This is a genomic window from Pseudoxanthomonas sp. LjRoot206 (assembly GCF_056175725.1).
Genome location: NZ_JBGFFI010000001.1, coordinates 444782 through 897080, shown reverse-complemented (window position 1 = coordinate 897080; position 452299 = coordinate 444782). Strand labels below are relative to the sequence as shown.

At 67.7% G+C, this 452299-nt stretch carries 420 protein-coding genes, 3 tRNA genes, 1 other RNA gene and 4 pseudogenes (2 of these 428 cut by a window edge); 206 read left to right on the top strand and 222 right to left on the bottom strand.

The features are described 5' to 3' along the window. The 5 genes from AC04MD_RS04430 to AC04MD_RS04410 form a co-directional block, all read right to left on the bottom strand. Positions 1–171: the start of a hypothetical protein gene (locus tag AC04MD_RS04430; RefSeq protein ID WP_475496097.1), read on the bottom strand. The gene continues 1356 nt to the left of window position 1, outside the view; only the first 171 of its 1527 coding nucleotides appear in the window; the start codon lies at positions 169–171; its stop codon lies beyond the left edge, outside the window. 210 nt (positions 172–381) lie between these two features. After that, positions 382–786 (bottom strand): fluoride efflux transporter CrcB, encoded by a 405-nt coding sequence (crcB, locus tag AC04MD_RS04425; RefSeq protein WP_475496168.1) that lies wholly within the window; start codon positions 784–786, stop codon positions 382–384. A 29-nt stretch (positions 787–815) separates the two neighbouring features. After that, complete coding sequence (locus AC04MD_RS04420) at positions 816–2183, bottom strand: replication-associated recombination protein A (protein ID WP_475496096.1); 1368 nt, start codon at positions 2181–2183, stop codon at positions 816–818. 34 nt (positions 2184–2217) lie between these two features. After that, on the bottom strand, positions 2218–2841 hold the full coding sequence (lolA, locus tag AC04MD_RS04415; RefSeq protein WP_475496095.1) for an outer membrane lipoprotein periplasmic chaperone LolA: 624 nt from the start codon (positions 2839–2841) through the stop codon (positions 2218–2220). Between the two features lie 93 nt (positions 2842–2934). Next, on the bottom strand, positions 2935–5298 hold the full coding sequence (locus tag AC04MD_RS04410) for a DNA translocase FtsK (protein ID WP_475496094.1): 2364 nt from the start codon (positions 5296–5298) through the stop codon (positions 2935–2937). A 289-nt stretch (positions 5299–5587) separates the two neighbouring features. Between AC04MD_RS04410 and trxB the strand changes: the two genes are divergently transcribed. The 6 genes from trxB (at position 5588) to AC04MD_RS04380 (ending at position 10237) form a co-directional block, all read left to right on the top strand. Further along, positions 5588–6541 carry a thioredoxin-disulfide reductase gene (gene trxB / locus AC04MD_RS04405; RefSeq protein WP_475496093.1) on the top strand — a complete coding sequence of 318 codons (954 nt, stop codon included), beginning with the start codon at positions 5588–5590 and terminating at the stop codon, positions 6539–6541. A gap of 24 nt (positions 6542–6565) precedes the next feature. Beyond that, entirely contained in the window at positions 6566–7453 is an 888-nt protein-coding gene (locus AC04MD_RS04400; RefSeq protein ID WP_475496092.1) for a metallophosphoesterase, read from the top strand. Positions 7454–7464: 11 nt separating this feature from the next. Further along, positions 7465–8592 carry a GNAT family N-acetyltransferase gene (locus AC04MD_RS04395; RefSeq protein WP_475496091.1) on the top strand — a complete coding sequence of 376 codons (1128 nt, stop codon included), beginning with the start codon at positions 7465–7467 and terminating at the stop codon, positions 8590–8592. A gap of 42 nt (positions 8593–8634) precedes the next feature. Next, positions 8635–9381, top strand: coding sequence for a leucyl/phenylalanyl-tRNA--protein transferase (aat, locus tag AC04MD_RS04390; RefSeq protein ID WP_475496090.1), 747 nt, complete (start codon positions 8635–8637; stop codon positions 9379–9381). An 85-nt stretch (positions 9382–9466) separates the two neighbouring features. Continuing rightward, positions 9467–9685: a translation initiation factor IF-1 gene (infA, locus tag AC04MD_RS04385; RefSeq protein WP_055943174.1), complete on the top strand. Its 219-nt coding sequence runs from the start codon at positions 9467–9469 to the stop codon at positions 9683–9685. A gap of 183 nt (positions 9686–9868) precedes the next feature. Next, on the top strand, positions 9869–10237 hold the full coding sequence (locus AC04MD_RS04380; RefSeq protein WP_475496089.1) for a hypothetical protein: 369 nt from the start codon (positions 9869–9871) through the stop codon (positions 10235–10237). Between the two features lie 57 nt (positions 10238–10294). On the opposite strand, the gene clpA is transcribed toward AC04MD_RS04380, so the two are convergent. After that, entirely contained in the window at positions 10295–12577 is a 2283-nt protein-coding gene (gene clpA, locus AC04MD_RS04375) for an ATP-dependent Clp protease ATP-binding subunit ClpA (protein ID WP_475496088.1), read from the bottom strand. A 152-nt stretch (positions 12578–12729) separates the two neighbouring features. After that, a complete protein-coding gene (clpS, locus tag AC04MD_RS04370) occupies positions 12730–13050 on the bottom strand; it encodes an ATP-dependent Clp protease adapter ClpS (protein ID WP_192201152.1) in 321 nt (106 codons plus the stop codon). 91 nt (positions 13051–13141) lie between these two features. On the opposite strand from clpS, the gene AC04MD_RS04365 reads away from it, so the two are divergent. Genes AC04MD_RS04365 through hflD form a run of 4 tightly spaced genes read left to right on the top strand, consistent with a single transcriptional unit; the run spans position 13142 to position 15808 of the window. Continuing rightward, entirely contained in the window at positions 13142–13624 is a 483-nt protein-coding gene (locus tag AC04MD_RS04365; RefSeq protein ID WP_475496087.1) for a hypothetical protein, read from the top strand. Then, positions 13625–14086: an NUDIX hydrolase gene (locus tag AC04MD_RS04360; RefSeq protein ID WP_475496086.1), complete on the top strand. Its 462-nt coding sequence runs from the start codon at positions 13625–13627 to the stop codon at positions 14084–14086. Continuing rightward, entirely contained in the window at positions 14083–15177 is a 1095-nt protein-coding gene (gene mnmA / locus AC04MD_RS04355; RefSeq protein WP_475496085.1) for a tRNA 2-thiouridine(34) synthase MnmA, read from the top strand. The genes AC04MD_RS04360 and mnmA overlap by 4 nt, the downstream gene beginning before the upstream one ends. A 19-nt stretch (positions 15178–15196) precedes the next feature. Further along, a complete protein-coding gene (gene hflD / locus AC04MD_RS04350; protein WP_475496084.1) occupies positions 15197–15808 on the top strand; it encodes a high frequency lysogenization protein HflD in 612 nt (203 codons plus the stop codon). Positions 15809–15868: 60 nt separating this feature from the next. Here the strand turns inward: hflD and acnB are convergent, their stop codons facing one another. Genes acnB through AC04MD_RS04335 form a run of 3 tightly spaced genes read right to left on the bottom strand, consistent with a single transcriptional unit; the run spans position 15869 to position 19108 of the window. Further along, complete coding sequence (acnB, locus tag AC04MD_RS04345) at positions 15869–18460, bottom strand: bifunctional aconitate hydratase 2/2-methylisocitrate dehydratase (RefSeq protein WP_475496083.1); 2592 nt, start codon at positions 18458–18460, stop codon at positions 15869–15871. A 52-nt stretch (positions 18461–18512) separates the two neighbouring features. Beyond that, positions 18513–18914: a type II toxin-antitoxin system VapC family toxin gene (locus tag AC04MD_RS04340; RefSeq protein ID WP_475496082.1), complete on the bottom strand. Its 402-nt coding sequence runs from the start codon at positions 18912–18914 to the stop codon at positions 18513–18515. Further along, positions 18911–19108 (bottom strand): AbrB/MazE/SpoVT family DNA-binding domain-containing protein, encoded by a 198-nt coding sequence (locus tag AC04MD_RS04335; RefSeq protein WP_475496081.1) that lies wholly within the window; start codon positions 19106–19108, stop codon positions 18911–18913. Before AC04MD_RS04335 ends, AC04MD_RS04340 begins: the two co-directional genes overlap by 4 nt. A 213-nt stretch (positions 19109–19321) precedes the next feature. On the opposite strand from AC04MD_RS04335, the gene acnA reads away from it, so the two are divergent. Next, entirely contained in the window at positions 19322–22090 is a 2769-nt protein-coding gene (gene acnA, locus AC04MD_RS04330) for an aconitate hydratase AcnA (RefSeq protein WP_475496080.1), read from the top strand. 60 nt (positions 22091–22150) lie between these two features. On the opposite strand, the gene AC04MD_RS04325 is transcribed toward acnA, so the two are convergent. Then, positions 22151–24610 carry a S9 family peptidase gene (locus tag AC04MD_RS04325; RefSeq protein WP_475496079.1) on the bottom strand — a complete coding sequence of 820 codons (2460 nt, stop codon included), beginning with the start codon at positions 24608–24610 and terminating at the stop codon, positions 22151–22153. Between the two features lie 191 nt (positions 24611–24801). On the opposite strand from AC04MD_RS04325, the gene AC04MD_RS04320 reads away from it, so the two are divergent. Next, positions 24802–25215: a hypothetical protein gene (locus tag AC04MD_RS04320; protein ID WP_475496078.1), complete on the top strand. Its 414-nt coding sequence runs from the start codon at positions 24802–24804 to the stop codon at positions 25213–25215. On the opposite strand, the gene AC04MD_RS04315 is transcribed toward AC04MD_RS04320, so the two are convergent. Then, positions 25216–25656, bottom strand: a complete 441-nt coding sequence (locus AC04MD_RS04315; RefSeq protein WP_475496077.1) for a nuclear transport factor 2 family protein — start codon at positions 25654–25656, stop codon at positions 25216–25218. It abuts the gene before it with no gap. 114 nt (positions 25657–25770) lie between these two features. On the opposite strand from AC04MD_RS04315, the gene AC04MD_RS04310 reads away from it, so the two are divergent. Next, complete coding sequence (locus tag AC04MD_RS04310) at positions 25771–27450, top strand: long-chain fatty acid--CoA ligase (protein WP_475496076.1); 1680 nt, start codon at positions 25771–25773, stop codon at positions 27448–27450. A gap of 266 nt (positions 27451–27716) precedes the next feature. After that, positions 27717–28583: a crotonase/enoyl-CoA hydratase family protein gene (locus AC04MD_RS04305; RefSeq protein WP_192308754.1), complete on the top strand. Its 867-nt coding sequence runs from the start codon at positions 27717–27719 to the stop codon at positions 28581–28583. Between the two features lie 182 nt (positions 28584–28765). On the opposite strand, the gene AC04MD_RS04300 is transcribed toward AC04MD_RS04305, so the two are convergent. The 4 genes from AC04MD_RS04300 to prfB form a co-directional block, all read right to left on the bottom strand. Then, entirely contained in the window at positions 28766–30958 is a 2193-nt protein-coding gene (locus tag AC04MD_RS04300) for an ATP-binding protein (RefSeq protein ID WP_475496075.1), read from the bottom strand. A 3-nt stretch (positions 30959–30961) separates the two neighbouring features. Continuing rightward, complete coding sequence (gene rpfG, locus AC04MD_RS04295; RefSeq protein WP_475496167.1) at positions 30962–32047, bottom strand: cyclic di-GMP phosphodiesterase response regulator RpfG; 1086 nt, start codon at positions 32045–32047, stop codon at positions 30962–30964. A 412-nt stretch (positions 32048–32459) separates the two neighbouring features. Further along, on the bottom strand, positions 32460–33980 hold the full coding sequence (gene lysS / locus AC04MD_RS04290; protein ID WP_475496074.1) for a lysine--tRNA ligase: 1521 nt from the start codon (positions 33978–33980) through the stop codon (positions 32460–32462). 123 nt (positions 33981–34103) lie between these two features. Beyond that, positions 34104–35229, bottom strand: a protein-coding gene (gene prfB, locus AC04MD_RS04285) for a peptide chain release factor 2 (RefSeq protein ID WP_296282936.1) whose coding sequence is annotated in 2 segments (ribosomal slippage) — positions 34104–35153 and positions 35155–35229 — 1125 coding nt in all. Because the reading frame shifts where the segments join, the coding sequence is not laid out codon by codon here. Positions 35230–35357: 128 nt separating this feature from the next. Here prfB and AC04MD_RS04280 point away from each other — a divergent pair. After that, entirely contained in the window at positions 35358–37283 is a 1926-nt protein-coding gene (locus tag AC04MD_RS04280; RefSeq protein ID WP_475496073.1) for a GGDEF domain-containing protein, read from the top strand. Here AC04MD_RS04280 and AC04MD_RS04275 read toward each other — a convergent pair whose 3' ends face one another. After that, positions 37284–38171 carry a LytTR family DNA-binding domain-containing protein gene (locus AC04MD_RS04275; RefSeq protein ID WP_475496072.1) on the bottom strand — a complete coding sequence of 296 codons (888 nt, stop codon included), beginning with the start codon at positions 38169–38171 and terminating at the stop codon, positions 37284–37286. A gap of 154 nt (positions 38172–38325) precedes the next feature. Here AC04MD_RS04275 and AC04MD_RS04270 point away from each other — a divergent pair, with 154 nt between their 5' ends. Then, positions 38326–39534 (top strand): acyltransferase family protein, encoded by a 1209-nt coding sequence (locus tag AC04MD_RS04270; RefSeq protein WP_475496071.1) that lies wholly within the window; start codon positions 38326–38328, stop codon positions 39532–39534. Between the two features lie 7 nt (positions 39535–39541). Here the strand turns inward: AC04MD_RS04270 and recJ are convergent, their stop codons facing one another. The 13 genes and pseudogenes from recJ to hrcA all read right to left on the bottom strand — a co-directional run bounded on the left by recJ (position 39542) and on the right by hrcA (position 56244). Next, positions 39542–41269 (bottom strand): single-stranded-DNA-specific exonuclease RecJ, encoded by a 1728-nt coding sequence (gene recJ, locus AC04MD_RS04265; RefSeq protein ID WP_475496070.1) that lies wholly within the window; start codon positions 41267–41269, stop codon positions 39542–39544. Then, positions 41266–42219 (bottom strand): phosphoglycerate mutase, encoded by a 954-nt coding sequence (locus AC04MD_RS04260; protein ID WP_475496069.1) that lies wholly within the window; start codon positions 42217–42219, stop codon positions 41266–41268. Before AC04MD_RS04260 ends, recJ begins: the two co-directional genes overlap by 4 nt. A 7-nt stretch (positions 42220–42226) precedes the next feature. After that, a complete protein-coding gene (gene greA, locus AC04MD_RS04255) occupies positions 42227–42691 on the bottom strand; it encodes a transcription elongation factor GreA (protein WP_192271214.1) in 465 nt (154 codons plus the stop codon). 8 nt (positions 42692–42699) lie between these two features. Then, positions 42700–45945, bottom strand: coding sequence for a carbamoyl-phosphate synthase large subunit (gene carB, locus AC04MD_RS04250; protein ID WP_475496068.1), 3246 nt, complete (start codon positions 45943–45945; stop codon positions 42700–42702). Between the two features lie 116 nt (positions 45946–46061). Then, a complete protein-coding gene (locus AC04MD_RS04245; protein ID WP_475496067.1) occupies positions 46062–46679 on the bottom strand; it encodes a hypothetical protein in 618 nt (205 codons plus the stop codon). Further along, complete coding sequence (gene carA, locus AC04MD_RS04240) at positions 46679–47803, bottom strand: glutamine-hydrolyzing carbamoyl-phosphate synthase small subunit (protein ID WP_475496066.1); 1125 nt, start codon at positions 47801–47803, stop codon at positions 46679–46681. Before carA ends, AC04MD_RS04245 begins: the two co-directional genes overlap by 1 nt. A gap of 205 nt (positions 47804–48008) precedes the next feature. After that, on the bottom strand, positions 48009–48722 hold the full coding sequence (gene dapB / locus AC04MD_RS04235; RefSeq protein WP_475496065.1) for a 4-hydroxy-tetrahydrodipicolinate reductase: 714 nt from the start codon (positions 48720–48722) through the stop codon (positions 48009–48011). 54 nt (positions 48723–48776) lie between these two features. Continuing rightward, positions 48777–50087 (bottom strand): sensor domain-containing phosphodiesterase, encoded by a 1311-nt coding sequence (locus tag AC04MD_RS04230; protein WP_475496064.1) that lies wholly within the window; start codon positions 50085–50087, stop codon positions 48777–48779. 141 nt (positions 50088–50228) lie between these two features. Continuing rightward, a pseudogene (locus AC04MD_RS04225) lies at positions 50229–51332 on the bottom strand (prephenate dehydrogenase). A gap of 55 nt (positions 51333–51387) precedes the next feature. After that, complete coding sequence (gene dnaJ / locus AC04MD_RS04220) at positions 51388–52506, bottom strand: molecular chaperone DnaJ (RefSeq protein WP_475496063.1); 1119 nt, start codon at positions 52504–52506, stop codon at positions 51388–51390. Positions 52507–52600: 94 nt separating this feature from the next. Further along, positions 52601–54520, bottom strand: a complete 1920-nt coding sequence (gene dnaK, locus AC04MD_RS04215) for a molecular chaperone DnaK (protein ID WP_475496062.1) — start codon at positions 54518–54520, stop codon at positions 52601–52603. Between the two features lie 110 nt (positions 54521–54630). Beyond that, entirely contained in the window at positions 54631–55152 is a 522-nt protein-coding gene (gene grpE, locus AC04MD_RS04210; RefSeq protein ID WP_475496061.1) for a nucleotide exchange factor GrpE, read from the bottom strand. Positions 55153–55194: 42 nt separating this feature from the next. Further along, on the bottom strand, positions 55195–56244 hold the full coding sequence (gene hrcA, locus AC04MD_RS04205) for a heat-inducible transcriptional repressor HrcA (protein WP_475496060.1): 1050 nt from the start codon (positions 56242–56244) through the stop codon (positions 55195–55197). Positions 56245–56331: 87 nt separating this feature from the next. Between hrcA and recN the strand changes: the two genes are divergently transcribed. Beyond that, entirely contained in the window at positions 56332–57999 is a 1668-nt protein-coding gene (recN, locus tag AC04MD_RS04200; RefSeq protein ID WP_475496059.1) for a DNA repair protein RecN, read from the top strand. Between the two features lie 96 nt (positions 58000–58095). Here recN and fur read toward each other — a convergent pair whose 3' ends face one another. After that, a complete protein-coding gene (gene fur / locus AC04MD_RS04195; protein ID WP_475496058.1) occupies positions 58096–58500 on the bottom strand; it encodes a ferric iron uptake transcriptional regulator in 405 nt (134 codons plus the stop codon). Positions 58501–58603: 103 nt separating this feature from the next. Here fur and AC04MD_RS04190 point away from each other — a divergent pair, with 103 nt between their 5' ends. Beyond that, on the top strand, positions 58604–58999 hold the full coding sequence (locus tag AC04MD_RS04190; protein WP_475496057.1) for an outer membrane protein assembly factor BamE: 396 nt from the start codon (positions 58604–58606) through the stop codon (positions 58997–58999). A 4-nt stretch (positions 59000–59003) separates the two neighbouring features. Here the strand turns inward: AC04MD_RS04190 and AC04MD_RS04185 are convergent, their stop codons facing one another. Together AC04MD_RS04185 and AC04MD_RS04180 are read right to left on the bottom strand one after the other, a co-directional pair. Beyond that, positions 59004–59249, bottom strand: coding sequence for an RnfH family protein (locus tag AC04MD_RS04185; RefSeq protein WP_475496056.1), 246 nt, complete (start codon positions 59247–59249; stop codon positions 59004–59006). A gap of 1 nt (position 59250) precedes the next feature. Then, positions 59251–59679, bottom strand: coding sequence for a type II toxin-antitoxin system RatA family toxin (locus AC04MD_RS04180; protein ID WP_475496055.1), 429 nt, complete (start codon positions 59677–59679; stop codon positions 59251–59253). 41 nt (positions 59680–59720) lie between these two features. Between AC04MD_RS04180 and smpB the strand changes: the two genes are divergently transcribed. The 8 genes from smpB (at position 59721) to AC04MD_RS04140 (ending at position 69750) form a co-directional block, all read left to right on the top strand. After that, positions 59721–60209, top strand: coding sequence for an SsrA-binding protein SmpB (smpB, locus tag AC04MD_RS04175; protein ID WP_475496054.1), 489 nt, complete (start codon positions 59721–59723; stop codon positions 60207–60209). Between the two features lie 183 nt (positions 60210–60392). Next, positions 60393–60746, top strand: a transfer-messenger RNA (tmRNA) gene (ssrA, locus tag AC04MD_RS04170). Between the two features lie 123 nt (positions 60747–60869). After that, positions 60870–61547: a DUF3348 domain-containing protein gene (locus AC04MD_RS04165; protein ID WP_475496053.1), complete on the top strand. Its 678-nt coding sequence runs from the start codon at positions 60870–60872 to the stop codon at positions 61545–61547. Continuing rightward, positions 61544–63631 (top strand): DUF802 domain-containing protein, encoded by a 2088-nt coding sequence (locus AC04MD_RS04160; protein WP_475496052.1) that lies wholly within the window; start codon positions 61544–61546, stop codon positions 63629–63631. Before AC04MD_RS04165 ends, AC04MD_RS04160 begins: the two co-directional genes overlap by 4 nt. Beyond that, on the top strand, positions 63628–64269 hold the full coding sequence (locus tag AC04MD_RS04155; RefSeq protein ID WP_475496051.1) for an OmpA family protein: 642 nt from the start codon (positions 63628–63630) through the stop codon (positions 64267–64269). The genes AC04MD_RS04160 and AC04MD_RS04155 overlap by 4 nt, the downstream gene beginning before the upstream one ends. After that, positions 64269–64892: a DUF2894 domain-containing protein gene (locus AC04MD_RS04150; RefSeq protein WP_475496050.1), complete on the top strand. Its 624-nt coding sequence runs from the start codon at positions 64269–64271 to the stop codon at positions 64890–64892. Before AC04MD_RS04155 ends, AC04MD_RS04150 begins: the two co-directional genes overlap by 1 nt. Positions 64893–65642: 750 nt before the next feature. Continuing rightward, positions 65643–65987 (top strand): nuclear transport factor 2 family protein, encoded by a 345-nt coding sequence (locus tag AC04MD_RS04145; protein WP_475496049.1) that lies wholly within the window; start codon positions 65643–65645, stop codon positions 65985–65987. A 121-nt stretch (positions 65988–66108) separates the two neighbouring features. Then, positions 66109–69750, top strand: a complete 3642-nt coding sequence (locus tag AC04MD_RS04140; RefSeq protein WP_475496048.1) for a hypothetical protein — start codon at positions 66109–66111, stop codon at positions 69748–69750. Positions 69751–69755: 5 nt separating this feature from the next. Here the strand turns inward: AC04MD_RS04140 and AC04MD_RS04135 are convergent, their stop codons facing one another. Further along, complete coding sequence (locus AC04MD_RS04135) at positions 69756–71072, bottom strand: exo-beta-N-acetylmuramidase NamZ family protein (RefSeq protein WP_475496047.1); 1317 nt, start codon at positions 71070–71072, stop codon at positions 69756–69758. Positions 71073–71220: 148 nt separating this feature from the next. Between AC04MD_RS04135 and AC04MD_RS04130 the strand changes: the two genes are divergently transcribed. Beyond that, complete coding sequence (locus AC04MD_RS04130) at positions 71221–73269, top strand: hypothetical protein (protein ID WP_475496046.1); 2049 nt, start codon at positions 71221–71223, stop codon at positions 73267–73269. A 34-nt stretch (positions 73270–73303) separates the two neighbouring features. Here AC04MD_RS04130 and AC04MD_RS04125 read toward each other — a convergent pair whose 3' ends face one another. Continuing rightward, positions 73304–75667, bottom strand: coding sequence for a Tex family protein (locus AC04MD_RS04125; protein WP_475496045.1), 2364 nt, complete (start codon positions 75665–75667; stop codon positions 73304–73306). A gap of 153 nt (positions 75668–75820) precedes the next feature. On the opposite strand from AC04MD_RS04125, the gene pip reads away from it, so the two are divergent. Beyond that, positions 75821–76777 carry a prolyl aminopeptidase gene (pip, locus tag AC04MD_RS04120; protein ID WP_475496044.1) on the top strand — a complete coding sequence of 319 codons (957 nt, stop codon included), beginning with the start codon at positions 75821–75823 and terminating at the stop codon, positions 76775–76777. Between the two features lie 60 nt (positions 76778–76837). Here pip and AC04MD_RS04115 read toward each other — a convergent pair whose 3' ends face one another. From AC04MD_RS04115 to alr, 4 genes are all read right to left on the bottom strand, one after another. After that, positions 76838–77512 (bottom strand): YiaD family glycine zipper/OmpA-like lipoprotein, encoded by a 675-nt coding sequence (locus AC04MD_RS04115; RefSeq protein WP_475496043.1) that lies wholly within the window; start codon positions 77510–77512, stop codon positions 76838–76840. A 107-nt stretch (positions 77513–77619) separates the two neighbouring features. Further along, a complete protein-coding gene (locus AC04MD_RS04110; protein ID WP_475496042.1) occupies positions 77620–79080 on the bottom strand; it encodes a WS/DGAT/MGAT family O-acyltransferase in 1461 nt (486 codons plus the stop codon). A gap of 59 nt (positions 79081–79139) precedes the next feature. Beyond that, positions 79140–80558 carry a cryptochrome/photolyase family protein gene (locus tag AC04MD_RS04105; protein ID WP_475496041.1) on the bottom strand — a complete coding sequence of 473 codons (1419 nt, stop codon included), beginning with the start codon at positions 80556–80558 and terminating at the stop codon, positions 79140–79142. A gap of 32 nt (positions 80559–80590) precedes the next feature. Then, positions 80591–81781 (bottom strand): alanine racemase, encoded by a 1191-nt coding sequence (alr, locus tag AC04MD_RS04100; protein WP_475496040.1) that lies wholly within the window; start codon positions 81779–81781, stop codon positions 80591–80593. 238 nt (positions 81782–82019) lie between these two features. On the opposite strand from alr, the gene AC04MD_RS04095 reads away from it, so the two are divergent. The 6 genes from AC04MD_RS04095 to AC04MD_RS04070 are packed head-to-tail and all read left to right on the top strand — an operon-like array spanning position 82020 to position 88129. Further along, positions 82020–83036 carry a beta-ketoacyl-ACP synthase 3 gene (locus AC04MD_RS04095; protein ID WP_475496039.1) on the top strand — a complete coding sequence of 339 codons (1017 nt, stop codon included), beginning with the start codon at positions 82020–82022 and terminating at the stop codon, positions 83034–83036. Between the two features lies 1 nt (position 83037). Beyond that, entirely contained in the window at positions 83038–84030 is a 993-nt protein-coding gene (locus tag AC04MD_RS04090) for an NAD-dependent epimerase/dehydratase family protein (protein WP_475496038.1), read from the top strand. After that, on the top strand, positions 84017–84856 hold the full coding sequence (locus AC04MD_RS04085; protein ID WP_475496037.1) for an MBL fold metallo-hydrolase: 840 nt from the start codon (positions 84017–84019) through the stop codon (positions 84854–84856). The genes AC04MD_RS04090 and AC04MD_RS04085 overlap by 14 nt, the downstream gene beginning before the upstream one ends. Continuing rightward, positions 84853–86016 carry an ATP-grasp domain-containing protein gene (locus tag AC04MD_RS04080; RefSeq protein ID WP_475496036.1) on the top strand — a complete coding sequence of 388 codons (1164 nt, stop codon included), beginning with the start codon at positions 84853–84855 and terminating at the stop codon, positions 86014–86016. The genes AC04MD_RS04085 and AC04MD_RS04080 overlap by 4 nt, the downstream gene beginning before the upstream one ends. Continuing rightward, on the top strand, positions 86013–87119 hold the full coding sequence (locus AC04MD_RS04075; protein ID WP_475496035.1) for a GNAT family N-acetyltransferase: 1107 nt from the start codon (positions 86013–86015) through the stop codon (positions 87117–87119). The genes AC04MD_RS04080 and AC04MD_RS04075 overlap by 4 nt, the downstream gene beginning before the upstream one ends. Next, positions 87116–88129 (top strand): Rieske 2Fe-2S domain-containing protein, encoded by a 1014-nt coding sequence (locus tag AC04MD_RS04070; RefSeq protein ID WP_475496034.1) that lies wholly within the window; start codon positions 87116–87118, stop codon positions 88127–88129. Before AC04MD_RS04075 ends, AC04MD_RS04070 begins: the two co-directional genes overlap by 4 nt. 2 nt (positions 88130–88131) lie before the next feature. On the opposite strand, the gene AC04MD_RS04065 is transcribed toward AC04MD_RS04070, so the two are convergent. The 5 genes from AC04MD_RS04065 to AC04MD_RS04045 form a co-directional block, all read right to left on the bottom strand. After that, positions 88132–89532 (bottom strand): replicative DNA helicase, encoded by a 1401-nt coding sequence (locus tag AC04MD_RS04065; RefSeq protein WP_475496033.1) that lies wholly within the window; start codon positions 89530–89532, stop codon positions 88132–88134. Between the two features lie 204 nt (positions 89533–89736). Further along, on the bottom strand, positions 89737–90186 hold the full coding sequence (rplI, locus tag AC04MD_RS04060) for a 50S ribosomal protein L9 (protein ID WP_475496032.1): 450 nt from the start codon (positions 90184–90186) through the stop codon (positions 89737–89739). Positions 90187–90284: 98 nt separating this feature from the next. Then, complete coding sequence (gene rpsR, locus AC04MD_RS04055; protein WP_056880329.1) at positions 90285–90515, bottom strand: 30S ribosomal protein S18; 231 nt, start codon at positions 90513–90515, stop codon at positions 90285–90287. Between the two features lie 11 nt (positions 90516–90526). Beyond that, a complete protein-coding gene (gene rpsF, locus AC04MD_RS04050) occupies positions 90527–90952 on the bottom strand; it encodes a 30S ribosomal protein S6 (protein WP_192268294.1) in 426 nt (141 codons plus the stop codon). Positions 90953–91122: 170 nt separating this feature from the next. Beyond that, positions 91123–91461: a HesB/IscA family protein gene (locus tag AC04MD_RS04045; RefSeq protein ID WP_475496031.1), complete on the bottom strand. Its 339-nt coding sequence runs from the start codon at positions 91459–91461 to the stop codon at positions 91123–91125. Positions 91462–91572: 111 nt separating this feature from the next. Here AC04MD_RS04045 and asnS point away from each other — a divergent pair, with 111 nt between their 5' ends. From asnS to AC04MD_RS03960, 17 genes are all read left to right on the top strand, one after another. Continuing rightward, positions 91573–92973: an asparagine--tRNA ligase gene (gene asnS / locus AC04MD_RS04040; protein WP_162337407.1), complete on the top strand. Its 1401-nt coding sequence runs from the start codon at positions 91573–91575 to the stop codon at positions 92971–92973. Further along, the gene (locus AC04MD_RS04035) at positions 92973–93278 is read left to right on the top strand and encodes a hypothetical protein (RefSeq protein WP_475496030.1); all 306 of its coding nucleotides are present in this window, start codon (positions 92973–92975) and stop codon (positions 93276–93278) included. The genes asnS and AC04MD_RS04035 overlap by 1 nt, the downstream gene beginning before the upstream one ends. Then, entirely contained in the window at positions 93275–93583 is a 309-nt protein-coding gene (locus AC04MD_RS04030; RefSeq protein WP_475496029.1) for a hypothetical protein, read from the top strand. Before AC04MD_RS04035 ends, AC04MD_RS04030 begins: the two co-directional genes overlap by 4 nt. Positions 93584–93590: 7 nt before the next feature. Then, the gene (locus AC04MD_RS04025; protein ID WP_475496028.1) at positions 93591–94235 is read left to right on the top strand and encodes an FMN-binding negative transcriptional regulator; all 645 of its coding nucleotides are present in this window, start codon (positions 93591–93593) and stop codon (positions 94233–94235) included. A 94-nt stretch (positions 94236–94329) separates the two neighbouring features. After that, positions 94330–95115: an SDR family oxidoreductase gene (locus AC04MD_RS04020; protein WP_475496027.1), complete on the top strand. Its 786-nt coding sequence runs from the start codon at positions 94330–94332 to the stop codon at positions 95113–95115. A gap of 44 nt (positions 95116–95159) precedes the next feature. Next, positions 95160–96581, top strand: a complete 1422-nt coding sequence (locus AC04MD_RS04015; protein ID WP_475496026.1) for an aldehyde dehydrogenase — start codon at positions 95160–95162, stop codon at positions 96579–96581. A gap of 15 nt (positions 96582–96596) precedes the next feature. After that, complete coding sequence (gene can, locus AC04MD_RS04010; RefSeq protein ID WP_475496025.1) at positions 96597–97271, top strand: carbonate dehydratase; 675 nt, start codon at positions 96597–96599, stop codon at positions 97269–97271. Beyond that, a complete protein-coding gene (locus AC04MD_RS04005) occupies positions 97264–97695 on the top strand; it encodes a RidA family protein (protein WP_475496024.1) in 432 nt (143 codons plus the stop codon). Before can ends, AC04MD_RS04005 begins: the two co-directional genes overlap by 8 nt. Position 97696: 1 nt before the next feature. Next, positions 97697–98245 carry a 3-hydroxyanthranilate 3,4-dioxygenase gene (locus AC04MD_RS04000; protein WP_475496023.1) on the top strand — a complete coding sequence of 183 codons (549 nt, stop codon included), beginning with the start codon at positions 97697–97699 and terminating at the stop codon, positions 98243–98245. A gap of 44 nt (positions 98246–98289) precedes the next feature. After that, complete coding sequence (locus AC04MD_RS03995) at positions 98290–98931, top strand: nucleotidyltransferase domain-containing protein (protein WP_475496022.1); 642 nt, start codon at positions 98290–98292, stop codon at positions 98929–98931. Further along, positions 98915–99322 carry a hypothetical protein gene (locus AC04MD_RS03990; protein ID WP_055942965.1) on the top strand — a complete coding sequence of 136 codons (408 nt, stop codon included), beginning with the start codon at positions 98915–98917 and terminating at the stop codon, positions 99320–99322. The genes AC04MD_RS03995 and AC04MD_RS03990 overlap by 17 nt, the downstream gene beginning before the upstream one ends. Before the next feature lie 79 nt (positions 99323–99401). Further along, entirely contained in the window at positions 99402–100412 is a 1011-nt protein-coding gene (locus tag AC04MD_RS03985) for an amidohydrolase family protein (RefSeq protein WP_475496021.1), read from the top strand. Positions 100413–100468: 56 nt separating this feature from the next. Beyond that, positions 100469–101743 (top strand): kynureninase, encoded by a 1275-nt coding sequence (gene kynU, locus AC04MD_RS03980; RefSeq protein WP_475496020.1) that lies wholly within the window; start codon positions 100469–100471, stop codon positions 101741–101743. 27 nt (positions 101744–101770) lie between these two features. Continuing rightward, on the top strand, positions 101771–103129 hold the full coding sequence (locus AC04MD_RS03975) for an FAD-dependent oxidoreductase (protein WP_475496019.1): 1359 nt from the start codon (positions 101771–101773) through the stop codon (positions 103127–103129). Beyond that, on the top strand, positions 103126–104565 hold the full coding sequence (sbcB, locus tag AC04MD_RS03970; protein WP_475496018.1) for an exodeoxyribonuclease I: 1440 nt from the start codon (positions 103126–103128) through the stop codon (positions 104563–104565). The genes AC04MD_RS03975 and sbcB overlap by 4 nt, the downstream gene beginning before the upstream one ends. 59 nt (positions 104566–104624) lie before the next feature. Further along, positions 104625–105311, top strand: a complete 687-nt coding sequence (locus tag AC04MD_RS03965) for a DUF2461 domain-containing protein (protein WP_475496017.1) — start codon at positions 104625–104627, stop codon at positions 105309–105311. 31 nt (positions 105312–105342) lie between these two features. Beyond that, the gene (locus AC04MD_RS03960; RefSeq protein WP_475496016.1) at positions 105343–105891 is read left to right on the top strand and encodes a DUF2939 domain-containing protein; all 549 of its coding nucleotides are present in this window, start codon (positions 105343–105345) and stop codon (positions 105889–105891) included. 10 nt (positions 105892–105901) lie between these two features. On the opposite strand, the gene AC04MD_RS03955 is transcribed toward AC04MD_RS03960, so the two are convergent. The 6 genes from AC04MD_RS03955 to AC04MD_RS03930 all read right to left on the bottom strand — a co-directional run bounded on the left by AC04MD_RS03955 (position 105902) and on the right by AC04MD_RS03930 (position 114810). After that, a complete protein-coding gene (locus AC04MD_RS03955) occupies positions 105902–106636 on the bottom strand; it encodes a hypothetical protein (RefSeq protein ID WP_475496015.1) in 735 nt (244 codons plus the stop codon). 93 nt (positions 106637–106729) lie between these two features. After that, entirely contained in the window at positions 106730–107638 is a 909-nt protein-coding gene (locus AC04MD_RS03950) for a 5'-nucleotidase (RefSeq protein WP_475496014.1), read from the bottom strand. 47 nt (positions 107639–107685) lie between these two features. Beyond that, entirely contained in the window at positions 107686–108156 is a 471-nt protein-coding gene (locus AC04MD_RS03945; protein WP_475496013.1) for a hypothetical protein, read from the bottom strand. Between the two features lie 139 nt (positions 108157–108295). After that, complete coding sequence (locus AC04MD_RS03940; protein ID WP_475496012.1) at positions 108296–109063, bottom strand: NAD kinase; 768 nt, start codon at positions 109061–109063, stop codon at positions 108296–108298. Between the two features lie 29 nt (positions 109064–109092). Then, positions 109093–109698, bottom strand: a complete 606-nt coding sequence (locus AC04MD_RS03935; protein WP_475496011.1) for a hypothetical protein — start codon at positions 109696–109698, stop codon at positions 109093–109095. A 96-nt stretch (positions 109699–109794) separates the two neighbouring features. Further along, a complete protein-coding gene (locus AC04MD_RS03930) occupies positions 109795–114810 on the bottom strand; it encodes an NAD-glutamate dehydrogenase (RefSeq protein ID WP_475496166.1) in 5016 nt (1671 codons plus the stop codon). A 366-nt stretch (positions 114811–115176) separates the two neighbouring features. On the opposite strand from AC04MD_RS03930, the gene AC04MD_RS03925 reads away from it, so the two are divergent. The 6 genes from AC04MD_RS03925 to AC04MD_RS03900 all read left to right on the top strand — a co-directional run bounded on the left by AC04MD_RS03925 (position 115177) and on the right by AC04MD_RS03900 (position 125578). Then, positions 115177–115884: a TetR/AcrR family transcriptional regulator gene (locus AC04MD_RS03925; RefSeq protein ID WP_475496010.1), complete on the top strand. Its 708-nt coding sequence runs from the start codon at positions 115177–115179 to the stop codon at positions 115882–115884. Continuing rightward, the gene (locus tag AC04MD_RS03920; protein ID WP_475496009.1) at positions 115881–117059 is read left to right on the top strand and encodes an efflux RND transporter periplasmic adaptor subunit; all 1179 of its coding nucleotides are present in this window, start codon (positions 115881–115883) and stop codon (positions 117057–117059) included. The genes AC04MD_RS03925 and AC04MD_RS03920 overlap by 4 nt, the downstream gene beginning before the upstream one ends. A gap of 12 nt (positions 117060–117071) precedes the next feature. After that, complete coding sequence (locus AC04MD_RS03915; protein WP_475496008.1) at positions 117072–120239, top strand: multidrug efflux RND transporter permease subunit; 3168 nt, start codon at positions 117072–117074, stop codon at positions 120237–120239. Between the two features lie 343 nt (positions 120240–120582). Further along, positions 120583–121728 (top strand): efflux RND transporter periplasmic adaptor subunit, encoded by a 1146-nt coding sequence (locus tag AC04MD_RS03910; RefSeq protein WP_475496007.1) that lies wholly within the window; start codon positions 120583–120585, stop codon positions 121726–121728. Between the two features lie 12 nt (positions 121729–121740). Then, the gene (locus AC04MD_RS03905; protein ID WP_475496006.1) at positions 121741–124929 is read left to right on the top strand and encodes an efflux RND transporter permease subunit; all 3189 of its coding nucleotides are present in this window, start codon (positions 121741–121743) and stop codon (positions 124927–124929) included. Between the two features lie 124 nt (positions 124930–125053). Continuing rightward, positions 125054–125578, top strand: coding sequence for a hypothetical protein (locus AC04MD_RS03900; RefSeq protein ID WP_475496005.1), 525 nt, complete (start codon positions 125054–125056; stop codon positions 125576–125578). Positions 125579–125599: 21 nt separating this feature from the next. Here AC04MD_RS03900 and AC04MD_RS03895 read toward each other — a convergent pair whose 3' ends face one another. After that, positions 125600–125983: a winged helix-turn-helix transcriptional regulator gene (locus AC04MD_RS03895; RefSeq protein WP_475496004.1), complete on the bottom strand. Its 384-nt coding sequence runs from the start codon at positions 125981–125983 to the stop codon at positions 125600–125602. 127 nt (positions 125984–126110) lie between these two features. Between AC04MD_RS03895 and AC04MD_RS03890 the strand changes: the two genes are divergently transcribed. After that, positions 126111–127013 (top strand): SDR family oxidoreductase, encoded by a 903-nt coding sequence (locus tag AC04MD_RS03890; RefSeq protein ID WP_475496003.1) that lies wholly within the window; start codon positions 126111–126113, stop codon positions 127011–127013. A gap of 57 nt (positions 127014–127070) precedes the next feature. On the opposite strand, the gene AC04MD_RS03885 is transcribed toward AC04MD_RS03890, so the two are convergent. Beyond that, the gene (locus tag AC04MD_RS03885) at positions 127071–128945 is read right to left on the bottom strand and encodes a DUF885 domain-containing protein (protein WP_475496002.1); all 1875 of its coding nucleotides are present in this window, start codon (positions 128943–128945) and stop codon (positions 127071–127073) included. Positions 128946–129121: 176 nt separating this feature from the next. Beyond that, positions 129122–130270: an acyl-CoA dehydrogenase family protein gene (locus AC04MD_RS03880; RefSeq protein ID WP_475496001.1), complete on the bottom strand. Its 1149-nt coding sequence runs from the start codon at positions 130268–130270 to the stop codon at positions 129122–129124. A 124-nt stretch (positions 130271–130394) separates the two neighbouring features. Between AC04MD_RS03880 and AC04MD_RS03875 the strand changes: the two genes are divergently transcribed. From AC04MD_RS03875 to AC04MD_RS03855, 5 genes are read left to right on the top strand one after another with little or no spacing between them, the layout of a single operon-like run. Further along, a complete protein-coding gene (locus tag AC04MD_RS03875) occupies positions 130395–131324 on the top strand; it encodes an ArsR/SmtB family transcription factor (protein ID WP_475496000.1) in 930 nt (309 codons plus the stop codon). Continuing rightward, the gene (locus AC04MD_RS03870) at positions 131321–132406 is read left to right on the top strand and encodes a homocysteine S-methyltransferase family protein (RefSeq protein ID WP_475495999.1); all 1086 of its coding nucleotides are present in this window, start codon (positions 131321–131323) and stop codon (positions 132404–132406) included. Before AC04MD_RS03875 ends, AC04MD_RS03870 begins: the two co-directional genes overlap by 4 nt. After that, on the top strand, positions 132403–135090 hold the full coding sequence (gene metH, locus AC04MD_RS03865; RefSeq protein WP_475495998.1) for a methionine synthase: 2688 nt from the start codon (positions 132403–132405) through the stop codon (positions 135088–135090). The genes AC04MD_RS03870 and metH overlap by 4 nt, the downstream gene beginning before the upstream one ends. Before the next feature lie 18 nt (positions 135091–135108). Next, positions 135109–135813, top strand: coding sequence for a hypothetical protein (locus tag AC04MD_RS03860; RefSeq protein WP_475495997.1), 705 nt, complete (start codon positions 135109–135111; stop codon positions 135811–135813). A gap of 10 nt (positions 135814–135823) precedes the next feature. Beyond that, complete coding sequence (locus AC04MD_RS03855) at positions 135824–137014, top strand: MFS transporter (RefSeq protein ID WP_475495996.1); 1191 nt, start codon at positions 135824–135826, stop codon at positions 137012–137014. On the opposite strand, the gene AC04MD_RS03850 is transcribed toward AC04MD_RS03855, so the two are convergent. The 6 genes from AC04MD_RS03850 to AC04MD_RS03825 form a co-directional block, all read right to left on the bottom strand. Further along, positions 137011–137730 (bottom strand): alpha/beta fold hydrolase, encoded by a 720-nt coding sequence (locus tag AC04MD_RS03850; protein WP_475495995.1) that lies wholly within the window; start codon positions 137728–137730, stop codon positions 137011–137013. The two genes, AC04MD_RS03855 and AC04MD_RS03850, sit on opposite strands and share 4 nt — an antisense overlap. Next, positions 137727–138356: a DUF2058 domain-containing protein gene (locus AC04MD_RS03845; protein ID WP_475495994.1), complete on the bottom strand. Its 630-nt coding sequence runs from the start codon at positions 138354–138356 to the stop codon at positions 137727–137729. Before AC04MD_RS03845 ends, AC04MD_RS03850 begins: the two co-directional genes overlap by 4 nt. Positions 138357–138392: 36 nt before the next feature. Beyond that, the gene (locus tag AC04MD_RS03840; RefSeq protein WP_475495993.1) at positions 138393–138629 is read right to left on the bottom strand and encodes a SlyX family protein; all 237 of its coding nucleotides are present in this window, start codon (positions 138627–138629) and stop codon (positions 138393–138395) included. Further along, positions 138619–139971 (bottom strand): UDP-glucose dehydrogenase family protein, encoded by a 1353-nt coding sequence (locus AC04MD_RS03835; protein ID WP_475495992.1) that lies wholly within the window; start codon positions 139969–139971, stop codon positions 138619–138621. Before AC04MD_RS03835 ends, AC04MD_RS03840 begins: the two co-directional genes overlap by 11 nt. A gap of 40 nt (positions 139972–140011) precedes the next feature. After that, on the bottom strand, positions 140012–140947 hold the full coding sequence (locus AC04MD_RS03830) for an FKBP-type peptidyl-prolyl cis-trans isomerase N-terminal domain-containing protein (RefSeq protein ID WP_475495991.1): 936 nt from the start codon (positions 140945–140947) through the stop codon (positions 140012–140014). A gap of 79 nt (positions 140948–141026) precedes the next feature. Then, positions 141027–141590: a glutathione peroxidase gene (locus AC04MD_RS03825; protein WP_475495990.1), complete on the bottom strand. Its 564-nt coding sequence runs from the start codon at positions 141588–141590 to the stop codon at positions 141027–141029. Between the two features lie 135 nt (positions 141591–141725). Between AC04MD_RS03825 and AC04MD_RS03820 the strand changes: the two genes are divergently transcribed. From AC04MD_RS03820 to AC04MD_RS03780, 9 genes are all read left to right on the top strand, one after another. Continuing rightward, positions 141726–141986, top strand: a complete 261-nt coding sequence (locus AC04MD_RS03820; RefSeq protein ID WP_475495989.1) for a hypothetical protein — start codon at positions 141726–141728, stop codon at positions 141984–141986. 3 nt (positions 141987–141989) lie between these two features. Further along, on the top strand, positions 141990–142352 hold the full coding sequence (locus AC04MD_RS03815) for a GntR family transcriptional regulator (RefSeq protein ID WP_475495988.1): 363 nt from the start codon (positions 141990–141992) through the stop codon (positions 142350–142352). Beyond that, on the top strand, positions 142352–143227 hold the full coding sequence (locus AC04MD_RS03810; RefSeq protein WP_475495987.1) for an ABC transporter ATP-binding protein: 876 nt from the start codon (positions 142352–142354) through the stop codon (positions 143225–143227). The genes AC04MD_RS03815 and AC04MD_RS03810 overlap by 1 nt, the downstream gene beginning before the upstream one ends. Further along, positions 143224–144222, top strand: a complete 999-nt coding sequence (locus tag AC04MD_RS03805) for an ABC transporter permease (RefSeq protein WP_475495986.1) — start codon at positions 143224–143226, stop codon at positions 144220–144222. The genes AC04MD_RS03810 and AC04MD_RS03805 overlap by 4 nt, the downstream gene beginning before the upstream one ends. A 79-nt stretch (positions 144223–144301) precedes the next feature. Then, positions 144302–144943, top strand: a complete 642-nt coding sequence (locus AC04MD_RS03800) for a YggN family protein (protein ID WP_475495985.1) — start codon at positions 144302–144304, stop codon at positions 144941–144943. 109 nt (positions 144944–145052) lie between these two features. After that, positions 145053–145724 (top strand): hypothetical protein, encoded by a 672-nt coding sequence (locus AC04MD_RS03795; protein ID WP_475495984.1) that lies wholly within the window; start codon positions 145053–145055, stop codon positions 145722–145724. Between the two features lie 45 nt (positions 145725–145769). Beyond that, positions 145770–146609: a DUF4097 family beta strand repeat-containing protein gene (locus tag AC04MD_RS03790; protein ID WP_475495983.1), complete on the top strand. Its 840-nt coding sequence runs from the start codon at positions 145770–145772 to the stop codon at positions 146607–146609. Between the two features lie 16 nt (positions 146610–146625). Continuing rightward, on the top strand, positions 146626–147291 hold the full coding sequence (locus AC04MD_RS03785; protein WP_475495982.1) for a YggN family protein: 666 nt from the start codon (positions 146626–146628) through the stop codon (positions 147289–147291). 61 nt (positions 147292–147352) lie between these two features. Then, entirely contained in the window at positions 147353–147778 is a 426-nt protein-coding gene (locus AC04MD_RS03780) for a hypothetical protein (protein ID WP_475495981.1), read from the top strand. Positions 147779–147793: 15 nt separating this feature from the next. On the opposite strand, the gene AC04MD_RS03775 is transcribed toward AC04MD_RS03780, so the two are convergent. After that, entirely contained in the window at positions 147794–149230 is a 1437-nt protein-coding gene (locus tag AC04MD_RS03775; protein ID WP_475495980.1) for a class II fumarate hydratase, read from the bottom strand. A 138-nt stretch (positions 149231–149368) separates the two neighbouring features. Between AC04MD_RS03775 and purB the strand changes: the two genes are divergently transcribed. The 12 genes and pseudogenes from purB (at position 149369) to pilH (ending at position 163219) form a co-directional block, all read left to right on the top strand. After that, on the top strand, positions 149369–150736 hold the full coding sequence (purB, locus tag AC04MD_RS03770; protein ID WP_475495979.1) for an adenylosuccinate lyase: 1368 nt from the start codon (positions 149369–149371) through the stop codon (positions 150734–150736). A gap of 24 nt (positions 150737–150760) precedes the next feature. After that, positions 150761–151159, top strand: a complete 399-nt coding sequence (locus tag AC04MD_RS03765; protein ID WP_475495978.1) for a VOC family protein — start codon at positions 150761–150763, stop codon at positions 151157–151159. Further along, the gene (gene blaPJM, locus AC04MD_RS03760) at positions 151156–152058 is read left to right on the top strand and encodes a PJM family subclass B3 metallo-beta-lactamase (protein WP_475495977.1); all 903 of its coding nucleotides are present in this window, start codon (positions 151156–151158) and stop codon (positions 152056–152058) included. The genes AC04MD_RS03765 and blaPJM overlap by 4 nt, the downstream gene beginning before the upstream one ends. 71 nt (positions 152059–152129) lie before the next feature. After that, positions 152130–153371: pseudogene (locus AC04MD_RS03755) on the top strand (ribosomal protein uL16 3-hydroxylase); the annotation flags it as partial. 5 nt (positions 153372–153376) lie between these two features. Continuing rightward, a complete protein-coding gene (locus AC04MD_RS03750) occupies positions 153377–154288 on the top strand; it encodes a GNAT family N-acetyltransferase (RefSeq protein ID WP_475495976.1) in 912 nt (303 codons plus the stop codon). A gap of 186 nt (positions 154289–154474) precedes the next feature. Then, positions 154475–157300: a 2-oxoglutarate dehydrogenase E1 component gene (locus AC04MD_RS03745; RefSeq protein WP_475496165.1), complete on the top strand. Its 2826-nt coding sequence runs from the start codon at positions 154475–154477 to the stop codon at positions 157298–157300. A 43-nt stretch (positions 157301–157343) separates the two neighbouring features. Further along, the gene (gene sucB, locus AC04MD_RS03740) at positions 157344–158567 is read left to right on the top strand and encodes a dihydrolipoyllysine-residue succinyltransferase (RefSeq protein WP_475495975.1); all 1224 of its coding nucleotides are present in this window, start codon (positions 157344–157346) and stop codon (positions 158565–158567) included. A 150-nt stretch (positions 158568–158717) separates the two neighbouring features. Beyond that, complete coding sequence (gene lpdA / locus AC04MD_RS03735; protein ID WP_475495974.1) at positions 158718–160154, top strand: dihydrolipoyl dehydrogenase; 1437 nt, start codon at positions 158718–158720, stop codon at positions 160152–160154. Positions 160155–160247: 93 nt separating this feature from the next. Next, the gene (locus AC04MD_RS03730; RefSeq protein ID WP_475495972.1) at positions 160248–160841 is read left to right on the top strand and encodes an LOG family protein; all 594 of its coding nucleotides are present in this window, start codon (positions 160248–160250) and stop codon (positions 160839–160841) included. A 570-nt stretch (positions 160842–161411) separates the two neighbouring features. Continuing rightward, the gene (locus AC04MD_RS03725) at positions 161412–161708 is read left to right on the top strand and encodes a GIY-YIG nuclease family protein (protein ID WP_475495971.1); all 297 of its coding nucleotides are present in this window, start codon (positions 161412–161414) and stop codon (positions 161706–161708) included. Between the two features lie 20 nt (positions 161709–161728). Next, a complete protein-coding gene (locus AC04MD_RS03720; RefSeq protein WP_475495970.1) occupies positions 161729–162724 on the top strand; it encodes a YhdH/YhfP family quinone oxidoreductase in 996 nt (331 codons plus the stop codon). 102 nt (positions 162725–162826) lie between these two features. After that, positions 162827–163219, top strand: coding sequence for a twitching motility response regulator PilH (gene pilH / locus AC04MD_RS03715; RefSeq protein ID WP_055942820.1), 393 nt, complete (start codon positions 162827–162829; stop codon positions 163217–163219). Between the two features lie 62 nt (positions 163220–163281). On the opposite strand, the gene cfa is transcribed toward pilH, so the two are convergent. The 3 genes from cfa to AC04MD_RS03700 are packed head-to-tail and all read right to left on the bottom strand — an operon-like array spanning position 163282 to position 165614. Further along, positions 163282–164400 carry a cyclopropane fatty acyl phospholipid synthase gene (cfa, locus tag AC04MD_RS03710; protein WP_475495969.1) on the bottom strand — a complete coding sequence of 373 codons (1119 nt, stop codon included), beginning with the start codon at positions 164398–164400 and terminating at the stop codon, positions 163282–163284. Between the two features lie 5 nt (positions 164401–164405). Next, positions 164406–165254 carry a DUF3298 and DUF4163 domain-containing protein gene (locus AC04MD_RS03705; RefSeq protein WP_475495968.1) on the bottom strand — a complete coding sequence of 283 codons (849 nt, stop codon included), beginning with the start codon at positions 165252–165254 and terminating at the stop codon, positions 164406–164408. A 60-nt stretch (positions 165255–165314) separates the two neighbouring features. Then, positions 165315–165614, bottom strand: coding sequence for a GNAT family N-acetyltransferase (locus AC04MD_RS03700; RefSeq protein ID WP_475495967.1), 300 nt, complete (start codon positions 165612–165614; stop codon positions 165315–165317). A 199-nt stretch (positions 165615–165813) separates the two neighbouring features. Between AC04MD_RS03700 and AC04MD_RS03695 the strand changes: the two genes are divergently transcribed. Continuing rightward, positions 165814–166017 carry a hypothetical protein gene (locus AC04MD_RS03695; RefSeq protein WP_475495966.1) on the top strand — a complete coding sequence of 68 codons (204 nt, stop codon included), beginning with the start codon at positions 165814–165816 and terminating at the stop codon, positions 166015–166017. A gap of 615 nt (positions 166018–166632) precedes the next feature. Here the strand turns inward: AC04MD_RS03695 and AC04MD_RS03690 are convergent. From AC04MD_RS03690 to AC04MD_RS03680, 3 genes and pseudogenes are all read right to left on the bottom strand, one after another. Beyond that, a pseudogene (locus AC04MD_RS03690) lies at positions 166633–166845 on the bottom strand (hypothetical protein); the annotation flags it as partial. A 77-nt stretch (positions 166846–166922) separates the two neighbouring features. Further along, positions 166923–167537 carry a rhomboid family intramembrane serine protease gene (locus AC04MD_RS03685; RefSeq protein WP_475495965.1) on the bottom strand — a complete coding sequence of 205 codons (615 nt, stop codon included), beginning with the start codon at positions 167535–167537 and terminating at the stop codon, positions 166923–166925. Between the two features lie 9 nt (positions 167538–167546). Continuing rightward, complete coding sequence (locus tag AC04MD_RS03680; RefSeq protein WP_475495964.1) at positions 167547–169163, bottom strand: POT-type proton-dependent oligopeptide transporter; 1617 nt, start codon at positions 169161–169163, stop codon at positions 167547–167549. Positions 169164–169312: 149 nt separating this feature from the next. On the opposite strand from AC04MD_RS03680, the gene AC04MD_RS03675 reads away from it, so the two are divergent. Next, a complete protein-coding gene (locus tag AC04MD_RS03675; RefSeq protein WP_475495963.1) occupies positions 169313–171067 on the top strand; it encodes a M14 family metallopeptidase in 1755 nt (584 codons plus the stop codon). 145 nt (positions 171068–171212) lie between these two features. Here the strand turns inward: AC04MD_RS03675 and AC04MD_RS03670 are convergent, their stop codons facing one another. The 3 genes from AC04MD_RS03670 to AC04MD_RS03660 all read right to left on the bottom strand — a co-directional run bounded on the left by AC04MD_RS03670 (position 171213) and on the right by AC04MD_RS03660 (position 173608). Continuing rightward, complete coding sequence (locus tag AC04MD_RS03670) at positions 171213–171965, bottom strand: glutathione S-transferase family protein (protein ID WP_475495962.1); 753 nt, start codon at positions 171963–171965, stop codon at positions 171213–171215. A 51-nt stretch (positions 171966–172016) separates the two neighbouring features. After that, positions 172017–172898 carry a ZIP family metal transporter gene (locus tag AC04MD_RS03665; protein WP_475495961.1) on the bottom strand — a complete coding sequence of 294 codons (882 nt, stop codon included), beginning with the start codon at positions 172896–172898 and terminating at the stop codon, positions 172017–172019. A gap of 104 nt (positions 172899–173002) precedes the next feature. Further along, complete coding sequence (locus tag AC04MD_RS03660; protein WP_475495960.1) at positions 173003–173608, bottom strand: YdeI/OmpD-associated family protein; 606 nt, start codon at positions 173606–173608, stop codon at positions 173003–173005. A 139-nt stretch (positions 173609–173747) separates the two neighbouring features. Here AC04MD_RS03660 and AC04MD_RS03655 point away from each other — a divergent pair, with 139 nt between their 5' ends. The 4 genes from AC04MD_RS03655 to dbpA are packed head-to-tail and all read left to right on the top strand — an operon-like array spanning position 173748 to position 176965. Beyond that, positions 173748–174527: a YbaY family lipoprotein gene (locus tag AC04MD_RS03655; protein WP_475495958.1), complete on the top strand. Its 780-nt coding sequence runs from the start codon at positions 173748–173750 to the stop codon at positions 174525–174527. A gap of 7 nt (positions 174528–174534) precedes the next feature. Further along, complete coding sequence (locus AC04MD_RS03650; RefSeq protein WP_475495957.1) at positions 174535–175116, top strand: guanyl-specific ribonuclease; 582 nt, start codon at positions 174535–174537, stop codon at positions 175114–175116. Then, the gene (locus AC04MD_RS03645; RefSeq protein WP_475495956.1) at positions 175113–175547 is read left to right on the top strand and encodes a barstar family protein; all 435 of its coding nucleotides are present in this window, start codon (positions 175113–175115) and stop codon (positions 175545–175547) included. Before AC04MD_RS03650 ends, AC04MD_RS03645 begins: the two co-directional genes overlap by 4 nt. Positions 175548–175588: 41 nt before the next feature. Beyond that, positions 175589–176965, top strand: a complete 1377-nt coding sequence (gene dbpA, locus AC04MD_RS03640; RefSeq protein ID WP_475495955.1) for an ATP-dependent RNA helicase DbpA — start codon at positions 175589–175591, stop codon at positions 176963–176965. A 177-nt stretch (positions 176966–177142) separates the two neighbouring features. Here the strand turns inward: dbpA and AC04MD_RS03635 are convergent, their stop codons facing one another. After that, positions 177143–177352 (bottom strand): cold-shock protein, encoded by a 210-nt coding sequence (locus tag AC04MD_RS03635; protein WP_055942770.1) that lies wholly within the window; start codon positions 177350–177352, stop codon positions 177143–177145. 314 nt (positions 177353–177666) lie between these two features. Between AC04MD_RS03635 and AC04MD_RS03630 the strand changes: the two genes are divergently transcribed. From AC04MD_RS03630 to AC04MD_RS03620, 3 genes are all read left to right on the top strand, one after another. Beyond that, positions 177667–178224, top strand: a complete 558-nt coding sequence (locus tag AC04MD_RS03630) for a YaeQ family protein (RefSeq protein WP_475495954.1) — start codon at positions 177667–177669, stop codon at positions 178222–178224. Between the two features lie 4 nt (positions 178225–178228). Beyond that, positions 178229–179410, top strand: coding sequence for a BaiN/RdsA family NAD(P)/FAD-dependent oxidoreductase (locus tag AC04MD_RS03625; protein WP_475495953.1), 1182 nt, complete (start codon positions 178229–178231; stop codon positions 179408–179410). A gap of 69 nt (positions 179411–179479) precedes the next feature. Beyond that, a complete protein-coding gene (locus AC04MD_RS03620) occupies positions 179480–181090 on the top strand; it encodes a carboxylesterase/lipase family protein (protein ID WP_475495952.1) in 1611 nt (536 codons plus the stop codon). A 60-nt stretch (positions 181091–181150) separates the two neighbouring features. On the opposite strand, the gene AC04MD_RS03615 is transcribed toward AC04MD_RS03620, so the two are convergent. From AC04MD_RS03615 to AC04MD_RS03595, 5 genes are all read right to left on the bottom strand, one after another. Next, positions 181151–182131 (bottom strand): LLM class flavin-dependent oxidoreductase, encoded by a 981-nt coding sequence (locus tag AC04MD_RS03615; protein WP_475495951.1) that lies wholly within the window; start codon positions 182129–182131, stop codon positions 181151–181153. A gap of 88 nt (positions 182132–182219) precedes the next feature. Then, entirely contained in the window at positions 182220–183476 is a 1257-nt protein-coding gene (locus tag AC04MD_RS03610) for a threonine synthase (protein WP_475495950.1), read from the bottom strand. 92 nt (positions 183477–183568) lie between these two features. Further along, positions 183569–184240, bottom strand: coding sequence for a glutathione S-transferase (locus AC04MD_RS03605; protein WP_475495949.1), 672 nt, complete (start codon positions 184238–184240; stop codon positions 183569–183571). 191 nt (positions 184241–184431) lie between these two features. Continuing rightward, positions 184432–186000: a protein adenylyltransferase SelO gene (locus AC04MD_RS03600; RefSeq protein WP_475495948.1), complete on the bottom strand. Its 1569-nt coding sequence runs from the start codon at positions 185998–186000 to the stop codon at positions 184432–184434. Next, a complete protein-coding gene (locus tag AC04MD_RS03595) occupies positions 185997–186746 on the bottom strand; it encodes a sulfurtransferase (protein WP_475495947.1) in 750 nt (249 codons plus the stop codon). Before AC04MD_RS03595 ends, AC04MD_RS03600 begins: the two co-directional genes overlap by 4 nt. 86 nt (positions 186747–186832) lie before the next feature. Here AC04MD_RS03595 and AC04MD_RS03590 point away from each other — a divergent pair, with 86 nt between their 5' ends. Continuing rightward, a complete protein-coding gene (locus tag AC04MD_RS03590; RefSeq protein WP_475495946.1) occupies positions 186833–187195 on the top strand; it encodes an ArsR/SmtB family transcription factor in 363 nt (120 codons plus the stop codon). After that, on the top strand, positions 187192–187644 hold the full coding sequence (locus AC04MD_RS03585; RefSeq protein WP_475495945.1) for an SRPBCC family protein: 453 nt from the start codon (positions 187192–187194) through the stop codon (positions 187642–187644). Before AC04MD_RS03590 ends, AC04MD_RS03585 begins: the two co-directional genes overlap by 4 nt. Before the next feature lie 67 nt (positions 187645–187711). Here the strand turns inward: AC04MD_RS03585 and AC04MD_RS03580 are convergent, their stop codons facing one another. Further along, entirely contained in the window at positions 187712–188074 is a 363-nt protein-coding gene (locus tag AC04MD_RS03580; RefSeq protein ID WP_475495944.1) for a DUF6164 family protein, read from the bottom strand. A gap of 75 nt (positions 188075–188149) precedes the next feature. Here AC04MD_RS03580 and AC04MD_RS03575 point away from each other — a divergent pair, with 75 nt between their 5' ends. Further along, the gene (locus AC04MD_RS03575) at positions 188150–188584 is read left to right on the top strand and encodes an FKBP-type peptidyl-prolyl cis-trans isomerase (protein ID WP_475495943.1); all 435 of its coding nucleotides are present in this window, start codon (positions 188150–188152) and stop codon (positions 188582–188584) included. A 141-nt stretch (positions 188585–188725) separates the two neighbouring features. Here AC04MD_RS03575 and AC04MD_RS03570 read toward each other — a convergent pair whose 3' ends face one another. Continuing rightward, complete coding sequence (locus AC04MD_RS03570) at positions 188726–190324, bottom strand: serine hydrolase (protein ID WP_475495942.1); 1599 nt, start codon at positions 190322–190324, stop codon at positions 188726–188728. A gap of 97 nt (positions 190325–190421) precedes the next feature. Between AC04MD_RS03570 and AC04MD_RS03565 the strand changes: the two genes are divergently transcribed. After that, a complete protein-coding gene (locus tag AC04MD_RS03565; protein ID WP_475495941.1) occupies positions 190422–191684 on the top strand; it encodes a TIGR03862 family flavoprotein in 1263 nt (420 codons plus the stop codon). 175 nt (positions 191685–191859) lie between these two features. Here AC04MD_RS03565 and AC04MD_RS03560 read toward each other — a convergent pair whose 3' ends face one another. Genes AC04MD_RS03560 through AC04MD_RS03550 form a run of 3 tightly spaced genes read right to left on the bottom strand, consistent with a single transcriptional unit; the run spans position 191860 to position 193112 of the window. Continuing rightward, entirely contained in the window at positions 191860–192072 is a 213-nt protein-coding gene (locus AC04MD_RS03560; protein ID WP_475495940.1) for a hypothetical protein, read from the bottom strand. 3 nt (positions 192073–192075) lie between these two features. Further along, complete coding sequence (locus tag AC04MD_RS03555; RefSeq protein ID WP_475495939.1) at positions 192076–192420, bottom strand: RidA family protein; 345 nt, start codon at positions 192418–192420, stop codon at positions 192076–192078. Between the two features lie 29 nt (positions 192421–192449). Next, complete coding sequence (locus AC04MD_RS03550; RefSeq protein WP_475495938.1) at positions 192450–193112, bottom strand: DUF998 domain-containing protein; 663 nt, start codon at positions 193110–193112, stop codon at positions 192450–192452. A 176-nt stretch (positions 193113–193288) separates the two neighbouring features. On the opposite strand from AC04MD_RS03550, the gene AC04MD_RS03545 reads away from it, so the two are divergent. Next, a complete protein-coding gene (locus AC04MD_RS03545) occupies positions 193289–194371 on the top strand; it encodes a diguanylate cyclase (protein ID WP_475495937.1) in 1083 nt (360 codons plus the stop codon). Positions 194372–194380: 9 nt separating this feature from the next. Here the strand turns inward: AC04MD_RS03545 and AC04MD_RS03540 are convergent, their stop codons facing one another. The 5 genes from AC04MD_RS03540 to trxC all read right to left on the bottom strand — a co-directional run bounded on the left by AC04MD_RS03540 (position 194381) and on the right by trxC (position 198541). Further along, positions 194381–196168 (bottom strand): sensor domain-containing diguanylate cyclase, encoded by a 1788-nt coding sequence (locus tag AC04MD_RS03540; protein WP_475495936.1) that lies wholly within the window; start codon positions 196166–196168, stop codon positions 194381–194383. 46 nt (positions 196169–196214) lie between these two features. Continuing rightward, positions 196215–196505 (bottom strand): hypothetical protein, encoded by a 291-nt coding sequence (locus AC04MD_RS03535; RefSeq protein WP_475495935.1) that lies wholly within the window; start codon positions 196503–196505, stop codon positions 196215–196217. Positions 196506–196642: 137 nt separating this feature from the next. Beyond that, a complete protein-coding gene (locus AC04MD_RS03530; protein ID WP_475495934.1) occupies positions 196643–197452 on the bottom strand; it encodes an SAM-dependent methyltransferase in 810 nt (269 codons plus the stop codon). Positions 197453–197487: 35 nt separating this feature from the next. After that, positions 197488–198063 (bottom strand): GNAT family N-acetyltransferase, encoded by a 576-nt coding sequence (locus tag AC04MD_RS03525; protein ID WP_475495933.1) that lies wholly within the window; start codon positions 198061–198063, stop codon positions 197488–197490. Between the two features lie 37 nt (positions 198064–198100). After that, complete coding sequence (gene trxC / locus AC04MD_RS03520; protein ID WP_475495932.1) at positions 198101–198541, bottom strand: thioredoxin TrxC; 441 nt, start codon at positions 198539–198541, stop codon at positions 198101–198103. Between the two features lie 86 nt (positions 198542–198627). Here trxC and AC04MD_RS03515 point away from each other — a divergent pair, with 86 nt between their 5' ends. Beyond that, positions 198628–199713, top strand: a complete 1086-nt coding sequence (locus tag AC04MD_RS03515) for a tetratricopeptide repeat protein (protein ID WP_475495931.1) — start codon at positions 198628–198630, stop codon at positions 199711–199713. A 9-nt stretch (positions 199714–199722) separates the two neighbouring features. Here the strand turns inward: AC04MD_RS03515 and thpR are convergent, their stop codons facing one another. Further along, entirely contained in the window at positions 199723–200313 is a 591-nt protein-coding gene (thpR, locus tag AC04MD_RS03510; protein WP_475495930.1) for an RNA 2',3'-cyclic phosphodiesterase, read from the bottom strand. Between the two features lie 210 nt (positions 200314–200523). Next, positions 200524–202644 (bottom strand): M13 family metallopeptidase, encoded by a 2121-nt coding sequence (locus AC04MD_RS03505; protein WP_475495929.1) that lies wholly within the window; start codon positions 202642–202644, stop codon positions 200524–200526. Positions 202645–203214: 570 nt separating this feature from the next. Between AC04MD_RS03505 and AC04MD_RS03500 the strand changes: the two genes are divergently transcribed. Then, a complete protein-coding gene (locus tag AC04MD_RS03500) occupies positions 203215–205290 on the top strand; it encodes a putative bifunctional diguanylate cyclase/phosphodiesterase (protein WP_475495928.1) in 2076 nt (691 codons plus the stop codon). A gap of 33 nt (positions 205291–205323) precedes the next feature. On the opposite strand, the gene AC04MD_RS03495 is transcribed toward AC04MD_RS03500, so the two are convergent. Together AC04MD_RS03495 and AC04MD_RS03490 are read right to left on the bottom strand one after the other, a co-directional pair. Next, complete coding sequence (locus AC04MD_RS03495) at positions 205324–205959, bottom strand: DUF6151 family protein (RefSeq protein WP_475495927.1); 636 nt, start codon at positions 205957–205959, stop codon at positions 205324–205326. Positions 205960–206023: 64 nt separating this feature from the next. Then, positions 206024–206977: an HDOD domain-containing protein gene (locus AC04MD_RS03490; protein WP_475495926.1), complete on the bottom strand. Its 954-nt coding sequence runs from the start codon at positions 206975–206977 to the stop codon at positions 206024–206026. Between the two features lie 187 nt (positions 206978–207164). Between AC04MD_RS03490 and AC04MD_RS03485 the strand changes: the two genes are divergently transcribed. Next, a complete protein-coding gene (locus tag AC04MD_RS03485; protein ID WP_475495925.1) occupies positions 207165–207620 on the top strand; it encodes a PA2169 family four-helix-bundle protein in 456 nt (151 codons plus the stop codon). 73 nt (positions 207621–207693) lie between these two features. Here AC04MD_RS03485 and ligD read toward each other — a convergent pair whose 3' ends face one another. The 5 genes from ligD to AC04MD_RS03460 all read right to left on the bottom strand — a co-directional run bounded on the left by ligD (position 207694) and on the right by AC04MD_RS03460 (position 213211). Continuing rightward, positions 207694–210222, bottom strand: a complete 2529-nt coding sequence (gene ligD, locus AC04MD_RS03480) for a DNA ligase D (protein ID WP_475495924.1) — start codon at positions 210220–210222, stop codon at positions 207694–207696. Between the two features lie 72 nt (positions 210223–210294). Continuing rightward, a complete protein-coding gene (locus AC04MD_RS03475; RefSeq protein WP_475495923.1) occupies positions 210295–210924 on the bottom strand; it encodes a GIY-YIG nuclease family protein in 630 nt (209 codons plus the stop codon). 3 nt (positions 210925–210927) lie between these two features. Next, complete coding sequence (gene ku, locus AC04MD_RS03470) at positions 210928–211845, bottom strand: non-homologous end joining protein Ku (RefSeq protein ID WP_475495922.1); 918 nt, start codon at positions 211843–211845, stop codon at positions 210928–210930. 84 nt (positions 211846–211929) lie between these two features. Beyond that, positions 211930–212196, bottom strand: a complete 267-nt coding sequence (locus AC04MD_RS03465) for a DksA/TraR family C4-type zinc finger protein (RefSeq protein ID WP_475495921.1) — start codon at positions 212194–212196, stop codon at positions 211930–211932. 94 nt (positions 212197–212290) lie between these two features. Further along, the gene (locus tag AC04MD_RS03460) at positions 212291–213211 is read right to left on the bottom strand and encodes a M14 family metallopeptidase (RefSeq protein ID WP_475496164.1); all 921 of its coding nucleotides are present in this window, start codon (positions 213209–213211) and stop codon (positions 212291–212293) included. Between the two features lie 135 nt (positions 213212–213346). Between AC04MD_RS03460 and AC04MD_RS03455 the strand changes: the two genes are divergently transcribed. Beyond that, positions 213347–214189, top strand: coding sequence for a class I SAM-dependent methyltransferase (locus tag AC04MD_RS03455; protein WP_475495920.1), 843 nt, complete (start codon positions 213347–213349; stop codon positions 214187–214189). A 208-nt stretch (positions 214190–214397) separates the two neighbouring features. Then, positions 214398–216224, top strand: coding sequence for an extracellular catalytic domain type 1 short-chain-length polyhydroxyalkanoate depolymerase (locus tag AC04MD_RS03450; protein WP_475495919.1), 1827 nt, complete (start codon positions 214398–214400; stop codon positions 216222–216224). 22 nt (positions 216225–216246) lie between these two features. Here the strand turns inward: AC04MD_RS03450 and AC04MD_RS03445 are convergent, their stop codons facing one another. Beyond that, entirely contained in the window at positions 216247–217434 is a 1188-nt protein-coding gene (locus tag AC04MD_RS03445; protein ID WP_475495918.1) for an alpha/beta hydrolase, read from the bottom strand. A 261-nt stretch (positions 217435–217695) separates the two neighbouring features. Here AC04MD_RS03445 and AC04MD_RS03440 point away from each other — a divergent pair, with 261 nt between their 5' ends. From AC04MD_RS03440 to AC04MD_RS03430, 3 genes are read left to right on the top strand one after another with little or no spacing between them, the layout of a single operon-like run. Continuing rightward, on the top strand, positions 217696–217863 hold the full coding sequence (locus AC04MD_RS03440) for a hypothetical protein (RefSeq protein WP_475495917.1): 168 nt from the start codon (positions 217696–217698) through the stop codon (positions 217861–217863). After that, a complete protein-coding gene (locus AC04MD_RS03435; RefSeq protein ID WP_475495916.1) occupies positions 217860–218327 on the top strand; it encodes a YaiI/YqxD family protein in 468 nt (155 codons plus the stop codon). The genes AC04MD_RS03440 and AC04MD_RS03435 overlap by 4 nt, the downstream gene beginning before the upstream one ends. Before the next feature lie 7 nt (positions 218328–218334). Continuing rightward, positions 218335–218655, top strand: a complete 321-nt coding sequence (locus AC04MD_RS03430; RefSeq protein WP_475495915.1) for a DUF6122 family protein — start codon at positions 218335–218337, stop codon at positions 218653–218655. A gap of 6 nt (positions 218656–218661) precedes the next feature. On the opposite strand, the gene AC04MD_RS03425 is transcribed toward AC04MD_RS03430, so the two are convergent. Continuing rightward, the gene (locus AC04MD_RS03425; RefSeq protein WP_475495914.1) at positions 218662–220077 is read right to left on the bottom strand and encodes an FG-GAP repeat domain-containing protein; all 1416 of its coding nucleotides are present in this window, start codon (positions 220075–220077) and stop codon (positions 218662–218664) included. Between the two features lie 62 nt (positions 220078–220139). Between AC04MD_RS03425 and AC04MD_RS03420 the strand changes: the two are divergent. Continuing rightward, a pseudogene (locus AC04MD_RS03420) lies at positions 220140–220286 on the top strand (DUF6122 family protein); the annotation flags it as partial. A 13-nt stretch (positions 220287–220299) separates the two neighbouring features. On the opposite strand, the gene AC04MD_RS03415 reads toward AC04MD_RS03420, so the two are convergent. After that, positions 220300–220830, bottom strand: coding sequence for a hypothetical protein (locus tag AC04MD_RS03415; RefSeq protein WP_475495913.1), 531 nt, complete (start codon positions 220828–220830; stop codon positions 220300–220302). Positions 220831–221149: 319 nt separating this feature from the next. Here AC04MD_RS03415 and AC04MD_RS03410 point away from each other — a divergent pair, with 319 nt between their 5' ends. Then, positions 221150–221458 (top strand): YkgJ family cysteine cluster protein, encoded by a 309-nt coding sequence (locus AC04MD_RS03410; protein ID WP_475495912.1) that lies wholly within the window; start codon positions 221150–221152, stop codon positions 221456–221458. A gap of 293 nt (positions 221459–221751) precedes the next feature. Here AC04MD_RS03410 and AC04MD_RS03405 read toward each other — a convergent pair whose 3' ends face one another. Beyond that, complete coding sequence (locus tag AC04MD_RS03405) at positions 221752–222798, bottom strand: S66 peptidase family protein (protein WP_475495911.1); 1047 nt, start codon at positions 222796–222798, stop codon at positions 221752–221754. Between the two features lie 144 nt (positions 222799–222942). Between AC04MD_RS03405 and AC04MD_RS03400 the strand changes: the two genes are divergently transcribed. From AC04MD_RS03400 to AC04MD_RS03390, 3 genes are all read left to right on the top strand, one after another. Then, on the top strand, positions 222943–224469 hold the full coding sequence (locus AC04MD_RS03400; protein WP_475495910.1) for an esterase/lipase family protein: 1527 nt from the start codon (positions 222943–222945) through the stop codon (positions 224467–224469). Positions 224470–224550: 81 nt separating this feature from the next. Continuing rightward, positions 224551–225168 carry a dihydrofolate reductase family protein gene (locus tag AC04MD_RS03395; protein WP_475495909.1) on the top strand — a complete coding sequence of 206 codons (618 nt, stop codon included), beginning with the start codon at positions 224551–224553 and terminating at the stop codon, positions 225166–225168. 82 nt (positions 225169–225250) lie between these two features. Beyond that, positions 225251–225730, top strand: coding sequence for a VOC family protein (locus tag AC04MD_RS03390; RefSeq protein WP_475495908.1), 480 nt, complete (start codon positions 225251–225253; stop codon positions 225728–225730). 18 nt (positions 225731–225748) lie between these two features. Here the strand turns inward: AC04MD_RS03390 and AC04MD_RS03385 are convergent, their stop codons facing one another. Then, positions 225749–225931 carry a YgaP family membrane protein gene (locus AC04MD_RS03385; protein WP_475495907.1) on the bottom strand — a complete coding sequence of 61 codons (183 nt, stop codon included), beginning with the start codon at positions 225929–225931 and terminating at the stop codon, positions 225749–225751. 64 nt (positions 225932–225995) lie between these two features. Then, entirely contained in the window at positions 225996–226544 is a 549-nt protein-coding gene (locus AC04MD_RS03380) for a hypothetical protein (protein WP_475495906.1), read from the bottom strand. 162 nt (positions 226545–226706) lie between these two features. On the opposite strand from AC04MD_RS03380, the gene AC04MD_RS03375 reads away from it, so the two are divergent. The 4 genes from AC04MD_RS03375 (at position 226707) to AC04MD_RS03360 (ending at position 230899) form a co-directional block, all read left to right on the top strand. Further along, on the top strand, positions 226707–227855 hold the full coding sequence (locus AC04MD_RS03375) for an SPFH domain-containing protein (protein WP_475495905.1): 1149 nt from the start codon (positions 226707–226709) through the stop codon (positions 227853–227855). Between the two features lie 12 nt (positions 227856–227867). Continuing rightward, positions 227868–229193, top strand: coding sequence for a TFIIB-type zinc ribbon-containing protein (locus AC04MD_RS03370; protein WP_475495904.1), 1326 nt, complete (start codon positions 227868–227870; stop codon positions 229191–229193). A 10-nt stretch (positions 229194–229203) separates the two neighbouring features. Next, complete coding sequence (locus tag AC04MD_RS03365) at positions 229204–229464, top strand: hypothetical protein (protein ID WP_475495903.1); 261 nt, start codon at positions 229204–229206, stop codon at positions 229462–229464. A gap of 580 nt (positions 229465–230044) precedes the next feature. Next, positions 230045–230899: a PA4780 family RIO1-like protein kinase gene (locus AC04MD_RS03360; RefSeq protein WP_475495902.1), complete on the top strand. Its 855-nt coding sequence runs from the start codon at positions 230045–230047 to the stop codon at positions 230897–230899. 533 nt (positions 230900–231432) lie between these two features. Here the strand turns inward: AC04MD_RS03360 and AC04MD_RS03355 are convergent. From AC04MD_RS03355 to AC04MD_RS03345, 3 genes are all read right to left on the bottom strand, one after another. Next, positions 231433–232920, bottom strand: a complete 1488-nt coding sequence (locus AC04MD_RS03355; RefSeq protein ID WP_475495901.1) for an XVIPCD domain-containing protein — start codon at positions 232918–232920, stop codon at positions 231433–231435. Then, positions 232917–233492, bottom strand: coding sequence for a hypothetical protein (locus AC04MD_RS03350; RefSeq protein WP_475495900.1), 576 nt, complete (start codon positions 233490–233492; stop codon positions 232917–232919). Before AC04MD_RS03350 ends, AC04MD_RS03355 begins: the two co-directional genes overlap by 4 nt. A 325-nt stretch (positions 233493–233817) precedes the next feature. Further along, entirely contained in the window at positions 233818–234657 is an 840-nt protein-coding gene (locus AC04MD_RS03345) for an amidohydrolase family protein (RefSeq protein WP_475495899.1), read from the bottom strand. A 98-nt stretch (positions 234658–234755) separates the two neighbouring features. Here AC04MD_RS03345 and AC04MD_RS03340 point away from each other — a divergent pair, with 98 nt between their 5' ends. The 3 genes from AC04MD_RS03340 to AC04MD_RS03330 all read left to right on the top strand — a co-directional run bounded on the left by AC04MD_RS03340 (position 234756) and on the right by AC04MD_RS03330 (position 235835). Continuing rightward, positions 234756–235052 carry an autorepressor SdpR family transcription factor gene (locus tag AC04MD_RS03340; RefSeq protein WP_475495898.1) on the top strand — a complete coding sequence of 99 codons (297 nt, stop codon included), beginning with the start codon at positions 234756–234758 and terminating at the stop codon, positions 235050–235052. Then, entirely contained in the window at positions 235049–235429 is a 381-nt protein-coding gene (locus AC04MD_RS03335; RefSeq protein ID WP_475495897.1) for a hypothetical protein, read from the top strand. The genes AC04MD_RS03340 and AC04MD_RS03335 overlap by 4 nt, the downstream gene beginning before the upstream one ends. Before the next feature lie 88 nt (positions 235430–235517). Next, on the top strand, positions 235518–235835 hold the full coding sequence (locus tag AC04MD_RS03330) for a hypothetical protein (RefSeq protein WP_475495896.1): 318 nt from the start codon (positions 235518–235520) through the stop codon (positions 235833–235835). A gap of 127 nt (positions 235836–235962) precedes the next feature. On the opposite strand, the gene AC04MD_RS03325 is transcribed toward AC04MD_RS03330, so the two are convergent. Further along, on the bottom strand, positions 235963–237048 hold the full coding sequence (locus tag AC04MD_RS03325; RefSeq protein ID WP_475495895.1) for a carboxypeptidase-like regulatory domain-containing protein: 1086 nt from the start codon (positions 237046–237048) through the stop codon (positions 235963–235965). A 226-nt stretch (positions 237049–237274) separates the two neighbouring features. On the opposite strand from AC04MD_RS03325, the gene AC04MD_RS03320 reads away from it, so the two are divergent. After that, entirely contained in the window at positions 237275–237679 is a 405-nt protein-coding gene (locus tag AC04MD_RS03320; protein WP_475495894.1) for a YkvA family protein, read from the top strand. Here AC04MD_RS03320 and AC04MD_RS03315 read toward each other — a convergent pair. After that, the gene (locus AC04MD_RS03315; RefSeq protein WP_475495893.1) at positions 237668–238075 is read right to left on the bottom strand and encodes a hypothetical protein; all 408 of its coding nucleotides are present in this window, start codon (positions 238073–238075) and stop codon (positions 237668–237670) included. The genes AC04MD_RS03320 and AC04MD_RS03315 overlap by 12 nt on opposite strands. Positions 238076–238213: 138 nt before the next feature. Beyond that, positions 238214–239950 (bottom strand): hypothetical protein, encoded by a 1737-nt coding sequence (locus AC04MD_RS03310; RefSeq protein ID WP_475495892.1) that lies wholly within the window; start codon positions 239948–239950, stop codon positions 238214–238216. Between the two features lie 265 nt (positions 239951–240215). Between AC04MD_RS03310 and AC04MD_RS03305 the strand changes: the two genes are divergently transcribed. Beyond that, positions 240216–241073, top strand: coding sequence for a type II toxin-antitoxin system RelE/ParE family toxin (locus tag AC04MD_RS03305; RefSeq protein ID WP_475495891.1), 858 nt, complete (start codon positions 240216–240218; stop codon positions 241071–241073). 21 nt (positions 241074–241094) lie between these two features. Here the strand turns inward: AC04MD_RS03305 and AC04MD_RS03300 are convergent, their stop codons facing one another. The 5 genes from AC04MD_RS03300 to AC04MD_RS03280 all read right to left on the bottom strand — a co-directional run bounded on the left by AC04MD_RS03300 (position 241095) and on the right by AC04MD_RS03280 (position 248534). Continuing rightward, complete coding sequence (locus tag AC04MD_RS03300; protein ID WP_475495890.1) at positions 241095–242183, bottom strand: serine hydrolase domain-containing protein; 1089 nt, start codon at positions 242181–242183, stop codon at positions 241095–241097. A 446-nt stretch (positions 242184–242629) separates the two neighbouring features. Beyond that, positions 242630–243178: a Pvc16 family protein gene (locus tag AC04MD_RS03295; protein WP_475495889.1), complete on the bottom strand. Its 549-nt coding sequence runs from the start codon at positions 243176–243178 to the stop codon at positions 242630–242632. A gap of 51 nt (positions 243179–243229) precedes the next feature. Beyond that, a complete protein-coding gene (locus tag AC04MD_RS03290) occupies positions 243230–246844 on the bottom strand; it encodes a methylmalonyl-CoA mutase family protein (protein ID WP_475495888.1) in 3615 nt (1204 codons plus the stop codon). 121 nt (positions 246845–246965) lie between these two features. Continuing rightward, a complete protein-coding gene (locus AC04MD_RS03285) occupies positions 246966–247844 on the bottom strand; it encodes an alpha/beta hydrolase (protein WP_475495887.1) in 879 nt (292 codons plus the stop codon). A gap of 69 nt (positions 247845–247913) precedes the next feature. Beyond that, on the bottom strand, positions 247914–248534 hold the full coding sequence (locus AC04MD_RS03280) for a TetR/AcrR family transcriptional regulator (protein WP_475495886.1): 621 nt from the start codon (positions 248532–248534) through the stop codon (positions 247914–247916). A gap of 222 nt (positions 248535–248756) precedes the next feature. On the opposite strand from AC04MD_RS03280, the gene AC04MD_RS03275 reads away from it, so the two are divergent. Together AC04MD_RS03275 and AC04MD_RS03270 are read left to right on the top strand one after the other, a co-directional pair. Then, positions 248757–249857: a Glu/Leu/Phe/Val dehydrogenase dimerization domain-containing protein gene (locus tag AC04MD_RS03275; RefSeq protein ID WP_475495885.1), complete on the top strand. Its 1101-nt coding sequence runs from the start codon at positions 248757–248759 to the stop codon at positions 249855–249857. Positions 249858–250046: 189 nt separating this feature from the next. Further along, on the top strand, positions 250047–251204 hold the full coding sequence (locus AC04MD_RS03270) for an isovaleryl-CoA dehydrogenase (protein ID WP_475495884.1): 1158 nt from the start codon (positions 250047–250049) through the stop codon (positions 251202–251204). Positions 251205–251293: 89 nt separating this feature from the next. On the opposite strand, the gene AC04MD_RS03265 is transcribed toward AC04MD_RS03270, so the two are convergent. Then, complete coding sequence (locus AC04MD_RS03265; RefSeq protein WP_475495883.1) at positions 251294–252067, bottom strand: DUF2189 domain-containing protein; 774 nt, start codon at positions 252065–252067, stop codon at positions 251294–251296. 116 nt (positions 252068–252183) lie between these two features. Between AC04MD_RS03265 and AC04MD_RS03260 the strand changes: the two genes are divergently transcribed. The 8 genes from AC04MD_RS03260 (at position 252184) to AC04MD_RS03225 (ending at position 260598) form a co-directional block, all read left to right on the top strand. Next, a complete protein-coding gene (locus AC04MD_RS03260) occupies positions 252184–253359 on the top strand; it encodes a thiolase family protein (RefSeq protein WP_475495882.1) in 1176 nt (391 codons plus the stop codon). Between the two features lie 172 nt (positions 253360–253531). Beyond that, positions 253532–253876 (top strand): hypothetical protein, encoded by a 345-nt coding sequence (locus tag AC04MD_RS03255; RefSeq protein WP_142125237.1) that lies wholly within the window; start codon positions 253532–253534, stop codon positions 253874–253876. A 168-nt stretch (positions 253877–254044) separates the two neighbouring features. Next, on the top strand, positions 254045–254422 hold the full coding sequence (locus AC04MD_RS03250; protein ID WP_475495881.1) for a hypothetical protein: 378 nt from the start codon (positions 254045–254047) through the stop codon (positions 254420–254422). Between the two features lie 123 nt (positions 254423–254545). Further along, positions 254546–256153 carry a carboxyl transferase domain-containing protein gene (locus AC04MD_RS03245; protein ID WP_475495880.1) on the top strand — a complete coding sequence of 536 codons (1608 nt, stop codon included), beginning with the start codon at positions 254546–254548 and terminating at the stop codon, positions 256151–256153. Between the two features lie 214 nt (positions 256154–256367). Beyond that, positions 256368–256907 carry a bactofilin family protein gene (locus tag AC04MD_RS03240; RefSeq protein ID WP_475495879.1) on the top strand — a complete coding sequence of 180 codons (540 nt, stop codon included), beginning with the start codon at positions 256368–256370 and terminating at the stop codon, positions 256905–256907. Next, positions 256904–257272, top strand: a complete 369-nt coding sequence (locus AC04MD_RS03235) for a hypothetical protein (protein ID WP_093486409.1) — start codon at positions 256904–256906, stop codon at positions 257270–257272. The genes AC04MD_RS03240 and AC04MD_RS03235 overlap by 4 nt, the downstream gene beginning before the upstream one ends. Before the next feature lie 66 nt (positions 257273–257338). Then, positions 257339–259033, top strand: a complete 1695-nt coding sequence (locus tag AC04MD_RS03230) for an Hsp70 family protein (protein WP_475495878.1) — start codon at positions 257339–257341, stop codon at positions 259031–259033. Continuing rightward, complete coding sequence (locus AC04MD_RS03225) at positions 259030–260598, top strand: DnaJ domain-containing protein (RefSeq protein WP_475495877.1); 1569 nt, start codon at positions 259030–259032, stop codon at positions 260596–260598. Before AC04MD_RS03230 ends, AC04MD_RS03225 begins: the two co-directional genes overlap by 4 nt. Before the next feature lie 7 nt (positions 260599–260605). Here AC04MD_RS03225 and AC04MD_RS03220 read toward each other — a convergent pair whose 3' ends face one another. From AC04MD_RS03220 to AC04MD_RS03210, 3 genes are read right to left on the bottom strand one after another with little or no spacing between them, the layout of a single operon-like run. Next, positions 260606–260842 (bottom strand): DUF6587 family protein, encoded by a 237-nt coding sequence (locus AC04MD_RS03220; protein WP_475495876.1) that lies wholly within the window; start codon positions 260840–260842, stop codon positions 260606–260608. Positions 260843–260845: 3 nt separating this feature from the next. Beyond that, entirely contained in the window at positions 260846–262708 is a 1863-nt protein-coding gene (feoB, locus tag AC04MD_RS03215) for a ferrous iron transport protein B (RefSeq protein ID WP_475495875.1), read from the bottom strand. After that, complete coding sequence (locus AC04MD_RS03210; protein WP_475495874.1) at positions 262705–262950, bottom strand: FeoA family protein; 246 nt, start codon at positions 262948–262950, stop codon at positions 262705–262707. Before AC04MD_RS03210 ends, feoB begins: the two co-directional genes overlap by 4 nt. 109 nt (positions 262951–263059) lie before the next feature. Between AC04MD_RS03210 and AC04MD_RS03205 the strand changes: the two genes are divergently transcribed. The 8 genes from AC04MD_RS03205 (at position 263060) to yeiP (ending at position 271953) form a co-directional block, all read left to right on the top strand. Then, a complete protein-coding gene (locus AC04MD_RS03205) occupies positions 263060–263863 on the top strand; it encodes an enoyl-CoA hydratase-related protein (RefSeq protein ID WP_475495873.1) in 804 nt (267 codons plus the stop codon). A 4-nt stretch (positions 263864–263867) separates the two neighbouring features. Further along, the gene (locus AC04MD_RS03200; RefSeq protein WP_475495872.1) at positions 263868–264269 is read left to right on the top strand and encodes a VOC family protein; all 402 of its coding nucleotides are present in this window, start codon (positions 263868–263870) and stop codon (positions 264267–264269) included. Next, positions 264269–266260 carry an acetyl/propionyl/methylcrotonyl-CoA carboxylase subunit alpha gene (locus AC04MD_RS03195; RefSeq protein ID WP_475495871.1) on the top strand — a complete coding sequence of 664 codons (1992 nt, stop codon included), beginning with the start codon at positions 264269–264271 and terminating at the stop codon, positions 266258–266260. Before AC04MD_RS03200 ends, AC04MD_RS03195 begins: the two co-directional genes overlap by 1 nt. Positions 266261–266265: 5 nt before the next feature. After that, positions 266266–266886 (top strand): hypothetical protein, encoded by a 621-nt coding sequence (locus tag AC04MD_RS03190; RefSeq protein ID WP_475495870.1) that lies wholly within the window; start codon positions 266266–266268, stop codon positions 266884–266886. Next, the gene (locus AC04MD_RS03185) at positions 266883–267797 is read left to right on the top strand and encodes a hydroxymethylglutaryl-CoA lyase (RefSeq protein ID WP_475495869.1); all 915 of its coding nucleotides are present in this window, start codon (positions 266883–266885) and stop codon (positions 267795–267797) included. Before AC04MD_RS03190 ends, AC04MD_RS03185 begins: the two co-directional genes overlap by 4 nt. Beyond that, positions 267794–270346 (top strand): sensor domain-containing protein, encoded by a 2553-nt coding sequence (locus AC04MD_RS03180; protein ID WP_475495868.1) that lies wholly within the window; start codon positions 267794–267796, stop codon positions 270344–270346. Before AC04MD_RS03185 ends, AC04MD_RS03180 begins: the two co-directional genes overlap by 4 nt. A 228-nt stretch (positions 270347–270574) precedes the next feature. After that, on the top strand, positions 270575–271345 hold the full coding sequence (locus AC04MD_RS03175; protein WP_475495867.1) for an SDR family NAD(P)-dependent oxidoreductase: 771 nt from the start codon (positions 270575–270577) through the stop codon (positions 271343–271345). 41 nt (positions 271346–271386) lie between these two features. After that, positions 271387–271953, top strand: a complete 567-nt coding sequence (yeiP, locus tag AC04MD_RS03170) for an elongation factor P-like protein YeiP (protein ID WP_475495866.1) — start codon at positions 271387–271389, stop codon at positions 271951–271953. Between the two features lie 8 nt (positions 271954–271961). Here the strand turns inward: yeiP and AC04MD_RS03165 are convergent, their stop codons facing one another. The 3 genes from AC04MD_RS03165 to AC04MD_RS03155 form a co-directional block, all read right to left on the bottom strand. Next, positions 271962–273785, bottom strand: a complete 1824-nt coding sequence (locus tag AC04MD_RS03165; RefSeq protein WP_475495865.1) for a DUF7844 domain-containing protein — start codon at positions 273783–273785, stop codon at positions 271962–271964. Then, on the bottom strand, positions 273785–274084 hold the full coding sequence (locus AC04MD_RS03160) for a DUF2388 domain-containing protein (protein WP_213601200.1): 300 nt from the start codon (positions 274082–274084) through the stop codon (positions 273785–273787). The genes AC04MD_RS03165 and AC04MD_RS03160 overlap by 1 nt, the downstream gene beginning before the upstream one ends. Positions 274085–274174: 90 nt before the next feature. Then, positions 274175–275563: an FAD-binding oxidoreductase gene (locus AC04MD_RS03155; RefSeq protein WP_475495864.1), complete on the bottom strand. Its 1389-nt coding sequence runs from the start codon at positions 275561–275563 to the stop codon at positions 274175–274177. A gap of 192 nt (positions 275564–275755) precedes the next feature. Between AC04MD_RS03155 and serA the strand changes: the two genes are divergently transcribed. Then, a complete protein-coding gene (gene serA / locus AC04MD_RS03150) occupies positions 275756–276997 on the top strand; it encodes a phosphoglycerate dehydrogenase (RefSeq protein ID WP_475495863.1) in 1242 nt (413 codons plus the stop codon). A 127-nt stretch (positions 276998–277124) separates the two neighbouring features. Here the strand turns inward: serA and AC04MD_RS03145 are convergent, their stop codons facing one another. Further along, positions 277125–277694, bottom strand: coding sequence for an NUDIX hydrolase (locus AC04MD_RS03145; protein ID WP_475495862.1), 570 nt, complete (start codon positions 277692–277694; stop codon positions 277125–277127). 186 nt (positions 277695–277880) lie between these two features. On the opposite strand from AC04MD_RS03145, the gene AC04MD_RS03140 reads away from it, so the two are divergent. Together AC04MD_RS03140 and AC04MD_RS03135 are read left to right on the top strand one after the other, a co-directional pair. Continuing rightward, on the top strand, positions 277881–279371 hold the full coding sequence (locus tag AC04MD_RS03140; RefSeq protein WP_475496163.1) for an amino acid permease: 1491 nt from the start codon (positions 277881–277883) through the stop codon (positions 279369–279371). A gap of 74 nt (positions 279372–279445) precedes the next feature. After that, positions 279446–280876, top strand: a complete 1431-nt coding sequence (locus AC04MD_RS03135; protein ID WP_475495861.1) for an amino acid permease — start codon at positions 279446–279448, stop codon at positions 280874–280876. A 58-nt stretch (positions 280877–280934) separates the two neighbouring features. On the opposite strand, the gene AC04MD_RS03130 is transcribed toward AC04MD_RS03135, so the two are convergent. Next, positions 280935–281264 (bottom strand): high-potential iron-sulfur protein, encoded by a 330-nt coding sequence (locus AC04MD_RS03130; RefSeq protein ID WP_475495860.1) that lies wholly within the window; start codon positions 281262–281264, stop codon positions 280935–280937. A gap of 111 nt (positions 281265–281375) precedes the next feature. Here AC04MD_RS03130 and AC04MD_RS03125 point away from each other — a divergent pair, with 111 nt between their 5' ends. From AC04MD_RS03125 to yddG, 4 genes are all read left to right on the top strand, one after another. Beyond that, on the top strand, positions 281376–282017 hold the full coding sequence (locus AC04MD_RS03125; RefSeq protein WP_475495859.1) for a methylthioribulose 1-phosphate dehydratase: 642 nt from the start codon (positions 281376–281378) through the stop codon (positions 282015–282017). Between the two features lie 96 nt (positions 282018–282113). Then, positions 282114–282674 (top strand): 1,2-dihydroxy-3-keto-5-methylthiopentene dioxygenase, encoded by a 561-nt coding sequence (locus tag AC04MD_RS03120; protein ID WP_475495858.1) that lies wholly within the window; start codon positions 282114–282116, stop codon positions 282672–282674. A 35-nt stretch (positions 282675–282709) separates the two neighbouring features. Continuing rightward, the gene (mtnC, locus tag AC04MD_RS03115) at positions 282710–283414 is read left to right on the top strand and encodes an acireductone synthase (RefSeq protein WP_475495857.1); all 705 of its coding nucleotides are present in this window, start codon (positions 282710–282712) and stop codon (positions 283412–283414) included. Further along, the gene (gene yddG / locus AC04MD_RS03110) at positions 283411–284292 is read left to right on the top strand and encodes an aromatic amino acid exporter YddG (protein WP_475495856.1); all 882 of its coding nucleotides are present in this window, start codon (positions 283411–283413) and stop codon (positions 284290–284292) included. The genes mtnC and yddG overlap by 4 nt, the downstream gene beginning before the upstream one ends. 164 nt (positions 284293–284456) lie before the next feature. Here yddG and AC04MD_RS03105 read toward each other — a convergent pair whose 3' ends face one another. The 11 genes from AC04MD_RS03105 to AC04MD_RS03055 all read right to left on the bottom strand — a co-directional run bounded on the left by AC04MD_RS03105 (position 284457) and on the right by AC04MD_RS03055 (position 294253). Beyond that, positions 284457–285038 carry a YdeI/OmpD-associated family protein gene (locus AC04MD_RS03105; RefSeq protein WP_475495855.1) on the bottom strand — a complete coding sequence of 194 codons (582 nt, stop codon included), beginning with the start codon at positions 285036–285038 and terminating at the stop codon, positions 284457–284459. A gap of 2 nt (positions 285039–285040) precedes the next feature. After that, on the bottom strand, positions 285041–286624 hold the full coding sequence (locus AC04MD_RS03100) for a calcineurin-like phosphoesterase C-terminal domain-containing protein (protein ID WP_475495854.1): 1584 nt from the start codon (positions 286622–286624) through the stop codon (positions 285041–285043). 144 nt (positions 286625–286768) lie between these two features. After that, positions 286769–287392 carry a bifunctional phosphoribosyl-AMP cyclohydrolase/phosphoribosyl-ATP diphosphatase HisIE gene (hisIE, locus tag AC04MD_RS03095; RefSeq protein ID WP_475495853.1) on the bottom strand — a complete coding sequence of 208 codons (624 nt, stop codon included), beginning with the start codon at positions 287390–287392 and terminating at the stop codon, positions 286769–286771. Further along, a complete protein-coding gene (gene hisF / locus AC04MD_RS03090; RefSeq protein ID WP_475495852.1) occupies positions 287382–288158 on the bottom strand; it encodes an imidazole glycerol phosphate synthase subunit HisF in 777 nt (258 codons plus the stop codon). The genes hisIE and hisF overlap by 11 nt, the downstream gene beginning before the upstream one ends. Then, on the bottom strand, positions 288152–288889 hold the full coding sequence (gene hisA, locus AC04MD_RS03085; RefSeq protein WP_475495851.1) for a 1-(5-phosphoribosyl)-5-[(5-phosphoribosylamino)methylideneamino]imidazole-4-carboxamide isomerase: 738 nt from the start codon (positions 288887–288889) through the stop codon (positions 288152–288154). Before hisA ends, hisF begins: the two co-directional genes overlap by 7 nt. Next, positions 288886–289485 (bottom strand): imidazole glycerol phosphate synthase subunit HisH, encoded by a 600-nt coding sequence (gene hisH / locus AC04MD_RS03080; protein WP_475495850.1) that lies wholly within the window; start codon positions 289483–289485, stop codon positions 288886–288888. Before hisH ends, hisA begins: the two co-directional genes overlap by 4 nt. Then, positions 289485–290558, bottom strand: coding sequence for a bifunctional histidinol-phosphatase/imidazoleglycerol-phosphate dehydratase HisB (gene hisB, locus AC04MD_RS03075; RefSeq protein ID WP_475495849.1), 1074 nt, complete (start codon positions 290556–290558; stop codon positions 289485–289487). The genes hisH and hisB overlap by 1 nt, the downstream gene beginning before the upstream one ends. Next, positions 290555–291697, bottom strand: coding sequence for a histidinol-phosphate transaminase (gene hisC / locus AC04MD_RS03070; RefSeq protein WP_475495848.1), 1143 nt, complete (start codon positions 291695–291697; stop codon positions 290555–290557). Before hisC ends, hisB begins: the two co-directional genes overlap by 4 nt. Next, positions 291694–293007 carry a histidinol dehydrogenase gene (gene hisD / locus AC04MD_RS03065; RefSeq protein WP_475495847.1) on the bottom strand — a complete coding sequence of 438 codons (1314 nt, stop codon included), beginning with the start codon at positions 293005–293007 and terminating at the stop codon, positions 291694–291696. The genes hisC and hisD overlap by 4 nt, the downstream gene beginning before the upstream one ends. Then, positions 293004–293918: an ATP phosphoribosyltransferase gene (hisG, locus tag AC04MD_RS03060; protein ID WP_475495846.1), complete on the bottom strand. Its 915-nt coding sequence runs from the start codon at positions 293916–293918 to the stop codon at positions 293004–293006. Before hisG ends, hisD begins: the two co-directional genes overlap by 4 nt. Before the next feature lie 8 nt (positions 293919–293926). Continuing rightward, entirely contained in the window at positions 293927–294253 is a 327-nt protein-coding gene (locus AC04MD_RS03055; protein ID WP_475495845.1) for a YerC/YecD family TrpR-related protein, read from the bottom strand. 238 nt (positions 294254–294491) lie between these two features. Between AC04MD_RS03055 and AC04MD_RS03050 the strand changes: the two genes are divergently transcribed. Further along, positions 294492–296315: a sensor domain-containing diguanylate cyclase gene (locus tag AC04MD_RS03050; RefSeq protein WP_475495844.1), complete on the top strand. Its 1824-nt coding sequence runs from the start codon at positions 294492–294494 to the stop codon at positions 296313–296315. 444 nt (positions 296316–296759) lie between these two features. On the opposite strand, the gene AC04MD_RS03045 is transcribed toward AC04MD_RS03050, so the two are convergent. Next, a complete protein-coding gene (locus tag AC04MD_RS03045) occupies positions 296760–298649 on the bottom strand; it encodes an HAL/PAL/TAL family ammonia-lyase (RefSeq protein WP_475495843.1) in 1890 nt (629 codons plus the stop codon). A gap of 1 nt (position 298650) precedes the next feature. Further along, positions 298651–300033 (bottom strand): histidine--tRNA ligase, encoded by a 1383-nt coding sequence (gene hisS, locus AC04MD_RS03040; protein ID WP_475495842.1) that lies wholly within the window; start codon positions 300031–300033, stop codon positions 298651–298653. 149 nt (positions 300034–300182) lie between these two features. On the opposite strand from hisS, the gene AC04MD_RS03035 reads away from it, so the two are divergent. Further along, positions 300183–300259, top strand: a tRNA-Pro gene (locus AC04MD_RS03035). 303 nt (positions 300260–300562) lie between these two features. Here AC04MD_RS03035 and AC04MD_RS03030 read toward each other — a convergent pair. From AC04MD_RS03030 to AC04MD_RS02975, 12 genes are all read right to left on the bottom strand, one after another. Then, complete coding sequence (locus AC04MD_RS03030; RefSeq protein ID WP_475495841.1) at positions 300563–301138, bottom strand: hypothetical protein; 576 nt, start codon at positions 301136–301138, stop codon at positions 300563–300565. A 75-nt stretch (positions 301139–301213) separates the two neighbouring features. Further along, a complete protein-coding gene (locus tag AC04MD_RS03025) occupies positions 301214–302476 on the bottom strand; it encodes a glutamate-5-semialdehyde dehydrogenase (protein ID WP_475495840.1) in 1263 nt (420 codons plus the stop codon). 225 nt (positions 302477–302701) lie between these two features. Beyond that, positions 302702–303850 carry a glutamate 5-kinase gene (proB, locus tag AC04MD_RS03020; RefSeq protein ID WP_475495839.1) on the bottom strand — a complete coding sequence of 383 codons (1149 nt, stop codon included), beginning with the start codon at positions 303848–303850 and terminating at the stop codon, positions 302702–302704. 9 nt (positions 303851–303859) lie between these two features. Continuing rightward, positions 303860–304099 carry a YciI family protein gene (locus AC04MD_RS03015; protein ID WP_475495838.1) on the bottom strand — a complete coding sequence of 80 codons (240 nt, stop codon included), beginning with the start codon at positions 304097–304099 and terminating at the stop codon, positions 303860–303862. A gap of 14 nt (positions 304100–304113) precedes the next feature. Next, positions 304114–305406 (bottom strand): argininosuccinate lyase, encoded by a 1293-nt coding sequence (gene argH / locus AC04MD_RS03010; RefSeq protein WP_475495837.1) that lies wholly within the window; start codon positions 305404–305406, stop codon positions 304114–304116. After that, a complete protein-coding gene (gene argC, locus AC04MD_RS03005; protein ID WP_475495836.1) occupies positions 305403–306365 on the bottom strand; it encodes an N-acetyl-gamma-glutamyl-phosphate reductase in 963 nt (320 codons plus the stop codon). The genes argH and argC overlap by 4 nt, the downstream gene beginning before the upstream one ends. Then, positions 306362–306985, bottom strand: a complete 624-nt coding sequence (locus AC04MD_RS03000; RefSeq protein ID WP_475495835.1) for a GNAT family N-acetyltransferase — start codon at positions 306983–306985, stop codon at positions 306362–306364. Before AC04MD_RS03000 ends, argC begins: the two co-directional genes overlap by 4 nt. Before the next feature lies 1 nt (position 306986). After that, positions 306987–308306 (bottom strand): acetylglutamate kinase, encoded by a 1320-nt coding sequence (locus AC04MD_RS02995; RefSeq protein WP_475495834.1) that lies wholly within the window; start codon positions 308304–308306, stop codon positions 306987–306989. Between the two features lie 88 nt (positions 308307–308394). Next, positions 308395–309486, bottom strand: a complete 1092-nt coding sequence (locus tag AC04MD_RS02990; RefSeq protein ID WP_475495833.1) for an acetylornithine deacetylase — start codon at positions 309484–309486, stop codon at positions 308395–308397. 146 nt (positions 309487–309632) lie between these two features. Then, positions 309633–310835: an argininosuccinate synthase gene (locus AC04MD_RS02985; RefSeq protein ID WP_475495832.1), complete on the bottom strand. Its 1203-nt coding sequence runs from the start codon at positions 310833–310835 to the stop codon at positions 309633–309635. A gap of 142 nt (positions 310836–310977) precedes the next feature. After that, complete coding sequence (locus tag AC04MD_RS02980; protein WP_475495831.1) at positions 310978–311979, bottom strand: N-acetylornithine carbamoyltransferase; 1002 nt, start codon at positions 311977–311979, stop codon at positions 310978–310980. Positions 311980–312252: 273 nt separating this feature from the next. Then, entirely contained in the window at positions 312253–312756 is a 504-nt protein-coding gene (locus AC04MD_RS02975; protein ID WP_475495830.1) for a hypothetical protein, read from the bottom strand. Between the two features lie 139 nt (positions 312757–312895). Between AC04MD_RS02975 and cysS the strand changes: the two genes are divergently transcribed. The 3 genes from cysS (at position 312896) to AC04MD_RS02960 (ending at position 316098) form a co-directional block, all read left to right on the top strand. After that, entirely contained in the window at positions 312896–314284 is a 1389-nt protein-coding gene (gene cysS, locus AC04MD_RS02970; RefSeq protein ID WP_475495829.1) for a cysteine--tRNA ligase, read from the top strand. 138 nt (positions 314285–314422) lie between these two features. Next, entirely contained in the window at positions 314423–314860 is a 438-nt protein-coding gene (locus tag AC04MD_RS02965) for a SufE family protein (protein ID WP_475495828.1), read from the top strand. Continuing rightward, the gene (locus tag AC04MD_RS02960) at positions 314857–316098 is read left to right on the top strand and encodes an MFS transporter (protein WP_475495827.1); all 1242 of its coding nucleotides are present in this window, start codon (positions 314857–314859) and stop codon (positions 316096–316098) included. Before AC04MD_RS02965 ends, AC04MD_RS02960 begins: the two co-directional genes overlap by 4 nt. Positions 316099–316168: 70 nt before the next feature. On the opposite strand, the gene dksA is transcribed toward AC04MD_RS02960, so the two are convergent. Continuing rightward, positions 316169–317296 (bottom strand): RNA polymerase-binding protein DksA, encoded by a 1128-nt coding sequence (gene dksA, locus AC04MD_RS02955; protein WP_475496162.1) that lies wholly within the window; start codon positions 317294–317296, stop codon positions 316169–316171. Positions 317297–317391: 95 nt separating this feature from the next. Between dksA and yidD the strand changes: the two genes are divergently transcribed. Genes yidD through AC04MD_RS02940 form a run of 3 tightly spaced genes read left to right on the top strand, consistent with a single transcriptional unit; the run spans position 317392 to position 319846 of the window. Next, on the top strand, positions 317392–317649 hold the full coding sequence (gene yidD / locus AC04MD_RS02950) for a membrane protein insertion efficiency factor YidD (protein ID WP_475495826.1): 258 nt from the start codon (positions 317392–317394) through the stop codon (positions 317647–317649). After that, positions 317649–318995 (top strand): dihydroorotase, encoded by a 1347-nt coding sequence (locus tag AC04MD_RS02945; RefSeq protein ID WP_475495825.1) that lies wholly within the window; start codon positions 317649–317651, stop codon positions 318993–318995. The genes yidD and AC04MD_RS02945 overlap by 1 nt, the downstream gene beginning before the upstream one ends. A 44-nt stretch (positions 318996–319039) precedes the next feature. Beyond that, positions 319040–319846, top strand: coding sequence for a M23 family metallopeptidase (locus tag AC04MD_RS02940; protein WP_475496161.1), 807 nt, complete (start codon positions 319040–319042; stop codon positions 319844–319846). Positions 319847–320119: 273 nt separating this feature from the next. Here the strand turns inward: AC04MD_RS02940 and folE2 are convergent, their stop codons facing one another. From folE2 to efp, 7 genes are all read right to left on the bottom strand, one after another. Beyond that, positions 320120–321052, bottom strand: a complete 933-nt coding sequence (folE2, locus tag AC04MD_RS02935) for a GTP cyclohydrolase FolE2 (protein WP_475495824.1) — start codon at positions 321050–321052, stop codon at positions 320120–320122. A 113-nt stretch (positions 321053–321165) separates the two neighbouring features. Beyond that, entirely contained in the window at positions 321166–321873 is a 708-nt protein-coding gene (locus AC04MD_RS02930) for a squalene/phytoene synthase family protein (protein WP_475495823.1), read from the bottom strand. A gap of 140 nt (positions 321874–322013) precedes the next feature. Beyond that, positions 322014–322709: a phosphoglycolate phosphatase gene (locus AC04MD_RS02925; protein WP_475495822.1), complete on the bottom strand. Its 696-nt coding sequence runs from the start codon at positions 322707–322709 to the stop codon at positions 322014–322016. Beyond that, positions 322706–323425, bottom strand: coding sequence for a bifunctional 2-polyprenyl-6-hydroxyphenol methylase/3-demethylubiquinol 3-O-methyltransferase UbiG (gene ubiG, locus AC04MD_RS02920; RefSeq protein ID WP_475495821.1), 720 nt, complete (start codon positions 323423–323425; stop codon positions 322706–322708). The genes AC04MD_RS02925 and ubiG overlap by 4 nt, the downstream gene beginning before the upstream one ends. A gap of 148 nt (positions 323426–323573) precedes the next feature. Then, on the bottom strand, positions 323574–324914 hold the full coding sequence (locus AC04MD_RS02915) for a TRZ/ATZ family hydrolase (RefSeq protein ID WP_475495820.1): 1341 nt from the start codon (positions 324912–324914) through the stop codon (positions 323574–323576). A gap of 11 nt (positions 324915–324925) precedes the next feature. Further along, positions 324926–325135, bottom strand: coding sequence for a hypothetical protein (locus AC04MD_RS02910; protein WP_475495819.1), 210 nt, complete (start codon positions 325133–325135; stop codon positions 324926–324928). Further along, entirely contained in the window at positions 325135–325701 is a 567-nt protein-coding gene (gene efp, locus AC04MD_RS02905) for an elongation factor P (RefSeq protein ID WP_475495818.1), read from the bottom strand. Before efp ends, AC04MD_RS02910 begins: the two co-directional genes overlap by 1 nt. 102 nt (positions 325702–325803) lie before the next feature. Between efp and epmB the strand changes: the two genes are divergently transcribed. Both epmB and AC04MD_RS02895 read left to right on the top strand, forming a co-directional pair. After that, entirely contained in the window at positions 325804–326823 is a 1020-nt protein-coding gene (gene epmB, locus AC04MD_RS02900) for an EF-P beta-lysylation protein EpmB (protein WP_475495817.1), read from the top strand. Between the two features lie 97 nt (positions 326824–326920). Beyond that, complete coding sequence (locus tag AC04MD_RS02895) at positions 326921–328996, top strand: EAL domain-containing response regulator (RefSeq protein ID WP_475495816.1); 2076 nt, start codon at positions 326921–326923, stop codon at positions 328994–328996. Between the two features lie 183 nt (positions 328997–329179). On the opposite strand, the gene htpX is transcribed toward AC04MD_RS02895, so the two are convergent. Continuing rightward, positions 329180–330061 carry a protease HtpX gene (gene htpX / locus AC04MD_RS02890; RefSeq protein WP_475495815.1) on the bottom strand — a complete coding sequence of 294 codons (882 nt, stop codon included), beginning with the start codon at positions 330059–330061 and terminating at the stop codon, positions 329180–329182. Between the two features lie 118 nt (positions 330062–330179). On the opposite strand from htpX, the gene gluQRS reads away from it, so the two are divergent. From gluQRS to AC04MD_RS02855, 7 genes are all read left to right on the top strand, one after another. Next, positions 330180–331097, top strand: a complete 918-nt coding sequence (gluQRS, locus tag AC04MD_RS02885) for a tRNA glutamyl-Q(34) synthetase GluQRS (RefSeq protein ID WP_475495814.1) — start codon at positions 330180–330182, stop codon at positions 331095–331097. 45 nt (positions 331098–331142) lie between these two features. Then, positions 331143–331883, top strand: coding sequence for an acetoacetyl-CoA reductase (gene phbB / locus AC04MD_RS02880; RefSeq protein ID WP_475495813.1), 741 nt, complete (start codon positions 331143–331145; stop codon positions 331881–331883). A 175-nt stretch (positions 331884–332058) separates the two neighbouring features. Continuing rightward, positions 332059–332562 carry a polyhydroxyalkanoate synthesis repressor PhaR gene (gene phaR, locus AC04MD_RS02875; RefSeq protein WP_475495812.1) on the top strand — a complete coding sequence of 168 codons (504 nt, stop codon included), beginning with the start codon at positions 332059–332061 and terminating at the stop codon, positions 332560–332562. 74 nt (positions 332563–332636) lie between these two features. Then, positions 332637–333377: an acetoacetyl-CoA reductase gene (gene phbB / locus AC04MD_RS02870; RefSeq protein WP_475495811.1), complete on the top strand. Its 741-nt coding sequence runs from the start codon at positions 332637–332639 to the stop codon at positions 333375–333377. Positions 333378–333422: 45 nt separating this feature from the next. After that, positions 333423–333593: a hypothetical protein gene (locus tag AC04MD_RS02865; protein ID WP_475495810.1), complete on the top strand. Its 171-nt coding sequence runs from the start codon at positions 333423–333425 to the stop codon at positions 333591–333593. A 75-nt stretch (positions 333594–333668) separates the two neighbouring features. Next, positions 333669–333959, top strand: a complete 291-nt coding sequence (locus AC04MD_RS02860) for a hypothetical protein (protein ID WP_475495809.1) — start codon at positions 333669–333671, stop codon at positions 333957–333959. Between the two features lie 6 nt (positions 333960–333965). Next, complete coding sequence (locus tag AC04MD_RS02855) at positions 333966–334181, top strand: hypothetical protein (protein WP_475495808.1); 216 nt, start codon at positions 333966–333968, stop codon at positions 334179–334181. Positions 334182–334184: 3 nt separating this feature from the next. Here the strand turns inward: AC04MD_RS02855 and AC04MD_RS02850 are convergent, their stop codons facing one another. The 7 genes from AC04MD_RS02850 to AC04MD_RS02820 form a co-directional block, all read right to left on the bottom strand. Next, positions 334185–334628: a phage tail protein gene (locus AC04MD_RS02850; protein ID WP_475495807.1), complete on the bottom strand. Its 444-nt coding sequence runs from the start codon at positions 334626–334628 to the stop codon at positions 334185–334187. 546 nt (positions 334629–335174) lie between these two features. Then, entirely contained in the window at positions 335175–335528 is a 354-nt protein-coding gene (locus AC04MD_RS02845; protein WP_475495806.1) for a VOC family protein, read from the bottom strand. 408 nt (positions 335529–335936) lie between these two features. After that, positions 335937–336338 (bottom strand): hypothetical protein, encoded by a 402-nt coding sequence (locus AC04MD_RS02840; protein WP_475495805.1) that lies wholly within the window; start codon positions 336336–336338, stop codon positions 335937–335939. A 185-nt stretch (positions 336339–336523) separates the two neighbouring features. Further along, entirely contained in the window at positions 336524–336763 is a 240-nt protein-coding gene (locus AC04MD_RS02835) for a hypothetical protein (protein WP_475495804.1), read from the bottom strand. Between the two features lie 34 nt (positions 336764–336797). Further along, entirely contained in the window at positions 336798–337340 is a 543-nt protein-coding gene (locus AC04MD_RS02830; protein WP_475495803.1) for an SRPBCC domain-containing protein, read from the bottom strand. Further along, positions 337337–338248 carry a M48 family metallopeptidase gene (locus tag AC04MD_RS02825; RefSeq protein ID WP_475495802.1) on the bottom strand — a complete coding sequence of 304 codons (912 nt, stop codon included), beginning with the start codon at positions 338246–338248 and terminating at the stop codon, positions 337337–337339. The genes AC04MD_RS02830 and AC04MD_RS02825 overlap by 4 nt, the downstream gene beginning before the upstream one ends. A 17-nt stretch (positions 338249–338265) precedes the next feature. After that, positions 338266–340137 (bottom strand): formylglycine-generating enzyme family protein, encoded by a 1872-nt coding sequence (locus AC04MD_RS02820; RefSeq protein WP_475495801.1) that lies wholly within the window; start codon positions 340135–340137, stop codon positions 338266–338268. Positions 340138–340239: 102 nt separating this feature from the next. Here AC04MD_RS02820 and rnd point away from each other — a divergent pair, with 102 nt between their 5' ends. Beyond that, on the top strand, positions 340240–341349 hold the full coding sequence (gene rnd / locus AC04MD_RS02815) for a ribonuclease D (protein ID WP_475495800.1): 1110 nt from the start codon (positions 340240–340242) through the stop codon (positions 341347–341349). Between the two features lie 17 nt (positions 341350–341366). Then, positions 341367–341442, top strand: a tRNA-Ala gene (locus AC04MD_RS02810). A gap of 464 nt (positions 341443–341906) precedes the next feature. Here the strand turns inward: AC04MD_RS02810 and AC04MD_RS02805 are convergent. The 3 genes from AC04MD_RS02805 to AC04MD_RS02795 all read right to left on the bottom strand — a co-directional run bounded on the left by AC04MD_RS02805 (position 341907) and on the right by AC04MD_RS02795 (position 347259). Continuing rightward, positions 341907–342176: a hypothetical protein gene (locus AC04MD_RS02805; protein ID WP_475495799.1), complete on the bottom strand. Its 270-nt coding sequence runs from the start codon at positions 342174–342176 to the stop codon at positions 341907–341909. 404 nt (positions 342177–342580) lie between these two features. Beyond that, entirely contained in the window at positions 342581–345343 is a 2763-nt protein-coding gene (locus AC04MD_RS02800) for a TonB-dependent receptor (RefSeq protein ID WP_475495798.1), read from the bottom strand. Between the two features lie 299 nt (positions 345344–345642). Next, complete coding sequence (locus tag AC04MD_RS02795) at positions 345643–347259, bottom strand: alpha-glucosidase family protein (RefSeq protein WP_475495797.1); 1617 nt, start codon at positions 347257–347259, stop codon at positions 345643–345645. A gap of 373 nt (positions 347260–347632) precedes the next feature. Here AC04MD_RS02795 and AC04MD_RS02790 point away from each other — a divergent pair, with 373 nt between their 5' ends. Next, a complete protein-coding gene (locus AC04MD_RS02790; RefSeq protein ID WP_475495796.1) occupies positions 347633–349018 on the top strand; it encodes an MFS transporter in 1386 nt (461 codons plus the stop codon). After that, on the top strand, positions 349018–350694 hold the full coding sequence (locus tag AC04MD_RS02785) for an alpha-amylase family glycosyl hydrolase (protein WP_475495795.1): 1677 nt from the start codon (positions 349018–349020) through the stop codon (positions 350692–350694). Before AC04MD_RS02790 ends, AC04MD_RS02785 begins: the two co-directional genes overlap by 1 nt. A 159-nt stretch (positions 350695–350853) precedes the next feature. Here AC04MD_RS02785 and AC04MD_RS02780 read toward each other — a convergent pair whose 3' ends face one another. From AC04MD_RS02780 to AC04MD_RS02755, 6 genes are all read right to left on the bottom strand, one after another. After that, a complete protein-coding gene (locus AC04MD_RS02780) occupies positions 350854–351888 on the bottom strand; it encodes a LacI family DNA-binding transcriptional regulator (RefSeq protein ID WP_475496160.1) in 1035 nt (344 codons plus the stop codon). 132 nt (positions 351889–352020) lie between these two features. Further along, complete coding sequence (locus AC04MD_RS02775) at positions 352021–352503, bottom strand: OsmC family protein (RefSeq protein ID WP_475495794.1); 483 nt, start codon at positions 352501–352503, stop codon at positions 352021–352023. 78 nt (positions 352504–352581) lie between these two features. Continuing rightward, a complete protein-coding gene (locus AC04MD_RS02770) occupies positions 352582–355839 on the bottom strand; it encodes an efflux RND transporter permease subunit (protein ID WP_475495793.1) in 3258 nt (1085 codons plus the stop codon). Between the two features lies 1 nt (position 355840). Then, entirely contained in the window at positions 355841–356914 is a 1074-nt protein-coding gene (locus AC04MD_RS02765) for an efflux RND transporter periplasmic adaptor subunit (protein ID WP_475495792.1), read from the bottom strand. A 14-nt stretch (positions 356915–356928) separates the two neighbouring features. After that, the gene (locus tag AC04MD_RS02760; protein ID WP_475495791.1) at positions 356929–357132 is read right to left on the bottom strand and encodes a YgaP family membrane protein; all 204 of its coding nucleotides are present in this window, start codon (positions 357130–357132) and stop codon (positions 356929–356931) included. Positions 357133–357163: 31 nt separating this feature from the next. Then, the gene (locus AC04MD_RS02755; protein WP_475495790.1) at positions 357164–358435 is read right to left on the bottom strand and encodes an NAD(P)/FAD-dependent oxidoreductase; all 1272 of its coding nucleotides are present in this window, start codon (positions 358433–358435) and stop codon (positions 357164–357166) included. Between the two features lie 107 nt (positions 358436–358542). Here AC04MD_RS02755 and AC04MD_RS02750 point away from each other — a divergent pair, with 107 nt between their 5' ends. The 5 genes from AC04MD_RS02750 to AC04MD_RS02730 all read left to right on the top strand — a co-directional run bounded on the left by AC04MD_RS02750 (position 358543) and on the right by AC04MD_RS02730 (position 360960). Next, on the top strand, positions 358543–358932 hold the full coding sequence (locus tag AC04MD_RS02750; RefSeq protein ID WP_475495789.1) for a rhodanese-like domain-containing protein: 390 nt from the start codon (positions 358543–358545) through the stop codon (positions 358930–358932). Then, the gene (locus AC04MD_RS02745; protein WP_475495788.1) at positions 358929–359291 is read left to right on the top strand and encodes an ArsR/SmtB family transcription factor; all 363 of its coding nucleotides are present in this window, start codon (positions 358929–358931) and stop codon (positions 359289–359291) included. Before AC04MD_RS02750 ends, AC04MD_RS02745 begins: the two co-directional genes overlap by 4 nt. 67 nt (positions 359292–359358) lie before the next feature. Continuing rightward, a complete protein-coding gene (locus AC04MD_RS02740) occupies positions 359359–359655 on the top strand; it encodes a rhodanese-like domain-containing protein (RefSeq protein ID WP_475495787.1) in 297 nt (98 codons plus the stop codon). A gap of 22 nt (positions 359656–359677) precedes the next feature. Beyond that, positions 359678–360034 carry a carboxymuconolactone decarboxylase family protein gene (locus AC04MD_RS02735; protein ID WP_475495786.1) on the top strand — a complete coding sequence of 119 codons (357 nt, stop codon included), beginning with the start codon at positions 359678–359680 and terminating at the stop codon, positions 360032–360034. A 65-nt stretch (positions 360035–360099) separates the two neighbouring features. Continuing rightward, entirely contained in the window at positions 360100–360960 is an 861-nt protein-coding gene (locus AC04MD_RS02730) for an MBL fold metallo-hydrolase (protein WP_475495785.1), read from the top strand. 6 nt (positions 360961–360966) lie between these two features. Here the strand turns inward: AC04MD_RS02730 and AC04MD_RS02725 are convergent, their stop codons facing one another. The 6 genes from AC04MD_RS02725 to AC04MD_RS02700 form a co-directional block, all read right to left on the bottom strand. Then, entirely contained in the window at positions 360967–361704 is a 738-nt protein-coding gene (locus AC04MD_RS02725; protein ID WP_475495784.1) for a murein L,D-transpeptidase catalytic domain family protein, read from the bottom strand. Between the two features lie 55 nt (positions 361705–361759). After that, complete coding sequence (locus tag AC04MD_RS02720; RefSeq protein WP_475495783.1) at positions 361760–362800, bottom strand: L,D-transpeptidase; 1041 nt, start codon at positions 362798–362800, stop codon at positions 361760–361762. 201 nt (positions 362801–363001) lie between these two features. Further along, a complete protein-coding gene (gene thrC, locus AC04MD_RS02715) occupies positions 363002–364291 on the bottom strand; it encodes a threonine synthase (RefSeq protein ID WP_475495782.1) in 1290 nt (429 codons plus the stop codon). Positions 364292–364345: 54 nt separating this feature from the next. After that, positions 364346–365275 (bottom strand): homoserine kinase, encoded by a 930-nt coding sequence (locus AC04MD_RS02710; protein WP_475495781.1) that lies wholly within the window; start codon positions 365273–365275, stop codon positions 364346–364348. Between the two features lie 31 nt (positions 365276–365306). Further along, positions 365307–367799 (bottom strand): bifunctional aspartate kinase/homoserine dehydrogenase I, encoded by a 2493-nt coding sequence (gene thrA, locus AC04MD_RS02705; RefSeq protein WP_475495780.1) that lies wholly within the window; start codon positions 367797–367799, stop codon positions 365307–365309. Between the two features lie 332 nt (positions 367800–368131). Next, a complete protein-coding gene (locus AC04MD_RS02700) occupies positions 368132–368587 on the bottom strand; it encodes a GNAT family N-acetyltransferase (RefSeq protein ID WP_475495779.1) in 456 nt (151 codons plus the stop codon). A 114-nt stretch (positions 368588–368701) separates the two neighbouring features. On the opposite strand from AC04MD_RS02700, the gene AC04MD_RS02695 reads away from it, so the two are divergent. From AC04MD_RS02695 to AC04MD_RS02670, 6 genes are all read left to right on the top strand, one after another. Further along, positions 368702–368778: transfer RNA gene (locus tag AC04MD_RS02695), tRNA-Arg, on the top strand. A 249-nt stretch (positions 368779–369027) separates the two neighbouring features. Next, positions 369028–370560: an L-piperidine-6-carboxylate dehydrogenase gene (gene amaB, locus AC04MD_RS02690; RefSeq protein WP_475495778.1), complete on the top strand. Its 1533-nt coding sequence runs from the start codon at positions 369028–369030 to the stop codon at positions 370558–370560. 147 nt (positions 370561–370707) lie between these two features. Further along, a complete protein-coding gene (locus AC04MD_RS02685) occupies positions 370708–370986 on the top strand; it encodes a DUF4190 domain-containing protein (RefSeq protein ID WP_475495777.1) in 279 nt (92 codons plus the stop codon). Positions 370987–371000: 14 nt separating this feature from the next. Then, positions 371001–372056: a quinone-dependent dihydroorotate dehydrogenase gene (locus AC04MD_RS02680; protein WP_475495776.1), complete on the top strand. Its 1056-nt coding sequence runs from the start codon at positions 371001–371003 to the stop codon at positions 372054–372056. Beyond that, positions 372053–373093, top strand: a complete 1041-nt coding sequence (murB, locus tag AC04MD_RS02675; RefSeq protein WP_475495775.1) for a UDP-N-acetylmuramate dehydrogenase — start codon at positions 372053–372055, stop codon at positions 373091–373093. Before AC04MD_RS02680 ends, murB begins: the two co-directional genes overlap by 4 nt. A 318-nt stretch (positions 373094–373411) precedes the next feature. Then, positions 373412–374320 carry a DMT family transporter gene (locus AC04MD_RS02670; protein ID WP_475495774.1) on the top strand — a complete coding sequence of 303 codons (909 nt, stop codon included), beginning with the start codon at positions 373412–373414 and terminating at the stop codon, positions 374318–374320. A gap of 13 nt (positions 374321–374333) precedes the next feature. Here the strand turns inward: AC04MD_RS02670 and AC04MD_RS02665 are convergent, their stop codons facing one another. Next, positions 374334–377075 carry a serine/threonine-protein kinase gene (locus tag AC04MD_RS02665; protein ID WP_475495773.1) on the bottom strand — a complete coding sequence of 914 codons (2742 nt, stop codon included), beginning with the start codon at positions 377073–377075 and terminating at the stop codon, positions 374334–374336. Positions 377076–377170: 95 nt separating this feature from the next. On the opposite strand from AC04MD_RS02665, the gene AC04MD_RS02660 reads away from it, so the two are divergent. Further along, on the top strand, positions 377171–378067 hold the full coding sequence (locus AC04MD_RS02660) for a diguanylate cyclase (protein ID WP_475495772.1): 897 nt from the start codon (positions 377171–377173) through the stop codon (positions 378065–378067). 4 nt (positions 378068–378071) lie between these two features. Here the strand turns inward: AC04MD_RS02660 and AC04MD_RS02655 are convergent, their stop codons facing one another. Further along, a complete protein-coding gene (locus tag AC04MD_RS02655) occupies positions 378072–379013 on the bottom strand; it encodes a DedA family protein/thiosulfate sulfurtransferase GlpE (protein ID WP_475495771.1) in 942 nt (313 codons plus the stop codon). A gap of 379 nt (positions 379014–379392) precedes the next feature. Between AC04MD_RS02655 and AC04MD_RS02650 the strand changes: the two genes are divergently transcribed. Beyond that, on the top strand, positions 379393–380808 hold the full coding sequence (locus tag AC04MD_RS02650) for a pectin acetylesterase-family hydrolase (protein ID WP_475495770.1): 1416 nt from the start codon (positions 379393–379395) through the stop codon (positions 380806–380808). A gap of 55 nt (positions 380809–380863) precedes the next feature. Beyond that, a complete protein-coding gene (locus AC04MD_RS02645; protein ID WP_475495769.1) occupies positions 380864–381469 on the top strand; it encodes a hypothetical protein in 606 nt (201 codons plus the stop codon). A gap of 165 nt (positions 381470–381634) precedes the next feature. Here the strand turns inward: AC04MD_RS02645 and AC04MD_RS02640 are convergent, their stop codons facing one another. Together AC04MD_RS02640 and ispG are read right to left on the bottom strand one after the other, a co-directional pair. After that, on the bottom strand, positions 381635–382324 hold the full coding sequence (locus tag AC04MD_RS02640; protein ID WP_475495768.1) for a phosphatase PAP2 family protein: 690 nt from the start codon (positions 382322–382324) through the stop codon (positions 381635–381637). After that, positions 382311–383576, bottom strand: a complete 1266-nt coding sequence (gene ispG / locus AC04MD_RS02635) for a flavodoxin-dependent (E)-4-hydroxy-3-methylbut-2-enyl-diphosphate synthase (protein WP_475495767.1) — start codon at positions 383574–383576, stop codon at positions 382311–382313. Before ispG ends, AC04MD_RS02640 begins: the two co-directional genes overlap by 14 nt. Before the next feature lie 84 nt (positions 383577–383660). Here ispG and AC04MD_RS02630 point away from each other — a divergent pair, with 84 nt between their 5' ends. Together AC04MD_RS02630 and AC04MD_RS02625 are read left to right on the top strand one after the other, a co-directional pair. Next, positions 383661–384896: an ATP-binding protein gene (locus tag AC04MD_RS02630; RefSeq protein WP_475495766.1), complete on the top strand. Its 1236-nt coding sequence runs from the start codon at positions 383661–383663 to the stop codon at positions 384894–384896. A 13-nt stretch (positions 384897–384909) separates the two neighbouring features. Next, positions 384910–385461, top strand: coding sequence for a response regulator transcription factor (locus tag AC04MD_RS02625; protein WP_475495765.1), 552 nt, complete (start codon positions 384910–384912; stop codon positions 385459–385461). A gap of 3 nt (positions 385462–385464) precedes the next feature. Here AC04MD_RS02625 and AC04MD_RS02620 read toward each other — a convergent pair whose 3' ends face one another. The 4 genes from AC04MD_RS02620 to AC04MD_RS02605 all read right to left on the bottom strand — a co-directional run bounded on the left by AC04MD_RS02620 (position 385465) and on the right by AC04MD_RS02605 (position 390237). Further along, positions 385465–386142 carry a hypothetical protein gene (locus tag AC04MD_RS02620; protein WP_475495764.1) on the bottom strand — a complete coding sequence of 226 codons (678 nt, stop codon included), beginning with the start codon at positions 386140–386142 and terminating at the stop codon, positions 385465–385467. 69 nt (positions 386143–386211) lie between these two features. Then, positions 386212–388413, bottom strand: a complete 2202-nt coding sequence (locus AC04MD_RS02615; protein ID WP_475495763.1) for a TonB-dependent receptor — start codon at positions 388411–388413, stop codon at positions 386212–386214. A gap of 62 nt (positions 388414–388475) precedes the next feature. Continuing rightward, positions 388476–388889, bottom strand: coding sequence for a DUF2946 family protein (locus AC04MD_RS02610; RefSeq protein WP_475495762.1), 414 nt, complete (start codon positions 388887–388889; stop codon positions 388476–388478). Between the two features lie 64 nt (positions 388890–388953). Further along, positions 388954–390237, bottom strand: a complete 1284-nt coding sequence (locus tag AC04MD_RS02605; protein ID WP_475495761.1) for a sialidase family protein — start codon at positions 390235–390237, stop codon at positions 388954–388956. 119 nt (positions 390238–390356) lie between these two features. Between AC04MD_RS02605 and xseA the strand changes: the two genes are divergently transcribed. The 7 genes from xseA (at position 390357) to AC04MD_RS02570 (ending at position 396974) form a co-directional block, all read left to right on the top strand. After that, positions 390357–391685: an exodeoxyribonuclease VII large subunit gene (xseA, locus tag AC04MD_RS02600; RefSeq protein WP_475495760.1), complete on the top strand. Its 1329-nt coding sequence runs from the start codon at positions 390357–390359 to the stop codon at positions 391683–391685. Between the two features lie 142 nt (positions 391686–391827). Then, positions 391828–392421 carry a hypothetical protein gene (locus AC04MD_RS02595; RefSeq protein ID WP_475495759.1) on the top strand — a complete coding sequence of 198 codons (594 nt, stop codon included), beginning with the start codon at positions 391828–391830 and terminating at the stop codon, positions 392419–392421. 30 nt (positions 392422–392451) lie between these two features. After that, positions 392452–393630: a peptidoglycan-binding protein gene (locus AC04MD_RS02590; RefSeq protein ID WP_475495758.1), complete on the top strand. Its 1179-nt coding sequence runs from the start codon at positions 392452–392454 to the stop codon at positions 393628–393630. A 21-nt stretch (positions 393631–393651) separates the two neighbouring features. Then, positions 393652–394209: a hypothetical protein gene (locus AC04MD_RS02585; RefSeq protein ID WP_475495757.1), complete on the top strand. Its 558-nt coding sequence runs from the start codon at positions 393652–393654 to the stop codon at positions 394207–394209. Between the two features lie 77 nt (positions 394210–394286). Beyond that, positions 394287–394631, top strand: a complete 345-nt coding sequence (locus AC04MD_RS02580) for a ribonuclease E inhibitor RraB (protein WP_475495756.1) — start codon at positions 394287–394289, stop codon at positions 394629–394631. A gap of 103 nt (positions 394632–394734) precedes the next feature. Further along, positions 394735–396528 (top strand): vWA domain-containing protein, encoded by a 1794-nt coding sequence (locus AC04MD_RS02575; protein WP_475495755.1) that lies wholly within the window; start codon positions 394735–394737, stop codon positions 396526–396528. A gap of 65 nt (positions 396529–396593) precedes the next feature. Next, positions 396594–396974, top strand: a complete 381-nt coding sequence (locus tag AC04MD_RS02570) for a hypothetical protein (RefSeq protein ID WP_475495754.1) — start codon at positions 396594–396596, stop codon at positions 396972–396974. A 22-nt stretch (positions 396975–396996) separates the two neighbouring features. On the opposite strand, the gene AC04MD_RS02565 is transcribed toward AC04MD_RS02570, so the two are convergent. Continuing rightward, entirely contained in the window at positions 396997–399903 is a 2907-nt protein-coding gene (locus tag AC04MD_RS02565; RefSeq protein WP_475495753.1) for a bifunctional diguanylate cyclase/phosphodiesterase, read from the bottom strand. A gap of 194 nt (positions 399904–400097) precedes the next feature. Between AC04MD_RS02565 and AC04MD_RS02560 the strand changes: the two genes are divergently transcribed. From AC04MD_RS02560 to AC04MD_RS02540, 5 genes are all read left to right on the top strand, one after another. Further along, positions 400098–400721 carry an RNA polymerase sigma factor gene (locus AC04MD_RS02560; protein WP_475495752.1) on the top strand — a complete coding sequence of 208 codons (624 nt, stop codon included), beginning with the start codon at positions 400098–400100 and terminating at the stop codon, positions 400719–400721. 2 nt (positions 400722–400723) lie between these two features. After that, complete coding sequence (locus AC04MD_RS02555) at positions 400724–401851, top strand: hypothetical protein (RefSeq protein WP_475495751.1); 1128 nt, start codon at positions 400724–400726, stop codon at positions 401849–401851. Further along, positions 401848–402435 carry an IMPACT family protein gene (locus tag AC04MD_RS02550; protein ID WP_475495750.1) on the top strand — a complete coding sequence of 196 codons (588 nt, stop codon included), beginning with the start codon at positions 401848–401850 and terminating at the stop codon, positions 402433–402435. Before AC04MD_RS02555 ends, AC04MD_RS02550 begins: the two co-directional genes overlap by 4 nt. 109 nt (positions 402436–402544) lie before the next feature. Next, on the top strand, positions 402545–404323 hold the full coding sequence (locus tag AC04MD_RS02545; RefSeq protein WP_475495749.1) for an ABC transporter transmembrane domain-containing protein: 1779 nt from the start codon (positions 402545–402547) through the stop codon (positions 404321–404323). 63 nt (positions 404324–404386) lie between these two features. Beyond that, positions 404387–404767: a hypothetical protein gene (locus AC04MD_RS02540; RefSeq protein WP_475495748.1), complete on the top strand. Its 381-nt coding sequence runs from the start codon at positions 404387–404389 to the stop codon at positions 404765–404767. Positions 404768–404771: 4 nt separating this feature from the next. Here the strand turns inward: AC04MD_RS02540 and AC04MD_RS02535 are convergent, their stop codons facing one another. Together AC04MD_RS02535 and AC04MD_RS02530 are read right to left on the bottom strand one after the other, a co-directional pair. Then, positions 404772–405923 (bottom strand): fatty acid desaturase family protein, encoded by a 1152-nt coding sequence (locus tag AC04MD_RS02535; protein WP_475495747.1) that lies wholly within the window; start codon positions 405921–405923, stop codon positions 404772–404774. Then, positions 405923–407026: a ferredoxin reductase gene (locus AC04MD_RS02530; RefSeq protein WP_475495746.1), complete on the bottom strand. Its 1104-nt coding sequence runs from the start codon at positions 407024–407026 to the stop codon at positions 405923–405925. The genes AC04MD_RS02535 and AC04MD_RS02530 overlap by 1 nt, the downstream gene beginning before the upstream one ends. Positions 407027–407128: 102 nt before the next feature. On the opposite strand from AC04MD_RS02530, the gene fabR reads away from it, so the two are divergent. Next, positions 407129–407785, top strand: a complete 657-nt coding sequence (gene fabR / locus AC04MD_RS02525; RefSeq protein ID WP_475496159.1) for an HTH-type transcriptional repressor FabR — start codon at positions 407129–407131, stop codon at positions 407783–407785. A gap of 12 nt (positions 407786–407797) precedes the next feature. Here fabR and AC04MD_RS02520 read toward each other — a convergent pair whose 3' ends face one another. The 11 genes from AC04MD_RS02520 to rlmD form a co-directional block, all read right to left on the bottom strand. Then, positions 407798–408298 carry a L,D-transpeptidase family protein gene (locus AC04MD_RS02520; RefSeq protein ID WP_475495745.1) on the bottom strand — a complete coding sequence of 167 codons (501 nt, stop codon included), beginning with the start codon at positions 408296–408298 and terminating at the stop codon, positions 407798–407800. After that, positions 408295–409923 (bottom strand): acyl-CoA dehydrogenase family protein, encoded by a 1629-nt coding sequence (locus AC04MD_RS02515; protein WP_475495744.1) that lies wholly within the window; start codon positions 409921–409923, stop codon positions 408295–408297. Before AC04MD_RS02515 ends, AC04MD_RS02520 begins: the two co-directional genes overlap by 4 nt. Before the next feature lie 50 nt (positions 409924–409973). Beyond that, positions 409974–411200: an FAD-dependent oxidoreductase gene (locus AC04MD_RS02510; RefSeq protein ID WP_475495743.1), complete on the bottom strand. Its 1227-nt coding sequence runs from the start codon at positions 411198–411200 to the stop codon at positions 409974–409976. 98 nt (positions 411201–411298) lie between these two features. Further along, positions 411299–411505, bottom strand: coding sequence for a cold-shock protein (locus tag AC04MD_RS02505; RefSeq protein ID WP_055942196.1), 207 nt, complete (start codon positions 411503–411505; stop codon positions 411299–411301). A 90-nt stretch (positions 411506–411595) separates the two neighbouring features. Continuing rightward, a complete protein-coding gene (locus AC04MD_RS02500; RefSeq protein ID WP_475495742.1) occupies positions 411596–412342 on the bottom strand; it encodes an S-methyl-5'-thioinosine phosphorylase in 747 nt (248 codons plus the stop codon). A 2-nt stretch (positions 412343–412344) separates the two neighbouring features. After that, the gene (locus AC04MD_RS02495; protein ID WP_475495741.1) at positions 412345–412914 is read right to left on the bottom strand and encodes a hypoxanthine-guanine phosphoribosyltransferase; all 570 of its coding nucleotides are present in this window, start codon (positions 412912–412914) and stop codon (positions 412345–412347) included. Then, entirely contained in the window at positions 412914–413921 is a 1008-nt protein-coding gene (gene nagZ / locus AC04MD_RS02490) for a beta-N-acetylhexosaminidase (RefSeq protein WP_475495740.1), read from the bottom strand. Before nagZ ends, AC04MD_RS02495 begins: the two co-directional genes overlap by 1 nt. Positions 413922–414026: 105 nt before the next feature. Further along, entirely contained in the window at positions 414027–415586 is a 1560-nt protein-coding gene (locus AC04MD_RS02485; RefSeq protein WP_475495739.1) for a cryptochrome/photolyase family protein, read from the bottom strand. Then, positions 415583–415726 carry a DUF2256 domain-containing protein gene (locus tag AC04MD_RS02480; protein WP_475495738.1) on the bottom strand — a complete coding sequence of 48 codons (144 nt, stop codon included), beginning with the start codon at positions 415724–415726 and terminating at the stop codon, positions 415583–415585. The genes AC04MD_RS02485 and AC04MD_RS02480 overlap by 4 nt, the downstream gene beginning before the upstream one ends. A 68-nt stretch (positions 415727–415794) precedes the next feature. Beyond that, positions 415795–416289 (bottom strand): CYTH domain-containing protein, encoded by a 495-nt coding sequence (locus AC04MD_RS02475; protein ID WP_475495737.1) that lies wholly within the window; start codon positions 416287–416289, stop codon positions 415795–415797. 235 nt (positions 416290–416524) lie between these two features. Further along, a complete protein-coding gene (gene rlmD, locus AC04MD_RS02470) occupies positions 416525–417868 on the bottom strand; it encodes a 23S rRNA (uracil(1939)-C(5))-methyltransferase RlmD (protein ID WP_475495736.1) in 1344 nt (447 codons plus the stop codon). A 101-nt stretch (positions 417869–417969) separates the two neighbouring features. On the opposite strand from rlmD, the gene AC04MD_RS02465 reads away from it, so the two are divergent. After that, entirely contained in the window at positions 417970–418668 is a 699-nt protein-coding gene (locus AC04MD_RS02465; RefSeq protein ID WP_475495735.1) for a response regulator, read from the top strand. A gap of 5 nt (positions 418669–418673) precedes the next feature. Here AC04MD_RS02465 and recO read toward each other — a convergent pair whose 3' ends face one another. The 9 genes from recO to rpoE all read right to left on the bottom strand — a co-directional run bounded on the left by recO (position 418674) and on the right by rpoE (position 427466). Then, entirely contained in the window at positions 418674–419414 is a 741-nt protein-coding gene (recO, locus tag AC04MD_RS02460) for a DNA repair protein RecO (RefSeq protein WP_475495734.1), read from the bottom strand. Between the two features lie 22 nt (positions 419415–419436). Beyond that, on the bottom strand, positions 419437–420375 hold the full coding sequence (gene era / locus AC04MD_RS02455) for a GTPase Era (protein WP_475495733.1): 939 nt from the start codon (positions 420373–420375) through the stop codon (positions 419437–419439). Between the two features lie 7 nt (positions 420376–420382). Then, positions 420383–421045, bottom strand: a complete 663-nt coding sequence (gene rnc, locus AC04MD_RS02450; RefSeq protein WP_475495732.1) for a ribonuclease III — start codon at positions 421043–421045, stop codon at positions 420383–420385. A gap of 4 nt (positions 421046–421049) precedes the next feature. Continuing rightward, a complete protein-coding gene (locus AC04MD_RS02445; protein WP_475495731.1) occupies positions 421050–421427 on the bottom strand; it encodes a DUF4845 domain-containing protein in 378 nt (125 codons plus the stop codon). Positions 421428–421464: 37 nt separating this feature from the next. After that, the gene (gene lepB, locus AC04MD_RS02440; RefSeq protein ID WP_475495730.1) at positions 421465–422265 is read right to left on the bottom strand and encodes a signal peptidase I; all 801 of its coding nucleotides are present in this window, start codon (positions 422263–422265) and stop codon (positions 421465–421467) included. Positions 422266–422412: 147 nt separating this feature from the next. Then, on the bottom strand, positions 422413–424206 hold the full coding sequence (gene lepA, locus AC04MD_RS02435; protein WP_475496158.1) for a translation elongation factor 4: 1794 nt from the start codon (positions 424204–424206) through the stop codon (positions 422413–422415). A 163-nt stretch (positions 424207–424369) separates the two neighbouring features. Continuing rightward, positions 424370–425869, bottom strand: a complete 1500-nt coding sequence (locus AC04MD_RS02430) for a DegQ family serine endoprotease (protein WP_475495729.1) — start codon at positions 425867–425869, stop codon at positions 424370–424372. A 71-nt stretch (positions 425870–425940) separates the two neighbouring features. Then, positions 425941–426849, bottom strand: coding sequence for a sigma-E factor negative regulatory protein (locus AC04MD_RS02425; protein ID WP_475495728.1), 909 nt, complete (start codon positions 426847–426849; stop codon positions 425941–425943). After that, complete coding sequence (gene rpoE / locus AC04MD_RS02420; protein ID WP_475495727.1) at positions 426846–427466, bottom strand: RNA polymerase sigma factor RpoE; 621 nt, start codon at positions 427464–427466, stop codon at positions 426846–426848. The genes AC04MD_RS02425 and rpoE overlap by 4 nt, the downstream gene beginning before the upstream one ends. Before the next feature lie 240 nt (positions 427467–427706). Between rpoE and AC04MD_RS02415 the strand changes: the two genes are divergently transcribed. Further along, positions 427707–429782 (top strand): 3-hydroxyacyl-CoA dehydrogenase NAD-binding domain-containing protein, encoded by a 2076-nt coding sequence (locus AC04MD_RS02415; protein WP_475495726.1) that lies wholly within the window; start codon positions 427707–427709, stop codon positions 429780–429782. 65 nt (positions 429783–429847) lie between these two features. Here AC04MD_RS02415 and AC04MD_RS02410 read toward each other — a convergent pair whose 3' ends face one another. From AC04MD_RS02410 to AC04MD_RS02385, 6 genes are all read right to left on the bottom strand, one after another. Further along, entirely contained in the window at positions 429848–430381 is a 534-nt protein-coding gene (locus tag AC04MD_RS02410) for an N-acetyltransferase family protein (RefSeq protein WP_475495725.1), read from the bottom strand. A 102-nt stretch (positions 430382–430483) separates the two neighbouring features. Then, positions 430484–430738 (bottom strand): hypothetical protein, encoded by a 255-nt coding sequence (locus AC04MD_RS02405; protein WP_475495724.1) that lies wholly within the window; start codon positions 430736–430738, stop codon positions 430484–430486. Between the two features lie 151 nt (positions 430739–430889). Beyond that, positions 430890–431765 (bottom strand): alpha/beta hydrolase, encoded by an 876-nt coding sequence (locus tag AC04MD_RS02400; protein WP_475495723.1) that lies wholly within the window; start codon positions 431763–431765, stop codon positions 430890–430892. Between the two features lie 3 nt (positions 431766–431768). Beyond that, positions 431769–432908 carry a serine hydrolase domain-containing protein gene (locus AC04MD_RS02395; protein ID WP_475495722.1) on the bottom strand — a complete coding sequence of 380 codons (1140 nt, stop codon included), beginning with the start codon at positions 432906–432908 and terminating at the stop codon, positions 431769–431771. Between the two features lie 194 nt (positions 432909–433102). After that, positions 433103–433987, bottom strand: coding sequence for a pseudouridine synthase (locus AC04MD_RS02390; protein WP_475495721.1), 885 nt, complete (start codon positions 433985–433987; stop codon positions 433103–433105). Between the two features lie 9 nt (positions 433988–433996). Beyond that, positions 433997–434215 carry a polyprenyl synthetase gene (locus AC04MD_RS02385; protein ID WP_475495720.1) on the bottom strand — a complete coding sequence of 73 codons (219 nt, stop codon included), beginning with the start codon at positions 434213–434215 and terminating at the stop codon, positions 433997–433999. Positions 434216–434387: 172 nt separating this feature from the next. On the opposite strand from AC04MD_RS02385, the gene AC04MD_RS02380 reads away from it, so the two are divergent. Then, the gene (locus AC04MD_RS02380) at positions 434388–434678 is read left to right on the top strand and encodes a hypothetical protein (RefSeq protein ID WP_475495719.1); all 291 of its coding nucleotides are present in this window, start codon (positions 434388–434390) and stop codon (positions 434676–434678) included. Positions 434679–434714: 36 nt separating this feature from the next. Then, positions 434715–435683 carry a DNA topoisomerase IB gene (locus AC04MD_RS02375; RefSeq protein WP_475496157.1) on the top strand — a complete coding sequence of 323 codons (969 nt, stop codon included), beginning with the start codon at positions 434715–434717 and terminating at the stop codon, positions 435681–435683. 28 nt (positions 435684–435711) lie between these two features. On the opposite strand, the gene AC04MD_RS02370 is transcribed toward AC04MD_RS02375, so the two are convergent. Together AC04MD_RS02370 and AC04MD_RS02365 are read right to left on the bottom strand one after the other, a co-directional pair. Next, positions 435712–436074 (bottom strand): helix-turn-helix domain-containing protein, encoded by a 363-nt coding sequence (locus tag AC04MD_RS02370; protein ID WP_475495718.1) that lies wholly within the window; start codon positions 436072–436074, stop codon positions 435712–435714. A 522-nt stretch (positions 436075–436596) separates the two neighbouring features. Beyond that, the gene (locus AC04MD_RS02365; protein ID WP_475495717.1) at positions 436597–437550 is read right to left on the bottom strand and encodes a LysR family transcriptional regulator; all 954 of its coding nucleotides are present in this window, start codon (positions 437548–437550) and stop codon (positions 436597–436599) included. A 144-nt stretch (positions 437551–437694) separates the two neighbouring features. On the opposite strand from AC04MD_RS02365, the gene AC04MD_RS02360 reads away from it, so the two are divergent. Further along, positions 437695–438087: a RidA family protein gene (locus tag AC04MD_RS02360; protein WP_475495716.1), complete on the top strand. Its 393-nt coding sequence runs from the start codon at positions 437695–437697 to the stop codon at positions 438085–438087. 139 nt (positions 438088–438226) lie between these two features. Here AC04MD_RS02360 and AC04MD_RS02355 read toward each other — a convergent pair whose 3' ends face one another. Both AC04MD_RS02355 and AC04MD_RS02350 read right to left on the bottom strand, forming a co-directional pair. Further along, positions 438227–438721, bottom strand: a complete 495-nt coding sequence (locus AC04MD_RS02355) for a DUF421 domain-containing protein (RefSeq protein WP_475495715.1) — start codon at positions 438719–438721, stop codon at positions 438227–438229. A 98-nt stretch (positions 438722–438819) separates the two neighbouring features. Next, a complete protein-coding gene (locus AC04MD_RS02350; RefSeq protein ID WP_475495714.1) occupies positions 438820–439542 on the bottom strand; it encodes a response regulator transcription factor in 723 nt (240 codons plus the stop codon). A gap of 139 nt (positions 439543–439681) precedes the next feature. On the opposite strand from AC04MD_RS02350, the gene AC04MD_RS02345 reads away from it, so the two are divergent. Continuing rightward, entirely contained in the window at positions 439682–440689 is a 1008-nt protein-coding gene (locus tag AC04MD_RS02345; RefSeq protein WP_475495713.1) for an SDR family oxidoreductase, read from the top strand. Between the two features lie 15 nt (positions 440690–440704). On the opposite strand, the gene AC04MD_RS02340 is transcribed toward AC04MD_RS02345, so the two are convergent. Further along, the gene (locus tag AC04MD_RS02340; RefSeq protein WP_475495712.1) at positions 440705–442405 is read right to left on the bottom strand and encodes an ABC1 kinase family protein; all 1701 of its coding nucleotides are present in this window, start codon (positions 442403–442405) and stop codon (positions 440705–440707) included. A gap of 119 nt (positions 442406–442524) precedes the next feature. On the opposite strand from AC04MD_RS02340, the gene AC04MD_RS02335 reads away from it, so the two are divergent. Next, positions 442525–442707 (top strand): hypothetical protein, encoded by a 183-nt coding sequence (locus AC04MD_RS02335; RefSeq protein WP_475495711.1) that lies wholly within the window; start codon positions 442525–442527, stop codon positions 442705–442707. Positions 442708–442722: 15 nt separating this feature from the next. On the opposite strand, the gene AC04MD_RS02330 is transcribed toward AC04MD_RS02335, so the two are convergent. After that, positions 442723–442980, bottom strand: coding sequence for a hypothetical protein (locus AC04MD_RS02330; RefSeq protein WP_475495710.1), 258 nt, complete (start codon positions 442978–442980; stop codon positions 442723–442725). Positions 442981–443028: 48 nt separating this feature from the next. Continuing rightward, positions 443029–445140, bottom strand: coding sequence for a catalase (locus AC04MD_RS02325; protein WP_475495709.1), 2112 nt, complete (start codon positions 445138–445140; stop codon positions 443029–443031). Positions 445141–445416: 276 nt separating this feature from the next. Between AC04MD_RS02325 and AC04MD_RS02320 the strand changes: the two genes are divergently transcribed. Then, positions 445417–445752 carry a hypothetical protein gene (locus AC04MD_RS02320; protein WP_475495708.1) on the top strand — a complete coding sequence of 112 codons (336 nt, stop codon included), beginning with the start codon at positions 445417–445419 and terminating at the stop codon, positions 445750–445752. A 104-nt stretch (positions 445753–445856) separates the two neighbouring features. Continuing rightward, positions 445857–446057: a hypothetical protein gene (locus AC04MD_RS02315; RefSeq protein WP_475495707.1), complete on the top strand. Its 201-nt coding sequence runs from the start codon at positions 445857–445859 to the stop codon at positions 446055–446057. A gap of 6 nt (positions 446058–446063) precedes the next feature. Here the strand turns inward: AC04MD_RS02315 and AC04MD_RS02310 are convergent, their stop codons facing one another. Then, positions 446064–448868, bottom strand: coding sequence for a PAS domain-containing hybrid sensor histidine kinase/response regulator (locus tag AC04MD_RS02310; protein WP_475495706.1), 2805 nt, complete (start codon positions 448866–448868; stop codon positions 446064–446066). 170 nt (positions 448869–449038) lie between these two features. Further along, positions 449039–449389 carry a gamma-glutamylcyclotransferase family protein gene (locus AC04MD_RS02305; RefSeq protein WP_475495705.1) on the bottom strand — a complete coding sequence of 117 codons (351 nt, stop codon included), beginning with the start codon at positions 449387–449389 and terminating at the stop codon, positions 449039–449041. 274 nt (positions 449390–449663) lie between these two features. Between AC04MD_RS02305 and AC04MD_RS02300 the strand changes: the two genes are divergently transcribed. Both AC04MD_RS02300 and AC04MD_RS02295 read left to right on the top strand, forming a co-directional pair. Further along, entirely contained in the window at positions 449664–451319 is a 1656-nt protein-coding gene (locus tag AC04MD_RS02300) for an acetolactate synthase large subunit (RefSeq protein ID WP_475495704.1), read from the top strand. Then, positions 451303–452299, top strand: the 5' portion of a protein-coding gene (locus AC04MD_RS02295) for an aldehyde dehydrogenase family protein (protein ID WP_475496156.1). It continues 419 nt past the right edge of the window; the window shows 997 of its 1416 coding nt (coding positions 1–997); it begins with the start codon at positions 451303–451305; its stop codon lies beyond the right edge, outside the window. Before AC04MD_RS02300 ends, AC04MD_RS02295 begins: the two co-directional genes overlap by 17 nt.

The window sequence follows — 452299 nt, the reverse complement described above, 5'->3', positions numbered from 1 at the left end:
GTTGTCGGAGTTGTCGGTGTTGGTGCTGTTGTTGCTCATATCCGCCGCGAGGTTGACGAGGATGTCATCGCCATTCCCGTTCTCGGTGTTGGTCTGTTGAGCGAAGGCCTGTCCCGTCATGCCGAGCGCCAGGAGTACCGCCGAAGCGATCAGAGTCTTGCGTGTGCACATGTTGAGTCTCCTTGTGGCCGCTCCGGAGCCCAGGGGAAGCCCCTAAAAAGCGACGCGGGTCACACTTGCACACGATTCGTTAGCACTTTCCGGCGCACAGGTTAAAAATTCATTAGCGCCATGACCGTTTGTCCGCACGTCAATCGGAACCGTCATACGAAGACACGGCGTGACCGGTCCGGCATACGGCCGGCGTTGCGCGGCGCACGATTACCAGGCCGTCGGCCGGACGACACCCGCCACGCGCGCGCCCAGCCAGACCAGCAACAGGCCCACTGCGAGCGTCACCGCGAGATAGCCGAAGGCGACCCCTTGCCTCTCGGTCCGCGCGAACATCAGGCACTCGACCATCAGTGCCGAGTACGTGGTCAGCGCGCCCAGCACGCCGACGATGAGAAACGCACGCCAGTACAGCGCGGACGGGCGCCCTTCCAGCCAGATCGCCAGGAAGCCGACCGCGAACGAACCGATCATGTTCACCGCGAACGTGCCCCATGGGAATCCGCTGCCGAGCTGGCGCAACAGAACACCGCCCAGCCAGAATCGCGCCGCCGCGCCCAGCGCACCTCCCGCCATCACCAGCATCAGTTGCTGCCACCACATCCAGGCCTGCACCGGCATGCGTCGTGTCCTGTCAGAAAGGCTCAGTCGTCGCGACCGGCCTGCTGGCGGGCCTGTCGGCGGGCCTCACGCAGGCGATCGAGTTTTTCTTTCAGCTTGATTTCCAGCCCACGCTCGACCGGCGCGTAGTACACGCGCTCGCCCATGGCATCGGGGAACGCGGTCTGGTCCAGCGCAATGCCGCCCACCGCGTCGTGGTCGTACTGGTAGCCGGTGCCGTACCCCAGCGACTTCATCAGCTTGGTCGGCGCATTGCGCAGGTGCATCGGCACGTCCTGCGTGCCGTACTCGCGTACATCGGCCTTGGCGGCGTTGAAGGCCATGTAGCCGGCGTTCGACTTCGCGGTGCTGGCCAGGTAGATCACCAGTTGCGCCAGCGCGAGATCGCCTTCAGGGCTGCCGAGCCGTTCGTAGGTATCCCACGCATCGATCGCCATCTGCAGCGCACGCGGATCGGCCAGGCCGATGTCTTCCACGGCCATCCGCGTCATCCGTCGCGCGAGGTAGGCCGGATCGCACCCGCCGTCGAGCATCCGCGCCAGCCAATAGACCGCGCCGTCGGGATTGGAACTGCGCACGGACTTGTGCAGGGCCGAGATCTGGTCGTAGAACTGCTCGCCGCCCTTGTCGAAGCGGCGCGTGCGGTCGGCCAGCACCTGCGCCAGCGTCTGTGGCGTGATGCGCCCGCCTTCGTCGGCCGCCAGTTCGGCCGCGATTTCGAGCAGTGTCAGTCCGCGTCGCACGTCGCCGTCGGCCGCGGTGGCGATCTCGAGCAGCGCATCGTCGTCCACCTGTACCGCCAGCCCACCGAGTCCCCGTTCCGTATCGTCCAGCGCCGACCGCAGTGCCTGGCGGATATCGTCGGGCGACACGGCTTCCATCACGTGTACGCGGCAGCGCGACAGCAGCGCGGAGTTCAGTTCGAACGAGGGATTTTCGGTGGTCGCGCCGACGAAGATGATGGTGCCGCGCTCGATGTGCGGCAGGAACGCATCCTGCTGCCCCTTGTTGAAGCGATGCACCTCGTCGACGAACAGCACGGTGCGGCGCCCGCTGGCGAAACGCTGCGCGGCTTCGGCCAGCACCTGCCGCACCTCGGGCAGACCCGACAGCACCGCCGAGATCGCCTTGAACTCGGCATCGGCATAGCGCGCCAGCAGCAGCGACAGCGTGGTCTTGCCGCAGCCCGGCGGGCCCCACAGGATCATCGAGTGCACATGGCCGGATTCGACCGCACGTCGCAGCGCACTGCCCGGCGCCAGCAAGCGGCGCTGGCCCACCATCTCGTCGAGCGTGCGCGGACGCATGCGCTCGGCCAGCGGCCGCAGCGCGGTGGTGTCGACGCTCAACAGGTCGGGCGAATCAGGAGAAGGACGGGACGCTCTGGGCACGTGCCCATTCTAGCGTCCCGGCCGCGGCTGCCGGTTACGGGCCGCCGACCACATCCACGCCCTTGGCCGGCGCGTACTTGAACGTGCCCGCGGCGAACGCCGGATTGCGCTTCCAGCCACTGAAGTCGATCTCGGTGCGCTGGCCGACGGCGTCCTTCACCTCCATTTTCACCAGCGTGCCGCCCGAGAAGGCGAGGCGCGCGGTCTGGAAACTGGCATCGCCTTCCTGCCTGGGCGTCAGCGTCAGCCACTGCACGCCGCCCTGCCCCGCTGCTTCGGCCACCTTGAACTGCTGGTCGAGCTTGCCGGGGTCGATCAGCGCGGCGAGCGGGCTGTTCTCTTCCTCGATGCCCTGCTCCCGCACGGTGGCCTGCTGCAGGTCCGGGTCGTAGACCCACACCTTCTTGCCGTCGGCCACGATCAGCTGCTCGTACGGCTTGTTGTATTCCCAACGGAACAGGCGCGGCGCGGACAGCGCGACGCGACCGTTGGAGGTTTCCTTGAGCTTGCCGCCACCGTCATAGACCTTCTGGACGAACTGGCCATCCAGGCCCTTCAGGCCGGTGGTGAAGGTCTTCAGTTCATCGCGCGCGCCGGCGAAGGCGCTGGTGGCCAGCAAGGCGGTGGCGAGGACGGCATAGCGTGCGGTGCGGAGCATGATGCGTTCCGGGATGAAGGACGTTGGGCGGAGTGTGCCGGGGCGAAACTGAACAGGCTGCAGACCGCGCGACGCAGCCACCTGCCCGTTCAGTCAACGCGGCGGCGGCGGGGCCAGGACCTGGCGGTCGCCATTGTGTTCGGGCGGCGTCACCACGCCGGCGGCTTCCATGGCCTCGATCAGGCGCGCCGCACGGTTGTAGCCGATCTTCAGGCGTCGCTGCACGCCGGAAATCGAGGCCCGACGGCTCTCGGTGACGATCTTCACCGCCTCGTCGTAGAGCGGATCGGACTCGTCGCCACCGCCACCACCGGATTCCGGCAGGCCGGTCGGCCCGACGACGATGCCGTCGCCCATGGTCTGCACTTCTTCCAGCACGCCCTCGATGTAGTCGGCGGTGCCGCTGGCCTTGAGGTGCTCGACCACGCGGTGCACTTCCTCGTCGCTGACGAAGGCGCCGTGGATGCGCTCGGGCATCGCGGTGCCTGGCGGCAGGTACAGCATGTCGCCGTGACCGAGCAGCGTCTCCGCGCCGGACTGGTCGAGGATGGTGCGCGAGTCGATCTTCGAGCTGACCTGGAACGCGATGCGGGTCGGGATGTTCGCCTTGATCAGGCCGGTGATGACGTCCACCGACGGACGCTGGGTGGCCAGGATCAGATGGATGCCGGCCGCACGCGCCTTCTGCGCCAGGCGGGCGATCAGTTCTTCGACCTTCTTGCCGACGATCATCATCATGTCGGCGAATTCGTCAATGAAGATGACGATGAACGGCATCGGCTCCAGCGGGCGCGGCGCTTCGGCCAGGTCGGGGTTCGGCTTGAACAGCGGATCCATCAACGGCTGGCCCGCGTCCATCGCATCCTTGACCTTCTTGTTGAAGCCGGCCAGGTTGCGCACACCCACCGCGCTCATCAGCTTGTAGCGGCGCTCCATTTCCGCCACGCACCAGCGCAGGCCGTTGGCGGCCTCCTTCATGTCGGTGACCACCGGCGCCAGCAAGTGCGGGATGCCCTGGTAGACGCTCAGCTCCAGCATCTTCGGGTCGATCATCAGCATGCGCAGGTCTTTCGGCGAGGCCTTGTACAGCAGGCTCAGCACCATCGCGTTGACCGCCACCGACTTGCCGGAGCCGGTGGTACCGGCGACCAGCAGGTGCGGCATGCGCGCCAGGTCGGCCACGGTGGGGCGACCGGCGATGTCCTTGCCCAGCGCCAGCGTCAGCACGCTGCCGGACTTGTCGTATTCCTTCGAACGCAACAGCTCGGACAGGAAGATCATCTCGCGGCTGGTGTTCGGAATTTCCAGGCCGATCACCGACTTGCCCGGGATCACGTCGACCACGCGCACCGACTTCACCGACAGGCCGCGGGCGATGTCCTTGTCCAGCGAGCTGATCTGGCTGACCTTCACGCCGGGTGCCGGTTCCATCTCGAAGCGGGTGATCACCGGGCCCGGATAGGCGCCCACCACCTGCACGTCGATGCGGAAGTCCTTGAGCTTGAACTCGATCTGCCGCGACAGCGTTTCCAGCGTCTCTTCCGAATAGCCCTTGGTCTGCGGCTTCGGATCGTCCAGCAGCGACAGCGGCGGCAGGCCCGACTCGTCGCCACCGGTGCCGTGGAACAACGGGATCTGCTGTTCGCGCTTGGCGCGCTCGCTCTTCTCGACCACGGCCGGAGCCGGCGGTTCGATCTTCACCGGTTCGCGTTTGGCACGTGCCACGGCATCGGTCTTGCGGACGACCTCGCGCTCCTCGCGCATCGCCCGGGTCTGTTGCCATTCGTTGGCCTGCTGGCTGCCGCGGCGGAACAGGTCGGGCAGCATCAGCACATACTTGCCGATGCGTTCCATCACGGCGAACCACGATAGTCCCGTCGCCAGCGTCACTGAGGTCAGGAACAGCACGAGCAGGAACAGGTTGCCGCCGAGGCTGCCGAACAGCTTCAGCAGCGACTTGCCGACCAGTGTGCCGAGGATGCCGCCCGGTCCGGCCGAAAAATGATCCGCAGGAATCCCGCGCAGGTGCAGCAGTCCCGCCGTGGAGATCACGAAGGCGACCATGCCGATCAGCCGCAGCGCAGGCCCGAGGTCAGCGTGGCCGTCGCCATCGGTATCCATGCCGAACAGGGCGATCCACGCGATCGCCCCCAGGATCAGCGGCAACACGAAGGCGACATAACCGAACAGCCACAACAGCATGTCCGCCAGCCACGCACCTGCCAGCCCGCCCATGTTGTGCACCGGCGCGGTGAGGCTGCCGGATTGCGACCAGCTCTGGTCCTGCGGCGAAAACGTAAAGAGGCTGGCCAGCAGGTAAAGCAGCAAGGGCGCGATGGCGATCAGCGCGAGATCGCGCCAGAGGCGCTGGCGACGCGGATTCGGCGGCGAGGCCTGCTTGCGCGCCGCTGCGTTGCCGCCTTTGGATTTGCCGTTGTCCGGGAGCTGCTTCGCCACCTTTGGACCAGACCTTAGGAAATTTCTGTTAGTGATTGATAGTAAACGAATCGTGCGCCCCGCAACAGCAGGCCTTCCGCACCGCCGCCGATCATGGCCAAGGGGCGGAAAGCAAAAACGCCGCGCGGTCGCGCAGCGTCTTCGTTCGATCGGTCAGGGATACGGCCTGCATCACCGCTTTCCATCTGCGTGCCTTGATTCGCCGGATACGCAACGCCACTCTATGTGCCTGCGGACGACGCGCCATCGCGTCGTTGCCTGCCCGATCACCACCTTTTCGCGAGTATACATGAGCACTTCGAAGCACTGCCGCCTGTTGATCCTGGGCTCCGGACCCGCCGGCTGGACCGCGGCCGTCTACGCCGCCCGCGCCAACCTCAAGCCCGTCGTGGTCACCGGCCTGCAGCAAGGGGGTCAGCTGATGACCACCACCGAAGTGGACAACTGGCCCGGCGATGCCCACGGCCTCATGGGCCCGGACCTGATGGCGCGCATGCAGGCGCACGCAGAACGCTTCGAGACTGAAGTGATCTTCGACCACGTCCACACGGCAGACCTGTCCTCGCGCCCGTTCAAGCTGATCGGCGACAGCGGCGAGTACACCGCCGACGCGCTGATCATCGCCACCGGAGCCACCGCCAAGTACCTGGGCCTGGAATCCGAAGAAAAGTTCAAGGGCCGCGGCGTGTCCGCCTGTGCGACCTGCGACGGCTTCTTCTACCGCGACCAGGATGTAGCGGTGATCGGCGGCGGCAACACGGCGGTCGAAGAGGCGCTGTACCTGTCCAACATCGCCCGCAAGGTCTACCTGGTGCACCGCCGCGACACCCTGCGCGCCGAGAAGATCATGCAGGACAAACTGTTCGCCAAGATCCAGGCCGGCAAGATCGAGCCGGTTTGGCACCACACCGTCGACGAGGTGCTGGGCAACGACGCCGGTGTGACCGGCATCCGGGTGAAGTCGGTGCAGGACGGCAGCACGCGCGACATCGACGTGCACGGCTTCTTCGTCGCCATCGGCCACACCCCGAATACCGGCCTGTTCGAAGGCCAGTTGGACATGAGCAACGGCTACCTGAAGATCCGCTCCGGCATCGAGGGCAACGCCACCGCCACCACGATTCCCGGCGTATTCGCGGCCGGCGACGTGACCGACCAGCACTATCGCCAGGCCATCACCTCAGCGGGTTTCGGCTGCATGGCGGCACTGGATGCCGAACGCTTCCTCGACAAGGACGGCTGATCCGGACGCAGGCGCCTCCCACGGATGGACACGCTGCTGATCAAGCAATGCCTGTTCTACGGGAGCTGGCTGATCTGGCCGTTCATCGCCTGGCTGGCCTGGCGACTGCGCGAGCGTCGTGGCCGTGGGCTGATCGTCCTGCTGCTGGCAGGCTGTCTGGTGTTCGCGTGGGCGCGCTTCGTCGAGCCGCAGCGCATCCACGTGCAGGAGACCGTGCTTGCCGGCACGGGCGCACGGGCGCGACTGGTCCTGATCAGCGACATCCACCTGGGGGTCTACAAGGACACTGCCTACCTGCAGCGCCTCGTGGAACGTATCAACACGCTCCACGCCGACGCCGTGGTGATCGCGGGCGACCTGACCTATGAACCCGACGACCAGTCGCTGGAGCACATGTTCGCGCCGCTGGCCAGCCTTCATGTCCCGGCCTATGCGGTACTGGGCAACCATGACCAGCAGGCACCGGGTCCGGATATCGATGCGGAACTCAGGGCAGCGCTGGCGACGCACAAGGTCGAGGTGATCGAAGGCAGTTCGGTAACGCTGGGAGGCTTCCGTCTGGCAGGGCTGGGGGATCGCTGGGCCAACAAGGATGACGCGGGCTTTCTCTCGACCACGCCTTCACCGCTCCCGACGCTCGTGCTCGCCCACAATCCCGACAGTGCGATCGATCTCGACCCGGCGGTCGCGACCCTGGTACTCGCGGGACATACGCACGGCGGCCAGATCCGTATTCCCTGGCTGTACCGGCATGCGATCCCCAGCCGGTACGGCTTCGACCGCGGCGAACAGTTTCTGGCGACGCCACGCGGACGCGTGCGCGTCTACACCACGGTCGGCACGGGCGAAATCGGCTTGCCGATGCGTCTGTTCAACCCGCCCACCATCGACGTACTGGAGCTGCGTCCGTAGCATCGCTGCCGATGGTCGACGTCCGCTTCCTGCCTTCGCTTGCCGACATGCCTGCATCCGCCTGGGATGCGCTGCATGACGGAAGTAATCCCTTCGTCTCCCACGCATTCCTGCATGGCCTGGAAGCGCACGGCTGCCTGCGCGCAGAATGGGGATGGACGCCACACCATGCCACGCTCTGGAGGGATGGCCGCCCGGTGGCCGCCGCACCCGGCTACCTGAAAGACAACTCGCACGGCGAATTCGTGTTCGACCACGCATGGGCACACGCCTACGCGCAGCACGGGCTGGACTACTACCCGAAGTGGTTGGGGGCGGTACCGTACTCGCCCGTTACCGGACCACGGCTGCTCGCCCGTGACGCCGACGGCCGCACCGCCCTGCTCGATGCGATACGCAACGAAGCCGAGCGACTCGACCTCTCCTCCGCGCACGTCAACTTCCCCACCCAGCACGAGGATGCCGCGTTTCCCGACCTGTGGCTGCCACGCATCGATGTGCAGTACCACTGGCGCAACCCGGGGCATTGGCGCGACTTCGAGAGCTTCCTGGCCGACTTCGACCACAAGCACCGCAAGAACATCCGCCAGGAGCGGGCGAAGGTCCAGCGCGCCGGGGTAACGTTCCGCGTGGTGCACGGCGACGAGGCCAGCGAGGCCGACCTGCGCGCGATGTTCGGCTTCTACCTGCAGACGTTCCACGAGTACGGCAACTCGCCGGCACTGACGCTGGCCTTCCTGCAGCATCTCGCACACGCCCTGCCGCGCAACCTGGTGATGTTCCTGGCCGAGCATGATGGGCGCCCGGTCGCCGGCGCCCTGTGCCTCCGGGGAACAGGCACGCTGTACGGCCGTTACTGGGGCGCCACGTCCAGCATTCCCGGACTCCATTTCGAGACCTGCTACTACCAGGGCATCAACTACTGCCTGCGCGAAGGCCTGACGGTGTTCGAGCCGGGCGCGCAAGGCGAACACAAGATCGCCCGCGGCTTCCTGCCGACCTTCGTGCATTCACGACACTGGATCGCCCAGCCTGATTTCGCGGCCGCACTCGCCCGCTGGTGCGAGGAAGAAGCGCTGGCGGTGCGACGCTACGCCCAGACCCTGCAGACGCATACGCCCTTCAAGCGTCGCGACTGACGCCGGCGATCCGCGCCGGGATTGCCCGCTTACAATCCCGGCATGCGCCAGCGGCCGTTCGTCCTGCCCTCCGACCCCCATGCACCGTTCCCTCCCGCGGGCAGCGCCATGCGCGATCCCGACGGCCTGCTGGCGATCGGCGGCGACCTGTCGCTGCCGCGCCTGCTCAACGCGTATCGACACGGCATCTTCCCGTGGTTCTCTTCCGGGCAACCGCCGCTCTGGTGGTCGCCGGATCCGCGGATGGTGTTCCACACCAACGAGGTGCGCCTGTCCTCGCGATTCCGTCGGGAACTCAGGCGAAGCGACTGGCAGGTCCGCGCGGACACCTGCTTCGACCAGGTGATCGCCGCGTGCGCGCAAGCACCACGACCGGGGCAGCACGGCACCTGGATCACCTCCGGCATGCGTCAGGCCTATATCGACCTGCACCGGCAGGGACATGCCCACTCGGTCGAGGTGTTCGATGGCGACGCCCTGGTCGGCGGCATCTACGGCATGGCGATCGGCCGGATGTTCTTCGGCGAGAGCATGTTCAGCGCCCGCTCCGGCGGTTCGAAGATCGCCCTCGCAGCCTTGGCGGCGCGCCTGCACGCATGGGGATGGCCGCTGATCGATGCGCAGGTGGAGAACGACCACCTCCACTCGCTGGGAGGGCGTCTGATGCCCCGCGCCGCCTTCCTCGAACAGGTCGCCGGTCTGGTGGATGCGCCATCGGAAGAAGAGGCTTGGACGGAGCGGTTCGGTGCGATGCCGGTCGCCTGCCTGTCGCAACCCACGGTCCCGTAACGGAATTTTTGCACCGGGGACGCAGCTGGCGTACAATGCCCGGCTTCATGGCACCCGCCATCCCTTGCGGCACACACAGGTTTACATGTCGAAAGACGATTCCATTGAATTCGAAGGCACCGTTGCAGAGACGCTGCCCAACACCATGTTCCGGGTCAAGCTGGAGAACGGGCACGAAATCATCGCCCACATCTCCGGCCGCATGCGCAAGAACTACATCCGCATCCTGACCGGCGACAAGGTGAAGGTCGAAATGACCCCCTACGACCTCACCAAGGGTCGAATCACCTACCGCATGAAATAATCTGCGCAAGTAATTGATCGAAAAGCGGCCGATGGCCGCTTTTCGCGTTCTTGGCGTCCCGTGCACGTGACCAACGGCACCGGGCCGGTCGTCACGCGGACTTCAGGCAGATTCCATCCGCCGGGGGCGCCGGCAGCATGGCGCAGCGTCCATTCCCGGACGCAGACCTAGAAGAGAGCCGCCATGAACTCCCGTCGCCCTACCCCCTTGCTGTGCGTGCTGGCGCTGGCCATCGCCCCGAGTGCCGCCTTCGCCGGCGAAGCCATTACCGACTGTGTGGACCTGGGCAGTGACCAGGAGATCGTGCGGGCCGCGGGTGGCCAGCAGTTCTTCCTGCGCAACGGCAGCGACCACTATCGCGTCGCCTTCCAGCACAGCTGCGACTCGATCATGCTGACGCCCCGCATCGACATCAGCACGGACGGCCAGGCCAATCGCCTGTGCGCCGCCGACACCCGCGTGAAGACCGCACGTGACACCTGCCGGGTGGCGTCGGTGGAAACGATGACGGCGGAGGAATTCGCCAAGCGGAAGAAGCGCTCGGCGCGCTGACCGTGCACAAAGAAAAGGCGGCCCTTTGGCCGCCTTTTCGTTCACACGCTCTCGCAATCAGGACACGGTCGCGGGCAGCAGGCGCTCCGGCTCGGCCTGTGCATCGACCACCAGTTCGCCATCGCGGACGTCGATGCTGACGCGGCCACCGTTGACCAGCTTGCCGAACAGCAGTTCGTCGGCCAGCGGGCGCTTCACCTTGTCCTGGATCAGGCGGGCCATCGGGCGGGCACCCATCAGCGGATCGAAGCCGTGCTGCGCCAGCCAGTCGCGCGCCGTCGGCGTGGCCGACAGGCTGACATGCTTCTCCTGCAGCAGCATCTCCAGCTCGATGACGAACTTGTCCACGACCCGCAGGATGTGGTCGAAGCCCAGGCCCTGGAACTGCACGATGGCGTCCAGCCGGTTGCGGAACTCCGGCGTGAAGCTGCGGCGGATCACTTCCATCGCGTCCGTCGAATGGTCCTGCTGCGTGAAGCCGATGGTGCGGCGCGACGCCTGCGCGGCGCCTGCATTCGTCGTCATCACCAGGATGACGTTCTTGAAGTTCGCCTCGCGCCCGTTGGTATCCGTCAGCACGCCACGGTCCATGACCTGCAGCAGGATGTTGAAGATGTCCGGATGCGCCTTCTCCACTTCGTCCAGCAGCAGCACGCAGTGCGGCGTCTTGACGATCTTCTCGGTCAGCAGGCCACCCTGGTCGAAGCCCACGTAGCCGGGGGGCGCGCCGATCAGGCGGCTGACCGAATGCGGCTCCATGTATTCGGACATGTCGAAGCGCACCAGTTCGATGCCGAGCTGCAGCGCCAGTTGCTTGGTCACCTCGGTCTTGCCGACGCCGGTGGGACCGGCGAACAGGAAATTGCCGATCGGCTTCTCCGGATTCGCCAAGCCGCTGCGCGCCAGCTTGATGGACGACGCCAGCGTCTCGATGGCCGGGTCCTGCCCGAAGATGACCATCTTCAGGTTGCGCTCCAGGTGCTGCAGCACGTCCTTGTCGGACGACGACACCTGCTTGGCCGGGATGCGCGCCATCTTGGCGACGATGGTCTCGATCTCTTCGACGTCGATCAGCTCCTTGCGCGTGCCCTCGGGCAGCAGGCGCTGGCGGGCGCCGGCCTCATCGATCACGTCGATCGCCTTGTCCGGCAGCAGGCGGTCGCCGATGTGCTTCACCGACAGGTCCACCGCCGCCTGCAGGGCGTCGTCGGCATACGTGACGCCATGGTGCGACTCGTACTTGGGCTTCAGGCCCTGGAGGATCTCGTAGGTCTCGCCCACCGTCGGCTCGACGATGTCGATCTTCTGGAAGCGGCGAGCGAGCGCGCGGTCCTTCTCGAAGATGCCGCGGTACTCCTGGAACGTGGTCGAGCCGATGCAGCGCAGCTCGCCCGATGCCAGCGCCGGCTTGATCAGGTTCGACGCGTCCATGGTGCCGCCGCTGGCCGAGCCCGCGCCGATGATGGTGTGGATCTCGTCGACGAACAGGATGGCGCCGGGGATCTTCCTGATCGCCGCCAGCACGCCCTTCAGGCGCTTCTCGAAATCACCACGGTACTTGGTGCCGGCGACCAGGGCGCCGAGGTCCAGCGAGTAGATGACGGCGTCCAGCAGGACGTCCGGCACCTCGCCTTCGACGATGCGCTTGGCCAGACCCTCCGCCAGCGCGGTCTTGCCCACGCCGGCCTCGCCGACATACAGCGGGTTGTTCTTGCGGCGGCGGCACAGGACCTGGATGGTCCGCTCGATCTCGTCGCCACGGCCCACCAGCGGATCGATGCGGCCCTGGCGCGCCATGTCGTTCAGGTTGCTGGCGAATTCGGTCAGGGCATCGCCCTTGCCTTCGCCTTCGCCGCCTTCGGCCTTGCCCTCGCCCTCGGGCTGCCCGCCGGCCTCGTTCTCCTCGCCCTGCTTGGCGATGCCATGGGACAGGTAGTTGACGATGTCGAGGCGGGTGACGTCCTGCTGGTTGAGGAAATACACCGCGTGCGAATCCTTCTCGCCGAAGATCGCCACCAGCACGTTGGCGCCGGTAACTTCCTTCTTGCCCGAGGACTGCACGTGGTAGACGGCGCGCTGCAACACGCGCTGGAAGCCGAGCGTCGGCTGGGTGTCGCGGCCGTCGTCTTCCGCCAGGCGCGACACCGAGGCCTCGATCGCCTGCTCCAGGTCGGCGCGCAGGCGATTGGCGTCCGCGCCGGTCGCCTTCAGGACGGCTTGCGCCGAGGGGTTTTCGAGGAGTGCGAGCAGCAGGTGCTCGACGGTCATGAATTCGTGCCGAGCTTCACGGGCGCGCTTGTAGCACTGGCCAATGGTCTGCTCGAGGTCTTTGCTGAACATGGTTGCCTCCGGGGCCTATGCCGACAATATGCGGCTTGGCGGGCGGTTTTCCATCACCCTACCGGATTTCAGTGTTCAGGGATCGTTGCCTTGTGCATCGCGGCGGTGCCCCCACACCGTATCCGACCCGGCGTACCCGCGCCGGTCCCCCGTCAGGACTTCTCCATCGTGCACAACAGGGGATGCTGGTTCATACGGGAAAACTCGTTGACCTGGGCCACCTTGGACTCGGCCACCTCGCGCGTGTAGACGCCGCAGACGCCGCGACCGCGGGTATGCACGTGCAGCATCACCTGGGTGGCCTTCTCCAGGTCCATCACGAAGAACTGCTGCAGTACGGTCACCACGAAGTCCATCGGGGTGTAGTCGTCGTTGAGCAGCAGGACCTGGTACAGGGGCGGCGGAGCGACCTCGGGCCGGCTGGTTTCCACCATCAGGCCATGGTCGCGTTCGTTTTCGTTCTTGCGGGACATGCGCCAATTATAGGCGCCAGCCGCCATCGCCCGCATGGACGCCATGCGTGACCCCGGCCACAATGCGCCATCCCAACCCGACGAGCCGCCCATGAAGCCGACGCTGTCCCGCCTGCCCGCCGCCCTCCTGCTGTGCACCGCCACGCTCGCGACGCCGGTGTTGGCGGCGGATGCCTCGGTGGAGGCCCGGCTGAAAGCGCGCGGCATCCAGTTCGAGGTGGATGCGGACGGCGACTACAAGGTCACCTACTCCTACAAGCAGGAGAACCGCACCCAGTTGGTCTTCGTCTCGGGCCGCACCGAGGAAGTGAACGGCATGAGCGTGCGCGAGGTCTTCTCGCCGGCCGGCCGCGTCGCCGCCGACGGGATCGATGGCGCCAAGGCGCTGGCCCTGCTGGCCGACAGCCGCAGCAAGAAGATCGGCAGCTGGGAGATTTCCGGCGACGTCCTCTACTTCGTCATCAAGCTGCCCGACAGCGTCGATGGCGCGGGACTGGAAGCGGCCATGGACGTGGCCTCCGAAACCGCCGACAACCAGGAGATCGAACTCTCCGGCGACAAGGACGAGCTGTAAGTGAGCTACCGCGAGGGACGCTTCTGGCAGCCGGACGTCACCGTCGCCACGGTGGTGGTCCGCGACGGCCGGCTGTTGATGGTGGAAGAGCGCGCGCAGGGACGGCTGGTGTTCAACCAGCCCGCCGGCCATCTGGAGCCCGACGAAAGCCTGCTGGAAGCCGCCCGCCGCGAGACGCTGGAGGAAACCGGCTGGGAGGTCGCGCCGACCGCCTTCATCGGCGCCTACCAGTGGAAGGCCGAGACCGGACGCCACTACCTGCGCTTCGCCTTCGCTGCCGACCCGGTGCGCCACCTGCCGAAGCGGCCGCTCGATGACGGCATCGTGCAGGCGCTGTGGCTGACCCCGGCCGAACTGCAGGCGCAATCCGACCGCCATCGCAGCCCGCTGGTCTGGCAGGTCGTGCAGGATTACCTCGCGGGTCGCCGTTCGCCCCTGTCCACGCTGCAGCAGATCGCGTGAGTGCCCCCCGCATCATCGTCGGCGTGTCCGGTGGCGTGGATTCGTCCGTCGCCGCCCTGCACCTGGTCCAGCAGAACGAACCGGTCGCCGGTCTGTTCATGCAGAACTGGACCGACGACGGCAGCGGCGACTGCCGCGCCGAAGACGACCGGCGCGACGCGGTGGCGGTCTGCGGTCGCCTCGGCATTCCGTTCCATTTCCGCGACTTCTCCAGTGAGTACTGGCAGGGCGTGTTCGAGCATTTCCTCGCCGAGTACGCGGCCGGGCGCACGCCGAATCCCGACGTGCTATGCAACCGCGAAGTGAAGTTCAAGCATTTCCTCGACGCGGCCCGTGAACTGGGCGCCGAGAAGATCGCCACCGGCCATTACGCGCGCGTGGACCAGCATGGCGGCCGCTGGCGCCTGCTGCGCGGCGTGGACCGCAGCAAGGACCAGAGCTATTTCCTGCACCAGTTGGGCCAGGCGCAGCTGTCGGCCACCCTGTTCCCGATCGGCGAGCTGCAGAAGACCGAACTGCGCCGCATCGCGCGCGAGGCCGGGCTGCAGACGCACGACAAGAAAGATTCCACCGGCATCTGCTTCATCGGTGAACGCGACTTCCGCGAGTTCCTCGGGCGCTACCTGCCCGCTCGCGCAGGCGAGATGCGCGACCCGTCCGGCCAGGTGATCGGCGAGCATCCCGGCGTGTTCTATTTCACCTTGGGCCAGCGCGAAGGCCTGCAGATCGGCGGCGTGCGCGGCCGTCCGCAGGCACCTTGGTATGTCGTGGGCAAGGACGTGGCGAGCAACGTGCTCTACGTCGACCAGGACACGCAGAGCCCTTATCTGATGTCGACACGGCTGTGGACCGAGGCCGCGCACTGGATCGCAGGAAGCCCGCCGGCGACACGCTTCACCTGCACCGCGCAGACACGCTACCGCCAGCCCGACGAGGACTGCGAAGTGGAGGTGCTGGGCGACGACAGCGTGAGCGTGCGGTTCCTGCAGCCGCAGCGCGCCGTCACGCCGGGACAGTCGCTGGTCCTCTACGCTGGCGACGAATGCCTGGGAGGCGCTGTCATCGCACGAACGGACGCCCCCTCGAAATGAAACTTGCGGAGCAAGCAGCTTGAGCAATCGATATTCCGACCGCGTACTGGCCCTCGCCGGGCTGGCACAGGCCCTCCACCAGGTCCGCCGCATCGCCGAAACCGGCCAGTCCGAAGGCGCTGCCGTGCAGGCCGCACTGGACAGCGTGTTCCGCATCGATGCGGCGACGCCGTTGGCCGTCTACGGCCGCGTGAGCGATATCACCCCGGGCCTGCGCGTGCTGCGCAGCCACCTCGCCAAGGAGGGCCAGGACGACGGTGTCTCCCGCCTGGCGATGGCTGTCCTGCAGCTGGAGCGCCGGTTCGTGCGCGAAGAAGACACGGTGCATGCGGTCACGCGTGGCCTGGGCGACATCGCCCCCCGCGCCGAGCAACAAGGCAGCACGCATCCCGATGTCCTGTCCGCCCTGGGCGGCCTGTACGCCGACACCATCAGCCACCTGCGTCCGCGCGTGATGGTCCAGGGCAATCCGCACTACCTGGGCCAGCCAGGCGTGGTCGCGGAGATCCGCGCCATCCTGCTCGCCGCCGTGCGTTCGGCGGTGCTGTGGCGCCAGATGGGCGGCACGATGTGGGACTTCGTCTTCAGCCGCCGGCAGATGCTGGACGCTGTGGACGACTGGCTGCCCTGATCCCGTGGGGACGCGCAAGAAAAAGGCCCGGCAATGCCGGGCCTCTCTTTGCTTGCCTGATCAGGCCGCGACGGTCTTCGCCACGTCCTGGTACTCCTCGATCTGGTCGAAGTTCATGTAGCGGTAGATCTCGGCGCCCTTCTCGTTGATCACGCCGATGTCGGCCATGTACTCGGCCTTGGTCGGGATCTTGCCTAGGCGCGAGCAGATCGCGGCCAACTCCGCCGAGCCCAGGAACACGTTGGAGTTGCGGCCCAGGCGGTTCGGGAAGTTGCGGGTCGAGGTGGAGAACACCGTCGCGCCCTCGCGCACCTGCGCCTGGTTGCCCATGCAAAGCGAGCAGCCCGGCATTTCCATGCGCGCGCCGGCGGTGCCGAACGTGCCGTAGACGCCTTCCTTGGTCAGCTCCGAGGCATCCATCTTGGTCGGCGGCGCGACCCACAGGCGGGTCGGGATATCGCGCTTGCCTTCCAGCAGCTTGGCGGCGGCACGGAAGTGGCCGATGTTGGTCATGCACGAACCGATGAACACTTCGTCGATCACCGTACCGGCGACGTCGGACAGCGTCTTCACGTCGTCCGGGTCGTTCGGGCAGGCCAGCAGCGGCTCGTGCACGTCGGCCAGGTCGATGTCGATGATCGCGGCGTACTCGGCATCGGCATCCGGCTCCAGCAGCTGCGGGTCAGCCAGCCACGCTTCCATCTTCTTGATGCGGCGGGCCAGCGAACGGGCGTCGGCGTAGCCTTCGGCGATCATCCACTTCAGCAGCGTGATGTTGCTGGTGAGGTACTCGATGATCGGTTCCTTGTTCAGGCGCACGGTGCAGCCGGCGGCGGAGCGCTCGGCCGAGGCGTCGGACAGCTCGAACGCCTGCTCCACCTTCAGGTCCGGCAGGCCTTCGATCTCGAGGATGCGGCCGGAGAAGATGTTCTTCTTGCCCGCCTTGGCCACGGTCAGCAGACCGGACTTGAGCGCGTAGTACGGGATCGCGTTGACCAGGTCGCGCAGCGTCACGCCCGGCTGCAGTTCACCCTTGAAGCGCACCAGCACCGACTCCGGCATGTCCAGCGGCATCACGCCGGTGGCCGCGGCGAACGCGACCAGGCCCGAGCCCGCTGGGAACGAGATGCCCACCGGGAAGCGCGTATGCGAGTCGCCGCCGGTACCGACGGTGTCGGGCATCAGCATGCGGTTGAGCCAGCTGTGGATCACGCCGTCGCCGGGACGCAGCGAGATACCGCCGCGGGTGGAGATGAACTCCGGCAGCGTGTGGTGCGTCTTCACGTCGACCGGCTTCGGATAGGCCGCGGTGTGGCAGAACGACTGCATGACCAGGTCGGCGGAGAAGCCCAGGCAGGCCAAGTCCTTCAGCTCGTCGCGGGTCATCGGGCCGGTGGTGTCCTGCGAGCCCACCGAGGTCATCTTCGGTTCGCAGTACGCGCCCGGACGCACGCCCTGGCCTTCCGGCAGGCCGCACGCACGGCCGACCATCTTCTGCGCCAGCGAGAAGCCCTTGCCGCTGTCGACTGGCTGCTGCGGCTGGCGGAACAGGTCCGTCGCAGGCAGTTTCAGCGCTTCGCGCGCCTTCGCGGTCAGGCCGCGGCCGATGATCAGCGGAATGCGGCCACCGGCGCGCACTTCGTCGAACAGCACGTCCGACTTCACCTGGAACTCGGCGATCACCTGCCCGTCCTTCAGTGCCTTGCCGTCGTACGGGCGCAGCTCGACCACGTCGCCGTGGTTCATCTGCGACACGTCGAGTTCGATCGGCAGCGCGCCGGCGTCTTCCATCGTGTTGTAGAAGATCGGGGCGATCTTGCTGCCCAGGCAGACGCCGCCGAAGCGCTTGTTCGGGATGAACGGGATGTCCTCGCCGGTGAACCACAGCACGCTGTTGGTCGCCGACTTGCGCGAGGAGCCGGTACCGACCACGTCGCCGACGTAGGCGACCAGGTGGCCCTTGTCCTTCAGCGACAGGATTTCCTGGATCGGGCCGCGCTTGCCGTCTTCTTCCGGCACGAACGGCGCGTCGGGACGCTTGTTCTTCAGCATCGCCAGCGCGTGCATGGGGATATCGGGACGCGTGGTGGCGTCGGGCGCCGGCGACAGGTCGTCGGTGTTGGTCTCGCCCGGCACCTTGAACACGGTGATGGTCAGGCTCTGCGGCACTTCCGGCTTGCTGGTGAACCATTCCGCGTCGGCCCAGCTCTGCAGCACGCCCTGTGCATGCGCGTTGCCCTGCTCGGCCTTTTCCTGCACGTCGTGGAAGCTGTCGAACATGAGCAACGTGTGCTTCAGGCCTTCGGCGGCGGTCGCACCGAGGTCGGCGTTGTCCAGCAGTTCGATCAGCGGATGGATGTTGTAGCCGCCCAGCATCGTGCCCAGCAGTTCGGTGGCGCGCTGCGCGGTGACCAGGGGGGTCTTCTCGGTGCCGAAGGCGACGGCGGCCAAGTAGGACGCCTTGACCTTGGCGGCATCGTCGACGCCGGCCGGCACGCGGTTGGTGATCAGATCGACCAGGAAATCCTCTTCACCGGCCGGCGGGTTCTTCAGCAGCTCGATGACCTCAGCCGTCTGCTGGGCCGACAGCGGCAGCGGCGGGATGCCCAGCGCGGCGCGCTCGGCTACGTGGTGGCGGTAGGCTTCCAACATGGGTGACTCCGGTCGTTCGGTGGTGCGGTGGAATGGGAAAACGGGGTGATGCTTATTCGTTCGCGGGCACGATCAGCTTCAGGCCCTTGAAATAATCGCGGTGGAAGGCGGTGTCGAAGGTGATCAGGCCGTCGCACTGCAGCAGCGCGTGCGCACCGACCAGGAAATCGGCGATCGGCCGCGCCTCGCCATCGCGCTGACGATGCCGGCGCTGCATTTCGCCGGCGCGCAGCGCGGACTTGGCCTCGACAGCGTTGAAATGGACGCCCATCTCCTCCAGCGCGGCCAGCGCATCTGCGCCGTTGCGCAGCGAGGCACAGAGCTGCGCGAGGGCTGCATCGCAGACGACCACGCGGCCACTGCCCAGGCTCTGGCGCAGGCCGGCTTCGACCGCATCGGCGCGCGCGCCATCGGTCAGCAGCTCGATCAGGACGGGAGCGTCGACGGCGATCATTCGTTCGGCGTGCCGTCGGCGTCGAGGGCGAACTTGCCGCGCACACGCGAGATCGCGTCGTCGACGCTCTTCCGCAACACGATGCGGCTACCTTCCAGTTCGACCTTCAGCACGCTGCCCTTGGTCAGGCCCAGCGCATCGCGCACGGCCTTCGGCAGGGTGATCTGGCCGCGCTCGGCAACGGTGGCTTCCATCAGTGCCCCCTCTTGAGTATGGAAGAATTATACATACTTTACTTGGCATACCCCAGCCCGGAGTACCCATCATCCCGCTGCCACATGCACCTTTGGTCGGATCATGGCCGTCTCACTCATGACGGATAATTCGGGCAAGCCTCGACAAGACACGCAGCGCCAGCGGCTTATGCTGGTCGCCTGCCCCTTCCCCCAGCTACAGGAGCCTCCGCGATGAGTGATTCCTTCGCCACCCGCCGTTCCCTGGACGTCAACGGCACGTCCTACGCGTACTACAGCCTGCCGGTCCTGGCCGAGCAGCTCGATCCCGCGGGCGGCTTCGCCCGCCTGCCCTACTCCATGAAGATCCTGCTGGAGAACCTGTTGCGCTGCGAGGACGGCGTGACCGTCCTGCCAGAGCACATCCGGGCCGTTGCCGGCTGGGAAGCCACCAAGGAGCCGGATACCGAGATCGCCTTCATGCCGGCGCGCGTGGTGCTGCAGGACTTCACCGGCGTGCCCTGCGTGGTCGATCTGGCCGCGATGCGCGACGCCGTGGTCAAGCTGGGCGGCAGCCCGGACCAGATCAACCCGCTGATTCCGTCCGAGCTGGTGATCGACCACTCGGTCCAGGTCGACGTCTTCGGCAGCCCCGACGCGCTGGACCTCAATGGCAAGATCGAGTTCGACCGCAACAAGGAGCGCTACGGCTTCCTGCGCTGGGGCCAGAAGGCGTTCGACAACTTCAAGGTGGTGCCGCCGAACACCGGCATCGTCCACCAGGTGAACCTGGAAAACCTCGCCCGCGTGGTGATGACCGGCGAGAAGGACGGCCAGGCCATCGCCTACCCCGACACCGTCTTCGGCACCGACAGCCATACCACCATGATCAACGGCATCGGCGTGCTGGGCTGGGGCGTCGGCGGCATCGAGGCCGAGGCCGCGATGCTGGGCCAGCCGTCGTCGATGCTGATTCCGCAGGTCGTCGGCTTCAAGCTGACCGGCAGGCTGCCGGAAGGCGCCACCGCGACCGACCTGGTGCTGACCGTCACCCAGATGCTGCGCAAGCTGGGCGTGGTCGGCAAGTTCGTCGAGTTCTACGGCGACGGCCTGCAGCACCTGCCGCTGGCCGACCGCGCCACCATCGGCAACATGGCGCCGGAGTACGGCGCGACCTGCGGCATCTTCCCGATCGACCACGAATCGCTGAACTACCTGCGCCTGTCCGGCCGCAGCGAGGAACAGATCGCGCTGGTCGAGGCCTACGCGAAGGCGCAGGGCCTGTGGCACACGCCCGACAGCCCGCATGCCGAGTACAGCGCCACGCTGCACCTGGACATGGGCGACGTGAAGCCGTCGCTGGCCGGTCCGAAGCGGCCGCAGGATCGCGTGCTGCTGCAGGACGTGAAACAGAACTTCCGCGACAACTTGGTGCCGTTCGCCGATGCGCGCCGCAAGCGCATCGACCTGGTGCAGGAAGACCGCCTGAAGAACGAAGGCGGCGGCGGAACGGCGGTCGGCGCGCAGGCGTCGGTGCACGAGTCCGCGCCCGACAGCGGTGCGCCGCTGAAGCTGCGCGATGGCGACGTGGTGATCGCGGCGATCACCTCCTGCACCAACACCTCCAATCCGGCGGTCATGCTCGGCGCCGGCCTGCTGGCGCGCAACGCCGCCGCCAAGGGCCTGAAGGCGCAGCCGTGGGTGAAGACCTCGCTCGGCCCGGGCTCGCGCGTGGTGACGGACTACCTGGAAAAAGCCGGCGTGCTCGACGATCTGGAGAAGCTCGGCTTCTACGTGGTCGGTTACGGCTGTACCACCTGCATCGGCAACTCCGGCCCGCTGCCGGACGACGTGTCGGCGGCGATCGCGGCCGACGACCTCGTCGCGGCATCCGTGCTGTCCGGCAACCGCAACTTCGAGGGGCGCGTGCATCCCGAAGTGAAGATGAACTACCTGGCCAGCCCGCCGCTGGTGGTCGCGTATGCCATCGCCGGCACCACCAACATCGATCTCACCACCGAGCCCTTGGGCACCGGTAGCGACGGCCAGCCCGTCTTCCTCAAGGACATCTGGCCGAGCAACCAGGAGATCGGCGACTTCATCGCCAAGACCATCGGCCCTGAGATGTTCGCCAAGAACTATGCCGACGTGTTCAAGGGCGATTCGCGCTGGAACACCATCGCCTCGCCCGACGGCGACCTGTACGCCTGGGATGGCGATTCCACCTACATCAAGAACCCACCCTACTTCGACGGCATGTCGATGGAGATCGGCAGCATCGACGATGTCCACGGCGCGCGCGTGCTCGGCCTGTTCGGCGATTCGATCACGACCGACCACATCTCGCCGGCCGGCAACATCAAGAAGGACTCGCCCGCGGGCCGCTTCCTGATCTCGCGCGGTGTGCAGCCGGCCGACTTCAACAGCTACGGCAGCCGCCGCGGCAACGACGACGTGATGGTGCGCGGCACCTTCGCCAACATCCGCATCAAGAACCTGATGTTCGGCGGCGAGGAAGGCGGCAACACGCTGTACTTCGGCAGCACTCCCCCGGAGAAGATGTCGATCTACGATGCTTCGATGAAGTACCAGGCAGAGGGCGTGCCGCTGGTCGTCATCGCCGGCAAGGAGTACGGCACCGGCTCGTCGCGCGACTGGGCGGCCAAGGGCACCAACCTGCTGGGCGTGAAGGCGGTGATCGCCGAGAGCTTCGAGCGCATCCACCGCTCCAACCTGGTTGGCATGGGCGTACTGCCCCTGCAGTTCAACGACGGCGAGAACGCGCAGTCGCTGGGCCTGGATGGCTCGGAAACCTTCGATGTCACCGGATTGCAGGACGGCGCCGCCAAGACCGCGACGGTCACGGCGCGCAAGGCCGACGGCAAGACCATCGAGTTCCAGGTCAAGGTGTTGATGCTGACGCCGAAGGAAGTCGACTACTTCCGCCACGGCGGCCTGCTGCATTACGTGCTGCGCCAACTGGCCGCGCGCAAGGCGGCCTGAGCGGCGTCCTGCTGATGAAAGGCCGCCCGATGGCGGCCTTTCTGTTTCAAGCGGGCGTGATCAGCGATCCGCCGCGACGGGTGAGGAACCGCCACCCGGGGGCTTGTTCTTGACGTAGCGCTCCAGCCACTGGTCCTGCTCCCACAGCAAGTGCAGGATCGATTCCTTCGCCGCATAGCCGTGGCTTTCCTTCGGCAGCAGCACCAGCCGCGTCGGCGCGCCGAAGCCCTTCAGCGCATTGAAGTAACGCTCGCTCTGCATCGTGAACGTGCCGGAGTTGTTGTCCGCCTCGCCATGCACCAGCAGCAACGGCGTCTTCATCTTGTCCACGTGCATGAACGGCGACATGTCGTTGTAGACCGCCGGCGCCTCCCAGTAATTCCGCTCCTCCTGCTGGAAGCCGAACGGCGTCAGCGTGCGGTTGTAGGCGCCGCTGCGCGCGATGCCGGCGGCGAACAGGTCCGAATGCGTCAACAGGTTCGCGGTCATGAAGGCGCCGTAGGAATGTCCGCCAACAGCCACGCGGGTGCGGTCGATGTAGCCCAGCGCATCCACCGCATCGATCGCCGCCTTCGCGTTCGCGACCAGTTGGGTGACGAAGGAATCGTTCGGCTCGTCCTTGCCTTCGCCGACGATCGGGAACGCGGCATCGTCGAGCACCGCATAGCCGCGCGTCACCCAGTACACCGGCGAACCGTAGCTCGGGAAGATGAACTCGTTGGGATTGGTGGTGTTCTGTCCCGCGCTGTCGCGGTCCTTGTACTCGGCCGGATAAGCCCACATCACCAGCGGCAGCTTCTGCGTCTTCGCGGTACGGTCGTAGCCCGCCGGCAGGTAGAGCGTGCCGGTCAGCGGCAGCCCGTCGGCGCGCGCGTAGGTCAGGACCTCCTTGTGCACGCCCTGCAGACCCTTGAACGGATTCTCGAAGCGCGTCACCGGCACCGGCGCCATGCGCTGCTTGAGATGGCGGATGTAGTAGTTCGGGAATTCCGTCGGCGACTCCAGACGCACCAGCACGGTGCCGGCCTGCGGATCCAGCAGCGCCTGGATCGCTTCCTTCTGACTGGTGAGCCGCGAGGTATACAGCCGCTCCTTCTTGCCGGTCGCCAGGTCCATGCGGTCGATGAAGGGGAACTGGCCTTCCGGAGTGAAGCCGTCGCCGATCAGGTGCGCATGGCCGTCGTCCAATGCCAGCACGCGCTGGCCGGACGCGTTGCGGCGCGTCTCGAACTCACCCGGATCGCTGTACTGGTCCTGGTAGTTGCGACTGACGAGTTCTCGCAGCGGCGCGCCCGCCTGTGAAGGATCGAACAGATAGGTGCGCGTATTGCGCGTGCTCCACCAGTAGTCGGTCACGATGGCATGGCGCTCGTCGCCCCACTGCACGCCCTGCAGGCGGTCGATGGTCTTGAAGATCGAACGGGGCGGCGCGGTGAACGGCGCGTCCCACGCGAAGGCCTCATCGCGGAACGGCACCTCCAGCGTAGGGTCGCCCTTGTCCAGCGCCTCCGCCCACACCAGTGTCGCCGGCTGGTCCGCGCGCCACTCGATGTCGCGACGACCCGCCCGCACCGCCATGAAACCTTTCGGCAGGTTCTCGGCGAGCGGCGCGTCGACGACGGTCGCGACCGACTTGCCGGTGGTCTCCACGACCTCCGCGCTGAACGGGAAACGGCTGTACGGTACCAGGTAGGAGAACGGCTTCTTCAACGTCCGCAGCAGTACATAGCGACCGTCCGGCGAAAACGATTCGCCCGTGTACATGCCGGCGCCGCGCCACACGGTCGCGCGCCCCTTCAGCGGGACGCGGTGCAGTTCGGAGGTGACCAGGACGGCGAAGTTCGCTTCATCCTGCGGGTTCTTCAGTAGGTCCTGGTAGGTGCGGTTCTGCGCCTTGCTGCCATCGCTGACGGACACGGTGGGGCCGGTGGGGATCTGGCGCGACGTATCGATCAGCGCGGGGCGTTGCACCGGCAGCATGCGGACCAGCAGCGCCTGGTTGTCGCGGAACCAGGTGAGCGGATTGCCGATGTTGCTGTTCACGCGCGCCTCGGTCAGCCGAGTGGCGCGCGCGGAGGCCAATTCCAGTACCCACGCCTCCACCCCGGTGCGCGTGGTGTGGGTGAAGGCGAGCCGCTTTTCATCGGGCGACCAGACGAAGTTCGCCAGGCGCGGGACCGTCGGCAGGCCGGTCACCTGCCGCGCCGTGCCTCCGGCGAGTTCCTGCACCTGCAGGTTGTTGAAGTAGGTGGCGGTGCTGGCGATGTTGGTACGCGGATTGACCCGCAGGCCACCCAGTCGCAGTTCCTCGTCGGACAACTCCGCCAGCGACTTGAACGCATCCCGGTAGAACAGCACCAGCCGCGTCTTGCCGCTGTCCGCGACGACGCTGGGGGGACGCTGTACGTCCGCCAGTTGCAGGATTTCGGCAGGCGGCGTCTGGTAAGGCAGCGCGTCCTGCGCAACGGCGTTGCCGGCGGCCAGCCACAGGCATGCCAGGATCTTCCAGCGAATCGACATGGATCACTTCCCCTTGTTGTAAGGCTCGATGATCCCGTCCACGACGCGCGAGGGCAACCCGACCTGTTGCCGGTTGTGCGCCCTCCTTGCGTTACGGCTGTTGAAGACCTGCCTCCGCAGGCCGCAGGGGACTGGCGTTGAACACACAGCTTCCGCGCGCACCCGTGTGGTGCGTCTGCCTCTGCATAGGCGTGCTGCCGTTCGCGGGTTTCGGTGCCGCCCCCGGCACGGAACCGGCGAGACGGATCGCCGAACAGTTCGTCGCCGGCAAACAGGCGGACCACATGGAAAGCTATGAAGCCACCGAGGTTGTCCCTGCAGACATCAACGGCGATGGCCAGGACGAAATCGTCGTCCTCTGGACCCTGTACGGTCCGACCTACTGGAACTCCGGGGTCGCCGTGCTCGCGAAACAGGGCGCACGGTATGCGGCCGCCGGCGAGACGAGCGATGCGCTCGGCATGGTCGAAGGCATGACGGTCGCCGACGGCGTCATCCAGCTCAAGACGAAGTGGCCCGGCCCGAACGATCCCCGCTGCTGCCCGAGCGTCAACAAGACGCTGCGCTACCGCTGGACGCCGGGAAAGCTCACCCCGGTGAAGTGATCACTGCCGGCGTTCCCAGCGGGCGTGATAGACACGCCAGTCTCCATCTGCGCGTCGCCATGCGGTGGTGACGCGATAGGTCCCAGCCTGGTTCGGCAGCAGGCGTCCCCTGCTGGACGTCAGCAGGACATCGAACGCGACCTCGGCGTTCTCGCCATCGACTTTGACATCGAGCGGTCCCGTGGTCGCACCGATACGCGCATTCATCAGGGTGTGCGCACGGATCATGTTGTGCAACGCAGCACGATCGAGACCTTCTTCACCGGCGAAATCGGCGCTGACGCCCTCGATGAAATCGCCCGACTTGCCGGCTTCCACCGCCACCTGCATGGTGTCGAACTGCTGCCGCAATTGCGCTTCCGGCGTATCGCCGGCGCACGCAGCCAAGGCCAGCACCAGGGCGAGCAGCCATCCGTGCGCACTGAATCGGGTCTTGGCCATCGAAACCTTCGCCTTTTCCATCCGGAACGGTATGCTCCCGGCAGGCGCCATCTCCGGCGTTTGCCCATTGAACGCCGCGAGGCGACCCGAAGACCCTGGGGAGGGAATGGAACGATGAGTCAGGAACGTCCGTGGTTCAAGAGTTACCCGCAAGGCGTGCCGCAGCAGGTGGACCTGGAGCAGTACCGCTCCATCGTATCCGTCTTCGATGAGGCGATCAGCAAGTACCGCGACCGCCCTGCGTTCCGCAACTTCGGCAAGACCCTGACCTACGGCGAGATCGACACGCTCAGCCGGCAGTTCGCGGCGTACCTGCTCGGCGAGCTCAAGCTCAAGAAGGGCGACCGCGTCGCCATCATGATGCCGAACTGCCTGCAGTATCCCATCGCCATCTTCGGCGTGTTGCGCGCCGGCCTGACGGTGGTCAACGTCAATCCGATGTACACGCCGCGCGAGCTGAAGCACCAGCTGACGGATTCCGGCGCCAGCGTGCTGCTGGTCGTCGACAACTTCGGCAAGACCGCGCAGGAAGCCCTCGCCGGCACGCAGGTCAAGCAGGTGGTCACCACCGCGCTCGGCGACATGGTCGGCTTCCCCAAGGGCGCGATCGTCAACTTCGTGCTGAAGTACGTGAAGAAGATGGTGCCGGATTACGACATCCCCGGTGCCGTGCGCTTCAAGGACACGCTCACGCTGGGCCAGTTGCATACGTTGCCCGACGTCGACATCGACTCCGGCGACATCGCCTTCCTGCAGTACACCGGCGGCACCACCGGCGTCGCCAAGGGCGCGATGCTGACGCACCGCAACCTAGTGGCCAACATGCAGCAGGCCGGCGTGTGGGTGGGCACCGGCCTGGACTACGGCAACGAAGTCATCATCACCGCGCTGCCGCTGTACCACATCTTCGCATTGACGGCGAACTGCCTGGTCTTCATGAAGCTGGGCGGCCTGAACCACCTGATCACCAATCCGCGCGACATGCCGGGCTTCGTGAAGGAGCTGAAGGCCACGCGCTTCACCGCGATCACCGGCGTCAACACGCTGTTCAACGGTCTGCTCAACACGCCGGGGTTCGACGACGTGGATTTCTCCAACCTCAAGATGACGCTGGGCGGCGGCATGGCGGTGCAGCGCGCCGTCGCGGAGAAGTGGAAGAAGGTCACCGGCGTGACGCTGGTCGAAGCCTATGGACTGACCGAAACCTCGCCTGCCGCCTGTATCAATCCGATGGACCTGCACGACTACAACGGCGCCATCGGCCTGCCCGTGCCGTCCACCGATGCCTGCCTGAAGGACGACGATGGCAACGTCGTGCCGGTCGGTGAAGTCGGCGAGCTGTGCATCAAGGGCCCGCAGGTGATGAAGGGTTACTGGCAGCGCCCCGAAGAAACCGCCAACGTGATGGACGCCGATGGCTGGCTGCACACCGGCGACATGGCGAAGATGGACGAGAACGGTTTCTTCTACATCGTCGACCGCAAGAAGGACATGATCCTGGTCTCCGGTTTCAATGTGTACCCGAACGAAGTCGAGGACGTGATCGCCGGCCTGGACGGCGTACTGGAAGTGGCGGCGATCGGCGTGCCGGACGACAAGTCGGGCGAAGCAGTGAAGGTCTTCATCGTGAAGAAGGACCCTGCCCTGACGGCCGAGCAGGTCAAGGCGTTCTGCCGCGACAACCTGACCGGCTATAAGCAGCCGCGCCACATCGAGTTCCGTACGGAGCTGCCGAAGACCAACGTCGGCAAGATCCTGCGCAAGGAACTGCGCGAGCCCGCGAAGACCGCCTGATATCGCTGTTCAGCTTCTTAGCAAAGGCCGGCCCTGCGCCGGCCTTTTTCTTTTGGTTCAGGACTTTAGGGGTCGATTCTAGACGCGCGTCACAAATATCGGGACGGATGGCGGGTCGACGGCCGCGACTTGCTTCAAGCGCGCTTGTGCACCGGATTTTAATTATTCGTTCAGGTGTAGGATCGGCGCGTGATGCCGCCTGCGTCACATAAATCCGTCACCCGCTTCCCCTGCCGCGCGGGCAAAACCCCTCCAAGGAGCTTTCCATGAACAACGTCGAAAAACTGCAGCGCACCCGTTCCTTCCCGACCATCCGCGTGGAATCGGAACCCAGCGGTGATGCGCACTGGATGTACATGCATTCTGATGTCGCCCCGGGCGTGCGTCCGTGCTTCCGCAGCCAGATGCTCGACGACGTGCTGAGCTTCATGAACTCGATCACCCTGCGCGAATCCCAGCGCCAGCCGGGCAAGCTGCGCCACCTCGTCGTTGCATCCGACGCCAACGCCTTCAATCTCGGCGGCGACCTGGAGCTGTTTTCGCAGCTGATCCGCGAGAACAACCGCGACCGCCTGCTGAGTTATGCGCGCCGCTGCATCGATGGCGTCCACCATCTCAACACCGGTTTGGGCGGCGACGTGCGCACCATCGCGCTGATCCAGGGCGATGCACTGGGCGGCGGCCTCGAAATCGCCCTGTCCTGCCACACCATCGTCGCCGAAGAAGGCGTCGACATGGGCCTGCCGGAAGTGCTGTTCGGCCTGTTCCCGGGCATGGGCGCCTACTCGTTCCTGTGCAAGCGCGTGTCGCCGCAGGTCGCCGAGAAGATCATCCTGGAAGGCAACATCTACACCAGCGACGAGCTGTACAAGCTGGGCGTGGTGGATGTGCTGGTGCCGAAGGGCCAGGGTGCCGCCGCCGTGCAGACCATCATCGACAAGCAGCGCCGTTCGCCGCATGCGCACCTCGCGCTGAACGCCTGCCGCAACCTCGCGCAGCCGGTCGGCTACGACGAACTGATGGGTATCACCGAAGTGTGGGTCGATACCGCCCTGACGCTCGGCGACAAGTCGCTGAAGATGATGGAGCGCATCGTCCGCGCACAGGAAAAACGGTCCATCCGCGCGGCCTGAGCACCTGCAACGCTGCTTTCATCGCAGACACTACAGGGGAAATCAGGGGGTTGAAGCGCGCTTGAGCGCCTTCAAGGGCGAGTCCGGGTCACCGTACTCGCCAGGGACCTGCCATCGCAGGCGCCCGATGCGTCAACGTTCCGTCGCTGCTCCCCTCCGCCATGATGGCGGCGGGCAGCTGATCAGGACGACGTGCCTTCGTTGCCCTTCTCCACCGCACCGCGTACACGCTGCCGCGCATCGAGCGCGGCACGGCCGTGGCTCAGGTGCGAGTTCAACGCCGCCAGGCGGTGACGCCATTCGCGCGTGATCTGCCAGTCGGCCAGGCTCATCATCTCGCCTGCGGCCGCCGCCAGTTTCACCAGGCCGAGGTTGCTGGCCACGCCCTTCAAGGCATGGGCGTGCTCGCGCAGGTGCTCGCCATCGCCGCGCTCCATCGCATGCGCCATCGCGCCGATGCAGCCATCGGCATCGTTGAGGCACTGCTCGATGAACTCGCGCTCGAAGGCGTCGCCCATGCCGAGCGCCGTCAGCTCGTCCAGCACGCTGACATCCAGCACGCCGTCGGACACCTCGGCGCGTGCGGGCGCCATCGCCACCGCCGTCGCAGTGACGCGACCGGACGTGGCGATGTCGGCAAGCGCATCGAGCAGACGGGTCGCGACCACCGGCTTTGCCAGGAACGCACGTGCGCCGGCCTGCTCGCAACGCTGGATGGATTCCGGCGTGACGTCCGCGCTGAGGATAAGCACCGGCGTGCGGCTGCCGCTGCCTGCTTCCATCACGCGCAGCTGCTTCAGCAGGTCCAGGCCGCTGAGGCCGGGCATGTGCAGGTCGCAGATGACCGCATCGTAGGACGCCGACTCCAGCGCATCGAGCACTTCCTCGCCGCCGTTGACGCAGGTGATGCGATGGCCCGCCTTCTGCAGCAGGCGTTGCACCACCATGCGATTGGCCTCGTGGTCGTCGGCGACCAGGATCTGCATGCTGCGCACGCGGGCGCGATGGCGCAGGAACGGATCGGAGAATGCGATGATGTTCTCGGCGCTGGTCGTCTCGGGCTCTTCCTGCAGCCATTCCGCATGGCCATGCACGGCCGGCACGATGACGCGCTCCGGCACCACCTCGAACGGCAGCTCCACCCAGAAGCAGCTGCCGCGCTGCTCGTGGCTTTCGAAGCCGATGGTGCCGCCCATCGCTTCGGTCAGGCCCTTGGCGATCGTCGTGCCCAGTCCGGTGCCGCCGTAGCGGCGCGACAGGCTGACATCGGCCTGCTCGAACGCTTCGAACAGGCGCTCGCGCAGCGCGACGGGCACGCCGATACCGGTATCGGTGACCGTGAAGCGCAGGCGCACACGTCCTTCGTCGGTCTGCGTGGGCGCGACCACCATGCGCACCTCGCCTTCATCGGTGAACTTCACCGCGTTGCCCGCGAGGTTCAGCAGTACCTGCCGCAGGTGGCCCGCGTCGCCGCGCAGCTTCAGCGGAATGGCATCGTCCACCACGCCTTCGTAACGTACCTGCTTGCCGCGTGCCTGCGGCATCAGGATCAGGCCGATGCTGTCGACCAGTTCGCGTGGCGAGAACTCCACCACGTTGAGCTTGACCTTGCCCGCCTCGATCGCGGAGATGTCCAGCACATCCTCGACCAGGCCCAGCAGCGTGCGCGTGGAGGCCTGGATGGTGGACAGGCATTCGCGCTGCTCCGCGTCCAGCCGCGTCGTCGCCAGCAGTTCGGACATGCCGGCCAAGCCATTGAGCGGCGTGCGGAACTCGTGGCTCATGTTGGCCAGGAAGCGGCTCTTGGCTTCGTTGGCGCGGCGTGCCTCGTCGGTGGCGCGGGTCAGGTCGCGCAACAGGCCGGACAGGTACATCGGCACGGCGATCAAGCCAAGCACCAGGCCCACGCCCAGCGTCAGGTTGGTGCGCCAGTAGTCGTTCATCGCGACCACGCCCGCGAATGCGGTGCTGGCCATCGCCACCGCGACCACCAGATAGCGGTTGCCGTAGCGCAGGCCGTTGCCGACGGTGATCCACATCAGCACGACGTAGGCCCACGACAGCGGCTCGCCCATACCGTTCATCGCGGCCGCGAGCAGGCCGTAGTCGGCGATCATGCCCAGACCGCGACGTACGTGCGACTTGCCCGGCTGCACCAGCAGCCACGCGAAGATGCCCAGGCTGTTGACCAGGCCCGAGGTGATGATGGCCAGGACGATGGCGTACTCGCCCGGCGGCAGCGCCGCGCGCGAGGACGGCAGCAGCGCGTAGGTGAGGATGATGGAGATCAGCGCGACGCGGATCAGCGCCTGCCCGTGCTCACTGTCGCCGCGATGCGCCAGTCGGGACTTGATCCAGGTGATGGGATTGGTCATGGCTCACTCCATCCCTGGACGGCTCTGCACCGTCGAGTAGCGTTCGCAGATGTCGTCGAGCCGCGCCCGCCCACGGATCAGCGCGTCGACACATGCGGGATCGAACAGGCGACCGCGCTGCGCGTATAGATACGCCAGCGCCGCGTCCTTGTCCCAGGCCTTCTTGTACGGCCGCGGCGAGATCAGGGCATCGAACACGTCCGCCACCGCCACTATCCTCGCTTCCAACGGGATCTGCTCACCGACGAGGCCATCGGGATAGCCACTGCCGTCGTAGCGCTCGTGGTGGCGCAGCGCGATCAGCGCGCCGGTCTGGATGAAGCGGTTCTGGCTGCCGGACAGCAACTGGTGGCCGATCTTCGGATGCCGACGCATGACATCGGTTTCGTCGGCGGTCAGCGGGCCGGCCTTCATCAGCACCGAATCCGGGATCGCGATCTTGCCCATGTCGTGCAGCGGCGCGGCCATCTCGATGGTGCGCACTTCGTCTTCCGCCAGGCCGAGCTGCTCGGCAATCAGGCCGGCCACGTGGGCCATGCGCTCGAGGTAGGCGCTGGTGCCGCTGTCGCGGTACTCGATGGCGCGGGCCAGGCGCGACAGCGTCTCGCGCTCGCGTTCCTCGACCTCGTGCATGCTGGACAGCAGGCGCTGCTCCAGCGACAGGGCGCGCTGCTTGACGTTCTCGGACTGCTGGCGGAGCTGAAGCAGGTTGCGGCAACGGGCGCGCAGTTCGCGCGGCCGCACCGGCTTGACCAGGAAATCGATGACGCCGGCTTCCAGCGCGGCCTGGCGGATCGGCTCGTCGCCGACCACGGTGATCAGGATGATCGCGATGTCGCGGTGCATCGGCAGCCGGCGGAAGCGGCGGGCGAACTCCAGCCCGTCCATGCCCGGCATGCGGTAGTCCAGCAGCAGCAGGTCGGTGCGGTTCTTCTCGCACCATTCCAGTGCGGCCAGCGGATCGCCGAAATCATGGACGGCCAGCTCGGACGCGATGTCCTCGATGACATGGCGCAACATCGTGCGCGCAGACGTCTGATCGTCGACGATGACGATGTTCAAAGCGTTACCCACCCCTTGGGGCCACATCACGTGGCTGTCGGGCAAGGATACTCCGGCGGCGGCGGCGCTCGCATCCAGCATGTCGTCAGTCCTGTTCGGCGGCACGGTCCCGGGCGGGGTCCGTGATCCACGAAGGGAACCGATGCGAATCCCGGGGCCCCCTCCCCCGATCTCTATCGGCGCGGGCGGTGGAAAATTGACCGTCCTGCGCGTGAAACGACGCAGGAAGCGTGCCAGCCGTCGCAATGGCCGGTCGGGACTCAGCATATTGACCTCCGTCACGTATCCAGGCCGTCCCGGCCCTCCATGGCGGGTGGCATGGCCGAGAACATGATGCCGGGCAACGGCATCTCCGGCGCCAATGGACCCGCCGCGTCACGCCGGCAGGTGCCTATTCTGCCCCGGAGCGTCACCCTGTTGACGCCCGGGTACCGCTCGTTCAGCCCTGGGCTTCCGGGCGCATGTACGGGAACAGCAGCACGTCGCGGATCGAATCGGAGCCGGTCAGCAGCATGACCAGCCGGTCGATGCCGATACCCAGGCCGCCGGTCGGCGGCAAGCCGACCTCCAGTGCGCGGATGTAGTCCGCGTCGAAGTGCATGGCTTCATCGTCGCCGCCCTCCTTGGCCTGGACCTGCGCCATGAAGCGGGCCGCCTGGTCCTCGGGATCGTTCAGCTCGGAGAAGCCGTTGGCGAGTTCCTTGCCGTTGACGAACAGCTCGAAGCGGTCCGTATATCCCGGGTTGTCGTCGTTGGCGCGGGCCAGCGGCGACACCTCGACCGGATGGTCGGTGATGAAGGTCGGCTGCACCAGGGTGTGCTCGACCGTCTTCTCGAAGATCTCCAGCAGCAGCTTGCCCCAGCCGTACGACGGCTTGACGTGGATCTTCAGGCGTTCGCAGTGGCGCACCAGTGCCTCGCGGTCGGTGCAGTCGGCGGCGCTGATCTCGGGGTTGTGGTGGCGGACGGCCTCGTCCATGCGCCAGCGGCGGAAGGCCGGCTCCAGATCGATGTCCTGCCCGTCCCACGTCAGCTGGCCGGTCCCCAGCACCTCGTGCGCCACGTCGCGGATGACGCCCTCGGTCAGGTCCATGATCTCGGTGTACGTGGCGTAGGCCTCGTACAGTTCGAGCATGGTGAATTCCGGGTTGTGGCGGGTGCTGACGCCCTCGTTGCGGAAATTGCGGTTGATCTCGTACACCCGCTCCAGCCCACCGACCACCAGGCGCTTCAGGTACAGCTCCGGCGCCACGCGCAGGTAAAGATCCAGGTCCAGCGCATTGTGGTGGGTGGTGAACGGCTTGGCGGCGGCGCCACCGGGGATGTAATGCATCATCGGCGTCTCGACCTCGAGGAAGCGCCGGGTGTCCAGCCATTCGCGGATCGCGCGGATGATGCGAGAGCGCTTGATGAAGACGGCACGCGCCTCCGGCGTGACGATCAGGTCGACATAGCGCTGGCGGTAGCGCTGTTCCACGTCCGACAGGCCGTGCCACTTGTCCGGCAGCGGACGCAGCGACTTGGTCAGCAGGCGGAAGGCCTCGGCCTTGACCGACAGCTCGCCGGTACGGGTGCGGGTCAGCCCGCCCTCGACGCCGACGATGTCGCCGACATCCCAGCCCTTGAAGGCATCGTAGGTCTCGCCCAGCGTATTGGCCTGCAGGAACAGCTGGATGCGGCCGGACTCGTCCTGGATCTGTACGAAACTGGCCTTGCCCATCACGCGCTTGGCCATCAGGCGACCGGCCAGCTTCACCTGCCGTCCGCTGCCCTCCAGCGCCTCGCCGGTCCACAGCTCGGCATCCTGGTACTGCGTCTGCAGGTCGCCCGCATAGTCGCTGCGGCGGAAATCGTTGGGAAACGCGATGCCCTGCCCGCGCAGCGCGGTCAGTTTGGCGCGACGCTCGGCGATGAGGCTGTTCTCGTCGACGGCGGGCGTGGCGTTGGTCGGGTCGATCATGGCGGTCGCAGGGATTCTAGGAAGGGGAATGTAGGAGCGGCCCGTGGCCGCGATGCTCTGACACGTCTACTTGGAGAAGCATCGCGGCCATGGGCCGCTCCTACAGGAAGACGCGTCGCCCGATCAGGCGTCGATGCGTTTTGAACCGGCTTCCAGGCCGGATTTCAGGCTGGCCTCGACGAATTCGTCCAGGTCGCCGTCCAGCACCTTCTGCGTATCCGAGCGCTCCACGCCGGTGCGCAGGTCCTTGATGCGGCTCTGGTCCAGCACGTAGTTGCGGATCTGGCTGCCCCAGCCGATGTCGGACTTGGTGGCTTCCACCGCATCGCGCTCGGCGTTGCGCTTCTGGATCTCCAGCTCGTACAGCTTGGCGGCCAGCATCTTCATCGCGTTGTCGCGGTTCTGGTGCTGGCTGCGGCCGGTCTGGCAGGCGACCACAATGCCGGTCGGCACGTGGGTGATGCGCACCGCCGATTCGGTCTTGTTGACGTGCTGGCCACCGGCGCCGGACGAGCGGTACACGTCGGTCTTCAGGTCTGCCGGATTGATGTCGATGTCGATGTTGTCGTCGACTTCCGGGGACACGAACACCGAGGTGAAGCTGGTGTGGCGGCGGTTGTCCGAGTCGAACGGCGACTTGCGCACCAGGCGGTGTACGCCGGTCTCGGTCTTCAGCCAGCCGTAGGCGAAATCGCCCTCCACCCGCAGCGTGGCCGACTTGATGCCGGCGACGTCGCCACCGCTGGCTTCCATCAGCTCGGTCTTCCAGCCGCGCGACTCGCACCAGCGCAGGTACATGCGCAGCAGGATCTCGGCCCAGTCCTGCGCCTCGGTGCCGCCGGCACCGGCCTGGATGTCGACGAAGGCGTTGGAGCTGTCCATCTTGCCGGAGAACATGCGCTGGAACTCCAGCTTGTCCACGTGCACGGCGTAGCGCTCGACATCGGCCACCACGGCGTGCGCGGTGTCCTCGTCGTTCTCCATCTCCGCCAGTTCCAGCAGTTCGCCGGCGCCGGTCAGGCCTTCCTCGATGTCGCGGATGCCGTTGACCGTCTTGTCCAGCAAGGAGCGCTCACGGCCGAGCTGCTGCGCGTATTCTGCGTTGTTCCAGATGTCCGGGCTTTCCAGCTCGCGGTTTACTTCTTCCAGGCGCTCGCGCTTGGCATCGTAGTCAAAGATACCCCCGGAGCGAGGCCAGCCTGTCCTGCAGGTCGGCGATGCGCTGGCGGATGGGATTGAGCTCGATCATGGGTCGTGGGGCGGGGGCTGGAATCGGTCGGCAAGGATACCAGAGGCCCGCCGGACGCCGCGCCGGCGCCCGGCGGCTGGAACGGGACTTGCATCGTTGCGGTGCGCCCTTCCGAGAGCCGTCCGCTCATGCAGACTCCCGCCGCTGTCCTGCCCGTGCCGCTGCTGCCCTGGCTCCTCGGCCTGGCGCTGCTGTTGAGCCTGCCGTCGTCGCGAGCGCAGGGCACGCCGCCGGCCCCCGATCGCGCCAGCGAGGTGAAGCGCTGCCTGCAGTTGCGTCGCGATGCGCCCCCGGTGGCGGTCGCGCTGGCGGAATCGCTGCTGCGGGCACCGGACCTGGCGGTCGATGAGGAGGTGAAGATCTACAGCTGCCTCGGCATCGCCGCCGGACTCGCGGGCGACAAGGCCCGCGCAGTGGAAGCCGGCGCGCAGATGGAGCGGCTGGTGAACGAGCATCCCCGCCTGCCCGCAGAGTTCCGCGCCCGCGCCTATTCGCAGGCCGGTTCGGTATTCCACGGCGCCGGCCAGATCCACCGCGCCGAGGCCGCCTACCTGCACGCACAGGAGATCGCCGCTCAGTTGCCGGCCGAAGACGCTGCCCTGTTCCAGGCCACCACCCTGACCAACATCGGCCTGATTCACGCGGACTATCTGGATTCGCCGGAAATCGCCGACGGCTACTACCGCAAGGCGCTCGCGGCGGCTGGCTCGGTGGGCCTGGAGGATCCGCTGATCCTGCACAACCACGCGCTCAACCTGGTCAGGCTGGGCCGCACCGACGAGGCGATGGCCGTCATCGACGAAGGCGAAGCCGTGGCGCAGCGCAAGCAGGCGCAGTCCGTGGTCGACCGCCTGCACGCGGAGCGCGCCGGCCTGTGGATTGCGCAGGGACGGCTCGCGCAGGCGCGCCCCCTGCTCGACACCGCGATCAAGGCGCAGGAAAGCAGCGCCGACAAACCCGGCCTGGCGGGCTCGCTGGCCAAACGCTCGACCCTGCAGCGCCTGTCCGGCGACTACGCCGGCGCGCTGGCGACCGCGAAGCGCGCCTGGTCGAACGTGGACGGCACACCCCACCCGCAGAAGCAGCGCGAAGTGCTGCGCGCCTGGATGGCCGCCCATGCCGCCCTGGGCCAGGCGGACGACGCGCTCGGCGTCGCTGCCCGCCTGCACGCGCTGGAAATGCAGACGCTGAAGGAACAGCGGCTGGAACTGCTGGCCGACCTGCAGGCGCGCAGCGAAAGCGCCGCCGCGCAGCGCGAACTGGAGACGATGCGCCACCAGGCGCAGATTCGGGCGCTGCACGACGAGAAGTCGACGCTGCTCCGCCGCACGAGTGTCACCGTGCTGGTGCTGCTGGTGCTGGCGGGCGTGGGCTTCGGCCTGCTGCAACGGCGCAAGAACCGGCAACTGCGCAAGGTCAGCGCCACCGATTCGCTGACCGGTCTGCGCAATCGGCGAGCCGCGACCGAGGCAATGAAAGCCATGGCCATGCAGCGCCCGGTCGCCGGAACGCGTCATGTGCTGTTCCTGATCGACATCGATCACTTCAAGAAGGTCAATGATGGCTTCGGCCACCATGCAGGAGACCAGGTGCTGGTCGCCCTGTCGCGCCGCCTGCGCGAGATCGGCCGGGTCGACGACGTCATCGCCCGCTGGGGCGGTGAGGAATTCCTGATGGCCTGCGCCGACCTCACCGAGGCGCAGGCCTGCACCGTCGCCTCGCGCCTGCACCAGGCACTGTGCGAGGTGCACGAACTGGCACCGCGCCAGCGCTGGTCGCTGACGGTGTCGCTGGGGTTCGCGCCCTTTCCGTTCTTCGACAACACCGCCAGTGGCTGGGACTACGCGCTGCGCATGGCGGACCGCGCCCTGTACGCGGCCAAGGACCGTCGCAATGCGTGGGCCGGCCTCTGGGGCCGCACCCTGCCGCCCGGCGCGACCTTGCAGACCTTGCTGGAAGCGCCTGAAGAGGCCGTCCGCAGCGGCGCCATCGAACTGGTCGCCAGCTATGCAGTGGAACGTCTGCCGCAGGTGCCGGCGACGCGCGCCGCCTGACTAGCAGGCGGCCTCGGCACCGGTGCGCTGCCGCAGATCCTGCCGGTAGCGCCGGCTGCAGGGCAGCGCGCTGCCGTCCTTCATGTGCACGCGGGCATCGCCGGTATCCAGCGGCTCTATCGAACCCACCTGGTCCAGGCTGACGATATAGCTGCGATGGATGCGGGTGAAGCGGCGTGGATCCAGTCGTGCCTCGATGCCGGCGATGGTGCTGCGCAACGGGTAGTCATGGCCGCGGACGCGGAGGTTGACGTAGTTCCCGGCCGCCTGCAGCCATTCGATGTCGTTGGCCGCCACCAGGAACTCGCGGCCGAGTTTGCGCACCAGGAAACGCTCCGGCTGGTCGACCGGCTCCAACGGCAGGCCCTCGTCGGGTTCCGCGAGCAGGCTGGCTTCGCCCTGCCAGCGACGCAGCAGGAAGCGATAGCCTTCCACCGCCACCACGATGGTGGCGAAGCTGCGCGCGTCCTTCAGGTACTCATAAGCCAGTTCGCGCGGCCATGGTCCGAATTCGTAGGCCATGCCCTGCGTGCGGTACGCCAGCACGCGCAACGCCACCATCCCGACCACATGCACCAGGCAGACCAGGATGCTGGCCGCCGCGTACTCGCCCAGCCGCGCGCGCCAGTTGTCCCAGTGCACGGGGCGCGAGCGGGTGTACCAGACGATCGCCGGGATCAACACCAGCACCCAGACCAGCGCGCTGCTGGCTTCCCAGACCACCGGCTCCCACGCCTGCACGGCGGAATCGCCACGCCGGAGTTCCATCAGCGTGGTCAGGCTGTTGGCGATGCAATTGGCCGCCGTCACCGCGATCCAGAACCCCGCCTCCACCCATCGCTTCCACGGCAGGTAGCGTTCGTAGGTGAGCGTGTCCTTGCGGTTCATGCACGCATTTTAGCCGCCGTGCTCTGCGACTGGCATCACGACTCGTCACCGGGATCCGCGGTTCGGCCCCACGACCCCGCCATTCGTCCCTTCGTGCTTTCCGGCAGGACAACGCAGGTCGACGCTGGCGGCTTCGCTGAAGACGGAGAACACCATGCAACGTCGCCACGACCTGGACTGGGTACGCGTCTGTGCCTTCGGGCTGCTCGTGCTGTACCACGTGGGCATGTACTACGTGAGCTGGGACTGGCACGTGAAAAGCCCGGCCGCCAGCGAGGTGCTGGAGCCGTTCATGCTGCTCAGCTCGCCCTGGCGACTGTCGTTACTGTTCCTGGTCTCCGGGACTGCCACCGCCTTCCTGCTGGGCAGGGCGCAACGGTGCGCGGAGGCGGCCGGGACGCCGACGCGATTCCTGGGAGGCCGCTCGTGGCGCCTGCTGGTACCGCTGATCTTCGGCATGCTGGTGATCGTGCCGCCGCAGGCCTATTACGAGGTGGTGGAACAGTTGCCGGGCGGCTACCGCGACGGCTATTTGGCTTTCTATGCGCGCTACCTGACGGCCTATGACGGCTTCTGCGATGCCGAGGATTGCCTGCGGATCCCAACCTGGAACCACCTGTGGTTCGTCGCCTACCTGTGGGTCTATACCTTGGCGCTGTGGCTGCTGTGGCGGCTGGCACCACGGGTACTCGACGCGGCGGGCGGCCTCCTCGTCACCGCGCTGTCCGGCGTGGGCGTGCTGGTCTGGCCGTTCCTGTTCCTCGGCGTGGCGCGCGTCCTGCTGGTCGGCCGCTTCGAGCAGACGCATGCGCTGGTCGATGACTGGTACAACCATGCGCAGTACTTCGGCGTGTTCCTGTTCGGCTTCCTGATCGCGCGTGCCGACGGCGTCTGGAATGCGATCGACCGGCTGCGCTGGCCGGCGCTGCTGGCGTGGCTCATCAGCTGGGCGGGCCTGATCGCCTACTTCACGCGCTTCGCCGATGTTGATCCGCCGGAAGGGCTGCGCATGGCGATGCGCATGGCCTGGGCCCTGAACCAGTGGTGCGCCATCGTCGCGGTCCTCGGCTTCGCGCATCGCTGGCGATCCGCCGACAGCCGCGCGCTGCGCTACCTGGTGCCGGCGGCGTTTCCCGTCTACATCCTGCACCAGACCGTCATCGTGGTCGTGGCGCATCACCTGAAACCGCTGGCGATTCCACCGCTGGTCGAAGGTCCGTTGCTGGTCGCGATCACCTTCGCCGCGTGCTTCGCCGGTTACGAGGCGATCCGGCGCGCGCGCTGGCTGCGTCCGCTGTTCGGCTTGAAGCCGAGGGAGGGAGCGATGCCCGGCAGCCCACCGCTGGTATCCGAACCGCGGTGACGTGAACTCAGTCCGCCGCCTGCCAATGCCGCAGCAGCAACTGGATGCCGCGACGGTCGCGCCAGTCGTCGGTGTCCAGCTGATAGGCCGCATGGATGCGTGCAGGCGGCGGCACGTCGTGCCAGCCGTTGAAGTGGATGGCGTTCAACGGCGTGGCATGGCCCGTGGCCAGCAGCGAGAACTTCAGGTGCTTCTCGCCGACCACGCGCCAGTCCAGCACGTCGAATACGCCGTCGAACAGCGGCTCGGGGAAGCCCTGCCCCCACGGCCCGGCGCTGCGGAGCACGTCGGCATGCGCGCGGTCGAGTTCGCCGGACGCCAGTTCGCCATCGCTCAGGACTTCTTCGCGCAACAGATCGTCGTCGAGCATCGCCGCCGCGTGCCGGTGGAACGCCGCACGGAACTCGGGCAGCGCGCTTTCGTCCAGCGACAGTCCCGCGGCCATGGCATGGCCGCCGAAGCGCTGCATGAGGCCGGGATGCAGGGCGTCGATCGCCGCCAGCGCATCGCGGATATGGAAGCCCGGAATGGAACGCGCCGAACCGCGCAACGTGGTGCTGCCCGGCTCGGCCGGCGCGAACGCGATCACCGGCCGGTGCAGCCGCTCCTTGATCTTGGAGGCGACCAGGCCGACCACGCCAGGATGCCATTCCGGATCGAACAGGCATGGCGCCAACGGCACCGGCGCGCCGTCGCCGCTGTCGATACGGGTCAATGCCACCTGCGCCTCGTCGACCATCTGCTGCTGCACGCCGCGCCGCTCGGCGTTGATGCCGTCCAGCGTGCGCGCCATCTCCTCGGCCTGGGTGGCGTCGTCGGTCAGCAGGCAGGCGATGCCGAGCGCCATGTCTTCCAGCCGCCCGGCCGCGTTCAGGCGCGGGGCGATGGCGAAGCCGATGTCGGCGGCCGTCAGGCGCGCCTGCTCGCGACCCGCCACGCGGATCAGCGCCTGCAGGCCGGCGCATCCCTGCCCTGCGCGCAGGCGGCGCAGGCCGGCGCCGACCAGGGCGCGGTTGTTGGCGTCCAGCGGCACGAGATCGGCGACGGTGCCGATCGCGACCAGGTCCAGCAGCGTGGAGAGATCCGGCTCCGCTCCCGCGAACGCACCGCGCTCACGCAGCACGCGACGCAGTGCGAGCAGCACGTAGAACATCACGCCGACGCCGGCCAGCATCTTGCTGGGGAACGGATCGCCGCGCAGGTTGGGATTGACGATGACGTCGGCCGGCGGCAAGCGATCGCCGGGCAGATGGTGGTCGGTAACGAGCACCTGCCAGCCACGCGCCTTCGCCGCCGCGATGCCGGCATGGCAGGCGATGCCATGGTCCACCGTAACCAGCATGTCGGGCTGCAGCGCGGCCAGTTCGTCCACCAGCGAGGGCGATAGCCCGTAGCCGTGGACCATGCGGTTGGGCACAGCCGGCGTGACCCGCGTCGCGCCCAGCAGGCACAGGCCGCGCACGCCGACCGCGCAGGCCGTGGCGCCATCGCAGTCGAAATCGCCGACGATGACGATGTGGCGGTCCTGCGCGATCGCATCGGCCAGCAGCGCGGTCGCCTCGTCGAGCCCACCCAGCGAATCCGGTGGCAGCAACTGCGCCAGCCGCGGCTGTGCCTGGTCGATCGACAGGGCACCGCGCGCTTCGTAGATCCGGCGCAGCAGGGGCGGCACGCTGTCCGGCCATTGCCCGTCCGCGACGACGGCGCGGCGGCGGATCCGCGGGGACGACGTCATGCCGGAACGTGGTCCGGGCGCACCGTATCCAGCCGCTGCAGCGGGCCGCGCCACAGGCGCCAGCGCTGTTCGCGGCGCAGCGAGAACAGCGCGCCGTCCTCGAAATCGAGGTTGAGCGCGTCGAGTTCGCGCTTGCGCAGCGCGTCGAGCAGCGGCTGCAACGCATCGCTGCACAGCAGATCCAGGTTGCGCAGATGGCGCAGATCGATCAGCGCGTCCACCCCGCCTTCGCCATTGGCGTGCACGGCCTCGACGCCGGCCACCTGCGCCAGCGACTGCAGCAGCACATCGTTGCCCTTGACTTGGCGGAAGCCGGTGCGCACGGCATCCGGCAGCACGCCTCCGCCCCAGAACCACAGCGAGTTCACCGGCGGCTTGCCCTGCGCCGTGCGCTGCGCGTTCCAGGGGTGGTTATGCAGCAGCACCTGCGCTTCACTGAGCAGGGCGCGCCAGCGCCGCCCGGCATCGCCTTCCGGCAGATGGGCGAACAGATCGTCGCCCAGCACATCGCTGGCCGGTGCGAACGCCGGCAGCTTTGCCTCGACCGGCAGGCGCAGGTACCAGCGCGCAGGATGCGGCGCGTCGAGCAGCATGCCGGCGTCGCCGAACAGCGGCTTCAGCACCGGCAGCAGCTGGGTCGTGTCCTCATCGGTGAGTGCCAGTGCCTCGCCATAGGCCAGCATGCGGGCACCGGTCATGTCGGGCGACACCCGCGCCGGATCGGCGCGCAGCCACATCGCACCGGCCGCATCGCGCGCGTCGCGTTGCCGCGTCAGCGCGGCCACCGGCCAATGGTCGGGCACCAGCTGGAACTGGCGACGCAGCTGCGCACGCTCGCCAGCTTCGCCATCGGTCCGGTCTGCGCGCCCAAGCGCCTTGGCGATGTCGGGCGGCAGCACTTGACCGACCAGTCGGGTACGCGCGGGCAGCAGCAGGGTGGCCTGGGCCATCGGTCCGTCAGTCGGCGTAGGAAACGCTGACGATTTCGTACTCGCGCTGGCCGGCGGGCGCATCGATGGTGACGCTGTCGCCCTCGTGCTTGCCGATCAGGGCGCGGGCCAGCGGCGAGGAGATCGCGATCAGGCCCAGCTTGATGTCGGCTTCGAGGTCGCCGACGATCTGGTAGCGCTTTTCCTCGTCCGTATCCACGTCGGCCAGCACCACCTTGGCGCCGAACACGATGCGCGAACCGGCGTTGAGCTTGCTGACGTCGATGATCTCGGAGTGCGACAGCTCGCCCTCCAACTGCTTGATGCGGCCTTCGATGAAACCCTGCTGCTCGCGCGCGGCGTGGTACTCGGCGTTCTCCTTCAGGTCACCGTGCGCACGCGCTTCGGCGATGGCGGTGATCACCTCGGGACGCTTGACCGTCTTCAGCAGATCCAGTTCCTGGCGCAGTCGCTGCGCGCCTTGCATGGTCAATGGGGCTCTCACCCTTGAAGCTCCTTGTGCAGTTCCTGCAACGCCAGCACCGGGCCCGTGCCGCGGTATTCCAGCGAATGCACCAGCGCCTTGGCGCCGGCGACGGTGGTCGAATAGGTGACGCGGTGCTGCAGGGCCTCGCGCCGGATGGAGAAGGAGTCGGCGATCGCCTGGCGTCCTTCCGTCGTGTTGACGATATACACGATTTCGCCGTTCTTGATCAGGTCGACCACATGCGGACGGCCTTCCAGCACCTTGTTGATCTGCTCGCAGGCGATACCGTGCTCACGCAACCAGCCGGCCGTGCCCGCGGTGGCGACGATGCTGTAGCCGCGGGCGACCAGCTCCTGCGCCACCGGCAGCACGCGCTGCTTGTCGGGATCGCGCACCGAGATGAACACCTTGCCCACCGGCGGCGCCTTGATGCCGCCGGCCTCCTGCGCGCGCGCCATCGCCGCGCCGAAGCTGCGGCCCACGCCCATCACCTCGCCGGTGGAGCGCATCTCCGGGCCGAGGATCGGATCCACGCCCTGGAACTTGGCGAACGGGAAGATCGCTTCCTTGACCGAGTAGTAGTCCGGCACGATCTCCTTCGTGGCACCCTGCCCGGCCAGCGTCTTGCCGGCCATGCAGCGGGCGGCGATCTTGGCCAGCGGCATGCCGGTGGCCTTGGACACGAACGGCACCGTGCGCGAGGCGCGCGGGTTCACTTCCAGCAGGTAGACGATGTCGTCGCTGCCATCCTCGCCGGCCTGGATCGCGAACTGGGTGTTCATCAGTCCGACCACCTTCAGCGCCTTGGCCAGTTCGACTACCTGGCGGCGCAGTTCGTCCTGCGTCTTCGCCGACAGCGAGTACGGCGGCAGCGAGCATGACGAGTCGCCCGAGTGCACGCCGGCCTCCTCGATGTGCTCCATCACGCCGCCGATCAGCACGTTGCCTTCGGCGTCGGCGATGATGTCGACGTCCACCTCGACCGCGTTGTCGAGGAAGCGGTCCAGCAGCACCGGCGAATCGTTGGACACCTTGACCGCGTCGCGCACGTAGCGCGCCAGGTCGGATTCGCCGTAGACGATCTCCATCGCACGGCCACCCAGCACGTACGACGGACGCACGACCAACGGATAGCCGATCTCGCGCGCCAGCAGCAGCGCTTCCTGGTCGTTGCGGGCGATGCGGTTCGGCGGCTGTTTCAGGCCGAGCGTGTCGACCAGCTGCTGGAAGCGCTCGCGGTCCTCGGCCAGGTCGATGGAATCCGGGCTGGTGCCGATGACCGGCACGCCATTGGCTTCCAGCGCACGCGCCAGCTTCAGCGGCGTCTGCCCGCCGTACTGCACGATGACGCCCTTCGGCTGTTCCAGTTCGACGATCTCGAGCACGTCCTCCAGCGTCAGCGGCTCGAAGTACAGGCGGTCGGAGGTGTCGTAGTCGGTGGAGACGGTTTCCGGGTTGCAGTTGACCATGATGGTCTCGAACCCGTCCTCGCGCAGCGCCAGCGCCGCGTGCACGCAGCAGTAATCGAACTCGATGCCCTGGCCGATGCGGTTGGGACCGCCGCCGAGGATCATGATCTTGTCGCGGTGGGTCGGCTGCGCCTCGCACTCGTCCTCATAGGTCGAATACAGGTAGGCGGTGCTGGTGGCGAATTCGGCCGCGCAGGAATCGACGCGCTTGTAGACCGGCTTCACGCCCAATGCCTTGCGCAGCACGCGCACGGCGGTTTCATTGGTGTTCGCCAGCTGCGCCAGGCGCGCATCGGAGAAGCCCATGCGCTTCAGCTTGCGCATGCGCGCCTTGTCCAGCGAGCCCAGACCATCGGTGGCAAGCTGCTGTTCCGCCGCGATGATTTCTTCCATCTGGTCGAGGAACCACGGGTCGATGAACGACAGCGCGTGCACCTGTTCGACGCTCATGCCGGCGCGGAACGCATCGGCGACGTAGAACAGGCGCTCCGGGCCCGGCGCCTTCAGTTCGCGGCGCAGCGTGGCCAGATCGTCCTCGTCGGCCAGGTCCAAGCCGGTAGGGTCCAGGCCCACCTTGCCGGTTTCCAGCCCACGAAGCGCCTTCTGCAGCGACTCCTGGAAGGTACGGCCCATCGCCATCACCTCGCCCACCGACTTCATCTGGGTGGTCAGGCGGGCATCGGCCTGCGGGAACTTCTCGAACGCGAAGCGCGGAATCTTGGTGACCACGTAGTCGATCGCCGGCTCGAACGAGGCCGGGGTCAGGCCGCCGGTGATCTCGTTCTTCAGCTCATCCAGCGTATAGCCCACGGCCAGCTTGGCGGCGACCTTGGCGATCGGGAAGCCGGTCGCCTTGGACGCCAGCGCCGACGAACGCGACACGCGCGGGTTCATCTCGATGACGACCACGCGGCCGGTCTGCGCATTGATGCCGAACTGCACGTTCGAGCCGCCGGTATCCACGCCGATCTTGCGCAGCACGGCGATGGAGGCATCGCGCAGGCGCTGGTATTCCTTGTCGGTCAGCGTCTGCGCCGGCGCGACGGTGATGCTGTCGCCGGTGTGCACGCCCATCGGGTCGAGGTTCTCGATCGAGCAGACGATGATGCAGTTGTCCGCGGTGTCGCGGACCACTTCCATCTCGAATTCCTTCCAGCCCAGCACCGACTCTTCCACCAGCACTTCGGTGGTCGGCGACAGTTCCAGGCCACGGGTGACGATGTCGACCAGTTCCTCCCGGTTGTAGGCGATGCCGCCGCCGCTGCCGCCCAGGGTGAAGCTGGGACGGATGATGGTGGGATAGCCGACGCGGGCCTGGATCTCCAGCGCCTCCTCCAGCGTGTGGGCGACGGCGGCCTTCGGGCATTCCAGGCCGATCTCGCCCATCGCCACGCGGAACAGCTCGCGGTCTTCCGCCATGCGGATGGCGTCGCGCTTGGCGCCGATCAGTTCGACGTTGTACTTCTCCAGCACGCCGTTGTCGGCCAGGTCCAGCGCGCAGTTCAGCGCGGTCTGGCCGCCCATCGTCGGCAGCAGCGCGTCGGGCTTCTCCTTGGCGATGATCTTCTCGACCGTCTGCCAGTTGATCGGCTCGATGTAGACCGCGTCCGCCATTTCCGGGTCGGTCATGATGGTGGCGGGGTTGCTGTTGACCAGCACCACCCGGTATCCCTCTTCGCGCAGCGCCTTGCAGGCCTGCGCGCCGGAGTAGTCGAACTCGCAGGCCTGGCCGATGACGATCGGGCCCGCGCCGATGATGAGGATGGTCTTGAGGTCGTTGCGCTTTGGCATGGGAATCTACTTTCCGGAAGTGGGAGCCGCCGCGGCATGCGCCGCCTGCAGGCTTTCGCCGGCGCCCGTGCCCGAAGGCACGATGACCGGCAACACATGGTCGCGTCGGGCCTGCCTTACATCAGCGTGGCAGGCGAGATGTCGCACAACTTGAAACCATGGAACATGGCCTTGACGGCGAGCATCTCGCCGGACGCGCGGTCGTCGTCCTTGTTCTCGCCCAGCGATTCGCCCAGGCCGACCAGTGCGCGCAGGTCGCGGTACTTCGGGTCGCGCGCGAACGTGACCATCGCCAGCAACTGGTCGGGCGAGGCGTCGCGCATCAGCGCAGCCGCATCGACGCTTTCGCCGTCCTGCTTGGCCTCGACACCGGCCTGCATCAGTTTGGAGAACAGTGGGCCGGCTTCCTTCACCACGCGCGTGTCGTCGGCAAGGCGCTTGCCGTGCTCGTCGGCGTAGCGCGCGACTTCCTCGCGCTTGTAGCGACGGAAGCCATCCACCGACAGTTCGCGGCGCAGGCAGGCCAGCTGGTCGGCCGACACCGCATCCGCCTTGCCCTGCAGGGGCCACGTCGGATCTTCGGCGGCCGCCTTCTCCATGACGTCGCCCAGCGGCAGCAGGCCGACGATGGCGTCGGTCAGCGCATCGATCTGGCGGTCATCCGATGGTGCGGCCTGCGCGGTGCCGACGCACAGCGCCAGCGCAACCGCCACCCACCTGCGCTGCAGGCGCATCAGCGGGCGCCCATCGAAGCGACGAACCGGTCGAACAGCGGCGCCACGTCATGCGGGCCCGGCGAGGCTTCCGGATGTCCCTGGAACGAGAACGCCGGCGCGTCGGTCAGTTCGATGCCCTGGTTGGTGCCGTCGAACAGCGAGCGGTGGATGACGCGCACATTCGCCGGCAGCGAGGCTTCATCGACGGCGAAGCCGTGGTTCTGCGAGGTGATCATCACGCGGCCGCTGTCGAGGTCCTGCACCGGGTGGTTCGCACCGTGGTGGCCGTGACCCATCTTCATCGTCTGCGCGCCGGCGGCGAGCGCCAGCAGCTGGTGACCCAGGCAGATGCCGAAGGTCGGGATCTTCTTCGCGATGAATTCGCGGATGGCGGTGATGGCGTAGTCGCACGGCGCCGGATCGCCCGGGCCGTTGGACAGGAACACGCCATCCGGCTGCAGGGCCAGCACGTCGGCCGCGCTGGTCTGCGCGGGCACCACGGTGACGTCGCAACCGCGCTCGGCGAGCATGCGCAGGATGTTGTGCTTCACGCCGAAGTCGTAGGCCACGACCTTGAATTTCGCCGGCGCCTGCACGAAGGCATTGCGGTCCAGGTCGAGCTGGCCATCGCGCCACGGATACGGCGTGTCGGTGGTCACCACCTTGGCCAGGTCCATGCCCTTCAGGCCGGGGAACTTGCGCGCGGCTTCGAGCGCCTGCTCGACATCGAGGCCGTCGCCGGCCATCAGCGCGCCGTTCTGGGCGCCGCGCTCGCGCAGGATGCGGGTCAGCTTGCGGGTGTCGATGCCGGCGATGGCCACGATACCGCGCGTGGACAACCACTCCGGCAGGGCCTGCTGGTTGCGCCAGCTGCTGGGACGGCGCGGCACGTCGCGCACGATCAGGCCGGCGCACCACACCTTGGCGGCTTCGTCGTCCTGGTCGGTGCAGCCGGTGTTGCCGATATGGGGATAGGTCAGGGTGACGAGCTGGCGGGCATACGACGGGTCGGTCAGGATTTCCTGGTAACCGGTCATTGCGGTGTTGAACACCACTTCGCCGACCGAAAGGCCGTCTGCGCCTACGGATTCGCCCTCGAATACGGTGCCGTCTTCGAGTACGAGAATTGCGGGTCGTGTCACGGGGTTCGCCTTGGGGTGAAGGAACCCTGCCCCACCGTCTTGCGGCTGCAAGAAACCGCGAACGCGGCTTCTATCCGGTCCGTGGCGATGGGTAACAGGCGAGGGCGAATTGTACGGGGATGGCCTGTTCAGCGCCACCGTTTTTTTCCCCGCCAGACCATTGGCAGACCGCAGGCGGCGCGCGTGTTCAGGTTTTACGGCGACGTCAATCCAGCAGATCGCGCACGCGATAGCTGCCGGGCGGACGATCGGCCAGCTTCGAGGCCACGTGCAGCGCGCCACGGGCGAACACGTCGCGGTGGGTCGCCCGGTGGACCAGTTCGACGCGCTCGCCGAGCCCGGTGAACTGCACGGTGTGCTCGCCGACGATGTCGCCGGCGCGCAGGCTGGCGTAGTGCACCTGCGCGCCCACACTGCCCGCTGCCTGCCCCAGCGTCAGCGCCGTGCCGGAGGGCGCGTCCTTCTTGTGCACGTGATGCGATTCGACGACATCCACGTCCCAGCCCGGCAGCGCCGCGGCCGCGCGTTCCACCAGCTCGGCCAGCACGGCGACGCCCAGGCTGAAGTTCGTCGCCCATACCAGCGGGATGGCGGTGGCCGCCCGCGTCACCGCCGCCATCTGGCTTTCGGAGATACCGGTGGTGCCCGACACCAGCGGAGCGCTCCGCTCGACGCACAGCGCCAGGATCGGGTCGAAGCCCTCGGGCAGGCTGAAATCGATGGCGACGTCGAACGCCGGCACGCCCGCCAGCTCAGTGGCGGCGAAGTAAGGCACCCCATCCACCACGCGTGGCGATGGCGTACGGCGCGTCACCGCGGCGGCGATCTGGTAGCGATCGGGCTGTTCTGCCGCAAGACGGAGCAGCGCCTGGCCCATGCGGCCGGACGCACCATGGATGAGGAGACGGAGGGCGTTCATGGCCGCATGGTAGCCGCCGGCAAGCAGCCGCGCGACCACCCGTCGGGCCGCCACTCACGGCATCTGCGGCTTGCCCAGGTAATAGCCCTGCGCGAACGGCACGCCGAGCGCCTTGAGCGTCTGCAACTGCTCTTCGGTTTCGACGCCTTCAGCGATCAGCTCCGCGCGAGTGCCTTGCGCAAACGCCAGCAATGCCGCGATCAATGCCTGTACGCGGGGGCGCTGATCGATCTCACGCACTAGCGTGAAGTCGAGTTTGATGATGTCCGGGGCCAGCCGCAGCACGTGACGCAGGCTGGCGAAACCGGCGCCCGTATCATCTACCGCGATACGGATCCCCAGCGCCTGCAGGGCGGACAGGCAATTATTGAGCCGGTCGTAGTCTTCTACCGCCGTGTGCTCGGTGATCTCCAGCACCAGACGATGCGTTGCATGTTCCGCGAGCAGCGCGTGCAATCTGTCGCTGCACGCGGTTTCGGGCGACACGTTGAGCGCCAGATAGGCGCCATCCGGCACATGCTGCAGCCGTGCCAGCCCCGCTTCCACCGCCGCCAGCTCCAGCGGGACGCTCATGCCGTGACGCGCGGCATCCTCGAACCAGCGGGAGGTCGACAGGTCGTACTCCACGGGGAAGCGGGCCAGCGCCTCATAGCCGACCACCGCCCCGTTATCGATGCGCACGACCGGCTGCAGCGCGGACGCCAGTCCCGGTCCCCCGAGCACCTCCTCGATGCGCGCCCGCACCTCACTCGCGTCTTGCCTGTCGCGTGCGCCCTGCCCTTTGCGCGTCTCGAGCGCCGCGCGCATCTGTGCATGCTCGATCGCCTTGTAGAGGCTCGCGGCGACCAGTGTGCTGAGTTGCTCCAGTGTGCGGCAATCCGCTTCCTGGTAGGCCGACGGGAACGCCGAGATGACCTTGAGCACGCCCACGGTCTGGTTGCGGAAGTTCAGCGGCGCCACCAGCATCGAGCGCAAGCCGACGGTGCGGCAGGCGTCGCGGTTGACGCGCGGGTCGGCTTCGCTGTCGTCGCAGCGCATCACGCGGCCTTCGCTGATGCAGCGTCCGGACAGACTGCCCTGGACGGGCAGCGCCATGCCGACCTGGCCGCGTGCGATGCCGCTGGCCGACCAGTAGCGCATCATCTCGCCATCGCGGATCTCGAGCACGGCGCCGGAGGACCGCGTCAGTTCCTGGGCGCGATGGGTGATGGCGTCGACCACGTCCTGCGGCTCAGGGCCGGCTGCGGCGATCTCACTCTGCGCCGCGACGATCTTCGTCAGCAGCGCGACCGCATCTTCGTCGGCCAGTGCCGTCGGGCGTGCGCGGGCCGAAGAAAGCGACACCAGCTTGTTGTTACGGGCCATCTCCCCTCGCTCCTTGCAGATGGTGATGAGGACAAGGAACTCAGGCGCCGCCCCATCGGCTCCGATGCTAGGCCTCTCGTCTCACCGTTGTCGAGTAACAGATTTACTGACTGGAAGGTTGTCCAGAATCGCTAACACCCGCTATGGGATGACACGGCCCAACCCCTGCCGGGCGATGTCGTCGAGAGTCCGCCGCAGGGCCGCGGGATCCGCTTCGTCGAAGCCGATGCGAAAGTGCACTTCTCCCTCGGGTGTGCGCGAGGAGTGGATCGACGACAGGCTCACGGCATGCCGCTCGAAGATGTGCAGCAAGGTCCGCAGCGCGCCGGGGCGGTCGTCCGGCAAGTGCACGCTGATGGACTGTCCCGCCGCCAGATCGGCGAGCAGGTAGCCGATCCTTTCGTAGCTGTAGTTGCCGTCGGCCAGCGACGTCGTTCCGATGGCCTCGCGATTGCCGTGCAGGAACTCGTCGCGGAACGCGGCGCGGGATGCGTCGCTGCCCTCGCCGACGAGCGACGCCATGCGGCCGATCTGCTGCCCCAGCGCATGCAGAATCTCGCCCGCATGCGGATTGCCGAACTGGATGTCTTCGTAGATCGCCGGATTCAGCGACAGGATGCGGGCGATGACGGCGGCATCCATCTCGAACGAAGCCGACCGGAACGGCATCACCGCGGCCAGGTCACCGACGTGTGCGGCCTGGCTGCGCAATACGCCGGCCTGCGCCAGGTGCGTCGCATGCACCATCGCCTGCACCAGCGCCATGACCCGGTCATGCTGCTCGGGCGATGCCTGCACGCACTCGGCCTCCAGCGCGACCAGGAACACATCCAGCCAGGTGCGCCACCGATCCAGCCGCGCTTCGCTGACCACCATCACCCTGCCCTTCAGCGTCGGCGCCTTCGGCGGCGCCGTCATCGGGTGCAGGCCGACCACCTCCGCACGGGTGCGCAGCATCGCCTCCACCGGCAGCGACTTGATCGAGGTGACGTCCAGCTACAGTTTGCCGGCCTCGCTGCCGCCCGCCAGGGCAGCGTAGTGCCAGATCACCGACACGGTGTGGCGGATCGGCGCGGAAAACACCAGCACATCCGCGCGGCGCACCAGCTCCGACTCGCTGGCGGAAGACGCATCGGCCGGATCATGGCCGATGACCTCCAGTCCCATCCGCGCGCGGAAGAACTGCTGCAGCCAGCGGCCATAGGCGCCGGCGCTGCCGACGATACCGATGAGGGGTGCGGACACGAAGAGGGCTCCTCGAAGGAGCCCTATTCTAGAAGCATGCCGGCATCGCGGACCCTCAGGACGTCATGCGGTCCCAGAATCCCTTGACGCCATCGAGGAACGTGGCCGACTTCGGCGAGTGCTTGCGCGCCTCGTCGCCGACGAAGGTGGCTTCGAACTTTTCCAGCAGCTCGCGCTGCTCGTTGGTCAGGTTCACCGGCGTTTCGACTACGACGCGGCAGTACAGGTCGCCTTCGCTGCGGCTGCGTACGGACTTGACGCCCTTGCCGCGCAGGCGGAACAGCTTGCCGGTCTGGGTTTCGGCCGGGATACGGATTTCCGCTTCGCCCTTCAGGGTCGGCACGCGTATGGTGTCGCCCAGCGCCGCCTGCGAGATACGGATCGGCACTTCGCAGTGCAGGTCGTCGCCATCGCGCTGGAAGATCTCGTGCTCGCGCACGCGCACTTCCACGTACAGGTCGCCCGGCGGCGTACCCGGCGGACCGGCTTCGCCCTCGCCGGTCAGGCGGATGCGGTCGCCGTTGTCCACGCCGGCCGGGATCTTGACCGACAGGACCTTCTCTTCCTCCACGCGACCGGCGCCGTGGCACGCGGTGCAGGGATTCTTGATGGTCTGGCCGCGGCCGCCACACGCCGGGCACGCCTGCTGCATGGCGAAGATGCCGCGCTGCATGCGGACGTTGCCGCGCCCGCCGCAGGTACCGCAGGTCTCGACCTTGCCGTCCGCGGAACCGGAACCGTTGCAGGGCTCGCAGCCCACCAGCGACGGAATCTCGATGCGCTTCTCGATGCCGGCGACGGCCTCTTCCAGGTCCAGCTCCATCACGTAACCGACGTCGGCGCCGCGGCGCGCGGCGCGGGCACCGCCGCCACCGAAGATATTGCCGAAGATGTCGCCGAAGATGTCGCCCATGTCGGGGCCACCCGGACCGCCACCGCCCATGCCGTGTTCGAACGCGGCATGGCCATGCGCGTCGTAGGTGCGGCGCTTGGCGCCGTCCGACAGCACTTCGTAGGCTTCCTTGCATTCCTTGAAGGCCGCTTCCGCGGCCGCGTCGCCCGGATTGCGGTCCGGGTGATGCTTCATCGCACAGCGGCGATAGGCCTTCTTCAGGTCTTCGTCACTGGCGTCGCGGGCCACGCCCAGGACTTCGTAGTAATCGCGCTTGCTCATGTGTGGTCAGGCTGGTCTCGCGTAGTCGCCGGATGGCAAAACGGGAGGCCGTGGCAGGCCACGTCTCCCGTCCGCCGCATCCCGTGGGCCGGGATTACTTCTTGTCGTCCTTCACTTCGGTGAACTCCGCGTCGACCACGTCGTCGGCCGGCGCGGACGCGCCACCCGACGGGCCGCCGGCACCGCCCTGGTCCGCCGACGCCGCCGCGTACAGCGACTGGCCCGCCTCTTCCAGCGCCTTGGCCTTGGCCTCGATCTGCGTCTTGTCGTCGCCCTTCATCGCGGTGTCGAGCTCGGCAATGGCCGCTTCCACGCGGCCGATCACGTCACCACCCACCTTGCTGCCGTGCTCGGCGATGGCCGTGCGGGTGGCGTGCAGCAGGCCGTCGGCGTGGTTGCGCGCCTGCACCAGCTCCTGGAACTTCTTGTCGTCCTCGCGGTGCGCTTCGGCGTCGGCGACCATGCGCGCGATCTCGTCCTCGGACAGGCCCGAACCGGCCTTGATCTCGACCTTCTGTTCCTTGTTGGTCTTCTTGTCCTTGGCGCTGACGTGCAGGATGCCGTTGGCGTCGATGTCGAAGGACACCTCGACCTGCGGCATGCCGCGCGGCGCCGGCTCGATGCCGGCCAGGTCGAACTTGGCCAGCGACTTGTTGAAGCGGGCCTGCTCGCGCTCGCCCTGCAGCACGTGCACCGTCACCGCGGACTGGTTGTCCTCGGCGGTGGAGAAGGTCTGCGAGGCCTTGGTCGGGATGGTGGTGTTCTTCTCGATGATCTTGGTGAACACGCCGCCCAGCGTCTCGATGCCCAGCGACAGCGGGGTCACGTCGAGCAGCAGCACGTCCTTGACGTCGCCGGCCAGCACGCCGCCCTGGATCGCGGCGCCCAGCGCCACGGCCTCGTCGGGATTGACGTCCTTGCGCGGCTCCTTGCCGAAGAACTCGGCCACCGCCTGCTGCACTTTCGGCATGCGGGTCTGGCCACCGACCAGGATGACTTCGCCGATGTCGCTGGCGCGCAGGCCGGCATCGTTCAGCGCGATGCGGCACGGCTCGATGGTCTTCTTCACCAGGTCTTCGACCAGCGCTTCCAGCTTGGCGCGGGTCAGCTTGATGTTGAGGTGCTTCGGGCCCGAGGCGTCGGCCGTCACGTACGGCAGGTTCACTTCGGTCTGCTGCGAGCTGGACAGCTCGATCTTGGCGCGCTCGGCGGCGTCCTTCAGGCGCTGCAGGGCCAGCGGATCCTTGCGCAGGTCGATGCCCTGGTCCTTCTGGAACTCCTCGACGAGGTAGTCGATGACGCGCTTGTCGAAGTCTTCGCCGCCCAGGAAGGTGTCGCCGTTGGTCGCCAGCACTTCGAACTGCTTCTCGCCGTCGACGTTGGCGATCTCGATGATCGACACGTCGAACGTGCCGCCGCCCAGGTCGTAGACCACGATCTTGCGGTCCGAACCACCCTCGCCCTTGTCCAGGCCGTAGGCCAGCGCGGCGGCGGTGGGTTCGTTGATGATGCGCTTGACGTCGAGGCCGGCGATCTTGCCGGCGTCCTTGGTCGCCTGGCGCTGGCTGTCGTTGAAGTAGGCCGGCACGGTAATGACGGCTTCGGTGACGGTTTCGCCCAGGAAGGCTTCGGCCGTCTTCTTCATCTTTTCCAGTACACGCGCGGAGATTTCCTGCGGCGCCATCTTCTTGCCGTCGCTGGTCTGCACCCAGGCGTCGCCGTTGTCGTGCGCGACGATGCCGTACGGCACCAGGTCCAGGTCCTTCTTCACTTCGGCGTCGGTGAACTTGCGGCCGATCAGGCGCTTCACCGCGTAGAAGGTGTTCTTCGGGTTGGTCACGGCCTGGCGCTTGGCCGAAGCACCGACCAGTACTTCGCCGTCCTTGGTGTAGGCGACGATGGAGGGCGTGGTGCGGTCGCCTTCCGAATTTTCGATGACGCGGGCCTTGCCGCCGTCCATGATCGCCACGCACGAGTTCGTCGTGCCCAGGTCGATGCCGATGATCTTGCCCATGATGGATCTCACTCCCTAGCGAATGCTGATGTTGGACCCGGCGATCGGCCGGGTGGATGGTCCCGATATAGGGATGCGATGACGCGGTTCAAGCGCCATCGCGAGGGTGTTCAGTCGTGCTTCGCGACCACGACCAGCGCCGGGCGCAGCAGGCGGCCGTTGAGCACGTAGCCCTTCTGGAACACCTGCACCACGCTGCCGGGGGCCGCACCGGGGGCGTCGGCCTGGCTGATGGCCTGGTGGTGCTCCGGATCGAAGGCTTGGCCGGTCGGATCGACCAGGGTCAGGCCGTTGTCCCCGGCGACCTTCAACAACTGCTTGAAGGTCAGCTCCAGGCCGTCTTTCAGCGGACTGGGGTCCGTACCCGCAGCGGCCAGGCCGGCGTCCAGGCTGTCGAACACCGGCAGCAGGTCGCCGAGCAGGCGCTCATTGGCGAACTTGCGGGCCTGCTCGATGTCGCGGGCCACGCGCTTGCGCTGGTTTTCCAGGTCGGCGCGCTCCAGCAGCGTGGCGGCGCGCAGCTGGTCCAGCTCGTTGCGCAGCGTTTCCAGTTCGGCCAGCAGGGCCGCATCGGTCTCGGAAGCCTCGGGCGACGGGCCCGGGGGAAGGTCGTGTTCGTGCTGTTCGTTCATTTCGGTTCCCTGGCGGCAGGTCCGGCCGCCCAACCCGGGAACCTATGGGGCCGTGGATTCGGGATTCAAGGCCGCTCCCAGCACATCGGCCGCCGCCTGCACCACCGGAATCACCCGGTCGTAGGCCATGCGCGTGGGTCCGATCACCCCCAGCACGCCCAGCACCTGCCCGCCCGCCATGTACGGCGCGGTGACCACCGACACGCCGTCGTGCGGCGCCAGCCCGGTGTCCTCGCCGATGAAGATACGCACGCCTGGCGCGCGGATCGTGCGCTCCAGCAGCTGCAGGATCTCGCGCTTGCGGGCGAATGCCTCGAACAGGTCACGCAGCCGTTCCAGGTCGGACAGCTCCTGCACGCCCATCAGCCGGGTCTGTCCGGCCAACACCACGTCGTCGCCGGGCGGTGTCAGCGCCTGCTCGGCCAGTTCGATGGACTCGGCCAGCAGCCCTTCCATTTCGGTCTGCGCCCGGCGCAGGTCGCGCAGCAGGTTGGCGCGGATCTCGGACAGCGGCCGGCCGGCGAACTGGGTGTTCAGGTAATTGGAAATGCGCTCGAGCTCGGAGCGCTCGTACGGGCGCCGCGTCTCGATGACGCGGTTCTGCACGTCGTTGTCGGCGAACACCAGGATCGCCATCACCCGCTGCCCGTCCAGCGGCACGAAGTCGATGTAACGGAAGGCGAACTGCTCCCGGCGCGGCACGCTGACCACGCCGACGAAGTGGGTCATCGCCGACAGCAGCTCGGAGGCGTTGCCCAGCAACGCCTGGGTGCCGGCGCCGGTCGACAGTTCGGCGCGCAGGCGCGCGACTTCGCCGTCGCCCAGCGATTTCACCTGCACCAGGCTGTCGACGAACACCCGGTAACCTTGCGCTGTCGGGATACGGCCGGCCGAGGTGTGGGGCGAACTCAGCAGCCCGACCTCTTCCAGCTCCGACAGGATGTTGCGGATGGTCGCCGGACTGACCTCCAGCCCGGCGTGCCGGGCCAGTGTCTGCGACCCCACCGGCTCGCCGTCGTGGATGTAACGCGAGATCAGCGTGCGCAGCAGCTGGCGGGCGCGCGGATCCAGCGGGGGCGACGGCGTGTTCATGACAGCTAGATAGCGTCGCGCCCTCGCCTTTGCAAGCCGGCCCAGGGTGTCTCAGGCGGTGAGCCGGCTGCGCTTACAATCCGCCGCATGCTCAGACATCTCGCCCTGAAGGATTTCGCCGTGGTCCGCGCCGCCGAACTGGAATTCGGCGACGGCATGACCGTCATTTCCGGTGAAACCGGCGCCGGCAAGTCATTGCTGGTGGACGCCCTGGGCTTCCTGTCCGGCCTGCGCGCCGACAGTGCCGTGGTGCGCCACGGCGCCGAACGCGCCGAACTGTCCGCCGAGTTCTCCGCCGCCGCCGGATCGCCCGCGCAGGCCTGGCTGGCCGACAACGAACTGGACGACGACGGCCAATGCCAGCTGCGCCGGGTGATCCGCGCCGATGGCGGCTCGCGCGCCTGGATCAACGGCCGCAGCGTGACGCTGTCGCAACTGGCCGAACTGGCCGGCCGGCTGGTGGAAATCCACGGCCAGCACGAGCACCAGGCCCTGCTGGCACGCAACAGCCAGCTGGACCTGCTCGATGCCTTCGCCCGCAACGACGGCGAGCGCGCCGCCGTCCGCGAGGCGGCCCGCCGCTGGACCGCGCTGCTGCGCGAACGCGAACAGCTCTCCGGCCAAGGCGACGTATCCGACCGGATCAACTACCTGGAACACCAACTGGCGGAGCTACAGCGCGAGGACCTCGCTCCTGCCGCGCTTGAGGCGCTGGTGGCCAGCCACCGCCGGCAGGCGCATGCGAGCGGCCTGATCCAGGCCTGCGATGCGGCGCTGGGGCAGCTCGCCGGCGACGACACGCCCTCGCTGACGCGGCAACTGCAGCAGGTCCGGGCCGATCTCGCCCGGCAGGCGGAACACGAACCGCGCCTGCGCGACGTGGACGCGCTGCTGGACGGCGCGGCGATCCAGGTCGAGGAGGCCCTGTCCCTGCTCGGCCAGGTGCGCGACGACCTCGACGCCGAACCGGTGCAGTTCGACGCGCTGGAACGCAAGCTCGCCCGCGTGCACGACCTCGCGCGCAAGCACCGCGTGCCGCTCGATGGCCTGCAGGAACAGCACGACCGCCTGGCCGCCGAGCTGGACTCGCTGCGCGGCGCCGGCGAGCGCCTGCTCGTGCTCAACGGCGAGATCGCCACCGCCAAGTCGCAGTGGCGCGATGAGGCCGGCGCGCTGACGCGCACCCGCCAGCGTGCGGCCAAGGCGCTGGGCGACACCACGACCGCGCTGATCGCCGAGCTGGGCATGGGCGGGGGCCGCTTCGAGATCGAACTGGAGCCGCAGGACGGCGACCGCCCGGACCCCACCGGCGCCGAACGCGTCGAGTTCCTGGTCTCCGCCAACGCCGGCCAGCCGCCGCGCGCGTTGCGCAAGGTCGCCTCGGGCGGCGAACTGGCCCGCATCTCGCTGGCCATCGAAGTCGCCGCGCTCGGCCTGGACGCCGTGCCCACGATGGTCTTCGACGAGGTGGACACCGGCATCGGCGGCGCAGTGGCCGAGATCGTCGGCCAGAAGCTGCGCGCGCTCGGTGCCGAGCGGCAGGTCCTGTGCGTCACCCATCTGCCGCAGGTCGCCGCGCAGGGTCACGCCCACTACCGGGTCAGCAAGGCGCCGGTGGACGGCATGACCCAGAGCGCGGTCGAAAAGCTCGGCGCGAAACAGCGGGAAGAGGAACTCGCCCGCATGCTCGGTGGCGTGGAAGTCAGCAAGGAAGCCCACGCTGCGGCCAAGCGGCTGCTCGCGAACGCGGTCTGACGCCTATCCGACTTTCCTGTGGGGGCGACGCAAGTCGCGATGCCGAGCCGGTGATGCGACGTCGCGATTGACGTCGCTCCCACAGCCCCTCGGATGTCAGCGCTTCTTGCGCACGTAGAGCACCAGCGAGTGCTCTTCCAGGATGTAGCCATGCTGGGCGGCGATCTCGCGCTGCAGCTTCTCGATCTCGGCGCTTTCGAATTCGATGATCTTGCCGGTGTCCACGTCGACCATGTGGTCGTGGTGGCCGCCGCGGTCCAGTTCGTAGACGGCCTGGCCGCCCTCGAAGTTGTGCTTCAGCACCAGACCCGCGGCCTCGAACTGGGTCAGCACGCGGTAGACGGTCGCCAGGCCGATCTCGTCGCCGTGGTCGAGCAACTGGCGATAGATGTCTTCCGCGCTGAAGTGGTGCTGGTGGTTCTTCTGCTCCAGCAACTCCAGGATGCGCATCCGCGGGTGGGTGACCTTGAGGCCGACTTTGCGAAGGTCCTGCGATTCCATGGCGTCTCCGTTCACTCTCGGTTTAGCGCCAGCTGCCTGAAGCTCGGTTGCGGCGGTGCGTGGAAGTGTATCATCGGCCCGGTTTCCCACCGTATCTGTCCCAATGCGCAAATTCCTGCTGGTTGCCGTCCTCGCTTCCGCCACCGCTGGCTGCGGCATCCTCTACAAGCAGCCGATCTACCAGGGCAACCTGATCGAGAAGACGGCCGTGGACCAGCTGCAGGCAGGCCAGAGCAAGCAGCAGGTGCAGTCGTTGCTGGGCAGTCCGTCGATCGCGGACCCCTTCCACGCCGACCGCTGGGACTACACCGCGAGCAACCGCACCAACCGCCGCGGCACCACCGAGATCAAGAACCTCACGCTGATCTTCAACGGCGGCGTGCTGGCCAGCTGGGAAGGCGAGTATTTCCCCGAGGCCGACCTGCAACTGTCGCGCGACGTGCGCAAGTTCGGTCCGAACCTCGCCAAGGAAAAGAAGAAGGGCGGCCGCCGCCGCTAAGCGCTCAACCGCGCGCCCGACGCCGGCGCGCTTCCTTGGGATCGAGCAGCAAGGGCCGCAGCACTTCCACGCGGTCGCCTTCGTTCAGCACCGTATCGGGCGTGGCATTCACGCCATGCACCGCGACCGCCGCGCCATCCTCGTCATAGCCGCTGGCCGCCAGCGCTTCGGCCACGGTCGCGCCCTCCCGCAGGTCCAGTAGCACCGAATCGAAGCGGTGCGGCCACGCACGGATCACCTCCACCCGCATGTCATTCCCCACGGTCGGCCGCGCGCACGAAGTCGTCGACCATGCGGTCCGCCAGCCCCTGGAAGCCCAGCGCCATCGCGGGCGCCAACAGCCGGCTGGACGGCTCGAACTCCAGCGTCAGCGTGACCTTGCAGGCCGACTCGTCTAGTGCGTGGAAGTCCCAGCGGCCGTGCAGCTTGCGGAACGGCCCATCGACCAGGTTCATGTCGATGCGGTGCGGACGGTCCAGCGCGTTCTCGGTGGTGAACCAGGTGCGCAGCGAGCCCAGCCCCAGGTCCAGCCGGGCGACCAGCCTGTCCTCGCCCTGTTCGATCAGCTCGGCGGCGCTGCACCAGTCGAACCGGCGCGGGTACGCCGCCACGTCGTTGACCAGGTCGAACATCCGGGTGGCCGAGTGTTCGACCAGGGCGCTGCGGCGGATCGTATGCATGTGGCTCGCGTAGGGTTCCGCCTTCGGCGACAATAGGACGGATGGCAAAGAAACCGGACAAGAATAAAGCAACGGGCACGATCGCGCTGAACAAGCGCGCGCGGCACGAATACCACTTCGAAGAGCGCTACGAGGCGGGCCTCGCCCTGCAGGGCTGGGAGCTCAAGGCCATCCGCGCCGGCCGCGCCAACATCACCGAGGCCTACGCGATCGTCCGCCATGGCGAGATCTTCCTGTTCGGCGCGCAGATCACCCCGCTGATCCAGGCCTCCAGCCACGTGGTGACCGACGACCGTCGCACCCGCAAGCTGCTGCTGCACCGGAACGAGATCGACAGCCTGATCGGCAAGGTCGAACGCGACGGCTACACACTGGTGCCTACTTCGCTGTACTGGAAGGGCAACAAGGTGAAGGCCGAGGTGGCGCTGGCCAAGGGCAAGCAGACCCACGACAAGCGCGCTACCGAGAAGGACCGCGACTGGGCGCGCGAGAAGTCGCGCGTGATGCGCCGGCACAACAAGGACGCGTGAAGCCTGGTGTGGCTGTGGGAGCGACGTAAGTCGCGAAAAGGGCGTCCGGCTGGCCCGATCGCGACTTACGTCGCTCCCACAGCCGGCTTCAATGATGCGAAGGCTGAATACCCGCGCCCTCGTGCCTTGTGAAGCAGGATGCTCACCCCTACACTTGCCTTTGTCAGGTTGTTTCTGACTCCCGGGGGTGCACTGGCTTCGACGGGGGTTGCAAAATTACCTGGTGCATGCCGAGGGGGCAGCTTTCCTCGTAAATCCAGCGGCAAAACTCTAGTTGCCAACGACGACAACTACGCTCTCGCCGCTTAAGGCGTAAGCCCCGAACCCACTTGTGCCCGTGCTCGTCGGTGTAGGGTCATTATCACGGAACCGGCTGTGACGGCTGCCTGTCAGTCATGGCTTAACCAAAACAGGCTGGTTCCCGGATGCGCTTTGCGCGCCGTGCTGTCGGGGAACGAGACCTAACGGAGCGCTAAGCATGTAGTACCGGGGATGGCGTGCCTTCGGACGGGGGTTCAATTCCCCCCACCTCCACCATCTTGAAGAGAAGCCGGAACCGCGAGGTTCCGGCTTTTTCTTTTCCGCTTTTCCGTGCTCGTCTCAGGCTGGACCTGAATCCGGCCAGCCGGCTTGGCGCATCCTGTAAAATCGCCGTCTTTTTTGAGCGTCAGCGTGGCATTACCGCATTCCCGGGCGGCCGTCTCGGCCCCCGCCTTCGTCCGGCGCCTCGCGCGGCTGGGCGAGGTCGAGCTGCCTCCCTCGGGGCCCGGCCTGTCCGACCGGCTGGGCCAGTGGCTCGACTGGAACCGCGCCGTCGCGCTGTCCCGGGCACTCGACTCCACCCCGTCCGCCGGTACGCCGTCCGATCCCGCCGCCGACGAAGCGGCGTGCGTCCGTGCGCGCGCGACCCTGGTGGCGGCGATCACGCGTCCGGACGCCGCCGGCAGCGCGGCCGAGGCCGACTTCGCGCCGTTCCGGCGGAAATGCCTGGACCTGCAGCGCGCCATGCAGGCGTCCACCGGTCAGCTGCGTGGCCGGCTGCGCGACGCGCTGGCGAAAGGCTCGGCCGAGCAGGCGCGCCTGGCCGAGGTCGATGCGGTCGTGGAAATGACGCTCAGTCCGCGCGAGCAATCGCTGCTGGCCGCCACGCCCGCCCTGCTCGGCCAGCACTTCGAGCGGTTGAAGCAGGCCAACGCCGACGCTGCCGACGACGCCTGGCTCGGCCCCTTCCGCCGCGACCTGCAGGACGTATTGCTCGCCGAGCTCGAGGTCCGCTTCCATCCCATCGACGCGCTGCTCGCCGCGCTTCGTTCTTCACCTGCTTCCGGAACACCATGAACCGACACGTCTTCCTCGCGCCCCTGTTCCTGCTGGGCCTCGCCATCGTCACCTGGATCGGCGTGGGCTACGTCGGCACGCACGCGCTGGGCGTGGTGGTCACCCTGGTGATCGCCGCCTGCTACGTCGCCGGTGCGGTCGAGCTGCACCGCTATCGCCAGGCCACCGCCTCGCTGGCCTCTGCGCTCGCGGATACGTCCGCCGCCAGGGACGGACTGTCGGCGTGGCTGTCGTCGTTGCACGCCAGCCTGCGCCCGTCGGTGCGCCAGCGGATCGAGGGCGGCCGCGTCGCCCTGCCCGCGCCGGCGCTGACGCCGTACGTGGTCGGCCTGCTGGTGCTGCTGGGCATGCTCGGCACCCTGCTCGGCATGATGGTCACGCTGCGCGGCACCGGCCTGGCGCTGGAAAGCGCCACCGACATCGACGCGATCCGCGGCTCGCTGGCCGCGCCGGTGAAGGGCCTGGGCTTCGCCTTCGGCACCTCGATCGCGGGCGTGGCCACGTCGGCGGTGCTGGGTCTGCTGGCGGCGCTGTGCCGGCGCGAGCGCGCCGAGGTCGTGCATGCGCTGGACGCCGAGATCGGCAGCTCGCTGCACATGCATTCGCAGGCGTTCCAGCGCGAGGAATCCTTCCGCCTGCTGCAGCAGCAGGCCGCGTTGATGCCGGACCTGGTCGAACGCCTGCAGGCGATGGTGGCGTCGATCGAAACGCAGAACGCCGCCGCCGGCGAACGGCTGGTGGCCAGCCAGAGCGCCTTCCATGAGCGCAGCGAAGCCGCGCAGGCGCAGTTGGCCGGCGTGCTGGAGAACGTGCTGAAGACCGGTGTCGATGCGAGCGCGCGGGCCGTCGTTGCCGCCCTGCAACCGTCGACCGAAGCCACCCTCGCCGGGCTCGCCCGCGAAAGCGCCGCGATGCAGGCCACGGTCACCGGGGCCGTGCAGCGCCAGCTGGAGGGCCTGAGCGCCGGCTTCGGCGCCGCCACCACCGCGGCCGCGGCCAGCTGGGCCACCGCGCTCGAGCAACAGCGGCAATCGAATGGCAATCTGTCGTCGGACATGCAGGCGCTGGCCGATCGCCTCGCCACCGCCTTTGAGCAGCGTTCGACCACGCTGGTCGACACGGTCGCGTCGCGCATGGAAGACAACGCGTCGGCGCTGAGCGAACGCTGGGACCAGGTCCTGTCGCGCCAGGACGCCAGCCATGCCGGCGTCGCCGCGCGCAACGAACAGGCCCTGGCCGCCACCGCCGCCGACGTGCAGCGCCACGCGACCACGCTGCTCGACGCGATCGCCGCCTCGCACACCGATGTCCAGCAGGCGCTTGCCACGCAGGACGAACAGCGTCTCGCGGCCTGGGCCGAAAGGCTGGCCGCGACCGGCGCCACCCTGCAGACCCAGTGGGAGCAGGCCGGCGCGCGCACTGCGCAGCTGCAGCAGGAGATCTGCGACGCCCTCGCCCGCAGCGCGCAGGACATCACCAGCCAGGCGCAGGCGCATGCCGCGCAGACCATCGCCGAGATCTCGCAACTCGTGCAGGTCGCCTCGGAAGCGCCGCGCGCGGCCGCCGACGTCATCGCCGAACTGCGGCAGAAGCTCTCCGACAGCATGGTCCGCGACACCACCATGCTGGAGGAGCGCAACCAGCTGATGGGCACGCTGCAGACCCTGCTCGATGCGGTGAACCACGCTTCGACCGAGCAGCGCGGCGCCATCGATGCGCTGGTCGCCACGTCGGCCGACCTGCTCGACCGCGTCGGCACCCGTTTCACCGACCACGTCGAAGCCGAGACCGGCAAGCTCGGCGGCATCGCCGCACAGGTCGCCGCCGGCGCCACCGAAGTCGCCAGCCTCGGCGATGCGCTCGGCACCGCGGTGCATGCGTTCGGCCAGTCGAACGAGGCACTGCTGGAGCGCCTGCAGGGCATCGAAGGCGCGCTCGACCGCTCGCTGGCGCGCAGCGATGACCAGCTCGCGTATTACGTGGCGCAGGCGCGCGAGGTCATCGACCTCAGCCTGTCCGCGCAGCGGCAGATCACCCACGACCTGCAGCAGCTGGGCGGCGCGCAGCCGGCGGAAGCCGCGTGAGCGTCGAGACCGGAGACGACACCGACCTTGGTGCGCCCGTCTGGGCGAGCTTCGGCGACCTGATGTCGGTGCTGCTTGGCGCCTTCGTGCTGGTGCTGGTCGGCGTGATCGCCGTGCAGGCGCAGCTGTCGCAGCGGCTGGACGAGGAAGTGAAACGGCGCGAACTGGAAGCGCAGCAACGCAAGGCGCTGGAAGAGGCGCTGGCCGAACCGCTGGCCGCCGGCCGGGTGACGATCGTGGACGGCCGCATCGGCATTCGCGGCAACGTGCTGTTCGCGCTGAACTCCGACCAGTTGCAGCCGGAGGGCCGCGAGTTGCTGAAGGGCCTGGCCGCGCCGCTGGCCGGCTACCTGCGCACGCGCGACGAGATCCTGATGGTCAGCGGTTTCACCGACGACCGCCAGGTCAGCGGCAACAACCGCCAGTTCGCCGACAACTGGGAACTGTCCGCGCAGCGCTCGCTGACCGTCACCCGCACGCTGATCGCCGATGGCGTGCCGTCATCGTCGGTGTTCGCGGCGGCGTTCGGCGCCGAACAGCCGGTCAGCGCGAACGACAGCGAGGACGGCCGCGCGCGCAACCGCCGCGTCGAGATCGCGCCGATCCCGCGGCCCGCCAAGCGCGAGGCCACGCCCTGATGGACGGCGACGCCCTGCCCGTCGCCGCGCAGCTGCAGGCCTGGCGCATGCGCGGCGCCGAGCGCATGGATCCCGTGCGCTTCGCCTTCCTCGATGCGCTGGCGACGCGTGCGCATGCGCATGAAGGCGCGGCCCGCCGGCTGCTGGACGCGCGCCTGGCCACGCTGGTCGCGGCCTACGCCAGCGATCTCGCCGGCTGGACACCGCGGTCGCCGCAGACGACGTCCGATGGCGGCGCACTGCGTGCGCTGGTGACCGCGTTGCAGGATCGCGTTCCCGTGCAGGCGACGGGCGCGCACGCCGATACGCCGGTCGGCCAGGCACCGGCCGTGCTGGAGGAAGCCCGCCGCGTGTGGACGCAGGTGCGTACCGACAGCCAGCTGCGCGCCTCGCTCGACGACGTGCCCGCCGATGCCGGTCCGCTCAACTCGGGCATGCTGGTCCACCGTGCGCTGCATGTCATGCGCGAGGTGTCGCCCGGCTATCTGCAGCACTTCATCGCCTACGCCGACACGCTGTCGTCGCTGGAACGCCTGCAGGCCCACGTCGCTGCGCTGACGCCCGCCTCCGCAGACCCCGCCAAACCCGCCGGCCGCAGCCGCGCGCGCAAACGCCGCGCCTGAGACGTACCCGGGCCGCCCCTGCTAGTGTGAGTGAGGCGCTCGGATCGCCTCTCACGCGTTGTCGGGCTCCGCAGATGGCATTCGGAGCTCCATCGCTCGGGCCCCAAGCTCCGTGGATCGAGCGCCGAGCTCCATCGATCGAGCGTTGCGCACCGGCGATCGAGCCTGGAGCCCCATCGATCGGGCGCGATGTGCCATCGCATGGCGCTTTTTGCTCCATCGATGAGGCTCAATGTGCCATCGATGGCATTCCGCGCGCCATCGATCGAGCCCAGACGCCCATCGATCGCGCTCGACGTGCCATCCCATGGCTGCTTTTTGCTCCATCGATCAGGCTCAAAGTGCCATCGGTGGGATTCGGAGCTCCATCATTGGCATTCCGAGCCCCATCGATCGCCTTCCGAGCTCCATCGATGGCCTTCGGAGCCCGGTCCCGGACGTCGCTTGTTACTTTTCCAGCTGCTGCCGCACCGACGCGGCATCGTGGATCGCCGCCATGTGGACGCAGCGGCCGTCATGGACCTCGTAGACGGCGTACTCGGTGACTCGAACGAGGCGCCGGTGGGCGCGACGCCGACGAACGCGCTGACCGGCGTGCCGGTGTTGACCAGCTGCGCGCCGAGGGGGCGCCGTCGACGATCAGGTCGGTCTCGAACATTCGGATTCCTTGCCTGTGTCATCGGGGAAGATGGCGTCAGGTCAAGCCGCGCGCTTCCTCCTGCCGTCGTGATCAGCGACTACGACTGCCTGATGCAGGCGAACCTCCAGCGCGTGTTCGGCGAGCGCGACGCGGAACGGCGCCTCGACGCGATCCGCACGCTGTACGCCGACGACGCGGTGTTGAACGAACCGCATGCCAGCGTGCAGGGGCATGTCGCCATCCGCGATGCCGTCACCGCCCTGCTCGCCAGCCTGCCGGCGGCGTTCGTGTTCACCGCCGCAGGACCGGCCAGCGGCCATCACGGCATCGGCCGCTTGCTGTGGCGCTCAGGCCCGGCACGAGGTCCCGTCGCGGTCACTGGCATGGACATCGCGCAGATCGAAGACGGCCGCATCCGCGTGCTGACCGTGTCCGTGGATGCGCCTGCCGCATAGCCGTGCACAAGCCACGTCACTGCGTGTAAACGCGTGAATGTGCCGGACGGTGGCCTTATCCCGAAGCGCGACGCGTTGGCTGATAACGATGCCCACGGGCCCGAGGCTAGCGAGGATCGCCATGACGGACACCGACGCCACGCGCACGCAGGACCGCGTCCTGCCGGACACGATCCCCGCGGACGAACGCAGCGCCCTCCACGAACGCGAAGGCGCGCTGCGTCGCGACGGCGACACCACGTCGCTGCGCTCCACCGTCGGCCTGGCCCTGTCCGGCGGCGGCATCCGCAGTGCGACGTTCTGCATCGGGCTGCTGCGTGGACTGGCGCGCAACGGTGTGCTGCCGCGGCTGGACTACCTGTCCACCGTGTCCGGCGGTGGTTACGCGGGCGCGGCGTTCGGGCGGCTGGTCTCGGCACTGGGCCTGGTGCGTGCGCAGGCGCTGCTCCAGCGCAACGATTCGATGGCGCTGGCGTGGCTGCGCCGCTACGGCCGCTACCTGACGCCGCGCGGCGCGCGCGATTACGGCGCCGCCTTCGCCACCTACCTGCGCGCCGGCATCGCCATCCATCTCGAATTCGGCCTGATGGCCATGCTGGCCGGCTGCCTGCTGGTGTTGCCGCACTTCCTGCAGAACGACCTCAGCCTGCTCGCCACCGAGCAGTGGGAAGGCTGGGCGAGCGCGTGGTGGCCGTTGGCCGCGGCCTGCTGGCTGGCGCTGGTGCCGGGCAGCCTGGTCAGTTACTGGATGCTGCGCGACGTGATTCCCGAGCCCGGGAACGCGGAGCCGAAAGGCGCGCGCATCGCGTTCGGCGATCTGGTCGTCATCGCCGCGGCGGCGGCGACGGCGGTATGGATCGGCATCACCGTGTGGGTACCGGGCTCGGGCTGGTGGCGCGCGCCGCCGTTGCTGGTCGCGCTGATGCTGGGCCTGGCCAGCGTGGCCGTGCACGGCACGGTGTTGGCCGTGCGTTGCCTGCGCTCGCGCGGCCAGGCGCGCGGCGTGGCCAATGCGCAGTTGCGCAACCGCATGACCTCGCAACTGCGGCTGTTCAACCTGGTCACCCTGTTGCTGGTCGCCGCCGGCGCACTCGACCTGCTGAGCTGGTGGCTGATGAACGTGCTGCAGTCCGACAGCGCGTGGGTCTACGGCGGCCTGGGCGTGGGCGGCGTGCTGCTGGCGGTGGTGCGTGCCTACGCGGAACCGCTGCAGAAGCTGGCCAACGCCGACGACGGTCCGTCGCTGGGCCTGGGACCACGCCTGCTCAACCTGCTCGGCATCGGCGTGGCCCTGCTGTTGCTGCTGGCATGGGTGACGCTGGTGCAGTGGTGGGTGTTCGATGCGGTGCCGGCGGTGGCGCAGCTGCCGGTGCTGGACAACCGCGGTGGCCGCCTCGGCCTGCTCGCCGCGGCGCTGGTCGCGTGGCTGCTGCTGACCGCATGGAATGCGGAGACGGCGAACACCTCGTCGATGCACAACTTCTACCGTGCGCGGTTGACGCGCGCCTACCTGGGCGTGGGCAATCCGGCGCGCAAACTGGACGACCTGCCATCGCCCGGACCCGCCGGTGCCGACAACCCGGAGCGCGTGTCCGATGTCACCAGCGTCGTGCCCGGCGACGACGTGGCGCTGGCCGACTACCGGCCCGAACTGAAGGGCGGCCCGCTGCACCTGGTCAACGTCTGCCTCAACCAGACGCGCGGCGGGCGCAGCGGCCTGTACAACGCCGACCGCAAGGGCGAATCGATGATCGCCTCGGCACGCGGGCTGGAAGTCGCGCGCGAAGGCACGCCGGTGCTGCTGCAGACCGGACTGGACACGCTGGGCCGCTGGGTCGCGATCTCCGGTGCGGCCGCCGCGCCGGGCGCGGGTGCGTACACCACGCGCGGCTGGGCACTGCTGCTGTTCCTCGCCGGCGCAAGGTTGGGCTACTGGCTGAAGGTGGGACGCGAGCGTGCGTTCCAGCCGGCCTCGCGATTCCGCGAAGCGCTGCGCGGGTCCAAGGCCGGCCGGCTGCTGTCCGAGGCGATGGGCAAGTTCCATGGCCAGAGTGCGGCAAGCTGGTACCTGTCCGACGGCGGCCACTTCGACAACACCGGCGTGCATGCGCTGCTGCGCCGGCAACTGGACTTCATCATCCTGGCCGACTGCGGCGCCGATCCGCAGTACCAGTTCGGCGACCTGGAGAACCTGGTGCGCAAGGCGCGCATCGATTTCGGCACCGACATCGAGTTCTACACGCACGAAAGCGCGGGCCGGCTGCCGCTGCCGACCGACAGCCAGATCAACATCCTGGCACCGGAAGACCTGCGCAACCTGTACACCGCGCGCGGCGTGCTGCTGGCGCGCATCCGGTATCCGGAAGCCGACGGCGAGCGTCGCGTCGGCACGCTGCTGGTGGTGAAGCCCAACCTGCACTGGGCGCTGGACAGCGACGTGCTGGCCTATGCCGGCCGCAATCCGCTGTTCCCGCAGCAGCCGACCTCGGACCAGTTCTTCGACGAGGCGCAGTGGGAGAGCTACCACCGGCTGGGCGAGGACTTCGGCGAGGCGCTGCATCCGCGCTGGCTGGCGCGCATTCCCGGCTGGTCCTCGCCGGTGGAAGGCGACGACGAGCTGCCGCCGCTGCGCCGGCTGCAGTTCCGCCCGAGCGAACCGGATGCGGCGGCAGCGCCGTTCTGGCGCGTCAACGCGAAGACCGCGGCGATCGGCGCCACCGTCGGCCTGGGCGTGCTGGTGACCTTGCTGGTGCCGCTGATGCAGGTGTTCGACCGCATCGAGGTCAGCCGGCAGGCGACCGTGGACCGCACGGTGCAGCACATCGACACGGTCACCGCCGCGCTGGACCGCTGGCAGGAAACGCCGGAGGTCCCACCGCCGGCCAGCGATGCGGAGAAGATGTCGATGGCCGCGCTGTACCGCCAGGTCGCCGACGTACGCGTCGAGGATGCCGGCGACAGCGACGCGGGCGCGCTGGTCTACCGCGCGCAACAGCAGTGCAGCATCGTGCCGACGGGAACCCTGGGCGGGTTCTGCCGGCAGGACACCTCGCCGTTCGCGAACCCCGAGCGCTCGGCGCTGTGCGAGTACGTGTGCACGCAGCCGGGTTTGCGCTACTACGGCTACTGGCAGGAGAGTCGCGACATCACGCCGCAGGCGGAGATACCGCTGGACCTGTCGCCTGAGGTCGGTGAGATGGCCGGTGCGTCGATAGGCGCACCGCCGGAGGTGGCACCGGTGATCGCGCCGCCGCCCGCTACCGATCCGGTGCCCTCGGCCGGTACCGACATCCCGATGCCGCCGCCTCCTCCGCCCCCGCCGCCGGTCGACAGCAGCCTGCAGGCCTGCCGCCAGGGCGACCGCGATGCGCTGGTGTACGTGCACGTCTACGACGAAGCCACGCGGGCGCGCGCGAACCTGGTCGCGCTTCCCGACGCGGACAGCGGCGTGCGCGTGCAGGGCATCGAGAACGTGGTCAGCACCGCGACGGCACGCAAGGCGCGCCCGCCGACGCCGTACCGCACGCCGACGCTGATCGTGCACGACCTCCCGCGACGGCAGGCCTGTGCCGATGCCGTCGCGGCCTGGGTGCAGCAGCGCATCGAGCCCTGGTACGGCAAGGACAACCCGGTCGCGATCGCGCCGTTACCGTCGCGTTTCCGCCCGGTCAACGGCGTAATCGAGTTGTGGCTGCCGCCGGTGGACAGCACCTACGGCGGCCACCGCGAGACGTCGAAGTGGGCCAACGCGCAGGCGCGCTGAGCGCGTCAGTCCCGCGCGGCCGACGGCGCCGGATACAGCAGGTAGCGCTGGCGGAGCACACCGAACTCCACCAGCCCCAGCCGCCAGCGCGCTTCGATGGCGTCGAGGCTGTCGCCGCGCGCGATCGCGTCGCGCAGCCACGGCACACCGGCCAGCCGATCGAAGAACGGCGGCTCGCCGGGCAGGAAGGCGAAGTCCTTCGGATGCTGGTCGTGCAACGCCTTCAGCACGGCGATGCCTGTGCGCACCGGACGGAACGCCGCACGGTCGGTCACATGCAGCTGCACGCCCGCGCAGGCCTCGCCCGCATGCTTGGAGAAGCTGGGCGTGAACCAGGTGGGGCGGAAGCGCACACCGGGCAAGTCCATCGCGTTGAGACGCGCGACGAGTGCCGGTGCGTCCACCCACGGCGCGCCCAGCGTCTCGAACGGCCGCGTGGTGCCGCGACCTTCCGACACGTTGGTGCCTTCGATCAGACCGGTGCCGGGATAGACCAGCGCGGTGTCCGGCGTGGGCATGTTGGGCGACGGCGGCACCCACGGCAGCGCATCGCGTAGCGGCGCGTCGCCGCGCTGCCAACCCTGCATGGTCACCACGTGCAGTTCGGCGCCGATGCCGAACTCGCGGTTGAACAGTTGGGCCAGTTCGCCCAGCGTCATGCCATGGCGCAGGGGAATGGGGAACAGGCCGACGAACGAGGCCAGCGCCGGATCCAGCACCGGCCCTTCGACCAGCACGCCACCTATGGGATCGGGACGGTCGGTGACGACGACGGGAATGCCGGCGTTCCTGGCCGCGCGCATCACCCCGGCCAGCGTGTACGGATACGTGTAGAAGCGCGTGCCGACATCCTGGATGTCGAACACCAGCACGTCGATGCCGGCCAGCATCTCAGGCGTGGGCTCGCGGTGTTCGCCGTACAGACTGTGCACCGGCAGGCCGGTGACGGCATCGCGCGAGGACGCCACCGTGTCGCCGGCCTGCACGTCGCCGCGCACGCCATGCTCGGGACCGAACAGCGCCACCAGCTTGACGTCCGGCTGCGCGGCCAGGCGGTCCACGCTGCTGCGCAACTGCGCATCCACCCCGGTGGCGTTGGTCACCAGTCCCACGCGCTTGCCGCGTAGCAGGTCCAGGCGCTGTTCCAGCAGCACCTCGATGCCGAGCCGCGGCGCGGCGACGGTGCAGTCGCAAGCGGGTTCACCGACCACGGGGTCCGCTGACAGCGCCGGCGCCATCGCGCCGCTGCACAGCAGCGCAAGCACCAGTCCGCGCGCCGCGGGGCGCAGTGCAGCATGCAGCGGATGCGGGAACCGGGGCATAGTGTCACCACCGTTTGCTATCGTTGTCGCGACGATAGCAGCCTGCGTCCGGCGCCGCGCGAAGGGGACTTCCGCCGGTACCGACGCATTCTTCCGTTGTCAGGTGAGGGATCCGATGTCCCGTACGGCGAAACGCATCATGCGCAGCATGTCTTTCCTTGTCATGGCCGGCGTGCTGGCCCCCGCGGCGGCCCAGCCCGCATCGAACCGCCTCGGCATTTCGCCCTCGGCGCAGTCGCAGGACTTCGTGGCGAACAAGCAGCAGTTCCAGCTGCACAGCCTGCTGACCGAGCAGCGCCATCCGCGCAGCTTCGACCTGAGCGCGCGCATCGGCGCCGACACGGCCGACGGCCTGTCTTCGTTGCTGGCGGTGGACGAGGACATCGCGAAGGCCTTGCAGGGCGTGGCCGACGATCCCGCACGCTTGGCTGCGCTGGAGACTGCGTCGCACGAGATCACCCGTGCGCTGCGCGAGGGCCATCGCCTGTACTTCTACGGCACCGGCTCCACCGGCCGGCTGGCCGAGACCATCGAGAGCGGCCTGTGGCGCCCGTTCTGGCAGCGCACGGCGACCTCGCCGGCGATGGCGAAGATCGAGGCGCGCTACCCCGGCCTGGGCGAGCGCGTGCGCGGCGAGATCACCGGCGGCGACCGTGCGCTGATCGCCTCGCTGGAAGGCTTCGAGGACATTCCCGAGATCGGTCGCCTGCAGCTGCAAGACAACGGCATCCGGCCGCAGGACCTGGTGTTCGCGGTCACCGAAGGCGGCGAAACCTCCGCAGTGATCGGCACCGCGCTGGCCGCCGCCGACCAGGCCGGCGCGGACGCGCGGCGCACATGGTTCGTCTACAACAATCCCGACGACGTGCTGCGCCCGTTCGAACGCAGCCGCCGCGTGCTGGACGACGCACGCATCACCAAGATCCCGCTGCCGACCGGACCGCAGGCGATCACCGGCTCCACCCGCATGCAGGCCACGACGACCAGCCTGTACGTGCTGGGCGTGGTGCTGGAAGACGCCACCCGCGCGCTGCTGCGCGAGGTACTGGGCGCCGACGAACTGGCGGCGCTTGGCTTCAACGACGCCAGCATCGCCGAGCGCCTGCGCGGCTTCGCCACGCTGCAGCAGACCGCCGCCGCCGCCGCGCCGAAACTCGCCGCATGGACCGACCGCGAGGCCGCCAGCTACGCCGGCGGACACCGCAGCACCTACCTCGCCACGCGTGCGCTGATGCCGGTGTTCGTCGACGTTACCGAGCGCGCACCGACGTTCCGCCTGGGCCCGCTGGATCCGGTCAACGCGACCGAACGCCGGTCGTGGATCCAGGTGTGGACGCCGGCCGCCGATGCCTCGCAGGCCTGGCGGGCGCTGCTGCACCGGCCCTTCCACGGGCTCGACAAGGCGCTGTACCTGCCGCCGTTCGAGACCGGCATCCCCGATCCCTACCTGCGCGAAGCCGCGCTGCGTGGCCTGTCCAACGCGGGCGACGAACAGCAGGCGCTGTACGACCTGTCGTACTCGCCGGCGAACATGCAACGCAACGCGCCGGCCGTTGGCGATTCCGGCGCGCTGATCCTGCTCGGCGACGAAGCGCACCAGCGGGCCAACAGGCAGTGGCTGCAGGCCGCCACCGCGACCGGTGCGGAACTGGTGCTGTTTTCCGTGTCCGCACGGCCACTGGATTCGGACGTGCTGCGCGACGTCGCCGCCCTGCCCCGTCCGGTGCCGGTGATCGCGGTAACGGTGCCGCAGCGCGATGCCTTCGAACTCAACCAGACCATCGCGCTGAAGATGCTGCTCAACGCGCATTCCACCGGCGTGATGGCCAAGCTGGGCCGCGTGGTCGGCAACACCATGACCAGCGTGCAGCCGGGCAACCTGAAACTGATCGGCCGCGCGACATGGCTGATCCTCTCGCACGTCAACGGCGTGCTGGAAACGCCGGCATGGCGCGATGCGTACGGCACGACCGCGACGTTGTCGTACGCGGAGGCGAACGCGATGCTGTTCGAGGCCATCGAACAGCGGCGCAACGCCGCTGGTGCGTCCGGCCTGCCGGAAGTGGAGCTGTCGGTGGTCGCCGTGCTGGAAGCGCTGAAGACCGGCACGCCGGTCGACTGGACCGCCGCGGCCACGACATTGCGTGCCGGCGGCCTGAACCGCTACCTGGCGCCTTACGCCACGGCCGCTCCCTGAGGAAACGCGCTCCCGATCCGGGAGCGCGTATCGATCAGCCCTGCCCCTTCGCCCGGGCGAACGCCGCGGCCAGCGCGTTGTCGGCCGGTGCAGCGGTCGTCTTCGCGGGTGCCGGACCACGCCGCTGGTCACGTAGATTGCCGCGATCCTGCCCGCGCGGCGGACGCGGATCGTTGCCGCGCGCCTCGCGCGGCGCCTGCGGCGCGGGCGCGTCGTCCAGGCGGCGCGTCAGCGCGATACGCTTGCGCGCCACGTCGACCTCCAGCACCTTCACCTTGACGATGTCGCCGGCCTTGACCACCTCGCGCGGATCCTTCACATAGCGGTCGGCCAGCGCGGAGATGTGGATCAGGCCATCCTGGTGCACGCCGATGTCGACGAAGGCGCCGAACGCGGCGACGTTGCTGACCACGCCTTCCAGGATCATGCCCTCGCGCAGGTCCTTGATGTCCTCCACGCCATCGGCGAAGCGCGCGGCCTTGAACTCGGGACGCGGATCGCGGCCGGGCTTTTCCAGTTCCTTGAGGATGTCGCGGATGGTCGGCACGCCGAACCTGTCGTCGGTGTACTGCTCGGGTTTCACCGCGCGCAGGAACACGATGTCGCCGACGATATGCTTCACTTGCCGGCCGCTGCCGGCGAGGATGCGCTCGACCACCGGATAGGCTTCCGGATGCACGGACGAGGCATCCAGCGGTTCGTCGCCGTCGGCGATGCGCAGGAAGCCGGCGCATTGCTCGAAGGTCTTCTCGCCCAGGCGCGGCACGCCGAGCAGCGCCTTGCGCGTGCGGAATGCACCGTGTTCGTCGCGGAAGCGGACGATGTTCTCGGCCACCGTCGACGACAGGCCGGACACGCGCGTCAACAGCGCGGCCGAGGCGGTGTTGACGTCCACGCCGACCGCGTTGACGCAGTCCTCGACGCGCGCATCCAGCGCGCGCGCCAGGCGGAACTGGTCGACGTCATGCTGGTACTGGCCGACGCCGATCGCCTTCGGCTCGATCTTCACCAGCTCCGCCAGCGGATCCTGCAGGCGGCGCGCGATCGAGACCGCGCCACGGATGCTGACGTCGAGGTCGGGGAATTCCTTCGCCGCGAATTCGGACGCCGAGTACACCGACGCGCCCGCTTCGCTGACGACGATCTTGTCCATCTTCAGCTCGGACGCCTGCTTGATGAGGTCGCCGGCCAGCTTGTCGGTCTCGCGGCTGGCGGTGCCGTTGCCGATCGCGATCAGGTCGACCTGGTGCTTCGTGCACAGCGCACGCAGCACGTGCAGCGACTGGTCCCACTGGCGCTTCGGCTCGTGCGGATAGATCGTCGCGGTGTCGACCAGCTTGCCGGTGCGGTCGACGACGGCGACCTTCACGCCGGTGCGCAGGCCGGGATCGAGGCCGAGCACGGCCTTCGGCCCCGCAGGCGCGGCGAGCAGCAGGTCCTTGAGGTTGTCGCCGAACACGGTGATGGCCTCGGCTTCGGCCTTCTCGCGCGCCTGGTTGAACAGGTCGAGCAGCAGGTGCATGTGCAGCTTCGCCTTCCAGGTCAGGCGGCAGGCGTCCAGCAGCCACTTGTCGGCGGCACGGCCCTGCGCCGACACACCGGCGTGCACGGCCACGCGGCCTTCGGCCTGCTGGTGGCCGGCCTCCGCCTCCATGCCGGGATCCAGGTCGAGCAGCAGGATCTCTTCACGCCGCGCACGGAACAGCGCGAGCAGGCGGTGCGAGGGAATCTTCGACAGCGCTTCGGCATGGTCGAAATAGTCGCGGTACTTCGCGCCTTCGGTTTCCTTGCCTTCGGCCACCCTGGCGCGGATCACGCCGACCTCGGTCATCCAGCCGCGCAGTTCGCCCACCAGCGCAGCGTTCTCGCCCCAGCGCTCCATCAGGATGGCGCGGGCGCCGTCGAGCGCGGCCTTGGCGTCGGCGACGCCCTTGTCGGCATCGACATACGCGGCGGCCGCGGCTTCCGGCACCTGGGTGGGGTCGGCGAGCAGACCATCGGCCAGCGGCTCCAGCCCGGCTTCGCGGGCGATCTGCGCGCGCGTGCGGCGCTTCTGCTTGTACGGCAGGTAGAGGTCTTCCAGGCGCGCCTTGCTGTCGGCGGCCTCGATGTCGGCACGGAGTTCGTCCGTCAGCTTGCCCTGCTCCTCGATGCTGGCGAGCACGGCGACGCGGCGGTCTTCCAGTTCGCGCAGGTAGGTCAGGCGCGTTTCGAGGTTGCGCAGCTGGGTGTCGTCCAGCCCGCCGGTGACTTCCTTTCGGTAGCGCGCGATGAAGGGCACGGTGGCGCCTTCGTCTAGCAAGGCGATGGCGGCCTTGGCCTGGGCGGTCTGCGCGCCGATCTCGGCGGCGATGGTGGCGGCGATGTGCTGGGCGATCTGGGGATTGCGGTCTTGCATTGCGTCCGTACTGGAAATCCCGATGGACCGGGAGGGACTTCGATTGTCGCAACGGATGGCGACCGGGGAAACGGGTTGACAGGCAGGTCGGTTGCGGGCTGACGGACGCGGCCCCGCTGGCTATGCTCGGCTGCCCCGCACGGACCCTGCCGCATGCGCACGCTGTATCCCGAGACCACGCCCTACCGCACGCACACCGTGCCCGTCGATCCGCTGCACACGCTGCACGTGGAGGAATGCGGCAAGCCGGACGGTATCCCGGTGATCTTCCTGCACGGCGGGCCGGGCGCCGGCCTGTCGCCGCTGCATCGCCGCTTCTTCGACCCCGCACGCTACCGCATCGTGCTGTTCGACCAGCGCGGCACGGGCCGCTCCACGCCGTTCGGCGAGCTGCGCGACAACACCACTGCGCACCTGGTTGCCGATATCGAGACGATCCGCAGGCGGTTGGGCATCGACCGCTGGCTGGTGTTCGGCGGCTCGTGGGGCTCGACGCTGGCGCTCGCCTACGCGCAGGCGCATCCGCAGCACGCGACCGGTGTGATCGTGCGCGGCGTCTACCTCGGCCGCGAAGAAGAGAACCGCTGGTTCAACGAGGCCGACGGTGGGGCGCGCTGGATCTTCCCGGAGCGCTGGGCGCGCTACGAGGCGCTGATTCCCGAAGACGAGCGCGGCGCGATGATCGACGCCTACTGGCGGCGCATGGACAGCGCGGACGAGGCGACGCAGCTCGAGGCCGGACTGGCCTGGCTGGGTTGGGAGGATCACGCCGCGACCCTGGTCCACGATCCCGGCGCCGATGCGGCCCAAGATCCGCTCAAGGTGCTGGCGAAGGCGCGCATCGAGGCGCACTACTTCCGCCACCACGCGTTCCTGGAACACGGTCAGCTGCTGCGGCACGTCGACCGCATCCGCCACCTGCCCGGCGTCATCGTGCAGGGCCGCTACGACATCATCTGCCCGCCGCGCAGTGCCTGGGACCTCGCGCAGGCGTGGCCGGAAGCACGGCTGGAGATGGTACTGGCCGGCCACAGCGCCACCGAACCGGCGATCGCCGATGCGCTGGTGCGCGCGACGGATGCATTCGCCGACCGGGCGAGCCAGGCCTGAAACAGGAACGGGCCGCACAGGGCGGCCCGTTCGCGATACGCGTTGTGACGCAGTGACGGCTTACGAACGTACCGGCAGCACGCGGACTTCCACGCGGCGGTTCATCGCACGGCCCGACTCGGTATCGTTGCTGGCGATGGGATAGCGCTTGCCCATGCCGACGATCTCGAAACGCTCGCGCTGCAGGCCCTGCCCGATCAGGTAGTTGCCGACCGACGCGGCGCGCTGTTCCGACAGGCGCTGGTTGACCGCGTCGGTGCCGACGCTGTCGGTGTGGCCGCTGACTTCCACGATGGTCTGGTTGTACTCGCGCAGCGTGGCGGCGACGTTGTTGAGGGCGGGATAGAACTGCGACTTCAGGTCGGCCTTGCCGAAGTCGAAGGTCACGCCGTCCGGCAGGTTGAGCTTGATGACGTCGCCATCGCGGCTGACGTCGATGCCGGTACCGGCGGTCTGGCGGCGCAGTTCAGCTTCCTGGCGGTCCTGGTAGGCGCCGATGGCGCCACCGGTGAGCCCGCCCACGCCGGCACCGACCAGCGCGCGCTGGCGGCGCTCGGTGGCATCGCCACCGCTCAGCAGGCCGGCGACCGCGCCGATGCCGGCGCCGATCAGCGCGCCACGCTGGGTGCGGTTGGGGTCGTTGGGATCGCTGGTCTGGCCGGTATAGCTGGCGCAACCGCCCAGCATCGTCACGGTGAGCGCCGCAAGGGCGCCGGTTTTCAGCATCGCATTCATGGATGTCTCCTGGGTGGCTTGCGGTGGAGCGGAACGGACGCAAGCCTACCCAGCGAAATGTCTACGACGTGCGATTTGAGCCCTGTTCATTCAGGTGGCGGCGGGGATCAGGACAGCAGCGCACTGGCGGCCGGTGCATCCAGTGGCTGCTCCCAGCTCCCCATCAGCGACAGGTACAGCAGCTTCTCGAACTCGGGCCCGAAACGGCGGATCACCGCATCGGGATCGGGGATCAGCTTGGCGTCCGCGATGAGGCCGAAATGCACGCGGCCGTTGTAGCTGAGGATGGAGACGCCGATGCCGATGGAGCCGGTCTGCGGCACCCAGAACATCATGTCCCGGAGCCGCGAGCCGCCCATGTACAGCGGCTGCTGGGGGCCGGGAACATTGGTCGCGACGGCGGTCGCCTTGCGCGAGAACAGCTCCAGCGCGACGCCCTGGATCGCCGCCGGCGCCATGCCGAGCGCCGCGAGAAGTCCAAACGCAACAATAGCTTGGCGGGAATTCTTGAGGTCACGCATGCACTCGGCAACCCGCTCCAGCCGGCGGATCGGGTTGTCCTCGCCGACCGGCAGATCGAGGAAGACGAGGCCGAAATGGTTGCCCAGCTTGCGGGCATGCTCGAGCGGCCGCAGGTTGACCGGCACGGTCGCGCGCAGGGTCACGCCGTCGAGTTGCTCGCCGCGTTCCAGCATGTAGCTGCGCAGCGCGCCGGCCGCCGCGGCCATCAGCACATCGTTGACTGTGCAGTCGCAGGCGCGCCCGACCGCCTTCACTTCCTCCAGGTCCAGCGGCTCGGCCCAGGCGACGCGCTTGCTGACACCCAACTTGCCGCGCAGCAGCGTCGGCGGGTCGTCCGACAGCGACAGCGCATGCAGCAGTTCGCGGCCGATCTCGCCGCCTTCCTTCGCCAGCATCGTCGCCAGCGTGGGGTCCTGCATCATCTCCATGCCCTTGCCGATCACCTTGCCGCCGATCTGCACGTAGCGGTCGATGGCGCCGACGCGGCGCACGACCTCCGCCCCGTCCTTCTTCAGCCAGGCCGAGCGCAGGTCCTTGCCAGTATCGGGCTTGCGGGTGGTATCGGTCAGCGACAGCAGCACCTGCACCAGCGCGATGCCGTCCGCGTAGCTGTGGTGGATGCGCGCGACCAGCGCCGAGCCGGTGCCGTAGCGTTCGATCAGGTGGAACTGCCAGAGCGGTTTGGTCTTGTCCAGCGGCGTGGACGCCATCTGGCTGGTGAAGCGCTCGAGCGCCTTCTTCTCGGATTTCGGATCGTGCCGGCCCGGCAGCCCGGACAGGCGCACGTGCCAGTCGAGGTCGAAGTCCGGATCGGTGACCCACGACGCGCCCGCCGGTGTGTCGATCGCCTTCTGCAGGAAGCGCGGATAGGCGAGGAAGCGCTTCCTGATCACCTGCTTGAGCGTGTCGAGCGTCATCGGCTCGTCGAACATCAGCACGCCGGTGATCATCATCGGGTTGGTCGGACGGCACATCCGCAACCAGGCCGTATCCACCCGCGACATCGGTTCGCGACGCGGCTTTGCCGGCGCCTTCTTCGTGGCCATGCTTGCCCTCCTCTCCCGCGCCGAGTGAAGCACGCGCCGGCGAAAGGCGTCAACGCGGCTCAGTCGCCGGTCTTGCGGTACGCGGCCAGTGCACCCTCGCGTCCGGCGGCCAGATCGGCGACGGGAAGGCGCGGATAGTCCGGTGCGAGCTTCGCGAGGATGTCGGGCTTCTGCCACGGCGCGAAGCGCAGCGGAATCGGCAGCTGTGCCAGTTCCGGCACCCAGCGGGCGATGTAGGTGCCCTTCGGGTCGAACTTCTCCGCCTGCGTCACCGGATTGAACACGCGGAAGTACGGTGCAGCGTCGGCACCCGTCCCCGCCACCCATTGCCAGCCCAGCGTGTTGTTGGCCAGGTCGGCATCCACCAGCGTGTCCCAGAACCAGCGCGCGCCGTGCGACCAGTGGTAGCGCAGATGCTTGGTCAGGTAGCTGGCGACGATCATGCGTACGCGGTTGTGCATGTAGCCGGTCGTCCACAGCTCGCGCAGGCCGGCGTCGATGATCGGCACCCCAGTGCGGCCACGCTGCCATGCTTGGAGTGCGGCCGGATCGACCTTGGCCCAGTCGAAGTGCTCAAAGCGCGGATTGAGGTTCTGCGTGGTGGTCTGCGGGAAGTGGTGCAGCAGGTGATAGGCGAACTCGCGCCAGCCCAGCTCGCGGATGTAGCCGTCCATGTCGGCGCTGTTGGCGGCGGTGCGTGCACGCTCGAGTTCTGCGGCGATGCGCCAGGGCGCGATCTCGCCGAAATGCAGGTGCGGGGAGATCCGGGACGTACCGACGCGGTCGGGGCGATCACGATCGCTGCGGTAGCCGTTCAACGCGCCGTCGATGAAGATCTCCAGCGCTTCCCGCGCCCCGGCTTCGCCCGGCGTCCAGGCATCCCAGAAGCCTTTATCCCAGCCGCGTTCGGGCAACAGCTTCCAGTCGTCCAGCCGGTCGCTCTGCAGCGCGGCATCGACAGGCGGCAGGCGGCCGGGCGCGTCCCAAGGCGACGGTGCGCGCCACTGCGCCAGCGCGGAGCGCCAGAACGGCGTGAACACCTTGTACGGATTGCCCTGCTGGGTGGCAAGATCCAAGGGCTCGAACAGCAGGCTGCCGTTGAAACTCTCGACCTGCAGGCCGCGTTCGCGCAGCGCCTTCTTGAGCGCCGCATCGCGCGGCTGGGTAGCGGGTTCGTACTTGCGGTTCCAGAACACGACCTCCGCAGCGGTCTGGTCCAGCAACGTGTCCAGCGCCGCCGCACTACCACCGCGGCGCAGCAGCAGACGGGATCCACGCGCCTGCAGGTCGGCATCGAGCGACGCCAGCGACTTGTGCAGCCAGGCCTTCGATGCCCCGCCCGGCGCCCACTCGCCCTCCTCGTCCGGCGCGAACACGTAGACCGGGATGGGTGTGAACCCGCCATCGAGCGCGGCGCGCAGCGCGGGCTGGTCGTCCAGGCGGAGATCATGGCGGAACCAGACGAGCGCGTTGGGCATGCGGGAAAAACTCTCGACGAGAAACATCCCGCTTACGTGGCGGACGTCGGGGTGGATGCACCGCCTACGTACTCGCGCGGGATGCGCGCATTGAGCCCGGTCAGGATCTCGTACGGAATCGTCCCGGCCGTCGACGCCACCGACTCGCAGGTGATCGCCTCGCCGCCCTGGCGACCGATCAGCACGACCTCGTCCTCGTTGTACGCCGTGCCCGCCGGACCGAGATCGACCATGAACTGGTCCATGCAGACACGACCGACGATGGGACGGCGCTCGCCCCGTACCAGCACCTCGCCGCGAGACGACAGCGAACGGGGATAGCCGTCGCCGTAACCGATGGGCACCGTCACCACGCGGGTGTCGGCGGCGGCCGTCCATGTGGCGCCGTAGCTGACGGTGCGACCGGCCTTCACCACCTTGAAGTAGACCACCTTGGACACCAGCGACAGGGCCGGCTTCAGCGCCACGGTCGGTCGCGAGGCAGGATCCGGCATCACGCCGTACAGCGCGATGCCGGGGCGCACCATGTCCAGGCAGGTGTCGGGAAAGTGCAGCACGCCGCCGGAGTTCGCCAGATGGCGGACCGGCATCGGCGCCCCGATGCGATCGAAGTGGCTGCAGGCGTGCAGGAAGCGCTGCAACTGCTCGTGCGTCATCGGCGACGCCGGATCGTCCGAGCACGCCAGGTGCGAGTAGATGCCCTTCACGGTGCACCAGCGCGACGACACCGCAGCGTCGATGAAGGCGCCTGCGTTCTCGCTGTGCACGCCGATGCGCTCCATGCCGGTATCGACCTTGAGGTGCACCACCGCCTTGCGCCCCGTCGCTTCGGCGGCCGCCTCGACCTGCCGCAACTTGGCGATCGACGACACGGTCACCTCAAGATCGCAGGCCAGGAACTGGCTGACCTGGGGCGCGTGGATACCGCCCATGACGAGAACGGGGACGGTCACCCCGGCGCGCCGCAGCGCCAGCCCCTCTTCCACCAGCGCGACACCCAGCTGGCCAATGCCCTGTGCCTGCAGGTGCAGCGCGACCGGCACCAGGCCATGCCCGTAGGCGTTCGCCTTGACGATGCCCATGACCGGCGAGCCGGCATGCGCCTGCAGGGCACGGAAGTTGTGGCCGATCGCCTGCAGGTCCACGCGGATGCGCGTGGGGCGATCGTTGGCTTCGGGGCGGAACGCGGTGTCGTTGGCGATGTCAGGCGAAGAAGCGCTCATGTCGGGATTGTAGCGGCGCGTAAGCGACTGTCGCCCACGCAGACGACCAGGCCGCCGCACAACGCGGACCCGTCACTGCATCCGTTGCGCCGCGGCATGTGCAGGGATCGTCCACTTCGCGAGGTATCACCATGTGATACCGTCCGGCCCATCGGATGCTCCAGCCGCCAACGCGGCTTGCCAGCGCACTGCCACTGGTCAAGGCTCGGCTTTGCATCGCCTAGAACATCGAGCCCCCATGGATCAGGAAAGGCCCCGCTCCACCCCGCTGCGCATCGTGGCGACAGGCGAATACGTACCGGTGCGTCGTGTCGGTTCGGACGCGTTCGACCGGCGCTGGCGCAAATCCGATGGCTGGACCGAACGCCACGTGGGCATCAGGCACCGGCAGCACGCCGGCGACGACGAGTCGGCCTCGATGATGGCCGCCATGGCAGCGCAGGCTGCTCTTGAACGCGCAGGCCTGCGCGCGGACCAGATGGACGCTGTCATCAGCGTGGGCGGCGTGATGGAACAGGCGATCCCCTGCACGGCCGTGCTGGTCCAACGACGACTGGGCCTGTCGAACACCGGCACGCCGGCCTTCGACATCAATGCCACCTGCCTGGGCTTTCCGGTCGCGCTGGATCTGGTTGCGCCGGCCTTGGCCAGCGGACGCTACCGGCGCGTCTTGATCGTCGCCGGCGAGGTCGCATCGGCAGGACTGGACTGGGACGATACCGACACCGCCGCGCTCTTCGGCGACGGCGGCGCGGCCGTGATCGTCGAGGCGGCCGCCGCCTCCGACACGTCCTGCCTGCTCGGCACGCACATGGAAACGCACAGCGAGGGCGCCGACTACTGCCAGATCCGGGCGTGCGGCACCCGCATGCGCCTGGCCGACAACGTGGACGCCTATGCCCGCGCATCCCGCTTCGAGATGGCGGGCCGCGCCACCTATCGATTGGCCGCGCAGAAGCTGCCCGGATTCATGCACACCCTGTTTGCCCGCGCCGGCGTGGAAGCCCGCGACCTGGCCTGCCTGATTCCACACCAGGCCAGCGTCAAGGCCCTGGATCATCTGCAGCGGGCGCTGGGCCTGCCGCCACAGGTTCTGGTCCGGATACTCGAGACGCACGGCAACCAGATGGCGGCGTCCATCCCGTTGGCGCTGCATCACGCGATCGAACGTGGCGCGCTGCGCCGCGGCGATCTGTTCGCGATGGTCGGCTCGGGCGCGGGACTGTCGTTCGCCGGCGCGGTGCTCCGCTACTGACATGGCGCGCATCCTGGTCACCGGTGCAACTGGCTTCATCGGAAGCCATGCCGTGCGCCGCCTTGCCGACGCGGGCCATGCCATCGTCGCGACGGGCCGGAATCGCGCGCGTCTGGCCAGCATCGACACGCGTGCGCATGCCGTCTCCGCCGATCTGATACGGGACCCACTCGAACCCCTGCTGCACGCCTGCGACGCAGTCGTGCATTGCGCCGCACTGTCGTCGCCATGGGGACGCACCGAGGACTTCCAGGCGGCCAACGTGCACGCCACCGAGCGCCTGCTCGAGGCCGCACGCCGGGAGGGCGTATCCCGCTTCATCCACCTCGGCTCTCCGAGCATCTATTTCCGCTTCCGCGACCAGTTCGACGTGGGCGAGGAGTTCCAGCCACCGCGGCGCTGGATCACCGACTACGCGCGCAGCAAATGGGAGTCGGAATGCCGGGTACGCGCGGCGTCCGGAAGCGATCTGCAGACGTTGATCCTGCGCCCCCGCGCCGTGTTCGGCGAAGGCGACCGGGCGATCCTGCCCCGCCTGCTTGCAGCCGCGGCGCGGGGACGCTTTCCCTTGGTGGGCGGCGGACAGGCGCTGATCGACGTCACCCACATCGACAACCTCGTCGAACTGATCGCCACCTGCGTGTCCGCCGACCTGCCCGGCAACGCGCGCGCGTACAACATAAGCAATGGCGAACCGGTACGCGTGCGCCACCTCCTGGAGACCCTGTTCTCGTCGCTCGACCGCGAGGTCCGCCTCATCAACGTGCCGCGCGCTGCGCTGCTGGCGCTGGCCGCCCTATCCGAACGCTTCGCCCGACTGCGGCCCGACCAGCCCGAGCCACGCCTGACCCGCTATGGCATCGGCGTGCTCGGCTATTCGCAGACGCTGGACATCAGCCGGGCACGACGCGAGTTGCATTACCGGCCGCAGATGGGCGTTGCCGACGGCATCGCCCGCTACGCACGATGGTGGAAGGCCCATGGCCATCGTTGAGTGGCGGCTTTATGAAGCCGGCTTCTGCACCCATCCCGAACGCGCGACCCGCCGCGATGCGGGCCTGCAAGCCTGCGAGTTCCCAGCGCTGGTGCCCGTGCTGCGGCACGCCGACCACGGCTGGGTCCTGTTCGATACCGGTTATTCCGAGCACTTCCTGAAAGCCACGTCAGCGCTGCCGGAGCGCCTCTACCGCATGGTGACCCCCGTGCACCTGCCTCCGCAGGCCACACTCGCATCCCAACTGCGCCGCGACGGCGTCGCGCCCGCGGACGTCGCATGGGTCCTGCTCTCGCACATGCATGGCGACCATGTCGGCGGGCTCGCGGACTTCCCGCAGGCACGGCTGGCCTGCGCACGCACCGCCTGGGACGACCTGCATGCGCACGGCCGTATCGGCGCTTTGCGCCGCGGCCTGCTCCCGTCGCTGCTGCACGGCAGGCAGGAAGCAACGGTCCGCTGGTTCGAAGCACTGCCGCGACGGCATCTTCCTGTGGCCCTGCACCCGTTCGACGATGGTTACGACCTGTTCGGCGACGGCAGCCTGCTGCTGGTGCCGCTCCCCGGTCACGCACCGGGCCATTACGGTGCCGTGTTCGACGACGGGAAGGGCCCGGTCTTCCTGGTCGCCGATGCCAGCTGGTCGTCCCAGGCCATCCGCGACAACGTGCCGCCACCGGCGGCGGTGACGGGCTGGTTGGGCGACACCACCACCTATCGCGAGACGCTTGCGCGCCTGCACGCCGTGCACCGCGCGTCGCCCGAGGTGCGCATCGTGCCCTCGCACTGCCGCGACTGGCGCCCGTCGCGCGAGCCACGTACATGACGGGCCGTGTCCTGATCCTCGGTGGACGCGCGCCTGTCGCGCTGGATCACGCACGTCGCTTCCATCGACGCGGATGGCAGGTGCACGTCGCCGATTCGATTCCCTGCCGGCTGGCCGGCTGGTCCTCGTCGGTCGCGCAGACCCACGCGATCGCGCCGCCGCGTTACGACCCGCGAGGCTTCGTCGGGGACTTGCGGTGGATCGTCACCGGACAGCGCATCGACCTGCTGCTGCCGACCTGCGAGGAAGCGGTCTACCTCTCGCGACACCGGCCGGCCCTGCCGCGCGAGCTGCCGGTGGCCGTGGACGACTTCGCCACCGTGGCCTCCCTGCACAGCAAATGGCAGTTCGCCAGCATTGCTGCGGCCTGCGGCATGCCCGTGCCGGCGACGGCACGAATGCGCACGCTGGACCAGGCGCGCGAATGGGCAGCCGGGCGCGGCGTGGTCCTGAAGCCCGAATACTCGCGGTTCGGCGTGCACGTGCGGCTCTATCCGGAGGGCATTCCCGCCGCTGCTCCCGAACTGCCCGCACTGGGAGACTGGGTGGCGCAGGAGTTCCTGGCCGGGCAGGAACTGTGTTCGTATGCGATCGCGCACCACGGACGCCTGCTGGCGCACTCGGTCTATCGCCCGGCCTACCGGTTGCGGCGCAGCTCCAGCTACTACTTCGAACCCGTGCATCGTCCTGCGATACGCGATGCGGTGGAGGCACTGGTCCGCCACACGGACTACAGCGGACAGGTGTCGTTCGACTGGATCGAAGGTGCCGACGGCATCGCGCGAGCGCTGGAGTGCAACCCGCGCGCGACCAGCGGCCTGCACCTGTTCTCACGCGAGACGGACCTGCCGGCGGCGCTCGTTGGCGAAGGCCCGTTGCGCGAGCCGATCAATGCGCCCCCCCGGATGATCGCGGCGCTGATGTCCAGCGCCGGCCTTGCGAGCGCGGCGGCGAAGGGAAGCCTGCGCCAGTGGCAACGCGACTGGCAGCACGCCGACGACGTGGTCTCCGTGCCCGGCGACCGGTTGCCGCTGAGCGGTGCGCTCGCCGATCTCGGCTTGTATGTGGCGCTCGCCCTGCGACAGCAGTGCAATCTGCGCGAAGCCGCCACCCGCGACATCGAATGGGACGGCGAACCAATGCCAGTGGTGGATACTTGAACGCGCAGGTCGCCCATGCGGACTTCGCGACGCAGGCGAGCGCATTCGCCGCCCTTCACGCGGGTCGCCCCACCGATGCGATGGTGTCCAACCTGCATGCCCGGGTCGAAACCCTGCATACGGGCGCCGGCGCCCTGCCCGTCAGCGTGCACGATGGCCGCCAGGGCGACGCCTGGGTCTGCTCGCCGCGCACCACCTACGCCGACTGTGCCGGCGAGGAAAGCGCCCGCTACCTACCAGCACCACTACGCGACGGCGCGCACTGGCTGCTGTCGGCACTGGGAGGCGGCCTCGCCTTGAGCGGATTGGATAACGCCGTGGCCATCAACAACTGGCTGCTGTCGACCAATCTCTACCCTCCGCTGGAAACAGTAGATCCCGCTCCCATGATCGAAGAAGCGGTGGTGCGGTGGCCCGGGCACACGCTGTGGTTCCGTTCGTTGAACGAGCACCACAACGGCGACTGGCTCGACGCATTGCGCGCAGCCGGTTGCCTGCCAGTGGCGAGCCGGCAGGTCTATCTGTACGACGACATCGCGCCGCTGGCGATCCGACGCCGCGATCTCAAGCGCGACCTGTCCCTGCTGTTCCGCACGCCGTTGCACCACTGCGGGGATGACGAAGTCACGGACCGCGACTACACACGCATCGCCGAACTGTATGCATTGCTCTACATCGGCAAGTACTCGCGCCACAATCCGCTTTACGGCGAAGATTTCCTGCGTGCATGGCATCGCGCCGGCCTGCTTTCCTTCGAAGGATTCCGCGACGACGGGCGGCTGGTCTGCGTGATCGGCCTGTTCCGCCAGGGGCGCACCGTGACCGCCCCGATCGTCGGCTACGACACGGCAATGCCGCAGCGGATGGGCCTGTACCGGTTGGCGACGGCCTGCGCCTATCGTGCCTGCATCGAGAACGGCTGGCGCCTGAACTTCAGTGCGGGCGCGGCAGACTTCAAGCGTCTGCGAGGCGGTACGCCGTCGATCGAGTACAGCGCCGTCTATGCGCGGCATCTGCCACGCGGCACACGCCTCGTCGTGGCGGCACTGTCGGCGATCACCTGCAGGATCGGCGTACCGCTATTGCGCAGATATCGCCTGTGAATCCCTGGCATCCCGCACTGTATGGCCACTGGTACGCGGTGGCGCGCACGAGCCGGATCGGCCGTGCACCGGTCGCGATCTCGCTGCTTGATCGCCACATCGCCCTGGCGCGCACCGAGGCGGGTGGCTGGATCGCGCTGGAAGACCGTTGTCCGCATCGGCATGCGCCGCTTTCCGCCGGCTGCGTGCAGGGTGATCATCTTGTCTGCCCGTACCACGGTTGGTCTTTCAGCGCCGACGGTGGACTGAAGCGCGTCCCCGGTCTGGCGCCGGACACATCGCCCCCCAACGTGCGCGTTCGCCAGTTCGCCGTGCAGGAACTGGACGGTTTCGTCTGGTTGCGCCCGGGTGACAGCGACGTGTCAGCACCCAGCGCGCTGATGCGGGGAACCGACGGCAACACGCGTCGCTTCCAGTGGCAGACCCGCTGGTCCGCCCATGTGGTGGACGCGATGGAGAACTTCCTCGATCCGCTGCACACGCACTTCGTCCACGCCGGCCTGGTGCGGCGCGACGGCGCACGGATGCCGATGGAAGCGCGCTTCCGCGGCACGGCGGAGGGTTTTGTCGTCGATTACAGCGGCAGGCCGTCGCAGTCAGGCCTGCTCTACAGGCTGTTCGAATCCGAACGGACGGTGGAGCGCGCGCATTTCGCCACTCCCGGTACCGCCCGCCTGGAGTACGGGTACGCCAACGGCAGCCGCGTGCTGATCGACCTGCATTTCACTCCCGTGGCAACAGATGCCACCGATGTGTTCGTGGCCCTGCATATCGAAGGGCGCTGGGCGCCGGCATGGGCCGTGCGCCTGCTGGCCTGGCCCTTCCTGAAGCGGGTCAATGCCCAGGACGCCGCGATGCTGGCGATGCAGGCAGACAATCGCCGGCGCTTTCCCGGCCGGCAAGGTGCGTCCACCGATCTGGACATCGTGCGCGGTGCGCTCGAAGCCTTCTGGATACGCGGCGAAGCCCCCGCGCCATCCGCCGAACGCCTCGTCCGGATGATGCTCTAGCGTTACTCGAACGCGCCGATGTTGTCGTGGCTCAGGTTGTCGAAGCGGGTGTATTCGCCGAAGAACCGCAGCTTGCACGAGCCGGTGGGACCGGAACGCTGCTTGCCGATGATGATCTCGGCCAGGCCTTTGTCCGGCGAGGTTTCCTTGTTGTAGTAATCGTCTCGGTAGATGAAGACGATCATGTCGGCGTCCTGCTCGATGGCGCCCGATTCGCGCAGGTCGGCCATCACCGGGCGCTTGTCGGTACGCGTTTCCAGCGAGCGGTTGAGCTGCGACAGCGCGATAACGGGGACGTTGAGTTCCTTCGCCAGGCCCTTCAGCGAGCGCGAGATCTCCGAGATCTCGGTGGCGCGGTTCTCGCTGTTGCCGGGTACCGACATCAGCTGCAGGTAGTCGATGACGATCAGGCCCAGGTCGTGCTCGCGCTTCAGCCGGCGCGCCTTGGAGCGTAGCACGTCGGGCGACAGGCCCGGCGTATCGTCGATGAAGACCTTGGCCTGGTCCTTGAGGATGCGGATGGCGCTGGTCACGCGGCTCCAGTCCTCGTCTTCCAGCGCGCCGGTGCGCAGGCGGGTGGCGTTGATGCGGCCGACCGACGAGATCAGTCGCATCGCCAGCTGGCCGGCCGACATTTCCATCGAGAACACCGCGACCGCCTTCTTCGACTTGATCGCGGCATACTCGGCGATGTTCAGCGCGAACGTGGTCTTGCCCATCGCCGGGCGCGCCGCCAGGATCACCAGGTCGGTCGGTTGCAGGCCCGCGGTCATCTGATCGAACTCGGTGTAGCCGGTTGGCAGGCCGGTGACCGTGCCGCCGCTCTCCGAGCGCACGCGCAGGACCTCGAAGGCGTCCTTCAGCGCGTCGTTCATCGCCACGAAGTCGGTACGTCCGCGCGCACCCTGCTCGGCGATGGCGAACACCTTCTGTTCGGCCACGGCCAGCATCTCGTCGCTTTCCTTGCCGTCGGGCTGGAACGCGTCGTTGACGATCTCGGTGCCCACCTCGATCAGCTGGCGCATCACCGCCTTGTCGCGGACGATCTCCGCATAGGCGGTGATGTTGGCGGCCGAAGGCGTGGTGCTGGCCAGTTCGACCAGGTAGGCGCCGCCGGCGATCAGCTCCATCTGGCCCTGCGATTCGAACCACTCGCCCAGCGTCACCGCATCGAATGGCCGGTTGCGTTCGGCCAGTTCGCCGATGGCGCGGTAGATCAGCTGGTGGTCGCGCCGGTAGAAGTCGTTCGGCGTCAGCTTGTCGTTGATGCGGTCGTAGGCTTCCGGCGCCAGCATCAGGCCGCCCAGCACCGCTTGCTCCGCTTCGATGGAGTTCGGCGGCACGCGCAGCTGTTCGATGCGCGCGTCATGGGGATCGGAACGGAAGCTCGTGCGTGCTGACATGTGCGGGGCAAACTCCTGCGGCGCATGCGTGGCGAACGCCAGCACGGCCGGCCATGGTAGGCAGTCCTTGCCCCAAGGTGTTGCAGATAAGTGTGTGGATAACCGGTGGGAATCTCACGGCCTGAGACAGCCTCGGAACCGGAAAACAGGACGGGCGCCTTTCGGCGCCCGTCTGTCGGCATCACGGATGATGCGCGGAGTGGATCAGGCTTCGGCCTGCACCACGACCTTGACGGTCGTCTGCACGTCCGCGTGCAGCTTCACGACGATGTCGTACTCGCCGATGTTGCGCAGCGCGCCTTCGCCCATGATGACCTCGCTCTTCTCGAGCGGCAGGCCGGAGGCGGTGAAGGCGTCGGCGATGTCGCGCGGGCCGACCGAACCGAACAGCTTGCCTTCGGTCGCGGCGTTGGCGGTGATCGTGACGCTGGCGCCTTCCAGCTTGGCGGCGCGGGCTTCGGCGTCATCATGCACGGCCTTGGCCTTGGCCTCGTACTCGGCGCGCTTGGCTTCGAACTCGGCGACGTTGGCGGCGGTGGCCGGCACGGCCTTGCCCTGCGGCACCAGGAAGTTGCGGCCGTAGCCCGGCTTCACGTTGACCTTGTCGCCCAGGACGCCCAGGTTGGTCACTTTCTGCAGAAGAATCAGTTCCATCGTATTGCTCCGTATTCGTTAGCAGGCAGGGCCTGCAGCGATTGGCTGTCCGAATGACAGTGGGAAAAAGGAACCTCCCCGTGCGGGGAGGTCCTGGATTACACGTCGTGGTTGTCCGTGTACGGGATCAGCGCCAGGAAACGGGCGCGCTTGACCGCGGCGGACAGCTGACGCTGGTAGCGGGACTTGGTACCGGTGACGCGGCTCGGGACGATCTTGCCGTTCTCGGTCAGGTACTGGCGCAGGGTGTTGAGATCCTTGTAGTCGATCTCTTTCACGCCTTCGGCGGTGAACTTGCAGAACTTGCGGCGGCGGAAGAACTTGGACATGGGTGTGCTCCTCAGGCGGCTTCGGCGTTGTCGGAATCGGTCGAGGCAGCGGGGGCCTCGCCTTCTTCGTCGTCACGGCGGCGACGCTCGCCACGTTCGGGCTTGTCGCCCTTCTCGTCCTTGTTCTTCATGATCAGGGACTGCTCGGTGTCCGGGCCATCGCGCTTGATGACCAGGTTACGCAGCACCGCATCGTTGAAGCGGAAGCTTTCCACCAGCTCGTTCAGCACGGCCTGGTCGGCTTCGATGTTGAGCAGGACGTAGTGGGCCTTCACCAGGTTCTGGATCGGGTAGGCCAGCTGACGGCGGCCCCAGTCTTCCAGACGGTGGATCGTGCCGTTACCGCCCTCGATCAGCGCCTTGTAGCGCTCGATCATGGCCGGCACCTGCTCGCTCTGGTCCGGGTGGACCAGGAATACGACTTCATAGTGACGCATCGTTTTTACCTTTCGGATGTGGGTCTGGCCACGAAAAAGGCCGGACTGGACAGCCCCCCGATGACCGGATCGGACACGGTGGGGCGAGGAACCGGAGCCCTGACGGGCCTCCGGGAGCAGGAAAGTATGACAGGTCAACCACTTAGGGGCAACCTGCCCCTGCGGACGCCTCAGGCGGCGTCGGCGGTGGTGGTGAAGCTCTCGCCACAGCCGCATTCGGCCGCGGCATTGGGGTTCCGGAAGATGAAAGTCTCGGACAGGCCCTGCTTGGCGAAGTCGATCTCGGTGCCGTCGACCAGCGGCAGGCTGGTGGCGTCGACGTAGATCTTCACGCCCCCGAACTCGAACACGGTGTCGCCCTCGCGCTGGTCGCGGGCCAGGTCGGCTACGTGGCCCCAACCGGAGCAGCCGGTGCGGGTCACCCCGAAGCGCAGGCCCAGTGCCGCCGGGGTCTGCTCGACGAAGCGCTGCACGCGCTCGAGTGCAACCGGGGTCAGGGTGATGGCCATGCGTATCTCCTGTGCGACGCGGACGATTATAGCCGCCGGCATGCCGAGGGCTGCGCGGCTCTTGTAAACTCCGCGTTCCATTAATAAGTCTGTTATCGAAGGATTCAAGCCATGACGGTGGTGAGCGTCGAACATGCGCTGGCGGGCAAGCTCCCGGCCGGCGGCGAAGTCACGGTGCGCGGCTGGGTGCGCACGCGGCGCGATTCCAAGGCGGGCCTGTCCTTCGTCAACGTCAGCGACGGCTCGTGCTTCGCGCCGATCCAGGTGGTCGCACCCGATTCGCTGGGCAACTACGAATCCGAGATCAAGCACCTGACCACCGGCTGCGCGGTCGTCGCCACCGGCACCCTGGTGGCCTCGCAGGGCCAGGGCCAGAGCTTCGAGATCCAGGCCTCGTCCGTCGAGGTCGTGGGCTGGGTGGAGGATCCTCTCACCTACCCCATGCAGCCCAAGCAGCATTCGCTGGAGTACCTGCGCGAGTTCGCCCACCTGCGGCCGCGCACCAACCTGTTCGGCGCCGTCACCCGCATCCGCAACTCGCTGGCGCAGGCGGTGCACCGGTTCTTCCACGAGAACGGCTACTTCTGGATCAGTACGCCGATCATCACCACCTCCGACGCCGAGGGTGCCGGCCAGATGTTCCGCGTCTCCACGCTGGACCTGGTCAACCTGCCGCGCGACAAGGAAGGCGCGGTGGATTTCTCGCGCGACTTCTTCGGCAAGGAAACCTTCCTCACCGTGTCTGGCCAGCTCAACGCCGAGGCGTACGCGCTGGCGATGAGCAAGGTCTACACCTTCGGCCCGACGTTCCGCGCCGAGAACAGCAACACCACGCGCCACCTGGCCGAGTTCTGGATGATCGAGCCCGAGGTCGCCTTCAACGACCTGGCCGCGAACGCGCAGCTGGCCGAGGATTTCCTGAAGTACCTGTTCCGCGCCGTGCTCAGCGAGCGCGCCGACGACCTGGCCTTCATCGCCGAGCGCGTCGAACCGACTGCGCTGACCCGCCTGGAAGCCTTCGTCAATTCGCCGTTCGAGCGCATCGACTACACCGATGCGATTTCGCTGCTGCAGAAGTCGGGGCAGAAGTTCGAGTTCCCGGTCGAATGGGGCCTGGACCTGCAGACCGAGCACGAGCGCTGGCTGACCGAGCAGCACGTCGGCCGCCCGGTGGTGGTGACCAACTATCCCGAGCACTTCAAGGCCTTCTACATGCGCCTGAACGACGACGGCAAGACCGTCGCCGCGATGGACGTGCTGGCGCCCGGCATCGGCGAAATCATCGGTGGCAGCCAGCGCGAGGAGCGCCTGGACGTGCTGGATGCGCGCATGGCGCAGTTCGGCCTGGATCCGGCCCACTACGGCTGGTACCGCGACTTCCGCCGTTACGGCTCGGTCCCGCACGCCGGCTTCGGACTCGGCTTCGAGCGGCTGGTGGTGTACGTCTGCGGACTGAGCAACATCCGTGACGCCATCGCCTACCCGCGCGCGCCGGGCAACGCGGAGTTCTGATGATCCTGTTCTTCGCCCTCTGCTTCGTCGGTGTCGCCATCGCCGGCTTCTGCGCCTTCGTCATCTTCTGGCCGCTGACGCTGGTGCATGTGCGCGACCGCCACGGCGCGCTGGGCGCGCAATGGGGCGAAGGCGCCTTCCTCAAGCCGGCCGCACTTCGCTGGCTGCTGTCTGGCAACTACCGGCAGATCACCGACACCTCGCTGTCCGGCCTGGCGACGCCGGCACGGATCTCGCTGTGCGTCATCATGTTCGGGCTGACGATGGCCGGCCTGCTGGCGCTGTGGGCGGAGGCCTTCGCATGAATCCGTTCCTCCGTGAGGACTGTTACCTCGCCTCGCTCGGCCGCACGCTGATCTGGGCGCGCCTGCGCCTGCTGGAGGCAGGCACCGCCGAGGTGCTGGACAGCGATGGCAATACGCTGGCCTACGACAGCGAGGACAGTGCCCGCGCGGCGTTGTTCGACGCGGAGTTCGTCGCCTTCGATGGTCTGGACGAAGACGACGCGCTGGCGCGCGGTTTCTCGCTCGCGGGCGTACAGCCGCCGCAGGGCGCCGACGATGCCGCGCTGGTGCCGCAGATGGTGCAGTCGCTCGGCGTGCGCGCCTGATCCGTCCATGTACACGCCGCGCGCGTTCGTCGAAACCGACCTGTCCGAGCTCGACCGGCTGATCGCGCGCGACGCGTTCGCTACCCTGGTCACCGTTGTCGACGGCACCCCCGCCATCAGCCACCTGCCCGTGCTCTACGCCCGCGACGGCGACCGGATCGTCATCGAGGGGCATTGGGCGAAGCCGAATCCACAGGCTCGCCATGCCGGTCCGGCGCTGCTGATCGTGCATGGCCCGCATGCGTACCTGTCCCCGGGCTGGTACACCGACAAGGAAGAGGCCGCCCGTGTCCCGACCTGGAACTACGCGGTCGCGCACCTGCATGGCGTGCTGGAAACGACGGAAGACACCGGTGTGCTGGCCTCGATCGTCGACCGCCTCAGCCAGGTCAACGAAGCCCATGTCGGCAACGACTGGCGCTTCGAGCACGACCGCGACGACCACGTCCGCCAACTGCGCGGGATCATCGGCTTCCGCTTCGACGTCGAACGCGTCGAGCTGAAGTTCAAGCTGAGCCAGAACCATCCGGCCGCCAATATCGAGGGCGCCGCCTCGGCGCTGCAGCATCTGGGTGGCGAAAACAACCTGGCAGTGGCCGAACTGATGCGCGAGCGACTGGCACGCAAGAGACAGGACGTGGGAGCGACGTAAGTCGCGATGCTTTCCCGGCATTCCGTTTCGCGACTTACGTCGCTCCCGCATCCCACGCCGCTAAACTCGACGCATCCCGACCCAGGAGCGACGCATGGACCTCAACCTCACCGGCCGGCATGCCCTCGTCTGCGGCGCCTCGGAAGGCATCGGCCGCGCGGCTGCACATGAACTGGCCCTGCTTGGCGCGAACGTCACCGTGCTGGCACGCCGCGCCGAGGTGCTCGCGGAGGTAGCGGCTGGCCTGCCGGTCGCCGGAACGCAGCGGCACGGCGTGCTGGTCGCCGATGTGTCGGACCTGGCCGCGTTGCGCGCGGGCATCGACGCGCTCGCGACCGCCACGCCCGTCCACATTCTGGTCAACAACACCGGCGGACCACCCGGCGGGCGCGCCATCGATGCAGCGACGGACGATTACCTGTCGGCGTTCCACCGCCACCTGCTGGCCAACCAGGCGCTTGCGCAGGCGGTGGTGCCCGGCATGCGCCAGGCCGGCTGGGGACGCATCGTCAATGTCGTGTCGACCTCAGTGAAGGAGCCCATCGCCAACCTCGGTGTCTCCAACGCCATCCGCGGCGCGGTCGCGAGCTGGGCCAAGACGCTGTCGAAGGAACTGGGCGGCGATGGCATCACCGTCAACAACGTGCTGCCTGGCTATACGCGCACGCGGCGGCTGGAGCAGATCCTGCACGATCGTGTGCAGACCACGGGTAAGGATGCTTCCGCCGTCAGTGCCACCATGCTCGCCACGGTGCCGGCAGGCCGCTTCGCGGAAGCACATGAAGTCGCCGCCGCCATCGCGTTCCTCGCCTCGCCCGCCGCCGGCTATATCACCGGCGTCAGCCTGGCGGTGGACGGCGGCCGCATGCAGTCCATCTGAGCCTGCAGGACGGGGGGCTTGCCAGCCGGGTTAAGCTAGTGGGCATGGACCGCTTCGGCCACTTCATCGACGGCGAACCGCGCCCGGGCAGCGCCTGGCGTCCCGTGTTGGAACCGGCGTCGGGAGCGGTCTACGCCGAGGTCGCCGATGGCAGCGAGCACGACGTCCTGCTGGCCGTGCAGGCCGCCGAATCCGCATTCCCCGCCTGGTCGGCGCTGACCACCAGCGAACGCTCGCGCTGGCTTGAACGCCTGGCCGATGCACTGGAGCAGCGACGCGATGTGTTCGCCGCCGCCGAATCGCGCGATACCGGCAAGCCGCTGGCGCTGGCGCGCGATATCGAGATCCCGCGCGCGGTCGCCTACCTGCGCTTCTTCGCGCATGCGGCCACGCAGTTCGCCAGCGAGTCGCACCATGGCGAGGCTGGACTGAACTACACGCTGCGGCAGCCGCTGGGCGTGGTCGCGGCGATCTCGCCATGGAATCTGCCGCTCTATCTGTTCACCTGGAAGATCGCGCCCGCGCTCGCGGCCGGCAACACGGTCGTGGCCAAACCGTCGGAAATCACCCCGGTCACCGCCACGATGCTGGGCGAACTGGCCGCTGAAATCGGCTTGCCGCGCGGCGTGTTGAATATCGTGCATGGCACGGGTCCGGCGGTGGGAGAGCCGCTGGTCCTGCATGCGGCGATCAAGGCGGTCTCGTTCACCGGCAGTACGGTGGTGGGACGGCGCATCGCAGGCTTGGCCGGGCCTCAGCTCAAGAAGGTCTCTCTGGAACTGGGCGGCAAGAACGCGACGCTGGTGTTCGCCAACAGCGACTGGCGTGCGCATCTGGACACCCTGCTCCGCTCCGCCTTCCAGAACGCCGGGCAGATCTGCCTGTGCGGCTCGCGCCTGCTGGTGCAGCAGGCGATCTACGAGGAGTTCCGCGACGCCCTGCTCGAGCGCGTCCGCGACCTGAAGGCCGGACCGCTCGACGATCCCGCCACGCGCCTGGGTGCGATGGTCTCGCAGGCGCAGTTCGACAAGGTGCTGGCCTGCATCCAGCGCGCCCGCCAGGAAGGCGGCCGCGTGCTGGCCGGCGGCCAGCCACTGGACCGGCCCGGCTGGTACATCGCCCCGACGGTGATCGAGGGCCTGGGCCCCGAGGCCACCACCAACCGCGAAGAAATCTTCGGGCCCGTGGTGACGCTCCAACCCTTCACCGACGAATCGCACGCGCTGGCGCTGGCCAACGCCGGCGACTATGGGTTGGCGGCGACGGTGTGGACGCGCGACCTGGACCGCGCCCATCGCCTGGCCGCGCAGTTGCGCGCCGGCATCGTCTGGATAAACACCTGGATGACACGCGACCTGCGCACGCCGTTCGGCGGCACGGGCGCGTCGGGCCTGGGCCGCGAAGGCGGGCTGGAGGCCATGCGTTTCTTTACCGAACCCAAGAACGTCTGCGTGGCGTTGCGCTGAGGACGAATACACACGATGTCTGATCAATCCGAACTCGAGAAACTGCTGCAGAACAACCGCGACTGGGCCGACCGCATCAAGCAGGAGGACCCGGGCTTCTTCAAGCGCCTGTCGCAGCAGCAGTCGCCGCGCTACCTGTGGATCGGCTGTTCCGATTCGCGCGTGCCGGCCAACCAGATCCTGGGCCTGGACCCGGGCGAAGTGTTCGTCCACCGCAACATCGCCAACGTGATGTCGCACGGTGACCTCAACGCGCTGTCGGTAGTGCAGTTCGCCGTCGACATCCTGAAGGTCGAGCACATCCTGCTGGTCGGCCATTACGGCTGCGGCGGCGTGCATGCGGCGATGACCGGCCTGCGCGTGGGCCTGGCCGACAACTGGCTGCGCCATGTCGCAGACGTGGCGATGAAGCATGCGGACCTGCTGGAACAGGTGGACACCGAATCGCTGCGCCATGCGCGCCTGTGCGAGCTGAACGTCATCGAGCAGGTGTTCAACGTCTGCCAGACCACCGTCGTGCAGGATGCCTGGGCGCGCGGACAGCCGCTCGCCATCCATGGCTGGGTGTACAGCCTGTTCGACGGGCGGGTGCGCGAACTGGACATGGACGTGAGCGCAGCGGACGAGCTGCAACCCGCTTACCAGCGCGCCCTCGCCGGCGTGCCGCCCAAGGGCAAGCGCGATGAGTGAGGCCGTCCACGCCGATGCCGCACCGAAGCCGGTCGGCCAGTATCCGCACGCGCGACGGGTGGGTGACCTGCTGTTCCTGTCCGGCATCGGCCCGCGCGATCCGGCCACCAACGCCATCGTCGGCAACGTGCACGATGCCGACGGACGCCTGATCAGCTACGACATCGAGGCGCAGTGCCGGGCCGTGTTCGGCAACGTGCGCGCGGTCCTGCACGCCAGCGGTGCACGCTGGGAGGACCTGGTGGACGTGACCGTCTACCTCACCGACATGGCACACGATTTCAAGGCGTACAACCGGGTCTGGACGGAATACTTCCCCGACGCCGCCACCGCGCCCTGCCGTACCACGCTGGGCATCACCGCCCTGCCCACGCCGATCGCCATCGAACTGAAGTGCATCGCGCACCTGCCGGAGCGCCGCTGAGATGTTGCCCAACCCGCTCAACTTCCAGGCGTGGATCGACGAACACCGCCACCTGCTGAAGCCGCCGGTCGGCAACAAGGTCATCTACGACGGCGACTTCATCGTGATGGTGGTGGGCGGGCCGAATGCGCGCACCGACTATCACTGGGACGAAGGTCCCGAGTGGTTCTACCAGTTGGAAGGCGAGATGGTGCTGCGCATCCAGGAGGATGGCGCCGCGCGCGACATCCCGATCCGCGCCGGCGAGATCTTCCTGCTGCCGCCGCGCGTGCCGCACTCGCCCCAGCGCATGCCGGGCTCGGTGGGTCTGGTGATCGAGCGCAGGCGCCTGCCGCACGAGGACGACGGCCTGCTGTGGTTCTGCGAGCGCTGCAACGAGAAGGTGTACGAGGAGTACTTCCACCTCAACGACATCGAGAAGGATTTTTTCCGGGTGTTCGAGGCCTTCTACCGCAACGACGACCTGCGTACCTGCAAGGCCTGCGGCCACCTGAATCCCCGGCCCAGCCGCTACGAAATGCAGGCCGACTCGCAGGCCGATATCACCTGAGCTTGCACTTGCCCAATCTGGGCATTATCGTGCCCGATATGGGCATGAACGACAGTCCCCGGTCCGGCAAGGTCAGCGAAGCGGCGGCGCGCTATGCCGGCGCCAGCCTGTCCAGCGCCCTGTTCACCACCACCCAGCAGCGCGTGCTGGCCTGCCTGTTCGGCGAGCCCGGACGCAGCTACGCAGTCAACGAACTGATCCAGGCCACCGGCGCCGGCAGCGGCGCCGTCCAGCGCGAGCTGGCCCGCCTGGCCGGCAGCGGCCTGCTGACCGTCGAGCACGTCGGCAACCAGAAGCGCTACCGCGCCAACCCTGACGCGCCGATCCACGACGAGCTGGTGTCCATCGTCCGCAAGACCTTCGGCCTGGCCGAGCCGCTGCGCGAAGCGCTGGCGCCGCTGGCCGGGCGCATCCACGCCGCTTTCCTCTACGGGTCGATCGCCAAGGGCAGCGACACCGCCCGCAGCGACATCGATCTGATGGTAATCGCCGACGACCTGGCTTACGGCGACGTGATGCTGGCGCTTCACCCGGTGGCCGAACGGCTCGGCCGGCAGGTCAATCCCACGGTCTACGCGCGCGACGAGCTGCGCACCCGGATCGACGCAGGGAACAGCTTCGTCACCCGGGTCCTGCAACAACCGCGGCAGTGGCTGATCGGGGGCGACGATGACCTCGCCGCTTGAGAATCTGGCCGGTTCCAGCGGCCCGCTCAGTGCCGAACCTCCCGACAAGAAGGAAGTCGCCGGCCTGCTGCGCTCCGGGCTGGCGCGACTGGCCGATGCGCACAGCGACGCGTTGTCGCTGGAAAGCCGCTTCGACCTGGCCTACAACGCCGCGCACGCGCTGAGCCTGGCGGCGCTGCGCCGCGCCGGCTACCGCGCGCGCCATCGCTATATCGTCTTCCAGGTGCTGCCGCATACGCTGGGGCTCGGCCCCGAGGTCTGGCGGGTGTTGGCCAAAGCGCATGACCTGCGCAACCTCGCCGAATACGAAGGCCACGTGGAGGTGGACCGGCGCCTGGTCAACGACGTGATCGCCGCCTGCGAGCGCGTCTCCGACGCGCTGGAACGATGATCCGCAGTGCCGGGCCCATTCCCGCACCGTCGCGGCAACGCAGCGCGAAACCCGCGCAGTCAGCCCCTACAATCCGTCCATGCTGAAAATCGACACCCACGCGCATTTCCTGCCCCGTGACTGGCCCGACCTGGCGGCCAAGTACGGCGACCTGCGCTTCCCGGTGATCCACCACGGCGACGACGGTCGTCACCGCATCTACAAGGATGGCAAGTTCTTCCGCGAAATCCTGCCCAAGACCTGGGACCCGGAGGAACGCATCGCCGACTACGCCCAGTTCGGCGTGCAGGTACAGGTGATTAGCACGGTACCGGTGATGTTCAGCTACTGGGCCAAGCCGCATCACGCCCTGGAACTGCACCAGGCGCTCAACGACCACACCGCCGCCGCCTGCCGCGACTACCCGCGCCATTACGCCGGCATCGGCACGGTGCCGATGCAGTCCCCCCGCCTGGCCGTGCAGGAACTGGAACGCTGCATGGACCAACTGGGGCTGCAGGGCGTGCAGATCGGCAGCCACGTCAACGATTGGAACCTGGACGCGCCGGAGCTGTTCGAGTTCTTCCAGGCCGCCAGCGAGCTCGGCGCAGCGATCCTGGTGCATCCGTGGGACATGATGGGCGCGGCGTCCATGACGAAGTACTGGCTGCCCTGGCTGGTGGGCATGCCGGCCGAACAGTCGCGCGCCGCGTGCAGCCTGATCTTCGGTGGCGTGCTGGAACGCCTGCCCCAGCTGAAGGTCTGCTTCGCCCACGGCGGCGGCAGTTTCCCCTACACCATCGGTCGCATCGAGCATGGCTTCAACATGCGGCCGGACCTGGTGGCCACCGACAATCATCGCAACCCGCGCGACTACCTGGGCCGCGTGTACTTCGACTCCTGGGTCGCCGATCCGCGCGCGCTGCGTTACCTGCTGGACACCGTCGGCCACGCGCGCGTCATGCTGGGCACCGACTACCCGTTCCCGTTGGGCGAACAGGAACCCGGCGCCGGCATCGCCGCGCTGGGCCTGGACCCCGTCCAGCAGGCCCGCCTCTACCACGGCACCGCGCTGGAATGGCTGGGCCTGCCCGCATCGCGCTTCGCATGATCTCTTTCGTCCCGGCGCACTGTCACCGGTATCGTTCCACCTGATCTCCTGCCTCCATGACCGACCCGCTGTCCCGCACCCACATCATCGCCCTCGATGCCGCCGACCCGCTGCGTCCGCTCCGCAACGAATTCCTGATCCCGCGCCACAAGCACAACGACCAGATCTATTTCTGCGGCAACTCGCTCGGCCTGCAGCCGAAAGCCGCGCGCACCTATATCAACGAGGTGCTGGACAAGTGGTCCACCGAAGCGGTCGAAGGCCACTTCACCGGCAATGCGCAGTGGATGACCTACCACGAACTGGTACGCGATCCGCTGGCGCGCGTGGTCGGCGCCGAGCCGGCCGAAGTGGTGGCGATGAACACGCTGACCACCAACCTGCACCTGATGATGGTCAGCTTCTACCGCCCGACCTCCGAGCGGCCGGCGATCCTGATGGAGGCCGGTGCGTTCCCGTCCGACCGCCATGCGATGGAATCGCAGGTGCGTTTCCACGGGTTCGATCCCGCGACCGACCTGATCGAGGTCGAACCGGACCAGCCCGACGGCACGCTGTCGATGGCCGCGATCGAGCGCGCCATCGCCGAGCACGGCCCGCGCTTGGCGCTGGTGCTGTGGCCCGGCATCCAGTACCGCACCGGCCAGGCGTTCGACCTGGCCGAGATCGCACGCCTGGGCCATGCGCAGGGCGCCGTCGTCGGCGTCGACCTGGCGCACGCGGTCGGCAACCTGCCGCTGCGGCTGCACGATAGCGGGGTCGATTTCGCGGTCTGGTGCCACTACAAGTACCTCAACTCCGGTCCGGGCGCCGTCGCTGGCTGCTTCGTGCATGCGCGCCACGCGAATACGGATCGGCCGCGTTTCGCCGGATGGTGGGGTCACGAGAAGGAAACCCGCTTCCGCATGGCGCCGGAATTCGTGCCCACACCCGGCGCCGAAGGCTGGCAGCTCAGCAATCCGCCGATCCTCGGCCTGGCGCCGCTGCGCGCGTCGCTGGAGCTGTTCGAGAAGGCCGGTGGGATGGAGGCGATCCGCACCAAGTCGCTGAAGATCACCGGGCTGCTGGAAGCACTGATCCAGACGCGTCTCTCGGATGTCCTGCAGATCATCACGCCCGGCGACACGACCCAACGCGGCGCGCAGTTGTCGTTACGCGTGATCGGCGGCCGGGAGCGCGGACGCGAACTGTTCGAGTACCTGCTGTCGGTCGGCACCGTCGGCGACTGGCGCGAACCGGACGTGATCCGCATCTCGCCCGCCCCGCTCTACAACCGCTACATGGATGTCCACCGCTTCGTCGAGGAAGTCGAGACGTGGCGGGGGTTCTGATCCGGAGACATGCGCTTGGGCACTGAGATGCCACGACACATCACCATCATCGGCGCCGGCCTCGCCGGTGCGCTGCTGGCCACACTGATGGCGCGCGCCGGCTGGCGCGTGGACGTGTTCGAGAAGCGCGGCGATCCGCGCGTGCAGGGCTACGCGGGTGGGCGCTCGATCAACCTGGCGCTGACCGAACGCGGTCGCCATGCGCTGCGCATGGCCGACGCCGACGACGCGGTGATGCGGCAGGCAGTGATGATGCGCGGCCGCATGGTGCATGCGCTCGACGGACGCTTGCAGCTGCAGCGCTACGGGCGCGACGACTCCGAGGTCATCTGGTCGATCCATCGTGGCGACCTAAACATCACGCTGCTGGACCTCGCGGAACGTGCCGGCGCAGCGCTGCATTTCCACCGCCGGCTCGATGCCGTGGACTTCGACGCGCGCATCGCCCGCTTCGCCGATGAGCAGGATGGCCGCCTCCACAACGTTGCATTCACCGCACTGATCGGTGCGGACGGCGCGGGATCCTCGCTGCGGGGCGCGATGCAGGGCCGCGAGGATCTGGGCGAGCGCACCGAGTTCCTCGACCATTCCTACAAGGAACTGGAAATTCCGCCGTCCGCCGACGGCGGCTTCATGATGGAGCCGAATGCGCTGCACATCTGGCCGCGCGGGCACTATATGTGCATCGCGTTGCCGAACGACGAGCGCACCTTCACGGTGACCCTGTTCCTGCCCAACCAGGGAGATCCGAGCTTCGCCAGCGTGCGCAACGGCCGCGAGGCCAAGGTGTTGTTCCTGCGCGATTTCGCCGATGCCGTACCGCTCATCCCGGAACTGGAACAGGACTGGGAAGCCAATCCCACCGGCCTGCTCGCCACGCTGTACCTGGACCGCTGGCATCTCGGCGGTCAGGCGGTGCTGCTGGGCGACGCGGCGCATGCGATGGTTCCGTTCCACGGACAGGGCATGAACTGCGCTTTCGAGGACTGCGTCGCGCTGTCGCGACACCTGCAGGCCTCCGATGACCTCGCCCAGGCGTTCGCCGCCTTCGAGGCCGAGCGCAAGCCGAACGCGCTCGCTATCCAGGAAATGGCGCTGGAGAACTACGTGGAGATGCGCGACAAGGTCGACGACAGCGGCTTCCTGCTGCAGCGCGAACTCGAACTGGTGCTGCAGCAGCGGCATCCGCAGCGCTTCGTCCCGCACTACACGATGGTCAGCTTCATGCGCATCCCATATGCCGTGGCGCAGCACCGCAGCCATGTGCAGCGCGATCTGCTGGTGCGGCATACGGACGGGCGGTCTTCGCTCGCGGGGATCGACTGGGAGGCGGTCGATGCCGATGTGCTAGCCCGCCTGCCTGTGCTGGAGGATGCGGCGGGGTGAGCGCCAGTTTTCTCTTCTACGATCTGGAGACCTTCGGCGCCGATCCGCGCCGTAGCCGGCTGGCGCAGTTCGCCGCCGTGCGCACCAGTCCCGCGCTGGAAGTGATCGATGAGCCAATCAGTTTCTTCGTGCAACCGGCGGATGATTTGTTGCCCTCCCCCATCGCAACGCTCATCACCGGCATCACGCCACAGCATGCCCGCAGCGAAGGAGTCAACGAAGCCGAGGCGTTTGCCCGCATCGCCGACGAGATGGGACGGCCGGAGACCTGCACGCTCGGCTACAACAGCCTGCGCTTCGACGACGAGTTCGTGCGCCACGGGCTGTTCCGCAACTTCCATGAACCCTACGAGCGCGAGTGGCGCGGCGGCAACTCGCGCTGGGACCTGCTGGACGTGATGCGGCTGATGCACGCACTGCGGCCCGACGGCATCGTCTGGCCGAAACGCGACGACGGTGCCACCTCGTTCAAGCTGGAGCAGCTCGCCATCGCCAACCGCGTGCGCGACGGCGATGCGCATGAAGCACTATCGGACGTGCGGGCCACCATCGGTCTGGCACGGCTGATGCGGCAGTCGCAGCCGCGGCTATGGGAGTACGCGCTGCAGCTGCGCGACAAGCGCTTCGCCGCACGCCTGCTCGACACCACCGCCATGTTGCCGGTGCTGCACGTGTCGCAGCGTTACCCCGCGCACCGGCTGTGCGCGGCGCCGGTGCTGCCGCTGGCGAGGCATCCGCGGATCGACAACCGGGTGATCGTGTTCGACCTGGACAGCGACCCGACGCCGCTGCTGTCGATGTCGCCGGACGACATCGCCGACCGTCTCTACACGCCCGCTGCCGATCTTCCCGAAGGCGAGCAGCGGATTCCGCTGAAGGAGGTGCACTTGAACCGTGCACCGGCGCTAGTGGCCTGGTCGCACCTGCGGCCGGCGGACCTGGACCGGCTGGGCATCGATCCCGCACGCTGCGAGCTCCATGCCGCGATCCTGCGCGAAGCCGGCCCCGAACTGGCCGAGACGGTGCGGAGGGTGTTCGCCCGCGAACGCAGCTTCGAGACCGGCGATGTCGACGGCTCGCTTTATGACGGTTTCCTGGCCGACGCGGACAAGCGCCGCTTCACCGATGTACGGACCACTCCGCCCGCCCTGCTGGGCCAGCGCGACTTCGGCTTCCGTGATCCGCGTTTGCCGGAGCTGCTGTTCCGCTACCGCGCCCGCAACTGGCCCGATACCCTGTCCGCCGATGAACGCCAGCGCTGGGACGACTACCGCTGGCAGCGGCTGGCGACGGACAGCGGCTTGTCGGAGTACAGCTTCGAGACCTTCGATGCCGAAGTCGCACAACTGCGACACACAGAGGCCGGGAACGCCGACCGGCTGGCGCTGCTGGACAGGATCCAGCAGTGGCGGGACGGGATCCAGGCAAGCCTGTAGGCGGACATCGAGGGCAGCCTTGTCGGTGCCATGACACCGGCTTGTCTAGAATGGCGGGCATGGCCACCTATTTCTCCGATGCCAGTTTCAAGTTCCTGCGCGGGCTGGCGCGCCACAACGACAAGACCTGGTTCAACGACCACAAGGCGCAGTACGAAGACCACGTACGCCAGCCGTTCCTGCGCCTGCTGACCGACCTGCAGCCGGACCTCGCGGCGGTCAGCCTGCATTTCCGCGCCGACCCGAAGACCGTCGGCGGCTCGCTGTTCCGCATCTACCGCGACGCACGCTTCTCCAACGACAAGTCGCCCTACAAGTCCTGGCAGGGCGCGCGGCTGTACCACGAGCGCCACAAGCAGGTGCCTGCACCGTCGTTCTACCTGCACCTGCAGCCGGGCGAATGCTTCGTCGGCGCCGGCCTGTGGCATCCGGAACCGGATACGCAGCGCCGGGTCCGCCAGTTCATCCTCGACAACCCGGGCAGCTGGAAGAAGGCTGCGCACGATCCGGCATTCCGCCGCCGTTTCGACTTCGAGGAGAGCGAGAAGCTGGTCCGTCCGCCGCGCGGCTTTCCGGCGGATTTCGAGTTCGTCGAAGACCTGAAACACCGCAATTTCGTCTTCTGGCGCTCACTGGACGATGCCACGATGACCGGGCCGCGCCTGCGGCAGACGCTGGCCGGCGACCTGAAGACGCTGGGACCGTTCGTCGACTATCTCTGCGCCGCGCTGGATTTGGAATTCTGACCCGGAGATCTCACCGATGAAGGGCTCGCTGATGAAGAGATGGCTCGTGGGCGGTGTGCTGCTGGCACTGGTGCTGGGACTGGCGACCTACGTGGTGGCCGGCCCGTATCTCGCCATCCACGGTATCCGTACCGCATTGGCGGAGCAGGACACGGCGAAGCTTGAGCGGTACGTGGATTTCCCCGCCCTGCGCGTCAACCTGCGCGCACAGGTGGAGGACTACCTGGCGCGCCGCGCCGGGCCGGAGGTATCGTCCAACCTGTTCGGCGCAGCCGCGCTCTCGATCGCCAACCAGGTGCTGGGGCGCGGTGTGGATACCCTGGTCACGCCGATGGGTATCGCCGCCATCCTGCAGGGACGCTCGACGTGGAAACGCGCGGTAGGCGACACCATCGACGGCGACACGTACGCGCCCGCGGTGCCGGCCGAGCCGTTGAAGGAGGCCGAGCACCGCTACGAATCGCTGTCGCGCTTCACCGCCACCGTGCACGACGCCGATGGCGATCCGGTTGTCTTCGTCATCACCCGCGAGGGCCTGCGCTGGCGCCTGACCGACATCCGTTTGCCGCTCCAGCCCTGATCCGCCGCCCTCATGCATGCAGGGCCGGCAGCACGGCCCAGTCCGCGTCGGCCTGAGGCAGGAGCAAGCGGAACAGGTCGTCGACCGTGCGGACCTCGTCGAGGATCGCCGCGCGCGCGGCCTCCTCTGCGTCGTCCTGCGACATCCTGTCCTGCCAGAGCGCCCCCAGCAGCACGCTCTTCTTCTCGTAGGCATCGAGTCGGACATAGCGGCTGACCCGTTCGATGCGCTTCGTCCAGCTGCTTTGCCAATAGAAGCTGCGGCGGTCGGCGAAGTGCTCGCAACGCGGGAGAAAATGGAATGGACAGGCCCCGTTCTCCAACACGTCGAACCCCTCGGTGATCGTGAACGCATATACGCGCTCGCCGTCCTGCGCGAAGCGCGTATGCGGCACCAGGCGGAACTTGTCGGCGTCCGCATCCTGTATCCGGACCCCGCGGCAGTAGATCGCGCTGCCGATGCGCGCGTAATGCGGCGATATCACCTGCAGCTCGCTGCAGAGATCCGTGCGCGGCACCCGCATCATCCTGATCTTGTTGGGCAGCCAGTAGCTGGCGTAGTGCAGATGCCGGCCATCGTCGACGTATGCCCAGAAATCCGGCCCCTCGCCGCCCTGCGTGACCACACGGCAGGCCGCCGCCGACAAGCCCAGATCGTAGGCCTTCTCCTCCATCACCCGCTGGCCACCCCATTCGCGCCTGCGATGTACCAGATGCAGACGCCCACCCCGCGCTTCCAGACACATGGCGCACCCCCGCCCGCGCGACGCTGCGCGGCTGATCGTGCTCAAGAAATCGCGGGTATCAGCAGGCGCCGGACAGCGACAGGGCGACGGACATCACGGATTCGCGACGCCGTGGGGAACGTGACCGGCGGCGACGTGATGACGGGCGCTGTCGATGTTGTGCTGCGAGTCGTCGAAGAAGATGTCGGCGCCGAACGCTTCCAGGAACGGTCCCTTGTGGCGTCCGCCAAGGAACAGCGCTTCGTCCAGGCGCACGCCCCATTCGCGCAACGTGCGGATCACGCGCTCGTGCGCCGGCGCCGACCGCGCGGTGACCAGCGCGGTGCGGATCGGCGAGCGCTCGTCCGCCGGGAACACCTGCTGCAACTGGTGCAGGGCCGACAGGAAGTTGCGGAACGGGCCGCCGGACAATGGCTCGCGCGCACGTTCCTGCTCGTGCTTGCCGAATGCCTCCACGCCCTGCTCGCGCGAGATGCGTTCGCTCTCGTCGCTGAAGATCACCGCGTCGCCATCGAAGGCGATGCGCAGCTGGTGCTCGTGGCGCAGCTGCGGTGCGCCGGCTGGCAGGATGGTCGCTGCCGCGATGCCGTGCTCCAGCGAGCGCCGCACCGAGTCCGGGTTGGCCGACAGGAACAGGTCGGTGCCGAACGGCTTAACGTAGGGCCATGTCGGCTCACCGGCAGTGAAGGTGGCGCGCACGATGCCCAGCCCGTAGTGCTGGATGGAGTTGAAGATGCGCAGGCCGGTGTCCGCCGAATTGCGCGATAGCAGGATCACCTCGACCCGGGGCGCGTCCGGGGACGCGCCGGCATTGAGGGCCAGCAGCTTGCGCACCACGGGATAAGCGATGCCGGGCGCCAGCACATCATCCTCGTGGTGGCGTTGGTAATCGCTGTACGCCTGCACGCCCTCGCGCTCGTACAGCGCATGGCTTTCTTCCAGATCGAACAGGGCGCGCGAGGTGACGGCGACCGTCAGCAGGCGGGGGGTATTGTCGGCCATGCGCACAGTATCGGCGATCCCCGGCGCAGGAGGCGAGACCGCAGCGCCTACCCCCCGGGGGTGGCGGCGATCCGCAGCTGCGCAGGCGGCCCGCGACGGTTGTCCGGCGTCACTGCGCGCACTTCCACCAGCAGGTCGATGCGCGCCTGCTGCGCCGGTGGTCCGTCATTCCAGAGGAAGACGAATTCGCTCCGGCGCCCGTCCACCCGCCCTGCCATCGGCTGCGATGGGAGAATGGACAGCGCGTCCTCACCACCGACGACCCGGAACTCGAATCCGAGGTCGCGCAGCTTGTAATCCGTACCGCGTGGCCATTCGACGCTGAGCGTCAACAGCCCGCTGGCGTCGCAGGAGGCCCGTCCGTCCACGCCGCGCGTGAGGCTCACCACCTCGATCACGGGCGATTTCAATCCACCGGCTTCTGTCGCAGGCGACATGGCCGTCACCGCGAACGGCGTGGTGCCGGTGGACAGAGTGCAGGCGGCGGCGTCTGCCACGGCCAACAGGGCGAACAGCATTACCGCGCATGTCTTCTGCATCGAAACCCCTCCCCGGGTGGATGCGAACCGGACGGCTACGGGGCGCTGGATAGCACGCGTGAGGTGACCCGGCAAGCCGCAGCGCGGCGAAACCGCGGTGTCCTGGGGACAGTGCGACTCAGGTCATGAACTGTTCGCTGAGGATGCGCTCTTCGAGGTTGTGTTCGCGATCGAACAGCAGCGTGACCGTGCGGTCGCGTGATTCGCGGATGGTCACCTCGACCACGTCGCGGACTTCGTGCGAGTCCGCCGTGGCGCTGACCGGGCGCTTGTACGGATCCAGCACGCGGAAACGCACCTCCGTATCGGCTTTCAGGATGGCGCCGCGCCAGCGGCGCGGACGGAACGGCGCGATCGGCGTCAGCGCGATGGTGTGCGAGCCGAGCGGCAGGATCGGGCCGTGCGCGGAGAAGTTGTAGGCCGTGCTGCCGGCCGGCGTCGCGGTCAGCACGCCGTCGCAGATCAGCTCGTCCAGCCGCGTATGGCCGTTGAGGTCGATGCAGAGGTGCGCCGCCTGCCGCGTCTGCCGCAGCAGCGACACCTCGTTGTACGCCAGCGACGACGTCGAGGTGCCGGATTCGGTCAGCGCGTGCATCTCCAGCGGACGCAGCTTCGCCGGTTCGGCGGCCGCGATCCGCTCGACCAGGCCGTCGGACCGGTAGTGGTTCATCAGGAAGCCGACCGTCCCCAGTTTCATGCCGAATACCGGCTTGCCCAGCGCACCATGCCGATGCAGCGTCTGCAGCATGAAGCCATCGCCGCCCAGCGCACACACCACGTCCGCCTGGTCGGGCGCATGCGCACCGTGTTCGCGCTGCAGGGTCGCCAGCGCCTCCTGCGCTTCGGGCGTGGGGCTGGCGAGAAAAGCGATGCGCGGGTCGGACATCCGTGGCTCCAGGTCGGCGGCGCGTGCGATCAGGCGGGACAGCGGGCAATCGATGACGTCACATCGAGCGCTTTCGCGATCCCGACAGGGTCGGTGATCATGAAGGCGCCGTGGTCACGGGTCCAGTAGTCGTAGGCGAGCGAACGGATGTCCGGATCGGTGATGGCGAATCCGCCTTCGGCCTCGCGCGTTTCCAGCATCCGGCGCGTTGCATCGAACGCCTCGACGCCGGCCTGCTGGAACAGCAGCCGACCGCCACCGTATTCATCATGCAGGCGCTTCTGCAGCTTGACGTTGCCGAGCAGCATGCTGAGCACCCCGCCCTTCAGTGCGGGATCCTCGGGTAGCGCGTAGCCGTTGCCACTGCATGCGGTGTACGCCGCTATCGCGGCCTCGGCACGCTGCTTCTCCGACTCCGTCGGGCGCGCACTCGCGGCATGGTCGCGTATCCACCGACGCAAGGTCGGCGCCATGAACAGCGAACGCGCGCTGTCCGCGCGTGCCTGCGGACTATCACCGGTGATCTGGTCGGCATAGACCGGCTGTCCTGCCACCTGCCCCACTTGCCGACGCGGCTCTGCCGCCCCCGCCGACAGCGCCCAAGACAACAACAGCCATACCGCGATCTTGCGCATGTTGCGTCTCCGCAAAAACGAAAATGGGCGACCCGCAGGTCGCCCCGATTCTAGCCAGTAATCGCGGCCGGCGTGCACCGGCCGCGTTACCGTGCATCAGCCCTGCGAAGCCAGTTGACCCAACCGCTGCACCGCGACCGATGCCGTCGGATAGTCCAGCGTCTTCTGCGCCGCCAGCTCGTTGAGCATGCTCAGCGTGAAGCGCAGGCCCGCATCGTCGCGGCCCAGCCACGCTTTGACCTTGGCGTCGGCGTTGCCCCCCGGCAGCGACAGTACCTGGTTGGCCAGCGTGCGCTGGTGCGCGGCGAGCTCGTCGCGCAACACGCCACGGGCCACCGCATGCCAGCGGCCGTCGACCTTCAGGGCCTCGATCTGTTCCTGCAGCCACGGCAGGTGCAGGGCCTCGCCCAGGCGGTAGTGGACCTTGGACACGTCGACCGGCTTGAGCTTGCGCGCGCGCGCCAGTTCGATGATGTCGCAGGACGGTTCCAGGTACGGCAGCGCCGCGATCTGGCCGGCCAAAGCGGGCGGCAAGCCCTTGTCCTTCCACGCCTGCAGGCTGGCGTTGTACGCCGGACGCAGCGAATCCGGCAGCACGCCATCGGCGGCACGGATCTCGTTGAAACCGTCGTGGTAGCGCTCCACCGCGGTGGCGATCGCCGGGATCGGACCCTGCCGGGTCAGCAGCCAGCGGGTGAAGTTGCGCTGTACCTGCCAGATGACCTGCAGGGCATCGATCTGCACCGACTCCGGCACCTGGCCGTCCAGCGCGTCGATCTGGTTCCACAGCGCCCGCGCATCCAGCGTCTCGCGGGTGATGGTGAAGGCCTTGGCCACTTCCGCCGGCGAGCGGCCGGTGTCTTCCTGCATGCGCAGCAGGAAGGTGGCGCCCATGCGGTTGATGGTGGTGTTGGTCACCGCCGTGGCGATGATCTCGCGCTTCAGGCGGTGCTTCTCCATCTCCGAGGCGTATTTCTTCTGCAGCGGCTGCGGGAAGTAGCGCTGCAGCTCCTTGGACAGGTACGGATCCTCGGGGATGTCGGATTCCAGCAACTGCTGGAACGCGACCAGCTTGGAGTACGACAGCAGCACCGACAGTTCCGGACGGGTCAGGCCTTGGCCGCGCGCCTTGCGTTCGGCCAGTTCCGCGTCCGACGGCAGGAACTCGATCTGCCGGTCCAGCAGGCCCTGCGATTCCAGCGTCTGGATGAAGTGCTGCTTGGAACCCAGGCGCGAGACGCTCATGCGCTCCATCAGGCTGATGGCCTGGTTCTGGCGGTAGTTGTCCCACAGCACCAGGTCGGCCACTTCATCGGTCATGTCCGCCAGCAGCTTGTTGCGGGCGTCCATCGACAGCTTCTTCGCCTGCACCACGCCGTTGAGCAGGATCTTGATGTTCACCTCGTGGTCGGAGGTGTCCACGCCGGCGGAGTTGTCGATGAAGTCGGTGTTGAGCAGCACGCCGTGCTGGGCCGCCTCGATGCGACCCAGCTGGGTCAGGCCCAGGTTGCCGCCCTCGCCCACCACCTTGCAGCGCAGGTCGCGGCCGTCGACGCGCAGGCCATTGTTGGCACGGTCGCCGACATCGGCATGCGTCTCGCTCGCCGCCTTGACGTAGGTGCCGATGCCGCCGTTCCACAGCAGGTCGACCGGCGACTTCAGGATGGCGCTCATCAGTTCGTTCGGCGTCATCGACTTCACGCCATCGGCGATGCCGAGCGCGGCGCGCACTTCCGGGGTGATCTCGATGGACTTGGCGCTGCGCGGATGGATGCCGCCGCCCTTCGAGATCAGCTTGGCGTCGTAGTCGGCCCAGCTGGAGCGCGGCACCTTGAACATGCGGTCGCGTTCCTTGAACGACCTGGCCGCATCCGGGTTCGGATCCAGGAAGATGTGGCGGTGGTCGAACGCGGCCAGCAGGCGGATGTGCTCGGACAGCAGCATGCCGTTGCCGAACACGTCACCGGACATGTCGCCGATGCCGACGCAGGTGAAGTCCTCGGTCTGGCTGTCGCGGTTCATCGCGCGGAAATGGCGCTTGACCGACTCCCACGCGCCGCGCGCGGTGATACCCATGCCCTTGTGGTCGTAACCCACCGAACCGCCGGAGGCGAACGCATCGCCCATCCAGAAGCCGTGCGCGATGGCCAGGCCGTTGGCGATGTCGGAGAACGTCGCCGTGCCCTTGTCGGCGGCGACGACCAGGTACGGATCGTCCTGGTCGTGGCGCACCACGTCGACCGGCGGCACAATCTTGTTGCCGACGATGTTGTCGGTGATGTCCAGCAGGCCCTGGATGAAGAGCTTGTAGCAGGCGATGCCTTCGGCCAGCACGGCATCGCGGTCGCCGCCGACCGGCGGACGCTTCACGAAGAAGCCGCCCTTCGCGCCGACCGGCACGATCACGGTGTTCTTCACCATCTGCGCCTTGACCAGGCCCAGCACCTCGGTACGGAAGTCTTCGCGGCGGTCGGACCAGCGCAGGCCGCCCCGGGCCACCGGACCGAAGCGCAGGTGCACGCCCTCCACGCGCGGGCCATAGACGAAGATCTCGCGGTACGGGCGCGGCTTGGGCAGGTCGGGCACCTTGGCCGAGTCGAACTTGAAGCTGATCGTGTGCGCCGGCCTGCCGTCCTTGCCGGTCTGGTAGAAGCTGGTGCGCAGCGTGGCTTCGATGGCGCCCATGAAGCCGCGCAGGATGCGGTCCTCATCCAGGCTCGACACGCGATCCATCAGCTTCAGCAGCGACTGGTGCGCGGCCTCAACCTGCTGCTCGCGCTTGCCGCCGCGGGCCTCGACCAGCGCCGCCAGCGTCTTGCGGGCGGATTCGTCGTCGCCGGCCAGCGGCTTCAGCTGTGCGGCGAAGCGCTCCTGGCCCTCCTTGATCTGCGTCTTGCTCTCGCTGCCGGTCGCCGGATCGAAACGCGCCTCGAACAGTTCCACCAGCAGACGTGCGAGCAGCGGGTAGCGGTTGAGGGTTTCTTCGACGTAGCTCTGCGAGAACGGCACGCCGGTCTGCAGCAGGTATTTGCAGTAGCCGCGCAGCAGCGCGACCTGGCGCCAGGCCAAGCCGGCACCGAGCACGAGCTTGTTGAAGCCGTCGTTCTCCGCGTCGCCGCGCCACACGCGGGCGAAGGCGTCCTCGAACGTCGGCGCCAGGCGCTCGACATCGAAGTCGCCGCCCACCGGCTCGACCTCGAACTCCTGGATGTAGCGCGCACCCTGCGCGGTCTCCAGGCGGAACGGATGCTCGGAGATCACGCGCAGGCCCATGTTCTCCATCAGCGGCAGCGCGTCGGAGAGCGGGATGTCGGATTCCTGCTTGTACAGGTTCAGGCGCAGGCGGCCCTGGCCCGGACGCTTGCGGCGCGACTCGTGCAGGCTCAGGCGCAGGTCGTCGACGCCGGACAGCGCGGCCAGGTGCTCGACATCGCGTGCGGCGCCTTCCGGCGAGACGACTTCGATGTAGCCCGCCGGCAGCGCACGGCCATAGCCGCCGGCCAACAGCAGGCCCTGCGACTCGCCGTGGCGACCGATCAGGGTCTCGCGCAGGTCGTCCTGCCAGTTGCGCAGCAGGTGGGCGATGTCGCCCTCGAGCGCGGAGGTATCGACCTCGACCTGCTCGCCGGCCTTGGGACGGATGGTGATGTGCAGCTGCGCCAGCGGCGATTCGCCCAGCAGTACGCTGCTGTCGACGTATTCGCCACGCATGGCGTCCTTCAGCAGCGACTCGATGCGCAGGCGCACGTCGGTGTTGAAGCGCTCGCGTGGGATGTAGACCAGTGCCGAATAGAAACGGCCGTAGCGGTCGCGGCGCAGGAACAGCTTGCTGCGCACGCGTTCCTGCAGGCCGAGGATGCCCATCGAGGTGCGGAACAGCTCTTCGTCGCTGGACTGGAACAGTTCTTCGCGGGGCAGCGTCTCCAGGATGTGGCGCAGCGCCTTGCCGCTGTGGCCGCTGGGCGACAGCCCGGACTTCTGCATGACGTATTCGTGGCGCTCGCGCACCAGCGGGATTTCCCACGGGCGGCGGTTGTAGGCGCTGGAGGTGTACAGGCCGATGAAACGCTGCTCGGCGATCGGATTGCCCTGCGCGTCGAACTCCAGCACGCCGATGTAGTCCATGTTGCCCGGGCGGTGCACGGTGGAGCGGCGGTTGGTCTTCGTCAGGATCAGCGCATCGACCGAGCCGCCCTGCGGCAGGTAATGCGCGGCCAGCGTCTTGATGTTGCGCGGGGGCGTGGTGTCGCCCTCGCGCAGCAGGCCCAGGCCACTGTCTTCGACGGCGGCGAGGATACCGGTGCTCTTCTCGACGCGGTATTCGCGGTAGCCGAAGAAGGTGAAGTGGTCGGCGGCGGCCCAGCGCAGGAATTCCTGCGCCTCGCGGCGACCGTCATCGTCCACCGGCATGCGGCGGGTGGCCATGTCGTCGGCCAGCGCCAGCATCTTCTCGCGCATGCTGGACCAGTCGCGCACGATGGCGCGCACTTCATCCAGCACGCTGCGGATGCGCTTCTCGACCTGCGCCATCTCGTCCGGCGGCAGCCGGTCGATTTCCAGCAGCATCAGCGACTCGTGCTTGCCTTCACCCACGGTGGAGACCTTGCCGGACTTGTCGCGGGTGAAGCGGACCAGCGGGTGGCCCAGCACGTGTACGCCCACGCCCATTTCGGCCAGCGCCATGCTGACCGAATCGACCAGGAACGGCATGTCGTCGTTGACGATCTGCAGCACGGTGTGCGGCGATTCCCAGCCGTGCGTCTTCAGCGAGGCGTTGAAGATGCGCACGTTGGCGGTGCCCGGCTTGCGGGTCCGCGCGAAGGCCAGCGTATCGGCTGCGATCGCGGCCCAGCCGTCCGCGCTGTGGTGCGGATACTCGTCCTCTTCCATGCGCTTGTAGAACGCGTCGGCGAACGTGCGCGCCTCGGCCTGCGCGGTGGCGCCGGAGACGCGCTTGCGGATCGCATCGAGGATCGGCGCCAGCGAGAACGCTTCATTCGTTGTCGCAACCTGCTTGCCCTTCGCTCCTGCGGCCTTTGCCGCCTTCTCCGGTCGGGCGGCCACCTTCTTGGTGGGCGTCGCCTTCGGGCTCACCGACTTGGCGGCCTTCACGGCTTCCGGTTTCGACGTCTGTTTCAAGGCTTTTTTCGGGCTGCGCGCAGCGTTCATGCAGGAGGTGACTCAACAAGTGGTAGTCGAATGGTCATTGTATCCCTCGCCGCCATCACAAAACGTGCTGCGAGGCGTCATAAGCACGGCTTGCAATCGCGCAAGGGATTGTCTAGCGCAACGGCGTGCAGCCCATCGAAACGGGGGTGTGCATGGCCACGATGCACGGCGCGCTCGACCATGCGGCTGCGCATGGCGCGCCCATTGCCATCACGCCGTTTTTACAAGTTTTGGCGCCCGCTTTGTGCACGGAAATCCCGTGATTTCAAGGCTGTCAAAATTCTAAACTGGACGGTATAGTCTAGCGCGATGCGCCCCTCCCCCGCCCCTTCCGCACCCGACCAACGTCGCGCGCGCGTCCACCAGGCCGTGCGCGAGCTGATGTCCGAACAGGGCTTCCGCATGAGCATGGATACGGTCGCCGCACGCGCGGGCTGCTCGAAGCAGACGCTATACGCGCATTTCGGCAGCAAGCAGGAACTGCTGCGCAGCGTGATCGCGGAGCACCAGGACCTGGCCACCGTGCCGCTGTCGCCCGTCGTGGAGGACCCGCGCGGCGCGCTGCTCGCCTTCGCCATGGAGCACCTCCGGCACCTCAACGACCCCATCATCGTGTCGACCAGCCGCCTGCTCGCAGCCGAAGCGCACCAATTTCCCGATGAAGCGCGCGACCTGTTCCAGCAGGCCTGCGATACTCTGGTCCGGCGCCTCGCCACCTGGCTGCAGCATGCGATGGACCAGGGACGCCTGAGGCATGACGATCCGCACTACGCCGCGGAGCTGCTGCTCAGCATGATCGTGGGAATGGATTTCGAACGGCAGCGTTTCGGCGTGGCCCACCGCGCAGGCGACCGTGCGCGCCGCCGCTGGGCCGAGTCCGCCGTCGATGCCTTCCTGCGGGCGTTCGCTCCCGCCCCCGATGACGACTCGCCGCCCGCCACGCCCGCGGGCCGCCGCATCCGCTCACCGCTTTCCTCTCCCACGTCTCCAAGAAAAAGAAACGGAGCTTCCCCATGACCTCCCCCGTCCGTTCCCTTGTCCTCGCCAGCGCCTTGCTGGCGGTCCTCGCGGCCTGCAGCAAGCCCGAACAGCAGCAGATGCCGCCGCCCGAGGTGGTGGTCATGAGCGCCACGCCGCAGGACGTACCGCTGCAGCGCGACCTGGTGGGTCGCCTGTCGCCCGTCCGCAGTTCGGATGTGCGCGCGCGCGTACCGGGCGTGGTGCAGAAGCGCGTCTACCAGGAAGGCAGCGACGTCAAGGAAGGCCAGACCCTGTTCCTGATCGATCCGGCCCCGCTGCAGGCCTCGCTGAGCGGCGCGCAGGCCAACCTCGCCTCGGCGCAGGCCACGTATGCCAACGCCAAGGTATCGGCCGACCGCGCGCGCCAGCTGGCGCCGCAGAAGTTCGTGTCCAAGTCCGACCTGGACAACGCCGAAGCCGCCGAGCGCAGCGCCGCCGCCGCCGTGCAGCAGGCCCGCGCCAGCGTCGAGACCGCGCGCATCAACCTGGGCTATGCCTCGGTCACCGCGCCGATCTCCGGCCGCGCCGGCAAGCAGCAGGTCACCGAGGGTGCGCTGGTCGGCCAGGGGGATGCCACGCTGCTGACGACCATCGACCAGATCGATTCGCTGTACGCCAACTTCTCGATGAGTTCGAGCGAACTGCAGACCCTGCGCCAGGCGCAGGGCGACGGCAAGGTGCAGCTGGCCGGTGACGGCCAGCGCACGGTGCAGGTGATCCTGCCCAACGGCCAGGCCATCGACCAGACCGGCACGCTCGACTTCTCCGACATCGTGGTCGACCCGGCGACGGGCAGCGTCTCGCTGCGCGCCACCGTGCCGAACGCCGACCGCACCCTGCTGCCCGGCACGTTCGTCACCCTGCGCGCGACGCTGGGCGAGCAGAAGGGCGCGTTCCTGATTCCGCAGGGCGCGGTCCAGCGGGACACCGTCAGCGCCTTCGCCATGGTGCTCGGCAAGGACGGGAACGTCGTGCGCAAGAACATCACCACGCAGCAGGCGATCGGCGCCAACTGGCTGGTCACCGACGGTCTCGCGGCCGGCGACCAGGTCATCGTCGAAGGCCTGCAGAAGGTCAAGGAAGGCACGCCGGCCAAGGGCATCACGGCCGAACAGGCCGCCGCCAAGGCCGCGCAGGCCAAGCCCGCGCCGGCGCAAGGCAAGGCCGAGTAAGAAGGACCCCCCATGCCCAAGTTCTTCATCAACCATCCGATCTTCGCCTGGGTCGTGTCGATCCTGATCTCGCTGGCCGGCGTGATCGCGATCCTCAACCTCGGCGTCGAGTCCTATCCCTCCATCGCGCCTCCGCAGGTGACGGTCAGCGCGACCTATCCCGGCGCCAGCGCCGAGACCACCGAGCGCTCGGTCACCCAGGTGATCGAGCAGCAGCTCACCGGCATCGACAACCTGCTGTACTTCAGCTCCAGCTCCAGTTCGTCGGGCCGCGCCTCGATCACCCTGACCTTCGAAACAGGCACCGACGCGGACATCGCCCAGGTGCAGGTGCAGAACAAGGTCTCGCTGGCCACGCCACGCCTGCCCAGTGAAGTGACCGCGCAGGGCGTGGTGGTGGCCAAGGCCAACGCCGGCTTCCTGATGGTGGTGGGCCTGCAGTCGGACAACCCCAGCATCGATCGCAACCGCCTCAACGACATCGTCGCCTCGCGCATCCTCGACCAGATCTCGCGCGTGCCCGGCGTCGGCAGCACGCAGCACTTCGGCTCCGAGTACGCCATGAACCTGTGGCTGGACCCGGGCAAATTGCAGGGCTACAACCTGTCGGCGACCGAGGTGCTGGCCGCCGTGCGCGGCCAGAACGTGCAGTTCGCCGCCGGCTCTGTCGGCTCCGATCCGGCACCCGAAGGCCAGGCGTTCACCGCCACCGTGTCGGCGGAAGGCCGCTTTACCTCGCCCGCGCAGTTCGAGCAGATCATCCTGCGCGCAAACAGCGACGGTTCCACCGTGCGTCTGAAAGACGTGGCACGGGTCGAGTTCGGCGCGCAGAACTTCGGCTTCGACACCCAGTTCAACGGCAAGCCGGTCGGCGCCTTCGCCATCCAGTTGCTGCCCGGCGCCAACGCACTGAACGTGGCCGACGCCGTCCGCGCCAAGATGGACGAGCTGCAGCCCAGCTTCCCGCAGGGCGTCAGCTGGTTCTCGCCGTACGACACCACCACCTTCGTCAAGATCTCGATCGAGGAAGTGGTCAAGACGCTGATCGAAGCGGTGATCCTGGTGTTCCTGGTGATGCTGGTGTTCCTGCAGAACTTCCGCGCCACCATCATCCCGACGCTGGTCATCCCGGTCGCCCTGCTGGGCACGTTCTGGGGCCTGAGCCTGATCGGCTTCACCATCAACCAGCTGACCATGTTCGCGCTGGTGCTGGCCATCGGCATCGTGGTCGACGACGCCATCGTGGTGATCGAGAACGTCGAACGCATCATGGCGGAAGAAAAGCTGCCGCCGCGCGAGGCGACCATCAAGGCGATGGGCCAGATCACCGGCGCCGTCATCGCGATCACCGTGGTACTGGCGGCGGTGTTCATCCCGTCCGCGCTGCAGGGCGGCGCCTCGGGCGAGATCTACAAGCAGTTCGCGCTGACCATCGCTATCTCGATGGCCTTCTCGGCGTTCCTGGCGCTGGGCTTCACGCCGGCGCTGTGCGCAACGTTCCTCAAGCAGCACGAGCACGACAGCCACGAGAAGAAGAACATCGTCTTCCGCACGTTCGAGAAGTACTACGGCAAGATCGAGAAGACCTACGTCGGCCACATCGGCTCGGCGGTGCGCCACGCGCCACGCTGGATGATCGTGTTCGCGCTGCTGACCGTGCTGGCGGGCTTCCTGTTCACCAGACTGCCGAGCAGCTTCGTGCCCGAGGAAGACCAGGGCTATGCGCTGGCCATCGTGCAGCTGCCGCCGGGCAATTCGCTGGCCAAGACCAAGCAGGTCTTCACCCAGATCCGTGGCACGCTGCAGCAGATGGACGGCTTCGACGGCGTGATGGAAATCGCCGGCTTCAGCTTCCTGGGACAGGGCGAGAACGTCGGCATGGCGTTCATCCGCCTGAAGAACTGGGACGATCGCGACGTGACCGTGCCGGAGTTCATCCAGCAGGCCAACCAGCGGATGTTCGGCATCAAGGGCGCGCAGATCTTCGTGGTGAACCTGCCGACCATCCAGGGCTTGGGCCAGTTCGGCGGCTTCGACATGTGGCTGCAGGACCGCGCCGGCCTCGGCGAAGAGGCGCTGATGGCGGCGCGCAACCAGCTGCTCGGTGCCGCATCGCAGGACCCGAGCCTGATGGGCGTGCGTCCGAACACGCTGGAGAACGCGCCGCAGCTGCAGCTGCACGTGGACCGCGTGCAGGCGCAGGCAATGGGCCTGTCCGTCAGCGACATCTACAACGGCATCCAGCTGATGCTGGCGCCGGTGTACGTCAACGACTTCTTCTACGAAGGCCGCATCAAGCGCGTCAACATGCGCGCCGACGCGCCGTACCGCACCGGTGCCGAGTCGCTGGCGCGGATCTACTCGCCCAGCAGCCAGCAGACCGATGCCAGCGGCGGCCGCGCGATGATTCCGCTGTCCAACGTGGTGCAGTCGTCCTGGTCGTCGGTGCCGCCCTCGCTGTCGCGCTACAACGGCTATTCGGCGGTGAACATCAACGGTTCGGCCGCGCCGGGCAGTTCCTCCGGCCAGGCCATGGCGACGATGGAGGCCATCGTGACCGATCAGCTCCCGCAGGGCTTCGGCTACGACTGGAGCGGCATGTCGTACCAGGAGATCCTGGCCGGCAACAGCGCCACGCTGCTGATGGTGCTGTCGATCGTGGTGGTGTTCCTCTGCCTCGCCGCCCTGTACGAAAGCTGGTCGATCCCGGTCGCGGTGCTGCTGGTGGTGCCGCTGGGCGCCCTGGGTGCCGTGCTCTTCACCATGCTGCGTCCGGGCCTGTCGAACGACCTGTTCTTCAAGATCGGCCTGATCACCATCATCGGCCTGGCGGCGAAGAACGCGATCCTGATCGTCGAGTTCGCGGTGATGGAGCGCAAGCAGGGCAAGACGCTGCGCGATGCGGTGATCTCGGCCGCGCACCTGCGCTTCCGCCCGATCCTGATGACCTCGTTCGCCTTCATCATGGGCGTGCTGCCGATGGCCATCTCGAGCGGCGCCGGCGCCAACGCCCGCCACGCCATCGGCACCGGCGTCATCGGCGGCATGTTCTTTGCGACGTTCCTCGGCCTGCTGCTGATCCCGGTGTTCTTCGTCGCCGTGCGCCGCATGCTGGGCGACAAGATGGACGAGCCGTCGAAGGAGTACCTGCTGGAACAGGAGAATCCGGCCTCGCGCTGATCATGCGACACCGGTTGTCCCTTCAACAGCCCCGGCCGATGCCGGGGCTGTTTTCGTTTGCGGCCATCTTCTGCATCGCGCCGCATCGTAACGTAACGATGGTTTCACCCGTAACTAGCCACGATGACCGCCTACGCACCGCGTTTGCTCACCGATTTCGCCGGCACGCAAGGGCCTGACCGCACTTCTAGCCTGCGTCTCAAACCGTGATAATCCGTCGCGACACGCTGTCGAGCCCGGCCCTGCCCGCTCGTCGCTCTCCCGACTTCCCCGCATCGAAGACCTCCCGACCATGACACGGAAAGACCCTATCGCACGGAAAACGCCCTCCACCACCAAGCGCATGATCCTCATGCTGATCGCGGTCACCGTGATCTTCGGTGGTGTGTTCGCCGTCAAGGCGATCATGAGCAAGGGCATGAACGACTTCTTCGACACCATGCCGCAGCCTGCCGCCGCGGTGACCGACTGGACCGCCAAGCAGGAGGAATGGATCGACGCCCAGCAGGCGGTCGGCACCTTCGTCGCGATCAACGGCACCGACGTCACCACCGAAGCTGGCGGCGTGGTACGCAGCCTGTCGATCGATGTCGGTAAGCCGGTGAAGGCCGGCACCGTGCTGGCGCAGCTCAACAGCGCGAACGAACTGGCGGTGCTGAAGTCGCTGGAAGCCTCGTCCAAGCTCGCCTCCGTGCAGCGCGACCGCTGGCAGGCGCTGGCGCGCGACAAGCTGGTGTCGCAGGCCGAAGCCGAAGAACGCTCCACCGTGGCGGCCACGTCGCTGGCACAGGTCGAGGCGCAGCGCGCCCTGATCGCGCAGAAGACGATCCGCGCACCGTTCGACGGCGTGCTGGGCATCCGCAAGGTCAACCTGGGCCAGTACCTCAACCCGGGCGACGCCATTGTCAGCCTGCAGGCGCTGGACCCGATCTACCTCGACTTCACCCTGCCCGAGCAGCGCGTGGGCCAGGTGCTGCCGGGCGCGAAGATCCGCGCGACCGTCGACGCCCTGCCCGGCCAGGTCTTCGAGGGCGAAGTCACCGCGGTGGAACCGCAGGTCGACCCGGCCACGCGCAACTTCAAGGTGCAGGCCACGCTGGCAAACGGCGAGTACAACCTGCGCCCGGGCGCGTTTGCCCACGTCGGCTTCGATACCGGCGACGCGCGCAAGGTCGTGGTGGTGCCGCAGACGGCGATCAGCTTCAACCCGTACGGCAACGCGGTGTACGTGATCCAGGAAGTGCAGCGCGCCGAAGGCGAGAAGGACATGCAGGGCAAGCCGTTGACCGGCAAGAAGCTGGTCGTGCGCCAGCGCTTCGTCAAGACCGGCGCTACCCGTGGCGATCTGATCGCCGTCACCGAAGGCCTGAAGCCCGGCGAGCGCGTGGCGACCAGCGGCCTGCTGAAGCTGCGCAACGACGCAGAGGTGACGGTCAATAACAAGGTGCAGCCGGTGACCGAGGCGCAGCCCAAGCCCGAAAACCGTTGACGGAGCGCCGGCATGAAATTCACCGACATCTTCGTCAACAAACCGGTGCTGGCGATCGTCGTCAGCCTCTTCATCCTGCTGTTCGGCCTGCGCTCGTTCACCGAATTGAACGTGCGCCAGTATCCCGAGCTGCGCAATGCCGTGGTCAACATCAGCACCACGTACTACGGTGCGGACGCCGACCTGATCCAGGGCTTCATCACCACGCCGCTGGAGCGTGAGGTCGCCAGCGCCGAGGGCATCGATTACCTCAGCTCGACCAGCTCGGCCGGCGTCAGCATCATCCAGGCCTACATCAAGCTGGACCAGGACCCCAACGAGGCGCTCACCCAGATCGCTGCCAAGGTCAACAAGATGCGCGGGCAGTTGCCGCCGGAGTCGGAAGACCCGGTGATCGATCTGCAGCAGGGCCAGCAGATCGCGGCGATGTACGTGTCGTTCGCCAGCGAGACGCTGGACAACAACCAGATCACCGACTACCTGACCCGCGTGGTCCAGCCCAAGCTGGTCACCGTCGCAGGCGTGCAGCGCGCCGATATCCTCGGCGCCGGTACGTTCGCGATGCGTGTGTGGCTGAAGCCTGACCGCATGACTGCCCTGCAGGTCACGGCCAGCGATGTGTCGACGGCGCTGTCGTCCAACAACGTGCTGGCCGCGGTCGGTTCGACCAAGGGCCAGATGGTCGCGATCGACATGACCGCGCGCACCGACCTGCGCAGCGCCGACGAGTTCCGCCAGCTGATCATCCGCGAGCAGAACGGCGCCATCGTGCGGCTCGGCGACGTCGCCGACGTGCAGCTGGGCTCGGAAAGCTACGGCACCTCGGTCCGCATCAACGGCGAGGCCGCCACGTTCATGGGCATCTTCGTGTCCCCGGACGCGAACTCGCTGGACGTCATCAAGAACGTACGCATCCTGTGGGACGGCGAGATCGTGCCGCAGCTGCCGGAAGGCATCAAGGCGACGATCCCCTACGACAGCACCGAGCAGATCCAGGATGCCATCGACGAAGTGGTCAGTACGATCGTCGAGGCCGTGATCATCGTGATCGTGGTGATCTTCCTGTTCCTGGGCTCGCTGCGCAGCGTGCTGATCCCGGCGGTGACGGTACCGCTGTCGCTGGTCGGCGCGCTGTTCCTGATGCTGCTGATGGGCTTCACCATCAACCTGCTGACGCTGCTGGCGATGGTGCTCGCCATCGGCATCGTGGTCGACGACGCCATCATTGTGCTGGAGAACATCCACCGGCATATCGAAGAAGGCATGTCGCCCTACGAAGCGGCGATCAAGGGCGCGCGCGAGCTGGCCTGGCCGGTCGTGGCGATGACCACCACGCTGGTGGCCGTCTACCTGCCCATCGGCTTCCAGGGCGGCATGACCGGCGTGCTGTTCACCGAGTTCGCTTTCACCCTGGCCGGTTCGGTGCTGCTGTCGGGTGTCATCGCGCTGACGCTGACGCCGATGATGTGCGCCAAGATCCTCAAGCCGCATGGCGAAGGCGGCAAGGGCAAGCTGGAGAAGTGGCTGGACGAGCGCTTCGAAAAGCTCAACGCCGGCTACCAGCGCCGCCTGCACGGCACCATGGAAACCAAGGGCGTCGTCGGCGTGTTCGGCATCCTGGTGCTGGTCGCCTGCGTGTTCCTGTACATGACGGCCCCCAAGGAGCCGGCGCCGCTGGAAGACGAGGGCTTCATCTTCTCGGTCGCCAGCGCCGACCCCTACTCCACGCTCGACTATGTGGAGCGCTACACGGAGGAAGTCACGTCGATCGCCAAGGGCGTCCCCGAGGTGCAGGACTACTTCCTGTTCAACGGCGGCTTCGGTGGCAGCGGTGGTGGCGCCAGCCCCAGCGCGATGGCGGGTTTCGTGCTGAAGCCCTGGAGCGAGCGCGAGCGCTCCACCAAAGCGGTGCTGGAAAAGGAACTGCAACCGAAGATGAGCCAGGTCACCGGCCTCAACGTGTTCGCGCTGGTGCCGCCCTCGCTGCCCAGCGCGGGCGGCGACGGTGGCGGTGGCGAATTCATCATCGGCGGCGTCGGGGATCTGACCCAGCTCAACGAGCTGGCCGAACAGATCGTCATGAAGGCGATGGAGAGCAAGCGCTTCATCTTCCTCGACAAGGACCTGAAGATCGACAAGCCGCGCATCGAGGTCAACATCGACCGCGAGAAGGCGGCGTCGCTGGGCATCGACATGCGCACGCTGGCCGCCGACATGGCGGCGATGCTGTCCGGTGGCTATACCAACCGCTTCGCGATGCAGAACCGCTCGTACCTGGTGATTCCGCAGGTGCAGCGCAGCGACCGCCTCAATGCCAGCGACCTGGAGAACTACTACACCCGCACCCGCGACGGCGAGCTGATCCCGCTGTCGACCCTGGTGACGCTGAAGGAAAGCGCGCAGCCGCAGTCGCTGAAGCGGTTCCAGCAGCTCAACGCGGTGTCGATCATGTTCGCGCCGCGACCCGGCGTGAGCAAGGGCGACGCGCTCGCGATCCTCGACCAGGCGGCGAAGGAGGTACTGCCGCAGGGCTACTCGGTCGACTACGCCGGCGAGTCGCGGCAGTTCAAGCAGGAAGGCGCCGCCATGCTGGTGACGCTGGCGCTGGCGCTGATTGTGATCTTCCTGGTGCTGTCGGCGCAGTTCGAGAGCTTCCGCGACGCGCTGATCATGCTGCTGACGGTGCCGATGGCGATCTGCGGCGCGCTGTTGACGGTCAACGTGCTGGCGATCCTCAGCGGTGTCCTCGGCATGGCGATGCAGATCGAGGCCTTCCCCGGCATGAGCATCAACATCTACACGCAGGTGGGCCTGGTGACGCTGGTCGGCGTGATTTCCAAGCACGGCATCCTGATCGTGGAGTTCGCCAACAAGCTGCAGATCGAACGCGGCCTGTCCAAGCGCGACGCGATCGAGGAAGCCGCCGCGATCCGCCTGCGTCCGGTGCTGATGACGACCGCCGCGCTGGTGTTCGCGATGATCCCGCTGCTGATCGCCAGCGGCCCCGGCGCCGCATCGCGCTTTTCGATGGGCGTGGTGATCGCCTCGGGCATGACCATCGGCACGCTATTCACGCTGTTCGTGTTGCCGGCGTTCTACCTGTACCTGGCCCGCGACCATGCGCGTGATCGCGACCGCGAGAATGCGCTGGAGCACGACGGTGGCGACGGACGGCCACCGGAGCCGGTCGTCGGTCACTGACCGTCAACGACACACCCCGCAAGATCAGAAACCCCGGCGCTGCCGGGGTTTCTTTTTTTGCTCTCGCGGGCAAGGCGCCACGCAGGTGTATGCTCGCCGCACTCCGGGCCGGCGAAGGACTGCCATGTACAAGCTTGCGATGATGATGCTGTCGATGGTCGTCCTAATGCCCTGCCCCGCGCGAGCATGCAGCATCAGCACCTCTGACGAGTTCATCGTGGACCGTGGCGCGATGTGGACATCGCCGCCATCTCCCGGCGTTCTCAAGGCACGCCTGTACCTGGTCCAGTTGGGTTCCGGATCCTGCACTGGCGTCGAGTTCGCGAACCTGGAGGTTTCAGGCATGCCCGCTCGCAAGCTGCAGCACTTCGGCTATCTGATCAGACCGATTTCGGGCTTCAACGGAGGCGGACCGCTTCCCGAGCCGCATCCGTTGAAGCCATCGTTGTGGGACGACACCGCGCACCTCACCTGGATGGGCGCCGACATCGTGCCCGACCCCGACGGCCACGTCCGGTGGCGGCTGGAGATCACACCGGTGTCGCGCTCCGGCATCCACGGCACCCCGTTCGAGGCGTGCGCCGCCACCGATGGCTCGTGCCCGCCGTTATTGCCCTGCGGCAACACGTGCCGCGTGCCGTCGCCTTGATGAAGTGCCACTCGCCCGGTACTAGAGGGGCGCGTTAGCCACCGGCGCGACGTAGGCCTGGCGTGCGGCCCGTACTTCGTCGTGATGGTCGGATGCCCATTGCGCGAGCATCTCGATGTGCTCGAAGAACGACGCACCCAGGGCCGTCAATGCGTAGTCCACGCGTGGCGGTACCGTCGGGAAGACCTCGCGCCGCACCAGTCCGTCCTGCTCGAGCCGGCGCAGCGTCTGCGCCAGCATCCGCGGCGAGATGTCCGCGATGCGCCTGCGTACCTCGGTGAAGCGCAGCGTGCCGCCGGCCAGCTCGTGCAGGACCAGCACGGTCCAGCGGTCGCCGAGTCTGTCCAGCACGTCACGGATCGGGCAGTTCTCGGTGAGGATCAGCGATTGGCGGTGCAGCGTCATGGTCGGCATCCAGGGCATGGTTACCGCGCGGTAACCGGGTTACTTCGCGCTCCCTGCTTGTGGGGGCGAAAGCCATTACTACCATAGCGTAACCAACATCCTTTCCGTTACCAAACCAGGAGCCGCCATGAACACCCCCGCCCCCACCCTGCTGGTCACCGGCGCGTCCGGCCATCTCGGCGGCGCCATCGTCCGCCACCTGCTGGACACCCTGCAGGTCCCGGCCGAACGCCTCATCGTTACCACCCGTAACCCCGATGCGCTGGCGGATCTCGCTAGCCGTGGCGTTACGGTCCGTAGCGCGGACTTCGACCAGCCCGCCACGCTGGCCGCGGCGTTCGCTGGCGCCGACCGCCTGCTGCTGGTCAGCACCGATGCGCTGATGGAACCGGGCAAGCGCCTGGCCCAGCATCGTGACGCCGTACAGGCCGCGGTTGACGCAGGCGTGAAGCACGTCGTCTACACCTCGCTGCCGTCAGCCGATGCGTCGCACGTATCGTTCGCACCGGATCACTGGGGCACCGAGCAGGCGCTGTCCAGCTCGCCGCTCACCTGGACGGTGCTGCGCAACGCTTGGTACTTCGAAAACCTGGCCTACACGCTGCCCGGCGCGCTGGCTTCCGGCGAATGGGCAACCTCGGCCGGCGACGGCCGCATCGCCTACATCGCCCGCGACGACCTGGCGCGTGCCGCCGCTGTCGCGCTCGCCTCCGACGACGCGACGAACCGCGTCCTGACCCTCACCGGCACGCAGGCGTACACCGCCCGCGACATCGCGGCACGGGTGGCCACGCTGACCGGCAAGTCCCTGTCCGTGGTCGACATCACGCCGGCGCAGCAGGTCGAACGCCTGCATGCGCACGGCTTCCCGCTCGTCCTCGCCGACGTCTTCGCATCGTTCGATGTCGCGACTGCCGCTGGCGATCTCGGTGAGGTCACGGACGACTACGCCCAGCTCACCGGCCAACCGCCGACCGCGCTCGACGCCTGGCTGCCGGCGAACCTCGCCCTGCTGACCCAGCCGCACTGAAGCCGGAAACAAGAACCCCGGCGCAAGGCCGGGGTTCTCGGTATCACCTCGTCGAGGTCAGGCCTGCTTGGCCTTTTCCTTCGCGATCCACTGGTCGACGCGACGCTCCAGCAGGTTCAGCGGCAACGCGCCGCCGCCCAGCACGGTGTCGTGGAAACCCTTGATGTCGAACGTGTCGCCCAGCTCCGTCTCGGCCTTCTTGCGCAGGTCCTGGATCTTGATCATGCCGATCTTGTAGGCCGTGGCCTGGCCCGGCATGATCAGATAGCGCTTGATCTCGGACTCGATCGCGGCGCGCGGCACTGCGCTGTTGGCGTCGAAGTACTCGACCGCCTGCTTCTCGGTCCAGCCCTTGGCATGCAGGCCGGTGTCGACCACCAGGCGGATCGCGCGCCACATCTCCGAACTCAGGCGGCCGTACTCCGAATACGGGTCCTTGTAGGTGCCCGGCATTTCCTTGGCCAGCCATTCCGAGTACAGGCCCCAGCCTTCCGCATAGGCGGTCACGCCGTACTGGGTGCGGAACTTCGGCACGCCGGTCAGCTCCTGCGCGATGGCGATCTGCATGTGGTGGCCCGGCAGGCCTTCGTGATACGCGATCACTTCGAGCTCGGTCTTCGGCATGGCGTTCATGTCGGACAGATGCGCGTAGTACACGCCGGGACGCGAACCATCCGGCGTGCCCGGGTAGTAGTGCTGGGCGGCACCGTCCTGCTCGCGGAACGGTTCGACGCGCTTGACCACCAGGTCCGCCTTCGGCAGCAGGCCGAAGTACTCCGGCAGCACCTTCTTGATATTGTCGATGGCGGCGGTGGCGTCGTCGATGTAGGCCTGGCGGCCGGCGTCGGTGTTGGGGTACTTGAACTGCTTGTCGGTATCGATGAAGGCGAAGAACGCATCCAGGTCGCCCTTGAAGCCGACCTTGTCCTTCAGCGCGGTCATCTCGCCCTTGATGCGCTCGACTTCCTTCAGGCCCAGCGCATGGATCTCCTCGGCGGTCATGCCGGTGGTCGTCATCTGCCGCAGCTGGTACTCGTAGTACGCCTTGCCGTTCGGATGCGTGGTGCCCACGCCGGTGGCATCGACGGCGGCCTTCGGCAGTTCTTCCTCGCTCCACGCGATCACGCCGTCGTAGGCCGGCTTGAACTGCTCCAGCAGCGCCTTGCGCGCCTCGTCTTTCAGCGCCGTGGCGCGGGCGGCGTCGATCTTGCCGGCCTTGACCAGCGCATCGGCCTTGGCCTGCGCGTCGGCCCAGATCGCCGAATCCTTGCCGGCGGAGAACGGAGCGCCGGCGATGACCTTCTTCGCCTGGTCGATCACGCCCTCATAGGCGAACTTAGGCGGGCGGATGCCCTGCCCGGCCGAGGCGCGGGCGCGTTCCAGCAACTGGTCGAACGCACGCTGGGTCGCCTTCAGGCGCGCGATGTAGGCGGTGTAGTCGGATTCCTCGTCGACCTTGTGGAAGCTGATCAGGAAGGTCGGCCAGAAACCCTGGGCGCCGTTCATCTGGTCGAAGGCGTAACCGTCCTGCAGGAACGGCAGGCCGTCGCGCGCGTTCTCGTACTGCAGCTTCCACAGGTCGAAGGAGAACTTGGCCTCGTCGTCGAGCTTGGCGTAGTCGAACGACTTCTCCATCTCCTCAACGCTGGCCTTCTGCCACGCGACCTGGTCGCGTGTGGCCTGCTCGGACATGTCGTCGACCTGGTCGTACAGGTCCTTGCGGCCCTGGAAGGTCAGCTGGATCGGGCTGAACTTCAGCTGCTCCTCGTACTTCTTCTCGAACCACTCGTTCAGCCGCTTGCTCTCGGCCGCGATGTCGGCCGCCGAGGCGGCGGCGACCGCCGGTGCCGCGGTGCCGGCGTCCGGCGTGGCGGCGCGGTCGCAGGCGGTCAGGGCCAGTGCGAGGGAACAGGCGATCAGGGTCTTGCGCATCGGGGTCTCCAGGAGGGAAACGGAGGACGCACCTCCGCATCGGGACACTGTAGCGGAGCCCGTCGAGCCCCGTCCCATGACCAAAGAGGGGGGTCATCCCACCAACGGGTTCACGGAATGTCGGGCACGAAAAAGGCGCCACCCCGGCGGGGCGGCGCCTTCATGCCGGACCGTGCTCAGCGCAGGCCGGTTTCGTTGCGGGCGATGACCAGGCGCTGGATCTCGCTGGTGCCCTCGTAGATCTCGGTGATCTTGGCGTCGCGGAAGTAACGCTCGATCGGCATTTCCTTCGAGTAGCCCATGCCGCCATGGATCTGCAGCGCCTGGTGGGTGATCCACATGGCCGCTTCCGAGGCCGTCAGCTTGGCGATGGCCGCTTCGGTGCTGAAGCGCTGGTCCTGGCCCTTCACCCACGCGGCACGCAGGGTCAGCAGCGTGGCCGCGTCCAGCTTGCACTTCATGTCGGCGATCTTGGCCTGCGTCATCTGGAACGTGCCGATCGGCGCGCCGAAGGCCTTGCGTTCCTTCACGTAGGCGATGGTGGCCTCGTAGGCGGCGCGGGCGATGCCGATGGCCTGCGAGGCGATGCCGATGCGGCCGGCGTCCAGCACGCTCATGGCGATCTTGAAGCCCTCACCCTCGCTGCCCAGCACGTCTTCGGCGGGCGCCACGTAATCGGTGAACTCGATCTCGCAGGTGGCCGAGGCGCGGATGCCCAGCTTCGGTTCGGTCTTGCCGCGGTGGAAACCGGCCTTCTCGGTGTCGATCATGAAGGCGGTGATGCCGCGCGCGCCCTTGTCCGGCTCGCTCATCGCGAACAGCACGATGTATTTGGCGACCGGGCCGGAAGTGATCCAGCTCTTCTTGCCGTTGATGACGAAGCTGCCGTCGGCCTGCTTCACGGCGCGGCAGCGCATCGCGGTGGCGTCGGAGCCGGACTGCGGCTCGGTCAGCGCGAAGGCGCCGATTTCGCGTCCCTCGGCGATGGCGCGCACGTAGGTCTGTTTCTGCTCTTCGGTGCCGAACTTCAGGATGCCGTTGCAGAACAGCGAGTTGTTCACCGACACGATCGTCGAGTGGGCCGCGTCGGCCGCTGCGATCTCGATCATCGCCAGCACGTAGGCGATCGGGTCCATGCCGGCGCCGCCGTACTCGGCCGGCACCTCGATGCCCATCAGCCCGTTCTCGCCCAGCAGGCGGATGTTCTCCAGCGGGAATTCGCCGGTCCGGTCATGGTGCTCGGCGCTGGGGCCGATCTTTTCCTGGGCGATCCGGCGCGCGACGTCCTGGATCATCAACTGCTCTTCGGTGAATGCGAAATCCACGGGTACCCCTCGACAACGGTTAGATACCAATTGTAACCCGCGACCATCCGTGGGCGTATGCCATGGGTTGACCGCGGGCGCGCCCCCGCTCAAAATATCTCTATATCGCGATAGGAAGATATTTATGGATCTGGAGGCCTGGTCGACCCGGCTGAAAGTGTTCGCCGACGCCACCCGCGTGCGCCTGCTGGCGCTGCTGGCGCGCGAGGAGCTGACGGTCGCCGAGCTGTCGGCCATCACCCAGCTGGCGCAGCCCCGCGTGTCCACGCATCTGGCCAAGCTCAAGGAGGCCGGCCTGGCCCGTGACCGGCGCTCGGGGGTGTCGGCGTACTACCGCTTCGACGAGGACAACCTGGACACGGTACAGCGCGAGCTGTGGCGCAGCCTGCGCGACGGCAGCGACGATCCGCTGCTGCGCCAGGACGCCGAGCGTGTCGCCGGCGTGCTGGCCAACCGGGCGGCCGATCAGAACTGGGCTGACAGCGTGGCCGGCGACATGGAGCGCCATTACTCCCCCGGCCGCACGTGGGAAGCACTGGCACGCACCGCCCTGCCCCTCCTGGAGACCGGCGACGTCCTGGACATCGCCTCCGGCGACGGCGTGCTCGCCGAACTGCTCTCGCCGCACTCGAAGCGCTACGTCTGCATCGACACCAGCACGCGCGTGGTCGCGGCCGCTGGTGAGCGCCTGCGCCGTTTCCCCAACGTGGAAGTCCGCGAAGGCGACATGCACGCGTTGCCCTTCAAAGACGGCAGCTTCGACCTGGTCGTGCTGATGCATGCGCTCACCTATTCCGCCAAACCGGCCCAGGCCGTCGCCGAGGCCGCGCGCGTCCTGCGCCGGGGCGGTCGCCTGCTGCTCAGCAGCCTCGGCAAGCACGAACACAAGTCGGTCGTGGACGCCTATGGCCACGTGAACCTCGGCTTCTCGGAGAAGGAACTGCGCAAGTTCGCCGAGAAGGCGGGACTGGAGATCGCCAATGCCGAAACGGTCACCCGCGAACGCCGCCCTCCCCATTTCGAAGTCCTGTCCCTGACGGCGGTGAAGCCATGAAGACGCTCCCCTGGCTCAACCCTGCGCGCGCCAAGTTGCTCGCCGAGGCGCTGGAGCAACGCATCCTGATCATCGACGGCGCCATGGGGACGATGATCCAGAAGCACGGGCTGCAGGAAGCGGACTATCGCGGCCAACGCTTCGCCGACGGCTGCGACGTCGACCATCCCCATGAGCACGGCCCCGGCTGCGATCACGACCTGAAGGGCAACAACGATCTGTTGCTGCTGACCAAACCCGAGGTCATCGCGGGTGTGCATACGGCTTATCTGGAAGCCGGTGCGGACCTGGTCGAAACCAACACGTTCAACGCGACCTCGATCAGCCAGGCGGACTACCACCTCGAGCACCTGGTCTACGAACTGAACAAGGCCGGCGCACGCGTCGCGCGCGACTGCTGCGACATCGCCGAAGCGAAGACGCCCGACAAGCCGCGCTTCGTCATCGGCGTGCTCGGCCCGACCAGCCGCACTGCCTCGATCAGCCCCGACGTCAACGATCCGGGCTTCCGCAACACCAACTTCGATGAATTGCGAGCCACGTACCGGGAGGCCATCGAGGGCCTCATCGATGGAGGCGCCGACACCCTGATGGTGGAAACCATCTTCGACACGCTCAACGCCAAGGCAGCGCTGTACGCGATCGAGGAGGTCTTCGATGCCCGCGGTGGCCGCCTGCCGGTGATGATCTCCGGCACGATCACCGATGCCTCCGGCCGTACGCTGTCCGGGCAGACGGCCGAAGCGTTCTACACCTCGGTGGCTCACAGCCGGCCGCTGTCGATCGGCCTGAACTGCGCGCTGGGCGCGAAGGACCTGCGCGAGCACGTGGAGACGCTGGCGACGGTCGCCGACGCCTATGTCAGCGCGCATCCCAACGCGGGACTGCCCAACGCGTTCGGCGAATACGACGAGACACCCGAAGAGATGGCCGCCACGCTGAAGGAGTTCGCGCAGTCCGGCCTGCTGAACCTGGTCGGTGGATGCTGCGGTACCACGCCCCCGCACATCAGGGCGATCGCCGACGCGGTCGCGGGCATCCCGCCGCGCAGGCTGCCCAGCCGCCTGGAGCAGGCCGCATGAGCACGCCCACGCGCCATACCCGCCTGTCCGGCCTGGAGCCGCTGGTCATCACGCCGGACCTGCTGTTCGTCAACGTCGGCGAGCGCACCAACGTCACCGGCAGCGCGCAGTTCCGCAAGCTGATCAAGGAAGAGCGCTACGAGGAAGCCGTCGAGGTCGCGCGCCAACAGGTCGCCAGCGGCGCGCAGATCCTCGACGTCAACATGGACGAAGGCCTGATCGATTCCGAGAAGGCGATGGACCGCTTCCTCAACCTGATCGCGTCGGAACCGGACATCGCCCGCATCCCGGTGATGGTCGACTCGTCGAAGTGGAGCGTGATCGAAGCCGGCCTGAAATGCCTGCAGGGCAAGGGCGTGGTCAACTCGATCTCGCTGAAGGAAGGCGAAGAAGCCTTCATCGACCACGCACGCAAGGTACTCCGCTATGGCGCGGCGGCCGTGGTCATGGCGTTCGACGAGACCGGCCAGGCCGACACGTGCGCACGCAAGGTCGAGATCTGCACCCGCGCCTACCGCATCCTGACCGAAGAGGTCGGCTTCCCGCCGGAAGACATCATCTTCGACCCCAACATCTTCGCCGTCGCCACCGGCATCGAGGAGCACGACAACTACGCCGTCGATTTCATCGAGGCGACCCGCATCATCAAGCAGACGCTGCCGCACTGCCATGTGTCGGGCGGCGTCTCGAACGTGTCGTTCTCGTTCCGCGGCAACGAACCCGTCCGCGCGGCGATCCATTCCGTGTTCCTGTACCACGCCATCCAGGCGGGCATGGACATGGGCATCGTCAACGCCGGTGGCATGCCGGTCTACGACGACCTCGATGCCGACCTGCGCGAGCGCGTGGAGGACGTCATCCTCAACCGCCGCAAGGATTCCACCGAGCGGCTGCTGGAGATCGCCGACCGCTACAAGGGCAAGAAGGGCGAAGCGCCGGTCGAGAATCTGGCGTGGCGCGACAAGCCGGTGCGCGAACGCCTGGCGCATGCGCTGGTGCACGGCATCGATGCCTTCGTCGACCAGGACACCGAAGAGGCCCGCACGCAGGCCACGCGTCCGCTGGACGTGATCGAAGGCCCGCTGATGGATGGCATGAACGTGGTCGGCGACCTGTTCGGCGCCGGCAAGATGTTCCTGCCGCAGGTGGTGAAGTCCGCGCGCGTGATGAAGAAGGCCGTGGCCTACCTGCTGCCCTTCATCGAGGAGGAAAAGCTGCGGACCGGCGATGTCGCCAAGTCGAACGGCAAGATCGTCATGGCCACGGTCAAGGGCGACGTGCACGACATCGGCAAGAACATCGTCGGCGTGGTGCTCGCCTGCAACAACTTCGACGTCGTGGACTTGGGCGTGATGGTGCCGACGCAGAAGATCCTGGACACGGCGCGCGCCGAGAACGCCGACCTGATCGGCCTGTCGGGACTGATCACGCCGTCGCTGGAAGAGATGACCCACGTCGCCCGCGAGATGCAGCGCCAGGGCTTCGAGATGCCATTGCTGATCGGCGGCGCGACCACCTCGCGCGCGCACACCGCGCTGAAGATCGATCCCCACTACACCGCCCCGACCGTGTGGGTGAAGGATGCCTCGCGCGCCGTCGGCGTCGCCCAGTCGCTGATTTCGCGCGACATGCGCGAGGCGTTCGTCGCCGCCAACGATGCCGACTACGCCGAGATCCGCGAGCGCCACAGGAACCGTGGCGACGCCAAGCGACTGGTGTCGCTGGAGAAGGCGCGCGGCCAGCGGTTCGACGGAGGGTGGGCCGACTACACGCCGCCCGTCCCGCGCCAGCCGGGCCTGCATGTGTTCGACGACTACCCGCTCGGCGAACTGGTGGACTGCATCGACTGGACGCCGTTCTTCAATGCCTGGGAACTGTTCGGAAAATACCCGGCGATCCTGACCGACGAGGTCGTCGGTCCCCAGGCCAGCGAGCTCTATCGCGACGCGCGGGCGATGCTGGCCAAGATCGTCGACGAGCGGTGGCTGACCGCGAAAGCGGTGTTCGGCCTGTGGATGGCCAACAGCATTGGCGACGACGTCGAACTGCAGGTCGAGGGCCGCAGTGAGCGCCTGCACTTCCTGCGCCAGCAGGTCGACAAGCCGGTCGAACGGCCGGACTTCTGCCTGGCCGACTTCATCGCACCGAAAGACTCCGGCCAGCAGGACTGGATGGGCATGTTCGCGGTCACCGCCGGCATCGGCATCGACGCGCACGTGGCGCGCTTCGAGGCCGACCACGACGACTACAACGCCATCCTGCTGAAGGCGCTGGCCGACCGCCTGGCCGAGGCGCTGGCCGAACGCCTGCACCAGCGCGTGCGCAAGGAGTTCTGGGGCTACATGCCGGAGGAGTCGCTGGACAACGAGGCGCTGATCGCCGAGCGCTACGTCGGCATCCGTCCCGCACCCGGTTACCCTGCCTGCCCCGAGCACAGCGAGAAGGCCACGCTGTTCCGCCTGCTCGATGCCGGCCGCAACGCCGGCATGTCGCTGACGGAAAGCTTCGCGATGCTGCCGACCGCGGCGGTGTCCGGCTACTACTTCAGTCATCCGCAGAGCCAATACTTCGTGGTCGGCCGCGTCTCCAAGGAGCAGGCGTCGGACTACGCGAAGCGCAAGGGCGTGGAACTGGCGCAGGTCGAACGCTGGCTGGCATCCAATCTCGACTACGATCCGGAATGACGCCAGTGAGCCGCACGCATGGATGTCGTTGAACACCTGGCGCACTCCGCCAACGCATCCTTCATCCGCAAGCACGCCGCGCCGGGACGTGTCGGCCTGTGCGGGGGACGCGACTGGATCACCAAGGCCATCCGCAAGGCGCAGGCACCGCTGACCAACGATGGCCACCGCAGCCTGTGGTCGCATGCCTTCCTGTTCAGCGAAAAGCGCATCGACGGCCACTGGTGGGTGCTGGAATCGGACCTGGACCTGCGGTACCGGCAGATCCGCCTGGGCGTGCAGGAGAACCGCGCCGACCGCTACTTCGATGACGAAGCCTTCCCGAATCTGGCCATCCTGGACTTCGGCCTGGATGCCACCCAGGTGAAGCAGGTACAGGTTGCCGGGCTGGACCTGTTGTCCGGCCTGTCGAGTTACTCGTTGAGCGAGCTGGTGGGTACGTTGTTCGCCATGCACAGTACCCGGCTGCGCAAGCGGGACAACCTGCTGGCCAGGGAGGGCGCGCTGTACTGCTCGGCGATGGTGCAGCACTGCTACGCGGTGGCAGGTGTGGAGTTCATCCCCGGCGTGCATGGCAAGAACATTGCGCCGCAGGACATCTACGATTCGGTCCTGCCGCACCAGACCCACTCGCTGATCCGTGACTTGGGCATTTCCAGCCTGCGTCGCTTTGCACACGAGGCAAGCGAACTCATGCGCACGCCCGTCGACGAACTGCTGTGACCGTTTGGCCATGAGCCCGTTGCAGACAGACGGATCGGCAACCCGCACCTACCCCGCGGCTCGTCTTTCGAGCTTCTATTGCTTCTACTACGCCGTACTGGGTGCGTTCACGCCCTACTGGAGCCTGTACCTCGAATCGCGCGGCCTGGGCGTGACCGCCATCAGCGTGCTGATGAGCCTGTGGTACGCCACCCGCATCGTATCGCCCAGCCTGTGGACCACGATGGCGGCGCGCTCCGCGCGTCCGATCCGCTGGCTGCACGCGGGCTGCGCGCTGGCGCTGGGCTGCTTCGCGCTGTTCCTGCTGCCGCTGGAGCATGCCGGCCTGTTCGCCGTGATGCTGGGCTTCTGCTTCACCTACAACGCGGTGATGCCGCAGTTCGAATCGATCACGATGTCGCACCTCGGTGCGCGCAGCGACCGCTACGGCCTGATCCGCGTGTGGGGGTCGATCGGCTTCATCGTCGTGGTCGCCTCGTTCGGCTGGCTGATCGACGAACGGCGGCTCGGTGTCGGCGCGCTGCCGTGGCTGATGCTGCCGGTACTGGCGGGCGTGCTGGGGTCGGCGCTGCTCAACCGCTACGCGCACGATCCCAGCCCGCAGGCGCACGATGCCGACGACAGCGTCCGTACCCGGCTGCGGCAGCCGCAGGTGATCGCCTTCTTCGTCGCCGCCTTCCTGACCCAGGTCTCGTTCGGGCCCTTCTACACGTTCTTCTCGATCTACCTGTCCGAGCGCGGCTACCCGACCGCGACGCAGGGTGTGCTGTGGACGGTGGGCGTGCTGGCGGAAATCGGCGTGTTCTTCCTGTCCAGCCGCATCTTCCGACGCTGGGACGCCAGTCGGGTGCTGATGGTGGCGTTGCTCAGCGCCTCCTTGCGCTGGCTGGTCACCGCGCTGTTCCCCGACAACACGCCGGTGATGGTGGTCGCGCAACTGACGCATGCGCTGAACTTCGGCGCCTTCTTCGCGGCCGCCATGCAGTTGCTGGTGCGCTTCTTCCCGGGCCGGATGAACGGACACGGCCAGGGCGTCTTCTACGGGCTGTCGTCGGGCGTCGGTGGCGTATGCGGGGCGTTGCTGGCGGGCCAGTTGTGGCGGTTCGGCGGAGAAGCCGCCTTCCTCTGCTCGTCGGCCATCGCGCTGGTGGCCGCCGTCATCGTGTGGCGGTGGCTGGTACGGAAGCCGGCGTCCCGCTAGCCCGGCGGGGTCCCGTACAGCGTGTCCAGCAGGGTCCGTATTTCGGCGGCACCTGCCGCCGGCGCCATCTGGAACAGGAAATGAGGCGCATCGATCACCGCGTGGCGCGCATTGCGTGCTAGCCGCATGACCTCACGGGCCGCCTGCGGCCAGATCAATCTGTCGTGCCTGGCCCGCAGATAGAGCAACGGTATTTCCAGCGCCGCCAGTTCTTCAGTGACATCCACGCGCAGCGCAGCCAAGGCACGCTGCCGCAGCACCTGAAGCGGAATACTGGCCACGATCGCCTCGAATTCGGCGCGCAGCGGTGGTGGCAAACCGCTGCCTGCGAGCAGGCGCTCCAGTGCGAACAGCGGGAGCGCGACCATCGGGACTCGCTGCAGGAGCGTCGCCCCGACCCCGCTGAAGGGCAGTGGCGCACGGACGAAGCTCGCCGCCATCACCAGTGCACGAATGCGCTCCGGATGGCGATATGCGAGCAACACGGCCAGCGGCCCTGCGAAGGATTCCGCGACGAGTACGACGTCATCATGTAGCGGCAGCGCCGGCGCAAGCGCGTCGGCCAGCGACGCATAACCATGGAACCGCGTCCCGTCGTAGGACAGCACGTCGACGTCGGCGATGTCCGCCAGCGCGTTCGCCAGTGGCGTGTAGAGGCGTCCGGTCCCGTCCAGGCCCGGCAACAGGCAGAGCCGCGGCCGGTCGGCGGTCGTCACCACACCAGGTCGTCGGGCACCTGGTATTGGGGATCGGCGTAGGGATCGTTCTCCGCCGGCGCATCCGGATCGACCTTCAGCGCGACGGCCGGGGCGAAGATGGATTCCGCCTCGGCGAGCACCGCCGCCGTCACCAGCAGGTAGCGTCCGTTCTGCTGCACGACGCCGAGCTCCCCGGCATTCAGCGCCTTCAGCTGCTCGGCGTTGACGTAGATGCGCTTGATCTTGCCGCCATACGGGAAATGCCGCGCGATGTCGGCGTCGGCCTGGTTGAGCGACTTGTCGGTGAGGAAGGCCTCGAGCTTCGCCTTGGCCTCGCGGCGCACGCGCGCCTCTTCCTGCTTCACGCGCTCGGCCTCGATGCGCTCGTCCTTCTCGCGCTGGGCGCGGATGGCATAGGCCTTGGCCAGGTCGATGTCTTCCTGGCTGCGCTTGGGCTTCGGCCTGGCGTTGCCCTGCGGCGGGCGCGGCTTGCCGCCCTGCCCCGGCTTCGGATGCGCGCCACCCTTGCCCGCCGGCTTGTGGGCTTCACGGCGAGGATCGGGGCGGCGTTCGGGTTTGCGCTCGGGCTTGGGCGCGGGCTTGAAGCCCAAGCCCAGCAGCTGGTCACGGAGTGAATCGGTCATCGGTCTTTCAACGGGGACTGCTGTCCCGCAAGCGTATCAATAATGCGGCGGCGGCGGTTCGCTGGCGGGGTCGTCGAACAACGAGGTCCGCACCTTGCCGAGTTCCTCGACCATGCTACGCAGCAGCAGCGCCGTGCGCTGGTTCTCCGCGCGCGCGTCGGCCAGGGCTTCGCTCATCTCGTTGAGCGAATGCTCCTGGAACGCCAGTCGGGTCTCCAGTTCGACCAGGCGGCGTTCGAGGGTGTCGCCGGACAACGGCAGATCAGTTTGCACGTACGGACCTCCCGCGCCCGATGCCGTAATAAGCGAGGCCGGCGGCCTCGACGTCGCCCGGGTCGTACAGGTTGCGGCCATCGAAGATCACCGCATCGCCGAGCGTCTCCTGCAGCCGCGCGAAATCCGGGCTGCGGAACTGCTTCCACTCCGTCACCACCACCAGCGCGTCGGCGCCATCGGTCGCGGCACGTGCGTCGTCGCACAGCACCAGGTCCTCGCGCTCGCCGAAGATCCTGGCCGCCTCGTCGCGCGCCTCCGGATCGTAGGCCTGCACCTTGGCACCCGCCTCCCACAGCTCCGCCAGCAAACGCCGACTGCTCGCCGCGCGCATGTCGTCGGTATTGGGCTTGAACGACAAGCCCCACACCGCGAACGTCTTGCCGCGCACGCCTTCATCGTCGCCACGGTCGTAGTGGCGCTGGATCAGTTCGAACAGATGGCCCTTCTGGCGCTCGTTGACCGACTCCACCGCCTGCAGCAGCTCCGGCACGTAGCCATGCTGCTGCGCGGTGCGGGCCAGCGCCTGCACATCCTTCGGGAAGCAGGAGCCGCCATAGCCGGCGCCGGGATAGATGAAATGCCAGCCGATGCGCGGGTCCGAACCGATCCCCTGGCGCACCTGCTCCACGTCCGCACCGACGCGCTCGGCGATGTTCGCGATCTCGTTCATGAAACTGATCTTCGCGGCCAGCATCGCGTTGGCGGCGTACTTGGTCAGCTCGGCCGAACGCACGTCCATCACCACGATGCGCTCGTGGTTGCGGTTGAACGGCGCATACAGCCGACGCAGCTTGTCCACCGCCTGCGGGCTGGACGCACCCACGACGATGCGGTCGGGACGCATGCAGTCGTTGACCGCATCGCCTTCCTTCAGGAACTCGGGATTGGACACGACGTCGAATGCGACGTCGGCGCCACGCTCGACCAGCTCCGCCTCGATCGCGGCGCGCACCTTGTCCGCGGTGCCGACCGGCACGGTGGACTTGTTGACCACCGTGCAGGGGCGCTGCAGATTGCGACCGATCGTGCGGGCCACCGCCAGCACGTACTGCAGGTCGGCGCTGCCGTCCTCGTCGGGGGGCGTGCCCACGGCGATGAAGATGATCTCGCCGTGGGCGATCGCCTGTGCGGCATCGGTCGTGAAGCGCAGGCGACCGGCCGCATGGTTGGCCTTCACCATCGGTGACAGGCCGGGTTCGTAGATCGGCACGATGCCGTTGTTCAGACCCTCGACCTTGGCAGGATCGATGTCGATGCACATCACGTCATGGCCGACGTCGGCCAGACAGGTACCCGTGACGAGACCGACATAGCCGGTGCCGAAAATCGCTACACGCATTCGGGAGCTTCCTCGTGGGATGACCGATTGGAGCAGCGATTTATTGCAGAACGCCCATCAATTCCACGTCGAACGTGAGCGTCGCGTCGGGACCGATCTTGCCGCCGGGCGCACCATTCGGGCCGTAGGCAAGGTTGGAGGGAATCCAGAAGCGGTACTTCGCACCGACCGGCATCAGCGCAACGCCTTCGGTCCAGCCAGCGATCACCTGGTTCAGGCCGAACTCAGCCGGTTCGCCGCGCGCATAGGAACTGTCGAACACCTCGCCGGACAGCAGCTTGCCTTCGTAGTTGACGCGCACGCGGCTGCTGGACATCGGACGCTGGCCGTTGCCCGGACGCAGCACCTGGTACTGCAGGCCGGAGGCGGTGGTGATCACGCCCGGCTTGACCTTGTTCGCGGCGAGGAACTTCGCACCCTCGTCACGGTTGCGCTGACCCGCCGTCGCCTGGCGCTTCGCCATGTACGCCTGCAGCTCGGCTTGCGCCTGCTCGACCGTCAGCAGAGGCGTACCGCTCTTGGCGGCGATGGCCTTCACGGCCTGGGTCAGCACCGCAGGATCGACCTCGTCCTTGAACGGCAGCAGCGAGGGGCCGATCACGTAGGTGCCCAGGAACACGCCCACCTTGGTCTTGTCGACCGGCGGCGGCGTGGTGCCCGGCGGCATGCCTGGGATCGGCTGGCCGTCGGCGACCGCCAGGTTGACGCGCAGCAACTGGTCGGTGGCCTGCGCTTCCTGCTCGGTCATCGCCTTCGGCTTGCCGGCGAAGGTATCGACGATGGCCTTCTGGAAGGCCGCCATGTCCATGAAGGGACCGACCGGCTGCAGCGAATTGCCCACGTCCACGCCGATGGCGTAGCTGACCTTGTCGCGCTCGGTGGTCAGCGCGGTTTTATCCTGTGCAGACACGCTGCCTCCGAACATTGAAAACGAGATTGCCAACAACACGGCTGCGCCGCGGACCGACCGCTTCATCCTTCCTGCTCCTGGAACCTGCGCCGCGATGGCGCCAAACCGATATTGTGGCACGCCGGCCACCTGCGGGGTCATTGCATCAGCGCGCGGCGCGCGGCTTCTTCAGTTCGCGCTCGATCGCCTCGATCACCGCCGGATCGTCGGGCTTGACCTTGCTGGGGAAGTTCGCGACCACGCGGCCATCGCGACCGATCAGGTATTTGTGGAAGTTCCAGCCCGGCGCGGTGCCCGTCGTCTGCGCGAGCGACTTGTACAGCGGCGTCGCGTTGTCGCCGGTGACCACCACCTTCTCGAACATCGGGAACTTCACGCCATAGGTCAGCGTGCAGAACTCCTGGATCTCCTTCTCGCTGCCCGGCTCCTGGCCCTTGAAGTCGTTGGAGGGGAAGCCGAGTACCGCGAAACCTTGCGGCGCGTAGCGCTGGTGCAGCGACTCGAGCCCTTCGTACTGCGGGGTGTAACCGCATTTACTGGCCGTATTCACCACCAGCAGCACCTGCCCCGCATACGTCTTCTTCAGGTTCACCGGCGCCTTGCCCGCCAGCGGACGGTAGCTGACGTCCAGCAGACCCGCCGCCGTGACCGCCGCGGAGGCGCCCAGCAGGCCAGCTAATGCCAATATTTTCAATGACTTGAGATTCATCCTGCGACCCCACTAGTGCGAACATGACAAGTATGCCTTCAGTTGGGTGACAAAACCTTGCGGGGCAGTTGACGGCCCGTGTTTTGGTGTTATAGTTGAATACAACACCACTCACCCAACTCACGGGGAGATGTCATGAACCAGAAACTGACCCACACCCTGCCCAGCCTGGCCGTCGGCGGCCTGCTGCTGGCAGCGGGCGCCCTGGCGGCCATGTCCGGCGCCCGCACGTCCGAGGTGGACCCCGCGACGCTGGTGGGCGCGCTGGAATCCGATGTCCGCGAGATCGCCGGCGACGACAGCACCCCGGACCCTACCCAGCACAAGCGTCGGGCGCGGGCGTCCCTGGCCATGCCGTACTTCTCGTTCGGCCAATCGCTGCGTCCGAGGAGCTGACCCATGGCGCCCATCCAATGGAGCGACGGTGCTCCCATCTACCGTCAGCTGAAGGACCGCGTGATCGCCATGATGCTGGACGGCATCCTGAAGCCGGGCGACGCGCTGCCGTCGGTCCGCCAGGTGGCGGCCGAGTACCAGCTCAATCCGATTACCGTTTCGCGTGCCTACCAGGAGCTGGCGGATGAAGCCCTGGTCGAGAAGCGCCGCGGCCTGGGCATGTTCGTCACCGACGAAGCCGCCCGGAAGCTGCGCGGCAGCGAGCGCGAACGGTTCCTGACCGAGGAGTGGCCCGCGGTCGCCGAGCGCATCGAGCGCCTGGGCCTGTCCATCGAAGAGTTGCTGCAATCCAAGGGGACCAAGTGATGAATGCTGCAATCGCCAACGCCGTGGTGTCGGCCCACGGCCTGCGCAAGGCCTACAAGAACAAGCTTGCGCTGGACAACACCAGCTTCGAGATCGAAGCGGGCAAGATCATCGGCCTGATCGGCCCGAACGGGGCCGGCAAGACCACCGCTCTCAAAGCCATCCTCGGGCTGACGCCGTTCGAGGGCCAGCTGAAGGTGCTGGGCCTGGATCCGCGCAAAGACCGCGACGAGCTGATGAAGGATGTCTGCTTCATCGCCGACGTCGCCGTGCTGCCGCGCTGGATGAAGGTGAAGGAAGCCATCGACTTCGTCGCCGGCGTGCACCCGCGCTTCGACCGCGCCAAGTGCGAACGCTTCATCGCCAATACCCAGCTCAAGCCCAACCTGCGCGTGCGCGAGATGTCCAAAGGCATGATCGTGCAGCTGCACCTGGCGCTGGTGATGGCGATCGACGCCAAGCTGCTGGTGCTGGACGAGCCCACGCTCGGCCTGGACATCCTCTACCGCAAGCAGTTCTACCAGCGCCTGCTGGAGGACTACTTCGACGAGCAGAAGACCATCATCGTCACCACCCACCAGGTGGAGGAGATCGAGCACATCCTCACCGACGTGATGTTCATCCGCGACGGCAAGATCGTGCTGACCTCGCAGATGGAAGAAGTCGCGGAGCGCTACACCGAAGTGCTGGTCAGCGGCGATGCTGTCGAACAGGCCCGCGCCCTCAAGCCCATCGACGAGCGCGCCCTGCCCTTCGGCAAGACCGTGCTGCTGTTCGACGGCGTACCGAAAGGACACCTCGCCGCCCTCGGCGAAACCCGCACCCCAGGCCTGGCCGACCTGTTCGTCGCCATCATGAAAGGAACCTACGCATGAACGCCGTGACTTCGACATTGGGCAAATCCTCCAAGCCGGGCGCGTTCACGTGGCTGCTGAAGCGCGAGTTCTGGGAGAACCGCGGCGGCTTCTTCTGGGCTCCCGTGATCACCGGCGGCATCTTCCTAGTGCTGAACCTGATCCTGGCCGTGATCGGCAGCATTTCCGCCCGCGGCCAGCTGAACGGCGACGGCTTCAGCATCGAGGAAGCGCCGGAAAAGGCACACCAGATCGTCGGCGGCATCGGCGACGGCATGTTGCTCGGTGGCGTCATCCTGGCCTGCGTGGTACTGGCCTTTGTCGTCTTCTTCTATGCCCTGGGCACCCTGTACGACGATCGCCGGGACCGCAGCGTCCTGTTCTGGAAGTCCCTGCCCGTTTCCGACACCCACATGGTGCTGTCCAAGCTGGCCTGGGCGCTGGTGCTGGCCCCGTTGCTGGCGGTGGCCGTCGGCATCGTGATCGGCGTGGCGATGTGGCTGATCTTCGCGCTGACGGTCTCCGTCAACGGACTGCCGGTGGGGAGTGCCGTGTTCACCCACTCGCATCCGCTGCGCATCATCGGCGGAGTCATCTCGTCGCTGCCCGTGTACATGCTGTGGGCGCTGCCGGCGGTGGGCTGGCTGATGTTCTGCTCCGCCTGGTCGCGCAGCAAGCCGTTCCTGTGGGCGGTGCTGGTGCCGGTGCTGGCCTGCGTGATCATCAGCATGACCGACATCCTGCCCGGCCTGCAGATCCGCCATGACCTGATCTGGTACACGGTGGTCTACCGCGGCCTGGCGAGCGTCATCCCAGGCGCATGGTTCCCGACGCTGGAAGGCGGCGCGACCAATCCCCACGCCAACTTCAACACGCCCGACGACCTGGCCAACGCGATCGACCTGACCCGCAGCTGGCAGGCCTTCGCCACCGCCGACCTGTGGATCGGTGCGGCGATCGGCGTGGCCCTGATCGTCGGTGCGATCTATCTGCGCCGCTGGCGCGAGAGCGAATAAGCACGCGAAACCTTCCAGGCGGGCCGCCACCGGCCCGCCTCTACCCAAGGACACGGATATGCATACCTCACTTTCCCTGATGCGCCCTCTGCTCGTCGTCGGTGTGCTGGCGCTCGCCGCCTGCCAGCCGGCGGACAAGGACAACACCCCAACCGGCGTCGCCGCCAAGGCCATGGATGAAGTCGCCACCGGCCTGGGCGAAGCCAGCCAGGAAATGGAAAAGGCCCGCGAGGAAATCGCCACCGCACGCGAAAAACTGGCGCTCGCCAACCTGTCGTTGAACCGCGACACGACGCAGCACCTGCCGAAGGCGGAGATCACGCCGGCCGGCGAGCTGCTGATCGAAGGCAAGTCCGTGGCGACCACGCCGGAACAGAAGGCGCTGGTGCTCGCCTATCGCGGCGAACTGCTGGATGTCGTGGGCGACGGCATGGCCATCGGCATGGAAGGGGCGCGCGTCGGCATCGATGCCGCTGCGTCCGCGTTGAAGGGCATGCTCTCGGGCCAGTCCGGCGACGAGATCGGCCAACAGGTCGGCGAGCAGGCCAAGGCCAAGATCAAGCCGATGGTCGCGCAGCTGTGCACGCGCCTGCCCGGCCTGTTGTCGGCCCAGCAGGCGCTGTCCAAGGCGCTGCCCGAGTTCGCGCCCTACGCCACGATGGACCAGTCCGACGTGGACGACTGCGGCGATGCGAACGGCGACGGCAACTGGACCTTCTGAGGTTCCGCGCCGTCTCCGCTGCAGCGTCATGCTGACCGCGCGTCGAGGCCTGGCCGCTGTGGCAACGCCATCGACATCCACCCAGCTTCGCCAAGGAAAGGAACCGGACATGCCCACCACACGCATTCAACACGTCCTGATGCCGCTGATGCTGGCCAGCCTGCTGCCGCTCGTCGCGCTGCCGGCGAGTGCGAAGAACACCGGCGTCGACAGGGAGATCAGCGCCGACCTCGCGGAGGCACGCAAGGAAGTGCGCGCGGAGCTCGCCGCCGCCCGTCACGACCTGGAGACCGACAACCTGCAACTGGGCGACAACCTGCGCTTCGGCAAGTCCGACAAGCGCCGCGCCGCGCAGGATCCGCTGCCGAAAGCGGAAATCACCCCGCAGGGCGACCTTCTGATCGAGGGCAAGGCCGTCGCTATCGACGGTCATCAGCGGCAGGAACTGTTGCGCTATCGCGGCCAGGTGATCGACATCGCCAAGGCCGGCATCGACATCGGCGAGCGCAGCGCCCAGGCCGCGCTGGAGGCGGTCGACCGTGGCGTGTTCAGCCTGATGCTCGGCGCCATGACCGGCAGCCTGGAGCGTCGCGTCGAGAAGACCGTCCGGGAAACCGTCGAGCCCGGCGTGCGGCAGATCTGCCGCAGCCTGCCGGCACTGCGCGACACCCAGCAACGCCTGTCCGCCAGCCTGCCGCAGTTCCGACCGTATGCGACGCTGGACGTGGACGATGCGGAGAACTGCGAGAAGGACGTACGCCGCGAATTCGCGACGCGATAGCACGACCCCCTCCGTCATTGCCGCTGATGTGATCCTGGAGACACGATGATGCGCATCACCCTGCTCGCTTCCCCGTTGCTGGCCCTGCTGGGGCTGTCCGCCCCCGCGCTGGCGTCGGACCGGTACTGCAAGCACGAGGCACCGCGCCAGCTCACGCTCGACATCGGCGACGCCAGGACCGTGGTGTTCGAGGTCGGTCCGCACGACCTGACCGTGGAATCGCGCGCCGGTGCGCCGGCCGCGATGAAGGGCCGCGCCTGCAGCAGCCATGCCGAGCGGTTGGCCGACCTGAAGATCGAACAGCGGCGCGCCGGCGACAAGCTGATCGTGCGGATGTACCAGGACGGCACGTTCAGCGGCATCTTCTTCGGCAGCAACTACGCCTACATGAACCTGACCGCCACCCTGCCCGACCACGTGTCCGTGCAGGTGAAGGTCGGTTCGGGCGAAGCCGATGTCACCGGCGCGCCGGTCTTCAGCGCGGATGTCGGCTCCGGCCGTGCCGTGGGCCGCAGCATCCGTGGACTGGCCGCCGCATCGGTGGGCTCGGGCGACATCGACATCCACGGCGCCGGCAGCCTCAAGGTGGTGTCGATCGGTTCGGGCGACGTGGAAGCCGACAACGTGAAGGGCGCCACCAGCGTCGGCAGCATCGGGTCGGGTGGCTTCAGCCTGTCGCGCGGCGGCAGCATCGAGATCGGCTCGATCGGCTCCGGTGGCGCGGAACTGCGCGACATCACCGGCGACGTGGCGATCGGCTCGATCGGTTCCGGCGGTGCGGACGTACGCAACGTCGGCGGCGGGTTGAACGTCCGTTCCGTCGGCAGCGGCGACGTCGACCACGAGGGCGTGAAAGGCCAGATCGACATCCCCAAGCGTCGCTGATTCCCGAGGAACGACCATGATCCGCACCATCGCACTCGCCCTGTCCGTCACACTGCTGCTGGCCGCCTGCTCGAAGAACGGTGACGCCGATGGCGACACGTCGACCTCCAGCGCCCTCTGGGGCCAGAACCTGAAACTCAATACGCCCGGCCATCCGAAGGCCGAGGTCTCGGCCAAAGGCGACTTCATCGTCGACGGCAAGCCGGTGCCGGTGACGGACGCGCAGCGCGCGCTGCTCGTCGCTTACCACCGGGAACTCGGCGGCATCGCCGATGCGGGTATCGCCACCGGCAAGGAAGGCGCCAAGCTCGCCGGCAAGGCCGTGGGCGCGGCCGTGCGCGGCATCTTCAGCGGCAATCCCGACCAGATCGAGCAGCAGATGGAAGCGGAGGCCAAGAAAGTCGAGGCGGAAGCGATGAAGATCTGCGATCGCCTGCCCGCCCTCTACAAGGCCCAACAGGACCTCGTGGCTGCGCTGCCTGCGTTCCAGCCCTACGCGGGCATGGAACCGACCGACATCGACGAATGCCGCACCACGCACACCGGCGCCCATGAGGCCGGCGAGGAGGTCGGACGCGCCCTCGGCAGGGCGGTCAAGAGCGACGCGCCCGGAACCGAAGGCAATGCGGCAGCAGAGGCCGACGCGGCCGCTGCAGCGCCGGCGGATTCACCCTCGCCGTGACGATGCTTGCGCCTCCGCTGCGCGGACGTCGCCTCTCCTCTTTCTCCCTGCGAGGTACGACATGAAGTACACCTGCACCGCGCTGCTGGCAGCAGCACTGACGGTATCCAGCGCGCAGGCGGCGGACGCACCGGACCCCGCCCGCGAGCAGGCGTTCCAGGACCACATCGCCTACGTCGCCACGTTCGCGATGCCGGTGCTGATCGAAAAATGCGGCGCGATGGATGCGGGCTACCTGCAGCGCGCCGCGCCGGCTTATTTCCGCTACGTCAACACGCACCAGGACCGGATCGAACGCGGTCGGTTGCTGACGCTCGCGGAGTTCGCACCGGGCGATACGCTGGCCGCCTATCGCGAACGCACGCTCACGCAACGACTGGGCCGCCTGGACAGTGGCACGCCCGAACAGAAGCACAAGATGTGCGAAGGTGCGCTCCAGATGCTGGGCGGGATGAAGATCCCGGGCGAGTGGCCACCACGCGATTGACGAGCGGCGGGACTTTCAGCCCCCACCACCGCCCGGCTTGCCATGGATGCCGCCCTTCGCCAGCACGGCCGGGTCCAGCAACGGCTTGAGCGTCTTCTCCGGCAACCCGGTGACCTCGCGCGCCACATCCAGCACGGGCCGGTTCTGCTTGTAGGCCTGCTTGGCGATCGCCGCGCCCTTCTCGTAACCGATCACCGGATTCAGTGCCGTCACCAGGATCGGATTGCGGTCCAGCGCTTCCTGCACACGGTCGTTGCGCACCATCAGCCCGGCGATGCAGTCGTCGGCCAGCAGGCGCGACACGTTCGACAGCAACTGGATGCCGTCCAGCAGGTTGTTCGCGATCAGTGGCAGGGTGACGTTGAGCTGGAAATTGCCGGTCTGCCCGGCGACGGTCACTGAGGTGTGGTAGCCCATCACCTGCGCGCACACCATCACCGTGGCTTCCGGAATCACCGGATTGACCTTGCCCGGCATGATGGAACTGCCCGGCTGCAGCGCCGGCAATTCGATCTCGCCCAGTCCCGCCAGCGGCCCGGAGTTCATCCAACGCAGGTCGTTGGCGATCTTGGTCAGCGCGACGGCCAACGCGCTGAGCTGGCCGGACAGCTCGACGGCGTCGTCCTGCGCGGCCAGGCCTTCGAACGTGTTGTCGGCGCTTTCGAAGCGCGTCTTCGTCATCGCCGACAGCGTCTTCGCCACGCGCGCGCCGAAGCGGGGATCCGCGTTGATGCCGGTCCCGATCGCGGTGCCGCCCAGCGGCAGCCGGCGTACGCGCTTCAGCGTGTCCTCGATGCGCGCCTGCGCGGACGACAGCTGCGCCGACCACGCGGAGAACTCCTGGCCGAAGGTCAGCGGCATGGCGTCCATCAGGTGCGTGCGACCGGTCTTGACCACCTTCCCCAGGGCCTTGCCGCGCGCGTCGATGGTCTTGCGCAGATGCGTGATCGCCGGCAGCAGGTCTTCAAGCACCGCCAGCTGCGCCGCCACCCGCAGCGCCGTGGGGATCACGTCATTCGAGCTCTGGCCGAGGTTGACGTGGTCGTTCGGGTGCACGGCCGCCTTGCCCGCACGCGACGCCAGCGTGGCGATCACCTCGTTGGCATTCATGTTGGACGAGGTGCCGGAGCCGGTCTGGTAGACGTCGATGGGGAAATGCGCATCGTGTTCGCCGGCTGCCACGGCCTGCGCGGCGGCCTGCACGGCAGTCGCGATGCCCTTAGGCAGCAGGCCCAGGCCCGCGTTGACCTCGGCCGCCGCGCCCTTGACCAGCCCCAGCGCGCGGATGAAGCCGCGCGGCATCGGCCGGCCGGAAATCGGGAAGTTCTGCACCGCGCGCTGCGTCTGTGCGCCCCACAGCGCATCGGCGGGCACCTTCAGTTCGCCCATGCTGTCGTGTTCGATGCGGGTACGTGCGGCACGGGGCTTGCCCGCGGTCTTCTTGCTGGTCATCAACCGTCTCCTGGAGGGATTCACGGCTTGCGCGCCGGCATCGGCCGACGGCTGGCGGGGGCCACAGGATACGCCAGGCCGGATGCGGGCCTTCCCGGGGTAAAATGGAACGCTCCCTTTCAGCCGCCCTCGTCCCCCATGTCGGATTCGTCCCTGCTCGCCCTGTCCCCGCTCGATGGCCGATACGCCGGCAAGGTCGACGCGCTGCGCCCGATCTTCTCCGAGTACGGCCTGATCCGCGCCCGCGTGAAGGTCGAGGTGGAATGGCTGCTGGCGCTGGCCGCCGAGCCGGGCATCACCGAGCTGCCCGCGTTCTCCGCGGCCCAGCAGGCGAAGCTGCGCGCGCTGGCCGACGGCTTCAGCGTGGCCAATGCCGCCCGCGTCAAGGAGATCGAGCGCACCACCAACCATGACGTCAAGGCGGTGGAGTACTTCATCAAGGAGCAGCTGAAGGACGATGCCGAACTCGCTCCGGCGCTGGAATTCGTCCATTTCGCCTGCACCAGCGAGGACATCAACAACCTGTCCTACGGCCTGATGCTGGAACAGGCGCGCCGCGAGGTCCTGCTGCCGACGCTCGATGGCGTGACCGCCACGCTGCGCTCGCTGGCCCACGCGCAGGCCGCGCAGCCGATGCTATCGCGCACGCACGGCCAGACCGCGTCGCCCACCACGCTGGGCAAGGAGATCGCCAACGTGGTCGCGCGCATCGAGCGCCAGCGCGCGCAGATCGCCGCGGTGGAACTGACCGGCAAGATCAACGGCGCGGTCGGCAACTACAACGCCCACGTGGCCAGCTACCCGGATGTCGACTGGCCGGCGTTCGCGCAGCGCTTCGTCGAAAGCCTGGGCCTGGTGTTCAACCCGTACACCACCCAGATCGAGCCGCACGACAACGTCGCCGAGATCGGCGACGCCGCGCGCCGCGCCAACACGATCCTGGTCGATCTGGCCCGGGACATCTGGGGCTACATCTCGCTGGGCTACTTCAAGCAGCGCTTGAAGGAAGGCGAAGTCGGCTCGTCGACGATGCCGCACAAGGTCAACCCGATCGACTTCGAGAACGCCGAAGGCAACTTCGGCATCGCCAATGCCCTGTTCGAGCATTTCAGCGCCAAGCTGCCGATCAGCCGCTGGCAGCGCGACCTCACCGACTCCACCGTGCTGCGCGCCCTGGGCACCGCGTTCGGCCACACCCAGGTCGCACTGGACTCGCTGGCCAAGGGCCTCGGCAAGCTGGAAGTGAATCCGCAGCGCCTCGACGCCGATCTCGATGCGGCCTGGGAAGTGCTGGCCGAAGCCGTGCAGACCGTCATGCGCCGCCACGGCCTGCCGAACCCGTACGAGCAACTGAAGGCGCTGACGCGCGGCCAGGGCATCACCGCCGACTCGATGCGCGCCTTCATCGAATCGCTCGACCTGCCCGCCGACGACAAGCAGCGCCTGCGCGACATGACGCCGGGCCGCTACACCGGCCTCGCCGAGCGGCTTGCACGGAACATCTGAGGTCCGGGACGCGAGGGAACGGCGATGCACCTGCTGATCAACATCGACGTTCCCGATCTGCCCGCCGCGGAAGCGCTGTACACGCAAGCGTTCGGCCTGACCGCTGCGCGTCGCTTCGGCGACGGCGGGGTCGAACTGCTCGGCGCGCAGGCGCCGGTCTACGTGCTGCAGAACCCCGCCGGCTCCATCGCCGCCGCCGATGCGCGCCGCGACTACACCCGCCACTGGACGCCCGTGCACCTGGACGTGGTGGTGGATCATCTTGAGCCTGCCCTGGACCGTGCCCTGCAGGCCGGCCTGGTGCAGGAAACCGACATACGCGACGCGAACTGGGGCCGCATCGTCCGGCTGGCCGATCCCTGGGGCCATGGCTGGTGCCTGCTGCAGTTCGTCAACCGCGGCTACGACGAGATCGCCACATGACGCTCCGCTCCACCCTGTTGTCCGGCGTGATCGCCCTCGCGCTGCCGACCGCCGCGCTCGCCGCCGACGTCCCCGCCAAGGCCTGTGCGGACGACGCCGGCTGGAACGATCCGGCCACGCCACTGAAGGTCTACGGCAATACCTGGTACGTCGGCACCTGCGGCATCAGCGCCCTGCTGGTGACCTCCGACGAAGGCCATATCCTGGTCGACGCCGCCACCCCGCAGGCTGGCCCGCAGATCCTGGCGAACATCCGCGCGCTCGGCTTCAAGCCCGAGGACGTGCGCGCCATCGTGTTTTCGCACGAGCACTTCGATCATGCCGGCAGCCTGGCCGAACTGCAGAAGGCCACCGGCGCACCGGTGTACGCGCGTGCGCCCGCGGTCGCCACGCTCAAGCGCGGTGCCAGCGACCGCAGCGACCCGCAGTTCGCGGTGCTGGAGCCCTTCCGCGCCGTCGAGCAGGTGATCGTGCTCGATGATGATGGCGTGGTGCGCGTCGGCCCGCTGGCATTGCAGGTGGTCGCCACGCCCGGCCACACGCCTGGCGGCACCAGTTGGACCTGGCGCTCGTGCGATGGCGACGCCTGTCACCAGATGGTCTACGCCGACAGCCTGACCGCGATCTCCGATGGTGTATACCGCTACAGCGACGACGCCGCGCATCCCGGCTACACGGCCGCGTTCCGCGAAACCCTGGCGCGCGTGGCCGCGCTGGACTGCGACATCCTCGTCACGCCGCACCCGTCGGCGAGCCAGTTGTGGTCCCGCATCGGTCCGCGTGCCGACCGCCCGCTGGTCGATACCAGCGCCTGCCGCACCTATGCACGGACGGCGACGCAGCGGCTGGACAAGCGGCTGGCGGACGAGGCGGCGAAGCCCGCCGCGCCGGCGCCTTGATCGGACGCAATGATGTCGAACCCGTCGTGACGGATGCTGCTGCCCTCCCTTCTGGCTGATTACCTCCCCCGATGAACTCCAAGACCACCCGCCGCCCCAAGGACCTGCCCTTCGAGGTCGACGCCACGCAGCAACAGCCGTTGGGCATGCCGGTCGATCGCTTCCTGCGCGATTACTGGCACAAGCGCCCGCTGCTGATCCGCAACGCGTTCCCGGATTTCGAGACGCCGGTGCAGCCGGAAGACCTTGCCGGCCTCGCCTGCGAGGACGGCGTGCTGGCGCGCATGATCAGCCTGGACAAGGCGACCGGCGTCTGGGATGTGCGAACGGGTCCGTTCCAGGAAGAAGACTTTCCCGGCCTGCCGGACCACGACTGGACCCTGCTGGTGCAGGACGTCGACAAGTGGGACGCCGATGTCCGCCAGGTGCTGGAGCAGTTCCACTTCCTGCCGCGCTGGCGCGTGGACGACATCATGATCAGCTTCGCCGCCACCGGCGGTTCGGTCGGCGCGCACGTGGACCACTACGACGTGTTCCTGCTGCAGGCACAGGGCGAGCGGCGCTGGATGATCGATGCCAGCGTGGCGATGGGCAAGCCCGCACCGGACCTCGGCTTCCAGGACGATGTGGCGATCAAGCTGCTGCGCACCTTCGCACCCACCCACGAATGGGTACTGTCGCCGGGCGACATGCTGTACCTGCCGCCGCTGGTTCCGCATCACGGCGTGGCGGAGAACCCGTGCCTGACGTTTTCGGTCGGCATGCGCGCACCGTCGTCGGCGGAACTGATCGGCGACTACCTCGACACGCTGATCGCCGATGCCGACGAGGCCGTCCGCTACCACGACGAAGACCTGGTGGCACCGCAGGACCCGAACGAGATCGACGCACGCGCGATGGAGCGCGTGGTCGAGGCCTTGAATGCGTTGCGCATGAACGATCCCGACTTGGTCGGCGACTGGTTCGGCCGCTTCATCACCACCTACCGCGCCTCGGGCGACGTCATGCCACCGCCGGATTCGCCCTCGCGCATCGAGATGGAGTGGGACCTGCAACAGGGCGCCCACCTGCTGCGCCACCCGTTCTCGCGCCTCGCCTGGCGCCGGCGAAGCAAGGGCGCCACCCTGTTCTGCAACGGGATGGACTACGCCCTGCCGGTCAAGGAAGCGCAGCTGCTCGCGGCGCTGGAAGGCCTGGATGGCACCACCTACGCCGCGCTCAGCGAGGCCGGCCGTGATGCGGTGATGGCGTTGGCGGCACAGGGCCACTACCAGTTGGCCCTGCCTGGTGACGATCAGGATCCCGAGGACGAGGGCGCGTGAACGCAACGGGAGACTATCGCGTCGACGCCATCGACTACGCCGCCGACGCGGGCGCGGTCCACGAGGTGCGCGACGTGGTGTTCGTGCAGGAACAGCAGGTGCCGCGTGAGCTGGAACACGACGCGCTGGACCCGCTCAGCCACCACGTGGTGGCCCGTGATGCCTCCGGCACCCCTATCGGGACCGCACGACTGACGCCCGAGCACCGGATCGGTCGCATGGCCGTGCTGTCGGCCTGGCGTGGCCGTGGCGTCGGCGACGCCCTGCTGGTCGCCCTGCTGGGCGAAGCCCGGCGGCGGCAGTGGCCCGATGTGTCGCTGCATGCCCAGCTCGCCGCTGAGGCGTTCTATGCCCGCCACGGCTTCCTGCCCGAGGGTGAGCGCTTCTTCGAAGCCGGCATCGAGCACCAGGGCATGCGGCGCGTGCTGGCCGGCCCTGCCGGCATCACCCAGCGCACCGAGGCCGTGGCCATCACCACCGCCGTGGTGGCACAGGCGCGGCGCAGCCTCGTCGTCTACAGCCGTGCACTGGATCCCGGGCTGTGGGATGCACCGACGGTCATCGAGTCGCTGCGTCGCTTCGCCACCCGCCAGACCGGGGCGCAGGTCCACGTGCTGCTGCAGGATGCCGGTACGCCGCAACGGGCACTGGCACCCTTGATCGGCCTCGGCCAGCGCCTGCCCAGCGTGTTCGCCTTCCGCGAAGTGCAGGACCCGGTGGACCTGTCGTACACCGCCGCCTTCGTCGCGAACGACGATCACGGCTACTACCACCGGCCGCTGGGCCATCGCTTCGATGGCGAGGCGGGACTGGCGCACGCCGGCCGCGCACGGCAGCTGCGCAACGAATTCACGCAGATGTGGGAGCGCTCGCGCCCCGTCGGCGAATACCGTGCACTGGGGATCTGACCTGCCGCCTGCGGCACCGTGCCGGTGCCTGTGCTCGGCCCGCACCCTGCGTCTTTAGTCCAATCCGGTTACGCCCCCTTCCCGGCATGGGGGTATAATTTCCGGGTTTTCGCTCATGACCGTGAGACTTTGCGCGACATGGACGGCAAGCGCCCCTCGACTACCCCACAGCACGCCATCACCATCGTGGACAATCTCCTGAAGCAGTTCGCGCAATCCTCGCAGCTCAACGGGGGCAACGCCTCCTACGTCGAAGACCTGTACGAGCAGTACCTCGTCGCCCCGGACAGCGTGGGGCCCAAATGGAAAGCGTACTTCGACGGCTTCAAGGGCCACGAGGCCGGCGATGTACCGCATTCGGTGGTCATCCAGCAGATCACCGAGGCCGCGCGCCAGGCTGGCAAGGGCGTGGTCGCGACCGGCGGCGGCGACGAGCGCGAACGCAACGTGGGCCGCCTGATCACCGCCTACCGGTCACGCGGCCACCTGGGTGCGCAGATCGATCCGCTGGGCCTGACCCCACCCGTCAACACCCCGGACCTGGACCTGGCCTTCCACGACCTGTCCGACAAGGACCTGGACAGCGAGTTCAGCACCGGCAATGTCGGCGGCAACTCGCGAATGAAGCTGCGCGACCTGCTGGCACGCCTGAAGGCGACCTACACCGGTCCCATCGGCGTCGAGTTCATGCATATCTCCGAGGTCGAGCAGCGCCAGTGGCTGTACCAGCGCCTCGAGACCGCCGGTGGCCAGTTCGGCCTGTCCGACGACGCCAAGCGCCGCACGCTGGAGCGCCTGACCGCCGCCGAGGGCCTGGAACGCTACCTGCACACCAAGTACGTCGGCCAGAAGCGCTTCTCGCTGGAAGGCGGCGACGCACTGATCCCGCTGATGGACACCATGATCCGCAACGCCGGCGAAGGCGGGGTCAAGGACATCGTGGTCGGCATGGCCCACCGTGGCCGCCTCAACGTGCTGGTCAACACGCTGGGCAAGAGTCCGCGCAAGCTGTTCGACGAGTTCGAGGGCAAGTTCGAGCACGACAACGACCTGGCGCACGCCGGCGACGTGAAGTACCACATGGGCTTCTCCGCCGACATCGCCACCCCGGGCGGTCCGGTCCACCTGGCACTGGCCTTCAACCCGTCGCACCTGGAAATCGTCGACCCGGTCGTGGCGGGCAGCGTGCGGTCGCGCCAGGAGCGCCGCAACGACGTCGCGCGCCAGAGCGTGCTGCCGATCATCATGCACGGCGACGCCGCGTTCGCCGGCCAGGGCGTGGTGATGGAGCTGTTCCAGATGTCGCAGGCGCGCGGCTTCGCCGTCGGCGGCACGCTGCACATCGTCATCAACAACCAGATCGGCTTCACCACCAGCAACAAGGAAGACTCGCGCTCCACGCTGTACTGCACCGACGTCGCCAAGATGGTCGGCGCCCCGGTCTTCCACGTGAACGGCGACGATCCGGAAGCCGTGGTCTTCGTGGCCCAGCTGGCCTACGACTTCCGCCAGCAGTTCAAGAAGGACGTGGTGATCGATCTGGTCTGCTACCGCCGCCACGGCCACAACGAGGCCGACGAGCCCGCGGCCACGCAGCCGGTGATGTACCAGACCATCCGCAAGCACGCGACCACGCGCGAGATGTACGCCGCCAAGCTGGAAGGCGCGGGCGTCATCCCGGCCGAAGGCGGCAAGGCGATGGCCGACGCGTACCGCAACAAGCTGGACTCGGGCGAGTACACCACCGAGCTCGCCAAGCAGAAGGGCGACGAGCTGGCGATCGACTGGTCGCGCTACCTGTCCGGCAAGCTCAGCGACCCGGTCGACACCAAGGTCAAGCGCAAGGCGCTGGACGCGCTGGCCAAGATCATCACCACGATTCCCGCCGGCGTCGCGCTGCACCCGCGCGTGGCCAAGATCTACGAGGACCGCGTGAAGATGGCCGCCGGCGAGCAGCCGGCCGACTGGGGCTTCGCCGAGAACCTCGCCTACGCCACGCTGCTGTCGGAAGGCAACGGCCTGCGCCTGGTCGGCCAGGACGCCGGCCGCGGTACGTTCTTCCACCGCCACGCGATCCTGCACGACCAGAAGACCGACAGCTATTACCTGCCGCTGCGCCAGCTGGTCGAACAGCCAGAACAGGCCACCATCATCGACTCGCTGCTCAGCGAGGAGGCGGTGATGGCGTTCGAGTACGGCTTCTCGACCACCGATCCCAACACGCTGTGCATCTGGGAAGCACAGTTCGGCGACTTCGCCAATGGCGCGCAGGTGGTGATCGACCAGTTCATCGCCGCCGGCGAGGCCAAGTGGGGCCGTATCAGCGGCCTGACGCTGCTGCTGCCGCACGGTTATGAAGGCCAGGGCCCGGAGCACAGCTCCGCCCGCCTGGAACGCTTCCTGCAGCTGTGCGCGCTGGAGAACATGCTGGTCTGCGTGCCGACCACGCCGGCGCAGGCGTACCACATGCTGCGCCGGCAGATGCGCATGACCACGCGCAAGCCGCTGGTGGTGATGACGCCGAAGTCGCTGCTGCGCCACAAGCTGGCCGTGTCCACGCTGGACGAACTGGCCAACGGCGAGTTCCAGCACCTGATCCCGGACGCGACCGCCGACGCCAAGAAGGTCAAGCGCGTCGTGGCCTGCTCGGGCAAGGTCTACTACGACCTGCTGGAGGACGCGCAGAAGCGCGGCCAGGACGACGTGGCCATCCTGCGCGTGGAGCAGCTGTATCCGTTCCCGCGCGAGCAGCTGGCCGCCGAACTCAAGCGCTACGGCAAGGCTACCGAGGTGGTCTGGTGCCAGGAAGAGCCGCAGAACCAGGGTGCGTGGTACCAGATCAAGCATCACCTGCAGGCCTGCCTGACCGACAAGCAGACGCTGGACTACGCGGGCCGCCCGCGTTCGCCCTCGCCCGCCGCCGGCCACTTCGCCGAGCACGTCGAGGAACAGCTGAAGCTGGTCGCCGACGCACTGGTCAACACGCTCGGCACCAGCACCGTCGCCGAATAAGCCCTTACCCTCATTAGAACAAACCACCAGGACGTCCCATCCCATGGCCACTGAAGTCAAAGTTCCGGTTCTCCCCGAGTCCGTCTCCGACGCCACCATCGCCGCCTGGCACAAGAAGGTGGGCGACGCGGTCAAGCGCGACGAGAACCTGATGGACCTGGAAACCGACAAGGTCGTGCTGGAAGTGCCCTCGCCCGTCGACGGCGTGCTGAAGGAAATCAAGTTCAAGGAAGGCGATACGGTGACCAGCCAGCAGCTGCTGGCAATCATCGAGGAAGGCGCCGCGGCCGCTGCGCCCGCACCCGCCGCGGAAGAGAAGAAGCCCGCCGCCGGCGCTCAGGAAGTGCAGCCGAAGGCCGAGGCGGCCAAGGCAGACGCCGCTGCCCCCTCCAGCACCAAGCCGGCCCCGGCCGGCGCCGACGCGCTGCCGCCGGGCGCGCGCTTCACCGCCGTCACCCAGGGCATCGACCCGGCGAACGTGGAAGGCACCGGCCGCCGCGGCGCCGTGACGAAGGAAGACCTGGTCAACTACGCCAGCGGCAAGACCGCCGGCGTCGCCGGCGGCGCGCGTCCGGAAGAGCGCGTGCCGATGACCCGCATCCGCACGCGCATCGCCGAGCGCCTGATGCAGTCCAAGAACTCCATCGCCATGCTGACCTCGTTCAACGAAGTCAACCTGGCCAAGGTCATGGAGATGCGCAAGGAACTGCAGGACGACTTCGTCAAGGCCAACGGCATCAAGCTCGGTTTCATGAGCTTCTTCGCCAAGGCCGCCGCCAACGCGCTGCAGCGCCACCCGATCGTCAACGCCTCGGTCGACGGCAACGACATCATCTACCACGGTTATTCCGACATCTCGATCGCCGTTTCCACCGAGAAGGGCCTGGTCACGCCGGTGCTGCGCAACGTCGAGCGCATGGGCTTCGGCGACATCGAGAAGGGCATCGCCGATTACGCCAAGAAGGCGCGCGACGGCAAGCTGGCGCTGGAAGACCTGCAGGGCGGCACCTTCACCATCACCAACGGCGGCACCTTCGGTTCGCTGATGTCCACCCCGATCGTCAACCCGCCGCAGAGCGCCATCCTGGGCATGCACGCCATCAAGGACCGCGCCATCGTCGAGAACGGCCAGGTCATCGCCGCGCCGATGATGTACATCGCACTGTCCTACGACCACCGCATCATCGACGGCAAGGACGCGGTGCTGTTCCTGGTCGACATCAAGAACCAGCTGGAAAACCCGCACCGCATGCTGCTGGGCATGTGATGCACTGAGCCCCTCTCCCTTCGGGAGAGGGGTTGGGGTGAGGGTCCGACTGCCGCCGCGTCCTGCAGCATCCCCACTCCGCCGCACCCTCATCCGGCGCTTCGCGCCACCTTCTCCCGGCGGGAGAAGGGAAATGCAAAGGACTTCCAAATGGCTGAACAATTCGACGTCGTCGTCATCGGTGCCGGCCCCGCCGGCTACCACGCCGCCATCCGCGCCGCGCAGCTCGGCATGAAGGTCGCGTGCATCGACGCCGCGCTGGGCAAGGACGGCAAGCCCGCGCTCGGCGGTACCTGCCTGCGCGTGGGCTGCATCCCGTCCAAGGCGCTGCTGGATTCCTCGCACCAGTACCACAACCTGACCCACCAGTTCGAACAGCACGGCATCAGCGTCAAGGACGCGAAGATCGACGTCGGCACCATGGTCGGCCGCAAGGACGCCATCGTGAAGCAGTTCACCGGCGGCATCGCGCAGCTGTTCAAGGCCAACAAGGTGACGGCGTACTACGGCTTCGGCCAGTTGCAGCCGGGCAACGTCGTCAAGGTCAAGCAGCACGATGGCAGCGACGTCGAGCTGAAGGGCACCAACGTCATCATCGCCGCGGGTTCGGATTCGATCGAACTGCCGTTCGCCAAGTTCGACAACGAGTACATCGTCGACAACGTCGGCGCGCTGGATTTCAGCGAGGTCCCGAAGCGCCTCGCGGTAATCGGCGCAGGCGTGATCGGCCTGGAGCTGGGTAGCGTGTGGAAGCGCCTCGGCGCCGAGGTCACCATCCTCGAAGCCCTGCCCGACTTCCTCGCCGTCGCCGACAGCGAAGTGTCGAAGGTCGCCGCGCGCGAGTTCAAGAAGCAGGGCCTCGACATCCGCCTGGGCGCCAAGGTGTCGAAGACCGAGGTCACCGGCAAGGGCAAGAAGAAGGAAGTCGTGGTCACCTACAGCGACGCCGAAGGCGAGAAGACGCTGACCGTGGACAAGCTGCTGGTCGCCGTGGGCCGCCGCGCCGCGAGCAAGGGCCTGCTGGCCGACGGCACCGGGGTGAAGCTCAACGAACGCGGTCAGGTGGAAGTGGATGCGCACTGCCACACCGGCGTCGATGGCGTCTGGGCGATCGGCGACTGCGTGCGCGGGCCGATGCTGGCGCACAAGGGCTTCGAGGAAGGCATCGCGGTCGCCGAACTGATCGCCGGCCTGCCGGGGCACGTCAACTTCGACACCATCCCGTGGGTCATCTACACCTCGCCCGAGATCGCCTGGGTCGGCAAGACCGAACAGCAGCTCAAGGCCGAAGGCGTGGCCTACAAGGCCGGCTCGTTCCCGTTCGCCGCGGTGGGCCGCGCGGTGGCGATGGCGGAGCCGACCGGCTTCGTAAAGGTCATCGCCGATGCCGAAACCGATCGCGTGCTGGGCATGCACCTGGTCGGCGCCAACGTGTCGGAACTGGTGCACGAAGGCGTGCTCACCATGGAGTTCAAGGGCTCCGCGGACGACCTGGCCCGCATCTGCCATGCGCACCCGTCGCTGTCGGAAGCGGTGCACGATGCCGCGATGGCCGTGCACAAGCGCGCGATCCACAAGCCCAACTGAGGCCCGCACGGCGGCGATGTCGCCGCCGTGATCCGCATGCGCCAGGCGATGCCTGGCGTTTTGCGTTTCTGACAACAGGCAAGAGACATCGACATGAAGAGCATCTGCGTCTACTGCGGTTCCAACGCCGGCAACAAGCCCGCCTACACCGAGCGCGCCATCGCGCTGGGCGACCGCATAGCGAAGGAAGGCCTGCAACTGGTCTACGGTGGCGGCAACGTCGGCCTGATGGGCGTCGTCGCCGACGCGGTGCTGGCCGCCGGTGGCGAGGTGATCGGCGTGATCCCCGAACAGCTGGTCAACTGGGAGGTCGCGCACAAGGGCCTGACCCGCTTGGACGTGGTCGCCAACATGCACGAGCGCAAGAAGCGCATGTTCGACCTGTCCGATGCCTTCGTCGCCCTGCCCGGCGGCTTCGGCACGCTCGACGAGATGTTCGAGATGCTGACCTGGCGCCAGCTCGGCATCGGCGACAAGCCCTGCGCCTTCCTCGACGTCGAAGGCTTCTACACCCCGCTGATGGGCATGATCGACCGCATGGTCGAGGAACGCTTTCTGCATCCCGAACAGCGCGCCGACCTGTGGCACGGCGACGACCTCGACGCCATGGTCGCCTGGATGCGCGCCTATTCGCCGGCGCAGGCGGACAAGTGGATGGACGAGAAGCGGCGCAAGTCGTTGCGTTGAGTACCGCCGTCCCAGCGGTTTTCAACAGCCGTACGGCTGTTTACGCTGGGACCTATCTGCACTTGCCCCGCACGTTCCGGCGCGCACAGACAATGGATTCCAGCGTGCCCTGGGATGACGGGCAATCGTGGCCGCATAGTCCCAGCCGATGCAGCCCTCGACCGTCGCCCTAGCGAGAGCTGGGGCCCATCTGCAGTTGCTCCGACCCTTCCGGCATGCATAGGCAATGGATTCCAGCTTGCGCTGGAATGACGGGGGATAGCGACCGTCTAGTCCAGTCAATGCGGCCCCCGCCGTCGCCCCAGCGAAAGCTGGGGCCCATCTGCACTGCTCCGAACATTCCGGCACGCGCAGGCAATGGATTCCAGCTTGCGCTGGAATGACGGAGAGTGGAGGCCGCGTAGTCCAGTCGAATGCCACCCTCGCCCGTCGTCCCAGCGCAAGCTGGGACCCATCTGCACGTGCTCCGAACATTCCGGCACGCGCAGACAATGGATTCCAGCTTGCGCTGGAATGACGGGGTCGGCTTATAGTCTTGTCGTACACGTGAAATAGGCAAAGGATGCCGTCGTGCCACGGGAACGGATTCCCTGCGTCTACATCCTGGCAAGCCAGCCACGAGGTACGCTTTACATCGGCGTGACCTCCAACCTGCCCGCGCGCGTCTGGCAGCATCGAAACGACCAAGCCGATGGCTTCACAAGACGCTACGGCATCCATACTTTGGTCTGGTATGAAGCTCACGCCCACATGGAATCTGCGATCCTCCGCGAGAAGGCGTTGAAGGCGTGGAAGCGCATGTGGAAGATCCAGCTCGTCGAAGCCACGAACCCCATCTGGCGGGATCTGTATCCCGACATTCTTTGAATGAAAGAGGTACACCGACCATGACCCTGCCCACCACCTTCAATGCATTCCGCATCCACAACAACGACACCGGCTATCGCAGCGGTATCGAAACCATTGCGCTCGATGCGCTGAATCCGGGCGAGGTCGTCATCAAGACGGCCTACTCATCGGTCAACTACAAGGACGCGCTGGCCGGCACGGGCGAAGGCAAGATCCTGCGGCGCTTTCCGCTGGTCGGCGGCATCGACGTGGCTGGCCATGTGGTGGCCTCCAGCGATTCCGCCTTCAAGGAAGGCGATGCATTGCTGGTCACCGGCTCCGGCCTCAGCGAAACGCGCGACGGCGGCTACGCCGAGTACGCGCGGCTCGATGCCAGGTGGGTCATCCCCCTGCCCCCGGGGCTGAGCCTGCGCGAAAGCATGATCCTCGGCACCGCCGGCTTCACCGCCGCGCTCGCGCTGTACCGCATGCGCGACAACCGGCAGACGCCCGACCTCGGTCCGCTCGCCGTCACCGGCGCCACCGGCGGCGTGGGCTCGCTGGCCGTCGACATCTTCAGCAAGGCGGGTTTCGAGGTGCATGCAGTCAGCGGCAAGCCCGAGAACACCGCGTACCTGAAATCGATCGGCGCCAGCGAGGTGCTGGGGCGTGACGCGCTGGCAACCACGCGTCCGATGGACTCCGCGCGCTTCGGCGGCGGCCTCGACAATGTCGGCGGCCCGATGCTGGCCAGCCTGCTGGCGCAGACGATGCCCTACGGCAACGTGGCCAGCGCCGGGCTCGCGGCCACGGCCGATCTGCCCATAACTGTGATGCCCTTCATAATTCGGGGCGTGTCGCTGCTCGGCGTCGCGTCGGCGGGCACCGCGCGCGATATCCGCGAACAGGTCTGGCAGCACCTGGCCAGCGACTGGAAGCCGCGCCATCTGGACACGATCTGCACGCGGGAGACCACGCTGGATGGGCTTCCGGAGGTGTTCCGCACCATGCTGGACGGGCGTTCGTTCGGGCGCACGCTGGTACGAATGGGATGAACGGCGGCGGCGGTACGACGGACGTCGTCCGTTGGCCGCCCAGCCCATTGTGTTGTCACCGACAAGGTCTAAAATCGATGCCGGGGAACACTGGGGACATCCATGGCAAAGATTCTGATCGTCGACGATTCACCGTCGCAACTGCTGGGCATCCAGCGCATCGTCGAGAAACTGGGGCACGAATCCATCACCGCCGAGGACGGCGCCGCGGGCGTGGAAGTCGCCAAACGCGAGCTGCCGGACATGGTCCTGATGGACGTGGTGATGCCGAACCTCAACGGGTTCCAGGCCACCCGCACGCTGAGCCGCGAAGCCACCACCAAGCACATCCCGGTGATCCTGGTGACCACCAAGGACCAGGACACCGACCGCATGTGGGGCCTGCGCCAGGGCGCCAAGGCCTACCTGACCAAGCCGTTCTCCGAAGACGAACTGGCCGAGGTGATCGAGCGCATCTTCAACGCGCGCGAACTGCCCTCCGCGCCGTCGGCCTGATACCGGCCGGCATGTATCGATGAAGAGCAGGCTGCGGCCTGCTCTTTTCGTTTGTGCGCGGCTCAGCGCGGCGCCACGTAGCCACCCGGCACGCCACGCGGCGACAGTACCAGTTGCCACAGCTGCGACCGGCGACTGCGGAACGTGGCCATCGAGACCGACAGGTAGAACCGCCACATCCGCCGGAAGCGCTCGTCGTAGCGCGCGCCCAGCGCGTCCCATGCCGATTCGACGTTGTCCCGCCACGCCTGCAGCGTGAGGTCGTAGTCGGCACCGAAGTTGTGCCAGTCCTCGATCACGAAGCGCCCCTCGGTCGCCTGCGCGATCTGTGCCGCCGACGGCAGCATCGAGTTGGGGAAGATGTAGCGTGCGATCCACGGATCGGACCGCAACACCGAATGGTTGCCACCGATGGTATGCAGCAGGAACAGCGCCTCCGGTGGCAGGCAGCGTCGTACCACGTCGAGATAAACGTCGTAGTTCTTCGCGCCCACATGTTCGAACATGCCCAGCGAGAACGCCGCATCGAACGGTTCGTCCAGCAGGCGGTAATCCTGCAGGCGGATCTCCACCGGCAGGCCCGCGCACAACCGGCGTGCGTACTCGGCCTGTTCGCGGGAAATCGTGATGCCGACGCCGCTGATGCCATAGCGTTCCGCAGCGAACTTCAGCGCTTCGCCCCAGCCACAGCCGATGTCCAGCACCCGCATCCCGGGCCGCAGCTGGAGCTTGCGGCAGACCAGGTCGAGCTTGGCCGCCTGCGCGGCGTCCAGGTCGCCGGCGTCACGCCAGTAGCCGCAGCTGTAGACCAGCCGCCGGCCCAGCATGGCGGCATAGAGGTCGTTGCCCAGGTCGTAATGGCGGCGTCCGACGTCGACGCTGCGGCGCGGCGACTGCAGGTTGGCCAGGCGTGCGCGCAGCGCGTCGAAGACCTCGCCCGCCCCATGCACACGCTCGTCCATGCGTGCCGCAAGCAGATGGAACAGCAGGCCGTCAAGCGAGGCCGCATCCCACCAGCCGTCCGTGTAGCTTTCGCCCAGGCCCAGCGAGCCCTGCCCCAGTACGCGGGCATGGAAGCGCGGGTCATGGACCTGGATGTCCCAGGGACGGTCTCCGCCGATCCGCACATCCGCTTCGGCCAACAGGTCTGCGATCCTGCGCTCGAAGCGGGCGTGCGGCATGGCGGTCAGCGGGCGAAGAGCTCCGCGTACGCCGGGGCGACGTGCGGCAGCAGCAGGGCCGCTGGCACGTCGACCGTCTGCGTACCATCGGCATACGGGCCCACCTGGTAGGGCGGGAACACGAAACGCAGTGCGGTGACGTGGCCCGACGCGTCGAGCACCGGCACGAACTCGCTGAAGTTGCCGGCCTCAGGCTCGGTGCCTTCGTCGATCATCCGGAACGTGCTCTTGATCAGCGCCGCCCGATCGGTCGGCGCCAGTTCGTCTTCGTCCGCGCGGTTCACCACCGCGGTATGCAGCTGCTCGCGCACGTAGTCGCTGACGGCCTGCCAGCCCTTGGCATCGGGAACAAGCGCCCCGGCGGTCAGGCGGGTGTCCTGCTGCGGCAGCCAGACGAAGCGCGCGATGAGCGGCTGCCCGTGCGCGCCGCCGGTGTAGCGGCTGCCGTCGGCGGCCACCGCGACGATGCGTGGCGTCTCCACGACCTGTTCGAACGCCAGCGACAGCTCATAGGGCGCCGATGGCTTGTCGTTGCCGAACGCCTCGACGGCTTCCATCAGTTCTGCGCGCTCGGCTTCGGTATAGGCGGACAGCGCCCTGGCCAGGCCGGGGTAGCGGTTGACCGTGGCGGGATAGCTGATGCCCACGACATAGCGGTCGGTGGCCTCGATGACATCCTTCAGCTCGACCGGGGCTTCGGTGGTCTCGACGGGAGTCGCGGCCGGGGCCTGCGGCTGGCCGGAGACCGCCGGCCGCGGCGTGGGTTCGCGCTGGCAGGCGGCCAGCGCGAGTACCGTTACCAGGACGAGGCCGAGCTGGCGGGCGGGGTGACGGGAGATGGGGGGGGCTGACACGTTCGGGCTCCTTCCGCGTGTGATGGGCGTCATTCTAGGCCGCGCCACCGCGCTCCTCCATCACGATCGCGCATCCACCAGATCGGCGTACTCCGGATGCCGCTGGATGTACGCGGCGGAATAGGAGCAGGCCGGCACCACCCGCCAGCCCTGCGCACGCGCATGATCCAGCGCCGCCCTGACCAGCGCGGCCGCGACGCCCCGGCCACCGATCGCATCGGGGACGCCGGTGTGGTCGATGACCATGCGCTCGCTCCGCAGCGAGTACACGAGCTCGGCCTCGTGCCCGTCCAGGCGGGTCGAGAACCGGCGAGCCGCGGGGTCGTGATGCAGGTCGAGGGCAGGCAGGTCACCGGTCATGGCGGCTCCGTGGTAGGGGACACCCCGACAGTGTGACGCAATGCCCGGGATGGCCGTGCGGCAGAACTGGACGCAGCGCGTCACATTCACCCTTGTGAAAAGACCATCACCTTGCGCGAGCGTGATGCGGTTCTCAAATCCAAAGTTGGCACGATTGCTGCGTGATACGGGCCATAGACCTGCATCTCGGAGTTCCGCCATGAGCCTGATCGACGCACTGCCCGACGTCTCCAACGCCAGCGACTTCACCCTGCTGGAAGGCCTGTACCAGCTCACCGTCACCGGCCACACCGACGCGTGGGAATTCGAAAAACTTAACAACGCGGTGTACGAGCGCCTGATGTCGACCTACTCCGGCAGCGAGACCAACGGCGTGCACGCCGTCCACTCCCTGATGGATTGATCGACCCGCAAGACGTCTACCGGGCGCTCCGGCGCGGCGCAGGGGTCCGCCCTCGGGTGCGACTGCCGCGCCGGAGTCCCGTCCCACCTGCACTCGTGATGCAGGCAGAAAGAAACCCCTCCTCATCGACGCGAACGGCGCGTTCTACTCGCCGCGATGGTCGCGCTTGCCCTGGTTGCGCCGGTCCTGCGTACCCGAGCTGCCCTGGATGGCCTTCATGCGGCTTTCTGCCGCATGCAGCTCATTCGCCTTGGCCGCCGCTTCGTTCGACACGAAACCCGCGCCCGGCGTACCCGATTGACCGTTCTGGTCCAGCTGCTGCCACGGTGCAGGCTGGCGATCGTGCTCGTGCTTTTGTTCCAGCAGCGTGCGCGCCGTGGCCAGCGCCTGCGCTGGCGTGACCTTCCGGGGAGCGCGCTTGCGCGATGCGGCCTTCTTCGCAGGAGTCTTGCGTGGCGCGGTGCGCTTAGCGGCGGCCTTCTTGGTGACCGCGCGCTTGGCTACAACCGTCTTCGTGACGTTCTTCGCTACCTTCTTGGCGGCCGTCTTGCCTGTCTTCTTGGCAGCGGCCTTCTTGGGGGCTACGGTGCGCGTCGTCTTCTTGGCGACCTTGCGCGGCGCTGCGTTCTTCGCAGCTTTCTTGACGGTCTTGCGTGGCGCGGCCTTCTTGACCGCCTTCTTCGCAACGCGTTTCTTGGTTGCGGCTTTCTTCGCCACTTTCTTCGCGGCCTTCTTCACCGTCTTGCGGACCGTGCTCTTCTTGGCCGCCGTCTTCTTGGCGGCTTTCTTGACTGCCTTCTTGGCTGCTGCCTTGCGGGTCGCCATGCGCTCCTCCACGGGTGGGACACGCCACCGGGATAGCACGGCCCACCTTCAATGCAGGTGAGCAAAGCCGCAATGGGGGCTTAACCGAAACGCGGCTGCGACAGCTTCTGCAGGAAGTGCTCGACCACGCCGGTATCCATCACCACCAGGAACAGCACGCCGTAGGCGGCGCCCGCGAGGTGGGCGCCATGGTTGATGTTGTCGCCGCCACGCTTGTCCATCCAGATGCTGTAGGCGATGTAGAGCACCGCGAACACGATGGCCGGCATCGGGATGAAGAACACGCCGATCGTGGCCCATGGCGCCAGCATGATGAAGGCGAACAGCACGGCCGATACCGCGCCGGATGCGCCGAGGCTGCGGTAGTTGGGATCCTTCTGGTGCTTCAGGTAGGTCGGCAGGATCGACACCACCAGCGCCGAGAAGTAGAACAGTGGGAATACCCACGGGCCCTTCTGCGCCGCCATCCAGCCCTCGATCTGGCGACCGAAGAAGAACAGCGTGAACATGTTGAAGAACAGGTGCCAGAAATCGGCGTGGATGAAGCCGTAGGTCACCAGCCGGTCGTACTGGCGGTGGCGGTCGATCGCCGGCGGCCACAGGATCAGCCGCATCAGCAAGCGCGGGGTGCGGAACGCAATCAGGCTGACGACGCAGGTGGCGGCGATGAGCAGCAGGGTGATCGGTGCGTCCATCTCTCGTCCTCAGGCCGCGGTACGGTAGTTGTCCTGCATGGGATAGGTCCTGGCGTACAGCGCGAACGCCAGTGCCGCCACGAACGCGAAGCCTGCGAAGAAGAACATCAGGAAGGCGTTTTCCGTCCAGCCCTGCGCTTGGATCCAGCCGATCACCGCCGGATCACGGACGCTGGCATTGGTCAGCAGCACCCACAGGCCGCCGAAGGTACTGGTCAGGTACCAGAACGCCATGATCACACCCTTCATCGCCATCGGCGCCTGGCTGTAGGCGAACTCCAGCGCGGTCGCCGACACCAGCACTTCGCCGAAGGTCAGCAGCAGGTAAGGCAGCGTCTGCCACGCCAGCGAAACCTGCTGGCCATCATCCATCTGCAGCTGCAGCATGCCCGCCACGATCCACGACAGCGCGGAAATGGCGATGCCCCAACCCATCCGGCGCAACGCGGTGACGTTGAAGCCCATCTTCCGCAGCGCCGGGTACAGCACCAGGTTGTTGAACGGGATCAGCAGCATGACCATCAGCGGATTCAGCGCCTGCATCTGGGTGGCGTCCTTCACCAGCCAGCTCGGCCACCACCACAGGTCGTGCGGGATCACCATCGCCTTGCCCTGGATGACCCAGGTCGAGGCCTTCTGGTCGAACAGCGACCAGAACGGCGTGACCAGCGCGAACACGATCAGGATGCGCAACACCGAGCGCACGCCTTCGATGGCGGCATCCGGGTGCATGCCGCGCGCACGTTCCAGCTGCAGCGACGCGCCGAAGCCGACACCGGCGATGATGGCACCCAGCGCAAGACAGGCGGTGATGACGAAACCCCACGCCTCCGGCCACAGGCCGACACCGGCGAACTTCAGCGCCCACAGCGCCAGCATCGCCATCGCGCCGACCAGGCCGACCGTGGCGACCAGCGTGCCGAATCCGAAGCCCTTGCCCAGCAGCGCACTGCGCACGATGGTGAGGAACGAATCCGGATCGTTGCCGCGCGACGGCGGCACGTTGACGTACTTGTCGCGCCCCAGCCAGAAAATGAAGGTCGCGATGAACATCAGGATGCCCGGAATGCCGAATGCCCACGCCGGGCCCCAGCTGCGCAGCACCAGCGGCATCAGCAGCGACGCGAAGAACGAACCGAAGTTGATGATCCAGTAGAAGGCATCGAAGACGACCTTCGCCTTGCTCTTGTTGGTCTGGTCGAACTGGTCGCCGCAGAACGTCACCACCAGGGGCTTGATACCACCCGACCCCAGCGCGATCAGGAACAAGCCGGTATAGAACCCCGTCGCGTTGCTTTCGAACAGCGCCAGGCAGGCATGGCCGGCGCAATAGATCAGCGAGAACCACAGGACGGTGTTGTACTTGCCGAAGTAGCGGTCGGACAGCCAGCCGCCCAGCAGCGGGAAGAAGTACACACCGATGACGAAGCTGTGGAACAGGTCCTTGGCCGCACCCTCGCGCGCGGCCTGGTCCGGCAGGTAGGCCAGCAGCACCGAGCTGATCAGGAACGGCACCAGGATGTTGCGCATCCCGTAGAAGCTGAACCGCTCGCACGCCTCGTTGCCGATGATGTAGGGAATCTGGCGGGGCATGCGGCCCTGGTTGGCTTCTGCGGTCGTGCTCATCCGATCTTCCGGTGAAAAAGTCCCGGAAGGGTACCGTATCCGCCCGCGCAGGGTCGAACCACGGCGGCATCGCGAGATGACCGAACAGGGACTGGGACTGTCCGCGATTGCGCGGCATCATGCGCCCCTGCCCTGTTCAGGAATTCCCCATGCTGCGACCGCTCTGCGCCTCCCTGCTGCTGGCCCTGGTACCACTGGCGAACGCCCAGTCCGCATTGACCACGGTCTCCGAGCGTTCCGGCTTCCTCGAGACCGGTCGCTACGAGGAAGTGACGGCGCTGTGCGATGCCTTCGCGCGCCAGTATCCGAAGGCGGTGCGCTGCACCACGTTCGGCACCACGCCGGAAGGACGGCCGATGAAGGCGCTGGTGGCCTCCACCAGCGGCGCACTGACGCCGGAACAGGCGCAACGTCGCGGACTGCCGGTCGTGCTGATCCAGGGCGGCATCCATGCCGGCGAGATCGACGGCAAGGACGCCGGCTTCCTGGCCTTGCGGGACGTACTGGAAGGCAAGGCGGCCACCGGTGCCCTCGACAAGCTGGTGTGGGTGTTCGTGCCGGTGTTCAACGTCGACGGCCACGAGCGTTTCGGCGCCTGGAACCGACCCAACCAGCGCGGCCCGAAGGAAATGGGCTGGCGCACCACCGCGCAGAACTACAACCTCAATCGCGACTACCTGAAGGCCGACACGCCCGAAATGCAGGCGATGCTGCAACTGGTGCAGCGCTGGGATCCGCTGGTGACCGTGGACCTGCACGCGACCAACGGCGCACAGTTCGAACACGACATTTCGATCCAGGTCGAGCCCGTGCATGCCGGCGATGCCGGTCTGCGCAAGGCTGGCCTGGCGCTGCGAACCGGCGTCATCGACGACCTATCGAAGCAGGGCTCGCTGCCCCTGCCCTACTACCCCTCGTTCGTGGTGCAGGATGATCCGACGTCCGGCTTCGAGGACAGCGTGCCGCCGCCGCGCTTCTCGCATGGCTATTACCTGCTGCGCAACCGCATCGCCATGCTGGTCGAAACGCATTCGTGGAAGGAATACCCGGTCCGCGTGCGCATCACCCGCAACACCGTGGTGTCGGTGCTGGACCACGTCGCCCAAGACGGCGCCGCCTGGCTGGCCGCGGCGAAGCAGGCCGATGTCGCGGCAGCAAAACTGGGAAGCCAGCGGGAGCCGCTGACCTATGTCGCGGCCCCCACCGCGCGCACCGTGGATTTCCGCGGCTACGCCTACACGCGCACGAAGTCCGACGTATCGGGCGCACTGATGACGCGCTACGACGAGACCACGCCGCAGATCTGGAAGGTGCCGCTGAAGGACGACATCCGTCCCGGCGTCGTCGTCCAGGCGCCGGGCGCGGGCTATCTGGTGCCTGCCGCCGACGCATCATGGGTGGCGGCCGTGCTGAAGACGCATGGCGTGGAATACCGGCTGCTGGGCAAGCCCTGGCAAGGTAATGCCGCCGCGTTCCGCGCCAGCAAGAGCAGCTTCGGCACCGGCTCGGTGGAAACCCACCAGCGGCTGACCGTGGAGGGCAGCTGGCAGCCTGAGGCGCGCGGCGTGCCGGCCGACTCGCTGTTCGTGCCGATCGCGCAAGCGAAGTCGCGCCTGGTCATGGCGCTGCTGGAACCGCTGGCGCCGGACTCGTTGCTCGCCTGGGGGCGATTCAACAACGCCTTCGAGCGCAAGGAGTACATGGAAGACTACGTAGCCGAATCCGTGGCGCGCGAGATGCTGCGCGACCCGGCGGTGAAGGCCGCGTTCGAGAAGAAACTGCGCGAGGACCAGGCCTTCGCCGCCGATCCCAGCGCGCGGCTGGAATTCTTCTACCGCCGCCATCCGTCCTGGGACGAGCGCTACCAGTTGTATCCAGTGCTGCGCGTCGACGTCGCGCCCTGATCCGATCGGCTTCCTGTAGGAGCGACGTCAGTCGCGACCGCACGTCGGCAGCGTCGTTGTCTTCGGCATCGCGCTCTGCGTCATGGAAGCCGAACGTGTACGGTCGCGACTCACGTCGCTCCTACAAAAGAACACAGGTACGCCTTCACCCCAGACGCCTCAACCCATACCTTGGCGATGCATTGCCGTAGGTGCTCTCGGTGAGCCGTGCTCCCATCGCTGCGAGCACGGCGCGCTGCTCCGGCAGCGGTGTCCGCAGCATCGCGTCCTCGTACGTCGCCAGCGTGCGGAACGCGGGCAGCGCCCATGCGCGCTCCAGGAAGGTCGCCATGCGCGGCCAGCGGACCGCATCCACCTGGTAGCGCACGAACGCGGCATTGCGGAAGAACGCCGCGAGGCTGATGTCGGCGATGGACAGCTCGCCGAAGATCCATCCCTGTTCCGGCAGCTGCGCCTCCAGGTAGTCCAGCGCGACCGGCAGCTCCTCTTCGCGCGCCTTGCGCACGACGTCCTCGTCGGTGCCTTCGTTGAACAGGAAGCGGCGCACGCCCTTCTGGAAGAACATCCGCCAGACGATGACATCGCCGAGTTGCGAGTCCGCGTATTCCTCCAGCCAGCGCGCCCTCGCCCGCTGCACGGGGTCGGCGGGATACAGCGGTATCTCCGGGAAACGGTCCTGCAGGTACTCGCAGATGACGGTGGAATCGTTGAGCACCAGTTCGCCATCGATCAGCACCGGAATGCGTCGCAGCGGACTGACCCGGCTGAACTCCTCGTTGCCGACGAAGGGCGCGATCGGATCGATGCGGTACGGGATGCCCTTCAGCTCCAGGCAGACCAGCACCTTGCGCACATACGGCGACAGGTGGTTGCCGATGATGGTCAGGGGCTCACTCATGCGTCTGCTCCTCCGTGGACGGACGCAGCGTGCGCATGAGGCGCGTCGCGGTCAACCCAGCGCGGTATCCAGCGCCATCATCAGGCAGAAGCCGATCGCCAGGCCCAGCGACGCCGTCGCGCCATGGCCATGCCGGTTGGATTCCGGAATCACGCTATGTCCGACCGCGATCAGCATGGCCCCGGCGGCGAACGCCAGGCCCCACGGCAGCAGCACAGAGGAAAATGCCACGGCCCATGCGCTCAACACCGCGGCGACCGGCTCGGCCACGCCCGAAAGGGCACCAATGAAAACCGCCTTGCTGCGTGCCATGCCGGCGCCGGCCAGGATCAGCGCCACCACCAGTCCTTCCGGGACATCCTGCAGCGAGATGCCCATCGCCAGGCCTTCCGCTCCGCTCAAGCCACCGCCGGCCGCGACACCGACCGCCATGCCTTCGGGGACGTTGTGCAGCACGATGGCCAGCACGAACAGCATCACTCGCGACGGCACCAGGTGCCGGTCCGCATCGCGCGGATCCTCCACCGTGCTCCTGTCCAGCGCCAGCAGCGCGAGTGCGCCCACCATCACGCCGGCACTGACCAGTCCGGCCGCACCCCACGCCGAGTAACCGGCACGCTCCGCGGCATCCAGTCCGGGCAACACCAGCGAAAATGCGGTCGCCGCCAGCATCACGCCGGCGCCGAATCCCAGCAGACCGTCCGCCACTTGCTGCGGCAGCCGCTTCACCACCCAGACCGGCATTGCACCCAGCGCCGTGGCCAGTGCGCACAGGGCGCCACCCCGCAGCGCGCGGCGGATGCCATCGGCGTCGTCCAGCGGAATCGCAGCGACCAGCCACGACGACACCAGCACGATCGACAGCACCGCGACCACGAACGGCCACGCAGTCGGTGCACGGGTGTAGGCGAACGGCTGCAGGACGCGATTCATGCGGTTGCTCCATGCCCGGTGCGGCGTCGGGGCCGATACTAGTCCCACGAATGCGCGGACGCTCGTCGCAAAACTGAATCAGCACCATCGGCGATACCGATCGCTCATGTCGGCCTGGCGTACTTCCAGTTCCGCATTTTGCCTTCCGCCATCCACTCGACCGCTTGCGCCAACCGACGTGCGCGCGTGTCCTCGCGCTTGGCCTCGGTGATCCATTCGATATAGTCGCGGCGCGCACTGGGGCTGAAGCTGTCGAACGTCGCCTTCGCCCTGGCGTTGCCGGCCAGTGCATCGCGCAGGTCGGCCGGCACCTTCAGCGCAGCGCGCGGTGCGGGTTTCCCGCGCGTCGCCGTCGAGGTCGCTCCCTCATCGATCAGCGCCATCGCCTTGCGCAACAGCGCCGTCAGGTCGCGCTTCGACGGCACGTCCTTGATGGTCTCCAGCCGTCCCAGGCTGCCCATGCCGTCGCGCGCCTTGCCTTCCGTCACCGCCGCGTGCTGCCAGAAGCCGAACGACGCGTGCTGCTTGAACGCCGCCATCTGGCAGAGGATGCGGCCACCGTACTGGAACGACGGCATGCTCCACTTGATGTCCTCCTGCACCGATGGGCAGGCCGCGTGCACGCTGCCCCGCAGCTGCTCGAGGATGGGCCGGGCGAATGGCGCCGATGTCGCGATGTACGCATCCACGCGCGGATCGTGAGCTGACATGACCGTACTCCCGGAGTCGCGCCACTGTAGCGCGGTCCTGCACTGCCGTCCGCGCAGCGCCGCTTCCCGCGTTGACGAACCATTACGTCCGCCATCGCTAAGCTGGCGGCCCGCCACCGGACCACGAGGAGCGTGTGCGATGTTCCGTCCCCTGCTGACCACCGCCTGCCTGCTCGTGCTGGCAGCCTGCCAGTCGCCGGCCACCGCGCCGACGTCCGGCGATACGCCTGCCGCTCCTAAACCCGCGACCACGATCCAGGGACGCGCCGTTTATCTGGAACGGATCGCGCCGCCGCCCGGCGCGGTCCTCAGCGTGCAGCTGATCGACAACCAGTTGGCTGATACGTCGGCCGCCGTCATCGCCAGCGCGGATTTCGCCGACATCAAAGGCCCGCCGTTCGTGTTCTCCCTGCCCTACGACCCGGCCAAGCTCAGGCCGAACGGGATGTATGGCCTGCATGCCGGCCTGCGCGACGCGCAGGGCACGCTGTGGTTCGTCACCGATACGCGCGTGCCGGTGACGCCGGGCTCGTCCGCGCCGGTGGAGTTCCGGCTGGTGCGTGCCGGCGGCGATCCGGTCGCGCCTTCGGCCGGTACGCCGTGGGAGCAGGCCAAGGCCCGCGGCAGCGCGTTCCGTGGCCTGGGTACCGAGCCCGGCTGGTCGGTGGAAGTGGGCGGTGGCGCGACACCCCGGCTTTCTGCGGATCTGGACTATGGCGAACGCAAGGTGGAGGTCGCCCAGGCGCGGAAGACGGCCGATGGTTACGCCGGCACCACCGGTGATGGCGTGGCCGTGTCGCTCGCGACGAAGCAGGAAACCTGCAGCGACGGCATGAGCGACACCGAGTATCCCGCGTCGGCGATCCTGACCGTCGCAGGCAAGACCTATCGCGGCTGTGGCCGCTTCCTGACGGAATGATGCCCGCATGAGTCGACGTTCCCGCGCACGCCGCCAGAGCCGCCAACGCCTCCCGCTGTTCGCCATCCTCGCGCTGCTCGTCCTGAGCGCCGGCGCCTGGTGGTGGTGGTCGCAGCGTGCCGATGCCCCTGCCGCGCCGGCCGCTGCGTCGCAGGAAACCGCAGCCCCACGCCATACCAGCGCCGTACTGACTCTGCCGCCGGTGGAGCAGACGCGGCCCGGCGAACTCGCGGGCGAGGTCCCCGACGTCGCGCCCACCGCACCGGTCGCTGCGCCGGCCCCGGCACGCGGCGTCGACACCCTGCCCGCCTTCCTGCCGCAAGAAGCGCGGCAGACGCTGTCGCTGATCCAGCGCGGCGGGCCGTTCCCGCACCGGCAGGACGGCAGCGTATTCCAGAACCGCGAAGGCCGGCTGCCGCGGCAGGCGCGTGGCTATTACCGCGAATACACCGTCGACACGCCCGGCCTCGACCATCGCGGCGAGCGCCGCATCGTCACCGGCGGGCAGCCGCCGCGCGAGTACTACTACACCGATGATCACTACGAGAGCTTCCGTCGGTTCGAAATCGGCGGCGGAGCCAAGCCATGAGCGAATCCGGCTTCGATCCCGGGCTGGCCGATCCCGCGCGCGCCGGCGTGTTCTTCGTCACCGAGGACGACCTGGACCCGTTGTCCGCCGTCGGTCGCGATGCCGGCCTGCTCGCGCGCCGCATCGACCTGTCCGGCTGCGACAGCAAATCGGCCCTGCTGCTGCGGATCGCCACGGTGCTGGACTTCCCGCAGACCTCGGGCCGCAACTGGGATGCCCTGTCCGACAGCCTGCGCGACCTGTCCTGGTTGGAAGCGCCAGGCTATGTGCTGCTGTTCGAGCAGGCGCACGAGTTGCGCGACCGCACCGAAGCCGACTTCGACACGCTGTTGGACATCCTCGACGAGGCCTCGCAGTCGTGGGCTGCGGACGAGGTGCCGTTCTGGGCATTCATCGCGCTGCCGGACGAGGATTTCCCCGACCTGCAGTAGCCGGTCCGGGCAGCGGCGGCGCCGATCTGCGAAAATGCCGCATGCTCGATTTCACTTCTCTCCCGCTGGCGCCCGGCCTGCAGCAGGGCGTCCAGGCGCTCGGCTACACCCAGCCCACCCCGATCCAGGCGCGCAGCCTGCCCGCCATCCTCGATGGGCGCGATGTCATCGCCCAGGCGCCGACCGGCAGCGGCAAGACCGCCGCGTTCGGCCTGGGGCTGCTGCACAAGCTCGATATCGCCACGGTACGCACGCAGGCGCTGGTGCTGTGCCCGACGCGTGAACTGGCCGATCAGGTCGCACAGCAGCTGCGCAAGCTGGCGGTCGGCCTGCCCAACCTGAAAGTGCTGACGCTGTGCGGCGGCATGCCGCTGGAACCCCAGTTGCGCTCGCTGGAAGCGCACGACCCGCACGTCGTGGTCGGCACGCCCGGCCGCATCCAGGAACTGCTGCGCAAGAAGGCGCTGCACCTCGGCGGCGTGCGCACGCTGGTGCTGGACGAAGCCGACCGCATGCTCGACATGGGTTTCGAGGAGCCGATCCGCGAGATCACCGGCAAGACGCCGAAAGACCGCCAGAGCCTGTTGTTCTCGGCCACCTTCACCGATGCCATCCGCGGCATTGCGCGCAATACGCTGCGCGATCCGCTGGAAGTCACCGTCGATGCGCCGCAGGAACAGGCGGTGATCGAGCAGCGCTTCGTCCAGGTCGATCCGGCGCGCAAGCAGACCGCGCTGGCCGGCCTGCTCGCTCAGCACCGCGTCGAGTCCGGCGTGGTCTTCTGCAACATGCGCAAGGACGTCGACGAAGTCGCCGGTTCGCTGCAGCACTTCGGCTTCTCCGCCCTCGCCCTGCACGGCGACATGGAACAGCGCGACCGCGACGAAGTGCTGGTGCGCTTCGCCAACCGCAGCTGCAACGTGCTGGTCGCCAGCGACGTGGCCGCGCGCGGCCTCGACATCGAAGACCTGGCGCTGGTCGTCAACTACGACATGCCCAGCGACGCCGACACCTACGTGCACCGCATCGGCCGCACCGGCCGTGCCGGTCGCGATGGGTTGGCGATCAGCCTGTGCACGCCGCGCGAACTGCCACGCGCCACCATGATCGAGGAGCGCCTGGGCGCGCCCTTGCTGTGGGACCGCAACGTGCCGACCGCGCCCAAGGCGCATGCCGCACCGCCCGCCGCGATGACCACGCTGCGCATCGACGCCGGCAAGACCGACAAGCTGCGTCCGGGCGACGTGCTCGGCGCGCTGACCGGCGATGCCGGCCTGTCGGCCTCGGCGATCGGCAAGATCAACGTCTTCCCGACGCGCACCTACGTGGCGGTCGCGCGCGACAAGGCCGCGGCCGCGCTGGCCCGCCTCAACGCCGGCAAGATCAAGGGCCGCAGCTTCCGCGTGCGCAAGCTCTGACCGCCCCGTTGTCCCAGCGAAAGCTGGGACCCATTCGCTCTGTTGATCCCTCAGCGTTCATTGGCAATGGATTCCAGCTTGCGCTGGAATGACGTCTTGAGATTCCCGTGCTCCACGAACAAAAACGCCGGCGCTTGCGCACCGGCGTTTTCTTGAACCGTTGGGTTCAGCGCTGGATTACAGCGGCTGCACCTGGTCGGCCTGCATGCCCTTCTGGCCCTGCACGGCGACGAAGGAGACCGCCTGGCCTTCCTTCAGCGACTTGAAGCCATTGCCCTGGATCGAGCGGAAGTGCACGAACAGGTCGGGGCCGCTCTGCGGGGTGATGAAGCCGAAGCCCTTGGCGTCGTTGAACCACTTGACGGTGCCGGTCTGACGATCAGACATCTTTACTAACTCCTGAAACATGGATGAAAGGACCACAACCCCGGCATGTGACCGGGACGGGACTGGGTTTGCAGGCGTTGGTAAAGCGGGAAGATGTAGCAGATGTATCTACCGCATCAGGCTCACGATTCACGGTGACCCTGGCAAGCACAGTGCCGCGCACTCTACCGGGCTTTTCTCGTAAAAGCGAATCCCTTGATGCGACAAGCTGAACAGGGGTCCCCGCGCCTGGTCATGAAACCGGTTGCAGGCGGCCCGCCGGGCCTCCCGGCCCGGCCAGCGTATGATGGCGCCCCTTTTGCCGAACCCCCGCCATGGCGCTCAAGTCCACCGTCGTCAAAGCCGAACTGCAGATCAGCGACATGGACCGGCATTACTACGGCACCCACGCCCTGACCCTGGCCCAGCACCCCTCCGAGACGGACGAGCGGCTGATGGTCCGCTTGCTGGCCTTCGCCCTGCACGCGGACGAACGCCTGGAGTTCGGCAAGGGCCTGAGCAACGAGGAGGAACCGGATCTTTGGCGCAAGGATTACACCGGGCTGATCGAGCAGTGGATCGACCTGGGCCAGCCGGACGAATCCCGCATCCGCAAGGCTTGCGGACGGGCCAACGAGGTGATCGTGGTCAATTACGGCGGCCGTGCGGCCGACCTCTGGTGGGACAAGCACAGTGCGCTGCTGGCCCGCCACCGCAACCTGACCGTGCTCGACATCGCCACCGAATCCGTGGACGCCCTGACCGCCCTGATGGTGCGCAGCATGCGCTTCAGCGTGATGATCCAGGACGGCGAAATGCAGTGGCTGACCGACGACCAGGTGGTCGCCATCACCCCGACCATCCGTCAGGCGGGTCTCGCGCGGGCCACCTGAGCGCATGCTGCCCACCCACGACGTGCTGGTCATCGGCGGTGGCGCCGCCGGCCTGATGACCGCGCTCACCGCCGGCCAGCGCGGCCTGCGCGTACTGGTGATCGAGCACGCCAACAAGGTGGGCAAGAAGATCCTGATGTCGGGCGGCGGGCGCTGCAACTTCACCAACACCGGCACCACGCCCGCCAACTTCCTGTCGGCGAACCCGCATTTCTGCAAATCGGCGCTGGCGCGCTACACACCGGCGGATTTCATCGAACTGGTCGAGAAGCACCGCGTCGCCTACCACGAGAAGGAGCTCGGCCAGCTGTTCTGCGACGTCTCGTCCAAGCTCATCGTGAAGCTGCTGGTGGACGAATGCCTGGCCGCCGGCGTGCGCTTCGAGACCGGCTGCAGCGTGCACAAGGTCGAACAAGCCGATGGCGTGTTCCGGCTGGATACGACGCTCGGCCGCGTCGCCGCGCCGTCGCTGGTGGTCGCCACGGGTGGCCTGTCGATTCCCAGCATGGGTGCCACCGGTTTCGGTTATGAGCTGGCGCGCCAGTTCGGCCACGAGGTGCTGCCCACGCGCGCCGGCCTGGTGCCGCTGACGTTGAGCGGAAAGCACCAGCAACGCCTGACCGACCTCAGCGGCGTCGCCCTGCCCGTCGAGGCGCGCTGCGGCAAGGCGCGCTTCCGCAACTTCATGCTGCTGACCCACCGTGGCGTCAGCGGACCGTCGATCCTGCAGGTCTCCTCGTACTGGCAGCCCGGCGACGAGTTGCGCCTGGACCTGCTGCCCGACCGTGACGCGCTGGACTGGCTGCAGTCGCAGCAGGCGCAGCGTCCGGATGCCGAGCTGAAGACCGTGCTGTCGGACGCGCTGCCCCGCCGTTTTGCCCAGCGCCTGTGCGAGGTCTGGCTGCCGAACCGGCCGATGAAGCAGTTCAACGCGCCGCAGCTGAAGGAGGCGGCCGGACTGCTGGCTGACTGGCCACTGGTCGCCAGCGGCACCGAGGGCTATCGCACCGCCGAAGTCACCCTGGGCGGCGTGGACACCGACGGCGTGTCCAGCAGCACGATGATGTCGAAGCGTGTGCCGGGCCTGTTCTTCGTGGGCGAAGTGCTCGACGTCACCGGCTGGCTGGGGGGCTACAACTTCCAGTGGGCCTGGGCCTCGGGTCACGCGGCAGGCATGGCGGCCTGACGCACTGCGGCGTTCCTGGCCGGACCGACTTTGCTAGCCTCTGGAAACCGGTGTCATTCCAAGGTTTCCATGACCGTATCCGCCGACACGTCGCGACGCCAGTTCCTGTGGCAACTGGCCGGCACCACCGGCTTGGGCATGCTGGCGACGGCCCTGCCTGCGACTCCAGCCGCGGGGAAATCCAGCCTCGCGACCACCCGCAGTGGCCGTATCGCGGGGCTCACGGACCACGGCATCCATGTCTTCCGCGGCATCCCCTACGGCGCCGACACCGGCACCCGGCGCTTCCAGCGTGCGCTGCGCGAGAACGGCTGGACCGGCGTGCGCGATACCGTCCGCTTCGGCGCATCCGCCCCGCAGCGCGGCGATGCCGATGGCCAGCCGGTCAGCGAGGACTGCCTGTTCCTCAACGTCTACACGCCGGGTCTGCGCGACGGCGCGCAGCGCCCCATCCTCGTCTATCTGCATGGTGGTGGTTACAACAACGGCTCGGGATCGCACCCGCTCTACGACGGCGGGAACCTGTGCCGCCGCGGCGATGTCGTCGTGGTCACCGTCAACCATCGGCTCAATGCCTTCGGCTATCTCTACCTGGGCGAAACCGGTGACGAACGCGTCATGGACGCGGGCAACGTCGGCCAGTTCGACCTGATCGATGCGCTGCGCTGGGTGCGCGAGCACGCGCACGCGTTCGGTGGCGATGCCGGCAACGTCACCGTGTTCGGCCAATCCGGCGGCGGCGCAAAAATCGCCACGCTGATGGCGATGCCGGAGGCCGACGGCCTGTTCCACAAGGCGATGACGATGAGCGGCCAGCAGGTGACCGCCGCCGGACCACGCGCGGCGGCGCAGCGCAGCGCACTGTTCCTTGCCGAACTCGGACTGAAACCCGGCGACATCGACGCGTTGCTGGCGATGCCGATGGCGCGCCTGCTGGAGGCCACGCGGGTCCGCGATCCGTCGCGCACGGAGGACACCTCGCTCTACTTCGGTCCCGTGCTGGATGCGCGCAGCCTGCCCCGCCATCCCTTCTACCCGGATGCGCCGGCGCAGTCCGCGCGCATCCCGATGATCATCGGCAACACGCGCGACGAAACCCGGGCCTTCCTCGGCAACGACGAGGCGAACTTTGCCCTGACCTGGGACCAGCTGCCGCAGAAGCTGCGCGAGCAGCAGTACGTGGACCTGTCGCCGGAGGTGGTGATCGCCGAGTACCTCCGGCTGTATCCGGACTACACACCGTCGGACGTCTTCTTCGCGGCCACCACGGCGGGACGCTCGTGGCGCGGTGCCGTGATCGAAGCCGAGGAACGCGCACGACAGGGATCGCCTGCGTGGGTCTACCAGTTGGATTGGCGCTCGCCCGCGGACGGCGGTCGGCTGCGCGCCTTCCACACGCTCGACATCCCGCTGGTATTCGACAACACCGGCGTGGAAGGATCGAAGACGGGCACGGATGCGCGTGCCCGCACGATGGCAGCGCGCATGAGCGGCGCGCTGCTCGCCCTCGCCCGCCATGGCGATCCGAACCACGCAGGCATCCCGTCCTGGTCGCCCTACACGCTACCCCGGCGGCAGACGATGGTGCTCGACGACGTCTCCGGCATGCAGGACGATCCGCGCGGTGGTGAGCGGCGGCTCTACGAGCGCGTACCGTTCATCCAGCGAGGCACGTCGTAGCGTGCGCCACGCGCACGACCGCAGAGATGTGCATCAACTCCATCGTGCGCACGGCGCACGCTACGACATGACCTCGGCGGCGATCTCGAACGACCGCAGGCGCTTGGCGTGATCGAAGATGTTGGCGGTCAGCATCAGCTCGTCCGGGCGATGGCGCTCGATGAACTGGGCGATGCCCTTGCGAACGGTGTCGCGGCTGCCTACGACGGCGCAGGCGAGCGCCTGTTCCACGCCGGCCTTCTCGTGCGGCTGCCAGAACGCCTCGATGTCGTCGATCGGCGGCGGTACCAGCCCGGCGCGGCCGCGGCGCAGGTTGACGAAGGCCTGCTGCTGGGTGGTGAACAGGTGTTTCGCTTCGGCATCGGTCTCCGCCGCGACCACGTTCAGCGCGAGCATGGCGTGCGGCTTCGCGAGATGCTTCGAGGGACGGAAGTCGCGATGGTAGAGCAGCAAAGCCTGGTCCATGGCGTCGGGCGCGAAGTGCGACGCGAACGCGTACGGCAGGCCGAGCGCGGCCGACAGCTGCGCACCGAACAGGCTGGAGCCCAGCAACCAGACCGGCACGTCGAGTCCGACTCCCGGCACGGCGCGCACGGCCTGCCCGTCCTGCACCGGTTCGAAGTAGCGCAGCACGTCCTGCACGTCCTGGGGAAACTGATCGGCGCTGTCGAAGTAGCGGCGCAAGGCGCGCGCGGTGGCCTGGTCGGTGCCGGGCGCACGCCCCAGTCCGAGGTCGATGCGTCCGGGATACAGCGACGCCAGCGTGCCGAACTGTTCGGCCACCTGCAGCGGTGAGTGGTTGGGCAGCATGATGCCGCCGGACCCGACGCGGATGGTCGAGGTCGCGCCCGCGACGTGCCCGATCAGCACCGCCGTCGCGGCGCTGGCGATGCCCGGCATGTTGTGGTGCTCGGCCAGCCAGTAGCGCGTATAGCCCCAGCGCTCGGCGTGCTGCGCGAGGTCGCGCATGTGGACGAAGGCCTGCGTGGTGTCGCTGCCTTCGCAGACGGGAGCCAGGTCGAGAAGCGAATACGGAATCATGGAATCACCCGCGATGACGATGCCATCGTCATGGGGTCGCCGCGCCTCCGATTCCACCACGCGTCGCGGGACGCTGCATCCCGTGGCACTACTGGAACAGGTGGCGCAGCTGCGGCAGGTACTTCTCGGCCGACCCCGTATTTACCGCGACCACGCGCTCTCCACGCTTCAGCACGCCACGATCGAGCAGCTGCGGCAGCGCCGCCAGGCAGGCCGCGCCCTCCGGCCCCACCCAGCCTTCCGGCCGCATGCGCCACAGCCGCGCCGATTCGGCCGCGATGTCGGCTTCCTCGACCACGACGGCAGCACCGCCACTGGCGCGCAGGATCTGCAGCACACGGAAATGGCCGACGCCGCCGGGCACGTTGAGCCCGACCGCCAGCGTGTCGCCTGCGTCCAGCGCCGTGGTGTCATCGGCACCGGCATCGAACGCGCGTACCAGCGGCGTGGTCGCCGCGCTCTGCACGCAGATCATGCGTGGTCGCTGCGCGCCGATCACGCCCAGCGCCTGCAGCTCATCCCAGGCTTTCCACATGCCGAGCACGCCGGTCCCGCCGCCGGTGGGATAGACGACCACGTCGGGCAACGACCAGCGACGCTCGCCCGCGACCGGTTCGGCCAGTTCCAGGCCCAACGATTTCTTCCCCTCGATGCGCCAGCCGGGCTCCTGGAAGGTCGCCACCGAGAACCAGCCCTGCGGCACATAGTGCTGTTTGAGGAACGCACCTGCCTCACGGATCGTCGGCCCCTGCAGGATCAGCTGGACACGGTCGGGGTGCCGGTGCGCGGCCGCGGCGACACTGCCGACGATCGGCGCAGGCGTGTCGTCCGGCATCGCCACCACCACCGATAGACCGCCCGCAAGGGCGTAGCGGACCAGCGAGTCGCCCGCGTTGCCCTGCGTGGGCACCGCCAGGCGCGACAGACCAAGCCGACGCGCCTGCGCGACCACCATCGCCATGCCGCGGTCCTTGAAACTCTGGGTCGGATTGGCGCCATGGCCCGCATGCGCCCTGCCTTCGTCCTTCAGCTGCAGCACCAGCCCCGCCTGCCGCGCAACCGGATGATCGCGGTAGTCGAGCAGCGGAGTCGCGCCCTCACCAAGCGGGACGAGATGGGCGGCATCGCGCGGATCGGCCGCATCCAGCGCCATCAGCGCACCGAAGCGCCACATGTCGCGACGCACGGGCCGATACCAGCCGCGGTCCGGCCACTCGGCCGCCAGGCGCTCCAGGTCGAGCACCATTTCCACCGGCCGGCCATCGACAGGATCCAGGTTCATCGGCTGGTCGGCGGAATACTCCACGCCCGATCCCAGGCCTCGCAGGCAACGCACGTACGACATCGTCACTCCAGTCAGCAAGGCGCGTACAGGATAGCGGCGAGCCCCACGCGTAACTCATGACCTTGGCTCATTTCGGTCACCCGAAGCGCATGTCAGCCCAGCAGGTCGAACGGCCCGCCCTGCTCCAGCGCACACTGGTAGGCCGGCCGTGCGTGGATGCGCGCGAGGAAGCCGGCCAGGTTCGGGTACGTCTCCAGTCCTGCACGGGCCGCCGCCGCTTCCACCGGGAAGCTCATCTGGATGTCGGCCGCGCTGAACTGCTCGCCGGCGAACCACGCCGCCTTACCGAGTTCGCGTTCCATGTAGTCCAGGTGCAGCTTCACCTGCGGACCGACGAAGGTCCGCATCGCCTTGTCGGCGATGCCGCGGGCGATCGGCCTGGCAAAGAACGGCATCGGCGCCTTCTTCAGGCGCGAGAACACCAGGCTCATCAGCATCGGCGGCATCGCCGAGCCTTCGGCGTAATGCAGCCAGTAGCGGTAGCGCAGGTGTTCGGCGGTCCCCGGCGATGGCGCGAACCGGCGTGCGGCGTCGTAGCGCTCCACCAGGTATTCGAGCACGGCACCGGATTCGGCCAGCACGTGCTCGCCATCCACCACCACCGGCGACTTGCCCAGCGGGTGCACCTTCTTCAGCTCCGGCGGCGCCAGCATCGTCCTCGGGTCGCGCTGGTAGCGCACCACCGTGTAGTCCAGGCCCAGTTCCTCCAACAACCAGAGCACGCGCTGCGAACGGGAGTTGTTGAGGTGGTGGACGGTGATCATGTGGGCGCTCCGCAGTAGTAACGCATGCTACCGCGCCGACCGCTGTGGTAGGAGCGACGTCAGTCGCGACCGTACGCTCTCGTAGCCCGATACACTTCTTCGTGGACCAAGGATCCTATGTGGTCCAAACCCCATGGACGCCACTGGCTTGCGGTCGCGACTGACGTCGCTCCTACAGAAGGCCGCTTCGCTCAGGAGCTGCACGACAGCATCGAGCAGCCAGCACGTTGCCGGGCCCATTCTGGCCGACGTTGCGCGAAACGCTCTCGCCCGGGCTGGTCGTCGTAAGGCCGCCGCATGACCTCCAGCAGGTCGTGGACACCGGTCAGGTCGCCCGACCCGGCTGCATCGATAGCCTGCTGCGCCAGGTAGTTGCGCAGCACGTAGCGTGGATTGGCCAGGCGCATGCGTTCGCGACGCGAAGCGGCGTCGAGCGCGTCGTCGTCGAGGCGACGTCCATAGGCCGCCATCCAGTCGCGCAACGCTGGCGACACCGCGTCGCGTTTGGCCGGGTCGTAGAAGGCCTCGTCCAACGCCGACAGCGAGGCATCCATCGGATCCGCATCCATCAGCGCGCGGAAGAACAGCGTCATGTCGATCTCGCCTTCCTGCAACAGACCCTGCAAGGTCGCCATGCGTTCGACATCGTCGTCGCGGCATTCGGCCAATCCCAGCTTGCGCGCGATAGTGTCGCGGTCGGCTTGCGAATACGCATCGGCGAAGCGCTGCAGACCGTCCTGCAGCGCCTCCACACCATCGAACAGCGGCGACAGCGCCTGCGCGAAGCGGCTCAGGTTCCAGCCCGCCACCCGCGGCTGCCAGCCAAAGCGGTAGCGCCGGCCTTGCGCATCGGTCGTATTCGGCGTCCAGTCCGGATCGTAGTTGTCGATCCAGCCGTACGGCCCGTAATCGATGGTCAGGCCGAGCACGGACATGTTGTCGGTGTTCATCACGCCGTGGACGAAGCCCACGCGCATCCAGTGCGTCACCATCACCGCCGTGCGTTCGCAGACCTCGCCGAACCAGGCGGCGTACAGCGCTTCGCCTGCTCCGGCCAGATGCGGGAAATCGCGTCGGATGGTGAAGTCCACCAGCGCACGCAACAGATCCGTCTCGCCGCGCGACGCCGGCAGCTGGTAATGACCGAAGCGCAGGAACGAGGGCGCGACGCGACAGACCACCGCGCCCGGCTCGGGGGTCGGGTGGCCGTCGTAGAACATGTCGCGCACCACCTGCTCGCCGGTGCCGACCAGGCTCAACGCCCGCGTCGTCGGCACGCCGAGATGGTGCATGGCCTCGCTGCACAGGAATTCGCGGATCGAGGAGCGCAGCACCGCACGGCCATCGGCGGTACGCGAGTACGGCGTCGGGCCTGCGCCCTTCAGCTGCAGTTCCCAACGTTCGCCAGCCGCGTTGACCGTCTCGCCCAGCGTGATGGCGCGGCCGTCGCCGAGTTGCCCGGCCCAGTTGCCGAACTGGTGGCCACCGTAGTTGCCGGCGTAGGGCTGCATTCCCTGCAGCAGCGCATTGCCACCGAACACCTGCGCAAACGCGGGCGATGCGACATCGGCGTCGTCGAGTCCGAGCAAGGCCGCGACTTCACGCGAATGCGCCAGCAGGGTCGGTGCCGCGACCGGCGTTGGATCGATGGACGACCACAGCGCGCCACGCACCTCGCGACGCCGGAATCCCGCTTCCGGATCACCCGGCAGCTCGCGGAGGAAGCGGTTGTCGAAGCGCAGCGCGTCGAGGCCGCTCATGCGGCGTCCGCGGCTTCGTCCACCAGCGGACTCAGGTCGGGACGCAGGGCCACGCGCTCGTCGAACACGAAGCAGGCACCGTCATAGCCGAAGCCACCGACCTGCTCGAAGTAGCCGAGGATGCCGTCATCCAGCTGCAGCACGTTGTCCATGCCGTCGGCCTGCATCCACAGCGCGGCCTTCTCGCAACGGATGCCGCCGGTGCAGAAGCTGACCACGGTGGTGTCCTTCAGCGCATCGCGATGCGGTTCCAGCGCAGCCGGCAGGTCGGTGAACTTGTCGATCGGCAGGGTCAGCGCACCGGTGAAGGTGCCGTACTCGATTTCCTGCGTATTGCGGGTATCCAGCATCACCACGCGGCGGCCGGCGTCGTCGTGGCCCTGCTCCAGCCAGCGCGCCAGCGTGCGGGGTTCGACGACGGGCGCTCGCGCGTCTTCTGGCGTGGTGCCGGGGCGACGGAAGCTGATGATCTCGGGCTTCACCTTGACCTTGAGCCGCGCGAACGGGATCCGTGCGCTGTGGCTGTACTTCACCCGCAGCCCGGCGAAGCGCGCATCGGCGCGCAGCGGTGCGAGGAAGGATTCGATCGCATCGGCGGCACCAGCCAGGAACAGGTTCAGCCCCTCGCCCGCCACCAGCACGGATCCACGCAGCGACAGCGCCTCGGCGCGTGCATGCAGGCTCGCGGCGAAATCGGCCGGCGCGTCGATGGGAGCGAAGTGGTAGGCGGCGATGTTGGTGACCATGATGCGATTTTACCGTCCGTCGGCAACTCGGCCTTTATTCAACCAGATGGTTGACAGTCGACAGGGGCGTCCGAATACTCAACCACATGGTTGAACATGACTCACCGCGGCTCGACGCCGTCTTCCACGCCCTCGCCGACGGTACCCGGCGCCGCATGTTGCGCAGCCTGGGCGGACAGCCGCGCAGCGTCGGCGAACTGGCGGCCCCCTTCCAGATTTCCCTGGCCGCGGCCTCCAAGCACATCAAGGTACTGGAGCGCGCCGGCCTAGTGACGCGACAGATCCAGGGCCGCACACACCTGTGCCACCTGCAGCCGCAGGCGCTCGCCGAAGGCGAAGCCTGGCTGCGGCAGTACGAGCAGTTCTGGACCGCCCGCCTCGACGCACTCGATGCCGTCCTGCAGGCAGACGCCGCGCCCCTTCCCTCCTCCATCCGGAAACCGCCATGACGCCAGTTCCCGCGCCCGACACGGTCGATGTCACCGTGCAACGTGCCTTTGCCGCACCCGCCGAACGCGTCTTCGATGCATGGCTGACGCCGCGCCTGCTGGGCCAATGGATGTTCGGTCCGGACGTGCGCGAGGAAAAAGTGCTGCGCCTGGACGTGGATCCACGCGTCGGCGGCCGCTTCTCGATGCTGGTCGAACGCAGCGGCGAACGCATCGATCATGTCGGCGAGTATCTCGTCATCGAACGGCCGCACCGACTGTCCTTCACCTGGACCATCGCGGGCGAAGCCGACCAGGACGGCAGTGTCGTGGATATCGCCATCACACCGACGCCCGGCGGCTGCGAGCTGCGCCTGACCCACACCCTGCCGCGCGCCTGGGCCGATTACGCCGACCGCACGCAGCAAGGCTGGAGCACGATGCTCGACGCCTTGCACGTACTGTTCTGACGGAGCGTGAGGACGCCATGTCGCCAACGCCTTCCTCTGCCGCCCGCACGCAGATGCGGGCTGAACGTCAGAGCAGCAGCCAGGGCAAGGCCAGCGTCAGCGCGATGATCGCGATCATCGCCGCCAGCATGCCGATGACGTAGCCCGGCCGCGCCTGAAGCTGTCCCATGAACGTCTCGGCACGTCCTTCGCGCTCATCCGCGGCCTGTTGCATGCGGGCCTGGTCGCGACGCCGCGCCTGGTAGTCCGCCATCAGCGCCTTCGCGCGCGCCAGCTGGTCCGCGTCTTCGATCCACAGGCCACCTGCGGAGATGCCCCACGGGCTGGGCTGGGTTTCGTAGAACTCGATCGCGTTCGCGCGCAGCAGGTCGCGCACCTCGTCGGCTTCGTCGCCGGGCACGTTGCGCAGGTTCAGGAAAAGTTTCGCCATGCCTGCAGTGTACCCGGCGCGCCGCGCGGGATCGGTTACCCTGCACGCCCCTCGCTCCACCGGATGATGATCCCGATGCGTATCCTGCTGCTCGCCCTGTCGCTGACCCTGTTCGCCGCCTGCGCGCCCGCCGGCCCGCCGTCGGGTGGCAGCGTCGCCGAACTCGAGCGCATCGACACGCTCGCCGGCACGGGCGCCGTGGCGACCAGCGGCAGCGATGTCAGCGTGCACTACACCGGCTGGCTGTACGACGAGACCGCACCGCAGCAACGCGGCATGAAGTTCGACAGCTCGGTCGACCGCGGCACGCCCTTCACCTTCCTGCTCGGTGCCGGCCAGGTGATCCGCGGCTGGGACGAGGGCGTGGCCGGCATGAAGGTCGGCGGCAAGCGCACGCTGAAGATCCCCGCCAACCTCGGCTATGGCAGCGACGGCGCTGGCGGCGTCATCCCACCGAACGCCTCGCTGGTGTTCGACGTCGAACTGATCGACGTCAAGCCGCATGACTGAGGCCTTGCTGTCTGTAGGAGCGACGTAAGTCGCGACCGCACGGCATGATCACCGTGGACCAAATCCCTGAGAGATGTGCGAGGTTTACCGGCTCTTCTTTTTCGCGGTCGCGACTGACGTCGCTCCTACAAACGCGCTTCGCTACTCCACCGGCGCCAGCCGCAGGTCGTGGAAGTCGAAGCTGAAGTCGGTCAGCGGCGAGATCGCCTCCATGCGCGCTTCCCGGATGCCGCCGTCCGACTTCAGCGAATAGGTCAGGAAAGCATCGGCGTTGAGCCAGCGCTCGCGCCAGCGCACCACGAAGGTGTCGTGCTGCCACGGCTGCAGGTCGCCCACCAGTTCCGGCGTGCGGCTGAAACGCAGCACCAGGCCGTCGCCCTCCTGCGTCACGACCACGTCGCCGTACCAGGGATCGCGCAAGGTGCCGGCGTACTTCGCCAGCGGCAGCGAGGGCTTCGCCGCGGCGTCGCGCGCGGCCTGCAGCGTCTGCCAGTGTTCGTCGGCATTGCCCTTCGCCTGGTCCACCTGCGCCCGGTAGGCCGCCAGCCAGTCTGTGCCGCTGTTGGCCAGGTACGCGTCCAGCACCTTGAGCGTAATCGCGTTGAACGCGGCGCCGACTTCCTGGTTGGTCAGCACCACGATGCCCAGCTTCTGCTCCGGCACCAGCGTCACCCGCGAGACCATGCCCGGCCAGCCGCCGGTATGCCACACGAGCTTGCGACCCTGGAAGTCGGACACCATCCAGCCTTCGCCATAGCCGAGGAAGTTCGGCTTCGCCGCCTTCAGCGCCTCGATCTTCGGCTCGGCGATCGGGATGGGCGTGACCAGCGACCACATCGCCTTCTGGCGCGCCGGCGTGAACAGCGCCTGCTCGCGCCCCTTCGCGTCGCGGTAGGTGCCGCCGGCGAGCTGCGCGTTCACCCACTTCGCCATGTCGGTGACGCTGGAGTAGATGCCGCCCGCACCGGCGACGTTGCGCCAGGTCATCCGCGGCACCGGCTGCAGCGTGGTGAAGTCCGCCTTGGCATGCCCGGTGGCGACATTGTCGCCCGCCGTCAACGTATCGCTGTTGTAGCGCGTCTCGCGCATGCCCAGCGGCTGGAAGAAGCGCGTGCGCAGGAACTGCTCGTACGGCTGTCCGCTGGCCTGTTCGATCACCAGCTGCGCCACGCCATAGAGGATGTTGTCGTACGCATAGCGCTCGCGGAAGCCGCCGCTCAGCGGCACGTCGCGCAGCCGCTCGGCGACCTCCCGGTTGCTGTAGGTGGTGGTGGGCCAGTACAGCAGGTCGCCCGCACCCAGGCCCAGGCCGCTGCGGTGGACCAGCAGGTCGCGGATGCGCATCTCGCGGGTGACGTAGGGGTCGGCCATGCGGAACCACGGCAGGTGGTCGATCACCCGGTCCTCCAGCGTCAGCTTGCCCTCGTCGGCCAGCATCGACAGCGACGCGGCGGTGAACGCCTTGGTGTTGGACGCGATGGCGAACATCGTGTGCGCATCGACCCGCGCGGCCTTGCCCATCTCGCGCTCGCCCCAGCCCCTGGCCAGCACCACTTCACCGTCCTTGACCACGGCCACCGCGATGCCGGGTACGTCGAAGGCCTCGCGGACGGATTCGACATAGGCGTCGATGTCCTGCAGTGCGGGCGGCGTGCCGGCCTCCTTCGCGGCGGCCGTGGAGGCGAGCAGGCAGAGCAGCCCGAGGGCGCGACCCGTGGTCGCCGGCAGGTTCGAACGCATCGTGTGTCCCGTGTTTGGAGGTCCGCGCGACGATACCGCATGGCATCCGCGCACCGCGCATGCCGGAAGCGGCGGGCGGTCACGGCATACTATGCGGATGCCTGCGCAACACCCTGAAAATCCCGTGTCCACGCCCACCGTCGCCGTCGTCGGCGGCGGCCCCGCCGGGCTGATGGCGGCCGAAACCCTGCGCGCCGCCGGCCTGCAGGTCGACCTGTACGACGCCAAGGGCTCGGTGGGACGCAAGTTCCTGATCGCCGGCAAGGGCGGCATGAACCTCACCCATTCCGACCCCTTCGATGTCTTCGTCACCCGCTACCACGAACGCCGGGACGAGATCGCCACGTGGCTGCGCGACTTCGACGCCGACGCCCTGCGCGACTGGGCACGCGGCCTCGGCGTGGAGACCTTCGTCGGTACCTCGGGCCGCGTGTTCCCGTCCGACCTGAAAGCGGCGCCGCTGCTGCGCGGCTGGGTGCGGCGTCTGCGCGAACAGGGCGTGCGCTTCCATGTACAGCATCGCTGGCTCGGCTGGAACGATGACGGCGCGCTGCGCTTCGCGACACTCGACGGCGAGATCGCCGTGCAGGCCGATGCCACGGTGCTGGCGACGGGCGGCGGCAGCTGGCCCGAGCTCGGGTCCGACGGCGCCTGGGTGGACGCGCTCGAGGCCAGGGGCGTCCGCGTCGCACCGCTGCAACCGTCGAACTGCGGCTTCGACATCGAGTGGAGCGAGCACCTGGCCACGCGTTTCGCCGGCGAGCCACTCAAGCCGGTGGTCGCGCACTGGCACGACGCCGACGGTATGGCGCAGCAGCGCCAGGGCGAATGCGTCGTCACCGCCACCGGCATCGAGGGCAGCCTGGTCTACGCGCTATCGCCGATGCTGCGCGATGCGATCGCGCGCGAGGGCCACGCCACGCTGGTGCTGGACCTTCTGCCCGGTCGCGAGGAACCGGACCTCGCCCGTCGCCTCGCCAAGCCGCGCGGCTCGCGCAGCCTGGGCGAACACCTGCGTCGCGAGGCCGGCGTCGCCGGCGTGCGTGCCGCGCTGCTGTACGAAGTCCTGGACAAGACGGCACTCACGGACCCCGCGCGCATCGCCCGCACGCTGAAGCGTTTCCCGTTCCGCCTGCAGCGTACGCGCCCGATCGCCGAGGCGATCAGCAGTGCGGGCGGTGTTCCGCTGGACGCGATGGACGCACGCCTGATGCTGCGCGCCCTGCCCGGCGTGTTCGCCGCCGGCGAAATGCTCGACTGGGAAGCACCTACCGGCGGCTACCTGCTGACGGCCTGCTTCGCCAGCGGCCGGCACGCCGCGCACGGCGTGATCGACTGGCTGGCAAACCGCAGCGCCTGAGTGGTCGTCCGCAGGGGCTGCGGCGCGCACCCCGGGAAGTGCGTGCCGCAGCGGCTGCGGAACGTGGGCGCACGATACGCGACGGATTGTTGAGGCCCGGTTAGCGTTTGAAAGCAGTTTTGTTACACGCATTTACGGCCGGATGTGCATGCTTGTCCTCACGCCGCATGCACCGTCATTCTGCTTCGTCGCCCGCCGGTTTTTCCGCGGCACCTTCGCGTCGCGCTTTCGCTGCCACGTACATGGTGTCGACCAGGTTGGGATAGCGGCGGCCCGCCGCCGCCGCGCGGGCACGCGCTTCCTCCACCTGCGCCGGCGTCAGCTTCAGGGCGCCACCGCGACGCTTCGGCGCGGGGCGTTGCCAGGGACCGGGCTTGCGCGTGGCCATGGTTCAGACCGCGGCGGTCACCACGATCTCGATCAGCCATGCCGGCCGTGCGAGGTTCGCCTGCACGGTCGCGCGCGGCGGCGCATTGCCTTCCGGCACCCACGCATCCCACACGCGGTTCATCGCCTCGAAGTCCTGCAGGTCCTTGATGAAGATCTCGGCGCGCAGGATCTTCGACTTGTCGGTGCCCGCGCGCGCCAGCAATGCGTCGATCTCGCCCAGCACCTGCCGGGTCTGGCCGGCGATGCTCTGAGTGGCGTCTTCGGCGATCTGCCCTGCCAGGTACACCACGCCGTTGTGGACGGCCATCTCGGACAGCCGCGGACCTACGTCGAACCGCTGGATCATGGGGTTTCCTCCGTTGTCGGACCGGCAGCTTAGCGCTGCAGCGCGCCCATCGCACCGGACGCGGCGCGCCACAGCCACCTGCCGCCGAGCCACATGGCGATGACGATCAGCGCGATCAGCAGCTTCTGTACCCAGCCCTGGCCTGCAGGCGGCCACAGGGCGTGCACCCACAGCAGGGCATAACAGACCGACGACCACGCCGCCGCCAGCGGAAAGTGGCGGCGCCAGGCCTCGTCCAGGCGGAAGCGCCACGCCTGCAGCAGCATGCCGGTGGTGACGCACAGGAAGGCGGTGATCGCGCAGGTGTGATGGAACCAGTGATGGAACTCCGGCGCGGCCTGTGGCAACCACGAATCGCCGATCGCCACGCCCGCCAGCGCGACGGCGCCGATGCAGAACAGCAGCAGCGGCGCTGCGCTGCGCGCGTTCGCCGACAGTTGCGCGTACAGGCCGACCGCCAGCATCACGATGGTCGCGGCCAGCACGCAGTACGTCGTACGCAACAGCAGCCCCCATGGCCCGAGCAGGTACTGGCTCAGCGTGGCCTGTTGCCATTCGAGGTCGCTGCGCGCCAGTTGCAGCGATCCCGCTACCAGGAGAAAGCCCACGGCGCCGGCCATCGCCGCCAACCCGGCCAGGCGGCGCGGCGCGAAGGGGGACGGCCGCGCGAGGGCGGATCGGGGCTCGTGCATCGTCGGATCACGCGGGGAAGACGCGGGATTATCGTCCAGTCGCTCAAGAATGCGCGCCCGCGGCCGCTCTGATGGGCATGACTCCGCAGCGTGCCCGCCATCACGCTTTGACCTACACTCCGCCTGCCCCCGCTGCCCCGGGGATGGCTGCCACGAGCGAGGGAACTCCAGCGCCAATGCCGTTCAATGCATCGCCCGGTACCGATCCGACACGTCATGCCCAGCGCCTGCCGCGGCGGATCCATCGCCTGCGCACGCTCGGCATGGGGTTGGCGGCGTTGCCGACCGGCATGGTGCTGCTCGAGAACCAGGCCGGCCCCGGGCGTTGGCTGTTCCTGCTGTTCACCACGGTGCTGTGGCCGCAGCTCGCGCTGTGGTTCGCGCTGCGCCATCGGGAACCATTCCGCGGCGAGATCCGCAACCTGCTGGTCGATTCGATCCTCGCGGGAATGTGGGTGCCGCTGATGGCCTTCAACCTGCTGCCCAGCGTACTGCTGGTCACGCTCACCACGGTGGACAAGATCAGCACCGGCATCGACCGGCTCTGGTACTGGTCGCTGCCGTTGATGGCGGCGGGTGCCTTGGCGATGGGCACGGCCACCGGCTTCGAGATGCAGCCGATCACCAGCATGGCGGTGATGGTCGCGTGCCTGCCGATGCTGATGATCCATTCGATCGCGGTCAGCCAGGCCAGCTACCGCCTGGTCCGCAAGGTGAAGCGGCAGAACCGGAAGCTGGACGAGCTGAGCCGGCGCGACACGCTGACGGCGCTGGACAGCCGCCGTTACTGGCAGGAACAGGCGGCGCTGCTGCTGGACCAGTGTGCGGCGACCGGCGAGCCCGCCACGCTGCTGATGATCGACATCGACCACTTCAAGGCGATCAACGACCGCCACGGCCATGCGGCCGGCGACGACGTGCTGCGGGCGACGGCGGAGGTGATCCGCCACAGCATCCGCGGCCACGACGCGGCGGGCCGGCTGGGCGGCGACGAGTTCGCGGTGCTGCTGCGCGGCACCGACGTGGAGGCGGCGGGGATCGTGGCGCAGCGGATCCGCGAGGGCGTGCAGGCTTTGCAGGTGCAGAGTGCGCCGGGGCTCCGGCCTACCGTCAGCCTGGGCCTGGCGAGGACGACCGGAGGGGCCGGACTGCGGGCATGGCTGGAGGCGGCCGACCGGGCGCTGTACCAGGCCAAGAGCCGGGGCCGCAACCAGTTGGCGATCGACGACGGCCTGCGGGCGATCGTCGATACGCCCTGATCGATCACCTCAGGCGCCGAGGTGTTCGGCGCGGTCGCGGTGCGGCATTTCCAGCACGTTGCTGGCCGCACGGATGTTTTCCTGCTCGCCGTCGTAGACGCAGACGCGGTTGCGGCCGTTGTGCTTGGCGCGGTACAGCTGCTTGTCGGCGTGCGACAGCAGTTTGGCCAGGCTGTAGCCGGACTGCTGGCTGGAGGTCACGCCGAAGCTGCCGGTGATGGCGAAGACGTGGCCGGTCTCGCGGGTTTCGATCTGGGCCAGGCGCACGCGGCAGTCTTCGGCCACGCGGGAGGCGGCGCGCAGGTCGCAGCCGTACATCAGGATGGCGAACTCTTCGCCGCCGAGGCGGCCCAGCACGTCGATGCGGCGGCAGAAACCCCTGCTGGCCTCGGCCACTTCCTTCAGCGCCCAGTCGCCGGTGCCGTGGCCGAAGCGGTCGTTGATGTTCTTGAAATGGTCCAGGTCGAACATGATCAGCGAGGCCTGTTCGCCGTTGCGGGCACACTCGGCCAGCGCGCGCTCGGCGCGGATGGTGAAGTGGTGGCGGTTGCAGATGCCGGTCAGGGCATCGGTCTCGGCCATCTTCTTCAGCGACAGCTGCACGCGCTTGATCTTGAAGGCCCAGTAGCCGATGGAGGCGATCAGCAGGATCAGCAGGATGACGATCAGGCGGGTGTTCTGCGCTGCGGCCTTGTCGACTTCGCGCTGCAGTTGCAAGACCTGGTTTTCCTGGTCGAGTACGCTGATCTGCTGGGACTTCTGAAGGGTCTCCTGACGGACGATCTGGTACGCCAGTTCGCGAGCCTTCACTTCGTTGAGATACGCCTTGTCGGCTTCGGCGTACTTCCTGAAATAGTTGAGAGCTACCTGCGCGTCGCCTTTGCGCTGAGCGACATCGTAAAGCGTGTGATACGCCATGACGAGGGGCTGCGAATACGCAATATCGCTCGCGTACGCAACGGCCGCCTTCGCGTGCTGTTCGGCACCACCGAAGTCCTCGTCCTCGAGCAAATACTGTGCGAGAAGCGCATGGACTTCACCGATCAGGCGGGGATAGCGCGTCGCTTCGACCTCCCGCAGATGCGTCTGCAGCAGCGCGATGGCCTTGCCGCGCTGACCATTGTCCGCCAATTGACGCGCCAGCAGTTGGCGCCCCAAGTTGGAAAGAATCACCTCGCGGATCGACGCGCAGAACTCGATCACCGAGGCGATGTCCGCACTATCGGAGGCCTTGCCCATGAAGAACCGCGCTTCCGCTTCGGTGTACCGTGCGAAACACTGCTCGCGCTCGTTCAGGGTTTGCTGCTGCAACTTCGTAGCGTAATCGAGACCGTGCTCGTATTGCCCGATCAGGTTGTAAAGAATGCTTGCCGAGACCATCGCATGTACATGCATGCGGGGATCATCGCTCTCCGGCAGCCACTCCAACGTGCGCTCGAGCTGTCTGAGCCCCTCTGCAAACTGCCGGGTAGCGCCATAACTGTTCACCAGCAGCGCGCTTGCACGCACGCGCAGGTTTTTATTCGTCGTGGTGGCAAGCAGTATTTTGGTAGCTGCGATGGCGTCGGAGAAGCGACCCGACGTGTTCAGAGCGTAGGCGTTCAAGTAGTCCATCTGCTCGCGCTGTGCCTCGCTGGCGTCTGCGCGCGATTCGTTAGCCTCGTTCAGGAGTCGCCTGAAGGCCAGCGCATCGGAACTCCGCAGCTGTTCGGCCTTCTCCAGCAATTCGCCTACTCGTTCGGGTCCCGCGGCAAACGCGGCGGGACTGGACAACAGAACAAACGCAAGCAGAGCCATCACCCATGCTCGGATGACGGCCCTGCTAGATCCAGTTCTGCGCAACTCAGTTGAGCGGCGCATCCTCATCGGGCTGCTCTTCGCCATCTTTCCGTCCATCCCCATCCTCCCCTTCCTTGAGCGGGCTCTCCTCGGGCGCGAAGATGGCGCAGACCATCTGCGGCCGGCCACCCAGGAGATCGTTGATGCGTTGGACATCGCGACCAAGCAGAGCTGACTGCTCGGCTTCCGGAAGCTCCATCGCACCTACCACCGCCGCGTACTGTTCGCGAGTCAGGAACGATGCCGACGCATCGCTTCCCAGTCCTTCAAGACACTTCACCATACGGTCCGACATAGTTTCCCCCTAAAGCACTACAAAAATGCGGCCATCCGTCGGGCCAGCTCAACTTACCGCTGCCGGTGATCCAGAATCGACCGCTCGCGGGACAGGGCCTTCACCCCATCCCGCCCCCGATCGGAAGATAGCCGGTTTCACGTCAAATCACTACCCTGCGCCGGACCAGAAAGGGCCAAAAGCCTGGCAACCATGGCGTCGTCCCGTTGCAGGGTGACCGCGGGAGGGATCACCAGTGTCGTTGCCAGACTCAGAACAGCTTGGGGCAGGCTTCGAAGCGGCATGCGATCGGCGCGATGAGGCGCAATCGGCACGGTCGATGCCTCGTAGGCAATGACCTCGTGATCCTCCGGATAGTGCTGCGCCAGCAGTTCCAGCAGCAGCGTCCTATACGCCGCACCTGTGGAGAACCGCGCAAGCGATGGATCGCCAGCCACACCGATTTGCCAAAGTACCAAGTAGGCAGACGGATCGATCCGTCGCCGGTAGAACATGAACTGACTCGCCTCATAGTGCTGGCAACCAACCGACCCCGGATCGATCCCGAGATCTGCGTACAAGCAGTCTTCTGCAGATACCGCAGCTTCCATCACGGCGTCGAATCCTTCGAGGCGTGCCAGCGCGATGGCGCGATGAGGGACGACGGCAAATACGCCGGGGTGGCCGTAGAACGCACCGCACACGCGCTTGCCTGCGCGAACTTCCATCAACATCGCATCCACCATCTCGCGATAGGTATCCGTTCGCGGCTTCCCTTCGGAATAGAACGGCTGCAGGCTCCGCACGTCCGCACCCATGCCTTGAATCCACAACTCGACCAGCGGATCAGACACCGCGACGAATACGACATCTGCCTGCTCGATATGGCTGCGCGCCCGGGGCGCGAGATGCGCCCCCAGCGTCATACCTACACCCACACAAGCAAGACTCCCCTTTTGACCACTCATACGACGAATCTCCCGTAAGCCCCAGATACTCAGTATCAGGGCTCAGTCGCCCCACGCCCAAGGCCCGTTGTCCATTGATCACGGGAGAGATGCCAATGAATCCGATCCTGACGCCCCGGCATCTGCTGGAAACCCAGCTTGTTCATCAAACCGATGGAGCGATGGTTCGATGGAAGTTGGCAGCCGTACTGGGCAGACAGGCCCAGCCTTGCGAAGCCTTCGTCTCGTACACGACCCAGTGCTTCATACGCATAGCCCTTGCCCTGTTGCGAAGGGACAATGACAGATCCGATCTCCGGCATGCCTTCCCTCACCACCAGACCGACAAGTCCGACGGTATCGCCTGCCTCGCGTGTCGAAGCCCTCCAGAGCCAAGCTGAGGGCGCCGGACCACGCATCATGGCAAGGCTTGCTCGGAATGCTCGCTGCGCTTGGAAATGATCAAGAGCGGGCCCGATGTGTGCCATCAGAAGAGGATCGGAAAACCAGGCGCAGTAGTCGGCTTCATCCCGTTCCCGCAATGGATGAAGTATCAGGCGTCTCGTGCCCACGGGTAAGGCAGCTATAGCCGTCCCCACGCATTCAGAGCCGCACGATATCCGCAGGCTCATGACACGGACGCCAGGCAATGATCATCGCGGGTTCGAATCAAATCCGCTGCCCCCTCACCCACCGCACAATCCCCTCCGCCTGCATCGCCCCGCTCTGCCGGGCAATCTCGCGGCCGCCCTGCAGCAGCACCATCGTCGGGATGCTGCGGATACCGAAGCGGTTGCCCAGGCTGGGGCTGGCGTCGGTGTCCACCTTGGCCAGGCGCATCTGCGGCTCCAGCAGGCCCGCCGCACGCTCGAAATGCGGCGCCATCTGAAGGCAGGGGCCGCACCACGGCGCCCAGAAATCGACCAGCAACGGCAACGTGCTGCGCAGCGCATGCCGATCAAAGTCCGCCTCGCCCAGCGCCAGCGGCACGCCGGTGAACAGCGACGCGCGGCAACGCCCGCACTGCGGCGCCTCCGCCAACCGCTCCACCGGCACACGATTCATCGCGGCGCAGTGGGGACAAGCGATCAGGTGGGCGGAAGCGTCCATGCGCACATCCTAACCCCGCCCTGTGTCCATGCTGCGTCGCCACAGCGCATAGACTGCAGGCACCGTCTTCCCGGGAGGCCCGCCCCATGATCGCCACCCTGATGGCCGCTGCCCTGGCCGTGGCCGGCCTGGCGCCCGCCGCCGTCGCGCTCCCCATTCCCAGCGCCCAGCCCCCTACCCCGGCCGAGGTGATGGCCCTGCCCGAACCGCTGCGGCAGCAGTTCCACGCCAAGGTGCTGTCGACCCCGCGCGGTTCCGAACAGCGGCTGCGGCGCATGGTGGAGTTCCTGTTTTCGCCCGACGACCTGGGCATGAGCTACGACATCGACGCCAACCACACCGTGGCCGAGGCCTACGCCACCCGCCAGGCGAACTGCCTCAGCTTCACCCTGCTGGCCGTCGCCCTGGCGCGCGAGGCCGGCTTGCAGGCCTACGGCCAGCAGATCGACGAGACCCTCGCCTGGCGCCAGGAACAGGACACGCTCTATCGCACCCACCACGTCAACGCCGGCGTGCGCATCCAGCACCGCCAGCTGACCGTCGACGTGGCGTGGGACCAGGTGATCGCGCGCAAGCCGCCGCGCGAAATCAGCGACGCGCGCCTGCTGGTGCACTATTACAACAACCGCGCCGCCGACCTGCTGGAAGCCGGCCGGCTGGACGATGCCCTGCGCTACGCCAGCGTGGCGAAGACGCTGGACCCGACCTATGCGGTGACGTGGAGCAATACCGGCGTGCTGCACCTGCGCCATGGCGACCCCGCGCAGGCCGAGCAGCACTACGTGCACGCGCTGCAGCTCAATCCGCAGGATCCCGGCGCACTGTCCAACCTGGCCGCGCAGTACCAGCGCACCGGCAACACCGCGGCCGCCGCGCGGCTGCAGGCCCGCCTGCAGCGCGTGCAGGCGCTGGATCCGTTCCACCACTTCCTGCTGGGCGTCCGCCACGAACGCGAAGGCGATTTCGAACAGGCCGTGCGCGACTACCGCCAGGCGATCAAGCTGTTCCCGGACGAACACCGCTTCCACTTCGGCCTGGCGCGCGTCTACTTCCAGATGGGCGACAACCGGCGCGCGGGCAAGGCGCTGGCGAAGGCCGAGCGCCTCAGCGAGGGCGACAACCGCCAGCTCTACCACGCCAAACTGAACGCCCTGCGCCGCCTGGCCCACTGACGCGGAAACTCACCCCAGCGGCCACTCGCCCAGTACGTCGTAGTCGGCCTCGCCTTCGATGCTCTGCAGCAGGTGCACGCCCTGCGGATGCAGCACCACCGGCGGCACGTCCACCGGCGCGGTGCGCGGCGGCACGTAGGCCAGGGTCAGGTGCGGGACGAAGCTGCGCCCGACGTGCTGCTTGAAGCCGGCCCGCAGCAGGCGCTGCTGCAGGCTGCGCCAGAACGCGACCACCGCCGGCGACGGATGCAGCGCGGCCAGGGTCAGCGCCGGATTCTTCGGATTGCCCAGGCACAGCAGGTGGTCGAGGGTGATGCCGACCGGTTCCGGCTGCCAGTCCTGCATCGCCTCTCGCGCCGTGCGCACCATGTCCTCGCGAGGCCCGTCGCTTTCGCCGAGGAAATGCAGGGTCAGGTGGTAGCGCTCGGGGCGCACCCAGCGCGCCTGCGGAAAGGCGGCCTTGAGGTCCTCGGCCCGGTGCCGCAGGCCCTCGCGTTCGCCCGCGGAGGGCACCAGCGCGAAGAACAGACGGTGCAGCCGGCCCGGTTGCGGGCCGCCGAACAGGTCGCCTTGCGAGGAGGACGCGGGGGTGGCGGGCATGAGACGAAACGCAGGAAAAACGACGATGCCCCGCATCATCGGCGCGCGCGCCTGGCGATGCAAGCCGAGCGAGGGCGCGTCGTAGCGTGCGCCATGCGCACGATCGCATTCAACCCTCCCGATGCACGGATGCGGCAGGCACCGCGCGTGTCGTGCGCATGGCGCACGCTACGACGTGGACGCCGCCTCGGGGGCGGCGTCCTGATGCGGCTACCAGATCCGCACGCGGTCCTGCGGCGCGATGTACAGCGGATCGCCCGGCTTGATGCCGAACGCGTCGTACCACGCATCGATGTTGCGCAGCGGGGCGAACGCGCGGATGTGGCCCGGCGAATGGGTGCCGTTGACGAGCTGCTGGCGCAGTGCATCGTCGCGCCACAGCGTGCGCCAGATCTGGCCCCAGCCCATGAAGAAGCGCTGGTCGCCGGTGAAGCCGTCGATCACCGGCGCCGGCTTGCCGCCCAGCGAGCGGTGGTAGGCCTCCAGCGCGATCGTCAGGCCGCCGAGGTCGCCGATGTTCTCGCCCATCGCCACGCGACCGTTGATGTGCATGCCGGGCAGCGGCGCGAACGTGTACGCCTCGTACTGCGCGCCGAGCTTGGCCGCCTGCACTTCGAACTTGGCCGCGTCGTCGGCCGTCCACCAGTCGCGCAGCACGCCCTTGCCGTCCGACTTGCGGCCTTGGTCGTCGAAGCCGTGGATGATCTCGTGGCCGATCACGCCACCGATGCCGCCGTAGTTCACCGCGGGATCGGCGTCCGGATCGAAGAACGGCGGCTGCAGGATGGCGGCCGGGAACACGATCTCGTTCTTCACCGAGTTGTAGTACGCGTTCACCGTCTGCGGAGTCATGCCCCACTCGCCCTTGTCGACCGGCTGGCCGATGCGCGCGCGGCGGTAGTCCCACTCGAACTGGCCGGCGCGCTGCGCGTTGCCGAACAGGTCGCCGTTCTTCACCACCAGCGCGCCGTAGTCGCGGTACTTGTCCGGGTGGCCGATCTTCAGGCCGAAGCCGGCAAGCTTGGCGTGCGCCTCAGCCTTGGTGGCCGGGCTCATCCACGCCAGCGTGTCCAGGCGCGCGCCCATTGCCGCCTTCACGTTGGCGACCAGCGCATCCATCTTGGCCTTCGATTCCGGCGGGAAATACAGCGCCACGTAGTCGCGGCCGATCGCCTCGCCCATCGCCGACTCGGCGAACGCGACGCCGCGCTTCCAGCGCTCGCGCTGCTGCGGCTGGCCGGACAGGAACTTGTCGCGGAACTCGTACTGCGCCACCGAGAAATCCTTCGACAGCAACGGCGCGGCGTTGTCGATGGCATGGAAGGCCTGCCAGGCCTGCAGCGTGGCGACGTCGGCGTCAGCGAAGATCGCGGCGATCTTCGGGATGGCGCTGTCCTGGCGGATCACCGCACGGCCTGCCCCGTCGACGCCCGCGGCCTTGAAGAAGTCCGCCCACGGGAATCCCGGCGCCTTGCCGGCGAACTCCGCCATCGCCAGCGGGTTGTAGGTCTTGTCGCGGTTGCGGCTCTCGGCGCGCGTCCAGTGCGCGTCGGCGATGCGGGTCTCCAGCGCGAGGATCGCCTTCGCATTCTCCTGCGGCCTGTCCCAGCCCGCGAGTTGCAGCATCTGCGCGATGTACGCCTCGTAGCGCTCGCGCTGCGGCTTGAAGTTGTCGCGCAGGTACATCTCGCGATCGCCCAGGCCAAGGCCGCCCTGGCTCAGGTAGAGCGTGTAGCGGTCGGGATCCTTCTGATCGTCGCTGACGCTCAGGTTGAAGAAGCTGTCGTAGACGCCGCCACGCTGCCCCATCACCCGGGCCAGCGCGTCCTTGTCCTTGGCGGCGCGGATGCCGGCCAGCACCGGCTGCAGCGGCTTCGCACCGAGGGCATCGACGGTCTGCTCGTCCACGAAACCGCGGTACAGGGCGGCGATCTTGGCGGCGTCGCCGCCGGTCGCCGGGTCGCCCAGCGCATAGCCTTCCACCAGCACACGCAGGCGCGCTTCGGACAGGTCACGCAGGATGGCGAAGCCGCCGTAGCTGGAACGGTCGGCCGGGATCTGCGTGGTATCGGCCCAGGTGCCGCTGACGTAGCGGAAGAAGTCGGTGCCCGGCTTGGCCTGCTTGTCCATGCCCTCGGTGTCGAGGCCCCACATGCCGAACCGCTTGGCGACGATCGTCGAGCCGGCGGCGGCGCCGGCGCTGTCGGGCTCGGCGAACAACGACTGCAGCGTGCAGCCGTCATCCAGGCAGCCGTGGTCTTCGTGGGCCGCCAATGGGGCGGCAGCGGCGAGCGCCAGCAGGGTGGCGGCGGACAGCAGGGTCTTCTTCAACAGCCTTCTCCGGAAGCAGAACGTGACGCGCATCGCGCGCGGACCCGCGAGCATACCCGGGACGACGGCGCGCGGACTGTGCCGAAGGTGCTGCGACCGAGGCCGACCGGCCAGTTCCAGTTCCCGGAAACACGAAGCCCGGCATTGGCCGGGCTTCGTGCGCAACGTCGTCGCTGAAGGCACCCAGCGGGGGCGCATTCGGCTTGCCTGCGCAGCGCCGGACAACCTGGACCTGCAGCCCCCTGAAAAACGTGAAGGCGTGTCGCATCACGACACCCACGCGGGCTGCCGTTCCATGGCCATGCATGCCAGTCCCGCCTCGCAGCGGGACTTCCCCGGCCGGCAAGATCGAGCACCACTGCGGGCCGCTCCAGCGTCCCGTGCTGGTGCGGCATGGCAGTGATCGAACGTTGCATCCTCCAGCAGGGACCTCTGCCCCGTCCGCATGCGGGCAGGTGCGAGACGTGCGCCGCAACACACCGGGCGCGTCCACCTGCCACCTCAAGACTTCCCGTGCTGCGCCGATAGTAATGACCGATACGCCCACACCCGTGGGTTACGACCCACCCCATGACCGGCACGTACAACGAGATCCTCGTTCTCTTCTCCCTGCTGGTCGCCATCCTCGCGTCGTATACCGCCCTCGACATGGCCTGCCGCGTCGCGACCACACAGGGCGTGGCAGCGCGCTGGTGGCTTGCGGGCGGCGCGTTCGCGATGGGCCTGGGCATCTGGTCGATGCACTTCGTCGGCATGCTGGCCTTCCACCTGCCCATCCCGCTCGGTTACGACATCGGCCTGACCCTGTGCTCGATGCTGGCCGCCTTCGGCGCATCGGCGTTCGCCCTGTGGCTGGTCTCGCGCGAAGAGCTGCCGCTGCGGAGGCTGCTGCTGGGCGCGGTGCTGATGGGCACCGGCATCGCGCTGATGCACTACATCGGCATGGCCGCGCTGCAGATGCAGCCCGGCATCGACTACCACCCGGGCTGGTTCACGCTGTCCATCGCCATCGCGGTCGCCGCGTCGGGCGCGGCGCTGTGGATCGCCTTCCACCTGCGTCGCGGCGGTCGCCGCAAGCACCTGCTGCGCATGCTCGCCGCCGTCGTGATGGGCTTCGCCATCGTCGGCATGCACTACACCGGCATGGCCGCGGCCGAATTCCCCGCGGAAAGCTGGTGCGGCGCCGCCCGCGACGGCGGCGTGCCCACCCAGTGGCTTGCCATCCTGGTCGTCGTGGCGACCGTGGCCATCATGGGCATCGCGCTGATCGTCTCGGTCCTGGACCGGCAGATGCATGCGCGTACGCATCGCTTGGCGCATTCGCTGGCGCGCGCCAACGAAGAGCTGGTGCAAGCCGCGCTGCACGACCCGCTGACCCGTCTGCCCAACCGCATCCTGCTGCAGGACCGTATCGAGCAGGCCGTCGAGAAGGCCAGGCGCAAGCAGGAACAGTTCGCGGTGATGTTCCTCGACCTGGACGGATTCAAGGGCATCAACGATGCCTACGGACACCAGGCCGGCGACGCCTTGCTGGTGGACGTCGCGGCCCGCGTGCGCGGCCTGCTGCGCAGCCAGGACACGCTGTCGCGGCTGGGTGGAGACGAGTTCGTGCTGGTCATCGCGAGCACCGATCCCGAAGGGGCCGCGATAGTCGCCCAGCGCATCATCGACACCGTGTCGGCGACCGCGCTGCCGGTGCAGGGCGTCGACTTGCACGTCACGGCGAGCATCGGCATCGCGCTGTACCCCTCCGACGGCGACAGCGAACGCGAGCTGATGGCGCATGCCGACGCCGCGATGTACCACACCAAGGACAACGGCCGTAACGGCTACACCTTCTTCGCGCCATCGATGAACATCAGCGCGCACCAGCAGCTCAAGCTGCTCAGCGAACTGCGCCGCGCGGTGGAACGCGACGAGCTGGTGCTGCACTACCAGCCGAAGTTCGCGGCACCCGACTACCGCATGGTCGGCGCGGAAGCACTCGTGCGCTGGCAGCATCCGGAACTGGGCATGCTCGCGCCGGGCGCCTTCATTCCCGCCGCGGAACGCAGCGGAGTGATCCTCGCCATCGGCGACTGGGTGCTGGACGAGGCCTGCAGGCAGATGCGGGCGTGGCGCGGTGCGGGTCACGAAATCGCCAACGTGGCGATCAATCTTTCCCCCCTGCAGTTCTCGTCCCCCAGCCTGGTCGCGACCGTGGCCGAGGCACTGCAGCGTCACGACGTGCCGGCCGAGAGCCTGACCCTGGAAATCACCGAAACCACGGCGATGCGCGATGCCGACGCCAGTCTCGGCATCCTCGACGAACTGACCCGGATGGGCGTCAAGATCTCGATCGACGACTTCGGCACCGGCTATTCGAGCCTGCTGTACCTGAAGCGGCTGCCCGCATCCGAGCTGAAGATCGACCGGGCCTTCGTCCGCGAGCTGGAATCGAACGCGGAAGACATCGCGATCGTCGCGTCCATCATCGCACTGGGCAAGACGCTCAACCTGCGCGTCGTGGCCGAAGGCGTGGAAACCCCCGGCCAGCGCCATCACCTGCGCCGCCTTGGCTGCGATCTGTACCAGGGTTACCTGATGGGCGAGCCGGTCGAAGCCGACCTGCTGTTCGCCGCGCAGACGGACCGCCAACTGGCCTGAACATGAGGCGGCCCGAGGGCGGCCGCGTGGATGTCAGGCGGGCTCGAGCCGTGCGGATTCGCGCTCCTGCGGACTCAACGGATGCGCGGTCCGGTGCGGCTGCCCGCTCGCATCGAAGAACAGCGACGGCACCTGTCCACGCAGTTTCGCCATCAGGATCCCGCCCGCTATCCTCAGGCCACCTGCTGCCATCGCCAGCGGCGTGGCGCGCACTTCGCCCATGGCCGATCCGGCATTCAGTACGATCCGGTCTCGCGATCCGAACGCCGCCTCCAGACCAGCCTTGTCCGGCAGACAGGCGGCCACGACACCCACGTAGGCGACCTTGCCGTCGCGCGGCGTATTGGCGAGTGGCGTACGGCAACATCCCGCATACCAGCGCAGCAGCCCGCCCTCATGCAGGCACACGCCAGCGATATGTTCTTCGCCGGCGGTGAACGTCACAGCCTGCGGATTCATCGCCACGATATCGGTGCCGCCGTGGGCATCGATCATCCCGGACTGGTTCAGATAGCGTGCGTACATCTGGCAATCGTGGCAGTAGCACGTGGCCCGCGCATAGGCGCGATGCGTGTCGACCGTACCCTGCACCTTTCCGCATCGGCAACGCAGTTCGAGTGTCATGGCTGCACCTCGTCGTTGGTCTTTGCGATACGAGGGATACCGCACGCGCTATAAGGATCGCGTCAAGCGCGCGTGGATTACCTGACTGTCGGGAAAACGGACGGGAGTCTCAGGCCGCGACCGCGATGGCTTCGGCTTCCATCGCGTCGCTGGCCTCCGGACCCGCGCCAGCGAGCGCGCGTGCAAGCAGACTGGCCGACGCGATCTCGTCCGCACCCTGCTCGTGCAATGCCAGCACCACGCGCTCCGACAGCGCCCACTCGTGCGCGACGGCACGGCCGATGCGTGGCGACCAGCGGTGCAGCACCCTGGCCATCGCGTCCACATCGGGCAGTCCGTCCTTCGCGGCGACGTCGCGGAGGACCTGCACCACCACGATGGCCCCCAGGCCCTGCAACAAGGCAAGCAGCTGCGCGGCGAACACGTCCTCGCGGCCGCCTGCACGCGCGGCCTCGGCCGCGATCAGCGCGCTGCGCTGGGTATGGTCCCAGACCAGGTCCGGCAGGCGACCGAACACGCCGCCTTCCGTCCGCATCACCGGCTGCATGAGCGCCACCGCGACCAGATGGCGCAGGCCGTCCACGCCGACCATGGCCACCGCACGGTCCAGGCTTTCCACCGGCGCCGCATGGCTGCGGTAGAGCGCGCTGTTGGCGAGTTTCAGCAGGTTGGCGGCCAGCGCGGGATCGCGCGCGATGATGCCGGCGATATCGCGGCTGGAGGCCTCGTCGTCGTTGAGCGTGCTGAGCAGCTGCGGCAGCAGTTGGGGGCGCCGAGGCAGCCGTTGCGGATCCTCGGCGAAGCGCACCAGCGCGCGCGTGGCGGCCGCGATGACGGCGATACTGTCTTCCGGCGACCGCGACGACGATGCGTCCACCCCGCCCAGCCGCAGCAGCGGCCCGGCCCAGTCGCGCGACAGCGAGCTCAACGATGCGGACGACGGCGCCACGCCTTCCATCGGCGCAGCATCCGCCAACGGCGGCGCGACCGGCGAACGCCGGTTCTTCGACCACCAGTCCGTCACTCTCGCAAGCAGCGGCACGCGCACCTGCCTTCTTCGCATGTTCGACCTCATGGTCATCGGCCGCGCGAACGGAATCTTTAGCAATGTTGCGCGGGTTTCGCGCCGCCGCGATGTTCATGAATCGCAACCTGCGGCGGTCACACGACGTTGATCCCGCGTGCGCCACGGTGGGTTCAGGAGGGCGGGTCGCCTTCCGGTCCACGTCCACGTCTACAGGAGTTTTCCCATGAATACCCAGAAGAAGATCCAGCACAGCCTCAACGACCTGATCGAGATCGCCCGCGACGGCCACAGCTTCTACACCGAAGCCGCCGGCAAGGTGAAGGACGCGGAACTGGCGTCGCTGTTCACGCGCATCGCCGGCGTGAAGCAGGACATCGTGGCGCGCCTCAGCGCCGCCGTCGCCGCCACCGGCGGCACGCCGGCCGAACATGGCACGATGGTCGGCAGCATGCAGCAGTTCTACGGCAAGGTCCGTGCCGCGCTGGGCGACACCACCTACGGCTACGTCGCCGAGCTGGAAGAGTCCGAGGATCGCCTGCTGAAGGCGTTCAACGAGACCATCAGCGACGACGACACCCCCGCCGCCGCCCGTGCCGAAGCCCAGGCCCTGCTGCCGAGCGTGCGCGAGTGCCACAACGTGATGCGCGACCGCAAGCAGGTGCTCAAGCACGCCAGCTGAGGCTGCCGATCACGCAGTACCGGTACGAAGCCCCGCCGTCGCGGGGCTTCTTCGTCTGCGCAGGGAGATGGCGTCAGCGGGAATCCGTTCCCTTGACCGCGCCTTTCGCCAGGCGCGCTGCGACGGACGCGAGATCCTGCTTCCTGCGCGTGTAGCCGCCCCAGGGATGCTCGCCGATGCGGGCCATGCGGCGCGGCGCGGAGGCCAGCGTATAGGCATCGCCGCTCTTGATGCGCCCGAGTTCTTCCCAGCGCAACGGCATCGCGACCGGGGCGCCTTCGCGCGCGCGCAGCGAGAACGAGGCCACGCTGGTCGCGCCTCGCCCGTTGCGCAGGTAGTCGATGAAGATGCGCCCCTTGCGGAACTTCTTGGTCGCGGTGGCGACGTAGGACAGTGGCTCGGACGCCGCCATCGATTCGGCGAACGCATGCGCGAAGTCCTTCACCTGCAACCACGGACACGCCGGTTTCAGCGGCACCACCACATGCAGGCCTTTGCCACCCGACGTACGCACGTAGGAAACCAGCCCGAGCGCGCGCAGGCGCTTGCGGACCAGCCGCGCCGCCTCCACCACGCGCGCCCAGGCGACGTCGGGGCCGGGATCCAGGTCGAACACGATGCGATCGGCCAGGTCCGGCGCATCCGCGCACGCACCCCAGGGATGGAATTCCAGCGCATTGAACTGCGCCAGTTCCAGGAGCCCCGCTTCATCGCGCACGACCAGGTAGTCCGCGCGCGCACCACCCTCTTCTTCGAGCGGCACGACGTCGACCCGGTCCATGCCGGGCGTGTGGTGCTTCTGGAAGAAGCAGGGACGGCCGGCACCCTGCGGACAGCGCACCACGGACAGCGGTCGCCCCGTGATCTCGGGGAGCAACCAGCGCGACATGGCGCGGTAGTAATCGAACACCTGCTGCTTGGTGATGCCGCTGTCGGGGAAGACGACGCGTTCCGGATGCGTCAGCTCCACCGTATCGGGGACCCTGGATGTGCGACGGGAGGCTGGCATATCGGATCCGCTCCGGGCGGCGGGTGACGACGGTTCGCGCAGGTCGGCAGCGCGCTTGTCGCGCCGGATGGTCTTCAGCGACGGCTGCCGCAGCAGTCCCTGATTGCCGAGTCCGTGGTGGAAGACTTCCGCCACCAGCGTCGGCGCCACCCAGCGGGCGCGCCGCAGTTCCGGATCGTCGACCTCCACGCGCGCGGTCGGCGTGCTTCTCGCACGCGGCGCCAGCTGCGCCGCCAGCGTCTCCAGCAGGTCGTGGCTGAACCCGGTGCCGACGCGTCCCGCGTACCGCCAGCCGCGCGCACCGTCGGGTGCAGCGAGCAGCAACGCACCAAGGCCGCTGCGGCTGCCCTTGGGGGCGGTGAAACCGACGACCGCATACTCCTCGGACGCGCGCTGCTTGACCTTGCGCCAGGCATCGCCGCGCCCGGCGTGGTAGGGCGCGTCGGCGCGCTTGCTGATGATGCCTTCCAGGCCGCGCTGCAGCGCCATCGCCAATGCCTCGTCGCCGCGCCCGACGATGTGCGAGCTGTAGACCAGCCGGTCCGGCGGCGATTTCAGGATCTCCGCCAGCAGCGCCTTGCGCTGGTACTGCGGGCTGCGCGCCAGGTCCACGCCATCGACCTGCAGGATGTCGAACAGCACGTACGACAGCGTCGCATTCTTCTCACCGGCCAGGGTGGCCTGCAGCAGGCCGAAGTCTTCCTGCCGGCCGGCGCCGGCCACCAGCTCGCCATCGAGCACCGCATCGTCCAGATCCAGCGCTTCGATGGCCGCCACAATCTCAGGCGCGCGTGCCGTCCATTCGATCTCGTTGCGCGACCACAGGCGCGCCCTGCCCTTGGCCACCTGCGCGATCAGGCGGTAGCCATCCCACTTCGCCTCGTGCAGCCACGCATCGCCTGAGGGCACATCGGCCTGCAGCTTCGCCAGTTGCGGCGCGCGGAAGCCGGGACGCTGGCTGGTAGCACGGGCGCCATCCAGACGGGCGGCACGCTTGGCCCATCGATGCGTGCCCCGCGACACGGCAGCTGCACGCTTGTCGATCTTACGCGCTGGCTTCGTCCCCGCCGGTGGCGTCACGTCCTGTAACAGGTCGTCCGCTTCCTGCTTGCCGGCGAAATCATCGCGCTCCTTGAACAGCAGCCATTGCGGCTGGCGCGCCGGCTTCTGCGTGCGGACCAGGTGCCAGCCGCCCTTGAGCTTGTCGCCGAACATGCGGAAGCGCAGATGGCCCTTGGCGAGCTGCGCTTCCGCGTCGCCGTCGGTCGTCCACAGACCCTTGTCGAAGGTGGCGACGTGGCCACCACCGTACTGTCCTTTCGGGATGTCGCCTTCGAAATCGGCGTAGTCGATGGGGTGGTCTTCCACCTCGGCCGCCAGCCGCTTCACGTCCGGGTCGAAGCTGGGACCCTTCGGTACGGCCCAGCTCTTCAGCGTGTCGCCGACCTGCAAGCGGAAGTCGTAGTGGCGATGGCTGGCGTGGTGCAACTGGACCACGAAGATCGGCCGCTTGCCGCGCGCGCGCCGGCCCTCCGCCGCCGGCTCGGGCGTGCGGTCGAAGCGGCGCTTGCTGCGGTATTCCTGCAGGCTCATGGGAATCCTCGACTGCGCCTGTTATGCCGCGCGCGCCGTCAACGGAACGTGCAAGCGCCGCGACGGTGCGGCTCAGCGCGGCGCCAACGTATTGCGCGCCAGCCAGTCCTGCAGCGCGGGGGATACGGCATCGTCCAGCCGCACCCCGACCACGGCATAGGCATCCAGCGCGTCCCGCAACGCGGCCAGCGGCGGCGATATAGCGGCAGGCAACCACACATCGGGCGCGCCATAACGGGCGATCGCCGCCTGTTCGCCGGTTTCCAGCCGCTCGCGTTGCGCCTGCAGGCGACGTGCGACCCAGCCTCGCAGCGGCGTGTGCACGACGAAGCCCTGTGCGACCAGTTCCCCGCGAGCCTCTTGCAGTGCCGCCAATGCGCCACGGAACCATTCGGTGTGACCTGCGGCCTGCGCCGGCACCTGCAGCGGCGGTGGCGCGGCGTGATCGCGCAACACGCGCTTCCAGCGGGTTTCCCAACTGCGTGCCTCGCGCACGCTGGCGGCCTCCGCCAGCCAGCCCGCATCGAGGTCGAAGAACTCGTACCAGCGTGGCGAGAACGCCTGCATCCGCGCCAGCGGATCGGTGGCGATGCCGAGCTTGGCATGGTCCTCATAGGCGCACGGCAGCACGTACAGGCATGCGCGCCCGCTGGCGCCGCTGCCGACGCCGTCCACCGGCACGATGCGCCGCCCTCCCGCCATCGGTCAGCGCGAGGCGGCCTTGCGTGCGCGCTTGGCCGGCGCCTTCTTCGTCGCCTTGGCCGCCTTCTTCGCCGTCTTCCTGGCGGGCGCTTTCTTCGCCGCCGCCTTCTTGGCCGGCGTGCGCTTCTTGCTGTCCAGGCTCTTCTGCAGCAGCGACATGAAGTCGACGACGTTGGTGGCGGTATCCTCGCGCTCCGCCTCCTCCTCCACGATCTTCGTGGTGGCGCCACGGGCCTTGATGCGCTTTTTGATGATCGTCTCCAGGCGCTTGCGGAATTCGTCCTGGTAGTCGTCCGGCTTCCATGTCGCCGACATGGACGAGATGAGCGTCTCCGCCATCTCGCGCTCCTTGGCGGTGATGCGGTAATCGGCCGCTTTGCCGGTCGGCAGCTTGTACTCCTCCGGATCCACCAGCTCCTGCGGATAGCGCAGCATCAGCAGGATCAGCGCATCGCCTTCCGGCACTACCGCACACAGGTACTCGCGGGTGCGGATCACCACCCGGGCCACACCGACCTTGCCGGTGCTGGCCAGCGTGTCGCGCAGCAGCACGTAGCCTTTTTCGGCTTTCTTCCCGGGCACCAGGATGTAGGGCTTCTCGAAGAAGCGCAGGCCGATCTCGTCGCGGTCGACGAACGCCTCCACGTCGACGGACTCATGCGTCTGCGGCGCAGCGGAGGCGATATCCTCCTTCTCCACGACCACGTAGCTGCCTTTGTCGTACTCGAAGGCCTTGACGATGTCCTTCCATGGCACTTCCTCGCCGGTGTCGGCGTTGACGCGCTCGAAACGGATCGGCTTCTTGTCGCGCGAATCCAGCATGCGGAAGCTGATGTCCACCCTGCGCTCGCCCGACATCAGCGACACGGGGACATTGAGGAGGCCGAACGACAGCGTACCGGTCCAGATGGGGCGTGCCATGGCGTGCCTGCGGGGACGGAGGGAGCTCCATCGTGTGCAGCGATGGCGGAAACGGATGTGAAGACATCCGCGTCGCGGTACGGATCAGCGCAGCTGGCTGTCCTTGCTGCCGCGGCGGTTGTACAGGCCGGCGCCCTGCTCGTCCTGGTCGGCCGCTTCCTGGCAGGTCACGCACAGGCGCACGCCCGGCACGGCCTGCTGGCGCGCGACGGGAATGGGCTTTTCGCATTCCTCGCAGTGGGTCAGGCTGGGACCCGTGGGCAACGCGCGGCGCGCACGCGCGATGCCGTCCTTCACGGTCGCATCGATCTGGTCCTGCACGGCGCCATCGCCGGCCCATCCGGTTGCCATGGTGGTCTCCTCGCGGATCGCTTGCCGGGACCAGCTTACGCCGCGGCCGGCATCAGGTCTTCACGAACCGGAATGCGGGCGCGACGCGTCCGCTTCAACCGTGCGCCAGCGCGTAGTCGATCGCCGCCACCACCGCCGCCACCTGCGCATCGTTGCACTGCTGTGGCGTGGCCTTGGGGCTGTCCGGGTAGACCTCGGTGATCGTGGTGTAGCGCGCCTCGGTGATGCCGGTGCACAGGCCCAGCGACGTGACCGGGTATTCGATCACGCCTTCGGCGACGACCGGCGACCCGATGATCTCGCCCTGCGCGTCGGCCGGCGCGATATGCGTCACGGCGGCGACCGCAGCGATGACCGCCCGCTGGAAATCCGGCTGGCGGCGCTCGCTGTCATCCACCAGGTAGAACCCGTCCGGGATCTCGCCGGGCTCGTAGGGCTTGCCGTCGCGCGCGGCCAGCGCGGGACGGAACTCGCTCTCGTCGCTGTCGGTGGTCTCGTGCAGGTCGATGTGCATCAGCACGCGGTCCTTCAGCGGTGCGACCAGTGCGATCAGCGCGGCGGATTCCTGCGCCGGGCTGCCGGCGCGGAACGAGCGGTTCGGGTCCAGGGCGTCGGCATTCCAGCGGTGGATGCGCTCGTAGCCCCACGGGCTGACGCACGGCACCACCAGCAGGTTGACCCTGCCCGCATAGTCGCCGGCGCGCTGTTCGAGGAACTGGAGCGCGCCGTGCACGCCGCTGGTCTCGTAGCCGTGTACGCCACCGGTCACCAGCATCGTCGGCAGCGCATCGTTCCAGTCGCGGCTGCGCACGGCGAACAGCGGATAGGTCTCGTCGGGGCCGTAGTCGAGCGTCCCGTACTGCTGCACGTCGAAGCGCTCGCGCAAGGCATCGACCGAGGCCTGCACATCGTCCACATAGCGGCGTTGCACGCGCTGCTCTGCGCGCCACTGCGCCTTTTCCGCCGCGCCCCAAGGCTGGCCGGGCGTACCGATGGGATGGAAGCGTTCGATCATGGTCATGGCGATGGCGGCGCTGGAACGGGGGGTCGGCACTATACCAGCGAGGTCCCGACGTCCCGGTCCCGCAGCGTACTGTCCACGGCGCCGCATCGCGGCGAAAATACCCCGGAACCCCCGTACGAGTTCCCGATGCCCCGCTACACCGGCCCCCTGCTCACGCGCGACTCCGCCACGTCCCTGCTTGCCGCCCGCGATCGTGGCGACACCCGCTGGACGGGTTCGCTCGATCTCGGCCGTTCGCAGGGTGAGGCGTTGCTGGAAGCCGATGGCTGGCGCTGGCACGGCGTCGCCTATCCGTATCCGGGCAAGCTCAAGGACCGCACGCTGTACTGGTGGGACGGCGAGGACTTCGAACCGGTCTCGCGTTATGCCGGCGCGCTGATCAAGCTCGTGCCCACCGAATGGGGCGTGCCGACGTTCGAGATCGACGGCATCAAGATGCTGCCGACCTCGAAGGAATCCCCGCTCGCCGATGCGCGCCGCAAGGTCGCGCTGGTGGAACCCCGCGGGAAGACCGTGCTGGATACCTGCGGCGGGCTGGGCTACTTCGCGGCCTGCTGCCTCGAGGCGGGCGCCTCACGCATCCTGTCGTTCGAGAAGAACGCCGACGTGCTGTGGCTGCGCACGCTGAATCCCTGGTCGCCCGATCCGGACAGCGTCGAGGCCGGCGGCCGCCTGCAGCTCACCCATGCCGATGTGTCACTGGCGATCGCGCAGGTGCCCGACGCCTCCGTCGACGCCTTGCTGCACGACCCACCACGCTTCGGCATCGCCGGCGAACTGTATTCGCAGGCCTTCTACGACCAGCTGGCGCGCGTGCTGCGCCGGGGCGGCACGCTGTTCCACTACACCGGCAGCCCCAACAAGCTGACCAGCGGGCGCGACGTGCCCGGCGAAGTGGCCAAGCGCCTGGAGAAGGCCGGCTTCAGGGCCCAACGCGCACTGGATGGCGTGATCGGCGTGCGTCGCTGACGGCGGTACACGCAGGTCAGAGAACGGATACGCGACTGCAGCGTCGACAGGGCGACCGCAGGTCAGTCAGGTCCCTGGTCACTTCGAGACGCGGATGGAACCTGCGTCGCACTCGCGCGATGGTGCAATGCAGCTTTCCCCTTTGGCCAATGCCCCGCCGGGAGGTGCTGTGGCCCACTGCCGCCACTTCACACCGGAGGTGCCGTCGATGTCGATCGTTGCCCTGCTGTCGTGTCCCGCCCTGCGTCGCCGTTTCCGCCGCATGGCCACCCTGCTCGCGCTGTCCTGCCTGTTCGCCAGCGGCCACGCGCTGGCACTGACCGAAGTCACCGGCTTCGGCAGCAATCCCGGCGATCTCAGGATGCACAAATACATCCCCGCAGGATTGCCGGCGAACGCGCCGCTGGTCGTCGCGCTGCATGGATGTGCGCAGTCCGCGTCCAGCTACGATGCCGAAACCGGCTGGGAGCTGCTGGCCAACCGCTTCGGCTTCGCGCTGCTGCTGCCGGAGCAGCAGACCGCCAACAACAGCAGCCGCTGCTTCACCTGGTTCGAGACGGCCGACACCGCACGCGGCCAGGGCGAACCGCTGTCGATCAGGCAGATGGTCGACCGCATGGTCGCCGACCACGGCATCGACCCCGCGCGCGTCTACGTCACCGGCCTGTCCGCGGGCGGTGCGATGACCTCGGTGATGCTGGCGACCTATCCGGATGTGTTCGCCGGCGGCGCCATCGTGGCCGGCATTCCCTACCGTTGCGCGACGACGCAGACCGCTGCCTTCAGCTGCATGAATCCCGGCACCGACCTCACGCCGGCGCAGTGGGGCGCGAAGGTGCGCGCCGCCAGCAGCTGGACCGGACCCTGGCCCATCGTCTCGATCTGGCATGGCGACGCCGACTACACCGTCCGCCCCGCCAACCTCACCGAAAGCCTGGAACAGTGGGCCGACGTGCACGGCATCGACACCGTGGCCGACGTCAGCGACACGGTCAGCGGTTATCCGCACAAGGTCTACAAGAACGCGAGCGGCGTGGCGAAGGTGGAAACCTACCTCATCACCGGCATGGGCCACGGCACGCCGGTCGATCCCGGCACCGGCGAAACGCAGTGCGGCACCGCCGGCGCCTACATCCTCGACGTCAACGTCTGCTCCAGCTACTACATCGCCCGCTTCTTCGGCCTGGACAACCTGGATGGCGTGCCGCCGACGGCAACACTGACCTCGCCCGCCAACGGCGCCACGGTCAGCGGCACCGTCACGCTGTCGGCCAACGCCAGCGACGATGTCGGCGTGGCGCACGTGGACTTCCTGCTCGACGGCGCGCTGCTCGGCAACGACGCCAGCGCGCCGTACACGCTGGCCTGGAACAGCAGCGGCACCAGCAACGGCACGCATGTCCTGTCGGCACGCGCCATCGACCTGGCCGGCAACACCGGCACGTCGGCGCCGGTCAACGTCACCGTGACGGGCGGCAGCGGCGGCGGCTCGCCGGTCACCGTGGTGTTCAGCAACGAAGACGCCAACGATGGCTACATCAAGGCCACCGCCACCGGCGGCAGTGCCGCGGTGGGCACGCTGGAGGCGTACTACGGCCTGGCGATCGGGCGTGGCACCGACGGCAACTACAACCGCGCCGTGCTGTCGTTCGACACCTCGTCGCTGCCGGACAACGCGGTGGTGACCTCGGCCACGCTGACCATCGCCTACCGCAGCGCCAGCGGCGATCCGTGGGGCAATCCGGCAGGCAATACGATGGTCGTCGATGTGCGCACCGGCTGCTTCGGCGCCTGCACGATCGAGGCGGCGGACTGGGCGGCGGCGGGCACGAGCACGGGCAGCGCGCAGATTCCGTCGTTCGCCGGCGGCAACCAGGCCAGCACCGTGTTCGACACCGCCGGTCGCGCCGCGATCAACCGCACCGGGCGCACCCAGGCGCGGCTGCGCTTCAGCGCGAACCAGACCGCAACGAACTACCTGTGGATCGACAAGGGCGCCAGCGCGAAGCTGTCGGTGACCTACACCCTGCCCTGACCGGCGGCGTCCTGCCGCCGCGTCACGGCGGCGGCAGGATCTTCCAGAACATGCCGGTGCCCAGCTTCACCGACTGCAACGGCTTGCGTTGCGCGGCGGGCTGGTGGGCGCGGAACATCTCGCGGATGTCGCCCATCACCTTGTCCGATTCCATGAAGTAGGAATGCGCCAGCATGCTCTGGTCCACGCCCGATACGTCGATGGTGTCGACGCCGTTGACCAGCACCACGCCTTCGCTGGTATCTCCGGCACGCGGCCCGCGGTTCACCTGTTTGGACGCCTTCAGCGCCATGTCTTCGGACGACGCATACAGCGTGACCTGCCCGCTGGCCTGGCGCATGGCCGGCGCCAGGTCGGTGCGGAACACCTTGGCGTCGATATCCGGTGCGGCCAGGATGATGCCGCGGAAGCGGCCGCGCAGGTCGGGCCGCTTCGCCACCAGGTTGCGGATGGCCCGGGTCACGCCGCGCGTACCCATGCTGTGGCCGATGATGTACAGGTTCTGCGCGCCCGAGCGGTCGGCCATGTCGGCCAGGAAGCCCTCGATCAGTGGGACCGAGCGCGCGATGCTCTGCTCGTCGGTGAAATAGCCGGCCAGCGCAGCCTGCGACGGCCAGCTGTAGAACACCGGCGCGCCGTCGAAGCGCAGGTCGTAGGCCAGCTGCGCGGTGCGTCGCGCCGCGTCGCGGAAGCTGACGTTGTAACCGTGCACGAACACGAAGGCATTGCTGCCGCGCGATTCGCCCACGCGGCCGTAAAGCCTGGCGAAGAAAGGCTCGCGGGTGAGGCGGGCCACGTCCTGCAGGATCACATGCTGTTTAGGGTCTTCCTTGAACTCCAGCAGGTACCAGCGAGGCGATTCCAGTTCGCCGGCCACGTGCACCTTGGGAATGCTGATGCGCGCGGTGCCGTAGGTCAGTCCGCGCGCGATGCCGGCGGTGAAGCGGTCGCCCGGCGGCAGCGTGGCGAACGGCGTCGCCGGGACGCGGTTGGTCGCGTAGAACACGTCCACGTTGATGAAATCGGCCTTCGGCGCAGGTGGCGTGTCGCGCGGCGTCGGCGGCGGCGCCGTACCGGTCGGGGGTGGAGGCGGCGGGGGTGGAGGCAACGACGGGATGTCCCCCGGCGGCGGCGGCAGCTCGTGGATGACCCGTTTCGAACAGCCGGCCAGCACCAGCGCCACCAGCACCAGGCAAAGCATCCGCCGCATCGATCACCCCATGGAAGGACATCCAGGGCACCCGTCCCCGGAGTGCCCGACGTTTCGATGGTATAGCAGCCCTTGCAGCACGCGCGAGCATCCCGCCCGCGCACCGCACCGGTTCGGCAGGCGCAGGCATTGCCCATAAGCCCTTGAAACATGGCCGTCCCACGGGGCCACTGCCCCCGGATGGCGGATGCGGGCTATCGTGTACGCCTGCGGACGGCCTTCGGGCCCACGCCTCCCTTCCCCTGCCGAGTACCTCCCTTCATGCCGAAACCCAACTACTCCTTCGAGAAGCGCCAGCGCGAACTGGCCAAGAAAAAGAAGAAAGACGAGAAGGACGCGAAGAAGCGCGCCGAACGCGACGCTGCCCGTCCCGAGGCTGATGCCGACACGGCCGACGCCGATCCTGCCGAGTCCGACACCGCGGAATGACGGAGGCGGTTCCCGTCGCCCAGGTCTGGGTGGACGCCGATGCCTGCCCTGGACCGGTGAAGGAGATCCTGTTCCGCGCCGCCGAGCGCGCGCAGGTGCCGGTCACCCTGGTCGCCAACCAGTGGCTGCGCACGCCGCCCTCGCGTTTCATCCGCGCCCTGCAGGTGCAGGGCGGCTACGACGTCGCGGACGACGCCATCGTCGAGCGCGCACAGGCCGGCGACCTGGTGGTCACCCAGGACATTCCGCTGGCGGCGCGCGTGCTGGCCAACGGCGCGCAGGCGATCAATCCGCGCGGCGACCGCTTCACGCCCGACAACATCGCCGAACGCCTGTCGATGCGGAATTTCATGGACGAGCTGCGCGGCGCCGGCGTACAGACCGGGGGGCCGGCCGCCTTCAACGCACGCGACCGCCAGGCCTTCGCCAACCAGCTCGACCGCTGGCTGGCCGCGCGCCGCTGAGCCTGCCATGCCCGATGTCGAGATCCGTGCCCCGCTCCACCTGCTGCTGCACGTCGTCGTGCCACTGGTGGTCGCTCGCTTGGTCTGGCCCAAGGACTGGAAGCGTGCCGCGCTGTGGATGCTGGCGGCATGGGTGATCGACCTCGACCACCTGCTCGCCGAACCCATCTACGCGCCCGGACGCTGCAGCATCGGTTTCCATCCGCTGCACACCTGGCCGGCCATCGTCGTCTATGCCGGACTGGCGTTGCCTAGAAAGACCCGCTGGTTCGGCATCGGCCTGCTGATCCACGTGGTGCTGGACGGCATCGACTGCCTGCTGATGTAGACGGTATCAGCGCAGTCGAGGAGGCAGCGGCCCCGAAGTCACACGCGCAGGCTGCTGGCAGTTCCGCCCGTAGAACACGCGCAGCGAGGAACTCGCCTCCGCCAGCACGACATCGGGACAGCCATCGGAGTTGACGTCGCCGATGGCGAAAGAGTTGTCGAAGTAGAAGTTGTTGGTCCACAAGCCGTTGTCTTCGGTCCAGTGGTAGACCGGCGGTGCGAATCCTGAAGGTCCCTGGAGGATGTACGCCATCTGGTCGTAGCTGTTCATCATGGTGACGATGTCCGGATACCCATTGCCATCCAGGTCTGCCACCTGCACCGCGCCAGGACGTTGGTAAGTCCCAGGAAACTGCACGAATTCCTCTCGGGCGAACGTATTGTCCGCGCCGCGATAAAGGACATGCACGCCGCGCGAAGGGGTCAGCGCGTTCCCCTGATCGGATACCACGAGATCCGGTCGTCCATCGCGATTCATGTCGGCCACCGTCACGCCGTAAGCAGGCCAGGCCTGGCTCGATGGCAGGCCGATCTCGATCTTGTCGAGCAATCCTCCCAGCGGATTGCCGGGATAGACAAAGACCCGCGACCATCCTTGTCCGTTGGTCATGACGACATCGGGCGTACCGTCTCCGGTGAAGTCGGAGATCTCCAGCGTGTTGTAGCCGGCCAACGGCGTGCTGAGTGGCGTGCTGCCACGGAATCCTCCTCTTCCATCGCTGAAATAGAGCTCAGCGCCTTCTCCCCAACTCTGCGCGAACACATCCCGATGCCCGTCGCCATCGAGATCGATGGCGCCAAGCGAAAGAAGACGGATACGTGCCGCTCTGCTCTCGGACGTGAAGGCCTGTCCTGATCTCTTCAACACGACTATCGAACTTTCCGTTCCCATGACGATCTCGGGCAATCCATCGTTGTCCAGATCGACGACTTCCAGACTTCCTCCCCGGGCGGAATAGATCGGAAATCGATACTCCAGCGGTACGGCGAGGGTACCGTCTTCCTCCTGCGGATGGATCCGAAGCACGAGTTCGCTGAACGTCGTCGCGGTCATGACGATGTCGTTTCGGCCGTCGCCCGTCACATCCGAAACGATGACCTGTTCGGGCACGAAACTCGCGACCACGGGCGATACGATGAGCCGCTCGAAGTGGAAGCCCGTCATCGCGCTCAATTCGGGCGACCGCTCCATGGCGGCAGTGCGGCCAGCAGGAGGGGCCGACAGCACAGGAGCCGACGTAATCGCAGTCCAGAACAGCGGCGCTGCGCCGGCAGTGCTCTCGTCTTGGGCAGCGTGCTCCATGCCACCTGCGCTTGCCTCGGCGTGTCGCGTCCGCAGGTCCTGCAGATCCAGCAACCAACTCAGGACCAAAAGCACCAAGCCACCCACCAACCAGCCCGCAATGACCTTCAGGACGTCCACGCCTGCCCCCTCAGCGCTCCATTGCCTTGCAGGATCCCACGCGGCGACAACGCCCGCAATGTCGCTGCAGCATCGGCTTCCATCCGCTGCGCACCTGGCCGGCCATCGCCGTCTATGCCGGACTGGCGTTGCCTGGAAAGACCCGCTGGTTCGGCATCGGCCTGCTGATCCACGTGGTGCTGGACGGCATCGACTGCCTGCTGATGTAGCGCGTCATGCCCGCTAGGTGCGAACGGCAGGCATGCCAAGGTGCTCACGCAGGAGATGCAGCACGGCTTCCGCCGCGTCCCGCGAAGGAAGATCGTCGGTTTCGAACACGGACCTGCGATCGGGAACGATCCAGCGCGACCGAGTCACCGCCGCCCCGGCCCGCGGACGCACGGTGACGCGCCAGCGCTCCGGCATGTCGGACTGCACGAGATGCAGCACCTGGATCGAGGCGACCGTGGCGGCGGTCAGCCGGATCTCGCCCTCGCGTCCCCACGCCCTGCGGTGGATCACCAGCGCCTTCGGCGGATACTGCCAGCGCTCGCGCGACTCGGCCGCGAGGGACGCCACGATCAGCAGTGCCGCGGCGCCGATGCCGCCGCAGGCGATCAGCACCGCTATCAGCGAGAGCGGATCCAGCTGCCACGGTGCGCGCCACAGAGCGCGCACCGACCAGGCCAGCAGGACGATGCCCGCCGCCATCAGCACGAAGCGGTGCGTCCTGGGCGTGACGCGGTCGATCTGGGGTAACGCAGCATTCGGCATCGCTGGCGTCCTTGCTCCGGTGTGCACCCTCCAGTTCGCATTCGGCATCGCCTACAGGGCACGCTGCCCGGTGGCTCGACCTGACCCGCCTGTTCAGGTCCGGAGGGCCGCAGCGGGCGGGCATCGGCCCGAAGGCGTACGATGAAGCCGTTGTGCCGTCCTGCGTCCCGCCGACCCTTGCTGTCGCCCGCTGCGCTGTCCTCCACGCGTCATGCCGCCCAGCAATGACGCCCTTCCGGGAGCGCCCCATGCAGGGTCATCGGTTCCGTATCTCGCTCGTCGCGTTCTCTCCCCTGCATCCGCGCTGCGGGGCGCACGCATGAACGCCGTCGCCGTCCCGCTGTGCGAGCGCTGCGATGCCGTGTGCTGCCGGTTGACCGTGGTGCTTCAGCCGGAGGATCGCATTCCCTCTCACCTCACCACGCATACCGATGCCGGCCTGCACGTGATGGCGCGCGACGAGGAAGGCTGGTGCGTGGCGATCGATGCCGCACGCATGTGCTGTTCGATCTACGAGACGCGTCCGGAGATCTGCCGCCGCTTCGTCATGGCCGGCGCCTACTGCCGCGACGTGCGCGCCGACTACCTCGACCGCACGTCACGCGGCATTCCGCTGACGCTGTACTGAAGCCACGCTGGCAGCCGCCTGATCCAGGTCAACGAAACGCAGGTCGCATGGTCTCCGTCGTCCCCCGGAAACACCTGGTGCCCACTCCATTCGTCGACATCGACGCCGTTGTCGCGCAGGCCCTTTGCCTGGAGGTGGCCGACTTCCGTCCCTGATGGATACCTGCTCCGACCCTTACGGCATTCACGCACGCAGTGGCACACCGTGCGAGCCGGAAGCAGCGGGTCGCCGGCAAGCGACGGCATCCGCGACATCGCTCTCCTCGCGACGCCGCGCAGTGCCTTGCCTCTTCGCTACGCGAACACCGGCTCCAGCATCCGGAACGTTCCCGCGTCGGCGTCCATCTCGACCTTGCCACCCACCGGCACGATGAACTGCTGGCGGATGTGGCCGATCATCGCGCCGCGGTAGGCGGGGATCTTCAGCGGTTTGAAATAGTCGTCGAAGATCTCGGGAAGCGTCAGCGAACCGTAGCCGCCGCCGGGATCGCATTCGGTGCACTCGCCGAAGATCACGCCCTTCACCTTGCCCAGCGCGCCCGTCAGCCGCAGCGTGCTGAGCATGCGGTCGATGCGGTACGGCGCCTCGGACACATCCTCGAGGAACAGGATCTTGCCGCTGAAGTCCGGCAGGTACGGCGAACCGGCGAGTGCGGTCAGCACGGTCAGGTTGCCGCCCACCAGGTCGCCCTGCGCCTTGCCGCCGGTGATGGTGACGGTGCGATTCTTGCGCTGCACCAGCTCGTCGCCCTTGTCGGTGCTGTTGGCGTACTGCATCTGCTCGCGCTGGAAGAACACGCGGCGGAACTGGTCGGCGTTGAAGGTGTTCCAGCTGCCGATGCCGATCGGGCCGTGGAAGCTGACCAGGCCGGCCTGCGACAGCAGCGCGTTGTGCAGCGCGGTGATGTCGGAATAGCCCAGCAGGATCTTCGGGTTGCGGCGGACCGCGCCGTAGTCGAGCAGCGGCAGCAGGCGCGCGGCGCCGGAACCACCGCGTGCGCAGATGATCGCCTTGACGTCGCGGTCGGCGAACATCGCATTGAGATCGCCGGCGCGCTCGGCATCGGTGCCGGCCAGATGGCCGCGACGGGATGCGAGATGCGGCGCGACCTTCACCTTCAGGCCCAGCGCCTCCATCGCTTCCTGCGCAAGCTGCAGATCGAGCGGCTCGTCGGTCGCGGCGGACGGACTGACGAGGGCGACGGTGTCGCCGGGATTCAGCGCCGGTGGCAGCAGGCGCGCACGCGGCGTCGCGGCGGAGGCGGTGGAGCCGACCGCGAACGGCACGGAGGATGCCGCGGCCATCAGTGCCGCGCTGCCAAGGAAATGTCGCCTGTTCATGCCACCTCGATTGGACATTGCATGGATCGGGCCTTCATCCTAACCGCTGCGACCCGGCGGACGCATGCACCGTAGGTGTCCCCTGGACGCCGGCATTGCCGTGAAGCTCGGTAGCCGCCCGAACACGCGAAGGAAGGGAAGCCCATGGCCAGGATCCAGCGACCGTTCTATCCGATCATCTACGTCCGCGGCTATGCGATGACGAAGGATGAGGTCATCCAGACCACGTCCACGCCGTACATGGGCTTCGAGGCAGGCTCCACCAAGGTCCGCCAGGCGCAGGACGGGCGCATCGTGAAGTTCGTGTTCGAGTCGCCGCTGGTGCGGCTGATGAAGGACTACGACTACCGCGACACCTACGCCGCCGGCGCGGAGAATACCGGCAAGCTGCCGCCGCGCAGCATCGTGATCCATCGCTACTACGACGCCGCCGATCCCGCGTTCGGCGACGGCAAGGCCCTGTCGATCCCCGACGCCGCCAAGGCGCTGGCCCAGCGCATCGTCCAGCTGCGCGAGCGCATCTGCGGCAACAACGAGGCCGACCGCAAGGCGTTCCGCGTCCACCTGGTCGCGCATTCGATGGGCGGCCTGATCTGCCGCTGCCTGCTGCAGAACCCGGAGATCGCCACCGCCGAGGTGCGCGGACTGGTCGACAAGGTGTTCACCTACGCAACCCCGCACAATGGCATCGAGATGGGCGGCATCAACGTGCCCAGCCTGCTGTCGATCAACGACATGAACAACTTCAACCGCGGCGTGATGGCCAAGTATCTGAAGGTGCCGAAGGACCAGGTCAACACGCTGGGCGACTCGGGCTTCCCGCCGGAACGTTTCTTCAGCCTGGTCGGCACCAACAGCCGCGACTACGCGGTCGCGCACGGACTGTCGTCCATGGCCGTCGGGCAGATGAGCGATGGCCTGGTGCGGATCGAGAACGCCTACGTGGCCGGCAGCCCGCGCGCCTTCGTCAACCGCAGCCATGGCGGCTTCTTCGGCATCGTCAATTCCGAAGAGGGCTACCAGAACCTGGTGCGCTTCCTGTTCGGCGACCTCAGCGCCACCGGCCGCCTCGACATCACCGCGCTGCCGTTCCCGCCGGAGATCGAACAGGCGCGCAAGCGCGGCAAGAAGATCGCGTCCTCGTACTACATCGAGACCACGGTGGCACCGCGCGGCGCCTATACCTATCAGCTGACCTCGCGCACCCAGGCGCACGAGAGCGCGGTGCGCCGCGAGTATGCGGAGCTGTTCGGCCCGGACGGCAACCTGATCCGCAACGCACGCTCGCCCACGCTGTTCTCCGTCTACCTGGACAGCTCGAAGATCACCGCCGGCAGCGAGGTCTCGTTCTCGATCGACCTGGCCGTGTCGACCGCCGGCTACGAGGTGGATGGCGCGCTGTTCCTCAAGCAGCACATTCCCGGCGAGTACCTGTTCCGCGACACCCTGGTGCTGTTCGCCAAGCGCAACGACGACGGCAGCTGGGCGCTGCGTTACGTGTGGGCCGACGAGCACTGGGCCACCGGCCCCAAGGACGCCGCCGAACTGACTCGCATAGGCAAGAAGGCGGTCGGCACCGCGCAGCCATCACCGTCCGTCTACACGTTGCCGGTCGCGTCCAGCAAGGGATTCACCGCCGAGCTGAACATCGCGCTCGCGCCCTGGACATAGTTCACGGGCGCGTGTCGATTCCTGCGACCGCCATTCGTCGCAGGGGAAAGGCGGCCATTCCGGCTTGCCGGGAAACACCCCATGAGCAGACTCATCGCGGCCGTCATGGTCAGTCTCGACGGCGTCATGCAGGCGCCGGGCGGCCCGGACGAGGACCGCAGCGGCGGCTTCGCCCACGGTGGCTGGGTATGGCCATACGCCGGCGAGGACGATGCGATGGACGGCCTGTTCGCGCAGCCGTTCGCGCTGCTGCTGGGGCGGCGCACCTACGACATCTTCGCCGGCTACTGGCCGCAGGTGCCCAGCGATGCGCCGCATGGCGGCATCGCCGATGCGTTCAACGGCGCCACCAAGTACGTCGCCACCCACCGGCCGGACACGCTGGACTGGTCGCACAGCCACGCGCTGGGCGCGGACGTCGCCTCGGCCGTGCGTGCGCTCAAGCACCGCGACGGACCGGACCTGGTCACCCAGGGCAGCAGCGAGCTGCTGCACCAGCTGCTCGCCACCGACCTGGTCGACGAACTGCGCCTGCTGGTCTATCCGGTGCTGCTGGGCCGCGGCAAGCGGCTGTTCGACGACGACACACGGGCCGCGGCGTTCCGGCTCGATCACGCCCGCACCACCGCCGCCGGCGTGGTCGTCAGCCGCTACCTGCGCGATGGCGACGTGCGCACCGGCGCGTTCGCCGACGACTGACCGCAGGCCACTGTTTCACCCGAAGTTGCCACCCCGGGGCGCGATGATCGCCCCACCCTTCCCTGCCTCCATGGAGTACACCATGACCCCGAAGAACACCCTCTGCCTCTGGTACAACAACGACGCCGAGGAAGCCGCCCATTTCTATGCGAAGACCTTCCCCGACAGCGAAGTGAAGGCCGTGCACCGCGCGCCCGCCGATTACCCGTCCGGCAAGGAAGGCGACGTGCTGACGGTGGAGTTCACCGTGTACGGCATTCCCTGCATCGGCCTCAACGGCGGCGATGCGTTCAAGCACAGCGAGGCGTTCTCGTTCCAGATCGCCACCGACGACCAGGAAGAGACCGACCGCCTGTGGAACGCCATCGTCGGCAACGGCGGCCGCGAAAGCGCCTGCGGCTGGTGCAAGGACAAGTGGGGCCTGAACTGGCAGATCACCCCGCGCGTGCTGACCGACGCCATGGCCAACCCGGACCGCGCGGTCGCCAGGCGCGCCTTCGAGGCGATGATGACGATGCAGAAGATCGACGTCGCCGCGATCGAAGCCGCCGTACGCGGCTGAGCGCGGCGCACCCGGGCGTCAGCGCCGGCAGGTGTTGACGCCCAGCAGCCGGTACAGCGGGCAGAAACTGAATAGGCCAGTGGCCAACGGCACCACGCCCAGCCATGCCCATCCCGGACCACCGATCAGCGCCCATGCGATCAGCACCGCGCCGATCACCACGCGCGCCCACTTGTCGAAACCGCCCACGTTCGCGTTCATGGCTCAACCTCCTGACAGGAGTCTGCAGCGTCGCGCGGGCGCAGTACGCGCGCATTGATCCCGATCAACCCGCCGGCGTGAAACCGCCGAGTTGCAGGTGAACGGCCAACGCCTGCCGCACACGCTCGGCATAGGCCTGGGACCCATAGCGCCCCGCATCGAACACCCCGCCCGCCCCCGCGATCGCGGCCAGTCCGGAGACCGTCGGCTTCGGCACGATGACCACCTGCCACGGCGCGTCGTCGTGGTCGGCGTCCTCGCTCCTGCGCACCTCGATGGCGGCCACATTCGCGCTACTCAGGCGCGTGGTGGTGTGGCGACCCCAGGCGCGGCGCTGGACGAGGACGGTGCGTGGCGGATACGTCCACACATCGCCCCAGCCCGACAGGCCGGCGCGCATGAACTGGAAACCGACGTAGCCCGCGCCGCCGATGATGATCGCGAACACCGGCGTGGCGATGTTCGGTGGCCACAGACCGCGACCGAGTTCCCACCATGGCATGACGACGGCGAATGCGCCCGCGGCGACGCAGCCCACGCGGATCGGCCACGGGAATTCGCGGCGCACCAGCGGCAGGTCGGCTTCGAAGACGTCGGCATCGTCGGCAGGCATGCCGCATCGTAGCCGGAACCGGCGGCGCCATCGCCGCGCGCCGCGTAACGATTTTGCAACGTTCGCGGCATGACCTCTGCGCCATGGACCGCGCGTATCGCTCTGTATACTCGGTACGGCATGGCGGGTGCCCCTTCCCGCCTCGAATCACGGAGCGATGTCATGGGTCTTGTACAGGCGGTGGTGGGTGCGGTCGGTGGCGTGCTGGGCGACCAGTGGAAGGATTTCTACACGGTGCCGGCAGGCCTGCCGTCGACGGCGGCGCTGTTCGCCGCGGTGCCCCAGGGCACCAATGCCGGGCGCGGGTCCAACACCAGCGGCTCGACCAACATCATCACCAACGGCTCGAAGATCGTCGTGCCCGAAGGCTACGGCCTGCTGCTGATGCAGGACGGCGCGATCACCGCGTTCGTCGCCGAGCCGGGCGGCTACGAGTGGCACTCGGACGACATCAACTCGAAGTCGATCTTCGCCGGCGACGGCATCGTCTCGACCTTCATCACCCAGAGCTGGGAGCGCTTCAAGTTCGGCGGCCAGCCGGGCTCGCAGCAGGCGGCGTTCTTCGTCTCGCTGAAGGAACTGCCGGACAACCGCTTCGGCACGCAGTCCGAGATCTACTGGGACGACGGCTTCCTCAACACCCAGGTCGGCGCGGTCACGCGCGGCTCGTACACGCTGAAGATCGTCGACCCCATCCTGTTCGTGAAGAACTTCGTGCCGGCCAAGTACCTCGCCGCCGGCCAGGTGTTCGACTTCACCGACCTCGACAACGCCGCCGCCACCCAGCTGTTCAACGAAGTGGTGGGTTCGCTGGCGCCGGCCTTCAGCCTGTACACCAACGATCCGTCCAAGGGCAACCGCATCACCAAGCTGCAGCAGGATTCGCTGGGCTTCGCGCAGAGCCTGTCGGCGGCGGTGGAACAGGGCTACCAGTGGAGCTCCGACCGTGGCCTGGCCATCGTCAAGACCGCCATCGTCTCCATCGAGTACGACGCCAATACGCGTGAACTGCTGAAGACCGTGCAGCGCGCCGATGCGCTGTCCGGCGCACGCGGCAATTCCAACCTGCAGGCCAGCGTCGCCCAGGGCATCCAGTCCGCCGGCGAGAACGGTGGCGCGGCGGGCCTGATGGGCGTGGGCATGGCCACCGGCATGATGGGCGTGGGCACCCTGCAGCAGCCGGCCGCGCCCGCAGCGCCGGCCGCGGAGGATCCGGTCGCCAAGCTGAAGAAGGCCAAGGAGATGCTCGACCTCGGCCTGATCACGCAGTCCGACTACGACGCGCTGAAGGCGAAGGCCCTGGGCCTGTAAGCGGACGCACGCATGTCCACCCCGCACCGTCCGGCGCCTCCGCCGCTGCCGCCGGTGCCTCCTGCGCTGGGCTCCGGCTCGCCGCAGGAGGTGCCACCGTTGCCCGGGAGTTTCCCGGTCGATCCCGCCACCCTGCCCGACGCCATCCGTGAGGAAATCGAAGCGCCCGATCCGGTCGCCATCGATACCGCCGCGGCCGAGCTGAAGGACGGGCAGAACCGCTGCCCGAAATGCGGCGCCACCGACATCCGCCACAAGCTGGGCAGCGACGTGCTGGTCTGCCTGTACTGCCGCAACGAGTGGGTCGGCGAGCGCGTCGAGGAAGCGTTCGGCTTCGGCGAAGGCATCGCCGACCTGCGCGGCACCGTCGTCGCCTCCGGCGCGCGCGACATCCAGGCCGACGCCGCCGTCCTGATGACCTTCAAGTGCACCGGCTGCGGCGCCGAGGTCACGGTGAACACGCAGAACGCCATGACGGCGCGCTGCCACTGGTGCCGCCACGTGTTCGGCGTCAACGAGCAGATCCCCAACGGCGCCGTGCCCGACGCGGTGCTGCCGTTCCACATCAAGAAGGACGACGCGGTCGCGCGCATCCGCCAGTTCGTCGACAAGCGCAAGCTGTTCGCACTGAAAGCGTTCAAGGACGAGTTCTCGCCGGAGAACGTGGTCGGCGTGTACCTGCCGTACATGATCGTCGACGGCAACGCGAGCGCGGCGGTGGCCGGCAAGGGCGAGATCCAGACCCGCAAGTACACGCGCGGCACCGACAAGGACAAGAAGACCTACTACGACGCCGACATCTACCGGGTGGAACGCGCGGTGGACTTCACCGTCGACGACCTGCCACTGGAATCCTCCCGCGAGCGCGGCAACCTCGACAGCAAGGTCAACACGCAGAACATCATCAACACCATCCTGCCGTTCGACACCAAGAACGCGGTGAAGTGGAACGCCTCCTACCTGTCCGGCTTCACCTCGGAGAAGCGCGACACCGACGTGGAGCAGCTGCGTCCGCGACTGGAAGACCAGCTGCTGTCGATCGCGCGAGCGCAGGTGGAAAGTTCGGTCGGCCGCTACGATCGCGGCGTACGCTGGGAGCAGGAACGCCTGGACGTGCACGGCACGCGCTGGGTGTCGATGTACCTGCCGGTCTGGCTGTACTCGTACCACCAGCCCGGCAGCAACGGCGGCATGCTGCACTACATCGCGGTCAACGGCCGCACCGGCGAGACGATGGGCAGCGTGCCGGTGCAGCAGTGGAAGCTGCTGCTCACCGCGCTGACCGTGGGCACCTTCCTGGAGGGCATCGCCCTCTGGATCATCTGGGCCGGATCATGAGCGACCACACATGAGCGACGACAACGGCCTATGGCTGCTGGCCCTCGGCCCCACCGGCGCCGCGGCGCTGTACTGGGCCATCTACCGCTACTACCGCAACACCGACAAGTCGCATGCCTTCGAGCATGAGACCGACATCGAGGCCAAGCCCGTGACCGGCGACGACCGCAAGATCGACACCGTCACCGGTACCCAGCGCACCCGCATCGACGGCGACAACGTCCGCGCCTACCGCCAGCGCGTGACCCGCATCCGCGACGACGGCGGTTGATCCCGCCGCACCCGGCTGTTCCCTTCTCCCCGTGTAAAACGGGGAGAAGGTGCCGAAGGCGGATGAGGGGCGCTCTCCCGTCCGCCTACGCGAAACATCTCCCGCGCACTCACTGCAGCTGCATCGCCGCCCGCAGTCGACGGTCGACGGTCGACGGATGCACCGCGCACGATGCAACACCGCGCCCGCCCCTCATCCGCCCTCCGGGCACCTTCTCCCCGCACGCGGGGCGAAGGGGAAAGCGGCACCTCCCGCGCTCGCACCCTCCCGTATCGGGGCGGAAAAGCCGCGGCGCCCACCGTTCCCTTCTCCCCGTGCACACCGGGGAGAAGGTGCCCGAAGAGCCTGCCCCGTACTTGATACGGGGGCGGATGAGGGGCGCTTTCCCATCAGCGCACCCAATGCGGCTTTCACGTTCGCGGCCGTCCCCCGTCCACCCCGGTTGCACTCCGCTTCCCCAAGCCACGACGTTCGGACGAGGCGGCGTCACGCTTCCGCGATCCCAATCCCTGCACACCCCGCCGCTTTCGGTCACACTGCCCGCCCGTCGCGGCCCCGACCGCGCCCCTGCAAGGATGCCGTGAAAACCCCTGCCAGCCTGCTGATGCTGATCGACGAAGGCGTCATCGACGAGGTGCTGCGCCCGCTCAAGAGCGGCAAGGAAGCCTCGGTGTACGTGGTGCGCGCGGGCGACGACGTCCGCTGCGCGAAGGTCTACAAGGACATGGCGCAGCGCAGCTTCCAGAAGCGTGCGCAGTACCAGGAAGGCCGCAAGTCGCGTGGCAGCCGCGAGGCCCGTGCGGTCGCCAGCGGCAGCCGCTACGGCCGCAAGCAGCAGGAAGCCGAATGGAAGAACGCCGAGGTCGACGCGCTGTACCAGCTGCGCGAGGCCGGCGTGCGCGTGCCCGAGCCGTACGGCTTCTTCCACGGCGTGCTGGTGATGGAACTGGTGACCGATGCCGAAGGCTTCTCCGCCCCGCGCCTGGGAGAAGTCGAACTGACCCCGGAGCAGGCCCGCGAGTACCACGCCGTGCTGGTGCGCCAGGTCGTGCGCATGCTGTGCTGCGGCCTGATCCACGGCGACCTGTCGGCGTACAACGTGCTGGTCGGCCCCGACGGCCCGGTGGTGATCGATTTCCCGCAGGTGGTCAGCGCCGGCGGCAACAACGCCGCGCGCACCATGCTGCTGCGCGACGTCAACAACCTCACCGCCACGCTCGGCCGCTGGGCACCGGAGCTGCTCGACACCTGGTACGGCGAAGAGATGTGGGTGCTGTTCGAAGCCGGCACGCTGCTGCCCGACACCCCGCTGACCGGCCAGTTCACCCCGGACGAATGCAGCGTCGACCTCGACGGCGTGCGCGATGCCATCAACGATGCGCGTGAGCTGGCACTGATCCGCCAGCAGGGCCGCGAGGCGCAGGACGAGGATTGATCGTCACGTAGGGCGGGCTCAAGCCCGCCATCGCGCGCAAGGACGACGTCCGTAGCACCGATCGAAGCGAACTGCACGATGCGTTTGGTCTCAGCCCCAAGACCTACGCGCGCCTGACCCGCTTCGCGCAGTCGGTACGCGCCACACAATCCGCGGACACCATCCACTGGTCCGCCATCGCCGCCGACAACGGCTACTACGACCAAGCCCACCTGATCGCCGACGTCCACGCCGTCGCCGGCAGCACCCTGCGCAGGCTGCTGGAGGAGTTGCGCGGGGATAAGGGCGAGATCGCCGGAGCCTGAGCAGGTCGTTCCCTTCTCCCCGTGAACAACGGGGAGAAGGTGCCGAAGGCGGATGAGGGGCGCTTTGTTGTTCGCGCACGCGATGCCCGGCGCGCGATGTTCGTAGGGCGGGCTCAAACCCGCCATCCGACTAGCGAACGATGAGGCGGTAACGGCGATTCAATCATCCACATGGCGGGCCAAGGCCCGCCCTACCGTGTCGACGCGCACACCCGCCGTCGAAAATCCCTAGACCTGCCGCCCCGGCGCCGGCTGCACGTCGCGCTCTTCGGCGACCGGTTGGCGCACGGTCTGCGGTTCTTCCCGCGCCCGGAACGCGACTGCTTCCGGCGACTGCGCGTACTCGCGCATGACGCGATCGGCCCCCGCCTCGTCGCCTGCGACGACCGCCGCCAGCAGGCGGTTGAGGTAGGGACTCTCGAAGGTGGGCGTGTCGGCGCGCGCGACCTCGCGACGCTCCGTATCCGGCAGCGGGTTCCGGTCGATCACGCCGGCATCGGCGCGCAGGTTGGGCGTCCTGGGATCGACGCGCAACAAGGTCTCCTGTCGCCCGTTCTCGTCGATGGTCAGCGTCGTCGTGCCGTCGGCATTGCGCGTACGCGTCACGTCGTCCGGATCGATGCTGCGCCATTGCCCGCCGATGTACGCCTGGCCCTCGCCGTTGCGGTTCCAGTGCACGAAATCGTCGCCCGACACATAGAAGCCCGCTTCCCGGCGCCCCTGCGCATTCGGTTGCGGATTGCCCTCGGCCAGCGATCCGCCCCGGTCGAGCGCTTCGATCATGCGGCGCGAGCCTTCCGGCGTGAGGAACAGCGAGCGCACCGTGTCGTACTCGTGACCGAGGTCGGGATTCTCCGCATTCGGTTGATGCGCGGCGACCGGCCCGATCAGCGGGTTCGCGCTGACGTTGGCCCATGCCTGCGACAACGGACTGTCCGCGTTGGCGCCGCGCAGGGCATTGAGCACCTCGATGCCGCGCAGCGTGTTGTCCGCCCCGCTTTCCAGATAGTCCGCATTGCCGTTGCGCTGGTTCGGCAGGAAGCCGTCGATGGCGGTCTTCACCTCGTCCGGCGAGGTCAGCGTGCCCGCTTCGATCTGGTCAAGCAGCCCCGGCCAGCGGTTGCGGCCCGCCTGGTTCTGCAGCTTCATCATCATGCCCGCCAGTTCGGCCTGGTCGTCACCGGTGCTGGTGCGGTACAGATCCGTGCGCTGCAAGCGTTCCAGTGCCGAATCGCGATTGCCCACCACCTCGTCCGTGGCGGTGACGCCGTTGACGTGCTCGGTGTCGAGTCCGTGCACGAACGTACGCCCCGCATCGGAGGCCAGGAAGCGGTTGATGGACGCACGGTCGATGTCGACCGCGTTGTCCGCGCGCATCTGGCGCCCGGTGCGCTGCAGCGACTGCAGCGTGGCGTCGTAGTCGTTCTGTCCGAGTTCCAGCGTGGCCCGGTCCGGTTGCGTGGCTGCCCAGGTCTGGTAGCTGTCCAGCAGGTCGCGCGCCACCTCGGGATGCTGGCCGAGATCGATCTGCAAGGTGCCGAACGAGTAACCGCTGTTGGCCACCGGCTCCATGCGCCCGCCGGCGCCGACGTTGCCGGCGAAGCTCAGCCGGTAGGCGACGTCACGGCCGGCGATGCTGCCTTCCGAGGTGACGCCGACGGCGAAGTACGCCGCGGCCTGCAGCTCGTTGTCGGTCAGGGGATTCGGATTGGTCATGATCCCGCTCCTTTGGGTGCCACGTCAGGGTCGCGCGCCAGGCATTCCTGTACCCATGGTTGCGCCTGCAGGGCGTCGCGCACTTCGTCCGGCAGGACCACGGACTGGTAATCGGCGAAGCAGCTGCCGTCGGCGCGCGTGCTGTCGGAAAGTTTGCCGTCGCAGAGCCGCAACGGTTTGTCGATGGTCTGCCAGCCGTCCTCGCATTCGGTGTCGGTCTCGGAACCGGGGCGACCGCAGACATGCGTGCGTCGTGCCTCGGTGGGCGACGTCGCGCGCGCGATGACCCTGCCTTCGTATGCGTCGTTCGTGGCGAGGTAGGACCACGTGCCGCAGATGCGGTCGCCCTGTTGCATCAGCACGTAGCGGCTGCATTCATCCGGCGAGGTCGTGCCTTCGCACGCCTCCCATTGCCCGGCAAACGCACCGCTCGCTTGCGGTGCTTTAGGTACTGCGTCGGGCACTGCGGCCACTTGCGCCGCCACGGGTGACGCGGACGCCTCCGCTTCGCTGCCCGCCTGCCCGTTGCTGACGCCCGTACAAGCCACCAGACCCAGCAACACCACCATCATCGAACTACGCATCCAGAATCCCTCCCGACCGGCGTTGTCCGATGCTACGACGCGACTCCATCACCGACAACCACATACATTCATTGACGTGATGAGCCGCTTCAGATTGAGGATGCTGACAACGCGTGCTGACACGCGTTGCTGCATGCGTCTACCACGGTGAATGTTGCTCCCTCGCGAGCACAACACACGCATGCGCACTTCCCTTCTCCCCGTGCAACGGGGAGAAGGTGCCAAAGGCGGATGAGGGGCGCTGTTCCGTCTGCGCATGCGCTGCACGCTGCCCCGGGTGCGCTGCGCTTACCCGGGCTACGACATGCAAGCGTCAGCGGCCGAACAACCTCATCGCATTCCCGCTGCGGATCTTCGCCTTCTCCTCATCGCTCAGATCGAGGCGCTCGAATGCCTTGACCGTCGCATCCAGCCCGATCTGCGGGTAGTCCGAGCCCAGCAGCACGTGGTCGAGGCCGACGTTGCGCAGGGTCCAGAGGAATTCTTCCTCGACCGGGGAGTCGGCGACCACCAGCACGGTGGCAGAGATATCGAAGTAGAGGTTCTCGAAGCCGAAGCCGTCGGCGGTGCGGGCCAGGGCGAGGATGTTCCAGAAGCGGAAGTTGAGGCCGCCGATGTGGGCGAGGATGAAGTTCGTCTTCGGCACGCGCACCACCAGGTTGAACAGCTTCTCGCTGTCGCCGGGCAGAATGTTGGCGTTGTCCATCAGCACGGTGATGCCGAGTTCGCCGGCACGTCGCGCGAGCGCTTCCACGCGCGGGTCGGACACGTCGAAGCCCTGCGTGTGGGCGTGGATCTTCAGCACCTTCACGCCTGCGGCGGCCACGCGCGCAAGTTCATCCATCGCGGCGTCGCCGTCGTAGGGGTGCACGGTGGCGATGGGCAGCACGTCGGCATGCTGCTTCGCCAGCGCGATCACCTCGTCGTTGCCGGCGCGGATCTTCGCCAGGTCGCCCTGCCGGGCCTGGTGCGGGCCGCCGAACCACATCACGCCGATGCCGGACAGCTCCAGCCCCGCGGCGCGCACGTCGTCGCGGTACTGCTGCAGCGAGGTTTCGCCGTCGCGCAGGTGGACGTGCACGTCGAACACGGGGTTGGCGGCCAGGGCCACCGGGGAGATCAGGCACAGCGACAGGACCAGCGCACGCAGCATGGCGTCGTCTCACAGCCAAGGGGATGCGTGCATGGTGCCATGCGCCGTCCCGACCAACGGCGGTTGACACATTTCGATGTTTAGCTAACCATCGCATCATGAGTCAGGTCTTCCGCGCCCTTTCCGATCCCACCCGCCGCCAGGTGCTGCAGTTGCTGCGCCAGGGCCCGATGAGCGCGGGCGAGCTGAGCGACCAGTTCGACGTGTCCAAGCCGACCATGTCGGCGCACTTCGCGGTGTTGAAGGAGGCCGACCTGGTGCATGCGGAAAAGGTCGGCAAGTCGGTGATCTACCACCTGAAGCTGTCGGTGCTGGAAGACGCACTGCTCGGCTTCGTCCATTCGTTCGGTGCGGGCGGTGCCGCACCAAAATCCAAGAAGGGAGCTGCGAAATGAACAAAGAAGTGATGACCAGTCTGGCGTGGGGTATCGGCATCGTGGTGCTGGCGCTGTGTGCGACGTTCGCGCGGTCGCGGGGCTATATCGACAGCGAGATGGTGGACCGCATCGTGATGGGGGCGATCGGGTTGATGGTGGCGTGGTTCGGCAACCAGATGCCGAAGCGGTTCGTGCCGAGTGCGCGGGCGCGGCAGGCGCAGCGGTTCGCGGGCTGGTCGATGGCGCTCAGCGGGCTGGTCTATGCCGGGTTCTGGATCGCGGCGCCGAAGGACGTGGCGGTGGCGGGCGGTTCGCTGGCGATCCTGCTGGGCATCGGCGTGACAGTGGCCTACTGCCTGTCGTTGCGGAATAAGGCGCGAGTGTCGGGGGCCTGAGGCAGGTGTCGGCGGGCCGGTTTGCCGGCCGGCGCGCAGGGGGTCCGGCGGCGATTGGATCGTTTCGGGTCAGCGCTGAATGTTTTCGATGCAGCGCTGGATCGTTTCGATGCAACGTTCGATCGTTTCGATGGAACGTTGGATCTTGGTGTTAGACGACTGCATCGTTTCGATCCAACGTTGCATCGTTTTGATGCAACGTTGGGTCTTGGTGTTAGCTGAGCCGATGGTTTCGATGCAACGTTGGATCGTTTTGATGCAACGTTGGGTCTTAATGTTAGAAGAGCCGATGTTTTCGATCCAACGTTGGATGTTTTCGATGCAACGGCGGATGTTTTTGATGGAACGTCGGGTCGCCGAGATGGACGGCGCGCCGACCAACGAGCCACCGGGTGGCTTTGTGTGAGACGCGCCAATGCGGATCGGTCGGCAGGACGCGGATGCGTCACGCGTGCAGGTGCGTTGCCCGTGTCGCGTGCGGAGATGGCGAGGCGGCGGGCCGAGGCCCGCCCTACGTGGCGTCTGGCGCGCGCTCAGCGGCAGATGAAGAAGCAGCCCAACATCGACTTGTCCAGGCTCACCTGCATCGCTTCGCCCTCTTTCAGGTGCACGGTCTTGGAGAAGGTGGTGTTCTTCCTGACGTCCTCGAACCAGTAGGCGACCTGGTCGTTGGAGCCGATGTACCGGTTGCCGGCGTATACGTCGGTGCGGCCGGTCACCTCGCTGCGGGTGACAGTCTCCTTGTAGGAGAAGTCGGCGATCAGCAGGTACTCGCCGGGCGGCAGCCGGGTGAAGCGGAAGCCGCCCTGGTCGTCCAGGATGGTGGCGAACATGAAGTGTTTGGCGATGCGCTCGGGAATCTGGTCCGGCCGCTTCTGGCTCTGCTTGACCGTCTCGAACCACTGCTTGAACTCGTCGCTCATGTGGATCAGGCCGACCCGCTGGCTGCCCTTCGGCGGGTACTGCTTCTTGGCCAGCAGCGCACCCTTGAAGAACGCGTTGCCGGCGATGGAGCCGGTGCCCGTCAGGCGGATCTCCGAGGTCGCCTCGGCCAGACTCTTGCCGCCGGTGAAGCGCTTGCCGGCCAGGCAGTCGAGCATCGCGCTGCGCGCCTGGTCCAGACCGTCGTAGGACAGGCCGAACACGTCCACGCCGTCCACGCGCGCGGTCATGCCGGTTTCCTTGGCGCGCATGGAGGCCATGGTCTGTTTCAGGTCACCGACGGGGATCATTACGAAGCCGCCGCCCTGGCCCCCGGCGGGCGGCATCAGCGCGCCGCGCATCGTGGCCGGCGGCAGGCCGTCCTGCTGCACCTGCACGCTGACCTCGCGGGCGGCCGGCGATGCGGCGACGCGCGGGCCGTGCAGCAGGATGGCGCCGCTGGGCGTTTTGGCGCTGGGGCCGATCAGGGCGAGTTGCGACTGGTCTTTCTTGGCGGAGGTGAAGCGGGCCACGCAGCCTTGGCCGGGCGTGCCCTCGGGCTGCTGCAGGAACCAGGCGCCGTCGGTGTTGCGGGTGATCAGGCGGCCTTCGTCGTCGGCGGCGCGTGCCGGGGCGGTGAGGCCGAGGGTGACGGCCAGCAGGGTGAGCAGTGCGGGGGTCAGGCGGCGAGGTGTCATCACGGGCGTCCGGTGTCCAGGTGAGCGCGAGTGTGACAACTCGGCGGAGGGGATACGAGTGACGTTCGTCCCACGGACGGCGGCGGTCGCCGGTGCGGTAGCGGGATGCGGTGGGACGGTGTCCCCGCGCGCCTCCGAATAGCTCCGCTGCCCCGCCGCGGGGTCGCGCGTGACCGGCGGCGGGCCCACACTCGTGGTCCCGCTGTGCGCTGACGAGGTCCGATGGATGGCACGCCCCGCCACTCCTGCTGACGGCTCCCGGCTCCGGCGCTGGGCGCGGGCGCTGAAGGCGAAGACGCTGGTGGTCTATCGCGTGGCGCGCGATGCGCGCACGCCGTGGTACGTGCGTGCGCTGGCGTTCGCGGTGGCGGCGTACGCGTTCAGTCCGATCGACCTGATCCCGGACTTCATCCCGGTGCTGGGGTATCTGGACGATGTGATCGTGGTGCCGCTGGGGGTGATGCTGGTGCTGCGGTTGACGCCGGCGGATGTGATGGCGGAAGCGCAGGTGCGTGCGGAGGCGGTGGTGGCGCGGCCGTTGAGTCGGGGGATGGCGGGGGTGGTTATCGGAGCTTGGGTGGTGGTGGCGGGGTTGGTGGGGTGGATGGTGTGGCGGGCGTCAGGCGAGTGAGGCTTTCCCTTCGTTGGCGATGCGGGCGGTGACGTCCGGGTGATGGCGGTAGTCGTCGGCGTTCTGGCGCAGGTCGTCCCAGCGTTGGTGGTCGTCCAGCAGGGCGGCCAAGTGCAGGGTGAGGTGGAGGACGCGGTCGCAGGCGTCGGCGGGTGTCAGCCGCATCAGCAATTGGGCGGTGCAGTCCACCAGGCAGCGGGCCAGGTCCAGGCAGTCCTGCCCTTTGCGCTGGGCGGCGGTGGCGATGCGGTCCAGGTGCTCGGCGGGCAGCCGGGCGAGGACGGAATCGGGGTCGTCACCGCCCTCGCCTGACAGCAGGTCGAGGATGGTGGTGAGTGGGGTGTCGGCGACGTTGAACGTCGCGGCCGCTTCCCGCGGCGGTGTTTCGATCTTCATTCCTTTGCTCCTGCCCACCAAGAGCGGTGGGTCGCGGAGCAAAGGTCGGATGAAAGTGGGGTGGCGTCTACTACGAAGTTCGTAATGAACTGAATTCACACTCCCATAGCACCAAATGTATGCCGACTCCCAAGCCAATTAATCGACAACCACGTTGTACATGTGCTCCACCCGGAGTTTATTGATCTCACTCATCCTAGCCACCCTCTTCAGCGCCAACACACCCTTCTCGCCAATAGACGCATAACGCGCATCGGACTTCTGAGATCTAAGAAAAAGTATTCCTTTTCGAATTTTCGTTGGCAGATCATCGGGCTCCGATTGCATCCATTCAAACAAATCATTCTCTGCGCAAGCTTCCAGCACTTTAATATCTTCCTCAGACCAAGACCTATCTACCGCAATTCGATGCAGCGCGGCATCAATGGTCGGAAGGACTTTTGCGGAATTCCTCACTTCGGCAACCAGCGGCCGCATAGCCGCAGACTTAAAATCTTCAAATGGCCAGTCTTCAAGAGCTGCGGACTCGATCCCCGGCCTCGCGGCATTTATATAATTTTTAGCTAAAGAATCGAAATCAACACCCAGGTCTTCCAGAGCAACAAATGCACTATCCACTTCCCGCGGAGAAAGAAGCTCCAAATTCTTCGATATAGCTCCCGTCAGGGAAACTACGAAGCCTGTTTGATCCGGATCAAGACTATCTGCGTACAAGCGCCATGCACGCCTCAAATCCTGAGAAGCCTCCAACTTCCTCAGATCCGAACTCTTAGCTTCTACATCTTTAGTTATAGAACCGGGCAACCATATGCCGGTGCGCAGATACTCCACTAGCACCTTATCATAAGGCTCAGAAGAGAATTCCAGCGATGCCGCAGCAGTCTCCCAATTGACCTCCCACTGCTCTTTGTCCTCGCCTTTTTCACCAAAAGACGACGCCATCCATGACACCTCTGAAGAAAGATAAGAAAGGCGATCTTGCGGAATGCCCGCCGTCGAATCGTATTTAGCCCAAGTTAAAATGGCTATGTGCTTAAGGACTTCCTCCCTCACTTCCTCATTGACGGATTTGATATCCGGCCAAATCTGATCCACTAAAAACGCATATCTATTTACAACTCTTATATTGGATATTCCAAGCTTCTCAAGAATACTCTCTGAAATCGCACGATGCTCACAACCTTCTGGCAAGCCAATCCTTGCGATATCCAATGGACTTCTCGTAAAAAGAAGCTCCAAGTCAAAAACTTTCTCCTTGTAGTCATCCAGAAATTCTCGATCCTCTTTTCCAAGCGCATCTTCATTGCAGACGACAATAACCTTACAGGATCGCTTGGAAGAGAGATCAACGACAACACCTAGAGCATCCTTCAACGAAACCCCGTCAGACTTCCTCTCGAGATCGTCGATAACCACCAAAAAGCTATCTACCAATCCGTAGTTCCCCTGACCTAGCATGCCGCCCAGCCGCCCAATCCATGGAACTTCGACTTGACCGAGCTTACTCCTCACCCATTCGATTGTTCTTCTGAACGAACTCTGCTTGAGATGCTTTTCTAACTGAATCATGCGATGAGCCGCCAAACCGAGGACTTTTCTTACATCCTCATCTTTACCAACTTGAATCGCTGAAGAAAAAATACCCCGCTGGATGTCAGATATATTTTGACTTCCGAACAACGAGATATCAGACCGAGCAACTAGCGCCGTATCGATCTGAAAATTATATTGATCAAGAAAATCAGTGACCGCGTAAGTTTTCCCCACGCCCCAAGCGCCACGAATCAGCATGGTTCGCTGAGTTTTGCTCGCCATAAAGCGAGACAACATTATTCCTATCGGGCTTTTGACGGGATCATTCCTTTTGCTATCCATTGCAAACACCCTTAAATGTTGAACACGCGACAGTGTTAAGCGCCATTGGCGACTAATCCCAAATAGCTCCCAAGTTACTAGCTTTCCTGATTGGCTTGCAGCTTTCCCGCCTTGTGATGCGTGCGATCGGTGAACCTCAGCACGCTAAGAACGCGAATGGGAGCAGGCTGCAATGGCCTTAAGGCTTTCGAAAAGGTAAGGTCACCTTCCCCCGATCTATCCTCAAGTTCATGACGGCCGCAACTCCAAGCCTACGCGAGATGGTATGCGCGCAGCGCTGAAAAGCCCGCTGGACCGGGAAGACCGCCACATCAGAAGGAACGACCGCAGCCTCGCCTCGCTGGTGAGCCTGCTGGTCCACATCCTGTTCGTCTTGGCCCTGCTGTACTCCTCCCAGATCACCCTGGCCCCGCCCGAAGGCAGCGCCAGCGGCGGCGCCCGCGTCAAAGTCGACTTCCTGGGCGAAACCACCCAGGACGACCAACGCATCCCCGTCCCCCCGGCCGCCACCACCCCACCCAGCGACCGACCCCGCCCCCGCAAACCCCTGGTGACCACCGCCGTCACCTCCCCCGTCGACACCACCCGCGTCACCGAAGCCGACAACCCCCTCAGCCCCGACGAGCAGGCCACCCCGCCCCAGGCCGACGAAGCCGTCGTCCGACAGGAACCCCGCCCGCCCGCCAGCCAACCCACCCCCGCCTGGCGCCGCAACAGCCGCTGGGGCCAACCCCCCGGCATGCTGGCCCAGGACACCGCCCCCGAAAACATGGGCACCACCGCCCGCGCCGGCCGCAGCCAGGGCCGCGGCCAGGACAACAACGCCGCCCCCAGCATGGAAGTGGACGGCCACCAGATCTATTACGACCTGCGCAACGAACGGAAGATCGCCGAATGGCAGCTGCAGGGCATGAAGGACATCTCCTTCCCCCTGCCCGGCCGGAGCGACCTGATGGTCTGCGCCCTGGAGATCGTCGCCACCCGCGGCTCCGGCGGCTGCCGCCTGCTGCAACCCGGCGACCCCGAACTGGCGAACATCGGCGACGCCCGCGACGTGGTGGACGTCATGCGCATCTACCGCCGCGGCGAACTGATCTGGCGCGGCCCGGGCGCGTACCGGTAAGCGTGGCGTCGCGACGCCCGATCAGCGCGAGGCCTGCGCCTGCAGCATGGCCACGAAGGTGGCGTCCGCGCCGACTGCCTCCAGCACCGGCAGCACCACGCGGTAACCGTCCGGGCTGTTGGTGAGGATCACCGCGCCGCGACGCGTGGCGGGCGTCCAGTAGACGAAGGCGAACGCATCCTGGTCGGCCCCGGTATGCACGTAGTACAGCGCGCCGCCGAAGTCGAACAGTTCCCACCCCAGGGTGAACCCCGCGCGGTCGGGACACAGCGCGGCCGGCAGGCCTTCGCAGGTCGACGCGCGGCGATCGGCCTGCACCTGGCGGCGTTGCGCCGCCAACGCGGGACGGACGCCGTCGTCGCGCATCACCGACACCACGAACGCGGCGTAGTCGGCCGCCGTGGTCAGCAGGTCGTCGGCCGCCGACGGCGTGGTGCGCACCACCGGCGGCTGCCACGCGGTGCCCCGACGGCTGCTGGCGATGTCGGCGGCGGGCGCGCCGGTCGCGGTGTAGGCGGTGTCGCGCAGGCCGAGCGGTTCGAACACCAGGCGCTGCGCCTGCCGGTCGAGGCGCTCGCCCGTCACCGCCTGCACGTAGTGCGCCACGTAGTCGTAGCCCTCGCCCGAATAGCCGGGCGTGCCGCCGGGATCGGCGATGAACGCCAGACCGGACGGATCGCGCCAGTTCGGGAAGCCCGTCTGGTGCGCCAGGCAAAGGCGCGGTGTCAGCCGGCGGTGCCGGGCATCGCCGGCGATGTCGGGATCGACCCATGCATCGGCGATGCGGTCGTCGAGCGAGAACCGCCCTTCCGACGCCAACCGCAACACCACCTCGGCGGTGACCGGCTTGGTGAGCGAGGCGACGTTGTAGCGCGTCGCGGGCGTGGCCGGCTGGCCCGCCGCGCGTTCACCGGCCGAGCCCACCGCGACGACCCTGCCGGCTTCGATGCGCGCCACCGAGACGCTGGCCACGCCGGTGTCTTTCAGGATGGCAGCCAGCGTGGCATCGAGATCGGCGGCGCGGACGGGCGCGGTCGGCGGCGCGCTGGCGCAGGCCGCGCAGGCAAGGGCGACGAGCAAGGTGGCGCAACGCAGGAACACAGGCGGCATGGAACGTCTCGGGGAATGGTGTGAGCGGGAAGCCGGTGGGCGTTACGTCCTCCTACCGGCGCCGACGTACCGTACCGGTGCGCGTGCCACGCGCCCAGGCTGCTGCGCCGAACCGCTCCCCTCGCCGACGAAGCGGCCGAAGCGAGGCGTGAAATCCACACCGGTCTCGCGTGCGAGGCACGCGTTGGCACCTGTTCCGTGCTGCGCAGGGAGAGGGGGAATTCCAATCGCTGTGAATCCGAGTTGGCACGCACCGCAGCTTTTTCCTTCTCCCTGCGATAGCGGGGAGAAGGTGTCCGGAGAGCCTGCCCCGTACTCGATACGGGGGCGGATGAGGGGCAAAGCGCGGTGCCTCATCGGACGCCGATACGTCCGCCTCTTCGTTCGCCCTTAACCCGCCTTCGGCACGCTCTCCCCGCGTCGCGGGGCGAGGGAAACGCGCGGAACTAGATTTCGAGAACAGGCCCCGACGGCGGTGGCTCCGCGCGCCATTGCACCTCGCCCCGGACGAACAGCCCGGCGCGCTGACGCATCCCGGACGCGGTCCAGATGACCGACGTCTGCTCCAGCGATACGTCCAGCAACTGCCAGCGCACCGTCAATGATCCTGACGCCAGTGCTTCCCATCGCGCGGGCTGCGACAGTCCTTCGCCCAGCGTCTCGTGCATGCGCATCGGACGCTCGGACACCGTCTGCAGCGTCGCGTCCAGCATGGCCAGTTCGGCCAGCGCGTCGCCGCCGAGGCCGGCGATCAGGTAGTCCAGCTCCAGTTCCAGCGGCGGCAGCAAGGTGCTTGCGCCCACGCGTCGCTCCATCACCTCGTTGCGCCGCGTTTTCGCCTTCGCAATCCGCAGCAGGTGGACGAACAGGCCATCCCGCGCGGATGCATCGGCGAGCGGCGCGCCCACGATCACCTGCACACCGGCCGGCAATGCCGACGCCAGCTGTCCGCGCAGCGCGTCGGTGACGAGTGCGATGACGTCATGGGACGACATGGCGATTCCCCTCCTTATTGCAGAACACCGCCACTGCCGCGGACGGACCTTTTACATGTTGCGCCGGTACTCGCCACCCACGTCGTACAACGCGTGGCTGATCTGCCCCAGGCTGTGCGTCTTCACCGCCTCGATCAGCGCGGCGAACACGTTGCGGCGCTCACGCGCGGTGCGCTGCAGGTAGGCCAGGCCGTGGCCGTCGTGCACTTCCGGCTCGGCGTGTTCTTCCAGCGCGGAGGCGTGGCTGTGGTCGGTCTCGCCTTCCGGCGCCAGCGCGTTGCGCGAGGCCTGCCAGGCACGGACGTTGGCGATCTGCTGGCCCTTCTCTTCTTCGGTCGAGCGGATCAGCTCGATCTCGGTGGCGATCTCGCCGCCGTGTTCGCGCGGCAGGAAGGTGTTCACGCCCACCAGCGGCAGGCTGCCGTCGTGCTTCTTGTGCTCGTAGTACAGCGACTCTTCCTGGATCTTGCCGCGCTGGTACATGGTGTCCATCGCGCCGAGCACGCCGCCGCGCTCGCTGATCGCCTCGAACTCCTTGTACACCGCCTCTTCCACGATGTCGGTGAGCTGGTCGACCACGAAGCTGCCCTGCCACGGGTTCTCGTTGAAGTTCAGCCCCAGCTCCTTGTTGATGATCATCTGGATGGCGACCGCGCGGCGCACGCTCTCTTCCGTCGGCGTGGTGATCGCCTCGTCGTAGGCATTCGTGTGCAGGCTGTTGCAGTTGTCGAACAGCGCATACAGCGCCTGCAGCGTGGTGCGGATGTCGTTGAACTGGATCTCCTGCGCGTGCAGCGACCGGCCCGACGTCTGGATGTGGTACTTCATCATCTGGCTGCGCTCGTTGGCGCCGTAGCGCTCGCGCATCGCGCGCGCCCAGATGCGGCGGGCGACGCGACCGATGACGGTGTACTCCGGATCCATGCCGTTGCTGAAGAAGAACGACAGGTTGGGCGCGAAGTCGTCGATCTTCATACCCCGCGCCAGGTAGTACTCGACGATGGTGAAGCCGTTCGACAGCGTGAAAGCAAGCTGGCTGATCGGGTTCGCCCCGGCCTCGGCGATGTGGTAGCCCGAGATCGACACCGAGTAGAAGTTGCGCACCGCGTGGTCGACGAAGTACTGCTGGATGTCGCCCATCATGCGCAGGGCGAACTCCGTGCTGAAGATGCAGGTGTTCTGCGCCTGGTCTTCCTTCAGGATGTCGGCCTGCACGGTGCCGCGCACGGTGGCCAGCGTCTCGGCCTTGATGCGCGCGTACGTTTCTTCATCGACCAGCTGGTCGCCGGTGATGCCCAGCAGGCCCAGGCCCAAGCCGGTATTCGTCGGCGGCAATTCACCGTGGTATTGCGGCCGCGGGCGGCCTTCGAAGAAGGCGTCGATCTTCTGCTGCGCCTCGGCCCAGCGCGCGTCGTCGGCCTTCAGGTACTTCTCGACCTGCTGGTCGATGGCGGTGTTCATGAACATCGCCAGGATGATCGGCGCGGGGCCGTTGATGGTCATCGACACGCTGGTGGTGGGCGCGCACAGGTCGAAGCCGGAATACAGCTTCTTCATGTCGTCCAGCGTGGGGATATTGACGCCGGAGTTGCCGATCTTGCCGTAGATGTCCGGGCGCGGCGCCGGGTCTTCGCCGTACAGCGTGACGCTGTCGAACGCGGTGGACAGGCGCGCGGCCGGCTGGCCGACGCTGAGGTAATGGAAGCGGCGGTTGGTGCGCTCCGGCGTGCCCTCGCCCGCGAACATGCGGATGGGGTCCTCGCCGGTGCGGCGATACGGATACACACCGCCGGTGTAGGGATAGCTGCCGGGCAGGTTTTCCTTCTGCAAGAACGTCAGCAGTTCGCCCCAGCCCTGGTACGGCGGCGGCGCGATCTTCGGGATCTGCTGGTGGCTGAGCGAGGTGGTGTAGTTGTCGATGCGGATGGTCTTGCCGCGCACCTGGTATTCGTTGACCGGATCGGTCACCGCCTTGTGCCGCGCCGGCCACTCGCGCAGCAGCTTCAGCGCCTCGGACGACAGCGACTGGAGGGCGTCGTTGTAGCGCTGGCGCAACGTCAGCAGCGAGCGGTCGGCGCCGTTGTAGGAGCGGGCCATGCCCGCGATGCTTTCCTCCGCAGCCGACGGAAGAGCATCGCGCCCATGGGGCGCTCCTACAAGAGCGTCGGCGGAATAAAGCTCCAACGCCTTCGGCAATGCAGGATCCTCGAGATCCTTCAGCGCGTTCCAGTAATGCTGCGCGCGGCTGGCGGTCTCGGCTTCGGTCTCGATGCGGCGGTTGATGCCGCGGCCCTGTTCGGCGATCTCGGCCAGGTAGCGCACGCGGCTGCCGGGGATCAGCACGGTGGCGCGCGGTTCCTTCAGCTCGGTGTCGATGGCCGGCGTCCACGTCTCCGCCGGCAGCTGCAGCTTGTCGCGCAGCAGGCGGCACAGGTTGGCGAACATCCAGCTGACGCCGGGGTCGTTGAACTGGCTGGCGATGGTGGGATAGACCGGCACCTCGGCGTCCGGCGTCTGGAACGCCACGCGGTTGCGCTTCCACTGCTTGCGCACGTCGCGCAGGGCGTCTTCGGCGCCACGCTTGTCGTACTTGTTCAGCACGATCAGCTCGGCGAAGTCGATCATGTCGATCTTCTCCAGCTGGCTGGCCGCGCCGTAGTCGCTGGTCATCACATACAGGGGGAAGTCGACCAGGTCGACGATCTCCGAATCGCTCTGGCCGATGCCGGCGGTCTCGACGATCACCAGGTCGAAGCCGAGCGACTTGAGGAAGGCGATGCAGTCCTTCAGCACGGCGTTGGTCGCCACGTGCTGGCGGCGCGTGGCCATCGAGCGCATGTAGATGCGCTCGCTGCGCAGGGCGTTCATGCGGATGCGGTCGCCGAGCAGCGCGCCGCCGGTGCGGCGGCGGGTGGGATCGACCGAGATCACCGCGATGTGCATCTGCGGGAAGCAGGACAGGAAGCGGTTCATCAGTTCGTCGGTGACCGACGACTTGCCGGCGCCGCCGGTGCCGGTGATGCCGACCACCGGCGTGGGCCGCGCGGGGAACGGCGCATGCGGGCCCTTGGCCCACTGCGCGCGCAGTTTCTCCAGTTCGGCGTCGGTATAGCGGCCGTCCTCGATGGCGCTGAGCACGCGGCCGATGCCTGACTCGTCGGTGAGCTTGGGCGCGGCCGGGGCAGCGTCGCGGTCTTCCGCGGCCTGCACGCGGCCCTCTTCGGCGCGCTTGACCACGTCCTGAATCATTTCCACCAGGCCCATCTTCATGCCGTCGTTGGGGTGGTAGATGCGCTCCACGCCGTAGGCCTGCAGCTCGGCGATCTCTTCCGGGGTGATCGTGCCGCCACCGCCGCCGAACACGCGCACATGGCCGGCGCCGCGTTCCTTCAGCATGTCGACCATGTACTTGAAGTACTCGACATGGCCGCCCTGGTAGCTGGACAGCGCGATGCCGTCGGCGTCTTCCTGCAAGGCGGCGCGGACGACGTCCTCGACGCTGCGGTTGTGGCCCAGGTGGATGACTTCCGCGCCCTCGCCCTGGATCAGGCGGCGCATGATGTTGATGGCCGCGTCGTGCCCGTCGAACAGGCTGGCGGCGGTGACGAAGCGCAACGGCGTGGCGTCGGCCTGTGCGGCGGGAAACTGGCTGGCGGGTGTGCTCACGCGTGCCCTCACTCACGTGCTGATAGACCGCCGATTGTAGCCGCTCGCGTGTCGGCACCTCACCAAAGGCATACCAGTGGACACGAGCCGCACACCCTACGGGGGCGTGCGGTCGTGCGCGTCAGCACAGGCCGAACGGCAGCTCGCGGGTGGAGACCACGCGCTGGCCGACCGCTTCGCCGCGCAGGAAGCGCAGTGAGGCGTCCAGTGTTTCCGGCGCGATGGTCACGCGGTGGTGGCCCAGCCCGGTGGTGCTGAGCATCGTGGCCTGCGGCCAGTAGCGTGCATAGCGTTCGCCTTCGCACCACGGCACGTCGGTGTCTTCCAGGTCGTGCACGACCAGGCCCGGCCGCGCGATCTGCGGCGCGGTGGCCTGCGCGTGCAGGTCGCGGATGTCGTGCGAGGTGAGCTCCTGGTATTCGTCGAACAGGCGCCGGCTGAGGAACTGCGCCAGCCCAACCATGCCGCCGAAACGGCGCGCGGCATCGAAGGGATCGGCGGCAGGCGCGAGCAGGATCACGCGCTCGGCCTGCAGGCCGTTCGCCATCGCGATGGCGGCGGCGGCGCCACCCAGCGAGTGGCCAACGATGGCAGCCAGCGGTCCCAGACTGTCGGCAACGCGGCGCGCGGCCTCGGCGAACATCGGCAGCGTCGCGCGGCGACCGCTGCTGCGGCCATGCGCGGGCTGGTCGAACGCCACCACCGCATAGCCGGCGCGGCGCAGCGGTTCCACCCACGGCAGGAAGCGCAGGCCGAAGCTGGACCAGCCGTGCACCAGCAGGATGGTCGGCTGGCGCTGCGGGTCGCCCCAGGTATAGGTGGCCAGGCGCTCGCGACCGAAGGCGAGTTCCCCGAGGCGGGCGCCGCCAGTCTCGGCCTGGCGGGCACGGGTACGGGCGCCTGGCATGGGCGTGCAGAACAGCTGGAACGCGCTGGCCAGCGTGCTGCGCGGGGCCAGCCAGCTGCCGATGGTGAAACGCGCGCTCAGCAGGGACAGCATCCATGATTTACGAACGGTCGTGCTATTCCGGGGCACAGAGACAGCGGCCATGGGGGAGACCTCAGGGGATCAGGCGGGAGTGGAAACAGCGGGGGCGCCGTACGACGCCAGCAGGCGGTCGAGCGAACGGCGGGCAAGCAACGGCGCCTGGTCGGCGTCGTAGAGGCGGGCGTCGTGCAGGCCCTGGGCGATGGCGAACAGTTCGAACGCCAGCAGGACCGGATCGGTATCGCGCGACAGCTCGCCGGTCTCGACGCACATGCCGATCGCCTTCATCAGCTGCACCCGCAGCTGGCGCAGCCAGTCGACGATGCGGTCGTGCAGCAGGCCCGGGCGGGCGTCGTATTCATGCGCGGCGGCGAGGATCACGCAGCCGTCGGGGTTGTCGCAGACCCAGCGGAACCAGTTCTCCATGATCGCGCGCAGGCGCGGCAGGCCGCGCGGCAGCCCGACCGCCGGGACGATCACCGCACGGGCGTAACGCTCGGCGGTCCACTCCAGCACGGTCAGCTGCAGGTCCTCGCGCGAGCCGAAATGCGCGAACACCCCGCTCTTCGACATGCCGGCCGCGGTGGCCAGCTCGCCGATCGACAGCCCTTCCAGGCCATGCTTGGCGGCGATGTCGTAGGCCCGCGCGACGATCATCTCGCGGGTGGCATTGCCCTTGTGGGTGGCAGCTTGCGGCGTCATGTACATAGGAATAGCACGGTCGTTCTATTCCAGCAATAGGCCGGAGGTCAGCCCCGACCTGCGCCCTCGTGTCATCTCGGCGGTCGGCGACTTGGATTAGACTGGCGCCCTGCGACGACCACGGCACGATCCGGCAACGTCGCTTTTTTCTTTTCTGACCACCCGTTAGCCGCCCAGCAGGCAAGCCCGCGCCGGTCCCCACCCGCGCACCGGAGCCCACCCATGATCTTCGAAACCCTCGACACCTCTGGCCACGAACAGGTCGTCTTCTGCCACAACCCGGACGCCGGGCTGAAGGCCATCATCGCCATCCACAGCACCGTGCTGGGCCCCGCGCTGGGCGGCGTGCGCATGCGCCCCTACGCCGACAGCGCGCTGGCGCTGACCGACGCGCTGCGCCTGAGCCGCACGATGACCTACAAGAACGCGCTGGCCGGCCTGAACGTCGGCGGCGGCAAGGCGGTGATCATCGGCGACAGCAGCGCGGACAAGACCGAGGTGCTGTTCCGCAGCTTCGGCCGCTATGTGGACTCGCTGGGCGGCCGCTACATCACCGCCGAGGACGTCGGCACCGACGTCAACGACATGGAGAACGTCTACCGCGAGACCGAGTACGTGGTCGGCGTGCACCAGGTGCATGGCGGTTCCGGCGACCCCGCCCCGTTCACCGCCTATGGCGCGCTGCAGGGCCTGATGGCTACGCTGAACCGCAAGTTCGGCAACGAGGAGATCGGCAAGTACAGCTTCGCCGTGCAGGGCCTGGGCCACATCGGCATGGAGTACGTGAAGCTGCTGAAGGAGCGCGGCGCCAAGCTGTTCGTCACCGACCTCAACCCGGCGCTGGTCGAGCACGCGGTGGAGGAATACGGCGCCGAGGCGGTCAAGCCCGACGAGATCTACGACCTGCCGGTCGACGTGTTCAGCCCGTGCGCGCTGGAGTACGCGATCAACGAACAGACCCTGCCCCGCCTGAAGGCCAAGGTCATCTGCGGCACCGCCAACAACCAGATGTCGCATGTCACCGGCGTGGAAGCGGCCAAGCGCGGCATCCTGTACGCGCCGGACTACGCGGTGAACGCGGGCGGTGTGATGAACGTGTCGCTGGAGATCGACGGCTACAACCGCGAGCGCGCCATGCGCATGATGCGGACCATCTACCATACCGTCGGCAAGATCTTCGACCTGGCGGACAAGGACAACATCGCGCCGCAGTACGCCGCCGACCGCATCGCCGAGGCGCGCATGACCGCGATCGGCAAGCTGAAGCTGCCGCTGGGCCGCACCGCCCCGCGCTTCATGGGCCACCTGCGCGGCGAGCACTGACGCCTCGCAGCGTCCCTATCCGGTCTTGACCTCCCCGTCGCGGAGACGCTCCGCGGCGGCGTTCCCTGTGCGCACGGTCACGCCCTGCGGTCGCGATTGCTGCGGTGCAGACCGGCGTTGCCAAGTCGGCCCGCTACACTTCGCGGATAGCCGCACCTCGCGGCCACATTCTCTGGAGAACGAAGGGCCATGCAGGCATTCCCGCTGGGTGAAGACATCGATGCGCTGCGCGACGCCGTGCAGCGGTTCGCGCAGACCGAGATCGCGCCGCATGCGGCGCAGATCGACCACGACAATGCATTTCCGCAGGAGCTGTGGCCCAAGCTGGGCGAACTGGGTCTGCTGGGCATCACCGTCGACCCCGAGTTCGGCGGCAGCGGCATGGGCTACCTGGCCCACCTGGTCGCGATGGAAGAGATCTCGCGCGCGTCCGGTTCGGTCGGCCTGAGTTACGGGGCGCACTCCAACCTCTGCGTGTCCAACCTCTACCTCAACGGCAACGCCGCACAGCGCGCGAAGTACCTGCCGAAGCTCAGCAGCGGCGAGTGGAAGGGTGCGCTGGCGATGAGCGAACCGGGCGCCGGTTCGGACGTGGTCGGCTCGATGAGCTGCCGTGCCGAGCTCAGGGACGGCGTGTGGGTCGCCAACGGCAACAAGATGTGGATCACCAACGGCCCGGAAGCCGACGTGCTGCTGGTCTACATGCGCACGGCCGGCAAGGACGCAGGCAGCAAGTGCATGACCGCCTTCATCGTCGAGCGCGGCATGAAGGGTTTCTCCACCGCGCAGAAGCTGGACAAGCTGGGCATGCGCGGCAGCAACACGTGCGAACTGGTGTTCGAGAACTGCGAGATCCCCGCCGAGAACGTGCTGGGTGAGGTCAACCAGGGCGTGCGCGTGCTGATGAGCGGCCTCAACACCGAGCGGCTGGTGCTGAGCGGCGGCCCGATCGGCCTGATGCAGGCGGCGCTCGACATCACCCTGCCCTACGTGCGCGAGCGCAAGCAGTTCGACGCCGCCATCGGCACGTTCGGGCTGATGCAGGGCAAGCTGGCCGACATGTACACCGCGCTGCAGTCCAGCCGCGCCTTCGCCTACCAGGTGGCGCGCGGCTTCGACGAAGGCCAGGGCTCGCGCGCCGCCGCTGCCGGCTGTCTGCTGCACGCGTCGGAGGCCGCCGTACAGGTCACGCTGGAAGCGATCCAGTCGCTGGGCGGCAACGGCTACATCAACGAGTACCCGGCCGGCCGGCTGCTGCGCGACGCCAAGCTCTACGCCATCGGCGCCGGCACCAACGAGATCCGCCGCATGCTGATCGGGCGGGAACTGTTCGACGGGCGGGGTTGATCCACCCGGCGTCGTAGGGTGGGCCTCGGCCCACCGTCTCGATCATCGATGGCGACGGCGGGCTGGAGCCCGCCCTACGTCTCGCCTGTCTATGCCAGGGCCGGCCACGAAGACGCATCGAGCGTCTCCCGATAGGCATGCCAGCTGGCGTAAGCCAGCCACGGCATCAGGACGGCCAGGCCCAGCAATGCGGTGGCGAAGCCGATCGCGGTCAGGATCACCAGCACCAGCCCCCAGACGATCATCACACGCTTGTTGCGCATCACCGCGTGCACGCTGGAGACCGCGGCCGTCACCATGTCCACGTCGCGGTCGGCGATCATCGGCAGCGAAAAGGCCGTGACCGCGAAGGTCAGCGCGGCGAACACCGCGCCCACCGCCGAGCCGAGCGCCAGGAACTCCCGGAAGGCCATCGGGTCGCTGCCATCGAACGGGAAGAACGCGCTGACCATCATGCCGGCGCGCGACCACAGCAGGATGATCACGCCCTGCCCCAGTGCGTACACCCCCGCCTGGCCCAGCACGCGCTTCGCCAGCACGAACGAATCGCGCAGCCGGGGAGCACGCCCCTGCTCCAGCGCGCGGCTGACGCAATAGAGGCCCACGCAGATCAGCGGCGCCACGAAGACGAACCCCGACAGCAACGTCGCGAGCAGAGCGAACCGCCCCAGCTGGAAGGCGAGCCAGGAGATGCACAGGCTGATCGCCACGATCACGGCGCCGAACAGCAGGCTCAGCCACGGCGCGCGACGGAGGTCGCGCCAGCCCGCCCGCAGCCAGCGCCACGGCGCGCCGGTGTCGAGGACCGCGCACGGCACGACGAAGGGCCGCGCGACCGGTTCCGGCGATGATGCTTCCGTCATATGTCCTCCGTACGCACCAGCATACGGCGACCCGGGCGGCCCTGTACCAACGGCCGATTTGCCCGCCGTCGGGCCAGGGCGGGATAATCGGGACCTCACTCCACGGGAAGTCCCCCATGTCCGACATTGTCATCGCCGCTGCCAAGCGCACCGCCATCGGCTCGTTCCTTGGCCAGTTCACCGGCGTCCCCACGCCGACGCTGGGCGCGGCCGCCATCGCCGCGGCGCTGGAACAGTCCGGCATCCCGGCATCGGACGTGTCCGAAGTCATCATGGGCTGCGTGCTGCCGGGCAACCTGGGCCAGGCGCCCGCCCGCCAGGCCTCGCGTGCCGCCGGCATCCCGGACGCCGCCGGCGCCACCACCATCAACAAGGTCTGCGGTTCGGGCATGAAGGCCATCATGCTGGGCCACGACCTGATCAAGGCCGGCTCGGCCAGCATCGTCGTCGCGGGCGGCATGGAGTCGATGACCAACGCCCCGCACATGATCCCCAACTCGCGGACCGGCAACCGCTACGGCAACTTCCAGGCGGTCGACCACATGGCATGGGACGGCCTGACCAGCCCCTACGACGGCCAGCCAATGGGCGTGTTTGCCGAGGCCACCGTGGCCAAGTTCGGTTTTACCCGCGAGGAGCAGGATGCGTACGCGATCGAGTCGGTGACCCGTGCGCAGGCCGCGCAGGCGTCCGGCGCCTTCAACGACGAGATCGTCCCGGTCAAGGTTGCCACCCGCAAGGGCGAGGTCGAGGTCGCCACCGACGAACAGCCGGGCAAGTCCGACATCGCCAAGATCCCGACGCTGAAGCCCGCCTTCAAGAAGGACGGCAGCGTCACTGCCGCCAGTTCATCCAGCATCTCCGACGGCGCCGCGGCGACCGTCCTGCTGAGCGCCGACGAAGCCGCCAGGCGCGGCCTGACGCCGCTGGCGAAGATCGTCGGCCATGCCACCTACTCGCAGGCACCGGAATGGTTTACCACCGCCCCGGTGGCCGCCATCGACAAGCTGCTCAAGCAGGTCGGCTGGACCGTGGACCAGGTGGACCTGTTCGAAGTCAACGAAGCCTTCGCCGTCGTCGCCATGGCGCCGATCAAGGAGTTGGGCATCCCGCATGCCAAGGTCAACGTCAACGGCGGCGCCTGCGCGCTGGGCCACCCGATCGGCGCCTCGGGTGCCCGCCTGGTGGTGACCCTGATCAACGCATTGCGCGTGCGCGGTGGCAAGCGCGGCATCGCCACGCTGTGCATCGGCGGTGGCGAAGCGACCGCGATCGCGGTCGAAATCGTCTGATCTTTTTGCGCAGTTTCAGGCGGGACGAGGCTGGCGTTTCGTCCCGCCCATAGGGTTTAACAACGGATTGACAAAGATAACCGGCCAACCGCTTGACACGGGTAACGGGCTTGTCATCATGTTGCAGGCGCGCAATTGCGCGTTGCCTAACTAACGACGAGGAAATGCAACGATGACCATGAACAAGGCTCTGATCGCGCTGGCTCTGGGTTTCGCCCTGGCTGCGTGCTCGAACCAGGAACAGGCCGCCGACGCCGCTGCTGACGCCGCCGCGACCGCGACCGAAGCCCAGGCTGCTGCCGACGCCGCCGCCGCCGCTGGCGAAGTGACCGCCGACGCCGCCCAGCAGTCGGCCGACGCCGCTGCCACCGCCGCCGACGCCGCTGCCACCGCCGCGACCGACGCCGCTGCCGCCACCACGACGGAAGCCGCCGACGCTGCCGCCGACGCCGCTGGCCAGGCTGCCGACACGGCCGAAGCCGCGACCGACGCTGCCAAGGAAGCCACCAAGCAGTAATCCTGGTGGTAGCCGCCTTATTTGGCGTTACACTGAAGAGGCCGCCAGTTCGCTGGCGGCTTTTTCTGTATCCGGGCCTGGCTTCCCGGTTCGCCCCGCTTGCGAGGACGAACGGGCGCCGCCATCCCGGCGCCACCTTCTTCCACACATACTGATTTGGGGATCCGCATGAAGATCAAGACCACCGTCCTGCTGGCTGCCGCCGTCCTGGCCCTGAGCGCCTGCACCAAGAGCGAAAACACCGACGCCGCCGCTGCGGACGCCGCCGCTGCCGCCGATCAGGCCGCCGCTGCGGCCGGTGATGCCGCCTCGGCTGCCGGTGACGCCGCTTCCGCCGCGGGCGATGCCGCGGCCGCTGCGACCGCCGACGCTGCTGCCGCTGCGACCGCCGCCGCCTCCGACGCCGCCGCTGCTACCCAGGCTGCCGCCAACGACGCGACCGCCGCAGCTGCTTCGGCCACCGCCGACGCTGCCCAGGCGACCGCCGACAAGGCCGCCGAAGTCGCCGGCAAGGCCGAAGCCAAGGCTGAAGAAGCCAAGCAGTAATCGACTCGCGTCACCGCGAATCGGACAAGGCCCGCGCAAGCGGGCCTTGTCGTTTTTGCAGTGCGGTTTGGCGCGTGCGGGGCTTTGTGGTCTGATGCCGCCTTTCCCGCATCGTCGTGCCGCATGCCCTCCATCGCCTCGCAACTCGATCCGCGCTCGCCCGATTTCACCGCCAACGCGGCCTACCATCGCGTGCTCGTGCAGGAACTGGATCGCCGCCTGGCGCGCGCCGCCGATGGCGGTGGCGAGAAGGCCCGCGGCAAGCACACCGAGCGTGGCAAGCTGCTCGCGCGCGACCGCATCACCGCCCTGCTGGATTCCGGTTCGCCCTTCCTCGAGATCGCCCCGCTCGCGGCCGAGGACATGTACGACGGCGCCGCGCCTGCGGCCGGCATGGTTTGCGGCATCGGCCGGGTGATGGGCCACGAAGTGGTGATCGTCGCCAACGACGCGACCGTCAAGGGCGGCACCTACTTCCCGATGACGATCAAGAAGCACCTGCGCGCGCAGGAGATCGCGCGCGAGAACCGGCTGCCGTGCATCTATCTGGTGGACTCCGGCGGCGCCTTCCTGCCGCTGCAGGACGAAGTCTTCCCGGACAAGGAACACTTCGGCCGCATCTTCTACAACCAGGCGCGGCTGAGCGCGGAGAACATTCCGCAGATCGCGGTGGTGATGGGCAGCTGCACCGCCGGGGGCGCCTACGTGCCGGCGATGTGCGACGAGAGCGTCATCGTCAGGGAACAGGGCACGATCTTCCTCGGCGGTCCGCCACTGGTGAAGGCCGCCACCGGCGAAGTCGTCGATGCCGAGGCGCTGGGCGGCGCCGACGTGCATACCAGCATTTCCGGCGTGGCCGATCATTTCGCCGAGGACGACCGCCATGCGCTGGAGATCGCGCGCGGCATCGTCGGCCACCTCAACCGCAGGAAGACCCTGCCGGTTGCGGTACGCGATGCGCGCGAGCCGCTCTACGCCGCCGAAGAGCTCTACGGCATCGTGCCAAAGGACACGCGCCGCCCATTCGACATCCGCGAGGTGATCGCGCGGATCACCGACGGCAGCGAACTGGACGAGTTCAAGGCGCGCTACGGCAAGACCCTGGTCACCGGCTTCGCCCACCTGCACGGCTACCCGGTCGGCATCGTCGCCAACAACGGCATCCTGTTCGGCGAGAGCGCGCTGAAGGGTGCGCACTTCATCGAACTGTGCAACCAGCGCGGCATCCCGCTGGTGTTCCTGCAGAACATCACCGGCTTCATGGTCGGCCGCAAGTACGAGAACGCGGGCATCGCGAAGGACGGCGCCAAGATGGTCACCGCCGTCGCCTGCTCCAGCGTGCCGAAGTTCACCGTGGTGATCGGCGGCAGCTTCGGCGCCGGCAACTACGCGATGTGCGGCCGCGCGTACGGCGCGCGCTTCCTGTGGATGTGGCCGAACGCGCGGATCAGCGTGATGGGCGGCGAACAGGCGGCCAGCGTGCTGGCCACGGTGAAGCGCGATGGCATCGAGGCCGCAGGCAAGACCTGGACGCCGGAGGAGGAGGATGCCTTCAAGGCACCCATCCGCGACCAGTACGAGTCGCAGGGCAGCCCGTGGTATGCCACGGCGCGCCTGTGGGACGACGGCATCATCGACCCCGCCGATACCCGGCGCGTGCTCGGCCTCGGCCTCTCGGCTTCCCTCAACGCGCCGATCGAGCCGGCGAAGTTCGGCGTGTTCCGGATGTAGTCGGCGACGGTGCCGCGCGTTGTCGGCACTGGGGCAATGCCCACGCCGGGCGCCCACTTCAGGCATGTGAGCGCCGCGTCGACAACTCCGGCTGTGACGTGAACCAGCGCACAGGGAGGCGCATCGTCGTCCTTATTTGGCAGGCGTGATCACAGCGTGAGGCGGCCGGGATTGGCGATAGTCGAAGGCCCTGCCACCCCGGAGCATCCCCTGCATGTCCATCTGGAAAGACCAAGCGCCCGCGAAGAAGGACGGCGCTCCCCTGCCGCCCGACCCCGCCCCGTCCGCACTGCGTGAGGCACCGGCGGCGGCGGATTTCTCGCCGGCTGTCACTGCGCCGCCGGGCACGCGCCCGGCCGAGCGTTCCGCGCCACAGGAAGCGCTGAAGGAATCGCTGATCGCAGCGGACCTGACCATCGAGGGCAAGATCGAAGGTACCGGCCACATCCGCATCGCCGGCAAGTTCAAGGGCGACGTCAACGTGCAGGGCGACCTGACCATCGAGACCGGCGCGAAGCTCAACGGCGGCGTGCGCGCGAAGAAGGTCACCATCGCGGGCGAGCTGGAAGGCAACATCGAATCCGCATCCCGCGTGGAGCTGCTGTCGTCCGGCGTGCTGGTGGGCGACGTCAAGGCCGGCGCGCTAACCGTGGCCGCGGGTTCGCGCATGCGCGGCAACGCCGAGTTCGGCTGGGAAGAAACCCCGGTCAAGGGCGGCAAGGGCAATGGCACGGAGCCCGGCGCCGCCGCATGAGCCAACCCCGCCCTGGCAGTGCCGGCGCCACCCGCACCTGCCCGCACTGCAAGGCGACCATCCTGGAGAGCGCGGCCGTCTGCCCGGGCTGCCGCCATCATCTGCGCTTCGAACCCGGCGCCGGCGCCAACGCGGCGCCCGCGCTGACGCCGCTGCGGATCGAGGGCACGCTGCAACCGCCGGCCGAAGGTGCGGCCTGGGAATACAGCGTGGTGCTGTCGATCCGCAACGACCGCGGCGAGGAAGTGACCCGCCAGGTGGTCGGCGTCGGCGCCATGCAACCGCACGAACAACGCAGCTTCGTACTGTCGGTGGAGCTCAACCCCGCCACCGGCAAGGCGGCCGGTCGCCGCACCCGGCACTGACGCCCTCCCCGCCGCCACGCCGCCCCGCTACACTCGACGTCGACAAGGACGCCAGCAGGGGGCTGGATGATCGTCGGTATCGATCTGGGGACTACGCATTCGTTGATTGGCGTCTATGAGAACGGCGCTCCTCGGCTGATTCCCAACGCTTTGGGCCACCTGCTGACGCCTTCGGTGGTGTCGCTCGACGCGGACAAAGGCCTGCTGGTCGGACAGGCGGCCCACGACAGGCTTGGCACGCATCCCGCCGGCACGGTCGCGACGTTCAAGCGCTGGATGGGCAGCGAACGCGAAACCCGAATGGGTGGCCACAGCTTCCGTCCCGAAGAATTGTCGGCGCTGGTGCTGCGCAGCCTGCTGGAAGACGCACGTGCCGCGCTGGGCGTGCCGATCACCGAGGCGGTGATCAGCGTGCCAGCGTACTTCGGCGATGCCCAGCGCAAGGCGACGCGCGCCGCCGGCGAGCTGGCCGGCATACGGGTAGAGCGCCTGATCAATGAACCCACTGCGGCAGCGATCGCCTACGGGCTGCAGGAGCGCGTGGACGGATCGACCTTCATCGTTCTCGATCTCGGCGGCGGTACGTTCGACGTTTCGATACTCGAAATGTTCGATGGCGTGATCCAGGTGCATGCCAGTGCCGGCGACAACCACCTCGGTGGCGAGGATTTCCTGCAGGTGCTGCTTGGTGCTTGCCTGACCGATCTCCGGCTGTCGACGCAGACGCTCTCGGCAGAGCAGCTGGCGGTGCTGCGCGCTCACCTGCAGTCGGCCAAGCACCGGTTGAGCAGCCATGGCGAAGCGTCCATCGCACTGACCCTGGGCCGCCACGAGATCGCCTGGATCATCGACGAGACCCGGTTCGCTTCGCTGGCCGAGCCGCTTATCCAGCGGTTGCGGCAGCCGATCGAGCGAGCCCTGCGCGACGCGGGCCTGAGTCCCGAACGACTGGACGAGGTCATCATGGTCGGCGGCGCCTCCAGGATGCCGCTCTTCACCCGTACCGCCGCACGCATGCTCGGCCGCCTGCCGCTGCGCCACATCCATCCCGACGAGGCGATCGCACTGGGCGCGACCGTAGTCGCGGGCATGAAGTCGCGCGACGAAACCCTGGAAGAGATCGTCCTGACCGACGTCTGTCCCTACACGCTCGGCGTCGAAGTCGGCCGCGAAGACCCGTACGGCAACTTCAGCGGCGGCCATTTCAGCCCCATCATCGAACGCAATTGCACGGTGCCGGTGAGCCGCGAGGACACCTACTACCCGACCCGTGAGGGCCAGCACGAGATCGAGCTGAAGATCTTCCAGGGCGAGAGTCCGCGAACCGAGCACAATGTCCTGCTCGGCAAGCTCATGGTCCCCGTGCGCGCCGACCTCAAGCGGGCAGAGAACGCCGTCGACGTTCGCTTCACCTACGACATCAACGGCGTGCTGCAGGTGGAGGTGCGCCCGCGCATCAGCGGCAATGTCCACGAACTGATCATCCAGGGCAATCCCGGCGTGCTCAGCGAGCAGGAAATCCGCCAGCGTCTCGCCCAGCTGGAATCGATCAAGGTCCATCCTCGCGAGGACCAGGCCAACCTGGCCGTGATCGCCCGCATCGAACGGCTATACGAAGAGTATCTGGAGCTCCGTCCCATGCTGCACGACTGGCTGTCGCGCTTCATGTCCGTGATCGAACGGCAGGATCGCGAGCTGATTTCGCGCAGCCGGACCGAACTGCAGCGCGCCCTGGACGATGTCGAGTCCAGCACGTCTTGAACAGGACCGACGCCTACCAACTGCTGCAGATTCCTCGCAGCGCCGACGAGCGCGAGATCAAACGGGCTTATGCCCGCCTGCTGAAGAAGACACGGCCGGACGACGACGCTGCCGCGTTCCAGCGCTTGCAGGAAGCTTACGAAGCCTGCCTGGACCAGGCGCGTCGACGACCGTCGACCGCGCAAGAGAACGCAGCACGAGCAGCGCATGCCACCGAGTCCGCCAGCTTCGGATATCCCGAAGCGGGAGAAAGAGGTGACGCGGGACACGAAGACGCCGATTCTGGCGTTCCACCGCGAGGTCCGGCGATTCCTCCTCAGGGCCGGCCGCTGGAACACCCGGATCCGGGCGATCGCCCGCCCGCGCGCCCTGCCCGCATCATGGCGCCCCCGCACCCGATCGCGACTCCCGCCCCTGCTCCACGCTTCGACGTGCAAGCGTTCGTCGAGCGCCTGTACGTACTGTTCGATAGCGCCGATCCGCGCCCGATGCGCGACTGGCTGCACGCGCACCCGGCGTTGTACTCGGTCGAATTGAAGCACACGTTGCGCCCGGTCGTGGTGCGCGCTTTGCATGACGCGCCTTCGCTCGGGGACGGGCGCGCCGTGACCACCGTGCTGGAATTCTTCGGCCTGGACAAACTCGACCGCGACGGACAGGCGGCCAATGCACAGGCAGTGCTGGAGAACCGCGAGCGCCATGCCCGGCTCGCCCGCCTGCTGCGACGCATGCAGCTGTCCTCGCAGGATGTCGTCGAACGCATGGCCGCCCGTGAGCTGACGGGACAGCGCAATCGGCTGCGTCGCCTGTTCCTGATCCTGGTACCCACCGCGCCGACCCGCATCGCCGGCTTCATCCACACCATCAGACAACTGCAACCCCGCCTCGACCACGCCGAACTGGATCCCCCATCGATCCAGTTCTGGGAGCAGGCAACGGACCCGCATCGCCTCGCGCGTCCGCGCGTGGCGACAGCGCTGTTGCGGGTCCTGGTGTGGTTCGGGGCGTTTTTCGGGTTCCTCGCACTGCTCGTCAGCGCGCCCGACGACCAGGCCGCGCTGTTCCGTGGCTTCCTCACCTGGACCACGGGTACCGCCGGCATCTGGTTCGCCTTCGCCGTGCTGAGGATCGGATGGGCGCGCGCCAACGAGTGGTCGTGGCGGCATTGGCGGCTGCCTCCCGGCATGCTGTTCGGCGCAAGCGCCGTCATCGTGGGGCTGTGCCTGTCCTGGATTCCGGTCGCCGGCCCCTTGCCGGCAGCACTGGGCCTGCTGGCCGGCTACGTCCGTCCGGCGCTCGGACGGGGCAGGCTGCGGCTGTGCGCGGCGTTCGCAGGTCCGCTCATCATGTCGGTATGCGCGATGGCGAATCTCGAGCCGTACACGGCGCTTCTCGGCCCGGACCGCACCCTCGCACTGGCTGCGACGTTCGCCGCCCTTCCGCTGATCGTGCAGTACTGGCTGGACCGTCGCCTGCCGCCTCATCGCTGGGCTGGCTGGGTTGTCCCGATCGCGACCGGACTCTTCCTGGTCGCCACGCAGATGCTTGCCGTCCTGAATACGTAAGCGCGGCTCAGCCGCAGCCGTCGCACCCGCCGCACGCCTTTCCGTTCGTCGTCATGCCGCGAGGCGCGATCCATCGGCCCAGTCCGCGGATCCACGTCGCGCGATCCTCGCGCAACAACGGCAGCGCGAGCGCGACGCGCGCCTTGCGCAGCGGGCCGGGGAACTGCTTCTTCGCCACCACCCAAGCACTCACCACCACCGCGATCGCGATGATGGCGTACTGCAGGGCGAGTGAGGCGTCCATGGCTCAGCCCGCACCCAGCGCCTTGGCGACCTGGTAGGTCACCAGCGAAGCGAGGTAGGCCAGTGCGAACAGATAGAACGTCGCGAAACCCATCTGCTTCCACGAGTTGGTTTCGCGCTTGATCGTGGCCAGCGTCGAGATGCACATCGGCGCGTAGATGAACCAGACGAGCAGCGACAGTCCCGTTGCCATCGACCAGCCATCACTGACGATCGGCGTCAGGGCCTGGATGGCGGCATCATCGTCCGGCGCGGACAACGAGTAGATTGTCGCCAGCGAAGAAACCGCGACCTCGCGCGCACCCATGCCCGGAATCAGCGCGATGCAGATCTGCCAGTTGAAGCCCAGCGGGGCAAAGACCACCGCCATGGCGTGGCCGATGCGGCCGGCAAAGCTGTAGTCGATGGCGGGACCCGCGGCATCCGCCGGGGCCGCAGGAAACGTCAACAGCACCCACAGCAGGATGGTCAGCGCGAGGATGATGCCGCCGACGCGCTTGAGGAAGATCATGGCGCGCTCGTACAGGCCGATCAGCAGATCACGCGGATGCGGGATACGGTAGGAGGGCAGCTCCAGCAGCAGCGCGTGTTCGCTCTTGTCGCGACGCCACTTCTTCATCACCCAAGACACCAGCAGCGCGCTCAGGATGCCAGCGGCGTACAGGCCGAACAGCACGAGGCCCTGCTGATTGAAGATGCCGACCTTCCCGTCCGGAATGAAGGCAGCAATCAACAGCGTGTACACCGGCAGCCGCGCAGAGCACGTCATCAACGGCGCCACCAGGATGGTGGCCAAGCGGTCACGCGGGTCCTGGATGCTGCGGGTGGCCATGATGCCGGGCACGGCACAGGCGAAGCTCGACAACAGGGGGATGAAGGAGCGACCCGACAACCCGGCGCCCCGCATCAGGCGATCCAGCAGGAATGCCGCGCGCGGCAGATATCCACTTTCTTCCAGTGCCAGGATGAAGGCGAACAGGATCAGGATCTGCGGCAGGAACACGACCACCCCGCCAAGGCCGGCGATGATGCCATCCACCATCAAGCTGTTGAGCGGCCCTTCGGGTAGCGCAGCGCCCACGACCTCCCCCAGCCATCCGGCACCTGCCTCGATGGCGTCCGCAAACGGCGTCGCCCAGGCGAACACTGCCTGGAAGATCAGGAACATCACCACGATAAGGGCGGCGAAGCCGAACACGGGATGCAGCAGCCAGCGGTCCAGCGCGTCGTCGATCTTCGCCGTGCGCGTGGGCATGGTGACCGCCAGCGCCAGCAGCCGGCGCGTTTCCGCATGCAGATCGGCGCCCTCGGCCAGATGCGTGCGCGGCTCATGCGGCTGCGCGGCGACGGCGTCGATGCGCTCGACCAGCGCGCGCGCGCCGCCATGCTTCACCGCGATCGTCTCGACCACCGGCACGCCCAGTTCGCGTTCCAGCGCGGCCAGGTCGATGGCGATGCCGCGGCGCTGCGCGGCGTCCATCATGTTGACCGCCAGGATCATCGGCTTGCCGAGTTCCCGCACTTCCAGTGCGAAGCGCAGGTGCAGGCGCAAGTTGGTGGCGTCCACCACGCAGACCAGCACGTCCGGCGCGGCTTCACCGGGATAGAAGCCGCGGCAGACATCGCGCGTGACGGCTTCGTCCAGGCTGGCCGCATGCAGGCTGTAGGCGCCCGGCAGGTCGAGCACCGCGTAGCTGCGTCCCGAGGCCGACGAATGCAGACGGCCCTCCTTGCGCTCCACGGTGACGCCGGCGTAGTTGGCGACCTTCTGCCGGCTGCCGGTCAGCTGGTTGAACAGCGCCGTCTTGCCGCAGTTCGGATTGCCGACCAGCGCCAGCCGCAACGTGGACGCGTCTGCCGCGCTCATGCTGCGGCTCCGTTGCGCAATCGCACGCGGGCCGCTTCGGAACGGCGCAGCGCGAACCGGGTGAAACCGACCTGCACCAGCAGCGGTTCGGCACCCAGCGGACCCTTCGCGACGACCTCGACTGCCTCGCCGTTGACGAAGCCCAGTTCGCGCAGGCGACGGGCGATGTTGTCCTGCGGACCATGGTCCTCGACGGAATCGACGATGGCGGGGGTACGCCAGGGGAGCTCGGTCAGGATCACGTGGGGCCTCAAATGCGAACTATTCTCAAATTGTAGCATCGCCGCACTGCACGACGGCTGCAACGGAGCGTGCCGCTATCATTCGACGACTTCGCTGGGAACGACCGGAATGGCGGCATCACCGCAGGAACATCCCCTCGTGCTGGAACGCGCGGGACCCGTGGCGCGGCTCCGGCTGGATCGCCCCACCCTCCACAACGCCTTCGATGCCGGCCTGATCGCGGCGCTGACTGCCCAGCTCGAGAGTCTGGCGAGAGACCCAAGCGTCCGCGCCGTCGTACTGGAAGGCAGTGGCGCCTCGTTTTCCGCCGGCGCCGACCTCCACTGGATGCGCGGCATGGCCTCGGCCAGCGAGGCGGCCAACCGCGACGACGCCCTCGCCCTCGCCCGCCTGATGCGCACGCTGGACGAACTGCCCAAGCCGACGATCGCGCGGGTGCACGGCGCGGCCTTCGGCGGCGGCGTCGGCCTGGTGGCCTGCTGCGACATCGCCATCGGCGTGCCGGAGGCCAGGTTCGGCCTGACCGAGAGCAAGCTGGGCCTGCTACCGGCGGTGATCTCGCCCTACGTCATCGCCGCCATCGGGCCGCGCGAAGCCAGGCGCTGGTTCGCCACCGCCGAAATCTTCGACGCGGCCACCGCCCTGCGGATCGGCCTGCTCCACGACGTGGTGCCGGCGGACGCGCTGGATGCCGCCGTCGACCGCCAGCTCGCCTTGCTGCTGAAAGCCGGCCCGCTGGCCGCCGCCGGCGCCAAGCGGCTGGTGGCACGGGTGGCCGGCGGCGCCGATCGCGACCCGCTGGATGCGGACAACGCCGACCTGATCGCGCGCCTGCGCGTGTCGCCTGAGGGCCAGGAGGGCCTGTCCGCCTTCCTCGACAAGCGCGCACCGGCCTGGACCCTTGGGGAGTGAACCGATGATCGACCATCTGGGTATCGAAGTCGCCGACTACGCGCGCAGCCGCGCCTTCTACGAACGCGTGCTTGCCACGCTGGGCCATCGCGTCGTCATGGACGTGACGCGGGAGATGAGTGGCGGTTACGAGGGATGCGGCTTCGGGTCGGCCGGTCGTCCGCACTTCTGGGTCGGCAAGGGCGGCGGAGAACCCGGCCGCGGCTCCCACATTGCGTTTACGGCCGCCAGCCGGGCGCAGGTCGATGCCTTCCATGCCGCCGCCCTCGCCGCCGGTGCGCGCGACAACGGCGCACCCGGCATCCGCGCGCATTACCACCCCGACTACTACAGCGCTTTCGTCATCGACCACGACGGGCACAACATCGAAGCCGTCTGCCACCTGCCTGCGGAATCCCAGTCCTGATGTTCTCCAAGATCCTGATCGCCAACCGCGGCGAGATCGCCTGCCGCGTCATCCGCACCTGCCACCGGCTCGGCATCCGCACGGTCGCGGTGTATTCCGAGGCCGATGCCGACGCCCAGCACGTACGCCAGGCCGACGAGGCCTGCCTGATCGGCGGTCCGCGACCGGCCGACAGCTACCTGCGCGGCGACGCCATCATCGCCGCGGCGAAGAAGACCGGCGCCCAGGCCATCCATCCCGGCTACGGCTTCCTGTCCGAGAACGCCGACTTCGCCGATGCCGTCGCGGCGGCCGGCATGGTGTTCATCGGTCCGTCCGGCGCCTCGATGCGCAAGATGGGCAGCAAGGCCGGCGCGAAGGAACTGATGGCCGCGGCCGGCGTACCGGTCGTTCCCGGTTACACCGGCGAGGACCAATCGCCCAACACCCTGTCGCGCGAAGCGGCCCGCATCGGCTTCCCGCTGATGATCAAGGCGGCGCATGGCGGCGGCGGCAAGGGCATGCGCGTGGTGCACCGGCTGGAGGACTTCATCGCGCAGTTGGAAAGCTGCCAGCGCGAGGCCGCCAACGCCTTCGGCCGCGACCGCGTGCTGCTGGAGCGTTACGTGCAGTCGCCGCGCCACATCGAGATCCAGGTGTTCGCCGACACGCACGGCCACACCCTGCACCTCAACGAGCGCGAGTGCTCCGCCCAGCGCCGCTACCAGAAGGTGCTGGAGGAATCGCCCTCGCCGTTCCTGACCCCGGCACTGCGCACGGCGATGGGCGACGCGGCGGTGAAGGCGGCGCAGGCCATCGACTACGCTAACGCGGGCACGGTGGAATTCATCGTCGATCCCGACGGCCAGTTCTATTTCATGGAGATCAACACCCGGTTGCAGGTGGAACATCCGGTCACCGAGATGGTCACCGGCCTGGACCTGGTGGAATGGCAGTTGCGGGTCGCCGCGGGCGAACCGCTGCCGCTGGCGCAGGAAGCCATCGTGCAGCGTGGCCACGCCATCGAGGTGCGCCTGTACGCCGAAGACCCGGAAGCCGGTTTCCTGCCCGGCTCCGGGCGGCTGGAGTCGCTGGTGCTGCCCGCGCCCTCGGCGCACGTCCGTCTCGACGGCGGCGTGGTGGAAGGCGACCTGGTGACGATCTTCTACGACCCGATGATCGCCAAGCTGATCGTCTGGGGCGAGGACCGGCCGACCGCGCTGGCGCGCCTGCGCGACGCGCTGGCCGACTGCGACATCGTCGGCCCGAAGTCGAACATCGGCTTCCTCGAGCGCCTGGCCCGGCACCCTGCCGTGGTGGAGGGGCGCATCGACACCGGCTACCTGGACCGCCACCTGGACGAGTTCATGCCGGCACCGGCGCTGACGCCCGACCTGCAGGTGGCCGCCGCCGTGGCCGTCCTGCTCGAACAAGAGTCGTCCGCCCGCAGCGCCGCCGGCGCATCGGGCGATCCGGGCTCCCCCTGGGCGATCGCCGATGGCTGGCGCCTCGGCCACGCCGGCCGCCGGCCACTGGCCTTCCAGCACCGCGACCAGCGCTGGGACGCGCTCGCGCACGGCCACGGCGGCCGGTATTCGGTGGACGTCCAGGGCGCCACCTACCCGGTCGACGGCGCGCGCCTGACCGCTGGCCTGCTCGAGTTGCGTATTCATGATCAGGCACGGCGACTTCGGATCCACCGCCATGGCAATCGCCTCACCCTGCACGACGGGGAGCGGCGCGCCATGCTGGAAACGCTGCCGGCGTACCAGCGCACGGCAGGCGGGGACCGTGGCGGAGACGGCCGCATCATCGCGCCGATGCCCGGCCGCGTGGTGGTGGTCAAGGCACGGGTGGGGGACAGCGTGGACGCAGGACAGGAACTGCTGGTGATGGAAGCGATGAAGATGGAACTGGCCGTCAAGGCGCCGCGTGCCGGCGTGGTGGCGGAACTGCGCGCCGCCGCCGGCGATTTCGTCGAGGCCGACACTGTCCTGGTGACGCTGGAGTGAGGCCGGTGCTGCCGTTTTCATGGCGCCCGATCGTCGTCCTGCTGGCGGCCTGCACGCTGGGCGGCTGCGTGATGTTCGAACAGCCGCCGGCGCCGCTGGCCTGCGACCCCGCCCTGGTCGGGCGCTGGATCCCGCTGCCCGACAGCCCGCAGGACCGCATACCGCTGGGCAAGGACGACTACGCGGACGTGGATGCTGCCTGCCGCGTGCGCCTGCACGATGCCGCGCGCGCCGATGCGCCGCAGTTCGATGCGCTCGGATTCCAACTCGGTGGCGAGCGCTACCTCGCGCTGGGTTTCGAGGAACTGGAAGGCCTGTTCGGCACCGGCAAGACGGCCGCGCCGCCGATCCCGAAAGGCATGCCGGCCAATGCCGTCACGCTGCTGAAATACCGCATCCGCAACGATACGCTGCAGATCGCGATGCTGGATACGGTGGACATCATGCAACGCGTGCAGCAGGGTTCGCTGAAGGCGCGCGAGACCGATGCCAGCACCTATGTGTTCGAAGGAGGACCGGAACAATTGCGTACGCTGCTGCAGTCGGACCCCGCCCTGTTCGACGCCTTCGACGGGCGCGACAAGACGCTGCGCATGCGCCGCGTCAAGACGGGCAAAGGCGCATGAGCGCCCCCTCCGCCTCCGCCGCCGATTTCGTCCGCATCGTCGAGGTGGGTCCGCGCGACGGCCTGCAGAACGAGAAGGCGCTCGTCGCCACCGCCGACAAGGTCGAACTGATCGACCGGCTGTCGCGCACCGGCCTGCTGAGCATTGAGGCCACCAGTTTCGTCAGCCCGAAGTGGGTGCCGCAGCTGGCCGATGCCGCCGAGGTGTTCACCGCCATCCAGCGGCGGCCCGGCACGGCGTATCCCGTGCTGGTCCCGAACGAGACCGGCTACGAACGCGCGCTCGCTGTCGGCGTGGAGGAAGTGGCGGTGTTCACCGCCGCGTCCGAAGCCTTCACCCGCAAGAACATCAACGCGTCCATCGACGAGTCCATCGAGCGCTTCCGCCCGGTGCTGGAACGCGCCGCGGCCGACGGCATCAAGGTGCGCGGCTACGTCTCCACCGTGCTGGGCTGCCCGTACCAGGGCGAGGTGCCCGTGGCCGATGTGGTGCGCGTGTCGCGCCAACTGCACGCGTTGGGCTGCTACGAGATATCGCTCGGCGACACCATCGGCGTGGGCACGCCGCGCAAGGCGGCAGAGATGCTGACGGCGGTCGCCGCCGAGGTGCCGATGCCCGCGCTGGCGGTGCACTTCCACGACACCTACGGACAGGCGCTGGCCAACATCCTCGCCTGTCTCGACGCCGGCGTCCGCGTGATCGACTCGGCCGTGTCGGGCGCGGGTGGCTGTCCCTACGCGAAGGGCGCCAGCGGCAACGTCGCCAGCGAAGACGTGGTCTACCTGCTGCACGGCATGGGCCTGCGCACGGGCGTGGACCTGGACCTGCTGGCGGAGACGGGACGCTGGCTCGCGACCCGGCTGGGGCGCGAGACCGGCAGCCGCGTCGGCAAGGCCCTGGCGGCCGCATGACGCACGGCCCGGCCAGCGACGTCGACGTGATGGCGCTGGCCGCCGCACTCGAACGCGCGGCCGCGGTCGATGGCCCGCACGCCGACCTGCTGCGCCAGGCGCGCGACGCACTGCTGGCCAAGCAGCACGAGGCGGATACGGAACGCTCGCGCTACCGCAACCTGTTCGATGCCGTGCCCGACCCGGTCAGCATCATCGCCGAAGACGGCACCATCTTGGACCTCAACCAGGCCGGGATGACGGCATACAAGCGGCCGCGCGAGGAGATCGTCGGCCGCAACATCAACGTCCTCAATCCCGACCTGCCGCGCGACCATCTGGTGCCGGTGTGGGAGACGCTCAACCGCGGCGTGACCTACGTCATCGAGGTCACCAACATGCGCGGCGATGGCACGCGCTTCCCCGTCGAAGTGCACTCGGCCAACATCAGCTTCGACGGCCGCAAGAGCATCGTCGCCGTCGCCCGCGACATCAGCAGCCGCCGCCTGGCGGAAACGCGCTACCGCGAGCTGATGGAGACGATCGACAAGGGCATCGTGGTGCACAACCGCGACCTGGAAGTGCAGTACTGCAACGGCGCCGCGATGCGCATCTTCGGCATCCGCGAGGACCAGCGCGCCGACCAGGAACTCGCGCTGGGCCGCTGGCACATCGTCGACGAGCATGGCCGCGAAATGGCCCGCCACGAACTCCCTGCCCAGCGCGCGCTGGATACCGGGCAGATGGTCGAAAGCGTGCTGCTCGGCCTGTACCACCGCGAGAAGAAGCAGCTGCTCTGGCTCACCGCCACGTCCGTCCCGCAGTTCGCGCCGGGCGCCACCGTGCCGGCGCAGGTCAGCACGCTGTTCAGCGACGTCACCGAACTCAAGCGCGACAGCGCGCTGTTCGACCGCGCGCAGTCGCTGGCGCATATCGGCGGCTGGGAATGGGATCTCGGCCGCGACCGCATGTACCTCACGGACGAAGCCCAGCGCATCCTCGGTGCGGCGCGCCCGCTGGTCACGCTCGGCGACATGCTGTCGTGCCTGCGCGACACGGACCGCCGCCGCCTGCGCGGCGCGCTGGACCTGATCACCGCCGGCGGCCAGGGCTTCGACCTGGAGCTGCAGGGCACGCAGGCGGACGGCCACCCGTTCTGGATCCGCGTGATCGGCGACGCCGAACCGGGCGACCCGGGCGCCTCGCGCATCACCGGCACCATGCAGGACATATCGCAAGACAAGCAGGCCGAGGAGACGCTGCGCATCCAGGCGCGCACCGACCCGCTGACAGGGCTGATGAACCGCGACGCCGTGCTGACCGAGCTCGGCGCACGGCTGGCCGATCCCGAGCGCGCGCGCGTCGCCGTGCTGTACATCGACCTCGACCGTTTCAAGATGGTCAACGACGTGCTGGGCCACAACGCCGGCGACGAACTGCTGGTGCAGGCGTCCGACCGCATCCGCGGCGCGGTCGGCACCGACGGCATGATCGCGCGCTTCGGCGGCGACGAATTCCTGGTGATCTGCGACGCCGGCCACGATCCGCACCAGCCCGAGGCGATGGCGCATGCGGTGCTGGGCGCGTTCGCCGACGCGTTCCGCTTCGGCAAGGACGAATTCGCCATCACCGCCAGCATCGGCCTGGCGGTGGCGCCCGAGGATGGCCTGCGCCCGCAGCAGCTGATCCAGAACGCCGACATCGCGATGTACGACAGCAAGCATCGCGCGCGCAACGGCTGGCAGAGCTTCACCCAGGAACTGGCGCAGCGGCAGCAGGACCGGCTGCAGATCGAGACGCAGCTGCGTCGTGCGGTGGACAACGAGGAATTCCGCCTCGTGTACCAGCCGCAGGTCGACCTGCGCAACGGCCGCATCATCGCCGGCGAAGCGCTGATCCGCTGGCAGAACCACCAGCTGGGCGAGCTGCGCCCGGACGTGTTCATCAGCCACGCCGAAACCACCGGCGACATCGTGCGCATCGGCAGCTGGGTGCTGCGTGAGGCATGCCGGCAGGTCGCCGCCTGGCGCGACATGGGGCTGGGCATCGTGCGGGTGGCGGTCAACGTGTCGTACCGGCAGTTCGCCGGCGACGACCTCGCCGATCGCGTGCGCACCATCCTGGCCGAGTTCGACCTGCCGGGCAGCGCGCTGGAGCTGGAGTTCACCGAGCGCGTGCTGATCGAGGACGCGCCGGCCACGCTGCGCACCTTCGCCGACCTGCGCCAGCTGGGCGTGCTGCTGACCATCGACGATTTCGGCGAGGGCTACAGCGCGCTGAACTACCTGCGTCGCCTGCCGATCCACGGCCTGAAGCTGAGCCCGCTGTTCACCGAGGGCGTGCCCAACAACCGGTCCGACGTGGCCGTCTGCCAGGCGGTCTCGGCCATCGCCCGCAGCCTGGGCCTGGGCCTGGTGGCCGAAGGCGTGGAATCGGAAGCCCAGCGCCAATTCCTGCTCAACCTCGGGGTGCCGGTCGGCCAGGGCTTCCTGTTCGCCCCCGGCCTGTCGCCGGACGAGTTCGCGCGCCGGCTCGCCGACGCCCCGCTGGAGCGGGTGCTGCACGCCTGAGCGGCGGGCCCCCTGTAGGAGCGACGTCAGTCGCGACCGGATACCTTCCGCTGCCGCATCCTCATTCGCAGGCCACGAACCCCGGGGCGACATGCTTACCGGCCCGGAAAGGGGCGCTGCCGGTCGTGGTTCGCGGTCGCGACTGACGTCGCTCCTACAGTGGGTCCATGGCGACCTCGCCACCCGCCATCGCGTAAAATGCTGGCCTTTCCGCAGCAGGTTCACCGCATGCAGCTGTCCGATACCCGCGCCGTCATCACCGGTGGCGTCTCCGGCCTGGGCCTGGCCGTCGCCCGCCACCTGGTCGCCCACGGCGGCAAGGCCGCCTTGTTCGACGTCAACGACGACAAGGGCGCGGCCGCCGTCGCCGACCTGGGCGAGACCAACGTCCGCTACTTCCGTACCGACGTGACCGACGAAGCGGGCGTGGCCGCGAACGTGGCGGCGGCGAAGGACTTCCTGGGCGGCCTGAATGCGGCGATCAACTGCGCCGGCATCCTCGGCGCCGGCCGCGTGCTGGGCAAGGAAGCGCCGATGCCGCTGTCGACGTTCCAGTCCACGGTGATGGTCAACCTGGTCGGCAGCTTCAACGTGGCCAAGGCCGCCGCCGACCTGATGCAGCACAACACCCCCAACGCCGACGGCGAGCGCGGCGTGATCGTCAACACCGCCAGCGTGGCGGCGTACGAAGGCCAGATCGGCCAGGCCGCGTACTCGGCCTCGAAGGGCGGCGTGGTCGGCATGACGCTGCCGATGGCGCGCGAGCTGTCGCGCTTCGGCATCCGCGTGATGACGGTGGCGCCGGGCATCTTCTGGACGCCGATGGTCGACGGCATGCCGGACGCCGTGCAGCAGTCGCTCAGCGCCTCGATCCCCTTCCCGTCCCGCCTGGGCAAGCCGGAGGAGTTCGCCGACCTGGTCGCCTACATCCTCGGCAACCCTTACCTCAACGGCGAGACCATCCGCCTGGACGGCGCCGTGCGCCTGGCGCCGAAGTAGGCGCGCACTCCCTCTTCCCATTCCACAGAACCGGTTGATCCATGAAGGCTTTCGACATCAAGAAGGGCAACGTCGTCGAACACAACGGCGGCGTGTACCAAATCCGCGACATCGAGCGCAGCTCGCCGCAGGGCCGCGGTGGCAACGTGCGCTTCCGTTTCATCATGTACAGCGTGCCGGGCGGCAACAAGCTGGACGCCAGCTTCGACGCCGACGACACCCTGAGCGAAGTGGAACTGCTGCGCCGCCAGGCGACGTATTCCTACAAGGACGGCGATGCGTTCGTGTTCCTCGACGACGAGGACTACACGCCGTACACGCTGGACGCCAACGTCATCGGCGATGACGCCGGCTACATCACCGACGGCCTGGCAGGCTGCTACGTGCAGGTGATCGACGAACTGCCGGTCGCACTGCAGCTGCCGCAGCACGTGATCCTTGAAGTGGTGGAAACCCCGCCGGAACTGAAGGGCGGCACCGCCACCAAGCGCCCAAAGCCGGCCAAGCTCAGCACCGGCATCGAGATCATGGTGCCGGAGTACATCACCAACGGCGAACGCATCCTGGTGAATACGACCACCGGCGAGTTCGGCGGCCGCGCCGACTGAGTCCGCGGTTACGACGCGCCTGCCGCATCCAGTGCGCGCAGGCGTGCACCGATCGTCTCGAGGTTCGCCTCGATGCCCCGCAGCACCTCGCGCTGGTCGACGGGCAGCCAGCGCTCCAGTTCTTCCCGCAATGCCCCATCCTGCTCACGCAGGCGTGCCACGCGCACGCGGGCTTCATCCGCGATGCGTTCGCGCTCCTCCGCCTGCGGCAATCCGTAGCCCTCCGGCACCAGTTCCGACGGCCGGCTGACAAAGCCGGTATCGCCCAGCCATGTGCGCAAGGCCTGCAGTGCGTGCGCGATGTCGGCCGGCGCATTGCGGCCGAGGTAACGCCGCTTCAGTTCGTCGCGCAGCAACAACTGCTGGCGACGCTGCGCGGCGGTCTCCAGCACCAGAAGCGCCGCACTGGCGCGCAGATCCGCGCGCGGCAACCACACGGCCCGTTCGGTCGGCGACAGCGTCAGCCAGGCCTGTGCATCCTGCTGCGGCAGCGCCAGCGACTCGCGCGCGACGGCGAACAAGGATTCGTAACGTGCGCTCATCGGTTCGAAGTAGTAGCCGAGCCGGCGCGCTTCTTCCGTGTCGTCCAGCACGCCCGTATCCGCGATGCCGCGCCGCGCCAGCTTCTTCAGCAGGCCGGTCGGCGTGATGCTGGCGAAGGACTCGCCGGACAGTCGCGGCACGCCCTCGTGCAGCAGCTTCCAGGTCTCGACCGCGCAGTTGTTGCTGATGAAGTAGTAGCGTCCGTCGTAGCTCCAGTGCAGCTGGCCGGCCCGCTCCAGCAGCGACGCGATGTCCTGCGGCTGGAGCCGCAGCGGAACCGATTGCAGGCCGCGCAGCTCGACGCGGGTGTACTCCTCGATCACTTGGTCCAGCGGCAGCAGGAACAGGCGCGACGGATACGAACCGGTCAGTCCGCGCCAGCCCGAGATCTGCACGTCGCCGACGAAGGCGCGGAACGACAGCACGCGATGGTGGGCCAGGTCGAAGCGGCAATCCGGCCCCGGCGCACGCCCGGGCGCGCAGATCACCAGCCGCAGCATGCTGTGGCCCCAGCGGCTCATCGCCTGGGTGTTGCCTTCGGCCAGCAGATAGTCGACGGCGTAGACGCGCGAGGGATCCAGCGCCAGCAACGAGGCATCGCCCGCTTCGGCGTCCACATCCAGGAACGGCAGTCCCGGCGCGCATGCCTCCGCCCCGGCCGGGAGGTTGAAGTGCGCCGCGAAATGGCGATGCAGTGCCGGACGCCGGCAGCCATACGCCGGATCGAGCACGAAGTGCTCGAGGTTCACCGCCACGAACTCGGACGGACGCTCGAGTTCATAGGGATCCGGCGTCCGCGCGACGAAATCGTTGCGCGAACGACGACCGGCGAGCGGCAACACGCTGCGTTGCCATCCCGCCAGGTCGCGCAGGCGCGCATCACCGGAGAGCACGTTGCCCTGGGCCCGGTCGTAGCTGTGCGCCAACTCGTGCACCAGCGCCTCGCGGACCTCACGCATGGAGGCATCGTCCGGCGGCACGGCGTCGCGCGCTTGCCACGCCTGCAACAGGCGGCGCGGAAGCAGGATGCGATGGCCGCTGCGTCGCCCCGCGACGTGCGGCGGAAGATCGTCGCGCCATTGCAGCAGGAGATCGGATGGCAACCCGTCGCGCCACACCGCAGGCAGGCGCGGCAGTACGTCATCGACGAGTGCCTGCGTCGCGACGGTCTCGTCGGGAGTGAGTCGGGTGGAATCGATATCGAGCGCGGCCGCCGTGGCGGCCGGGCCGAGCCACGCCCACAACAGGAGCGCGGCGATGCGCCGGCCCCGGGGCCGACGCAGGTGCATCAGCGGGCCAGGATGGCCTGTGCCAGCTGCATGTCGCTGGCCTTGCGCGCCGCTTCGTCCTTCTCGCGCAGGTGGCGCAGTGCGGCTTCCAGCTGCGCACCACGGATGCGGCCGTCGCTGGCGACGAAGCTGGCGGCATCTTCGCGCGCCTGCACGACGATCTTGTCGTCGCCGGACGAGCTGTCGGACGAGGCCGAGGAACCGGCCGAAGACGCACCGGCGGACGAGCCGGCGAAGCTGCCGGCGAACACCGGCACCGAGAACGCCAGCAGCACGCCGGCGAGGATCAATCGGGACATGAAGATTTCCACACGGGGGAACGCCGTGATCGGCGCGGTGCGCAAAGACTACCTGCAATCGGCATGGCGAGGCTGAATCCGGCCGTATTGTCAGCTGTCGAACAGCTTGCCCGGATTCATCAGACCATTCGGATCGAGCACCCGCTTGATGCCGCGCATGACCGCGACTTCCTCGGCGCTGCGCGTACTTTCCAGGTACCCCTTCTTCACCAGCCCGATGCCGTGCTCGGCGGAGATGCTGCCGTGGTGGCGCTGCAGCGACGCCGCCAGCAGCTTGGTGACCTGCTCGCACTGGGTGACGAACTCCGCGTTCTCCATGCCGTCCGGCTTCAGCACGTTGATGTGCAGGTTGCCGTCGCCGATATGGCCGAACCACACCACCTCGAACTGCGGGTAGGCCTCGCCGAGCAGCGCCTGCGTTTCGGCCAGGAACGCCGGCATCGCCGAGATGCGCACCGACACGTCGTTCTTGTACGGCACGTAGCGCGCCAGCGACTCGGTGATGCCCTCGCGCAGGCGCCATAGCTGGGCGGCCTGGGCATCGGACTGGCTGATCACGCCGTCGCTGACCCAGCCCTGCTCCATGCAGGCCTCGAACGCCGCCATCGCGGCGGCTTCCCTCGCCTCGTCGCCGATCGCGAACTCGGTGACCACGTAATAGGGGTGCACCTCGTCGAACGGCTTCTGCGCGCCGTGCGCCAGCACGTGGTGCAGGGCACGGTCGGTGAAGAACTCGAACGCCTCCAGTTGCAGGCGTTCGCGGAAGGCGGCGAACACCTGCATCAGCACTTCGAACGAAGGCAGCGCCAGCAGCATGACATTGGTCGGCGGCGGCGGATCGGTCAGCCGGACGGTGGCCTCGACCACGATGCCGAGCGTGCCTTCCGAACCGATCCACAGGTGGCGCAGGTCGTAGCCGCTGGAATTCTTGATCAGCGCCTTGTTGAGTTCCAGCACGTCGCCGGCGCCGGTGACGACCTTCAGGCCGGCGATCCATTCGCGCGTGTTGCCATAGCGGATCACGCGGATGCCGCCGGCATTGGTGGCGATGTTGCCGCCGATCGCGCACGAGCCGCGTGCGGCGAAATCCACCGGATAGACGAGGCCATGGTCGCGCGCGGCGTTGTGCACGGCCTCCAGCGGCATGCCGGCCTGCACGGTCAACGTGCGGTCCACGGCATTGAAGTCGAGCGCCTGGTTCATGCGTTCCAGGCTCAGTACCAGTTCGCCGTTCGCCGCCACCGCGCCGCCGGACAGGCCGGTGCGCCCACCGGACGGCACGATCGCCACGCGATGTTCGTTCGCCCAGCGCACGACCGCCTGCACCTCGTCCACGGTGGCCGGCAACGCGATGGCGAGCGGCGACGGCGTCCAGCGGCGGGTCCAGTCGCGACCGTAGTGCTCCAGGTCGGCGGGATCGGTCTTCAATCGCAGTGCCGGGATGGCGTGCTGCAGGGCTTCCAGGCGCGGATCGCTCATTGCGGGGGCAGGATTTTCGGGGGCGCCCAGCGTGCCAGCGATGCAGGGGCGCGTCCAGCCGATGCGGGCCTTGGTTTCATGGGCAACCAAGCCGGAAAACAGCAACCGAGCTTTCCATGGCGCGCCGCACCATCGACGTCGCCCATCTGGCATAGTGACGGCCCTTTCCCCTCCGCTGCGACCCTTCCCGCAATGTCGATCAAGAAGACCTCGTACCCGAAGCAGGACATCCGCGTGCTGTTGCTGGAAGGGGTCAGTCAGACAGCGGTCGAAACGTTCCGCGCGGCGGGCTATACGCAGATCGAACTGCACGAGAAGTCGCTGCCGGAAGACGAACTCAAGCGCCGCATCGCCGACGCGCACATCGTCGGCATCCGCTCACGCACCCACCTGAGCGAGGACGTGCTGGCGCAGGCGCGCCGGCTGATCGCGGTGGGCTGTTTCTGCATCGGCACCAACCAGGTGGACCTGGACGCGGCGGAACTGGCCGGCATCCCGGTGTTCAACGCGCCCTACTCCAATACCCGCAGCGTGGCCGAACTGGTGGTCGCGCAGGCCATCCTGCTGATGCGCGGCATTCCGCAGAAGAACGCCGAATGCCACCGCGGCGGCTGGAGCAAGTCGGCCGCCGGCAGCCACGAGGTGCGCGGCAAAACGCTGGGCATCATCGGCTACGGCCACATCGGCACCCAGGTCGGCGTGCTGGCCGAAGCACTGGGCATGCAGGTGCTTTTCCACGACATCGAGACCAAGCTGTCGCTGGGCAATGCGCGCGCGGCCGTGAGCCTGGACGACCTGCTGGCGCAGAGCGACGTGGTGACGCTGCACGTGCCGGAAACGGCCGCGACCAAGGACATGTTCGGCGAGGCGCAGATCGCGAAGCTGAAGCGCGGCGCACACGTCATCAACGCCTCGCGAGGCACCGTGGTCGACATCGACGCGCTGGCCGAAGCACTGCGGTCGGGCCAGGTGGGCGGCGCGGCGGTGGACGTGTTCCCGGTGGAGCCCAAGGGCAATGCCGATGCATTCGAATCGCCGTTGCGCGGCCTCGACAACGTGATCCTCACCCCGCACGTGGGCGGCAGCACGCTGGAAGCGCAGGACAACATCGGCATCGAAGTCGCGGCCAAGCTGGTGCGCTACAGCGACAACGGCAGCACGCTGTCGTCGGTGAACTTCCCCGAGGTCACCCTGCCCGGCCACGACGGCAGCCGCCGCATCCTGCACATCCACCGCAATGTGCCGGGCGTGCTGTCGCAGATCAACGACATCTTCCGCGACCGCGGCATCAACATCGACGGCCAGTTCCTGCGCACCGATCCTAAGGTCGGCTACGTGGTCATCGACGTGACCGCCGACGAAGAGCAGACGGCGAGCCTGCGCGACGCGATGGCGGCGATCGAGGGGACGTTGCGCGTGCGCGTGCTGTACTGAGCAGGAAGCATTGGCGTGGCAAGGCTGGCGCTCCTGAGTTTCGTCGCGCAGGCGACTGTAGGAGCGGGCCGTGCCCGCGATGCTATTCCACATCCGCCTGCAGCAGCATCGCGCCCATGGGGCGCTCCTACAGAGCGGGATCCTCGCCCGCGAGGGCCTGCATCGCCAGCCACTTGCGGGCCATGCGTCTGATCGACGCATCGGCATCGTCGACCATCGGCGCGATCTCGCGCCAGGCCAGGTCCAGCGATTCTTCGCTGACCACATAGTCCTCGCTGCCGTTGGCCCGGATCACGTAGCGCATGTCGTAGTGCCAGTGGCCGGGAACGTCTTTGCGCTCGGGAATCCAGTGACGGTCCAGGTCGAAGATCGCCCCCTCGACTGACAGGTCTGACAGGCCGGACTCCTCCACCGCCTCCTTCAACGCCACCTGCGCCATGTCGGTGTCGCCATCGGCATGGCCGCCCAGTTGCAACCAGCGGTCGAGCTTGCGGTGATGGGTCATCAGGATGCGCCTGCCATCGCCGCTGACCAGCCACACGCCGCCGGTCAGATGTCCCTCCAGCCGTTCGCGGACGAACGGGTTGGCCGGGTCGTCCAGCAACGCCAGGAATTGTTCCGCCACCTCGCGTTCGGCGGGCCACTGCCGTGCATAGGCGGTGATCTGGTCGCGAAGGGCGGCGTAAGCGGCTGACATGGCGCGGTTTTTACCTGGGGGTGCGAAGGCGGGCGCCGGATTATCGCCCGTCATGCTGCAACCGCGCTTGTGATCGCCGGGCCGCTTTGGCAAGGTACGGCCTTCCGTGGAGCCGCCGTGATGACGGTTTCCATCTTTTCAGGCGGGCTTTCCGCCTACTCAACAGCCTCCAGGGGGGCGAAGCGAATGCTCAAAGCTCTGTTCAGGGTCAAGCCGGTCGCACCGGCAGGCCACGTCGATGCGGGTGAACCCTTTGAAGGCAGCCTGGACGGCGAAGCCACCCTGAAACGGACACTGACGGCCAAGCATCTGGTGATGCTGGGCGTGGGCGCGGTGATCGGCGCGGGCATCTTCGTGCTGACCGGCCAGGCCGCGGCCAACCACGCCGGTCCGGCGATCATGTTGAGCTTCGTGATTGCTGGCTTCGCCTGCGCCATGGCGGGCCTTTGCTACGCCGAATTCGCTTCAATGATGCCGGTCTCCGGCAGTGCCTATTCGTACTCATATGCCACCCTCGGCGAGGCCGTCGCCTGGTTCATCGGCTGGTGCCTGGTGCTCGAGTACCTGTTCGCGTCTTCCACTGTCGCGGTGGGCTGGTCCGGCTATCTGGTCAGCTTCCTAACCTCGACGCTCGGCGTACCCTTCCCCGAACAACTCGCCACCGCGCCGATTACCTGGGCAGACGGCGGGTTCGTCGCCACCAACGGCATCATCAACCTGCCCGCCGTGTTGATCGTCGCGGCTGTCAGTGGCCTGTGCTATGTCGGCATCACCCAATCCGCCTTCGTCAACGCGATCATCGTGGCGATCAAGGTGGTGGTGATCGCCGCTTTCCTGGGCTTCGGTGTCCAATACGTCGATCCGGCCAACTGGACTCCCTTCATCCCTGAGAACACCGGCCCCGGGCAGTTCGGCATGGATGGCGTGTTCCGCGCCGCGACCATCGTGTTCTTCGCTTACATCGGCTTCGACGCCGTTTCGACGGCGGCCGGTGAAGCAAAGAATCCCCAGCGCGACATGCCCAAGGGCATCCTGGGTTCGCTGGCCATCTGCACCGTCATCTACATCGCGGTCTGCGCGGTACTGACCGGCATGACCAACTATAGCCTTCTGGGAACCGCGAAGCCGGTCGCCACCGCGCTGGAAGAAGTGCTGAAGGCAGATCCGGGCGCCAGCGTCGGCTGGCTGAAGACCGCCGTGGAAATCGGCGCCATTGCCGGCCTGTCGTCGGTGATCCTGGTCATGCTGATGGCGCAGCCTCGCATCTTCTATTCGATGTCCCGGGACGGGCTGCTGCCGCGCCTGTTCGGCAAGGTTCATCCGAAGTTCCACACCCCTTATGTCGGCACGATCATCGTCGGCGTGCTGGCGTGCCTGCTGGCCGGCTTCATGCCGTTGAGCGTACTGGGCGAACTGGTGTCGATGGGCACCCTACTGGCTTTCGCCACCGTGTGCCTTGGCGTTCTGGTGCTTCGCTTCACGCGTCCCGACCTCAGCCGTCCGTTCCGCGTGCCGCTGTTCTGGCTGATCTGTCCGCTTGGCGTGTTCGCCTGCTTGTTCCTGTTCATGCAGTCGTTCATGGAGCACTGGCAGATATTCGTGGGCTGGACCGTGCTGGGCCAACTGATCTACTTCGCCTACGGCTTCCGCAACAGCAAGCTCAGGCAGAAGGCCTGATCCTCTTCAAGGCCGGCGGACGCACCGCCGGCCTTTTTGGTTGTACCCATCGATTACGTCCTGAGATCAGCACGATGCTCCGACAGCTCCTGGCCACCAAACACCCCCACGCCGCCCACGACGACGCCGAAGGCCTCAGCCTGCGCCGCACGCTAGGCCCCTGGGGCCTGACCGCACTCGGCATCGGCGCGGTGATCGGCGGCGGCATCTTCGTCATCACCGGCCAGGCCGCGGCCAACCATGCCGGCCCGGCGATCATGCTGTCGTTCGTGCTGGCCGCCCTGTGCTGCACCTTCTGCGCGCTGGCCTACGCCGAATTCGCCGCGATGGTGCCGGTCTCCGGCAGTGCCTACACCTATACCTACGCCACGCTGGGCGAACTGGCCGCCTGGTTCATCGGCTGGATGCTGGTGCTGGAATACGGCGTCTCCGCCTCGGCGGTCGCGGTCAGCTGGACCGGCTATTTCCTGAGTCTGCTCGAGCACTTCAACATCTACCTGCCGCAGGCACTGGTCAGCGCGCCACTGGACGCGCAGCTGCGCCCCACCGGTGCGATCGCCAATCTTCCCGCCGCAGCGATCGTGCTTCTGCTGACCTGGCTCTGCTACGTCGGTATCCGCAAGTCGTCGGCGATGAACATGGCGATGGTGGTGCTGAAGACCGGCCTGATCGTGCTGGTCATCGTCGCCGGCTGGCAGTACGTCGATCCCTCCAACTGGCAGCCCTTCATCCCCGCCAACGAAGGCCCCGGCAAGTTCGGCTGGGACGGCGTCCTGCGCGGCGCGGCGATGGTGTTCTTCGCCTACATCGGCTTCGAAGCGGTCTCTGTGGCGGCGCAGGAATCGCATCGCCCGCAGAAGGACCTGCCGATCGGCATGCTGGCCTCGCTGGCGATCTGCACCGTGTTGTACATCGCCATGGCGGCGGTGATGACGGGCCTGGTGCCCTACACCGCACTGGGCACCGCGGAACCCGTGGTGACCGCGGTCGCGGCGCATCCCCAGCTCGGCTGGTTGCGCGTGACCGTGGAGATCGGCGCGCTGATCGGCCTGTCGTCGGTCGTGCTGGTGATGATCATCGGCCAGCCGCGCATCTTCATGATCATGGGCCGCGACGGCCTGCTGCCGCCGGTGTTCACCAAGATCCATCCGGAATACCGCACGCCGCACATCAACACGGTCATCACCGGCGTCGGCATCGCCCTGCTGGCGGCGCTCTTCCCGCTTGACGTGCTGGGCGAACTGACCTCGATGGGCACGCTGATCGCCTTCGCCTCGGTCTGCGTCGGCGTGCTGGTCCTCCGCCGCACGCAGCCCGACCTGCCGCGGCCGTTCCGCATCCCGATGGCGTGGCTGGTCTGCACGCTCGGCGTGCTGAGCTGCCTGGCGCTGCTGTCGGCGATGACGGCCCACAACTGGATGCTGATGGCGGTCTGGACGGCGGTCGGCTTCCTCGTCTACTTCGGTTACGGCTTCCGCCACAGCCGCCTGCGCGGCAAGCGCTGAATCCGGCTCCGGAGTTAGAAAAAGCGCGGCCCTGGCCGCGCTTTTTTTGCAAGTCCTGTCAGGGCTTCCTGGCCCAGGCGCTGCACCATCCAGCCGCGGCCACCGTGTTCTTCGGGAACAGCGTGCAGGGGCCGTAGGCCTGTCCCGCGGCGGCCTTGAAGAAATTGCAGTTCGCGCAATGGTCGCCCGCCTTGTGCTTGGGATGCTTGGCGGTCGCCGCATTGTCGGTATAGGCCAGCGCCTTGGCGGTGGGATTGGCGGCATCCAGCTTCGGCAACGCGGCCGGTGCGGCGGCGTCGGCACGCAGGCTGTGCCAGGCCAGCGGCGCTACGGCCGCGGCGGTCAGGGTGGTGGTCAGGAAGCGGCGGCGGGAGGCATCGTGGCTCATCGGCTGGGTACTTGCGGAAGGGAGTCGCCAGTCTCCGCGCGGCGACCCGCGGCCGCATTGCGCTGGATCAATCGACCAGGGCGCCGCGGTCCTTCCGCTAGAATGAGCGGTATGAACGCCCTGCCCTACGACGCCGACCAGTTGCGCGACCGCGCGCAGTCCATCATCTCCAACGTGCGCGAGCTGGCGCAGCTGGGCTGGACGCCGGCCACCAGCAGCAATTTCTCGCAGCGGCTGGACGAACGGCATGCCGCCATCACCGTCTCCGGCCGCGACAAGGGGCGGCTGGTGGAAGCCGACATCATGGTGGTGGACTTCGACGGCAAGGCCGTCGGCAGCGACCACCGCCCGTCGGCGGAAACGTTGCTGCACACGCAGCTGTATCGCCGCTACCCCGAGATCGGCTGCGTGCTGCATACCCATTCGCTGGTGCAGACCGTGGCGTCGCGCCTGTTCGCCGGTGCCGGCCACGTCCGCCTGGAAGGCTTCGAACTGCTGAAGGCCTTCCACGGCAACAGCACGCACGAGATGGCCATCGACGTGCCGGTATTCGCCAACACCCAGGACATGCCGACCCTGGCCGCGCAGGTGGATGCCCTGCTCGACCGCCAGCCGCTGTGGGGCTATCTGATCGATGGCCATGGCCTGTACGCGTGGGGCCGCACGATGGCCGAGGCGCGCCGCCACCTGGAAGCCTTCGAGTTCCTGTTCGCCACCGAACTGGAGCTGCGCAAGCTCGGCTGCCGCCGCTGATAACCAGGGGTTATCGCAGCGTTCCGTTTCCGCAACAGGCCGCGCGGACGGGTCTGGTACCCTACCAACCCCCTCGCCGCCTCACGCCACACCGCCATGAGCCGCCTGCGCATCTTCCGTGAATCCGACCCGGCCACGCCGGAGTTCGCCAGCTACGATCCCGACTTCATCGCCACCGAGCTGAAGAAGATCGGCGTGACGTTCGAGCGCTGGAAAGCCACCAAGGCGATCGCGCCCGGCGCGCCGGCGGAAGACGTGATCGATGCCTACCGCGTGGACATCGACCGGCTGGTCGCCGAGCGCGGCTTCAAGACCGTCGACGTCGTCAGCATCGCGCCGGACAACCCGCAGCGCGAGGCGATGCGCGCCAAGTTCCTCGACGAGCACTACCACAAGGAAGACGAAGTGCGCTTCTTCGTCGCCGGCTCGGGCCTGTTCACGCTGCACGTGGCCGACAAGGTCTACGAGATCGAGTGCGTGCAGGACGACCTGATCGGCGTGCCCGACAGCACGCTGCACTGGTTCGACATGGGGCCGGAACCGAGCTTCGTCGCCATCCGCTTCTTCACCGAGCCGGACGGCTGGGTGGGCCACTTCACCGGCACCACGCTGGCGCAGGAATTCCCGCGCTACGAAGGCCTGACCGACGGGCACTGAGCCCGCGCATTCTCCCTCTCCGACGAATCCGCGCAATGCCCGTTTCCGCCATCCTCACCGATATCGAAGGCACCACCAGCAGCATCTCGTTCGTCAAGGACGTGCTGTTCCCCTACGCGCGCCGCGCCCTGCCAGGCTTCGTGCGCGAGCACGGCCAGGCACCGGAGGTCCGCCGCTGGCTGGACCAGGTGGCCACCGAGCACGGCAGCATCTGCAGCGACGATGTCATCGTCGAGACGCTGCAGGGCTGGATCGACCAGGATCGCAAGCACACGGCGCTGAAGGCGTTGCAGGGCCTGATCTGGGAAGCCGGCTACCGCGATGCCGATTTCACCGCGCACATCTACCCCGACGCCGCACCCGTGCTGCGCGAGTGGCATGCGCAGGGCTATCCGCTCTACGTGTATTCGTCCGGCTCGGTGCCGGCGCAGAAGCTGTTCTTCGGCCACAGCGACGCCGGCGACCTGACGCCGCTGATCTCCGGCTGGTTCGACACCGAGATCGGCGGCAAGCGCGAGGCCGGCAGCTACCGCACGATCGCGGACCGCATCGGCATCGCACCTGAGCGCATCCTGTTCCTGTCCGACGTCGTCGAGGAACTGGACGCCGCGCGCGAGGCCGGCCTGCAGACGCAGCTGGTGGACCGGCTCGACGACTACCCGCAGCCGCGGACCGGCGACGCATCGCGCGGGCACGCACGCGTCGCGTCCTTCGCCGACATTCCGCTGCCTACCGCGTGAACGGCGCCGCCGCGCAGCGACGGGCCACGCTGATCGGGCTGGTCGCGATCCTGCTGTGGTCGTCGCTCGCGCTGCTGACCACGGCCACGGGCAACCTGCCGCCGTTCCAGGTGCTGGCGATCGGATTCGGCGTCGCCGCCATCCTCGGACTGGTCCGCGCCACGCTGCGCGGCGCTGCGGGCTGGCGTGAGCTCCGCCAGCCGCTGCCTGCGCTCGCGCTGTCGACGCTCGCGCTGTTCGGTTACCACGCGCTCTACTTCATCGCGCTGAAACGCGCGCCGGCGGTGGAAGCCAACCTGCTCAACTACCTGTGGCCGCTGCTGATCGTCGTGTTCGCGGGCCTTTTCGGCGGTGTCGCGGTACGGCCGGGCCAATGGCTGGGCACTGCCCTGGGGCTGGTCGCCGCCGTCCTGCTGGTCACCCGCGGACGGGGCCTGCAGGTCGAGCCGGCGCACGTACCGGGATATCTGGCGGCGCTGGGCGCGGCGCTGATCTGGTCGCTCTATTCGGTGCTCAACCGCCGCTACGCCGACGTGCCCACTGCCGCGATCACCGTCGGCTGTGCGGGCGTCGCCGTGCTGGGCACGATCGCGCACCTGCTCAGTGAGCAGACCGTCGTGCCGACCGCGGGCCAGTGGGTCGTGCTGGCGCTGATGGGCATCGGGCCGGTGGGCGCCGCGTTCTGGCTGTGGGATCACGGCACCAAGCGCGGCGACATCGCGCTGCTGGGCAGCCTCTCCTATCTGGCGCCGTTGCTGTCCACCCTGCTGCTGGTGGCATCGGGTCGCGCCCAGGCGCACTGGATACAGGCGCTGGCGATCGCGTTGTTGCTGGGCGGCGCGTGGCTTAGTGTCCGCTCCAGCCGTACCTCACGATGAGAGCAATTCGCGTTTCTACACGGCGCCGCGCGATTGCCTAGACTGCGCACCACGTCGCCAGCCAGCCCTTCGCCAGCCCGCCACGTGGACCTCGCCCGCCAGCCTTCGCGCGCACGCCGGGTTCCAGGACGCCTCCCATCGGGAGGCGTATCCGCTTCTGCGGCTCAATCGTGGATCTTCTCGCCCCGCGCGAGCATCGCGACCAGCTTCTCCACGCGCGCCAGTTTCGTTTCCGGCTTGACCGCAGTCTGCACGCGCCAGCACACGGCGTAGCGGTTGGTCTTGTCCAGAGCATCGAAGAAGACCTTGGCCTTGCGGTTCTTGGCCAAGGCCAGCACCTTCGCCAGTTCCGGCGGCACGTCCATCGACCTGGCGCCGTCGTAGGCCGCGTCCCAGCGTCCGTCCGACTTCGCCGCTTCGACTTCGCGCAGGCCCGCCGGCCGCATGCGGCCAGCCGCCGTCAACATATCGATCTTGGCCACATTGATCTTCGACCAGGTGCTGCGCGCGCGACGCGGGGTGAAGCGCTGCAGGAAGAACTGGGCATCGAAGCCTTTCTTCTGTCCGTCGATCCAGCCATGGCACAGCGCAACATCGAGCGCCTCGGCGTAGGTCACCGACGGAATGCCGGCGCCCTTCTTGGCGATCTTCAGCCACACCCCGGACGACTGCGGATGACGCTCCAGCCAATGCTCCCACGCTGCGGCGTCGGCGAAGTGTTCGGTCGGGAGTTCGGGCGTAGCCATGCTCAAGGCTCCGCGGTCTGCAGGCGGTAGGTGGTATGCGCAGTCTGTTCACCCCGCCAGCGGTCGAAGGCACGCACCTCCACGCGATGCTCGCCCTCGGCCAGATCGGTGGGCAGCGCGCCCCGCCACAGGTGATGCGACGGTTTGGCTTCGGGGGAACGGTCGTAACCACGCAGGTTGTCGGCCAGGTCGTCGCGCATGTTCTCGACCAGCAGCGACGGATCGGGCTGCTCGACGCGCTTCATCGCCTTCCACTCGCCACCGTCGACACGGAACTCGACCCGCGTGTCCGCCTCGCCCATGTAGACGTTCGCGTAGATGCCCCAGGCCGGGTACGCCCCCTTGCGCAGGACCTTCGGCGCATGCAGGCCGATGCCGCTGTCGTCATTCGCGCGCGCCGCATGCCACGAGAGCGCGTACTCGCCGCCCTTCCTCACGCGCAAGCGCGCGTAGCCGTTCGGTGTACCGTCGGCCATGGTGCTGGCCGGAATACCCTGCGCATCCTTGATGCCGGACCAGTACGCACCGCAGGCCGCACCGACGTTGTACTCGTGCAACGGCCGCTTGCCGTGCCAGCCGGTGGCGGCATCGTGGTACCAGTGCCGCTGCGTGTGGGTGTGCCCGCTGAGCAGCAGCACGCTCGGAAAATCCTCCAGCAGCGCGAACAGCCGCTCGCGATCCGCGACGCGGAATCCACGCGCGCCCTCTTCGAAGAACGGGATATGCACGCCGATCACCAGCAAGCGGTCCTTGCGGACCGTCGGCAGGTAGGCCTGCAGGAAGGCGAACTGGTCCTCGCGCAGTCCGCCGAGGTAGGACGGCGACTTGCCGGGCCGGTAGATGATGTCGTCCAGTCCGATGAAGGTCACCGCCTCCTCTTCCCAGGCGAAGGTGTCCGGACCTAGATGGTGACGAAAGGTGCGCAGCGAATCCTCGTCGCTGGCCGCATCGAAATCCAGATCATGGTTGCCGGGAATGAACAGCCACGGCACCTGCAGGCTCATCGTCGTGCGCAGGAGGTCGGGATACAGGGCCAGGTCGTCGTTGACGATATCGCCCAGCGTCAGCCCCAGCGATGCGCCATGCCTGCCGATGAGCGGTTGTACGATGTCGCGCCAGTAGTAGTCCACGTCCTGCACCGAGGCCGTCTGGCTGTCGGCGAGCAGCAGTGCATCGAATGTCCCCTCAGCCGCACTCGTGCTTTTCTTCCGCAGCGCGAAATGCGTGCAATCCGGTTGCCGCTGCGGGACGCCGCCGAACGTGAGCGGAGGTCCAGCGTGGTACTGGCGGTTGCGCCAGAACGCCGGCATGCCGTCCGGCCGCACCGACACGTCGTACCCGGCGGGTTTGATGACGAACAGCGTGCGTCCGTCCTCGTACGGCACGTCGTACTCGCCCTGCGCGTCGGTGGTGACGACCTGCACGCCATCGGAGACCTTGACACCCGGGATGCCGGGCTCGCCCCGGTCGCGCACTCCGCTGCCATCGCGGTCCTCGAAGACCTGGCCGCTGCTGCACGGCGGTGGCAAGGCATGGGCGGGAACGGCCAGGCAGGCCAGCAGCAGGACGATGAGCGAAGCGCGCACGGGAATTCCAGCGGGGGGCGATCGCCGGATTATGGCGTAGGGATGATGCCTTGTAGGAGCGCCCTTGGGCGCGCTGCTTTTTCATCATCCGCCGCGGAGAGCATCGCGCCCCAGGGCGCTCCTACAATCGGCCGGTGTGCATGCCTACGCGCCGTGGCGCTCGCGCAGCACGTCGACGGCATCGGCCAGCGACAGGCCGCGTGCGCGCAGCAGCACCGTCAGGTGGTACAGCAGGTCGGCGCTCTCGCCCAGCAGCGCGGCTTCGTCTTGGGCCACCGCGGCCAGCGCGGTCTCGACGCCCTCCTCGCCCACCTTCTGCGCGATCCGGCGCGTGCCGGATTCGAACAGGCGCGTCGTGTAGCTGCCGGCAGGACGCTCGCGCTCGCGTTGCGCGACCAACGCGTCCAGGTCCGACAGGAACGCCGAGGGCGCCGAGGGGAAGCAACTGGCCCGCTGCAGATGGCAGGTGGGCCCGTGCGGATACGCCAGCACCAGCAGCGTGTCGTCGTCGCAGTCGGCATCGACCGATACGAGCTCCAGCACATGACCGGAGCTTTCGCCCTTGGTCCACAAGCGCTGCTTGCTGCGGCTGAAGAAGGTCACGCGGCGGCTGGCAAGCGTCGTCTCCAGCGCTTCGCGATTCATGTAGCCCAGCATCAGCACGCGCAGGTTCGATGCATCCTGCACCACGACCGGCAGCAGGCCATCGCCCTTGGCCCAGTCCAGGCGGGAAGGATCGAAGCCGGATGATGGGTTGTCAGTCGCCATGTCGCACCTCGATGCCCTGCCCTGCCAACGCGCGCTTCAGCGTGGGAATCCTGATGTGTCCACTGTGGAACACGCTGGCAGCCAGTGCGCCGTCCACGTCTGTCTCGGCGAACACATCCGTGAAGTGTTCCACCTCGCCCGCGCCACCGGACGCGATCAACGGCACGTCGCACAGCGCGCGCACCGCCCTGAGCTGCACCAGATCGTAGCCGCGTCGGACGCCGTCCTGGTCCATGCAGTTCAGCACGATCTCGCCGGCACCCAGCCGCTGCGCCTGCGCGACCCAGTCCAGCGTCCGCAACCCGGCACCCTGCATCTTCGACGGATCGCCGGTGTAGCGGCGCACGCGCCACTCGCCGTCCGCTTCGAGAATCGAGTCGACGCCGACCACCACGCACTGCACGCCGAACGCCTCGGCCAGTTCGCCGATCAGCGCCGGGCGCTCGAGCGCCGGGGTGTTCACCGACACCTTGTCGGCCCCGCTGTAGAGCACGCGTCGCGCGGTATCGACATCGCGGATGCCGCCGGCCACGCAGAACGGGATGTCGAGCAGGCGCGATACCCGCTCGATCCAGGCGTAGTCGACCGAGCGTCCCTCGGGGCTGGCACTGATGTCGTAGAACACCAGTTCGTCCGCACCTTCGTCGCGGTAGCGCAACGCCAGGTCGGCGATGTCGCCCATATCGACGTGGTCGCGGAACTTCACGCCCTTGACGACGCGTCCTTCGCGCACGTCCAGGCATGGAATGATGCGCCGACTCAGCATGCCAGCGCCTCCGGCAGCGTGAAGCGGCCTTCCAGCAATGCGCGCCCCAGCACGATGCCGGCGCATCCGGCCGCACGCGCGCCATCGACGTCACCGACCACGCTGACGCCGCCCGAGGCCTGCACCAACAGGCCCGGCACCGTATCGCGCAGGTGGGCATACAGATCGAGGTTGGGCCCGGTCAGCATGCCGTCGCGGGCGATGTCGGTGCACAGCAGATGACGCAGCCCGGCCGCCGCGTAGCGGCCGGCGAGTTCGTCCAGCGTTTCGGACGCGGTCTCGGTCCAGCCGTGCACCGGCAGGCGCCAGGTGCCGTGCGCATCGCGGCGCGTGTCCAGGGCGACGGTGATGCGGTCGCTGCCGAACTCGGACAACCATGCCAGCACGGTGTCGGGCTCGCGCACCGACAGGGAGCCGATGACCACGCGATCCGCGCCGGCATCGAGGATGCGCGCCACGTCGTCCCGCTTACGCACGCCGCCACCGGTCTGCACCTTCAGCGATGTGCTGCGTACGATCTCGCCCAGCAGCGGCGCCAGCGTATAGCCGCCGGCACGGGCGGCGTCCAGGTCGACCAGGTGCAGCCATTCCGCGCCTTGCTCGGCATAGCGCGATGCGACGTCAAGCGGTGCGCCTTCGTAGCGCGTCTCGCGCGCGTAGTCGCCCTGCGCCAGGCGCACGACACGGCCGTCGCGCACGTCGATGGCGGGATACACGATGAAACCGGTCATTGCAGTCCGTACTCGATGAAGTTCTTCAGCAGTCGCGCCCCCACGGCACCCGAGCGCTCGGGATGGAACTGCGCGCCGGCGACATTGCCCCGCTGCACCACGGCGGCGAAGCGCTGGCCGTGTTCGCTGCTGCACAGGCAGTCGTCGTCGACGGCCGCGGCATAGCTGTGGACGAAGTAGGCATGGTCGCCCTCGCCGATGCTCGCGACCAGCGAGCTGTCGCGTTGCCGCTGCAAGGTATTCCAGCCCATGTGCGGCACACGGATGCCGGCCGAGGCCGGCAGCTTGCGCACGCGCCCGTGCAACAAACCCAGGCAGGGCGTGTCGTCTTCCTCCGAGTGCGCGAACAGCAGCTGCACACCGACGCAGACGCCCAGCAGCGGCTTGTCGAGTGTGCGCAGCGTATCGACCAGATCCAGCTCGTTGAGGCGCGCCATGCACACGGCGGCCGCGCCAACGCCGGGCAGGATCACCCGGTCGGCGCTGCGGATCGTCGCGGCATCGCCCGTCAGCTCCGCGTCCACGCCAAGACGCTGCAGCGCATAACGCACCGACCCGATGTTGGAGCCACCTGCATCGACCAGGACCACCTTCATCACAACGCGCCCTTCGTCGTGGGCAGTTCCGCGCCCTCGCGCTTCACCGCCTGGCGCAACGCACGCGCCAGCGCCTTGAAGCTGGCCTCGACCTTGTGGTGGTCGTTGTCGCCCTCCACCTTCAGGTTGAGATTCAGGCCGGACGCGTCGCAGAGCGAGCGGAAGAAGTGCGGCACCAGTTCGGTGGGCAGGTCGCCGACACGTTCGCGCTTGAATTCGCCACTGAAGACGAAGTACGGCCGGCCGCTGAAATCCAGCGCGGCCCTGGCCAGCGTCTCGTCCATCGGCAGGGTGAAGCCGTAGCGACCGATGCCGCGCTTGTCGCCCAGCGCTTCCTTCAATGCCTGGCCCAGCGCCAGGCCGGTGTCCTCGACGGTGTGGTGCTCGTCGATGTGCAGGTCGCCGTCGGCGCGCACGTCCAGCGCAAAGCCGCCATGCTTGCCGATCTGTTCCAGCATGTGGTCGAAGAACGGCAGACCGGTCTTCGCGACCGGCTCGGCGACCCGGTCGAGGTCCACCTCGACGCGGATCTTCGTTTCCTTGGTGTTGCGCTGGACCACCGCGCGGCGCGGCGCATCCGCCAGCTCGTGCGCGATGCCCGCCCAGTCCCACTCACCACCGAACTGCGCGGTCTTCAGCTGGAAGCCGCGAATCTTCAGGTTGTCGGCGAACTGAATGTCGGTCGGCCGGTCGCCGACCATGCCCGAGCGCGCCCAGTCGATCCTGCGGTCCTGCAGGTAGGGCACCATCAGGCCGATGCCCGGCTTGCGCGTTGGCTTGTTCTCGTGCGGCCAGCTCTCGTCGATCAGCACGTCGCGGAAGCGGATGCCCTGGCTTTCGAACACCTGCATCATCAGCGCCTGCGGACCGTCGAAACTGGCGCGCGGATACTGGTCGCTGCCCAGTCCGTCCTGGTTGCTGACGATGACGAACTGGTAACCGGCGTCGCGCAGCTTCAGCAGCGCCGGGATGACGCCGGCGACGAAGCGCACCTTCTCGTACGCATCGATCTGGAAGTCTTCGGGCTCCTCGATCAGCGTGCCGTCGCGGTCGATGAAAAGAATGGGGGTCATGAAATAGCTTCTGTAGGAGGGGCTTCAGCCCCGATGACAGTGACGGTCGGGGCTGAAGCCCCTCCTACAACATCTTCGTTCAGGGCCGCGATGACGCGGTCGTTCTGGGCCGGCGAGCCGACGGTGATGCGCAGCGCATCGCCCAGCTGCGGCGCGGCGCGCTGGTCGCGGACCACGACGCCGGCAGCGAGCAGCGTGAGGAAGGCCCGCTCTGCATCGTCGAAGCGCGCCAGCAGGTAGTTGCCCTGCGACGGATACACACGGCGGACACCTGCGGTCCGCTGCAGCGCGGCCAGCAGCCGTTCGCGCTCGCTGCGTACCAGCGCCACGCGTTCCCGAGTCTGCGCCAGTGCGACATCGGACAGACCGTCGAGCGCCAGGTCGGCGCACGGCGTCGGTACCGGATACGGGGCCTGGCAGCGCTGCAGTACGGCGATCAGGTCGGCATCGCCGATCACCACCCCGATGCGCGCGGCGGCCAGTGCGTGCGCCTTGGACAGCGTGCGCAGCACCGCCACGTTCGCCTGTGTGTCCAGCAACGTAGTCGCGGACGGAACGTCGGCGAATTCGCCGTAGGCTTCATCCACCACCACCAATGCCTGACCCTCCAACGCCTTCGCCAAGGCAGCGATGGCGTCGAGCGGGATGGCCGATCCGGCCGGGTTCGACGGTGAGCACAGGAACACCAGCTTCGCGCCCTGCGCCAGTGCGGCCTCGCGGATCGCGTCGAGATCGGCGACCAGGCCCGCTTCGCCGTCCACCAGCGGCACGTCGATGATGCGTGCGCCCTGCAGGCGCGCGCAGACGGCATACATGCCGAACACCGGCGGCGTCACCACGATGGCATCCTGCCCCGGCACGCACAGCGCGCGGACCAGCAGGTCGATGCCTTCATCGCTGCCGCGTCCGACCAGCACCTGTTCCGGCACCACGCCGTAGAGCTGCGCCAGCCGTGCGCGCAATGCCGGCGGCTGCGGATCGGGATAGCGGCGGCTGCGGCCCTGCCCGTCGGCCGGATTGGCCCAGGCGGACTCGTTGGCGTTCAACCACACATCGCCCTCCAGCGCTTCGCTGCGCGCGGACTTGTAACCGGCGAACCCGCGCAGGTCCGGACGGACGAGGGAGAGCACGGCGCTCATGCGGCCGCCTTGCGCAGGCGCAGCGCGACGGCGTTGGCGTGCGCATCCAGGCCTTCGGCGCGCGCCAGCGTCAGTGCGCAGTTGCCGATGGCGGCGATCCCGGCGCGGCTGGCCGACTGCACGCTGACGAAATTCTGGAAACTGGCCACGCTGACCCCGCTGTACGCGCGAGCCGCGCCGCTGGTGGGCAACACATGGTTGGTGCCGCTGCAGTAGTCGCCCAGCGCTTCCGGCGTGTAATCGCCCAGGAACACCGAACCGGCCGCCTCCACCTTGCCCAGCCAGGCACGTGGCTCGCGCAGGGCCACGATCAGGTGCTCCGGCGCATAACGGTTGCTGATGGCGAAGGCGTCGTCGAGCGTGGCGACCTTGACCAGCCGCGATGCCGACAGCGCCTGCCGTGCGATGTCGGCGCGGTCCAGCGCGGCGAGTTGCGTCGCCAGTTCGGCCTGCACGCGCTCGATCAAGCCGTCGTCGTCGGACAGCAGCAGCACCTGCGAATCCGGACCGTGCTCGGCCTGCGACAGCAAGTCGGCGGCAACGAACGCGGCATCCGCGCCGGCATCGGCGATCACCAGCACCTCCGAGGGACCGGCCGGCATGTCGATGGCGGCGGCGCCGGCCTGCGCGACCTGCCGCTTGGCTTCGGTCACATAGCTATTCCCAGGGCCGAACAGCTTGTCGCAGGCCGGCACGCTCTCGGTGCCGAAGGCCATCGCGGCGATCGCCTGCGCGCCGCCGAGCTTGAACACGCGGCGCACGCCGGTGAGCTGGGCGGCCACCAGCACCGCAGGATCGGCGGTACCGTCCTTCCGCGGCGGCGTGCACAGCACCACGTCGCGGCAGCCGGCCAGGCGCGATGGCACGCCCAGCATCAGCGCGGTCGACGGCAGCGGCGCGCTGCCGGCCGGCACGTACAGGCCCACGCGCGGGATCGGCAGGATCATCCGCTCGCAGACCACGCCCGGTGCGGTCTCGACCGCGTACGGCTGCGCCATGCCGGCGCGGTGGAACGCTTCGATGCGCTCGGCGGCGTCCTGCATCGCCTGGCGCAGATCGGCCGGCACGGCGGCGTGCGCGGCGGCGAATTCCTCTTCGCCGACCTCGAAGGCGGCCAGTTCCACGCCATCGAAGCGCGCGGTGACCTCCCGCAGCGCCGCGTCTCCGCGCGCCTGCACCTCGGCCAGCAGGCCGGCCACGGCATCGTGCGTGCGCTGCGCGACGGTCTGCGCGGGCCGGGCGAGCAGCGAGGCCCGCGCGGCGTCATCCAGGGAATCCCAGTCGTACACGGGAGCAGGCGATGCGGTCATGCCAGCGACCTCTCGACCGACAACACCATCAGGCCCTGGGCGCCGGCACGCTGCAGTTCCTCCAGCCGCTGCCAGGTGACCGCGCCGTGGCACATCGCCTGCAGCGAGAGCGGACCGTCCTCGCCGCCCGGCAGCGTGACCAGCCCTTCGCTGTCGGTCAGCAGGCGCGACAACGCCGGTACGGTGTCGCGCTCGGCGCGGAACATCAGCAGCTTGCTGTCCTTGAGCTTCAGCACGCCATCGAGCCGGCGCAGCAGCATGTCGGCGAGGCCGGCGCGGGCATCGTCGAACTCGCGCGCGGGGCCGGCCAGGACGGCTTCGCTGTCGAGCAGGGTTTCCACTGGCTTCAGTTGGTTCGCCGCCAGCGTGGCGCCACTCGAGACCAGATCGCAGATCAGGTCGGCAGTGCCCAGCTTCGGTGCGATCTCGACGGAGCCCGACAGCTCGACCACTGCCGCGTCGATGCCTCGCGCCTGCAGCCACTGCCGCAGGACGGACGGATAGCTGGTGGCGATGCGCAAGCCCTGCAGCTGTTCGGGTCCGGTCCATTCCCAGCTGTCGGGGATCGCCAGCATCAACCGGCAGCTGCCGAACCCGAGCGGGCGCAATTCGCGGTAGGCCGCAGGGAGACCATTGAGTGCGCGTTCGCCGGCCTGTTCGTCGAGTTCGTTGCGGCCGACGATGCCGAAATCGCAGACGCCATCGGCGATCAGGCCGGGGATGTCGTCGTCGCGCACCAGCAGCAGGTCGACCGGCAGGGATTCGCCGTAGCAGAACAGCTTGTCGCGGCTCTCGCGCCAGCTCAGGCCGCAGGCTGCGAGCAGCGTGCGCGCCGGCTCGGCCAGCCGCCCGCTCTTCTGGATGGCGATGCGCAGACGCTCGCGCGTCGCGGGGGTCAGGGAGGGACTCATGGGGGAACTCAGTGGGAAGCGGAGGCCGTCGCCTGCTGGCGCTGGACGGCGGCGGCGTAGCCACCGGCCCCGCGCTCCAGCGTGCGGGCGACACGGCCGATGGTGGTCACGCTGACCTGGGTCAGGTCGTGGATCTCGCGGTACGGCACGCCCTTCAGCAGCAACGGCACCACCCGCCAGCGGTCGGACATCGCTTCCAGTTCCGCCGGGGTGCAAAGGTCTTCCAGGAACGCACGCACCTCATCCGCCTGCCCCAGCGCGGCCAGCGCTTCGGAAAGCGCCTGCAGTGGGCCGCTGGCGGCGTCGGTGTCTTCGTGGGCGGAACGGCGCTTCATGCAGACCGGATATCCAATGTATTAATGCGCTAGTACATTAGTCGCATTGCTGCGTAGCGTCAACCCGCCCCACGCGTCTCCTGTCTGGATAGCGCCGCGGATTGCGTTGTATGGACGGGACAGCACGGGGGACCGCGATGGACTGGAGCGGACAGGGACGATGAGTACACTGCCAAGGACGCCCGAACGCCGGACCGGGAATACCGACGGCCTGCAGGGCACCCCGGGGGGGACGGGCATGCCGTTACGCCATTCGCTGTTCACGCGCCGCGGGCTGCCAGCCTGGCTCCTGCTGCTCCTGTGCTTTCCGTTGCTGGCCGCCGCCGACACCCCGGCCCGCATCCAGCACGACACCAGCTACCTGCCGCTCGCGCCACAGACCACCTACCTGCACGACGCGGGCGGCGCCACGACACTGAACGAAGCGCACCGCCTGCTCGACGCAGGCCGCTTCGAGCCGCTGCCCAACGGCGACGCCTCGTTCGGCTTCCAGACCGGCGCGTTCTGGTTTCACGTCCGCGTGACCAACGAGAACCCGCGCGAGCAGCGCTGGCTGCTGGTGCAGCAGTACGCGCTCAGCGATCGCATCGACGTGTATGCGCGCTACCCGGACGGCCGCACCGTGCACCACGCCGGCGGCGACAGCTTCCCGTTCGAGCAGCGCAGCATCCGCTACCGCCACCCCAACTTCTGGCTCGACCTGCCGACCGGCGAAGAGGTCGATCTGCTGGTGCGCGTGCAGAGCCAGAGTTCGATGCAGGTACCGCTGTTCCTCTACACACCCGCCGCCTTCGCCGAACTGTGGCGCGACGGCCAGCTCGGCATCGGCATCTACTACGGCATCCTGCTGGCGCTGTTCTTCTACAACCTCGTGCTGTGGCTGGTGCTGCGCGACGGCAGCTACTTCTGGTACCTGTTCCACATCAGCGCGTTCGGGCTGGTGCTGTTCACCCTCAACGGCCTGGGCTTCGAATACCTGTGGCCGCATTCCACCTGGCTGGCGGACAAATCCGTGCCGCTCTCGGTCTGCCTGGCGCAGATCGGCATGCAGCAGTTCGCGCGTACGTTCCTGGACCTCAACACGCGATGGCGAGTGGGCGACCGCATCAGCAAGGGCATCATCGCGTTCTTCGTGTTGCTCGGCATCGCCGCCACGCAGCTGCCCTACCACGTGGCCACGCCGATCGCCTCGGCGGCCGTGTTCCCCAGCATCGTGTGGATCGCGGTGATCACGCTGATGGTGGTGCGCACCGGCTACCGGCCCGCCAAGGTGTTCCTGCTGGCGTGGGCGATGTTCCTGCTGGGTACCGGCATCTTCGTCGCGTTGGCGTTCGGCCTGCTGCCGAAGACCTTCATCACCGAGTACGGCGTGCAGATCGGCTCGGCGCTGGAAATGCTGCTGTTGTCGGTGGCACTGGGTTACCGCTACGCCGCCCTGCGCAACGAGAACGAACGCATCGTGCGCGATGCGAAGAACCTGTTGGAGGAGCAGATCGTCGTCCGCACCGGCGAGCTGCGGCAGGCGATGTCGGAGCTGCAGACCGCCCACCATCGGCTGCGCGAATCCAGCCGCCTCGACGGCCTGACCGATCTCTACAACCGCACGCATTTCCGCGAAGCCTTCGAACACCTGCTCTCGCAGTCGCGCAACTCGCAGCGGCCGATCTCGCTGCTGATGATCGACCTGGACCACTTCAAGCGCATCAACGACACCTACGGACACCTGGTCGGCGACGACTGCCTGCGCTGCACGTCCAACACCCTGGCCGAGACGCTGCGGCCGCATGGCGCGCTGCTGGCGCGGTTCGGTGGCGAGGAGTTCATTGCCGCCCTGCCCGGCATGGGCCTGGGCGAAGCCAGCGTGGTGGCCGAGGAACTGCGCCAGGCCTTGCGCGCGCAGCCGTGCCGCAGCGGCGAGCTGGAGATCGCCGTGTCCGCCAGCATCGGCGTGCACTGCGTCGATCTGGAGGCACGCGACAGCCTGGAGTCGGCGCTGCAGGTGGCGGATCAGGCGCTGTATGCCGCCAAGGCCGAAGGGCGGGATTGCGTGCGGACGTTGTAGAGGCTTCTGCTGTGGCGGGAGCGACGTAAGTCGCGAGCTTTCCCGCTATTTCCTCGATCAAGCCGATCCATGAAACGGGCTCGGCTTGAATGAATGGTCAGCTGGGCCAAAGGGAAAATCCAAATAGAGGAATGAGCATCGTGCAGGCCACCGCGCCAGGTGGAGGCGCGGTCGAACAGTCTTGGTTCTCAGAAGATTGTTTGCCGCAACGAAGAACAGTGAGGACGCTGCTAGAGCAAGTGCAGAGAACACGTATCCGACAGCGCCAACAGGATCTGTCGTTTCAGGCGATGGCCACAGGGTCTCCACAAGCGCGGCCGCCGCCATTCCTAGAAGTGCGAGGCCAAGCAAGTCTTCGATGCCCACAAGAAGGTATTTGACGATCCTGATCATGGCTCGGATACCTGACGCGACCTCAGTCGCTCCTACACTTGCTTCGGGGCCTCATCGGCTCCGGACAGCAGCGAGGATCTCGCCTGATTCCACCAGCCGCACGGCGGTGGCGACTTCGCCATCCAGTGCGCGGTCGCGGTCCAGGAACGGAATCTTCGCGCGGATCGCCGCATGTGCGGCCGCGACCGCATGGCCCGGATGGAATGCCTCGCTGGACGCCAGCGCCTTCCGCAGCGCATCGACTTCGGCCAGGAACGCGTCGCGCCCTTCCACACCTGCCGACGGGCCACCGGATACCTTCGCGGCGAGGCCTTCCGCATCCGTGCGATCCGACAGCGCACGCGCCGCATTGATCATGTCGCGGCGCAGGTCGAGCGCCTGCGCGGCCGTGTACAGCTCCAGCGCCAGCACCTTGCCCAGGTCCTGCACCATCGCCAGCACGTGGCGGGCTTCGTTGGCACCCATCGACACATGGTCTTCCGCATTCGCGCTGGTCGGCACCGAAAATACGCTGGCCGGATGCGCGCGGCTGGCGAGGTCGTTGACGATGGCGGCCGCCGAGTACTGCACGATCATGTGGCCCGACTCGGTACCGTCCTCGTTGCCGATCAGGAACGCCGGCAGGCCGTCGTTGGTGGACGGGTCGACCAGCTTGTTGAGGCGGCGCTCGGAGATGGACGCCAGCGTCGGGATGGCGGCCTTCACGTAGCTCATCGCCAGCGCCAGCGGCATGCCGTGGAAGTGGCCGGCCGAGATCACCTGCTCCTCGACGTGCTCGGCCTGCTTGTCGGGGAACACCAATGGATTGTCGGTGACCGCGTTGAGTTCGATCTCCAGCACGCGCCGGGCCTGCTCGACCGCGTCGCGCACGGCGCCGTGCACCTGCGGGATGCAGCGCAGCGAGTAACTGTCCTGCGGCTGGTGCTTCTTGCCGCCGCGGAACGGCATGAAGCGGCCGTAGAACTTCTCGCGACCATGGCGCTGGTCGGCCGGCACCCAGTCCCACCCGATGTCGAAGCGCAGTGCCTGCGCCTCGGCGGTGTCCCAGCTGCGCGGCAGCCACGGGCGGAACTTCGGCACCAGGTGGTACGGGATGTCGGCCAGCGTCGAGCCGTCGAGCAGCTCGCGCAGGCGCGCGGCGACGTGCACCTGGCCCGGATGCGGGCGCAGCGCATGCACTTCCTCGGCGAACGCGCCCAGACGGCCCGCGAAGGCGTCGATGGTCATCGCGGCGGCGAGGTCGGCGGTGTCCAGCAACTGATCCAGCCGGTAGGTGGCCAGCACGCCCATCGCCAGCATCTGTGCCGTGCCGTTGTTGAGCGCCAGGCCTTCCTTGTACGACAGCGCGACGGGCGACAAGCCGGCACGCTTCAGCGCGTCGGCGCCCGTGATGCGCTCGCCCTCATAGAACGCTTCGCCACCGCCCAGCAGCACGATGGCCAGGTGCGACAGCGGCGCCAGGTCACCCGAGGCGCCAACCGAGCCCAGCGACGGCACCACCGGCACGATGCCGGCATTGAGCATGGCCGCCAGCGCCTGCAGCGTCTCGACACGGATGCCGGAGTGACCCTTCAGCAGCGTGTTGATGCGGATGCCGAGCATGGCGCGGACGATCTCCGGCGCCATCGGCTCACCGACGCACACGGCATGGGTGACGATCAGGTTGTACTGCAGCTCCTCGTGCAGCGAACGCCCGGACTTCGTCGCGCCCGGCAGTTCGTCGCGCAGCGGATGCGCGCCGAGCAGCTTGTCGGCGTTGCTGCCGAAGCCGGTGGACACGCCGTAGATCGGCTCTTCGCGACGGACCTGTTCGGCCAGGAAGTCGGCCGCACGGGCGACGTCCTTCAGCGCGCCCTTGTCCAGCTCGACGCTGGCGCCGAAGGCGATCTCGACCAGCCGGTCACGGGTCAGCGATTTGCCATCCAGCAGGATCGGTTTCATGTCAGCGCCCCGCCAATGCGCGCGCCTGTTCCAGCTCCACCTTCAGGCTGCTGGCCAGTTCCTCGCGCGTCACTTCGAACTGCTGCTCGCGCTGCAGGTCCTTGACCGTCACCACGCCGCGGGCGAGTTCGTCCTCGCCCGCCAACACCACGAAGCGGATGCCGGCACGCGAGGCGTACTGGAACTGCTTGGCCAGCTTGCGGCTTTCCATCTGCACTTCGGTGTTGATGCCGGCCGCGCGCAGGCGGCGCGCGATGTCCAGAGACCCCGCCAGCTGGCCATCGTCCATCAGGGCGACCATCGCCTGCACGCTGCTCTCGTCGCTGCCGGCGATCAGGCCGGCCTCGCGCAGCTGCCAGAACAGGCGGGTCAGGCCGATGGAGATGCCCACGCCGGGCAGCTTGGACTTGGTGTAGTGGCTGGCGAGGTCTTCGTAGCGGCCGCCGGAGCAAATCGAGCCGATCTGCGGGTAGCCGTCCAGCTGGGTCTCGTAGACGGTGCCGGTGTAGTAGTCCAGGCCACGGGCGATGGAGAAGTTCAGGCAGTAGGCGTCTTCGGGGACGCCCAGCGCCTTGACCAGCTCCAGCACTTCGCGCAGTTCGGCGATGCCCTGGTTAAAGGTCTCGCTGCCCTGACCCAGCGCGTCGAGCTTCGCCAGCGCGTCGGCATGACCAGTGCTGCGCACGGCGACGAAATCGAGGATGCGGTCGACGCCGTCGGCCGACATGCCGAACCCTTCGCCGGTCAGCGTCTCGCGCACGTAGTCGGCGCCACGCTTGTCCAGCTTGTCGACTTCGCGCAGCACCAGCGCCTGCTGTTCGCCGTCAGTGACGCCCTGCGCTTCGAAGAAGCCGCGCATCAGCTTGCGGTTGTTCAGCTGGATGGTGAACGCGCCGATACCCAGCTCACTGAAGACCGCGTGGATCACCGCCAGGATCTCGGCATCGAAGCGCACGCTCAGCGCGTCCTTGCCGATCACGTCGATGTCGCACTGGTAGAACTCGCGGAAGCGGCCGCGCTGCTGGCGCTCGCCGCGGTAGACGCGCTGGATCTGGTAGCGGCGGAACGGGAAGGTCAGTTCGTGTTCGTGCTCGGCCACGTAGCGGGCCAGCGGCACGGTCAGGTCGAAACGCAGGGCCAGCTCGGGCAGGCCTTCGCCTTCCTTGGCCAGGGCGCCGGTGGACTGGACGAAGTAGACCTGGCGCTCGGTCTCGCCGCCGGACTTGGTCAGCAGGGTCTCGGACAGTTCGAAGACGGGGGTTTCGACGGGCAGGAAGCCGAAGCGCTCGTAGTTCCGGCGGATGGTGTCCAGCATGCGCTGGAAGGCGATCTGCTCGCGCGGGAGCAGCTCCATGACGCCAGGCGGGGTACGGGGCTTGATCAAGGGAGACTCCGGCTTTCGTGAACGGGCCATTTTACTTTCGTTGGCGTATCCGCCGCAGCCTTTCCCAGCCTGTTGGCCTAACTTTCGTTGGAGGATGCTGTCGGGGGCTTGCCCGGGCCGGGCCGCCCACCTATAATTTCGCGCTCAGTCGGGGTGTAGCTCAGTCTGGTAGAGCGCTACGTTCGGGACGTAGAGGTCGCAGGTTCGAATCCTGTCTCCCCGACCAATAGATTCAGAGTGTTACGACGAAACCGCCCTAGTGGCGGTTTTTTCATGCCTGCAAGGTGCAGACATTCCACGAATCGCCGCGCAGGCGATGGTCGTGCGAGGCACGGTTCGATTCCTATTTCCGGCACCCCAAGCGAATCGCCCACGCGGCTTGAGTTTCGAATCCCTCCCTCACCGCAACTCGACGTATCCCTACCGCCGCTGTGGTAGGCCATAGGCTGGGATGAGCTTGCAAACCCCAACAGAGGAGAGGTCCAGCATTTTGATGTTGGGGTTTCACTTCGGCCACCCAACCCATGCACTAGCCCATCTGCTCAAACGAGATGTACCCATCCTCGATGACATCCTCAATACGGCGCTTATACACATCCGAGACAACGATGTTTGACACTCCTGGCCAATCGGCCAAACGGAATGCATCCGTGCCTAGCGGAATCTTTCCCCAATCAATTGCGGGACGGAGAAACATTCTGCCTCTCGGATCGTGCCATGGCCGCAGAACGGCGTGATCTGGCCATGGATCAATGTTGGATCTAGAGAAATCGGTCGCGTCAACCGCGAGTTTCGGCCGGAAAATTCGAAAATCTCTGCCAGTCGACCGTTCAATGAACTCCATCGATTCAATATCGCTGCTTTCGAACTTACGTACCACATCGGAGATCACCAGTATTCGCGCCGTAAAAACAAACTGAACCGGCGAGACATTCCCAGTCCTTAGGAACTCTCCGAAACAGGTCTGCCCAAAAGAACTCTTTCCGAATGCAACTTCGTTTCTAACCTCAACACCGTCGACATCAACGATGACATCTCTAAGAAGCTCCTTGCCGCCCCACTTTCTGTCGGAACCACTGGTCGAAATCAGGTAGTACGCAGGCATCGTCATCTCCATTTGCCGACTGTGGAGTCTAGGACGGGATGAACTGCCTGCCCTAACATCCGGACTCGCCAGATTTCAGCCCAATAAATTCGGATGCCGAACCTGACCTTCCCCTCGCACAACGAACCGCTCCACCGTCAGCGCCTCGAGCCCCATCGGGCCGTACGAATGCAGTCGCGTGGTCGAGATACCGATCTCAGCGCCCAAACCCAGTTCGCCACCATCCGAGAACCGTGACGAAGCATTGACCATCACCACGGCTGACCGCAACGCGTTGAGAAACTTCTCTGCATGGACGGGATCGCGGGTGACGATGACCTCGGTATGGTCCGACGTATAGCGGCGGATATGCGCGATGGCGGCGCCCAGATCGTCCACCACACCGACCGCAATCACCAGATCGAGAAACTCGGCGGCAAAATCCTCGTCCGTCGCGGCGACCGCGCCCGGCATCAGCGCCCCAGCTTCCGCATCCGCCCGCACCTCGACACCCCGCGCACGTAGCGCCTCGGCCGCACGCGGCAGGAACGTCGGCGCGATATCGCGATGGACCAGCAGCGTATCCAGTGAGTTGCATGCAGACGGGCGCGACACCTTGCCGTCCAGCAGCAGGGCCAGTGCCAAGTCTTCGTCCGCACCGACATCGACGTACTGATGACAGACGCCCTTGTAGTGCTTGATCACCGGCACGCGGGCATGTTCGGCGACGAAGCGTATCAACCCCTCGCCGCCGCGCGGGATCACCAAGTCGATCACGTCGCTGAGCTGGATCAGCTCCAGGATGGTCTCGCGGCGCAGGTCCTCGACCAGCGTCAGCACCGCCTCCGGCAGACCGGACTCGCGCAATGCACGCTTCAGCGCTGCCGCGATGGCGGTGTTCGAATGGATGGCCTCCGACCCACCGCGCAGGATCACCGCATTGCCGGCCTTCAGGCACAGCGCCGCCGCGTCCGCGGTAACGTTCGGTCGCGCCTCGTAGATCATCGCGATCACGCCGAGCGGCACGCGCACGCGCTCCACGTGAATGCCATTGGGCCGGTCGTAGGCGCGCGTCACCTGCCCGACCGGGTCCGGCAACTCGGCAACTTCGCGCACGGCCGCGGCGATGCACTGCAGGCGGGACGCATCCAGCCGCAGGCGGTCCAGCATGGCGCTGCCAATGCCCTTCGCCGATGCCGCCTCAAGGTCGCGCGCATTGGCAGCCAGGATGGCGGCCTCATCGGCCAGCAGCGCATCGGCCATCGCGCGCAGCAGCGCGTTCTTCGCCTCCGTCGGCAGGCCCGCGATGGCGGTCGCCACGTCGCGGCATTCCAGCGCCAACGTCTTGATGTCGGTCATGCGATCTCCTGGCTCAGTATCGATCATGCAATCCATCTCTCTTCTTTGTAGGAGCGCCCTCGGGCGCGATGCTCTTGGATCTGGAATCCCGAGCAGGGGCATCGCGCCCGAGGGCGCTCCTACAAAATGCGGGTGATGCGGGTGATGCGGGGGATAAGGGCACTACGGGCGATGTTTGCGACCTGTGCGATTCGTGCATCGCGTGTAATGCGTGCAGCAACGGCATCACAGCAGGACGAGGTCATCGCGATGGACGACGTTCTCGCCGTAGGTGTAACCGAGGATGGCTTCGATCTCGCGCGAATGGCGGCGCGCGATGCGGCGGATATCGACCGCCGAGTACTGGCTGACACCGCGCGCGATGCGGTGGTCGCCGGCTTCGTCGCGCAGCACCAGCTCGACCATGTCGCCGCGGCGGAAATCGCCCTCGGCCGTGGCCACGCCGCCCGGCAGCAGCGAGGCGCCCTTCTGCCCCATCGCATTCGCCGCACCGGCATCGACCACGATCGCCCCGGCCTCCACCGGCACGTTGCGCAGCCAGTACTTGCGCGCCGCCAGCCGGTTCTGCGCCGGGCGGAACCGCGTGCCGAGTAGCGCGCCGCGCGACAGCGCCGACAGCGTCGCCGCCTGCGTGCCGTTGAACAGGAAGGTCTCGATGCCGGCCGCTGCCGCCTTGGCGGCCGCCTCCAGCTTGGTGTGCATACCGCCGGTGCCGACGCCGCTGCCGGCACCACCGGCCATCGCGAAGAACGCCGGCGTCAGCGCTTCCACGTCGAGGATCGGCTGCGCATCGGCGTGCGTGCGCGGGTTGGCGGTGTAGAAGCCGTCGATGTCGGTGGCGATGAACAGCGCGTCCGCGTCGATCAGCGCGGCGACCACCGCGGCGAGGTTGTCGTTGTCGCCGAGCTTGAGTTCGTCGACGGAGACGGTGTCGTTCTCGTTGACCACCGGCAAGGCGCCCAGCGCCAGCAGCTCCTGCAGCGTGGCGCGCGCATTGAGGTAGCGACGGCGGTTGCGCAGGTCGTCGTGGGTCAGCAGTACCTGCGCCACGGGACGGTCGAAGAAGCGCTGCCACAGCGCGATCAGCTGCGCCTGCCCCAGCGCCGCCAGCGCCTGCCGTTCGGCCATCGCCACACCGGTCTGCGGCTTGCGGTGCAGCAGCCCGCGACCCGCGGCCACCGCACCGGACGACACGATCACGACCTCGCGACCAGCGGCGATGCTGGACGACACGAACTGCGCCAGGTTCAGCGCATGGCGTGCGCTGAGTCCCTCGCCTTCCGCCGCCAGCAGGCTGCTGCCCACCTTGAGCACGGCGCGACGCCAGGCCGGCAACGGGTGTTCGGAGAACGGCGGCGGCGTGGCGTGGGTCATCGGATCAGCTCAGCGGGTGTTCCATTCGTAAACCGTCAGGTCTGACGTGCCGGTCAGCGCCAGGGGATCGCGTGCGGCGATCGCCTTCGCCTCGTCCAGCGAGGCGACGTTGACCAGCACGTAGGCGCCGCCGCTCCTGTCGCTGAAACCGCCGGTCATCTCCAACTGGCCGGCGGCGCGCAGTTCGTCGAGGAACGCGAGATGCGGCGCGATCACCGCATTGTCGAACGAGGGACGGCGCATTGCCATGACGAGGTATCGGATCACAGCGCGTCCCAGCGGGCGAGCAGTTCGTCCAGCCGCAGGTCGGCGGCCGCACCGGGCGACACGCGCGCGGCCAAGCTGCCCTCCGGCGTGCGCCCCTGCCCTGCACTGTCGGCCGATGCCGCAGCGGCCTTGTAGGCCTCGCGGAACGGCACGCCCGCCACAGCCGCTTCGACCGCGACATCGGTGGCGTACATGCCGGAATCGATCGCGGCACGCAGGCGGTCTTCGCGCCACTCCAGGTTGGCCAGCAGCGCCGGCAGCAGTTGCAGCGCCGGCAGTCCGCGACCGAAGCCGTGGAAGATGGCGCCCTTGCTGGCCTGCAGGTCGCGGTGGTACCCGGAAGGCAGCGATAGCAGATGCTCGATCTCGGACCGTGCCGCCGAGACGCTGGCATGGGTCGCGCGCATCAGCTCGATGACGTCGGGGTTGCGCTTGTTCGGCATGATCGAACTGCCGGTGGTGTACTGCGCCGGCAGCGCCACGAAGCCGAACTCGGCGCTGGTGAACAGCGACAGGTCCCAGGCGATGCGGCGCAGGTCCAGCGTGGCACCGCCCAGCGCTTCCAGCGCGGCCAGTTCGAACTTGCCGCGCGACAGCTGCGCGTAGATCGGACTGACCTGCATGCGCGCGAAGCCGAGCGCGGCGGTGGTGTGCTCGCGATCCAGCTTGAGGTTGACGCCGTAGCCGGCGGCGGTGCCCAGCGGGTTGGCGTCGACCAGCCGCAGCGTGTCGCGCGCGCGCGTGGTGTTGTCGATGAAGGCTTCGGCCCAGCCCGCCCACCACATACCGGCCGACGACACCACCGCCCGCTGGATATGCGTGTAGCCGGGAATGGGCAGGTCGCGCTCGGCCTGCGCGCGATCGAGCGCGACCTTGGCGATCTCGCGCGACAGCACGGCCACGCGCGCCAGCTTCTCCTTCAGCCACAGACGGGTGGCGACCAGGATCTGGTCGTTGCGGCTGCGGCCGGTATGGATCTTGCGGCCGGCATCGCCCAGCCGCTCGGTCAGCCGCGCCTCGATGGCGGAGTGGCCGTCCTCGAAGCGTTCGTCCAGCACGAAGTCGCCGCGGCGGAAATCCTCGGCCAGCGTCGCCAACTCGCGCTTCAGCCCTGCCAGTTCATCGCCCGACAGGATGCCGGCGCGCTGCAGGCCTTCGGCATGCGCGGCGCTGGCCTGGATGTCGTGCAGGAAGAATTCGCGGTCGAGCACCACGTCGTCGCCGGCGAGGAAACGCTGGATCTCCGCGTCCACCGCCACGCCGGGCTTCTGCCACAACAGGTCGCTCATGCCTTCGTCTCCTGCGGAATGCTGTCCAGCTCGTCGAAGCCGAACGCCTGGTTGAGGTTCTGCATCGCCTGCGTCGCCGCGCCCTTGAGCAGATTGTCCAGCGTGGCGACCACGACCAGGCGCTTGCCGCCGGGCGCCAGGGTGAACCCGCCGATCTCCACGCCGTGCCGGCCAGCGATGCGGCTGACCCACGGCGCTTCGTCGAGGATGCGGATCAACGGCTCGGCCGCATAGCGCTCGCGGTACAGCGCGCGGACCTCGTCGAGCTTCATCGCCTGCTGCAGCCACAGGTTGACCGTCATGGTGATGCCGCGGAAATGCGGCGCCACGTGCGGCATGAACTCGACCGGCACGCCGAGCTGCCGGCTGACCTCGCGCTCGTGCATGTGGTCGGTCAGCGCGTACGGCATCAGGTTGTCGCGCAGCAGCTCTGTGTTGTTCTTGTCCGACGGCGACGTGCCCGCGCCGGAATAGCCGGACACGCCGAAGCACTGCGGCGGCCCTGCCAGCCGGTCGCGCAGCGGCGCGATCGCCAGTTGCATGGCGGTGGCGTAGCAGCCGGGGTTGCTGATGCGCTTCTCGCCGGCGTACTTCTGCCGGGTCAGTTCGGGCAGGCCGTAGTACCAGTGTTCGTCGAAGCGGTAGTCCGCCGACAGGTCGACCACGACGGTATCGGGCGCCTGCGCATCAATGGCGGCGACCAGCTCGGCGGCCTTGCCGTTCGGCAACGCCAGGATCACCGCATCCGCGCCCTTGCCGCCGACCTGGTCGTGGCTCAGGTTCTCGTAGCGCAGGTCACCAGCGAACTCGGCAATATGGTCGCTGACCTTCTGGCCCGCGAGCTCGCGCGAGGAGACGAAGGCCAACGTCAGTTGCGGATGGCGAGCGATCAGGCGGATCAGTTCCGCGCCGGTATGGCCACGGGCGCCGACGATGCCGACGGTCTTCTTGCTGCTCATGGGGAATCCTGTTCGTGCTGCGCCAGCTTGTCCTGCAGGGTGCGTTTCACCGCAGGCCATTCGCTGTCGATGATGGAGAAAACGACGGTATCGCGCGGCGATCCATCGGCGTGGCGCTTGTGGTTGCGCAGCACGCCGTCCTGCTTGGCGCCCAGGCGGGCGATGGCCGCACGCGAGCGCTGGTTGAACCAGCTGGTCTCGAACACCACGCTGATGCAGCCCAGCGTTTCGAACGCGTGCGTGAGCAGCAGCAGCTTGGCTTCGGTGTTGAAGCCGGTGCGCTGCACGTCGGGGGCATACCAGGTGTACCCGATGCTCAGCTTGGGGACGTCGGCTTCCAGCCCGTAGTAGCGCGTGCTGCCGACGACACGGCCGCCCGCATCGCACACCACGAAGGGCAGGACGCGGCTCTCGGCCTGCGCCGCCAGCACCGCATCGACGTAGCTCGCCGCGTCATCGGCCTTCGGCACGCTGGTGAACCACAACGCCGCCAAGGCGTCGCCGGCCAATGCCGCGCGCAGGCCATCGACGTGATGGCGCGACATCGGTTCCAGGCGCACGTGGCGGCCCGTCAGGACCGGAACCTGCTGCCAGGCAGCTGGAAGCACGTCGGCTGCCATGTCAGTCCTTCAGCGTCGGCAGCCGCGTGCGGCAATGCGCCACGCAGCGTTCGATATCGCCGAAATCCTCGATGCCGTACCAGAACACCTTCCACTTCTCCTGCTTGTAGCAGCCGTCGGATTCGGCGTAGTAGAAGATGTTGACCTGGTTGTTGTGGCGCGAGCGCCAGAACAGCTGCGGATTCTCCTCGCGCATCACGTGCCAGACCGCGCGGCCCAGGCCCTCGCCCTGCGCGTCGTCCAGCACCGCGAACTTGTCGAGGTACGCGAAGCCTTCTTCCTGCGTCAGGATCAGCGCGGTGCGGTAGTTCTCGCTGATGTAGACGCGGTACGGCACGGTGCGTTCGAAGTAGTCCGGCAGCAGCGTGCGACCGAAGCTGGATTCGATCAGCGTCTTCAGGCGCGGGAGATCCACGCCGTCCCAGCCGTTCCCGAAGCGCAGCACGCGTTCGCCACGGCGCACCAGCGTGCCGGAGCCGCGATGGGTGAACAGTTCCTTGGCCAGCTCGGCGGGCTTGGTGATGGAGACCGACGAGGTCAGCGGCAGACGGTCCAGCAAATCCTTGATCTGTTCGATCTTCACCCGCATGCCGCCGTTGATCCACGGCTGCGCCATCAGTTCGTCGTATTCGGTGGACAGGTTGATCGAGTCGATCACCCGCCCTTCCGCGTCCAGCAGGCCGCCGGTACCGGTCAGGAAGATGATCTTGTACGGCTGCAGCACCTGCACCAGTTCGTTGGCGGCAAAGTCGGCGTTGATGTTGAGGATCTGCCCGCCGATGGTTTCGCCCATGCTGGCGATCACCGGGATGGAGCCAGCCTTCAGGCTGGCCTCGATCGGTGACTGGTTGATGCGGGTGACGTCGCCGACCAGCCCGTAGGTGGCCTGGTCCTTGTACTCGGCCTCGAACACGCCGGAGACGATCGACGTGGCGCGCGCACCCAGCTGCTGCAGGGCTTCGACCAACGCCAAATTCTGCTGCAGGAACACCTTGCGCACGATGGCGAGCACGTCCGGCGTGGTCACGCGCAGGCCGTTGACGGTCTGCTTGGTGATGCCGGCGGCCGTCATCTCCTCGTCCAGCTGCGGACCGGCACCGTGCACGACGATCGGTGTCAGGCCGACTTCCTGCAGGAAGGTCAGCGACGAGGTCAGCGCCTCCAGGTCGTCGCGCAGCACCGCGCCGCCGACCTTGACCACGGCGAAGCGCTTGGCGTCCAGCTGCGAGAAGCGCTTGACGTACTGCGATATCTCCTTCGCGCTGCCCATGCTGGACAGCAGGCGGATGATGGTCTGGCGGGTTTGCTTGTTCGATTCCATCGCGTTCTTGTTGTCGTTTTGTAGGAGGGGCTTCAGCCTCGACCGTGGTCCCACAGATTGCAGTCGGGGCTGAAGCCCCTCCTACAGGTCAATCGGCTTTTCCGAGGATGCGCGCGACGCTGTCGGCATACCGCTGCAACTGCTCCAGCGACACCCATTCGTCGGCGGTATGCGCCTGCGCGATATCGCCCGGGCCGTAGACGAACGCGGTCAGCCCGGCGGCGGAGAACAGCGAGGCCTCGGTCCAGAAGTCCACCGCGTTGCCGATCGGCAGCCCGAGTTCGTCGGCGAGATCGCGCGCAGCCAGGCGGCGCTCTTCGGCACGCGCGACATCGCCCGACGGCAGCGACGGACCGCGGAAGGTCTCTTCGTACTCGGCCAGCGCCTCGGCATTGGCGAAGCCGCGGAACGTGGCATGCAGCTGGTCCATGTCCTGCGACGGCAGCGGACGGAAGCCGAAGCGGACCTCCGCGCTCGGCGCGATCATGTTGGCCTTGATGCCGCCCTCGACCCGGCCGATGTTGAAGCGCAATCCGGTCAGTCCGCCGAAACGCAGGTGATGCTGTTGCTGGACGAAATCCAGCGCCGTCGTGCCCCAGCGCATCGCATTGTGCAGCGCGCTCAACGACAGCGCGTTCTCGGCCGAGGCATGACCCGCCTGCCCCTTGAACGCCATGCGTACGGCGCTGATGCCGCGGTGCGCGAGCACGGCTTCGCAGCGGGTCGGCTCGGCGATGATCGCCTCGCCGAAGCCATGGTCGCGCGCCAGGAAGGCAGCGATGCAACGTGCATCGTTCGCTTCCTCGTCGGTCGTGAACAGGAACGCAGCATCGCCCTGCGTCACCTGCGCGGCCGCGACCAGCGCCGCGGCCGCCCCCTTGATGTCGCAGGCGCCCAGGCCGATGGCCCGGTCGCCTTCGATCCGCAGCACGTGCGGGCTGGCGCTCCACGCCGGCGACGACGGCACCGTATCCAGGTGCACGTTGAACACCCGCTTCGGCTGTCCGCGCACGGCGAAGAACGACACCGCGCCCGCGCCGTGGTCGGTCACCTCGATGCGGAAATCCGGCAACTGGACCCGTAGATAGTCGAAGATCCCGTCGGTGCCGATGTCGCGCGGGGGATTGCGGGTGTCGAAGGACACCAGCTTTTCGAGGTGATGGAGAACGGATTGCAGCATGGTGTGTGTCCGTGGACCGTCGTCGTTTCAGTCGTCATCCCGGCGAAAGCCGGGATCCATCTTGATCTTGCCTCGGAAGCATCCTAGGCAGAATCAACTTGGATTCCAGCGTTCGCTGGAATGACGTGGTGATTTATCCCTTGGGCTCAGCGATTGATCTCGGCCCACAGGGTCGAGCTCATGCCGAACAGCTTGATGAAGCCTTCCGCCTCTTCCACGCCCCAGTCGGCCGACTGCGCGTAGGTCGCGCCCTTGGCGTTGAGGATGTGCGGCGACGTCACCGCCACCGCGTCGACGCGGCCGCCGCGGGTTTCCAGCACCACCTCGCCGTTGACGATGGCCTGCGAGGACTGCAGGAACGCCTCCAGGTCCGTCTTCAGCGGGTCGTGGTAGAAGCCTTCGTACACCAGTTCCACCCACTTGCGCGCGACCTCGGGCTTGAAGCGGTTCTGCTGCTTGGTCAGCACCGTCTCTTCCAGCGCGCGGTGCGCGGCGAGCAGCGACACCAGGCCCGGCGCTTCGAACACGATGCGGCCCTTCAAGCCGATCACGGTGTCGCCGGTGTACACACCACGGCCCACACCATAGGGTGCGAACAGCGCGTTCAACTTCGCCAGCAGCGCGGCACCGGCGACCGGCTGGCCGTCCAGGCTGACCGCCTCGCCGTGCTTGAAGCCGATCGTCACCCGCAGCGGCGCTTCGGGCCATTCGGCGCGCGGCGCGCACCAGCCGCGGGCGCCTTCGCCGGGCGCCTCCCATTTGTCGATCTCGCCGCCGGACATGGTCAGGCCCAGCAGGTTCTCGTTGATGGTGTAGCTCTTCTGCTTGGCGCGCACGCCGAAGCCGCGTTCTTCCAGGTAGGCCTGTTCGTAGGCGCGCGTCTGCGTATGTTCCTTCTGGATCTCGCGGATCGGCGCCACGATGCGGTAGTCGCCGCTGGCCTTCACTGCCAGGTCGAAGCGGACCTGGTCGTTGCCCATGCCGGTGCAGCCGTGCGCGATGGCGTTGGTGCCCAGTTCGGCAGCGCGCTTCAGCGCGGCGTCGACGATCAGGTAGCGGTCGGACACCAGCAGCGGGTACTGGCCCTGGTAGCCCTCGCCCGCCCACACGAACGGCTTGACGAAGCCGTCCCAGATCGCGGGACCGCCATCGACGGTGACGTGGCTGGCCACGCCCAGCTCGGCGGCGCGCTGCTCGATGAAGGCGCGCTCTTCCGCATCCACGCCGCCGGTGTCGGCGAACACGGTGTGCACGTTCCAGCCGCGCTCCTTCAGGTAGGGCACGCAGAAGCTGGTGTCGAGGCCGCCGGAAAAGGCGAGGACGATGTCTTTGGATTCGGAAGCGGTCATGGGGTTCTCTGGTGGTGTGCCCCCTCCCCCGCATCGCGGGGGAGGGTCGGGGTGGGGGCGATGGGATGGGGCCGAACTCTCCGGAGGCCGCTCGCCCCCATCCCAGCCTTCCCCCGCACGCGGGGGAAGGAGTGCATCGTGGTTACCGCACCAATGCGGCCATGATCGCCTTCTGCACGTGCAGGCGGTTCTCGGCTTCGTCGATGGCGATGCACTGCGGCGAATCCATCACGCCGTCGGTCGCCTTGACGTTGCGGCGCAGCGGCAGGCAGTGGCTGAAGACGCCGTTGTTGGTCAGCGCCATCTTCCGCTCGTCGACGATGAAGTGCTGGTACTGGTCGCGGATCGGCTTCTCCGGCTCCCAGTTGCCGAAGAACGGCAGCGCGCCCCAGCTCTTGGCATACACCACGTCGGCACCGGCATAGGCACTGTCGATGTCGTGGCTGACCTTGAGCGAACCGCCGCTCTCGGCGACGTTCTGCTCGGCCCAGCCCATGTAGCGCTCGTCCAGCACGTAGTCCGGCGTCGGGCACAGGAGCGTCACGTCCATGCCCATGCGCGTGGCGATGGTCAGCGCCGAGTTGGCGACGGCGGTGTTCAGCGGCTTGGGATGGTAGGTCCAGGTGAGCACGTACTTCTTGCCGCGCAGGTCGGACGTGCCGAAGTGCTCCTGCAGCGCGAGCGCATGCGCCAGCTCCTGGCAGGGATGGGTGATCGTCTCCATGTTGATCACCGGCACGGGCGAATACTTGGCGAACGACTTCAGCACGATGTCCTCACGGTCGTAGGCCCAGTCGACGAACTTCGGGAACGCGCGCACGCCGATCAGGTCCACATAGCGGCCCAGCACCTTCGCCACTTCGGCGATGTGTTCTTCGGTGTCGCCATCCATCACCGTGCCCAGGTTGAACTCGATCGGCCACGCGTCCTTGCCCGGCTGCAGCACCACCGCATGGCCGCCCAGCTGGAACGCGCCCAGTTCGAAGCTGGTGCGGGTGCGCATGGACGGATTGAAGAACACCAGCGCGATCGACTTGCCCTTCAGCGCGTCGCCCAGCTTGTTCTGCTTGTAGAGGGCGGCCTGCGTCAGCAACGCGTCGAGGTCGCTGCGGCTCCAGTCCTGCGTGTTCAAGAAGTGCTTCATTACGGCATCCTGGTTTCGGGAATGTGGCAAAACGGGCTTCAGAAACGAAAAAACCCAGCCTCTGGCTGGGTTTCCGGTGAACAAGCGACGACGTCCGGGGTACCCAGCTAGATGCAGGATTCCGGTCGACGGGCACGCGAGGTCATGCTCGAGGCCTGCGAGGCCGCGCTGTCAGCATGGGCGTGTGCGTTCATCTTCATGGGCGCGAATGCTCGCATGTGCTGCGGCGCAGCGCAAGGACGGATTCGGTTGCGTGTGCAACCGGGCACGGAATCAGGGACCGCTGGCGGTGGACTGGGCGGGCGCCACGTATGGCACCACCGAGATGCGGATGCGCAGGCGGTTGCCCGGGTCTTCCGCCAGGCGCGAACGGTACTTCACGCCCTTGTAGATGTAGTCCACGTCGTAGGCGATGGGGCGCTGGAACTCGCGCTCGATGGGCACCACGCGGCAATTGACCTTGACAGGCGGCAGCGTCACCGGAGGCGCCTGCGCCGGCTCCTCGTCACCGCCGAACCAGCCACGCACGGAGCTGACCATCCTGCTCCAGCGACTCTCGTCCTGCTCCGGCGGCGCGGCTTCGGGCCTGGCGGCGGGGACTTCGTCGCAACGCTGCTCGGTGCGCGTGGCCCGCAGGGTCTGGTAGACCGGCTCGACACCCAACACCTGCGCATAGTCCAGGCGCACGTTCTCCGTCGGGATCACCCGCTCCTGCGCCACGGCGGGCGCGGTGAGCAGAAGACAGGACAGGAAAAGGGTGGTGCGGAGGCGGAGCATGTGGCCTGTGCGTGGAATCCCGGTGTCACAGTGTAGGGACCGCGCCTTGAGTGGGGCTGAACATCAGCCTCCCGTGCGCCTTGGCCCTCGCCTGCGGCTCAGGCGTTAGAATTCCACGGTTCTCCCCTGCCCTGTTCCCATGACCCTGCGCCTGCACAACAACCTCACCCGCCGGGTCGAGGACTTCCGACCGCTTGGCCCGATCCCCACGATGTACGTCTGCGGGCCCACCGTCTACAACTACGTCCACATTGGCAATGCCCGCGGTCCGGTCGTGTTCGGCGTGCTGGCGGCCCTGCTTCGCAGACGCTACGGCGGTCTGCGCTACGCCCGCAACATCACCGACGTGGACGACAAGATCAATGCCGCGGCCAAGGAACTCGGCGTGGCGATCTCGGCCATCACCGACCGCTACGCCGCCGCCTACCGTCAGGACATGGCAGGCTTGGGCGTGACCGGCGAGTTCGCCCCGGACATCGAACCGGCGGCCACCGACCACATCGCCCACATCATCGCGATGATCGAGCAGCTGATCGCCGGCGGACATGCCTACGCCGCCGAAGGGCACGTCCTGTTCTCGGTGGGCAGCTTCGCCGACTACGGCAAGCTCTCCGGCCGCGACCCCGAGGAAATGCTGGCAGGCGCGCGTGTCGACGTGGCCCCGTACAAGCGCGATCCGGGCGATTTCGTGCTGTGGAAACCGTCCACGCCGGATCTGCCGGGCTGGGACTCGCCGTGGGGCGTGGGCCGCCCGGGCTGGCATATCGAATGCTCGGCGATGGCCGCCGCCCACCTGGGCGAGACCATCGACCTGCACGCCGGTGGCGTGGACCTGCAGTTCCCTCACCACGAGAACGAGGTGGCGCAGAGCGAGTGCGCGCACAAGCACGCCGACGGTTCGCACAAGACGTTCGCGCGTTTCTGGCTGCACAACGGCATGCTCAATTTCGGCGGCGCCAAGATGAGCAAGTCGCTGGGCAACATCGAGAAGGTGCACGACCTGCTGCAGCAGCACCCGCCCGAAGCCCTGCGCTACGCCCTACTGTCGGCGCACTACCGGCAGCCGCTGGATTGGTCGGACTCCTTGGTCGAACAGTCCAAGAACACGCTGGACCGGCTGTACGGCACGCTGCGAGATATGGGCGACGTCAGCGCGACGCCGCTGACCCCGCAGGCAATCGAGGACGCACTCGACGATGATCTCAACACGCCGCAGGCGCTGGCCGAGGTCGCCCGCATCGCCGCCGAGGCGCGCAAGGCCACCACACCGGACGACAGGCTCAGGTTGAAGAACGAGCTGCTGGGTGCCGGCCTGGTCCTGGGCCTGCTCCAGCAGGATCCTGCCGAATGGTTCGGCCGCGGTACCTCGTCCGACGACGACGCCCGCATCCAGGGTCTGATCGACGAACGCATCGCCGCCAAGCAGGCCCGCGACTTCGCCCGCTCCGACGCCATCCGCGACCAGCTGGCAGCCGAAGGCATCCTGCTGGAAGACACGCCGCAGGGCGTGCGCTGGAAGCGCGCCTGATCCCGCTTCTGTAGGAGGGGCTTCAGCCCCGACCCGGATCCCGATTTCATCCGTCGGCGTATCGGCCCCTCCTACAATGCCCGTCTTCGCGCCGATCTTCAGTGGTCGGGGCTGAAGCCCCTCCTACAAGACATCTCCGTGACCGACACGATCTTCCCGCTCGAACCCACCGCCGCCGACGCGCAAGCCGCCATCAAGGACGAATTCGCCTTCTTCAGCGACTGGTCCGAGCGCTACCAGTACCTGATCGACCTTGGTCGCAAGCTGCCTGCCTTCCCCGAGGAGTGGAAGCGCGAGGAGCATCGCCTGCTCGGCTGCCAGTCGATGGTCTGGATCGTGCCGGAAGGCGACGCAGCGAAACTGGATTTCCACGCCGTCAGCGACTCGGCGATCGTCTCCGGCCTGATCTTCCTGGCCCTGCGCGTGTACGCCGGCCGCCCGGCCGCGGAAATCCTGGCCACCTCGCCCGACTACATCGCCGACATCGGCCTGGCCAAGCACCTCTCACCGACGCGCAGCAACGGCCTGGCCTCTCTGCTGGCCTTCATCCGCGAGACGGCCGCGAACGCGAAGTGAGCGGAACCGGTGCGCCTTCCGCGTTCTCGCTGCTCCGCAACCGCGGCTACGCGGCGGTACTGGCCTACCGCATCTGCGCATTGCTGTCGTACCAGATCGTCGCCGTCACGGTCGGCTGGCATATCTACGAACTGACCCGCGACACCTTCTCGCTGGGCCTGGTCGGCCTGGCGGAAGTGCTGCCGTTCTTCTGCGTGGCGCCGTTCGCCGGTTACCTCGTCGACCACCTGCGTCGACGCCGCGTCGGCATCGTCGCCTGCGCGGCGCTCGCAACGACCGCCGTGATCCTGGTGGCCGTGTCCGCCGGCTGGCTGCCGTTCCATGGCGCGTGGCCGATCTATGCCGCCATCGCATTGACCGGCATGGCGCGCTCCTTCCTCAGTCCGGTCTACAACGCCCTGTTCGCGAAGGTGCTGCCGCGCGAGGATTTCGTGCGCGCCGCCGGGCTCGGCAGCGTGATCTTCCAGGCGGCGCTGGTCACCGGTCCCGCCCTGGGCGGCCTGCTGGTCGGCTTCGGCGGCAAGACGCTGTCGTACGCGATGGCGGTAGTCTTCGCGCTGATGGCCGGCATCGTGCTGGCGCGCCTGCGCGTGGAAGAGCCCGGACCGCCGGCGGTCAGCCTGCCGGTGTTCGCCAGCATCGCGCAGGGCGCCCGCTTCGTCATGGGCAACCAGATCATGCTCGGCGCGATGGCGCTGGACATGTTCTCGGTCCTGCTGGGCGGCGTGGTGGCGATGCTGCCGGCCTTCATCCACGACATCCTGCACTACGGGCCGGAAGGCCTCGGCATCCTGCGCGCCGCGCCGGCCGCGGGATCGGTTTGCGTCGGCCTGTGGCTGGCACGCCATCCGCTGCAGAAGAACGCGGGGCGCGTGCTGTTGTTCGCGGTGGCCGGCTTCGGCCTGGCGGTCATCGCCTTCGGGCTGTCGCGCAGCTTCTGGCTGTCGGCCGTCATCCTGCTGTTCTACGGCATGTGCGACGGCGTCTCGGTGGTGGTCCGTTCGACCATCCTGCAGCTGTCCACGCCGGACGAGATGCGCGGGCGCGTCTCGTCGATCAACGGCATCTTCGTCAGTTCGTCGAACGAACTGGGCGCCTTCTACGCCGGCACGATGGCCAAACTGCTGGGACTGGTGCCGGCGGTGATCCTCGGCGGCTTCGCGATCCTGTCGGTTGCGGGCGTGACCGCATGGAAAGCACCGAAACTGCGCCGGCTCGACCTGCGCGACCTGCAGTAGCGCTGCCGGAGACGCCACGAAAAAACCCCGCCGAAGCGGGGCTTTTCTTTTCCTGCAGGAACCGCTGGACTCAGTCGCCCTGCTGCTTCTGCAGGTGCTCCCAACGCTCCTGGGCGTCGATGGTGCGTTCGGCGGTGAGGCGCGCTTCCAGGCGATCCAGGCCGATCTCTTCACCCGTGTCGACGCAGTAACCGTAGTCACCGCCTTCCAGGCGCTTGAGCGTGCTGTCGATCTTGCCGATCAGCTTGCGGTAGCGGTCACGGGTACGCAGTTCCAGCGAGTTCTCGGTCTCGCGGGTGGCGCGCTCGGCCTCGTCGCCGATGTCGCGGACTTCGTCCTTGAGGTTCTCGATGGTCTGCTTGGATTCCTCGACCAGATCGGCACGCCAGTTCAGCAGGCGCTGGCGGAAGTACTCGAGCTGCAGGGTGCTCATGTACTCCTCGTCGGACGAGGGCTTGTAGCCGGCCGGCACGATCGGACGGCCGGTGGCTTCGTCGGTCTTGTAGGGCACTTCTTTCACCTTGCCGCGCACGACCGGCGCCGCAGGGCGGGCAGCCACGGCGACCGCGACCTTGCCCACCGGGCGGGCAACGGCGGGACGGGGGCTCACGGGCGCTTCGACGGCGGTAGAGGCTTTGGCGTTCTTGGTATTCGGTTTCGGGACTGGCACAGGCTTCGGGGGGGACGGAACCTTGGCGGCGGGCGCCGGGGCCTGGGCAGCCGCCTTGGGGGCGGATGCAGGCACGGGAGTCTTGGTCGCAGCCGCGGTGGGGGCGGACTTTGCCGGAGCCGGCTTGGCGGCAGGCTTCGGTGCGGAGGTGGGAGCGGGCTTCGCGGCCTTGGCCGGCGCCTTCACCGGAGCCGCCTTGGCGACGGGCGCCTTGGTGGCCGGCGCAGGTGCGGGCTTCTTGGCGCCTGCGGGCTTGGTCGCCTTGGCGACCGCCTTCTTGACCGGTGCCGCCTGCTTCGCCACGGGCTTGGCCGCCGGCTTCTTCGCCGGGGCTGCTGCCTTCTTGGCCGGTGCCGCTTTCTTGGCAGCCGGCTTCTTGGCGACGGGCTTGGGGGCCGCTTTCTTCGCGACCGGCTTGGGCGCCGGCTTCTTGGCGACAGCCTTCTTCGCGACAGGCTTCTTGGCGACGGTCTGAGCGGGTTTCTTGGCGGCCTTGGCGGCCTTCTTCGCAGGTTTCTTTGCAGCCACGAACAGCGCTTCCTTGTTCTTCCCGAGCATCGGGAAAGCGGGCTTTTATAGCCTACCCGGAAGGCAGCGGCAACCCGACGCGGTATCATCGGGCCATGCTCGCCCGCCTGCTCATCCTGCTGCTCAAGGGCTACAAGCGCTTCATCAGCCCGCTGCTGGGACCGCGCTGCCGCTTCGTGCCGTCGTGTTCGGAGTACGCCATGGAAGCGATCGGCCGGTTCGGCCCGCTGAAGGGCGGCTGGCTGGCGGTCCGCCGGATCGGCCGTTGCCATCCCCTGCATCCCGGCGGCCACGATCCCGTTCCGCCGCGGGCCGATACCTCCTCCCCCCATTCCTGCACAGGACACCACTGATGCCCCCCACCGTCATCGTCAACGCCCGTCTGGTCAATGAAGGCCGCGTCACCGAGGGCGACCTGCGCATCGAGAACGGCCGCATCGCCCGCATCGCCGCCGAGATCCGTCCCCAGGGCGACGAAACGGTCATCGACGCCGCCGGTCGCTGGCTGCTGCCGGGGATGATCGACGACCAAGTGCACTTCCGCGAACCCGGCATGCCGCACAAGGGCGACATGGCGACCGAATCGGCCGCCGCCGTCGCCGGTGGCCTGACCACCTTCATGGACATGCCCAACACCAGCCCGCCGACGCTCGACGCGGCCGCGCTGGAAGACAAGTACCAGCGTGCCAGGGGCCGGGCCTGGGGCAACTACGGCTTCTACATGGGCGCCAGCAACGACAACCTGGAGGCGATCCGCACGCTGGACCCGAAGACCGCGCCGGGCATCAAGGTGTTCATGGGCGCCTCCACCGGCAACATGCTGGTCGACAACCCGGACACGCTGGACGCGATCTTCCGCGAGGCGCCCACGCCGATCATCACGCACTGCGAAGACACGCCGATGATCGATGCCAACCTGGCGGCGTTCCAGGCCAAGTATGGTGACGCGCTGAGCGCCGAACACCACCCCGACATCCGCAGCCGCGGGGCCTGCATCAAGTCCACCCGCTTGGCGATGTCGCTGGCGCGCAAGCACGGCACTCGCCTGCACGTGCTGCACATCTCCACCGCCGACGAACTGGCGCTGTTCACGCCAGGCCCGCTGATCGCCGCCGACGGCACGCGCAAGCAGATCACCGCGGAGACCTGCATCCACTTCCTGCGCTTCGATCGCGCCGACTACGCCGCGCTCGGCAACCTGATCAAGTGCAATCCCGCGATCAAGGACGCCAGCGACCGCGAGGCGCTGATCAAGGCGCTGGTGGACGATATCGTCGACGTGCTGGCGACCGACCACGCGCCGCATACGCTGGAAGAGAAGGAAAAGCCCTACGTGCAGGCGCCCTCCGGCTTGCCGCTGGTGCAGTACGCCCTGGTGGCCGCCCTGGAACTGGTGCACGAGCAGCGCATGGACGTGACCCGCGTCGTGCAGAAATTCGCGCACGCGCCCGCACAGCTGTTCGACGTGAAGGAACGTGGCTACCTGCGCGAAGGCTATTTCGCCGACCTCGTGCTGATCGACGACGAGCCCTTCACGGTGAAGCGCGAGGACGTGCTGTCGAAGGTCGGCTGGTCGCCGTTCGAGGGGCGCACGTTCCGCTCGCGCATCGGCGCCACCTGGGTCAACGGCCGCATGGTCTGGAATGGCGAGCAGCTGGTCGGCACACCCAATGGCCAACGCCTGGAGTTCGCACGTTGAAGCTGGCGGTCGCGGCGCTGTTCGCCGCTGTCTGCGCCGGATGGATTCCGCTCGTCGCCGCGCAGGACGCGGCGCCGGCGGCCCCGGTGTCGCAGGAAGAACGTGTGGTGTTCCCGACCAGCGTGTCGCAGGGCGCGCTGGTGTTCGGCAAGGTGCCGCGGGGCAGCCAGGTGCGGTACGGCGAACGCCTGTTGCGTGCCACCGGCTACGGCACCGTCGTGTTCGGCGTGGGTCGCGATGAAACAGGACCACTGAAGGTCGATGTCGTCACGGCCTCGGGACGCACGGAATCCGTCAGCATCGCGGTGACGCCGCGCGACTGGCCGGTCGAACGCGTCAACGGTGTGCCGCCGAAGACGGTCAATCCGCCGCCGGAGATCGCCGCGCGCATCCAGCGCGAACAGGCGCTGGTCACTGCGGCACGCGGCCGCGACGACGAGCGCGCCGACTTCGCCCTGCCGTTCCAGTGGCCGGTGCAAGGCCGCATCAGTGGCCGTTTCGGCAACGCGCGCGTCTACAACGGCCAGCCCGGCGCCGGCCATTCCGGCATGGATATCGCGGCCCCGAACGGTACGCCAGTCAAGGCGCCGGCCGGTGGCCTGGTGACCTTCGCCTCGCCGGACCTCTACCTCACCGGCGGCACCGTGCTGCTCGACCATGGCCACGGCGTCAGCTCCAACTTCCTGCACCTGTCGCGCATCGACGTGAAGGTGGGTGACCGCGTGGAATCCGGCCAAGTGATCGGCGCCGTCGGTGCGACCGGGCGCGCGACCGGGCCGCACCTGCATTGGGGGATGAACTGGTTCGATGTCCGCATCGACCCACTGCTCGTCCTCGAACGCGGAAAGTAACCGCCGAGCATTCGCTATCGAGGCGCGTTGCGACGCGTTCTGCCGCACCGATGTACATCGTTTCAGGCGGCGCGGTTCGACGTGAGGATCGACCCGCTACTCGTCCTCGAACGCGGAAAGTAGTGTTCAACGCGTGGGAGCGACGTAAGTCGCGATTGCCCCGCACGGAAACCGGACATCGAAGCGCTGTCGACTGCAGTCTTGAAGACGACCATCGCGACTTACGTCGCTCCCACACCCTTCTGCTGGCCGGCCCGAAGACCCCGGTCGACGTCAGTCGTTGCTGCCGCTCACGCGGGCGACGGCATCGTGCGGATGCAGGCTTTCGTAGTGCGCGACGGTGGCGTCGTATTTGGCCACGCGTGCATCGCCGGACAGGACCGAAGCAACGCGGCGGGCTGCGTCCTCGCAGAACATCAGGTTTTCCGCATTGAGGCGGGCGAAGGCCTGCTCGTCGACGCGCTTGACCGCCGTCTGCACCGGGGTACCGAGCGCAGCTTCGATGGCATCCACCAAAGGCACCAGCGGCAATTCGTCGAACTGCGGACGCAGTTCCACCCGCACGCTGGCGCGGCTGCGCTGTGCATGCGGCGTCGCGGTCAAGCCACGTTCGGAGGCCAGCCAGTCGTGCACGGCATCGACCGACAACGCAGGCGAGGCACTGAAGTCCTGGGTGAAACGTTCGGCGTTGGCCTGCCGCGACAACGCGGCGGAGGCCGGACAGGTGCTGGAGTATTCGACCTCAAACGACAGCGCGAGGTTGAGATGGCCCTCGACCAGCGTGGCCTCGATCTCCACCGGGTAGCGCTTCCAGCCCGCGTAGTCGCTCTCCAGCGCCTTGCGCTGCAGGAGCGCGTCGTAGCGGATATTCAAGCGTGCGCTGGTCGCCAGTCCGGCCTGAGAGGCCACGCTGTCCTGCAGCAGGTGGCGCAGGCCCGCCGGCGTGATCGCCTCACGCGCCAGCCCGTCCTGCAGTTGCAGGTACAGGCGCGACATGTGGATGCCGCGCGCATCGGGATTGGCGAGGTTCACCGACAGGTCGATGCTGGCCGCCACCTGCAGCTGCCCACCCTGCCCGTCGGCGATGCGGACCGGCAGCGCGATGTTCTCCATGCCCACCCAGTCCAGGGGGCGTGCCAGCGGCACGCACTGATGGGCGACATCGGGGAGATCGGCGCGGGGCGCCACGGGAAGCGAGGGAGCCATGGTCATGCACGGGGGAGTGGATGCCGTGCATTGTACGCCCTGCCCCTGAATCCCCCGATGAAACAGTCCGTTACGGATCATTCCCGTCGCTATCGCTGCGATATGCAGCGCCTTCAGTCGCCGCGCGCCGCACGCCAGCCGGTGAACAGCAGGACGGGCCGTGAGGGCAACGAGGCGGGTGCCCCCGTCCGCGACAGGCGCTCCAGCCTGCCCCGCGCATACGCGGCGAGGACGCGACGCTCGCGTGCGCCCTGGCGCGATGCGGGCCAGCGCTGCAGGATCTCCGTCGCCCAGGCCTGCACCGACGATGCGTCATCGGCCCGTCTCGACGCCGTCGGCGTAGCGATGACGCCCATGTCGGCCACGCGCGCGGCAAGCACCTGGGCGACAACGGCGTCCGCATCGGGCGCACGGCCCAGCACATCCGCCTCCACCGCCGCGACGGCGGCGCCGTAGGCCGCCAGCGCGGCGAACGCCTCGGAGCCTGTCGCCGGTGTCTCGCGCGCCGCCACCAGAGCCGGCAACGCGTCCGCCAACTGTGTCCACGGCGCCCGCACCGGCTCCAGCCGGCGACCCAGCGGATGGCGCGAACGCTGGCCGCTCCAGCCTCGCAGCTCCTCGCTCCACCAGGCAAGCTTGGCATCGGCCGGCAGCGGATCGCCGCTGATGTTCAGCACGTCATCGAACTCCTGCAGCAGCGCGAACCACGCCACCGCGATGTCCCTGCGCGCAGGCGCGATGAAGATCTCGGCCACCGACCATTCGGGCCAGCGGGCGTGCCATTTTTCGAGGAAGCTGACGAGAGCGGCGGAGTCGGACATGCAATGGAACTCTGTAGGAGTAGTACCGGCATGCCGGCACTGGTAAGTCGCGACCAGGATGCCGGGACGCTCGGGCGAGCGGCCACGACACGATGGGGGCGCCGGTGGAATGGCTGGAACCGCAGCCGTGTGGTCGCGACTTACATCGCTCCTACATCAAGCCGGCTGGTGGGCCACACGGCAGCATCCTGCAATGCGCCCGCGGTCTCGCACATCACCTCCGCGCCCCACTCCGCCGGCACTTCATGCGCCTGCCGGTAACCCCACAGCGCGGCGATCGACGGCATGCCGGCGGCGCGCGCGGCCTGCACGTCGCGCTCGTCGTCGCCGACGTAGACACAATCGGCGATGGCGATGCCGATGCGTTCGGCGGCGACTTGCAACGGCAGCGGGTGCGGCTTCTTCTCGGCCAGCGTGTCGCCGCCGATCAGCACCGCGCAGCGATCGCTCCAGCCCAGTTGCGGCAGGATGTCACGCGCCAGGTACTCCGGCTTGTTGGTGACGATGCCCCAGATGCTGCCCGCCTGTTCCAGGGCAACGAGCATCTCGGCCACACCGTCGAACAGCACGCTGTGACGGCCAAGCTCCTCCTGGTAGATCTCGAGGAACTCGGGAACCAGGGCTTCGCGAGGCGCCTGCTCCATCTCCGGAAACGCCGCCGCCAGCATCGCGCGCGCACCCTTCGACACGTGCGGGCGCAGGACCTCGATGGTCATGGGACCGATGCCGCGCGAGGCGCGCATGCGGTTGGCGGTGGCCAGCATGTCCGGCGCGCTGTCGAGCAGCGTGCCATCCAGATCGAACAGCGCTGCGCGCGGGAACCCCGTCGGCGTCACGGCTTCACCGCGCTGGCGAGGTAGTTCACGTCGGTACGCGAGGTCAGCCGGGCACGCTGGCGCCATGGCTCGTAGGCCAGGCCGGTGACGTCCTGCACCTGGAAGCCCGCCTCGCGCAGCCACGCGGCCAGCTCCGAGGGGCGGATGAATTCCTTGTAGTGGTGCGTGCCCTTCGGCAGCAGGCGCGCGATGTACTCGGCGCCGACGATGGCCAGCGCGAACGCGGCCGGCGTACGGTTCAGCGTGGACAGGAACAGCTGCCCGCCCGGCTTCAGCAGCGTGTGGCAGGCGCGGATGATGGACGCGGGATCCGGCACGTGCTCCAGCATCTCCATGCAGGTGACGACGTCGAAGCTGCCCGGGCGTTCCTCGGCCAGCGATTCGACCGAACGCAGCTGGTAGTCGACCTGCACGCCCGACTCCAGCTTGTGCAGCCGACCGACTTTCACCAGTTCCGGCGCCAGGTCGATCGCGGTGACCTGCGCGCCCTCGCGCGCCAGCGCCTCGCTCAGCAGACCGCCGCCACAGCCGACGTCCAGCGCGGTCGCGCCCGGCAGGCGAGCACGGTCGCGCACGTACTGCAGGCGCACCGGATTGAGCGCGTGCAGGGCCTTCTGCGGGCCGTCCGGATCCCACCAGCGGTTGGCCAGCGCGCCGAACTTGTCGAGCTCGGCCTGGGTGAAATTGTCGTCGCGGGAGGAAGTCGTGGTCGTCATGCCGCCATTGTAGAGCGGGCCGACCCGCTGAAGCGCCATCCCGTCGTCCCAGCGAAAGCTGGGACCCATCTTGCTTTTGCCTGAATCGGCAGCCGAAACAGCAAACGCAACGTCCACATGGATCCCAGCGTTCGCTGGGATGACGCGATCAAGACAGGCGGATGCCCGCGATCCGTTCGCGCCATTGGCGCGCATTGGCGATGACGCCGTCGATGTCGATCTCGACCAGCACGCGCTGCAGCAGCTTCGGGCGGCCGGCGATCCACACGTCGCTGACCTGCTGGCGCCCGGTCGCGTAGATCAGCTGCGACACCACGTGGTGCAGCGGCTGCGTTTCCAGCGCGGCCAGGTCGACGCAGACCAGGTCGGCCTCCTTGCCGGGCTCGATGGAGCCGATGCGGTCGTCGAAGCCGATCGCCTTCGCGCCGCCCAGCGTGGCCGCGCGCAGCGCATTGAAGGCATCCAGCGCGGCCGCGTCCTGCGCCACCGCCTTGGCCAGCAGCGCCGCAGTACGGGTCTCGCTGAACATGTCCAGGTCGTTGTTGCTGGCGCAGCCGTCGGTGCCGACGGCCAGCGTCACGCCCGCGCGTTCCAGCGCGCAGGCCGGGCAGAAACCGGACGCCAGCTTGAGGTTGGATTCCGGACAATGCACCACGCTGACGCCGCGCTCGGCGCACAGGTGGATCTCCGCCTCGGTGAGCTGGGTCATGTGGATGGCGATCAGGCGGTCGTTGACCAAGCCCAGCCGATCCAGGCGTGCGATCGGGCGCTGACCGTATTTTTCCAGCGACTGCTCGACTTCCTGCGCGGTCTCATGCAGGTGCAGGTGCACCGGCACGTCGAGCTGGTCGGACAGCATGCGCACGCGCTCGAAGTTCGCGTCGTTCACCGTATACGGCGCATGCGGCGCGAACGCGGTCGCGATCAGTGCGTCGTCGCGCCACTGGTCGTGGACCTCGCCCGCCTTGTCGAAGTACTCGTCGTCGGAGGACGCCCAGGCCGTCGGGAAATCGATGACCGGCAGGCCGACGCGCGCACGGAAGCCGTGATGCTTGTAGGTCGCCGCCTGCACGTCGGGGAAGAAGTAGTTCTCGTTGACGCACGTGGTACCGCCGCGCAGCATCTCGGCGATCGCCAGGGTGATGCCGTCGGCGACGAAATCGGGACCGATCACCGCGCCCTCGATCGGCCAGATGTGCTCCTGCAACCACACCTTCAGCGGGAGGTCGTCGGCGACGCCGCGCAGCAGCGTCATCGGGTTGTGCGTATGCGCATTGACCAGGCCGGGGATGAGCGCCGCGTCCGGGCGCGACACCGTTTCACGCGGCAGGAAGCGCTGGCGCGCCTCCGCCACCGGCAGGACGGCGACGATGCGCCCGCCGGTCACGGCGACCGCATGGCCTTCCAGCACCACCCCGTGCGGGACGACGGGCACCACGAAACCGGCTTCGATCAACAAGTCGCAGGCGTCGGGGGTGCGGTCGTTCATGGGGCCTCGGCTCAGAATCCCAGCGTGTAGGTCAGGCCGATGGCGCCGGCGCCGAACAGCAGCCAGCACAGCAGCATCAGCGCCAACGCGCGACCGTAGCCCAGCCTCGGCACGCTGGGGAACAGCCGCGGCAGGGTCGCATTCCAGCACAGCATCACGCCCAGCCCGGCCAGCAGCACGCCGACCGCCCAGATGCCGAGGTAAAGCGCGAGCTGCTCCATCACTTCACGCGGCTGACGTATTCGCCGGTGCGGGTATCGACCTTGATGATCTCTTCCTGGCCGACGAACAGCGGCACGCGCACGACCGCGCCGGTTTCCAGCGTGGCCGGCTTGCCGCCGGTACCGGCGGTATCGCCCTTCACGCCCGGGTCGGTCTCGGTGATCTGCAGTTCGACGAAATTCGGCGGAGTCACCTGGATCGGGTTGCCGTTCCACAGGGTCACCACGCAGTCTTCCTCGCCCTTCAGCCACTTCTCGGCGCCGCCCATGCCGGCCTTGTCGGCCTGCACCTGCTCGAAGGTCTCCTGCTGCATGAAGTGCCAGTACTCGCCGTCGGAATAGAGGTACTGCATGTCGGTATCCACCACGTCCGCCGCCTCGACCGAGTCGGTGCTCTTCATGGTGATTTCCTGCACGCGGCCGCTCTTGATCAGGCGGTACTTCACGCGGGTGAAGGCCTGGCCCTTGCCCGGCTTGACGTACTCGGTGTCGGTGATGATCGCCGGGTCGTTGTTGATCAGGATCTTCATCCCGTTCTTGACGTCGTTCATGCCGTAACTGGCCATGCGTGTGCTCCTGAGGGTAAGGCGTACCCGCCGCGCAGGGCGGCCGGCCGGATAGAATGGGGAACCCGCCGGACCCGGCGGGTGCTTGTTTCCAGACCCGACATGATAACCGCAGCCCCCGACCCCCGACAGCCCGCCCCGCTGGCCGCGCCCCGCTGGCAGCAGGCGTGGCGCGATGCCGTGCGCGATCCGCGCGAGCTGCTGGCACTGCTGGGACTGGATGCGCTGGCGGACCGGCTGTCCGATGAGGCGGCGGCGCAGTTCCCGCTGCGGGTGCCGCGCGGCTTCGTCGCCCGCATGCGGTACGGGGATGCGAACGATCCGCTGCTGCGCCAAGTGCTGCCGCTGGACGACGAGATGCAGCCGATCGCCGGCTACGGCCTGGACGCCGTCGGCGACGGCGCCGCGCGGACCGGGACCGGCGTGATCCAGAAGTACCGCGGCCGCGCCCTGCTGGTGGCCACCGGCAGCTGTGCGATCAACTGCCGCTACTGCTTCCGCCGCCACTTCCCCTACGCCGACGAGACCGCCGCGCGCGATGGCTGGCGCGAGGCCATCGGGCTGATCCGCGACGACGCCAGCGTCGAAGAGGTCCTGCTGTCCGGTGGCGATCCGCTGTCGCTGTCGAACGCCAAGCTCGCCGAACTGACCGACGCCCTGGCCGGCACGCCGCACCTGCGCCGCCTGCGCATCCACAGCCGGCTGCCGGTGGTCCTGCCCGAGCGCATCGACGACGGCCTGATCGCCTGGCTGGCTGGCCTGCCGTGGCCGGTGACCCTGGTCCTCCATGCCAACCATGCCAACGAATTCGACGAGGCGGTCGATGCGGCGCTCGCGCGCCTGCGCGGGGGCGGCGTGCACCTGCTGAACCAGGCGGTGCTGCTGCGCGGCGTGAATGACGACGTCGACGCCCTGGCCGCGCTTAGCGAGCGCGGCTTCGCCGCCGGCGTGCTGCCGTACTACCTGCACCAGCTCGACCGGGTAGCCGGCGCGGCCCACTTCGCGGTGGACGACGCCCGCGCCAGGGCCCTGCATGCCGCGCTGGCGGCGCGTCTGTCGGGCTACCTGGTGCCGCGGCTGGTGCGCGAAGTCGCCGGCGATACCGGCAAGCGATCGCTCTGACGCCCCGGCCAGTGGTCGTGTGCGCATCTGCGACGGCTGCATTGGACTCGTCACACGCGTTCAGGTATTAAACGCGCACCCCTCGCGGACACGCTGCATGCAGATCGGCAAAGACACCACGCTACGACTGACCCTGGTGGACGACAGCGCGGAAGACGCGGAAGCCATCGTCTCCACGCTGCGCAACGGCGGCATTGCCGTACGCCCGCTGCGACCGGTCGACGCGGGCGAACTGGGGCAGATGGTCGCCGGCCAGCCGATGGACCTGCTGCTGGCCTCACGCAGCGCCAAGGGCATCCCGCTGGCTACGGTGCTCAGCCAGGTCGATGCCAGCGGCAAGGACATCCCCGTCATCGTGCTGGCCGATGCGATCAGCGAAGCCGACCTGCTCGCCGACCAGGCGGCCGGCGCGCGCGCGGTCGCCCTGCGCGGCCGGCCGGAGCACGTGCTGACCGTCCTGCGCCGCGAATGGGCCGATCTCGACGCACGCCGCTCGCAGCGCCGGCTGGAAGGCCAGATGCGCGAGACCGAGCGCCGCTGCGACGCGCTGATCTCGTCCTCGCGCGACCCGATCGCCTATATCCACGAAGGCATGCATATCCGTGCCAACGATGCCTACCTGGAGATGTTCGGCTTCGAGTCCTTCGAGGACGTGGAAGGCCTGTCGCTGCTCGACCTGGTGGGTCCGCAGTACGTCAACGACTTCAAGGCCCTGCTGAAGAAGCTCAGCAAGGGCGAACCGCCGCCGCCGCGCTTCGAACTGGAAGCGCGCAGCATCGACGGCGACAGCTTTCCCGCCACGCTGGAGTTCGCCACCGCGACCTACGAGGGCGAGGCCTGCGTGCAGGTGGTGTTCCGCCGCCGCGAGGAGTTCGATCCCGAACTCGCCCGCGAGGTCGAGGACCTGCGCCAGCGCGACATGGTCACCGGCCTGCTCAACCGCCCGACCTTCCTGCGCGAACTGGAGAACGCCGTGGCCCAGGTGGCCCGCGGCGAGGACCAGTACGCGCTGCTGCTGATCGAACCCGACCACTACCAGCGCCTGCTGCAGGACATCGGCATCGACTCGGCCGATGCGCTGGCCGCCGCGCTGGCGGCGCGCCTGTCCGAGAAGCTGGACGAAGGCACCCTCGCCGCCCGCTTCGGCGAACGCACCTTCGCCGTCCTGCTGCGCGGCAACCATGCGCAGACCGCGGCGCTCGCCGAAAAGCTGCGTGCGTCCTACGCCTCGCACGTGTTCAACGTCGGCGAACGCTCGGCCTCGGTCACCGCCAGCATCGGTGGCGTGCAGATCGGCGAGAAGATCGCCAGCGTGGGACCGGTGCTGACGCGGGCGACCGACGGCCTGCAGACCGCCACCAACCTGGGCGGCAACCGCATCGAGATCTTCGACCCCGGCGCGGTGGACCGCGCCGAGGAAGAGCGCGTGCAGAACTGGATCAAGCGCCTGCAGGAAGCCCTGCAGGACGGCAGCTTCCGCCTGTACTACCAGCCGGTGGTCAACCTGCAGGACGAACCCGGCGAGGTCTACGAAGCGCTGTTGCGGCTGGAATCCAACGGCGAGGTCGTGCTGCCGCAGTCCTTCATCGGCATCGCCGAAGAGAACGGCCTGCTCGACGCCATCGACCGCTGGGTGGTGAACCGCGCCATCGAAGTGCTGGCCGAGCGTAAGCGCGCCGGCCGCGACACCCGCCTGGTGGTGAAGGTCAGTCCTGCCTCCTTCGCCGACAACCGCCTGCTGGACCTGATCGCGAAGCAGCTCGCCGCGCACGACGTGCCCGGCGACCGCCTGTGGCTGCAGACGCCGGAGGCCAAGGTGTTCACCCACCTGCGCCAGGCGCAGACCTTCCAGTCTGCCGCCGCCAAGCTGGGCTGCCACGTGGGGCTGGAGCATTTCGGTGCGGGCCTGGATTCGTTCCAGCTGCTGTCGCACTTCCAGCCGACCTTCCTCAAGATCGACCGCGTCTTCAGCGAGGACCTGGGCAAGAACACCGAGCACCAGCAGAAGATCCGCGAGATCGCCGAGCGCGCGCAGGCGCTGGGCATCCTGACGGTGGCCGAGCACGTGCAGGACGCGGCGACGATGGCCTTCCTGTTCACCGCCAGCGTGGACTACGTGGAAGGCAACTTCCTGGCCGTACCGGGCCCGGCGATGAACTACGACTTCAGCTGACCTGGTTGCGGCTCTGTACAACGTCGGCTGATCGGCCGTTTGCCTTTTAGGAGCGGGCCATGCCCGCGATGCTTTTGGGACGGTCGAGGTAGAGCATCGCGGGCATGGCCCGCTCCTACAAAGACCGGACATGAAAAACCCGCCTTCCGGCGGGTTTTCCTTTCATTGCCGTCGCGACGCGGCTCAGGCGAACGTCCCTTGCTGCGCGCGCAGCGCGGCGATGCGGTCTTCCAGCGGCGGATGGCTGAGGAACAGCTTCTTCATGCCCTGGCCGATGCCGCCGGCGATGCCGAAGGCTTCCACCTGCGCCGGCAGCGTGCTCGGCTGGTGCTGCTGGTTAAGGCGTTCGAGCGCGGCGATCATCTTCTGGCGGCCCGCGTACGTGGCACCGCCCTGGTCGGCGCGGAACTCGCGTCGACGCGAGAACCACATCGCGATCATCGTCGCGAACAGGCCGAACACCACTTCCAGCGCCATCACGATGGTGTAGTACGCGAAGCCGCGGCTTTCGCCCTCGCGGTTGCCGGACAGGAAGCCGTCGACGATGCCGCCCACCACGCGGGCCAGCACGATGACGAAGGTGTTCAGCACACCCTGCAGCAGCGCCATCGTCACCATGTCGCCGTTGGCGACGTGGGCGACCTCGTGGCCGAGCACGGCTTCGGCCTCGTCCTGCGTCATCGAGCGCAGCAGGCCGGTCGATACCGCCACCAGCGCGTTGTTGCGGTTGGCGCCGGTGGCGAAGGCGTTGATCTCCGGCGCGTCATAGACGGCGACTTCCGGCATGCCGATGCCGGCCGCCTGGGCCTGGCGCTGTACGGTGGCCACCAGCCAGCGCTCGGTGTCGTTGCGCGGCTGCTCGATGACCATGGCGCCGGTGGCGCGCTTGGCCATCCACTTCGAGGTCAGCAGCGAGATCAGCGAGCCACCGAAGCCGAAGATCGCCGCCATGATCAGCAGTCCGCCCATCTGGCTGGAATTGACGCCAAGGAGGGACATGACGACGCTGGCAAGGGCCAGCACGGCCAAGTTGGTAGCAAGGAACAACGCGACACGCGTGAACACGACAGCGATCTCCGGAATGAGTGGTATGCAAACGGTTACGCCCGCAGAATTGCGGCTGTGCCCGCTTGAATTCAAGCGACTCCCTGACTGCGTGGTTCAGCTTTCCTTTCTCTGACGAATGAGCGACAGCGTTCCCTCCCCCTATCGCGGCCGCTTCGCGCCCTCGCCCACCGGTCGGCTGCATGTCGGCTCGCTGGTCGCCGCGCTGGGCAGCTGGCTGCTGGCGCGCCATCACGCAGGCACGTGGCTGGTGCGGGTGGAAGATCTCGACCCGCCGCGTGAAGTCCCGGGCGCCGCACAGCACCAGCTCGCCACGCTGGCCGCCTTCGGCCTGGTGTCCGACGAACCGGTGATCTGGCAGAGAACGCGTCATGCCGCCTACGCCGACGCCCTCGTGCGCCTGCTGGACGAGGGCAGCGCCTTCGAATGCCGTTGCAGCCGCAGCGAACTCGCGGCCAGCGGCGGCATCCACCGCGCCTGCGTCGCCCGCGATCACGCGCGCCGGCCCGCCGTGCGCCTGCGCGTACCGGACGGCACCCGGGTCGCCTTCCACGACGGCCTGCAGGGCGAGGTCGTGCAGGCGGTGGACCGCGAGGTCGGCGACGTCGTGCTGCGGCGGGCCGACGGTTTCTGGGCGTACCAGCTGGCCGTCGTCGTCGACGACGCCGCGCAGGGCATCACCGACATCGTGCGCGGCGCCGACCTGCTGGACTCCACGCCGCGGCAGATCCTGCTGCAACGCGCGCTCGGAGTGCCCACGCCGCGTTACCTGCACCTGCCGCTGATCGTCGATGCGCAGGGCGACAAGCTGTCGAAGTCGATGGCCTCGCTCCCGGTCGACGCCGCCGCACCCCTGCCCGCCCTGCGCGTCGCCTGGCAGGCGCTGGGCCAGGCGGCGGCCGTGGTCGCGGACGCCGTGACGGTCGATGTCGCGCTGCGTGCGATGACGCGCGAATTCCGCCCGGAACGCCTGCCCAATGTGAGGTCGATGACGTTCGCTGCAGCGCACAACAATCCTGTCGCGGGCGCTGTCTAGAATCGGGTGGCCGTCGGGCTGCGACGGTCCAAGGAGATTCCCCACATGACATCGCGCGTCGCCCTGGTCACCGGTGGCACCGGAGGTATCGGTACCGCCATCTGCAAGAAGCTGGCCGACATGGGCCACAAGGTCGCCACCAACTACCGCAACGAAGAGAAGGCGCGCGCGTGGCAGGCGCAGATGAAGGCCGACGGATACGACTTCGCGCTGGTGAAGGGTGACGTGACCTCGCCGGACGAAGCGCAGTCCATGGTGAAGGAAGTCGAACAGACCCTCGGCCCGGTCGAAGTGCTGGTCAACAACGCCGGCATCACCCGCGACGGCACCTTCCACAAGATGTCGGCCACCCAGTGGGGCGATGTCATCAACACCAACCTCAATTCGGTGTTCAACGTCACCCGTCCGGTGATCGACGGCATGCGCGACCGCAAGTGGGGCCGCATCATCCAGATCAGTTCGATCAACGGCCTGAAGGGCCAGTACGGCCAGGCCAACTACGCGGCCGCCAAGGCCGGCATGCACGGCTTCACCATTTCGCTGGCGCGCGAGAACGCCAAGCTCGGCATCACCGTCAACACGGTGTCGCCCGGTTATGTCGCCACCGACATGGTGATGGCGGTCCCGGAAGAAGTCCGCGCCAAGATCGCCGCCGACATCCCCACCGGCCGCCTCGGCAAGCCGGAGGAAATCGCTTATGCGGTGGCCTTCCTGGTGGACGAACAGGCCAGCTGGATCACCGGCTCCAATCTCGACATCAACGGTGGCCACCACATGGGCTGGTAAGCCCGTAGCGGCCTGCCTCGACCGTGTCCCCCGACGCCCCGCCAGGGGCGTCGTCCGTTTTTATGCTGCGCAGCATCTCTCGCTCCCTGAACAGGGAGTCCCTGCCTTGTGGCCTGTTGCAAGGGCTGTTGCGCTGCGTCATGCTGCCGTCATACGCGTTTAGAGCGAAGACTCAATGGCTGCGATCCGCATCATCAAGAAGTACCCCAACCGTCGTCTCTACGACACCGAGATCTCCAGCTACATCACCATCGAGGACGTGCGCCAGCTGATCGTCGATGGCGAGGACTTCGAGGTACGCGACGCCAAGACCGGCGACGACCTGACCCGCACCGTGCTGCTGCAGATCATCAGCGAACAGGAACAGGACGGTGAGCCGATCCTGTCCACCCAGTTGCTCAGCCATATCATCCGTTTCTACGGCGACTCGCTGCAGGGCTTCATGGGCAACTACCTGGAGCGCAGCATGCAGTTGTTCATGGAACAGCAGCAGCAGTTCCGCAGCCAGATGGGCAACCTGCTCGGCCAGACGCCGTGGACCATGATGAACCAGCTCACCGAGCGCAACATGGAGCTGTGGCAGGAATTCCAGCGCAACCTCACCGGCGGCATGGGCCGTCCGACCACGGTCAAGCCGAAGGAAACCCCGCGCGAGACGCCGAAAACGCGCGCCCGCTGATACCGAACGTAATGAAACCCGGCCCGCGCCCCGTTGCGCGGGCCTTTTTTTGAGCCGCGATACAGGAATTCCGCATGACGCAACGCATCGCCGTGGTCACCGGGGGCATGGGTGGGCTGGGGCTGGCGATCTGCCGGGCGCTGGCGCACGCCGGCCGCAAGGTGATCGCCGCCGACCTGCCCGCTTCGCCCGAACGGCTGGACCACTTCCGCGCCAGCACCGCCTCGCTGGACATCGAGACCGCCACCGTCGACGTGGCCGACTTCGACGCCTGCGCGGGGCTGGTGCAGGACATCGAGGCGCGCCACGGCGCGCTCGACATCCTGGTCAACAACGCCGGCATCACCCGCGACGCGACCCTGCGCAAGATGGACAAGGCGCAGTGGGACGCGGTGATCGGGGTGAACCTGGACAGCGTGTTCAACCTCTGCCGCCACGCCGTCGACGGCATGCAGGCGCGCGGCTTCGGGCGCATCGTCAACATCAGCTCGGTCAGCGGGCAGACCGGCAACTTCGGCCAGGTGAACTACGCTGCGGCGAAGGCCGGCCTGCACGGCTTTTCGATGTCGCTGGCGCGCGAAGTCGCGCGCAAGGGCGTCACCGTCAACAGCGTGTCGCCCGGCTATGTGGAAACGCCGATGACGCGCGCCATGCCCGATGACGTGCGCGACCGCACCGTCGCTGCGGTACCGGTCGGCCGCATCGGCCAGCCGGACGACATCGCGCGTGCGGTGGCGTTCCTCACCGCCGACGACGCCGGCTACATCACCGGCGCCAACCTGCCGGTCAATGGCGGCCTGTTCATGAGCTTCTGAGCGCCGGCTTCGCCCGACGCACCACCGACACGACAAGGATTCCCGATGAAACTCACTCCTCCCACCTTTGGCGTCTGGCTGATCGCGCTGCTGCTCGGCAGCGGCGGCATCGCCGCCAAGTTCGGCTACGTGCCGGTACTGGCGCCGCACGCGTTCTGGCTGGTGGTCGCCGGCTTCGGCCTGCTGGTCGCCGCCACGGTCTTCAGCAAGCTCTGACACCGGGTTGTATGCAGGCGGGCGGCGCGATACCGTCGTCCCGCCACGCTGCGTGGCCTGCTCAGGAAAGGTCGCATGCACGGTGTCCGTTCACCAGGATGGCTGATCGTCGTGATGGCACTGTCCGGCCTGGCCGGTTGCGCCACGCAGACCACCGCACGCGCCGATGCACCACGCTGCAAGCGTGTCGGCTGCATCGAGCCGGTGGCACTGGCGATGGCGAAGCCCGGTTCCAGCGTGCTGCTGGTCGGATGCGAGGGCGCGGTCCGCACCGAGCGTCGCTATGTGCTCGAACCCGCCGGCTGGACGCTGCAGATGTACGAGACCGGCATGTCGGGCCCCTGCCCTGCACCGCCAGCACCCTGACCCGTCATGGAGATGCTCGGGTCGTTGTTGTTCGACCTCTGGGCGAGGCCGCGCTTCGCCATCCCTACCCTGCTCGGTATCGCCGCCGGCGTCGCCGTGTTCTATCTGACCGGCAAGGAGCCCGCCTCCGCCGCCATGGCGCTCGGCTGCGGGCTGCTGGGCGTGGCGATCGGCTTCGTGCTGCATTACTTCCGTGATGCGCCGCGCGATCCGCGGGACTGAGGCTTACTCCAGTTCGAAGCGGTCGAACGCGATCTCCAGCGTCTCGAACAGGGTTTCGCCCAGTGCGGCATCCATCGACGAGGTCTGGTAGGCCGCCGGTCGCGCGCGCAGGAAGCGCCAGCGCATCGCCGGATTGCCCTGCTCGTCCAGCAGCGTCACCGCAATCGTGCGCCGCGCATCGCCGCCGTTGCGTGCTTCGTCCCACCACTGGTACCAGGCCAGCGATCCGATCACGCCCCGCCGCAGCACCAGGTGTCCGTAGTGCGTCAGCGTAGACAGCTTGGTCGCTTCGAGGGTCTTGTCGTTGCCGTTGCGGTACTCGTTGAGCTGCAGCCGCGCATCGGGAAACGTCACTTCGGACACGCCGCCCTGGGCGCCGTCCTCCCCGGTGCCGAGGTCGACGAGGAAGTTCATTCCGGCATACGGACGGTCACGTACTACGGCCATGGGCAGGTTCCATGTGAGGGAGGGAAGCCGGCGCTGGCGTGCCACCGACGTCTTTTCCAACGCAGAGATGCCGTGCCGGAGGTCAGCAAGGTGGCATTCGCGAGGCGAGCTCGCCTGTCGAGCCCCATCGATGGAGCCCCGAATCCCTCGCGCAAGGCTTGGAATGCCAAACCTCGGGCTCGGAAAGCCATCGATGGTATTCTGAGGGCGATCCCTTGGCACTCGAAGCGCGATCGATGGGATTTAGTGTGAGACGGATGACACTCCGAGCGCCATCGATGGCATCTTGAAAGCGATCGATGGCATTCGGAATCCCATCGATGGCTTTCAACGTGAGACGCGCCGGGCCCGGAATGCGATCGATGGCTTTCCGAGTGCCACACCCTGGCTTTCCGAGCCCGATCGTTGGCATTCCGTGTGAGACAAGAGGGTATCGAAGCCCCATCGATGGAGCATCGAGGGCCATCGATGGCGCCCGGAATGCCATCCCCGCCGACGGATGTGAGCCCGGACGACGGTCCGTCACGATCCCGCTGGTGCGACGCCCTATCCCGTCGCCTGCTGCCCGATCCACAGGCGGTTGCCATCCGGGTCGTCGATGCGGAACTCGCGCATGCCGTAGAAGGTGTCGTCCAGGTCGGGCACGTCCAGGCCGTTGTCGCGCGCCTGCCGGTGGAACGCCACCAGATCGTCCGGATACAGGTACAGCACCGCGCCGCGCGGGCCATCCGGATTGACGTTGATCGACTGGTCCAGCATCACCCGACACTCGCCCCAGCGCAGCTTCGCCCAGCCCCAGTCGTCGCGCCGATCCTCGACGGTGAACCCCAGTTGCTCGTAGAACGCGATCGCCCGCGGCAGATGGCGGACGGGTTGCATGGGGATGATGCGGGGGGACATGCAGATTTACTCCTGCGACGCGATGTGGCGGATGTAGACGCGATACCCCACCCAAGAAAACAAGGGCCCCAGGATGGGAGCCAACAGGATGAAAAGGCCGATACCTGCGTAGGCGCCCCCATCGCAAGGCGCTTCCGCTGGCACGCAGGTATAGGTCAGGCGAACCAACAGGCTCGCGCCCACGAAGCTAAGAAGTACGCCCGCAAAGAATCCGCCTACCACGAACAGCAATCTCGCAAGCATTGTCATTCCTCGAGCGCACGGAAGTTCGAGCCGGGCCGGTGCAGCTACGTAGGATGGGTGGAGCGAAGCGATACCCATCGTCAAGAAAATCGTCGTCCGAGATGATGGGTAGACCGGGTTCGCCGTTGGAGGCCGCCTTGGGCTCCATCCATCCTACAAACGATATCAGGGGGGACTGCACAGGCGCGCCGGCATCACCTCGCGAGGCAGCGGCAGTTGCAGGCGTTCACGCAAGGCATCGAATGCGGGCTTCGACAGGGGACCCTGTATTCCTTTCGCAGGCGCGCTCTCCGGCGAGTAGGCCATCTTGTCCACGACGAAATGGCGCGCATCGGCTGCCCGGCCGTCCGTCGCCTGCACCAGCGTGATGTAGCGCGCATCGGAAGCGACCGCGAAGACGCAGGCGTCGACGACGCGCGTCGAGGTGTCACCCTCCATCTTGTAAGCGAGATGAGCGCTCGATGGCGTGTCGATCCAGGCCACCACGAAGCGGCCATCCTCCCATCGCACGCCGGAATCGAACAACCCGCAGCCCGCGAACAGGAGCGACGCCGCGAGCACGCCCATGGCAACCGCGCGACGTGCCTGAGGCCTACCGATCACCACGACACGCACCTCATCTTCTCAACGCCTCGTTATCGTGGCTCCCGATCGGCTGGCCTGACAACCCGGCCTGCCGACCTCTCGTTGCGATCATGTTCAAAGCGATGGGTATTGCCTCGCTCCACCCATCCTACGTCGTGCGTCGCGCCTTACGCCTCGGCCCACACCACATCGATCCCCTTCGACTCGCCCACCGCAGTGCGCAGCAGGGCGACGAACTCGGCGCTGGCGCCTAGGCTTTCCAGCGCATCGATGGCGGTGTGCTCGACGTAGTAGTCCCGGTCCGTCGAGGACTCCTCTTCCATGTGGTCGACCAGCAGTTGGAAGTCTTCCTGCGAGATCGTGCCCAGCGCGCGGCCACTGTCCTTTTCGGTCAGACGAATGCTCATGCGGTCCTGCTCTCCTTGAGGGATGTGATGGAACTCAACGCGAAGGTGTCGGTGTCGGTGCGCCGAGGAAGGTCGCCAGGCCGCCGAGCTGGACGCCCTGCACCTTGTCCACGGCCGGTGCGAACTTGCCGAGGTCATCCGGGGTGTAGCCGCCGACGCGGTACCACAGCGTGATGCGGGTGCCGTTGTTCTCTTCGGCGAAGCGCCATTCCAGCGCCCCGTTCAAGCCCATGCCCTGCAGCGGGCCGAGGCCGCCGGTCATGCGCAGCAGCGTGCCGGGGTCGGTGAACGTCACCGTCATATGCCAGGCCTGCTGCGCGCCTTTGATCTCGCAGAAGCAGCCGCCGGCCTTGTCGCTGATCGAGAGCTTCGACGCATCGCCCCACCAGGTGTGCTCGGCCGGCCACCAGCGGCCGACGTCGTTCACCAGCGCCGCGTAGGCCGCCTGCGGCTTGGCGGGGACCCATGCCGAATTCTCGATGGTGAAACCGTCCGGCTTTGCGTCCTTGACCTCGGCATAGGCCGGCGCCGCGATCGCGCCCGCGATCAGCAGCACGTGGCGTAGCAGGCACTTCACTGTGCCGCGCCCTGCGCGCAGAACTTCTGCCGGTACTCCTTTGCCTTCGGCATCAGCGCGGTCAGGTTCTGGATGCGCGTGCCGGGGTTGGGATGGGTGGACGAGAACTCCGGCGGCGCCTGGCCGCCGCTGGCTTCGCTCATGCGCTGCCACAGCGGTACCGCCTCTTCTGGATTGAAGCAGGCCGCGGCGGCCAGCATCAGGCCCACTTCATCGGCTTGCGTCTCGTGTTCGCGCGCGTACGGCAACAGGTAGCCGTAGCCCATCGCGGCCATCACCATCTGCTGCTGTTGCGGGTCCATGCCGCTCATCGCGCCGGCCATCTGGCCGATCTGGGTGAGCTTCTGCTGCGACATGCGCTGCGCGCCATGGCGCAGCAGCGCGTGGGCGATCTCGTGGCCCATCACCACCGCGACCGCGTCGGCGTTCTGCGCCACCGGGATCAGGCCGGTATAGACCGCCATCTTGCCGCCGGGCAGGCAGAAGGCATTGGCCTGGTCGGACTGGATGACGTTGACGTCCCACTCGAAGGACTTCCAGTTGCCGCTGGGCTGGGTGCCCTTCTCCGCCGCGATGGCCGCTTCCACTTCCGGGATCTTGGCGATCAGGCGCTGGGCGATGGTGCGTACCTGCTGCGCGATCTGCGAATTCGGATCGACCGGGCGCTCCTGCTGCAGGATCTCTTCATAGGCCTGCAGGCCGAGGGCCTTCTCCTCCTCCACGCCGATCGAGTTGTCGATCAGCACCTTCTCGCCGGTATAGGGATCGACCACGCGGTTGCCGAAGTAGTAGCAGCCGCCGTAGATCAGGAAGCCCAGCAGGATCAGCCAGCGCAGGTTGCCGAGACCGCCGCCGCGCCGGCCGCCGCCCTGCCCGTATTGCGAACGCCCGTAAGGATCTTGCCTCATGCCCCTCTCCCTGGCGGCTAGATGCCGCGCACGACGCGGAAGCCCACCCGCGCATTAGTCATATCCGAATCCGAGGACGAACGCCATGCAGCCCGCGCCTGGGCCGGCGAGCTGGCCCAAGAGCCGCCGCGCACCACCCGCGACCGGCAGCCGGGATTGAACCACGCCGCGCCGTCGGCCGGCGCGCGCCGGTAGCTGGCGTGCCAGCAGTCGCCGACCCATTCGCTGGTGTTGCCGTCCAGGTCCTTCAGGCCGAAGGCATTGGCGCGGAAACGACCCACCGGTGCCGGCCCCCAGTAGCCGTCGCCGTAGCCGACGAAGGCGTTGTTCCACGTGCGCCCGCTGGGCGAGGCGTCGTTGCCGCCGGTCAGGTTGCCGACCCCGCGCGGCGGCTGGCCGTTGCCCCAGGGATAGCGGCCCTGCTCGCCCGCGCGGAGCGCGTATTCGAACTCGGCCTCGCTGGGCAGGCGATAGCCGTGGCCGGTCTGCCCGGCCAGCCATTCGGCATAGGCTTCGGCGTCGTACACGCTGACGTGCAGCACCGGCATGTCCTCGCTCGCGGGCTGGCCGGCGTAGTCCGAGCGCCAGTCCACGCCGCTGCGGCGCACGAAGTTGCCGCTGCGTTCGTCGTAGACCACCGAGTGCCCGCGGCGGGTCGCGCGCGGGCGGTACTGCGTGGCCTCGACGAAGCGGCGGAATTCGCCGACCGTCACCGGGTGCCGCGCCATGGCGAAGCCGCGGTCGAAGCGCACGTAATGCGCCGGCTTCTCGGCATCGGCCGCGCCGCTCTCTTCGTCGGCGGCGCCCATCAGGAAACCGCCATGCGGCACCACCACCATTTCCGGCCCGCGGCCGCCGTAGTGCAGGCCGTCGGTGAAGGCCTGGCCCGGGCGGAACTGGCCGTAATAGGTGGCCAGGTCGATGCGCTGGCGGAAGTCGGCCGCCACGCGGTTGCCGGGCTCGGCGATGCGCAGCACTTCGGTCAGCTTGATGCGCGCGTCCTTCAGGCCCAGCGGCGTGGCCATGTCGCGCACGCCGGCGTCGCGCAGTTCGACGATGCGCGCCAGGCGGATGGACTCCACGCGCACGCGCGCGTCGGCCACCGTCTGTGCGTCGTCGCGCACCTTGGCGGCATCGTCGAGCCAGCGCAGCGCGGTGGGGAAATCGCTGGCGAGCGCGGCGTCCTCGGCGTGGCGGATCATGGCGCTCTCGACCGCGGCCACGCCCTGCATCGCGCGCGCCTGGCCCGGTTTCCATTTCAGTACCTCGCGGAAGCCGGCCAGCGCACCGCCCCCGTCTTCGCCCAGCCGTCCTTCGCGCAGGGCGCGCTCGCTGGCCACGTTCAGCCGGGTGAGCTGGTCGACGTCATCGACCTTGGCGAGATACGCGGTGACCGCGCTATCGCCCGGCGCCACCGTGCGCGCGACCGCGGCGATCTGGCGCGCGCGGCGCAGCGACTCGGTGCGGTCCTGCGCGTGCCGCAGGGCCTGCGCGCCCTGCTCCAGCAGGCGATCGAGGCTGCGGCCCAGGCCGGTCTTCGCGCGTGCGTCGCCGGCGTCGAGGCGCTGCAGGGCGAGGTAGAGCGGGATGGCGTCGTCGGCACTGTCGAACAACCGGCCTTCCGACAGCGCCTTCGCGGCGCGCTGGTGCGCATCGGCCACGCCGTCGGATGCCAGCGTCACCGCGGGAGGACGCCAGTTCAATTCATCGACCGCGCTGTCGTCGCCGGTCACGGTGACGCTCGGCATGCGGACCGTGTCGGCGCCGGCATCCGCGCCCGCGGCATCAGCCGCATCGCGCGTACAGCCGGCGAGCCAGGGCAGCGACAACAACAAGGCGGCGAGGATCGCGCGCAAACACCCTCCGTGACGGGAGCCCGGCGGCCCCATGAGAGAATGCCGGCGGACAGTGCCGGCAGACGATACCGGCTGGACCGGGACCTTAGGTTATTGTCCCCTGACTGAGCAAACGAAGCATCACGCGGAGATGACGTGCCCCACTGGATCGACACCCCTGCCGCGCTGGATGCGCACCTGCAACGCCGGCCGACGCGGATCGGCCTGGATACCGAATTCGTCCGCGAGCGCACCTTCTGGCCGCAGCTCGCCCTCGTGCAGATCGCGATCGACGACGATGTACTGCTGGTCGATCCGCTGGCGCCCGGCATGACCGACGCGCTGCGGCCGTGGCTCACCGATACCTCGATCACCAAGGTGATGCACAGCGCCAGCGAGGACCTGGTGGCGTTCAAGGTGGCCTGTGATGCGCTGCCGGCGCCGCTGTTCGACACCCAGATCGCGGCCGCGATCGCCGGCGTGGCCGCCGGCATCGGCTACCAGAAGCTGGTAGAGCGCGTCACCGGCGTGGCGCTGGCCAAGGGCGAGACCCGCTCCGACTGGCTGCGCCGGCCGCTGAGCGACGCGCAGCTGCACTACGCCGCCGACGACGTGCGCTACCTGTTCGCCATCCACGATGCGCTGCAGGCGGAGTTGGCGGCCACGGGCCGGCAGGCCTGGGTCGAGGAAGACTGCGCGCGCTTCGTCGACAACGCGGCGCACGACGACGGCGAGCGCTGGCCGCACCTGTCGATGCGCAGTGCGCAGTTCCTCGAGGTGGACGCGCAGCGCCGGCTGGTGCGCCTGCTGCGTTGGCGCGATGTGCAGGCGCGCGCCAGCGACAAGCCGCGCAGCTGGATCCTGGACAACGAGCTGGCGGTGGCGCTGGCGCGCACGCCGCCCGCGGACAAGGCGGCGCTGCTGCGCCTGTTCGACACCCAGCCGAAGGCCCCGCGCAAGCTGGCGGACGCGGTCTGGCAGGCGCTGGAGACGCCACTGGACGATGAATCGGCGATGCCGGTGGCCCGTAACGCCAGCGACGACGACAAGGCGCAGCTCAAGCGCCTGCAGGATGCGGTGTCCGCGCGCAGCCAGGAGCTCGGCCTGCCGGACGGCGTGCTGGCCTCGCGCCGCTACCTGGAGGCGCTGCAGGAGTCCGGCCAGTGGCCGTCGGCCCTGTCCGGCTGGCGGCGCCGTGAACTGGAGCCGGTACTGGCCCCGATCCTGGGCGCCCGAGGCTTGGCACAGGCGATTCCTGCGGGCTAGAATGGCGCCGCTCTTGTGGGGCCATAGCTCAGCTGGGAGAGCGCGTCGTTCGCATCGACGAGGTCAGGAGTTCGATCCTCCTTGGCTCCACCACTTACACGAAGCCCCGCTCACGCGGGGCTTTTTGTTTTGTGGGGTGGGGCCGCTCCGATGGTGGGCGCGGACCGTCTCCGGACACCGACGGTGCACGACTTTCCCGATCATTTCGCTACAGCGCCCGCTTCAACTGCATTGATGAACAGTCAGACGTCGCTCGCGACGGAGCGCACCAACGTGATGTGCTTGCAGTCCTCGGACTCCAATACCCAACCGGCGCTCGGCGTGTCGATCATAACGCCCTCGCTGAACTCTGTTCGGAACCAGTCTTTCCCCAACTCGTCGTCAGCGAAATCACCCGTGCTGATGACGAAAACAACGGTAGCCAGTTGCTCGTCGTCATGCCACCGTACCAAGTCTCCACGACGGACAGGAGTTTTTGTTCCCGGGTAACAAGGCGTTGTCATGACATGGTCGAAGCCTGAATCAAAGTCGCGCAGCAGATCGGCGTGGAGGCAAGGTCAGAACCCATGCGACCTCGCAAGTCGACCACTCTCCGACAACGTGAGCTCTTGGCGTTCTTTGAAGTCTAGGAAGCGATAGCTGGCTGATTGCCCCACGTTGTCCACGTAGTACTGCATGTCTTCCAGATTGAACCAAGTTCTGGCGACCAGCTTCGGTGGTTGCTGCCCAAGATCGATAGCAACGTAGCGTTGTGCTGGATGACGATGAAAGCCTGAAGGAATCACCACGCCGCTGTTGTTGCACCAGGCTTCAATATCCTTCCTCATGATCTCTCCCGGATCCATGGCCGGCGCCCAACGACTTGGCAGTCGGATCCTGAATCAGTCGCACAACTAACCTACTCGGACCTACTACGAAACAAAAAGGCCGGGCGATCGCCCGGCCTCCGTTTACCGCGAACTCTTCTTTTCCTGCTTGTCCGCCCGCTTTTCCTTCAGCGTCTTGGCAGGCTTCTTCTTCTCTTCTTTCTTCTTGTCCAGGCCCTTGGCCATGTCCGCATCCTCTGGTCGGTATCGACGGCCGGATGATGGCACCTGGGCGGTCCGGATGCGAGCGCCGGATGCAGTTGGCCGGACCTTCCGGCACGACGGTACGGCTGCCCCTGCCACCCCCACAAAGAAAAAGCCCGCCGGCAGGACGCCGACGGGCCGGGAGAGCACGGGTTACGTGATCAGAACTTGTAGCTGACGCCCAGCAGGTAGCTGCGGCCCCATTCGACGTATTCCAGCGGACGATCCTTGGTGCCGGCGTAGGTCTGGTAGGCCTCGTCGGTCAGGTTGCTGGCCTGGAGCAGTACGCTCAGGCCGCCGAGCGCATGCCCGTCCGGGAACGAGTAGCTGACCTGCGCGTCGGTGATGTTCTCGCCGACCACGTAGCGCAGCGTGCGGTTGCCGTTGAAGTTGCCGATTTCGCCGATGAAGTCCGAACGGCGACGCTGGTTGACGCGCGCTTCGAAGCCGTTCTTCTCGAAGTACACCGTCAGGTTGTAGACGCGCTTGGACAGGCCCGGCAGGTCGATATCGCCGCCGCCGACGCTGGAGGCGCTTTCCGGATCGCGGATCTGGATGTTGCTGTCGTTGAACGTGGCGCTGGCGACCACACCGAAGCCCTGCAGCGCGTCGGTGAACATGTCGAACGGCAGCGAAGCCGTCAGTTCCAGGCCCTGCAACGTACCGCCCTCGCCGTTCACCGGCCGCGTGTAGCTGCCGATCGGATCGACACCGATGCCCGGGTTGTTCGTGCTCGGCGGGATGTCCGGCGTATACGCGGACAGGTCGTAGAACGGATCGGTCTGGGTGTAGATGTAGTTCCGCAGATCCTTGTAGAAGTAGGCGGCGGCGACGTAGGCCTTGGTGCCGAAGTACTTCTCGTAGGACACGTCGAACGCGTAGGCACGCCACGGATCCAGCAGCGGATTGCCACCGCTGGCGAAGCTGTTGCGCAGGCCGTTGTCCTGGTCGGGACCGTCAGACGCCGACACTTCCAGCGACGCGCGCAGCTGGTCGACGCGCGGACGCGCCACCTGCTTGGCCAGGGCGACGCGCAGGGTCTGGTCGCTTTCGAAGCCGAACGCCAGGTTCATGCTGGGCAGCACATCGGTGAACGTCTTGCCCATGTGAATCGGCTGCGGATCGCCACCGCCACTGAGGCGGATCGCGTCGGACGACTGGTCGACACGCTGGACCTGCACACCTGCGTTACCACGCACGCTGACGTTGCCCCAATCAGTGTTGATGTTGCCGCGCAGGTAAGCAGTCGTGGTCTTTTCCCTGACGTCCCAGGACTTGGCGACGAGATAGTCCGCATCGGTATTCGGCCGGAAGACCATGTAACGCGCGACGGCGGCCGGAACGTTCCAGGACGGGATGTAGCCGACACCGGCAAAGCTCAGGTCGACCGGCCGGTACTGCAGATCGGAAGCAATCGTCGTCTCCCCCTGTGGACCGAGGTTGATGTTGCCCTCAGGCTGGCGCTTGTTCTTCTCGCGGTCCGCGTAGTTCAGGCCGACATCGATGTCCGACATCCACGACAGGAACGCGGGCGCCGGGAATGAGGCCGCCAGCTTGCCGGTACGCAGCTCATCGACCACGTTCGGCACCTTGCCGTAGCCCGAGCCATAGATCGTGTTGGCCAAGTACAGCGAGTCCGGATTCGAATAGTCGCGCCCCGGGTTGATCTGCGAGAAGCCGTTGTTGCGGATCTGCAGCTGCAGCGTATCCAACTGCGGCGAAGGCAGCAGCTGCGTGTTGTTCTCGAGGTTGAGCTCGTCGCGCTTGGCGCGCGACCAGCCGATGTCGGTAATGATGCGCGCCGGGCCGGCGGTGAACTCGTTGTTCCAGCCGAACGCGTTGATCTCGTCCTCGCGCTTGTTGTACATGCCACGCACCAGCGGGTAGACATTGCCCATGGTCCCGCCGGTGAATGTGTTGCTGCCATTGATGGACGGGTTGGTGACCTGGAGCCGGGTCGCGCCATTCGTCCCGTTGTAATCGCCGATATGCACTTCGAGCTGGTTGGCCGTGTCGACCTGCTCGGCTTCCGAATGGAACAGGTCCAGCGTGCTGGTCCAGGCATTCGAGGGACGGAACTGCAGGGTCGCCATCACGCCGTCGCGCTGGGTCTCGCCGGTGCGGCGCAGCGCCTTGATGCCGTCGGAGTAGAACGTGCCGGACGGCACGCCCGGGCGCCAGTTGTCGCCGATCGCCTGCCACGGCTCGTACAGGCCGACCTGGTTTTCCTGGATCGGGGTGGTGGTGTGCGAATAGCCGATCGAGAAGCCGAACGTGCGCGCCTCGTTCTGGGTGATGTAACTGGCGTTGATGCGCTCGCCGTAGGCGGACGAATCCGCCGCCGCGCCCAGCGCGTTACGTTGGCCGCGCACGCCGACCGTACCGACAGGCGCGTCGAAACTCAGCGGACGCACGGTCTGCATGTCGATCGTGCCGGACAGGCCCTGGCCGATGAGGCCGGCATCGGGCGTCTTGTAGACGGTCACGCCGGCGACCAGTTCGGACGGGTACTGGTCGAACTCGACGCTGCGGTTGTCGCCGGTGCTGACCATCTCGCGACCGTTGAGCGTCGTGGTGGAGAAGTCGGGCGACAGGCCGCGCACGCTGATCACCTGCGCACGACCGGCCACGCGTTGCGCGGCGAGGCCCGGCAGGCGACCGATGGATTCGCCGATGCTGACGTCGGGCAGCTTGCCGATGTCTTCGGCGGACACCGCTTCGACGATGGAGGTGGATTCGCGCTTGACCGAGATCGCGCTCTCGATGCCGCGGCGGATGCCGGTGACGACGACGGTGTCGAGGTCGGTCGCGTCGGTCTGGTTCTGGTCAGCCGGGGCATCGGCCGTCTGGGCCTGTACGCCGGTCGCGGTGAGCGCGATGGCGGACGCCAACGCCGCGCTCAGCAGGTTGCGCTTGAAATGCATGTTCCCCTCTCCAAGGACGTTGTATGCGATGAACCGGGTACGTCGCACGATGCGATCGCCCGGGTCTGCCACGCCGGGGCATGCGCCCCGAAACGTGCGGCCATGGTAGTGGCGTGCGCGGCCGCACAAATCGCGCTGCATACGTATTCATGCATATTTTCGCGAGCGTCCGTAACTCGCGTTCCATACGGAAAAACAGGCGCCAGAACGGCATCGCCGTCGCGTCCGGACACGATTCATGAATGCCGCTCACGCGAGCGGCGCTCGATGCCTCCGACCCACGGTCGGGGCGCTGGAGATCAGGCGATCGTTGCGAAATACACGCCGCGGGGAGGCAGCGAGAGCGTGCTGCCGTCCTGCATGACGCGCTGCAGGCCATGGCCTTCCAGTGCGTCGGCGACGAGGCCGTCCGGCAGCGGCCACTGCACGGCAGCAGCGGACAGGTTGAACACGACCAGAATGCGCTGTGCGCCCTCTTCACGCACGAACGCGAGCACCGGCTCGGGCGCATCGAGGAAGCGGATGCTGCCACTGCGCAGCGCGGGTTGTGCGCGCCGCCACGCAAGGAAGCCACGGACGAGATTGAGGACGGATGCCGGATCGGCGTCCTGCGCGGCAACATTGATGGCGCGATGCTCGGAGGGAATCGGCAGCCAGGGCTGGCCCTGGCTGAAGCCCGCCTGGCTATCGTCATTCCACGGCATGGGCGTGCGGCAGCCGTCGCGGCCCTTGAAGTTCGGCCAGAACGTCTTGCCGTAGGGATCCTGCAGCGCCTCGTACGGCACGTCGGCTTCCGGCAGGCCCAGTTCTTCGCCCTGGTACAAGCAAACCGAACCGCGCAGCGAACACACCAGCGCGACCAGCTGCGCCGCCAGCGCCGGCGACGCATCGCCGTTGCCCCAGCGCGTCACCGCACGCTGCACGTCGTGATTGGACACCGCCCAGCACGGCCAGCCTTCGGCCATCGCCGCTTCCAGCCGCTCGACCGTCGCGCGGATGTAGGCCGCGCTGCCATCCTCGGTCAGCAGCTCGAAGCTGTAGCCCATGTGCAGGCGCTGGTCGGTGACGTATTCGGCGGTAGTCGCCAGCGAATCTTCCGACGAGATCTCGCCGAGCGCTGCCGCATCCGGATAGCGGTCCAGCAGCCCGCGCAGGCGCTCCAGGAAGGCCACGTTCTCCGGCTGCGTGTTGTTGTGGTAGTGGTACTGGTAGGCGTAGGGATTGTCGGGACTGAAGCCGCGACCGACGCGCTTGTCCTTGGGCTTGGGCGGGTTGTCGCGCAACTGCGCGTCGTGGAAGCAGAAGTTGATCGCATCCAGCCGCAGGCCATCGACGCCGCGGTCCAGCCAGAACTGCACGTTGTCGAGCGTGGCCTGCTGCACCGCCGGGTTGTGGAAGTTCAGGTCGGGCTGGCTGGCGAGGAAGTTGTGCAGGTAGTACTGCTCGCGGCGCGGTTCCCAGCGCCAGGCGACGCCGCCGAACAGCGACATCCAGTTGTTGGGCGGCGTACCGTCTTCCTTCGGATCGGCCCATACGTACCAGTCGGCCTTCGGATTTTCGCGACTCTCGCGGCTCTCCTTGAACCAGGCATGGTCGACCGAGCAATGGCTGAGCACCTGGTCGATCATCACCTTGACGCCCAGCGCATGCGCCTTGGCCAGCAGGCGATCGAAGTCGGCGAGTGTGCCGAACAGCGGGTCGACGTCGCGGTAGTCGGCGATGTCGTAACCGAAATCGGCCATCGGCGATTTGAAGAACGGCGAGATCCAGATGGCGTCCACGCCCAGGCCGGCGATGTAGTCGAGCTTCTCGACGATGCCCGGCAGGTCCCCTACCCCGTCGCCGTTGGTGTCCAGGAAGCTGCGGGGGTAGATCTGGTAGATCACCGCGCCGCGCCACCAGTTGTTCTTCGTCATCGATGCACCTGTCGCAATGCGTAGCGCACCCCTCCGGTGCGCTCGGCGGGCGCCACTATTCCACGGCACATCCGGATGCGCGCAGGCCGGTCGTCATCGACGCGCATGAATACGTATGCAGATGGCGGTGGGCGGAGAAGGCGCGCCGATCGACCCAGGACGCCTCTCCCGCGCATGAGTGCGGCTGAAACGTAGATGCAGCAAAGGTTTTCCACGCGCAGGCACGGCGCGACGCTGCATGGATGCGGTCACCGTCGGACGTCGGTGTTGTTTGCGGTGCAGCATGGAATCGGCCGCGCATGCCGGCAAGATGCCGCGACGCTCGCCATCGCATGCGTGCACTCCGACCGCCTCGCACCATCAGGGAACCCGAATGACCGCCAAGCCCCGCCTGTCCTTCTGGCAGATCTGGAACATGTCGTTCGGCTTCCTCGGCATCCAGTTCGGCTTCGCGCTGCAGGGTGGCTTCATGTCGCGGATCTTTCAGACGCTGGGCGCGGAGAAGGATGCCCTGCCGTTGCTGTGGATCGCGGCACCGCTGACCGGCCTGCTGGTACAGCCGGTGATCGGTTACTTCAGCGACCGCACCTGGCATCCGTTGCTGGGTCGTCGTCGTCCCTACTTCCTCGCCGGCGCGATCCTCAGTTCGATCGCCCTCGTCTTCATGCCGCACTCGCCGACGCTGTGGATCGCTGCCGGCCTGCTGTGGGTGCTGGACGCCAGCATCAACATCAGCATGGAACCGTTCCGTGCGCTGGTGGCCGACAAGCTGCCGGAAAGCCAGCGTTCCTACGGGTTCGTGCTGCAGACGCTGATCATCGGCATCGGCACGTGGGTGGCCAGCAACCTGCCGTGGTTCATCACCCAGCTCGGCGTATCCAACGAAGCAGGCCCGGGCGTGGTGCCGCCGTCGGTGAAGATCGCCTTCGCCATCGGCGCCTTCATCTTCATGGCGAGCATCCTGGTGACCATCCTCACCACGCGCGAGTATCCGCCGGAGGACATGGAGCGCTTCCGCGCCGAGAAGCGCGCACAGGGCAACGTCGCCAGCGAGATCGTCCGGCATGTCATCCAGATGCCCGCGCAGATGCTGCGGCTGGGCGTGGTGCAGTTCTTCAGCTGGCTGGCGTTCTTCGCGATGTGGAGCATGGCGACGCCCGGCCTGACCGAACATGTGTTCAAGGCGCCCGCGCCGGATCCGGCGGCGTTCGACATGACGGTGCCGGCACAGGCCGCTGCATTCCAGTCGGCGAACGGGGCCTTCCAGGATGCCGCCGACCTGGTCGGCTCTTACATGGGCTACTACGGCCTGTCGTCGATGCTGGTGGCGCTGCTGCTGAGCTTCTACGCGGCTCGCCTGCCGCTGAACCGCAAGGCCGTGCACGCCGGCTCGCTGGTACTGGGCGGCATCGGCTTCCTGTCGATGTGGTTCGTGCCGCAGCCGTCGTGGCTGATCGGCTCGTTCGCCCTGGTCGGCGTGGCGTGGGCCAGCATCCTGTCGATGCCGTATGCCCTGCTGTCCAGCCATGTGCCGGCCGACAGGATGGGCATCTACATGGGCATCTTCAACATGTTCATCGTCATCCCGCAGATCGTGGCCGCCACGCTGCTCGGCCCGGCGTTGCGCGGCCTGTTCGACAACCAGGCGATCTTCGCCCTTGTCATCAGCGGCGCCAGCCTGCTGCTTGCGGCCCTGTCGCTCGCAGGCGTGCGGGAAACCCACGACACCCCTCTTTCAGCGCAGCCGCAGGTGCATTGATGCGACGTCCCCGCCCTCGTCCTTTCGCCCTCCTGCTGGCATCGCTGCTCGGCGCGCCTGTTGCATACGCGGCCGACGACTTCTACGGCACCACCGAGCCCTTCGCGAAGGAAGCGGTCTACTTCGTGCTGACCGACCGTTTCGTCAATGGCGATCCGTCGAACGATCATCGAGATCAGGGCGGAAATAATCCCACGTTCGACCGCCCCACCCCGGGCGCGCCGGAAGGCCGGGCCGACAACGTCGGCTACCTCGGCGGCGACTTCAAGGGCGTGCTGGACAACGCCGGCTACATCCGCGACCTCGGCTTCACTTCGGTCTGGGTCACGCCCATCATCGACAACCCCGACGAGGCCTTCACCGGCGGCGAGGAAGTGAAGTGGGCTGGCATGTTCACCGACCGCGGCAAGACCGGCTACCACGGCTACTGGGGCATCAATTTCTACACGCTGGACGAACACCTGCCCAGCGAAGGCCTGGACTTCGCCGGCTTCACCCGCGGCATGAAGGACCGGAAGCTGGACGTAGTGCTCGACATCGTCGGCAACCATGGCTCGCCCGCGTATTCCATGCCGAAGATGCAGCCGCAGTACGGCAAGGTCTGGGACAAGGACGGCACGCTGGTCGCCGACCACCAGAACCTGGACCCGGACAGGCTGGATCCGCGCCGCAAGCCGATGCACGCGTTCTACAACACCGGCGGCGGACTGGCGCAGCTGTCCGACTTCAACGAGAACAATCCGGCGGTGATGGAGTACCTGGTCGGCGCCTACGAGCAGTGGATCGACCAGGGCGCGGCGGCCTTCCGCGTGGACACGATCGCCTGGATGCCGCATGCGTTCTGGAAGGAATTCGCCGATCGCATCCGCGCGAAGAAGCCGGGCTTCTTCATGTTCGGCGAGAACTTCAACTACGACGCCGCCAGCATCGCCGGCCATACCTGGACGCGCAATGGCGGCTACAGCGTGCTGGACTTCCCGCTGAAGGGAAAGCTGACCGAGGTGTTCGAGAAGCCTGGCACCAGCTACGAGGAGATCGGCAAGGCGCTGTACCTGGAAGACGGCCCCTACGCCAATCCGTACGACCTGATGACGTTCTACGACAATCACGACATGGCGCGCATGAACGCCAACGACAGTGGTTTTATCGATGCGCATAACTGGCTGTTCACCGCACGCGGCATCCCGGTGATCTACTACGGGTCGGAGACCGGCTTCGAGCGCGGCCATGCCGAGCACGCGGGCAACCGCAACTACTTCGGCCAGGAACGCATCGACGCCGCGCCGCAGAGCCCGATCTTCGCGCCCCTGAAACGCATCGCCACCCTCCGTCGGGACACGCCGGCGCTGCAGCGCGGCCTGCAACTCAACGTGCGCCTGAAGGGCGACCAGGCGATCTTCTACCGCGTGCTGCAGCACGACGGCGTCAACCAGACCGCGCTGGTGCTGCTCAACAAGAGCGATGCGGCCACGAAACTGTCGGTCTCCGAGTATCTGGAGGCAGGCACCTGGCGCGACGCGTTCACCGGCAAGACCCAGCGCGTGCACAATCGCCTGCAGGCGGAGGTGCCGGCGCACGGCGTGCGTGTCTTCCTGCTGGATGACGCGATTACCCGGACCGATACCCGTGCACGTCTCGCCGAACTGATGGCACGCAAATCGCCGAAAGCGGATTGAATCAATGTCTTCTGTAGAAGCGACGCAAGTCGCGAGCTTCAACCAGAAGCGACCTGTGCGCGCATCGGCACGCTGGAGACGGCATGTCCTCGGAAACGGGGACGCCAGGGGAGCTGATGGCGTGCGGTCGCGACTGACATCGCTCCTACGAAAGCAGGATCATTTCACTGCGGTCGATCCGCGCAGCGCCAGCTTCACGGGGATCGTCCGGCTTTCAACGGGCTCACCATTGATCAAGGCCAGCAGCGTCTCGACCAGCAGTGCGCCGGCAAGCTTGGTGTCCTGCTGCACGGTGGACAGGCCGGGATTCATGAAACTGGCCAACGGGATGTCGTCGAAGCCGGCCACTGCGACATCATGCGGCACGCGCCGGCCATGCTCGAGCAGCGCCTTCATCGCACCCACCGCGATCAGATCACTGGCACCGAAGACCGCATCGAACTCCGCGCCACGCGCCAGCAGCGCGCCGGCGGCCTCGTAACCCGACTGCTCGGTGGTGACCGCATCCACCTGAAGCGCGGGATCGGCTATCAGGCCTGCAGCTTCAAGCGCCTGTCGATGGCCAAGGTAGCGCTCGAAGAATTCCGGATAGTGGTTCGACGCGTGTCCGAGGAACGCGATGCGGCGACGCCCCTGTGCGATCAGGTGCGACGTGATGTCATGCCCACCCTGGGAGTTGTCGCAACCGATCGACACCCCCGGCGTACCGGACTGCACCGCACCCCATCGGACAAAGTGCGTGCCCTGCTCGACCAGCCTTTCCAGCCGGCTACGCGACTCGAGGTAGTCGCCATACCCCAACAGGATGATGCCGTCGGCCTTCTTGCTGTCCTCGTAGTCCGCCTGCCAGTCGTTGGACAACTGCTGGAACGAGATCAGCAGGTCGTAACCGCGCAAAGCGCAGGCGCGCGTGATACTGCCCAGCATGGACAGAAAGAACGGGTTGATCGCCGACTCGTCCGGCGTCGGGTCTTCGAAGAACAGCAGCGCCAGCGTGCCGGAGTGCTGGCGCCGCAGGTTGGAGGCGTTCTTGTCGACCTTGTAGTTGAGCTGTTCGGCGATGGCGAGGATGCGCTTGCGCGTCTCCTCGTTGACCATCGGGCTGCCGCGCAGCGCGCGCGACACGGTAGGCTGGGACACGCCCGCCAAGTGGGCGATGTCCAGCGAGGTGGCCTTCCCCTTGATGGGCGCGATCACGAACGGCTGCGGCTATGGGCGACGGAGGTCAGGATCATGCCACGCCCGGCCCCCGGCGGCGATCCGGAGGTGCGGGCAGGTTCGCAAGAATTCCTGCTCATGACATCGCTCCCACAACAGCCCCGCGGGTCAGGCAGTGCCTTGGTCCGCCCGCGCGGTGCCGTGCAGCTGTACGCCCTCGGCGTCGGTGACACTGACGGACACGTCGATGCCGTGGCGCACGCTCTCGGTCACCACGCAGAAGTTCTCGAACTGGGCCAGGATGCGCTCCAGCGACGCGTGCGCCGTGCCGGACTCGGCCAGCCGGATGTCGGCATGGAGGTGACCCACCCGCAGCCTGCCCTGCTCGTTGCGCACCAGTTCCGCCGTGGCGTGCGTGACCAGCCTGGCGGGCGTGTTCTTGAACTTGCGCAGCGCGAACAACAGGCTGGCCGACAGGCAGTTGGCCACCGCCGCTACCAGCAGCCGCGTCGGATTCGGGCCCTCGCCCTTGCCCAGCGGCGGCGGCTCGTCCGCCATCAAGTCGGCGATGGTGGTGTCGTCGAAGCGGATGCGGAAGCTGTAGTCCTCTTCCTGTTCCAGGGTGAGGCTGATGCGTTGGGGATCACTCATGGTCGGCTCACGCAGGGTGCTGGCGGGTCAGAACAGCATACGTCACGCGACACTTGCTCCGGGTGAGCGGCGGACGCGTCACTGGGCCTTCCATGCGAGCCGTTGCTCGCGCTGCAACAGCCCGTAGTACAGCAACGGGATCACCACCAGCGTCAGCACCGTGGAGACCAGGATGCCGAAGATCAGCGAGATCGCCAAGCCGTTGAAGATGGGATCGTCGAGGATGAAGAACGCACCGGCCATCGCCGCCAGTGCGGTCAGCGCGATCGGCTGTGCACGCACCGCGCAGGCGTCGACGACCGCCGACTCCAGCGACTGCCCGCGCTCGACCAGATGATTGATGAAGTCCACCAGCAGGATCGAGTTGCGCACGATGATGCCCGCCAGCGCGATCATGCCGATCATGCTGGTGGCGGTGAACTGCGCGCCCAGCAGGGCGTGGCCCGGCATCACGCCGATCACGGTCAACGGGATGGGCGCCATGATCACCAGCGGCACCACGTAGTTGCGGAAGTAGGCCACCACCAGCAGGTAGATCAGCACCATGCCGGCCGCATAGGCGATGCCCATGTCGCGGAAGGTCTCGTAGGTGATCTGCCATTCGCCGTCCCACTTGATACCGAAGCCGGTGGTCTCGGGCGGCTGGCGGATGTAGGACTGCCCCACCTGCTGTCCGTCGATGACGTTGTCCGACACCTGCCCGACCAGATCGAACATGCCGTACAACGGGCTGTCGACCGTGCCGCTCTCGTCGCCCATCACGTAGACCACCGGCAACAGGTCTTTGTGATGGATGGCACCGTCCCACCAGGTGGAACGTGTCTGCACCAGCTCCGACAGCGGCACCAGCTGGCCGCTGCCGCCCCTCACCCGCAGCGCGAGCAGGCCGTCGAGCGACGCCTGGTCTGCCACTGGCAGGCGCAAGCGGATCGGGCGGGGATACTTCGAGCCGCCATCGATCACGTGGGTCGCGTCCAGCCCCGACAGGCCCGTGGTGATCGTCTCGGTGATCGCCGACTGCGGTACTCCCAGGCGCGCCGCACGCACGCGGTGGATCTCCAGGATGTCGCGGCGCGCATCGGCCTCCACGCTGGTGTCCACGTCGACGATGCCGTCGGTAGCCAGGAAACGCTGCTCGAGCGCCCGCGCGACCTGCCGCTGGCGGGCATAGTCGGGCCCGTACACCTCGGCCACGATCGGCGACAGCACGGGCGGCCCGGGCGGCACTTCCACCACCTTGACCGACGCACCATGGCGACGGCCGATCGCGTCCACCTGCGGGCGCAGGGCGACGGCGATCTCGTGGCTCTTGCGCTCGCGGTCGTGGCGGTCGACCAGGTTCACCTGCAGGTCGCCCACGTTCGCACCCTCGCGCAGGTAGTACTGCCGCACCAGTCCGTTGAAGTTGATCGGTGCGGCCGTGCCGGCGTAACCCTGGTAATGCAGGACTTCCGGCGTGCGGTCCAGCACGCCGGCGAGTTCGGTCAGCAGGGCGTTGGTGTCCTCGAGCGTGCGGCCTTCGGGCAGGTCGACCACGATCTGCAGTTCCGACTTGTTGTCGAACGGCAGCATCTTCAGCACCACCAGCTTGAACACCGTCAGGCTGGCCGCCAGCGCCACCAGCGCGGCCATGGCGACGAACAGCAGGCGCCGGCGCCGCGCACCTGCGCCAGCATCGAGGAACGGCGACATCACACGCTCGAACAGGCGATGCAGGCGCGCGGCCATGGTGCCTTCCGCATGCCCGTGGGCAGCGCCCTCACCTGCAGGCGCGACCGCATGCCGCTTGAGCAGCTTGAGCGACAGCCACGGCGTCACCACCAGCGCGATCATCAGCGACAGCAGCATGCCGACCGAGGCATTGATCGGGATGGGCCGCATGTAGGGCCCCATCAGACCGGTCACGAAGGCCATGGGCATCAACGCCGCGATCACCGTGAAGGTGGCCAGGATGGTCGGACCGCCCACTTCGTCCACTGCGGGCGGAATGGCCTCGGCCAGCGACATGCCGCCCTGTGCCATGTGCCGGTGGATGTTCTCGACCACCACGATGGCATCGTCCACCAAGATGCCGATGGAGAAGATCAACGCGAACAGCGAGACGCGGTTGAGGGTGAAGCCCATGGCCCACGACGCGAACAGCGTGACCGCCAGCGTGAGCACCACCGCACTGCCGATGACGATGGCCTCGCGACGGCCCAGCGCGAACAGCACCAGCAGCACCACCGATCCGGTGGCGAAGACCAGCTTCTTGATCAGCGTCTGCGCCTTGTCGCTGGCCGTCAGGCCATAGTCGCGCGTGGTCTCCACCTGGATGCCATCCGGGATTACGGTGCCGCGCATGGCCTCCACCCGCGCCAGGGCGGCGGAGGTGATGTCGGCCGCATTGCTGCCCGGCTTCTTGGCAATGGCCAGTGTTACCGCCGGGGCCACGCCGCTGGCGGGTCCTGCGCGCTTCGCGGGCGCACCGTGCCAGACGTAACTCGATGGCGCATCGGCCGCATCGCGGACCGTCGCCACGTCTTCCAGCCGCACGGGTTGGCCACCCGCCACGCCCAGCACCAGGCCGGCTACATCCGCGCGGTCGGCCAGAAATTGCCCCGAAGTCACCTGAACCACCCCGTCCGCACCGACGCGCTCACCCGCCTGGCGCGCGAGGTTGGCGGCCTGCAGGGCCGCGGACAGATCACTCACCGCCAAGCCATGGCTAGCCAGTCGCGCGGCATCGAGCTGCACCATGACGGCACGCTCAGGCGCACCCAGGGTGAACACGTCGCGCGTGCCGGGGATGCGCTTGAGCTCGGTTTCCAGCGTGTGGGCCACCTCGGCCAGGTCGCGTGCGCCGCGCTGCGGATCGTCCGTCCACAGAGTCAGCGCCATCACCGGCACATCGTCGATGCCCTTGGGCTTCATGATGGGCTGGCCCACGCCGAGGTTCACCGGCATCCAGTCCTGGTTCGAGAACACCTTGTCGTACAGGCGCACCAGTGCGGGCTGGCGCTTCACGCCCACGTCGAACTCCACCGTCAGCACCGCCATGCCGGGCCGGCTGATCGAATAGGTGTGCTTGATCTCCTCGATCTCGGACAGTTTCTGTTCCAGCGGATAGGTCACCATCTGCTCGACCTGGCGCGCATCCGCGCCCGGGAACGGCACGATGACGTTGGCCATGGTGACGTCGATCTGCGGCTCTTCCTCGCGCGGCGTGATCATCACCGCCACCAGCCCCAACAGCAGGCCGAGCAGCGCGAGGATCGGCGTCAGGGGGTTGGTCTGGAACGTGCGCGCCAGGCGACCGGAGATGCCCAGTCGCGGCGGGTTCGGGAGCGATGCCATGTCAGTCGTCCTTGCGCGCCGCCACCAGCGCCTGCTGCGCGGCGACCGGATCGGTGGCGATCCTCTCGCCGGGCTTCAACCCCGAGATCACGTCCACCTGGTCGCCGGCCGCATCACCCAGCCTGACCTGACGCAACGACAGCCGCCCGTCGCTGAGCACGTACACCGCCGTCACCTCGCCGCGGCGCACCAGCGCGCTGGTGGGAACGCGCGTGAATGACGCGCCCTTCACGGCCGGGAACGCCACTTTCGCGGTCAGCCCGGGTTGCGGCGGCACATCGAGCGCCGGCAGCTGCACGCGGATCCGCACGGCGTGGGTGGACGCATCCGCGGCCGGAAAGACGGTGACGTCGGCGGCATCGATCCGGCGCCCATCGTCGAAGGTGACCACGGCGGTGGGGTTGGCCCGGACCGCCTCCGCTTCCGACTGCGGCACCGCTACTTCGATGCGCAGGGCGCCCGGTGCGAACACGGTCATCAGGGTCTGGCCGATGCCGACGCTCTCGCCGGGTTCGACATCGCGGGTGGCGACGATGCCCGCGTAGGGCGCGCGCACCGTGGTGTAGTCGCTCTGCTGGCCGGCGTTCGCCAGTTGGGCGCGGGCGGCGTCGCGCGCAGCGGCCGCCGAATCGCGCGCCATCCGGGCCTGGTCGAGCTGGGCCCGGGAGACGAACTGGTCCTTCGCCAGGTTGGCGAAGCGCCGGTAGTTGGCTTCCGCCTCGGTCGCGGATGCTTCGGCCGCGCGCACCTGGGCGCGGGCGGCGTCGACACCGGACTGCTGTTCGACCGCACTGAGCCGCACCAGCACGTCGCCTGCCGCCACGCGGTCGTTGACGTCGCGCGTCACGGCGACCACGCGCCCGTTCGTCTGCGCCGACAGCGTGGCCTGTTGCACCGCCTCCACCACGCCTTCCCAGGCCCGGCCGCCTGCCGCATCGGCGGCCTGCACCTGGAATGTCTGCAGTCCCTCGATGGGCGCGGCAGCCGCGGCGGGTTCTTCATGCCCGCACGCGGCGAGGGCGGCCACCAGCAACAGCGGCAACAATGGGCGCGACGACATCACGATACGGCTCACGGCAGCCCTCGCGCTCACTTGAAGGCGCAGCCGGCGCGTACGCCCAGCTTGCGGAAGATGATGGCGGCGGGACAGAAGCCAGTCACGCTGGCCTGCAGCAGGTTCACGCCGATGAAGACGGTGAACCACAGCCACAGCGGCGAAACGAAGTGGGCCAACGCCAGGCTGGCGAGGGTCATCACGCCGGCGAAGCCGAGGACGGCACGGTCGAGGTTCATGAGGTGTTCTCCGTAAATCGCGATGGGGTAATCAGCGGGTGCGCATGATGCCGAGCAGCTTGAGCACGTATTTCTCGTAGATCGGTTCGGTGTTGCCGGATTTCATCTTCATCAGGAAGTACTTCTCGAATGCGATCTTGGCCACGTGCACCCACTTGCCGACCTTGGCCCAGGTGACGTTGCGGGGCGGGATCTGCGGCAGTGCCACGAAGGCCGCACCGGTGTCGCCCATGTCCGCCAGGCAGATCGCGTTCCAAGTCGCCTCGGCCGTGGCCGGCCTCCCCGCCAGCTCGGCCTGGATGTTGTGCGCCACGGCGGTGACCATGGACTCGATCATGAAACCGGTCTTGGGTGCGCCCGTCGGCACCGGCGTGGCCTCCACCGGCGGGATCGCCACGCACACGCCGAGCGAGAAAATGTTGGGATAGGCCGGATTGCGCTGGTGCTTGTCGATCAGGATGAAGCCGCGCGGATTGCACAGCCCTTCTCCCTGGCGCACGGCCGGCACGCCGGTGAACGCCGGTAGCACCATCGAATATCGAAACGGCACGGTGTGCATCTGCTTCAACTGGCCGGCGTCGTCCATTTCGGACACGTCCACCTCACCGTCGCGCACCGCAGTGATCTTCGCGTTGGTGATCCACCGGATGTGGCGCTGGCGAAACTCCGTTTCCATCATGCCCTTGGAATCGCCGACACCCCCCAGCCCCATGTGTCCGACGTACGGTTCCGGGCTGATGTACGTAATCGGCACCCTGTCGCGCAGCCTGCGCTTGCGCAGGTCGCTGTCCAGGATCATCGCAAACTCGTACGCCGGCCCGAAGCAGCTGGCCATCGGCGCGGCACCCACGACCACCGGCCCCGGGTTCTCGAGGAACGCCTGGTAGGCCTGCCACGCGGTGGCCGCGTGCGTCGTGGTGCAGATCGAGTGGGTGAAGCCGCCTTCCGGCCCCAGGCCCGGCACCTCATCGAACGCCAGTCGCGGACCCGTCGCGATCACCAGATAGTCGTAGTCGAGGAGACGTCCGTCGCGCAGCCGCACGCGGTGGTGGTCGGGCTCGATGCGCTCGGCGCCGACACCCTCGAAGGCGATCCTCTTCTTCGCCAGATAGCGGGCGACCGGCATTTCGACATCGGACGGCTTGCGCCAGCCAACAGCGACCCAGGGGTTGGAGGGCGTGAACGAGAAGCGGTCGCCCTCCCCGATCACGGTGATCTCCGGCCCCTGGCCCAAGGTGCCGCGCAGCTCATAGGCGGCGCTCATGCCACCGATGCCTGCACCCAATACGACGATGCGTGCCATGTCTTCCCCTCCAGGTTCGATGGCCGCCGCCGGCAGGAGTGCCGTCGGCTTGCAATACAAATTAGCATCTACTAATATTAGCGTCAACTAATGTGTTGGAGGCATCCATGGCACGCACCGTCCAGGATCTGGTGGCCGAGGCACGCGGCCGTATCGAAGAGATCGCGCCCGACCAGCTGGCGGCGCAGGACGACTGCGTCCTGATCGATGTGCGCGAACCCGGTGAATACGCGCAGGGCCACCTGCCGGGCGCGATCAACCTGCCGCGCGGCGTGCTGGAATTCCAGATCCACGCGCACCCGGCGATGGCCTGCACCAACAGCGAAGCGCTGGCCGTCGCCGACCGTGAGTTGGTGCTGTACTGCCTCACCGGCGGACGCCCGGCGCTGGCGGCCGACAGCCTGCGGGCGCTCGGCTTCACCCGTGTGCGATCGCTTGCGGGCGGGCTCACCGCATGGCGCAATGCCGGCCATTCCCTCACCCCGGAACCCGCATGACCCGCAGCCTCTCCACGTCCACGTTCGACATCGCCGCCATGCAGGCGCATGCAGGCGATGCGGCGCAACTGCTCAAGGCTCTCGCCAACGAGAAGCGGCTGCAGATCCTGTGTCTGCTGACCGCAGGCGAGCGCTCGGTGGGCGACATCAACGCCCTGCTCGACCTGAGCCAGTCCGCGCTGTCGCAGCACCTGGCCGTGTTGCGCGAAGAAGGCCTGGTGCAGACGCGCCGCGAGGCCCAGAACGTGTTCTACGCACTGATGCCGGGGCCGGCGGCGCAGGTCATGCATACGCTGCACGGCATCTACTGCGCACCGGCCGCGGCGCCAGCGCCGCGGAGGCGCGCGGGTAGATCGTGATGCTGAGCATCCTCAAGTCCCTGTTCGGCCGCCGCGGGGCGCAGGCTTCTCCGCAGGAAGCGGTCGCGTGCCTCAACCGGGGGCCGCCCTGGTCGACGTGCGCGAACAGGGCGAGTTCGCACGCGGTCGTGTGCAGGGCGCCTTCAACATCCCGTTGGGGGAACTGCGCGCCGGCGGCACCGCGCTGCTGGATGTCCGCCTCCCCGCCGGTACGCGCGAGGTCGTGCTGGGCTGCCAGAGCGGCATGCGCTCACGCGTGGCCCAGGCCATCCTGTCCGGCGACACCGCGCGTACCTATCTCAACCTGGCCGGTGGCATGGCGGCGTGGCAGAGCCACGGCCTGCTCATCGTGCGACACGACTGATCCGACACCACGAGGTATTCCCATGTCCAGTGCAGACCGCTATCAAGAACTGACCACCCGCATCAACCGGCACCTCGGCCCCTTCCGCACGGCCGCGCCCGAGGTGATGCAGGGATTCGGCGCCATGGCGCGCGGTGCGATGGCCGCCGGAGCGCTCGACGAGAAGACCAAGGAACTCATCGCGATGGCGATCGGCGTGGCGACGCGCTGCGACGGCTGCCTCGGCTTCCATGCCAAGGCGCTGGTGCGCCTCGGTGCCACGCCGGAGGAGTTCCAGGACATGCTGGGCGTCGCCGTCTACATGGGCGGGGGCCCATCGCTGATGTATGCGGCGCATGCGCTGGAAGCCTTCGAGGAGTTCTCCGCGAAAGCGTCCTGAGAGCGCTTGGCCGGGTGCGTGCGGGCTGCCATGATGGTCCGCCGCAACCCGCCAGGAGCGCTGCCATGACACAACCCCGGGTGCATGCGCAGTTCGATGAAGCCACTCACACGGTCAGCTACGTGGTCTGGGACCCGGCCACGCACCATGCCGCGATCATCGATCCGGTGCTGGACTACGACCATCGCTCCGGACGCGCCTCGCACCGCGCGGCGGACACGTTGATCGGCTTCATCGCCGACCACGGTCTGGCGGTTCAGTGGATCCTGGAAACGCACGCGCACGCAGATCATCTCAGCGCCGCGCCCTACCTGAAGGAGAAGACCGGCGCCCCGGTCGGCATCGGCGAACACATCACCGAGGTGCAGCGCACCTTTGCGCCGGTGTTCGGACTGGACGATGTCAGCGGCGACGGTCGCGAGTTCGACCGCCTGTTCCGCGATGGCGAGACGTTCCCGCTCGGTGGGCTGCAGGTCGAGGTGATCCACACGCCCGGCCACACGCCGGCCTGCGTGTCCTACCGCATCGGCGATGCGGTGTTCGTCGGCGACACGCTGTTCATGCCCGACTACGGCACCGCGCGTGCGGATTTCCCGGGCGGCGATGCGCGCACGCTGTACCGTTCGATCCGGAAACTGCTGGCGCTGCCGGCCGACACGCACCTCTACCTGTGCCACGACTACAAGGCGCCGGGGCGCGACCACTACGCGTGGCAAACCACGGTCGCCGACGAAAAGTCGGACAATATCCATGTCGGCGGTGGCGTGGATGAGGATAGTTTCGTGGCGATGCGCGAGGCGCGCGATGCCACGCTGTCGGCACCGACGCTGTTGCTGCCGTCGCTGCAGGTCAACATTCGCGCCGGGCGTCTGCCCGATCCCGAGGCCAATGGCCGCCGCTACCTGAAGATCCCGCTCAAGATCTGAACCGGTTCAGCCGCCTGGCGTGGACAAAGCCCGATGGGCCGCGACTCCGCTCCCGCAGTCGGTGCCCAGCAGGCGCGACTGCTTCAGCCACGCAGGATCGGGGTAGTAAGCGAACAGGAAGGACCCGCCGCGGATGCTGTCGATCAGCGGCTGCGCCACGGTCGTGCGCACCGCAGGGCAGCCCAGGCTGCGACCGAGGCGTCCCTGCGCGCGCACCAGTGCATCACTGACGTACGGCGCACCGTGGATGACGATGGCACGTTCGCGCGCCTTGTCGTTGAAGCCGGGCTCCAGCCCCTGCAGGCGCAGCGAGTAACCGTTCGCGCCGCGATAGGACTCTTGGGTGACGAACGCGCCGAGGCTCGACATATAGCTGCCGGAGGCATTGGAGAAGCGCGTCGCCAGGTTCTCGCCGGTATTTCGCCCATGCGCGACCCGCTCCTCGAACAACAGGCGCGCGCCTTCGAGATCGAAGACCCAGAGCCGCGGCTTCGTCGACGGCAGCGAATAGTCGATAACGCTGAGCCGGCGCATCGGCACGGGCTCGCCACGCTTGATCGAACACGTCATCGCATGCGCGGCCATCGACAGCACCTCGCGGTCGAGCGCGGGCGCGGCACGATGCAGTCGCTCGACCAGGTGCTCCGGCGATGCGAAAGCAGTAGAACCGGCTCGCACCGCGCCGGCCTGCGAGAACGCCGTAACGACGATGCACAGCGAAAGCAGCGAGGGGAATCGGTTCATGCGGAAATCCGGGTAGCGATGGATCGCGCCAGCATTCCGATTCCGTCCGCAAGGCTCAGCGCAGGGGAGGTGTGGGGCCGGCCGCGTCCGATTCCAAGACCGGGACGGATGGCTGGTCACCGGGGGTTGCGCGCACGCCCGGCAAGTCGGACAACAACACGGTGGTGCCGGGCTTCAGAACGCCGTACAGGCGGCGGGCGAAGTCCTGCGGAATCCAGAAAGAATCGCCCAGCGCGCGCAGTGGCGGCATCGGCGCGCCCTCCTCGCCCAGCACCCGATGCGCGACCCAGCGATGTTCCTTCTGGCTTGGGTCGAGCAGGCTGGGAACGTCCTCCATCTCCGTGGTCATCACCAGCAGCACGGTGCCGTTGAGCGCGAAGTCGCGCACCATCTGCAACGGCGCCGCGCCGATCAGTACACCATTGCGCAGCACCGAGACGCGCTGGTCGTACAGGCTGACCAGGATGCTGACCGGACCCTCGGGCGATGCCGTCTCGTTCCAGTAGACCTCGTACGGCGAGAGGTCCGGATGCGCCGACTTCCCTCCGGCGGTGACCGGCGCCAGCACGGCGGGATGCACCAGGCTCGCCGGCGATGCCTTGGCGTTCGCCACCACCACCGAATCGCCGAAGCGGGTGATGCCGAACAGCTTTTCGGCGAACGCCTGCGGCAGGCGCACACAACCATGCGAAGCCGGATAGCCCGGCAGGTGGCCGCCGTGCAGCGCAATACCGTCCCACGTCAGCCGCTGCATGTACGGCATCGGCGCGTTGTTGTAGAGGTTGGAACGATGGTCCTTGTTCTTCTGCAGGATGGTGAACACCCCGGTCGGTGTGTCCTTTCCCGCCTTGCCCGAACTGATCGTCGACACGCCGATGGCGATGCCGTTGCGGTACACGTAGGCACGCTGTTCGTCGAGACTGACCACCAGCACCACGGGACCCTCGGGCGCGATCTGCGGATACCACAGGAACTCGCCGGGCTTGAGCGCCCGGACGTCGGCCTGCGGCACCGCGGATTGCGCGTGCGAGATGGACGGCGTGGTCGCGGCGAGCAGTGCGGCGAGCAGGAGGGTGGACGACAGGGTGCGTTTCATGGGCGGGAGCTTATCGCAGGTGGGTCGTGCATCCAGCGCGGGGACGCCATCCTGTAGGAGCGACGTCAGTCGCGACCGTGCACCAGCGGCCGCTCGGAGGCCCTCCCCACCTCATCCATAACGCGCATGAGGACGCGGGCCACTGCATCAAGCCGTGCGGTCGCGACTGACGTCGCTCCTACAGGGGTGTCCGCGGTCTGACTACACCAGCAGGCACTCGCGCAACGCGTCGTACTCGGCTGGGATCGGGTCGGCGTGAGCGGGACGGGCCAGCAGGTCGGCCAGTGCCGGCGGTACGTCGACCGAACGCCCGATCAGCGGTTCCACCACGCTCTCGAACTTGGCGGGGTGCGCGGTGGCGGCGACCGCCCAGTCGCCGCCTTCGCCCTGCGCACGCAGGTCTTCCAGCACCTTCACCGCCGTCGCGGTGTGCGGACAATGCACTTCGCCATGGTCGCGGTAGCGCCGCGCGATGACCTCGCGGATGGTCGCGTCGTCGACGCTGGCCGCAGTGAACGCGTGACGTAGCGCTGCGTCGTCGCCGGCATACAGCCAGCGCAGCCGCTCGAAGTTGCTGGGCGCCCCCACGTCCATCGCATTGGCCAGCGTCGACACGCTGGCGGCCGGCGTGTAGTCATTGCCGGCGAAGAAGTCCGGCAGTACCCGGTTGGCATTCGTCGCCAGCACGATCCTGCCCAGCGGCACGCCCATAGCGCGCGCCAGGATCGCCGCCATCGCATTGCCCAGGTTGCCGGTGGGAACGACGAGGTTCAGCGCCTGTCCCGTCGTCGCACGATGGGCCAGCGCGGCGTGCGCGTAATAGCTCATCTGCGGCAGCAGCCGGCCCAGGCTGATGCTGTTGGCCGAACTGAGCGGCGCCTGCGCCTGCAGGTCCGCGTCGTTGAGTGCGCGCTTCACCAGCGCCTGGCAGTCGTCGAAGGACCCGGCCACGCGCAGCGCGGTGATGTTGTCGCCGAAACAGCCCAACTGGTGCGCCTGCCGCGGCGACACGCGACCGTCCGGATACAGCACCACCACGCGCAGGCCGGGCTGGCGATGGAACGCCGCCGCCACCGCGGCGCCCGTATCGCCCGAGGTCGCCACCAGGATGGTCAGCGGCTTGGCCTCATCGCGACGCAGGCGCGCCATGCAGGCGGCCAGGAAACGCGCGCCGAAATCCTTGAATGCCGCGGTCGGGCCGTGGAAGAGCTCGAGCACATGATCGCCCGGGGAGCCGAGCGCCTCGAGCGGCGCGGGGAAATCGAAGGCTTCGCGGCAGATCGCCGCCAGTTCGCCTTCCAGCCCGTCACCGGCGAAGAACGGCGCCAGCAACGCGGTCGCGGTCTCGGCGATATCGCGTCCAGGCGCCAGTGCGCGCGAGACAGGCGGCGCTTCGGGAACATACAGGCCACCATCGGGCGCCAGCCCGGCGGCGATGGCCTGGCTGAGCGTGGCGGCGGGTGAAGCGTTGCGGGTCGAGATGAAGGTCATGATCGGTCGCTGGAATGGCGCCGCGTGCGAGACGCGACGACCGGAGTGAAGAAATCAGTTGGCGGACAGCAGTTCGGCGCCGGTCGCATTGATCGGGGACACCCAAGCCTGGCTGTCGAAGCCCGCGGCCGCGAACGCTGCCTGGATGGCCGGCGCGGCCGCTTCGGCTTCAACACGCGATTCGAACCACGCGAACACGCTGGGACCGGCACCGGAAATGCTGGCCCCCATGGCACCGACCTCCAGCGCCGCCTGTTTGGCCGCATCGAAGCCGACGATCAGCGGCGCACGGCGCGGCTCGACGAGGACGTCACGCAGGCCATCGCGTACGAGCGTGGCATCGCCGGCATGGCAGCCGGCGAGCATCAACGCAAGGTTGGCGCTCTGTGCCACGAAGTCCTTCAGTTCGTACGCGCCCTGCAACGCGGCGCGTGCGCGGCGCGTCTCCAGGATCGCGTCCGGATGCACCAGCACGCTGTGCCAGTGCTCGGGCACAGGGATGCGCACCAGCCGGTCGGCGGTCGACAGTACCAGCCCGCCCAGCAGCATCGGGCCAAGGTTGTCGCCATGCTTGCCGCCGCTGGCGACGGCCTCGCCGACCAGCGCGTGCGGATACAGCGCCTCGTGCGACAGCGGCGCATCGAGCAGCGCATTGGCAGCGACCAGCGCCGCCACGCACGAGGCGGCGGAACCGCCCATGCCGGAGCCGAGCGGAATGCCCTTCTCGATCTCGACCTCGAAGCCGAACGGCAGCGCCAGCGCTTCGCGCAAGGAGATCAGCGCCGCGCCCGCGGTATTGCCCGGCGCATCCAGCGGCAGGTCGACGGTCGCCCCGCGGATCGCGGCGATCCGCACCTCGGGTACCTCGATGCGGCGCACGGTGACGGTGTCGCCGACGCCTTCGATCACATGGCCCAGGATGTCGAACCCCACGCCGACGTTGCCCACCGATGCCGGCGAGAACGCACTTGCCTGCTGCCTCATGCCCACTCCACGTCCTTCTTCATCGGATGCCTCACAGCTTCGCACCCTGCCCTGCCGCCACGCGCAATACATCGGCGAACACACCGGCGGCGGTGACTTCCGGACCCGCACCTGGGCCCTGCACGATCAGCGGATTGTCGCAGTAACGGCGGGTGGTGAACTGCACGATGTTGTCGGTCAGGCGCAGGTTGCCGAACGCATGCGCGGCCGGCAGGTCCACCAGGCCCACCCTGGCGCGGCCCTCTGCATCGAGTCGGGCGACGTAGCGCAACACGTTGCCGGCGGCACGGGCCCTTGCCAGCCGTTCGCCGAAGGTGGCATCCACCTCGCCGAGCCGCGCCATGAAGTCGTCGACGCTGGCCTGCCGCAGCGCCTCCGGCACCAGGCTCTCGACCTGCACGTCCTCCAGCGCGAGTTCGCGGCCGGCCTCACGCGCCAGGATCACCAGCTTGCGCGCCACGTCGGTGCCCGACAGGTCGTCGCGTGGATCCGGTTCGGTATAGCCCAGGCCACGCGCTTCGGTGACCAGCTGCGAGAACGGCACGCTGCCGTCGAACTTGTTGAACAGCCACGCCAGCGTGCCGGAGAAGATGCCTTCCACCGACACCACCGTATCGCCGGTATCCAGCAGGTCGCGCAGCGTGGAGATCACCGGCAGGCCGGCGCCGACCGTCGCTTCATAGCGGAAGCGCGCGCCGCTGGCGGCCGCGGCGTCGCGGATCGCGTGGTAGCGCGCCAGCGGACCGGCGCCGGCCTGCTTGTTCGGCGTGATCACGTGGATGCCGGCCGCCAGCCACTCGGCGTAGCGGTCCGCCACTTCCGGGCTGGCGCTGCAGTCCACGATCACCGCATGTGGCATGTGCGCCGACAGCAGGTGCTGGGTGAAGCGGTCCAGGTCGGCCCCCTGCGGACTGGCGTCGAACCGCGCGCGCCAGTCGGCGCCGATGCAGCGCTCGTCCAGCAGCATGCGTTTGCTGGAGGCGATGGCGCGCAGGCGCAGGTCGAGGTTGGCCTTGCCCAGCAACTGCGGCTGCGCGGCGCGCAACTGTTCGATCAGCGTCGCACCGACGTTGCCCGGACCGATCACGCCGACCGCGAATGTCTGCGGCGACAGCCAGAAGCCGGCATGCGCGGCACGCAGCGCCTTGGTGGCGTCGGTGCCGTCGATGGCGACCGAGATATTGCGTTCGGACGAGCCTTGCGCGATGGCCAGGATGTTCACCTGGGCATGCGCCAACGCACCGAACAGGCGCGCGGACACGCCCGGGGTTCCCGCCATGCCATCGCCGACGGCGGCCAGCACGCTGACGCCGTCACGGCGCTGCACGCGCTGGATCTGCTTGGTATCCAGTTCGTGCGCGAACGCCTCCAGCAACGCCGCCTGTCCCTTCGCCGCTTCGCTGGCCCTGACCACGCAGCAGATCGAATGCTCCGACGATCCCTGCGAGATCATCACCACCGACACGTGCGCATTACGCAGGGCGGCGAATACGCGCTCGGCGGTGCCCGGCACGCCGATCAGGCCGGTGCCCTCCAGGTTCAACAGCGCCAAGTCGGCACTCAACGTCAGGCCCTTGACCGGACCGACCGCATCGCGTTCGGCGGTGATGCGCGTGCCGGGATGCTCCGGATGGAAGGTGTTGCGGATGATGATCGGCAGTCCGCGCTCCATCGCCGGCGACATGGTCTGCGGGTGCACGACCTTGGCGCCGAAGTAGGCCAGTTCGCAGGCTTCGTCGTAGCTCAGTGCCTCCAGTTGCACGGCCTCCGGCACCAGGCGCGGGTCGGCCGACAGCACCCCGTCCACGTCGGTCCAGATATGCAGTTCCGCCGCGTCGTAGAGCGCGGCGAAGATCGCCCCCGAGTAGTCGCTGCCGTTGCGTCCGAGAGTGGTGAAGCGGCCCTCGCGGTCGCGTGCCACGAAGCCCGTCGCGACGACCCGGCGCTGCGGGTGCGAGGCCTGCCATGCCGCCAGCCGCTGCGCGCTGGTGTCCCAGTCGACGACGACGCCAAGCTCGCCATGGTCGACGCGCAGCACCTCGCGTGCGTCCAGCACCGCACAATCCTCGCCCTGCAGGGTCAGGTACTCGCCCAGCAAGCGCGCCGAACACACCTCGCCCAGTCCTTGCACGCGCTGCAGGACCAGCTCCGGCAGGCCTCCAATGACGATCAGCGCGTTGAGGATCTCGTGCAGTCGCTGGAAGCGTTCGTCCACCCATTCGATGACCGGCCCGGCGGACTCGCCCAGCAGCGCCACCGCTGCGCCGCGATGGCGCGCACGCAGCGCATGCCAGCTGTCCTGCCATTCGGGACGGTTGGCGGCCGCGAGTTCGCACAGCTCGATCAGGGCATCGGTGACGCCCTTCATCGCGGAGACGACCGTGACCTGCAGGTCTTCGTCGCGCGCGAGCAGCAGCTGCGCCACATGGCGGTAGCGGTCGGCATCGGCAACGGAGGTGCCGCCGAACTTGTGGACGACGGTGCGCGGTTTGGGCTGTTCGACTTCGGTGCTGCGGGACGACATGGGTCAGGAACCTCGGGTAGGAGGCCCGGCACGCATCAGGAAGTGGGGTGGCCCTGCATCCTGATCCGGGTGCGGGGCCGTGGTCTGCGGATTACGCGAACACAACCAACCGCACCCGACGAGTCAGGGTGGTAATGGTGGTGGTAATGGACGTGCGTCCGGCACCCGCACGCACCATCGCTGGCGACGGGGCCGGCGTGGAGGACATGGCGTGCGAGGCATGGGAGCGCATGGAGGAAGAAAAGCACGCCACCCCGGGGGGCTGTCAAGCGCTGCGACGCAACAAAGCCAAGGATTTCAGATGGATGCAACTGAAACCAATGGCGCGCACTCTACAGCGCGCGCGTCATGAAGACGCTGTTCGGGTCGTCCACGTAATCGCCGAACGGCGTGCACGGCGTGAAGCCCGCACGCGCGTACAGCGCGTGGGCTGGCGCGAAGTACGCCATCGATCCGGTCTCCAGGCTCAGCCGCCGGTAGCCGCGTCGGCGGGCCTCGTCGACGATGTGGGCGAGCATCTTCGCGGCCACGCCGCGACGCAGATGGCGCTGCGCCGTGCGCATCGACTTCACTTCGCCATGGCCCGCATCCAGTTCGCGCAACGCACCGCAGCCGGCCAATTGTTCGCCATCCCATACCGCCCAGAAGCTGATGTCGTGGCCGCGCAGAGCGTCGAGATCGAGCGCATGCACGCTTTCCGGTGGTGACGTGCGACGCATCCAGTCCAGGTGCTCCTGCAGGAGGGCGATGACAGCGGGATGACGGAGATCGTCGAGGCGGATGTCCATGCAGGCCGGCAGGTGGGGACTGACGCCACAGTGCCACGCGGACCGCTGGCGGGATATGGCCAAGGTGTCCGTGCGTCGTGCCGCGGCCCGCTTCGTGCGAGAATCGCGGTCGATGGCCCCGTAGCTCAGCTGGATAGAGCGGTCCCCTCCTAAGGGACAGGTCGTGCGTTCGAATCGCGCCGGGGTCACCATCTCTCCCATCGCCCCGCGCCACCTGCGCGCCTCGGCGAATCGACGATCGATCCGTTCCCGCATCGGCAATCCGAACAAAGCCCGGCACGGATTCCTCGTCGTTCCGTGCAACGCGCCGCAACCCGGGAATCGCTTGGAAAAACACGGACTTACGCAAGGTCCGGTCGGCCCGCTCTGGTAGAATCGCGCACCTCTTTCGATGCCGCGCGATCTCCGGCGGCATCCCGTGCACTGACCCTGGAGCTTCCATGCCTGCTGACCTCCTCAAGGCCCTCGGCCTTACCACCACCAACTCCGGCACCTACCTCGGCAGCGGTGAGTGGTCCAAGACCACCGACGCCGGCCTGCTGCAGTCGATCAACCCGACCACCAACGAGGTGATCGCCGAGGTCCACGCCAGCAGCCAGGCCGACTACGAGAAGGTGGTCGCCCGCGCGCAGGCCGCATTCAAGATCTGGCGCACCACCCCCGCCCCGCGCCGCGGCGAAGCGATCCGCCTGTGCGGCGAAGCACTGCGCAAGCACAAGGACGCGCTGGGCTCGCTGGTCGCGCTGGAAATGGGCAAGAGCAAGCCCGAAGGCGACGGCGAAGTGCAGGAGATGATCGACATCGCCGACTTCGCCGTGGGCCAGAGCCGCATGCTGTACGGCTACACCATGCACTCCGAGCGTCCCGGCCACCGCATGTACGAGCAGTACCAGCCGCTGGGCCTGGTCGGCATCATCAGCGCGTTCAACTTCCCGGTCGCCGTGTGGGCGTGGAACTCGTTCCTGGCCGGCATCTGCGGCGACATCTGCATCTGGAAGCCGTCCAACAAGACGCCGCTGACCGCGATCGCCAGCATGAAGATCTGCAACGACGCGCTGAAGGAAGGCGGCTTCCCGGACATCTTCTTCCTGATCAACGACGCCGGCGTCGAGCTGGCGCAGCAGTTCGTCGACGACAAGCGGGTCCCGCTGATCAGCTTCACCGGTTCCACCCAGGTCGGCCGCACGGTCGGTGAGCGCGTCGCGCGCCGCATGGGCCGCAGCCTGCTGGAGCTGGGCGGCAACAACGCCATCATCCTGGACGAAACCGCCGACCTGAAGCTGGCCGTGCCCGGCATCGTGTTCGGTGCCGTCGGCACCGCCGGCCAGCGCTGCACCACCACGCGCCGCCTGATCGTGCACGAATCCATCTACGACACCGTGCTGGCCACGCTGATCAAGGCGTACAAGCAGGTGGAAGGCAAGATCGGCGACCCGACCGACCCGGCCAACCTGATGGGCCCGCTCAACAGCCAGGGCGCCGTGCAGCAGTTCCTCGACTCCATCGCCAAGGCCAAGGCCAGCGGAGGCACCGTCGAGACCGGCGGCACCGCGATCGACCGTCCGGGCAATTTCGTGCTGCCGGCGATCGTCACCGGCCTGAAGAATTCCGATGAGGTCGTCCAGCACGAGACCTTCGCGCCGATCCTCTACGTGATGAAGTACAAGACGCTGGACGAAGCCATCGAGATGCAGAACGCTGTGCCGCAGGGCCTGTCGTCGTCGATCTTCACCCAGAACCTCAAGGCGGCCGAGCAGTTCCTGTCGGCGGCCGGCAGCGACTGCGGCATCGCCAACGTCAACATCGGCACCAGCGGCGCCGAGATCGGCGGCGCCTTCGGTGGCGAGAAGGACACCGGCGGCGGACGCGAATCCGGTTCGGATGCGTGGAAGGTCTACATGCGCCGGCAGACCAACACCATCAATTATTCGGATTCGCTGCCGCTGGCGCAGGGCATCAAGTTCGACCTCTGACGGAAGCAAGGCCGGCATGGCTGCAAGCCGGCCGCCCTGGACGGGCCCGCTTCTGGGATAATCGCGCCACCTTCACGGGTGGCGCGTTTTTTTGCCTGTCCGAGCCTGCGCCATCCCGCCTCCCTGACCCCTGCACGGAGCCCTCAGATGACCCCAGTCCGCACCACCAGCAGTCTCGCCATTGCCAGCCTCGTGTCCGGCATCCTCGGCTGGACCCTCCTTCCCGTCATCGGCACGCTCGTGGCCATCATCACCGGCCACATGGCGCGCGCCGAGATCCGCCGCAGCGCAGGCACGCTGGACGGCGACGGACTGGCGATCGGTGGCCTGGTGCTGGGCTGGGTGTCGGCGCTGTTGTGGATCCTCGGTATCGCCGCCATCTTCCTGTTCTTCGGCGGCCTGGCCTGGCTGGCGACGTTGAGCTGAGCCCGCTCGCGTCCATGTATTCGTTCGCCCGCCCCTTCCTCTTCGGCCTCGATGCCGAAACCGCCCATGGCATGGGCCTGAAGGCGCTCGACCTGGCCTACCGCACCGGTACCACGCCGCTGATGGCGAGGCCGATCACGCCGATGCCCACCAAGCTCATGGGCCTGACCTTTCCCAATCCGGTCGGCCTGGCCGCGGGCCTGGACAAGAACGGCGCACACATCGATGCGCTGTTCGCGCTGGGTTTCGGCTTCGTCGAGATCGGCACGGTCACGCCCAAGCCGCAGCCGGGCAATCCGAAGCCGCGCATGTTCCGCCTGCCGGAGCACCAGGCCGTCATCAACCGCCTCGGCTTCAACAACGAGGGCGTCGACGCGCTGGTCCGCAATGTCGAGGCCGCGCGCCGCGACCGCGGCCTGCTCGGCATCAACATCGGCAAGAACAAGGACACCTCCAACGAGCGCGCCGCGTCCGATTACCTGTACTGCCTGGAGCGCGTCTACCCGTTGGCGGACTACATCACCGTCAACATTTCTTCGCCAAACACCGCCGGCCTGCGCGAGCTGCAGGAAGAGCAGGCGCTGCGCCAGCTGATCGGCACCCTGCGCGAATCACAGGAAGAGTTGGCCGCGCAGCACGGCAAGCGCGTGCCGATGCTGGTGAAGATCGCGCCCGACCTGTCCGACAGCGATATCGATGCGGTCGCGCGCGTGCTCGGCGACATGCAGGTCGACGGCGTCATCGCCACCAACACCACCGTCTCGCGCATCAGCGTGCAGGAGCATGCGCATGCACGCGAGACCGGCGGCCTGTCCGGGGCGCCGCTGATGGGCCAGTCCACGCTGGTGCTGCGCCGCCTGCGCACGCGCCTGCCGGATGCGATCCCGCTGATCGGCGTGGGCGGCATCCTGTCCGGCGCCGACGCGGTGGCGAAGATGTCTGCCGGCGCCTCGCTGGTGCAGTGCTATACCGGCCTGGTCTACCGCGGTCCCGAGCTGATCCGCGAATGCGTGGAAGCCATCCGCCGCCGTCGCGAGGCCCGCAGCGGCGGTCCGGTGGCGCCGGAATGACGAGCGGCTACCGCGTCACCGCGAACGCCCCGCTGCGTGCGCGCACGACGTTCGGTGTCCCTGCGCGGGCGCCGTGGCTGATCGAGGTCGATGATGCCGCCGCACTGGATGAGGTGCTCGCGCTGCCGCAGGTCGCCGGAGCCGAACCGCTGATCATCGGCGGCGGCAGCAACCTGCTGTTCGCCGGCGACGCGCCGGGCGCCGTCATCGCGATGGCCACGCACGACCTGCGCGTGCTGTCCGACGACGGCGTACAGGCCCTCGTCCGCGCCGACGCCGGCGTGGCCTGGCATCCGCTGGTGATGTGGACGCTGGACCAGGGCCTGTGCGGACTGGAGAACCTGGCGCTGATCCCGGGCACGGTGGGTGCGTCGCCGATCCAGAACATCGGCGCCTACGGGACCGAGGTGGGCGAATTCATCCATGTCGTCGAAGCGCTCGATCGTCGCCGGGGCACGCGGGTGCGGCTGGACCGCGACGCCTGCGCCTTCGCCTACCGCGACAGCGTGTTCAAGCACGACGCCGACCGCTACCTGGTGACGGCGGTCGAGTTCCTGCTGCCGCGCGCGCCGGCGCTGCGCCTGGACTATGCGGGCATCCGAGACGAGCTGGGTGCGATGGGCATCGCCGATCCGACCGCGCGCGACGTCGGCAACGCGGTCATCCGCATCCGCCAGCGCAAGCTGCCCGACCCTGCCGTGGTCGGCAATGCGGGCAGCTTCTTCAAGAATCCGATCGTCTCGCAGGCGCAGGCCGACGCGTTGCTGGTCGACTACCCCACTCTGCCGGTGTTCCGCGGCGACGCCGCGCACAACCGCAAGCTGTCGGCGGCCTGGATGATCGAAGCCTGTGGCTGGAAGGGCCACCGCGACGGCGACGCCGGCGTCTCCGCCGCGCACGCCCTCGTGCTGGTCAACCACGGCGAGGCGACCGGTGCGCAGCTGCTGCTACTGGCCAGGAAGATCGCCGCGTCGGTCCAGGCGCGCTTCGGCGTCGCCATCGAGCCGGAACCGAAGATCATCGGGGCGAGCTGGTAGCCCCTCCCATGATCCTCATCCTGCCTCGGATACAGCTCCCTCCCCCGCGTGCGTGGGAGGGTTGGGGTGGGGGGATGCCGAAGCCGACCGCCCTCGGCGACCGCGATGGCAGCGAGTGCGGCGACCCATCGACCGCATACCCGCGCTCATGGACTCCGTTCGCCCCCATCCGCCCCTTCCCCCGCAGGCGGGGAAAGGGGCGGATCTTCGCTGCGTCGTGCCGGCAATGATCGGCGGCGCGTTCGAACGTCTCGGAGCCGCTCGCCCCCATCCCAGCCTTCCCCCGCAGGCGGGGGAAGGGGCAGATCCGGAACGTTGATGCCCACCCTGCCCGCCCACTACCGCGCCGCCGCATTGATGCTGGGCAGCACGGTGTTCTTCGCGCTGATGGTGGTGGCGATCCGGCTGGCCTCGGCCACGCTGCATACGTTCGAGATCGCGTTCTTCCGCAACTTCTTCGGCCTGCTCGCGGCGGCACCGCTGATCCTGCGCCACGGGCCGGGCTTCCTGAAGACCACCCAGTTCCCGCGCTACCTGTTCCGCTGCGTGATCGGCATCTGCTCGATGCTGGCCGGCTTCTGGGCGATCGGCCACCTGCCGCTGGCGCAGGCGGTCTCGCTGTCGTATTCCACCCCGCTGTTCGTCACCCTCGCCGCCGCGGCGATGCTCAACGAGCAGGTGCGCGCGCGCCGCTGGACCGCGGTGGTGCTTGGCTTCATCGGCGTGCTGATCATCGTGCGGCCGGGCACGTCGCAGTTCACCGTCGACGCGATGATCGCCGTGCTGGCGGCGGTGATGAGCGCGCTGGTGGCGATCCAGATCAAGCAGTTGTCCAACACCGAGCCGGCGGACCGCATCGTCATCTACACCACGCTGCTGTGGGTGCCGATGTCGCTGGTACCGGCGCTGGCGGTATGGGAATGGCCGCAGGGCATCACCTGGGTGTGGGTGATCGCGGCGGGCGTGCTCGGCACCGGTGGCCACATGCTGTGGACGCGTGCATTGAAGCTGGGCGAAGTGTCGGCGCTGACGCCGATCAGCTTCATGCAGCTGCCGGTGGTGGCGCTGTTCGGCTGGCTGCTGTTCGACGAGACGCTGGACGCCTGGACCCTGGTCGGCGCCGGCATCATCTTCGGCGCCAACGCCTATATCGCGCACCGCGAGGCGGTGCTGTCCCGTCGCGCCGCGTCGGAAGCGCCGAGCGCGGGCGCCAAACCCGGGGAGTGACCGCCACGCGGGCTCAGCCGCGCGTGGTCGGCTGCCTGCCCGGCCGCTTGTTCTCGCGATAACGCTCCGCGAGTTCGGCGTCGGCGTCATCCAGCGTCGTGGGGTCCGCTGCCAGCAGCGGCGCGATGTACTGGCGGTACAGCGGCTCCGCTTCTTTCGGACGACCCAGTTCGCGGTAGGTGTCGATCAGGTTCCACGCTGCCGTGCGCGTTTCCACGTGCGTCTCGCCCAGCGCACGCCGGCGCAGCTCGAACAGGCGCTGGAATTCGGCCAGCGCTTCCGGCACGCGACCCAGCACCCGCAGCGCTTCGGCGCGGATGACCATCGTGGCCTGCGCCTGCGGATGCTTCTCGCCCAGCGTCTTCAACGCCAGCGGCTGCACATCGGCCAGCAGGCGCAGCGAGGCTTCCGCCTGGCCCGCATTGAGCAGCGTGCCGGCATGGTTGACGAGGATGGACAGGGTGTCCGGATGGCCCGGGCCAAGCACGCGACTGCGCGCGGTGATGACCTGCTCTTCCAGCGGCAGCGCCGACGCGTAGTCCTTCCGACGCGCGAAGGCCGTGGCCAGGTTCAGGCGCGTGCGGACGGTCTGCGGATGATCGCGGCCGAGCACGCGTTCGCGTGCGGCCAGGACGTCCTGCAGCAGCGGCAACGCCTTCTCCACCGATGCGGCGTCGGCGCCGTCGATCATCATCGTGGCCAGCGTGCTGCGGGCCTGCAGCGTGACCGGGTGTTCGCTGCCCAGCTTGCCAATGTAGCGATCGGTCAGGTCGCGCTGCAGGGCGATGGCCGCGTCCTTCTCGCGGTTCATGATGCGCAACACCGCGAGGTTGCCCATCGCCGACAGCGTTTCCTCGTGATCTGGACCCAGCGTGGCGGTGCGCCGTGCAACCACGGTTTCCATGTTGGCGCGCGCCTCGGGGAGCTCGCCGAGGTTGCGCTGCACCGCCGCGAGGTCATTGGTCGCCTCCAGCGTCGCCGGATCGTCCGGACCCGCACTGGCCAGCAGCCGCGCCTGCACGGCCTCGATCACGCCCTTCGCGCGCGGGCGGTCGCCGCGCGCCGAGATCACCTGCGCCTGCGCCAGTTCCAGCTTCACCCGCACGCGGTCGTTGTCCGCCAGCGCGAACGCACGCGGCAATGCCCTCTGCAGCGCCGCCTCGGCCTGGTCGATGTGCGCACCTTCCAGCAGCGCCTTCACCTGGTCGTTGCGCGCGCGCAGGGTGTCCTGCGCGCCCTCGCCGAGCACGCGGCTGCGGTAATCGGCCACCTGCGAGAAATGCGCGGCCGCCTTGTCGTACAGCCCGATGGCGGCATACACGTGGCCGACCGATTCGCGCAGGCTGGCTGCCACGTCGGGCTGGTCGGCGAAATCGCGCGCGATCGCCTCTTCCGCGTTCGCCAGCAACTGACGGTCGACCAGGTCGCGCGCCAGGTCGTTCGTGCTGGTCTTGGCCAGCGTGGCGCCGAACGCGTCGGCGGCGGACGGGTCCACGCTGCTGACCTGGCGCACCAGGCCCTCGGACAGGCCCACGCCCATGGTCTCGATGTCGATGCCTTCCAGCATCGACTGCTGGAACGCGGCGACCTTCTCAAGCTCGGCGCTGCGAGCCTCGGCGACGCTGCGCTGCGTGCGCGCCTGCTGCAGGCCGTACAGCGACAGGCCCAGTCCGCCCAGCAACGCCAGCAACGCGAACCCGGCGGCGACGGCCGCCGTGCGATGGCGGCGCAGGAACTTGCGCCAGGCATAGCCGCGGCTCGGCGGCACCGCCGACACCACGCGACCGTCGAGATACCGCTGCAGGTCGTCCGCCAGCGCGGCGACCGAGTCGTAACGCGCATCGCGGTCGTGCTGCATGGCCTTCAGCACGATCCAGTCGAGGTCGCCGCGCAGCCGCTCGCGCATCCGCGCCAGCGACAGGCCACGCTCCTGCGCCATCTGCTGCGCCTGCCCGGCCGGCAGCGCGGCCAGCCGCGACGACGGTGCCACGGCCGTCGGGGTATCGGCGGACCAGGTTTCGCCGGCCGCTTCCGGACGCACGCCGGTCACCAGTTCGCACAGCACCACGCCCAGCGAATAGACGTCGCTGCGCGTGTCGACCTGCCCGGTATCGCCCTGCGCCTGCTCGGGGCTCATGTATTCGGGCGTGCCGGCGCGCTCCAGCGCCGCATCGCCGGCCAGCGACGCGGCCATGGCGATGCCGAAATCGATGATCTTCGGCGCCGGCCTGCCGTCGAGCGTGTCCACCAGCAGGTTGCCGGGCTTGAGGTCGCGGTGCACCACGCCCTTGTGGTGCGCGTGCTGCACGCCTTCGCAGACGCGGATGAACAAGGCCACGCGCGCATCCAGCGGCAGGCGCTGGTCGCGGCAGTAGCGCGTGATCGGGCTGCCGTCGGTCAGCTCCATCGCGAAGAACGGATAGCCTTCCTCGGTGGTGCCGGCGTCGTAGATCTGGGCGATCGCCGGGTGGCGCATCTGCGCCAGTACCTGCCGTTCCACTTCGAACCAGGCCAGGTGGCGGGCCTGCAGGCGCTGGACGCGCATCAGCTTCAGCGCGACCTCGCGCCGCACCGGCTCCAGCTGCGCGGCGCGGTAGACCTCGCCCATGCCGCCGCGGCCCAGCAGGGCCTCGATCCGGTAATGGCCCAGCCGCGCGCCGGGCGCGAGCGTGCCGTCAGCCGACGTAGGCGCGTCTGTCAGACGCGTCGCCAGGCTCTCGGTGGGTGCGAGGTCGTCGTAAGGTTGCGATGTCATGCCACTGTCCCCGGTGCGCCCCGGCATGGTAGCGGAAGCGTGAGTTGACCGACCGATCCGTTACACTCGGTCCCGCACCTGCCTGCCGCGCTCGCATGTCCCGGGACTTCCTCAATCCACCGACCACGCAACGGACCATCCTGAGCGACGGCCCGACGCCGTCGTCGCACCGGTCCGCATGCGTGGTGGTGATCCATGGCGAAGGCCTGGGCCGGCGCGCCGACATCGACACCGCGCGCGTGCGCGTGGGCCGCTCGCAGGAGGCCGACCTGCACATCCCCCACAACAGCGTCTCGCGCCTGCACTGCGAGCTCTGGCGCGACGGCGACAGCTACCGCGTGCGCGACCTCGGCGCCACCAACACCACACGCGTCAACGACGCGCCGGTGTCCGAAATGGTGCTGGCCGACGGCGACCACATCACGCTGGGCGAGAGCATCCTGAAGTTCATCAGCCACAGCAGCGTGGAAGCGCGCTACCACGAGGAGATCTACCAGCTCGCCACCCACGATGCACTAACGGAGATGTACAACCGCCGCCATTTCATCGAGACGGTGGAGAAGGAGATCGCCCGCGCGATGCGCCACCAGCGCGATCTGACCATGTGCATCATCGACGTGGACCTGTTCAAGCCGATCAACGACCGCTACGGCCACATCTCCGGCGACCACGTGCTGAAGCAGATCGCCGGACTCGTCCGCCGCCACGTGCGCAACGACGATGCCGCCGCCCGCATCGGCGGCGAGGAGTTCGCGGTGCTGCTGCCGGAGTGCGGGCCCGAGGCGGCCTACGGCTTCGCCGAGCGCCTGCGCGAAGCGGTGGAGGCGGTAGTGTTCAAACCGGGCGGCGAAGCGCAGACGATCACGGTCAGCATCGGCATCGCCGCGCTGACGCCCGAGCGCGACACTTGCAGCCGCATGATGGCCGCCGCCGACGCAGCGCTGTACCGCGCCAAGAGCGAAGGCCGCAACCGGGTCTGCATCGAGCACTGACGGCTCAGCCGGTCAGCGGCTCCACGCCGTATCCCTGCGCGCGCCACGCGTCGATGCCGCCACGCAGCGGCAGCACGTCACGGAAGCCGGCACGGCGTAGCCGCCCCGCCATCCAGGCGGCCGAAACCTCGTCCGGGCAGGCGCAGTAGATGACGATGCGCTGCTCGCGCGGATAGGTGGCGAGGATGCCGTCGAGCTGGCGCTCGTCCGCGAACACCGCGCCGGGAATCCGGTACGGATCGACGTCGCGGAATCCCGGCGCGCGGATGTCGAATACAACAGGCGCCTGGCCGTTGCGGATCAGGCCGTCCAGGTCTACCGGCTCGATGCGTGCCGCTTCCAGCGACGCCAGCAGCGCGCGCCGGCGCCACCAGCGCCAGCCCACGTAGGCCGCCAGCGCGATGCCGACCAGCACGCCCGCCCCGGCGCCGAGCTGCGACAGCGTGTCGATGACGGTTTCCACCTGCCGTGAGAACACCACGCCCAGCCCCAGCCCCAACGCGGCCCACAGCGCAGCGCCCAGGCCGTCGTAGCGCAGGAACAGCGGCAGTCGCGCCTGCATGGCGCCGGCCAGCGGCACCGAGACCATCGACAGGCCGGGAATGAACTTCGCCACCGACAGGACGCGGATGCCGAAGCGGCCATAGAAGCGCTCGGTACGCTTCATGCAGGTGTCGCGCGACAGCGACAACCGGCACAGCGACTGCAGCGTGCGGTTGCCGTAGCGGCGGCCGGCGTAGAACCACACGCTGTCGCCGATCAGGCTGGCCGCGACCGACACTGCCAGCACGCCGAGCAGCGGCAGCCACATCGCCTCCGGCTGCAGCGCCAGTCCGGCGCCGACCAGGATCAGCGTCGGCATCGCCGGTACCGGCAGGCGCAGCGACAACGCCAGCACGTTGGCGAACACCAGCAGCACGCCGTATTTGTCCACCACGTCCTGCATCGCGATCCCCGTCGCTGCTGCCGCGCGTCGCGGCGAGCCGGCATGTTCGATCCGCAGGAGGGCGGCGGCAAGCCATCGGCCCGCAACGATCCGTTGTCCGGCGGGGATAGCGCACGCGTATACCAAGCCGCGGACGCGTGCTGCGCCGCAGGATCGTCCCGTTTACCTGACCGTCCACGACGCCGGCGAAGGGGGGCATCGCGGCCAATGTCGGGGGCATGGGCAGCCAAACCCCGTGCCATCACGCCGGCTTAATCCCGCAGCGAGACGAACGCACCACCATGCGCCGCTGTACGGTCGCCGCCCCCAGGGTGTGCCGCACGCCAAGGCAGTCCATCCCGTTGAACGTCCGCTCTGACTCTCGCCGGAGGATCCGATCATGGTTGCACCCGTACGACCCGCCCGCCTGCCCCTCGTCCTCGCCACCGCCACGCTGACCCTCGCCATCGCCGCCCCGCTGAAGGCCGAGGAAGGCGACTACAGTTTCTGGCAGACGCTGGTGAACCTGGTCTCGCCGCCCAAGGCCGACAACAAGGTCACCGCCGCGCAGCGCACCGGCAACTATCCGTTGCTGTCCAACCCATCCGGCTTCAACGACGGCTTCCAACCCGGCCGCTACGACGCCTGGCAGACCATCCAGCTGGCGCCTTCGACGGGCGCGGTCTGTGGCGACGGCTCGCCGTTCAAGTTCTTCGTCAACCGCGTGGCCGACACCCGCAACACCATCATCTACATGGAAGGCGGCGGCGCCTGCTGGGACTACGCCAGTTGCAGCGGCCAGAGCGGCATCCGCGGCGCGCGCAACCCCAATGGCATCCCCGACGACTACATGGGCCTGCTGAATCCGGGCGCCAGCCTGGTCAGCCCGTTCGTCACCCGCGTCAGTCCCTTCGACGGGGTGAAGACGCAGGGCTGGAACATGGTCTACGTGCCCTACTGCACCGGCGACATCTACAGCGGCGACAAGGTGGCCGTGTACAACGACCCGAGCGGGCAGAATGCGCCGCTGGTCTGGCACCACAACGGCGCGCGCAACGTGCGTGCGGTGGTGAGCTGGCTGAAGGACAACCTGCCCCGGCCCACGCAGATGCTCTCCACCGGCTGCAGCGCAGGCGGTGCCGGCAGCCTGACCAGCTACCACCCGCTGCGCCGCGACCTGGCGCCCACACGCAGCTTCCTGATCGACGACTCCGGCCCGATCTTCCCCACCCCGAAGAACGGCAACCCGGTCGACTACCCGTCGCAGCCGCTGATGGCGCTGATCCGCAGTGCCTGGGGCCTGGACCAGCCGAACGGCCCGCTGCCCTACCTCGCCAGCGGCCTGCCGCAGTTCGACCTCAACGAGCTCGGCACGCTGTATCCAGCCCTGTCCAGCAAGTACGCGAGCGACCGGCTTGGCCATACGCATTTCTGGAAGGACCTCAACTACTCCTCGTACTCGTACGAGCGCTTCTATCCCGACATCGCCAACGCGCCGGACCAGGCGACCAAGGAAGCGCGCATCCATGCCCGCTGGAACACCGACACCGCCCGCCTGCGCGACCGCCTGAACGGGCTGAACAATGTCGGCGGCTATTTCCCGCAGTACCGCGCGCTCAACGAAAGCCACTGCACCACCATCGTCGACTTCAAGAACGCCGACGTGCAGGCGCAGAACCTGGAGCTGAAGCACTTCATCGACAGCGTGCTCGACGGCCAGGGCAAGGTGCTCGACGCCAGCGAACAGGACGACAAGGCCGACAAGGCCAAGCCGTTCAACCTGCTGTACTGGCTGGTGGACCAGTTGATGGGCTGAGGACGATGTCCGGGACCGTCGCGATGCGGCGGTCCGGGTACTCGAGGACCCGGGAATGAAGAAACTGCTGACCCTGCTGGTGCCCTGCCTGGTTTTCGCAGCGGCCGTGGTCTGGTGGAAGAACGACGCGCGGGATCCTGGCGAAACGACATCGTCCGCGTCGACTGAGGCCACCTCCGCATTGCCATTGGCCTCACTGCAGGCCACGCCACAAGCGCAGGCGCATCGCGAGCGCCAGCGCTTCGAGGCCGATGCGAAGGACTTCTTCGCGCGCGCACCGTCGCTGCGTGCCGTCGAGCGCAGTGAACGCGCCGACGCGCTGTCGCGCCAGATCGACCGCTACGAGGCCGAGGATGGCCTGTCCGCCGGCGAAGCCGTGCTGCTGCGTACCGCCTTGATCAAGGCCACCGTTGACGATCCCGCCGAGCAGGCTGCGGCGGTCGCCGAGATGGCCGACCGCTACCGCGCGCATGCCGACCAGCGCATGGCCGCCTTCGCGACGCAGCAGGCCAGCGATCCCCGCTTCCAGTCGTACAAGGCACGCGAAGCCCAGGTCGTCAGCGAGGTGATGGCGATGACCTCGATTCCCGCTGGCCTCACCCGCGACCAGTACCTGCGCCAACGGCTGCAGGAAGAGCGCGAGCGTGCGTACGCACCCTAGGATTGCTCCTCTGTAGGAGCGACGTAAGTCGCGACCGCACGCCATCGCGTCGTGATCCATGCAGCACGCTCCGTGGTGCTGGATCGATCATGATTCGTTGAGGTGTCAGGACCTGTCGTTGATCCGGTCGCGACTTACGTCGCTCCTACAACCGCTGGCAACTGCCTAGCGGGCCAGCCATGGCCGTCCACGCACGCGATACAGCACCAGATAGACACCCGATACCCATGCGATGCCGGCCGCGAAGCCGCCGAGGATGTCGGACGGATAGTGCACGCCCAGGTAGATGCGCGAGATGCCGACCAGCAGCGCGAAGCTGCCGGCCAGCGCCACCGCCAGCCAGCGCCAGCGCGTATGCCAGCACAGCAGCACGACCACCATCGCCAGCGTCGCGGAGCCCATCGCATGGCCGCTGGGGAAGCTGAAGGTGTGCTCGGGCGCGATCGATTCCCACAGCGTCGGCCGGTCGCGCTGGAAGAACTGCTTGGTCGCCATGTTGAGCAGCGCCGAGCCGGCGAACGACACGCCGGCGAACGTGGCTTCTCGCCAGCGACGCGCGATCAGCAGACCGAGCGTCAGTGCGATATCGACCGGCACCACGCCCCACTGGTAGCCGATCGCGGACATGAAGATGAAGAACCGGTCCAGCGCTGGCCCTGTCATGGCATGCGCGTGCCACAGCAACGGATCGTCGAAATAGAACGCCTCGAGCTCATGCACTTCGTCGGCCAGCTCGACGAAGGCCCACAGCGGCGCCAGTAGGCAGAGGAACAGCAGGACGAGGCGGCCGCCGTGCTCGCGCAGAAGGCTGGCGATGAGACGCCGGCCTTGGGCCAACCGCTCAGCCGGCGACACGCGCGTACTTGCTCTCGACGTAGTCGTCGATCAACGCGACGAACTCGTGCGCGATGTTCTCGCCGCGCAGGGTGACCTTCTTTTCCCCGTCGACGAATACCGGCGCGGCCGGCGCCTCGCCGGTGCCGGGCAACGAGATGCCGATGTTGGCGTGGCGCGATTCGCCGGGCCCGTTGACCACGCAGCCCATCACCGCGAGCGTCATGTTCTCCGCGCCCGGATGCGTGACCTTCCATTCCGGCATCTTGCCGCGCACGTGTTCCTGCACGACCTTGGCCAGCTCCTGGAAGAATTCGGACGTGGTGCGGCCGCAACCTGGGCAGGCGGTAACCATCGGCGTGAACGCGCGCAGGCCGGTGGTCTGCAGCAGTTCCTGCGCGACGATGACTTCCTGCGTGCGCGACTGGCCGGGTTCCGGGGTCAGCGAGATGCGGATGGTGTCGCCGATGCCTTCCTGCAGCAGCACCGCCAGCGCCGCGCTCGACGCGACGATGCCCTTGCTGCCGATGCCGGCCTCGGTCAGGCCCAGGTGCAGGGCGAAATCGGTGCGGGCCGCCATGTCGCGGTAGACCGCGATCAGTTCCTGCACGCCGCTGACCTTGGCCGACAGCACGATGCGGTCGCGCGGCAGGCCGATCTCGACGGCGCGTTCGGCCGAATCCACCGCCGAGCGGATCAGCGCCTCGCGCAGCACGCGGCCGGCGTCCCACGGCGTTTCGCGCGTGTGGTTCTCGTCCATCAGCTGCGCGGCCAGCGCCTGGTCCAGCGAGCCCCAGTTGGCGCCGATGCGCACCGGCTTGCCGTAGCGGATCGCGAACTCGATCAGCTGGGCGAACTGGGTGTCCTTCTTCTTGCCGAAGCCGACGTTGCCCGGGTTGATGCGGTACTTGGCCAATGCCTCGGCGCAGGCCGGTTCGCCCGCCAGCAACTGGTGGCCGTTGTAGTGGAAGTCGCCGATCAGCGGCACCGCGATGCCCATCATCTCCAGCTTCTCGCGGATGCGCGGAATGGCGGCGGCGGACTCGGGATTGTTGACCGTCAGGCGGACCATTTCCGAACCGGCGCGCCACAGTTCGGCCACCTGCTTCACGCTGCCGGCGATGTCGGCGGTGTCGGTATTGGTCATCGACTGCACCACCACCGGACGGCCGCCGCCGACGGTGGCGTTGCCGATCCGGACGGCCTGGGTGATGCGGCGCGGCCAGGGCGCGGCGTCGGTGGGGGGCGTGGGGCGGGTGACGGCGTCGTGCATGGCCGCATTGTAGCGTGGGCGCCTCGCCGTCCTGCGACACCCTGACGCAGGCGCCGGTCCACGGCCTTGCACTAGCATGGGAGCATGCCGAATACCCTGCTGACCCTGTCGCCGTCGTTCCTGCGCACGCTGTGCAACCTGCGCTGGGTGGCGATCGTGGGACAGGCGGTGACCGTGCTGGTGGCGCTGGGTCCCCTCGGCATCGACCTGCCGCGCTGGCCGCTGTGGGCCGGCATCGGCGCATTGGCCCTGTTCAACGTCTACGCCACCTGGCGCAGCCGCCGGCCCGGCGAAGAAACCGCCGCCGAGGCCTTCGCCCACATGCTGGTCGACGTGGCCGTGCTGTCCTGGTTGGTCGCCTGGAGTGGCGGCATCGGCAATCCGTTCAGCTCGATGTTCCTGCTGCTGATCGCGGTGTCGTCGCTGGCACTCCCCTTGCGCTGGGTGATCGCCACCGGCGTGGCCTGCCTGCTGGGCTACGTGCTGACGGCCATCTTCGGTCGCCCGCTGCCGCACCTGCACGACGATGCCTTCAACGTGCATCTGTGGGGCATGGGCGTGAACTTCGTGCTGTCGGCGGCCGTGGTGCTGTACTTCTCCACGCGCCTGGTCGCCGCGCTGCGCCTGCGCGAACAGGAACTGGCCCGCCTGCGCGAGCGCTTCGCGCGCAACGAAGGCATCGTCGCGCTGGCCACGCATGCCGCCGCGGTCGCGCACGAACTGAACACACCGCTTGCGACGCTGACGCTGCTGACCGAGGACATCCGCGAGCACGCGGCCGAACCCGACATCCGCGAGGACGCCGGCACCATGCGCCAGCTGATCGACGTGTGCCGCGACCGCGTGCGCGCGCTCGCCGCTTCGGCCGACATGGGCGTGCATCAGCGCGTGGACCTCGACGACGTGGTGCAGCGCTGGCAGCTGATCCGCCCGACCGTGGAGCTGCAGCGCACCGGCGCCCTGCCGCCGTGGCTGCCGACCGATGCATCCACCGGGCACTTGCTGCAGGCGCTATTGAACAACGCCGCCGATGCCAGCCGACAGGCCGGCTCGCAGCGCGTGGACCTGGACCTGCGCTGCGAAGACGGGGAACTGGTCGGCACCGTGCGCGATTACGGCAACGGCTTCCACGAAGCGCTGCCGTTCCAGTCCGAGCAACTGTTCCGCACCAGCAAGCCCGAGGGCATGGGCGTGGGCCTGGCCCTGTCGCACGCCACCATCGAGCGGCTGGGCGGACGCATGACCATGCGCGCCGTGCCGCCGAAGGGCGTGCAGGTGCAATTCCGCCTGCCGGTGGCAGGCCACGACGAAACCCATTGATGGGAGGCATCCGATGAAAGGCCTGCTGGTCGACGACGACGAACTCTATGCGCGCACGCTGCAGCGCAGCCTTGGGCGCAAGGGCATCGAGACCGAGATCGCGCTGGACGCCGCCAGCGCGCTGGCGCGGGCACGCGAACATCGGCCCGATTTCGCCCTGGTCGACCTGAAGCTAGGCGCCGATTCCGGCCTGACCTTAATCGAACCGCTGCGCGCGCTGCGCGCCGACATGCGGATCCTGCTGGTCACAGGCTACGCCAGCGTGGCCACCGCCGTGGAGTCGATCAAGCGCGGCGCCGACGACTACCTGCCCAAGCCGGCGACGGTACCGACCATCCTGCGTGCGCTGGGACTGGAAGCGCCGGCCGCCATGGACGAAGGCAGCGCGGCGGACGACACCATGACGCCGCTGAGCCGGCTGGAGTGGGAACACATCCAGCAGGCACTGGCCGAAACCGAAGGCAACATCTCCGCCGCAGCGCGCCTGCTGGGCATGCACCGGCGCTCGCTGCAACGCAAGCTGGCGAAGCGACCGGGACCGGAGCGTCGCTGGATCGACGAATAGCGGTCAGCGCGAGGGATCGCGGTCGGGATCCATCGCCATCCCGGCCCCCATGCCGAGACCGGCGCCCGCCCCCATGCCGGCGCCCGTCCCGCCTCCACCACCTCGCCCGCCGTCGCCGCGGCCGTCGCCCTTGCCGCCCTCGCCCTTCCCTTTCGCCGCGACCGGCCGTGCCGGCCCCTGCCTCGGTATCGCCAGTCCGGACGGAATCGGATCGAGGTCCAGCACGCTGCGGATGAAGTCGCGCAACGACACCACCAGATCGTGGGTATGGATAGGTCGACCCGCCGCCAGGTCGGTGGCGGCCTGCGCCGCCAACCGTACCTGATCGTCGGTGCCCAACAGGATGATGTCGGACAAGGCCGCCTCGACCGCATCGCGGATGCGGCGCCCACGGTCGCTGCCGGTATCGTCGTCGCTTCCTTCTTCCCGCGCACGCCGACGCAGGTCGCGCAGATGCGTCGGATCGACGTCCAGGTCACCGGTGAACGAACCGCCCAGCGTCTTGTAGGCGGCGATCAATGTGCGCAGGCGTTCGTTGATCTGGCGGTTCTCGCGCGCCCGCCGCTCCTGCACCGTCTGCATCACCACCAGCCGGATGCCGACGCCGATCAGCGTGATCAGCGCCAGCCCAGCCAGCGTCGTCAGCAGGCCCTGCCATGAACTGAAGTCGAGACCACGCATGGCAGGCGCCCTCCGGATGTCCGGCCGTTACCTTACCGAAATCCGCGTCATCGTCGCGCACGGCACCGGTCAGAACCCCTTGCGCAACACCAGTTCCCACGTCCGGGGATCGCCGAGGTAGACCATCGTGCTGCCCAGCGCGTAGACGGCATGGGTGCGATCGCCGAGGTTGCGCCCTCGCAGCGTCAGCGTCGTGTCGTCGCCGAACTGCATGGCCACGTGCGCTCCCCACGTCGCATACCCTGCGGTCGACAGGGTATTGGCCGCGTTGGCATGGCGCGACGACACGCCCCGCACGTCCAAGCCGGCCGACCAGCGCGGACTGAAGCGGTAGTCCAGCCACAGGTTGCCGACGCGCGAGGGCGTGTTGGTGGGCCGGTTGCCCGCGCGCGATACGGGCACGCCGCCGACGTTCTCGTAGAAATCGTCCAGCGTCGCATCGACCCAGGCCAGGTTGCCTTCGACGCTCAACGCCTCCAGCGGACGCCAGCCGAACGCCGCTTCGATACCGCGCGAGGATTGCTGGCCGACCGGCAATGTCTGTCCTGGATTGGCAGGATCGGTGATGGCGAGATTGCGCCGTACGATGCGATACGCGGCCAGCGTGGCGAAGCTGCGTCCGTCACGCGTCTGCAGCTTCGTGCCGATCTCGCCCTGGCGTCCGGTGGTCAGATCGAAGTCGCGCAGCGTGGCGAAGTTGGCCGTACTGAGGATGCCGGCCGGTGGATCGGCCGCAGTGCTGTACTGCGCGTAGACGCTCGCCTGCGGGGTGATGGACCAGGTGAGCGCGGCACGCCCGGTCGTGGGGGTGTACTCGCGCTCGAAACGCGCGGGATTGGTGGGCGTGACTGCGCGATGGTTGACGACGTCCAGCACGATGCGGTCGCGGCGCACGCCGGTCAGCAGCGACAGCGACGGGGTCAGTTCGGTCAGGTTTTCGACATAGAGCGCCTGCGTGTGCAGACGGTTGGTGCGGTCGGGCGTGTAGACGATCGCCGTGCCGGGCACGTCGAGGAAGCGGCCCGGCGTGACGGCGTCGAGCGGTACCGTGTCCACGGTGGCCGAGAGCGACAGCGGAAAACGCGTCTGCCGGTTGTAGCTGACATCCAGGCCCGTGGCCCACTGCGTGGGCAGGCCGAACAGCGTGCCGTCATGGCTCCATTCCAGGCGGTTGCCGTAGACCTGCTGGTCGTGCCGCTGCAGCAGCGTGCCCGAACGGATCACGTCGTCGTTGCCGGCGGTCAGGCGGTAGCTCTCGACGTTGCGGTAGTCGCGCAGCGCGTCGTAGTGATAGACCGTGTTGCGCACGGTGTCGTGCTCACCCGGTGTCCATTCCAGCAGCGAACGCGCCCAGCGCACGTCCTGTCCGTAGTAGCCGTCGGCGACGTTGTAGTTGCGGCCGATGGTCTCCGGCAGCACCGACAGGCGGCCGGTGGCCGGCTGGCGCACCGGCGTGCCCCAGTACGGACGATGGCTGTCCTCCTGCTGGACCTCCACCGCCAGGGTGTGGCGCAGCGTGGGCGCCAGTTGCACCAGCCACGAGGCGGCGAGTGTCGACGCCTCGCGCTCCTGACCGTCGATCCAGCTCTCGCCATCGCGCGCGCTCGCATCCACGCGAACGGCCTGGCGCGCCTCGTCGCCGCCGATGCGCAGGTTGGCCCCCATCGCCAGCGTGCCGTCGCGGAACGAACCCCACGACGCCTGCACGGCGGCCTCGTCGCGGTCCAGTCGCGCCAGCCGGGTGACATAGTTGATCGTGCCTCCGACCGCGCCGGCGCCATACAGGAAACTCGACGGCCCGCCGATCGCTTCCACTCGCTCGTACTGCCACGCATCAACCGGTCGGGCGGCGATGCTGGCGTACTGCACGTCGATGCCGTTGAACAGCTGGGTGATCTGGCTGCCGGAGAAGCCGCGGTACGTCACCGCATTGCCATTGCCCGGCGGCGACGCGACGGTGAGGCCGGGAATGCCGGCCAGCGCTTCCTGCGTGGTGCGCACTCCGCGCGCATCGAGCGCATCGCGGTCGATGACGGTGACCGACGCCGGAGTTTCCATCAGGGTCAGCGACAGGCGCGTGCCGGTGCCGGCGACCTGCTCGAGGCCGGCCTTGTGGCCTTTGACCTCGACCGTGTCGAGCTGAGTGGCGCGGGAGCCGTTGGGCAACGCGACCGGGTCTGCCGCGAAGGCGAAGGACGGAACGGACAGGGCCGCGGCAACGGCCACGGACAGGCAGGACGCACGCGGCGTCGCCCGGAAAGACAGGGACATGGACACTCCAAAGCACAAGGACGCGGCGCACGGGCCGCAAGGTCAATCAGGGGTCTTGTGGTTCAGAGCAGGACGGGCGGCCCTTGCCCGCCCAGGCCACGCAGGCGCAGTCGTCCCACGCGTGGAAGCGCCGGCAATCCCACGAGGATGCCGCCCGAGAGGCGCGGAAACAGCAGGGCGATACAGAGCAGCAACAGCGGCAATGCGGCCGCCAGCGTGCAGTAGGCGCAATCGGCACCCATCGTCATGCCGGCGGGTGATGGCGCCTTGCCGAACGGGGCCTTGGCGACCGGCGATTCGGCCCGCGTATCGACCCACTTGATGCCATCGGTCGTACACAGCTCGGTCCAGCCGGCCAGCACCTGCGATCCCGTGGCGTTCACCCACCGCGTGACCGACGGCGCGAACGCCATCAGCAGCGCCGCCAGCAAAGCCAGCTGCAGCATCGGTCGGAGGAAGACGGACGAACGGATCACCGCGGGATTCTAACCGGAGCGTGTGATGCAGGTCAGGTGCGACGAAGTGTCGCACCCGGGCGCATCAGCGGAACACGACGCGTGCGCTTTGCAACCGCGGCTTTTCGCCGGCCACGTCGGTCCACGCCAGCCAGGCGGCATCGTCGTGCCATTGCAGTCGCGGGATGCCGCTCGCGCGTCCACGTGCGGACAGGATCGCGACATCGACGCGCTGCGCCCCCGCCCAGGCGTCGTCGTAGCGCGCCAGCACCAGCGTCTGGCGTTCGTCCTGCGCCTGTTCCAGCCAGCTCACCAGCAGGTGGCCATCGCCAAGGACCAGGCCCAGGCGACCCAGCACCTGCATGCCCTTCGCCAGCGTCACCGGCGCACCGAACGTATCGCCGGCGTCGTCCGAACGTGCCGCACGCAGTTCCGGCACGCCACCTGCTTCCGTGTACCACGCGACCCAGACCGTGGCACCGTCCGCCACCGCCATCGGCCCGTTGACGGGGCAACCGGCGATCGTCCAGCCATCCGCATGCACATCGCGGGGCGGCGTCCAGCGCTGGCCGTCGAAGCGAACGATGCGCGTATCGCGGATCTCGCCATCGCCGCGTCCGCGATAGACGACCACCACGCCTCGATCCGTCACCGCGGACGAGGTGGTGCAGCAATCGCAGGTGGACGTATCCAGTGGCCACTCTCCCACCTGCTTCGCCTGCGCATCGTAGGTCGCGGCACGCAGCATCATCGCCGCACCGCCTGCGTGGTCGTGTCCTTCACCGTCGTGACCCGCATGTCCGGACGCTGCCTTCTGCCGGCTGTCCAGCCAGGCGATACCCAGCCGGTCGCGCGCCTGCGGCCAGAACGTCACGAAACCATGGTCGCCGGGCGTGCCGGACGGATGCACCAGTTGCGGCGCGCTCCACGTGGTGCCGCCATCGCCGGAACGTACCAGGTCGATGCCGTAATCCATCCGCGACGGCCCGGTACTGCGCAGCCAGTGCGCCCACAGCGAGCCGTCCGGCAGTGCATACACATGCGGTGTGTCGGCCCAGTTGACGAACCACGTGTCGCCTTCGGCGATCGTGCGCGGTGATTCCCAGCCCCCCGTCCCTGCAGGCCGGCGGCTGAAACGCAGCCGATGGCCTGCCCCGTCCACCGGTTCGATCCAGCTCAACAGCAGCGCACCGTCCGGCGTCGAGACCAGGTCGGGCTGTGCGGCGCCCGGCGGCGAAGGAAGGTCCACCACGTCCACGACGGGTGAGGGCGCAACGGCCGTAGGCACCGGTTCGCCCGGGGGCGAACAGGCGGCCAGCGCGGCGAGCAACACCGGCAACAAGGGACGGGTCCAGCGGGACGTGAGCATGGAAGACGATTCCGGCCGACGGGAGCGCGCCATTCCAGCACGGAATGCGCCCCACCGCCTGCGACGGCCTGTCGCAGGCATTCGCGGTGTCCTTCGTCGCGAGCGTTTATCCTTGCACCATGACCGACACCGCCCGCGACATCCTCACGCCTACCCAGCTCAATACGCTGGCGCGCGACCTGCTGGAGGGCGCGTTTCCGCTCGTGTGGGTGGAAGGCGAGCTGGGCAACGTCACCCGTCCAGCGTCGGGCCATCTGTATTTCACCCTGAAGGACGCACGCGCACAGGTGCGCTGCGCGATGTTCAAGCCCAAGAGCCAGTGGCTGAAGTTCGCCCCGCGCGAGGGACTGCGCGTACTCGCGCGCGGCCGGCTGACCCTGTACGAAGCGCGCGGCGACTACCAGCTGGTGATCGACAGCCTGGAGGAAGCCGGCGAAGGCGCGTTGCGTCGCGCGTTCGAGGAACTGAGGGCACGGCTCACCGCCGAAGGCCTGTTCGACGACGCCCGCAAGCGCCCCCTGCCCGCCCACGTGCAGCGACTCGCCGTACTGACCTCGCCCACCGGTGCGGCGGTGCGTGACGTATTGAGCGTGCTGCAGCGGCGCTTCCCGCTGCTCGAGGTCGACGTGCTGCCCGTGCAGGTGCAGGGCGAGACGGCTGCGTCCCAGATCGTCGACATTCTGCAGCGGGCGGCACGCAGCGGCCGCTACGACGTCATGCTGCTTGCCCGCGGCGGTGGTTCGCTGGAAGACCTGTGGGCGTTCAACGACGAAAGGTTGGCGCGCGCCATCGCCGCCTCGCCCGTTCCCGTCGTGTCCGCCATCGGCCACGAAACCGACTTCACCCTCGCCGACTTCGCCGCCGACCTGCGGGCGCCGACGCCCTCCGTCGCTGCCGAGCTGCTGGTCCCGGACCGGCGCGACCTGCTGGCGCGCGTGCAGGCATTGCAACGCCGTCTCGCCACCACCCAGGCGCACCGCCTGCGCAATGCCATGCAGCGCGCCGATCGCGCTGCGTTGCGCCTGAATGCGCAGCGTCCGCAGACGCGACTGGAGGCGTTCCGCCGGCGACAGGACGACGCCGCGCGCCGCCTGCATGCCCTGTGGCTGCACCAGCAGGCCCGGCGCATCGCAACGCTGCGCCACGCCGACGCCGTGCTGCGCGCGCATGCGCCGCAGCGCCGCCTCGAACAGCTGCGCACGCGCCTGCTTGCGCTCGCGCCACGACCCCAGGCCGCCGTGGCACGTACGCTGCAACGCGACGCCCTGCGCCTGCGCGCCCTCGCCCGTTCGCTGGAAGCGGTCAGCCCGCTCGCCACCGTCGCGCGCGGCTACGCGCTGGTGACCAAGGAAGACGGCACGCTGGTGCGCTCGGTGACGCAGGTGCAGGCGGGAGACAACGTCCACGCGCGACTGGCGGATGGAACCGTGAAACTGACGGTGGAATGACGCCACGACAACGGCGCGTCAACGATCCCGCTTACCGCCTCGTCGACATCCGGCAACACACTGGATGACACGAATAATGTGAATAGAATCGGCCCCGAACCTGCGGCTAGACTTCCTCTGGCATCACGGAGGAAGGTTCTGCATGACGAAGGAGCATCTCATCCATCGAGTGCATTGGGCGACCACGCATTTCGTTTTATGCGTGGCGTTGACGGCTTGCGTCACGCGCTCGACATCGAGTGGTGCGGATCTCTTGCGACATGTTCCCGAAGACGCATCGCTGGAGATGAGCGTATCCGGTGATGCGGATGGAGATGGCGACGCCGATGCTCTAATCGTGGTCGGTCGCGGTCCAAGCCATGACTCTGTCCCCCGCGGCTTGCTGATCCTCCGGCGTGGTCCGGACGCGTCTCTGGCAGAGGCCGCGTATGGCCCGAAAGCCATCCTTTGCCGTACCTGCGGCGGAACGATGGGAGACCCACTGCAGAGTGTGAGCGCCGAGAATGGCGAACTCACGCTTCGCTTCGAGGGTGGGTCGCGCGAACTGTGGTCCAGCGAGTACAGATTCAGGTATGCGCCGGAATCCGAGCGATGGCGATTGAACCAGATCGTGCACCAAGGAATGGACCGCCTCACGGGGATGTCTGCCGAACGGCGACTGGTCGTTTCTCCCCTTGAAGAAGCGTCCCTCGAATTCTTCGATCCGGCCGACTATCCGGCGGATGCCATCCCCTGATCCAAACGCTCGCTGAAAAGGACTTCGCCGATGCCCAACGACAACGAGCTCTCCCTGCTACGCGCGGCACGTGAAGCAGGCGTCAACTCTCGTGAAGAGATGGCCAACTTCATGGCGCAGATGGGTCATGAATCCGGAGGATTCACCCGTCTTGAAGAAGGCTTCCGGTACACCAGAGGAATCGATCAGATCCCCGTCAGATCCGCATGGCGCGAGGGCGCACAAGCATTGGAATCGGCACGGCTGGAGGCACTGCAGGGGCGCCCTCAGGCTCTTGGGCGCCTTATGTACGGCAATCGCATGGGAAACGACGACGCCGGCGACGGCTACCTGTATCGCGGCCGCGGGTACGCTCAACTGACCGGGGAAAGTAATTACGCCACCGCCGGGATGGCGCTGGAACTGGATCTGATCACCCATCCCGCGTTGGCGGCAGATCGTGAAAACGCAGAACGTATCGCTCTCTGGTTCTGGCAGCACCAAGTTCCCGAACACGACCGCGACGACGTCTCCAAGGCTTGCCGTGCGATCAACAACGGGGAGAACGGTCTGGAAGACAGGCTTAATCGCTATGACGCCTGGCATGCGGTCTTGACGCCGACGTTCATCGCGGAATTCGACGCAGACCGTATCCGAGCGGGCAATTCGGTAACGCCCGCGACGGGCCGTCCGGCCTTGGAAGATGGAGCGCTCCGTCGCTTGGAGACGGGCGAGGAGGTCAGGCAACTCAATGATCACTTGCGTGCCATGGACATCCGCGCAGAGCGGAACCAACGCGTACCGGCGGGCGACGTGTTTACCCGTGAAACCGAACAGGCTGTCCGGAACTTCCAGGAGCGGAATGCGCTACCGGTGACAGGACGCGCGGACCCATCAACCCTGCGTGAGATCGATAGAGCGACCGAGCAACGCGACCTGCAATCGGACGGCTCTATGGGGGCGCCTGACATGGTTCAACCAGCCCTTGGCCAGCCTTCGACTGGGCACCATGCCGCAGGCACCGGCGACCGGGATCTCGACCGACTGGTAGCCGCCCTTTCCTCAGACGATGACGGAGTTGCATCCCGAGCGATCGCGCAGGTCGCCGAGTCCGGCCAGGTCCGGCAGTTCGAGCAATGGGGGCGTGAACTCCTGGCCGAACGCTCATCGCAGGATCCCCATCAGCAAGACATGCATCGCGAGCCACAGACTCGCGGACTATCGGTCTGACAGCCTCGGCAGGGACTGCCCATGTACGATGTACAGGAACTCCAGACGCTTCTCGCATCTCTACACAACTCGCTCAAGCTGCAATCCGCGCTGCTTGCCAAGTTCGAGCAGCGCGAAGCAAGCATGCAATCCATGGTCGGCCAGAGCGTGCAGGCGTTGAAGGACGACGTTTCCGCCCTCGGTAACCAAGTAAAGAGCATTGTCGATGGCGCCGCCGCCAGGATCGCCGATGATGCGAAGAAGACTCTGTCGCCCATTGCAACGGGCTTTGGCCGCGATGTTTCGATGCGACTGCATGCGGTGCGCAGAACTTTATCGGTCTGGAGCGCTGTCGCTGGTGCGATCCTGGTACTGACGCTCCTGTGTAGCTGGATCGCACTGGGCCACTACCGTCAAGAGCTAGCGGTCGTCAGGGAGGAACTCCGACGCCACGAAGACGCGATTCCGGTACTACAGGCATATGCAGCGTCAGACGCAACCCTTTGTGACGGCCTCATCTGTGTCAATATCAATACCGAGAGCCGACGACTGGGTGATCGGCGCCAGTATCGACAGGCAAGGCCTCGACCTGCTCCGTAACCAGCACTTTTTTTGTTTCTCTTCTTCGCTAGGGACGTATGGCGTGCGTCCGCATCCAAACGCACCAGGAGCACCCCATGATCACCCGCGAAGAACTGGTCGAGATGTTCGACAACATGGCCAAGGAAACGCCGTGGGACCTGCGCAAGCCGCTGGTCTGGGGCTACTTCTTCACCCATGGCTCGCGCGCACCGCTGGAGGCGGTCGTCCCGCTGCTGCAGGAACAGGGCTACCGCGTGATCGCGCTGTACCTGGAAGACAAGGACAACCGCAAGGATCCGGACCTGTGGTGGCTTCACGTGGAGAAGACCGAGGTCCACACGCCGGACAGCCTGCATGAGCGCAACCAGACGCTGTACCGCTTCGCCGACGAGCATGGCCTGGATGCCTACGACGGCATGGACGTCGGCGCCATCGACTGACGCCATCCTGCCCCGGTGGGCACGGGGCACGACGTAAACATCGCTCAACCCCGTTTCCCGGACCCACGCGTTCGACTCCCTGTCCCACACACGGAGTCACGCCATGTCGCACCGTCTGACCGTTACCCTGCTGGCCGCCGCCCTGCTGGCCGCCGCCCTGCTGGCCGCCTGCCAGTCCAACCCCACCGCCCAGCACAGTCCCAAAGCCGAGGCCGACGCAGCTGCCGCAGCGGTCGACAGCCATGCCCGCCAGACCACCGACACCGCGCGACGCGACCAGGCGACGCTCGACCGCATCGCAGTGACCGGCAGCCGCCTGCGCAGCGAGCAGGCCAAGGCCATGGGTGTCGTGGGTCCTGCCTACGCACCTCCCGCGCCGCCGCCCCCGGCGGCTCCCGCGATGCTGATGGAATACCGGACCGCCAACGCCATCGTGGTGCCGCAATCCCAGCCCGCGAATACCGAAAAGTACGCCGATCGCCACGACAATCCGGTGCACCGCACGCTGGACGAGCCGGTGTCCACCTTCTCTGTCGACGTGGACACCGGCAGCTACAGCAACGTGCGGCGCATGCTGCGCGACGGCCAGCGTCCGCCCGCCGACGCGGTGCGCGCCGAGGAATTCATCAACTACTTCCGCTACGGCCACGCCACGCCGACCGACCGCAGTCGTCCGTTCGCGGTCACCACCGAACTCGCGCCGGCACCCTGGAACAGCAAACGCCAGCTGCTGATGGTCGGCATCAAGGGTTACGACGTACCGAAGGCGACGCTGCCGCCGGCCAACCTGGTGTTCCTGCTCGACACGTCCGGCTCGATGGAGTCGCCGGACAAGCTGCCGCTGCTGAAGCAGTCCTTCGCCCAGCTCGTGAAGCAGCTGCGCGAGCAGGACCGGGTCAGCATCGTCGTCTACGCCGGTTCCGCGGGCCTGGTGCTGCCGCCCACGCCCGGCAACCGCCACGATGAGATCCTCGGCGCGCTCGACCGCCTGCAGGCCGGCGGCAGCACCAATGGCGGCGATGGCATCCGCCTGGCGTACGCGATGGCGAAGCAGGCCTTCGTCAAGGACGGCGTCAATCGCGTGATCCTCGCCACCGATGGCGACTTCAACGTCGGCACGGTCAGCCAGGACGCGCTGGAAACGATGGTCGCCGACCAGCGCGCCTCCGGTATCGCACTGACCACGCTGGGCTTCGGCACCGGCAACTACAACGATGCGCTGGCCGAGAAGCTGGCCGACGTCGGCGACGGCAACCACGCCTACATCGATACGCTGCAGGAAGGTCGCAAGGTGCTGGTGGACGAGATGCAGTCGACCCTGCTGACCATCGCCCGCGACGTGAAGATCCAGGTGGAGTTCAATCCCGCCGTCGTATCGGAGTACCGCCTGATCGGCTACGAGAACCGCGTGCTGGCCAACGAGGATTTCGCCAACGACAAGGTCGATGCCGGCGACATCGGGGCGGGCCACGAAGTCACCGCGCTGTATGAGATCACGCCGGTCGGTAGCGGCGCGGATCGCTTGCCGGCCCTGCGCTACGGCGGCAAGCAGGTCGCGGCCGGTGCGTCCACGACCGAAGTGGCGCACGTACGCCTGCGTTACAAGCTGCCGGACCAGGACAGCAGCCGCCTGATCGAAACGCCGATCGCCCGCACGTCGCTGAGCACGCAACCCAGCGATGCGTTCCGTTTCGCCAGTGCGGTGGCGGCCTACGCCGACCTGCTGCGCGGTGGCCAGCGCATCGACGGCTGGAACTGGGACGACGTGGCGCGCACCGCACGTGCGTCAGCGGGACGCGATCCCTACGGCCTCAAGGCGGAATTCGCCGGCATGGTCGACCAGACGCACAGGCTGGTCGGGACGAAGACGGACGCGCCTGCGATCGCGGGCGAATGAAGCAAGCCAGCCGGGGTCGTCAGCGCGGCCCCGGCTGTTCTCCGACGGCTTGCAGGTAAGACCCCATGAAACAGATGCTACTCGTGTTGTGTGCGCTGCTGATTCCGGCACCCGCTATCGCGAACAGTTGCGTCACCTACGTACTCGTGGCCAACCATCGCGATCGGCCCGTCAATCTGACACTGAAGAGCTTCGACTCCGACCAGGCACTGCCCGCTCCCGAGTCGGATGATGTGGATGAGACGCGCATTTCGGCAAGGATGCCGCTGCGCCTTTCACAGCGGCAAGAAGTGCATGTTCCTGGCGGAGGGAGCCAGCAGGTGCGATTTCGAACGTTATGCGGAGGCCATTTCTGGCTCAATTGGCGCGAGGTCACGACGGACCGAAGCACTGCATCCTCCGGACAGATACCCCCCTCTGCCGAACGCTCCATCGAAATACGCTAGCCGTGAGAGTTGACCGCGCGGCTTACGCGACGTCGGCGACCACGACGTCCATCTGCGCCGCCGGCCGTCCCAACAGGTAACCCTGCCCCAGGTGGCAACCCAGTTCGATCAGCGCCTGGCGCTGTTCCTCGGTCTCCACGCCCTCGGCGATCGTCTCGATGCCCAGTGTGCTGGCCAGTGCCAGGATGGCCCGCACCAGCGCCAGGCTTTCCGGACGCGCCTCGTTGCCCAGGCCGGACACGAAGCTGCGGTCGATCTTCAGCACCGAGATCGGGAACCGGTGCAGATACGACAGCGCGGAGAAGCCGGTCCCGAAGTCGTCCAGCTGCGCGAGGATCCCATGCTGGCGCAACGTGCGCAGGATGCGCAGCGTGCGCGGCGCATCGTCGAGCAGTGCGACTTCGGTGATCTCCAGCCGCAGGCGCGACGGATCGGCGCCCTGCGCCTCGAACATCGCCAGCAGGCGGTCGCCGAAATCGGGCGAACGGAAATGCCGCGGCGAGACGTTCACCGAGATGTAGCCCTCGACGCCGCGTGCGATCTGCCGCACCACCTGTTCGTAGAGCAGCCAGTCGACCTGTTCGATCAGGCCGCTGTGTTCGCCCAGGCCGATGAATTCCGCCGGCAGCAGCAGGCCACGCCGTTCGTGCTGCCAGCGAAGCAGCGCTTCGTGGCCGATGACACGACCGTCGTCCATGCGACGGATGGGCTGGTAGAACGGCAGGAAATCGCGGTGGTTGATCGCACGGCGCAGGTCGGCCTCGAGATCCAGGCTCTGTACGGCCGCTTCGCGCATGGCCTCGTCGAACATCGCGCAACGGTCGCGTCCCTGTTCCTTCGCGCGGTACATCGCCGCATCGGCATCGCGCAGCAGTTCTTCGCCGTTGCGGTAGCGCGGATGCCACACCGCGATGCCGAGGCTGGCCGAGGGGAACAGTTCGCGCCCGGCCACCCACATCGGCAACCCGAGCACGGCCAGCAGGCGCTGGGCGAACTCGCGCACGTTCTCCACGCCTTCGGCGTACTCGACCAGCAGCGCGAACTCGTCGCCGCCCAGGCGCGACACCACGTCCTCGTCGCGCACGCTCATGGTGATGCGGCGCGCCACCTCCACCAGCAGCTCGTCGCCGGCGGCGTGACCCATGCTGTCGTTGACCAGCTTGAAACGGTCGAGATCGAGGAACAGTACGGCGAAAGCCTGGCCGTCGCCATGGCGCGCGCGCTCGATCGCGGCAGACAGACGATCCAGCAGGTGCGGACGATTCGGCAGGCCGGTCAGTGCGTCGTGCGTGGCCTGGTGGGTAAGCTGCTGCTCGACGCGCAGGCGCTCGCCGATCTGCGAGCGCAGCTGGTGGTTGGCTTCCGCCAGTTCGCGCGTGCGTTCGTCGACCCGTCGCTCCAGTTCGGCATGTGCGCTGCGCAGGCGCTCCTGCGCCCGTTGCCGGTCCAGGCCGTTGCCGATGTGGTGGGCGACGAAGGTCAGCAGGTTCTGGTCGTGGGAGGTGAACTTCACCTCTTCCGAGTAGCTCTGCACCACCACCGCACCGACCACGTCCTCGCCGCGGAACAAGGGCACGCCCAGCCAGCTGTAGGCCGGCGGACCATGCTGCAGCACCTTGCCGGCCTCGGCGAGCTGGCCGATCACCTCGCGGTCCGCAAGCAGCGGACGACCGGCTTCGATGACGTATTCGGTCAGGCCGTTGGTCATCCGCCGCGTCTTGCGCATCGGATCGCGCTCGTCGATGGTGTAAGGGAAATTGAGGTCCTTGCCGTCGTCGGAGACCAGCGCGATGTAGAAATTGCGCGCGTTGATCAGCTCGTCGACCACCGTGTGCACGTCGGCGTAGAAGCGCTCCAGGCTGTCCGACGTGATGGCCAGGTCGGTGATGCGGAACAGCGCGCGCTGCAGCTTCTCTGCACGCTTGCGCTCCATGATCTCGGCCTGCAGCTCGCGATTGGCGCGCTGCAGTTCGTGCGTGCGCACCGCCACGCGATGCTCCAGTTCGACATGCGCATGCTTGCGATCGAGCGCGGTGAGGATGTGCTGGGCCACGTACCCCAGCAGCGCGCGGTCCTCGTCGGCGTAGCTGGCCGGGGCGTCGTAGCTCTGTACCACGATGGCGCCGCAGACATGGTCGTCGCGGCGCATCGGCACGCCCAGCCAGTCCAGGCTGTCGGGGCCATGCGAGGGATCGCGCACCACGCCCAATTTCTGCCGGATCACCGCCGACGGCCCGCGCAGCGGCTGGCCGTGGCGCAGCAGCGCGAAGGTCATGCTGTTGACCATTTCCTCTTCGCCGAACTCGCGGTCGGGCTCGGCGATGTAGGGGTCGCGCTGGTCGGCGAAGTACAGGAAGCGCACGCTGCGGCGCTGGTCGTCGTACAGGACGATGTAACAGTTCTCCGCATACATCAGCGAGTTCACCACCGCGTGGATGCGGCGGAGCATCTCCGGCATCTCGAGGTCGGCGCCGGCCAGGTCGGCGATCTCGTACAGCGCCTGCTGCAGGCGCTTGGACTTCTCCAGCGAGACGACGCGCGCCTGCGACCGCGTCGCGTCAAGCGACGTCACCAGCAACGTGCGCGCCAGCACCACCCACGATGCCTCATCGGCTTCCGGCATCGGCGCGGGCAGTGCCAGCGCCAGCGCGACCCGGGCGTTGCCGTCCGCGTTGTCCCAGGCGTAGGCGCGCGACTCGGGCCCGTCGTGTTCGACCACGGTTTCCGCCAGCGCGTGCTCGGCGCGCCGCCTCAAGGCACTGGAGGCGCCCGACGTGGCGCCACTGCCGTTGCCCAGCGCCCAGTCGCGCCAGCACACGACCAGTTCCGACCCTTCAGGCAGCAGGCCGCACAGGACCTGCGCGATCCGCTCCGCCGGGGAGGCATCCGTGCTGGCCGGGTTGTCGGCGCTGATCGATGGCTTAGGCATGCCCATGGTCCGACTGGGTCGGTGTGCGGTATCCGGAAGTCCCCCAGCGGCGAGCATACCGCCTGCCGCCCCCTGAACGGAAACCGCCCGTACAACCCCGCCGCCGGCCGTCGGCCGTTCGCGTACGGGTGCCTGCCTTCCCTGCTCCCGCCGTGTTCGCCGCTTCCGTCAGCCATGCGCCCGGCCGGTCGAGCATGAACGCGGCAGCCCCGCGGTCCTCCGCCAGCTTCACGCGCGCGCAGGGACCGCTTACGCTGGCGCCGGTGAACGACTTTGCCGAACCCGCCGACGAGACCCTGATGCTGGCCTACGCCGCAGGCGACCCGTCGGCGTTCGAACAGCTCTACGCACGCCATCGCGGTCCGCTGTACCGGTTCCTGCTGCGGCACCTGCGCGATGCCGCGCTGGCCGACGAGTTCTTCCAGGACACTTGGCAGCGCGTGATCACCGCGCGCCAGGGCTGGAAACCGGAAGCGGCGTTCGGGACCTGGCTGTACCGGATCGCGCACAATCGCCTGAACGACCATTGGCGTGCGTCGAAGCACCGCCCCGCGGCACCGGTCGACGCGGACGAGCGCATGGCGCGCGTACCCGACCCGGAGACGCCGGAGCGGCAGCTGTCCGAGTTCGAGCAGCGGCGGCGGTTGCAGCTGGCCATGGATGAATTGCCGCCAGAACAGCGCGAGGTGCTGCTGCTGCGGCTGGAGCAGGAACTGACCCTGGAGGAGATCGGCGAGATCACCGGCGTGGGCCGGGAAACCGTGAAGTCGCGCCTGCGGTATGCGATGGACCGGTTGCGGACGAGGTTGAACGAATGAGCATGCCCCACGAGCCCCTGACCCCCGAAGAGCGCGCCCTCGCGCAGTCGCTGTCCCGGCTAGGACCGCACGGCGGTCCCTCGCCCGAGCTGGACGCGCGCATCCTGGGTGCGGCGCGGGCGGCCGTGCAGAGCACTCCCTCGACCAATAGTCCGGTGTCGCCTTCGCGTCGTCGCTGGCCACTGGGCATGGGCGTGGCCGCTTCAGTGCTGCTTGCGGCCGGCGTCGCCTGGCAGCTTCGCCCGGTCCACGAGATCCCGGTCGCCAGTGAAGTCCCGATGGATGCCGAGCGCTCGGTCGGCGTGGTGTCCGCCCCGCCGGAGGTCGCTGCCGCCGATGCCGCCGCGGCGGTCGCCGACCTGCCGGCATCTCCCGCCATCGTGGCGCAGGAGGTCGCGCCCCCGATGCCTGCCAAGGTGCTGCCACCTGCTCACGTCGGGCGCGCCACGACGGCATCGGGACCGGCCCGCCAGAACGCGGAAGCCGCTGCGCGCCAGGAACCCGCGCCGAAGCGCAGCCCGCTGGCCTTGATCCCTGCCCCCATGCTTCCCGCGCCACCCGCACCGGAGGCAGCGCCACAGGCGTTTCCTGCGGACGTCGATGGGTTTTCCCGCTCGCCGCAAGGCATCGTTGCTTCGTCCGCACCGGAAGCCGACCTGCAAGAGCGGACGCAGTACCGCGCCACCGCGCTGCAGGAACAGGAGCAACGCGCCCGCTTCGACGAACAGCGACGGGACGCGGCCGCCAAGGCCGAAGACAACACGACCCTCGATTCCATTGCGGTGACCGGCAGCCGGGTGAAGTCGCGGGACCGCCAGGCGAGAACGAAGGACGTCGTGTCCGCGCCTGCACCGGCACCTGCCGCCGCACCTCCTCCCCCGCCGCCTCCGGCCGCCAGTGCGGGCAGCGCCCAGCCGAGCGCGGCACGCAATGCCCTGCGGCGCACCGACCTGCAGGTCCCGGTGGATGCCGACACACGGCTGCCGCCGGAAGAGTGGCTGGACCGCATCCGCCTGCGCCGCGACCTGGGCGACAACGCCAACGCCCTGCGCAGCCTGCAGCTGTTCGTGCAGGAGCATCCGTTCCAGCGCGTGCCTGAAGACCTGCGCCCGCTGCTCGGCAACCCGTGAGCGACACCCTCGCCGCGCGCGCCTCGCAGCTGCTGGAGGTGAAGCACAGCCGTTTCCTCGCGCAGGCGTCGCCGGTCGACAACGCCGAGGACGCGCTCGCCTTTCTGCGCGAGATCGGCGACCTGGCCGCGACCCACAACTGCTGGGCCTACCGGATCGGCCAGGAATACCGCTCCAGCGACGACGGCGAGCCGGCAGGCACGGCGGGGCGACCCATCCTGGCCGCCATCGATGGCCAGGGGTTCGACCGGGTGATGGTGGTGGTGACCCGCTGGTATGGCGGCATCAAGCTGGGCGCCGGCGGTTTGGTTCGCGCCTACGGCGGCGCGGCGGCGGAATGCCTGCGGCTGGCGCCACGCGAGCCGCTGGTCGTCCTGGCGCACGTGGAACTGGTCTGCCCGTTCGACGATCTGGGGCATGTGCACACGGCGCTGGCGGCCCACAAGGCCGCAAAACAGGACGAGCGCTTCGACGAGACGGGCGCGCGACTGCGCGTGCAGTTGCCGGCGGACCGCATCGATGCCTTGAAATCGCAGCTGCGCGACGCCACCCGTAACCGGGTGCGCTTCGTCGGACCGGCCTGATCGACCGACCGACCCCAGGTGCTTGTGGAAGGGGCTTCGGGACGACGAGGCACGCTGGCCCGGTCAGGGCTGAAGTCCCTTCCACAACCGCTTCGAAGACGGATTCCCGATGAGTACCCCTGCCGAGTCAGTGGACGACGCTGTCGCCAAACCCAAGGCCAAGCTGGGCACGCTGCGCGCCCTGTGGCCGTTCGTGCGACAGCATGGCGGCCTGTTCACGGCCTGGCTGCTGGCATTGGCATTGGCGTCAGCCGCCACGTTGAGCCTGCCGGTCGCCTTCCGTCAGATGATCGACAACGGGTTCACCGATGGCGCGAACATCAATCGCGCCTTCCTGTTCCTGTTCGTGGTGGCTGTCGTACTGGCCCTGGCGAGTGCTGCGCGGTTCTATTTCGTGTCGCTGCTGGGCGAAAAAGTGGTCGCCGATCTGCGCGGCCAGCTCTACGGCCACCTGATCGGACTGGACGCCGAATTCCACGACCGCACCCGCAGTGGCGAACTGGTATCGCGACTCTCCGCCGACAGCGAGCTGCTGCGCACCGTGGTCGCCACCAGCATGTCGGTCGCGCTGCGCAGCAGCGTCACCGTGATCGGCAGCCTGGCGATGTTGTTCGTCACCAGCCCAAGATTGGCGGCGTTCGCACTGATCGGCATTCCGCTGGCAGTCCTGCCCATCGTGCTGGGCGCACGCCGGTTGGAAAAAGCCTCGCGCGCGAGCCAGGACCGCGTCGCCGACGCCAACACGCTGGCCAGCGAAACGCTGGGCGCCGTGCGCACGGTGCAGGCGCATGCGCGCGAACCCTACGAACGCGGCCGCTTCGGCGCCGCCATCGCGACCGCCGTGGAGACCGCACGCCGCCGCATCCGCGCGCAGGCTTGGGTCACCGCCGCAGCGATCACGCTGATCTTCGGCGCCATCACGCTGGTGCTGTGGTCGGGCGCGCACGACGTCATCGACGGCACGATGAGCGCAGGCACGTTGGGCCAGTTCGTGCTGTATGCGCTCATCGGTGGCGGTTCCGTCGGCGCCCTGGCCGAAGTCTGGAACGAACTGCAGCGCGCGGCCGGCGGCATGGGCCGCATCGCCGAACTGTTGAACGAAACGCCGGCGATCCGCGCGCCGGGAACGCCGCGCACGCTGCCCGCGCCGGTGACGGGCGAGATCCGCTTCGACAACGTGTCGTTCCACTACCCGTCCCGCCCCGACCTGCCCGCGCTCGACGATTTCGACCTGACCGTGCATCCCGGCGAAACCGTCGCCCTGGTCGGTCCGTCCGGCGCCGGCAAGAGCACCGTGTTCTCGATGCTGCTGCGCTTCCACGATGCGCAGACCGGCAGCGTGCAGGTGGACGGCGTGGACCTGCGCGAACTCGTACCCGCCGACCTGCGCGAACACATCGCGCTGGTGCCGCAGCAGCCGACCATCTTCGCCGCCAGCGCCGCCGAGAACATCCGCTACGGCAAGCTCGACGCCACCGATGCCGAACTGCAGGCCGCCGCCGAAGCCGCCGAGGCCGACGATTTCATCCGCGAACTGCCGGGCGGCTTCGACAGTCAACTCGGCGAACGGGGTGCGCGCCTGTCGGGCGGCCAGCAGCAGCGCATCGCCATCGCGCGCGCCCTGCTCAAGGACGCGCCCATCCTGCTGCTCGACGAAGCCACCAGCGCGCTGGACGCGCAGAGCGAACGCGCCGTGCAGCACGCGCTGGAACGCCTGATGGAGGGCCGCACCACGCTGGTCATCGCGCACCGCCTGGCGACCGTGCAGAAAGCCGACCGCATCGTGGTGATGGACCGTGGCCGCATCGTCGCCCAGGGCACGCATGCCGAACTGCTGGCGCAGGATGGGCTGTATGCGGAGCTGGCGCGCCTGCAATTCCTCGACTGACGGCGGTGACGGCCACGCATCGCGTGGTCTAGGATGCGGCCGTCTCCCGGCCGGAAGCCGCGCATGATCCCCGACTCGTTGCCGCCGTTGCTGCGCGGACTGGGTACCGCCCTGATCCTGGCGACCAGTGCGCTGGTCGTGGTCGTGGAGCGCAGGCCGGATGACGAGGTCGCGTCACGCGCAGCGATGACGCAACTGGCGGTCAACGCCGAAGAAGGCCTGCATCACGGCGAACGCGGTGCCGACGCCCTCGCCACCGAAGTACGCCTGCTGCGCCTGCAACTGCAAGGCAACGACCTGGCGGATGATGTGTTCGAAAATCCCTGGTTCCAGTGGCTGGGCCTGCTCGGCACGGCCCTGATCTCGGCCTCGTTCTTCGCCGAGTGGCGCCTGAAGCGCGACGTGGCGCGCGCGGCGAAGGCCGCGGCGCCGGACAGTCCCTGACGGCCTACGCCATCACGTCGGCCTGCACCAGCGCCGGCACGCGGCGCGGGCGGCTGGGGAAGGCATGCCGCACGATGCGCCAGCACACCTGGCCGAACTGGGTCAGCAGCGTGCCGGTGTTGTAGTGCTGGCCGTAGCGCGCACAGATGGCGCGCACTTCCTTGGCCATCTCGGCGTAGCGGTTGGCCGGCACGTCCGGGAAGAAGTGGTGTTCGATCTGGTGGCTCAGGTTGCCCGACATGACGTTCATCAGGAAACCGCCGCGCAGGTTCGACGAACCCCGCAGCTGGCGCAGGTACCAGTGGCCGCGCGATTCGTTCTTGATGCATTCCTTCGGGAACGTCTCCGCATTGGCGGTGAAGTGGCCGCAGAAAATGATCACGTAGGTCCACACGTTGCGCAGGCCGTTGGCGACCATGTTGCCCAGCAGCACCGGCAGGAAGAACGGACCGGCGAGCGCCGGGTAGATCACGTAGTCCTTGGCCAGCTGGCGGCCCATCTTGCGCACCACCGGTGCGGACTTGCGGCGCAGCTGCTTGTTGGTCATCTTGCCGCTCCACCAGCGACCCAGCTTCAGGTCCTGGATGGCGATGCCCCACTGGAACAGCAGCGCGAACACCACCGCGACGAACGGCTGCACCAGGTAGAACGGGCGCCACTTCTGCTCGGGGAAGATGCGCAGCAGGCCGTAGCCGATGTCGTCGTCCAGCCCGCGCACGTTGGTATACGTGTGGTGGCGGAAGTTGTGGGTGTGGCGCCAGTTGTCGCTGGTGGCGACGATGTCCCAGTCGTAGGTCTTGCCGTTGAGCTGCGGATCGCCGAGGAAGTCGTACTGGCCGTGGATGACGTTGTGGCCCAGCTCCATGTTGTCCAGGATCTTGCCCAGGCCCAGCGAGAACGCGCCCAGCGCCCACAGCACCCAGAACAGCCAGCCCACCGCACTGTCGGCCAGCCACAGGCCGCCGGCGACCGCGGCCGAGAACAGCAGCACGCGCCCGATCAGGTTGGCGTAGCGCACGGCCTTCACCACGTTACGGATGTAGCGCGCGTCGCGGGCGCCCAGCGTCGCCACGGTACGTGCGCGCAGCGCGTCCAGTTCCTCGCCGAACTGGTCGAGCTCGGCGACGGTGAGTTTGCGATTGCGGGAAGCGGCCATCAGAGGTCCAGTTCGAGATCGGTGGCGGCGCTGTGAATGCACAGCTTCAACGCCTGGGTGGGTTCGTGGATCAGTTCGCCGCTGGGCAGGTGACGCGTGCTGCCGGCCGACTTGCCGCAGGCGCAGGTGTTGCAGATGCCCACGCGGCAACCGGACGGCGGTTTCAGTCCGTGCTGCTCCAGGGCCACCAGCAGGGATTCGCCGCGCGGCACGCGCAGCGTGCGCCCGCTGCGTTGCAGGCGGATGTCGACCTCGCCTTCGTCGACCACCGTGACCGGCGGCGCGGTGAAGGCTTCGGCCTGGAACGCCGCGGTGCGCGACGCCAGCAAGTCGCGTGCGGCTTCGACGAATCCGCCAGGACCGCAGGCCATCACCTGCAGCGCCGACAGATCACCCGCATGCGCCGCGAGCAGCGCGTCGTCGATGCGGCCTTCGGCTTCGTCGGCAGCCGTTGCGGTGTCGCGCGTCAGCAGCAGGCGCAGGCGGAAGCGCGGATGTTCGGCCGCCAGCGTCCGCAGCTCGTCGAGGAAACAGGCCTCCTCGCGGCGGCGCACCCAGTACATCAGCGTCAGGTCGGCCGGCATGCCCTGCCCGGCCAGGTCGCGCACCAGCGCCATCAGCGGGGTGATGCCGCTGCCGGCGGCCAGCAAGAGGAAGGAGCTTGAGGACGACGCCGTCAGCGTCATCTCGCCGAAGGCTTGGCCCAGTTCGACGATATCGCCGATGCGGGCGTTCTGGCACAGGTGCCGGCTGACCCGGCCGCCTTCGATCGCCTTGACGGTGATCGGCAACAGCCCGTCCGCGCGTGGCGGTGCGGTCACGCTGTAGCTGCGGGTCACGCGCACGCCATCGATCTCGATGCCCAGGTTCACGTGCTGGCCGGCGCGATGGCCGGCCCAGTGGCGGTTGGGCTTGAACAGCAGGGTCACGGCGTCGGCCGAGGCGACCTCGCGCGCGACCAGGCGCGCCAGCGGGCGGTCCCAGGTCCAGGTGCGGTGGAAACGGGTGGCCCAGAAATCGAAGACGTCCGGCTTGACCAGCGGCCGGATCAGGCGTTTCAGGGGACCGGGCCGGCGGGGGGTCGGACGGATCTGGGCGTTCATGGCCTCACTATACCGTCGTGAAGACGCTTGTGTATACACTTGTATATTAATTTACGGGGCTATGATGCCCCTACCACCCCGTATGCCCGGCCCCTTCGCGTGATTCCCAACCCGCAACCGCAGCTCCAGGACGACCACGGCCCCGGCCGCAAGGCGTCCATTTCGCGTGAAGACCTGATGGCGGCCGCCCTGAAGCTCGTGGGCCCGCACCGTAGCGTCTCAACCCTGAGCCTGCGCGAAGTGGCGCGGGAAGCCGGCATCGCCCCGAACAGCTTCTACCGCCAGTTCCGCGACATGGACGAACTGGCAGTCGCGCTGATCGACCTCGCCGGCCGCTCGCTGCGCAAGATCATCGGCGAGGCGCGGCACCGCGCCACCAGCAGCGACCGCAGCGTGGTGCGCGGATCGGTGGAAGCGTTCATGGAGCAGTTGCGCGCCGACGACAAGCTGCTGCACGTGCTGCTGCGCGAGGGCAATGTCGGTTCGGATGCGTTCAAGCACGCGGTGGAACGCGAGCTCCAGTTCTTCGAAGAGGAACTGTGCATCGACCTGATCCGCCTGGCAGCACGCGACAACGCGCCGCTCCATGAGCCGGCGCTCGTGTCGCGTGCCATCACCCGCCTGGTGTTCGCCATGGGTGCGACCGCCATGGACCTGCCGCCGGAGAAGGACGCCGAGCTGATCGAACAGCTCTCGGAAATGGTCCGCCTGATCATCACCGGCTCGCGCGCCCTCGCCTCGCGCGGCGGCGCTCGCTGACCTTCGCTCGCCTCAGGGAATGATGCGGATCGGCGTGCCGACCGGCACGCGCTGCCAGATGGCGTCCATCTCCGCATTCGTCACCGCGATGCAGCCCTCGGTCCAGTCCACCTGCGAACCGGGCGGCGTCGCGCCGTGGATCATGATGTCGCCGCCCGGATCGACGCCGCGCGCGACCGCCTGCCGCCGATCCGCCTCATTCGGATAGGACACGCGCAGCGACAGGTGGAAGCGACTGCGGTCGTTGCGGTAGGTGATGCGGTAGTCGCCCTCGGGCGTCCGCTGGTCCCCTTGCTGCCGCTTGTGCCCGACCGGGGCGCCGCCCAGCACGATGCGGTAGGTGGCGATGACGCGACCATCGCGCAGCAGGTCCATGCGCCGCTGCGCTTTGTAGACGTGGATCGCGTCCGCCTGCTGCGTGACGGGCAGCAAGGCGGGCGGTGATGTACCGGTTCCATGCGCTTGCGATGCCATGCCGAGCGATGCCAGCAGGATCAGCAGCCAGCGACTCATGCCGGCAACGCCCGTGCGAGCAGTGCAGCCACGTCCGCGTCCGCGGGCAACGTGCCGAATACCAGACCATGCTCGCCGCCGAGCCGACTGCGAACGAACAGCGGCGTCGTCGGGCTGCCGGCGCGCACCAGCACGGCGGCCTGCAGTGCGAGCGCCAGGCGCTCGACGAGCATCCGCGCACCGGCTTCCTGCGTGGACGACAGATCGGTACGCAATCGCTCGACGAAGACGTCGTAAACCGCGTCGCTGCCCGCCGCCGACGCGAGTTCATGGATGCTCGCATCGAGCACGCCGGTCTCGCGCGACAACGCCCGCAGCACATCGAGGCACTGGATGTTGCCGCTGCCTTCCCAGATCGAATTGAGCGGCGCCTGCCGGTACAGCCGCGCCAGGATCGATTCCTCCACGTATCCCGCGCCACCCAGGCATTCCTGCGCTTCGTTGACGAACGCGGGAGCTCGCTTGCAGATCCAGTACTTGCCCACCGCGGTGGCGATGCGGGCGAATGCGGCTTCGTTCGGATCCTGCGTCGCCTGATCGACCGCACGCGCCACCCGCAGCGCGAAGGCGGTCGCCGCTTCGGATTCCAGCGCGAGATCGGCCAGCACGTTGCGCATCAGCGCCTGCTCGACCAATGGCTTGCCGAACGCGCTGCGGTGCCGCGCATGGTGCAACGCCTGCGCCAGCGCCATACGCATCTCCGCCGCAGACCCCAGCATGCAGTCCAGCCGCGTCAGCATCACCATCTCGATGATGGTCGCCACGCCCCGGCCTTCCTCGCCCACGCGCGATGCGCGCGCGCCGGTGAATTCGACTTCGCTGGACGCGTTCGCCCAGTCGCCCAGCTTGTCCTTCAGGCGCATCAGCCGGAACGCGTTCTTCCGGCCGTCGTCCAGGCGACGCGGCATGAGAAAACAGGTCAGCCCACGGGGCGCCTGCGCCAGCACCAGGAAGCCGTCGCTCATCGGCGCGGAGAAGAACCACTTGTGGCCGACCAGCGCATACATGCCGTCATGGGTAGGCGTCGCCGTCGTCGCGTTGGCGCGCACGTCGGACCCACCCTGCTTCTCGGTCATGCCCATGCCCAGCGTGATCCCGGCCTTGCCGGCAATGGGCACATCGCGGGGGTCGTAGTGCGGCGCGGCCGCCTTCGCTGCCCACGCCTGCAGCGCGGGCTCGCGCTGCAGGACCGGCACGGCGGCATGCGTCATCGTCAGCGGGCAACTCGTGCCTGCCTCGGCCTGGTGGTGCAGATAGCTGAGCGCCGCGCGCGCGACCTGCGCGCCGGTGCCCGGCTCGTGCCAGGACAGGCCAGCGACACCGTGCGTCTTCGCCACGTCCATCAGCCGGTGGTACGCGGGATGGAATTCCACCATGTCGATGCGCTGGCCGCTGCGGTCGTGCGTGCGCAGGCGCGGCCGGTCGCGGTTGGCGTCGAAGCCGAGCCGATACAGTTCGTCGCCCGCCAGTGCGCCGTATCGCGCAAGCCGTTCGGCGAACGCATCGCCTCCCTCGCGCACCACGGCCTCGCGCAGGACCACGTCGTCCGCCCACAGGTCGCGCGGATCGAACGGCGGCGGCTGGTTGTCCACGCGATGCGTTTCGAACGGAGGAAGGTCGTCCATCACCGGCTCCCGCGGCGGGCTGTCGGTCCCGATTGTGCCCGATGATCGGTCTAGTGCTGGCCCTGCAGCGCCGCCAGGAATTCGGGCTTCAGCTTCAGGGTGCCGAAGAATCCGTGCTGCGTGCCGCTCAATACCCGCAGCATGTGCCCGCGTCCGCCCGGCAGGCGGCCCGCGGGCAGGAAGGCGATATCGCGTGCGCGGGCGACCCAATCGAGGTCGGACTGGAAGATCGGCGTCAGCCAGCGGCTCCAGAACTGGTAGACGCCCACATGCGCCTGGCGTTCGCGCTGGTATGCGCCGAGTGCGGCCGGGACGTCGTCCTGCCCGCGCAACGCATCGCGCAGCGCCAGCGCGTCCATCAAGGCCATGTTGACGCCCTGCCCCAGTTGCGGACTCATGCCATGCGCGGCATCGCCCAGCACGACCAGGCGGTCGCGATGCCACTGGCGCAGGGTGACATCGCGGTAGCTGGCGCGCGCCAGCTGGTCGGGATCGACGGTGTCGGCGAGGCAGGCATCCACCTCGGGCCACAACTGTGCGACCTCGTCGCGCCAGGCCGGCAGGCCGCGCGTGCGCCAGGCATCGAAATCGGCGATCGGCAGGCTCCAGAAGAAACTCAGGCGAGGCGTGTCGTCGCCGGGCCGCGTGCCCACCGGCAGCAGGCCGATCATCTTGCGCCCGGCCACGTAGCGCTGCCGCAGTTCGTCGCCCCAGGCCCAGTCGCCTTGCGGCACCAGTCGCCACAGTGCGCCCCAGGGATACACCGCTTCACGCTTCACCGCGTTGGTGGCACCGCGCAGCTTCGATGCCGATCCGTCCGCGGCGATCACCAGATCGAACGGACCATGCCAGCGCCCTTGCTGGTCGCGGATCCGACGTGTGTCGTCGCTGACGTCCTCGATGGCATGGCCGCGATGCACCTCGCCATGCTCCGCCCAGGCATCGGCCAGCAACGAGAACAATGCACCACGCTGCATGCCCAGGCCAAACAACCGCGCATCCAGTCCTGCGTAGCGCATGTCCATCACCGCGCGCCCGCAGGGCGTTTCGCCATACAGCCGGTTCACGCGCCGACCGTACGCCATCACACCGGGCAGCAGGCCCAGATCCCACAGCACCTGCAGGCCGGTCGGTTGCAGCAGGAACCCTGCGCCTACCGGCCCCAGTTCCGGCGCACGTTCGAACACTTCGACCCGGTGTCCGTCGCGCGCCAACAGCAACGCCGCCGCCTGGCCGGCGGTGCCGTAGCCGATGATCGCGATGTGCCGGGACTGCATGGCGCAGACATTCCTTGGTCGTGCGGTAGACCGGTGTAGCGGAAACACCGGGCGTTAAAAAACCCCGCCGGAGCGGGGTTCAAGAAAATCGTCTTGGATCAGGCTGCCGGCGTGATGTTGGACGCCTGTGCACCCTTCGGGCCCTGGGTCAGCTCGTAGCTGACGCGCTGGCCTTCCTGCAGGCTGCGGAAGCCCTTGCTGTTGATGGCGGTGTGGTGCGCAAAGACATCGGCGCTGCCATCTTCTGGCGCGATGAATCCGAAGCCCTTGGCATCGTTGAACCATTTCACGGTACCGTACGGCATAGCGCTTGTATTTCCTTTTCTGGATGCGGGTGGAATGTGTGGCGTGACGTCACACCCGCCGAGTATGCAAAGCCCAGCGCGCGTTGACAATCACCCGCGTGCAAGTGCCGCGACCAGGGCCGGGATGCCGGACGACGCCGCGGCCACGTTCGCCAGCACTTCGTCCATCGTGATCTCCTCGTCGGTGCCGCAGCCCGCGGCCCAGTTCGCGACGATGGCGAGGCAGGCGTATTCCAGGCCCATTTCCCGTGCCAGGCCCGCTTCCGGCATGCCGGTCATGCCGACCAGATCGCAGCCGTCGCGGCGCATCCGGCGGATCTCGGCGCGGGTCTCCAGGCGCGGGCCCTGGGTGGCGCCGTAGCAGCCGCCATCGACCAGATCGACACCGGCTTCGCGGGCGGCCGCGAGGATCTGCTGGCGAAGTAAATGCGTGTATGGGTCACCGAAGTCGACGTGCAGCACGTCGGTGCCCGGTTCTTCGCAGATGGTGGAGATGCGGCCCCAGGTGTAGTCGATCAGCTGGTCCGGGCAGGCCAGCACGCGCGGGCCACAGGCATCGGTGATGCCGCCGACGGTGTTGAGGGCGAGCACACGCGTGGCGCCGAGATCCTTCAGCGCCTGCAGGTTGGCGCGGTAGTTGACCTGGTGTGGCGGCACCGAATGGCCTTCGCCGTGGCGCGCCAGGAAGGCCACCCGCCGCCCACCCAACGTGCCGATGCGGACCGGGCCGGAGGGCGCGCCGAAGCGCGTGTCCAGCTCCCGGGTCTCGACATCCTGCAGGTCGGCGAGCCTGTAGACGCCGGTGCCGCCGATGACGGCGAGCGCGAGGTCGGCCATGCTCATTCCTTCAGCGCGTAGATGCCGGGCAGATTGCGGCCCTGCTCGTGGTAGTCCATGCCGAAGCCGAACACATAGCGGTCGGCGACCTCCAGGCCCACGTAGTCGGCGCAGATGCCGTCCACGCAGCGGTCGTGCTGCTTGGTGGTCAGCGCGGCGATGCGCACGTCGGTGGCGCCCTGCTCCAGGCACCACTGCTTGACCGCCAACAACGTGTGGCCCTCGTCGAGGATGTCGTCCACCAGCAGCACGCGACGGCCATACAACGCCGTGGCCGGCCGGTGCTTCCACACCAGTTCGCCGCCGGTGGTCTCGCCGCGGTAGCGGGTGGCGTGCAGGTAGTCGAACTCCAGGTCCAGACCCAGCGCACCCAGCTCCAGCGACAGCTGTCCGGAGAACGGCAGCGCGCCATGCATGATGGTCAGGTAGACCGGCACTTCGCCGGCGTAGTCGCGTGCGATCGGCGAGGCCATCGCGGTGATGGCGCGATCGATCGTCGCGCGGTCGACCAGCAGGTCGGCGTTGGCCAGCGCGTCGGCCAGCTTCGGTCGCGGATTGCCCAGCGGTTCCATCACGCCACTCCCTTCATGTTGTCGATCACGCGCGCCTGCGCGTCGCCGTAGCGCGCGTCGGCGATCAGCCCGTCCCAGCCGAGGGCACCGCGGCCCAGCACGCCAAGCACGGCGGCAGTGTTCAAGGCGCGGCCTTCGACCGCCTTCAGCGACTCGTCGACCAGCTTCGGCGAGCACACCAGCACCACGTCGCAGCCGGCATCCAGGTGGTCGTGAATGCGCTGCTTCACGCCGCCGGCGGAGAACGCCGCCGCCATGCCGATGTCGTCGGAGAACACCACACCGCGGAAACCCATCTCGTCGCGCAGGATCTTCTGGATCCAGAACGGCGAATAGCCCGCCGGCTCCGGCGCAACGGCGGGATACTTCACATGCCCCATCATCACTGCGTCGGCCTTGGCCTCGATGCCGGCGACGAACGGGACCAGGTCCTCGGCGCGAAGCACGTCGAGCGACCGCGGGTCGACCGCGTCGTCGAAATGGGTGTCTTCCAGCACCGTGCCATGGCCCGGGAAATGCTTCAGCGTGGCGGCCATGCCGGCGCTGTGCATGCCGCGCACATAGGCGCGGGTGAACTCGGCGACGATCTGCGGATCGGCATCGAACGCACGGTTGCCGATGGCGCGGTTGCCGCGGGCCAGGTCGACGACCGGCGCGAAGCTCAGGTCCACGCCGCTGGCGATGATCTCGCTGGCCATCAGCCAGGCGTGTTCTTCGGCGCGCTGCAGCGCGGCCTGCGGATCCTGCGCATACAGCTTGCCGAACACCTCCAGCGCCGGCAGGTCGCTGTAGCCGTCGCGGAAGCGCTGCACGCGCCCGCCTTCCTGGTCCACGCAGACCAGTTGCGGCCGCGGCGCGGCGGCGCGGATGGCCTGCGACAGGTCCGCCACCTGGGCGCGCGAGGCGAAGTTGCGGGTGAACAGGATGACGCCGGCGACGGCGTCGTGCTGCAGCCAGTCGCGCTCCTGCGCGGTGAGTTCGGTGCCGGCGATGCCGATGACGAGCATTGCGGTGGAAGCCTCATGGGCGGCGCCCAAGGGCGCGGGGACTGCATTGTCGCAGAAGCCCGTGCAGCCGTCAGACGGGGGCGTTCATGCGGCGGATGCGCCGCTTCAGAGCGATGCCAGCGCGCCACGCACGTGACGGGCATGCGAGGACAGCGCGTCGCGCGTGGCCGGATCCATTCGCGCAAGCTGACGGTAGGGCATCGCCAGGCGCGGATTGCGCCCCAGCGTGTCGCGGTGGCGATCCAGGAAGTCCCAGTACAGCGCGTTGAACGGACAGGCACGCGCTCCCGTGCGCTGGCGACGGTCGTACGGGCAGCCGCGGCAGTAGTCGCTCATCCGGTCCAGGTAGGCACTGCCACTCACATACGGCTTGCTGGCCAGCAGGCCGCCATCGCCGAACTGGCTCATGCCCAGCGTGTTGGGCAGCTCCACCCACTCGAACGCATCGATGTAGACGCCCAGGTACCAGCGATGCAACGCCTGCGGATCCAGTCCGGCCAGCAGCGAGAAATTGCCGATCACCATCAGGCGCTGGATGTGGTGCGCATGCGCCTGCGACAGCGACTGGCCGACGGCCTCGGCCAGGCAGCGCATGCGCACCCGGCCGGTCCAGAACCAATCCGGCAGCGGCGTACCGTGGCCGAAGTGGTTCAGCGCCACGTAGCCAGGCATCTTCGCCCAGTACACACCACGGACATACTCGCGCCAGCCGAGGATCTGGCGGATGAACCCTTCCACCGCCGCCAACGGTGCCCTGCCCTCGCGCCACGCCATCTCGGCGCGCGCGATCACCTCGGCCGGACGCAGCATCTTGGTGTTCAGCGCGAACGACAGCAGCGAATGGAACAGGCGCGGCGCCTGCGTGCTCATGGCGTCCTGGTACTGGCCGAACCACGGCAGCGCGTGCTCGACGAACGCCTCAAGGTCCGCCAGCGCTTCGTCGCGGTGCAGCGGCCAGCGCAGGGCACCGGCCTGCGGATCGCCGAAGCTGGCCACGCCGGCCGCCTCGATGGCGGCCCACAGCGCGCGATGATCGTGCGGCTTTCGCCAGTCCACCGGTTCGGGGGGCGCACCGCCCCAGGCAGCGCGATTGTCGTGATCGAAGTTCCAGCGCCCACCCGCCGGCGTGCCATCGGGTTCGAGCAGCACGCCCTGCTTCTGCCGCATCGCGCGATAGAAGGCTTCCATGCGCCAATGCTTGCGCGCGCCGAACAAACGACCGGCCTCGTCGCGGGCCGCGAGGAAATGGACGTCGGCAGCGCGTTCGGCTTCGATATCGAGGGAGGCCGTCCACTGCAGGAGTTGTGCATCCAGCCGCCACTCGTCGGCAGGCTGGTAGGCAAAGGCGGTGGCGCCGCAGTCCGCCAACAGGGTATCGAGGTTCGCGGTCACCTGCTGCCGGTTGTCCGGGTCATCGATGGCGAGGTAATGCACCCGATGGCCGGCAGCGCGCAGGCGGTCGGCGAACGCGCGCATGGCGGCGAAAATGGCGAGGACCTTCTGCGCGTGATGCAGTACGTAGTCGGTTTCCTGCCGCACCTCCATCAGCACATGGAGCACGCCCGGATCGACCCGGGAGAACCACGGATGCTGCGGGTCCAACTGGTCGCCGAGTACCAGCCTCAGCGTGTGGGCCGGCGGTACACCGCGCTCGCACCGGCTCACGCGCGCGCCTTGCGCTGTCGCCGGCAGCGCTCCGAGCAATGCGCCACCTCGTCCCAGACATCGCGCCACTTGCGCCGCCAGGTGAACGGACGACCGCAGGTGCGGCAGGGCTTGCTGGGCAGATCGGACTTGCGGCGCATGTTCGGCCAGGCGTAGGTGTGATCACTCCTACGCGCCGATGCCGTCGCCGGATGCGCTGTCGGCCGGTTCAGTCCCGCGGCCAGAGACGGTAGGGACGGCTGGCGAGCGCGAGGTTGTAATAGCGCGCATCGTCGGTGACTTCGTCGCCCAGCCACGCGGGGCGCCCGAAAGCCTCGTCGGCATGGTCGAGCTCGAGTTCCGCCACCACCAGGCCGGCGTTGTCGCCGAGAAACTCGTCCACCTCCCACAGGTGCCCGGCGTGGCGGACCAGATGGCGACGCTTGTCGACCAGCCCGCCCACGCACAGCGACAGCAGTGCGCGAGCATCTTCCACGGGAATGGGATAGTCGAATTCCTGCCGGGTGTGGCCCAGCTCGCGCGACTTGAGGTTGAGAAAGGCCGCATCGCCCTGGATGCGCACGCGCACCGAGGCTTTCTGTTCGCCGCGATCCATCGCACCCATATCGTTTATATAGCCCTGCGCCATCGGCACCACCTCGTGCGCGGCCTCGCGCCAGCCATCGCCGGTCACCAGGAACTTGCGTTCGATTTCAATGCCCATCGAGTGAAGCCCTCGCGTCGTTGTAGGAGGGGCGTGAGCCCCGACCGCTATCGCCGTATCCCGCCGTCGGGGCTGAAGCCCCTCCTGCAGGATCACCGCCTTTCGAACAGCGCAATGGACTCGACATACGCGGTTTGCGGGAACATGTCCGCGCCCCGACCCCGCGCGTGCGCCACGATGACGAGCGCGTCGCAACGCGCCCGGCTTCCACCGCACCCTCCTGCTTTCAGGACGATCATGCTCGCTCAAACAACGCGATCGACTCGACGTGCGCGGTGTGCGGGAACATGTCCATCACCCCCGCAGAAACAAGCGCATAGCCCTGCTCGTTGACCAGATAGCCGGCATCGCGCGCCAGCGAGCCGGGGTGGCAGCTGACGTAGACGATACGGTCGAACTGTTTCAGCGGCAGCTGCTGCAGCACTTCGATGGCGCCCGAACGCGGCGGATCCAGCAGCAGCTTGTCGAAGCCCTGCCGCATCCACGCCGTGCCGCGCTGGTCCTGGGTCAGGTCGGCGGCATGGAACTGCGCGTTCGGCAATGCGTTGCGTTGCGCATTTTCGCGCGCACGCGCCACCAGGCCAGCCTCGCCTTCCACGCCCACCACTTCGCCAACCAGCCGCGCCATCGGCAGGGTGAAATTGCCCAGGCCGCAGAACAGGTCCAGCACGCGGTCCTGCGCCTGCGGATCGAGCAGTTCGAACGTACGCGCGATCATCTTCTCGTTGAGCGCGGCGTTGACCTGGATGAAGTCCAGCGGACGGAACGCCAGCGACACGTCCCACGGCGCCAGCGAGAACGCCAGCTGCGGCGCCTCGGGCCACAGCGGATGCACGCTTTCCAGGCCGCCGGGCTGCAGGAAGATGGCGAATCGGCTGGCCTGGCCGAACGCAACGAGCTTGTCGCGATCGCCGTCGCTCAGCGGCAGCAGATGGCGGAACACCAGCGCGATGCCGCTGAAATCCGTACCCGCGTCGCCGGCGATGAATTCGATCTGCGGGATGTGCTCGCGCGCGTCCAGACTTTCGACCAACGCCGCGAGATCCGCGACCTTGCCGCCGATCTCCGGGATAACGGTATGGCATTCGGACAGGTCGGCGACGAAACGCGGATCCTGTTCGCGGAAGCCGACCAGCGTCTTGTCCTTCTTGTTGACCCGGCGCACCGAGAAGCGGCCCTTGCGACGGTAGCCCCAGCCGGCGCCGGTCAGCGGCGGCAGCACGGATTTCGGCGTCACGTGTCCGATGCGTTCCAGGTTCTCCAGCAGCACGCGCTGCTTGGCCTCGATCTGGCGCGTCTCGTCGAGATGCTGCAGCACGCAGCCGCCACAGGTGCCGAAATGCGGGCAGCGCGGCGTCACGCGATCGGGCGAGGCCTCCAGCACGTCCAGCGTTTTCGCTTCGTCGTAGTGGCGATTCTTGGCCGTCTGCTCGGCCATCACGCGCTCGCCAGGCAGGGCGCCGGACACGAACACGGCCTTGCCGTCGCGACGGGCGACGCCGCGCCCATCGTGGGTCAGGTCGGTGATGGAAGCTTCAAACGGGGTCTTGTCGATGCGGGGGGAACGGGTACGGGCCACGTGGCGTCAGGCTGCGTGTCTTTGGCGGGGCGGCATTGTCGCATGGCCACCGGCCGCGCCTGCCAAGGCTAAGATGGGGCGAGTCCGCAGGAAGCCCGACCATGCCCCTCACCCACGGCGCGACGCCTTCGATCCTGCTGGTGGAAGACGATCCCGTCAGCGCCCTGTTCCTGTCGTCGGCACTGGAGGCGTTGCCGGCCCGCGTGCAGGTCGCGGAGGACTGCGCGCAGGCGCTGGCCGCGACCGGTCCCTTCGATGCCTGGCTGATCGACGCCAACCTGCCTGATGGCAGCGGGACGGTCTTGCTGCAGCACCTGCGCATGGCCGATACGTTGGCGAGCGCGCTGGCGCATACCGCCGACGCGACGTCCGCCATGCGCGAGCGCTTGCTGCAGGCCGGCTTTGCCGATGTGCTGGTCAAACCGCTGTCGGCTCAGGCGCTGCTGGACGCAGTACGCGCCGCGCTGGGACATGTGGGACGCGATGCGCCAGCACGGCCGGACTGGGACGAGGCCGCCGCCCTCGCCGCGCTCGCCGGCAACCGGGAACACGTCGCGACGCTCCGGCAGTTGTTCCTGTCCGAACTCCCCGCCACGCGGACGGTCTGTCTCGATGCGTTCGCCCGCGCCGACGATGCGGCACTGCGCGCGCAGCTGCACCGGTTGCAGGCCAGCTGCGGGTTCGCCGGGGCGGCCGCGCTGGCGGATATCGCGTCGCGGTGGCATGCGGCGCCCGCGGACGCCGCCCTGCGTGACGCATTCGTGGCGATCAGCGGACGCCTGCTGCCGAGCGAGGGCTGACGCGGTCAGTCGGCGGCGCTGCCAGCGCGCTTCAGCCGTCCCAGCTCGCCGATCATTTCCCAGGATTTCAGTCCGCGCGGCCCCAGGTGATGCGCCAGCACGGAGCGCATCGGCAACCGCAGGCTCGCCAGATCGTCGGGCGGCGGCGGCACATCCTCGGCCAGGGCCAGCAGTGCGCGGCCGGTCGCGGCCTGGCTGCGTTCCCCATGGCCGCGGTCGCTCAGCAGGCGGCGCGGTCCATGCTCGGGATCCAGCCGGTAGCGCGCCGCCGGATCGATGGCCTCGCCGTCGCCATCGCAATCCAGTGCGAAGCCGAAGCCCAGCGCCTCGATCAGGTCGCGTTCGAACCGGCGCAACGACCACGCCAGCCCCTCGCGCTCGCGCAGGTGTCCGCGGGCACGTGCGTACGCATCGAACAGGTCGGGCAAGGGGTCGTGGCGCGGCGCCAGCCGCAGCACCAGTTCGTTGAGGTAGAACGCGGCCAGCATCGCGTCGCCGGCCGGCTGCGGGGCGGCGTCGAGCGCTTCGGCGCCCACCAGCCGCGCCAGTTCGCCGCGCAGGTCACCGTCCAGGCGGATCAGCTGCAGCGGCTGCAGAGCCGCGCGCAGGACGTGTTTCTTCGGCCCCTGCACCCCGCGCGCGATCAGGCCCAGCCGGCCATGTTCGCGGCCCAGCACTTCGACCAGCAGGCTGGTCTCGCGCCACGGGCGCGCATGCAGGACGAAGGCGGTATCGCTCAGGCGCATATGACCGGGCGTCGCCGGCTGATCACTCGTAGCCGAAAGCCTTCAGCGCGGTCTCGTCGTCGGACCAGCCTTCGCGTACGCGCACCCAGGTCTCCAGGAAGACCTTGCGCCCGAACAGGTGCTCCATCTGCTGGCGCGCCTTGCTGCCGATGTCCTTCAGCCGCGCGCCGCCCTTGCCGATCACGATCGCCTTCTGGCTCTCGCGCTCGACCCAGATCACCGCACCGATGCGCGCCAGTTCGCCCTTCGGCGAATTCTCGGTGGTGAAGTTCTCGATCTCGACGGTGGTGGCATACGGCAGTTCGGCGCCGAGCTGGCGCATCAGCTGCTCGCGCACGAGTTCGGCGGCCAGGAAACGCTCGCTGCGGTCGGTGATCTCGTCCTCGCCGAACATCGGCGGCTGCTCCGGCAGCAGCGCCAGCACATCCTTGACCAACGCCTCCAGCCCGTTGCGCTTCAACGCGGAGACCGGGTGCAAGGCCGCGAACTCGCGATCCTGCGCGACCTCGGACAGGAACGGCAGCATGGCCGCTTTCTCCTTGATCCGGTCGACCTTGTTGACCACCAGCACCACCGGGATGCCGGCGTCGCGCAACACGTTGTAGGCCAGCGTATCTTCCTCGTCCCAGCGTCCGGCCTCGACCACCATCAGGGCGGCGTCGACTTCTTCCAGCGCACCGCGCGCCGCGCGGTTCATCACCCGGCTCATCGCCGACGCCGAGAACTTGCCCTGCTGCTTGTGCAGGCCGGGCGTGTCGACCAGCACGATCTGGCCGGCGGGCCGGTCCTTACCCGCCGCGAACGTCGCGATGCCGAGCAGGCGGTGCCGCGTGGTCTGCGGACGGTTGGAGGTGATGCTGACCTTGGCGCCCACCAGGGCATTGGTCAGGGTGGACTTGCCCACGTTGGGGCGACCGATGACGGCGACGCTGCCGCTGCGGTAGGAGGAGGATGCATTCACGGGGTACTCACTTCGAGATGTCGAGCCTGTCGAGCAGCGCCGCGGCGGCGACCTGTTCGGCGTTGCGGCGCGAGGTGCCCTCGCCGTCCGCCGTCAGCGGCGGGTCCAGCGTGGTGCAGCGCGCGAGAAAGAGTTTGGCGTGGTCGTCGCCGCTTTCGGAGACCAGTTCATACACGGGCAAAGGCCGTTGCCGGCCCTGCAGCCACTCCTGCAGCCGGGTCTTGGCGTCCTTCTCGGGACGCCCGACCGGCAGGGCCGCCAGCATGTCCTCGAACCAGGGCAGCACCACCGCCCGGCAGGCCTCGAAACTGCTGTCCAGGTAGATCGCCGCCACGACTGCTTCCAGCGCATCGGCCAGGATGGAGTCGCGGCGGTGACCGCCGGATTTCATCTCGCCTGGCCCCATCGTCAGGCGCTCACCCAGCTGCAGATGGCGGGCGATGGTCGCCAGCGAGGCCTCGCGGACCAGTTCGGCACGGGCGCGGGTCAGGGCGCCCTCGTCGGCCTTGGGCCAGCGCTGGAACAGCGTCTCGGCGACCAGCAGGTTGACCACGCTGTCGCCGAGGAACTCCAGCCGCTCGTTGTGCGGTGCGCCCGCACTGCGGTGCGTCAGGGCCTGCGCAAGCAGTCCCTGGTCGGCGAAAACATGGCCGATGCGGTCAACCGCCAATCCCTTAGTCCGCGCCGCGTCGCGTCATGGCCTGCTCGGCATGGAAGTTGCCGACCACGTCGAGATTGCCGACCAGCGGACGGCGTATCTCGTAGCTGACCGTCATGTTCCAGCCGCCTTCCATGCGCTCGATCTTGACGTGCGACGGTTTGACGGTGTCGGCATAGTTGATGTTCAGACGGCGGAAGAACAACTCCTGGATACGGGCGGGATCCATGTCCGCCACGCCCGCCTCGTTGGCCAGACCCTTCATGGACGACTTGACCGCGTAATACTCCTGGTACATCGGGAACAGGCGCATGGTGATGTAGGCAGCGAAGCCCACCACGGCCAGCACGATCACAAAGCTCAACAACGTCATGCCACTCTGATTGCGCTTCATCGTCATTCCCCCGTCCATCCCCGTTAGCGTTGGTTGATCACTCGATGCCGTTGCCGATGCGCGAGGCATCGAAACCATTCTTGCAGACCCAGCCCTCGCAGTTCAGCCAGACCAGGAAGGCCTTGCCGCGCAGGTTCTGCTCCGGCAGGAAATGGTAGTCCCAGAAACGGCCGTCCAGGCTGTTATCGCGGTTGTCGCCCATCACGAAATAGTGTCCCGGCGGCACGACCCAGTCGCCCTCGCCGCCACCCGGGGGCGGCTGGCCGACGGTTTCCAGGACGGTATGGGGCCGGCCCGGCAGCTCTTCCTTCAGCAGGGTGGCACCGAACGCCTCGGCGCGGTCGCCCGCCCCGGTGTACTCGCCCAGGGTCTGGTACTTCAACGGCTGGCCGTTCAGGTAGACGGTGTCGCCATGGAAGCCGACCTTGTCGCCCGGCAGGCCGATCACGCGCTTGATCCAGTTGTTTTCCGGATCGTGCGGCGGCTTGAACACCACCACGTCGCCGCGCTTCGGCTCGCCGATGGCCAGGAACTTCTGGTTGGTGATCGGCAGGCGCAGTCCGTAGGAGAACTTGTTGACCAGGATGAAGTCGCCGATCAGCAGGTTCGGCATCATCGAACTGGACGGGATCTTGTAAGGCTCGGCGATGAAGCTGCGCAGCACCAGCACCACGGCCAGCACCGGGAAGAAGGCGCGCGAGTAGTCGACCAGCACCGGTTCCTCGTCCAGCAGTCCGCTGCTGGCCTTGCGCCGCTTGGCGAGGAACAGCTTGTCGGCCAGCCACACCACGCCGGTCAGCAGCGTGAGCACCACGAGGATCGTTTCAAACCAGACCATACACACTCCGTTGAATGGCCCCTCTCCCACCGGGAGAGGGGTTGGGGTGAGGGTACGGCGAAGTCCACGCACTGACGGCGTCGCGGACTTCGCCGTACCCTCATCCGGCGCTACGCGCCACCTTCTCCCGCAAGGAGAAGGAAAACGCTACTTGCTGTCCACCTGCAGCACCGCGAGGAAGGCCTCCTGCGGAATCTCCACGCGGCCCACCTGCTTCATCCGCTTCTTGCCCTCTTTCTGCTTCTCGAGGAGCTTCTTCTTGCGGGTGATGTCGCCACCATAGCACTTGGCCAGCACGTTCTTGCGCATCGCCTTGACCGTGCTGCGGGCGATGATCTGCGCCCCTACCGCCGCCTGGATCGCCACGTCGAACATCTGCCGCGGGATCAAGTCCTTCATCTTCTCGCACAGCTCGCGCCCGCGCCGGTCGGCATGGCTGCGGTGCACGATCAGGCTGAGTGCGTCGACCTTGTCGCCGTTGATCAGCGTGTCCAGGCGGACGAACGGACCCGCCTGGAAGCGCAGGAACGAATAGTCCAGCGAGGCATAGCCACGGCTGACCGACTTCAGCTTGTCGAAGAAATCCAGCACCACCTCGGCCATCGGCAGCTCGTAGCTGATCTGCACCTGGCTGGCCAGGTACTGGATCCCGATCTGCGCGCCGCGCTTTTCCTCGCACAGCTTGATGATGGCGCCGATGTAGGCTTCGGGGGTCAGGATGTTCGCGCGGATGATGGGCTCGCGGACCTCGTCGATCAGGTTGGACTGCGGCAGTTTGGCCGGGTTGTCCAGCGAAACCACCGTGCCATCCGTCTTGAGGACTTCATACACCACGGTCGGCGCGGTGCTGATCAGGTCCAGGTCGTATTCGCGCTCCAGGCGCTCCTGCACGATCTCCATGTGCAGCATGCCGAGGAAGCCGCAGCGGAAACCGAAGCCCATGGCTTCCGAGCTTTCCGGCTCGAAGCGCAGCGCCGCGTCGTTCAGGCGCAGCTTTTCCAGCGCCTCGCGCAGCGCCGGGTAGTCTTCGGCATTGACCGGGAACAGGCCGGCGAACACGCGCGGCTGCATCTCCTGGAAGCCGGGCAACGGGCCCGGTGCCGGGTCGCCTGCCAGCGTCAGCGTGTCGCCGACCGGGGCGCCGTGGACGTCCTTGATCGAGGCGGTGATCCAGCCCACCTCGCCGGCGCCGAGCTTCTTCAGCTCCTTGCGCTTGGGGGTGAACACGCCGACCTTGTCCACTTCGTGGGTGCGGCCGGTCGACATCACCAGGATCTTGCTCTTCGGTCCGATCTCGCCCTGCATCACGCGCACCAGCGAGACCACGCCCAGGTAATTGTCGAACCACGAGTCGATGATCAGCGCCTGCAGCTTGTCGGTGTCGCGCGGCTGCGGCGGCGGTATGCGCTGGACGATGGCTTCCAGCACCAGGTCGACGTTCAGGCCGGTCTTGGCGCTGACCGGCACGGCGTCGTCGGCGTCGATGCCGATGACGGCCTCGATTTCGGTCTTGGCGCGCTCGACATCGGCAGTGGGCAGGTCGATCTTGTTGAGGACCGGCACGACTTCCAGCCCCTGCTCAACGGCCGTGTAGCAGTTGGCGACCGACTGGGCTTCCACGCCCTGCGCGGCGTCGACCACCAGCAGCGCGCCTTCGCAGGCCGCCAGCGAGCGGCTGACTTCGTAGGAGAAGTCGACGTGACCGGGGGTGTCGATGAAGTTGAGCTGGTAGACCTGCCCGTCCTTGGCCTTGTACGGCAGGGACACGGACTGGGCCTTGATGGTGATGCCGCGCTCGCGCTCGATGGGATTCGAGTCGAGTACCTGCGCCTCCATCTCGCGGGCCTCGAGGCCGCCACAGAGCTGGATGATGCGGTCGGCCAGGGTCGACTTGCCGTGGTCGACGTGCGCGATGATGGAGAAATTGCGGATATTCCGCATGGAATCGGAGGACATGGGGGGCGGCGGCCTGTGCCGTCGTCAGGAATAACGGGACATTATCGCACGGCTGGGGGCCGGCCTCGCCCGCCAAGGCAGGATCGCAGGGCGGAAACGACATCGCCCCGGCGTCGCGGGGCGATGTCAGGCGTGAATCCTGGACGGATCAGCCCTTTTCGACCGTCACCGCCACGAAGCGGGTGACGCCGCGGCTGCGGACCAGCAGCATCACCGTATCGCCCGCCTTCGCGGCGGCCAGCTCGCGATCCAGCGCCGCCGGGCTGTCGACCTTGGTGCGGCCTACCTGCAGGACGACCATGCCGGGGGCCAGCCCGGCCTCACGGGCCGCCGCACCTTCGACGCGGGTGATAAGCACGCCACCCGATTCGACACCGAGCTGCTTGCGACTGCCGGCATCCAGGCCCTGGCTCTGGATGCCCAGCGCATTGCGGCCTGCGGGCGCGGTCGGACGATCCGGTGCCGTCGGCAGCGAATCGCTGGCGGCGCCGCCCTCGTCGAGCTCGCTCAGGGTCACGGTGATGTCCTTGGTCTTGCCATCGCGCAGCAGGCCCAGCGCCACCTTGGAGCCTGGCGCCATCGCACCGATGATCGGCGGCAGGTCGCTGGAATCGTTGATCGCGCGACCGTTCACCGAGCGGATCACGTCACCCGGACTCAGCCCGGCCTTCGCTGCGGGACTGTCGGTAAGTACTTCATTGACCAGCGCGCCACGGTTGTCAGGCAGGTCGAAGCCTTTGACCACATCCGCGGTGACCGCACCCACCTGCACCCCCAACTGCCCACGACTTACACGGCCGGTGGCCTTCAACTGGTCGACGGCCCCCATCGCCAGGTCGATCGGGATCGCGAAGCTGATGCCCATGTAGCCGCCGGACACCGAGAAGATCTGCGAATTGATGCCGACCACCTCGCCGCGGGTGTTGAGCAGCGGGCCGCCGGAATTGCCCTGGTTGATCGCCACGTCCGTCTGGATGAAGGGCACGTAGCGCTGCTCGGGGGAGGCGCTACGCCCCACCGCGCTGACGATGCCCGCGGTGACCGAGTGGTCCAGGCCCAGCGGCGAGCCGATCGCCACGACCCACTGGCCCGGCTTTAGCGTGCCCGAGTTGCCGATGCGTAATGTCGGCAGGCCCTTGGCCTCGACCTTCAGCAGCGCCACGTCGTACTGCTGGTCGCTGCCAACCACCTTGGCCGTCAGCTCCCGGCGGTCCGGCAGGGTCACCTTGACCTCATCCGCGCCATCGACGACATGATGATTGGTCAGCACATACCCATCGGTCGAAATAATGAAACCCGAGCCCATCGACGTGCCGCGGCGTTGCGGCCCCTGCTGGCCCGGGCCCGGCATCTGGAAGCCCGGCGGCAGCATGCGGCGGAAGATCTCCGGGATGTCCGCCTCCTCGCTCGCCTGCGCGCCACGACGCGCGCCGACGGTGGCTTCGACGTTCACCACGCCCGGACCGACCTGCTCCACCAGTTGGGTGAAGTCAGGCAGACCGGTGACCAGTTGCGGCGCGGCCGACTGCGCCACGGCGGGCGCTGCCGCGACCACCGGCGCTGGCGCTTCGGCCTGCTCCGCGCAGGCAGCGAGCGGCGTGGTGAGCATCAGCAGGGCCAACAGGTTGTGACGGGCGTGTAGGGTCATCGAATGCATGCCTCGATAAGAAGGGAACCAGGGTGTCGCGCGCGCTCGGACGCAGCCGGACGCGCGGAAAGTCAGTCGCGCGACGCGTCGACGGGTGCCACGGCCGGGGCGCCGGACGGCATACGCGGCTCGAACGGATAGAAGGTCCGGGTAGCCGAGTCCGAGCTGTAGCCCGTGGTCAGGCTACCGCTGCCCGAGGGATAGGCCGACAGGGCCGAGCGTGGCCAGGGGCGGGATGCCACGGCGCCCGCATCCTGCGTGCGATGCGAGAACGGGTTGACCGCGTTGTGGACTGGCGCGGACGCCGTCAGCGTGGCGACCGCCTCCAGCGATGCGCCCGGCGTCGTGCCGTTCGCGCGCAACGGAGTTTCCGCCCTCGCCACGCGCTGTGCGCTGCGCGCCGCCTGCTGGCTGCGGGTCGCGCTGCGGCGCGTCGTGTCCTGGCGTCGCGGCACGCTCGCCACTACGGCAACGGCCGCTGCTGCATAGGCTTCGGCATCGGGGGCCGGTGCGGACGGGGATTCCGGAGCCAGAGCAGGCGACGTCGCCTGCGCCGAGGCCACCTGCGCACCTTCGCTCACCGGCACGTCCTGCGGCGACTGCTGGCGCGCCATGAACAAGGCCACCAGCGCGACAGAGGCCGCGAGCGCACCGCCACCCCAGCGGGCGAGCAGGTTGCGCGGACGCGCGGCCTGCGGCTGCGAAGCGGTCGTCGCGGCGGGAGAGGATTCGGCCGCGATCGCCTGCGCCACGCGCTCCGCGAAGCCGGCCGGCGCGGGTGCGCGACCCTGCCCGCGCAGCACGTCGCCGCACAGCTGCCAACGCTCCCAGCAGCCGGCCAGCTCGTGGTCGTGCTGCAGGCGGCGCAACAGGAAGCGGGCTTCGTCGGCCGCCAGGTCGCCGTCCATCAGGGCGGAGAGCTGCTGGCGATGATGGATGTCGAGCTTGTCGATGATCGGTGTCTCGTTGCGGGCGGTCATGAGCGGGCGCGCTCCCTGGTTGTGCTGTCCACGTCCAGCAAGGGACGCAGCTGTTCGTCGATCGCCTCGCGCGCCCGGAAGATGCGGGAACGCACGGTGCCGATCGGGCAGTCCATCTTCTGCGCGATCTCCTCGTAGCTGAGGCCATCGACCTCGCGCAGGGTGATCGCGGTCCGCAGTTCCTCGGGCAAACCGTCCACGGCCTTCATCACCGTCGCCTCCATCTCCTGGCGCATCAGCTCGCGCTCGGGGGTGTCGGTATCGCGCAGCCGCGTGCCGATGTCGTACTGCTCGGCGTCGGCGGCATCCACGTCCGCCGTCGGGGGACGCCGGTTGTGCGCGACCAGGTGGTTCTTGGCGGTATTCACGGCGATACGGTGCAGCCACGTATAGAACTGGGAATCGCCCCGGAAATTGCCCAGCGCGCGGTATGCGCGCAGGAACGTCTCTTGGGCCACGTCCTGGCACTCGCTCCAGTCATGGATGTAACGCCCGATCAGCGCCACCACGCGATGCTGGTACTTGCGCACCAGCAGGTCGAAGGCCGCGCTGTCGCCGCGTTGCACGCGCCTGACCAGCTCGAGGTCCAGCTCCTGGGTTGGATCTGTTTCGGCCATGCCGCGCCGCACTCCTGTCGGCTCGGCGGTGGCCGGGCCCTGTGACCGCGCTAGCGGGGGAAAGTTCAACGCCTTGTCCAAACCGTTGCCCTATCAAGAATTTAACCGGAGCAGCGGGACCATCCCCCTGCCGCCGGTCACGCCCATGACGACGTTCTCATCCATATGTGGATTTGACGGGGACGAAACAACCTCGGGATGATAGCGGCCTTATCCATACGCGAACGGATGGTCCCCCGCATGGCCGCAAACTTCGATGGGCTGCGATTCAGTCACTGGCAGACCGAACTGCGCGACGACGGCATCGTCGTACTTGCCTTCGACCGCCAGGGCGCCAGCGTCAACGCGTTCTCGCAGGATGTGCTGATCGAACTGGCCGCCATCATCGAGCGCCTGGCCATCGATCCACCGAAAGGCGTGGTGCTTCGTTCTGCCAAGAGCAGCGGCTTCATCGCCGGCGCCGACCTGAAGGAATTCCAGGAGTTCGACCGCAAGGGCACGGTGAACGATGCCATCCGTCGCGGCCAGCAGGTGTTCCAGAAGCTCGCCGACCTGCCCTGCCCCACGGTCTCCGCCATCCATGGTTTCTGCATGGGAGGCGGCACCGAGATTTCGCTGGCCTGCGACTACCGCGTCGCCAGCAGCGACCCGTCCACCCGCATCGGCCTGCCCGAAGTGAAGCTGGGCATCTTCCCGGGCTGGGGCGGTAGCGCACGCCTGCCGCGCCTGGTCGGTTCGCCGAAGGCGATGGACATGATGCTCACCGGTCGCACGCTGTCGGCCAGTTCGGCCAAGGCGATGGGCCTGGTCGACAAGATCGCCGAACCCGCGGTGCTGGTCGATGCCGCCGTCGCGCTGATCGGCTCGCGTCCGCCGCGCGCATTCAAGCAGCGCTTCACCGGCTGGATCAGCAACAGCTGGCTGGCGCGGCAGATCCTGGCACCGAAGATGATCAAGCAGGTCGCGCGCAAGGCCCCTAAGGCGCACTACCCCGCGCCGTATGCCCTCATCAACGTCTGGAAGACCGCCGGCGGCAAGGGCATCCAGGGTCGCCTCGATGCCGAACGCAAGGCGGTGGTGAAGCTGGCCGGCACGCCGACCGCGCGCAACCTGATCCGCATCTTCTTCCTGACCGAGCGCCTGAAAGGGCTCGGCGGCAAGGACCATGGCATCGCCAATGTCCACGTCGTCGGCGCCGGTGTGATGGGCGGCGACATCGCCGCGTGGTCCGCCTACAAAGGCTTCAATGTCACCCTGCAGGATCGCGAACAACGCTTCATCGACGGTGCGCTGTCGCGCGCGCAGGAGCTGTTCGCCAAGAAGGTGAAGGACGAGAGCAAGCGTCCCGCGGTGGCCGCACGCCTGAAGGGCGACCTGGCCGGCGACGGCGTGCCGCAGGCCGACCTGGTGATCGAGGCGATCATCGAGAATCCCGAAGCCAAGCGCGACCTCTACCAGACCGTCGAGCCGCGCCTGAAGGCAGACGCCCTGCTGACCACCAACACCTCGTCGATCCCGCTGACCGAACTGCGCGAGCACATCCAGCGCCCTGCGCAGTTCGCCGGCCTGCACTACTTCAATCCGGTCGCACTGATGCCGCTGGTGGAAATCGTCCAGCACGACGCGCTGGACGAAGCCAACGTCAAGCGGCTCGCGGCGTTCTGCAAGGCGCTGGACAAGTTCCCGGTGCCGGTCGCCGGCACGCCCGGATTCCTGGTCAACCGCGTGCTGTTCCCGTACATGCTGGAAGCGGCGACCGCGTATGCCGAAGGCATTCCCGGCCCGGTGATCGACAAGGCCGCGGTGAAGTTCGGCATGCCGATGGGGCCGATCGAGCTGATCGACACCGTCGGCTTGGACGTGGCGCAGGGCGTCGGGGCGGAACTGTCGCCATTCCTGGGCCTGACCCTGCCGGCAGCACTGGCGACGGTCGAGCCCGGCAAGCGCGGCAAGAAGGACGGCCAGGGCCTGTACAAATGGGAACAAACCGATAAAGGCAGCAAGCCGGTGAAGCCGCAGGTGCCGTCCGACTACAAGGCGCCCGATGATCTGGAAGACCGCCTGATCCTGCCGCTGCTCAACGAAGCCGTCGCCTGCCTGCACGACGGCGTGGTGGCCGACAGCGACCTGCTCGATGCCGGCGTGATCTTCGGCACCGGTTTCGCCCCGTTCCGCGGCGGCCCGATCGAACATGTCAAGGCGGTCGGTCCCGACGTGCTGCTGGAGAAACTGAAGGCGCTGCAGGCCCGGCACGGCGATCGTTTCGCGCCGCGTCCCGGCTGGGACAACCCGGTGCTCAGGCAACCGACCGTCTGATCCGTGCACGAAAAAGGCCGCTCCCCGAGCGGCCTTTTTCCTCCTGCACCGGGCACCACTGCGGGTTATCCCGACGGCAATGCCTGTGCCATCACCCAGTCTTCTTTCGGGTCGTCGCCGATGTAGAAGATGGAGCGGCCGACGCTCTGGAACCCATGCTTGCGCCAGAAGCGGATCGCCTGCGGCGACTCCTGCCAGACCGTGAGCCATGCCGACCGCGAGCCGCGCAGCTTGGCCGCGGCCAGCAGGTGCGAAACCAGCACGGCGGCGATGCCCTTGCCGTGGAAGGCCTCGTCCAGGTAGATGCGCGCCAGTTCCACGGTGGGCCGCAGCACCACCTCGGTCGGCGGCACCGTGCCCCAGCGCAGCTGCGCATAACCGGCCCACACGCCATCCTGCTCGACGATCAGGGTGAGCGTATCGGGGTCGCGGATCTCTTCGGCCTGTCGCTCGGGCGAATACATCGCCGCCACGTGCGCCGCCAGGTTTTCGGGCGTGCTGCAGTGGCCGTGGGTGGCCAGGAACGTGCGCCGCATCATGGCGGACACGGCGGCGGCTTCGGTGGGGCGTGCAGGGCGAACGGTGATACCGGCTTTCATGCCGTCAGTCTTGCCTGTTTCCATGCGCATGACAACGCAGGCGAGCGCCCAGAGAGGTCAGCGCACACTCAGAAGGCCTGCCAGGGTCGCGCAGGACTGCGGTTAGCGACGCGCGAACACGTCCGGCGGCGCACGCACCGGGCTTCGCTCGGCGGCGAGGTCGGCCATCACGCCGAGTTGCGCGGAGAAGTCGGTCAATCGTGCCCACACGTAGGGCTGCAGGTCGTCGGGCGCGCGGTCGTAGACTTGCCGCCACAACGCGTCCATGAAATCGCGAGGATCCTCGCGCAGCGCACCGCGTTCGATGCGCTGTCCCGCAGCGGCCAGGATGGCCCGGATATCAGCCAAGGTGTCCATGCGGCGAGCCTAAGCCGCCCGGATGCCCGGCATGTGACACGAACCGACGGTTTCCGACGACCGGTGCGATTCTGTGAAGCCGGTTACGGATCGCGGCGACGCGAAGCCTCTCAGGCACCCCTGGCCACGGGGACGATGCGCGGCGCGGCCGTCACGGCGATGGCGCCGGAATCTGCTCGCGGAACAGCCAGAGCATCGCGCGACGGTAGCTTTCGCCGATCGTCGCGGCGTGGGTGCCGTCCTGCATCGTCAGCAGCGTCACCTGCCACGGCGCATGCGCCGTGGACCGCGCCCAGTACGTTGTCCACTCGCGCGCGATGCGCTGGCGTTCGGCGGTGTCGCGCGTGCCGCTGGCGACGGCCACGCGCAGGTCGTCGCGTGCATGCGTCCGCGGCGCGACGAACAGCTGTTCGCGGACCGGACCCGGCGAGGGATTGCTGGCAATCCGTCCCCAGAACAGGTCCGGATCCTGCAACGCCGACCACAGCACGAAATACCCCGCGCGCGACTGCCCGACCAGCACGCGCCGTGCAGGATCGCTGGCATACCGGCGCTCCACCTCCGGCACCAGTTGTCCGCGCAGGAAGGCGAGGAACCCCGGCGCCCCGCCCTGCTCCGCCGTGGTGTCGCTGCCCGGCGCGGTGAAATCGACATGGCGCTTGTTGATGGCCGGATCGAAACCGCCGTAGGCGATGCCGACGATAATCGCGTCAGGCAGCTGTTCGTCGTAGTGCAGGAACAGGTGCGTCGGCGCCAGCAGCGGGAACAGGCTGTCGCCATCCAGCAGGTAGACCACCGGATAACGCGTGGCGGCGGTGGCGTCGTAGCCCTCCGGATAGCGCACGTAGACATGGTGCACGCGTCCGGACCCGCGGTCGGTCAGCGGGAAGTAGTCGCCTGCCAGTGCCGGCAGATGCTCCAGCGGCGTCGATAGGCGTGCACCGACGTCATCCGATGCGGCCACCGGCACCAGCAGCAGTGTCGCCAGCTCCATCAGCACCGCCATTCCGTATCGGATCATGCGCATGCTCTATTTCCCCGAAGGCTTGAACGTCAACGCATGCAGCCAAAGCGCGTCGAACAACTGCGCGTATACCTTGCCGTCGCGATCGTCGACAGACGTATTGACGAACAGGACCACGGCAACATCGCCGGAGGGATTGGCCAGCATCGCAGTGTGCACACCGGGATCGGAACCGCCGTGGCCGACGTAGGCGGTGTCGAACTTGGTCGCCCAGAACAGGCCCGAGTTCTTCTCCGCAGGCACCACATTGTCCGGCACGTGGCCGGGCGTGTACTGGAAGCGCCGCAGTTCCGCGACCGATGCCGGCGACAGGATGCGCGCGCCGTCGTGGCTGCCGTCGCCGAGCACCGCGATGAAGAACCGCGACAGGTCCGCCACCGAACTGCGCAGTCCACCGTCCGGATACGTCGCCAAGCCATAGTCGGGCATCGGAATGGCGAATCCGCCCTGTGAGGCGTACAGCGTGGACCGCTCGGCCGCCGACTGCTGCGACAGGAACCAGTGGCTGCGCGTCATCTTCAGCGGCGCCAGGATCGTCCGCTTCGTGTACGCATGGAAGGGCTCGCCCATGACGCGCTCGACGATATAGCCAACCAGCCCTGCGCCGATGTTGGAGTACGCGCGATACGTGCCCGGCCGATGCGGTATGAAGTTGTCCGCCGCGTAATCCTTGCCGCCGGCGACCAGGTAGCCGCGGAGGAAATCACCCAGCGCTTCCGGCGAGTCCCCTCCCCAGTGATACAGGCGCTGGTACACCGACCAGCGATCGTCGATGCCCGAGGTATGCGTGGCGAGCTGGCGCAGCGTGATGCGTGTCCCGGGGAACTGCGGGTGCACTACCTTGAACGGCAGGTACGTATTGATGTCCTCGTCCAGCGACAGTTTGCCGGCCTGCACCGCCTGCATCATCGCCACCCCGGTCACCGTCTTGGTGATCGAGGCGATGTTCATCGTCGTGTCGGGCGTGAACAGCACGCCGCGCTGCCGGTCGGCGAAGCCGAAGCCTCTCGACCACACCACGCGACGGTCGACGATGACCGCAGCGCCCACGCCGACCAGGCCTGCATCGGCCATCGCCGTTCCGATCCGCGCATCGATGTCCTCGACCGCCGCCGGCGCCTCCACCGCGCCGGCGAGACCGGACATCAGCATCCCCGCGAGTACCACGACTCTCTGCCACGCGCTTCCGATCCGCATCCCGACTCCCCGGCCATCCGGCCTGATGTGGGGCGCCTGCCTGGCGCCCGCTCCCTCCCCCAAGCATGGACGCCGGCCTTCGTCGCCGCCACCCTGTGGCGACGAAGGCCGCCCTGCGCCGACGGAACCGTGTCCGCGGACGATCAGCCCTCCAGCGCGAGCCCGCTCGTGAAGCATCGCCTCACGCCGCTGAGCGGATCAACGAACGCCAGCCGTTTGGCCAGCAATTGCAAGGGCGCGGTGTAGTCGCCGGCGGCGCGATGGCGCAGCGTCGGATACAGCGGGTCGTGCGCGATCGGCGCGCCGATCCCCGCCATGTGTACGCGCAACTGGTGCTTGCGACCGGTGACCGGCGTCAGCGCATAACGCCAGCGACCGTCGCCGCGCGCGAGGACCTCGATCCGCGTTTCGCTGTTGGCCTCCCCGTCGATCTCCTGCATGCGGAAGAAGGGCTCGCCGGCGACGATGCGGCTGCGACGGACCTGCGGGAACACGCTGCCGGGCAGCGCGGGCGCCAACGCCTCGTAGTGCTTATCGATGCGGCGCTCGCGGAACAGCGCCTGGTAGCACGCGCGACTGCCTGGATTCGTTGAAAACAGCACCAGGCCGGCGGTCTCGCGATCGATGCGGTGCAGTGGCACCAGCATCGGGTTGCCGGTACGACGGACCAGGCGCCCCAGCAGGGTTTCGTGCACGTGCGCGCCGGCGGGCATGACCGGCAGGAAGTGCGGCTTGTCCGCCACCAGCAGGTCGGTACCGGCGTAGACGATGGCCTCGTCGAACGGGATCGCCGGCTCGTCGTCCACCTCGCGGTAGTAATGCACCTCGAGCCCGACCCGATACGGCGTCTCGGCCGTCATCGCGGCTCCCGTGGCATCGACGACACGTCCGCGCGCCATCCGCTCGATCCAGCGCGCACGCGTGACCGACGGAAATCGATCGGACAGGCAATCCAGTACCGTCGCCCACGGGCCGGGGGGCAGTTGCAGCGTGCTCGCCGCCAGTCCGTCGATCGCCGGCGGACGCATGGCGCTGCCCTACTTCTTCAGCCCGGCGACCACTTCGCGCACGCTGAGGCCGAGTTCCAGTTGCAGGCGCACGTATTCGCGCTCCTTGCGCGACAGGGCGCGGCCCATTTCGATCCGCACGTCCTCGGCCTCCAGGATGCGCAGGATCCGCGGCATCGCCGAACCGATCGCGTCCTGTCCGTAGCCGGCCTCGCGCAGGGCGGCGGCCAGCAGGTCTTCGATATCCATGGGGCATCCGGCTCGGTTCAGGGCACGGCATTGTGCATCAGCGGCGAGACCCGGGCGCGTTTCCCTAACCCTGGCTGACCCGCCGCGTGCCCGCGCGTCGATTTCACGACTGCGCGACCGGGTGCGGCCTAAGGTCGATGCAACGGGTTTTCACGGAATACGGAGGAACACGATGACCACGATCAGACTGCGGGCCACGGGGCCGGCCACCGGCTTCGATGCGCTGATGGCGGCGCTGGAGGGCGTCGATGGCGTGGAGCGCGTGGAGGAACTGGCGGACCTGATGCCGCACATGGACGACGACGATTCCAGTTCGGCCGGGCTGCCCGACGACATCGGCGCCAGCGACGTGCACGACGTGGAGGTCGAGGTCGCCTCGCCCTATGCCGACACCGTGCGCGCCACCGCCGACGATGTCGGCGCGCGCTACGGGCTGGTACTCGAGTACGTCGACGACTTCTGAGGCGCCGTGGCCCGCCTGCACTACACCACCGACGCGATGCCCGGCCTGCGCCGGCGTCGTCGCGGGCGCGGCTTCACCTACCAGGATGCGCGCGGCCGCACCGTCCGCGATGCGGCCACCATTGCGCGCATCCATCAGCTCGCCATTCCCCCGGCCTACACTGATGTGTGGATCTGCGCCGACGCCCACGGGCACTTGCAGGCCACGGGTCGCGATGCACGTGGACGCAAGCAGTACCGCTACCACGCCGCGTGGCAGGCCGAGCGCGGTGCACGCAAGTACGACCGCCTGATCGCCTTCGCCGAAGCCCTGCCGCGCCTGCGTCGCCAGGTGCGTGCCGATCTGGCGTTGCCGGGGTTTCCGCGCGACAAGGTCGTCGCGCTGGTGATCGCCCTGCTGGGCCACACCCTGTTGCGCGTGGGCAATGCGAGCTACCAGAAGGAGAACGGTTCCTACGGCCTCACCACGTTGCGCAACGTGCACGCGCGCTTCATCGCCGGCAGCGAAGTGCACTTCGTCTTCCGCGGCAAGGGCGGCAAGCCCCTCGACGCCAGCGTCTCCGATGCACGCCTGGTGAAACTGGTGCGCCAGTGCCGGCAGCTGCCCGGCCAGGCGCTGTTCCAGTACCGCGAGGACGGTCGCATCCAGCGCATCACCTCGGGCGATGTCAACGATTACCTGCAGGCGCAGCTGCAGGGGCCGTACACGGCCAAGGACTTCCGCACGCTGGGCGCCACCCTGCTCGCCTTTCGTACTCTGGCGGGCGTGACGCCGCCCGAGGCGGGAGACGATGCGCAGCGTGCGCGCGTCCGCCAGGCCGTGCTGCGCAACGCGGCCGACCTGCTCGGCAACACACCGCGCATCTGCGAAAAGAACTACGTGGATCCGCGCATCTTCACCGGCTGGGAAACCGGCCGGCTGCAGCACGCCGCACGCGGGGCGAGCGGGCCGCGCCAGTGGGAGACCGCGGCCATCCGCTTCCTGCGGCGCGCGAGCCGCGCGTAGACGGCACCACAAGACCGCCAGCGCGCGATCAGCCTTTCGACGCGAGCTCCTCGATCAGCCTGCAGACCGCGTGGCGTGTCTTCACCGGCAGTCGCCGGATCGCTTCCAGCAGCCGCGCTTCGGTGTCGTCCACGGCGTACTGCAACGCTACCGCGGGCACCTCGGAGGACGGACATTCCGACGGATCGCCCCGCCCGGTCGCCAGCCATTCGAACGGCACGCGTGTGGCGATGCTGACGGTGGCCAGATGCTCGACGCTGGGATGCGTGCCGCCTTCGCGCTCCCACTGCGCCACCGCACTCCGGTTCACCCCGACCCGGCCCGCGAGCTCGCTCTGCGACAGCTTCGCCTGCGCGCGTGCACGTCGGATACGCAAGGCAATGTTCGTCATCAGGCGTCCTTCAATCCTTTCAGGTAAGCGCTTCTCAGCAGGAAGCGGAACTAAGCGGCGTCTGTCCGCGATGTCTGACGCGCATCGCTTTCCCCTGAAAAAACGTGCTTGATCGGATGACGCGCGAGGACGGCCAACGGTCCTCGCCACATCGTGTCATTGCCGCGCGCTTCAGATCACATTAGTAACGCAACGTGCGTCAAGCAAGTGCCCGTGCTGGTAACTGGATTTACCTGCAAGGCGCACACAGGCGCAGCAGGGACGATTCCGTACATCGACTACTCAGGGGGTCGATGGATGCACGGGCGGGCGGGCAGCAATGGTGCGTGGGTGGTGCATTGCATGCTTCGCGATGCCGATGGTGTCCTGGGGACCGCCCGCCTCCCGGGCGGCGCGGGTTCCGTCCGTCTCGGGTCGCCCGCCGTCGAAACTGGATCGCAGCATGTGATCTCCCCTGGCATCGTCACGGCTGAAATCGAAACGAGGGGAGGTACAGGTGCTGTGTGCGTTGGCGCCGTTTCCTCAGCGCGGCGGCAGCACCGCACGGCTGCCCTGAACCGGCGACCGGATGGCCGGGGCATGCTGCGCCAACAGTTCCACGACCCAGTCGATGAAGACGCGCAGCTTGCGGCTGACATGGCGGCTGGGCGGGAACGCGAGGTACATCGGCATGGGATCGATCCGCCAGTCCTCGAACAGCGGGACCAGTTCGCCGCGCGCCAGCGGACCGCGTGCCATGTACGTGGGCATCCACAGCACGCCCATGCCCGCCACGCCCGCAGCGAGGTAGGCATTGCCGTCGTCCACCGACAGCACGTGGCGGCCCTGCACGCGCACCTCTTCTTCGCCGCGCCGCATCGACGACATCAGCGCATGCCCGCTGCGCGAGCTGCGGTAACCGATGATGCGGTGCGCCGGCGCTTCCAGCGCCAGCGGATGCGCCGGCACGCCGGCGCGCGCCAGATAGGCCGGCGCGGCGTACACGCCCAGGGCGAGGTCGGCGACATGGCGCGCGCGCAGCGAGGTGTCGGTGAGTTCGCCGCCGCGCACCACGCAGTCGACGTTCTCGTCGATCAGGTCCACCTTGCGGTCGCTGGCGCCCAGGTCCAGTTGCAGGTCGGGATAGCGCGCATGGAACTCCGGCAGCGCGGGCACCAGCACCAGGCTGGCCAGCGGCGCGGGCACGTCCACGCGCAGCCGCCCGCGCGGCGATGCCGAGGCGGCCGACAGGCTGGTCTCGGCATCGTCCAGGTCGGCGAGCAGGCGCACGACGCGCTCGTAGTACGCGGCTCCGTCGGCGGTGACGTTGACCTTGCGCGTGGTGCGGTGGAGCAGCTTCACCCGCAGGTGGGTCTCCAGCGACTGCACCAGCTGGGTCACGCGCGTGCGGCTGGCCTGCAGTGTGTCGGCGGCCTTGGTGAAGCTGCCGGCTTCCACCACGCGGACGAAGGCCTGCATCGCGTCGATACGGTCCATGCGGGATCCAGGGTTGGCGGGATTGTTTCGATTCTACAAACAGTGATCCCCGGTTCGGCAGGTTTATCGCCCCGCCGCGGCTGCCTAGAGTGATCGCCACCCCGCAGGCCACCTGCCTGCCCACCCCACTCCAGGAGCATTCCCATGACACAGCGCGAGACGATCTTCCCCGAAGGCCGGCATGAGCTGTACGCCAGGCACGCCTATTCCGCCGCCATCCGTTCCGGCGACCTGCTGTTCGTGTCCGGCCAGGTCGGCAGCCGCAGCGACGGCTCGCCGGAACCCGACTTCGAAGCCCAGGTCCGGCTGGCGTTCGCCAACCTCGAAGCCACGCTGAAAGCCGGTGGCGCCAGCCTCGACGACATCGTCGACCTGACGAGCTTCCATACCGATCCCGAGCGTCAGTTCGTCACCGTGCTGAAGGTCAAGGACGAGATTTTCCCGGCCGCGCCCTACCCGAACTGGACCGCGCTCGGTGTCACCTGGCTGGCCGGCTTCGATTTCGAGATCAAGGTGATCGCCCGCATCCCGGGCTGATCGCGGGACGCGTGGACGCGAACAGCGCGACGCGACACCGGGAAACATGGAACGTTGGATCGGAACGGGTCAGCGTTGATCCTGGCGTGAGAAGAAGGCCTCGGTGATGGCGGAACGACGCTGTCATGGCAGGACCTGTCTACCCGCGGTCCTTGGCTCCGATGAAGGTGATCTCCCCCGACGTTTCCAGCACGGCGAGCTCCACCTCGTTGAGGGTGGCGTAGCCCGCGGAACGTCGTGCGATGGCGAAGTCCTGCTCGCTGACCGACTGCCGCGCCAGTTCGTCGCGGTACAACTCCCCGCGGCGCACGAGGATGACCGGCTTGCCTTCCACCATCCGGTCGAAGCCGCGATGCCGCGCCGACAGCTTGCCCACCGTCCAGTTGAGCCCGAGCAGCGTGGCCGCCAGGATCAGGCCGCCCAGCAGCGACGTGTCCTCACCGATCAGCGAGTTCTGCACGGCCGTGCCCAGCAGCACGACGACGAGCAGGTCGAACGGGGTGAACTGCCCCACCGTGCGCTTGCCGGTGAAGCGCACCATCAGCAGCACCACCACATAGACGGCGACGGCGCGCAGCACGAATTCCCACCACGGCATCCCCAATTCGAACAGGCTCTTCGCGACACCGGACATGCGCCACCTCGTCGGTCACCAGGATCAGCCGCGAGGGTGCGCGTGACCGCGTCGCGCTGCCGTGAGCGCGCCCGTTTCCGGGCAAATGGCGTGGGAGGCTAGACCGCCGCGACGGCGGCAGGCTTCGGCCGATGCGCCGGCGGCACCTCGGCGATGCGATAGCCCGCGCTCTGCACCGTCTGCAGCAGCGGCGTGTCGAACCCACGATCGATGGCCTTGCGCACGTTGTAGAGATGGCTGCGCAGGGCGTCGGAATCGGGCAGGTCGTCACCCCACAGCTCGCGTTCGATCTCGCGGCGCGACACGACGCGAGGCGACTCCCGCATCAGGATGGTCAACAGCTTGGAGGACACCGGCGACAGCTCCAGCTCGCGGTCGCCGCGGCGCACGCGGTGGCAGGTGGGATCGAACGACAGGTCGCCGACCTTGAGCACCTGCCTCGCCACTTCCTTGCGGTTGCGACGGATCACCGCGTGCAGGCGTGCTTCCAGCTCCTGCGTCGCGAACGGCTTGGTCAGGTAGTCGTCGACGCCGTCCTCCAGGCCCGCGAGCTTGTCGTCGAGCGTGTCGCGCGCGGTCGCCATGATGACCGGCGTCGAGATGCGGGCATCGTTGCGCAGTGCGCGCACCACTTCCCGCCCGTCCATGCGCGGCAGATTACCGTCGAGGATGATGGCGTCGTAGCGGTTCTCCACTGCCAACCGGTAGCCCTCGGCGCCATCGGCGGCGTAGTCGACCTCCATACCGCGGCTCTCCAGGTAGAAGCCCACCGTTTCGGCAAGACTCCGGTTGTCTTCGATGATGAGGACGACGGCGGACATCGACATGGCGATCCCTGTTGGAGTTCAGTTTGGTGAATGTGCCCGACGCGCTGTCGCGTCGGTGTGAAGGCGCGCGTCGCGATCACGCAATGCCGACGCCCGCCCGCGAAGATGGAGATTCCATCGCGGAGGGCACGGCATGAAGACGAAGAAGACAGATGCGAAACCGGCGGCTCCACAGGCCAAGGCCGCGAAGACCACCGTCGCCAGGCAACGCAAGCTGCAGGCGGAGATCGACAAAAAGGACGCCACCGCGCCGTCGAAGCCACCGAAGCAGGCCACGCAGGCGGGCACCAGAAGGCAACCCGTGCAGATGCCCGCCCAGCATCTGCAGAAGCCAGGCGAAGAAGCCGACCTGCGGCTCGCGCCGGCCTTCGAAGCAGCCGGATACCGCGGCAGCGGCAAGCTCGAGGGCATGACCGCCATCGTCACCGGCGCCGATTCCGGCATCGGCCGCGCGGTGGCCGTGCTGTTCGCGCGCGAGGGCGCGGATGTCGCCGTGCTCTATCTCGACGAGCACGACGACGCGAAGGAGACGGCACGCTGGATCGAGAAGGAAGGCCGAACCGCTGTCCTGTTCCCCGGCGATGTGCGCGACTCCGCCTTCTGCGACCAGGTCGCGGGCAAGGTCGCGAAACGCTTCGGCAGGATCGACGTGCTGGTCAACAACGCCGGCTTCCAGCTGCACGCCAAGCGCCTGGAGGACCTGACCGACGAGCACCTGCAGGAGACGCTGCAGACGAACGTGGCCGGCTATGTGCACATGGCGCGTGCGTGCCTGCCGCACATGCAGCGCGGCGCCTCGATCGTGAACTGCGGTTCGGTCACCGGCCTGTTCGGCAGCCCTCAGCTGATCGACTATTCGGCCACCAAGGGCGCCGTGCACGCCTTCACCAAGGCGCTGGCCGCCAACCTGCTGGAGCGCGGCATCCGCGTGAATGCGGTGGCGCCCGGCCCGGTGTGGACGCCATTCAATCCGGCCGACAAACCCGCGGACGAGGTCGCGGAGTTCGGCCAGGACAGCGCGATGGGCCGCCCGGCGCAGCCGGAGGAACTGTCGCCGGCGTTCGTCTTCCTCGCCTCGCCGGTAATGTCGTCCTACGTCAACGGCATCGTGCTGCCGGTCATGGGCGGGCCCAAGGGCTGATCGCCCACGACGGCCTCAGCGCGGCCCGCGCTCCTCGCGCGAGCGGGCGCGGTGGTCGCTAAGCAGCGAGCTGACGATGATGCCGCCGCCCAGCGCCACGCCCAGCAGGAACAGCACCAGCGCCACCACGGGATAGCCCCACAGCGTGTGCGAGGACGGCACGCGCATCATCATCGCCGAGGCCAGGATCAGCGCGGCGGTGATGACGCCGACCGAGATGCGGTTGGCGATCTTCTGCAGGTTTTCCATCAGCCTGGACTCCTCCAGGCCGGTGACCCGCATCTGGAACCGGTTCTCGGCGACCAGCGAGAGGATGTCCGACAGCTTGCGCGGGCCGTCGCGAAGCAATGCCTGCACCTCCATCATCTCGCTGGCCAGGTTGGGCGAGGACAGCGACTTGCGCAGCCGTGCGCGCATCACGTGCTGCAGCTGGTCCTCCACCACGCGCTTGGTGTCCAGATCGGGCGACAGCAGGTGGCAGGCGGTGTCCAGGTTGAGCAGCGTCTTGCCGAGCAGGCTGAGTTCCGGCGGCGGACGCAGGCCGCACTGGGTGGCGATGCGGACGAGATCCAGCACCACCCTGCCCTCCGACATCGACGCCTGGTGCGCGCCGTAGCGTGCGATCAGCTGGCCGACTTCGCGCAGGAAGCGCGGCTCGTCGTAGTCCTCCAGCCGGATGCCCAGCGCGATGCACTCTTCCGCCACCTGCTCGCCGCGGCCGTCGACGGCGGCGAACAGCAACTTGAGCAGCCGGTCGCGCTGGCGCGGCGGCACGTTCGCGACCATGCCCAGGTCGAAGATCGCCAGGCGTCCGTCCTCGGTCACCCGCAGGTTGCCCGGATGCGGATCGGCATGGATCTCGCCATGCACGAACACCTGGTCCAGGTAGCCGCGCAGCAGGTCCTCGGCCAGCGGCGTCATGCCCTGCTCGGTGCGGCGCAGGCCGGAAATCTGGTCCACGCGCCGGCCGTCGGCCAGTTCCATCGTCAGCACGCGCTTGGCGGTGTAGTCCCACACCGGCGCCGGCACCCACAACTGGCGGAACGGCGCCAGGTGTTCGCGGAAGCGTTCCAGGTTCTCCGCTTCCGCCACGTAGTCGAGCTCGGCGGTGAGCGAGCGCGAGAATTCGCCCAGCCATTCCGAGAAACGCACATGGCGGCCCACGTCGGTGAAGCGGTCGGCGGTGCTGGTGATGCCGCGCAGCAGGTCGAGGTCGGCCATCAGCTGCTGCGCCACGCCTGGGCGCTGCACCTTGACCGCGACTTCGCGGCCATCGCGCAGTGTCGCGCGATGGACCTGCGCCAGTGAGGCGCAGCCGAGCGGCGTCTCATCGAAACTGGCGTAGGCCTTGCTGATGCGCACGCCGAGCGCGTCTTCCACCTGTTCGCGGATCACGTCGAAGGACACCGGCGTGACCTTCTCCTGCATGCGCTCCAGCGCCGTCGCGTAGGCGGCCGGCACCAGGTCCGGCCGCGTCGACAGCATCTGCCCCAGCTTGACGAAGGTGGGGCCCAGCGCTTCCAGCTCGTCGGCGAACTTGTCGGGACTGCCGTCGTCGGCGAGGTCCTCGTCCAGCATCGCCGGTTCCAGTGACAGGCCGTTGAACACGCCGGATTTGCGATAGCGGAACAGGAAACTCAGGATCGCCGCGCGCCGCGTCAACCTGCTTTCGCTGGAGGGTGTGGACAGCGTCGACTGGATGGCTTCTTCATTCATGCCGGTGTTTTCGCGCGTGTCCGGTGAGCGCAAAGTGAACACACCGCACTCCCTGCCTCACGCGCCACTCACCGCGACAGGTCTGAAATCAAGACCGTTTCCACGATGGAGTCGAACCCATGAACCGACCGCTGACGCAGAAGCCCAACCCGCACCGTGACGGCGAGAAGGCGAACACGCCCGACAAGCATCGCAACGACAAGGCGCGCTGGAAGGACCACGACCAGCCCGACGCGCCACGCACGGATCGCCCCGACCCGGAACAGGACTATCCGGACGCGCGCGACGGCGTGCCGCGCTGACGCAGGCGGCGCGCGTCAGAGCGGGGGCACGACCGGCCGCTCCCGCACCACCGTGCCCGGTGCGACCGCATAGCGGTCGGCGACGATCTGCTGCCGCTGCGCGACGGTGGCCAGCAATTCGTTGGTCCTGCGCTGCTCCTCGATCTGCCGCCGCAGCAGCCCCTTGATGCCGAAGACCGCGAACGGCACCAGGATCCACAGGATCGAGAGCACCAGGCCGAGCGCGAACAGGAAGAAGCCGAGGAAGGTGTAGCCGGCGGTCAGGTTGTCCATGTAGGTCTCCATGCGGATGATTCGGGGAATGGCGTTTCTTGACGGTCGTCAGGCCAGGGTGCGGACTTTCTTTTCGCGGTTCCACTGGCGCGTACGCGCCGCGGCGAGGAAGGCCTCGGTCAGGTCGGCATCGACCACGCCCGCATCGCGACCGACGCCTGCCGCCTTCAGCAGCGCCAGCGCGCCGGCATCGACGCCGATGGCCTTCAGGTGGCCGAACGCATCGCGCACAAAATCCACGGCGGCGGCCTCCTTGGTCAGGCGCTTGCCGGCATCGACGTCGAGCACCAGCGCCACGGCGTCGAACAGCACCGACGGCGTACCGGCCAACTGGCCGTCGGCCGGCAGCCGCGTGCCGTCGTCGAGCGTGGCGCCGCCGAGACGCGGAGCGATGACCTTGACGGTGGCGCCTTCCCGCTCGATCGCCTTGCGCAGCGCCTTGACGAGTTTCGCGTCGGAGCCGTCGTCGACCAGGATGCCGACCGAGCGTCCTTCCAGCGTGTCGCGCATCCGGTCGATGATGCGCAGCGCGGGCGATGGCGGCATGTCCTTGGGCGGAACGGCGGCATCGGGCGCCTCCGGCAGCTCGTCCATGCCCAGGCCCTTGGCCACGCGTTCGGCCAGCGCCGGGTCGATATGGCGCAGGTGGCCGACGACCGCCTCGCGGACATGCGGCGTCTGCACCTTCGACAGTTCGAACACCAACGCCGAGGCGAGGTGCGCCTGCTCGTGCGCACTCTGGCTGCGGAAGAACAGGCGCGCCTGGCTGTAGTGGTCGGCGAAGGATTCGGGACGCAGGCGCTGCTTGCCGCCCGCCTCCAACGGCGTGGCATGGCTGCGGAATCCCGTCGGCGTCTCGCGAGGCGAATCGGCCTGCAGCGAACTGGGCTCGTAGTTGACGCGTCCCTTCGGCACCGCCATCTGCATGTGGCCGTCGCGCTGCAGGTTGGCGAACGGGCACTTGGGCGCATTGACCGGAATCTGGTGGAAGTTCGGACCGCCCAGGCGCGACAGCTGCGTATCGAGGTAGGAGAACAACCGGCCCTGCAGCAGCGGATCGTCGCTGAAGTCGATGCCGGGCACGATGTTCGCGGGGCAGTACGCCACTTGCTCGGTCTCGGCGAAGAAATTGTCTGGCCAGCGGTCCAGCACCATGCGCCCGATGACGGTCAGCGGGACGGTTTCCTCCGGAATCAGCTTGGTCGGGTCCAGATGGTCGAACGGGAACGTCGCCGCCTCTTCTTCGGTGAACAGCTGCACGGCCAGATCCCAGGCCGGGTACGCGCCGGCCTGGATCGCTTCGAACAGGTCGCGGCGATGGAAGTCGTTGTCGGCCGCCTGCAGCTTCACCGCCTCGTCCCACACCGTCGACTGCAGGCCGAGCACGGGCCGCCAGTGGAACTTGACGAAGGTGGAGCGCCCCTGCGCATCCAGCAGCCGGAAGCTGTGCACGCCGAAGCCTTCGATGGTGCGCAGCGAGCGCGGGATCGTGCGGTCGCTCATCGCCCACATGATCATGTGCATGGTCTCTGGCGTCAGCGACACGAAGTCCCAGAACGTGTCGTGGGCACTGCCCGCCTGCGGGAAGCCGCGGTCAGGCTCCATTTTCACCGAGTGCACCACGTCCGGGAACTTCATCGCGTCCTGGATGAAGAACACCGGGATGTTGTTGCCCACCAGGTCCCAGTTGCCCTCGCCGGTATAGAACTTGACCGCGAAGCCCCGCACGTCGCGCGGCGTGTCGACCGAGCCCGCGCCGCCGGCGACGGTGGAGAAGCGGGCGAACACCGGTGTGCGCATGCCGACCTCGGTCAGCACCTTGGCGGTGGTGAACTTCGCCAGCGACTTCTTCAGTTCGAAGTAGCCATGCGCCGCCGTGCCGCGCGCATGGACGATCCGCTCCGGGATGCGTTCGTGGTCGAAGTGGGTGATCTTCTCGCGGAGGATGAAGTCTTCCAGCAGCGTCGGCCCGCGTGGCGCGGCGCGCAACGAGTTCTGGTTGTCGGCGACCGGGATGCCCTGGTTGGTCGTCAGCGCGGGATGCGTTCCGCCGGCGCTGTCGTGGCGTTCGTCGCCTGCGCCGCGCGCTGCCGAGCGTGCGGTCGGGGCAGGCGGCTTGGCGGACTTGGCGGGTTTGGCGGGCTTCTTCTGGCTGGCCATTCGTGTATCCATCATGGAGGGTGGCAAGGCGCATGCATGCGTTCGACACGTCGCGACGACGCGGAAGTTCGTGCAGCACGGCGTTCACCGGATCTTCCACGCGCTGCGTGACCGCGATGTGCACCGCAGGTCATGTTGGTGAACACCACGTTGGTAGCCGTAGTGCATCGACGCGCATCGCACCGTTCTCCGTCCGGCGCCGCCCGCGCCGTTGACGCGACATCGACACCATGTGCGTACGGTAGGGCTTCCCACGCGCCCATCAGGGAAGACGACATGTCCCACAGCAAGCTCTCGCCCGACTACGTGTGGCGACAGGAAGGCGATCAGCACACGCTGCACCTGGGCGCCCATCCCCTGATCCGCATCGCGCCCGTCGGCGCCGGCTGGATCGTGCGTACCATGCTGCATGTTCCCGGCATCGCACCGCAGCAGTTCGCCGTGCGCTCGGTGCAGAGCGGCAAAGGCTGGGCGACGCGCTGGACGCTCGACCGCCAGCGCCTGATCGCCCGCGCCTGCGGCAGGGAAGACCTCGCGCCAGAGGTCGTCCACGCGCCGCCGCGCCGTTCGTACGCCTGGCAGCATGCGAGCTGGACGCGGTTCGCCGGATAGCGCGGCTGACGCCGTTGGCGCTATCCGTCGTGCTGCGGAACTACCGCGTAAGCGTCGACGATGACCGATGTCATCCGCTGGACCGCGTCATTGAGGAGGCAGACGTGACACACGTGAACGAAGAAATCTTCGTCGTGGACGAACTTGGGCAGCAGGTGTCGCTGATCCGCATCACCTCCGACGTCGACGGCACGCCCGGGGAGACGGCAGCGTTCCGTACCGCCGACGGCCTTCGCGTCGTCGCGCTGGACGACGGCACGTTCCAGGCCGAGGCGACCGGGACGCGCTTCCGGCCGGCGCAATAGGAAGCCTTACGCGTCGGGGTCTCGCTTCGGCGTTTCCAGGATCTCGCGCACGCGCGCCGCCAGTTCCTGCAACGTGAAGGGTTTGCCGATCAGGTTGACGCCGGCATCGAGCACGCCGTTGTGGATGATCGCGTTGCGGCTGTAGCCGGTGGTGAACAGCACCTTGAGGTGCGGCCATCGCCGGGTCGCTTCATCGGCGAGCTTGCGACCATTGGTCTCCGGCATCACCACGTCGGTGAACAGCAGGCTGATGGACGGCTCGGTCTCGAGGATCCGCAGTGCCGCCGCCGCGCTGTCCGCGGAGAACACGCGATAGCCCAGCTCCGTCAATGCGTCGACGGAGAACTGGCGCACCGCCGGCTCGTCCTCCACGACCAGGATCACTTCCTGCAGTTCGCCGCGCGGCACCGGGATCGCGCTCGCCGTCATGTCCGTGTCCGCGGTCGCGCCCAGCTGCCGCGGCAGGTACACCTTCACCGTGGTGCCGTTACCCACTTCGGAGTAGATCTTCACGTGGCCGCCGGACTGCTTCACGAAGCCGTACACCTGCGACAACCCCAAACCGGTCCCCCGCCCCACTTCCTTGGTGGTGAAGAACGGATCGAACGCCTTGGCGATGACCTCGGCCGGCATGCCGCCGCCCGTGTCGGACACCGCGATGAGCACGTACTGGCCCGGCGCGATCCCCGGATGTTCGCCCGCATAGCCGTGGTCGAGGTAGCAGTTCGCCGTTTCCACGGTCACCCGCCCGCCTTCCGGCATCGCATCGCGCGCATTGACCGCGAGGTTGAGGATCACGTTCTCCAGCTGGTTGGGATCGGCATGGGTCCGCCACAGTCCGGCCGCCAGCACGGTCTCCAGGCGGACATCGCCGCCCAGCGAATGGGTGAGCAGGTCCGACATGCCGGCCACGAGTTTGTTGGCGTCCAGCGACACGGGTTGCAGGGGCTGCTGGCGCGAAAACGCGAGCAGCCGCTGCGTGAGCTGGGCGGCGCGGCGTGCCGCTTCCATGGCGATGTCCACGTAGCGCCTGGCGCGCGCGTCTTCCGGATCCAGCCGCACCAGGAGCAGGTCGAGCGGGCCGATGATGGCCGCCAGCATGTTGTTGAAATCGTGCGCGATGCCGCCGGTGAGCTGGCCCACCGCTTCCATCTTCTGGCTCTGGCGCAGCGCATCCTCGACGCGGATCCGCTCGGCGACTTCGGCGGCGACGCGGCTCTCGAGCTGTTCGTTGAGTTCCTTCAGCTGCGTTTCGGCGGCCTTCCTCGCCGTCACGTCGATGGCGACGCCGACGACGCGGATGCAACGCTCGCCGTCGAACAGGCCCCTGCCCTTGGCCGCGACCCAGCGCACCACGCCATCCTCCTTGCCGACGGTGCGGTACTCGACGTCGTAGAGCGCCCGCTGCGCGGGATCGGCGGCGGCAGCGAAGGCGTCGCTGGTCTTCTCAAGATCCTCGTGGTGGAGGCCGCCATAGAAGTCGGCCAGCGACACCGGCACGTGCGCGGAGATGCCGAACATGGCCTTGGTGCGCGAAGGCCAGATCAGCAGATCGTTGACCAGGTCCACGTCCCAGAAACCGATGTCGGAGGCTTCCGTCGCAAGCCGCAGGCGCTCTTCGCTTTCGGTGAGCGCGGCCTGCGCGGCCTTGCGTTCGGTCAGGTCGAGCATCGCGCCGATCATGCGCACCGGTTCGCCGGCGGGACCTCGCAACACGGTACCGCGATCGAAGATGTCGGCATAGCTGCCGTCGGCGCGCTGGAAGCGGTACTCGTCCTGCCAGGCATCGCCACCGTGGTCGATGACGTGATGGATGCTGGCGCCGATCCGCTCGCGGTCGTCGGGATGGATGTGGTCCAGCCACCACTGCGCGCTGCTCTCGGCGCGCTCGTGTCCGAACAGCGTGGCCAGCGCTTCGTTCCAGACCACATGGCCATCGGCCATGCGCCAGTCCCAGATGGCGTCGCTGGTGGCGAGCGCGGCCAGGCGATAACGCTCTTCGATCTCGCGGTGGCTGGCCTCGACGGCCTTGCGGTCGGTGATGTCGAGCGACGCGCCGATCAGGCCGATGACCTGCCCCTGCGCATCCCGCAACGGCGCCTTGGTGGAGAGCCAGAAGGCGCGCTTTCCGTCGGGGTAGTTCACTTCCTCTTCCAGCTGCTCGAGCTGGCCGGACGCCATGATGCGCGCGTCCACGGCCATGATGGCCGCTGCCTGCGCCTGGTTGTCGAGCAGTTCGGCGTCGGTCCGTCCGAGGTATTCCTGCGGCGGCCGGCCGATCAGGTCCGTCGTGCCGCGATTGCCGATCAGCAGGCGGCCTTCCCGGTCTTTCGCGTAGACGACGCCGGGCACCGCTTCCACGAAGGTGTTCAACAGGCTTTCGGCACGGTCGCGGGCTTCTTCCACCTGCCGCGTTTCGCTGATGTCGATCAGCACGCCCGGAAAGCTGGTGGCCACGCCCGCCGCATCGTGATTGACCCAGCCGCGCGCCTCGACCCAACGCCACTGGTCGCCGTTGCCCTGGGTCCGGTACCGGTGGACGTACTGTCCGCCGCGTGCGACGGCTTCTTCGATGGCGACCTGCAGCTCGGGTTGGTCGTCGGGATGGACGGAACGGACCAGGTCCTGCAGTGTCCAGCCCGAGCCGGCCGGCTCGCGTCCGAACGCCCGCGCAAGCGACGCATCCACGGTGACGCTGTCGGCAAGGATGTCCCAGGACCAGGTCCCGATGATGGCACCTGCGGCCAGCGCGACGCGTACGCGCTCGCTGTCCAGCATGTCCGGAGTGAAATCTGCAGAGCGATGGGGCATCGAAGGGTTCCCGGGTCAGGAACTGCACATGGCGGATGTCGTGGAGAGAGCCGAGAACCCGGCTCGCTTCTGCGTGCAGTCTAACCGGGCAAGCGGCCGCCATCGTCGTCATTGAGGTGAAGGACGGGATTCTCCCGGCATGTCCTGCCCGGGCTGGCCCGAGATCGGTGTCATCCGGTCGCGTCGTCCGCCCGCACGGCATAGGCCTGCGCGTCGACGACGATGCCGGTATCGAGCGTGGCCCGTACCGTCACGCGCACGTAACCCTCGCCTTCGAAATCGTCCAGACGGCGCCAGTGCGCGTGCAGCGCCGGCGACGTGAAGACGAACCCGTGCACGACGTCACCGGACCCGCCATCTGCAGACGGAACGAGTCCGGGATAACCCACCGCCGCGCCCCATCCCTGCGCCACCCGCGTGCCGCGCACGGTCGCGGCCTGCCACGACCCGGGCACGTCGGCCAGCACATGCGCATTGGGCCTGCCGGGTGCGAGGGTGCCATAGACGAACAAGCGATCCACGTGACGCACTCCTGTCATCGTTGCGACGCCGATTCCCGCCACCATCGGCGGACGGGGTCGGTCACGGGCAGTATGGTGGCCGCATCGTCGGGCCGCGTTGAATCGTTCGACAGGAGGGTTGCAGGCAACGCAAGTCGCGAACAGCACGTGCGTACCAGTGCGTTCCAGAATCCGCGTCCGCTGCATGCCTGGCGTTGACCTGTCGCTTGCTAGACTGAGGATGGTTTGACGTCCATCGGATGCAGTCCGGTCCATCACCCTGAGGATCCGCACGATGCACAAGGGCTCCGACTTGCTGGTCGAGGCACTCGAGAACGAAGGTGTCGACCGCATCTTCGGCGTACCGGGCGAGGAAAACCTCGACTTCCTCGAATCGCTGCGCAACTCGCGCATCGAACTGGTGCTGACGCGCCACGAACAGGCGGCCGCCTTCATGGCCGCCACGCACGGGCGACTGACCGGCCGGCCCGGCGTCTGCCTGGCCACGCTCGGCCCGGGCGCACTGAATTTCTCGACGGGCGCCGCCTACGCGCATCTCGGCGCCATGCCGATGATCCTCATCACCGGCCAGAAGGCGGTAATGAGCGCGAAACAGGCGCGCTTCCAGATCGTCGACATCGTCGCGTCGATGAAGCCACTGACCAAGATGACGCGGCAGATCGTCAGCGCCGCGGCGATCCCCGCGACCGTGCGCGATGCGTTCCGCGTGGCGATGGACGAGCGGCCCGGCCCGGTGCACCTGGAACTGCCGGAAGACATCGCCGGCGAGGACGTCGAGCACGTCCCCGTCATCCCGGTCCATCCGATCGAGCGCGCCATCGCACCCGACGCCGCACTCGATCGCGCGGCCCAGGCCGTGCTCGCCGCGCAACGACCGCTGGTGATGATCGGCGCGGCCGGCAGCCGGCCATGGCTCGCCGACGCGCTGTCGACGTTCGTGGCGCGCACCGGGCTGCCCTTCTTCAACACACAGATGGGCAAGGGCGCCGTCACCGGCGGCTCCAATCTCTACATGGGCACCGCTGCGCTGTCGGAAGGCGACTACGTGCACGAAGCGGTCGCGCGCGCCGACCTGATCCTCGCCATCGGCCACGACACGGTCGAGAAGCCGCCCTTCCTGATGCAGCAGGCCGGTGGCCCGACGGTCGTGCATGTCGGCTTCCAGTCCGCCACGGTCGAGCAGGTCTACCATCCGGACCTCGAAGTGATCGGCGATATCGGCGCGTCGGTCGAGGCGCTGGCATTGCGGCTGGAAGGCCGCTTGACCGCCGACGCGGGCATGCTGGAACTGCGACAGAAGATCCTTGCCCGCCTCAACGACCGTGCAGGCGAGGACCGCTTCCCGCTCACCCCGCAGCGCATCGTCCACGATGTGCGCACGGTCATGCCCGACGACGGCATCGTCTGCCTCGACAACGGCATGTACAAGATCTGGTTCGCGCGCAACTACCGCACCCATGTCGCCAACACGCTGCTGCTCGACAACGCGCTCGCCACGATGGGCGCCGGCCTGCCGTCGGCGATGATGGCGGCCATGCTGCATCCGCAGCGCCGGGTCATGGCGGTCTGCGGCGACGGCGGCTTCATGATGAACTCGCAGGAGATGGAGACCGCCGTGCGACTTGGGCTCAACCTCGTCGTGGTCATCCTCAACGACAGCGCCTACGGCATGATCCGCTGGAAGCAGGCGGTCGACGGCTTCCAGGATTTCGGCATGACCTTCGGCAATCCCGACTTCGTGCGCTATGCCGAAGCCTACGGCGCCAAGGGCTCGCGGGTGACCTCGGCGGAAAGCCTGGTGCCGACCCTCGAGGCCGCGTTCGCCGGGGGCGGCGTGCATCTGGTCGACGTGCCGATCGACTATTCCGAGAACACACGCGTGCTGGTCGACGAGCTGCGCAACCGGACGCCCGATCTGGAATGCAAGTGAAACGAGGAGAAACCGCATGCTGACCGTCGTACAGGCCTTCGATCGCGCGCCGATCGCGGAGATCGCGACCGACGATGCCGCGGCGCTGGAGCGCAAGCTGCTCGCCGCAGAGCGCGTGTTCAAGCACCGCGACGGCTGGCTCAAGCCGCACCAGCGCATCGCGATCCTGCGCAAGCTGGCGTCCCTGATGGACGCCCGGCGCGACCATCTCGCGATGCAGATCGCGCGCGAAGGCGGCAAGCCGTTGCCCGATGCCATCGTCGAGACCACCCGCGCGATCGACGGCGTCCACAATGCCGCCGACGAACTGCGCAATTTCGCAGGCCGCGAGATCCCGATGGGCCTGTCGGCAGCGGCGGAGAACCGCTGGGCGTTCACGACCAAGGAACCGATTGGCATCGTGGCGGCGATCTCGGCGTTCAATCATCCGTTGAACCTGATCGTCCACCAGGTCGCACCGGCCGTCGCCGTCGGCTGTCCCGTCATCATCAAGCCGGCAACCGCGACACCGCTGTCCTGCCTGGAGTTCGTGGCGCTGTTGCACGAAGCCGGCCTGCCCGAGCCCTGGTGCCAGACCTTCCTGCCGGAAGGCAATGAACTTGCCGAGAAACTGGCGACCGACCGGCGCATCGCCTTCCTCAGCTTCATCGGCTCGGCCCGGGTCGGCTGGTCGCTGCACGCCAAGCTCGCCCACGGTGCGCGTTCCGCGCTGGAACACGGCGGCGTGGCACCGGCGATCGTCGACCGCAGTGCCGATCTCGGCAGGATCATCGAACCGATCGTCAAGGGCGGCTACTACCATGCCGGCCAGGTCTGCGTATCCACGCAGCGCGTGTTCGTGCACGAGGACATCGCGGACGACTTCACCCAGAAGCTCGTTGCACGCGTCGAGCGCCTGCGCACCGGCGATCCGACACTGGAAGACACCGAGGTAGGTCCGCTGATCCTGCCGCGCGAGGCAGACCGAGTCGCGGAATGGA

Excerpts from the sequence above, each read along its gene's own strand:
- lolA (WP_475496095.1), bottom strand. The coding sequence starts at position 2,841 with ATGCTCCGCACCGCACGCTATGCCGTCCTCGCCACCGCCTTGCTGGCC.
- trxB (WP_475496093.1), top strand. The coding sequence starts at position 5,588 with ATGAGCACTTCGAAGCACTGCCGCCTGTTGATCCTGGGCTCCGGACCC.
- AC04MD_RS04400 (WP_475496092.1), top strand. The coding sequence starts at position 6,566 with ATGGACACGCTGCTGATCAAGCAATGCCTGTTCTACGGGAGCTGGCTG.
- AC04MD_RS04395 (WP_475496091.1), top strand. The coding sequence starts at position 7,465 with ATGGTCGACGTCCGCTTCCTGCCTTCGCTTGCCGACATGCCTGCATCC.
- aat (WP_475496090.1), top strand. The coding sequence starts at position 8,635 with ATGCGCCAGCGGCCGTTCGTCCTGCCCTCCGACCCCCATGCACCGTTC.
- infA (WP_055943174.1), top strand. The coding sequence starts at position 9,467 with ATGTCGAAAGACGATTCCATTGAATTCGAAGGCACCGTTGCAGAGACG.
- AC04MD_RS04380 (WP_475496089.1), top strand. The coding sequence starts at position 9,869 with ATGAACTCCCGTCGCCCTACCCCCTTGCTGTGCGTGCTGGCGCTGGCC.
- clpA (WP_475496088.1), bottom strand. The coding sequence starts at position 12,577 with ATGTTCAGCAAAGACCTCGAGCAGACCATTGGCCAGTGCTACAAGCGC.
- clpS (WP_192201152.1), bottom strand. The coding sequence starts at position 13,050 with ATGTCCCGCAAGAACGAAAACGAACGCGACCATGGCCTGATGGTGGAA.
- AC04MD_RS04365 (WP_475496087.1), top strand. The coding sequence starts at position 13,142 with ATGAAGCCGACGCTGTCCCGCCTGCCCGCCGCCCTCCTGCTGTGCACC.
- acnB (WP_475496083.1), bottom strand. The coding sequence starts at position 18,460 with ATGTTGGAAGCCTACCGCCACCACGTAGCCGAGCGCGCCGCGCTGGGC.
- AC04MD_RS04340 (WP_475496082.1), bottom strand. The coding sequence starts at position 18,914 with ATGATCGCCGTCGACGCTCCCGTCCTGATCGAGCTGCTGACCGATGGC.
- AC04MD_RS04335 (WP_475496081.1), bottom strand. The coding sequence starts at position 19,108 with ATGGAAGCCACCGTTGCCGAGCGCGGCCAGATCACCCTGCCGAAGGCC.
- acnA (WP_475496080.1), top strand. The coding sequence starts at position 19,322 with ATGAGTGATTCCTTCGCCACCCGCCGTTCCCTGGACGTCAACGGCACG.
- AC04MD_RS04325 (WP_475496079.1), bottom strand. The coding sequence starts at position 24,610 with ATGTCGATTCGCTGGAAGATCCTGGCATGCCTGTGGCTGGCCGCCGGC.
- AC04MD_RS04315 (WP_475496077.1), bottom strand. The coding sequence starts at position 25,656 with ATGGCCAAGACCCGATTCAGTGCGCACGGATGGCTGCTCGCCCTGGTG.
- AC04MD_RS04310 (WP_475496076.1), top strand. The coding sequence starts at position 25,771 with ATGAGTCAGGAACGTCCGTGGTTCAAGAGTTACCCGCAAGGCGTGCCG.
- AC04MD_RS04305 (WP_192308754.1), top strand. The coding sequence starts at position 27,717 with ATGAACAACGTCGAAAAACTGCAGCGCACCCGTTCCTTCCCGACCATC.
- AC04MD_RS04300 (WP_475496075.1), bottom strand. The coding sequence starts at position 30,958 with ATGACCAATCCCATCACCTGGATCAAGTCCCGACTGGCGCATCGCGGC.
- rpfG (WP_475496167.1), bottom strand. The coding sequence starts at position 32,047 with ATGTGGCCCCAAGGGGTGGGTAACGCTTTGAACATCGTCATCGTCGAC.
- lysS (WP_475496074.1), bottom strand. The coding sequence starts at position 33,980 with ATGATCGACCCGACCAACGCCACGCCCGCCGTCGACGAGAACAGCCTC.
- AC04MD_RS04280 (WP_475496073.1), top strand. The coding sequence starts at position 35,358 with ATGCAGACTCCCGCCGCTGTCCTGCCCGTGCCGCTGCTGCCCTGGCTC.
- AC04MD_RS04275 (WP_475496072.1), bottom strand. The coding sequence starts at position 38,171 with ATGAACCGCAAGGACACGCTCACCTACGAACGCTACCTGCCGTGGAAG.
- AC04MD_RS04270 (WP_475496071.1), top strand. The coding sequence starts at position 38,326 with ATGCAACGTCGCCACGACCTGGACTGGGTACGCGTCTGTGCCTTCGGG.
- recJ (WP_475496070.1), bottom strand. The coding sequence starts at position 41,269 with ATGACGTCGTCCCCGCGGATCCGCCGCCGCGCCGTCGTCGCGGACGGG.
- AC04MD_RS04260 (WP_475496069.1), bottom strand. The coding sequence starts at position 42,219 with ATGGCCCAGGCCACCCTGCTGCTGCCCGCGCGTACCCGACTGGTCGGT.
- carB (WP_475496068.1), bottom strand. The coding sequence starts at position 45,945 with ATGCCAAAGCGCAACGACCTCAAGACCATCCTCATCATCGGCGCGGGC.
- AC04MD_RS04245 (WP_475496067.1), bottom strand. The coding sequence starts at position 46,679 with ATGCGCCTGCAGCGCAGGTGGGTGGCGGTTGCGCTGGCGCTGTGCGTC.
- dapB (WP_475496065.1), bottom strand. The coding sequence starts at position 48,722 with ATGAACGCCCTCCGTCTCCTCATCCATGGTGCGTCCGGCCGCATGGGC.
- AC04MD_RS04230 (WP_475496064.1), bottom strand. The coding sequence starts at position 50,087 with ATGGCCCGTAACAACAAGCTGGTGTCGCTTTCTTCGGCCCGCGCACGC.
- dnaJ (WP_475496063.1), bottom strand. The coding sequence starts at position 52,506 with ATGAGCAAGCGCGATTACTACGAAGTCCTGGGCGTGGCCCGCGACGCC.
- dnaK (WP_475496062.1), bottom strand. The coding sequence starts at position 54,520 with ATGGGCAAGATCATCGGCATCGACCTGGGCACGACGAACTCGTGCGTG.
- grpE (WP_475496061.1), bottom strand. The coding sequence starts at position 55,152 with ATGAACGAACAGCACGAACACGACCTTCCCCCGGGCCCGTCGCCCGAG.
- hrcA (WP_475496060.1), bottom strand. The coding sequence starts at position 56,244 with ATGAACACGCCGTCGCCCCCGCTGGATCCGCGCGCCCGCCAGCTGCTG.
- recN (WP_475496059.1), top strand. The coding sequence starts at position 56,332 with ATGCTCAGACATCTCGCCCTGAAGGATTTCGCCGTGGTCCGCGCCGCC.
- fur (WP_475496058.1), bottom strand. The coding sequence starts at position 58,500 with ATGGAATCGCAGGACCTTCGCAAAGTCGGCCTCAAGGTCACCCACCCG.
- AC04MD_RS04190 (WP_475496057.1), top strand. The coding sequence starts at position 58,604 with ATGCGCAAATTCCTGCTGGTTGCCGTCCTCGCTTCCGCCACCGCTGGC.
- AC04MD_RS04185 (WP_475496056.1), bottom strand. The coding sequence starts at position 59,249 with ATGCGGGTGGAGGTGATCCGTGCGTGGCCGCACCGCTTCGATTCGGTG.
- AC04MD_RS04180 (WP_475496055.1), bottom strand. The coding sequence starts at position 59,679 with ATGCATACGATCCGCCGCAGCGCCCTGGTCGAACACTCGGCCACCCGG.
- smpB (WP_475496054.1), top strand. The coding sequence starts at position 59,721 with ATGGCAAAGAAACCGGACAAGAATAAAGCAACGGGCACGATCGCGCTG.
- AC04MD_RS04160 (WP_475496052.1), top strand. The coding sequence starts at position 61,544 with ATGAACCGACACGTCTTCCTCGCGCCCCTGTTCCTGCTGGGCCTCGCC.
- AC04MD_RS04150 (WP_475496050.1), top strand. The coding sequence starts at position 64,269 with ATGGACGGCGACGCCCTGCCCGTCGCCGCGCAGCTGCAGGCCTGGCGC.
- AC04MD_RS04145 (WP_475496049.1), top strand. The coding sequence starts at position 65,643 with ATGCAGGCGAACCTCCAGCGCGTGTTCGGCGAGCGCGACGCGGAACGG.
- AC04MD_RS04140 (WP_475496048.1), top strand. The coding sequence starts at position 66,109 with ATGACGGACACCGACGCCACGCGCACGCAGGACCGCGTCCTGCCGGAC.
- AC04MD_RS04135 (WP_475496047.1), bottom strand. The coding sequence starts at position 71,072 with ATGCCCCGGTTCCCGCATCCGCTGCATGCTGCACTGCGCCCCGCGGCG.
- AC04MD_RS04130 (WP_475496046.1), top strand. The coding sequence starts at position 71,221 with ATGTCTTTCCTTGTCATGGCCGGCGTGCTGGCCCCCGCGGCGGCCCAG.
- AC04MD_RS04125 (WP_475496045.1), bottom strand. The coding sequence starts at position 75,667 with ATGCAAGACCGCAATCCCCAGATCGCCCAGCACATCGCCGCCACCATC.
- pip (WP_475496044.1), top strand. The coding sequence starts at position 75,821 with ATGCGCACGCTGTATCCCGAGACCACGCCCTACCGCACGCACACCGTG.
- AC04MD_RS04115 (WP_475496043.1), bottom strand. The coding sequence starts at position 77,512 with ATGAATGCGATGCTGAAAACCGGCGCCCTTGCGGCGCTCACCGTGACG.
- AC04MD_RS04110 (WP_475496042.1), bottom strand. The coding sequence starts at position 79,080 with ATGGCCACGAAGAAGGCGCCGGCAAAGCCGCGTCGCGAACCGATGTCG.
- AC04MD_RS04105 (WP_475496041.1), bottom strand. The coding sequence starts at position 80,558 with ATGCCCAACGCGCTCGTCTGGTTCCGCCATGATCTCCGCCTGGACGAC.
- alr (WP_475496040.1), bottom strand. The coding sequence starts at position 81,781 with ATGAGCGCTTCTTCGCCTGACATCGCCAACGACACCGCGTTCCGCCCC.
- AC04MD_RS04095 (WP_475496039.1), top strand. The coding sequence starts at position 82,020 with ATGGATCAGGAAAGGCCCCGCTCCACCCCGCTGCGCATCGTGGCGACA.
- AC04MD_RS04090 (WP_475496038.1), top strand. The coding sequence starts at position 83,038 with ATGGCGCGCATCCTGGTCACCGGTGCAACTGGCTTCATCGGAAGCCAT.
- AC04MD_RS04085 (WP_475496037.1), top strand. The coding sequence starts at position 84,017 with ATGGCCATCGTTGAGTGGCGGCTTTATGAAGCCGGCTTCTGCACCCAT.
- AC04MD_RS04080 (WP_475496036.1), top strand. The coding sequence starts at position 84,853 with ATGACGGGCCGTGTCCTGATCCTCGGTGGACGCGCGCCTGTCGCGCTG.
- AC04MD_RS04065 (WP_475496033.1), bottom strand. The coding sequence starts at position 89,532 with ATGTCAGCACGCACGAGCTTCCGTTCCGATCCCCATGACGCGCGCATC.
- rplI (WP_475496032.1), bottom strand. The coding sequence starts at position 90,186 with ATGGAACTGATTCTTCTGCAGAAAGTGACCAACCTGGGCGTCCTGGGC.
- rpsR (WP_056880329.1), bottom strand. The coding sequence starts at position 90,515 with ATGTCCAAGTTCTTCCGCCGCCGCAAGTTCTGCAAGTTCACCGCCGAA.
- rpsF (WP_192268294.1), bottom strand. The coding sequence starts at position 90,952 with ATGCGTCACTATGAAGTCGTATTCCTGGTCCACCCGGACCAGAGCGAG.
- AC04MD_RS04045 (WP_475496031.1), bottom strand. The coding sequence starts at position 91,461 with ATGGCCATCACCCTGACCCCGGTTGCACTCGAGCGCGTGCAGCGCTTC.
- asnS (WP_162337407.1), top strand. The coding sequence starts at position 91,573 with ATGACGGTGGTGAGCGTCGAACATGCGCTGGCGGGCAAGCTCCCGGCC.
- AC04MD_RS04035 (WP_475496030.1), top strand. The coding sequence starts at position 92,973 with ATGATCCTGTTCTTCGCCCTCTGCTTCGTCGGTGTCGCCATCGCCGGC.
- AC04MD_RS04030 (WP_475496029.1), top strand. The coding sequence starts at position 93,275 with ATGAATCCGTTCCTCCGTGAGGACTGTTACCTCGCCTCGCTCGGCCGC.
- AC04MD_RS04025 (WP_475496028.1), top strand. The coding sequence starts at position 93,591 with ATGTACACGCCGCGCGCGTTCGTCGAAACCGACCTGTCCGAGCTCGAC.
- AC04MD_RS04020 (WP_475496027.1), top strand. The coding sequence starts at position 94,330 with ATGGACCTCAACCTCACCGGCCGGCATGCCCTCGTCTGCGGCGCCTCG.
- AC04MD_RS04015 (WP_475496026.1), top strand. The coding sequence starts at position 95,160 with ATGGACCGCTTCGGCCACTTCATCGACGGCGAACCGCGCCCGGGCAGC.
- can (WP_475496025.1), top strand. The coding sequence starts at position 96,597 with ATGTCTGATCAATCCGAACTCGAGAAACTGCTGCAGAACAACCGCGAC.
- AC04MD_RS04005 (WP_475496024.1), top strand. The coding sequence starts at position 97,264 with ATGAGTGAGGCCGTCCACGCCGATGCCGCACCGAAGCCGGTCGGCCAG.
- AC04MD_RS04000 (WP_475496023.1), top strand. The coding sequence starts at position 97,697 with ATGTTGCCCAACCCGCTCAACTTCCAGGCGTGGATCGACGAACACCGC.
- AC04MD_RS03995 (WP_475496022.1), top strand. The coding sequence starts at position 98,290 with ATGAACGACAGTCCCCGGTCCGGCAAGGTCAGCGAAGCGGCGGCGCGC.
- AC04MD_RS03990 (WP_055942965.1), top strand. The coding sequence starts at position 98,915 with ATGACCTCGCCGCTTGAGAATCTGGCCGGTTCCAGCGGCCCGCTCAGT.
- AC04MD_RS03985 (WP_475496021.1), top strand. The coding sequence starts at position 99,402 with ATGCTGAAAATCGACACCCACGCGCATTTCCTGCCCCGTGACTGGCCC.
- kynU (WP_475496020.1), top strand. The coding sequence starts at position 100,469 with ATGACCGACCCGCTGTCCCGCACCCACATCATCGCCCTCGATGCCGCC.
- AC04MD_RS03975 (WP_475496019.1), top strand. The coding sequence starts at position 101,771 with ATGCCACGACACATCACCATCATCGGCGCCGGCCTCGCCGGTGCGCTG.
- AC04MD_RS03965 (WP_475496017.1), top strand. The coding sequence starts at position 104,625 with ATGGCCACCTATTTCTCCGATGCCAGTTTCAAGTTCCTGCGCGGGCTG.
- AC04MD_RS03960 (WP_475496016.1), top strand. The coding sequence starts at position 105,343 with ATGAAGAGATGGCTCGTGGGCGGTGTGCTGCTGGCACTGGTGCTGGGA.
- AC04MD_RS03955 (WP_475496015.1), bottom strand. The coding sequence starts at position 106,636 with ATGTGTCTGGAAGCGCGGGGTGGGCGTCTGCATCTGGTACATCGCAGG.
- AC04MD_RS03950 (WP_475496014.1), bottom strand. The coding sequence starts at position 107,638 with ATGGCCGACAATACCCCCCGCCTGCTGACGGTCGCCGTCACCTCGCGC.
- AC04MD_RS03945 (WP_475496013.1), bottom strand. The coding sequence starts at position 108,156 with ATGCTGTTCGCCCTGTTGGCCGTGGCAGACGCCGCCGCCTGCACTCTG.
- AC04MD_RS03940 (WP_475496012.1), bottom strand. The coding sequence starts at position 109,063 with ATGTCCGACCCGCGCATCGCTTTTCTCGCCAGCCCCACGCCCGAAGCG.
- AC04MD_RS03935 (WP_475496011.1), bottom strand. The coding sequence starts at position 109,698 with ATGCGCAAGATCGCGGTATGGCTGTTGTTGTCTTGGGCGCTGTCGGCG.
- AC04MD_RS03925 (WP_475496010.1), top strand. The coding sequence starts at position 115,177 with ATGCGCCCCTCCCCCGCCCCTTCCGCACCCGACCAACGTCGCGCGCGC.
- AC04MD_RS03920 (WP_475496009.1), top strand. The coding sequence starts at position 115,881 with ATGACCTCCCCCGTCCGTTCCCTTGTCCTCGCCAGCGCCTTGCTGGCG.
- AC04MD_RS03915 (WP_475496008.1), top strand. The coding sequence starts at position 117,072 with ATGCCCAAGTTCTTCATCAACCATCCGATCTTCGCCTGGGTCGTGTCG.
- AC04MD_RS03910 (WP_475496007.1), top strand. The coding sequence starts at position 120,583 with ATGATCCTCATGCTGATCGCGGTCACCGTGATCTTCGGTGGTGTGTTC.
- AC04MD_RS03905 (WP_475496006.1), top strand. The coding sequence starts at position 121,741 with ATGAAATTCACCGACATCTTCGTCAACAAACCGGTGCTGGCGATCGTC.
- AC04MD_RS03900 (WP_475496005.1), top strand. The coding sequence starts at position 125,054 with ATGTACAAGCTTGCGATGATGATGCTGTCGATGGTCGTCCTAATGCCC.
- AC04MD_RS03895 (WP_475496004.1), bottom strand. The coding sequence starts at position 125,983 with ATGACGCTGCACCGCCAATCGCTGATCCTCACCGAGAACTGCCCGATC.
- AC04MD_RS03890 (WP_475496003.1), top strand. The coding sequence starts at position 126,111 with ATGAACACCCCCGCCCCCACCCTGCTGGTCACCGGCGCGTCCGGCCAT.
- AC04MD_RS03885 (WP_475496002.1), bottom strand. The coding sequence starts at position 128,945 with ATGCGCAAGACCCTGATCGCCTGTTCCCTCGCACTGGCCCTGACCGCC.
- AC04MD_RS03875 (WP_475496000.1), top strand. The coding sequence starts at position 130,395 with ATGGATCTGGAGGCCTGGTCGACCCGGCTGAAAGTGTTCGCCGACGCC.
- AC04MD_RS03870 (WP_475495999.1), top strand. The coding sequence starts at position 131,321 with ATGAAGACGCTCCCCTGGCTCAACCCTGCGCGCGCCAAGTTGCTCGCC.
- metH (WP_475495998.1), top strand. The coding sequence starts at position 132,403 with ATGAGCACGCCCACGCGCCATACCCGCCTGTCCGGCCTGGAGCCGCTG.
- AC04MD_RS03860 (WP_475495997.1), top strand. The coding sequence starts at position 135,109 with ATGGATGTCGTTGAACACCTGGCGCACTCCGCCAACGCATCCTTCATC.
- AC04MD_RS03855 (WP_475495996.1), top strand. The coding sequence starts at position 135,824 with ATGAGCCCGTTGCAGACAGACGGATCGGCAACCCGCACCTACCCCGCG.
- AC04MD_RS03845 (WP_475495994.1), bottom strand. The coding sequence starts at position 138,356 with ATGACCGATTCACTCCGTGACCAGCTGCTGGGCTTGGGCTTCAAGCCC.
- AC04MD_RS03835 (WP_475495992.1), bottom strand. The coding sequence starts at position 139,971 with ATGCGTGTAGCGATTTTCGGCACCGGCTATGTCGGTCTCGTCACGGGT.
- AC04MD_RS03830 (WP_475495991.1), bottom strand. The coding sequence starts at position 140,947 with ATGAAGCGGTCGGTCCGCGGCGCAGCCGTGTTGTTGGCAATCTCGTTT.
- AC04MD_RS03825 (WP_475495990.1), bottom strand. The coding sequence starts at position 141,590 with ATGAATCTCAAGTCATTGAAAATATTGGCATTAGCTGGCCTGCTGGGC.
- AC04MD_RS03820 (WP_475495989.1), top strand. The coding sequence starts at position 141,726 with ATGAACCAGAAACTGACCCACACCCTGCCCAGCCTGGCCGTCGGCGGC.
- AC04MD_RS03815 (WP_475495988.1), top strand. The coding sequence starts at position 141,990 with ATGGCGCCCATCCAATGGAGCGACGGTGCTCCCATCTACCGTCAGCTG.
- AC04MD_RS03810 (WP_475495987.1), top strand. The coding sequence starts at position 142,352 with ATGAATGCTGCAATCGCCAACGCCGTGGTGTCGGCCCACGGCCTGCGC.
- AC04MD_RS03805 (WP_475495986.1), top strand. The coding sequence starts at position 143,224 with ATGAACGCCGTGACTTCGACATTGGGCAAATCCTCCAAGCCGGGCGCG.
- AC04MD_RS03800 (WP_475495985.1), top strand. The coding sequence starts at position 144,302 with ATGCGCCCTCTGCTCGTCGTCGGTGTGCTGGCGCTCGCCGCCTGCCAG.
- AC04MD_RS03795 (WP_475495984.1), top strand. The coding sequence starts at position 145,053 with ATGCCCACCACACGCATTCAACACGTCCTGATGCCGCTGATGCTGGCC.
- AC04MD_RS03790 (WP_475495983.1), top strand. The coding sequence starts at position 145,770 with ATGATGCGCATCACCCTGCTCGCTTCCCCGTTGCTGGCCCTGCTGGGG.
- AC04MD_RS03785 (WP_475495982.1), top strand. The coding sequence starts at position 146,626 with ATGATCCGCACCATCGCACTCGCCCTGTCCGTCACACTGCTGCTGGCC.
- AC04MD_RS03780 (WP_475495981.1), top strand. The coding sequence starts at position 147,353 with ATGAAGTACACCTGCACCGCGCTGCTGGCAGCAGCACTGACGGTATCC.
- AC04MD_RS03775 (WP_475495980.1), bottom strand. The coding sequence starts at position 149,230 with ATGACCAGCAAGAAGACCGCGGGCAAGCCCCGTGCCGCACGTACCCGC.
- purB (WP_475495979.1), top strand. The coding sequence starts at position 149,369 with ATGTCGGATTCGTCCCTGCTCGCCCTGTCCCCGCTCGATGGCCGATAC.
- AC04MD_RS03765 (WP_475495978.1), top strand. The coding sequence starts at position 150,761 with ATGCACCTGCTGATCAACATCGACGTTCCCGATCTGCCCGCCGCGGAA.
- blaPJM (WP_475495977.1), top strand. The coding sequence starts at position 151,156 with ATGACGCTCCGCTCCACCCTGTTGTCCGGCGTGATCGCCCTCGCGCTG.
- sucB (WP_475495975.1), top strand. The coding sequence starts at position 157,344 with ATGGCCACTGAAGTCAAAGTTCCGGTTCTCCCCGAGTCCGTCTCCGAC.
- lpdA (WP_475495974.1), top strand. The coding sequence starts at position 158,718 with ATGGCTGAACAATTCGACGTCGTCGTCATCGGTGCCGGCCCCGCCGGC.
- AC04MD_RS03730 (WP_475495972.1), top strand. The coding sequence starts at position 160,248 with ATGAAGAGCATCTGCGTCTACTGCGGTTCCAACGCCGGCAACAAGCCC.
- AC04MD_RS03720 (WP_475495970.1), top strand. The coding sequence starts at position 161,729 with ATGACCCTGCCCACCACCTTCAATGCATTCCGCATCCACAACAACGAC.
- pilH (WP_055942820.1), top strand. The coding sequence starts at position 162,827 with ATGGCAAAGATTCTGATCGTCGACGATTCACCGTCGCAACTGCTGGGC.
- cfa (WP_475495969.1), bottom strand. The coding sequence starts at position 164,400 with ATGCCGCACGCCCGCTTCGAGCGCAGGATCGCAGACCTGTTGGCCGAA.
- AC04MD_RS03700 (WP_475495967.1), bottom strand. The coding sequence starts at position 165,614 with ATGACCGGTGACCTGCCTGCCCTCGACCTGCATCACGACCCCGCGGCT.
- AC04MD_RS03695 (WP_475495966.1), top strand. The coding sequence starts at position 165,814 with ATGAGCCTGATCGACGCACTGCCCGACGTCTCCAACGCCAGCGACTTC.
- AC04MD_RS03685 (WP_475495965.1), bottom strand. The coding sequence starts at position 167,537 with ATGGACGCACCGATCACCCTGCTGCTCATCGCCGCCACCTGCGTCGTC.
- AC04MD_RS03680 (WP_475495964.1), bottom strand. The coding sequence starts at position 169,163 with ATGAGCACGACCGCAGAAGCCAACCAGGGCCGCATGCCCCGCCAGATT.
- AC04MD_RS03675 (WP_475495963.1), top strand. The coding sequence starts at position 169,313 with ATGCTGCGACCGCTCTGCGCCTCCCTGCTGCTGGCCCTGGTACCACTG.
- AC04MD_RS03670 (WP_475495962.1), bottom strand. The coding sequence starts at position 171,965 with ATGAGTGAGCCCCTGACCATCATCGGCAACCACCTGTCGCCGTATGTG.
- AC04MD_RS03665 (WP_475495961.1), bottom strand. The coding sequence starts at position 172,898 with ATGAATCGCGTCCTGCAGCCGTTCGCCTACACCCGTGCACCGACTGCG.
- AC04MD_RS03660 (WP_475495960.1), bottom strand. The coding sequence starts at position 173,608 with ATGTCAGCTCACGATCCGCGCGTGGATGCGTACATCGCGACATCGGCG.
- AC04MD_RS03655 (WP_475495958.1), top strand. The coding sequence starts at position 173,748 with ATGTTCCGTCCCCTGCTGACCACCGCCTGCCTGCTCGTGCTGGCAGCC.
- AC04MD_RS03650 (WP_475495957.1), top strand. The coding sequence starts at position 174,535 with ATGAGTCGACGTTCCCGCGCACGCCGCCAGAGCCGCCAACGCCTCCCG.
- AC04MD_RS03645 (WP_475495956.1), top strand. The coding sequence starts at position 175,113 with ATGAGCGAATCCGGCTTCGATCCCGGGCTGGCCGATCCCGCGCGCGCC.
- dbpA (WP_475495955.1), top strand. The coding sequence starts at position 175,589 with ATGCTCGATTTCACTTCTCTCCCGCTGGCGCCCGGCCTGCAGCAGGGC.
- AC04MD_RS03635 (WP_055942770.1), bottom strand. The coding sequence starts at position 177,352 with ATGTCTGATCGTCAGACCGGCACCGTCAAGTGGTTCAACGACGCCAAG.
- AC04MD_RS03630 (WP_475495954.1), top strand. The coding sequence starts at position 177,667 with ATGGCGCTCAAGTCCACCGTCGTCAAAGCCGAACTGCAGATCAGCGAC.
- AC04MD_RS03625 (WP_475495953.1), top strand. The coding sequence starts at position 178,229 with ATGCTGCCCACCCACGACGTGCTGGTCATCGGCGGTGGCGCCGCCGGC.
- AC04MD_RS03620 (WP_475495952.1), top strand. The coding sequence starts at position 179,480 with ATGACCGTATCCGCCGACACGTCGCGACGCCAGTTCCTGTGGCAACTG.
- AC04MD_RS03615 (WP_475495951.1), bottom strand. The coding sequence starts at position 182,131 with ATGATTCCGTATTCGCTTCTCGACCTGGCTCCCGTCTGCGAAGGCAGC.
- AC04MD_RS03610 (WP_475495950.1), bottom strand. The coding sequence starts at position 183,476 with ATGTCGTACGTGCGTTGCCTGCGAGGCCTGGGATCGGGCGTGGAGTAT.
- AC04MD_RS03605 (WP_475495949.1), bottom strand. The coding sequence starts at position 184,240 with ATGATCACCGTCCACCACCTCAACAACTCCCGTTCGCAGCGCGTGCTC.
- AC04MD_RS03600 (WP_475495948.1), bottom strand. The coding sequence starts at position 186,000 with ATGAGCGGCCTCGACGCGCTGCGCTTCGACAACCGCTTCCTCCGCGAG.
- AC04MD_RS03595 (WP_475495947.1), bottom strand. The coding sequence starts at position 186,746 with ATGGTCACCAACATCGCCGCCTACCACTTCGCTCCCATCGACGCGCCG.
- AC04MD_RS03590 (WP_475495946.1), top strand. The coding sequence starts at position 186,833 with ATGGTTGAACATGACTCACCGCGGCTCGACGCCGTCTTCCACGCCCTC.
- AC04MD_RS03585 (WP_475495945.1), top strand. The coding sequence starts at position 187,192 with ATGACGCCAGTTCCCGCGCCCGACACGGTCGATGTCACCGTGCAACGT.
- AC04MD_RS03580 (WP_475495944.1), bottom strand. The coding sequence starts at position 188,074 with ATGGCGAAACTTTTCCTGAACCTGCGCAACGTGCCCGGCGACGAAGCC.
- AC04MD_RS03575 (WP_475495943.1), top strand. The coding sequence starts at position 188,150 with ATGCGTATCCTGCTGCTCGCCCTGTCGCTGACCCTGTTCGCCGCCTGC.
- AC04MD_RS03570 (WP_475495942.1), bottom strand. The coding sequence starts at position 190,324 with ATGCGTTCGAACCTGCCGGCGACCACGGGTCGCGCCCTCGGGCTGCTC.
- AC04MD_RS03565 (WP_475495941.1), top strand. The coding sequence starts at position 190,422 with ATGCCTGCGCAACACCCTGAAAATCCCGTGTCCACGCCCACCGTCGCC.
- AC04MD_RS03560 (WP_475495940.1), bottom strand. The coding sequence starts at position 192,072 with ATGGCCACGCGCAAGCCCGGTCCCTGGCAACGCCCCGCGCCGAAGCGT.
- AC04MD_RS03555 (WP_475495939.1), bottom strand. The coding sequence starts at position 192,420 with ATGATCCAGCGGTTCGACGTAGGTCCGCGGCTGTCCGAGATGGCCGTC.
- AC04MD_RS03550 (WP_475495938.1), bottom strand. The coding sequence starts at position 193,112 with ATGCACGAGCCCCGATCCGCCCTCGCGCGGCCGTCCCCCTTCGCGCCG.
- AC04MD_RS03545 (WP_475495937.1), top strand. The coding sequence starts at position 193,289 with ATGCCGTTCAATGCATCGCCCGGTACCGATCCGACACGTCATGCCCAG.
- AC04MD_RS03540 (WP_475495936.1), bottom strand. The coding sequence starts at position 196,168 with ATGGCTCTGCTTGCGTTTGTTCTGTTGTCCAGTCCCGCCGCGTTTGCC.
- AC04MD_RS03535 (WP_475495935.1), bottom strand. The coding sequence starts at position 196,505 with ATGTCGGACCGTATGGTGAAGTGTCTTGAAGGACTGGGAAGCGATGCG.
- AC04MD_RS03530 (WP_475495934.1), bottom strand. The coding sequence starts at position 197,452 with ATGAGTGGTCAAAAGGGGAGTCTTGCTTGTGTGGGTGTAGGTATGACG.
- AC04MD_RS03525 (WP_475495933.1), bottom strand. The coding sequence starts at position 198,063 with ATGAGCCTGCGGATATCGTGCGGCTCTGAATGCGTGGGGACGGCTATA.
- trxC (WP_475495932.1), bottom strand. The coding sequence starts at position 198,541 with ATGGACGCTTCCGCCCACCTGATCGCTTGTCCCCACTGCGCCGCGATG.
- AC04MD_RS03515 (WP_475495931.1), top strand. The coding sequence starts at position 198,628 with ATGATCGCCACCCTGATGGCCGCTGCCCTGGCCGTGGCCGGCCTGGCG.
- thpR (WP_475495930.1), bottom strand. The coding sequence starts at position 200,313 with ATGCCCGCCACCCCCGCGTCCTCCTCGCAAGGCGACCTGTTCGGCGGC.
- AC04MD_RS03500 (WP_475495928.1), top strand. The coding sequence starts at position 203,215 with ATGACCGGCACGTACAACGAGATCCTCGTTCTCTTCTCCCTGCTGGTC.
- AC04MD_RS03490 (WP_475495926.1), bottom strand. The coding sequence starts at position 206,977 with ATGCGAAGAAGGCAGGTGCGCGTGCCGCTGCTTGCGAGAGTGACGGAC.
- AC04MD_RS03485 (WP_475495925.1), top strand. The coding sequence starts at position 207,165 with ATGAATACCCAGAAGAAGATCCAGCACAGCCTCAACGACCTGATCGAG.
- ligD (WP_475495924.1), bottom strand. The coding sequence starts at position 210,222 with ATGAGCCTGCAGGAATACCGCAGCAAGCGCCGCTTCGACCGCACGCCC.
- AC04MD_RS03475 (WP_475495923.1), bottom strand. The coding sequence starts at position 210,924 with ATGGCGGGAGGGCGGCGCATCGTGCCGGTGGACGGCGTCGGCAGCGGC.
- ku (WP_475495922.1), bottom strand. The coding sequence starts at position 211,845 with ATGGCACGCCCCATCTGGACCGGTACGCTGTCGTTCGGCCTCCTCAAT.
- AC04MD_RS03465 (WP_475495921.1), bottom strand. The coding sequence starts at position 212,196 with ATGGCAACCGGATGGGCCGGCGATGGCGCCGTGCAGGACCAGATCGAT.
- AC04MD_RS03460 (WP_475496164.1), bottom strand. The coding sequence starts at position 213,211 with ATGATCGAACGCTTCCATCCCATCGGTACGCCCGGCCAGCCTTGGGGC.
- AC04MD_RS03455 (WP_475495920.1), top strand. The coding sequence starts at position 213,347 with ATGCCCCGCTACACCGGCCCCCTGCTCACGCGCGACTCCGCCACGTCC.
- AC04MD_RS03450 (WP_475495919.1), top strand. The coding sequence starts at position 214,398 with ATGTCGATCGTTGCCCTGCTGTCGTGTCCCGCCCTGCGTCGCCGTTTC.
- AC04MD_RS03445 (WP_475495918.1), bottom strand. The coding sequence starts at position 217,434 with ATGCGGCGGATGCTTTGCCTGGTGCTGGTGGCGCTGGTGCTGGCCGGC.
- AC04MD_RS03440 (WP_475495917.1), top strand. The coding sequence starts at position 217,696 with ATGCCGAAACCCAACTACTCCTTCGAGAAGCGCCAGCGCGAACTGGCC.
- AC04MD_RS03435 (WP_475495916.1), top strand. The coding sequence starts at position 217,860 with ATGACGGAGGCGGTTCCCGTCGCCCAGGTCTGGGTGGACGCCGATGCC.
- AC04MD_RS03430 (WP_475495915.1), top strand. The coding sequence starts at position 218,335 with ATGCCCGATGTCGAGATCCGTGCCCCGCTCCACCTGCTGCTGCACGTC.
- AC04MD_RS03415 (WP_475495913.1), bottom strand. The coding sequence starts at position 220,830 with ATGCCGAATGCTGCGTTACCCCAGATCGACCGCGTCACGCCCAGGACG.
- AC04MD_RS03410 (WP_475495912.1), top strand. The coding sequence starts at position 221,150 with ATGAACGCCGTCGCCGTCCCGCTGTGCGAGCGCTGCGATGCCGTGTGC.
- AC04MD_RS03405 (WP_475495911.1), bottom strand. The coding sequence starts at position 222,798 with ATGAACAGGCGACATTTCCTTGGCAGCGCGGCACTGATGGCCGCGGCA.
- AC04MD_RS03400 (WP_475495910.1), top strand. The coding sequence starts at position 222,943 with ATGGCCAGGATCCAGCGACCGTTCTATCCGATCATCTACGTCCGCGGC.
- AC04MD_RS03395 (WP_475495909.1), top strand. The coding sequence starts at position 224,551 with ATGAGCAGACTCATCGCGGCCGTCATGGTCAGTCTCGACGGCGTCATG.
- AC04MD_RS03390 (WP_475495908.1), top strand. The coding sequence starts at position 225,251 with ATGACCCCGAAGAACACCCTCTGCCTCTGGTACAACAACGACGCCGAG.
- AC04MD_RS03385 (WP_475495907.1), bottom strand. The coding sequence starts at position 225,931 with ATGAACGCGAACGTGGGCGGTTTCGACAAGTGGGCGCGCGTGGTGATC.
- AC04MD_RS03380 (WP_475495906.1), bottom strand. The coding sequence starts at position 226,544 with ATGCCTGCCGACGATGCCGACGTCTTCGAAGCCGACCTGCCGCTGGTG.
- AC04MD_RS03375 (WP_475495905.1), top strand. The coding sequence starts at position 226,707 with ATGGGTCTTGTACAGGCGGTGGTGGGTGCGGTCGGTGGCGTGCTGGGC.
- AC04MD_RS03370 (WP_475495904.1), top strand. The coding sequence starts at position 227,868 with ATGTCCACCCCGCACCGTCCGGCGCCTCCGCCGCTGCCGCCGGTGCCT.
- AC04MD_RS03365 (WP_475495903.1), top strand. The coding sequence starts at position 229,204 with ATGAGCGACGACAACGGCCTATGGCTGCTGGCCCTCGGCCCCACCGGC.
- AC04MD_RS03355 (WP_475495901.1), bottom strand. The coding sequence starts at position 232,920 with ATGACCAATCCGAATCCCCTGACCGACAACGAGCTGCAGGCCGCGGCG.
- AC04MD_RS03350 (WP_475495900.1), bottom strand. The coding sequence starts at position 233,492 with ATGATGGTGGTGTTGCTGGGTCTGGTGGCTTGTACGGGCGTCAGCAAC.
- AC04MD_RS03345 (WP_475495899.1), bottom strand. The coding sequence starts at position 234,657 with ATGCTGCGTGCGCTGGTCCTGTCGCTGTGCCTGATCTCCCCGGTGGCC.
- AC04MD_RS03340 (WP_475495898.1), top strand. The coding sequence starts at position 234,756 with ATGAGTCAGGTCTTCCGCGCCCTTTCCGATCCCACCCGCCGCCAGGTG.
- AC04MD_RS03335 (WP_475495897.1), top strand. The coding sequence starts at position 235,049 with ATGAACAAAGAAGTGATGACCAGTCTGGCGTGGGGTATCGGCATCGTG.
- AC04MD_RS03330 (WP_475495896.1), top strand. The coding sequence starts at position 235,518 with ATGCAGCGCTGGATCGTTTCGATGCAACGTTCGATCGTTTCGATGGAA.
- AC04MD_RS03325 (WP_475495895.1), bottom strand. The coding sequence starts at position 237,048 with ATGACACCTCGCCGCCTGACCCCCGCACTGCTCACCCTGCTGGCCGTC.
- AC04MD_RS03320 (WP_475495894.1), top strand. The coding sequence starts at position 237,275 with ATGGCACGCCCCGCCACTCCTGCTGACGGCTCCCGGCTCCGGCGCTGG.
- AC04MD_RS03315 (WP_475495893.1), bottom strand. The coding sequence starts at position 238,075 with ATGAAGATCGAAACACCGCCGCGGGAAGCGGCCGCGACGTTCAACGTC.
- AC04MD_RS03310 (WP_475495892.1), bottom strand. The coding sequence starts at position 239,950 with ATGGATAGCAAAAGGAATGATCCCGTCAAAAGCCCGATAGGAATAATG.
- AC04MD_RS03305 (WP_475495891.1), top strand. The coding sequence starts at position 240,216 with ATGCGCGCAGCGCTGAAAAGCCCGCTGGACCGGGAAGACCGCCACATC.
- AC04MD_RS03300 (WP_475495890.1), bottom strand. The coding sequence starts at position 242,183 with ATGCCGCCTGTGTTCCTGCGTTGCGCCACCTTGCTCGTCGCCCTTGCC.
- AC04MD_RS03295 (WP_475495889.1), bottom strand. The coding sequence starts at position 243,178 with ATGTCGTCCCATGACGTCATCGCACTCGTCACCGACGCGCTGCGCGGA.
- AC04MD_RS03285 (WP_475495887.1), bottom strand. The coding sequence starts at position 247,844 with ATGCTGTCCCTGCTGAGCGCGCGTTTCACCATCGGCAGCTGGCTGGCC.
- AC04MD_RS03280 (WP_475495886.1), bottom strand. The coding sequence starts at position 248,534 with ATGACGCCGCAAGCTGCCACCCACAAGGGCAATGCCACCCGCGAGATG.
- AC04MD_RS03275 (WP_475495885.1), top strand. The coding sequence starts at position 248,757 with ATGATCTTCGAAACCCTCGACACCTCTGGCCACGAACAGGTCGTCTTC.
- AC04MD_RS03270 (WP_475495884.1), top strand. The coding sequence starts at position 250,047 with ATGCAGGCATTCCCGCTGGGTGAAGACATCGATGCGCTGCGCGACGCC.
- AC04MD_RS03265 (WP_475495883.1), bottom strand. The coding sequence starts at position 252,067 with ATGACGGAAGCATCATCGCCGGAACCGGTCGCGCGGCCCTTCGTCGTG.
- AC04MD_RS03260 (WP_475495882.1), top strand. The coding sequence starts at position 252,184 with ATGTCCGACATTGTCATCGCCGCTGCCAAGCGCACCGCCATCGGCTCG.
- AC04MD_RS03255 (WP_142125237.1), top strand. The coding sequence starts at position 253,532 with ATGACCATGAACAAGGCTCTGATCGCGCTGGCTCTGGGTTTCGCCCTG.
- AC04MD_RS03250 (WP_475495881.1), top strand. The coding sequence starts at position 254,045 with ATGAAGATCAAGACCACCGTCCTGCTGGCTGCCGCCGTCCTGGCCCTG.
- AC04MD_RS03245 (WP_475495880.1), top strand. The coding sequence starts at position 254,546 with ATGCCCTCCATCGCCTCGCAACTCGATCCGCGCTCGCCCGATTTCACC.
- AC04MD_RS03240 (WP_475495879.1), top strand. The coding sequence starts at position 256,368 with ATGTCCATCTGGAAAGACCAAGCGCCCGCGAAGAAGGACGGCGCTCCC.
- AC04MD_RS03235 (WP_093486409.1), top strand. The coding sequence starts at position 256,904 with ATGAGCCAACCCCGCCCTGGCAGTGCCGGCGCCACCCGCACCTGCCCG.
- AC04MD_RS03230 (WP_475495878.1), top strand. The coding sequence starts at position 257,339 with ATGATCGTCGGTATCGATCTGGGGACTACGCATTCGTTGATTGGCGTC.
- AC04MD_RS03220 (WP_475495876.1), bottom strand. The coding sequence starts at position 260,842 with ATGGACGCCTCACTCGCCCTGCAGTACGCCATCATCGCGATCGCGGTG.
- feoB (WP_475495875.1), bottom strand. The coding sequence starts at position 262,708 with ATGAGCGCGGCAGACGCGTCCACGTTGCGGCTGGCGCTGGTCGGCAAT.
- AC04MD_RS03205 (WP_475495873.1), top strand. The coding sequence starts at position 263,060 with ATGGCGGCATCACCGCAGGAACATCCCCTCGTGCTGGAACGCGCGGGA.
- AC04MD_RS03200 (WP_475495872.1), top strand. The coding sequence starts at position 263,868 with ATGATCGACCATCTGGGTATCGAAGTCGCCGACTACGCGCGCAGCCGC.
- AC04MD_RS03195 (WP_475495871.1), top strand. The coding sequence starts at position 264,269 with ATGTTCTCCAAGATCCTGATCGCCAACCGCGGCGAGATCGCCTGCCGC.
- AC04MD_RS03185 (WP_475495869.1), top strand. The coding sequence starts at position 266,883 with ATGAGCGCCCCCTCCGCCTCCGCCGCCGATTTCGTCCGCATCGTCGAG.
- AC04MD_RS03180 (WP_475495868.1), top strand. The coding sequence starts at position 267,794 with ATGACGCACGGCCCGGCCAGCGACGTCGACGTGATGGCGCTGGCCGCC.
- AC04MD_RS03175 (WP_475495867.1), top strand. The coding sequence starts at position 270,575 with ATGCAGCTGTCCGATACCCGCGCCGTCATCACCGGTGGCGTCTCCGGC.
- yeiP (WP_475495866.1), top strand. The coding sequence starts at position 271,387 with ATGAAGGCTTTCGACATCAAGAAGGGCAACGTCGTCGAACACAACGGC.
- AC04MD_RS03165 (WP_475495865.1), bottom strand. The coding sequence starts at position 273,785 with ATGCACCTGCGTCGGCCCCGGGGCCGGCGCATCGCCGCGCTCCTGTTG.
- AC04MD_RS03160 (WP_213601200.1), bottom strand. The coding sequence starts at position 274,084 with ATGTCCCGATTGATCCTCGCCGGCGTGCTGCTGGCGTTCTCGGTGCCG.
- AC04MD_RS03155 (WP_475495864.1), bottom strand. The coding sequence starts at position 275,563 with ATGAGCGATCCGCGCCTGGAAGCCCTGCAGCACGCCATCCCGGCACTG.
- serA (WP_475495863.1), top strand. The coding sequence starts at position 275,756 with ATGTCGATCAAGAAGACCTCGTACCCGAAGCAGGACATCCGCGTGCTG.
- AC04MD_RS03145 (WP_475495862.1), bottom strand. The coding sequence starts at position 277,694 with ATGTCAGCCGCTTACGCCGCCCTTCGCGACCAGATCACCGCCTATGCA.
- AC04MD_RS03140 (WP_475496163.1), top strand. The coding sequence starts at position 277,881 with ATGCTCAAAGCTCTGTTCAGGGTCAAGCCGGTCGCACCGGCAGGCCAC.
- AC04MD_RS03135 (WP_475495861.1), top strand. The coding sequence starts at position 279,446 with ATGCTCCGACAGCTCCTGGCCACCAAACACCCCCACGCCGCCCACGAC.
- AC04MD_RS03130 (WP_475495860.1), bottom strand. The coding sequence starts at position 281,264 with ATGAGCCACGATGCCTCCCGCCGCCGCTTCCTGACCACCACCCTGACC.
- AC04MD_RS03125 (WP_475495859.1), top strand. The coding sequence starts at position 281,376 with ATGAACGCCCTGCCCTACGACGCCGACCAGTTGCGCGACCGCGCGCAG.
- AC04MD_RS03120 (WP_475495858.1), top strand. The coding sequence starts at position 282,114 with ATGAGCCGCCTGCGCATCTTCCGTGAATCCGACCCGGCCACGCCGGAG.
- mtnC (WP_475495857.1), top strand. The coding sequence starts at position 282,710 with ATGCCCGTTTCCGCCATCCTCACCGATATCGAAGGCACCACCAGCAGC.
- AC04MD_RS03105 (WP_475495855.1), bottom strand. The coding sequence starts at position 285,038 with ATGGCTACGCCCGAACTCCCGACCGAACACTTCGCCGACGCCGCAGCG.
- hisIE (WP_475495853.1), bottom strand. The coding sequence starts at position 287,392 with ATGGCGACTGACAACCCATCATCCGGCTTCGATCCTTCCCGCCTGGAC.
- hisF (WP_475495852.1), bottom strand. The coding sequence starts at position 288,158 with ATGCTGAGTCGGCGCATCATTCCATGCCTGGACGTGCGCGAAGGACGC.
- hisA (WP_475495851.1), bottom strand. The coding sequence starts at position 288,889 with ATGACCGGTTTCATCGTGTATCCCGCCATCGACGTGCGCGACGGCCGT.
- hisH (WP_475495850.1), bottom strand. The coding sequence starts at position 289,485 with ATGAAGGTGGTCCTGGTCGATGCAGGTGGCTCCAACATCGGGTCGGTG.
- hisB (WP_475495849.1), bottom strand. The coding sequence starts at position 290,558 with ATGACCCCCATTCTTTTCATCGACCGCGACGGCACGCTGATCGAGGAG.
- hisC (WP_475495848.1), bottom strand. The coding sequence starts at position 291,697 with ATGAGCGCCGTGCTCTCCCTCGTCCGTCCGGACCTGCGCGGGTTCGCC.
- hisD (WP_475495847.1), bottom strand. The coding sequence starts at position 293,007 with ATGACCGCATCGCCTGCTCCCGTGTACGACTGGGATTCCCTGGATGAC.
- hisG (WP_475495846.1), bottom strand. The coding sequence starts at position 293,918 with ATGAGTCCCTCCCTGACCCCCGCGACGCGCGAGCGTCTGCGCATCGCC.
- AC04MD_RS03055 (WP_475495845.1), bottom strand. The coding sequence starts at position 294,253 with ATGAAGCGCCGTTCCGCCCACGAAGACACCGACGCCGCCAGCGGCCCA.
- AC04MD_RS03050 (WP_475495844.1), top strand. The coding sequence starts at position 294,492 with ATGCCGTTACGCCATTCGCTGTTCACGCGCCGCGGGCTGCCAGCCTGG.
- AC04MD_RS03045 (WP_475495843.1), bottom strand. The coding sequence starts at position 298,649 with ATGAAACCGATCCTGCTGGATGGCAAATCGCTGACCCGTGACCGGCTG.
- AC04MD_RS03030 (WP_475495841.1), bottom strand. The coding sequence starts at position 301,138 with ATGCCTGCGTACTACCTGATTTCGACCAGTGGTTCCGACAGAAAGTGG.
- AC04MD_RS03025 (WP_475495840.1), bottom strand. The coding sequence starts at position 302,476 with ATGACCGACATCAAGACGTTGGCGCTGGAATGCCGCGACGTGGCGACC.
- proB (WP_475495839.1), bottom strand. The coding sequence starts at position 303,850 with ATGACCCACGCCACGCCGCCGCCGTTCTCCGAACACCCGTTGCCGGCC.
- AC04MD_RS03015 (WP_475495838.1), bottom strand. The coding sequence starts at position 304,099 with ATGGCAATGCGCCGTCCCTCGTTCGACAATGCGGTGATCGCGCCGCAT.
- argH (WP_475495837.1), bottom strand. The coding sequence starts at position 305,406 with ATGAGCGACCTGTTGTGGCAGAAGCCCGGCGTGGCGGTGGACGCGGAG.
- argC (WP_475495836.1), bottom strand. The coding sequence starts at position 306,365 with ATGAGCAGCAAGAAGACCGTCGGCATCGTCGGCGCCCGTGGCCATACC.
- AC04MD_RS03000 (WP_475495835.1), bottom strand. The coding sequence starts at position 306,985 with ATGGCAGCCGACGTGCTTCCAGCTGCCTGGCAGCAGGTTCCGGTCCTG.
- AC04MD_RS02995 (WP_475495834.1), bottom strand. The coding sequence starts at position 308,306 with ATGGAATCGAACAAGCAAACCCGCCAGACCATCATCCGCCTGCTGTCC.
- AC04MD_RS02990 (WP_475495833.1), bottom strand. The coding sequence starts at position 309,486 with ATGCTGCAATCCGTTCTCCATCACCTCGAAAAGCTGGTGTCCTTCGAC.
- AC04MD_RS02985 (WP_475495832.1), bottom strand. The coding sequence starts at position 310,835 with ATGACCGCTTCCGAATCCAAAGACATCGTCCTCGCCTTTTCCGGCGGC.
- AC04MD_RS02980 (WP_475495831.1), bottom strand. The coding sequence starts at position 311,979 with ATGAAGCACTTCTTGAACACGCAGGACTGGAGCCGCAGCGACCTCGAC.
- AC04MD_RS02975 (WP_475495830.1), bottom strand. The coding sequence starts at position 312,756 with ATGCTCCGCCTCCGCACCACCCTTTTCCTGTCCTGTCTTCTGCTCACC.
- cysS (WP_475495829.1), top strand. The coding sequence starts at position 312,896 with ATGACCCTGCGCCTGCACAACAACCTCACCCGCCGGGTCGAGGACTTC.
- yidD (WP_475495826.1), top strand. The coding sequence starts at position 317,392 with ATGCTCGCCCGCCTGCTCATCCTGCTGCTCAAGGGCTACAAGCGCTTC.
- AC04MD_RS02945 (WP_475495825.1), top strand. The coding sequence starts at position 317,649 with ATGCCCCCCACCGTCATCGTCAACGCCCGTCTGGTCAATGAAGGCCGC.
- folE2 (WP_475495824.1), bottom strand. The coding sequence starts at position 321,052 with ATGGCTCCCTCGCTTCCCGTGGCGCCCCGCGCCGATCTCCCCGATGTC.
- AC04MD_RS02930 (WP_475495823.1), bottom strand. The coding sequence starts at position 321,873 with ATGTCCGACTCCGCCGCTCTCGTCAGCTTCCTCGAAAAATGGCACGCC.
- ubiG (WP_475495821.1), bottom strand. The coding sequence starts at position 323,425 with ATGACGACCACGACTTCCTCCCGCGACGACAATTTCACCCAGGCCGAG.
- AC04MD_RS02915 (WP_475495820.1), bottom strand. The coding sequence starts at position 324,914 with ATGAACGACCGCACCCCCGACGCCTGCGACTTGTTGATCGAAGCCGGT.
- AC04MD_RS02910 (WP_475495819.1), bottom strand. The coding sequence starts at position 325,135 with ATGGAGCAGCTCGCGCTTTACCTCGGCATCTGGGCGGTCGGCGTGCTG.
- efp (WP_475495818.1), bottom strand. The coding sequence starts at position 325,701 with ATGGCCAGTTACGGCATGAACGACGTCAAGAACGGGATGAAGATCCTG.
- epmB (WP_475495817.1), top strand. The coding sequence starts at position 325,804 with ATGATAACCGCAGCCCCCGACCCCCGACAGCCCGCCCCGCTGGCCGCG.
- AC04MD_RS02895 (WP_475495816.1), top strand. The coding sequence starts at position 326,921 with ATGCAGATCGGCAAAGACACCACGCTACGACTGACCCTGGTGGACGAC.
- gluQRS (WP_475495814.1), top strand. The coding sequence starts at position 330,180 with ATGAGCGACAGCGTTCCCTCCCCCTATCGCGGCCGCTTCGCGCCCTCG.
- phbB (WP_475495813.1), top strand. The coding sequence starts at position 331,143 with ATGACATCGCGCGTCGCCCTGGTCACCGGTGGCACCGGAGGTATCGGT.
- phaR (WP_475495812.1), top strand. The coding sequence starts at position 332,059 with ATGGCTGCGATCCGCATCATCAAGAAGTACCCCAACCGTCGTCTCTAC.
- phbB (WP_475495811.1), top strand. The coding sequence starts at position 332,637 with ATGACGCAACGCATCGCCGTGGTCACCGGGGGCATGGGTGGGCTGGGG.
- AC04MD_RS02865 (WP_475495810.1), top strand. The coding sequence starts at position 333,423 with ATGAAACTCACTCCTCCCACCTTTGGCGTCTGGCTGATCGCGCTGCTG.
- AC04MD_RS02860 (WP_475495809.1), top strand. The coding sequence starts at position 333,669 with ATGCACGGTGTCCGTTCACCAGGATGGCTGATCGTCGTGATGGCACTG.
- AC04MD_RS02855 (WP_475495808.1), top strand. The coding sequence starts at position 333,966 with ATGGAGATGCTCGGGTCGTTGTTGTTCGACCTCTGGGCGAGGCCGCGC.
- AC04MD_RS02850 (WP_475495807.1), bottom strand. The coding sequence starts at position 334,628 with ATGGCCGTAGTACGTGACCGTCCGTATGCCGGAATGAACTTCCTCGTC.
- AC04MD_RS02845 (WP_475495806.1), bottom strand. The coding sequence starts at position 335,528 with ATGTCCCCCCGCATCATCCCCATGCAACCCGTCCGCCATCTGCCGCGG.
- AC04MD_RS02840 (WP_475495805.1), bottom strand. The coding sequence starts at position 336,338 with ATGGGCGTGCTCGCGGCGTCGCTCCTGTTCGCGGGCTGCGGGTTGTTC.
- AC04MD_RS02835 (WP_475495804.1), bottom strand. The coding sequence starts at position 336,763 with ATGAGCATTCGTCTGACCGAAAAGGACAGTGGCCGCGCGCTGGGCACG.
- AC04MD_RS02825 (WP_475495802.1), bottom strand. The coding sequence starts at position 338,248 with ATGAGGCAAGATCCTTACGGGCGTTCGCAATACGGGCAGGGCGGCGGC.
- AC04MD_RS02820 (WP_475495801.1), bottom strand. The coding sequence starts at position 340,137 with ATGGGGCCGCCGGGCTCCCGTCACGGAGGGTGTTTGCGCGCGATCCTC.
- AC04MD_RS02805 (WP_475495799.1), bottom strand. The coding sequence starts at position 342,176 with ATGAGGAAGGATATTGAAGCCTGGTGCAACAACAGCGGCGTGGTGATT.
- AC04MD_RS02800 (WP_475495798.1), bottom strand. The coding sequence starts at position 345,343 with ATGCATTTCAAGCGCAACCTGCTGAGCGCGGCGTTGGCGTCCGCCATC.
- AC04MD_RS02795 (WP_475495797.1), bottom strand. The coding sequence starts at position 347,259 with ATGACGAAGAACAACTGGTGGCGCGGCGCGGTGATCTACCAGATCTAC.
- AC04MD_RS02790 (WP_475495796.1), top strand. The coding sequence starts at position 347,633 with ATGACCGCCAAGCCCCGCCTGTCCTTCTGGCAGATCTGGAACATGTCG.
- AC04MD_RS02785 (WP_475495795.1), top strand. The coding sequence starts at position 349,018 with ATGCGACGTCCCCGCCCTCGTCCTTTCGCCCTCCTGCTGGCATCGCTG.
- AC04MD_RS02775 (WP_475495794.1), bottom strand. The coding sequence starts at position 352,503 with ATGAGTGATCCCCAACGCATCAGCCTCACCCTGGAACAGGAAGAGGAC.
- AC04MD_RS02770 (WP_475495793.1), bottom strand. The coding sequence starts at position 355,839 with ATGGCATCGCTCCCGAACCCGCCGCGACTGGGCATCTCCGGTCGCCTG.
- AC04MD_RS02760 (WP_475495791.1), bottom strand. The coding sequence starts at position 357,132 with ATGAACCTCGACCGTGCCGTCCTCGGCTTCGCCGGCGTGATGACCCTC.
- AC04MD_RS02755 (WP_475495790.1), bottom strand. The coding sequence starts at position 358,435 with ATGGCACGCATCGTCGTATTGGGTGCAGGCATCGGTGGCATGAGCGCC.
- AC04MD_RS02750 (WP_475495789.1), top strand. The coding sequence starts at position 358,543 with ATGGCACGCACCGTCCAGGATCTGGTGGCCGAGGCACGCGGCCGTATC.
- AC04MD_RS02745 (WP_475495788.1), top strand. The coding sequence starts at position 358,929 with ATGACCCGCAGCCTCTCCACGTCCACGTTCGACATCGCCGCCATGCAG.
- AC04MD_RS02735 (WP_475495786.1), top strand. The coding sequence starts at position 359,678 with ATGTCCAGTGCAGACCGCTATCAAGAACTGACCACCCGCATCAACCGG.
- AC04MD_RS02730 (WP_475495785.1), top strand. The coding sequence starts at position 360,100 with ATGACACAACCCCGGGTGCATGCGCAGTTCGATGAAGCCACTCACACG.
- AC04MD_RS02725 (WP_475495784.1), bottom strand. The coding sequence starts at position 361,704 with ATGAACCGATTCCCCTCGCTGCTTTCGCTGTGCATCGTCGTTACGGCG.
- AC04MD_RS02720 (WP_475495783.1), bottom strand. The coding sequence starts at position 362,800 with ATGAAACGCACCCTGTCGTCCACCCTCCTGCTCGCCGCACTGCTCGCC.
- thrC (WP_475495782.1), bottom strand. The coding sequence starts at position 364,291 with ATGACCTTCATCTCGACCCGCAACGCTTCACCCGCCGCCACGCTCAGC.
- AC04MD_RS02710 (WP_475495781.1), bottom strand. The coding sequence starts at position 365,275 with ATGAGGCAGCAGGCAAGTGCGTTCTCGCCGGCATCGGTGGGCAACGTC.
- thrA (WP_475495780.1), bottom strand. The coding sequence starts at position 367,799 with ATGTCGTCCCGCAGCACCGAAGTCGAACAGCCCAAACCGCGCACCGTC.
- AC04MD_RS02700 (WP_475495779.1), bottom strand. The coding sequence starts at position 368,587 with ATGGACATCCGCCTCGACGATCTCCGTCATCCCGCTGTCATCGCCCTC.
- amaB (WP_475495778.1), top strand. The coding sequence starts at position 369,028 with ATGCCTGCTGACCTCCTCAAGGCCCTCGGCCTTACCACCACCAACTCC.
- AC04MD_RS02685 (WP_475495777.1), top strand. The coding sequence starts at position 370,708 with ATGACCCCAGTCCGCACCACCAGCAGTCTCGCCATTGCCAGCCTCGTG.
- AC04MD_RS02680 (WP_475495776.1), top strand. The coding sequence starts at position 371,001 with ATGTATTCGTTCGCCCGCCCCTTCCTCTTCGGCCTCGATGCCGAAACC.
- murB (WP_475495775.1), top strand. The coding sequence starts at position 372,053 with ATGACGAGCGGCTACCGCGTCACCGCGAACGCCCCGCTGCGTGCGCGC.
- AC04MD_RS02670 (WP_475495774.1), top strand. The coding sequence starts at position 373,412 with ATGCCCACCCTGCCCGCCCACTACCGCGCCGCCGCATTGATGCTGGGC.
- AC04MD_RS02665 (WP_475495773.1), bottom strand. The coding sequence starts at position 377,075 with ATGACATCGCAACCTTACGACGACCTCGCACCCACCGAGAGCCTGGCG.
- AC04MD_RS02660 (WP_475495772.1), top strand. The coding sequence starts at position 377,171 with ATGTCCCGGGACTTCCTCAATCCACCGACCACGCAACGGACCATCCTG.
- AC04MD_RS02655 (WP_475495771.1), bottom strand. The coding sequence starts at position 379,013 with ATGCAGGACGTGGTGGACAAATACGGCGTGCTGCTGGTGTTCGCCAAC.
- AC04MD_RS02650 (WP_475495770.1), top strand. The coding sequence starts at position 379,393 with ATGGTTGCACCCGTACGACCCGCCCGCCTGCCCCTCGTCCTCGCCACC.
- AC04MD_RS02645 (WP_475495769.1), top strand. The coding sequence starts at position 380,864 with ATGAAGAAACTGCTGACCCTGCTGGTGCCCTGCCTGGTTTTCGCAGCG.
- ispG (WP_475495767.1), bottom strand. The coding sequence starts at position 383,576 with ATGCACGACGCCGTCACCCGCCCCACGCCCCCCACCGACGCCGCGCCC.
- AC04MD_RS02630 (WP_475495766.1), top strand. The coding sequence starts at position 383,661 with ATGCCGAATACCCTGCTGACCCTGTCGCCGTCGTTCCTGCGCACGCTG.
- AC04MD_RS02625 (WP_475495765.1), top strand. The coding sequence starts at position 384,910 with ATGAAAGGCCTGCTGGTCGACGACGACGAACTCTATGCGCGCACGCTG.
- AC04MD_RS02620 (WP_475495764.1), bottom strand. The coding sequence starts at position 386,142 with ATGCGTGGTCTCGACTTCAGTTCATGGCAGGGCCTGCTGACGACGCTG.
- AC04MD_RS02615 (WP_475495763.1), bottom strand. The coding sequence starts at position 388,413 with ATGTCCCTGTCTTTCCGGGCGACGCCGCGTGCGTCCTGCCTGTCCGTG.
- AC04MD_RS02605 (WP_475495761.1), bottom strand. The coding sequence starts at position 390,237 with ATGCTCACGTCCCGCTGGACCCGTCCCTTGTTGCCGGTGTTGCTCGCC.
- xseA (WP_475495760.1), top strand. The coding sequence starts at position 390,357 with ATGACCGACACCGCCCGCGACATCCTCACGCCTACCCAGCTCAATACG.
- AC04MD_RS02595 (WP_475495759.1), top strand. The coding sequence starts at position 391,828 with ATGACGAAGGAGCATCTCATCCATCGAGTGCATTGGGCGACCACGCAT.
- AC04MD_RS02590 (WP_475495758.1), top strand. The coding sequence starts at position 392,452 with ATGCCCAACGACAACGAGCTCTCCCTGCTACGCGCGGCACGTGAAGCA.
- AC04MD_RS02585 (WP_475495757.1), top strand. The coding sequence starts at position 393,652 with ATGTACGATGTACAGGAACTCCAGACGCTTCTCGCATCTCTACACAAC.
- AC04MD_RS02580 (WP_475495756.1), top strand. The coding sequence starts at position 394,287 with ATGATCACCCGCGAAGAACTGGTCGAGATGTTCGACAACATGGCCAAG.
- AC04MD_RS02575 (WP_475495755.1), top strand. The coding sequence starts at position 394,735 with ATGTCGCACCGTCTGACCGTTACCCTGCTGGCCGCCGCCCTGCTGGCC.
- AC04MD_RS02570 (WP_475495754.1), top strand. The coding sequence starts at position 396,594 with ATGAAACAGATGCTACTCGTGTTGTGTGCGCTGCTGATTCCGGCACCC.
- AC04MD_RS02565 (WP_475495753.1), bottom strand. The coding sequence starts at position 399,903 with ATGCCTAAGCCATCGATCAGCGCCGACAACCCGGCCAGCACGGATGCC.
- AC04MD_RS02560 (WP_475495752.1), top strand. The coding sequence starts at position 400,098 with ATGAACGCGGCAGCCCCGCGGTCCTCCGCCAGCTTCACGCGCGCGCAG.
- AC04MD_RS02555 (WP_475495751.1), top strand. The coding sequence starts at position 400,724 with ATGCCCCACGAGCCCCTGACCCCCGAAGAGCGCGCCCTCGCGCAGTCG.
- AC04MD_RS02545 (WP_475495749.1), top strand. The coding sequence starts at position 402,545 with ATGAGTACCCCTGCCGAGTCAGTGGACGACGCTGTCGCCAAACCCAAG.
- AC04MD_RS02540 (WP_475495748.1), top strand. The coding sequence starts at position 404,387 with ATGATCCCCGACTCGTTGCCGCCGTTGCTGCGCGGACTGGGTACCGCC.
- AC04MD_RS02535 (WP_475495747.1), bottom strand. The coding sequence starts at position 405,923 with ATGGCCGCTTCCCGCAATCGCAAACTCACCGTCGCCGAGCTCGACCAG.
- AC04MD_RS02530 (WP_475495746.1), bottom strand. The coding sequence starts at position 407,026 with ATGAACGCCCAGATCCGTCCGACCCCCCGCCGGCCCGGTCCCCTGAAA.
- AC04MD_RS02520 (WP_475495745.1), bottom strand. The coding sequence starts at position 408,298 with ATGAGTCGCTGGCTGCTGATCCTGCTGGCATCGCTCGGCATGGCATCG.
- AC04MD_RS02515 (WP_475495744.1), bottom strand. The coding sequence starts at position 409,923 with ATGGACGACCTTCCTCCGTTCGAAACGCATCGCGTGGACAACCAGCCG.
- AC04MD_RS02510 (WP_475495743.1), bottom strand. The coding sequence starts at position 411,200 with ATGCAGTCCCGGCACATCGCGATCATCGGCTACGGCACCGCCGGCCAG.
- AC04MD_RS02505 (WP_055942196.1), bottom strand. The coding sequence starts at position 411,505 with ATGCCGTACGGTACCGTGAAATGGTTCAACGATGCCAAGGGCTTCGGA.
- AC04MD_RS02500 (WP_475495742.1), bottom strand. The coding sequence starts at position 412,342 with ATGGCCGACCTCGCGCTCGCCGTCATCGGCGGCACCGGCGTCTACAGG.
- AC04MD_RS02495 (WP_475495741.1), bottom strand. The coding sequence starts at position 412,914 with ATGGAACCGCTGGGCAATCCGCGACCGAAGCTGGCCGACGCGCTGGCC.
- nagZ (WP_475495740.1), bottom strand. The coding sequence starts at position 413,921 with ATGCTCGTCATCGGCATCGCCGGCACCGAACTCACCGCGCAGGAGCGC.
- AC04MD_RS02480 (WP_475495738.1), bottom strand. The coding sequence starts at position 415,726 with ATGCGCCGCAAGTCCGATCTGCCCAGCAAGCCCTGCCGCACCTGCGGT.
- AC04MD_RS02475 (WP_475495737.1), bottom strand. The coding sequence starts at position 416,289 with ATGGGCATTGAAATCGAACGCAAGTTCCTGGTGACCGGCGATGGCTGG.
- AC04MD_RS02465 (WP_475495735.1), top strand. The coding sequence starts at position 417,970 with ATGCCCCTCACCCACGGCGCGACGCCTTCGATCCTGCTGGTGGAAGAC.
- recO (WP_475495734.1), bottom strand. The coding sequence starts at position 419,414 with ATGCGCCTGAGCGATACCGCCTTCGTCCTGCATGCGCGCCCGTGGCGC.
- AC04MD_RS02445 (WP_475495731.1), bottom strand. The coding sequence starts at position 421,427 with ATGAAGCGCAATCAGAGTGGCATGACGTTGTTGAGCTTTGTGATCGTG.
- lepB (WP_475495730.1), bottom strand. The coding sequence starts at position 422,265 with ATGGTCTGGTTTGAAACGATCCTCGTGGTGCTCACGCTGCTGACCGGC.
- lepA (WP_475496158.1), bottom strand. The coding sequence starts at position 424,206 with ATGCGGAATATCCGCAATTTCTCCATCATCGCGCACGTCGACCACGGC.
- AC04MD_RS02430 (WP_475495729.1), bottom strand. The coding sequence starts at position 425,869 with ATGACCCTACACGCCCGTCACAACCTGTTGGCCCTGCTGATGCTCACC.
- AC04MD_RS02425 (WP_475495728.1), bottom strand. The coding sequence starts at position 426,849 with ATGACCGCCCGCAACGAGACACCGATCATCGACAAGCTCGACATCCAT.
- rpoE (WP_475495727.1), bottom strand. The coding sequence starts at position 427,466 with ATGGCCGAAACAGATCCAACCCAGGAGCTGGACCTCGAGCTGGTCAGG.
- AC04MD_RS02415 (WP_475495726.1), top strand. The coding sequence starts at position 427,707 with ATGGCCGCAAACTTCGATGGGCTGCGATTCAGTCACTGGCAGACCGAA.
- AC04MD_RS02410 (WP_475495725.1), bottom strand. The coding sequence starts at position 430,381 with ATGAAAGCCGGTATCACCGTTCGCCCTGCACGCCCCACCGAAGCCGCC.
- AC04MD_RS02405 (WP_475495724.1), bottom strand. The coding sequence starts at position 430,738 with ATGGACACCTTGGCTGATATCCGGGCCATCCTGGCCGCTGCGGGACAG.
- AC04MD_RS02400 (WP_475495723.1), bottom strand. The coding sequence starts at position 431,765 with ATGCGCATGATCCGATACGGAATGGCGGTGCTGATGGAGCTGGCGACA.
- AC04MD_RS02395 (WP_475495722.1), bottom strand. The coding sequence starts at position 432,908 with ATGTCCGGTCTCGCCGGCGCGGTGGAGGCGCCGGCGGCGGTCGAGGAC.
- AC04MD_RS02390 (WP_475495721.1), bottom strand. The coding sequence starts at position 433,987 with ATGCGTCCGCCGGCGATCGACGGACTGGCGGCGAGCACGCTGCAACTG.
- AC04MD_RS02385 (WP_475495720.1), bottom strand. The coding sequence starts at position 434,215 with ATGGATATCGAAGACCTGCTGGCCGCCGCCCTGCGCGAGGCCGGCTAC.
- AC04MD_RS02380 (WP_475495719.1), top strand. The coding sequence starts at position 434,388 with ATGACCACGATCAGACTGCGGGCCACGGGGCCGGCCACCGGCTTCGAT.
- AC04MD_RS02375 (WP_475496157.1), top strand. The coding sequence starts at position 434,715 with ATGCCCGGCCTGCGCCGGCGTCGTCGCGGGCGCGGCTTCACCTACCAG.
- AC04MD_RS02370 (WP_475495718.1), bottom strand. The coding sequence starts at position 436,074 with ATGACGAACATTGCCTTGCGTATCCGACGTGCACGCGCGCAGGCGAAG.
- AC04MD_RS02365 (WP_475495717.1), bottom strand. The coding sequence starts at position 437,550 with ATGGACCGTATCGACGCGATGCAGGCCTTCGTCCGCGTGGTGGAAGCC.
- AC04MD_RS02360 (WP_475495716.1), top strand. The coding sequence starts at position 437,695 with ATGACACAGCGCGAGACGATCTTCCCCGAAGGCCGGCATGAGCTGTAC.
- AC04MD_RS02355 (WP_475495715.1), bottom strand. The coding sequence starts at position 438,721 with ATGTCCGGTGTCGCGAAGAGCCTGTTCGAATTGGGGATGCCGTGGTGG.
- AC04MD_RS02350 (WP_475495714.1), bottom strand. The coding sequence starts at position 439,542 with ATGTCCGCCGTCGTCCTCATCATCGAAGACAACCGGAGTCTTGCCGAA.
- AC04MD_RS02345 (WP_475495713.1), top strand. The coding sequence starts at position 439,682 with ATGAAGACGAAGAAGACAGATGCGAAACCGGCGGCTCCACAGGCCAAG.
- AC04MD_RS02340 (WP_475495712.1), bottom strand. The coding sequence starts at position 442,405 with ATGAATGAAGAAGCCATCCAGTCGACGCTGTCCACACCCTCCAGCGAA.
- AC04MD_RS02335 (WP_475495711.1), top strand. The coding sequence starts at position 442,525 with ATGAACCGACCGCTGACGCAGAAGCCCAACCCGCACCGTGACGGCGAG.
- AC04MD_RS02330 (WP_475495710.1), bottom strand. The coding sequence starts at position 442,980 with ATGGACAACCTGACCGCCGGCTACACCTTCCTCGGCTTCTTCCTGTTC.
- AC04MD_RS02325 (WP_475495709.1), bottom strand. The coding sequence starts at position 445,140 with ATGGCCAGCCAGAAGAAGCCCGCCAAACCCGCCAAGTCCGCCAAGCCG.
- AC04MD_RS02320 (WP_475495708.1), top strand. The coding sequence starts at position 445,417 with ATGTCCCACAGCAAGCTCTCGCCCGACTACGTGTGGCGACAGGAAGGC.
- AC04MD_RS02310 (WP_475495706.1), bottom strand. The coding sequence starts at position 448,868 with ATGCCCCATCGCTCTGCAGATTTCACTCCGGACATGCTGGACAGCGAG.
- AC04MD_RS02300 (WP_475495704.1), top strand. The coding sequence starts at position 449,664 with ATGCACAAGGGCTCCGACTTGCTGGTCGAGGCACTCGAGAACGAAGGT.